Origin of the sequence: Luteimonas salinilitoris (assembly GCF_041300785.1) — a bacterium.
GTDB lineage: Bacteria > Pseudomonadota > Gammaproteobacteria > Xanthomonadales > Xanthomonadaceae > Luteimonas > Luteimonas salinilitoris.
In genome coordinates this window covers 115,344-571,568 of record NZ_JBFWIB010000002.1, presented here as the reverse complement: position 1 = coordinate 571,568, position 456,225 = coordinate 115,344, and the positions used below count along the sequence as shown (strand labels likewise).

The 456,225-nt window shown below is 68.0% G+C and carries 377 protein-coding genes, 7 tRNA genes, 1 other RNA gene and 8 pseudogenes (2 of these 393 running past the window's edge); 195 read left to right on the top strand and 198 right to left on the bottom strand.

All coding sequences use genetic code 11. The features are described from left to right. From AB5T46_RS05825 to AB5T46_RS05805, 5 genes are all read left to right on the top strand, one after another. A protein-coding gene (locus AB5T46_RS05825; RefSeq protein ID WP_370562909.1) for an MFS transporter crosses the window boundary here: on the top strand, positions 1 to 1,066 show its 3' portion. It extends 119 nt beyond the left edge of the window; the window shows 1,066 of its 1,185 coding nt (coding positions 120-1,185); the start codon falls outside the window, past its left edge; its stop codon occupies positions 1,064 to 1,066. A gap of 33 nt (positions 1,067 to 1,099) precedes the next feature. Continuing rightward, positions 1,100 to 2,137, top strand: coding sequence for a sugar phosphate isomerase/epimerase family protein (locus tag AB5T46_RS05820; protein ID WP_370562908.1), 1,038 nt, complete (start codon positions 1,100 to 1,102; stop codon positions 2,135 to 2,137). Further along, the gene (locus AB5T46_RS05815) at positions 2,134 to 3,291 is read left to right on the top strand and encodes a Gfo/Idh/MocA family protein (protein WP_370562907.1); all 1,158 of its coding nucleotides are present in this window, start codon (positions 2,134 to 2,136) and stop codon (positions 3,289 to 3,291) included. Before AB5T46_RS05820 ends, AB5T46_RS05815 begins: the two co-directional genes overlap by 4 nt. A gap of 854 nt (positions 3,292 to 4,145) precedes the next feature. After that, a complete protein-coding gene (locus AB5T46_RS05810; RefSeq protein WP_370562906.1) occupies positions 4,146 to 4,445 on the top strand; it encodes a type II toxin-antitoxin system RelB/DinJ family antitoxin in 300 nt (99 codons plus the stop codon). Beyond that, positions 4,432 to 4,707, top strand: a complete 276-nt coding sequence (locus AB5T46_RS05805) for a type II toxin-antitoxin system RelE/ParE family toxin (protein ID WP_370562905.1) — start codon at positions 4,432 to 4,434, stop codon at positions 4,705 to 4,707. The genes AB5T46_RS05810 and AB5T46_RS05805 overlap by 14 nt, the downstream gene beginning before the upstream one ends. A 64-nt stretch (positions 4,708 to 4,771) precedes the next feature. Here AB5T46_RS05805 and AB5T46_RS05800 read toward each other — a convergent pair whose 3' ends face one another. Continuing rightward, positions 4,772 to 8,728 (bottom strand): NACHT domain-containing protein, encoded by a 3,957-nt coding sequence (locus AB5T46_RS05800; protein WP_370562904.1) that lies wholly within the window; start codon positions 8,726 to 8,728, stop codon positions 4,772 to 4,774. Between the two features lie 166 nt (positions 8,729 to 8,894). Beyond that, positions 8,895 to 9,842 carry a hypothetical protein gene (locus AB5T46_RS05795; protein ID WP_370562903.1) on the bottom strand — a complete coding sequence of 316 codons (948 nt, stop codon included), beginning with the start codon at positions 9,840 to 9,842 and terminating at the stop codon, positions 8,895 to 8,897. Between the two features lie 370 nt (positions 9,843 to 10,212). Between AB5T46_RS05795 and AB5T46_RS05790 the strand changes: the two genes are divergently transcribed. Together AB5T46_RS05790 and AB5T46_RS05785 are read left to right on the top strand one after the other, a co-directional pair. After that, positions 10,213 to 10,341 (top strand): hypothetical protein, encoded by a 129-nt coding sequence (locus tag AB5T46_RS05790; RefSeq protein ID WP_370562902.1) that lies wholly within the window; start codon positions 10,213 to 10,215, stop codon positions 10,339 to 10,341. Between the two features lie 54 nt (positions 10,342 to 10,395). Further along, positions 10,396 to 14,049, top strand: a complete 3,654-nt coding sequence (locus AB5T46_RS05785) for an SIR2 family protein (RefSeq protein WP_370562901.1) — start codon at positions 10,396 to 10,398, stop codon at positions 14,047 to 14,049. Positions 14,050 to 14,173: 124 nt separating this feature from the next. On the opposite strand, the pseudogene AB5T46_RS05780 reads toward AB5T46_RS05785, so the two are convergent. Both AB5T46_RS05780 and ssrA read right to left on the bottom strand, forming a co-directional pair. Next, a pseudogene (locus AB5T46_RS05780) lies at positions 14,174 to 14,513 on the bottom strand (Arm DNA-binding domain-containing protein); the annotation flags it as partial. Positions 14,514 to 14,693: 180 nt separating this feature from the next. Beyond that, positions 14,694 to 15,050: a transfer-messenger RNA gene (ssrA, locus tag AB5T46_RS05775) on the bottom strand. A gap of 127 nt (positions 15,051 to 15,177) precedes the next feature. Here ssrA and AB5T46_RS05770 point away from each other — a divergent pair. Next, the gene (locus AB5T46_RS05770; RefSeq protein WP_370562900.1) at positions 15,178 to 17,367 is read left to right on the top strand and encodes a CHASE domain-containing protein; all 2,190 of its coding nucleotides are present in this window, start codon (positions 15,178 to 15,180) and stop codon (positions 17,365 to 17,367) included. Positions 17,368 to 17,374: 7 nt separating this feature from the next. Here AB5T46_RS05770 and smpB read toward each other — a convergent pair whose 3' ends face one another. Then, positions 17,375 to 17,869 carry an SsrA-binding protein SmpB gene (gene smpB / locus AB5T46_RS05765; RefSeq protein ID WP_149193534.1) on the bottom strand — a complete coding sequence of 165 codons (495 nt, stop codon included), beginning with the start codon at positions 17,867 to 17,869 and terminating at the stop codon, positions 17,375 to 17,377. A gap of 60 nt (positions 17,870 to 17,929) precedes the next feature. On the opposite strand from smpB, the gene AB5T46_RS05760 reads away from it, so the two are divergent. Both AB5T46_RS05760 and AB5T46_RS05755 read left to right on the top strand, forming a co-directional pair. Then, positions 17,930 to 18,361: a type II toxin-antitoxin system RatA family toxin gene (locus tag AB5T46_RS05760; protein WP_370562899.1), complete on the top strand. Its 432-nt coding sequence runs from the start codon at positions 17,930 to 17,932 to the stop codon at positions 18,359 to 18,361. 5 nt (positions 18,362 to 18,366) lie between these two features. Next, complete coding sequence (locus tag AB5T46_RS05755; RefSeq protein ID WP_370563109.1) at positions 18,367 to 18,621, top strand: RnfH family protein; 255 nt, start codon at positions 18,367 to 18,369, stop codon at positions 18,619 to 18,621. A 43-nt stretch (positions 18,622 to 18,664) separates the two neighbouring features. Here the strand turns inward: AB5T46_RS05755 and AB5T46_RS05750 are convergent, their stop codons facing one another. Next, positions 18,665 to 19,057 carry an outer membrane protein assembly factor BamE gene (locus tag AB5T46_RS05750; RefSeq protein ID WP_370562898.1) on the bottom strand — a complete coding sequence of 131 codons (393 nt, stop codon included), beginning with the start codon at positions 19,055 to 19,057 and terminating at the stop codon, positions 18,665 to 18,667. Positions 19,058 to 19,180: 123 nt separating this feature from the next. Here AB5T46_RS05750 and fur point away from each other — a divergent pair, with 123 nt between their 5' ends. Then, entirely contained in the window at positions 19,181 to 19,585 is a 405-nt protein-coding gene (fur, locus tag AB5T46_RS05745) for a ferric iron uptake transcriptional regulator (protein WP_149193531.1), read from the top strand. A gap of 235 nt (positions 19,586 to 19,820) precedes the next feature. On the opposite strand, the gene recN is transcribed toward fur, so the two are convergent. Beyond that, the gene (recN, locus tag AB5T46_RS05740; RefSeq protein WP_370562897.1) at positions 19,821 to 21,482 is read right to left on the bottom strand and encodes a DNA repair protein RecN; all 1,662 of its coding nucleotides are present in this window, start codon (positions 21,480 to 21,482) and stop codon (positions 19,821 to 19,823) included. 312 nt (positions 21,483 to 21,794) lie between these two features. Between recN and hrcA the strand changes: the two genes are divergently transcribed. The 5 genes from hrcA to AB5T46_RS05715 all read left to right on the top strand — a co-directional run bounded on the left by hrcA (position 21,795) and on the right by AB5T46_RS05715 (position 27,863). Continuing rightward, the gene (hrcA, locus tag AB5T46_RS05735; RefSeq protein WP_370563108.1) at positions 21,795 to 22,826 is read left to right on the top strand and encodes a heat-inducible transcriptional repressor HrcA; all 1,032 of its coding nucleotides are present in this window, start codon (positions 21,795 to 21,797) and stop codon (positions 22,824 to 22,826) included. 227 nt (positions 22,827 to 23,053) lie between these two features. Continuing rightward, positions 23,054 to 23,590 (top strand): nucleotide exchange factor GrpE, encoded by a 537-nt coding sequence (gene grpE / locus AB5T46_RS05730; RefSeq protein WP_370562896.1) that lies wholly within the window; start codon positions 23,054 to 23,056, stop codon positions 23,588 to 23,590. A gap of 186 nt (positions 23,591 to 23,776) precedes the next feature. Continuing rightward, on the top strand, positions 23,777 to 25,708 hold the full coding sequence (dnaK, locus tag AB5T46_RS05725; RefSeq protein ID WP_370562895.1) for a molecular chaperone DnaK: 1,932 nt from the start codon (positions 23,777 to 23,779) through the stop codon (positions 25,706 to 25,708). A gap of 151 nt (positions 25,709 to 25,859) precedes the next feature. Then, positions 25,860 to 26,999, top strand: a complete 1,140-nt coding sequence (dnaJ, locus tag AB5T46_RS05720; RefSeq protein ID WP_370562894.1) for a molecular chaperone DnaJ — start codon at positions 25,860 to 25,862, stop codon at positions 26,997 to 26,999. Positions 27,000 to 27,146: 147 nt separating this feature from the next. Next, the gene (locus tag AB5T46_RS05715) at positions 27,147 to 27,863 is read left to right on the top strand and encodes a 4-hydroxy-tetrahydrodipicolinate reductase (RefSeq protein WP_370562893.1); all 717 of its coding nucleotides are present in this window, start codon (positions 27,147 to 27,149) and stop codon (positions 27,861 to 27,863) included. 214 nt (positions 27,864 to 28,077) lie between these two features. Here AB5T46_RS05715 and AB5T46_RS05710 read toward each other — a convergent pair whose 3' ends face one another. Further along, the gene (locus AB5T46_RS05710; protein ID WP_370562892.1) at positions 28,078 to 28,542 is read right to left on the bottom strand and encodes a hypothetical protein; all 465 of its coding nucleotides are present in this window, start codon (positions 28,540 to 28,542) and stop codon (positions 28,078 to 28,080) included. 253 nt (positions 28,543 to 28,795) lie between these two features. Here AB5T46_RS05710 and carA point away from each other — a divergent pair, with 253 nt between their 5' ends. The 5 genes from carA to recJ all read left to right on the top strand — a co-directional run bounded on the left by carA (position 28,796) and on the right by recJ (position 36,617). Beyond that, the gene (carA, locus tag AB5T46_RS05705) at positions 28,796 to 29,917 is read left to right on the top strand and encodes a glutamine-hydrolyzing carbamoyl-phosphate synthase small subunit (protein ID WP_370562891.1); all 1,122 of its coding nucleotides are present in this window, start codon (positions 28,796 to 28,798) and stop codon (positions 29,915 to 29,917) included. A gap of 1 nt (position 29,918) precedes the next feature. Next, positions 29,919 to 33,164 (top strand): carbamoyl-phosphate synthase large subunit, encoded by a 3,246-nt coding sequence (gene carB / locus AB5T46_RS05700; protein WP_370562890.1) that lies wholly within the window; start codon positions 29,919 to 29,921, stop codon positions 33,162 to 33,164. Then, positions 33,161 to 33,649: a transcription elongation factor GreA gene (gene greA, locus AB5T46_RS05695; RefSeq protein WP_370562889.1), complete on the top strand. Its 489-nt coding sequence runs from the start codon at positions 33,161 to 33,163 to the stop codon at positions 33,647 to 33,649. Before carB ends, greA begins: the two co-directional genes overlap by 4 nt. A 281-nt stretch (positions 33,650 to 33,930) precedes the next feature. Then, positions 33,931 to 34,878: a phosphoglycerate mutase gene (locus AB5T46_RS05690; RefSeq protein ID WP_370562888.1), complete on the top strand. Its 948-nt coding sequence runs from the start codon at positions 33,931 to 33,933 to the stop codon at positions 34,876 to 34,878. Beyond that, positions 34,875 to 36,617, top strand: coding sequence for a single-stranded-DNA-specific exonuclease RecJ (gene recJ / locus AB5T46_RS05685; protein WP_370562887.1), 1,743 nt, complete (start codon positions 34,875 to 34,877; stop codon positions 36,615 to 36,617). Before AB5T46_RS05690 ends, recJ begins: the two co-directional genes overlap by 4 nt. Positions 36,618 to 36,650: 33 nt before the next feature. Here recJ and AB5T46_RS05680 read toward each other — a convergent pair whose 3' ends face one another. Next, positions 36,651 to 37,403 carry a M48 family metallopeptidase gene (locus AB5T46_RS05680; RefSeq protein WP_370562886.1) on the bottom strand — a complete coding sequence of 251 codons (753 nt, stop codon included), beginning with the start codon at positions 37,401 to 37,403 and terminating at the stop codon, positions 36,651 to 36,653. A 179-nt stretch (positions 37,404 to 37,582) separates the two neighbouring features. Between AB5T46_RS05680 and prfB the strand changes: the two genes are divergently transcribed. From prfB to AB5T46_RS05660, 4 genes are all read left to right on the top strand, one after another. Next, positions 37,583 to 38,711 (top strand): peptide chain release factor 2 gene (prfB, locus tag AB5T46_RS05675; RefSeq protein ID WP_370562884.1). Its coding sequence is split into 2 segments (ribosomal slippage): positions 37,583 to 37,657 and positions 37,659 to 38,711, totalling 1,128 coding nucleotides; the frame shifts between segments, so codons are not numbered across the junction. A 102-nt stretch (positions 38,712 to 38,813) separates the two neighbouring features. Beyond that, positions 38,814 to 40,346, top strand: coding sequence for a lysine--tRNA ligase (gene lysS / locus AB5T46_RS05670; protein ID WP_370562883.1), 1,533 nt, complete (start codon positions 38,814 to 38,816; stop codon positions 40,344 to 40,346). A 94-nt stretch (positions 40,347 to 40,440) separates the two neighbouring features. Continuing rightward, a complete protein-coding gene (locus tag AB5T46_RS05665; RefSeq protein WP_370562882.1) occupies positions 40,441 to 41,574 on the top strand; it encodes an HD domain-containing phosphohydrolase in 1,134 nt (377 codons plus the stop codon). Between the two features lie 7 nt (positions 41,575 to 41,581). After that, positions 41,582 to 43,762 (top strand): ATP-binding protein, encoded by a 2,181-nt coding sequence (locus AB5T46_RS05660; protein ID WP_370562881.1) that lies wholly within the window; start codon positions 41,582 to 41,584, stop codon positions 43,760 to 43,762. A gap of 5 nt (positions 43,763 to 43,767) precedes the next feature. Here the strand turns inward: AB5T46_RS05660 and AB5T46_RS05655 are convergent, their stop codons facing one another. Then, positions 43,768 to 44,649, bottom strand: a complete 882-nt coding sequence (locus tag AB5T46_RS05655) for a crotonase/enoyl-CoA hydratase family protein (protein WP_370562880.1) — start codon at positions 44,647 to 44,649, stop codon at positions 43,768 to 43,770. Between the two features lie 254 nt (positions 44,650 to 44,903). Next, a complete protein-coding gene (locus AB5T46_RS05650) occupies positions 44,904 to 46,580 on the bottom strand; it encodes a long-chain fatty acid--CoA ligase (RefSeq protein ID WP_370562879.1) in 1,677 nt (558 codons plus the stop codon). A gap of 151 nt (positions 46,581 to 46,731) precedes the next feature. Between AB5T46_RS05650 and AB5T46_RS05645 the strand changes: the two genes are divergently transcribed. Beyond that, the gene (locus AB5T46_RS05645; RefSeq protein ID WP_370562878.1) at positions 46,732 to 47,208 is read left to right on the top strand and encodes a nuclear transport factor 2 family protein; all 477 of its coding nucleotides are present in this window, start codon (positions 46,732 to 46,734) and stop codon (positions 47,206 to 47,208) included. 400 nt (positions 47,209 to 47,608) lie between these two features. Here AB5T46_RS05645 and acnA read toward each other — a convergent pair whose 3' ends face one another. The 4 genes from acnA to AB5T46_RS05625 form a co-directional block, all read right to left on the bottom strand. Further along, positions 47,609 to 50,380 carry an aconitate hydratase AcnA gene (gene acnA, locus AB5T46_RS05640; protein ID WP_370562877.1) on the bottom strand — a complete coding sequence of 924 codons (2,772 nt, stop codon included), beginning with the start codon at positions 50,378 to 50,380 and terminating at the stop codon, positions 47,609 to 47,611. Between the two features lie 376 nt (positions 50,381 to 50,756). Beyond that, positions 50,757 to 51,356 (bottom strand): high frequency lysogenization protein HflD, encoded by a 600-nt coding sequence (hflD, locus tag AB5T46_RS05635; protein WP_370563107.1) that lies wholly within the window; start codon positions 51,354 to 51,356, stop codon positions 50,757 to 50,759. Further along, a complete protein-coding gene (gene mnmA / locus AB5T46_RS05630) occupies positions 51,356 to 52,516 on the bottom strand; it encodes a tRNA 2-thiouridine(34) synthase MnmA (RefSeq protein ID WP_370562876.1) in 1,161 nt (386 codons plus the stop codon). The genes hflD and mnmA overlap by 1 nt, the downstream gene beginning before the upstream one ends. A gap of 184 nt (positions 52,517 to 52,700) precedes the next feature. Beyond that, entirely contained in the window at positions 52,701 to 53,180 is a 480-nt protein-coding gene (locus AB5T46_RS05625) for an NUDIX hydrolase (RefSeq protein ID WP_370563106.1), read from the bottom strand. Between the two features lie 289 nt (positions 53,181 to 53,469). On the opposite strand from AB5T46_RS05625, the gene clpS reads away from it, so the two are divergent. Then, a complete protein-coding gene (gene clpS, locus AB5T46_RS05620) occupies positions 53,470 to 53,796 on the top strand; it encodes an ATP-dependent Clp protease adapter ClpS (protein WP_149193509.1) in 327 nt (108 codons plus the stop codon). Positions 53,797 to 53,878: 82 nt separating this feature from the next. Continuing rightward, positions 53,879 to 56,158, top strand: a complete 2,280-nt coding sequence (gene clpA / locus AB5T46_RS05615; RefSeq protein WP_370562875.1) for an ATP-dependent Clp protease ATP-binding subunit ClpA — start codon at positions 53,879 to 53,881, stop codon at positions 56,156 to 56,158. Positions 56,159 to 56,344: 186 nt separating this feature from the next. Here the strand turns inward: clpA and infA are convergent, their stop codons facing one another. The 4 genes from infA to trxB form a co-directional block, all read right to left on the bottom strand. After that, a complete protein-coding gene (infA, locus tag AB5T46_RS05610; protein ID WP_149193507.1) occupies positions 56,345 to 56,563 on the bottom strand; it encodes a translation initiation factor IF-1 in 219 nt (72 codons plus the stop codon). A 92-nt stretch (positions 56,564 to 56,655) separates the two neighbouring features. Further along, the gene (gene aat, locus AB5T46_RS05605) at positions 56,656 to 57,417 is read right to left on the bottom strand and encodes a leucyl/phenylalanyl-tRNA--protein transferase (RefSeq protein WP_370562874.1); all 762 of its coding nucleotides are present in this window, start codon (positions 57,415 to 57,417) and stop codon (positions 56,656 to 56,658) included. A 159-nt stretch (positions 57,418 to 57,576) separates the two neighbouring features. Continuing rightward, complete coding sequence (locus tag AB5T46_RS05600; protein ID WP_370562873.1) at positions 57,577 to 58,716, bottom strand: GNAT family N-acetyltransferase; 1,140 nt, start codon at positions 58,714 to 58,716, stop codon at positions 57,577 to 57,579. Positions 58,717 to 58,989: 273 nt separating this feature from the next. After that, positions 58,990 to 59,952 carry a thioredoxin-disulfide reductase gene (trxB, locus tag AB5T46_RS05595; protein ID WP_370562872.1) on the bottom strand — a complete coding sequence of 321 codons (963 nt, stop codon included), beginning with the start codon at positions 59,950 to 59,952 and terminating at the stop codon, positions 58,990 to 58,992. Positions 59,953 to 60,193: 241 nt separating this feature from the next. Here trxB and AB5T46_RS05590 point away from each other — a divergent pair, with 241 nt between their 5' ends. The 7 genes from AB5T46_RS05590 to AB5T46_RS05560 all read left to right on the top strand — a co-directional run bounded on the left by AB5T46_RS05590 (position 60,194) and on the right by AB5T46_RS05560 (position 67,375). Continuing rightward, the gene (locus AB5T46_RS05590) at positions 60,194 to 61,261 is read left to right on the top strand and encodes an alanine dehydrogenase (protein ID WP_370562871.1); all 1,068 of its coding nucleotides are present in this window, start codon (positions 60,194 to 60,196) and stop codon (positions 61,259 to 61,261) included. Between the two features lie 162 nt (positions 61,262 to 61,423). Continuing rightward, positions 61,424 to 63,775, top strand: a complete 2,352-nt coding sequence (locus AB5T46_RS05585) for a DNA translocase FtsK (protein WP_370562870.1) — start codon at positions 61,424 to 61,426, stop codon at positions 63,773 to 63,775. A gap of 175 nt (positions 63,776 to 63,950) precedes the next feature. Beyond that, positions 63,951 to 64,580, top strand: coding sequence for an outer membrane lipoprotein chaperone LolA (lolA, locus tag AB5T46_RS05580; protein WP_370562869.1), 630 nt, complete (start codon positions 63,951 to 63,953; stop codon positions 64,578 to 64,580). Positions 64,581 to 64,831: 251 nt separating this feature from the next. After that, complete coding sequence (locus AB5T46_RS05575) at positions 64,832 to 66,205, top strand: replication-associated recombination protein A (protein ID WP_459558938.1); 1,374 nt, start codon at positions 64,832 to 64,834, stop codon at positions 66,203 to 66,205. Continuing rightward, positions 66,202 to 66,588: a fluoride efflux transporter FluC gene (locus AB5T46_RS05570; RefSeq protein WP_370562868.1), complete on the top strand. Its 387-nt coding sequence runs from the start codon at positions 66,202 to 66,204 to the stop codon at positions 66,586 to 66,588. The genes AB5T46_RS05575 and AB5T46_RS05570 overlap by 4 nt, the downstream gene beginning before the upstream one ends. Then, entirely contained in the window at positions 66,585 to 67,022 is a 438-nt protein-coding gene (locus AB5T46_RS05565; protein WP_370562867.1) for a fluoride efflux transporter FluC, read from the top strand. The genes AB5T46_RS05570 and AB5T46_RS05565 overlap by 4 nt, the downstream gene beginning before the upstream one ends. After that, positions 67,019 to 67,375: a DUF190 domain-containing protein gene (locus AB5T46_RS05560; protein WP_370562865.1), complete on the top strand. Its 357-nt coding sequence runs from the start codon at positions 67,019 to 67,021 to the stop codon at positions 67,373 to 67,375. Before AB5T46_RS05565 ends, AB5T46_RS05560 begins: the two co-directional genes overlap by 4 nt. A 160-nt stretch (positions 67,376 to 67,535) precedes the next feature. Here the strand turns inward: AB5T46_RS05560 and AB5T46_RS05555 are convergent, their stop codons facing one another. Further along, positions 67,536 to 67,772 carry a hypothetical protein gene (locus AB5T46_RS05555; RefSeq protein ID WP_370562864.1) on the bottom strand — a complete coding sequence of 79 codons (237 nt, stop codon included), beginning with the start codon at positions 67,770 to 67,772 and terminating at the stop codon, positions 67,536 to 67,538. Between the two features lie 309 nt (positions 67,773 to 68,081). Between AB5T46_RS05555 and AB5T46_RS05550 the strand changes: the two genes are divergently transcribed. Then, positions 68,082 to 69,743 (top strand): ABC1 kinase family protein, encoded by a 1,662-nt coding sequence (locus AB5T46_RS05550; RefSeq protein ID WP_370562863.1) that lies wholly within the window; start codon positions 68,082 to 68,084, stop codon positions 69,741 to 69,743. Between the two features lie 186 nt (positions 69,744 to 69,929). Then, positions 69,930 to 71,186, top strand: coding sequence for an acyltransferase family protein (locus AB5T46_RS05545; RefSeq protein ID WP_370562862.1), 1,257 nt, complete (start codon positions 69,930 to 69,932; stop codon positions 71,184 to 71,186). A 254-nt stretch (positions 71,187 to 71,440) separates the two neighbouring features. Here the strand turns inward: AB5T46_RS05545 and AB5T46_RS05540 are convergent, their stop codons facing one another. Continuing rightward, a complete protein-coding gene (locus tag AB5T46_RS05540; RefSeq protein WP_370562861.1) occupies positions 71,441 to 72,886 on the bottom strand; it encodes an alpha-L-fucosidase in 1,446 nt (481 codons plus the stop codon). A 186-nt stretch (positions 72,887 to 73,072) separates the two neighbouring features. Between AB5T46_RS05540 and AB5T46_RS05535 the strand changes: the two genes are divergently transcribed. Beyond that, a complete protein-coding gene (locus AB5T46_RS05535) occupies positions 73,073 to 73,819 on the top strand; it encodes a copper homeostasis protein CutC (RefSeq protein WP_370562859.1) in 747 nt (248 codons plus the stop codon). Positions 73,820 to 74,022: 203 nt separating this feature from the next. Here the strand turns inward: AB5T46_RS05535 and AB5T46_RS05530 are convergent, their stop codons facing one another. From AB5T46_RS05530 to AB5T46_RS05480, 11 genes and pseudogenes are all read right to left on the bottom strand, one after another. Further along, a complete protein-coding gene (locus AB5T46_RS05530; protein WP_370562858.1) occupies positions 74,023 to 75,075 on the bottom strand; it encodes a LacI family DNA-binding transcriptional regulator in 1,053 nt (350 codons plus the stop codon). Positions 75,076 to 75,373: 298 nt separating this feature from the next. Continuing rightward, on the bottom strand, positions 75,374 to 76,459 hold the full coding sequence (locus tag AB5T46_RS05525) for a sialidase family protein (RefSeq protein WP_370562857.1): 1,086 nt from the start codon (positions 76,457 to 76,459) through the stop codon (positions 75,374 to 75,376). Positions 76,460 to 76,512: 53 nt separating this feature from the next. Then, positions 76,513 to 77,895: an alpha-L-fucosidase gene (locus tag AB5T46_RS05520; RefSeq protein ID WP_370562856.1), complete on the bottom strand. Its 1,383-nt coding sequence runs from the start codon at positions 77,893 to 77,895 to the stop codon at positions 76,513 to 76,515. Positions 77,896 to 78,013: 118 nt separating this feature from the next. Continuing rightward, positions 78,014 to 79,858, bottom strand: a complete 1,845-nt coding sequence (locus tag AB5T46_RS05515; protein ID WP_370562855.1) for a glycoside hydrolase family 35 protein — start codon at positions 79,856 to 79,858, stop codon at positions 78,014 to 78,016. A gap of 59 nt (positions 79,859 to 79,917) precedes the next feature. Then, positions 79,918 to 82,260, bottom strand: a complete 2,343-nt coding sequence (locus AB5T46_RS05510) for a GH92 family glycosyl hydrolase (protein ID WP_370562853.1) — start codon at positions 82,258 to 82,260, stop codon at positions 79,918 to 79,920. A gap of 108 nt (positions 82,261 to 82,368) precedes the next feature. After that, positions 82,369 to 83,818: pseudogene (locus AB5T46_RS05505) on the bottom strand (glycoside hydrolase family 125 protein). Positions 83,819 to 83,944: 126 nt separating this feature from the next. Continuing rightward, positions 83,945 to 86,677 (bottom strand): glycoside hydrolase family 3 C-terminal domain-containing protein, encoded by a 2,733-nt coding sequence (locus AB5T46_RS05500; protein WP_370563104.1) that lies wholly within the window; start codon positions 86,675 to 86,677, stop codon positions 83,945 to 83,947. Then, a complete protein-coding gene (locus tag AB5T46_RS05495; RefSeq protein WP_370562852.1) occupies positions 86,677 to 89,358 on the bottom strand; it encodes a beta-mannosidase in 2,682 nt (893 codons plus the stop codon). Before AB5T46_RS05495 ends, AB5T46_RS05500 begins: the two co-directional genes overlap by 1 nt. An 18-nt stretch (positions 89,359 to 89,376) precedes the next feature. Beyond that, entirely contained in the window at positions 89,377 to 91,788 is a 2,412-nt protein-coding gene (locus AB5T46_RS05490; RefSeq protein WP_370562851.1) for a beta-N-acetylhexosaminidase, read from the bottom strand. 190 nt (positions 91,789 to 91,978) lie between these two features. Further along, entirely contained in the window at positions 91,979 to 94,555 is a 2,577-nt protein-coding gene (locus AB5T46_RS05485) for a TonB-dependent receptor (protein WP_370562850.1), read from the bottom strand. A gap of 140 nt (positions 94,556 to 94,695) precedes the next feature. Continuing rightward, positions 94,696 to 95,703 carry a glucokinase gene (locus AB5T46_RS05480; protein ID WP_370562849.1) on the bottom strand — a complete coding sequence of 336 codons (1,008 nt, stop codon included), beginning with the start codon at positions 95,701 to 95,703 and terminating at the stop codon, positions 94,696 to 94,698. A 499-nt stretch (positions 95,704 to 96,202) separates the two neighbouring features. Between AB5T46_RS05480 and AB5T46_RS05475 the strand changes: the two genes are divergently transcribed. From AB5T46_RS05475 to AB5T46_RS05435, 9 genes are all read left to right on the top strand, one after another. Further along, positions 96,203 to 97,264, top strand: a complete 1,062-nt coding sequence (locus AB5T46_RS05475; RefSeq protein WP_370562848.1) for a LacI family DNA-binding transcriptional regulator — start codon at positions 96,203 to 96,205, stop codon at positions 97,262 to 97,264. 8 nt (positions 97,265 to 97,272) lie between these two features. Further along, the gene (locus AB5T46_RS05470; RefSeq protein WP_370562847.1) at positions 97,273 to 97,533 is read left to right on the top strand and encodes a hypothetical protein; all 261 of its coding nucleotides are present in this window, start codon (positions 97,273 to 97,275) and stop codon (positions 97,531 to 97,533) included. Between the two features lie 38 nt (positions 97,534 to 97,571). Beyond that, a complete protein-coding gene (locus AB5T46_RS05465; protein ID WP_370562846.1) occupies positions 97,572 to 97,988 on the top strand; it encodes a DUF4124 domain-containing protein in 417 nt (138 codons plus the stop codon). 375 nt (positions 97,989 to 98,363) lie between these two features. Next, entirely contained in the window at positions 98,364 to 99,644 is a 1,281-nt protein-coding gene (locus AB5T46_RS05460) for an aspartyl protease family protein (protein ID WP_370562845.1), read from the top strand. An 804-nt stretch (positions 99,645 to 100,448) separates the two neighbouring features. After that, the gene (locus AB5T46_RS05455) at positions 100,449 to 101,636 is read left to right on the top strand and encodes an AAA family ATPase (RefSeq protein WP_370562844.1); all 1,188 of its coding nucleotides are present in this window, start codon (positions 100,449 to 100,451) and stop codon (positions 101,634 to 101,636) included. Beyond that, on the top strand, positions 101,636 to 104,047 hold the full coding sequence (locus AB5T46_RS05450) for a S8 family peptidase (protein WP_370562843.1): 2,412 nt from the start codon (positions 101,636 to 101,638) through the stop codon (positions 104,045 to 104,047). Before AB5T46_RS05455 ends, AB5T46_RS05450 begins: the two co-directional genes overlap by 1 nt. Positions 104,048 to 104,170: 123 nt before the next feature. Further along, a complete protein-coding gene (locus AB5T46_RS05445) occupies positions 104,171 to 104,311 on the top strand; it encodes a hypothetical protein (protein ID WP_370562842.1) in 141 nt (46 codons plus the stop codon). Positions 104,312 to 104,361: 50 nt separating this feature from the next. Next, a complete protein-coding gene (locus tag AB5T46_RS05440) occupies positions 104,362 to 104,715 on the top strand; it encodes a hypothetical protein (RefSeq protein WP_370562841.1) in 354 nt (117 codons plus the stop codon). Further along, a complete protein-coding gene (locus AB5T46_RS05435) occupies positions 104,712 to 105,482 on the top strand; it encodes a DUF1883 domain-containing protein (RefSeq protein WP_370562840.1) in 771 nt (256 codons plus the stop codon). The genes AB5T46_RS05440 and AB5T46_RS05435 overlap by 4 nt, the downstream gene beginning before the upstream one ends. 467 nt (positions 105,483 to 105,949) lie before the next feature. On the opposite strand, the gene AB5T46_RS05430 is transcribed toward AB5T46_RS05435, so the two are convergent. The 8 genes from AB5T46_RS05430 to AB5T46_RS05395 form a co-directional block, all read right to left on the bottom strand. Next, entirely contained in the window at positions 105,950 to 108,103 is a 2,154-nt protein-coding gene (locus AB5T46_RS05430; RefSeq protein WP_370562838.1) for an ATP-binding protein, read from the bottom strand. Then, a complete protein-coding gene (locus AB5T46_RS05425) occupies positions 108,100 to 109,512 on the bottom strand; it encodes an SIR2 family protein (RefSeq protein ID WP_370562837.1) in 1,413 nt (470 codons plus the stop codon). Before AB5T46_RS05425 ends, AB5T46_RS05430 begins: the two co-directional genes overlap by 4 nt. A 72-nt stretch (positions 109,513 to 109,584) precedes the next feature. Next, the gene (locus AB5T46_RS05420) at positions 109,585 to 112,176 is read right to left on the bottom strand and encodes a DEAD/DEAH box helicase (protein WP_370562836.1); all 2,592 of its coding nucleotides are present in this window, start codon (positions 112,174 to 112,176) and stop codon (positions 109,585 to 109,587) included. Positions 112,177 to 112,179: 3 nt separating this feature from the next. Continuing rightward, a complete protein-coding gene (locus AB5T46_RS05415) occupies positions 112,180 to 114,327 on the bottom strand; it encodes a site-specific DNA-methyltransferase (protein ID WP_370562835.1) in 2,148 nt (715 codons plus the stop codon). Between the two features lie 37 nt (positions 114,328 to 114,364). Next, positions 114,365 to 114,853 (bottom strand): GNAT family N-acetyltransferase, encoded by a 489-nt coding sequence (locus AB5T46_RS05410; protein WP_370562834.1) that lies wholly within the window; start codon positions 114,851 to 114,853, stop codon positions 114,365 to 114,367. 3 nt (positions 114,854 to 114,856) lie between these two features. Continuing rightward, positions 114,857 to 115,120 carry a type II toxin-antitoxin system TacA family antitoxin gene (locus AB5T46_RS05405; protein WP_370562833.1) on the bottom strand — a complete coding sequence of 88 codons (264 nt, stop codon included), beginning with the start codon at positions 115,118 to 115,120 and terminating at the stop codon, positions 114,857 to 114,859. 168 nt (positions 115,121 to 115,288) lie between these two features. Continuing rightward, positions 115,289 to 115,564, bottom strand: coding sequence for a hypothetical protein (locus AB5T46_RS05400; protein ID WP_370562832.1), 276 nt, complete (start codon positions 115,562 to 115,564; stop codon positions 115,289 to 115,291). A gap of 113 nt (positions 115,565 to 115,677) precedes the next feature. Beyond that, on the bottom strand, positions 115,678 to 115,902 hold the full coding sequence (locus AB5T46_RS05395; RefSeq protein WP_370562831.1) for a helix-turn-helix domain-containing protein: 225 nt from the start codon (positions 115,900 to 115,902) through the stop codon (positions 115,678 to 115,680). Between the two features lie 82 nt (positions 115,903 to 115,984). Between AB5T46_RS05395 and AB5T46_RS05390 the strand changes: the two genes are divergently transcribed. Then, positions 115,985 to 116,359, top strand: coding sequence for a hypothetical protein (locus AB5T46_RS05390; protein ID WP_370562830.1), 375 nt, complete (start codon positions 115,985 to 115,987; stop codon positions 116,357 to 116,359). 5 nt (positions 116,360 to 116,364) lie between these two features. On the opposite strand, the gene AB5T46_RS05385 is transcribed toward AB5T46_RS05390, so the two are convergent. Genes AB5T46_RS05385 through AB5T46_RS05365 form a run of 5 tightly spaced genes read right to left on the bottom strand, consistent with a single transcriptional unit; the run spans position 116,365 to position 121,815 of the window. Next, complete coding sequence (locus AB5T46_RS05385) at positions 116,365 to 116,796, bottom strand: hypothetical protein (protein WP_370562829.1); 432 nt, start codon at positions 116,794 to 116,796, stop codon at positions 116,365 to 116,367. A 40-nt stretch (positions 116,797 to 116,836) separates the two neighbouring features. Then, positions 116,837 to 119,170: a hypothetical protein gene (locus AB5T46_RS05380; RefSeq protein WP_370562828.1), complete on the bottom strand. Its 2,334-nt coding sequence runs from the start codon at positions 119,168 to 119,170 to the stop codon at positions 116,837 to 116,839. Beyond that, on the bottom strand, positions 119,167 to 119,472 hold the full coding sequence (locus AB5T46_RS05375; RefSeq protein ID WP_370562827.1) for a hypothetical protein: 306 nt from the start codon (positions 119,470 to 119,472) through the stop codon (positions 119,167 to 119,169). The genes AB5T46_RS05380 and AB5T46_RS05375 overlap by 4 nt, the downstream gene beginning before the upstream one ends. After that, a complete protein-coding gene (locus AB5T46_RS05370; protein WP_370562826.1) occupies positions 119,473 to 120,681 on the bottom strand; it encodes a tyrosine-type recombinase/integrase in 1,209 nt (402 codons plus the stop codon). Positions 120,682 to 120,702: 21 nt separating this feature from the next. After that, positions 120,703 to 121,815: a tyrosine-type recombinase/integrase gene (locus AB5T46_RS05365; RefSeq protein WP_370562825.1), complete on the bottom strand. Its 1,113-nt coding sequence runs from the start codon at positions 121,813 to 121,815 to the stop codon at positions 120,703 to 120,705. A gap of 714 nt (positions 121,816 to 122,529) precedes the next feature. Here AB5T46_RS05365 and AB5T46_RS05360 point away from each other — a divergent pair. The 10 genes from AB5T46_RS05360 (at position 122,530) to AB5T46_RS05315 (ending at position 128,062) form a co-directional block, all read left to right on the top strand. Continuing rightward, on the top strand, positions 122,530 to 122,706 hold the full coding sequence (locus AB5T46_RS05360; RefSeq protein ID WP_370562824.1) for a hypothetical protein: 177 nt from the start codon (positions 122,530 to 122,532) through the stop codon (positions 122,704 to 122,706). Further along, positions 122,703 to 122,927, top strand: coding sequence for a hypothetical protein (locus AB5T46_RS05355; RefSeq protein WP_370562823.1), 225 nt, complete (start codon positions 122,703 to 122,705; stop codon positions 122,925 to 122,927). Before AB5T46_RS05360 ends, AB5T46_RS05355 begins: the two co-directional genes overlap by 4 nt. Before the next feature lie 128 nt (positions 122,928 to 123,055). Then, positions 123,056 to 124,138, top strand: a complete 1,083-nt coding sequence (locus AB5T46_RS05350; RefSeq protein WP_370562822.1) for a replication initiation factor domain-containing protein — start codon at positions 123,056 to 123,058, stop codon at positions 124,136 to 124,138. Further along, a complete protein-coding gene (locus tag AB5T46_RS05345) occupies positions 124,120 to 124,392 on the top strand; it encodes a single-stranded DNA-binding protein (RefSeq protein WP_370562821.1) in 273 nt (90 codons plus the stop codon). Before AB5T46_RS05350 ends, AB5T46_RS05345 begins: the two co-directional genes overlap by 19 nt. 5 nt (positions 124,393 to 124,397) lie before the next feature. After that, positions 124,398 to 124,598, top strand: a complete 201-nt coding sequence (locus AB5T46_RS05340) for a hypothetical protein (protein ID WP_370562820.1) — start codon at positions 124,398 to 124,400, stop codon at positions 124,596 to 124,598. Continuing rightward, positions 124,591 to 124,824 carry a hypothetical protein gene (locus AB5T46_RS05335; protein ID WP_370562819.1) on the top strand — a complete coding sequence of 78 codons (234 nt, stop codon included), beginning with the start codon at positions 124,591 to 124,593 and terminating at the stop codon, positions 124,822 to 124,824. Before AB5T46_RS05340 ends, AB5T46_RS05335 begins: the two co-directional genes overlap by 8 nt. A 94-nt stretch (positions 124,825 to 124,918) precedes the next feature. Continuing rightward, positions 124,919 to 126,208 carry a hypothetical protein gene (locus tag AB5T46_RS05330; RefSeq protein WP_370562818.1) on the top strand — a complete coding sequence of 430 codons (1,290 nt, stop codon included), beginning with the start codon at positions 124,919 to 124,921 and terminating at the stop codon, positions 126,206 to 126,208. A 3-nt stretch (positions 126,209 to 126,211) separates the two neighbouring features. Next, positions 126,212 to 126,523, top strand: a complete 312-nt coding sequence (locus AB5T46_RS05325; RefSeq protein ID WP_370562817.1) for a hypothetical protein — start codon at positions 126,212 to 126,214, stop codon at positions 126,521 to 126,523. Then, positions 126,520 to 127,701 carry a zonular occludens toxin domain-containing protein gene (locus AB5T46_RS05320; RefSeq protein WP_370562816.1) on the top strand — a complete coding sequence of 394 codons (1,182 nt, stop codon included), beginning with the start codon at positions 126,520 to 126,522 and terminating at the stop codon, positions 127,699 to 127,701. Before AB5T46_RS05325 ends, AB5T46_RS05320 begins: the two co-directional genes overlap by 4 nt. A 31-nt stretch (positions 127,702 to 127,732) precedes the next feature. Continuing rightward, positions 127,733 to 128,062 carry a hypothetical protein gene (locus AB5T46_RS05315; RefSeq protein ID WP_370562815.1) on the top strand — a complete coding sequence of 110 codons (330 nt, stop codon included), beginning with the start codon at positions 127,733 to 127,735 and terminating at the stop codon, positions 128,060 to 128,062. 37 nt (positions 128,063 to 128,099) lie between these two features. Here the strand turns inward: AB5T46_RS05315 and AB5T46_RS05310 are convergent, their stop codons facing one another. Continuing rightward, entirely contained in the window at positions 128,100 to 128,414 is a 315-nt protein-coding gene (locus AB5T46_RS05310; protein ID WP_370562814.1) for a DUF3653 domain-containing protein, read from the bottom strand. A 570-nt stretch (positions 128,415 to 128,984) separates the two neighbouring features. Between AB5T46_RS05310 and AB5T46_RS05305 the strand changes: the two genes are divergently transcribed. Together AB5T46_RS05305 and AB5T46_RS05300 are read left to right on the top strand one after the other, a co-directional pair. After that, positions 128,985 to 129,179 carry a hypothetical protein gene (locus tag AB5T46_RS05305; RefSeq protein WP_370562813.1) on the top strand — a complete coding sequence of 65 codons (195 nt, stop codon included), beginning with the start codon at positions 128,985 to 128,987 and terminating at the stop codon, positions 129,177 to 129,179. A 367-nt stretch (positions 129,180 to 129,546) separates the two neighbouring features. Then, positions 129,547 to 130,692, top strand: a complete 1,146-nt coding sequence (locus AB5T46_RS05300) for an epoxide hydrolase family protein (protein ID WP_370562812.1) — start codon at positions 129,547 to 129,549, stop codon at positions 130,690 to 130,692. A gap of 18 nt (positions 130,693 to 130,710) precedes the next feature. Here AB5T46_RS05300 and AB5T46_RS05295 read toward each other — a convergent pair whose 3' ends face one another. Then, the gene (locus AB5T46_RS05295; protein ID WP_370562811.1) at positions 130,711 to 131,406 is read right to left on the bottom strand and encodes an FMN-binding negative transcriptional regulator; all 696 of its coding nucleotides are present in this window, start codon (positions 131,404 to 131,406) and stop codon (positions 130,711 to 130,713) included. A gap of 102 nt (positions 131,407 to 131,508) precedes the next feature. Further along, entirely contained in the window at positions 131,509 to 132,450 is a 942-nt protein-coding gene (locus AB5T46_RS05290; RefSeq protein ID WP_370562809.1) for a GlxA family transcriptional regulator, read from the bottom strand. Between the two features lie 334 nt (positions 132,451 to 132,784). Between AB5T46_RS05290 and AB5T46_RS05285 the strand changes: the two genes are divergently transcribed. The 10 genes and pseudogenes from AB5T46_RS05285 to AB5T46_RS05240 all read left to right on the top strand — a co-directional run bounded on the left by AB5T46_RS05285 (position 132,785) and on the right by AB5T46_RS05240 (position 139,851). Next, positions 132,785 to 133,300 carry a DUF417 family protein gene (locus AB5T46_RS05285; protein WP_370562808.1) on the top strand — a complete coding sequence of 172 codons (516 nt, stop codon included), beginning with the start codon at positions 132,785 to 132,787 and terminating at the stop codon, positions 133,298 to 133,300. Positions 133,301 to 133,320: 20 nt separating this feature from the next. Further along, the gene (locus AB5T46_RS05280) at positions 133,321 to 134,043 is read left to right on the top strand and encodes a cytochrome P460 family protein (protein WP_370562807.1); all 723 of its coding nucleotides are present in this window, start codon (positions 133,321 to 133,323) and stop codon (positions 134,041 to 134,043) included. A 34-nt stretch (positions 134,044 to 134,077) separates the two neighbouring features. Further along, positions 134,078 to 134,521 carry a cupin domain-containing protein gene (locus AB5T46_RS05275; RefSeq protein WP_370562806.1) on the top strand — a complete coding sequence of 148 codons (444 nt, stop codon included), beginning with the start codon at positions 134,078 to 134,080 and terminating at the stop codon, positions 134,519 to 134,521. Between the two features lie 161 nt (positions 134,522 to 134,682). Then, positions 134,683 to 135,562, top strand: a pseudogene (locus AB5T46_RS05270) (alpha/beta fold hydrolase). Between the two features lie 411 nt (positions 135,563 to 135,973). Then, positions 135,974 to 136,402: an organic hydroperoxide resistance protein gene (locus AB5T46_RS05265; protein ID WP_370562805.1), complete on the top strand. Its 429-nt coding sequence runs from the start codon at positions 135,974 to 135,976 to the stop codon at positions 136,400 to 136,402. Positions 136,403 to 136,412: 10 nt separating this feature from the next. Continuing rightward, complete coding sequence (locus AB5T46_RS05260) at positions 136,413 to 137,348, top strand: YeeE/YedE thiosulfate transporter family protein (RefSeq protein WP_370562804.1); 936 nt, start codon at positions 136,413 to 136,415, stop codon at positions 137,346 to 137,348. Positions 137,349 to 137,403: 55 nt separating this feature from the next. Further along, positions 137,404 to 138,600 (top strand): bifunctional alpha/beta hydrolase/OsmC family protein, encoded by a 1,197-nt coding sequence (locus AB5T46_RS05255; RefSeq protein WP_370562803.1) that lies wholly within the window; start codon positions 137,404 to 137,406, stop codon positions 138,598 to 138,600. A 73-nt stretch (positions 138,601 to 138,673) separates the two neighbouring features. Further along, the gene (locus AB5T46_RS05250) at positions 138,674 to 138,958 is read left to right on the top strand and encodes a hypothetical protein (RefSeq protein ID WP_370562802.1); all 285 of its coding nucleotides are present in this window, start codon (positions 138,674 to 138,676) and stop codon (positions 138,956 to 138,958) included. After that, on the top strand, positions 138,931 to 139,206 hold the full coding sequence (locus tag AB5T46_RS05245; protein ID WP_370562801.1) for an ester cyclase: 276 nt from the start codon (positions 138,931 to 138,933) through the stop codon (positions 139,204 to 139,206). Before AB5T46_RS05250 ends, AB5T46_RS05245 begins: the two co-directional genes overlap by 28 nt. Positions 139,207 to 139,458: 252 nt before the next feature. After that, on the top strand, positions 139,459 to 139,851 hold the full coding sequence (locus AB5T46_RS05240; protein ID WP_370562800.1) for a RidA family protein: 393 nt from the start codon (positions 139,459 to 139,461) through the stop codon (positions 139,849 to 139,851). Positions 139,852 to 140,019: 168 nt separating this feature from the next. Here AB5T46_RS05240 and cobA read toward each other — a convergent pair whose 3' ends face one another. The 7 genes from cobA to AB5T46_RS05205 form a co-directional block, all read right to left on the bottom strand. Further along, positions 140,020 to 140,814, bottom strand: a complete 795-nt coding sequence (gene cobA, locus AB5T46_RS05235; RefSeq protein ID WP_370562799.1) for a uroporphyrinogen-III C-methyltransferase — start codon at positions 140,812 to 140,814, stop codon at positions 140,020 to 140,022. 21 nt (positions 140,815 to 140,835) lie between these two features. Next, on the bottom strand, positions 140,836 to 143,649 hold the full coding sequence (locus tag AB5T46_RS05230) for a nitrate reductase (RefSeq protein WP_370562798.1): 2,814 nt from the start codon (positions 143,647 to 143,649) through the stop codon (positions 140,836 to 140,838). After that, the gene (gene nirD, locus AB5T46_RS05225) at positions 143,649 to 144,020 is read right to left on the bottom strand and encodes a nitrite reductase small subunit NirD (protein ID WP_370562797.1); all 372 of its coding nucleotides are present in this window, start codon (positions 144,018 to 144,020) and stop codon (positions 143,649 to 143,651) included. Before nirD ends, AB5T46_RS05230 begins: the two co-directional genes overlap by 1 nt. Before the next feature lies 1 nt (position 144,021). Next, positions 144,022 to 146,478 carry a nitrite reductase large subunit NirB gene (gene nirB, locus AB5T46_RS05220; RefSeq protein ID WP_370562796.1) on the bottom strand — a complete coding sequence of 819 codons (2,457 nt, stop codon included), beginning with the start codon at positions 146,476 to 146,478 and terminating at the stop codon, positions 144,022 to 144,024. A gap of 16 nt (positions 146,479 to 146,494) precedes the next feature. Beyond that, on the bottom strand, positions 146,495 to 147,664 hold the full coding sequence (locus AB5T46_RS05215) for a nitrate/nitrite transporter (RefSeq protein WP_370563103.1): 1,170 nt from the start codon (positions 147,662 to 147,664) through the stop codon (positions 146,495 to 146,497). Between the two features lie 600 nt (positions 147,665 to 148,264). Beyond that, positions 148,265 to 149,353, bottom strand: coding sequence for a CmpA/NrtA family ABC transporter substrate-binding protein (locus tag AB5T46_RS05210; protein ID WP_370562795.1), 1,089 nt, complete (start codon positions 149,351 to 149,353; stop codon positions 148,265 to 148,267). 144 nt (positions 149,354 to 149,497) lie between these two features. Next, on the bottom strand, positions 149,498 to 150,070 hold the full coding sequence (locus tag AB5T46_RS05205) for an ANTAR domain-containing response regulator (protein WP_370563102.1): 573 nt from the start codon (positions 150,068 to 150,070) through the stop codon (positions 149,498 to 149,500). An 83-nt stretch (positions 150,071 to 150,153) separates the two neighbouring features. On the opposite strand from AB5T46_RS05205, the gene AB5T46_RS05200 reads away from it, so the two are divergent. Beyond that, a complete protein-coding gene (locus AB5T46_RS05200) occupies positions 150,154 to 151,134 on the top strand; it encodes an NAD(P)-dependent oxidoreductase (protein WP_370562794.1) in 981 nt (326 codons plus the stop codon). A gap of 321 nt (positions 151,135 to 151,455) precedes the next feature. On the opposite strand, the gene AB5T46_RS05195 is transcribed toward AB5T46_RS05200, so the two are convergent. The 14 genes from AB5T46_RS05195 to AB5T46_RS05130 all read right to left on the bottom strand — a co-directional run bounded on the left by AB5T46_RS05195 (position 151,456) and on the right by AB5T46_RS05130 (position 166,713). Beyond that, entirely contained in the window at positions 151,456 to 153,918 is a 2,463-nt protein-coding gene (locus AB5T46_RS05195; RefSeq protein ID WP_370562793.1) for a heavy metal translocating P-type ATPase, read from the bottom strand. Then, a complete protein-coding gene (locus AB5T46_RS05190) occupies positions 153,915 to 154,313 on the bottom strand; it encodes a heavy metal-responsive transcriptional regulator (protein WP_370562792.1) in 399 nt (132 codons plus the stop codon). The genes AB5T46_RS05195 and AB5T46_RS05190 overlap by 4 nt, the downstream gene beginning before the upstream one ends. A gap of 119 nt (positions 154,314 to 154,432) precedes the next feature. Continuing rightward, complete coding sequence (locus AB5T46_RS05185; protein WP_370562791.1) at positions 154,433 to 154,786, bottom strand: four-helix bundle copper-binding protein; 354 nt, start codon at positions 154,784 to 154,786, stop codon at positions 154,433 to 154,435. A 76-nt stretch (positions 154,787 to 154,862) separates the two neighbouring features. Continuing rightward, a complete protein-coding gene (locus AB5T46_RS05180; protein ID WP_370562790.1) occupies positions 154,863 to 155,207 on the bottom strand; it encodes a DUF411 domain-containing protein in 345 nt (114 codons plus the stop codon). A 180-nt stretch (positions 155,208 to 155,387) separates the two neighbouring features. Further along, complete coding sequence (locus AB5T46_RS05175; RefSeq protein ID WP_370562789.1) at positions 155,388 to 155,906, bottom strand: YybH family protein; 519 nt, start codon at positions 155,904 to 155,906, stop codon at positions 155,388 to 155,390. Between the two features lie 15 nt (positions 155,907 to 155,921). Then, on the bottom strand, positions 155,922 to 156,809 hold the full coding sequence (locus AB5T46_RS05170) for a c-type cytochrome (protein WP_370562788.1): 888 nt from the start codon (positions 156,807 to 156,809) through the stop codon (positions 155,922 to 155,924). A 19-nt stretch (positions 156,810 to 156,828) separates the two neighbouring features. After that, a complete protein-coding gene (locus AB5T46_RS05165; RefSeq protein WP_370562787.1) occupies positions 156,829 to 157,974 on the bottom strand; it encodes a copper resistance protein B in 1,146 nt (381 codons plus the stop codon). 5 nt (positions 157,975 to 157,979) lie between these two features. Continuing rightward, on the bottom strand, positions 157,980 to 159,857 hold the full coding sequence (locus AB5T46_RS05160) for a copper resistance system multicopper oxidase (protein WP_370562786.1): 1,878 nt from the start codon (positions 159,855 to 159,857) through the stop codon (positions 157,980 to 157,982). 104 nt (positions 159,858 to 159,961) lie between these two features. After that, positions 159,962 to 160,396 carry a CopL family metal-binding regulatory protein gene (locus AB5T46_RS05155; protein WP_370562785.1) on the bottom strand — a complete coding sequence of 145 codons (435 nt, stop codon included), beginning with the start codon at positions 160,394 to 160,396 and terminating at the stop codon, positions 159,962 to 159,964. A gap of 51 nt (positions 160,397 to 160,447) precedes the next feature. Continuing rightward, entirely contained in the window at positions 160,448 to 160,720 is a 273-nt protein-coding gene (locus tag AB5T46_RS05150; protein WP_370562784.1) for a hypothetical protein, read from the bottom strand. A gap of 154 nt (positions 160,721 to 160,874) precedes the next feature. Continuing rightward, on the bottom strand, positions 160,875 to 162,701 hold the full coding sequence (locus AB5T46_RS05145; RefSeq protein ID WP_370562783.1) for a 2Fe-2S iron-sulfur cluster-binding protein: 1,827 nt from the start codon (positions 162,699 to 162,701) through the stop codon (positions 160,875 to 160,877). Next, the gene (locus AB5T46_RS05140; RefSeq protein WP_370562782.1) at positions 162,698 to 163,390 is read right to left on the bottom strand and encodes a PepSY domain-containing protein; all 693 of its coding nucleotides are present in this window, start codon (positions 163,388 to 163,390) and stop codon (positions 162,698 to 162,700) included. The genes AB5T46_RS05145 and AB5T46_RS05140 overlap by 4 nt, the downstream gene beginning before the upstream one ends. Positions 163,391 to 163,475: 85 nt before the next feature. Further along, on the bottom strand, positions 163,476 to 166,196 hold the full coding sequence (locus tag AB5T46_RS05135; RefSeq protein WP_370562781.1) for a TonB-dependent receptor: 2,721 nt from the start codon (positions 166,194 to 166,196) through the stop codon (positions 163,476 to 163,478). A gap of 118 nt (positions 166,197 to 166,314) precedes the next feature. Then, the gene (locus AB5T46_RS05130) at positions 166,315 to 166,713 is read right to left on the bottom strand and encodes a CopL family metal-binding regulatory protein (protein ID WP_370562780.1); all 399 of its coding nucleotides are present in this window, start codon (positions 166,711 to 166,713) and stop codon (positions 166,315 to 166,317) included. A 352-nt stretch (positions 166,714 to 167,065) separates the two neighbouring features. Here AB5T46_RS05130 and AB5T46_RS05125 point away from each other — a divergent pair. The 4 genes from AB5T46_RS05125 to AB5T46_RS05110 all read left to right on the top strand — a co-directional run bounded on the left by AB5T46_RS05125 (position 167,066) and on the right by AB5T46_RS05110 (position 169,451). Next, positions 167,066 to 167,141: transfer RNA gene (locus AB5T46_RS05125), tRNA-Ala, on the top strand. Positions 167,142 to 167,186: 45 nt separating this feature from the next. Beyond that, positions 167,187 to 167,262, top strand: a tRNA-Glu gene (locus AB5T46_RS05120). Between the two features lie 168 nt (positions 167,263 to 167,430). Continuing rightward, the gene (locus tag AB5T46_RS05115; RefSeq protein ID WP_370562779.1) at positions 167,431 to 168,789 is read left to right on the top strand and encodes an APC family permease; all 1,359 of its coding nucleotides are present in this window, start codon (positions 167,431 to 167,433) and stop codon (positions 168,787 to 168,789) included. Next, positions 168,786 to 169,451: an SAM-dependent methyltransferase gene (locus AB5T46_RS05110; protein WP_370562777.1), complete on the top strand. Its 666-nt coding sequence runs from the start codon at positions 168,786 to 168,788 to the stop codon at positions 169,449 to 169,451. Before AB5T46_RS05115 ends, AB5T46_RS05110 begins: the two co-directional genes overlap by 4 nt. Before the next feature lie 34 nt (positions 169,452 to 169,485). Here the strand turns inward: AB5T46_RS05110 and AB5T46_RS05105 are convergent, their stop codons facing one another. Next, complete coding sequence (locus AB5T46_RS05105) at positions 169,486 to 169,992, bottom strand: DUF1249 domain-containing protein (protein WP_370562775.1); 507 nt, start codon at positions 169,990 to 169,992, stop codon at positions 169,486 to 169,488. Between the two features lie 150 nt (positions 169,993 to 170,142). Next, positions 170,143 to 170,979 carry a posphoenolpyruvate synthetase regulatory kinase/phosphorylase PpsR gene (gene ppsR, locus AB5T46_RS05100; protein WP_370562774.1) on the bottom strand — a complete coding sequence of 279 codons (837 nt, stop codon included), beginning with the start codon at positions 170,977 to 170,979 and terminating at the stop codon, positions 170,143 to 170,145. A gap of 98 nt (positions 170,980 to 171,077) precedes the next feature. Between ppsR and ppsA the strand changes: the two genes are divergently transcribed. Next, positions 171,078 to 173,474 (top strand): phosphoenolpyruvate synthase, encoded by a 2,397-nt coding sequence (gene ppsA, locus AB5T46_RS05095; RefSeq protein ID WP_370562773.1) that lies wholly within the window; start codon positions 171,078 to 171,080, stop codon positions 173,472 to 173,474. Between the two features lie 100 nt (positions 173,475 to 173,574). Beyond that, positions 173,575 to 174,507: a mechanosensitive ion channel family protein gene (locus AB5T46_RS05090; protein ID WP_370562772.1), complete on the top strand. Its 933-nt coding sequence runs from the start codon at positions 173,575 to 173,577 to the stop codon at positions 174,505 to 174,507. A gap of 41 nt (positions 174,508 to 174,548) precedes the next feature. On the opposite strand, the gene orn is transcribed toward AB5T46_RS05090, so the two are convergent. Continuing rightward, positions 174,549 to 175,127 carry an oligoribonuclease gene (orn, locus tag AB5T46_RS05085; protein WP_370562771.1) on the bottom strand — a complete coding sequence of 193 codons (579 nt, stop codon included), beginning with the start codon at positions 175,125 to 175,127 and terminating at the stop codon, positions 174,549 to 174,551. Positions 175,128 to 175,188: 61 nt separating this feature from the next. Between orn and AB5T46_RS05080 the strand changes: the two genes are divergently transcribed. Continuing rightward, complete coding sequence (locus AB5T46_RS05080) at positions 175,189 to 175,668, top strand: DUF2721 domain-containing protein (RefSeq protein ID WP_370562770.1); 480 nt, start codon at positions 175,189 to 175,191, stop codon at positions 175,666 to 175,668. A 93-nt stretch (positions 175,669 to 175,761) separates the two neighbouring features. Here AB5T46_RS05080 and tadA read toward each other — a convergent pair whose 3' ends face one another. The 7 genes from tadA to folD all read right to left on the bottom strand — a co-directional run bounded on the left by tadA (position 175,762) and on the right by folD (position 182,351). Then, positions 175,762 to 176,235 carry a tRNA adenosine(34) deaminase TadA gene (gene tadA, locus AB5T46_RS05075; RefSeq protein WP_370562769.1) on the bottom strand — a complete coding sequence of 158 codons (474 nt, stop codon included), beginning with the start codon at positions 176,233 to 176,235 and terminating at the stop codon, positions 175,762 to 175,764. Between the two features lie 173 nt (positions 176,236 to 176,408). Then, positions 176,409 to 176,831 carry a c-type cytochrome gene (locus tag AB5T46_RS05070; RefSeq protein ID WP_370562768.1) on the bottom strand — a complete coding sequence of 141 codons (423 nt, stop codon included), beginning with the start codon at positions 176,829 to 176,831 and terminating at the stop codon, positions 176,409 to 176,411. Beyond that, positions 176,828 to 177,820 carry a Vgb family protein gene (locus tag AB5T46_RS05065; protein ID WP_370562767.1) on the bottom strand — a complete coding sequence of 331 codons (993 nt, stop codon included), beginning with the start codon at positions 177,818 to 177,820 and terminating at the stop codon, positions 176,828 to 176,830. The genes AB5T46_RS05070 and AB5T46_RS05065 overlap by 4 nt, the downstream gene beginning before the upstream one ends. A 158-nt stretch (positions 177,821 to 177,978) precedes the next feature. Next, positions 177,979 to 179,547, bottom strand: a complete 1,569-nt coding sequence (gene guaA, locus AB5T46_RS05060; protein WP_370562766.1) for a glutamine-hydrolyzing GMP synthase — start codon at positions 179,545 to 179,547, stop codon at positions 177,979 to 177,981. Continuing rightward, complete coding sequence (locus AB5T46_RS05055; protein ID WP_370562765.1) at positions 179,544 to 179,765, bottom strand: hypothetical protein; 222 nt, start codon at positions 179,763 to 179,765, stop codon at positions 179,544 to 179,546. The genes guaA and AB5T46_RS05055 overlap by 4 nt, the downstream gene beginning before the upstream one ends. Before the next feature lie 4 nt (positions 179,766 to 179,769). After that, entirely contained in the window at positions 179,770 to 181,227 is a 1,458-nt protein-coding gene (gene guaB, locus AB5T46_RS05050; protein ID WP_370562764.1) for an IMP dehydrogenase, read from the bottom strand. A gap of 239 nt (positions 181,228 to 181,466) precedes the next feature. Beyond that, positions 181,467 to 182,351, bottom strand: coding sequence for a bifunctional methylenetetrahydrofolate dehydrogenase/methenyltetrahydrofolate cyclohydrolase FolD (gene folD, locus AB5T46_RS05045; protein WP_370562763.1), 885 nt, complete (start codon positions 182,349 to 182,351; stop codon positions 181,467 to 181,469). Between the two features lie 132 nt (positions 182,352 to 182,483). Here folD and AB5T46_RS05040 point away from each other — a divergent pair, with 132 nt between their 5' ends. Both AB5T46_RS05040 and AB5T46_RS05035 read left to right on the top strand, forming a co-directional pair. Continuing rightward, positions 182,484 to 182,795 carry a DUF1244 domain-containing protein gene (locus tag AB5T46_RS05040; RefSeq protein WP_370562762.1) on the top strand — a complete coding sequence of 104 codons (312 nt, stop codon included), beginning with the start codon at positions 182,484 to 182,486 and terminating at the stop codon, positions 182,793 to 182,795. Then, a complete protein-coding gene (locus tag AB5T46_RS05035) occupies positions 182,795 to 183,568 on the top strand; it encodes an alpha/beta hydrolase (RefSeq protein ID WP_370562761.1) in 774 nt (257 codons plus the stop codon). Before AB5T46_RS05040 ends, AB5T46_RS05035 begins: the two co-directional genes overlap by 1 nt. 37 nt (positions 183,569 to 183,605) lie before the next feature. Here the strand turns inward: AB5T46_RS05035 and AB5T46_RS05030 are convergent, their stop codons facing one another. From AB5T46_RS05030 to ndk, 11 genes and pseudogenes are all read right to left on the bottom strand, one after another. Next, positions 183,606 to 184,643 carry a DUF2272 domain-containing protein gene (locus AB5T46_RS05030; protein ID WP_370562760.1) on the bottom strand — a complete coding sequence of 346 codons (1,038 nt, stop codon included), beginning with the start codon at positions 184,641 to 184,643 and terminating at the stop codon, positions 183,606 to 183,608. A 121-nt stretch (positions 184,644 to 184,764) separates the two neighbouring features. Then, a pseudogene (gene moeB, locus AB5T46_RS05025) lies at positions 184,765 to 185,913 on the bottom strand (molybdopterin-synthase adenylyltransferase MoeB); the annotation flags it as partial. Between the two features lie 165 nt (positions 185,914 to 186,078). After that, positions 186,079 to 187,305 (bottom strand): molybdopterin molybdotransferase MoeA, encoded by a 1,227-nt coding sequence (locus AB5T46_RS05020; RefSeq protein ID WP_370562759.1) that lies wholly within the window; start codon positions 187,303 to 187,305, stop codon positions 186,079 to 186,081. A gap of 7 nt (positions 187,306 to 187,312) precedes the next feature. Further along, positions 187,313 to 187,906 (bottom strand): molybdenum cofactor guanylyltransferase, encoded by a 594-nt coding sequence (mobA, locus tag AB5T46_RS05015; RefSeq protein WP_370562758.1) that lies wholly within the window; start codon positions 187,904 to 187,906, stop codon positions 187,313 to 187,315. 167 nt (positions 187,907 to 188,073) lie between these two features. Beyond that, positions 188,074 to 189,489: a ribosome biogenesis GTPase Der gene (der, locus tag AB5T46_RS05010; RefSeq protein WP_370562757.1), complete on the bottom strand. Its 1,416-nt coding sequence runs from the start codon at positions 189,487 to 189,489 to the stop codon at positions 188,074 to 188,076. Between the two features lie 171 nt (positions 189,490 to 189,660). Next, a complete protein-coding gene (gene bamB / locus AB5T46_RS05005) occupies positions 189,661 to 190,845 on the bottom strand; it encodes an outer membrane protein assembly factor BamB (protein WP_370563101.1) in 1,185 nt (394 codons plus the stop codon). A 14-nt stretch (positions 190,846 to 190,859) separates the two neighbouring features. Continuing rightward, positions 190,860 to 191,492, bottom strand: a complete 633-nt coding sequence (locus AB5T46_RS05000) for a YfgM family protein (RefSeq protein ID WP_370562756.1) — start codon at positions 191,490 to 191,492, stop codon at positions 190,860 to 190,862. Positions 191,493 to 191,600: 108 nt separating this feature from the next. Continuing rightward, positions 191,601 to 192,443 carry a helix-turn-helix domain-containing protein gene (locus tag AB5T46_RS04995; RefSeq protein WP_370562755.1) on the bottom strand — a complete coding sequence of 281 codons (843 nt, stop codon included), beginning with the start codon at positions 192,441 to 192,443 and terminating at the stop codon, positions 191,601 to 191,603. Next, complete coding sequence (pilW, locus tag AB5T46_RS04990) at positions 192,440 to 193,258, bottom strand: type IV pilus biogenesis/stability protein PilW (protein WP_370562754.1); 819 nt, start codon at positions 193,256 to 193,258, stop codon at positions 192,440 to 192,442. Before pilW ends, AB5T46_RS04995 begins: the two co-directional genes overlap by 4 nt. After that, the gene (gene rlmN, locus AB5T46_RS04985) at positions 193,245 to 194,495 is read right to left on the bottom strand and encodes a dual-specificity RNA methyltransferase RlmN (RefSeq protein ID WP_370562753.1); all 1,251 of its coding nucleotides are present in this window, start codon (positions 194,493 to 194,495) and stop codon (positions 193,245 to 193,247) included. Before rlmN ends, pilW begins: the two co-directional genes overlap by 14 nt. 17 nt (positions 194,496 to 194,512) lie before the next feature. Then, the gene (gene ndk, locus AB5T46_RS04980; RefSeq protein WP_370562752.1) at positions 194,513 to 194,938 is read right to left on the bottom strand and encodes a nucleoside-diphosphate kinase; all 426 of its coding nucleotides are present in this window, start codon (positions 194,936 to 194,938) and stop codon (positions 194,513 to 194,515) included. A 440-nt stretch (positions 194,939 to 195,378) separates the two neighbouring features. On the opposite strand from ndk, the gene AB5T46_RS04975 reads away from it, so the two are divergent. From AB5T46_RS04975 to AB5T46_RS04965, 3 genes are all read left to right on the top strand, one after another. Continuing rightward, positions 195,379 to 195,996: a TetR/AcrR family transcriptional regulator gene (locus tag AB5T46_RS04975; protein ID WP_370562751.1), complete on the top strand. Its 618-nt coding sequence runs from the start codon at positions 195,379 to 195,381 to the stop codon at positions 195,994 to 195,996. A 193-nt stretch (positions 195,997 to 196,189) separates the two neighbouring features. Beyond that, positions 196,190 to 198,565, top strand: a complete 2,376-nt coding sequence (locus tag AB5T46_RS04970; protein ID WP_370562749.1) for a 3-hydroxyacyl-CoA dehydrogenase/enoyl-CoA hydratase family protein — start codon at positions 196,190 to 196,192, stop codon at positions 198,563 to 198,565. Between the two features lie 166 nt (positions 198,566 to 198,731). Next, positions 198,732 to 199,934, top strand: coding sequence for an acetyl-CoA C-acyltransferase (locus AB5T46_RS04965; protein ID WP_370562748.1), 1,203 nt, complete (start codon positions 198,732 to 198,734; stop codon positions 199,932 to 199,934). A gap of 171 nt (positions 199,935 to 200,105) precedes the next feature. Here AB5T46_RS04965 and galU read toward each other — a convergent pair whose 3' ends face one another. From galU to cmk, 8 genes are all read right to left on the bottom strand, one after another. Continuing rightward, positions 200,106 to 201,005: a UTP--glucose-1-phosphate uridylyltransferase GalU gene (gene galU, locus AB5T46_RS04960; RefSeq protein WP_370562747.1), complete on the bottom strand. Its 900-nt coding sequence runs from the start codon at positions 201,003 to 201,005 to the stop codon at positions 200,106 to 200,108. Between the two features lie 202 nt (positions 201,006 to 201,207). Then, positions 201,208 to 203,115, bottom strand: a complete 1,908-nt coding sequence (locus AB5T46_RS04955; protein ID WP_370562746.1) for a polysaccharide biosynthesis protein — start codon at positions 203,113 to 203,115, stop codon at positions 201,208 to 201,210. A 2-nt stretch (positions 203,116 to 203,117) separates the two neighbouring features. After that, positions 203,118 to 204,092 carry an MraY family glycosyltransferase gene (locus AB5T46_RS04950; protein ID WP_370563100.1) on the bottom strand — a complete coding sequence of 325 codons (975 nt, stop codon included), beginning with the start codon at positions 204,090 to 204,092 and terminating at the stop codon, positions 203,118 to 203,120. A gap of 179 nt (positions 204,093 to 204,271) precedes the next feature. Continuing rightward, complete coding sequence (gene lapB, locus AB5T46_RS04945) at positions 204,272 to 205,453, bottom strand: lipopolysaccharide assembly protein LapB (RefSeq protein ID WP_370562745.1); 1,182 nt, start codon at positions 205,451 to 205,453, stop codon at positions 204,272 to 204,274. A 4-nt stretch (positions 205,454 to 205,457) separates the two neighbouring features. Beyond that, positions 205,458 to 205,739, bottom strand: a complete 282-nt coding sequence (locus AB5T46_RS04940) for a LapA family protein (protein WP_370562744.1) — start codon at positions 205,737 to 205,739, stop codon at positions 205,458 to 205,460. A gap of 145 nt (positions 205,740 to 205,884) precedes the next feature. Continuing rightward, positions 205,885 to 206,187, bottom strand: a complete 303-nt coding sequence (locus AB5T46_RS04935) for an integration host factor subunit beta (RefSeq protein WP_370562743.1) — start codon at positions 206,185 to 206,187, stop codon at positions 205,885 to 205,887. A 67-nt stretch (positions 206,188 to 206,254) separates the two neighbouring features. Then, positions 206,255 to 207,973 (bottom strand): 30S ribosomal protein S1, encoded by a 1,719-nt coding sequence (gene rpsA / locus AB5T46_RS04930; RefSeq protein ID WP_370563099.1) that lies wholly within the window; start codon positions 207,971 to 207,973, stop codon positions 206,255 to 206,257. 202 nt (positions 207,974 to 208,175) lie between these two features. After that, positions 208,176 to 208,850 carry a (d)CMP kinase gene (gene cmk, locus AB5T46_RS04925; protein ID WP_370562742.1) on the bottom strand — a complete coding sequence of 225 codons (675 nt, stop codon included), beginning with the start codon at positions 208,848 to 208,850 and terminating at the stop codon, positions 208,176 to 208,178. 152 nt (positions 208,851 to 209,002) lie between these two features. Between cmk and ykgO the strand changes: the two genes are divergently transcribed. From ykgO to AB5T46_RS04890, 7 genes are all read left to right on the top strand, one after another. Next, positions 209,003 to 209,128, top strand: a complete 126-nt coding sequence (gene ykgO, locus AB5T46_RS04920) for a type B 50S ribosomal protein L36 (RefSeq protein ID WP_005913193.1) — start codon at positions 209,003 to 209,005, stop codon at positions 209,126 to 209,128. Between the two features lie 151 nt (positions 209,129 to 209,279). Next, positions 209,280 to 209,609, top strand: a complete 330-nt coding sequence (locus AB5T46_RS04915; protein ID WP_370562740.1) for a hypothetical protein — start codon at positions 209,280 to 209,282, stop codon at positions 209,607 to 209,609. Between the two features lie 70 nt (positions 209,610 to 209,679). Continuing rightward, positions 209,680 to 210,729, top strand: a complete 1,050-nt coding sequence (locus AB5T46_RS04910; protein ID WP_370562739.1) for an agmatine deiminase family protein — start codon at positions 209,680 to 209,682, stop codon at positions 210,727 to 210,729. Between the two features lie 343 nt (positions 210,730 to 211,072). Continuing rightward, positions 211,073 to 211,960, top strand: coding sequence for a carbon-nitrogen hydrolase (locus tag AB5T46_RS04905; RefSeq protein WP_370562738.1), 888 nt, complete (start codon positions 211,073 to 211,075; stop codon positions 211,958 to 211,960). A gap of 155 nt (positions 211,961 to 212,115) precedes the next feature. Beyond that, positions 212,116 to 212,724 carry a TetR/AcrR family transcriptional regulator gene (locus tag AB5T46_RS04900; RefSeq protein ID WP_370562737.1) on the top strand — a complete coding sequence of 203 codons (609 nt, stop codon included), beginning with the start codon at positions 212,116 to 212,118 and terminating at the stop codon, positions 212,722 to 212,724. A gap of 88 nt (positions 212,725 to 212,812) precedes the next feature. Beyond that, positions 212,813 to 213,727, top strand: coding sequence for an alpha/beta hydrolase (locus tag AB5T46_RS04895; RefSeq protein ID WP_370562736.1), 915 nt, complete (start codon positions 212,813 to 212,815; stop codon positions 213,725 to 213,727). A 98-nt stretch (positions 213,728 to 213,825) separates the two neighbouring features. Next, a complete protein-coding gene (locus AB5T46_RS04890; protein WP_370562735.1) occupies positions 213,826 to 215,061 on the top strand; it encodes a TraB/GumN family protein in 1,236 nt (411 codons plus the stop codon). A 258-nt stretch (positions 215,062 to 215,319) separates the two neighbouring features. On the opposite strand, the gene AB5T46_RS04885 is transcribed toward AB5T46_RS04890, so the two are convergent. From AB5T46_RS04885 to AB5T46_RS04875, 3 genes are read right to left on the bottom strand one after another with little or no spacing between them, the layout of a single operon-like run. After that, a complete protein-coding gene (locus tag AB5T46_RS04885) occupies positions 215,320 to 218,397 on the bottom strand; it encodes an efflux RND transporter permease subunit (RefSeq protein ID WP_370562734.1) in 3,078 nt (1,025 codons plus the stop codon). Beyond that, on the bottom strand, positions 218,394 to 221,915 hold the full coding sequence (locus tag AB5T46_RS04880; RefSeq protein ID WP_370562733.1) for an efflux RND transporter permease subunit: 3,522 nt from the start codon (positions 221,913 to 221,915) through the stop codon (positions 218,394 to 218,396). The genes AB5T46_RS04885 and AB5T46_RS04880 overlap by 4 nt, the downstream gene beginning before the upstream one ends. Next, on the bottom strand, positions 221,912 to 223,036 hold the full coding sequence (locus AB5T46_RS04875) for an efflux RND transporter periplasmic adaptor subunit (RefSeq protein ID WP_370562732.1): 1,125 nt from the start codon (positions 223,034 to 223,036) through the stop codon (positions 221,912 to 221,914). Before AB5T46_RS04875 ends, AB5T46_RS04880 begins: the two co-directional genes overlap by 4 nt. Positions 223,037 to 223,064: 28 nt before the next feature. Between AB5T46_RS04875 and AB5T46_RS04870 the strand changes: the two genes are divergently transcribed. From AB5T46_RS04870 to AB5T46_RS04860, 3 genes are all read left to right on the top strand, one after another. Then, positions 223,065 to 223,193 carry a hypothetical protein gene (locus AB5T46_RS04870; RefSeq protein WP_370562731.1) on the top strand — a complete coding sequence of 43 codons (129 nt, stop codon included), beginning with the start codon at positions 223,065 to 223,067 and terminating at the stop codon, positions 223,191 to 223,193. Positions 223,194 to 223,273: 80 nt separating this feature from the next. Beyond that, entirely contained in the window at positions 223,274 to 223,627 is a 354-nt protein-coding gene (locus tag AB5T46_RS04865; RefSeq protein ID WP_370562730.1) for a c-type cytochrome, read from the top strand. An 11-nt stretch (positions 223,628 to 223,638) separates the two neighbouring features. Further along, entirely contained in the window at positions 223,639 to 224,064 is a 426-nt protein-coding gene (locus AB5T46_RS04860) for a c-type cytochrome (protein WP_370562729.1), read from the top strand. 534 nt (positions 224,065 to 224,598) lie between these two features. On the opposite strand, the gene AB5T46_RS04855 is transcribed toward AB5T46_RS04860, so the two are convergent. Together AB5T46_RS04855 and AB5T46_RS04850 are read right to left on the bottom strand one after the other, a co-directional pair. After that, on the bottom strand, positions 224,599 to 226,227 hold the full coding sequence (locus AB5T46_RS04855; protein ID WP_370562728.1) for a hypothetical protein: 1,629 nt from the start codon (positions 226,225 to 226,227) through the stop codon (positions 224,599 to 224,601). Between the two features lie 16 nt (positions 226,228 to 226,243). Beyond that, the gene (locus AB5T46_RS04850; RefSeq protein ID WP_370562727.1) at positions 226,244 to 226,837 is read right to left on the bottom strand and encodes an NfuA family Fe-S biogenesis protein; all 594 of its coding nucleotides are present in this window, start codon (positions 226,835 to 226,837) and stop codon (positions 226,244 to 226,246) included. Positions 226,838 to 226,930: 93 nt separating this feature from the next. On the opposite strand from AB5T46_RS04850, the gene AB5T46_RS04845 reads away from it, so the two are divergent. After that, positions 226,931 to 227,272: a 4a-hydroxytetrahydrobiopterin dehydratase gene (locus AB5T46_RS04845; protein ID WP_370562726.1), complete on the top strand. Its 342-nt coding sequence runs from the start codon at positions 226,931 to 226,933 to the stop codon at positions 227,270 to 227,272. A 66-nt stretch (positions 227,273 to 227,338) separates the two neighbouring features. Here AB5T46_RS04845 and AB5T46_RS04840 read toward each other — a convergent pair whose 3' ends face one another. Then, complete coding sequence (locus tag AB5T46_RS04840) at positions 227,339 to 228,301, bottom strand: RluA family pseudouridine synthase (RefSeq protein WP_370562725.1); 963 nt, start codon at positions 228,299 to 228,301, stop codon at positions 227,339 to 227,341. 474 nt (positions 228,302 to 228,775) lie between these two features. On the opposite strand from AB5T46_RS04840, the gene AB5T46_RS04835 reads away from it, so the two are divergent. After that, complete coding sequence (locus AB5T46_RS04835) at positions 228,776 to 231,853, top strand: Rne/Rng family ribonuclease (protein ID WP_370562724.1); 3,078 nt, start codon at positions 228,776 to 228,778, stop codon at positions 231,851 to 231,853. Between the two features lie 23 nt (positions 231,854 to 231,876). Here AB5T46_RS04835 and AB5T46_RS04830 read toward each other — a convergent pair whose 3' ends face one another. Both AB5T46_RS04830 and AB5T46_RS04825 read right to left on the bottom strand, forming a co-directional pair. Next, positions 231,877 to 232,524, bottom strand: a complete 648-nt coding sequence (locus tag AB5T46_RS04830; protein ID WP_370562723.1) for a response regulator — start codon at positions 232,522 to 232,524, stop codon at positions 231,877 to 231,879. A 139-nt stretch (positions 232,525 to 232,663) separates the two neighbouring features. After that, positions 232,664 to 233,557, bottom strand: a complete 894-nt coding sequence (locus AB5T46_RS04825) for a ZIP family metal transporter (RefSeq protein ID WP_370562722.1) — start codon at positions 233,555 to 233,557, stop codon at positions 232,664 to 232,666. Between the two features lie 94 nt (positions 233,558 to 233,651). On the opposite strand from AB5T46_RS04825, the gene AB5T46_RS04820 reads away from it, so the two are divergent. Continuing rightward, positions 233,652 to 234,569, top strand: a complete 918-nt coding sequence (locus tag AB5T46_RS04820; protein ID WP_370562721.1) for a M28 family metallopeptidase — start codon at positions 233,652 to 233,654, stop codon at positions 234,567 to 234,569. A gap of 52 nt (positions 234,570 to 234,621) precedes the next feature. On the opposite strand, the gene AB5T46_RS04815 is transcribed toward AB5T46_RS04820, so the two are convergent. Both AB5T46_RS04815 and AB5T46_RS04810 read right to left on the bottom strand, forming a co-directional pair. After that, positions 234,622 to 234,711 (bottom strand) — tRNA-Ser (locus AB5T46_RS04815). Positions 234,712 to 234,853: 142 nt separating this feature from the next. Further along, complete coding sequence (locus AB5T46_RS04810; protein ID WP_370562720.1) at positions 234,854 to 235,870, bottom strand: LysR family transcriptional regulator; 1,017 nt, start codon at positions 235,868 to 235,870, stop codon at positions 234,854 to 234,856. A 114-nt stretch (positions 235,871 to 235,984) separates the two neighbouring features. Between AB5T46_RS04810 and AB5T46_RS04805 the strand changes: the two genes are divergently transcribed. Beyond that, a complete protein-coding gene (locus AB5T46_RS04805) occupies positions 235,985 to 236,569 on the top strand; it encodes an FMN-dependent NADH-azoreductase (protein WP_370562719.1) in 585 nt (194 codons plus the stop codon). Between the two features lie 95 nt (positions 236,570 to 236,664). Here the strand turns inward: AB5T46_RS04805 and serS are convergent, their stop codons facing one another. Continuing rightward, positions 236,665 to 237,951 carry a serine--tRNA ligase gene (serS, locus tag AB5T46_RS04800; protein WP_370562718.1) on the bottom strand — a complete coding sequence of 429 codons (1,287 nt, stop codon included), beginning with the start codon at positions 237,949 to 237,951 and terminating at the stop codon, positions 236,665 to 236,667. A gap of 114 nt (positions 237,952 to 238,065) precedes the next feature. Here serS and AB5T46_RS04795 point away from each other — a divergent pair, with 114 nt between their 5' ends. Both AB5T46_RS04795 and AB5T46_RS04790 read left to right on the top strand, forming a co-directional pair. Continuing rightward, on the top strand, positions 238,066 to 238,722 hold the full coding sequence (locus AB5T46_RS04795; RefSeq protein WP_370562717.1) for an energy transducer TonB: 657 nt from the start codon (positions 238,066 to 238,068) through the stop codon (positions 238,720 to 238,722). Positions 238,723 to 238,967: 245 nt separating this feature from the next. Then, complete coding sequence (locus tag AB5T46_RS04790) at positions 238,968 to 239,540, top strand: energy transducer TonB (RefSeq protein ID WP_370562716.1); 573 nt, start codon at positions 238,968 to 238,970, stop codon at positions 239,538 to 239,540. A gap of 195 nt (positions 239,541 to 239,735) precedes the next feature. On the opposite strand, the gene aroA is transcribed toward AB5T46_RS04790, so the two are convergent. From aroA to serC, 4 genes are all read right to left on the bottom strand, one after another. After that, on the bottom strand, positions 239,736 to 241,055 hold the full coding sequence (aroA, locus tag AB5T46_RS04785) for a 3-phosphoshikimate 1-carboxyvinyltransferase (protein WP_370563098.1): 1,320 nt from the start codon (positions 241,053 to 241,055) through the stop codon (positions 239,736 to 239,738). 85 nt (positions 241,056 to 241,140) lie between these two features. Further along, on the bottom strand, positions 241,141 to 242,334 hold the full coding sequence (gene hisC, locus AB5T46_RS04780) for a histidinol-phosphate transaminase (RefSeq protein ID WP_370562714.1): 1,194 nt from the start codon (positions 242,332 to 242,334) through the stop codon (positions 241,141 to 241,143). After that, complete coding sequence (pheA, locus tag AB5T46_RS04775; protein WP_370562712.1) at positions 242,331 to 243,449, bottom strand: prephenate dehydratase; 1,119 nt, start codon at positions 243,447 to 243,449, stop codon at positions 242,331 to 242,333. Before pheA ends, hisC (AB5T46_RS04780) begins: the two co-directional genes overlap by 4 nt. Positions 243,450 to 243,589: 140 nt before the next feature. Further along, positions 243,590 to 244,675, bottom strand: coding sequence for a 3-phosphoserine/phosphohydroxythreonine transaminase (serC, locus tag AB5T46_RS04770; protein ID WP_370562711.1), 1,086 nt, complete (start codon positions 244,673 to 244,675; stop codon positions 243,590 to 243,592). Between the two features lie 124 nt (positions 244,676 to 244,799). Here serC and msrP point away from each other — a divergent pair, with 124 nt between their 5' ends. Together msrP and msrQ are read left to right on the top strand one after the other, a co-directional pair. Beyond that, positions 244,800 to 245,768, top strand: coding sequence for a protein-methionine-sulfoxide reductase catalytic subunit MsrP (gene msrP, locus AB5T46_RS04765; protein WP_370562710.1), 969 nt, complete (start codon positions 244,800 to 244,802; stop codon positions 245,766 to 245,768). Between the two features lie 109 nt (positions 245,769 to 245,877). Next, positions 245,878 to 246,537: a protein-methionine-sulfoxide reductase heme-binding subunit MsrQ gene (msrQ, locus tag AB5T46_RS04760; protein ID WP_370562709.1), complete on the top strand. Its 660-nt coding sequence runs from the start codon at positions 245,878 to 245,880 to the stop codon at positions 246,535 to 246,537. Here the strand turns inward: msrQ and AB5T46_RS04755 are convergent. Then, the gene (locus AB5T46_RS04755) at positions 246,502 to 247,320 is read right to left on the bottom strand and encodes an FHA domain-containing protein (protein ID WP_370562708.1); all 819 of its coding nucleotides are present in this window, start codon (positions 247,318 to 247,320) and stop codon (positions 246,502 to 246,504) included. The two genes, msrQ and AB5T46_RS04755, sit on opposite strands and share 36 nt — an antisense overlap. Before the next feature lie 89 nt (positions 247,321 to 247,409). On the opposite strand from AB5T46_RS04755, the gene AB5T46_RS04750 reads away from it, so the two are divergent. Beyond that, a complete protein-coding gene (locus AB5T46_RS04750; RefSeq protein ID WP_370562707.1) occupies positions 247,410 to 247,688 on the top strand; it encodes a polyhydroxyalkanoic acid system family protein in 279 nt (92 codons plus the stop codon). Between the two features lie 49 nt (positions 247,689 to 247,737). On the opposite strand, the gene AB5T46_RS04745 is transcribed toward AB5T46_RS04750, so the two are convergent. Then, positions 247,738 to 248,457 (bottom strand): FFLEELY motif protein, encoded by a 720-nt coding sequence (locus tag AB5T46_RS04745; protein WP_370562706.1) that lies wholly within the window; start codon positions 248,455 to 248,457, stop codon positions 247,738 to 247,740. A gap of 86 nt (positions 248,458 to 248,543) precedes the next feature. Here AB5T46_RS04745 and AB5T46_RS04740 point away from each other — a divergent pair, with 86 nt between their 5' ends. From AB5T46_RS04740 to AB5T46_RS04730, 3 genes are all read left to right on the top strand, one after another. Continuing rightward, on the top strand, positions 248,544 to 249,827 hold the full coding sequence (locus AB5T46_RS04740) for a patatin-like phospholipase family protein (RefSeq protein WP_370562705.1): 1,284 nt from the start codon (positions 248,544 to 248,546) through the stop codon (positions 249,825 to 249,827). Positions 249,828 to 250,131: 304 nt separating this feature from the next. Then, entirely contained in the window at positions 250,132 to 250,683 is a 552-nt protein-coding gene (locus AB5T46_RS04735) for a phasin family protein (RefSeq protein ID WP_370562704.1), read from the top strand. A gap of 315 nt (positions 250,684 to 250,998) precedes the next feature. Beyond that, complete coding sequence (locus AB5T46_RS04730; RefSeq protein WP_370562703.1) at positions 250,999 to 251,970, top strand: restriction endonuclease; 972 nt, start codon at positions 250,999 to 251,001, stop codon at positions 251,968 to 251,970. Positions 251,971 to 252,175: 205 nt separating this feature from the next. Here AB5T46_RS04730 and AB5T46_RS04725 read toward each other — a convergent pair whose 3' ends face one another. Further along, the gene (locus AB5T46_RS04725; protein ID WP_370562702.1) at positions 252,176 to 254,164 is read right to left on the bottom strand and encodes an SDR family oxidoreductase; all 1,989 of its coding nucleotides are present in this window, start codon (positions 254,162 to 254,164) and stop codon (positions 252,176 to 252,178) included. 315 nt (positions 254,165 to 254,479) lie between these two features. On the opposite strand from AB5T46_RS04725, the gene AB5T46_RS04720 reads away from it, so the two are divergent. The 11 genes from AB5T46_RS04720 (at position 254,480) to AB5T46_RS04670 (ending at position 265,341) form a co-directional block, all read left to right on the top strand. Continuing rightward, the gene (locus tag AB5T46_RS04720; protein ID WP_370562701.1) at positions 254,480 to 256,444 is read left to right on the top strand and encodes a PhoX family protein; all 1,965 of its coding nucleotides are present in this window, start codon (positions 254,480 to 254,482) and stop codon (positions 256,442 to 256,444) included. 296 nt (positions 256,445 to 256,740) lie between these two features. Continuing rightward, complete coding sequence (locus AB5T46_RS04715) at positions 256,741 to 256,998, top strand: acyl-CoA-binding protein (protein ID WP_370562700.1); 258 nt, start codon at positions 256,741 to 256,743, stop codon at positions 256,996 to 256,998. Positions 256,999 to 257,020: 22 nt separating this feature from the next. Further along, positions 257,021 to 257,647: a TetR/AcrR family transcriptional regulator gene (locus AB5T46_RS04710; protein ID WP_370562699.1), complete on the top strand. Its 627-nt coding sequence runs from the start codon at positions 257,021 to 257,023 to the stop codon at positions 257,645 to 257,647. Between the two features lie 351 nt (positions 257,648 to 257,998). Further along, positions 257,999 to 259,099 carry a phosphate ABC transporter substrate-binding protein PstS gene (gene pstS / locus AB5T46_RS04705; RefSeq protein WP_370562698.1) on the top strand — a complete coding sequence of 367 codons (1,101 nt, stop codon included), beginning with the start codon at positions 257,999 to 258,001 and terminating at the stop codon, positions 259,097 to 259,099. An 81-nt stretch (positions 259,100 to 259,180) separates the two neighbouring features. Next, positions 259,181 to 260,155, top strand: a complete 975-nt coding sequence (pstC, locus tag AB5T46_RS04700; protein WP_370562697.1) for a phosphate ABC transporter permease subunit PstC — start codon at positions 259,181 to 259,183, stop codon at positions 260,153 to 260,155. After that, positions 260,152 to 261,006 carry a phosphate ABC transporter permease PstA gene (gene pstA, locus AB5T46_RS04695; RefSeq protein ID WP_370562696.1) on the top strand — a complete coding sequence of 285 codons (855 nt, stop codon included), beginning with the start codon at positions 260,152 to 260,154 and terminating at the stop codon, positions 261,004 to 261,006. The genes pstC and pstA overlap by 4 nt, the downstream gene beginning before the upstream one ends. A gap of 109 nt (positions 261,007 to 261,115) precedes the next feature. Next, entirely contained in the window at positions 261,116 to 261,934 is an 819-nt protein-coding gene (pstB, locus tag AB5T46_RS04690) for a phosphate ABC transporter ATP-binding protein PstB (RefSeq protein WP_370563097.1), read from the top strand. A 112-nt stretch (positions 261,935 to 262,046) separates the two neighbouring features. Then, positions 262,047 to 262,751 carry a phosphate signaling complex protein PhoU gene (phoU, locus tag AB5T46_RS04685; RefSeq protein WP_370562695.1) on the top strand — a complete coding sequence of 235 codons (705 nt, stop codon included), beginning with the start codon at positions 262,047 to 262,049 and terminating at the stop codon, positions 262,749 to 262,751. A 284-nt stretch (positions 262,752 to 263,035) separates the two neighbouring features. Beyond that, positions 263,036 to 263,413: an HvfA family oxazolone/thioamide-modified RiPP metallophore gene (locus AB5T46_RS04680; RefSeq protein ID WP_370562694.1), complete on the top strand. Its 378-nt coding sequence runs from the start codon at positions 263,036 to 263,038 to the stop codon at positions 263,411 to 263,413. A 55-nt stretch (positions 263,414 to 263,468) separates the two neighbouring features. Further along, positions 263,469 to 264,359, top strand: a complete 891-nt coding sequence (locus tag AB5T46_RS04675; protein ID WP_370562693.1) for an HvfB family MNIO-type RiPP peptide maturase — start codon at positions 263,469 to 263,471, stop codon at positions 264,357 to 264,359. Between the two features lie 184 nt (positions 264,360 to 264,543). Continuing rightward, positions 264,544 to 265,341 carry an HvfC family RiPP maturation protein gene (locus AB5T46_RS04670; RefSeq protein ID WP_370562692.1) on the top strand — a complete coding sequence of 266 codons (798 nt, stop codon included), beginning with the start codon at positions 264,544 to 264,546 and terminating at the stop codon, positions 265,339 to 265,341. On the opposite strand, the gene AB5T46_RS04665 is transcribed toward AB5T46_RS04670, so the two are convergent. Beyond that, positions 265,334 to 265,930, bottom strand: a complete 597-nt coding sequence (locus AB5T46_RS04665) for an NUDIX hydrolase (protein ID WP_370562691.1) — start codon at positions 265,928 to 265,930, stop codon at positions 265,334 to 265,336. The two genes, AB5T46_RS04670 and AB5T46_RS04665, sit on opposite strands and share 8 nt — an antisense overlap. 226 nt (positions 265,931 to 266,156) lie before the next feature. Between AB5T46_RS04665 and AB5T46_RS04660 the strand changes: the two genes are divergently transcribed. The 8 genes from AB5T46_RS04660 (at position 266,157) to AB5T46_RS04625 (ending at position 274,387) form a co-directional block, all read left to right on the top strand. Further along, the gene (locus AB5T46_RS04660; RefSeq protein ID WP_370562690.1) at positions 266,157 to 267,710 is read left to right on the top strand and encodes an alanine/glycine:cation symporter family protein; all 1,554 of its coding nucleotides are present in this window, start codon (positions 266,157 to 266,159) and stop codon (positions 267,708 to 267,710) included. Positions 267,711 to 267,723: 13 nt separating this feature from the next. Next, entirely contained in the window at positions 267,724 to 269,238 is a 1,515-nt protein-coding gene (gene nhaC, locus AB5T46_RS04655; RefSeq protein ID WP_370562689.1) for a Na+/H+ antiporter NhaC, read from the top strand. Between the two features lie 36 nt (positions 269,239 to 269,274). Continuing rightward, the gene (locus tag AB5T46_RS04650) at positions 269,275 to 270,633 is read left to right on the top strand and encodes a sodium-dependent transporter (protein ID WP_370562688.1); all 1,359 of its coding nucleotides are present in this window, start codon (positions 269,275 to 269,277) and stop codon (positions 270,631 to 270,633) included. A gap of 50 nt (positions 270,634 to 270,683) precedes the next feature. Beyond that, positions 270,684 to 271,322, top strand: coding sequence for a methylthioribulose 1-phosphate dehydratase (locus AB5T46_RS04645; protein WP_370562687.1), 639 nt, complete (start codon positions 270,684 to 270,686; stop codon positions 271,320 to 271,322). A gap of 203 nt (positions 271,323 to 271,525) precedes the next feature. After that, a complete protein-coding gene (locus AB5T46_RS04640; RefSeq protein WP_370562686.1) occupies positions 271,526 to 272,074 on the top strand; it encodes a 1,2-dihydroxy-3-keto-5-methylthiopentene dioxygenase in 549 nt (182 codons plus the stop codon). 280 nt (positions 272,075 to 272,354) lie between these two features. Then, a complete protein-coding gene (gene mtnC / locus AB5T46_RS04635) occupies positions 272,355 to 273,050 on the top strand; it encodes an acireductone synthase (RefSeq protein WP_370562685.1) in 696 nt (231 codons plus the stop codon). 3 nt (positions 273,051 to 273,053) lie between these two features. Then, entirely contained in the window at positions 273,054 to 273,497 is a 444-nt protein-coding gene (locus AB5T46_RS04630; RefSeq protein ID WP_370562684.1) for a putative quinol monooxygenase, read from the top strand. Then, on the top strand, positions 273,494 to 274,387 hold the full coding sequence (locus AB5T46_RS04625) for a C13 family peptidase (protein ID WP_370562683.1): 894 nt from the start codon (positions 273,494 to 273,496) through the stop codon (positions 274,385 to 274,387). Before AB5T46_RS04630 ends, AB5T46_RS04625 begins: the two co-directional genes overlap by 4 nt. A gap of 36 nt (positions 274,388 to 274,423) precedes the next feature. Here the strand turns inward: AB5T46_RS04625 and AB5T46_RS04620 are convergent, their stop codons facing one another. Together AB5T46_RS04620 and AB5T46_RS04615 are read right to left on the bottom strand one after the other, a co-directional pair. Continuing rightward, positions 274,424 to 275,008 (bottom strand): YdeI/OmpD-associated family protein, encoded by a 585-nt coding sequence (locus AB5T46_RS04620; protein WP_370562682.1) that lies wholly within the window; start codon positions 275,006 to 275,008, stop codon positions 274,424 to 274,426. Between the two features lie 4 nt (positions 275,009 to 275,012). Beyond that, entirely contained in the window at positions 275,013 to 276,554 is a 1,542-nt protein-coding gene (locus AB5T46_RS04615; protein ID WP_370562681.1) for a calcineurin-like phosphoesterase C-terminal domain-containing protein, read from the bottom strand. A gap of 127 nt (positions 276,555 to 276,681) precedes the next feature. Here AB5T46_RS04615 and AB5T46_RS04610 point away from each other — a divergent pair, with 127 nt between their 5' ends. Continuing rightward, positions 276,682 to 278,511 (top strand): sensor domain-containing diguanylate cyclase, encoded by a 1,830-nt coding sequence (locus tag AB5T46_RS04610; RefSeq protein WP_370562680.1) that lies wholly within the window; start codon positions 276,682 to 276,684, stop codon positions 278,509 to 278,511. A 210-nt stretch (positions 278,512 to 278,721) separates the two neighbouring features. Here the strand turns inward: AB5T46_RS04610 and hisIE are convergent, their stop codons facing one another. From hisIE to hisS, 12 genes are all read right to left on the bottom strand, one after another. Further along, entirely contained in the window at positions 278,722 to 279,348 is a 627-nt protein-coding gene (gene hisIE, locus AB5T46_RS04605; RefSeq protein ID WP_370562679.1) for a bifunctional phosphoribosyl-AMP cyclohydrolase/phosphoribosyl-ATP diphosphatase HisIE, read from the bottom strand. After that, on the bottom strand, positions 279,341 to 280,114 hold the full coding sequence (gene hisF / locus AB5T46_RS04600; protein WP_370562678.1) for an imidazole glycerol phosphate synthase subunit HisF: 774 nt from the start codon (positions 280,112 to 280,114) through the stop codon (positions 279,341 to 279,343). Before hisF ends, hisIE begins: the two co-directional genes overlap by 8 nt. Next, entirely contained in the window at positions 280,108 to 280,857 is a 750-nt protein-coding gene (gene hisA, locus AB5T46_RS04595) for a 1-(5-phosphoribosyl)-5-[(5-phosphoribosylamino)methylideneamino]imidazole-4-carboxamide isomerase (RefSeq protein ID WP_370562677.1), read from the bottom strand. Before hisA ends, hisF begins: the two co-directional genes overlap by 7 nt. Continuing rightward, a complete protein-coding gene (gene hisH, locus AB5T46_RS04590; protein WP_370562676.1) occupies positions 280,854 to 281,453 on the bottom strand; it encodes an imidazole glycerol phosphate synthase subunit HisH in 600 nt (199 codons plus the stop codon). Before hisH ends, hisA begins: the two co-directional genes overlap by 4 nt. After that, positions 281,453 to 282,583 carry a bifunctional histidinol-phosphatase/imidazoleglycerol-phosphate dehydratase HisB gene (gene hisB / locus AB5T46_RS04585; protein WP_370562675.1) on the bottom strand — a complete coding sequence of 377 codons (1,131 nt, stop codon included), beginning with the start codon at positions 282,581 to 282,583 and terminating at the stop codon, positions 281,453 to 281,455. Before hisB ends, hisH begins: the two co-directional genes overlap by 1 nt. A gap of 148 nt (positions 282,584 to 282,731) precedes the next feature. Next, a complete protein-coding gene (gene hisC, locus AB5T46_RS04580; protein ID WP_370562674.1) occupies positions 282,732 to 283,814 on the bottom strand; it encodes a histidinol-phosphate transaminase in 1,083 nt (360 codons plus the stop codon). Beyond that, positions 283,811 to 285,145: a histidinol dehydrogenase gene (hisD, locus tag AB5T46_RS04575; RefSeq protein ID WP_370562673.1), complete on the bottom strand. Its 1,335-nt coding sequence runs from the start codon at positions 285,143 to 285,145 to the stop codon at positions 283,811 to 283,813. The genes hisC (AB5T46_RS04580) and hisD overlap by 4 nt, the downstream gene beginning before the upstream one ends. After that, on the bottom strand, positions 285,142 to 286,056 hold the full coding sequence (gene hisG, locus AB5T46_RS04570) for an ATP phosphoribosyltransferase (protein ID WP_370562672.1): 915 nt from the start codon (positions 286,054 to 286,056) through the stop codon (positions 285,142 to 285,144). Before hisG ends, hisD begins: the two co-directional genes overlap by 4 nt. A 10-nt stretch (positions 286,057 to 286,066) precedes the next feature. Further along, entirely contained in the window at positions 286,067 to 286,393 is a 327-nt protein-coding gene (locus AB5T46_RS04565; protein ID WP_370562671.1) for a YerC/YecD family TrpR-related protein, read from the bottom strand. A gap of 584 nt (positions 286,394 to 286,977) precedes the next feature. Beyond that, the gene (locus AB5T46_RS04560) at positions 286,978 to 287,367 is read right to left on the bottom strand and encodes a hypothetical protein (protein ID WP_370562670.1); all 390 of its coding nucleotides are present in this window, start codon (positions 287,365 to 287,367) and stop codon (positions 286,978 to 286,980) included. Then, positions 287,364 to 289,277, bottom strand: coding sequence for an HAL/PAL/TAL family ammonia-lyase (locus tag AB5T46_RS04555; RefSeq protein WP_370562669.1), 1,914 nt, complete (start codon positions 289,275 to 289,277; stop codon positions 287,364 to 287,366). The genes AB5T46_RS04560 and AB5T46_RS04555 overlap by 4 nt, the downstream gene beginning before the upstream one ends. Positions 289,278 to 289,399: 122 nt before the next feature. Continuing rightward, positions 289,400 to 290,770, bottom strand: a complete 1,371-nt coding sequence (gene hisS / locus AB5T46_RS04550; protein ID WP_370562668.1) for a histidine--tRNA ligase — start codon at positions 290,768 to 290,770, stop codon at positions 289,400 to 289,402. Between the two features lie 207 nt (positions 290,771 to 290,977). On the opposite strand from hisS, the gene AB5T46_RS04545 reads away from it, so the two are divergent. Then, positions 290,978 to 291,054, top strand: a tRNA-Pro gene (locus AB5T46_RS04545). Positions 291,055 to 291,129: 75 nt separating this feature from the next. Here AB5T46_RS04545 and AB5T46_RS04540 read toward each other — a convergent pair. Beyond that, positions 291,130 to 292,080 (bottom strand): DUF1259 domain-containing protein, encoded by a 951-nt coding sequence (locus AB5T46_RS04540; RefSeq protein WP_370562667.1) that lies wholly within the window; start codon positions 292,078 to 292,080, stop codon positions 291,130 to 291,132. A 446-nt stretch (positions 292,081 to 292,526) separates the two neighbouring features. Between AB5T46_RS04540 and pgaA the strand changes: the two genes are divergently transcribed. The 4 genes from pgaA to pgaD are packed head-to-tail and all read left to right on the top strand — an operon-like array spanning position 292,527 to position 298,175. After that, a complete protein-coding gene (gene pgaA / locus AB5T46_RS04535) occupies positions 292,527 to 294,596 on the top strand; it encodes a poly-beta-1,6 N-acetyl-D-glucosamine export porin PgaA (RefSeq protein WP_370562666.1) in 2,070 nt (689 codons plus the stop codon). Then, on the top strand, positions 294,593 to 296,485 hold the full coding sequence (pgaB, locus tag AB5T46_RS04530) for a poly-beta-1,6-N-acetyl-D-glucosamine N-deacetylase PgaB (RefSeq protein ID WP_370562665.1): 1,893 nt from the start codon (positions 294,593 to 294,595) through the stop codon (positions 296,483 to 296,485). Before pgaA ends, pgaB begins: the two co-directional genes overlap by 4 nt. Positions 296,486 to 296,487: 2 nt before the next feature. After that, positions 296,488 to 297,735, top strand: coding sequence for a poly-beta-1,6-N-acetyl-D-glucosamine synthase (gene pgaC, locus AB5T46_RS04525; protein WP_370562664.1), 1,248 nt, complete (start codon positions 296,488 to 296,490; stop codon positions 297,733 to 297,735). Further along, positions 297,732 to 298,175, top strand: a complete 444-nt coding sequence (gene pgaD / locus AB5T46_RS04520) for a poly-beta-1,6-N-acetyl-D-glucosamine biosynthesis protein PgaD (RefSeq protein ID WP_370562663.1) — start codon at positions 297,732 to 297,734, stop codon at positions 298,173 to 298,175. The genes pgaC and pgaD overlap by 4 nt, the downstream gene beginning before the upstream one ends. Before the next feature lie 313 nt (positions 298,176 to 298,488). On the opposite strand, the gene proB is transcribed toward pgaD, so the two are convergent. From proB to AB5T46_RS04475, 9 genes are all read right to left on the bottom strand, one after another. Next, on the bottom strand, positions 298,489 to 299,625 hold the full coding sequence (proB, locus tag AB5T46_RS04515) for a glutamate 5-kinase (protein WP_370562662.1): 1,137 nt from the start codon (positions 299,623 to 299,625) through the stop codon (positions 298,489 to 298,491). Positions 299,626 to 299,923: 298 nt separating this feature from the next. Next, complete coding sequence (argH, locus tag AB5T46_RS04510; RefSeq protein WP_370562661.1) at positions 299,924 to 301,222, bottom strand: argininosuccinate lyase; 1,299 nt, start codon at positions 301,220 to 301,222, stop codon at positions 299,924 to 299,926. Between the two features lie 172 nt (positions 301,223 to 301,394). Further along, positions 301,395 to 302,339: an N-acetyl-gamma-glutamyl-phosphate reductase gene (argC, locus tag AB5T46_RS04505; RefSeq protein WP_370562660.1), complete on the bottom strand. Its 945-nt coding sequence runs from the start codon at positions 302,337 to 302,339 to the stop codon at positions 301,395 to 301,397. Next, positions 302,336 to 302,944, bottom strand: coding sequence for a GNAT family N-acetyltransferase (locus AB5T46_RS04500; RefSeq protein WP_370562659.1), 609 nt, complete (start codon positions 302,942 to 302,944; stop codon positions 302,336 to 302,338). Before AB5T46_RS04500 ends, argC begins: the two co-directional genes overlap by 4 nt. Continuing rightward, on the bottom strand, positions 302,941 to 304,275 hold the full coding sequence (locus tag AB5T46_RS04495; protein ID WP_370562658.1) for an acetylglutamate kinase: 1,335 nt from the start codon (positions 304,273 to 304,275) through the stop codon (positions 302,941 to 302,943). Before AB5T46_RS04495 ends, AB5T46_RS04500 begins: the two co-directional genes overlap by 4 nt. Before the next feature lie 105 nt (positions 304,276 to 304,380). Next, positions 304,381 to 305,472, bottom strand: a complete 1,092-nt coding sequence (locus AB5T46_RS04490; RefSeq protein WP_370562657.1) for an acetylornithine deacetylase — start codon at positions 305,470 to 305,472, stop codon at positions 304,381 to 304,383. Between the two features lie 139 nt (positions 305,473 to 305,611). Next, on the bottom strand, positions 305,612 to 306,862 hold the full coding sequence (locus tag AB5T46_RS04485) for an argininosuccinate synthase (protein WP_370562656.1): 1,251 nt from the start codon (positions 306,860 to 306,862) through the stop codon (positions 305,612 to 305,614). Positions 306,863 to 306,936: 74 nt separating this feature from the next. Continuing rightward, on the bottom strand, positions 306,937 to 307,965 hold the full coding sequence (locus AB5T46_RS04480) for an N-acetylornithine carbamoyltransferase (protein WP_370562655.1): 1,029 nt from the start codon (positions 307,963 to 307,965) through the stop codon (positions 306,937 to 306,939). 274 nt (positions 307,966 to 308,239) lie between these two features. After that, positions 308,240 to 308,737, bottom strand: coding sequence for a hypothetical protein (locus tag AB5T46_RS04475; RefSeq protein ID WP_370562654.1), 498 nt, complete (start codon positions 308,735 to 308,737; stop codon positions 308,240 to 308,242). Positions 308,738 to 308,859: 122 nt separating this feature from the next. Here AB5T46_RS04475 and cysS point away from each other — a divergent pair, with 122 nt between their 5' ends. Both cysS and AB5T46_RS04465 read left to right on the top strand, forming a co-directional pair. After that, the gene (cysS, locus tag AB5T46_RS04470; protein WP_370562653.1) at positions 308,860 to 310,227 is read left to right on the top strand and encodes a cysteine--tRNA ligase; all 1,368 of its coding nucleotides are present in this window, start codon (positions 308,860 to 308,862) and stop codon (positions 310,225 to 310,227) included. Positions 310,228 to 310,431: 204 nt separating this feature from the next. Continuing rightward, positions 310,432 to 310,872 (top strand): SufE family protein, encoded by a 441-nt coding sequence (locus tag AB5T46_RS04465; RefSeq protein WP_370562652.1) that lies wholly within the window; start codon positions 310,432 to 310,434, stop codon positions 310,870 to 310,872. A 52-nt stretch (positions 310,873 to 310,924) separates the two neighbouring features. Here the strand turns inward: AB5T46_RS04465 and AB5T46_RS04460 are convergent, their stop codons facing one another. From AB5T46_RS04460 to dksA, 3 genes are all read right to left on the bottom strand, one after another. Continuing rightward, entirely contained in the window at positions 310,925 to 311,725 is an 801-nt protein-coding gene (locus tag AB5T46_RS04460) for a glycosyltransferase family 2 protein (RefSeq protein ID WP_370562651.1), read from the bottom strand. Next, positions 311,715 to 312,407, bottom strand: coding sequence for an FkbM family methyltransferase (locus AB5T46_RS04455; RefSeq protein WP_370562650.1), 693 nt, complete (start codon positions 312,405 to 312,407; stop codon positions 311,715 to 311,717). Before AB5T46_RS04455 ends, AB5T46_RS04460 begins: the two co-directional genes overlap by 11 nt. Before the next feature lie 64 nt (positions 312,408 to 312,471). Continuing rightward, the gene (gene dksA / locus AB5T46_RS04450) at positions 312,472 to 313,428 is read right to left on the bottom strand and encodes an RNA polymerase-binding protein DksA (protein WP_370562649.1); all 957 of its coding nucleotides are present in this window, start codon (positions 313,426 to 313,428) and stop codon (positions 312,472 to 312,474) included. A gap of 107 nt (positions 313,429 to 313,535) precedes the next feature. On the opposite strand from dksA, the gene yidD reads away from it, so the two are divergent. Genes yidD through AB5T46_RS04435 form a run of 3 tightly spaced genes read left to right on the top strand, consistent with a single transcriptional unit; the run spans position 313,536 to position 315,966 of the window. After that, the gene (yidD, locus tag AB5T46_RS04445; RefSeq protein ID WP_370562648.1) at positions 313,536 to 313,772 is read left to right on the top strand and encodes a membrane protein insertion efficiency factor YidD; all 237 of its coding nucleotides are present in this window, start codon (positions 313,536 to 313,538) and stop codon (positions 313,770 to 313,772) included. Continuing rightward, positions 313,769 to 315,133 (top strand): dihydroorotase, encoded by a 1,365-nt coding sequence (locus AB5T46_RS04440; RefSeq protein WP_370562646.1) that lies wholly within the window; start codon positions 313,769 to 313,771, stop codon positions 315,131 to 315,133. The genes yidD and AB5T46_RS04440 overlap by 4 nt, the downstream gene beginning before the upstream one ends. Continuing rightward, positions 315,130 to 315,966, top strand: a complete 837-nt coding sequence (locus tag AB5T46_RS04435; RefSeq protein ID WP_370562645.1) for a M23 family metallopeptidase — start codon at positions 315,130 to 315,132, stop codon at positions 315,964 to 315,966. Before AB5T46_RS04440 ends, AB5T46_RS04435 begins: the two co-directional genes overlap by 4 nt. Before the next feature lie 253 nt (positions 315,967 to 316,219). On the opposite strand, the gene folE2 is transcribed toward AB5T46_RS04435, so the two are convergent. From folE2 to efp, 6 genes are all read right to left on the bottom strand, one after another. Next, positions 316,220 to 317,143, bottom strand: a complete 924-nt coding sequence (gene folE2 / locus AB5T46_RS04430; protein ID WP_370562644.1) for a GTP cyclohydrolase FolE2 — start codon at positions 317,141 to 317,143, stop codon at positions 316,220 to 316,222. Positions 317,144 to 317,263: 120 nt separating this feature from the next. Further along, positions 317,264 to 317,935: a phytoene/squalene synthase family protein gene (locus AB5T46_RS04425; RefSeq protein WP_370562643.1), complete on the bottom strand. Its 672-nt coding sequence runs from the start codon at positions 317,933 to 317,935 to the stop codon at positions 317,264 to 317,266. 34 nt (positions 317,936 to 317,969) lie between these two features. Continuing rightward, positions 317,970 to 318,716 carry a phosphoglycolate phosphatase gene (locus tag AB5T46_RS04420; protein ID WP_370562642.1) on the bottom strand — a complete coding sequence of 249 codons (747 nt, stop codon included), beginning with the start codon at positions 318,714 to 318,716 and terminating at the stop codon, positions 317,970 to 317,972. Next, entirely contained in the window at positions 318,706 to 319,446 is a 741-nt protein-coding gene (ubiG, locus tag AB5T46_RS04415) for a bifunctional 2-polyprenyl-6-hydroxyphenol methylase/3-demethylubiquinol 3-O-methyltransferase UbiG (RefSeq protein WP_370562641.1), read from the bottom strand. The genes AB5T46_RS04420 and ubiG overlap by 11 nt, the downstream gene beginning before the upstream one ends. 80 nt (positions 319,447 to 319,526) lie before the next feature. After that, the gene (locus tag AB5T46_RS04410) at positions 319,527 to 320,867 is read right to left on the bottom strand and encodes a TRZ/ATZ family hydrolase (RefSeq protein WP_370562640.1); all 1,341 of its coding nucleotides are present in this window, start codon (positions 320,865 to 320,867) and stop codon (positions 319,527 to 319,529) included. Positions 320,868 to 321,020: 153 nt separating this feature from the next. After that, positions 321,021 to 321,587, bottom strand: a complete 567-nt coding sequence (gene efp, locus AB5T46_RS04405; protein WP_370562639.1) for an elongation factor P — start codon at positions 321,585 to 321,587, stop codon at positions 321,021 to 321,023. A gap of 86 nt (positions 321,588 to 321,673) precedes the next feature. Here efp and epmB point away from each other — a divergent pair, with 86 nt between their 5' ends. Both epmB and AB5T46_RS04395 read left to right on the top strand, forming a co-directional pair. Continuing rightward, positions 321,674 to 322,678, top strand: coding sequence for an EF-P beta-lysylation protein EpmB (gene epmB, locus AB5T46_RS04400; protein WP_370562638.1), 1,005 nt, complete (start codon positions 321,674 to 321,676; stop codon positions 322,676 to 322,678). 63 nt (positions 322,679 to 322,741) lie between these two features. After that, on the top strand, positions 322,742 to 324,820 hold the full coding sequence (locus AB5T46_RS04395; protein WP_370562637.1) for an EAL domain-containing response regulator: 2,079 nt from the start codon (positions 322,742 to 322,744) through the stop codon (positions 324,818 to 324,820). 212 nt (positions 324,821 to 325,032) lie between these two features. Here the strand turns inward: AB5T46_RS04395 and htpX are convergent, their stop codons facing one another. Next, positions 325,033 to 325,932, bottom strand: a complete 900-nt coding sequence (htpX, locus tag AB5T46_RS04390) for a protease HtpX (RefSeq protein WP_370562636.1) — start codon at positions 325,930 to 325,932, stop codon at positions 325,033 to 325,035. Positions 325,933 to 326,111: 179 nt separating this feature from the next. Here htpX and gluQRS point away from each other — a divergent pair, with 179 nt between their 5' ends. From gluQRS to phbB (AB5T46_RS04370), 4 genes are all read left to right on the top strand, one after another. Beyond that, entirely contained in the window at positions 326,112 to 327,041 is a 930-nt protein-coding gene (gene gluQRS / locus AB5T46_RS04385; protein WP_370562635.1) for a tRNA glutamyl-Q(34) synthetase GluQRS, read from the top strand. Between the two features lie 63 nt (positions 327,042 to 327,104). Then, complete coding sequence (phbB, locus tag AB5T46_RS04380; protein WP_370562634.1) at positions 327,105 to 327,845, top strand: acetoacetyl-CoA reductase; 741 nt, start codon at positions 327,105 to 327,107, stop codon at positions 327,843 to 327,845. Positions 327,846 to 327,940: 95 nt separating this feature from the next. Beyond that, complete coding sequence (gene phaR / locus AB5T46_RS04375; protein ID WP_149193322.1) at positions 327,941 to 328,429, top strand: polyhydroxyalkanoate synthesis repressor PhaR; 489 nt, start codon at positions 327,941 to 327,943, stop codon at positions 328,427 to 328,429. A gap of 12 nt (positions 328,430 to 328,441) precedes the next feature. Further along, complete coding sequence (gene phbB, locus AB5T46_RS04370; RefSeq protein WP_459558940.1) at positions 328,442 to 329,182, top strand: acetoacetyl-CoA reductase; 741 nt, start codon at positions 328,442 to 328,444, stop codon at positions 329,180 to 329,182. A gap of 210 nt (positions 329,183 to 329,392) precedes the next feature. Here phbB (AB5T46_RS04370) and AB5T46_RS04365 read toward each other — a convergent pair whose 3' ends face one another. Beyond that, positions 329,393 to 330,286 carry a M48 family metallopeptidase gene (locus tag AB5T46_RS04365; RefSeq protein WP_370562632.1) on the bottom strand — a complete coding sequence of 298 codons (894 nt, stop codon included), beginning with the start codon at positions 330,284 to 330,286 and terminating at the stop codon, positions 329,393 to 329,395. Positions 330,287 to 330,343: 57 nt separating this feature from the next. Continuing rightward, positions 330,344 to 332,293, bottom strand: coding sequence for an SUMF1/EgtB/PvdO family nonheme iron enzyme (locus tag AB5T46_RS04360; RefSeq protein ID WP_370562631.1), 1,950 nt, complete (start codon positions 332,291 to 332,293; stop codon positions 330,344 to 330,346). A 122-nt stretch (positions 332,294 to 332,415) separates the two neighbouring features. On the opposite strand from AB5T46_RS04360, the gene rnd reads away from it, so the two are divergent. Next, positions 332,416 to 333,531, top strand: a complete 1,116-nt coding sequence (rnd, locus tag AB5T46_RS04355) for a ribonuclease D (protein ID WP_370562630.1) — start codon at positions 332,416 to 332,418, stop codon at positions 333,529 to 333,531. Between the two features lie 47 nt (positions 333,532 to 333,578). Here rnd and AB5T46_RS04350 read toward each other — a convergent pair whose 3' ends face one another. The 3 genes from AB5T46_RS04350 to AB5T46_RS04340 are packed head-to-tail and all read right to left on the bottom strand — an operon-like array spanning position 333,579 to position 336,362. Continuing rightward, entirely contained in the window at positions 333,579 to 334,595 is a 1,017-nt protein-coding gene (locus tag AB5T46_RS04350) for a 2-dehydro-3-deoxygalactonokinase (protein WP_370562629.1), read from the bottom strand. Next, entirely contained in the window at positions 334,592 to 335,233 is a 642-nt protein-coding gene (locus AB5T46_RS04345) for a bifunctional 4-hydroxy-2-oxoglutarate aldolase/2-dehydro-3-deoxy-phosphogluconate aldolase (RefSeq protein WP_370562628.1), read from the bottom strand. The genes AB5T46_RS04350 and AB5T46_RS04345 overlap by 4 nt, the downstream gene beginning before the upstream one ends. Positions 335,234 to 335,285: 52 nt before the next feature. After that, entirely contained in the window at positions 335,286 to 336,362 is a 1,077-nt protein-coding gene (locus AB5T46_RS04340; protein ID WP_370562627.1) for a DUF4432 family protein, read from the bottom strand. A gap of 227 nt (positions 336,363 to 336,589) precedes the next feature. Between AB5T46_RS04340 and AB5T46_RS04335 the strand changes: the two genes are divergently transcribed. From AB5T46_RS04335 to AB5T46_RS04320, 4 genes are read left to right on the top strand one after another with little or no spacing between them, the layout of a single operon-like run. Further along, a complete protein-coding gene (locus AB5T46_RS04335; protein WP_370562626.1) occupies positions 336,590 to 337,279 on the top strand; it encodes a GntR family transcriptional regulator in 690 nt (229 codons plus the stop codon). Beyond that, the gene (locus AB5T46_RS04330) at positions 337,279 to 338,460 is read left to right on the top strand and encodes a mandelate racemase/muconate lactonizing enzyme family protein (protein ID WP_370562625.1); all 1,182 of its coding nucleotides are present in this window, start codon (positions 337,279 to 337,281) and stop codon (positions 338,458 to 338,460) included. Before AB5T46_RS04335 ends, AB5T46_RS04330 begins: the two co-directional genes overlap by 1 nt. 17 nt (positions 338,461 to 338,477) lie before the next feature. Then, entirely contained in the window at positions 338,478 to 339,428 is a 951-nt protein-coding gene (locus AB5T46_RS04325; protein ID WP_370562624.1) for a dihydrodipicolinate synthase family protein, read from the top strand. Positions 339,429 to 339,475: 47 nt separating this feature from the next. Then, on the top strand, positions 339,476 to 342,349 hold the full coding sequence (locus AB5T46_RS04320; protein ID WP_370562623.1) for a hypothetical protein: 2,874 nt from the start codon (positions 339,476 to 339,478) through the stop codon (positions 342,347 to 342,349). A 2-nt stretch (positions 342,350 to 342,351) separates the two neighbouring features. Here the strand turns inward: AB5T46_RS04320 and AB5T46_RS04315 are convergent, their stop codons facing one another. From AB5T46_RS04315 to AB5T46_RS04295, 5 genes are all read right to left on the bottom strand, one after another. After that, positions 342,352 to 345,405 carry a glycosyl hydrolase gene (locus AB5T46_RS04315; protein ID WP_370562622.1) on the bottom strand — a complete coding sequence of 1,018 codons (3,054 nt, stop codon included), beginning with the start codon at positions 345,403 to 345,405 and terminating at the stop codon, positions 342,352 to 342,354. A gap of 333 nt (positions 345,406 to 345,738) precedes the next feature. Next, the gene (locus AB5T46_RS04310; RefSeq protein ID WP_370562621.1) at positions 345,739 to 347,004 is read right to left on the bottom strand and encodes a hypothetical protein; all 1,266 of its coding nucleotides are present in this window, start codon (positions 347,002 to 347,004) and stop codon (positions 345,739 to 345,741) included. Continuing rightward, on the bottom strand, positions 347,001 to 347,990 hold the full coding sequence (locus AB5T46_RS04305; protein WP_370562620.1) for an alpha/beta hydrolase fold domain-containing protein: 990 nt from the start codon (positions 347,988 to 347,990) through the stop codon (positions 347,001 to 347,003). Before AB5T46_RS04305 ends, AB5T46_RS04310 begins: the two co-directional genes overlap by 4 nt. Then, entirely contained in the window at positions 347,987 to 349,237 is a 1,251-nt protein-coding gene (locus AB5T46_RS04300; RefSeq protein WP_370562619.1) for an MFS transporter, read from the bottom strand. Before AB5T46_RS04300 ends, AB5T46_RS04305 begins: the two co-directional genes overlap by 4 nt. Before the next feature lie 60 nt (positions 349,238 to 349,297). After that, positions 349,298 to 352,150, bottom strand: coding sequence for a TonB-dependent receptor plug domain-containing protein (locus AB5T46_RS04295; RefSeq protein ID WP_370562618.1), 2,853 nt, complete (start codon positions 352,148 to 352,150; stop codon positions 349,298 to 349,300). Between the two features lie 448 nt (positions 352,151 to 352,598). On the opposite strand from AB5T46_RS04295, the gene AB5T46_RS04290 reads away from it, so the two are divergent. The 3 genes from AB5T46_RS04290 (at position 352,599) to AB5T46_RS04280 (ending at position 354,563) form a co-directional block, all read left to right on the top strand. Further along, a complete protein-coding gene (locus tag AB5T46_RS04290) occupies positions 352,599 to 353,330 on the top strand; it encodes an SDR family NAD(P)-dependent oxidoreductase (protein ID WP_370562617.1) in 732 nt (243 codons plus the stop codon). A 129-nt stretch (positions 353,331 to 353,459) separates the two neighbouring features. Continuing rightward, positions 353,460 to 353,535 (top strand) — tRNA-Ala (locus AB5T46_RS04285). A gap of 476 nt (positions 353,536 to 354,011) precedes the next feature. After that, the gene (locus AB5T46_RS04280; protein ID WP_370562616.1) at positions 354,012 to 354,563 is read left to right on the top strand and encodes a hypothetical protein; all 552 of its coding nucleotides are present in this window, start codon (positions 354,012 to 354,014) and stop codon (positions 354,561 to 354,563) included. 94 nt (positions 354,564 to 354,657) lie between these two features. On the opposite strand, the gene treF is transcribed toward AB5T46_RS04280, so the two are convergent. Continuing rightward, the gene (gene treF, locus AB5T46_RS04275) at positions 354,658 to 356,328 is read right to left on the bottom strand and encodes an alpha,alpha-trehalase TreF (protein WP_370562615.1); all 1,671 of its coding nucleotides are present in this window, start codon (positions 356,326 to 356,328) and stop codon (positions 354,658 to 354,660) included. A gap of 268 nt (positions 356,329 to 356,596) precedes the next feature. Between treF and AB5T46_RS04270 the strand changes: the two genes are divergently transcribed. The 8 genes from AB5T46_RS04270 to AB5T46_RS04235 all read left to right on the top strand — a co-directional run bounded on the left by AB5T46_RS04270 (position 356,597) and on the right by AB5T46_RS04235 (position 366,664). Further along, positions 356,597 to 359,116, top strand: coding sequence for a TonB-dependent receptor (locus AB5T46_RS04270; RefSeq protein WP_370562614.1), 2,520 nt, complete (start codon positions 356,597 to 356,599; stop codon positions 359,114 to 359,116). Positions 359,117 to 359,162: 46 nt separating this feature from the next. Further along, positions 359,163 to 361,265 (top strand): glucosidase family protein, encoded by a 2,103-nt coding sequence (locus tag AB5T46_RS04265; RefSeq protein WP_370562613.1) that lies wholly within the window; start codon positions 359,163 to 359,165, stop codon positions 361,263 to 361,265. A gap of 180 nt (positions 361,266 to 361,445) precedes the next feature. Continuing rightward, a tRNA-Arg gene (locus AB5T46_RS04260) sits at positions 361,446 to 361,522 on the top strand. A 167-nt stretch (positions 361,523 to 361,689) separates the two neighbouring features. Continuing rightward, complete coding sequence (gene amaB / locus AB5T46_RS04255; protein ID WP_370562612.1) at positions 361,690 to 363,225, top strand: L-piperidine-6-carboxylate dehydrogenase; 1,536 nt, start codon at positions 361,690 to 361,692, stop codon at positions 363,223 to 363,225. Positions 363,226 to 363,256: 31 nt separating this feature from the next. Beyond that, a complete protein-coding gene (locus tag AB5T46_RS04250) occupies positions 363,257 to 363,538 on the top strand; it encodes a DUF4190 domain-containing protein (protein WP_370562611.1) in 282 nt (93 codons plus the stop codon). A gap of 1 nt (position 363,539) precedes the next feature. Beyond that, the gene (locus tag AB5T46_RS04245) at positions 363,540 to 364,601 is read left to right on the top strand and encodes a quinone-dependent dihydroorotate dehydrogenase (RefSeq protein WP_370562610.1); all 1,062 of its coding nucleotides are present in this window, start codon (positions 363,540 to 363,542) and stop codon (positions 364,599 to 364,601) included. Next, entirely contained in the window at positions 364,598 to 365,638 is a 1,041-nt protein-coding gene (gene murB, locus AB5T46_RS04240) for a UDP-N-acetylmuramate dehydrogenase (protein ID WP_370562609.1), read from the top strand. Before AB5T46_RS04245 ends, murB begins: the two co-directional genes overlap by 4 nt. Positions 365,639 to 365,752: 114 nt before the next feature. Continuing rightward, positions 365,753 to 366,664: a DMT family transporter gene (locus AB5T46_RS04235; RefSeq protein WP_370562608.1), complete on the top strand. Its 912-nt coding sequence runs from the start codon at positions 365,753 to 365,755 to the stop codon at positions 366,662 to 366,664. 256 nt (positions 366,665 to 366,920) lie between these two features. Here the strand turns inward: AB5T46_RS04235 and AB5T46_RS04230 are convergent, their stop codons facing one another. From AB5T46_RS04230 to AB5T46_RS04190, 9 genes and pseudogenes are all read right to left on the bottom strand, one after another. Further along, the gene (locus AB5T46_RS04230; protein ID WP_370562607.1) at positions 366,921 to 370,289 is read right to left on the bottom strand and encodes a S8 family serine peptidase; all 3,369 of its coding nucleotides are present in this window, start codon (positions 370,287 to 370,289) and stop codon (positions 366,921 to 366,923) included. Between the two features lie 218 nt (positions 370,290 to 370,507). After that, positions 370,508 to 371,218: a phosphatase PAP2 family protein gene (locus tag AB5T46_RS04225; protein WP_370562606.1), complete on the bottom strand. Its 711-nt coding sequence runs from the start codon at positions 371,216 to 371,218 to the stop codon at positions 370,508 to 370,510. Continuing rightward, entirely contained in the window at positions 371,193 to 372,479 is a 1,287-nt protein-coding gene (ispG, locus tag AB5T46_RS04220) for a flavodoxin-dependent (E)-4-hydroxy-3-methylbut-2-enyl-diphosphate synthase (RefSeq protein WP_370562605.1), read from the bottom strand. Before ispG ends, AB5T46_RS04225 begins: the two co-directional genes overlap by 26 nt. Positions 372,480 to 372,654: 175 nt before the next feature. Then, positions 372,655 to 372,854, bottom strand: a pseudogene (locus AB5T46_RS04215) (transposase); the annotation flags it as partial. 63 nt (positions 372,855 to 372,917) lie between these two features. Continuing rightward, positions 372,918 to 372,986, bottom strand: a pseudogene (locus AB5T46_RS04210) (hypothetical protein); the annotation flags it as partial. Between the two features lie 57 nt (positions 372,987 to 373,043). Continuing rightward, positions 373,044 to 373,607: an SCO family protein gene (locus AB5T46_RS04205; RefSeq protein ID WP_370562604.1), complete on the bottom strand. Its 564-nt coding sequence runs from the start codon at positions 373,605 to 373,607 to the stop codon at positions 373,044 to 373,046. A gap of 5 nt (positions 373,608 to 373,612) precedes the next feature. Then, positions 373,613 to 374,758 (bottom strand): hypothetical protein, encoded by a 1,146-nt coding sequence (locus AB5T46_RS04200; protein WP_370562603.1) that lies wholly within the window; start codon positions 374,756 to 374,758, stop codon positions 373,613 to 373,615. A gap of 10 nt (positions 374,759 to 374,768) precedes the next feature. Further along, complete coding sequence (locus tag AB5T46_RS04195; RefSeq protein WP_370562602.1) at positions 374,769 to 376,313, bottom strand: multicopper oxidase family protein; 1,545 nt, start codon at positions 376,311 to 376,313, stop codon at positions 374,769 to 374,771. Between the two features lie 41 nt (positions 376,314 to 376,354). Further along, positions 376,355 to 376,702 (bottom strand): I78 family peptidase inhibitor, encoded by a 348-nt coding sequence (locus tag AB5T46_RS04190; protein WP_370563096.1) that lies wholly within the window; start codon positions 376,700 to 376,702, stop codon positions 376,355 to 376,357. A gap of 365 nt (positions 376,703 to 377,067) precedes the next feature. Here AB5T46_RS04190 and AB5T46_RS04185 point away from each other — a divergent pair, with 365 nt between their 5' ends. Continuing rightward, positions 377,068 to 378,294 (top strand): ATP-binding protein, encoded by a 1,227-nt coding sequence (locus tag AB5T46_RS04185; protein ID WP_370562601.1) that lies wholly within the window; start codon positions 377,068 to 377,070, stop codon positions 378,292 to 378,294. Beyond that, positions 378,291 to 378,830, top strand: a complete 540-nt coding sequence (locus tag AB5T46_RS04180; RefSeq protein WP_370562600.1) for a response regulator transcription factor — start codon at positions 378,291 to 378,293, stop codon at positions 378,828 to 378,830. Before AB5T46_RS04185 ends, AB5T46_RS04180 begins: the two co-directional genes overlap by 4 nt. A 257-nt stretch (positions 378,831 to 379,087) precedes the next feature. Here AB5T46_RS04180 and AB5T46_RS04175 read toward each other — a convergent pair whose 3' ends face one another. Continuing rightward, positions 379,088 to 379,606, bottom strand: coding sequence for a copper chaperone PCu(A)C (locus AB5T46_RS04175; protein WP_370562599.1), 519 nt, complete (start codon positions 379,604 to 379,606; stop codon positions 379,088 to 379,090). A 258-nt stretch (positions 379,607 to 379,864) separates the two neighbouring features. Here AB5T46_RS04175 and xseA point away from each other — a divergent pair, with 258 nt between their 5' ends. The 3 genes from xseA (at position 379,865) to AB5T46_RS04160 (ending at position 384,558) form a co-directional block, all read left to right on the top strand. Further along, positions 379,865 to 381,202 (top strand): exodeoxyribonuclease VII large subunit, encoded by a 1,338-nt coding sequence (gene xseA / locus AB5T46_RS04170; RefSeq protein WP_370562598.1) that lies wholly within the window; start codon positions 379,865 to 379,867, stop codon positions 381,200 to 381,202. A gap of 133 nt (positions 381,203 to 381,335) precedes the next feature. Continuing rightward, positions 381,336 to 382,982, top strand: a complete 1,647-nt coding sequence (locus AB5T46_RS04165; protein ID WP_370562597.1) for an acetolactate synthase large subunit — start codon at positions 381,336 to 381,338, stop codon at positions 382,980 to 382,982. 109 nt (positions 382,983 to 383,091) lie between these two features. Further along, complete coding sequence (locus AB5T46_RS04160) at positions 383,092 to 384,558, top strand: aldehyde dehydrogenase family protein (protein ID WP_370562595.1); 1,467 nt, start codon at positions 383,092 to 383,094, stop codon at positions 384,556 to 384,558. Between the two features lie 198 nt (positions 384,559 to 384,756). Here the strand turns inward: AB5T46_RS04160 and AB5T46_RS04155 are convergent, their stop codons facing one another. Beyond that, positions 384,757 to 385,539, bottom strand: coding sequence for a protein-L-isoaspartate(D-aspartate) O-methyltransferase (locus AB5T46_RS04155; protein ID WP_459558937.1), 783 nt, complete (start codon positions 385,537 to 385,539; stop codon positions 384,757 to 384,759). Positions 385,540 to 385,695: 156 nt separating this feature from the next. Continuing rightward, positions 385,696 to 388,521: an EAL domain-containing protein gene (locus tag AB5T46_RS04150; RefSeq protein WP_370562594.1), complete on the bottom strand. Its 2,826-nt coding sequence runs from the start codon at positions 388,519 to 388,521 to the stop codon at positions 385,696 to 385,698. Between the two features lie 236 nt (positions 388,522 to 388,757). Between AB5T46_RS04150 and AB5T46_RS04145 the strand changes: the two genes are divergently transcribed. The 4 genes from AB5T46_RS04145 (at position 388,758) to AB5T46_RS04130 (ending at position 392,859) form a co-directional block, all read left to right on the top strand. Continuing rightward, positions 388,758 to 389,327 carry an RNA polymerase sigma factor gene (locus tag AB5T46_RS04145; RefSeq protein ID WP_370562593.1) on the top strand — a complete coding sequence of 190 codons (570 nt, stop codon included), beginning with the start codon at positions 388,758 to 388,760 and terminating at the stop codon, positions 389,325 to 389,327. Then, positions 389,324 to 390,391, top strand: a complete 1,068-nt coding sequence (locus AB5T46_RS04140; RefSeq protein ID WP_370562592.1) for a hypothetical protein — start codon at positions 389,324 to 389,326, stop codon at positions 390,389 to 390,391. Before AB5T46_RS04145 ends, AB5T46_RS04140 begins: the two co-directional genes overlap by 4 nt. After that, the gene (locus AB5T46_RS04135; RefSeq protein ID WP_370562591.1) at positions 390,388 to 390,981 is read left to right on the top strand and encodes an IMPACT family protein; all 594 of its coding nucleotides are present in this window, start codon (positions 390,388 to 390,390) and stop codon (positions 390,979 to 390,981) included. The genes AB5T46_RS04140 and AB5T46_RS04135 overlap by 4 nt, the downstream gene beginning before the upstream one ends. Before the next feature lie 78 nt (positions 390,982 to 391,059). After that, a complete protein-coding gene (locus AB5T46_RS04130; RefSeq protein WP_370562590.1) occupies positions 391,060 to 392,859 on the top strand; it encodes an ABC transporter transmembrane domain-containing protein in 1,800 nt (599 codons plus the stop codon). A 9-nt stretch (positions 392,860 to 392,868) separates the two neighbouring features. Here AB5T46_RS04130 and AB5T46_RS04125 read toward each other — a convergent pair whose 3' ends face one another. The 3 genes from AB5T46_RS04125 to AB5T46_RS04115 all read right to left on the bottom strand — a co-directional run bounded on the left by AB5T46_RS04125 (position 392,869) and on the right by AB5T46_RS04115 (position 396,479). Beyond that, positions 392,869 to 393,504 (bottom strand): glutathione S-transferase family protein, encoded by a 636-nt coding sequence (locus AB5T46_RS04125; RefSeq protein ID WP_370562589.1) that lies wholly within the window; start codon positions 393,502 to 393,504, stop codon positions 392,869 to 392,871. A gap of 98 nt (positions 393,505 to 393,602) precedes the next feature. After that, entirely contained in the window at positions 393,603 to 395,168 is a 1,566-nt protein-coding gene (locus AB5T46_RS04120) for a fumarate hydratase (protein WP_370562588.1), read from the bottom strand. Between the two features lie 225 nt (positions 395,169 to 395,393). Beyond that, positions 395,394 to 396,479 (bottom strand): ABC transporter ATP-binding protein, encoded by a 1,086-nt coding sequence (locus tag AB5T46_RS04115; protein ID WP_370562587.1) that lies wholly within the window; start codon positions 396,477 to 396,479, stop codon positions 395,394 to 395,396. Positions 396,480 to 396,630: 151 nt separating this feature from the next. Here AB5T46_RS04115 and AB5T46_RS04110 point away from each other — a divergent pair, with 151 nt between their 5' ends. From AB5T46_RS04110 to eda, 6 genes are all read left to right on the top strand, one after another. Continuing rightward, positions 396,631 to 398,001, top strand: a complete 1,371-nt coding sequence (locus AB5T46_RS04110; protein WP_370562586.1) for a GH1 family beta-glucosidase — start codon at positions 396,631 to 396,633, stop codon at positions 397,999 to 398,001. Between the two features lie 24 nt (positions 398,002 to 398,025). After that, positions 398,026 to 399,450 carry a glucose-6-phosphate dehydrogenase gene (gene zwf / locus AB5T46_RS04105; protein ID WP_370562585.1) on the top strand — a complete coding sequence of 475 codons (1,425 nt, stop codon included), beginning with the start codon at positions 398,026 to 398,028 and terminating at the stop codon, positions 399,448 to 399,450. Continuing rightward, positions 399,447 to 400,448: a glucokinase gene (glk, locus tag AB5T46_RS04100; RefSeq protein ID WP_370562584.1), complete on the top strand. Its 1,002-nt coding sequence runs from the start codon at positions 399,447 to 399,449 to the stop codon at positions 400,446 to 400,448. The genes zwf and glk overlap by 4 nt, the downstream gene beginning before the upstream one ends. 53 nt (positions 400,449 to 400,501) lie before the next feature. Then, positions 400,502 to 401,194, top strand: a complete 693-nt coding sequence (gene pgl / locus AB5T46_RS04095; RefSeq protein WP_370563094.1) for a 6-phosphogluconolactonase — start codon at positions 400,502 to 400,504, stop codon at positions 401,192 to 401,194. A gap of 67 nt (positions 401,195 to 401,261) precedes the next feature. Next, positions 401,262 to 403,181: a phosphogluconate dehydratase gene (gene edd, locus AB5T46_RS04090; RefSeq protein ID WP_370562583.1), complete on the top strand. Its 1,920-nt coding sequence runs from the start codon at positions 401,262 to 401,264 to the stop codon at positions 403,179 to 403,181. A 185-nt stretch (positions 403,182 to 403,366) separates the two neighbouring features. After that, positions 403,367 to 404,029, top strand: a complete 663-nt coding sequence (gene eda / locus AB5T46_RS04085; protein WP_370562582.1) for a bifunctional 4-hydroxy-2-oxoglutarate aldolase/2-dehydro-3-deoxy-phosphogluconate aldolase — start codon at positions 403,367 to 403,369, stop codon at positions 404,027 to 404,029. 94 nt (positions 404,030 to 404,123) lie between these two features. Here eda and AB5T46_RS04080 read toward each other — a convergent pair whose 3' ends face one another. The 12 genes from AB5T46_RS04080 to AB5T46_RS04025 form a co-directional block, all read right to left on the bottom strand. Beyond that, positions 404,124 to 404,804, bottom strand: coding sequence for a hypothetical protein (locus AB5T46_RS04080; protein ID WP_370562581.1), 681 nt, complete (start codon positions 404,802 to 404,804; stop codon positions 404,124 to 404,126). 210 nt (positions 404,805 to 405,014) lie between these two features. Then, complete coding sequence (locus tag AB5T46_RS04075) at positions 405,015 to 405,851, bottom strand: carbohydrate ABC transporter permease (RefSeq protein ID WP_370562580.1); 837 nt, start codon at positions 405,849 to 405,851, stop codon at positions 405,015 to 405,017. Beyond that, positions 405,848 to 406,726: a carbohydrate ABC transporter permease gene (locus AB5T46_RS04070; RefSeq protein WP_370562579.1), complete on the bottom strand. Its 879-nt coding sequence runs from the start codon at positions 406,724 to 406,726 to the stop codon at positions 405,848 to 405,850. Before AB5T46_RS04070 ends, AB5T46_RS04075 begins: the two co-directional genes overlap by 4 nt. Before the next feature lie 72 nt (positions 406,727 to 406,798). Next, positions 406,799 to 408,088, bottom strand: coding sequence for a sugar ABC transporter substrate-binding protein (locus AB5T46_RS04065; protein ID WP_370563093.1), 1,290 nt, complete (start codon positions 408,086 to 408,088; stop codon positions 406,799 to 406,801). A 204-nt stretch (positions 408,089 to 408,292) separates the two neighbouring features. Then, positions 408,293 to 410,005, bottom strand: a complete 1,713-nt coding sequence (locus AB5T46_RS04060; RefSeq protein ID WP_370562578.1) for a glucoamylase family protein — start codon at positions 410,003 to 410,005, stop codon at positions 408,293 to 408,295. An 80-nt stretch (positions 410,006 to 410,085) separates the two neighbouring features. Beyond that, positions 410,086 to 413,091, bottom strand: coding sequence for a TonB-dependent receptor (locus tag AB5T46_RS04055; protein WP_370562577.1), 3,006 nt, complete (start codon positions 413,089 to 413,091; stop codon positions 410,086 to 410,088). 92 nt (positions 413,092 to 413,183) lie between these two features. Continuing rightward, a complete protein-coding gene (locus tag AB5T46_RS04050) occupies positions 413,184 to 416,195 on the bottom strand; it encodes a TonB-dependent receptor (RefSeq protein WP_459558936.1) in 3,012 nt (1,003 codons plus the stop codon). Positions 416,196 to 416,289: 94 nt separating this feature from the next. After that, positions 416,290 to 417,279 carry a LacI family DNA-binding transcriptional regulator gene (locus AB5T46_RS04045; protein ID WP_370562575.1) on the bottom strand — a complete coding sequence of 330 codons (990 nt, stop codon included), beginning with the start codon at positions 417,277 to 417,279 and terminating at the stop codon, positions 416,290 to 416,292. A 312-nt stretch (positions 417,280 to 417,591) separates the two neighbouring features. Continuing rightward, complete coding sequence (locus tag AB5T46_RS04040; RefSeq protein ID WP_370562574.1) at positions 417,592 to 418,560, bottom strand: formylglycine-generating enzyme family protein; 969 nt, start codon at positions 418,558 to 418,560, stop codon at positions 417,592 to 417,594. After that, complete coding sequence (locus tag AB5T46_RS04035; protein WP_370562573.1) at positions 418,557 to 420,020, bottom strand: sulfatase family protein; 1,464 nt, start codon at positions 420,018 to 420,020, stop codon at positions 418,557 to 418,559. Before AB5T46_RS04035 ends, AB5T46_RS04040 begins: the two co-directional genes overlap by 4 nt. Positions 420,021 to 420,121: 101 nt before the next feature. Continuing rightward, positions 420,122 to 420,382, bottom strand: coding sequence for a BolA family protein (locus tag AB5T46_RS04030; protein WP_370562572.1), 261 nt, complete (start codon positions 420,380 to 420,382; stop codon positions 420,122 to 420,124). Positions 420,383 to 420,417: 35 nt separating this feature from the next. Continuing rightward, a complete protein-coding gene (locus AB5T46_RS04025) occupies positions 420,418 to 420,717 on the bottom strand; it encodes a YciI family protein (RefSeq protein WP_370563092.1) in 300 nt (99 codons plus the stop codon). A gap of 424 nt (positions 420,718 to 421,141) precedes the next feature. Between AB5T46_RS04025 and AB5T46_RS04020 the strand changes: the two genes are divergently transcribed. The 3 genes and pseudogenes from AB5T46_RS04020 to AB5T46_RS04010 all read left to right on the top strand — a co-directional run bounded on the left by AB5T46_RS04020 (position 421,142) and on the right by AB5T46_RS04010 (position 424,653). Next, the gene (locus AB5T46_RS04020) at positions 421,142 to 422,059 is read left to right on the top strand and encodes a segregation and condensation protein A (protein WP_370563091.1); all 918 of its coding nucleotides are present in this window, start codon (positions 421,142 to 421,144) and stop codon (positions 422,057 to 422,059) included. Between the two features lie 114 nt (positions 422,060 to 422,173). Further along, positions 422,174 to 423,112 (top strand): annotated as a pseudogene (scpB, locus tag AB5T46_RS04015) (SMC-Scp complex subunit ScpB); the annotation flags it as partial. Then, a complete protein-coding gene (locus tag AB5T46_RS04010; RefSeq protein WP_370562571.1) occupies positions 423,112 to 424,653 on the top strand; it encodes a pseudouridine synthase in 1,542 nt (513 codons plus the stop codon). The pseudogene scpB and the gene AB5T46_RS04010, both read left to right, overlap by 1 nt. Before the next feature lie 93 nt (positions 424,654 to 424,746). Here AB5T46_RS04010 and AB5T46_RS04005 read toward each other — a convergent pair whose 3' ends face one another. From AB5T46_RS04005 to AB5T46_RS03980, 6 genes are all read right to left on the bottom strand, one after another. Further along, complete coding sequence (locus tag AB5T46_RS04005) at positions 424,747 to 425,103, bottom strand: antibiotic biosynthesis monooxygenase family protein (RefSeq protein ID WP_370562570.1); 357 nt, start codon at positions 425,101 to 425,103, stop codon at positions 424,747 to 424,749. Between the two features lie 122 nt (positions 425,104 to 425,225). Then, positions 425,226 to 425,513, bottom strand: coding sequence for a DUF3247 family protein (locus AB5T46_RS04000; protein ID WP_370562569.1), 288 nt, complete (start codon positions 425,511 to 425,513; stop codon positions 425,226 to 425,228). Positions 425,514 to 425,535: 22 nt separating this feature from the next. Further along, on the bottom strand, positions 425,536 to 426,291 hold the full coding sequence (locus tag AB5T46_RS03995; protein WP_370562568.1) for a slipin family protein: 756 nt from the start codon (positions 426,289 to 426,291) through the stop codon (positions 425,536 to 425,538). After that, positions 426,288 to 427,778, bottom strand: coding sequence for an NfeD family protein (locus AB5T46_RS03990; RefSeq protein WP_370562567.1), 1,491 nt, complete (start codon positions 427,776 to 427,778; stop codon positions 426,288 to 426,290). The genes AB5T46_RS03995 and AB5T46_RS03990 overlap by 4 nt, the downstream gene beginning before the upstream one ends. A 143-nt stretch (positions 427,779 to 427,921) precedes the next feature. After that, positions 427,922 to 428,719: an amidohydrolase gene (locus AB5T46_RS03985; RefSeq protein ID WP_370562566.1), complete on the bottom strand. Its 798-nt coding sequence runs from the start codon at positions 428,717 to 428,719 to the stop codon at positions 427,922 to 427,924. 185 nt (positions 428,720 to 428,904) lie between these two features. Continuing rightward, positions 428,905 to 430,056, bottom strand: a complete 1,152-nt coding sequence (locus AB5T46_RS03980; RefSeq protein WP_370562565.1) for a pyridoxal phosphate-dependent aminotransferase — start codon at positions 430,054 to 430,056, stop codon at positions 428,905 to 428,907. Positions 430,057 to 430,108: 52 nt separating this feature from the next. Between AB5T46_RS03980 and AB5T46_RS03975 the strand changes: the two genes are divergently transcribed. From AB5T46_RS03975 to metX, 11 genes are all read left to right on the top strand, one after another. Beyond that, positions 430,109 to 430,579 (top strand): DUF3293 domain-containing protein, encoded by a 471-nt coding sequence (locus tag AB5T46_RS03975; RefSeq protein ID WP_370562564.1) that lies wholly within the window; start codon positions 430,109 to 430,111, stop codon positions 430,577 to 430,579. A gap of 117 nt (positions 430,580 to 430,696) precedes the next feature. Beyond that, a complete protein-coding gene (gene ccmA, locus AB5T46_RS03970) occupies positions 430,697 to 431,341 on the top strand; it encodes a heme ABC exporter ATP-binding protein CcmA (protein ID WP_370562563.1) in 645 nt (214 codons plus the stop codon). Positions 431,342 to 431,678: 337 nt separating this feature from the next. Then, positions 431,679 to 432,371: a heme exporter protein CcmB gene (gene ccmB / locus AB5T46_RS03965; protein WP_370562562.1), complete on the top strand. Its 693-nt coding sequence runs from the start codon at positions 431,679 to 431,681 to the stop codon at positions 432,369 to 432,371. A gap of 43 nt (positions 432,372 to 432,414) precedes the next feature. Next, entirely contained in the window at positions 432,415 to 433,164 is a 750-nt protein-coding gene (gene ccmC / locus AB5T46_RS03960; RefSeq protein ID WP_370562561.1) for a heme ABC transporter permease CcmC, read from the top strand. Continuing rightward, on the top strand, positions 433,161 to 433,325 hold the full coding sequence (gene ccmD, locus AB5T46_RS03955; RefSeq protein ID WP_370562560.1) for a heme exporter protein CcmD: 165 nt from the start codon (positions 433,161 to 433,163) through the stop codon (positions 433,323 to 433,325). The genes ccmC and ccmD overlap by 4 nt, the downstream gene beginning before the upstream one ends. After that, entirely contained in the window at positions 433,322 to 433,801 is a 480-nt protein-coding gene (gene ccmE, locus AB5T46_RS03950; protein WP_370562559.1) for a cytochrome c maturation protein CcmE, read from the top strand. The genes ccmD and ccmE overlap by 4 nt, the downstream gene beginning before the upstream one ends. Before the next feature lie 74 nt (positions 433,802 to 433,875). Then, positions 433,876 to 435,798, top strand: coding sequence for a heme lyase CcmF/NrfE family subunit (locus AB5T46_RS03945; protein WP_370562558.1), 1,923 nt, complete (start codon positions 433,876 to 433,878; stop codon positions 435,796 to 435,798). Then, entirely contained in the window at positions 435,795 to 436,352 is a 558-nt protein-coding gene (locus AB5T46_RS03940; protein ID WP_370562556.1) for a DsbE family thiol:disulfide interchange protein, read from the top strand. Before AB5T46_RS03945 ends, AB5T46_RS03940 begins: the two co-directional genes overlap by 4 nt. 137 nt (positions 436,353 to 436,489) lie before the next feature. After that, complete coding sequence (locus AB5T46_RS03935) at positions 436,490 to 436,900, top strand: cytochrome c-type biogenesis protein (protein WP_370563090.1); 411 nt, start codon at positions 436,490 to 436,492, stop codon at positions 436,898 to 436,900. Continuing rightward, positions 436,900 to 437,925, top strand: coding sequence for a tetratricopeptide repeat protein (locus tag AB5T46_RS03930; RefSeq protein ID WP_370562555.1), 1,026 nt, complete (start codon positions 436,900 to 436,902; stop codon positions 437,923 to 437,925). Before AB5T46_RS03935 ends, AB5T46_RS03930 begins: the two co-directional genes overlap by 1 nt. Before the next feature lie 175 nt (positions 437,926 to 438,100). After that, positions 438,101 to 439,216, top strand: a complete 1,116-nt coding sequence (gene metX / locus AB5T46_RS03925; RefSeq protein WP_370562554.1) for a homoserine O-acetyltransferase MetX — start codon at positions 438,101 to 438,103, stop codon at positions 439,214 to 439,216. Positions 439,217 to 439,417: 201 nt separating this feature from the next. Here the strand turns inward: metX and rlmB are convergent, their stop codons facing one another. Further along, positions 439,418 to 440,167, bottom strand: a complete 750-nt coding sequence (rlmB, locus tag AB5T46_RS03920; protein ID WP_370562553.1) for a 23S rRNA (guanosine(2251)-2'-O)-methyltransferase RlmB — start codon at positions 440,165 to 440,167, stop codon at positions 439,418 to 439,420. A 276-nt stretch (positions 440,168 to 440,443) separates the two neighbouring features. Beyond that, positions 440,444 to 442,672: pseudogene (rnr, locus tag AB5T46_RS03915) on the bottom strand (ribonuclease R); the annotation flags it as partial. A 365-nt stretch (positions 442,673 to 443,037) separates the two neighbouring features. Here rnr and AB5T46_RS03910 point away from each other — a divergent pair. From AB5T46_RS03910 to AB5T46_RS03870, 9 genes are all read left to right on the top strand, one after another. Then, positions 443,038 to 443,124, top strand: a tRNA-Leu gene (locus AB5T46_RS03910). Between the two features lie 418 nt (positions 443,125 to 443,542). After that, on the top strand, positions 443,543 to 444,040 hold the full coding sequence (locus AB5T46_RS03905; RefSeq protein WP_370563089.1) for a YciE/YciF ferroxidase family protein: 498 nt from the start codon (positions 443,543 to 443,545) through the stop codon (positions 444,038 to 444,040). 200 nt (positions 444,041 to 444,240) lie between these two features. Further along, on the top strand, positions 444,241 to 444,633 hold the full coding sequence (locus tag AB5T46_RS03900; protein WP_370562552.1) for a VOC family protein: 393 nt from the start codon (positions 444,241 to 444,243) through the stop codon (positions 444,631 to 444,633). A 66-nt stretch (positions 444,634 to 444,699) separates the two neighbouring features. Continuing rightward, a complete protein-coding gene (locus AB5T46_RS03895) occupies positions 444,700 to 445,044 on the top strand; it encodes a hypothetical protein (protein ID WP_370562551.1) in 345 nt (114 codons plus the stop codon). A gap of 149 nt (positions 445,045 to 445,193) precedes the next feature. Further along, positions 445,194 to 447,002 (top strand): thiol reductant ABC exporter subunit CydD, encoded by a 1,809-nt coding sequence (cydD, locus tag AB5T46_RS03890; RefSeq protein ID WP_370562550.1) that lies wholly within the window; start codon positions 445,194 to 445,196, stop codon positions 447,000 to 447,002. Further along, the gene (gene cydC, locus AB5T46_RS03885) at positions 446,999 to 448,678 is read left to right on the top strand and encodes a thiol reductant ABC exporter subunit CydC (protein ID WP_370562549.1); all 1,680 of its coding nucleotides are present in this window, start codon (positions 446,999 to 447,001) and stop codon (positions 448,676 to 448,678) included. The genes cydD and cydC overlap by 4 nt, the downstream gene beginning before the upstream one ends. A gap of 209 nt (positions 448,679 to 448,887) precedes the next feature. Further along, the gene (gene parC, locus AB5T46_RS03880; protein ID WP_370562548.1) at positions 448,888 to 451,134 is read left to right on the top strand and encodes a DNA topoisomerase IV subunit A; all 2,247 of its coding nucleotides are present in this window, start codon (positions 448,888 to 448,890) and stop codon (positions 451,132 to 451,134) included. A gap of 347 nt (positions 451,135 to 451,481) precedes the next feature. After that, positions 451,482 to 452,153 (top strand): thiopurine S-methyltransferase, encoded by a 672-nt coding sequence (locus tag AB5T46_RS03875; protein ID WP_370562547.1) that lies wholly within the window; start codon positions 451,482 to 451,484, stop codon positions 452,151 to 452,153. Between the two features lie 115 nt (positions 452,154 to 452,268). Further along, a complete protein-coding gene (locus AB5T46_RS03870) occupies positions 452,269 to 454,899 on the top strand; it encodes a penicillin acylase family protein (RefSeq protein ID WP_370562546.1) in 2,631 nt (876 codons plus the stop codon). Between the two features lie 158 nt (positions 454,900 to 455,057). On the opposite strand, the gene AB5T46_RS03865 is transcribed toward AB5T46_RS03870, so the two are convergent. Beyond that, on the bottom strand, positions 455,058 to 456,225 hold the 3' portion of the coding sequence (locus AB5T46_RS03865) for a peptide-N4-asparagine amidase (RefSeq protein ID WP_370562545.1). 488 nt of this gene lie beyond the right edge of the window; the window shows 1,168 of its 1,656 coding nt (coding positions 489-1,656); the start codon falls outside the window, past its right edge; it ends in the stop codon at positions 455,058 to 455,060.

The window sequence follows — 456,225 nt, the reverse complement described above, 5'->3', positions numbered from 1 at the left end:
CCAGTTGGGCTGGATCAGCGGCGCCGCGTTCTGGGGCTTCGGCCTGTCGATCCTGTTCGGCGGCACGCTGTGCGACCTGCTGGGCATGGGCCGGCTGCTGAAACTGGCGGCAGTGGGGCATATCGCCGGCGTGCTGCTCACCGTGTTCGCCACCGATTTCACCATGCTGTTTGCGGCCACGGTGCTCATCGGCGTCGCCAACGGCTTCGTCGAGGCCGGCATCAATCCACTCATCGCCACGCTGTATCGAAACGACAAGACCGCGCGACTGGTCAAGCTGCATGCCTGGTTCCCGGGCGGCATCGTGGTCGGCGGCGTGCTGGCCTTCGCCTTCACCCAGCTCGGCCTGGGCTGGCAAGCCAAGATGCTGCTGATGCTGGTGCCTTCTGCGATCTACGCGGCGATGTTCTTCGCCCAGCGTTTTCCCGATACCGAACGCAAGGCGGCGGGCGTTTCCACCGGTGCGATGTACGGTGAACTCAGGCGCCCGCTGTTCCTGGTGGTGTTCGTCTGCATGTGGTTGACTGCGGCCGCCGAACTCGGCCCGGGTCAGTGGGTCAGCAACATCTTCAACGAGGTCATGCACAGCACGCTGCAGGCCGGCGTGCTGCTGCTGGTGTGGATCAACGGCATCATGTACGCACTGCGACAGTTCGGCGGAGGCCTGGCGCACCGGCTCTCGCCGGTGACGCTGATCGCGGTGACGGCGCCGGTCGCGGCGCTCGGGCTGTGGCTGTTCGGGCGCGCCGATACGCCGGTGCTGGCGTTCGCCGCCGCGGCATTGCTCGCGGTGGGCACCGCGTTCTGGTGGCCGACGATGCTGGGGCTGACCTCCGAACGCTTCCCGCGTGGCGGCGCGCTGGCGTTGGCGGTGATCGGCGCCGCGGGCGCGTTCTCGACCGCGGTGGCCGGCCCGGTCATGGGCTGGATCAACAATGCCTACGGTGCCGCGAACGTGTTGCCGGTGTGGGCGGTGCTGCCGGTCGCGATCGCGCTGATCTTCGGCATCCTCCATCTGGTCGACCGCGCCCGCGGCGGCTATCGTATCGAACGCGTCGACGCATGAACGAGTCTGCGCACGAATAACAGGAGTTCCGCAATGCCACGTCCCGTCACGCTGTTCACCGGGCAATGGGCCGACCTCTCGCTCGACGAACTGGCCACGCAGGCCAAGGCCATGGGCTACGACGGCCTGGAGCTGGCGTGCTGGGGCGACCACTTCGACGTCGAACGCGCGCTGGCTTCGCCGGATTACGTGCACCAGCGCTGGAATGTGCTGCAGGCACAGGGGATGGGCTGTCATGCGATCGCCAACCATCTGGTCGGGCAGGCGGTCTGTGACCGGATCGACGAGCGCCATCGCGCGATCCTGCCGCCGGAGGTCTGGGGCGACGGCGAGCCCGAAGGCGTGCGCCAGCGCGCCGCCGCGCGGATGATCGACACCGCCCGCGCCGCACGCGCGTTCTTCGACGCGCGGCCGGGCGCGGCGGCGATCGATTTCCCGGCCGTGGTCACCGGCTTCACCGGCTCGTCGGTCTGGCACGCGGTCTACGCCTTCCCGCCGACCACGCAGGCCTACCTGCAGCAGGGATTCGACGACTTCGCGCGGCGCTGGCGGCCGATCCTCGACGCCTTCGACGCGGTCGACGTGAACTTCGCCCTGGAAGTGCATCCCACCGAGATCGCGTTCGACATCGCTAGCGCGCAGCGCGCACTGGAAGCGGTCGACCACCACCCGCGCTTCGGCTTCAACTTCGACCCTTCGCACTTCGCCTACCAGGGCGTGGATTACGTCCGCTTCCTGCGCACCTTCGGCGAGCGCATCTTCCACGTCCACATGAAGGACGTCTGGTGGGGACGCGGCGACGGCACCGTGGGCGTGTTCGGCGGCCATACCGAATTCGGCGACGCACGCCGCCACTGGGATTTCCGCTCGGTCGGGCGCGGCGACGTCCGCTTCCAGGACATCATCGTCGCGTTGAACGACATCGGTTATCGCGGCCCGCTGTCGGTGGAATGGGAGGACGCGCGCATGGATCGTCGGCACGGCGCCGCGGAGGCAGCGGCCTACGTGCGCCAGCTCGATTTCCCGCCGAGCGCGGTCGCCTTCGAAGCCGCGTTCGAGCGAAAGTCATGATCGGGCGCAAGCTGCGCTTCGGCATGGTCGGCGGTGGCCGTGGCGCGTTCATCGGCGCCGTGCACCGGATCGCCGCGCAGATGGACGGGCAGGCCGAACTCGTCGCCGGCGCCTTCTCGTCGGACCCGCAGCGCTCGCGCGATTCGGCGGCCGACCTGTTCGTGGCCGCCGAACGGGCGTACGGCAGCTATCGCGACATGGCGGTTGCCGAGGCGGCACGTCCGTCCGGCGAACGGCTGGACTTCGTCGTGATCGTCACCCCGAACGATCAGCATTTCCCGGCCGCGACGCTGTTCCTGGACCACGGCTTCAATGTGGTCTGCGACAAGCCGGTCACGCTGACGCTGGCCGAGGCGCGCGCCTTGCGCGAGACGGTCGCGCGCAGCGGCAAGGTGTTCGTGCTGACCCACAACTACACCGGCAATGCGATGGTGAAACAGGCGCGCGCACTGGTGCGCAACGGTGCGCTCGGCACGCTACGCAAGGTGGTGGTGGAGTATTCGCAAGGGTGGCTGGCGCGCGACATCGAAAGCGGGGGCCACAAGCAGGCATCCTGGCGCACCGACCCGGCGCGCAGCGGCGCGGCCGGATGCATGGGCGACATCGGCGTACACGCCGAAAACCTGGCGCGCTACGTCACCGGCTTGCGCATCACCGAACTGTGCGCCGAACTCACCACCTTCGTGCCCGACCGCCGCCTGGAGGATGACGGCAATCTGCTGCTGCGCTTCGAAGGCGGCGCGCGCGGCGTGCTGCACAGCTCGCAGGTCGCGGTAGGCGAAGAAAACAACTTGAGCCTGCGCGTGTACGGCAGCGAGGCATCGCTCGAGTGGCAGCAGGAGCATCCCAACGAGCTGATCGTCAAGTACCCGGACCGCCCGCGCGAAATCCTGCGCCGCGGCAATGACTATGTCAGCGAGGTCGCACAGCGGATAACGCGGATACCGGCCGGGCATCCGGAAGGCTACCTGGAGGCCTTCGCCAACTTGTACCGCGAGGCTTTCCGTGCGATCGCCGCGGAAGTCGCCGGCGAGCCGCCGCCGGGCAACCTCGATCTCCCCGGCATCGACGACGGCGTCACCGGAATGGCCTTCATCGAGGCTGCGGTGGCCAGCGCACGACAAGGCGCGGCCTGGGTGCCCATCGCCTCGTAGCAATCGCTCCCTAACAGCGGGAGCCGCGACAGCGATGCCGCTCGTCCATGTCATTCATCCTCGCACAAGAAAAAGGCCGAAACCTTTGTTTTAAAAGAGATTATCGGCCTTGTTCGGACTTGCTTTGGATCTGAAGATGGTGGAGGTGGGCGGAATCGAATCGGCCGGTAAGTACACGCCATCAAAGCGTTTTTATCGCATCGCGCGAGTGGTTACCCCAATCGTTACCCCACCGAAGTGGAAGTAAATTCCGTCGCGTCGCAGCGCATCTATTTTTTCAGGTGATGACGCACGCCGTTCAACTCGCATTTAGCTCGCACGACACTCTCAAGTACAAGTGAAGCAGGCGCAGCGGATTGCTGCGCACGACATCGCAAATGGGCGAGTCTTCGCAATCATGTGTTGAAGATGCACAACGGACTTCCTTGAACGTCTTGGTCGATGGAAGATGTTGTCGTAGGTCATTGGACGGACAGATGGTGCAGCTTCCTGAAACAGGTTACGTGCGCTTGACGCAGATCCTCGGCAAGCCGGCGACGCCGACGTCCGAGGGCATCCCGCCGCTGATTCCGATTGCGCGTTCCACTTGGTGGGCGGGCGTGAAGTCGGGCAGGGTTCCCGCAGCCCGTCCGTGGCCTCGGGCCGCGCATCACGGCTTGGCGGGCCGAAAACATCCGCGCGCTGATCGAAAGGCTCAACGGCTCCACCGCGGGCCGTGACCGGGGGAGGGCATGACCAGTCCTCCGCTGCCACGCCATAGGGATGGGCTGCACCAGAGGCCAATTCGGCGTCGGCTTGACCGTATCTCAAATGAGATACAAAATGGTTGGCAGACCCTCGCCGGAGAACCACCAATGGCTGCCCGAACTTCGATGCTGCATGTCAGGGTCGACGACGACCTGAAAACGCGGGCCACCGAAACCCTCGCCAGCGTCGGCCTGACCGTATCCGACGCCGTCCGTATCCTGCTGACTCGTGTCGCCAAGGAGGGAGGGCTGCCAGCCGGCCTCACCGCCGACCCGGACGCCCACGACGCCTGGTTCCGCGCCAAGGTGCAAGAGGCGCTCACCGATACGCGGGCGACTGTCCCGCACCAGGAGGTCATGGACGAGGCGCAAGCCGTGATCGACAGGAAGCGCCGTGCCCGTTCTTGAATGGCATGCCGCAGCACGCGTCGATTTGCTCGCGATCGTCGATTACATCTCAGATGACAATCCGGATGCTGCGCAGAGGCTGAAAGACGAGATTGAGATCAAGGTTTCGAAACTCCCTGCACACCCCAAGTTGTATCGGGCGGGCCGAGTGGCAAGCACCAGGGAAATGGTCATTCGGTCGAACTACATCGTGGTCTATACGGAGGACGCCCAGCGCGTGACTGTCCTGCGCGTGCTCCATGCTGCCAGGCAGTGGCCGTAGGCTGCATTCGCGGTCCACAGGCATGAAGCCTACATCGATGGCGGAAGTGTTCTGCTGGGAGGCTTCAGTCGCGCACCAGATCCATTACGAAGATCGTCGTTCTTCCTTCCTTGGCTGCCCGACTGCTATCGACTAAGGCCCAAAGGAGTTCTTCAGAAGTGTTGGGGCGAGCCTTTCCCTTTCCGGGACTGGTCAGTCGTTTGTTCGGCTCGGGTCGGTCGCCAAACCAGAGTGCCAGGTAGATTCCCCGTCTTTCGGCGCGCCAATCGGCGGCGTAGAGGCGATCAAGCTGGGTGTCTGCACCATGCCAGAGGTCTGCGTGCCATTGCCCCTTGATCTCGATGGGAATGCGTAGATTTCCTGTGGAGCAGGTGATGTCGACTTCCTTGTCGCCGGCTACATGACTTTCAGGATCCAGTTGAATTCCCGTGCTGCCTTGCCGCAACAGGCCCAAAAGATGATCCCGGCACCGTTCTTCAGGATAAGGCGCGCCATTGTCACTGAAGAATCCGCGCCACGACTCCGCGTCATCGCTCCTGACTTTGGCTTGCACGATTGAGAGTTCTTCCATCATCACCGCTTTAAGATCGTCCGCGGTGGTAGGGGCCAAGTCCCTGGCAATTGCCTCGATCGCGCTGAGCGGTGGCGGTGTGTACTTGGCCTCCACACGAAGTGTCGCCTGTTCCGAAGCAATTGAACGGATTGTTTCTGTATAGCTGTCGAAGGGGGCTTGCTTGAGGCGTTCGAGGATCCGTAAGGCTTCCTCGCTAGGGTCTCCGCCGAGACGACGGAGCGTTTGCACCAAGTACTCGCTGGCGTCCCATGGGTTCCTGCTGCCGCTCCAGCCGCCTACAGGACGGCGGGCTATCGGCCAAAGCGATCGGAATGTGGTAACGATCCACTCTATGTGTTTGGGGCCATACAGAGCACCGGACGAGTTGCGCGATCTGCTGTCGGCGAGATCGCGCAGGTGCCAGAGCAATTCGGGATCGACCGGCGCCTGGGCAAGCCGTTCTACTGTCCTGTCGAAGTCAACTAGGAGCCCGGCCGCATCCCAGGTGCGCCTCCGCCCGGCCTCGGTCGCGCCTTCGCGGCGGGCAACCGCCTCACGCAGCTCGTCGAAACGACCGGATCGGATGACTCTTGCGATCAGTTCTTCTTCCACATCAGCAGGCAAATCCTCGAATCGATTGAGCCATTCAAGTGCAAGGTCGACAGCAAGGTGGGAATACTTGTCGTCTCGCATCAGTGAATAGAGCCCATCGACATGATCGCGTCTCGCCTGCAGTTGTGGCTCGTGGTACAGCCGCATGGCTTCTTCAAGGCAACCGCGTAGCACGATCTCTGCTTCGACGGCCTCCTCAAGCCCATCAATGCCGGCGTGATGATCCACTTTGGTCCTGCGTAAGACGAACAATCCTGCAGTCACGCGTTCGGTCGGCAGATCAGCCAGGCCCAAGCCCTTGCGGATGCGTTCGGCCAAGCAAGCAACGATGATGTAGCCGGCGTCGTAATGCTTGCCCTCGCTTAACGCTTCAGCGATGTCTCTCGCAGAAGGATCGGGCGGATCGAGCGAAATGAACGCCTCGAAACCCCGATGGGCTGCTTCGGCGACGTCCTTCCCAAGCCATTGCGCCACCCGTTCGTGCGCAGGCAGGCCATCGCCTATGTCGTAGAACAGGTTCAGGTAGGCCTGTGCGGGCTGGATGCCCCAGCCGTAGTTGCCGGATTGAACCTGGTCAAGATGGGTCTCGTAGTTCTTCCGATGCTTGGCGTGCTCGCGATCCCGCTTCGTCTGCTCAAGGCGCTTTCGCTTGCCTTGTTCAATCTCCCATTCCGGTGTCGGAGGATTGGCGAGTTCCTCGATCCATTCGAGCAGGTCGGGGTGGTTTGCCGCAAAACGGTGCGCAGCAGCACGGACTTCAACGCCGTTCTCCTTGTCGTGCCTTATGATCTGAACTACTTCCTTCCAGCGTTCATCGGTCTGGTTATCCGGATCAAGTGATTGCAACAACTGAACGACGTCTTCCGTCGTTGGGGCGAAGCCCGGAGAGCGTCTGGATAGCCGGTGGGTTCGCTGCCAGATGGTCTGGTCACCGGGTAAGTCGAGGATGACAAGGTATTGGATTGTATGACGCAGGGAATTATTGCTGCGAACCAGCTCCTCGAGCTGCCTTCGCCTGTCGCCTCGATACCCGCTACTAGCATCGAAAGGTTCCAACCAACTCCAAAGCTTCTCTGCGGAAATATCGCCTCTACTCACGCGCCGGGTTACGAGCGTGTATGCAAAATCCGTTAGCGCCATGTCCCCTGGGCGCCTATGTGGCTTGCCAAGTGCGAAAGCCGCTTTGGCCAAAACATCGAGGACTCCATCGATCCGATGATCGGGAAGCCCTGTTTCCAGTGGATAGAGAACGCCGACAACCCGCTCTTCGCTAACAACGTTGGCGATCACCAGGTCGACGATCATGGCGTCGTCGGCGACATGAAAGCCAACTGCATCGAGGATTTCAATCGCCAGCCTGACGGAGTCATCGTCACTAAGGGCCTGCAGTGTTCGTATGACATGTCGCCAGCCGTCGTCCCCATTTTGCAGCGCGGTCAGTGCCTGCGCGGCGGCACTCCTGATCGCAAAGACCGTCTTCGGATCAAGAACAAGATTGCGGAGGTCGGCATCGAATGAGGTGATCGTCGGTGTTCCCTTGGTGGCCTTGATCAGGAACAAGCGCATGCCGAAGGGGGTCTCAGGCGACGTAATCGCTTTTCCGATATCGTCAAGTATCGCCGGCTGGAAGATTCCACGAACGGAAGGGGATCCCCAGTTGTAGAAGAATGGATTCTTTTCCCCCAGGCGTTTTAGCGCATCGAAAAGCTGACGCGCCTGGGTCGGCGTCAGGACATCGGCATCGCCATACTCCGCTACTCCCAGCGGATCACTTTCAATGACAGCTCGTGCGAGGGCGGGATCCCGGGCCAGCCAAGCGTGAAGCCCGCGCAGACTCGAAGGAACGAGTCCATGGCCTTGGAATAGGGAAAGCAATCGCCGCCGTTTGCGCGGGGTGTCAGCCTGCTTCGCCAACCACTGCGCGCCCAGGAATTCGCCGATGCGCCGGTGCCAATAACTGAAGCGATTGGGACCATACGCTTTGAACAGCCGCGTATCGAGCATTGCCTCGATGGCCGCTCCGCCGGGAAGGGGAGTGATCTCGGTGATCGGAATCTCTCCCTCACTGGCAAGTGGAATGGCAGCTCGCGTGACCGCCTCATTTCCCGTCAGGATCAGCGCCGCGAAGGCAGCACCGGCGGCGTCGAGTCCGGCCGCGCGAGAAGGCTGCTTTTCTGCCTTCGAATGCCGATGTTCGACACGCAGGAGTTCGATTGCCTTGTCGAACAATTCGCCTCGTGTCTCCGGCAGCGCGTTGGTGCTGGCAACCCTGGCGATCAGTTGCAGCGTCTGCGGATTGCCAAGCAATCCTTCAAGTCCGCGTGAGTTGAAATGCCGGATTACGGATGCGGCTTTTTCTGCGCCCAGGCTTGCGCTTAGGAAGGCGGTCGCGTCGTCGTCCGTGAACGGTTCAAGATGGAGTTCGAGCGGGCGGGCCGAGTACTGTTCTCGTATGGCTTCGGTGCCAGTTGTGCTCCGCCAATCCGCCACTCGGCATGACATCACGAAGCGCGGGTAGCTGAGCTTTCCGAGCTGAAGCAGCACGAGACCGACCGCATCGCCATCCTTGTGAGCGCTGACTTCATCCAGCGCGTCGATGACCAGGGTCCCGGTATCGTTCTTCAATGTGCGCGGATCGTGGCAATTGATCAGTTGGCGAGCCGTGCAGAAGGAATATCCTGGCAAGGACGCAATCCATTCGAGCAGGTGAGATTTCCCCATGCCGGCTTCGCCGAGTATGACAAGCGGCTCGACCCTTCCGACCAACTCGGCTTGTGCGACAGCAATCCGTTCGCCATCAACCTCGTGCCAGAGTGTTCGTTCGATGACTCCGGGAGATGCCTTACTATCGTTCATGCTGGGGTGTGGGCGTAAGTAAGTGTTGGGTCAATGGGACCAGCAAAGCCTGCCATACGCAGGCGCCAATTGGGGCAACTGCCCCTGCAAACGGCGTGCGCCTTAGATCTGAATGGGTGCGCCATACGCGAAACAGCGACCTCATAGTCCCAGATATCCGAGTTAATTAGGCCGCCCGTTGCCAGTGGGGGAGACGCTTGATGATGACCCCAGCGCTGCCGTCGAGCTCGATCGACGTAACTCCTTGCGATCGAGTCACGTCAAGCAACATCAGCGTTTTTAGGTTCGACTCGCTGAAGAATCTGTTGACCGCAACCAAGCTAGAATTTAGGCGGTTGCTCAACGGAGCCAGTTCGTCAGTCGCGCGTACCAGAGAGCGTTGCGCGACCTGATCATCTTCAGCAGGTGACCAAGTCAGCAGGGTTGTAACCAACCGCTGCAACTGCGACTGCAGTTCTCGCGGGCTTCCTTGTGGCCGGAAGCAGTCCAACCCTTCGATGTTGCCCACCGTAACATTTTCGACTGCTGCAACATATGGTCCTGGCTCGCCTTCGACTCGTGAGCCAGACAGCATTGCGCGCCGCATCTGTAGTTCATCTTCGCTAAGGCGCCTGTCTCGCTCGACCGTAGCTTGTCCGCGCTCGGCACGCTTCTCAATCTCGTCGAGGAACGGGCCGCGGGCTTGGCGAACGAAGGATTCATGAAGCGCGACCGCAGGGTCTATCTCTTGCGTGTTATCGAGCCAAAATTGCTTTCGTTGCGCTTTGTCTCTCGCTTCAATCAATGCTGCCGTCCGGGCTTCCGCACGCACACGCTCCCGGTAGATGCTGACGTTTGAGGACCACAGGCCCGCGTTAGCGTACTTCAGTGCACAGTCATTACCGATGTGCACGAACCTCAGGCCCGGCAACGCGACAAGCCAGCCGTGCGCATGCTTCTGCTCGCAGCCCTTACGCCCGCAGGGGCGCATGTCTTTCGCATCGAAGTGGTATTCCCAATCGACGCGTCCACGCTCGATCTCTTCGATTGGCACCCCTCGCAATTCCTTGGTAACAGTGAACACGTCCTCCCAGTTTTTAGGCCGAGGCGGTACGGGGGCGAAGTCCTCTGTCATGACGTCCTCCTTGGGGAGAGGCAGTTAGTAGTAATACTACTCATACGCTAAAATGTGACGACGAACAAGGCTTGACGCCTGTGGATAAATCCAGCCCATCCTCGACCTTAGCGCCTATTGGGCTGATGCCGCGGCGCCTCGGGCGCCAAGGCTGGGCTGATCGAGGTGACGGCCGGGCAGGCGCGGGGCGTCAGCCTGGTCGGACGTGGGCCGACCTGCTGCGGGTGCTGGTGCCGAGCCGGGTGGCAGCGAGCGCTCCCGTCGGTGCCGATGCCGGGCTGCCGACCGGCCTACGCACCGATCGAGATGCAGGTGGAGGAGGACTTCGCGATTGAGGGCGTGTTCTGCGGCCTGGTCCGACGGGGATGACATGGGCGCGGAGGTCGCGATCGACGCGCTGCTGCATCAGCGGCGCGTACCCGGCGTCATTGCCACCGAGCCTGCAGGTGCCGCGCTGCTGCTCGGCAGGCTATACATGTTGAGCCGGAGTTTTAAGTAATTTCTGTTTGGTAGCCTAGGTGTTGTACGAGGATGTTGACGGGGAGCAACCTCAATGCGCTTTTTCGAATCAGGCCCTGACATTCCGGCCGAGCTGATCGTAGCCCAGGAACGGGGGGAAACCCTCTTTGTCTGTGGAGCGGGTGTGTCGCGTACTGTCGACCTCCCGTTGTTTGGTGAACTCGTGGAGCGTGTATATCGGCGACTGGGAGAGGATTGGACGCACCATCCCGCCGAACGAGAGGGGATGGAGAAGGATGGAAAGTTGTCCGGCCAGTACGACAGGGTCTTGAGGTGCCTGGAGCGCCGATTGGCTGCATCCGTAGCGCCGCGCAAGCAAAACATGCGGGCACGTATCCGAGCGGCGGTTCGCGATGAGCTTGCGCCTCCAGAAGGCGCGGACCTGTCCAATCACCTGGCGCTGTTGAATCTGTCGCGAGACGCGCAAGGTCGATCCCGACTGCTCACCACCAACTTCGATACGCTGTTCGAACGCACCTGGCTGAATGAATACGGCGGGACCACAAGCAGCTATGCGGGCATGGCGCTACCGCGCCCCATGAGCGAGGGCTTTGCCGGAGTGCTGCATCTGCATGGCAGGCTTGCCGATCCACAGGTGGGTGCCGTCGAAACCGATCTGGTGCTTACCAGCGCCGAGTTTGGCGATGCCTATCTTCGCTCCGGGTGGGCTTCCAGATACGTCTACGATCTGGCGCGCACGCATACGCTTGTTCTGGTCGGCTATCAGGCCGACGATCCGCCCATGCGCTATCTCCTGGAAGCGCTTGAAGCGGACCGGGAGCTCTATCCCGACTTGCGGAAGGTCTACGCGTTCGGCGAGTGTTCCGCGGATGACGGGGACCTCATGGAGGCGCTGTGGCGGGCGAAAGGCATCGAACCGATTCTGTATCGGGTGGACAACAACGATCACGCGCCGCTGTATGCCACCCTGCGCGAATGGAAGTCCTATGCAAGAGATCCTACCGCATGGCGGCGCGAACGGTTGCGTGTGTTGCTTGGAGAGGATCCGCTGCCGTCTTCCGAAGAGCACACGGACCGTTGCCTGGAGTTGCTGGACCGGGGCGATGCAGGCCAACTGTTGGGGGAACTTTCACCCGATTCCGCATGGCTTCCCGTTTTGGTGCAACGAGGTGCGTTCAGGCAGCAGTTGCCCGATGTCTGGATCGCGAGCCGGACCGACGACCCGGAGATGATTCGCGCTTGTGCCGTGCTTACGCCGCTGGATGAGCAAACGCGATGGCGCGTAGAACGTGCGCTGGAGCAGACCGGCGATGGATTGACGGCCGTTAGGGAAAGGGCCTGGCGTTTGCTGCTCAGTGCGCGAGCACCTGCATCCAATCCCGTGTTCGATGGCGGTTGGTACGACTGGCAACCCCTGATCCGTCGCGGTCAGACTGATTTCCAGGCGCGCAATGTTGTTGCAGACATTCTGACGCCGCGTCTGAAGCTGGGTAAGCCCCTTTGGTGGCAGGATGAGGACGATGAATCGCCGGAAGCCTTGTACAAGCTGGTCAGCGTGGACCTGGAACCCGCCGATCATCCGCCGCCGTCTGAGATCCTGCAGGTTTGGCCGGATACGTTGGAAGCTGGTTTGGCGCTCTTGGGGACACTAGATCGCGCCCTCATCGAGGCACTGGAGCAGGCATCGGACCTGGAAATGACTGGTGGCTGGGATAAGCCCAGCCGGGATATTCCCTCGATCGCGAAGCACCCGCAAAACACGCATCGTGGTGGATTTCGCCCAATCGCTCGAGCACTGGCCGACCTCTGGCAACGCATTGCACGGCACGATTCTGTACGGGCAAGGCCGTTGATTCGGCACTGGCGTGAATCACCGTTCCTGTTGCTCAGGCGGTTGTACATCTTTGCGCTGGCAGACGGAACATGGCCGGCAAACGACGCAGCCAAGGCCGCACTCGCCCTGGACGACCAGGACTTCTGGGATGACGATGTCCAAGTGGAAGTCATGCGGCTTCTGGTGGAGCGATGGATCGAGTTCGGCGAGGACGAGCGCGCCGCCTTGGAGAGCCGCCTGCGTGAGGGGGTGCCGGAATCGCTGTTTTCCGATGACGCTACAGCAGACGAAGAGCAGTGGGAGTCGATCGTAGGCAAATCGATCTATCGTCGATTGAATCGAATTGCTTCCACAGGCGGAGAACTGTCGGATGAGTCGCGTGCCCTGTTGGCTGAAATCACCGCCCGGCATCCGACATGGCAGCCAGAGTCCGGTGATCGTGACGATTTCTCCATTTGGCACGAATCACGATTTGGCCCTGACGGGCATCCGGAACTGCTTGCTGGAGTCGATGACGATCGACTTGTGCAGGAAGCGTTCCGCCTCCAGCAGGAGCGCCAATATGACGAAGGAGATATCTGGCGAGTCTTCTGCAGTGCTGATCCGGAGCGAGCGTTGCGGGGTTTGAGGCATGAAGGCGATGCCGGGCGCTGGGACCCCGACGCTTGGCGCTATTTGCTCTGGGCGGCGAGCGAGAAGGGGGATGCGGCTTTTCAGTACGACTTGGCCGAATTGATTCTCAGGATGCCCGATGCGACTCTGAAGGAGATTCTTCACGCTGCCAGTTCCTGGCTGGCGCGCCGACGTGAGGCCTTGGCACAAGCAGGCGCTGAGGGTGAGCCACGCTTTCTCCCGGTGTGGGACCGGCTGGCCGAACTGGCGTACGAGGATCAAGACGAGGCCGAAGCGGAATCCGGCTTCGACGGCGATCTGATCAGCGAGGCACTCAATCGGCCGGGCGGTGACCTAGCATCGGCGCTTCTGGAAGCGCTGGCAGCGACAAAGCCAACCGACGACAGCGGCTTGGGTGATGTGCTAGGCCCAAGGTTCTCGAGGCTTGCAGAGGCCCGGAATCGCGCGGGCCTTCTGGGGCGCGTCTACATCACGCGCGAACTTGCATACATGGATGCAATCGACCCGGACTGGACCAGTGAGCACCTGGTTCCCCGCCTTGACTGGACATATGAAGAAGCGGCGCCGCTATGGCAAGCCTATGCCGCTGGGCGGGTAGGGTACGCGCGGCTTTTCAATGCGCTCAAGCCCGCCATGTTGCAAGCCTTTGAGCACAAGAGCCTGTCAGCGCGGGAACTCAAAGGACTGTTCCTGAAATTGTTCTCCGTTGCCGTTTGGCATCGCAAGGGGAAGCGTGCCGAGTGCGTTCTCACTTCTGCGGAGGTGAAGCGGGCGCTTGCTATCACGCCTGGGGAAGTCCGGCAGGATGTGGCATGGCGCCTCTGGAGAATGATGGGCGACGAGAACGTTGCGGACAAAGCGGCGCATTGGCATGACCTCGTCAAGCCGCTGATTCTGGAAATCTGGCCGTTGGACGCGCGGGCCAGGGGGAAAGGCATTTCGGAAAAACTCGTTCTAATGACGTTGGAGTGCGGCGATGCTTTCCCGGATGCGGTTGAGACGATCCTTGATTTCGTGGTGCCCTACCAGCTCTACAGTCTCTCTCACTCCTTGCGGCTTGAAAATCATCATCGGGCTCTGTTCCAACGCTACCCGGACGCCTTCTTGAAGCTAGCGGATGCACTGATAGATCCTGACGTGTTTCCAGTTCCTGGAGATCTTCCGAGGTTCTTGGAGGATTGCATCTCCTTGGATCCGACATTGGAGAACGATCCGGTCTACATCAGGTTGTATGGTCTGCGACGACAACAGAATGCATAGCGACTGACAGGCTTCGTCATCGAACATCTGGATCTGGCGCAACGCTCGTGCTGTTCGTGCAAGCACCCATTGTTGCCGTGGGTGGACGAAGTCAGCCTGCAAGGGTCGCGGTGACGTGGCACGACTTCTGCTTGGCGATCCACTCTCGGGCGACGACCTCGAAGCTATTTGCGGCGCTCCTTGCCGGCAGCCTTCTCAGCGCGCCGGTGCTCGCCTGGGTCCACGCCGCCGGCCAGCAGCTTGCGCGCCTCATCACGCTTGGCCCTCGCATCCGCTAGCCCCGTGTCCGGATAGACGCCCAAGCTGAGGGTGTTCTCCTTGCCGGTCACGGGGCGGCGGTACTTCCAGCGCCACCAGCGACTGCCGTCAGGGCGCAGCACCAGGTACAGACCCTTGGCGTCGTAGAGCTTCCGGGGTTTGGGCCCGGGCTTGGCCTTTCGGATCGCGGTATCGGTGAGGGACATGCAAGCGACGCCTCAACTGGGGTAACTGCACCTGGGGTAGGTGTGGCTACCCCCAAAGTTACCCCTAGTTACCCCAGGATTGCTACGGGTTCAGGCGTACGGCATCGGACAAAGAAAAGGCCGAAATCCCTGTTTTTAAGAGGAATTCCGGCCTGTCTCGGTCCGTCCTGGACCCTCAAATGGTGGAGGTGGGCGGAATCGAACCGCCGTCCGAAGGCACTCCATCCCCGGCACTACATGCTTAGCTCACCGTTGGATCTCGTCCCGGAGCAGCACGGTGTGCGAAGCGCACCCCGGGACCAGCCTGCTTTGTGTTGACCGGGAGCTGACAGGCAGCCACTCCCGGCGATTCCGTGATAGATGACCCTACATCCAGCGAGCACGGACACAAGCTGGGTTCGGGGCTACGCCTTAAGCGGCGAGAGCGTAGTTGTCGTCGTTGGCAACTATGAGTTTGCCGCTGGATTTACGAGGAAAGCTGCCCCCTCGGCATGCGCCAAGCGATTTCGCGACCCCCGTCGAAGCCAGTGCACCCCCGGGAGCGTCAAATCACGCTGACCCCGCCAGTATAGGGGCGGAGCGGGCCGAGACAAGCGCAGCGCCAGAGCCGATGCAGCCTGCATTCACTGCTACCGGCGCCGGCCGAACCGGTATGCTCCGCGCCATGGCAGACGTCCCGCCCGCGCCGGAGATGAATGGCGAGCCGTTGCAGTCGCGGCGCGGCTACCAGCTCGCGGTGCTGGTACTGATCGGCGCGCTGCTGGTGGTCGCGCTGTACGCGCAGAGCGCCAGCGAACGCGAGCGGCAGCTGGCCGAGGCGGATTTCGTCGCCGAGGCCGAGCAGGTGGTGGAGCTGCTGCGGCAGCGGCTGCTGGCCTATGAGCTGACCGCGCACGGCGGCGCCTCGCTGTTCGCCTCGGTCGACCGGCCGAGCGCTCGGCAGTGGCGGGATTACGTGGACGGCCTGCGTCTGGAGCGGCGCTCGCTCGGCCTGCTCGGCCTGGGCTATGCCGCCTGGCTGACCCCGCAGGCGCTCGAGGCCCTGCAGCTGGAGATACGCGCGAGCGGAGGCGGGCTCTACCGGGTGACCCCGCACGGCGCGCGTGCGCATTACGGCCCCGTCGTGTACCTGGAGCCGGAAACCCCCGAGAACCTGGCCGCGATCGGCTACGACATGTACACCGATCCGGCGCGGCGCGTGGCGATGGGCGCTTCGCGCGACCGGGGCGTCGCGCGCCTGAGCGCGGGCGTGCGCCTGCTGCAGCAGCAGCACGACGACCCGCTGCGGCCGGGATTGTTGCTGTACATGCCGGTCTACCGGGCCGGCAGCTTCCCCGCCAATATCCCGACCCGCCGTGCCGCCCTGCAGGGATGGGTGTACGTCCCGTTCCACGTCGACGCCTTGGTCGAGTCGGCGCTGGCGCCGTTGCGGCGCTCGTTGGTGTTCCGCATCGTCGACACCGAGGACCAATCGGTGCTTTATGCCGACCCGGGCTACGCCGAGGTGGCCGAGTCCAGGCAACGCCTCAAGCACGGGATCGAGCGCGAGCTGTACGGGCGCAGCTGGCGCGTCGACTTCCGCTCCGCGCCCGCCGCCGCACGCGGCCTCGGATCGCCGGCGCTGCAGGCGACGCTGCTCGCCGGACTGCTGGCATCGCTGATGCTGTTCGCGGTGGTCTGGACGCTGGCGCGCACGCACTCGCATGCCCAGCGCCTGGCGGCGCGCATGAGCGAGTCGTACCGGCGCAGCGAATCCCGATTCCGCACCTCGATGCAGTACTCGGCGATCGGCAAGGCGCTGCTGGATCGGCACGACACGGTGGTGGAGGCGAACCCGTCGCTGGCGCGGATCCTCGGTGCCGAGCCGTCGGAGATTGCCGGCACCGAATTCGGGCGACGCCTGATCGATCCCGCCGGTGCGCATGACGAAGCGCCGGACGCCGAAGGCGTGGTGCGGATCACGCGCGAGGTCGCCCGACCGGACGGCGAACTCCGCCACGTGCAGCTGACCTACTCGCCGGTGCCGGGCGACCTGGGCAGCGATGTCGTCCGCCTGGTGCAGGTGGAGGACGTGACCGAGCGCCAGCGTGCCGAGGCGCAGGTCCATGCCCTCAACCGCATGCTCGAACTGCGGGTGGCGGCGCGGACGCGGGAGCTGCGGCAGGCGAACCAGGAGCTGGAATCGTTCGCCTACAGCATCTCGCACGACCTGCGCGCACCGCTGCGCACCATCGACGGGTTCGGCCGCATGCTGGCCGAACGCTATCGCGACGCGATCGACGATGCCGGCCGCGACTACCTGGCCCGCATCCGCGCCGCGACCGCGCGCATGGACGGGTTGATCGACGCGCTGCTGAAGATGTCGCGGCTCAGCCGCGGCGAACTCAAGCGGGTGCCGCTCGACCTGTCGCAGATGGCGGCGGAGATCGTGGCCGAGCTGCGCGAAGCGGAGCCGGAGCGCAAGGTCGAGGTCTCGATCGCGCCGGACCTGCGTGCCCACGGCGACGCCGCGCTGGTGCGCAACCTGCTGGAAAACCTGGTCGGCAACGCCTGGAAGTTCACCGTGGGCGCCGATCCGGCCCGGATAGAGATCGACGCGGAGCGGGGCGCGGATGGCGGCACCGTCTTTGCGGTGCGCGACAACGGCGCCGGCTTCGCGCAGGAATACGCCGGCAAGCTGTTCCGACCGTTCCAGCGGTTGCACAGCCAGGAGGAGTTCTCCGGGCACGGCATCGGCCTGGCGTCGGTGAAGCGCATCGTCGACCGCCACGGCGGCCAGGTATGGGCCGAAGGGAGGCCGGGGGAGGGCGCCTGCTTCCGCTTCACGCTGCCGGCCGACGCCGCGGCCGAATGAGGCGTGCTCAGGCGTCGCGGTTGTGGCGTCGCAGCAGCCGCTGCTTCTCGCGGTTCCAGTCGCGTTCGCGTTCGCTGTCGCGCTTGTCGTGCTTCTGCTTGCCCTTGGCCAGCGCCAGTTCGGCCTTGACCTTGTTGCCCTTCCAGTACAGAGCGGTCGGCACCAGGGTGTAGCCGTCGCGTTCGACGTGCCCGATCAGCCGGTCGATCTCGTTCCGGTGCAGCAACAGCTTGCGCGTGCGCTGCGCCTCGGCCACGACGTGGGTGGAGGCGGAGATCAGCGGCATGATCTGCGCGCCGAACAGGAAGATCTCGCCCTTGCGCACGATCGCGTAGCTCTCGCCGATGTTGGCGCGGCCGGCGCGGATCGACTTGAGCTCCCACCCCTGCAGCGCCAGGCCGGCCTCGAACCGGTCCTCCAGGTGGTATTCATGGCGCGCGCGCTTGTTCAGCGCGATGGTCCCGCCGCCGTTTGCCTTATCCTTGCCTGCTTTCTTGCCCATAGCGGACCTATTGTCCCCGAACCGCGGGTGCTTTGATATGCCCGTACACACGAGTCCTCGATGCCGAAGATCCAACGCAGCGCCCTGGTCGAACATTCCGCGACGCGGATGTTCGGGCTGGTCAACGACGTGGCCGCCTATCCGCGGCGTTTCGACTGGTGCGACGCGGCCGAGGTGCTCGAATCCGATGCATCGCGGCTGGTCGCGCGGCTGGACCTGGGGCTCGGTTCGCTGCGCACCTGGTTCGTGACCGAGAACGCGCTGTCTCCGCCGCACCATATCGACATGCGCCTGCGGGACGGCCCCTTCCGGCGCCTGGACGGGCGCTGGGAGTTCCATGCCCTCGACGAATCGGCCTGCAAGGTCACCCTGACCCTCGAGTTCGAACCGCTGAGCCGGCTGCTGACGCCGGCGCTGACGCTGGGCTTCCAGGGACTGGCCGACCGCATGGTCGACGACTTCATCCGCGTGGCCGATCGCGGCGACCGCTGATGGCAATCGAGGTCGAGGTCATCCGCGCCTGGCCGCGGCGCTTCGAATCGGTACGGGTGACCTTGCCGGAACCGGCCACCGTGGCCGACGCGTTGGCCGCCTCCGGCTTCGATCCCGGGCAATGCGACGGTTACGCGATCCACGGTGAACGTGCGGCGGCCGACGCGGAACTGCGCGACGGCGACCGGGTGGAACTGCTGCGGCCGCTGCAGGCCGATCCCAAGGAGAGCCGGCGGCGCCGGGCGCAGCGCCCGCGCTGAAGTGGAGCGCGCTGAATGGAGCCGGTCGCCGGCGCCCCTGCGGTCAGCGGCGGCGCTGGTCGCGGTCGCGTGGCAGGTTGGGGCCGAAGACCCGGCGCACCTCGGTGGCCAGCGCCTCGTCCTGCTCCGGGAAGTACTCGCCGTCCCAACGCGCCAGGGTGTCGCTCTCGAACCACAGGGTCAGGTTCTTGATCTCGGTCCGGCCCCGGCGGCCGGTGCGTTGCGACGCGGTGTAGTCCCAACGCTGCTGGTGGAACGGATCGGCGATCGAGGGCGAGCCCAGCAGCGCCATGACCTGCTGCTTGTCCATGCCGGCCTGCAGCTGCTCCACCGCGGATTCCTCGAGCAGGCTGCCCTGGTAGATCGGCTGCTTGTAGATGATGCCGCAGCCGGCGACGGCGCTGGCGAGGACGAGGGGAAGCAGGAGTTTGCGCATGGACTCGCGGGGCTGAATGGAAACGCGCCGATGATACACTCACCGCGACCGCCGCAACCGGGCCGCGCGGCCGGCGTTCAGCGCCCGCTGACCGACCGCCGCGGCGCCGATATCGAGACGCCCATGGAATCACTGGATCTGCGCAAGGCCGGGCTCAAGGTGACGCATCCGCGGATGCGCATCCTCGAACTGCTCGAACAGAAGACCCCGCAGCATCACATGACCGCGGAGGACATCTACCGCCATCTTCTGGAGCAGGGCGACGAGATCGGCCTGGCGACGGTGTACCGGGTGCTGACCCAGTTCGAGGCCGCGGGCCTGGTGCTCAAGCACAACTTCGAGGGCGGTCACGCCATCTACGAGCTCGACCGCGGCGGCCATCACGACCACATGGTCGACGTCGACAGCGGCAAGATCGTCGAGTTCGAGAGCCCCGAGATCGAGCGCCTGCAGCGCGAGATCGCCGAGCGGCACGGCTTCGTGCTCGAGGACCACTCGCTGGTGTTGTACGTGCGGAAGAAGAAGTAGATCGTGACCCGGGAAGGCGTAGCGCCGTTGCCCGTCACCCGGCGCACGCCGAAGTGCCTTTCAACAGCGAACCTGCTCAAGCGCTTTACAGCAGCCGAAGGCTGATGATCCACCTTAGCTTTTCCGCGACCTCAGAAATGGATCCCGGCCTTCGCTGGGATGACGGTTGACAGGCTGCCGGCGCGCGCAATGCTGCCGCCCCGATTCCCGATTCCCGATTCCCGATTCCCGGCCCTCAAGACACATCCGCCAGCAGCCGCTTCGCCGCCGCCCGCGCCTCGCGGCTGACCTCGACGCCGCCGAGCATCCGCGCCAGCTCCTCCTGGCGCTGGCGGGCGTCCAGCCGCCGTACCTCGCTCTCGGTGATGCCGGATTCGGCCGACTTGCTGACCAGGTAGTGCGCATGCCCCTGCGCCGCGACCTGCGGCAGGTGGGTGACGCACAGCACCTGCCGGCTTTCGCCCAGCGCACGCAGCTTCTGGCCGACGATCCCGGCCACGGCGCCGCCGATGCCGGAATCGACCTCGTCGAACACCATCGTCGGCACTGCATCTAGCCCCAGCGCCGCGACCTCGATCGCCAGCGAGATGCGCGACAGCTCGCCGCCCGAGGCGACCTTGCGCAACGGCCGTGGCGGCTGCCCGGCGTTGGCGGAGACCAGGAACTCGGCGCGTTCGGCGCCCTGCGGGTCCGGCCGTGGTTCCGGCTGCGGCTCGAGTTCGATTTCGAAGCGGCCGCCGCCCATGCCGAGCTCCGTAATCAACGCGGTGGTGGCGTGGCCCAGACCGTCGGCGGCCTTCCTGCGCGCCCGGCCCAGCTGCGCCGCGGCCTGGCGCCAGTGCGCCGCCGCCGCCTCGATCTCGCCGTCGAGCGCGCCCAGGCGCGCGCCGGCGCGTTCCAGCGCGTCGAGTTCCCCGGCCAGCGTATCGCGATGCGCGGCCAGCGATTCGGGCGCGACACGGTGCTTGCGGGCAAGGTCGTGCAGGCGGCCGAGGCGGCGCTCGAACTCCTCCAGCCGGCCGGGATCCAGATCCAGGTCGTCGCGCACGCGCTGCAGCAGCAGCTGCGCCTCGTCGAGCTGGATGCCGGCGGCTTCGAGCATCGTGTCGACCTCGCCCAGCCGCGGCTCGTGCTCCCGGACCCGCGCCAGCTCGCCGCGCAGGTGCTGCAGCTGGCGCGACAGCGAGTGCTCTTCGCCGAGCGCGGCCAAGGTCGTCTCGCAGGCGGCGATGAGGGCGGCGGCATGGGCCTGGCGGCGATGGCCGGTCTCCAATTCGGCGATGGCATCGGCGTCCAGCGCCTCGTCGTCCAGCTCCTGCAGCTGGTGCGCCAGCCAGTCGCGGCGCTCGCCGACATCGCCGCCGTGCGACAACGTCTCGCGCTCGCGCAGCAGGCCGGACCAGGCCGCCGCCGCCGCGGCGACCTGGTCGAGCAGGGCGTCGTGGCGGCCATAGGCGTCGAGCAGGGCCAGCTGGCTGCCGCGCGAGAGCAGCGCCTGGTGCTCGTGCTGGCCGTGGATCTCCACCAGGTGCCCGGCGAGTTCGCCGAGCTGCGACAGCGTCGCCGGCCGGCCGTTGATCCAGGCCCGCGAGCCGCCGTCGGCGCGCAGGGTGCGGCGCAGCTGGCAGGTGGTGCCGTCGTCGAATTCCTGCGCCCGCAGCCAGGCCAGCGCCGCCGGCGCATCGTCCAGGTCGAAGTCTGCGCTCAGCTCGGCGCGCGCCGCGCCGTGCCGGACCATGCCGCTGTCGGCGCGCAGGCCGGACAGGAAACCCAGCGCATCGACCAGCAGCGACTTGCCGGCGCCGGTCTCGCCGGAGATCGCGGTCATGCCGGGACCGAACTCGAGTTCGCTGGCGCTGGCGACGGCGAAATCGCGGATGGCGAGATGGGTGAGCATGGGGTGGATTGTGCAGCGCGTGACGGGTCCGGGCCAAGCGTGGTACGGGATCGGCCGCCATGCTCGCGGTCAGCCGTCGCAGCCGGTGCGAACGGCGCGGCGACGGATGAGAGCGGTTTGACGCGGATAAGGCACCTCGCAATGGCCTTATCCGCGTTCATCCGCGTCCAAAAGCTCCAGCGCGATTGCCCATGACGACCACGGTGGCGACCGATCGGGACAGGGGCCGGCCGACAGTGGCTGTCTTGAGGATTGGACTTTTCGCACTGTCCTTAGTACACCGTCACCGTGGACCGTACCGATGCCGACCGACTGAAAGACCCGCGCGCACGGCAGCTGCTGCGGACCCTGATCGCGCGCCATATCCGCGACGGCGAGCCGGTCGGTTCGCAGACGCTGGCCCGGCATGCCGGCCTCGACGTCAGCGCGGCGACGATCCGCAACATCCTCGCCGACCTGGAGGACAGCGGCCTGTTGAGCACGCCGCACACCTCGGCCGGACGCGTGCCCACCGCGCAGGGCTATCGGGTGTTCGTCGATTCGCTGCTGCAGCTCAAGCCGTTGCCGGACAAGGAGGTGGCGCGGCTGCGCACCGAGCTGCCGGTCGGGATCGGCACCCAGTCGCTGCTCGGCAGCGCCTCGGAACTGGTGTCGGCGATGACGCACTTCGTCGGCGTGGTCAGCGTGCCGCGGCGCGAGCAGTTCGCGTTCCGCTACATCGACTTCGTCGCGGTCGACAGCCAGCGGGTGATGGCGATCCTGGTGTTCGCCGACAATGAGGTGCAGAACCGGCTGATCCAGACCCGCCGCAGCTACGAGCCGGGCGAGCTCGAGCGGGTGGCGAACTATCTCAATGCCCATTTCGCCGGCCGCTCGCTGGCCGACATCCGCGCCACCCTGGTGCAGGAGATGCGCACGGTGCGCAGCGAGATGGAGAACCTGCTGGCGCACACCGTCGAGCTGGCCGAGCAGGCGCTGGCGCCCGAGGGCGGCGAGGACATGGTGGTCGCCGGCCAGACCCGGCTGATGGGGCTGCAGGACCTGTCGGACCTGGATCGGCTGCGCGACCTGTTCGATGCGTTCACGCGCAAGCGCGAGATCCTGCAGCTGCTCGAACGCACGGCCGGCGCGCCCGGTGTGCGCATCTTCATCGGCGAGGAGACCGGCCTGGCCCCGCTCGAGGGCGTCTCGCTGGTTTCGGCGCCGTACGGCTCCTCGGGGCAGGTGCTGGGCGTGCTCGGCGTGATCGGGCCGACCCGCATGGCCTACGACCGGGTCATCCCGGTGGTGCAGGCCACGGCCGACGTGCTCGGCGCCGCGTTGGAATCCTCGCGCGGCAGCTGATTCCCCCCTTGGTCTTGTAGAGCGGAGCTTGCTCCGCTGCGCCGTCTCCGGAGCCTCCGCAGCGGAGCAAGCTCCGCTCTACGGGGGACGGAGACGGGTCGGCGCACCAGACCGCCGCCGGCGTCGCGAGCATCGTGTCCGCACGCGCGACGCGCGCCCTTGAATCCCGATCGTTCAACCCCATTGCTCCGCACTGCGGCGGCCGAACGACCGCCACGGAACGGGAAATGAGCAACCAACCGAACGAAAACGACGCCGGCGGGCACGCGCCGGAGGACCAGGCGCGGGACGCCGAGCAGGCAGAGATCGCGCTGCAGGACCGGATCGAGGCGCTGCAGGGCGAACTGGAGCAGCTGCGGGCGCAGGTGCTGCTCGAGCGCGCCGACCTGGAGAACCAGCGCAAGCGCCTGGCGCGCGACGTCGAGGCCGCCCGCCGTTTCGCCAACGAGCGCCTGCTGGGCGACCTGCTGCCGGTGTTCGACAGCCTGGAGGCGGGACTGGCGACCGCGCCCGAAGGCGACCCGCTGCGGGCCGGGGTCGAACTCACCCTGCGCCAGCTGCACAAGGTCGCCGAGGGCAACGGCCTGGTCGAGATCGCGCCGGCGATCGGCGAGGCCTTCGATCCGGAGCGGCACCAGGCGATGAGCGTGGTCGAGTCGCACGAGGTCGCGCCCGGCGCGATCGTGCAGCTGTTCCAGAAGGGCTACAAGCTGAACGAACGGCTGCTGCGCCCGGCTCTCGTGGTGGTCGCCAAGCACGACTGATGCCGGTGGGCGACGGCCGGTTTTCGTCGGCATCCGGCGCGCGGCAGGCTACCCGGCGGGTGCGGGTCACGGCCCGGCGCGGTGCCGCGGCGCTTGAAGCGGGCGGCGCAGCCCCCAGATAGCCCCAGTCGGCGGCTGGACCGCCAAGTCCATATCCAGAACCAGAAATTCCAGAGGGAACCACTCATGGCAAAGATCATCGGCATCGACCTCGGCACGACCAACTCGTGCGTGGCGATCATGGAAGGCGGCAAGACCCGGGTCATCGAGAACAGCGAGGGTGACCGCACCACGCCGTCGATCGTGGCCTACAGCAAGGACGGCGAGGTGCTGGTCGGCGCGTCCGCCAAGCGCCAGGCCGTGACCAACTCCGCCAACACCTTCTACGCGGTCAAGCGCCTGATCGGGCGCAAGTTCGACGACGCCGAGGTCCAGAAGGACATCGACCTGGTCTCCTACAAGATCGTCAAGCACGACAACGGCGACGCCTGGGTCGCGACCGCCGACGGCAAGAAGCTGTCGGCGCAGGAGATTTCCGCGCGCGTGCTCGAGAAGATGAAGAAGACCGCCGAGGACTACCTGGGCGAGAAGGTCACCGAGGCGGTGATCACCGTGCCGGCGTACTTCAACGACTCGCAGCGGCAGGCGACCAAGGACGCCGGCAAGATCGCCGGGCTCGAGGTCAAGCGCATCATCAACGAGCCGACGGCGGCGGCGCTGGCCTACGGCCTCGACAAGACCGGCGCCGATCGCAAGGTCGCCGTGTACGACCTCGGCGGCGGCACCTTCGACGTCTCGATCATCGAGATCGCGGAAGTGGACGGCGAGAAGCAGTTCGAGGTGCTGGCCACCAACGGCGACACCTTCCTCGGCGGCGAGGACTTCGACAAGCGCGTCATCGACTACCTGGTCGAGGAGTTCAACAAGGACCAGGGCATCGACCTGCGCAAGGATCCGCTGGCCCTGCAGCGCCTGAAAGACGCTGCCGAGCGCGCCAAGATCGAGCTGTCCAGCTCGCAGCAGACGGAGGTCAACCTGCCGTACGTGACCGCCGACGCTTCCGGGCCGAAGCACCTGAACATCAAGCTCACCCGCGCCAAGCTCGAGGCGCTGGTCGAGGACCTGGTGAAGAAGACCATCGAGCCGTGCCGCACCGCGCTCAACGATGCCGGCGTGCGCGCGTCCGAGATCGACGAGGTGATCCTGGTCGGCGGCCAGACCCGCATGCCGAAGGTGCAGCAGGCGGTGGGCGAGTTCTTCGGCAAGGAGCCGCGCAAGGACGTCAACCCTGACGAGGCCGTGGCGATCGGTGCGGCGATCCAGGGCGGCGTGCTGGCCGGCGACGTCAAGGACGTGCTGCTGCTCGACGTGACCCCGCTGAGCCTGGGCATCGAGACCCTGGGCGGCGTGTTCACCAAGATCATCGAGAAGAACACCACGATCCCGACCAAGGCGTCGCAGACCTTCAGCACCGCCGAGGACAACCAGTCCGCGGTGACGGTGCACGTGCTGCAGGGCGAGCGCGAGCAGGCCCGCTTCAACAAGTCGCTGGCCAAGTTCGACCTCACCGGGATCGATCCGGCGCCGCGCGGCATGCCGCAGGTGGAGGTGTCGTTCGACATCGACGCCAACGGCATCCTGCACGTGCACGCCAAGGACAAGAAGACCGGAAAGGAGCAGAAGGTCGAGATCAAGGCCGGCTCCGGCCTCTCGGACGACGAGATCCAGCGCATGGTGTCCGACGCCGAGGCGCACCGCGAGGAGGACAAGAAGTTCCAGGAACTGGTGCAGGCGCGCAACCAGGCCGACGCCCTGATCCACAGCGCGCGCAGTGCGATCAAGGACAACGGCGACAAGGTGCCGGGCGACGTGATCGGCCGTGCCGAGAGCGCGATCTCCGACCTGGAAACGGCGATGAAGGGCGACGAAAAGGCCCAGATCGAAGCCAGGACCAAGGCGCTGGAGGAAGCCGCGCAGTCGCTGTTCGCAGCGGCGGCCGCGGCCTCCGAGCAGGCGGCCGGCCCGGACGGAGGCGCCGGCGCCACGGGCGCGCAGCAGGGCGACGATGTGGTCGACGCCGAGTTCACCGAGGTCAAGGATGACGAAAAGAAGCCGTGAATCGGGAAATCGGGAATGGGGAATCGGAGGAGCGGGGCGTCTGCCCGGCTCCTTCGGTCTGCCCGGTTCCCGATTTTCGTATCAGAAAGAGCGCATGCGACAAGGCGCCCGCTTCTAGCGATTCCCCATTCCCGATTCCCGATTCCCGGCCATGAGCAAACGCGACTACTACGAAGTCCTGGGCGTGCCCCGGAACACCAGCGAGGAGGACCTGAAGAAGGCCTACCGCCGCTGCGCGATGAAGCACCATCCGGACCGCAATCCCGGCAACGTGGACTCCGAGGCGGCCTTCAAGGAATGCAAGGAGGCCTACGAAGTCCTGTCCGACGGCGGCAAGCGCCGCATGTACGACCAGTACGGGCACGCCGCCTTCGAGCACGGCATGGGCGGCGGCAATGCCGGCCCGGGCGGTGCCGGCTTCGCCGACATGGGCGACATCTTCGGCGACATCTTCGGCAACATCTTCGGCGGCGGCGCGACGCGTGGCGGGCCACGCCGCGGCGCGGACGTCGGCTACGTGCTGGAACTGGACCTCGAGGAGGCCGTGGCCGGCGTCGAGAAGCGCATCGAACTGCCGACCTTGGCGGCCTGCGGCGACTGCGCCGGGTCCGGTTCGGAGGACGGCCGCATCGATACCTGCGGCACCTGCCATGGGCGCGGCCAGGTGCGCATCCAGCGCGGCATCTTCACCATGCAGCAGGCCTGTCCGCATTGCGGCGGGCGCGGCCAGGTGATCAGCAACCCCTGCCGGACCTGCCGCGGCGCGGGTCGCGTCGAAGAGGAGAAGGTGCTGTCGGTGAAGATCCCCGCCGGGGTCGATTCCGGCGATCGCATCCGCCTGGCGGGCGAGGGCGAGGCCGGCCCCGGTGGCTCGCCGCCGGGCGACCTCTATGTCGAGGTGCGGGTGCGCCCGCACGAGTTCTTCGTGCGCGACGGCGACGACCTGCATTGCGAAGTGCCGATCCGCATCTCGCAGGCGGCGCTCGGCGACACGGTGCGCGTGCCGACGCTCGGCGGCGAGGCGGAGATCCGCGTTCCCGCCGAGACCCAGACCGGCAAGGTGTTCCGCCTGCGCGACAAGGGCGTGCGCTCGGTGCGCAGCCGCAAGCCCGGCGACCTGTTCTGCAAGGCGGTGGTCGAAACCCCGGTCAACCTCACCACCGAGCAACGCGAGTTGCTGCAGCAGTTCGAGGCGACCTTCGCCGGCGACGGCGCCGCGCGCCGCCACTCGCCGAAGTCCAGCACCTTCGTCGACGGCGTACGCGGCTTCTGGGAACGCATGACCTCCTGAGCCCGCACCGGCTCGCCCACGCCCCCGTAGAGCCGAGCTTGCTCGGCTGCACGGACTCCGGAGCCCAGGCAGCGGAGCAAGCTCCGCTCTACGGGCAGGAGTCGTTTGCGGCTTGTCGGGCCGGGCCACCGCCGGTAGCCTGCGCCAATGCCCGACGCTCCCGTCCGACTGTTGATCCACGGCGCCTCCGGTCGCATGGGCCGGGCGCTGCTGCGGCTGTGCGCCGGGCGCGACGACTGCCTTCCGGTCGCCGCGGTGTCGCGCACGGTCGGTCAGCGCGTGATCGACGGCGTGCCGCAGTTCGCCACCACCGAACTGCACGGCGTGCCGGCCTTCGATGTCGCGATCGACTTCAGCCTGCCCGAGGGCCTCGGGGCGATCCTCGCGCTGAGCATCGAACGCGGCGCCGGGTTCGTCTCCGGCACCACCGGGCTGGCGCAGGCGCAACAGGACGCGTTGGACGCGGCCGCGGAGCGGATCGCGGTGCTGCCGGCAGCCAACTTCAGCCTCGGCGTGGCGGTGCTGGAGGAACTGGTCGAGCGCGCCGCCGGCGCCCTCCACGGCTGGGATTGCGACATCGTCGAGGCCCACCACGTGCACAAGCAGGACGCGCCGTCGGGCACCGCGCTGGCGCTGGGCGCCTCGGCGCAGCGGGGCGGAGCCGAGGCGCGCTACGCCAGCCTGCGCGCCGGTGACATCGTCGGCGAGCACACGGTGCAGTTCAGCGGCATCGGCGAGCGCATCGAACTGATCCACCGCGCCGGCGACCGCGACATCTTCGCCCGCGGCGCGCTGGCCGCGGCGGTGCGCCTGCGCGGCCGCCCGGCGGGCCGATACCGGTTGCGGGATCTGCTGTTCGCCTAGGACGTATCGACATCCGCTTTTCATGCCCCGTTGTCCTTGCAGGAGGGGCTTCAGCCCCGACCCCGGGAAACGAACGGAGCGCGGGAAAAGGACCCACGCACGCAGCTTCCCGGCCGGCACCGCGCGCTCCCTGTTTCCTTGCCGCGATCTTCGGCAGGTCGGGGCTGAAGCCCCTCCTACAGAGGTAGACGGAGGGAGTGAATGTCGATCGGCGCTAGGGCCCATCCAGCGCCGCATCGAACCGCTCGACCGCCGCCTCGCCGCGCAGGTCGGCGATCAGGCGTCGGCACCGCTCCAGCAGTTCCGGCAGCTGCTGCTCCGACCCGAGCGATTCCAGGCGCACCGCCAGGCCATCGCCGGCGGGGCCCAGTATTGCGTTCAGCATGCGCGCCGCGCGCATGCGGCGCTCGCTCCAGTCCGGTTGTGCCGCTGCTCCCGGCCCCGGCCCGGATGCGGCTGCCAGGGCGCCGTCGGCGACGATCAGGCCCAGGGCCTCGAGCCGTCCGAGCATCCCCGCGAGCGCCGTGTCGTCGCCCATCTGCGGCGGCAACTCGGATACCCGGCGTTTGCCGTCCAGCAGGATCAGCAGCGTGCGGTGGCGGCCATCGAGCGTGCCGGAGCGGTGCGCGACCTCGCGCTGACCGGCCTCGGTCTTGGTGTAGACGGCATCCCGCTTCATCTTCTCCTCCCCTGGCCGGCCGAACCGTGGCCGATCCTGCAGGCACGCTAGCGCATCGGCCGCATCCGCGACATCCGACCATGGCATGAATCGAGCTTGCGTCGAACGCGGCCGGGCGTTCCCTTTTGCGGGGGGCATCGGTACAATTCCCGCTCGCCTGATGACCGCCGCCCGGACTGGATCGAAGCCACGTCCGCGGTTTCCTGCAGCCGCAGGTCGGCGGGGCAGGGTTTCTCCATACAAGGCGAGCGCCGTGACCCAACCCGCAATTCTGGCACTCGAGGACGGCACCGTCTTCGAGGGCATTTCCGCAGGCGCGCCCGGCCTTTCGGTCGGCGAGGTGGTGTTCAACACCGCGATGACCGGCTACCAGGAGATCCTCACCGACCCCTCCTACGCACGGCAGCTGGTCACCCTGACCTATCCGCACATCGGCAATACCGGCTGCACCGGCCAGGACGACGAAGCGCCGCAGGTCTGGGCCGCCGGCCTGATCGTGCGCGACGTGCCGCGCCGGCCCAGCAGCTGGCGCAGCGAACTGGCGCTGCCGGACTGGCTGCGCGAACGCGGCGTGCTCGCCATCGCCGATATCGACACCCGCAAGCTGACGCGCCTGCTGCGCGACCGCGGCGCCCAGAACGGCGCGCTGATGGCCGGCGAGATCGATGTCGACCACGCGATCGAGGCCGCACGCAAGTTCCCGGGCCTGAAGGGCATGGACCTGGCGAAGGAAGTGAGCACGCGCGAGCGCTACGTCTGGTCGGAAGGCGAGCTCGAGCTCGACAGCGGCGTGTTCGCGCGCGTCGGGCCGCGGTTCAAGGTGGTCGCCTGGGACTACGGCGTGAAGCGCAACATCCTGCGGATGCTCGCGGCGCGCGGCTGCGAGGTCACCGTGGTGCCGGCACAGACGCCGGCCGCCGAGGTGCTGGCGATGGCGCCGGACGGGGTGTTCCTGGCCAACGGCCCGGGCGACCCGGAACCCTGCGACTACGCGATCGCGGCGATCCGCACGTGCATCGAGCGCCGGATCCCGACCTTCGGGATCTGCCTGGGCCACCAGCTGCTCGGGCTGGCCGCCGGCGGCAGGACCGTGAAGATGAAGTTCGGCCACCACGGCGCCAACCATCCGGTCCAGGACCTCGATACCGGTCGGGTGATGATCACCTCGCAGAACCACGGCTTCGCCGTCGACGAGGCGAGCCTGCCGGCCAACGTCCGCGTCACCCACCGCTCGCTGTTCGACGGCAGCAACCAGGGCATCGAACTGACCGACGCGCCCGCGTTCAGTTTCCAGGGTCACCCGGAGGCGTCGCCGGGCCCGCACGACGTGGCGCCGCTGTTCGATCGTTTCGTTGCGCTGATGGAGGCGCGTTGACATGCCAAAGCGCAGCGACATCCGCACCATCCTGATCATCGGCGCCGGGCCGATCGTGATCGGCCAGGCCTGCGAGTTCGACTACTCCGGCGCGCAGGCCTGCAAGGCGCTGCGCGAGGAAGGTTTCCGGGTAGTGCTGGTGAACTCGAACCCGGCCACGATCATGACCGACCCGGAGATGGCCGACGCGGTCTACATCGAGCCGATCACCTGGCAGATGGTCGAGAAGATCATCGCCAAGGAGAAGCCCGACGCGCTGCTGCCGACCATGGGCGGGCAGACCGCGCTCAACTGCGCGCTCGACCTCGCCGACAACGGCGTGCTGGAGAAGTACGGCGTCGAGCTGATCGGTGCCTCGCGCGAGGCGATCCGCATGGCCGAGGACCGCGAGCTGTTCCGCGTGGCGATGGCGGAGATCGGCCTGGAATGCCCCAAGGCCGCGGTCGCCAGGAGCTTCGAGCAGGCGATGGAGATCCAGGCCGACGTCGGCTACCCGACGATCATCCGTCCCAGCTTCACCCTCGGCGGCAGCGGCGGCGGCATCGCCTACAACCGTGAGGAGTTCGAGGACATCGTCAAGGGCGGCCTCGAGCTTTCGCCCACCCACGAGGTGCTGATCGAGGAGTCGGTGCTGGGCTGGAAGGAGTTCGAGATGGAGGTCGTCCGCGACACCGCGGACAACTGCATCATCGTCTGCTCGATCGAGAACTTCGACCCGATGGGCGTGCACACCGGCGACTCGATCACCGTGGCCCCGGCGCAGACCCTGACCGACAAGGAATACCAGCGCCTGCGCGACGCTTCCGTCGCGGTGCTGCGCAAGATCGGCGTCGACACCGGCGGCTCCAACGTGCAGTTCGGGATCAACGCGCAGACCGGCCGGGTGGTCGTGATCGAGATGAACCCGCGCGTGTCGCGCTCCTCGGCGCTGGCGTCCAAGGCCACCGGTTTCCCGATCGCCAAGGTCGCCGCCAAGCTCGCCGTCGGCTACACCCTGGACGAGCTGCGCAACGAGATCACCGGCGGGCTCACCCCGGCCTCGTTCGAGCCGGCCATCGACTACGTGGTCACCAAGATCCCGCGCTTCGCGTTCGAGAAGTTCCCGCAGGCCGATGCGCGCCTGACCACGCAGATGAAGTCGGTCGGCGAGGTGATGGCGATCGGCCGCAGCTTCCAGGAGTCGCTGCAGAAGGCGCTGCGCGGACTGGAGACCGGCAAGGTGGGGCTGGACCCGACCGGGCTCGACCTCGACAGCGAGGAGGGCCTGACCGCGCTGCGGCGCGAGGTCAAGGAGCCGGGACCGGACCGGATGTTCCATCTCGCCGACGCCTTCCGCGCCGGCATGCGCGTGGAGGACGTGCACGCGCTGTCGTTCGTCGATCCCTGGTTCCTCGACCAGATCGAGGAACTGGTCGCCACCGAGCGCGAGATCGCGGACGACGGCCTGCGGGCGCTCGACGCCGCGCGCCTGCGCCGGCTCAAGCGCATGGGCTTCTCCGACGCCCGCCTGGCGCAGCTGACCGGCAGCGACGAGCACGCGGTGCGCGCGTTGCGCCGCGCGTTCGACATCCGTCCGGTGTACAAGCGCGTCGACTCCTGCGCGGCCGAGTTCGCCACCACCACCGCCTACCTGTACTCGACCTACGAGGACGAGTGCGAGGCGCAGCCGACCGACCGCGACAAGATCATGGTGCTCGGCGGCGGCCCGAACCGGATCGGGCAGGGCATCGAGTTCGACTACTGCTGCGTGCACGCGGCGCTGGCGCTGCGCGAAGACGGGTTCGAGACCATCATGGTCAACTGCAACCCGGAGACCGTCTCCACCGACTACGACACCTCCGATCGCCTGTACTTCGAACCGCTCACGCTCGAGGACGTGCTGGAGATCGTCGAGCTGGAGAAGCCCAAAGGCGTGATCGTGCAATACGGCGGGCAGACCCCGCTGAAGCTGGCGCGCGCGCTGGAGGCCGCCGGCGTGCCGATCATCGGCACCTCGCCGGATTCGATCGACCTGGCCGAGGACCGCGAGCGCTTCCAGCAACTGGTGCACAAGCTCCAGCTCGAGCAGCCGCCGAACCGCACCGCGCGCAACCCCGAGCAGGCGTTGCTGCTGGCGCGCGAGATCGGCTACCCGCTGGTGGTGCGCCCGAGCTACGTGCTCGGCGGCCGCGCGATGGAGGTGGTGCACGCCGACGTCGACCTGGAACGCTACATGCGCGAGGCGGTCAAGGTGTCGAACGATTCGCCGGTGCTGCTCGACCGTTTCCTCGACAACGCGGTCGAGGTCGACATCGACGTGATCGCCGACGCCGACGGCCAGGTGCTGATCGGCGGCGTGATGGAACACATCGAGGAGGCCGGCGTGCATTCGGGCGACTCGTCCTGCTCGCTGCCGCCGTACTCGCTGTCCGCCGCCACCCAGGCACGCCTGCGCGAGCAGGTGGTCGCGCTGGCGCGGGGGCTGAACGTGGTCGGGCTGATGAACACGCAGTTCGCGGTCCAGACCAACGGCGGCGAGGACCGGATCTTCCTGCTGGAGGTGAACCCGCGTGCCTCGCGCACGGTGCCGTTCGTGTCCAAGGCCACCGGCCTGCCGCTGGCCAAGATCGCGGCGCGTTGCATGGCCGGGCGCAGCCTGGCCGAGCAGGGCGTCACCGAGGAGATCGTGCCGGACTACTACGCGGTCAAGGAGGCGATCTTCCCGTTCGCCAAGTTCCAGGGCGTGGATCCGATCCTCGGCCCGGAGATGCGCTCGACCGGCGAGGTGATGGGCGTGGGCCGCAGCTTCGGCGCCGCCTTCGCGCGCGCGCAGGAGGCCGCGGGCATCCGCACCCCGCCGACCACGGGCAAGGTGTTCGTCTCGGTGCGCGACCCCGACAAGCCGCGGGTGCTGCCGGTGGCGCGTGACCTGATCGACCGCGGTTACACGCTGGTCGCCACCCGCGGCACGGCGCAGTGGCTGGATGAACACGGCATCGCCTGTGAGCGCATCAACAAGGTGATCGAGGGCCGGCCGCACATCGTCGACCTGATCAAGAACGGCGAGATCGCCTACATCGTCAACACCACCGAGGGCAAGCAGGCGATCGCCGACTCGTTCTCGATCCGGCGCGAGGCGCTGCAGCAGCGGGTCACCTACTCGACCACCATTGCCGGCGCCCGGGCATTGCTGCATTCTCTGGAATATCGCGGCAGCGGACCGGTCTGGTCGTTGCAGGAACTGCACGAAGAATTGAGGCAAAGATGAGAGCACCATTGACGGTTCAGGGCGCGCAGCGGTTGCGCGCCGAACTGGACGAACTGAAGTCGGTGAAGCGCCCTGCGGTGATCAGCGCGATCGCCGAGGCGCGCGCGCACGGCGACCTGAAGGAAAACGCCGAATACCATGCCGCGCGCGAGCAGCAGGGATTCATCGAAGGCCGGATCAAGCAGCTCGAGTCCGAGCTGTCGCACGCCCAGGTCATCGACGTGACGACACTGAATGCCGGCTCGAAGATCGTCTTCGGCGCCCGCGTGGAGCTCGAGGACGTCGAGTCGGAGCAGGGCGCTGCCGACCACATCCGGCGCTACCAGATCGTCGGCGACCTGGAAGCCGACATCAAGCAGGGCCTGATCGCGATCTCCTCGCCGGTCGCGCGCGCCCTCATCGGCAAGCACGAGGGCGACAGCGTCACCATCGAGGCGCCCGGCGGCACCCGCGAGTACGACATCGTCTCGGTCCGCTACGGCTAGGCCTGTCCGCGCATGGCGAGGAGCCCCGACCCGACCGGCTCGCGCTTTACCATTGCCGGGCGAGCGCTTTTTTGCCGCGGATCGACGCGGATGAACGCCGATCTGGCGAATCGAATGGGAACTTGCCCGCGCATGGTCCCGATGGGCTTTCTCCGCGCTCGTCCGCGTCAATCCGCGGCGAACGCTTTTCGCAATGCCTCGACGGCGACAGCGACACGGCTTGTCGTGCGAGAAGCCCGTGAAACCGTGAAATCGGCGTCATTCCCGAGGGGGCGCGCCTGATGGGCGCCGCGCGGGTCACCTTCCTGCTGCCCGCCGCCGAGCGATTCGGTGCACAGCGCCTGGACGACGCCGGCGCGCGCGCGCTGGGGCGGGCCGATCGCCTGCCGGCCGGGGAGGCGGGGTATCGCGCCCAGCTGCTGCGCCATTTCGAACTGCTGCCGCGGCGCTGGCCGATCGCCGCGCTGAGCCGGCAGATGGATGCCGGTGACGCCGCCGGCTCGGCCTGGTTGCGCGCGGATCCGGCTTACGTCCGCCCCGACATCAACGGCGCGCGCCTGCTCGCCTGCGGCGAGGCGCTGACGCTGGGCGATGCGGACGTCGCGGCACTGCTGCCGCCGCTGAAACCGCTGTTCGGCGATGCCGGTTTTCCGATTGACGCACCGGTGCCGACGCGCTGGTACCTGCGCCTGCCGCCGCAGGCCGACCTGCCGGAATTCACGGCACCCTCGGAGGCGCTCGGCGCCGACCTGTTCGAGCACCTGGCCGAAGGGTCCAGGGGCAGGCGCTGGCGCGCGCTGCTCAACGAGGCCCAGATCGTGCTGCACAACCACCCGTGGAACGCGCGCCGCATCGAGCACGGCCTGGCGCCGGTGAACTCGCTGTGGTTCTGGGGCGCCGGCCTGCTGCCGGACCACGTCCGCAGCGGCTTCGCCGCCGTCTCCGGCGACGACGAATCGCTGCGCGCGCTGGCCGCCGCCGCCGGGTTGCGCGTGCAGCCGCCGGAGGCGCGCTTCGCTGCGCCCGACGTCGACACCCTGATCGACCTGCGCCCGCTGCGCGACCTGAAGCTGTTCGCGCAGGCCTGGCTTGCGCCGGCGCTGGAGGCCGTGCAGGCGGGGCACCTGGCATCGCTGCGGCTGGACCTGGAGGACGGCGACGCCTTCCGCATCGCACGTGGCCAGCGCTGGCGCGTCTGGCGCCGCCCGCAGGCCGCCCTGGCGCGATGACGCCGACGCGCCGCATCCGCCGCCGCGATGTCGCCGCGGTCGCCGGCGACTGGCCCGGGCACGTGCCGCCGCTGCTGCGCCGCATCTACGCCGCCCGCGGCATCGTCGATGCCGTGCTCGCGCAGCCGCGGTTGTCGCGGCTGCTGCCGCCGGACACGCTGACCGGCATCGCCGACGCGGCGGCGTTGCTCGCCGATGCCGTCGCCGACGGCCGCCGGATCGTGGTGGTCGGTGATTTCGACTGCGACGGGGCTACCGCCTGTGCGGTGGCGGTGCGCGGCCTGCGCATGCTCGGCGCGCGCGACGTGGTGCCTGCGGTGCCGAATCGCGTGATCCACGGCTATGGCCTGTCGCCGGCGCTGGTCGACGAGCTCGCGGCGCTGGATCCGGAACTGCTGCTCACCGTCGACCACGGCATTGCCTGCCATGCCGGCGTGGCGGCGGCCAAGGCGCGTGGCTGGCGGGTGCTGGTCACCGACCACCACCTGCCGGGCGAGCGGCTGCCGCCGGCGGACGTGATCGTCAATCCGAACCTCGCCGGCGACGGCTTTCCCAGCAAGGCCCTGGCCGGCGTCGGCGTGATCTTCTACGTGCTGCTGGCGCTGCGCGGCCTGTTGCGGGCGCGCGGCGTGTTGACCGGCGCCGGCCCGGACCTGCGCACGCTGCTCGACCTGGTCGCGGTCGGCACCGTCGCCGACCTGGTGCCGCTGGACGCCAACAACCGTGCACTGGTCGCCGCCGGGCTGCAGCGCCTGCGCGCCGGGCAGGGCTGCCCGGGGCTGCGCGCGCTGATCGAGGTGTCGGGACGGCAGGCGGCGCGGCTGACCGCGGCCGACATCGGCTTCGCAGTCGCGCCGCGGGTGAATGCCGCCGGCCGGCTGCAGGACATGGCGCTCGGCATCGAGTGCCTGCTGTGCGAGGACGATGCAACTGCCATGGAGCTGGCGCGGCGGCTCGACGGCATCAACGCCGAACGTCGCGGGGTGCAGCAGGCGATGGTCGACGAGGCCGAAGCGGCGATCGCATCGCGCCTGCCGGTCGACCTCGCCGCCATGGCACCCGTGGTGCTGTGCCTGTTCGATCCGGACTGGCACCCGGGCGTGATCGGCCTGGTCGCCTCGAAGCTGAAGGAGCGCCTGCACCGGCCGGTGATTGCGTTCGCGCCGGTGGAGCCGGGCAGCGCCAGCCTGCGCGGTTCGGCGCGTTCGATCCCGGGCTTCCACATCCGCGATGCGCTGGCCGCGCTGGATGTCGCAAACCCGGGACTGATGGACAAGTTCGGCGGCCATGCGATGGCCGCCGGGCTCAGCCTCGATGCCGGGCGCTTCGCGGCCTTCGAGCATGCGTTCTGCGCCTACGCCGCGGCCTGCCTCGACGCCTCGGTGCTGGAAGCGGTGCTCGACAGCGACGGCGAGCTGCTGCCGCACGAGTTCGACCGCTTCCACGCCGAGGCGCTGCGCGATGGCGGCCCCTGGGGACAGGGGTTTCCGGAGCCGCTGTTCGACGGCGAATTCGAGGTGCTGGACTGGCGGATCGTCGGCGAGCGGCACCTGAAACTACGGCTGCGCGGCGCGGACCGGCGCGAGCCGCTCGGCGCGATCCAGTTCGGCGGCGTCGATGCGACCGGAGGCGAACCGCTGCAGCGCGTGCGCCTCGCCTATCGTCTTGCCACCGACGACTATCGCGGCGGGCAGGCGATCCAGCTGATCGTGGAGCATCGCGAGACGGCCGGCGCCTGACGGGTCGTTCCCGCCGGCACCGGCCGCATGGGCTCAACGGCCCTTGGCGATCATCCCCTCGATGCGCCTGGCGCGCGCTTCCGAACCGGGGTGGGAGGACATCAGCCCGCCCTCGCTGGAGAGCTTGCGGAACATGGTCACCATCGCGGCGGGATCGTACTGGTGCCGCATCATGAATCCATAGCCGTACTCGTCGGCGGCGCCTTCCTCCTTCTGCGAGAACTGCGCGTTGACCACGCCCTCGGCAAGTTCCCCGATCCGGCCCGATGCGAGCGCGCTCACCTGCGAACCACCTGCGACCGAGAGGCCTTCGCGCGCACTGGAGGAAAGCAGGGCGGTGCGCATCTTGCTCTTGGTGTGGCCCAGCTTGACGTGGCCGATCTCATGGCCGATCACGCCGCGGATTTCGTCGTCCGAGGCGACGTCCATCAGCCCCGAATACACCCGCACGCAGCCGTTGGCCATCGCCCAGGCGTTGACGTCGTCGGTCTTGTACACCTTGAAATCCAGCGACAGGCCGTCTTCGTTCGCCAGCCCATCGGTGATGCTCGCCAGGCGCACGGCGTCGGGATCGTCCTGCGTCGCCACCGGATTGCTCGCGTCCATGTGCGCACAAGCCTGTTCGGCCGAGGCGATGACTTCCTGGTCGGACAGCGTCAGCGCCCTGCCCGCCTTCAGTCCCGCACCCAGTTTCCCGCCCAGGTCGATGGCCGCTGCGGTACCAGCGGCGAACAGGCCGGCGAACAGGAGAAGGGAAGAGGCCGGGATGAAATGTATGCTCCGCATGAGATTGCTCCTTAGTGTTGGATAGAGGCCCGCCTGGATGCGACGGAACCGCGACGCATCATACCTGCAGGAGATGACCGGGCGGTGCGGATCCGTGCCGGGCGTTCCTGCGGATCCCGGATGCAGGGGTGGGCGCGGAATTGCTAGAATTCCGCGCTTATGCCCGAGGGCCAGGTGCCATGATCGAACTCAATCCCGTCCGCCAGCGCATCGCCGACCTGCAGGGCCGGCTGGAAGCGCTGAGGGGGTATCTTTGACTACGACGCCAAGCGTGAGCGTCTCGAAGAGGTAGAGCGCGAGCTCGAGGATCCCAATGTCTGGAACGATCCGGAACGCGCCCAGACCCTGGGCCGCGAACGCTCGTTGCTGGACAAGACCGTGAACGGCCTCAGCCAGCTGCGGGAGGGGCTGGCCGGTGCCGGCGAACTGCTCGACCTGGCCGAGTCCGAGGCCGACGAGGACACCGCGCGGGCGGTGGTCGACGACGTCGAGCGCTACGCCGACGGCGTCGACAAGCTCGAGTTCCAGCGGATGTTCTCCGGCAAGATGGATTCCGCCGCCGCCTTCGTCGACATCCAGGCCGGCGCCGGCGGCACCGAGGCGCAGGACTGGGCCGAGATACTGCTGCGCATGTACCTGCGCTGGGCCGAGTCGCGCGGCTGGAAGACCGAGCTGATGGAAGTCAGCGGCGGCGAGGTCGCGGGCATCAAGTCGGCCACGATCCGGGTCGAGGGCGACTTCGCCTACGGCTGGCTGAAGACCGAGACCGGCGTGCACCGGCTGGTGCGCAAGTCGCCGTTCGATTCCGACAACCGCCGCCATACCAGCTTCACTTCGGTGTTCGTCTCGCCCGAGGTCGACGACGACATCGACATCGACATCAATCCCGCCGACCTCAGGACCGACGTGTACCGCTCGTCCGGCGCCGGCGGCCAGCACGTCAACAAGACCGAATCGGCGGTGCGCATCACCCACCTGCCGAGCGGCATCGTGGTGGCCTGCCAGACCGGCCGCAGCCAGCACGCCAACCGCGACACCGCGATGAAGATGCTGGCGGCCAAGCTGTACGAGCTGGAAGTGCAGAAGCGCAACGCCGAGCGGGACGCGGTGGAGGCCACCAAGTCCGACATCGGCTGGGGCAGCCAGATCCGCAACTACGTGCTGGACCAGTCGCGGATCAAGGACCTGCGCACCGGCATCGAACGCAGCGATACCCAGAAGGTGCTCGACGGCGACCTGGACGAGTTCGTCGAGGCCAGCCTGAAGTCCGGCCTGGAAGCCGGCTCCAAACGCACCGACGCCGTGTAATCCTCCCCGTTCCTGGCCAAACGGGCGCGACGGGAGTCGCGACCCGGGTGCCACGGAATGCAGTCGCGACTTCCATCGCTCCCACAATCTTCGATCATTCCCATGTCCGATCACGCCTCCGCACCGCCTCCCGCCGACGACAACGCCCTGATCGCCGAGCGCCGCGGCAAACTCAAGGCCTTGCGCGGGCAGGGCGTGGCGTTTCCCAACGACTTCCGCCGCGCCGACCATGCCGGCGACCTGCAGGCCGAGTTCGCCGATGCGGAGCAGTGGACCGGAGAGGCGCTGGAGGCGACCGGGCGCCGCGTCGCGCTGGCGGGCCGCCTGTTGGCCAAGCGGGTGATGGGCAAGGCCGCCTTCGCCCAGATCCAGGACGTCAGCGGACGCATCCAGCTGTTCCTGCAGGCGGCGACGCTGGGCGATCGCTACGACGCGTTCAAGGGCTGGGACATCGGCGACATCGTCGCGGCCGAAGGCACGCTGATGCGCACCCGGACCGGCGAGCTGTCGATCAAGGTCGACGCCTTGCGGCTGCTGACCAAGTCGCTGCGGCCGCTGCCGGACAAGTGGCACGGGCTGGCGGACGTCGAGCAGCGCTACCGCCAGCGCTATGTGGACCTGATCGTCACCCCGGAGGCGCGCGAGGTGTTCGTCAAGCGCTCGCGCATCATCGCCGCGATCCGGCGCTGGCTGGACGCCCGCCGTTTCCTCGAGGTGGAGACGCCGATGATGCATTACATCGTCGGTGGCGCCGTCGCGCGCCCGTTCGTCACCCATCACAACGCCCTCGACCTGGAGCTGTACCTGCGGGTGGCGCCGGAGCTGTACCTCAAGCGCCTGGTGGTCGGCGGCTTCGAGCGCGTCTACGAGATCAACCGCAACTTCCGCAACGAGGGCGTGTCGACCCGGCACAACCCCGAGTTCACCATGCTCGAGCTCTACGAGGCCTATGTCGGCTACGACGAGGTGATGGACCTGACCGAGGCCATGATCCGCGACGTCGCCCGGGAGACCCTCGGCACCACCGCGCTGCGGTGGGAAGGCCATGCCATCGACCTGGCGCCGGCGTTCCGGCGCTGGAAGCTCGAGGAGGCGGTGCGCGAGCTCAATCCCGGCATTTCCGCGGCGGACTGCCGCGATCGCGATGTCCTGGCGCGGCATTGCGAGCAGCTGCGGATCCCGTTCATGCCGTCCTGGGGCTGGGGCAAGCTGCTGCTGGAGATCTTCGAGAAGACGGTCGAGGCAGGGCTGGTACAGCCGACCTTCATCACCCATTACCCGGTCGAGGTCTCGCCGCTGGCGCGCGAATCCGACACCGAAGCCGGCATCACCGATCGCTTCGAGCTGTTCGTGGGTGGCAAGGAACTGGCCAACGGCTTCTCGGAGCTGAACGACCCCGAGGACCAGGCGGCGCGTTTCCGGGCCCAGGTGGCCGCCAAGGCCGGCGGCGACGACGAGGCCATGCACTATGACGCCGACTACATCCGCGCGCTGGAAGTGGGGATGCCGCCGACCGGCGGCCTGGGCGTGGGGATCGACCGGTTGGTGATGCTGTTCACCGACTCGGCCTCGATCCGCGATGTATTGTTGTTCCCGTACATGCGCCCCGAGCCGGGCGAGCAGGGCAAAGTGTGACCCTGCCGGTCAGCTGCTGTCCCAACGGCGCGGTCATTTCCGTTCCCCCACGGAGGAACGCCCCGATTTCACGCGGACTTGTGAGGCACGGGACTTGCTTGCCACCCCTGAGACCGGCAACTATCCAGAACCGTCCGGGGGGATCGGTTCCGGCCAACGAGACTGCGATGTGAATATCGTCATCGTCGACGACCAGACATCCGCGCGCACCATGCTGCGGCACATCCTCGAGGACATCAGTCCCGAGCTCGCGGTTCTCGACTTCGGCGACCCGCAGGTGGCCCTGCAGTGGTGTCACGACAACCGCCCCGACCTGCTGTTGCTCGACTATCGGATGCCGGGCATCGACGGACTCGAATTCGCGCGTCGCTTCCGGCGTCCGCTGCTGCACCGCGACGTGCCGATCGTGCTGGTCACGGTGGTGGGCGACGAGCCGGTCCGGCAGGCGGCGCTCGACGCCGGCGTGATCGACTTCCTGGTCAAGCCGATCCGCCCGCGCGAACTGCGCGCGCGTTGCCGCAATCTGCTGCAGCTGCGCCAGCACTCGGAGTCGGTGAAGCAGCGCGCCTTGTCGCTGGAGCAGCGGTTGCTGTCGAGCATGCACGAGGTCGAGGAACGCGAGCGCGAGACCCTGACCCGCCTGGCGCGCGCCATTGCCTACCGCGACGCCGGCACCAGCGCCAACCTCGAGCGCGTGGCCCACATCGCCGGCCTGGTCGCCGACGAGATGGGATTGTTCGAGGACGAGGTGCGGATGATCGAGCTGGCCGCGCCGCTGCACGACATCGGCAAGATCGCCATTCCCGACGCCCTGCTGATGAAGTCCGGCCCGCTCAACGAGGAAGAGACCGCGCTGATGCGCAAGCATCCGCAGATCGGCTACGACCTGCTCAGCGGCAGCCAGAACCGTTTCATTCAGCTCAGCGCCACGATCGCGCTGCGCCACCAGGAGCGCTACGATGGCAGCGGCTATCCCGACGGCCTGGTCGGCGAGGCGATCCCGGTCGAGGCGCGGATCGTGGCGGTCGCCGACGTGTTCGACGCGCTGATTTCACTGCGTCCCTACAAGCGGGCCTGGACGATCGACGAGGCGCTGGACTACATCCGCGACAACAGCGGCAAGCTGTTCGACCCGCGCTGCGTCGATGCGCTGATGAAGAACAAGGACAAGCTGGAGGAGATTTCCCGCCGTTTCGATGGAACTTCCGCCCGTCAAGACCTGCAGTGAGCGTGCCATGACCACTCTGGTTGAATGGACCAAGTCCCGCCTCGCGGGTCGACCGGACAGCGAGCACGGCCAGGCGACCGTCCGCCTGCTGGTACTCTCCGTCGTGCTGCTCTATCTGTTGTGGAGCGACTATGCCGGGGTGCGTTCGCCCGCATTCGTACCGGTCATGACGATGGTCGTGGTCGGCTTCACGGTGGGGGCGTGCCTGCTGGGCGCGATCCTGGTGAACCCCGGAATCTCGCACGTGCGCCGCATCATCGGCATGTTGTCCGATTACGGTCTGATGGGCGCGGCCATGATCGTCATGGGCGGACCGCTGGCCTGGGTCTACGTGATCATCATGTGGGTCACTGTGGGCAACGGCCTTCGCTACGGCAACCGATACCTCTATGGCGCCATGGCGGCGGCGGTGCTGAGTTTCGGCAGCGTGCTCGTCGCCAATGACTATTGGCACGTCAACCGGAGCCTGGGCGTCGGGCTGCTGCTGGGCCTGGTTGCGATACCGCTCTACCTTTCGGGCCTGCTGAGGGCGCTGACCCGTGCTACCCAGGAGGCGATGCGCGCCAATCAGGCGAAGAGTCGTTTTCTGGCCAACATGAGCCATGAATTTCGCACGCCGCTCAACGGACTGGCGGGCGTCTCGGAACTGCTCGCCACCACGCGTCTGGATTCGGAGCAACGCGAGTACCTCGCGACCATACGCGCTTCCACGAAGAGCCTGCTCGCTCTGGTCGAGGACGTGCTCGATATTTCCGCGATCGAAGCCGACAAGCTCAAACTCAGCAACAACGCGTTCTCGCTGCGCGAGGTGTTGGACGGCATCGACCTGATGCTGCGGCCGACCGCCGACGCAAAGGGCCTGGCGTATGAATCGCGAATCGCGCGCGGCACTCCAGACGGCCTGCGCGGCGATGCCGAGCACCTGCGCCAGGTGCTGACCAATCTGGCCGGCAACGCGGTCAAGTTCACCCAGCGGGGTTCCGTACGGCTGGATGTCGAGCAGACGGAGGCTGGCGGCGGCAGCGTGCGGCTGAAGTTCACGGTGACCGACACCGGCATCGGCATTCCGGAAACGGCTCGCGAACGGCTGTTCGATGCTTTCGAGCAGGTGGACGGCACGTTGTCGCGCGGATTCGGAGGCAGCGGACTGGGAACGAGCATCGCCAAGAAGCTGACCGAAGCGATGGGCGGCAGCATCGGCTTCGAGAGCCGCGAGCACGCCGGCAGCCGATTCTGGGTGGAGTTGCCGTTCGGGCTGTCGGAGTCGGCGTCGCTCCCGGCGTCGCCCGTGCGGACCGGATTCGAGGACGCAGACCGTTCCCGCGAAAACATCATCGCTTTCAGCGATCCATTCCTGCGCCATCGCGCGCGCGTTCGCGGCATGCAGATCCTGATAGCGGACGATCACGCCGCAAACCGCATGGTGCTCGAGCGCTTGTTGCAGAAGGCCGGGCACGGCGTCGTCAGCGTCAGCGACGGTGAAGACGTGCTCGAAGCGGTCGAAGCGAATGACTACGAAGCGATCATCGTCGACCTCCACATGCCTGGCCTGAGCGGTCTTGACCTGTTGCGGAACCTACGCACCATCCAGGCCGGCGCGCCGCGAACGCCCGTCATCGTGCTCAGCGCGGACGTCACGCCGGAGGCCATCTCCAGCTGCAAGAGTGCAGGTGCGCACGCGTTTCTGGCCAAGCCGGTCGTCGCCGGGAAGCTGCTCGACCTGGTCGCGGACATCGCCAATCCGGGCGCCCGCCAGGCGGGTGCGGACGGGGCGCCGGCGACGAATCACCAGGATGCCTCCGCCTCCATTCGGGAAGGAGTATTCGATCCGGCAGTTCTCGAGGAACTGGGTGCGCTTGGAATGGGCCAGGACTTCGTGACCAAGTTCATCAGCCAATGCCTGGACGACGCGGCCGGTTGTCTGGAGCACATCGACAGCGCCGGAAATGCGGGCGACTGGGATGCCCTGCGTGACCATGCCCATGCGCTGAAGGGCGTCGCGAGCAATGTTGGCCTGGTGCGCCTGTGCGACTCCAGCGGCGAACTGATGCGGTTGGCCGAATGGCAGGTGCGCCGGGAATGGAAGTCGCGCCTGGAAAAACTACGCCACGACTTCGAACTTGGCCGCAGCGCGATCGGTGCGCGCGGGCATTCCATCGCCACGCGCGACCATGGCCGGGAACCCTGACTGGATCAGCTTCCGAAGGCTGCGCTGGCCGAATACGTACGGCGGGCCTGCGCCCGGGCGATACGGTCCATGGTCTTGAGCGATCGATCGCCTAGCGCCAGAGCGGTGTCGACCCAGACTTCGGTGATTCCCATCAATTCGTCGTAGCCGACCGGCTGCGCAATGTTCCTCACCGCGTTCAGCGCGACATGGGCATATGCGGCGCGGCGCTGGCGGCGGAGCAGGTCCTCGACGGCCGATTCGCCTTCGCCTTTGGGGACCAGGATGTCCACCACGCCCATGGCATGCATTTCCTCGCTGCTGTAGATATTGCCTTCGAGGATGATTTTCTCGGCCAGCTGCGGGGAAACCCGCTTGCTTAGGAACGAGTAGGCTCCCATTCCGGGGAACAGGCCGAACAGGACTTCCGGCAGGCCCATACCGACCCCTTTTTCGGCCACGATGGTGTGGCAGGACAGGGCCAGCTCCAGTCCGCCGCCAAGCGCATCGCCTTGCACCAGCGCGATCGTGCGTACGTCGCCGCCCAGTCCGTTGTGGATATGGTAGACGCCGTCGACGCATTTGCGGGCGTAAGCCAGCAGTTGTTCACGGTCACCCTTGCGGATCAGTTGCGCGAACAACTCGAGATCGCCGCCGAGATTGAAGGCGTCGGCATCGGATGTGATTACCACATGACGCAGCTTGCCGGGTTCGCGCTGGTTGTCACGCAAGGTGATCGAATTGAGGAAACTCCACATGTCGGTCATCAGGCCGGGATGGAAGCAGGGCCGGGAACCCGGTGCCAAGTCACTATGCATATACATCCAGTGCGTGTGGTCGGCAGGATCCGATTCGACGCGCATGTTGGGATATGCGCGGGTGCGATGCAGTTTCTCGACGTTGTTCATTTGAAGTCCCCTGCGGGTGGAGAAGAAGGGTGGGAGAAGGGTGGGAGCCGGGCAGTCGGAGGCTTGACCGGTGGCCAAAGAAAGTGTGACGAATGCCCGGTTGGCCCCTTCTATGCGCCGAAAACGGTCAAACTGCAAGCAGTTTGCGTCTCCAGGAGCCCAAAAAAAAGCCGGTCCACGGCGTCCATGGCTAGGCGCTCTTGACGGCAGGCGTCCAAGACCGGAAAGACCCCTCGGTGCCACCAAGTGCCGGGTCAGGACTGGGGAGAGTCCCTCAATTCCCGGCGCAGGATCTTGCCCACGTTGGTCTTCGGCAGTTCCTTGCGAAACTCCACCACCCGTGGCTGCTTGTAGCCGGTGAGGTTCTCGCGGGCGTGCGCCTTGACCTGTTCGGCGGTAAGGCTCTGGTCCTTCTTGACGATCACCACCTTGACCACCTCGCCTGATTTCTCGTCGGGAATGCCCACCGCGGCCACTTCCAGCACGCCCGGCAACATCGCGATCACGTCCTCGACCTCGTTCGGGTACACGTTGAAGCCCGAGACCAGGATCATGTCCTTCTTGCGGTCCACGATGTAGAAAAAGCCGTCCTCGTCCATCTTCGCCATGTCGCCGGTGTGCAGCCAGCCGTCGGCGTCGATGGCCTTGGCGGTGTCCTCCGGACGCTGCCAGTAGCCCTTCATCACCTGCGGGCCCTTGATGCACAGTTCGCCGACTTCGCCGGTGGGCAGCATGTTGCCGTCCTCGTCCTTGACGCAGGCGTCGGTCGACGGCACCGGCAGGCCGATGGCGCCGTTGTAGTCGGTCAGGTTCATCGGGTTGATGCAGGCGGCCGGCGATGTCTCGGTCAGGCCGTAGGCCTCGACCAGCGTCACGCCGGTGGTCTGTTTCCAGCGCTCGGCCACCGCGCGCTGCACCGCCATGCCGCCGCCCAGCGTGAGCTTGAGCGGGGAAAAGTCGATCTGGTCGAAGCCGGGAGTGTTGAGCAGGCCGTTGAACAGGGTGTTGACGCCGGTGATCGCGGTGAACCTCACCCCCTTCAACTCCTTCACGAAGCCAGGCATGTCGCGCGGATTGGTGATCAGGTAGTTGTGTCCGCCGAGCTTCATGAAGACCAGGCCGTTCGCCGTCAGCGCGAAGATGTGATATAGCGGCAGCGCGGTGATGATGGTTTCGTTGCCGAGCTCGAGATCGTTGCCGATCCAGGCCGCCGCCTGCTGCATGTTTGCGACCATGTTGCGGTGGGTCAGCATCGCGCCCTTGGCCACCCCGGTGGTGCCGCCGGTGTACTGCAGGAAGGCGATATCGTCCGTGGCGATCGACACCTCGGGCAGGGGATGCATCCGCCCGAGCGTCAGGGCGTCGCGAAAACGGATCGCGCCCGGGATGTCGTAATCGGGCACCATCTTCTTGACGTACTTCAGCACGAAGTTGACGATCGTGCCCTTCGGGAAGCCCAGCATGTCGCCCAGGCCGGTGGCGATCACCTGGCGGACCGGCGTGTCGACCAGCGTCTTCTGCACCGTGTCGCCGAAATTGTCGAGCACCAGGATGACGCTGGCGCCCGAGTCGGCCAGCTGGTGCTTGAGCTCGCGTACGGTGTACATCGGGTTGACGTTGACCACGGTCAGGCCGGCGCGCAGGATGCCGAATGTCGCGATCGGATACTGCAGGCAGTTGGGCATCATGATCGCCACCCGGTCGCCCTTCTTGAGCTTGAGCTCGCCCAGCAGGTAACCGGCGAACTGGCGGCTGAGGGTGTCGATCTCGTGGTACGTCAGGGTCTTGCCCAGGTTGGAGAAGGCGGGGCGATCGCCGAAATTGTCGATCGCGCTCTGCAGCACGGCCGTGATCGATGGGAACTCGTCGACGTCGATTTCCGACGGAACACCGGCTGGATAGTGCTGCAACCACGGGCGTTCGATGGTCATGCGGTCCCCTCCCTGATTGTCGACCGGCGCTTGTAGCGCGCCGTGTGCGTTGTGTCTGGATTGGAGCATAGGCTCTAGAGGCTGGCAAGACGGCTGCGCCGCCGCACGCAGCGCGCTAATCTCACGGCGGAATACGGGGACAGGAGGCGGGATGCAGGCAATGGCGTGCAAACGGAGGACGGCGTTCGCGCTCGCCGGCTGGTTGTGCGCGGCGGCCGTGCTCGGCCCGGCCGGCTGTGCAAGGCCGCCGCCGGAGCAGGCGCTTCGCGAGGCCGTGTACGACATGGAGGAGGCGATCGAGTCGCGCGACGCCGGCGCCCTGCAGCAATGGCTGGCCGACGACTTCATCGGCCCGGAAGGCATGGACCGCGCCGCCGCCCGCCGTCTGGCGACGCTCCATTTCATGCGTCACAACGCCGTCGGTGTGACGCTGGGGCCGCGTGAGGCGACGTTGCATGGCGAGCGCGCGACCGTGCGCTTCAGCGCGGCGCTGACTGCCGGTTCCGGGCGGCTGCTTCCGGACGCCGCCCGCGTTTACCAGGTCGAGACCGGATGGCGCCTGGTGGGCGGAGACTGGCGCATGACCAGTATCCGCTGGACGCCCGTGGGCGCCGCCGAAGGCGGGTAGGTCGCCCCGCCTCGACGCCATCATGCGTCCGGCTGACGGAGGCGCAGCATGGCGGAATCGCGTCCATCCATCGGCCGAACGACCTGCGCGGGCGGCAACGGCGATTCGTCCCGCGTTCCGTAGAGCCGAGCTTGCTCGGCTACGTAGGCTCCGGAGCCGGAAGCAGCGGAGCAAGCTCCGCTCTACGGAGCAGCCGGTCGGCCAGGCAGCGCCGCCGGCCGGGCTTCCGCCTGCCTGAAGGCCGGTCAGGCGTTCTGCTTCGCCGCCAGCTGGCGCAGCACGTAATGCAGCAGGCCGCCATGGTGGGTGAGAAGGAACCGCTTGCGCGGCACAGCCGCGCGGTTCCTTCGAACGGCCGCCGCGCTGCGGCGGGCCGGGCTTCCGCCTGCCTGAAGGCCGGTCAGGCGTTCTGCTTCGCCGCCAGCTGGCGCAGCACGTAATGCAGCAGGCCGCCATGGCGGAAGTACTCCACCTCCTTCGGCGTCAGCAGCAGCACGTCGACCTCGAAGCGCTTTTCCTCGCCGCCCGCCTTGCGGGCGACGACGGTGGCCGCCCGGGCCTTGCCGTCGTCGAGACCGGTGACGTCGATCGTCTCGGAGCCGTCCAGCCCGTGCGACTGCGCGTTCTCGCCGTCGCGGAACTGCAGCGGCAGCACGCCCATGCCGACCAGGTTGGAGCGGTGGATGCGCTCGAAGCTCTCGGCGATCACCGCCTTGACGCCCAGCAGGTTGGTGCCCTTGGCGGCCCAGTCGCGCGAGGATCCGGTGCCGTATTCCTTGCCGGCGAACACCACCAGCGGCACGCCGTCGGCCTGGTACTTCATGGCCGCGTCGTAGATCGGCATCTTCTCCGGCGGCTCTTTGCCGAAGTACAGGGTGTTGCCGCCTTCCTCGCCGCCGAAGAACAGGTTCTTGATGCGGATGTTGGCGAAGGTGCCGCGGACCATCACGTCGTCGTTGCCGCGGCGCGAGCCGTAGCTGTTGAAGTCGGCCGGCTGTACGCCGCGCGAAACCAGGAACTTGCCCGCCGGCGAATCCTGCTTGATGTTGCCGGCCGGCGAGATGTGGTCGGTGGTGATCGAATCACCGAACAGGCCGAGCACGCGCGCGCCGTGCACGTCGTCGATGCCGCCCACGTCCATGGTCATGCCGTCGAAGTAGGGCGGGTTCTTAATGTAGGTCGAGGCTTCGTCCCACTCGTACAGATCGCCCTCGGGCGAGGCGATCGCGTTCCAGCGATTGTCGCCCTTGAACACGTCGGCGTAGTTCTGCGCGAACAGCTCCGGACCGACCGTGGCCGCGATGGTGTCGCCGATCTCCTTGTTGCTCGGCCAGATGTCGCGCAGGTAGACCGGCTGGCCGTCGGAGTCGTGGCCGAGCGGCTCGTTGGTGAGGTCGATGTCGACCGTGCCGGCGATCGCGTAGGCCACCACCAGCGGCGGCGAGGCGAGATAGTTCATCTTCACCTCGGCGTGGATGCGCCCCTCGAAGTTGCGGTTGCCGGACAGCACCGCGGCCACGGCGAGGTCGTTCTCGGCGATGCCCTTGGACACCTCTTCGGGCAGCGGGCCGGAGTTGCCGATGCAGGTGGTGCAGCCGTAGCCGACCAGATAGAAGCCGAGCTTCTCCAGTTCGTCGAGCAGGCCGGCCTTCTTCAGGTAGTCGGTCACCACCAGCGAGCCCGGGCCGAGCGACGTCTTGACCCATGGCGCGGCCTTGAGGCCCTTGGCGGCGGCGTTGCGCGCCAGCAGGCCGGCGCCGAGCATCACCGCCGGATTGGACGTGTTGGTGCAGGAGGTGATCGCCGCGATCACCACAGAGCCGTCGGCCAGCTCGTGCTCGCCGTCGTCTAGGATGATTCTGGAGACCGGCTTGGCGGCCAGCGCGCCGGCCTGCGGTTGGGCGCCGCCTTCCTCCCTGAAACCCTCCACCTGCTGATCCTGGCCGCCGTTGCGCTTGGCCACCAGCGGACCCAGGTTCTCGTTGAAGTTGGCCTTGACGTCCTCCAGCAGCACCCGGTCCTGCGGGCGCTTGGGACCGGCCAGCGACGGCTTCACCTGGCCCAGGTCCAGCTCGAGCGTGGCCGAGTAGCTCGCTTCCGGCTGGTCCGGCTCGTGCCACAGCCCCTGCGCCCTGGCGTAGGCCTCGACCAGCGCGATCTGTTCCTCGCTGCGGCCGGACAGGCGCAGGTAGCTCAGCGCCTCGGCATCGACCGGGAAGATGCCGCAGGTGGCGCCGTACTCGGGCGCCATGTTGCCGATGGTGGCGCGGTCGGCCAGCGGCAGGTGCGCCAGGCCGTCGCCGTAGAACTCGACGAACTTGCCGACCACGCCGTGCTTGCGCAGCATCTGGGTGACGGTGAGCACCAGGTCGGTGGCGGTGGCGCCTTCCGGCATCTTGCCGCTCAGCCTGAAGCCGACCACCTGCGGGATCAGCATCGACGACGGCTGGCCGAGCATCGCGGCTTCGGCCTCGATGCCGCCCACGCCCCAGCCGAGCACGCCGATGCCGTTGATCATCGTGGTATGGCTGTCGGTGCCGAACACGGTGTCCGGGAACGCCCACAGTTCGTTCCCGCCGTTGCCGTCGGACAGCTCGCGCGCCATCACCACGCGTGCCAGGTTCTCCAGGTTGACCTGATGCACGATGCCGGTGTTGGGCGGCACCACCTTGAAGTTCTCGAACGCCTTCTGGCCCCAGCGCAGGAACCCGTAACGTTCCTTGTTGCGCTCGAACTCGATCTTGCCGTTGAGGTCGAGTGCGTCGGCACGGCCGAACACGTCCACCTGGATCGAGTGGTCGATGACCAGCTCCGACGGGATCTGCGGGTTGATCTGTTCCGGCCGGCCGCCGAGCCGGGTGACCGCGTCGCGCATCGCCGCCAGGTCGACCACGCAGGGCACGCCGGTGAAGTCCTGCAGCACCACGCGTGCCGGCATGAAGGCGATCTCGGTATCGGGCTGGCGCGCCGCATCCCACTTGGCGACCGCCTCGATGTGATCCGCGTTCACCGTCACGCCGTCTTCATGGCGCAACAGGTTCTCCAGCAGGATCTTCATCGAATAGGGTAGGTGCGCGATGTCGAAGCGCTCGCCGAGCTTGGGCAGGCTCGAGTACGTATAGGACTTGCCGTTGACGTCGAGGCGGGCGCGGGTGGCGAAGGAGTCGGCCATCAGGGGGCTCCGTGGCTGGTGCAGGGGGAGGGCGGCGGGCTGCGACGAAACCGCGCCGGCTGAGCCGCATAATTATGCCCGAAACAGGCCCCTTACGCAGCCGCGCCGGCACCGGCAATCCTGCGGACCGCCGGTGCCCGAGGCACTTGCGGTCGCCATCGATGTTGATACGGCCTGCGTCATTTGCGGGTGATGGTGGCGGCCGTTGCCGACGAAGGTGCTTGCAGCTGCAGTGGATGAAGCACCTTTGACGCGGATCAACGCGGACAAAAGCGGATCAAGCGTTCTTTGCAATGGCGTTATCCGCGTTGATCCGCGTCAAAGCGCTTATCGAGTGCACGTCAACCGGGGCGGTAACGGCTGGCAGCAAGGGGGCTCAACCCAGTTCGCTCTCCACCGCCTGCTGCATCTGCCTGCGGCGCAGCAGGAAGTCCCATACGCTGCCGCCCATCTGCCGCCAGAGCACCGCCGAACGCAACGACGCGAGCAGCACGGCGCGGATCTCGGCGACGATGTCGGGTTGCCCGAGATAGTGCGGATTGCCCTGCACCATGACGCGCGGCCGCAGGTGACTGACGGTGTCCGCATACAGGCCGCCCAGCGCCGTCAGCACCTCCGGATGGGTGCTGCCGAGCCGTGCGGCGTCGGCGCTTGCGGCGGTGATGCCGTCGTGCACGCGCTGCGGCATGTCCGCGTCGGCGACGAACTTGCGTTCGAGCTGGGTGACCGACAGCGCCAGCTTCGGCAACTGTTCGTCGTCGCCCTGGCCGTTGAAGTAGTCGCGCAGCAGGCGCAAGCCGGGGCGCAGGGCGTCGACGCTGCCGTAGACCTCCTCGGCGGAGGCGGCATCGATGCGGAACACGCTGTCCAGCGCGGTCTGCAGCACGGTGGCATCCGCCTGTCCGGTTTCGGCGATGCGGCGGACCTGCCGGAGCGCCTGCGCCAGTCCGGCGAGGGCGAGTACGCGTTCGTGCATCATGCCTGGGTCTTGCTCCGGATCGGGGTGGGGGCGGCGCCCATGGTAGCCGCTGACGCCGATGGGCCGTACCCGCACGGCGCGTCGGTGGCGGCGATGACCGCGCCTCCCAGGCAGATATCCCCGCGATAGAGGACCAGCGACTGCCCGGGGGTGACCGCGCGCTGCGGCTGCGCGAACGCGACCTCGAGGCTGCCGTCCGCGGCAACGGCGACTTCGCAGGCCTGGTCCTGCTGGCGATAGCGCGTCTGCGCGGTGCAGGCGAAGCGTTGCGCGGGCGGGACGCCGGCGATCCAGTGCGCGGCCTCGGTGTGCGTCGTCGTCGACATCAGCCAGCGGCTGTCGCGCTGCTGGTCGACGACCAGGACGTCGCCCGGCACGTCCTTGCCGACGACATACCACGGCGCCGGTGCGAAGCCGCGCACGCCGCCCAGCTGCAATCCCTCGCGCTGCCCGAGGGTGAAATAGAACACGCCGGGATGCTCGCCGACGACGCGTCCGTCGGGCGTGCGGATTTCGCCGGGACGGGCCGGCAGGTAGCGCGCCAGGAAACTGCGGAAGTCGCGCTCGCCGATGAAGCAGATGCCGGTGGAGTCCTTCTTCGCCGCGGTCGACAGCCCGGCGTCGCGCGCGATCGTGCGCACGTCCTGCTTAGGCAGGTCGCCGAGCGGGAAGGCGGTTGCCGCCAGCTGCGCCTGGCCGAGTTGGTGCAGGAAGTAGCTCTGGTCCTTGTCGCGGTCGCGCGCGCGCAGCAGGCGCCAGCCATCGTCGCCGGCGTCGATGCGCGCGTAGTGGCCGGTGGCGATGCGTTCGGCGCCGAGCTCGCGGGCGGCGTCGAGGAAGTGCTTGAACTTCACCTCGCGGTTGCACAGCACGTCCGGGTTCGGGGTGCGGCCGGCGGCGTACTCGGCGAGGAAGTGCTCGAACACCTCCTGCCAGTACTCGGCCGAGAAATCGCGGAAGTGGATCGGGATGCCGAGCCGGCCGCAGACCGCGACGGCGTCGCGGCGGTCGTCCTCGGCGCGGCAGTCGCCGCTGCCGTCGTCGGCCCAGTTCTGCATGAACAGCCCGGCCACGGATTCGCGCGCGTTGCGCAGCAGCAGGGCGGCGACCGACGAGTCGACGCCGCCGGACATGCCCACGATAATTCGTGCGTTCATGAGGCGGTATGCCGCAGGTTTGCCGGCATGTCACTGATGAGGCTCCTGCTCGGCGCAAACTCACCTCCCCCGCTTGCGGGGGGTGATGAGGCGCGTTTGCGGGGCACTGCCCCGCGCGCCGAAGAACGCCCGAGGGCTGTGCCCGAGGGCCGGGCGGATGGAAGGGGGGGCGTGCGCGGTGCCTTCATGCCAGTTGCTGCAGCAGGTCGAGCGAGTGACGGCGGCCGGCGAGGAAGTCGGCGGCGACCTGCCAGACCAGAGGGCTGCGATGCCGGTCCTGCGCCTGCCGCAACTCGGCCGGTGTCATCCACAGGGCGCGGACGATGCCGTCGTCGAGCCGGAGCGCCGGATCATGGACGACCGGCTCGGCGGCGAATGCGAAGCGCAGGTAGTGGCGGCCGCCGCTGCCGTCCGGCGCGGCCGGCGCCCGCCACTGGTAGGCGCCGATGAAGGCGGTCAGGCGCACGGTCCAGGCGGTTTCCTCGTGGGTCTCCCGCAGCGCCGCCTGCAGCAGGCTCTCCTCCGGTTCCAGGTGGCCGGCCGGCTGGTTGAGCACCAGGACGCCGCCGACCCGCTCCTCCACGCACAGCAGGCGGCCGTCGCGGACCACCACCGTGGCGACGGTGACATCGGGCTGCCAGAACCGGCCTTCTCGATAGGTCACGGGTTGCGGCTCGCCGGCATCGCCGCCGAACTCGGTTTTGCGGCCGTCGGCGATTTCCGTGGCGGCCGACAGCACAATCTCGCGGCCGGCCGCGTCGTTGTCGGCGGGCGGTTCGGCATGGGCCGGGGCCGCGGCCGGCAGGCCGGAGAGCAGGGCAGCAGCGCGAGACGGGATCTGTCGATCATTGGCCGGTTCACGGGAATACAGCGTTCCATTCTGGGCCCGTGGACGCTTTCCGTCCACGAATCCTGCGCGCGCGCTCCGTATACGCGCTCCGTATAATTGCGCCATGGCCCGAAAGAACGAACCCGAACACGAACGCGACCACGGCGTCGCCGTGGAGACCGGCAAGCCCGAAACCGCCCGCCCGCCGTTGTACTCGGTAATCCTGCTCAACGACGACTACACGCCGATGGATTTCGTGGTCGACGTGCTGGTGCGCTTCTTCGCGCTGGACCTGGAGCGGGCGACCCAGGTCATGCTCCACGTCCACACCCGCGGGCGCGGCGTATGCGGGGTTTTCAGCCGCGAGGTGGCCGAGTCCAAGGTCGCCCAGGTGAACGAATACTCAAGGCTCAATCAGCATCCCTTGCTCTGCACGATGGAAAAGGCCTAAAACGTCAGCAAGGGGCAGCCATGGAAACCAGGCGTTCCGGCCCCCACCTAGGGCTGTAGACATTCCAGGAGGCATCCGCCCCATGTTCAGCAAGGATCTCGAGTACTCCATCGGCCAGTGCTACAAGCGTGCCCGCGAGGCGCGCGACGAGTACATGACGGTCGAGCACCTGTTGCTGGCGCTGCTGGAGAACCCGTCCGCCGAGGCGGTGCTCAAGGCCTGCGGCGCCGACTTCCACCGCCTGCGTTCGGACCTCGAGCAGGCCATCGCCACCACGGTGTCCAAGCTCGACGAAGGCGACGGCCGCGACACCCAGCCCACGCTCGGCTTCCAGCGCGTGTTGCAGCGCGCCGTCTACCACGTGCAGTCCTCCGGCAAGAAGGAGGTCACCGGCGCCAACGTGCTGGTGGCGATCTTCGGCGAGAAGGATTCGCACGCGGTCTACTACCTCAACCAGCAGGACGTGGCCCGGCTCGACGTCGTCAACTACCTGTCCCACGGCATCGCCAAGGCCGGCGAGGGCGATCCCGCGCCGTCCGGCGAGGAGCCGGAAGCCGGGCAGGGGGAAGGCGGCGACGCCAAGGGCGATGCGCTGGCCGAATACGCCACCGACCTCAACGCGATGGCCCGCGAGGGCCGGATCGACCCGCTGGTCGGGCGCGCCGACGAGATCGAGCGCACCATCCAGATCCTGTGCCGGCGCCGCAAGAACAACCCGCTCTACGTCGGCGAGGCCGGCGTCGGCAAGACCGCGATCGCCGAAGGTCTGGCCAAGCGGATCGTCGACGGCCAGGTGCCGGAGGTGCTGGCGGAAGCCACTATCTACTCGCTCGACCTCGGCGCGCTGGTCGCAGGCACCAAGTACCGCGGCGACTTCGAAAAGCGCCTGAAGGCGGTGCTGGCGGCGATCCGCAAGCACGACGGCGCGGTCCTGTTCATCGACGAGATCCACACCATCATCGGCGCCGGCTCCGCCAGCGGCGGCACCATGGACGCATCGAACCTGATCAAGCCGGCGCTGGCCTCGGGCGAGCTGCGCTGCATCGGCTCGACCACGTTCCAGGAATACCGCGGCGTGTTCGAGAAGGACCGCGCCCTGGCACGGCGCTTCCAGAAGGTCGACATCGTCGAGCCGACCACCGGCGAGACCTACGAGATCCTGCGCGGCCTCAAGCCGCGCTACGAGGCGCACCACGACGTCACCTATGCCGACGACGCGCTGCAGGCCGCGGTCGACCTCTCGGTCAAGCACATCGCCGACCGGCTGCTGCCGGACAAGGCGATCGACGTGATCGACGAGGCCGGCGCGCGCCAGCGGCTGCTGCCAGAGGACATGCGCAAGAAGCTGATCGACGTCGAGGAAGTGGAGACCATCGTGGCCAAGATGGCCAGGATCCCGGCCAAGCAGGTCAGCGCCTCCGACAAGGATGTGCTGGGACACCTGGAGCGGAACCTGAAGATGGTGATCTTCGGCCAGGATCCCGCGATCGAGACCCTGACCTCGGCGATCAAGCTGGCCCGCTCCGGCCTGGGCAACCCGGACAAGCCGATCGGCAACTTCCTGTTCGCCGGTCCCACCGGCGTCGGCAAGACCGAGGTCACCCGGCAGCTGGCGCTGCAGCTGGGCATCGAGCTGGTGCGCTTCGACATGTCCGAGTACATGGAGTCGCATTCGGTGAGCCGCCTGATCGGCGCGCCCCCGGGCTACGTCGGCTTCGACCAGGGCGGGCTGCTGACCGAGAAGATCGTCAAGACGCCGCACTGCGTGCTGCTGCTGGACGAGGTGGAGAAGGCGCACCCGGACATCTTCAACATCCTGCTGCAGGTGATGGACCGCGGCGTGCTCACCGACACCAACGGCCGCGAGGCGAACTTCCGCAACGTGATCCTGGTGATGACCACGAATGCCGGGGCCACCCAGGCCGCGCGCCGCAGCATCGGCTTCACCCGCCAGGACCACAGCACCGACGCGATGGAGGCGATCCGCAAGGGCTTCACGCCGGAGTTCCGCAACCGCCTGGACGCGATCGTGCAGTTCCAGCCGCTGGCGTTCGACCACATCCTGCGCGTGGTCGACAAGTTCCTGATCGAGCTGGAGAGCCAGCTGCACGAGAAGAACGTGACCGTCAACGCCACGCCGGCCGCGCGCGAATGGCTGGCCCGGCACGGCTTCGACCCGCAGATGGGCGCGCGGCCGATGGCACGGATCATCCAGGACCGCATCAAGCGCCCGCTGGCCGACGAACTGCTGTTCGGCAAGCTGGCCGGTGGCGGCCGCGTCAGCGTCGACGTCAGGGACGACGACCTGTTCGTGGAGGCGCACCCGGAGCCGGAGAAGCTGTTGCCGGCGACGGTGGGATAGAGCCGGGAATAGGGAATCGGGATTGGGGAATCGCAACAGCAGAAAGCACGATCCCGGGCAGTGCCCGGGATTGTGCTGGTGTGCGAGATGACTGCCAAGGTGCCGTCATTCGACGGTCTTCGAGGAATCCATGTGAGCCAGGCTCTTGCGATTCCCGATTCCCGATTCCCCAATCCCTATTCCCGGCTACTTCATGCGATAGGTGATGCGCCCCTTGGTGAGGTCGTAGGGGGTCATTTCCACCTTGACCTTGTCGCCGGTGAGGATGCGGATGTAGTGCTTGCGCATCCGCCCGGAAATATGGGCGATGATCTCATGGCCGTTCTCGAGCTTGACCCGGAACATGGTGTTCGGGAGGGTCTCGGAAACGGTGCCTTCGAATTCTATGACGTCGTCTTTCGCCATGCGTCCTGTTCGGTTGGGGAGGGGGGAAGATTTTCCGCCCTCGAAAAAGCGCATCATTCTGCCACGCGCATACCCGTGGCGCAAAATTTCCGTTAATCCTGCGCCAGGGCGGCGGACGCCGCGAGTCCGGAAGCCGCTTGGCAGCCGAAGGCGCCGGCCCAACTGCCGCTCGGCCCCGGCTGCCCGGTCAGCGTGCCGACCTCCGCCAGGAACCGGGCCCGCGGCAGCGTCAGCGCGCCCAGCCGGACCAGGTGCGCATTTTCGACCTGGGCGTCGATCAGCGGCCAGCCCCGGCCCCGCAGGTACCGGGCGAGGCCCGCCAGTGCGACCTTGGAGCCGCCGGACGCGCCGCTGAACATGCTTTCGCCGAAGAACATCCGCCCGAGCGCGACGCCGTAGATGCCGCCGATCAGGTGCGCGCCAGCGAACACCTCGACGCTGTGGGCGTGGCCCAGGCGATGCAGCTCCAGGTAGGCCGCCTCCATCCCGGTGGTGATCCAGGTGCCGCGCTGCCCGGGCCGGGGCGTCCCGGCGCAGGCGCGGATCACCGCGGCGAAGGCGGTGTCGGCGCGCAGCGTCCACGTGCTCCGGCGCAGCCCGCGCCGGAACCGCGACGACAGCCGCACGCCGTCGGTACGGAACAGCATGCGCGGATCGGGCGACCACCACAGGATCGGCTGGCCGTCCGAATACCAGGGAAAGATGCCGTGGCGGTAGGCGTTGAGCAGGCGGGTGGGGGAGAGGTCCCCGCCGATCGCCAGCAGGCCGTCCGGTTCGCGCAGCGCCGAGTCCGCCGGCGGGAACGGCGCCTCGGGATCGGCAGGCAGCAGGGTCGGCAGGCGCATCGGTTTCATTGTGGATTCTTTGGCCGCGGATTCGCGCAGATGAACGCGGATAAAGCCAGCAGCGATATTGGGGCATCCAGCGCCTCCAATTGGCCGGTCCGTGGCGAAAGACATCGGATGCCCGCTTTGCGGGCATGATGATGTTGGCATTATCCGCGTTCGTCCGCGTCAATCCGCGGCCAAAACCTGCTCCTTGAATGGCGAGTGCGCATCGAGCATGGCCTTGTAGCCGCGCACCGAGGCCGCCTCCTCGTCGCACCAGCGCCGCAGCGCCTCGGCGAACACCGGGTCGGCGATCCAGTGGCGGCTGCGCACGAGCGTCGGCAGGAAGCCACGGGCGATCTTGTGCTCGCCCTGGGCGCCGGGTTCGAAACGCCGCAGGCCTTCGCGCAGGCAGTAGTCGATCCCCTGGTAGTAGCAGGTCTCGAAATGCAGCCCCGGGACCGTGCGCGTGCTGCCCCAGTAGCGTCCGTACAGGGCGTCGCCGCCGCGCAGGCACAGCGCGCCGGCGATGGGCGCCCCGTCCAGGTCGGCGAGTATCAGCACCAGGGCACGCGGCATCGTCGCGGCCAGGTGCCGCACGAAGTCGAGGGTCAGCGCCGGCGGGTTGCCGTATTCGGCGAAGGTCTGCAGGTAGAAGCCATGGATCGCGGCGAGGTCGGCTTCGTCCGCCTCGTCGCCGTGCAGGATGCGGAAGCGCACGCCAGCGCGCGCCACCTTGTTGCGTTCCTGCCGGATGTTCTTGCGGTGCTTGTGGTTCATCGCCGCGAGGAACGCCTCGAAGTCCCGCCAGCCGGCATCGTTGCGCCAGTGGTACTGCACGTCGGTCCGGGGCAGCCAGTCGTCGTCGAACGCGGCGTCCTCGGCCGCGACGTGGAAGTTGACATGGGCCGACGACAGTCCGGCTCGCCTCGCGTTCTCGACGATCGCCGCAAGCAGTTCGTGCCGGGCCGCGTCGTCGCGCGCCAGCAGGCGCGGGCCGGTGACCGGCGAATAGGGCACCGCGAATAGCCATTTGGGGAAGTAGTCGCGGCCGTAGCGGGCGTAGGCGTGCGCCCAGGCATGGTCGAAGACGAACTCGCCGTGGGAGTTGTCCTTCAGGTAGCCGGGCGCCGCGGCGACCGGCTCGTCGCCGTCCCACAGGACGAGATGATGCGGCGTCCAGCCCCAGTCCGTGCGCAGGCAGCCATGCCGCTCCAGGCCGGACAGGAACGCGTGCGACACGAAGGGATTGCGGCCGTCGTGCAGCCGGTCCCAGGCGGCGGCAGGAAGATCCTCGAGCGACGTGTGCAGGCGCGGCGTGGTCATCGGGAGCGGGCGGTAGTGGAAGGAGCGACGGGCCCTTCGCCGCCGGACGCTGACTTGCCCGGCTGCGCCGGCTCAGAGCCTCCTGTAGAGCCGAGCTTGCTCGGCTGCGCGGACTCCGGAGGCGGGAGCAGCGGAGCGAGCTCCGCTCTACGGGTTTCAGGTTGTGTGTGGCCGCCGTCCATGGCGCGACTTTGTGCGTCTTCGGGTCCGTCCTGCCCGGCCAATCCATGGTCGGGCGCTCGGGACCGCAGCCGATGCCGACAGGGCATCGGCTCAGCGCGTTCCCTCGCCCTGGTCGAGGAATTTCTCGGCATCCAGCGCCGCCATGCAACCGAACCCGGCCGACGTGATCGCCTGGCGGTAGTGCTGGTCGGCGACGTCGCCGGCGGCGAACACGCCGGGTACCGACGTCTCGGTGGCGCCGCCGCCGAGGCCGGAGCGGATCTCCAGGTAGCCGTTGTTCATCGCCAGCTGGCCCTCGAACAGCGAGGTGTTCGGGGTGTGGCCGATGGCGACGAAGAAGCCGTGCACGACGATCTCGCGGGTCATGTCGTCCTGCACCGACTTCAGCCGCAGCCCGGTGACGCCGGCATCGTTGCCCAGCACCTCGTCGACCACGTGATGCCAGATCGGCTCGATCTTGCCGGCCTGGATCTTGGCCTGCAGCTTGTCCTGCATGATCTTCTCGGCACGCAGGGTGTCGCGGCGGTGCACCAGGTACACCTTGCGGGCGATGTTGGACAGGTACAGCGCCTCCTCGACCGCGGTGTTGCCGCCGCCGACCACGGCCACGTCCTGGTCCTTGTAGAAGAACCCGTCGCAGGTGGCGCAGGCGGAGACGCCGCGGCCCTTGTAGGCCTCCTCCGACGGCAGCCCGAGGTACTTGGCGGTGGCGCCGGTGGCGATGACCAGGGCGTCGGCGGTGTACTCGCCGTTGTCGCCCTTGAGCCGGAACGGCCGCTGCGACAGGTCGGCGCTGTGGACGTGATCGAAGATCACCTCGGTGCCGAAGCGCTCGGCGTGCGCCTGCATCCGCGCCATCAGGTCGGGGCCCATCAGGTCGCGGGCGTCGCCGGGCCAGTTGTCGACCTCGGTAGTGGTCATCAGCTGCCCGCCCATCTGCAGTCCGGTGACCACCACCGGTTGCAGGTTGGCGCGAGCCGCGTAGACGGCGGCGGTCCAGCCGGCGGGACCGGAACCGAGGATCAACAGACGGCAGTGCTTGGAGGTGCTCATGTATACTCGCAGGCCATGAAATCGCAGCGTTTCGAAGCGCATAGCTTGGCGGTGCGGCTGCGGCAAAACAAGGCGCGTCGGGTGGACGACGCCGGAACAATCAGTTCGATCCGCGACGCGCATGGACGATGGGCGTCGCGGCCACGGGGCCCGCGCATCCGATGCGCGGGTTTTTCGTAAGACTTCAATGACAACGGCCGCACTGCGGCCGGAACCATCAGGAACACTGGAGACAGATACGATGCGTATCGGCGTGCCGAAGGAAACCAAGACCCTCGAGGGCCGCGTGGCGCTGGTGCCCGCCGCCGCGGGCGACCTCGTCAACCGCGGCCACGATGTGTGGCTGGAATCGGGTGCGGGGCTGAAGTCGCGCTTCAGCGACGAGGACTACACCCGGCTCGGGGTGAAGATCGCGCCGGACGCGGCCGCGCTGTACGAGCGCGGCGAGTTGATCGTCAAGGTCAAGGAGCCGATCGAGGGCGACCTCGCGCTGCTGCGCAACGACCACCTGCTGTTCTGCTACCTGCACCTGGCGGCGGAGCCGGCGCTGACGCGCAGACTGCTCGACATCGGCCTGACCGGCGTCGCCTTCGAGACCGTCGAGCTGGAGAACGGCGACCTGCCGCTGCTGGCGCCGATGTCGATCATCGCCGGCAAGATCGCCGCGCAAGTCGGCACCACGCTGCTGCACCAGCCGCAGGGCGGCAAGGGCAAGCTGTTGGGCGGGTTGCCGTCCACCGAGCGCGGCAGGGTGGTGGTGTTCGGCGCAGGCATGGCCGGCGGCGCGTCGGCCGCGCTGCTGGCCGCCGGCGGCGCCAACGTGGTGGTGTTCGAGAAGCGCCAGGACCGCATGGCGCAGATGATGGCGCTGGGCGCCAACGTCACCGCGCTGTATCCCTACGACGACCTGGTCACGCGCGAGGTGGCCTCGGCCGACCTGGTGATCGGCGCGGTGCTGATCCCGGGGGCCAAGGCGCCGCACGTGCTGACCCGCGAGATGCTCAAGGGCATGGAGACCGGCAGCGTGGTGGCCGACATCTCGATCGACCAGGGCGGCTGCTTCGAGACCTCGCGCCCGACCACCTGGGCCGAGCCGACCTACGTCGAGGAAGGCGTGGCGCATTTCTGCGTGACCAACATGCCCGGCTCGGTGCCGCAGACCAGTTCGCAGGCGATCTGCGCGGCGATTCTGCCCTGGGTCAGCAAGCTGGCCTCGGGCGGCTGGCGCGGCAATCAGGCGCTGGAGCGTGGCATCAACGTCGAGGACGGGAAGCTGATGCATCCGGCGCTGCAGGGCATGGCACTCTGACGGATGGGCGGGCTCCCCGTAGAGCGGAGCTTGCTCCGCTGCACGGGCTCCGGAGCCGGGAGTAGCGGAGCAAGCTCCGCTCTACGGCGGGAAGTTCGCGAAACCGGGGTTATTCGCTTAAGATCAAGCCTCTAGGCCGTATTCCTAAGGTAAAAACACACGGTGGCACGACCGCTCCAGGAAAGCAGCAGGCGCCAGCGCGCCACGGCGAAGCAGGCGACGGCCCCCAATCCGCGCCGGCAGCGGCTGTGGCGCGACATCGCGCTGATCCTGATCGCGCCGCTGCTGCTCTACCTGCTGGCGAGCCTGATCACCTTCTCGCCCGAGGACCCGGGCTGGTCGCGGTCGGGCAGCGTCACCGCACCGCTGAACAATGTCGGCGGCCCGGTGGGGGCCTGGCTGGCCGATGTGCTGCTGCACCTGTTCGGCTACGTCGCCTACCTGCTGCCGCTGATGCTGGGCGCGGTCGCCTGGATCGCGCTGTTCGGCATGGACCAGGACGGAGACGGCAAGGCCGACCTCGGTCCGGCGCTGCGCCTGATCGGCATCGTCGGTTTCCTGATCTCCGCGACCGGCCTGCTGGCGCTGCGGATGCCCAACGCGGCCGACCTGTCCGCGGGCGGCGGCGGCATTCTCGGCCGCCTGGTCGGCAATTCGCTGTACGGCGGCTTCGGTCCGGTCGGCGGCAACCTGTTCCTGCTGGCGCTGTTGCTGGTCTCGGTCACCCTCGCCACCGGCCTGTCGTGGCTGGCGGTGATGGACCGCATCGGCCAGTGGGCGCTGCAGCTGCCGGCGCTGCTCCGCCGCGGCAGCAAGCAGGCCGGCGAATGGAAGCAGGCGCGCGACTGGCGCGAGGAGCGCGGGGAGACGCGCAAGGTCGATACCGAACTGCGCGCCAAGCGCACGCCTGTGAAGATCGAGCCGCCGGCGGTGCCACAGGTGGAGAAGAGCGACCGCGCCAGGCGCGAGCAGCAGATCCCGCTGTTCCATGTCGGCGACGGTTCCGGCATTCCGCCGCTGTCGCTGCTCGACGATCCCAAGCCGCAGCCCAAGGGCTACGACGAGGACACGCTGGAAACGCTGTCGCGGCAGATCGAGTTCAAGCTCAAGGACTTCCGCATCGAGGCGCAGGTGGTCGGCGCCTATCCGGGTCCGGTGATCACCCGCTTCGAGATCGAACCAGCGCCCGGCATCAAGGTCAGCCAGATCAGCTCGCTGGACAAGGACATCGCCCGCGGGCTGTCGGTGAAGTCGGTGCGCGTGGTCGATGTGATCCCGGGCAAGTCGGTGGTCGGCCTGGAGACGCCCAACACCCGCCGCGAGATGATCTATCTCAGCGAGCTGCTGCGCTCCAAGGAATACGACAAGTCCGGCAGCCCGCTGACGCTGGCGCTCGGCAAGGACATCGGTGGCCGGCCGACCGTCGCGGATCTCTCGCGCATGCCCCATCTGCTGGTCGCCGGCACCACCGGTTCGGGCAAGTCGGTGGCGGTCAACGCCATGGTGCTGAGCCTGTTGTACAAGGCCTCCGCCAAGGACGTGCGGATGCTGATGATCGACCCGAAGATGCTCGAGCTCAGCGTCTACCAGGGCATCCCGCACCTGCTGGCGCCGGTGGTCACCGACATGAAGGAGGCCGCCAACGGCCTGCGCTGGTGCGTGGCGGAGATGGAGCGCCGCTACAAGCTGATGAGCGCGGTCGGCGTGCGCAACCTGGCCGGCTTCAACAAGAAGGTCAAGGACGCCCAGGACGGCGGCCAGCCGCTGCTCGATCCGCTGTTCAGGCCGAACCCGGAAAGCGACGAGGTGGCGCAGCCGCTGGAGACGCTACCGTTCATCGTCGTGTTCATCGACGAGTTCGCCGACATGATGATGATCGTCGGCAAGAAGGTGGAGGAACTGATCGCACGGCTGGCGCAGAAGGCGCGCGCCGCCGGCATCCACCTGATCCTGGCCACGCAGCGGCCGTCGGTGGACGTGATCACCGGACTGATCAAGGCCAACATCCCGACCCGCATCGCCTTCCAGGTCAGCTCCAAGATCGACTCGCGCACGATCCTCGACCAGTCCGGCGCCGAGACCCTGCTCGGCCACGGCGACATGCTGTACCTGCCGCCCGGCACCGCGCTGCCCGAGCGCGTGCACGGCGCCTTCGTTTCCGACGAGGAGGTGCACCGGGTGGTCGACCACCTCAGGCAGAGCGGCGGCGGACCGGACTACATCGAGGGCGTGCTGGAGGAGACGCAGACCATGGGCGACGGCGTCGTGGTCGGCCCGACCGGGCTGCCGGAGAGCGGCGGCGGGGGAGGGGACGAATCCGATCCGCTGTACGACGATGCGGTGCGCGTGGTCACCGAAACCCGGCGTGCCTCGATCTCCGGCGTGCAACGGCGCCTGAAGATCGGCTACAACCGCGCCGCGCGCCTGGTCGAGGCGATGGAAGCCGCAGGCGTGGTCAGCCCGCCGGAGCATAACGGCGACCGCAGCGTGCTGGCGCCGCCGCCGCCGAAGTAGGCGAGGAGTGAGTGAAGAGGAGTGAGAAACGAGTAGGAGCCGGCGTCCGCCTTCTCTCATTTCTCACTCCTCTTCACTCACTTCTGAACGCCGCGCTTCCAGAGAACCCGGCCGTCGGCCCGCATTCAGCCCTCTCTTCGCAGACTTTCCGCAACCCGATGTCCGGAGTAGCCGCATGATCCGCACTGCCCGCATTCTCGCTTTCGTGGCCGCCGCCTGCTTCGCCGGCAGCGCCTTCGCCGGCGGCGCCCGCGACGCGCTCGACCGGTTCACCGACGACATCGAGGGCCTCGATGGCCAGTTCACCCAGCGTGTCTACGATGGCCGCGGCCAGGTCAAGGAGAGCTCCAGCGGCCGCGTGGCGCTGTCGGCGCCGCGCCTGTTCCGCTGGGAATACGCGGAGCCGTATCCGCAGCTGATCGTCGCCGACGGCAGCAAGGTCTGGGTCTACGATCCGGACCTGGAGCAGGTGACGGTGCAGCCGCAGAGCACCGAGGAGCGGAACAGTCCCTTGGCGGTGCTGATCGAGCCGGGCAGGCTCGACCGTGATTACGCCGTGGAAGAGGTCGACGACAGCGACGGCCTGCAGTGGCTCAGCGTTGCGCCGAAGGCCGAAGACGACGCGGGCTTCCAGTCGGCGCGCCTGGGCTTCGACGCCGACGGACTGGCGCGGATGGAAGTGGTCGACGCGCTCGGCCAGCGGACCGAGATCGCCTTCAGCGGCTGGAAGAAGAACCCGTCCTTCGCCGCCGGCACCTTTACGTTCGATCCGCCCGAGGGTGTCGATGTGGTCGGCGATATCTGAGGGGAAAAACCGGCACTTGAGACGCCGACTCGGAAGGCTGAAGCCCCGTCATCCCAGCGCAAGCTGGGATCCATTTTGATCTCGCTGTCGTTGTTTTTTCGAACCGCCGAAGCGCAACCGCAAGTGGATCCCAGCTTGCGCTGGGATGACGGGCTTGGACGATCCGGGTTCCGGGTCTTGGCAGGAACAATCCCGAGCCGGCCGACCGTACGGCGAGCTGTCCCGGTGGCGCCGGGCGGTAGAATGCCGGCGTGCCCAAGGCCACGCCCCGACCGAACGACGGCGACGATCTGCTGAGCGTGGATCGCACTGCGCTGCGCCCGCTCGCCGAGCGCATGCGGCCGCGCGCGCTGGACGAGATGGTCGGCCAGCGCCGGCTGCTGGCCCCGGGTTCGGCGCTGCGGCAGTCGATCGAGTCCGGTCGCGTGCACTCGATGATCCTCTGGGGACCGCCCGGCTGCGGCAAGACCACGCTCGCATTGCTGCTTGCGCACTACGCCGATGCCGAGTTCCGTGCCGTGTCCGCGGTGCTTTCGGGCCTTCCGGAGGTACGCAAGGTGCTCGCCGAGGCCGGGCAACTGTTCGCGGGCGGGCGCCGCACCGTGCTGTTCGTCGACGAGGCACACCGCTTCAACAAGGCGCAGCAGGATGCCTTCCTGCCGCACATCGAGCGCGGCACCATCCTGTTCGTCGGCGCCACCACCGAGAACCCTTCGTTCGAATTGAATTCGGCGTTGCTTTCACGCTGTCGCGTACACGTGATGGAGGCCGTTTCGGCGGACGACATCGCCGCCGCGTTGCAGCGGGCGCTGGACGATGCCGAGCACGGCCTCGGCGGTCGCGGCCTGGTCGTCGGCGATGCGCAACTGCGGCTGATCGCGACTGCCGCCGACGGCGACGTGCGCCGGGGCCTGACCCTGCTGGAAATCGCCGCCGAACTCGCGGTGGAGCAGGGCGGGGCGGTGAGCGACGCCATCCTCGAGCAGGTGCTGGCCGACCGCACCCGCCGCTTCGACAAGGGCGGCGAGCAGTTCTACGACCAGATCTCGGCGCTGCACAAGTGCGTGCGCAGTTCCAATCCCGACGCTGCGCTGTACTGGCTCGCGCGCATGCTCGACGGCGGCTGCGATCCCGGCTACCTGGCGCGGCGGCTGACGCGGATGGCGGTGGAGGACATCGGCCTGGCCGATCCGCGCGCGCTGCAGATGGCGATCGACGCCTGGGACACGTACGACCGGCTCGGCAGCCCGGAGGGCGACCTGGCGCTGGCGCAGCTGGTCCTGTATCTCGCCAGCACCGCCAAGTCCAACGCCGGCTATGCCGCGTTCAATGCCGCGAAGCATGACGTCCACGAGCACGGCACGCTCGACGTGCCGCTGCACTTCCGCAACGCGCCGACCAGGCTGATGAAGCAGCTCGGCTACGGCAAGGGCTACCAGTACGATCACGATGCCGAAGGCGGGATCGCGCTCGACCAGACCGGTTTTCCGGACGCGATGGGCGAGCGGGTCTACTACGAGCCCGTGGCGCGCGGACTGGAATCGAAACTGAAGGAGAAGCTCGACGGTCTGCGCGACCTGCGGCGCCGGGCGCGTGAAGAAGGCGGGCAGGGCGACGCGTCGTGACCGCACCCTGGTGGATGCAGCTGTTGTGCGTGATGCTCGGCGGTGCCGGCGGCGGCGCGCTGCGCTATGCGGTGTCGGGCTGGATCGGGCGCCGCGTCGGCGAAACCTTTCCATGGGGAACGCTGGCCGTCAACGCCAGCGGCGCATTCGCGGCGGGTTGGCTGATCGGCGTCGTGCATGCCGACGCGGCGCAGTCACGCTTGCTCTGGTTGTGCCTGGGCGCGGGCGTGCTCGGCAGCTACACCACCGTCTCCTCGCTCAGCCTGCAGACATTGCTGCCGGCCCGCGACGGCAGCGTGCGCCGCGCCGCGGGCTACCTGCTGCTGTCGCTGGCGACCGGCCTGTGCGCGGTGTTCGCCGGCCACTGGCTCGCCACCCGATGAAGCCGCGGGTCCCGCTTGTCGCCTGGGTCGCGCTCGGCAGCGCGCTGGGCGCGGGTGCGCGCTGGGGAACGGGGATCGCGCTGGGCGCCGGCGGTGCGGGTTTCCCCTGGGGCACGTTGGCCGCGAACGTCGCCGGCTCGGCGCTGATCGGGTTCTATGCCGCGCTGGTCGCGCCCGGAAGCCGGTTCGACGCGTCCCCCGCGCAGCGCCAGTTCGTGATGGCGGGTTTCTGCGGCGGCTTCACCACGTTCTCGCTGTTCACGACCGAACTGCTCGAGGCCATGCTGCAGGGCCGGCACGCGCTGGCTGCAGCGGTCTTCTTCGGCTCGGTGTCGGCCTGGCTCGTGGCCGTCACCGTCGGCTATCTCGCCGGCACACGACTGGCCATGCGCCCGATCCGCGCCAAACGTGACAACCCGGAGCACGCATCATGAACATTCCCGCCGAATCCACCCTGCTGCGGATCTTCCTCGGCGAAAGCGACCAGCATGCCGGCAGGCCCCTGTACGAGGCGATCGTGCTGGCGGCGCGCGAGCGGCACCTGGCCGGCGCCACCGTGCTGCGCGGCACGATGGGCTTCGGCCGTTCCAGCCGGCTGCATACCGCGAAGATCCTGCGGCTGTCGGACGACCTGCCGATCGTGGTCGAGATCGTCGATGCCGAAGCACGCATCCGCGATTTCCTGCCCGCGCTCGAAGGCATGCTCGGCGGTTGCCTGGTCACGCTCGAGAAGGTGCAGGTCGTGCGCTACGACGGCACCGGACCCGACGCCGGCGAACTCGGCTAGAACCCAAAGTCATTCGCCACGGATCGACGCGGATGAACGCGGATAAGCGGTCAAACGCGAAGCGGCTCCTCGCATCCTCAACTGCGGCCGTATCCGTGTTCATCCGCGCCAATACGCGGCTAAGCAGGCTTTTCGAGACGAGCGCCAGCGTTTTTCGTCGTCAGTCGGTGCGGTCCGCCAGGCCCTGTACGCCGGATTCCCGGGCGCAATGGGCGCAGCAGTACACGCTGCCGTCGTCCTCCACGCCGTGGCCGATCACCCGGCATCCGCAATGCGGACACTGCGGCGCGAACGCCTGGATCGCGCATTCGAAGGAGTCGAACGTGCCGGTCCGGTCGCCTCGGATCACCTGGAACGCCTTGTCGTAGCGGTTGCCGCAGACATCGCAGGTCGCCATCGGAGATACCTCTCGGAACGGATGTGGCGCCAGTCTGCGACCGCGCCCGGGATCATCCGGTGAAAGGGCAGGCGGCCGGGCGGGCGCGAATGCCGCCAGCGCAGTGGAACGTTCATGCCGGATGAAGACGCGACCGGTTCACGCCACCGAGAGTCGCGGTGCCGATACTCGATGCACGCCGGGCGGTCGTACCGGCGACGCATTCGAGGAGGCAGCCACGATTCGCCGCCGCCATGCCCTGGCCGGCCCGGCAGCACGCTCCGTTCACGAACGTGCTGACACCGTGTACGCAAAAACGGAAGGTGAGGAATGTTCGAGCATCTGGGCCGGCTGGATCGGTCGTCGCGGATCATGCAGTTCGCGGTCAAGTATTACCGCTCGGGTGTCTTCGGCGGAACGATGACGCGTGCGCAACGCGGCGACCGTGCCGGCGCCACGGCGTTCGTCGACGATCTCGAACGGCTCGGTCCGACCTTCATCAAGATCGGGCAGGCGCTGTCGACGCGCACCGATTCGCTTCCGCCGGTCTACATCGAGGCGCTCACGCGGATGCAGGACGACGTGCAGCCGCTGCCGTTCGGCGATCTGCGCCCGATCCTGGAGCGGGAGCTGTGCGTCAGGCTCAGCAAGGCGTTCGCCGACATCGACGAAACGCCGCTCGGATCCGCGTCGCTGGCGCAGGTGCACCGCGCCCGGCTGCACGACGGGCGCGAAGTGGCGGTCAAGATCCAGCGGCCGGGGATCAAGCGCGAGGTCGTCGCCGACCTGGAGGTGCTGGCCGCCTTCGCCAGCGGTGCCGACCGTTTCACCTCGCTGGGCGCGCGCATGCACTTCGTCGACCTGGTGGCGGAACTGCGCCGCTCGCTGCTGGCCGAACTCGATTACGTGGCCGAAGCGGAAAGCCTCGAGCGCTTCGGCGAGCGGTTACAGATGTACCCCGAGCTGCTGGTGCCCGCGCCAATCTGGGACTACAGCTCCGCCCATGTCCTCACCATGGCCTATGTGGCCGGGCGCAAGGTCACCGAGATCAGCGGCCTGCAACGCATGGAGCACGACTTCCGGCCGCTCGCGACCGCGCTGTTGACCGGCTATCTCGACCAGGTGTTCGTCCATGGCGAGATTCATGCCGACCCGCATCCGGGCAACGTGCTGCTCACCGACGATCACCGGCTCGCGCTGCTGGACTTCGGCATGGTCGCGCACGTGCCGCCGCGCCTGCGCGAGCGACTGCTGAAAATCGTGCTGGCCGCGGTCGACGGCAGGGGAGAGGACGTCGCGCTGGAGGCGGCGGCGATCAGCACCCGCCTGGAGCGCTTCGACGATGCCCGTTACATGCACGAGGTCGGGCAACTCGTCGCCAGGTACGCCGTGCGCTCCGAGCGCCGGGGCTTTTCCGAAGGCACGCTGCTGCTCGAACTCGCGCGGGTCGGGATGACCTGCAATCTGCGGATGCCGGTGGAGACCACGCTGCTGGGCAAGACCATGCTCAACCTGGAGGCCGTGGCCGACGCACTGGATCCGGAGTTCAACGTCAAGGCATCGGTTGAGCAACACGCCTACGAGATCATGCGCCAGCGCCTGGGTTCGTCGCTGTCGCCACGGCGGCTGGGCATGGAAGCGCTCGAAACCCAATCGCTCCTGCGCGGAGCGCCGAGGAAGGCCGCCGACATCCTGCCGTTGCTCGCCGACAACCGGTTGCGCATTCAGGTCGCGGGACTGGAGGAATCGCACCTGATGGAGAGCCTGCAGAAGATCGCCAACCGCGTCTGCGCCGGCATCATCACCGCCGCGCTGGTGATCGGCGCCGCCATGCTGACCCAGGTGGAAACCGAGACCACGCTGTTCGGCTATCCCGCGTTCGCACTGGTGCTGTTCGTCCTGGCCGCGGTGATGGCCGTCGCCATCGTGATTTCCGCGCTGCGCAGCGACCGCAAGGCGCGGCCTTGGGAGGAGCGGGGACCGCGCGATTGAGAAGGATCGGCAATCGCCGGCCGGCGGCGGGAGCGATGCGGCAGGGAAGGGCGCATGCATCGCGCTGCGGCGCACCATGCGATGATGCCGGCATTCCGGCCTCGCAATCCAATGCCGGGAACGATTTGGCCGATCACACCATCCGATGGCGTCTAGACAAGCATAGCTGCGTTCATGAAAAGCGCGATGGAAGCCTTGCTGAATTCCAAGACCCCGGCGAGCTGGATCTCCGGTTCTGCACGCACGCTCGACGGAGCGCGACTGTCGCAGACCATCAATTTCGCGCGGATCGCCCTGATCGTCGGCCTGGTGTTCCTGCATTACCACGCTTATCCGAACTCACGGACTTCCCCGTTCGACGGCATGGACGTGGCCGAACATCCGGTCGCCACCTTCATCAACAGCTTCGTGCTGTTCTTCTTCTTCAGCGTGGTGCCGCTGCTCAGCATGGTCTCCGGCTGGCTGTTCTTTGCCTTGCCCGTCGACAATCCGGGCGCGGTGCTCAACCAGCGCATCCGGCGCCGCTTCGTTTCCCTTTACCTGCCGCTCGTGTTCTGGAACCTGCTGTTCCTGGCCATCCTGGCAATACTCTATGCACAGTCGCCACACCACCCATTGCTGGATCAGGTCAACCTGCGGTTCGGCAGCGCAGGGTGGCTGGACTATCTGAATGCCGTGTTCGGGATCACCCAGCATCCGGTCGGATTCCAGTTCTGGTTCGTGCGCGACCTGTTCGTCACCGCGCTCGTCAGCCCGGTGCTGTGGTGGGTGTTGAGGCATGCGCCGCTTCTGGGCATGGCGGTGCTCGGTGCCGCATGGCTGGCCGGCAGCGGCCTGCTGATCTTCTTCCGCGCCGACGTGGCGTTCTTCTTCTACCTTGGCGCCTTGCTTCGTCTCCGCGGCACACCGCTGCAGATCGACCGCAACGTCGCGCTGGTCTTGTTGGCCGTGTACGTTGCCCTGGTAGCCTTGCGCGCCGCCGCGCCGATGTTCATCGATTTCGACGGCGCTCGTCCCGCGCTGCTGACCCTGGCCACGCGCCTGATGCGTCTGGTCGGCGTGTTGGCGGTCTGGGGCATGTTCCTGCAGATCGCACCCACGCGCCTGGGAGCGCGGATCGCCAGCTATTCGGGATTGGCATTCTTCCTGCACGCGGCCCATTTTCCGCTGATCGCCCAGATCAAGATCGTGCTGTGGCGATGGGTTCCGACACCCAGTGACGCATGGATGGTGGCGCACTACGTCGCCAGCGTCATGGCCACCGTCGCCATCGCGATCGGTGTCGGCTTGCTCCTGGCGCGCGGGCTGCCGCGTGCCTTCGCATTGGTGAACGGCGGGAGGCTGGCGCTGGTGGGTGAATCCCCGGCGCCATCCCTGGAGGCTGCGTCCGGGATTGGCGGTCCCGTCGCGCGCGAAGCTCGCGGTGGAGAATCACGGAAGTAGCGAGTGGTGGCCGAACTGCAGGGGCAGGCGACGATCGACCTTGTTCGAGGATTCCCCTGACAGGTCTGCCGGTCCCGAACGGCATGTCGTCTCCTGCCTGCAGTGCCATCACACGAGGTCGGCACGAAGGGGCGAGCGGCTGCTTCAGCGCCGCGAGTCGAGAAAGGCATTCTTCTCCGCCGTCACCGGAAGGCCCGGCCCGGCGGAGGACGGAAGCTGGCGGGAATGCAGTTGAGGTGGGCTCCAGCCGCCGCTCAGTTGGAAGCCACCGCGCCGGGCAGGCGGAAAACCCAGGCGTAGGCGTTGGCCGCCTGCTTGCGCAGCGATGCGGGGATCTCGACCACGGTCGCGTCGCCATCGCGATGCCACGCCAGCGGCGCCTCGTCGCCGAGCAGCTTCACCTCCGCGCCGCCGGCAGGCGCAGGGCCGGGGATGCGCAGCGTCGCCGGCAACTCCGTTTCATCCGTGTCGGGGAGGTAGAACGCATGGACGGTGCCGTCCTTCAGCCGCGTGTAGCGGAACTTGCCGTCGCGGTAGGGTGCGACGGAACGGCTGGCGTAGATCGCCTCGCCGTTGACCTTCATCCAGGCGCCGATTTCCTGCAGGCGCTGCACCGCCACCGGAGGAAGCTCGCCGTTGGCGTCGGGACCGACGTTGAGCAGGTAGTTGCCGCCCTTCGCGACCACGTCGACCAGCATCTGCACCACGCTACGCGCGGATTTGTAGTTGTCGTTCGGCGTGTACGACCACGAGTCGCCGAGGGTCATGCAGGTTTCCCACGGATACGGCAGCGGCTCCTCGGGAATCTTCTGCTCCGGCGTGCGGTAGTTCTCGTAGCGCCCGCCCACGGCGCGGTCGACGACGATCAGGCCGGGCTGGTTCCTGCGTGCGAGCACAGCGAGTGCCGGCATGTCGATGTCCTGCGGCCACGGCACGCCGGCGTTGCCGTCCGCTACGTCGTCCATGGTGTCGGTCGGGCGTACCCAGCCGCCGTCCAGCCACAGGATGTCGACCGGGCCATATCGGGAGGTCAGTTCGTCGACCTGCGCGTGGGTGAAGTCGACGAAGCGCTTCCAGATGTCCGGATGCTTGCGCGTGTCGTAGTTGTTGTGGCGGTTCGGCGTGGCCCACCGCGGCGACCAGTAGTCGTCGCTGTGCCAGTCGGGCTTGGAGAAATAGGCGCCGATGCCGAAGTCCTGCGCGCGGAACGCGTCGAATACTTCCTTGGTGACGTCGGCACGCGGATTGGCGTGGAAGGGCACGTCTGGCGCGGTGATGCGGTAATCGCCCTGGCGGGTGTCGAACATGTTGAAGCCGTCGTGGTGCTTGGTGGTGAATACCACGTACTTCGTGCCGGCGTCCTTCGCTATTTTCGCCCACAGCTCCGGGTCGAACTTGACCGGGTTGAATGTGGTCGGCAATTGCTCGTAGCGCTCGACGTAGTCGACGTAGGCCTCGCCCTCGGGCCGCTTGCACCAGTCCACGTCCTCGGAGCAGATCGACCACGACTCGACCACGCCCCACTGGCTGTACGGGCCCCAGTGCATCATGAAGCCGAACTTCCAGTCCTGCCATTGCTCCAGCTTCCGCAGCACCAGCGGATCGGTTTCCGGCACGTAGTCGCCGCTGCTTTCTGCGTGCGTGGCGGACAGCGGCACAGCGCACAACAGCGCGGCCAGTAAGAGTTGTAGTGGTTTCATTGGTTGCTCTCGATGGGTTGGTTCTTTTCGCGAGGCTCGATTGGCCCTGCCGGATCCAGGGAGGCCGTAGTAACGTGCGCATCTTCGCGAGCGAATGCCGTCGGCAATGGCATCATCGTCATCCGAACCAGAACAGGGAGCCGGCACATAATGAAGGACCCGCCAGCGGAACAGGAACGCGCCAGGATGAATGCGACGTACGTCCTCGAGATCGCCGCCAACTCGCTCGCCTCGGCGCTGGCCGCGCAGGAGGGGGGCGCTTCGCGCATCGAACTGTGCGCGGCACTGGAGCTGGGCGGCCTGACCCCGTCGCCGGCGCAGATCGCACTGGTGCGCGAAAGGTTGTCCATTCCGGTGCATGTGCTGGTGCGGCCTCGCGCCGGCGATTTCGCATACGCAGACGAGGAGCACGCGACCATGCTCGCCGACATCGCCCACTGCGCCGCCGCCGGTTGCGACGGCGTGGTGGTCGGTGCGCTGACCGCGGGTGGCGACGTCGACGTAGCGCGTTGCCGGGAACTGGTCTCCGCCGCCGGCCGGCTCGACCTCACCTTCCATCGCGCCATCGACGTCTGCCGCGACCCGACGGCAGCGCTCGAGGCGGTCATCGGCCTCGGTTTCAGGCGCGTGCTCAGCTCCGGCGGCGCGGCCGGCGCGATGGCAGGCAGCGCCCACCTGCGGCGGCTGATCGAACGGGCCGCCGGCCGCATCGAGATCATGCCAGGCGCGGGCATCGACGCCGGCAACATCACCGCGCTCATGGCCGCGACCGGCGCACGTGAATTCCATGCCTCGGCCAAGCGCGCATTGCCTTCGCGGATGCGGTTCACGCCGACGGACGCCTTGGGCATGGCGGGCGGCGAAACCCGCAGCGATGCCGCCGAGGTGCGTCGCCTCCTCGAGGCGTTGCACGACGCCGCAGCGAGGGCATGAGCGACGCCTTCCTCGCCACCGATGCCGACGCGTGGCGGACACTCTCGCGAAACAGTACGTCGGCGGCGAACTGGCGGACGTGCAGGCTTCGCCCTCGCGGCGGGCTTGCCGGCGAGGAAGTCGATCGGCGCTTCGCCGAAGCAGAGGATGGCGTTGTCGGCGGCGCTCATCGATCAGCGGCCGCTCGTTGCGGGTTGCAGGGCTCAGGCGCGGAGCGCATGCGGGGTGCTCTCTCGTTCGGTCAGCAGCACGGGCACGACCACCGATCGCCGTAGCAACGACGGTGCGGCGGCGCGCTGCAAGAGAAGTTCGGCGGCCTGGCGCCCGCGTGCGCGCGGGTCGGCGCTCAACGTGGTCAGTGGCGGGACGCCGAGCGCGGCTTCGGGGATGTCGTCGAAACCGGTGACGGCGAAGTCGACGCCCGGATGGCGGCCCAGGCGGGTCAGCCCCAGCATCAGGCCCAGCGCCACCGCGTCGTTGTAGCAGACCGCGGCGGTCGGCGCCGCATCGATGGCGAACAATGCGTCGGCGTGGGCATTGGCTTCGAGGCGGGTCGGCGCGGTTTCGATCATCGAGCGCGGATCGATCGGGATGCCGGCCTCGCCCAACGCGTCCTGGTAGCCCAGGCGGCGTTCGCGGCAGGAACTGGAATCGGCGTGGCCGCCATAGAAGGCGATACGGCGGTGTCCCAGCTCCAGCAGCCGCTTGGTCGCCGCGCGCGCGCCGGCGCGATTGTCGAGACCGAGGAAGTCGTATTCGAAACCCGGGGCCGGCGTGCCGGTCAACTTGCGGTTGAAGACCAGCAGCGGCGCATGCCGGCCGATCGCCAGTTCCACGTCGGCGACATCGCTGTTCTCGGCCGGCGACAGGATGATCCCGGCCGGATGGTGCTCGATCAGCGAACCCAGTACCTGGCGCTGCCGCGCGGGCGACTCATTGCTGCTGCCGAGCAGGGTGACGTACCCCTTCACGCCGAGCGCCTCGTCGACGCCGGCGGCAAACTCGGCGAAGAACGGGTTCGACAGGTCGTTGATGACCAGTGCCACCGTGGTGGACACGCGCTGGCGCAGGTTGGCGGCGGCGCGGTTGTAGACGTAGCCCTGACGCAGCATTTCCGCCTCGACCCGGCGGCGCGTGTCGGCATGCACCAGCGGACTGCGGCGCAGCACCAGCGACACCGTCGCGCGCGAGACCCCACAAGCGCGTGCGATGTCGTTCAGGGTGATCCTGCGCGATTTTTCCAAGCCGCCATCCATCCAATTTGGATCGATACAACCTCTGTATCGTGCGTCAAACAGGAGGTACCCGCAAGTCGTGCCGACTCGTTCGCCGCACTTGCGCGTCGGCCGCAGATGTGGCGTATGCCATCGGCCAAACGGGCCGTGTACGGCGAAGCCCCGGCTGCTGAAGGATAGCCCCCAAACGGGTAGCAGTGCGGGCCCGGCGCGGTGAACCGCGTTCATCAAATGTCTGGTCGGACGGCCAGCCTTGGTTGATCGAGCATCGGCCCGATTCAAACCGGTAGATAGATCCGCCACGCAGGAGAGCAGGCCGCTACGGATCGTCCACCTCCGGCACCGGAGCTGACAGAAGGTGCGGATCCAGCACCACGTGCTTGATCCGCTGGCGTTTCCATGTGTAGCTGACGTGTACCAGTCCGTCGCGGGTCTGGATGACTGCCGGATAGGAGAATTCGTCCTTGGGACTGTCCTCGAGCGTCAGCACACGCCGCCAACGCACGCCGTCGTCCGACAGCGCCACCGCCAGCACGCCGCGGCCATCCCACCAGTCCTCGCCGGCCAGGGTCGGGTTGTAGACCAGCAACGCGCGGCCGTCGCGCAGCATCACCGCATCGGTGCCGGAGTTGGGGTTTTCGACGTCCAGCAACGTCATCGGGCCCCAGGTGGCACCGCCATCGTCGGAGAAGACACTGAACACGCGGTTCTGTTTGCTGCGCCCGAGCGCCTGCAGGCGGCCGTCGCGATGGTGCAGCAGGCTTGGCTGGATCGCGCCGATCTGCGCCGGATCATTGAGCGCCGCGCCGCGCCGCCAGTGCACGCCGTTGTCGTCGCTGGTTTCGATGTGCACGCGCCAGCCGTCGGCTTCGTCCTCGCTGCTGCTCGGGGCAAGGATGCGGCCGCCGGGTAGCTGCAGCGGCTTGTTCTTGATCGGGCCGAGGATGCCATCGGGCAGCCGCCTGGGCGCGGACCAGTGCGCGCCGTCGTCGGAGGAGACGGTGAGCATTCCCCACCACTGTCGCGGATTCGGGCCGGCCTTGTAGTACAGCTGCAGCGGGCCCTGCGCGGGCTGGAACAGCACCGGGTTCCACGCCGGCTGCGGTTCGCCGCCGTCCTGCGCGCCGTCGGCCACGCGCCGCGGCGGTTGCCAGCCTTCGGCGCCGCGGCGGGCGAGCCAGATGCCCACATCGGCCGCACCCTCGCGCTCGCCGCCGAACCAGGCGGCGAGCAGGGTGCCGTCGCGGGTTTCGACCAGGGTGGACGCATGGCATTGCGGCGGCGGCGTGGCGACGAATTCCTCCAGCACCACCGGCGAAGGCGAGGACAGGGTGCCGCACGATGTCATGGCCAGGGCGGCGAGCAACAGAAGGGCGGGCAGGGTATTGGTTCGTCCAGGATGCATGTGTCTTCCGGCCTCCGATGTGGCGGGACGGCGCTGGAACTGTCGCGGCGCGCTCACCGTGCCCCGGCCGCGCCCTTGCCGGTGTTGAACAGTTGGAACTCGCGGATGTGCACCGGATCGGAACTGGACAGGATGTTCAGGCGTACGCGCGAGGCGGTGACCGGGGCGAAACGATCGATCTTCATCCGCCCGATCGCCTGTGCCTGCGCCAGACGCACCCACCGGCCGTCCTGCCACGCCTCTACCGCGTATTTCTGCACGCGCTGGCCGGCATTGATCCATTCCATGCTCAGGGCGCTGTCGAAGGTCACCGGCTGCCTGAAGTTCAGTTCCAGGGTCGCATGGTGCGATCCGTCCGGCGCGCTCCAGAAGGTGTCGCGGTCGCCGTCGGCCGCCGCGGCGCCGGTCCCCGCGCTTTTCAGGTTGCCCGGCACGAGATTGCTGGCCGGCCCGTACAGCGCCTGGATCGCGTCGCCCAGCTCGCGCAGCCGCTGCACGTCGGCTTCCGGCAGCAGGCCGCGGGTGTCCGGCGCGATGCCCAGCACCAGCTGTCCGCCCAGGCCCACGCTCTTCTCCCAGATCTCCACCAGCTCGTCCAGGCTCTTGAGGGTCTGGTCGCTGTCGGGATGCCAGAACCATTGCTGGCGATGCAGCGGCGTATCCACCTCCACCGGCCGCCAGCGCAGGTAGCCGTGGCGATCGATCACGTTCCAGTTCTCGCCCGCGATGAAGCCGTCCTCGTTGCCGACCCAGCGGATGTCGCCGTACTCGAACAGCGCCGTATCGGCGAACACCATCGCGTTCGGCTGGTAGGTGCGCAGCTCCTCGATGTATCTGTCGAAGTCGTAGACGTGGCCGGCGCTGCCGGCGCCGTCCAGCCACAGTTCGGTGATCGGCCCGTAGTGAAGCGCCAGTTCCACCAACTGCGCGGCATAGAACTTGTCGTAGGCCTTGGAATCGGCGTACTTGGGTTCGTGCCGGTCCCAGGGCGACAGGTAGATGCCGAAGCCCATGCCTTCCTTGCGAACCGCTTCGCTGGTCATCCTGACCAGGTCGCCCTTGCCTCCCAGCCAGGGACTGTTCTTGACCGAATACTCGCTCTGCCCGGTCGGCCACAGGGCGAAGCCATCATGATGCTTGGCGACCAGGATCAGGTACTTCGCGCCGGCTGCCTTGGCGGCGCGCGCCCATTGCCCGGGGTCGACCTGATCCGGGTCGAACACCGACGGGCTGGCGGTGCCGTCGCCCCATTCCTGGTCCAGCCAGGTGTTGGGATTGAAGTGGACGATCACGCCGAACTCCAGGTCCTGCCAGGCCACTTGTTGCGGCGACGGCCGCACATCGGAGAAGTTCTGCGCGGCGGCTACCGGCAGGGCCAGGAGGAGCAGGCCGAGCGCAGCCAATCGGCGGATATGGGAGGGGACGAGTTGGGACATCGGGGGAATACCTTGTAGGCCATGGCGCGGCCGTTGGCCGCGCGGATAGGGAACTGTGGAAAGGAGGGCGCGGTCCGGCACGCGTGCCGCCGCCATGGAGGTGGGCGGATATCTGTCCTCAGTCATCTGCAGGTTCGCTCCACAGCGGCTCCGGCGCGCCGCGGACGCTGGCGGCGGCGACGCTGTCCAGGTCGAACACCACCACATGGTTGTCGCCGCGCCGCTGCCACGGTGCCGGGAAATACAGCCCGCGCTGCGGGCCGATGTTCCAGTGGCGGCCGAGGTTGCGGCCGTTGGCCCAGGCGAACCCCTTGCCGAACGCATCCATGTCCAGCCAGGTGTCGGCCGGGGCGGCGATGCGCAAGCTGCCGCGGTGGAACGCCGGGCCTTCCACCTTGGCGGTGGTCCAGCCTTGCAGCGTGTCGGGCGAACGCATCGGCAGTGGGAACGCCTGCCAGCCCAGCAGCCGTTCGCCGTCCAGCAGCACCGGGTCGACCAGCCCGGCGCGGCCGTCGGCCATGCGTGGACCGTAGTTGATGCGTCCGCTGTTCTCCACCAGCACGTCGAGTGTGTGTTCTCCGGCCGGCACGTCCAGTTCCACCGACACCTGCTGCAATCGGCGCTCGGCGCTACCGGCCAGCCGGCGGTCGAGGTAGACGCGCGCGTAATCGCGCACTTCGCCCAGGTACAACTCGCCTTTGCGCGGCCCCGTCACGGTGGTGCGGTAGAGGATGTAGCCGTAGTCCTGGCCATAGGCCTCCATCGGCAACGGGGTTTCGCTGGCGACCGGCTCGGGCAGGTTGTCCCACAGCGAGGCCGATTCGCGCAGCGCGACCTGCGGCAACGCGGCGAAGCGCATCGGCGCCGGCAACGGCGGCGGCTGTACTCCGGTCGCACGTGCGATGGCGTCGCGGAACGGTGCGAACTTCGGCGTCGGCCGCCCGGCCTCGTCCAACGCCGCGTCGTAATCGTAGCTGGTGGTCTGCGGCGCGTAGTGGTCGCCGGGATTGTTCTGGAAGTTGGCGCCGTTCATGAAGCCGAAGCTGGTGCCGCCGACGAACATGTACAGGTTCACTGAATGGCCCTGGCGCAGCATCCACTCCAGTTCCTCGGCCTGCTGTTTGGCGTCGGTATTGGCATGCGGCTTGCCCCAATGGTCGAACCAGCCGGCCCAGTATTCGCCGACCATGCGCGGCCGACCCGGCTGGAACTTCTCCAGTTTCTCGAATGCGCTCTTGGCTTCGCCGGGGGCGAAGTTCACCACGGCCAGCGTGTCGGGCAGGGTGCCGTTCGCGAGCATGTCGGCGCCATCGGAAGTGAACAGCAGGGCCTTGTCGAAACCAGCCTGCACGAACAGCTCGCGGTTGGCCTGCATATAGGCGTGGTCGTCGTCGTAAGAGCCGTACTCGTTCTCGACCTGTACCGCAATGATCGGACCGCCGTTGCCGTTGAGCAGCGGGCGCACCTGGTCGGCGACGGCCTTCAGGTAGGCAGCGCTGGCGGCGAGGAAGCGAGGGTCGCGGCTGCGCACGCGCATGCCCGGTTCGGCGAACAGCCAAGCCGGATAGCCGCCGGCCTCCCATTCGGCGCAGACGTAGGGGCCGGGGCGCAGGATCACGTTCAGTCCCTGCGCGGCCGCCTCGCGCACGAAGGCGGCGACGTCGTTGTCGCCGCGGAAGTCGAACTCGCCGCGCCGCGGCTCCACCAGGTTCCAGAAGACGTAGGTCTCCACCGTGTTCAGTCCGAGCGCACGCGCCTTCTGCATGCGGTCCTTCCAGTACGCACGCGGAATGCGCTGGAAATGGATCGCGCCGGAGACGATCTGGTAGGGCTCGCCATCGCGGGTGAAGCCAGTGGCTTCGGTAGCGAAGCTCGGCCAAGTGTTTTCGGCGGCGGCGCCCGTGACAGGAAGCGTCAATGCAAATGCCAGGGCGAGGGAGGCGAAGAAGATCTTGTGCACCATGGAAATCTCGCGAGTGTGTTGCGCCAGGGGAATGGGTGAGCCTTTTCGAGTTACGGCCTTCAAGCGAACGACGGTGGCCGGTCCTCCAAACGGCTGCCGAAATCCTGATTGGGCTCCGGTCCCATCACGAACTCCAGGGTGCCGCCCGCGGCCAGGTCGGCGTGGCGCAGCCAACTGCGCGTATATGGCTTGCCGTTCCAGTGCACGCGTTGCACGTAGACGTTCTGCGCGCCGTTGCGGCTGGTGACGACGCGCAGCACGCGGCCGCCGCCGACATCCAGTTCGGCGCTGCGGAACAGCGGGCTACCGATCACATAATTGCCGCTGACCGGATCGACCGGGTAGAAGCCCAGCGCGCTGAGCACGTACCAGGCGCTCATCTGCCCGCAGTCCTCGTTGCCCGACAGGCCGTCACGGGCGTCGCGGTACTGTTCGCGCAGCAGCCGGCGCACCATGGCCTGCGTCTTCCACGGTTGCCCGGCGTAGGCGTAGAGGTAGGCGACGTGGTGGCTGGGCTCGTTGCCGTGCGCGTATTGGCCGACCATGCCGTCGATGTCCGGCGGGGCGCCGGCCGGCAGCTCGGAGCTCGTGCTGAACAATTCGTCGAGCTTGCGCACGAAGCCGTCGCGGCCGCCGAACAGTTCCATGTAACCGTACAGGTCGTGCTGGTTGAGGAAGGTGGCCTGCCAGGCGTTGGATTCGGTAAAGTCGTGCCAACGCTCCATGTGGCCGAGTGCGCGCGGGTCGAACGGTGTGGCCCAGCTGCCGTCCTCCAGTTTCGGCCGGATGAAGCCGCTGTCCTGGTTGAACAGGTTGCGATAGTTGCGCGAGCGGGCCAGGAGCGCGCGGTAGTCGTCCTCGGCGCCGGCCGCCCGCGCCAGATGCGCGCAGGCCCAGTCGTCGTAGGCGTATTCCAGGGTGCGGCTGGCCGCTTCGTCGACCTGATCGCTGGGGATGTAGCCGAGCCGGCGGTAGTACGACAGGCCGTGGAAATCGTCGTCCATCGCGCGCTTGCGGTACAACGGCCAGGCGGCGGCGTAGTCGATGCCATCGAAACCCTTGGCGTGCGCCTCGGCCAGCGCCACCGCCGAGTGGTAGCCGATCATGGTGCCGGTCTCCACGCCCTGCAGCGGCCAGATACCGACGCCGTCCGGGCATTCCGCCGCGCCGCGCACCAGGCCCTGCATCAGATCGGGAACGCGTTCGGGCTGCATCAGGGTCAGCAACGGGTGCAGCGCGCGGTAGGTGTCCCACAGCGAGTAGGTACTGTAGTTGCGGGAACCTTCCGGCAGCGTGTGCACCTGCAGGTCCATGCCGCGGTGGCGGCCGTCCACGTCGCTGAACAGCGTCGGCGCCAGCAGCGTGTGATACAGGCCGGTGTAGAAGATGCGCCGCTGCGCGTCGTCGTCGGCCTCGATGCGCACCCGCGCCAGTGCCTTCTCCCAGGCGGCGACCGCCTCGGCGTGCACGCGGACGAAATCGAAGTCCGGCAACTCGGCGTCGAGGTTCGCCAACGCGTTCTCGGCGCTGACCGCGGAGATGCCGACCTTGACCAGCAGCGGCGCAGCGTCGGCATCCGGCAAGTGCAGCGCTGCCTTCAGCTGGGTGCCGTCGACCTGGCGCGCATCTTCGGCCAGCGGCCGGTCATCGCTATACAACTGTACCTGCGCGAACGGACGCGACAGCCGCATCGCGAAGAAGATGTAGCGGCCCTTCGCCCACTGGTGGACGCGACGGCCGCCGATGACGGTGCGTTCGTCGACGATACGCAACTGCGCGTCGCTGACCCGCGTCGGAGTGGACGGGTTGTCCTGGAAGCCGTGGCACAGGTCCAGCAGCAGGTGGCCGGGCCGGCCCTTGGGGAAGTGATAGCGGTGCAGGCCGGCGCGCGCGGTGGCGGTCAGTTCGGCGTGGATGCCGGTGTCCTTCAGCAGCACCCGGTAGTAACCCGGGGAGGCGGCCTCGTCGGCGTGGTCGTAGCGCGAGCGGTAGCCGGTCGCCGGCGCGTCCGGCGAGCCGGGCTGCAGCCTGACCTCGCCGGTCCGCGGCACGAGCAGGAAGTCGAGCATGTCGCCGATGCCGGTGCCGGACAGGTGGGTATGCGAGAAGCCCATGATCGAGCCGTCGGACTCGTGGTAGCCACTGCACGCATCCCAGACCGCGTTGTAGGTGTCCGGGCTGAGTTGCACCATGCCGAACGGCAGCGTGGCGCCGGGAAAGGTGTGGCCGTGGCCGCCGGTGCCGATGAACACGTCGACGTGACGGGTCAGGTCGGCCTTGGCGCGTGCATCGGCCGGCATCGCGTAGCGGCCCGCGCGTGCGAACGCGAGGCCTGACAGGCCGCTGCCGCCGAACAGGGCCAGGGCAATGGCGCTTTGCAGGAATCCGCGTCGAGTTGCCATTGGGTGTGTCCTCGGTGGATGCGTGTTCCGGTGACCTGTAGAGCCGAGCTTGCTCGGCTGCTTCGCCGGGAAGGCCAGCGGAGCAAGCTCCGCTCTACAGGTGTCGCGTCAGCCACGCAGCAGGTGCGGTTTGCGCTGCGCCAGATCGACGATCAGTTCGCCGAATTGGGTGTTTGCCCACGCGAACCAGTCGCGGGGTGAACTTCGCCGGGTCGTCCTGATCGAAGGCCTCGTGCATGAAGCCGGTATCGGCATGGGTGGTCTTGAGCCAGTGCAGGCACTGGCGGATCTGCGTATCGTCGTCGCTGGCCAGTGCGTACTGGATGATCGCCATCGGCCAGATCGTGCGCAGGCCGGTGTGCGGGCTGCCGACGCCCTCGGCGGCGCGGCCTTGGCAGAAGTAGGGATTGCGCTCGCTCCAGGCCAGCCGGCGGGTCCGCCGGAATACCGGGTCGTCGCGCTCGCAGCAACCCAGGTAGGCCAGGCTCAGCAGGCCGGGCGCGTTGGCGTCGTCGATAAACAATTGATTGCCGTATCCGTCCACTTCGTAGGCCCAGAACGGTTGGCCATCGGCGTCGCGCATCAAGCCGTGCTGGTGCGTTGCCTTTTCCACCTCGTCGGCGAGCGCGCTGCAGTCGGCGGCGAACTCCGTATCGTGGTGGATCGTCTCGCTCATCGTCGCCAGCTGGCGCAACGAGGCCACCGCGAACAGGTTGGCCGGCACGAACAGCGGATACACGCAGGCGTCGTCGGACGGCCGGAACATCGAATGGATCATGCCGTTGGGCCGGGTCGGCCGGCCGTAGCCTTGCAGCACCAGGGTCTCGGTGGCGAAAGGCGAGGGACGCTGGAACGTGTACGGGCCGCGGTCGTGCAGGCGCTGCTGCTCGCGAAAGGTGCGCAACACGAGACGCATCGCCTCGCGCCAGTCGTCATCGAACGGCGCGGTGTCACCAGTTGCACGCCAGTATTCGTGCGCCAACCGGATCGGATAGCACAGTGAATCGATTTCCCATTTGCGTTCTCCCACGCCGGGCTTCATCTCGGTGATGTCGTTGACCGACCACTCCAGGCGCTGGGTCACGCCGTCGGGCAGGAAGGCGTTGGCATAGGGGTCGAGCCGGATGCACAGCGACTGGCGCCGGATCAGGCCGTGCAGCATCCGCCGCAGTGCCGCGTCCCGCTTCGCCAGCGGGAGATAGGGATGCACCTGCGCGGAGGAGTCACGCAGCCACATCGCGTCGATGTCGCCGGTGACGATGAAGGTGTCCGGCTTGCCGTCGCGGGTGCCGGTCTGCACGGTGGTGTCCAGCGTGTTCGGATAGCAGTTCTCGAACAGCCAGGCCAGTTCGGGATCGCCGATCCGTGCCTTGATCTGCGCCAGCTGGCGCTCCACCGCGGCGCTGACGAAGCGGCGTTCGCCCTTCGGCGGTCGCTTGCTGGCGAAGGCGCCTCCCTTCGCGGCCGACGTAGCGGCAAAGGCGGGCAGCGCACAGCCGAGCAGGCCGGCGCCGGCGCCGGCGCCGAGGAGCTGGAGGATGTCGCGGCGGGTGGGCATGTCGGGATCTCCTGATCTTTTGTGTTGCTGTGTGTTTCCGCCTTGTAGAGCCGAGCTTGCTCGGCTGGGGCATTCCCGGCAATGCAGCCGAGCAAGCTCGGCTCTACGGTTGGACGAGAACGCGGTTCACTTGGGCAGCGGCATCCGGCCCTGGATCGAGAACGCCGCCTCGGCGCCCGGCGCGCCGGTGCCGGGTTGGCCGCCGCCGACGAATACGCGGTAGTCGCCGGCCTCGACCGCGCGCTGGCCGGCGCGGTCGACGTCGCTGAGCTCGCGCGCGCCCAGTTCGAATTCCACCTCGCGCGATTCGCCGGGTTGCAGCGTCAGCCGCTGGAATCCGACCAGGCTGCGGATCGGCGACTGCGGTCGTTGCGGATACTCCAGATAGACCTGCACCACCTCGTCGCCGCTGCGTTCGCCGCTGTTCCGCACCCGCACGCTCACGCGCAGCGGCTCGCCGGCCTTCAGCGCCTGCGCCGACAGTCGCGGCGCGTCGTAGGCGAAGGTGGTGTAGCCCAGGCCGTGGCCGAACGGGTACAGCGGCGTGCCGGTGAAGTAGCGGTAGGTGCGGCCCTTCATGTCGTAGCTGACGTAGGGCGGCAGATCCCTGGTCGAGCGGTAGAAGGTCACCGGCAGGCGGCCGCCGGGACTGAAATCGCCGGCCAGCGCCTGCGCGATGGCGGTGCCGCCGGACTGGCCGGGGTACCACGCGGCGAGGATCGCGTCGGCGTGTTGCTGCGCCCAGTTCAGCGCCACCGCGCTGCCGCTCATCAGCACCGCGATCAGCGGCTTGCCGTCGGCCTTGGCGCGCTCGAGCAGTGCCTGCTGCATCGCCGGAAGACCGATGGCGTTGCGGTCGCCGCCGTCGAAACCGAGCACGTCGACCTTCAGCTCCTCGCCCTCCACGTCCGGCGACAGGCCGACAAAGGCGACCACTGCATCGGCCTGCGCCACGGCACGCGCAGCCTCGGCCAGTTGCGCGTCCGCCGGCGCCAGCCATTCCAGGCGCAGGCCCTGATCCTGGCCATGGTGCTCGATCTCCAGGCGGATACGCCGGGGCCGCGCGTCCTCGAAATGGAGCTGCGCTTCGACGTTGCGGCCGTCGGCGTTGTGCACGCCGGCGGCGATGCGCTTGTCTTCGGCGTTGCCGGCGATCACCAGTTCGTCGTCCACGTACAGGCGCACCGGGTCGTGGCCGGTACAGTCGAAGCAGCGCGCCACGCGCACCGCCAAGGTGTAGTCGCCTGGACCGGGCGGCAGCAGTTCGCCGGTCCAGCGCACCGAGTAGCGGTCCTGGTCCACGCCGGGAGCCGGCGCCACCTGGTCCCAGTTGAAGCTGACCACGCGATCCTGGCGCACCACGCGCGGGGCGCCGGCCAGGTCCGGATTGTCGAAGTACTCGCCCTTCAGGCCCGCTTGTCCGCCGTGGCGCAGCGCGGTTTCGGGGATCATCACCGGCACTCCCGCTGCCAGCGGCGCGCCCTGCGCATAGTGCACGTGCCCGGCGCCGAAGCGCTGCCGCAGGCCCAGCAAAGGCGTTACCGGATCGACCGAGGTGCCCTGGTAGTTGGCCTCCAGCGCAGCGAGGGCGTCGGCATTCGGGCCGATCACCGCCAGCCGCGTGTCCGGTTCCAGCGGCAATGTCGCGCCCTGGTTCTTCAGCAGCACCAGAGACTGCCGCGCCGCCTCCAGCGCCAGCGCGTCGCTGGCCGGCGTGCCGATGTCGTCCGCGCCCAACCGTGCGTACGGATCCCGTCGCGGCGGCTCCAGATGGGGCTGCTTCAGTTCGCCCAGGCGGTAGCGCGCGGCGAACAGGCGCACCAGCGACCGGTCCAGCCGCGCTTCGTCGGTCTCGCCGCGATCCAGCGCCTGGCCCAGTGCGCGATAGGTGTTGCCGCAATTGAGGTCGTGCCCGGCATTCAGCGCGGCGGCGGCCGCGCCGGCCTCATCGGGACGGAAGTAATGGAAGTGGAGCATGTCGTAGAGCGCGTCGCAGTCGGACACCACGAAGCCCTTGAACCCCCAGTCGTCGCGCAGGCGGCCATCGAGCAGCCAGTCGGCGGCGCAGGCCGGCGTACCGTGCAGCGAGTTGTAGGCGCACATCACCGCGCCGGCGCCGCCTTCGACCAGCGCGGTGCGGAAAGCGGGCAGGTAGGTGGCCTCCAGGTCGCGCGGGGAAACGTCGACGTCGAAACCATGGCGACCGGGCTCCGGACCGCTGTGCACGGCCAGGTGCTTGGGCGTGGCGATCGTGCGCGGGTGCTGCGGGTCGTCGCCCTGCAGACCGCGGATGAAGCCGACCGCCAGTTGTCCGGTGAGGTAGGGGTCCTCGCCGTAGGTCTCCATGCCGCGGCCCCAGCGCGGGTCGCGAAAGATGTTGATGTTCGGCGACCAGATGGTCAGGCCTTCGTAACGTCCGTGGTCGCTGCCCGGGCCACCGGCCATGTTGAACTTGGCGCGCGCCTCGGTGGAGGTCACGGTGCCGACCTGTTCGAGCAGATCGGTGTTCCAGGTCGCCGCCAGCCCGATCGCCTGCGGAAATACGGTGGCATGACCGCTGCGGGCGATGCCGTGCAGGCCCTCGTTCCACCACTCGTAGGCCGGCACGCCCAGGCGGGGGATCGCCGGAGCGGCGTTCATCGTCTGCGCGATCTTCTCCTCGCGCGTCATCTTCGCCACCAGCGCGGCGGCGCGGTCCTCGGCCTCGTCGGCGCGGGCGGGAGCGGCGGTCAGAAGCGCCGCTCCCGCAAGGGCAAGCAGCGTCACTGACGCGAAGGTGCGGGAACGATGCCTTCGGATGCTGCGGGACGCCAAAGTGCCAGGGATCCACGCCGGTAGGTATGAAGGGGCGATCGCCATCATTGCGCCTCCTCGGGCTCAGCCGGTGCGCCGGCCAGCGTGCCGGCCAGTTCGCGCACTTGCAGCGCCGCGCGCAGCTGCTCCAACGTTGCCTGGCCGTGCACGCGCACGGTCAGCGGTTCGCCCGGCAGCAGGTGGAAGGCGTTGTCCGAGACACGCACGTCGAGATCGCCGAACGACAGCCAGACATCGCGCGCCAGCGTGTCGCTGGACAGGGTCAGCGCAAAACCGTCGCCGTCGGCTTGCCAGTCGCTGCGGACCTGCGCCGCGGGCAGCGCCAGGCGCTTGGCGGCATCGAAGAACACCAGCTGGCGCGACAGCACGCGCTCGCCGTCGAGCAGTTCGAACACCGCGAAGCTCCGCTTCGGATCGGCATCGCCGAGCAACTGCGCATCGCTGAACCGGCCGGCGCGGGTGCTGCTCAGCGGCGGCAGGGTGACTGCTTGCTCATGGCGGCCCTGTTCCTTCCCGTCGAAATCCAGCACCCGCAGCCGCCAGTGCGCGGCCAGCGGTTCGGTGCGGTCGGAGACCAGCGACAGCGTGGTCATCCCGTCCTTGCGCAGCGCGGCGGCCAACTCAGGTGCGTAGAAGCGGCGGGCGTGGTGGTTCAACGCTTTCCAGCGCCCGTAGTAGTCCACGCCGGACCACGATGCGCCCGGCCACACGTCGTTGAACTGCCAGTACAGCGAACCCATCGCCTGCGGTCGCGACGCACGCAGGTGCGAGGCGGCCAGGCCGATGCCCTCGGCCTGCATCAGCTGGCTCAGATAGACGAAGCTTTCGAAATCCTTCGGTTCGCCGAACTCGCGGCGGATGTAGAGGAGCAGGCGCTGGTTGCCGTTGCCGCTGTCGTACTTCTGGTGCGCGCGCATCACCGGCGATTCCGGATCCATGTCCTGCGGGCCGGCGAAGGCGCGGATGGTGCGCATGTCCGGGAAGGACTGCAGGCCGTACTCGGACAGGAAGCGGGTGTCGACGTCCAGGTACGCCTCGACCGGCTTGGAACCGCCCCAGACCTGCCAGTAGTGCATGTCGCCGTCGTCGCTCTGGTCCGCGGCGCCATCGAAATCGGTACCGGGCGAAGTCGCCCAATACGGCACGTCCGGATCGTAGAGGGCGACCACCTCGCGGAATACGCCGCCGAACAGCGTGGTCATGCCGCGCTCGATGCGGCTGCGTTCCTCGGGGTCGATCGATTGCTTGAACTTGACCCGGTCGCCCCAGTTCTGCCAACCGGTCTGCACCTCGTTGTTGCCGCACCACATCACGATGCTGGGATGGTCGCGCAGCCGCTTGACCTGTTCGATCGCCTCCTGCCGGGTGTTCTCGCGGAATTCCACGTCGTACGGCGGGATCGCGCCGCCGAACATGAAGTCCTGCCAGATCATGACGCCCAGTTCGTCGGCAAGCTCGTAGAAGCGGTCGTCCTGGTAGTGGCCGCCGCCCCACATGCGCAGCATGTTCATGTTGGCTTCGCGCGCGTCGAGCAGCGTGCGGCGCATGCGTGCCTCGTCGACGCGGGTGGGAAAGCTGTCCAGCGGGATCAGGTTGGCTCCCTTGGCGAAGATCGGGATGCCGTTGACCACGAATTCCATGCTCTTGCCCCACTGGTCCTTCTCGCGGCGCAGTTCGACGGTGCGCAAACCAGTGGTGCGCTGGACCGTATGCAGGTCGCCGTTGGCGTCGCGCAGCGTAGCGGCGAACGTGTAGCGGTCCTGGGCGCCATAGCCGAACGGGAACCAGCGCCTGGGATCGGCGATGCGCAGCGGCAGGTCGATGCGGTTGCGGCCGGGATCGACCACCGCATCGCGTTCGATCCGCGCCACCGTGGCGCCGTCCGGATCGCGCACTTCCAGCACGATCTGCACCGGCCCGCTGGCGCCGGCCTCCAGTTCGATCTGCGCCTCGAGCTGTGCCGCCCGCGCGTCCACCCGCTGCTGGGAGACATGCATGCCTTCCACGCGCACCGCGTCCCAGGCTTCCAGGCGCACGTGCTTCCAGATGCCGGCGGTGACGATACGCGGCCCCCAGTCCCAGCCAAAATGGTAGGGCGCCTTGCGGACATAAGTGGTAACGAGCCGCCCGTCCGGCTCGTCGCCGAAGGCCGAGTCGTAGCCGCCGGGCAGGGCATACGGCTGTTGCGCCAGCCACGGCTGGAGCTTCTTGATCGGCGAACGGAAGGTCACTTCGAGCACGTTCTCACCGCGCCTGAGCAGCGGCTTGGCATCCACTCGCCAGCGCCGGAACATGTTGTCCGCGTCCAGCAGCGGCTTGCCGTTGAGGCGGACCTCGGCAAACGTGTCCAGCCCGTCGAACAGCAGTTCGACGTGCCCGCGCGCCAACGTCGCCGCATCGACCTTGAAACGGCTGCGGTACTGCCAGTCGCTCAGGCCGACCCATTGGATGGCGCCTTCGTTGGCGCCTACGAATGGATCGGGCACCACCCCGGCGGCCATCAGGTCGGTCTGCACCGTGCCCGGCACTCGCGCCGGCAGCCACGCCGCCGCTTCCGGATGTTCCTTGGCCTGCGCCTGTCCCGGCACCAGCCGAACCTGCCAACCTTCGTCGAGATTCAGCGAGGTGGGCGGTGCGGCCCAAGCCGGCATTGACAAGGCCAGGCACAGCAGCGCGATCAGGTGCGGGATGCCGCGGGAACGAAAACGATGGAGTGGCAAGGACATGCGGGCTCCTAATGTGGGTCAGTACCGGACGGGTGGCGACTGCGCGGTGGCCTCGATCAGGCGGACGGCCCCGATCGCGTACAGCGGGCCTTCGATGGGTGCGGTGAAGCGCAGGCACAGGTCGTGCACGCCTTCTTGCGGCGGAAGCAGGGCTTCCAGGATGAACTGTTCGCCCAGGATGGCGCCGTCCGGCAGCGCCACCTTGGCCAGGAGCTCGCCGTCGCAACCGCGCAGCACTTCCAGTTCGCCCTGCGGTGTACTCGAAGGATACTGATGCACCTTGGACTGGTCGTGCGCCAGGCCATAGTTGCGCGCCAGTCGCGCGGCGTCGATGCGGATTCCCGCAATACCGTCCAGCCGCGCCTGCGGGTAGGTCCAGCAGGCGTAGAACAGGTCGACGTTGTAGACCGGCGTGTCCATGCCCGGCATGTCCGGCAGCAGCGGCACGCGCAGGCCCAGCGGGCCTCCGTCGTGGCAGTTGCGCAAGCCCTGGGTGTCGACTGTGAGCAGCGCCTCGCGGTCGAAGTGGCGGCTGCGCGCAGCCGCCAGCGGCTGTCCATCCTCGGTGAATACCGCGGCCTTGACCGTGACCGGCAGCGTCACCGCGAACGGCGCGCCGTAGCGCGAGGACTCCAGTGTCGGCTCGCTGCCGTCGATGGTGTAGCGGATCTGGCCGACGCCGGTCTGGTTGCCGAGTGCGATCCTGGCCGGGCCGCCGCTCAATACCGTGTTGGGGCCGCCGTCGATCCCGATGTCGGCGGCGAAGGCGCCGTCGCTGGAGCCGATCCCCAGCGCACGATAGCGCTGCAGCTGCGCCGGCAGGCGCGCGAGGAAGCCGTCCCAGTCGCGTGCGGCCATCGGCGACCAGGCCACTTCGGCCACCGCGGCCAGGCGCGGGAACAGTGCATGGTCGATGTGGCGGCGCGAGGGAATGTATTCGCTCCACAACGCGCCCTGCGCGCCCAGCACGTGCCGGGCCTGGTCGGCGGTCAGCTCCGCCGGTACCGGATCCAGCTCGTAGACCCGCGACAGCGGCAGCACCGCCAGGCGGCCGTTGGGCTCGTCGCTGCGCTCGGTCTGCAGGTTGTCGAGATACATCCAGCCGGCCGGGGCCAGCACCACGTCGTGGCCGAGCCTGGCGGCCGCCACGGCGCCGTCCACGCCGCGCCAGGACATCACCGAGGCGCTGTCCGGCAGGCCGCCTTCCAGGATCTCGTCCCAGCCGATCAGGCGCCGGCCCTTGCTTGTCAGGTACTTCGCGAGTTGCGCGTTGAACCAGCCCTGCATCGCATGCGCGTCCTTCACGCCGAGCTGCCGCATCTGCGCGCGGACCGCCGGCGACGCTTCCCACTGGTCCTTGACCGCCTCGTCGCCACCGATGTGGATGAAAGGGGAGGGGAACAGTTCCAGCACTTCGTCGAGCACGCCCTGGATGAACTTCAGGCTGCGTTCGTCGGTGTCGAACAGGTAGGGGTTGACGCCCCAGTCCACCGCCACCGGCGGGCGTTCGCTGGTCACGCCGATTTCTCCCGGATAGGCCGCCACCGCCGCCTGCGCGTGGCCGGGCATGTCGATCTCGGGCAGGATGGTGATGTGTCGCGCGGCGGCGTAGGCAACCAGTTCGCGGATCTGTTCCTGCGTGTAGTAGCCGCCGTAGCGCTGCGGCGTGCCGTGGCGGCCCGCACCCGGCGGCGTGCGCCAGGCGCCGATCTCGGTGAGCTTCGGGTAGCGCTTGATCTCGATGCGCCAGCCCTGGTCGTCGGTCAGGTGCAGGTGCAGCACGTTGAGCTTGTGTCGGGCCATCGCGTCGATCACATGCTTGACCGTGTCCACATCATGAAAGTGGCGAGCCACGTCCAGCAGCTGGCCGCGCCAGCCGAAGCGCGGCCAGTCGCGAATCGTCACCGCCGGTATCTCGACTACGTCAGTCTCGACAGCATCGCGGCCGGCATCGGCGCTCGTTAGTTGCCATGCGCTGACCGCGCCGTAGAACAGGCCGGCTGCGTCGCGTGCGCGGATGCGCAGCCCCTCCGCATCCGCGTCCAGCGCATAGCCCTCGGCCTGGGCCACGGGTGACTGGGGGTCCAACTGCAAGCGGATGCTCCCTGGTGACGGTGCGAGTTCCTCACGCACGGCCAGGGCCAAGCCACGCGTATCGCGCAGCAGCCGGGCCAGATGGTTGGCGGCGTCGCGCGCCGGAGCATCGTTCTGCGCAACCGAAACGACAGTCTCGGCGGTGATCCGGAAGCGGCCGTCGCCGCGTTCGGCCTCGACCGGCGCGGGAATCAGCGGCAGCACGTCGACGCGCTCGGTGGCCGACGGGGCTGTGCGCTCGGCGCAGCCCGGCAGCACCATGCCGGTGGTCAACAGCAGGGCGAATGCGCGTACCAGTGTGCCGGCGCGTGTCGAACGGGTGGGTGTCGTGATCATTCGGTCGCCTTTCTCATCGCGTGCCAGCATTCGGCCCCGGCGTGGCGGAGGAACGGAGCTGCTGCGCGGCAACGGCTATCGGGCGTCATGGGGAACCGCACTCCTCGTAGAAAAGCTGCAGGGCCGTTTGTAGCGGCCCTGCTAAAAAAGCAGGCCATCGTGGAGGGAACGATGGCCCACCCGTACCACATCAGAACTTGAAGGTGAAGGCCACCTGGTAGTTGCGTCCACTCTTGTACACGCCGAGCGGGGTGCGCTTCTCGGTGTCGTACCAGTAGTAGGTATCGTCGAGCAGGTTGGTGGCGCTGAGGGTGACGCCGAACAGTTCGTTGATCTGGTAGCCGGCGATCAGGTCGAGCTGCTTGTACGCGTCGGCGAACACGGTGGATTCCTGGCGCCCGATTTGATTGAAATATTCCGAGCGATAGCCGTAGTTCACGCGCACGTTGAACGGGCCTTTTTCGAAGTATGGGGTCAGCGTAAAGGCGTGTTCGGAGACGTACGGCAGGAACAGGTTGGTGCTGGTGCTGGTATCGGTATAGGTGTAGTTGGCGTTGATGCCGAAACCGCTGTCGAACGCCTGCTGATAATTCAGGGCAAGGCCGGTAGCCGTGGCATCGGCGACGTTGATCGGGCGGCTGATGGAATAGACGCCGGACACCCCCGAAATCGGATTGGTCAACTGCTGCTCAGTGGTGTTGGTCACGACGTAGTTGCTGATGTCGCGCCGGAACAATTCGGCGGCGAACATGCTGCTCGGAGCGAAATACCACTCGAACGTCAGGCCGTAGTTGGTGGCCTCGTAGGGTTTCAGGTCGACATTGCCGCCGCCGCCGGTAAATTCCTGATCGTTAAGATCCAGCGTTCCGGCCAGTTGGCCGTAGCGCGGGCGGGCCATCACCTTGGCCGCGGAGAAGCGCGCCACCATGTCTTCGCCCAGGTCGTAGGCCACGTTGAAGCTCGGCAACGGCTTGTAGTAGCTGCGGTTCGCCAGCGCCCGATCATAGCTGCCTGAGTTGTTGTTGACCCAGTACAGCGACTTGTCCGACGTGTCGACATAGCGCACGCCCAGGTTGCCGCGCCACTTGCCTGACTCGAAGTTCGCCTGCGCGTAAAGCGCGGTGGTGATTTCCTTGACGTCGAACGAGGGGCCGTAGTTGAAGTTGTAGGGACCGCGCGGCTCCAGCGTATTGAAGTAGGCGATGGCCTTGCCCAGGTCGGCCACCGGCCACGACGCCAGGTCGCCGCCCGCACCCAGGCCGTCGTAGAGCCCGCTGGGCGACAGGCCGCCCAGGATCTCGGTCAGGTTCAACGCCGAGACCACGTCCACCGCGTTCCCCCGCGAAGACACGCCGTTGTCGTGGTTGGTGTACTTGTAGCCCAGTTGGACCTGGTGGATGGGACCCCATTCCACGTCCTGCGTGGCGTCGAACTGGAAGTAGCGTTCCTTGTCGCGGCTGGTCTCGTAGTACTGGCCGCCGTACTGCTGGCCGGGGGCCAGGCCCCAGTTGGACGCATCGTTGTTGTCGTAGTTCACGATGGTGTGCGTGGCGTCGTATTCGAAGTCGAATCCGCCGCTCAGCAGCAGCGTCTTCATCAGGTATTCCGGATCCTTGCCGCCCTTGGCGCTGGTCGTGCCCGCCTGGGTGGTGAACACCCAGTTGTCGCCGTACCAGTCGTGGCGCAGGTGCAAGCTCCTGGTCTCGACCTGGCTCTCGCGCAGGTTGAAGTCGTGCTGCGCATAGGCGTCGCCGTCGACGTCGGCGGCGACCACGTAGCCGTCGTCGATGGTGGCGCTGGTGATCTGGCCGAGGCTGCAGGCCGGGCAGACGTAGCGCGCCTGGCTGAAGTTGTCGTACTTGCCCTTGACGTAGATGCCGGTCAGGTTGAACTCGTTGCGCTCATTGGGCTTCCACTGCAGCGCTGCCTGCAGGCCGTCGCGCTCGCGGTCCTGCTGGAAATAGGAACTGCTGATGCCGACCGGCAGCAGGGCCTCTGCGGGATCGCCTTCGCCGGTGATCGTGGCGGTGGCGGGCAGTCCGGTGACATAGCCCCAGTACTCGATGCCGGCGCGGGAAATGCTCTGCTTGTCGTGGGTGGCCGAGACCATGAAACCGAAGTCCTCGGCGTCGTTCTTCCAGCTCCACAGCGCCGAGGCGCGTGGATTGCCATCTTTCGAGCGGTCGTTGTAGTTGTAGCCGACCGAGCCGCGGACGGTGTTCCTGGGCAGGTCCAGCGGCTTGCGGGTGTGCACGATCACGGTGCCGCCGATCGAGCCTTCGTCGATGCGCGCTTCGGGGGTCTTGTACACCTCCATCAGGCCGATGATTTCCGGCGACAGCAGGGTGTAGTTGAAGGTGCGGCCGCTGGTGTCGGTGGGGTTGCCGCCCCAATCGCCGGAGGCGATGGTCTGGCCGTTGACCAGCACCCGGTTCAGCGCCGGGTCGGTACCGTTGATGCTGACCTTCTCGCCTTCGCCGAACTGGCGGTCGACGGTAATGCCGGGCAGGTGCGCCAGCGATTCGGCGGCGTTGGTGTCGGGGAACTTGCCGATGTCTTCGGCGCTGATCGCGTCGACGATGGCATTGGCCGAGCGCTTGACCGCCTGGCTCTTTTCGAGAGAGCCGCGATAGCCGGTGACGGTGACGGTGTCCAGCTGCTTGGCCTGCTCCGTGGAGTTGGGCGCCTGGCTGGCATCCTGCGCGTGGGCGTTGAACGCTATGCAGGCGACGATGGCTGCCGACAGTGCTGACTTGCGGTATTTCATGCCACTCTCCCGATCAATCAGTTGAATGCTGCGATAGTTGTGTAGTTGTCGAGCTGCTGTTGCTCCTTGGATTTCCACCCCGGGCGCCGGATGCACCCCCTCCGTGTCTGTGGTGTTGCGGTTGCGAATGCCCGTGTTCCCTAGTCCAGGTACCAATGCGCTGCGCCGACCACACCGAGCCGTCCGTGCTCGACCAGGCGCACGGGAATGCGCTCCAGCGCCGCGCGCATCGGTCCTTTGTTGAGGTAGCGCGCGACGAAGTCGCTGTTCAGGAGGAAGTCGCGGATCTGCGACGGGATGCCGCCGGCCAGGCGGATGCCGCCCTGTACGCCGTAGGTCAGCGCCATGTCGCCGACCACGCTGCCGAGGAAGCCGCAGAAGGTTTCGAGGGTTTCGCGTGCGAGCGCGTCGTCGCCGGCCTGCGCTGCCGCGGTGATCTGGCTCGGTGTGGACAACACGGGTCTCGCACCGCGCAGCACCGCTAGCGCGTTGTACAGGTTGAGGATGCCGGGGCCGGACAGCACGTGCCCGATCGTCACGTGCGCATGCTGCTTCAACAGTTGGGACAGCAGCGCGAGTTCGAGTTCGTTGCCGGCCGCCAGCGCGGCCTGGCCGGCCTCGGTGGCCAGCACGAAGGGGTGATCGCCACGGGGGATCCACACCGCCGCGCCGAGGCCGGTCCCCGGGCCCAGCACCAGCACCGGGCCGCGCACCGAGGCTTCGTCCGGTCCGGCGATGCGGGTGGTCTCCGCAGCGGGGAGGGTGGCCGCGGCGTAGGCCACGGCTTTGAAATCGTTGACCAGGCGCAGGTCGGCGAAGCGGAGGCGCTCGCGTGTCTCGCGGATCGACAGCGGCCACGGCAGGTTGGTGGCGATGACGGTGCCGTCGTCCAGCTCGTAGCCGGCGCTGGCGACCACGCCGCGGTCCACCCTGCCGCCGCCGTGTGCGGCGAGGAACTCGGTGATCAAGTCGGAGAGCGAGGCGTGTTCAGTGCAGTCGTACTTGTGGAACGCCAGCACTTCGACTGCGACTGGCTGCCCGGCAGCCCCGGCACGCACCAGGGCCAGGCGCGCGTGGGTGCCGCCGACATCTGCGGCGAGGAACGGCGTGCCGTCCAGTAGTGAACCCGTTGTGGCTGGATCGACCATTGCGAACACGCTCCCATCCCCGGATCCGCCATGGCGCCCGGTGGGGCGCCCGACATGGCCCGAGTTTGGATCGATCCAAACAACGATGTCAATGGCTTGTCATCGATTTGTGCCAAGGAGGGCCGGATCACTGGCAGCCGGCCTGTTCATCTACACAGGGTGCTGGATCGAGTTCGAATTTGTTGATATTTTTCCGTTTTAGAACGTTCCAGTAAGCCGAACAGTCGGGACAAGGTAGAAACAGGTAGGCATCCCAAGAACATTCGCCGGGACCGGCTGGTAGCGAGGAGAGGGCGTCGGACTGGGAGCGGAGACAGGTGAGACCAGGAATCTATGACAACGTAAGTCATGCCCGCGTTGATGCGCCGCTCGGCACTACGCCGTGCACCTGCCAAAGCCGCCGGCGATCGTCGAGGGAGTCCCATTGCCTGTATTTCGCCACGTGCGGCCACCGCGCTGCGATACGCGCCTGAACCAAGTCGGGAGACAGATCGACGCCATGCGCAGATCCACCATCAAGGACGTCGCCGAACGCGCCAAGGTCTCGCTGAAGACCGTGTCCCGGGTGATCAACAACGAATCATCGGTGGCGCAGGCCACGCGTGCGCGCGTCACGCAGGCGATCGCCGAGCTCGATTACGAGCCCGACCCGTCCGCGCGCAACCTGCGCAATGGCTTTTCGTTCGCGATCGGCCTGGTCTACGACAATCCCAACCCGTACCACATCATCGCGATGCAGAAGGGCGTGCTCGCCGCGTGCCGCGAGACCGGCTTCGCCCTGCAGATCCAGCCGACGGACTCGAATTCGCCGCTGCTGGCCGAAGAACTGATCGAGTTTGTGCAGCGCTCTCGCCTGGCCGGGCTGGTGCTGACCGCGCCGATGTCCGAGCGCAAGGACCTGGTCGACGCGCTGGCCGAGCGTGGCATCGCACTGGTGCGGATCATCGCCGCGACCGATGACCCGGCCGACGGCCTGCCGTGCGTCTACGTCGACGACCGCAGCGCCGCCTACGAGATCACCGAGCACCTGATCCAACTCGGCCACCGGCACATCGGGTTCCTGTGGGGTGGCCCGCGGCACCGTTCCAGCGGTGAGCGCCACGCCGGCTACGAAAGGGCGTTGCAGGACTACGGCATCACCGTCGACAAACGCTTGGTGGTGCCCGGCGACTACACCTTCGACGACGGCTTCCGTGGAGCGCGGCGCCTGCTCGCGCTGCACGAGCCGCCGACCGCGATCTTCGGCAGCAACGACGAGATCGCCGCCGGCGTGCTGGCCGCGGCGAAGTCCGCCGGCATCGACGTGCCGTACGAACTTTCCATCGCCGGTTTCGAGGACAGCCCGTTCTCGCGCCAGTCGTGGCCGCAGCTGACCACCGCCAAGCAGGCCACCGAGGCCATCGCCAGGCAGGCCACGCGCCTGCTGATCGCCGGCCTGCGCCGGCACGCCTACGCCGACGACGCGACGCCGCCGCGCAACCAGGGCTTCCTGCCGCAGCTGGTGGTGCGCGGATCGACCGCGCCGCTGCGTCCGCGCGCGACGCTGGCGAAGCCGAAGTAGAGCAGGGCGTGATCGCGCCGGCCTTCCACCGAGCTGTTGCAGATGGCCACGAGGGCCGTACCTGCATGACGGAGCTGGGCACCTGCTACGCGATGGGTCTGGATCGCTGCGTGGCGATCGCGCGCAACGGGCCGGCCTACAACTCCCGCAGGAACAGCCTGCGCGGTCCGACACCTGCAGCGCCGGACGTCATCGGTGGTGTTGCGGGAACGGCACCTCGACCGGATCTGGATTCCAGCTATTGGCAGATGATCCGCTTGGCGATCTAGCCCTATACTCGCTTCACCGCATCAGGAGGGGGTGGGGTATGAAGGGAATCGTTATTGTCGCGCTGTTGATGGCCGCAGCGCCCGTTGCAGCGCAGTCCATTCATAAGTGCGTAAGCGCTTCAGGCGAGACCTCGTACCAGTCCGATCCGTGCCCGGTTGGTCAGCAGGTCGCCAAATCGTGGGACGCCTCTCAGCCGCACGTATCGCGTTCCCAGCAGCGCCGTATCGATCGTGATCTCGGTGCCGCTCGGCTCGCTGCTGACCAACGGCGACAGCAGTTGCACGGTGCCTCCGGGGTCGCCTCTCATCGGCCGCCTTCGGCGTCCAGCGTCAACCGCCAGCGCTGCCAAGTTGCAAAGGCTCGTCGCGATCGCTGGTTGGCTGATAGTCCTAAGCGCACCTTCGTGCAGCGGCGCAGCATGGACGATATGGTCTATCAGGCCTGCAAGCCGTAGCCGGAGGCCCCGGGCCCGCGGTACGGGCGCGACCGGCCAGTCGCCAGCCACCCGCAGCGCGCAGCGGGTGTGCATGACCCGGCCGCCGTAGCTGTTTGCCGCCAAGGAATCACCCGTCGTGTCGATCGTGCCTGACGGCGTGACGGGAAGATATGAGCATGCGTTCGCCGGGGGCACGCTCACCGGGAGCTACGCTTCCGCAAGTAACACATGGTCTCTGAATGTTCGTAATACTGGAGCTAGTTGGGGGTATACAGTACAGACGGGCTACAGTTCGTTGGGCGGGTTCTCGTTCTTCGGTTCCATCTTCAACACTGGCTTCTGATCAAATCTTTCGCCGCCCGGAATGGCACGGGCGGCCATATTTGGGCCGATATGAGTAAGTCGTTAAAGGTCTTGATTTTCGGCGAATTGGCTGCTTGCCTGCTTGGGGCGAATGCCTTCGCGCAAGAACCGGTCATTACGCTCACGCCACCCGAAGGAGCCGCTGATCGAGCACTGGCAGAGGGAGACGTGCGGGCACTGGATGCGCTCATGGAGGAGGCGGTAGACTCGGTCGAGCGTGAGCTGGTCGCAGCCTACAAGGCTCGCGCAGAGGCGCGTTTGGGTGCCTCTGATGTGCATGCTCTTCGGTGTTCTGAACTGGCTCGTGCAGATATCGTCAAGAATTACGCAAGTGAGGCGAAGTGCCGCGCTCTTCTCGCAGGAAACAAGCTCATTGCGGGGGATATGGCGAGCTGGGTGACGCTGATGCGCAACGCGCTTGTCGCGGTTGAGGACCACGCGCGAGAGGAAGCGCACAGGATTTATCCGGGAAAGTTCACGCGCAACGCACAAGTTGCGCTTCCGGGCGCGGCAATGCTTCCTCGAATCGATTCAGGACGTCCTGAGTTCCGGAATCAAGGCACGTCGGAAGTTCTGAAGCGGGTTCCTTACCTCGACCAGGGGATTTCTCCGGAGGGCGTTCCGAAAGGTCCTTACTCGATACAGGCCAAAGCGAATGGCGAGCTTGCCGATTTCGTTTTCGATACAGGTGCTCATACTTTGATCGGTGGGGAACTGGCGCGGCGGCTCAACATCGATCTAGACTCTGGCTGGGGCGGAAACCTCAAGTTCAACATGTATCTTGAGGGTCGGCAGGTCAGAACGCAGCTCGTAACGCTGGAGAGCATTCAATTCGGTTCCTTTGAGGCCAAGAACATTACTGTACTGGTGAGCGAGGATCCCAGTCTCCCCAACATCATTGGATTCAATCTCATTCAACACATGAAGCCATTCAGGCTCACCGAGACGCAGCTGGAGATGACGGCTTCATCATCATGCGATTCCACATTTTCAATCGGATCTGATACGACTGGTGGGCGTGTGTTCCTAGTCGCATCTGTAGATATCAATGGAGTTGAGACGCCGGCCGACATCGACACTGGAAATCCCGGTCTGATGATGGAGTTCAATGCTCCAGTAGTTGCACCCTGGGACGTGGAATCGCAGCAGGTGACGGTGAACGGTCTGCGGGGCACGGTTGCGCGTGGCGACAAGGGAAGCGAGTACGGCACTTCCCATAATGTGGGAGCGGGCATCCTCGCAGGAAGCGACCTTTACATGGATTTCGCCGCGCGTCGACTCTGCTTTGAGCCTCGATCTGACCGGCGCTGATCGTCTGCTTTGGAGCTAGGAGCGTGAATGGACGCACAGCCCGACAAGGCAGCCGGTCAGTTTGAAGGCTTGGGTGATGGATCGGACGGACTGTCTCAGGGCTCCGGGACTAGCGCTGTAAGCGGGCTGAGTAATAGCGTTCATAGACGACGCGAGCGAGGCCTGCGAGCTCGCTACCGATTTGGTCCGGACCTTGTAGGGGTCCGCGTGCTTTACGAGCGTGCAGTCGTGCGGGTCGCGGATCGCGCGTCTACCGCAGCGGGAGATGCAATGCGATCGGGCGCGCATATTGTTCGCGCGCGGCTCGACGCTATGCGTCAAGACCTTTCAGCGTTGCGTTCCTCGGCGCACCAGTTCGGACAAGGCTGGCCATCAGGCCATCAGGCCATCAGGCCATCATCGTTCCTCCTGGACAGATGGCAGGCCAGCACTACAGCGGTAGCTGTGACCAGTACGTAAACTTCGCAATCTTGGTACTAGTTATCAAGTGTTGCGCAACCTCTGGCTCATGAAACAGAGGGTTTCCAGGGGGAACTCGGCGATATCATGTTGCATGTCAGCTTGCCCCGACTTCGTTGCGGCGGGGAACTGAACCCGGCGCAACATCTGCGGACCATCAACCGCGCACACAGCCATCTCCGGATTGGCACGTGTTGCGCGGCCACAAGGATATCCGAATCGCGCTTGCGGCAGATCGGACCGTCAGGCCGTTTTGGCCACGGTCGGCTTCCTTGCGGCATATAAAGGTGATATGGTGCATAAAGCATGCCTGAAACCGCATAAATAGGCGAGTACATAGCATACATGGAACATTTCTCGATAATCTTGGCCTTGCTTCGAGCCGCACTCAAAGACCCAAGCCCCGCCGTGCTGGGTCACGCTGGCCGCTTGCTGGCGGCCTTGCGTAAAGACGGTGAAGACCAGCAGGCCACGCAGCTGGCCAAATTGCTGGAGGGCGGGGAGCAATCGGGACGAATGCAGCCGAGCCGCGTTGTTCTCTCGAGAGCCGCACTCCCAGGGGAGGCGATCACTCCCAACGTCCGCCCACCGGTCGACAAGGAGACCGGGGCTCCGCTGGCCGACATCATGCTGCCCAACATGCTGGAGCTGGCTCAGGCGCCGGTGCTCAACAGCGCCTTGCGGGGCTCGGTCGACGCGTTGATTGAGGAATGGCGGCATCTAGACCGGCTGCGCGCCATGGACATTCGGCCGCCCTTGAATTGCCTGCTGTTTGGCGCGCCGGGGACCGGCAAAACCAAGCTGGCTCAGATCGTCAGTCGAGAGATTGGACTGCCTCTAGTGACGGCGCGACTCGATGGCCTGATTTCGTCGTACCTGGGCACTACTGCGAGAAATATTTCCGCGTTGTTTACCTTCGCAAATAGATACCAGTGCGTGCTGCTGCTAGATGAGTTTGATGCCATCGCCAAGGTGCGCGATGACCCCCATGAAGTGGGTGAGATCAAGCGAGTTGTAAACACACTTTTGCAGTGTCTTGATCAGCGCAGCCAACTCGGAATCACGATCGCTATCACCAATCACGACCAATTGTTGGACACCGCCATTTGGCGACGTTTCGATATTCGAGTATCGGTGCCGAAACCTGATCTTGAGTCCCGCTTGGACATTGTCAACCGATACGTCGCGCCCCTGGATCTTTCACAGCAGGAACGGCGATTTCTTGCTTGGCTGACGGAAGAGCTGACTGGCAGCGAAATTGAAACGCTCGCCAATGCCATTAAGCGCTCAGCCGCGATGAACCCGGGCAGCGAGTTTTCAGCCATCGAAGCACTAAAAGTGCACGCGATGCTTAGTTCCAACCATCACCAACACCCTCGGTGGGAACAGTTGTTGGGGCCTGTGGAAGCGCTGGCTGCAGCCCTGGGCTCCGATCGGGATCTGGACTTTACGCAAGACGACTTGGCGCGATTCTTCGGCAAGGATCAATCCACCATTAGCCGCTGGAAACGCAAGCATCGCGAGGTGTCGTAGTGCCCAACAATCCCCTCCAGGTCGTTCTCAACGCAAACGACTACCAGCACATCCCTGAGCGAACCGGCGGCGGTGCGGTCAAGGACTTCTTTCAGGGGCACGATGACGAATTCGTCGCTCACCGGGAACAGCTGTTGACCGATCTGGATCAGATCGGTCGCGCCATGGTTCGTGGGGACCGTCCCGTGTTGACCTATATGCACGTCACGCTGAACGAAGAAGCCTGGGCGAAAACCAAACGCCCGACTATGAAAGTCATGCCGCCGAGCAAGGTGCCGCTTGTCGGTGGTACCAATCTTGGCGACATGATTGTGGAGCTGACGCCGGAGAACATTGAGGCGATCCGGGGCAGCATCAGTGCGGCTGAGAAAGACGTGCCGATGGTGCCGGACAAGGAGACCAACGTACTCAAGCCCAAGCCCTCGCGAGAGCGTGGCGAAGTTGGTGCCATTCGGGCGCTTCGAGCCCATCGCGCTGCAGACCGCCGGGCGTTTTCAGCGCAGGAAGCCATTGCGTGGTTGGCCGACCCGCGCACCGGCGGCATGTACTTGGTGGAAACGTTCATCGATCCGCGTCCGCAGGATTCGAAGGAGATTCGCCGCCTACGCCAGCGTGCCGTCGAGGCGTTTACCCACCTCCAGGAGGGGCTTGCGCAATTGGAGCTGCCGCTGGAAGTCGAAGATACGAAAGAGCGGTGGCAAAGCGTGCGGCTGCTCTTGCTGCGTCTAGGTAGCAATCAGGTGGCCGATCACGAGACGCTGCTTCGCTTTCTCGATGAGCACCCCATCGTGCGCCGCGTAGCCTTGCCGCCCATTCTGAAGGCCGAGCATGCGGCGCAGGGCCCCGCGGCAGGAGCCATCGCCGCGATGGCGGCGCCGCAAGCGGCCGGGGCGTATCCAGTGCTGGGCATTATCGACACCGGCGTGTCGATCATTCCGACATTGGAACCGTGGTGTGTCGGTCGCACCGATTTGGTACCGGGAGCAATTCAGGACCGATCGCACGGGACTTTCATCGCGGGGCTGTCCGCAGCAGCGCAAGCCCTCAACCCGCATCCGGTTTTCGGCGAAGTGCCCTGCAAGTTCTTCGATCTGGGGCTTCATCCCACCCAAGCCGACGTCTATGACGATGTGTATCCGCGCGGGTTCATGGATTTCCTCGAGCAACTTGACGCCGAGCTTCCGGTTGCGGTCGCGGCAGGGGTCCGCATTTTCAATATGAGCCTGTCCATTGAGCGCCAGGTCTCCGACGCCGGCTACAGCGACTACGCCACCATCCTCGACGAAATTGCCGACAAGCATGACGTCATCTTCGTGCTGCCCGCTGGAAACTTGGAAGCCGCCATCTGTCGTCCCGCCTGGCCCGATGAGCCGGCGGACGTCGCGCAAATGCTAGCCGGCTACCGGCATATCGGACAGGATCGATTGTTTCAGCCGGCCGAGAGCGTTCGCGCGATCTCTGTGGGTGCGGTGGATCCGCCCGATGCCAATGGTCAAATGCGCCCAACGGTCTATACGCGACGTGGCCCCAGCACTGCGTTGGGATTGAAACCGGACGTGGCCCACGTGGGCGGGCAAGGCGGGCGCACGCCCAACCTGTTCTCGGTCGGCTCCGGTGGCCAGCTCACCAGCGGCAGCGGTACCAGCTACGCCGCGCCCATTGCGGCCAAGACGCTCGCTGCCCTGAATCATCTGATCGAAGGCGATCTCCAGCGCGAGACGTTGATCGGACTTCTCATTCATCACGCAGCGCTACCGGCGCCGCTCGGCCACGCTCAAGTGTCGAAGTTCGCTGCCGATTTCGTGGGTCATGGAGTGCCGGCGCACGCGCTGGATATGTTGGTCACCGATGATCACCGCATCACGTTGGCCTTCATCGGCACCTTGCAGGCGTCCCACGAGCTCGCATTTCCGTTCACTTGGCCGGGAAGTCTAGTTTCCGCTAAGGGTGCGTGTCGCGGTCGAGCCCGCTTGACGCTGGCCTACCGCACGCCGACCCATCGGCAATTCGGCGCTGAATACGTCCGAGTGAACATGGAGGCCTACCTTCGCCAGGAGCACATTGACACGACCACGGGCGAAGTCAGTTGGAAAGGGCGGCTCAAGTCCGAAGGTAAGATCTACGAGCGTCACTTGATTGAACATGGCCACAAGTGGTGGCCGATCAAGCGGTATGAGCAAGCCTTGCCTAAAGGGCAGGGAAATTCCTCGCAGTGGCGACTGGTGGTCGACTCGTTGTGCCGCACGGACGTGGAGTTTCCCGCCGAGGGCATTCCGTTCGCAGCAATCCTGTCGCTCGACGATCCGCGCGGGCAAGCCTCGGTGTTCGATGAGCTGCGCCAGACGTTGCGCAACAGCGGCGCGAAAATTGCCGATATTCGAACGGCGCAGCGAGTAGTGCCGCGTGTGTAATCGGATCGCTTGTGAATATTCTCGCGGATCAGCTGAGCCATGCGTTATGTGTCAGCTGGTTGCGGCGTTGATTGGTGTGATCGTTGTTCCCTAACCTCGAGCTACTTCACTGGAGAGATCGAAATGGCCAAGAAGCAATCAGGCAACAAAACGTCCACGCTCGCTGCAAAGGTATTGTCCGGCAGCAAGAAGGCCACGCAGGCGGATGCGAAGAAACTCGCTGGGTCGGTGCTCGGCCAGGACGAGAAGAAGGGCAAACGCTAACACCAGCGACTCAGTTGAACTAAGCAGAAGTTAGCCAATCTGGAGTGTCCATGATCAAGTTGATGTCAGACAGGTTGAATGGGCACAGGAAGTACGAAAAGTACTCCCAAATGCCAGATTGGCTGGTGGCACTGTTCGCTATCTCGGGTTTCCTGATCGCTGGATTCTACGGCTTCGTCTTGCACGAGGTCCTGCCCGGCTACCTCGAGATGGCGAACAAAGCCCCATTGAGCGAGTGGGGCAGCAAGGGCCTGCTCGTCACTGCCATGTTGGCTGGGCTTGGCGTCGTTACGTGGCATTTTGGCTGCGTTGCTTGCTGCTGCAATGGCATCCTTAGCGAGCGTTGGTACAAAATGATGCTGATCATTGCTGCCACAATAGTTTGCGGAGTACCTGCTGCATGAACTTTACGCACTACGACATGGGTCAACTGAGCTCAGGCCAAGTCGTCGAAGTCGCGTTGTCCGGGAGCGCCGCAAACGTTCGGTTGATGGATTCATCGAACTTCAGCAGCTTCAAGGCCGGCCGACGGCATCGGTACATAGGCGGGTTAGTCAAGCAGTCGCCCTATCGAATGCAGGTTCCAAACTCGGGACGTTGGCATGTCACAGTCGACATGATTGGCCTTCGGGGAACGGTTCGATCAACCGCCCGTGTCCTCGCGGGAGCACTGCCCACGGCGCGGTCTCTTTCTCTTGCGAGCGTTCCGAGCCTGGTGCAAGGCGAAGGGCCGCCAGGGTTCGATTTTGTTGCTCGCGAACATGACGTGTTCATTTCGCATGCGTTCGAAGACAAAGACGCAGTGGTCAGGCCGTTGGCAGCCGCTCTCGTCGCCGAGGGACTCAACGTCTGGTATGACGAGTTTGAGCTGCGCATCGGGGATAGTTTGCGAAGAAAGATTGACCAGGGGCTTGCCAATAGCCGCGTGGGGTTGGTTGTTCTATCGCACGCGTTCATTGCAAAGGGCTGGACCAACTATGAACTCGATGGAATCGTGACGCGATCGGTTTCAGGGGAGCAGGTTCTGCTTCCAATTTGGCACAACATATCCAAGCAGGAAGTTGTCGCATACAGTCCGTCGCTGGCCGACAAGGTGGCTCGAAGTACGGCCACACATACCGTCGAGGAAATTGCCAAGGAAATTTCCGAACTCATCGAGAGCAGGCGTTAACGACGCGCAATGCTTCCAGCAGTCCGCTTTCGGCAGCACCATCCTGGGAAAACGTCATGAGGAGCTGTCGGTAGACGAGAGAGCGATCTACGACACCAGTCGATTCGTACTTGCTATCTGCCACATCCCGCTCCGGAAGGTCGGGTTGTCCCGACCGTGGGCTTCGAGCGCAGCTCGGAACGCGCTTTCCGGCATTCCAAATCGATCATCTAGATCTATCACCATAGTTCTCCCTAGAGCGTAAGAAGCGCAGGCATTGACCATGACCTGCCCCCACAGCGCCCCATAGTTTGCCAAACTCCAGGCAACAAAAAAGTTCGCGGTGTATGAAGCCAAATAGTTGTAGAAACATCAACTTACGTCAACCTACGATATTGCGCGAAAGTTAGGCGTTGTACCTCAGCTGTACCGAGGAGCGCTCCTTCGCATTCAGGCTTCAGCAGGACAGGCAGATGCCGCCAGTCGTCTCAGAACGGAATGGTGTCCTCGTCGTCCTCAGCACCTTCAGTCGGAGCAGGCGCGGGCGGTGGCGGTTGTTCAAAAGAAGTCTGCTGCCAGTCGGCGGCAATAGCTTGCCAATCGACTGTCCTTTCGACTGGCTGTCCGTTTTCGCCGATCTTAAGACCTTCCCCAGACCAAACCGCCCAGAAGTCAGGATCGTTCGACCGTGGTTGCTGGTCAGCCGGCAGGTTGTTCATCTGCACAAGAACTGGAAGTTCGGACGCCCAGCCCAGCAAGATGGCGTAGCGCGACGGCAGGGATGGCAGATCGCGTAGAAGGCCACGCAGGTTGTCGGGTACTAGCTTGTGCACCAACTCCTGGTCACGGTCATTGCTGATGCGATGAAGCAGGTAGCTGTTGCACTGCGAGAGCACGGTAGGCGAAAGCTCGCTTGGCCGTTGTGATGACAAGACCAGTCCCAGCCCGAACTTGCGACCTTCGCGGGCGATCTTCTCGAAGACCTGGCAGCAGATAGCGGCGGAGTTCTGATTCTCCGCATCATCTGCGTAGCGACGAATGAAGGTATGCGCCTCCTCCATCACCAATACGGTCGGCAGAGTCTTGCCGTTGTTGAGCTTGCGGTAGCGCTGCAAGGCTTCCAACGTCATGCGGGCAATGACGGCGGTGATGATATGGACGACTTCCGCTGGCACCAGTGAAAGGTCGATCACCGTGACTGAACCGTTGGAAGCTTGGTCGTCGCCGATAGTCTTGCTCAGCCAATCATTGAGATTGACTCCGTTGGCACTTGAAATAGTCGATCGCATCCGCGCATCGGACAAAATGGTGCGAATTCGAGAAACGAGAAAATCAACGTATTGACTGGAGCTTTCTTGCTCCGCAAGAATTTCCAAGTGATCTGGAAGCTGAGTGCCGTCAAATGGGATCGGAACATCTTCATAAGGGCCATCCTGGAAAGTGATACCTCCGACGGTATCAACCGAACCCTCAAGCGCCGTTACAATTGCTTGAACGCTGGCCTCATTGAATGCTCGATAGTATTCAATTGTCTTTCCGTCCTTGACGAAGCTGTTATGAGCAACAGTCAGCGCACCGTTGATTGCTGCAATTACCTCACCAAGCTTGTGTTGGTCGTCAGTGGAAACCTTGGCCTGAAGGTCAGCGGCTATTGCCTTCAGGCGAAAGCCGAATTTTGTTTCATCGGTTTGAATTTCTCCTGATCGAATATCCCTGCGGATGGATATCAGCCGTGATGACAGATATCGACGCAAGGCTAGTTCTTCTTCCTCCGGTGACGAAGCCGATAGTGCTCGACCAGCTTTAACATCACGCAATGCCTTTCTCAGCAATGGTCGCTGCGTTTTACCGCTGGCTTGGGTGAACGAACTCCACTCCGAGCTGTTCCAGAACCACAGCGGAACCTGAAGCTGTTCAATCCCTTCGGAGGCTTCAACAGCGAAAATGCGGACTTTGCTCATGTCCTTGAATGTATTTGCGTACTCTCCGTTGGGATCGAGCACGATGAAACGAGCATTTGGGTCGCCCCCTTTTCGGGCTTTGCGGGCAGCATCCATCGACCAGCGAATCAATCCCGCAACCGAGCACGACTTCCCACTGCCGGTGTTGCCCAAGACAGCCAAGTGGCGACCGAAGATGCGATCGGGATCAACCTTGACCTCGGCATTGGCTGCCAGGGGGCTTACGCCGATCTTGATGCGTCGGTTCTCACCCGACTCGACAATGGCGCGCAGCTGCTCCTGGGTGGGCAGGATGATGGGGTCGCCCACCGAGGGGTACGCTTCCACGCCGCGGCGAAATTCGTATTTGCCTTCTGAGTAGAACAGGCAGCCCAAGGGATTGAGGCTCATCTTCCGCAACGGGTACGGTAAGTCCACCAAGCCGAAGTCCTGCATCCCCTTGCGTTTCGGGTATTGAGAACGCTCGATGGTGATCCACTCCACCTGGGCTACAAGGTAGCCCTGGTCGCTAGGAGCCAGCACATAGCCATTGACGCGCGGAAACGGGCGTGGAACTCCGGTATTCAATGACACCCCGTCGGGAGCCTCAATGTCCAGCAGAACCTTGATGCCGTCGGGTGAGACGTAATCAATGGTGCCGATGCGCAGCGAGTCGGCGTAAGCCAACGGAGACATGGTCATATCGGCTCGTCTCCGTCACTAGAGGAAGCCTTGCCAGATGGTTTGGAAGACTGCTGAGTCTTCCAGCGTTGATTCAGAAGTTCGCCCATGCGGAACGTCGTCTTGTCGATGGCAGCCTTGGGCATGTAGTGCTCGGTCAAGGCGGTCAGGTCGGCCAAGGCGGGGCCGATCAAAAGACTGATCTGAGAAGGCCTACCCATCTCCTTGTAGGTCTGCATAATTCGACCCAGCGGGTCGTTGTAGGCGATCACCACCAAATGCGTGGACGGAATAGTGAGCATGTCCCGAATGACGCGGTTGATATGCTCATCGCCGAAGCTGTAACCATAGGCCACCAGTGTGCTGTTGGGTCGGCAAACTGCCGCCGCGAAGTCACGGAACAGTTCAACGTAGGGGTAGTCGGCGGTTTCCCTGTCCTTGGCTGCATTGGGATAGATCATCAACGTGTGGGCTGTTGCCCCATCAATGCCGGGAGCTTTCAGGAATGGATCAAAGTCATTCGCACCGAAGGGCAGGCCAATACGCCGAATGTCCTTATCAACCTGTACCCAGTCCACGGAGCCGTGAAGCTTGGTGAAGCGAGCTACGCCCTCGAGATAACGAGGCTCGCCCCGGATGCCAGGCGGGTTGTAGTGCATGTCAAGATCAAGACGCGACGAGCGGAAGATCGGCATCAAGGTGCCGAGGAAACGATCCAGAAGGTGCAAGCCAGCAAGTTCTGCACCAGCCTCGATCAGGCGGTCGTAGTTGGTGGTGAAAATGTTCAGGCGGTCACGGATGCCAGTTCGGCTGGCAAAGCTCATCAGAAAGGTGACAAGCGTATTGAAAGCATCCTCGCGCTTGGTGTCATTGGCGGAGACAATTCTTTTCTCGCTGGCCAAAATGGATTTTGCAAACTCGCTCATGCCTTCCGCAATCTCATTGCGAAGTTCACCTTCACTGCCGTCACCCAAAATTTCCAGCCCTCGCAGAAGCTCGTTGGCAACACGCAACTGGTCTTCCAGATTGTTTGCCTTTCGTCCTGCGGCTTCAGCCGAAACTTTCGCTGAAGCACTGATTTTGTCTTTGTGATTGCTAAGGTTGAGGGCGTCCATGCCAGCCGCAAGATTCCCGGTGGCCAACTGATGAACTGCATGGGTCAAGCCGGAGCCCGCAAGCAGGGACAAATGCTCGGACTGAAACAGCGAAGTTAGCCAAGGCTCAATGCGGGTTCGCAGATCCTTCTGGTTGAACTCTTTGGAGTCGCCGTCCGCCCAGGAGGCATCGTCTCCATCAACAACTCTGAATCCCCCCTCTTCGGTGGAATTGAAAGAAATCGGGCTCCGGTCGTCTCGAACTTTGATTACGTTCTGTCCCGCACTCTTGGTGACTTTATCGTCAGCATTCAAGCTATCGCTGCTCGCGTTCATTGGCGATTCCCCTTACACCACCGTTTTTTTCATCAGCAAATATCTACTGACGCCCCTAATAAATCCCCACGTTCAATAGTCCACCGCTAACGCCCCGCCAAAGAGACTCGTGGCATCTTTTGCAATAGAAATAGCCTCGCGTACTTCTTCGCTAGTCAAATCCAAGGCTCTCAGCTTGCCCTTCACTTCGGCGACGGATTCGATTCGTCGATAGGCTTTAGCGTGCGTTTCTGTGTAAGCAGCCAATCCCTGCAACTTGGGCAGCGCATCGGCCAAGTGCAGGCCATGGGGGTCAACAAGGTCAACCACGACTTTTCCATCCTGCTCGGCGAAGAAGATGAAGTCCGGGCGTACGATCTTGTATTGGTCGCCGTCGATATAGGCGACTCCCAGCGACGACTGCCCAGGCTGCCCAGGATTTCGGTACCAGAAGACGAAGCCTTTGCGCTTAATCTCAGTCTCTACAACCGTTCGCTCCCAACCTTTCAATTCCGCAGGATAGGTGCCGTCCTTGTCGCAAAGCAGGTGGCTCTTCCAGGTCGGTAGAACAGTCTCCTTGTCGTTCTCACGCGACTTGGTCGGCTCGAACTTGGCTTCCGGCTTGACCAGGCCTACGTCCTGCGGCTCGGTGCTCATCTCGATGATCTGCCGGTAGGACTCCTTGCGGTCATCGATGAGCGCCTTGATCTGCGACCCGTACTGCACCAGCCATGCTTTCGCCAGCTTGTCAGCAGTGGCATCGAAATAGGCCTGCACTTCCATCAATAGGCCCAGACCCGCGACGGTTACGCGCGCTTCGGTAATGGCTTCCAGAAATTCTTCCGCATCCTCTTCCGGGTTGGCTACCTTGTAGGCCAGGTGATCGACATAGGTGCGGGAAATGTCCGGACTGAAGATGCGCGCCGCACGCCGGTAGGCGTCGTCGATCACCGCCGTATCGGCATCCTCCCAGAATTCATCGAGACTCTTGGCATTGCCCTTCAAATCGGCTACCACAGTCTTGCCGTCCACGGTCATTACCGCCTTGCGTTTTGCTTCAATCTTCTCCTTTTGGCTTTCCTGGAATTCGTCCAGTGCCTTGTGCATGTGCGCATGGGCAAGCTTGCCTGCACCGGGAAGAATGTCATCGGAAGCCAACTCGTGCGCCAGAGCAGTCAAGCGCTTCGCAGGCTTGGCGCCGCGCTGCGGTCGGGTCTGTGACGGCAAGGCCTCAAATGCTTCCCACACGGCAGCCGAAGCCGCAGGGCTGGGGTTCACCTCGACGTAATCGATGAGGATGCGCCCAAGCGGCGGTGCCGAATCATCGCCGCTCATCAGCGCATCGACTACTTGTTCCACCGTCTTGCGGTCGAACTTCGGCAGCAAGCAGTCCACCGCGTTCAGTCGATCGTTGCCGGGAATGCGGCGCGCCAATGGCGAACGCACCATGCGGCCTAGCAATTGGGTGATGTGGGTGCGGTCGTTGGCGGGACGGAAGGACACCATCACCTCGGCGCGGGGGCAGTCCCGGCCGGTGCTGATGGCATCCTTCGCGATCAATACGCGTACCCAAGCCGATTCCTGGACACGCTGCGGTTCGATGTAGGGAACGTCGCGGTTGCCGAACCGCTGCGTGGTGTGTTCACCGAAGACGTGAGCCACACAGGCCGCAGGTAACTCCGGGTAGCGCTCGAAAATGGTGTCCAGGGCGCGGCCGATTTCGGCCGGATCAGGTGTGTTGGGAACCTGCAACACCATCAGCGGGACGACCACATGCGCTTCTTCCTGCTGCTTGGCATATTCGGCCCAGGCCATGCTCGATTCCTTCAGCTTGCCGGTGGCGCGCCGCACCAGCACCGTATCGAAGTCGCCGGTTTCGTCGGGAATGTCGAGCAGGATGGTGTCCTTGATGAGACCAGACTCCTGCACCTGGGTCGAATCCACCACCACGTTCGGCAGTTTGATGTGCCTGCCTGCGAACTCAATGGCCTTGTTGAAGCGCTCCACCGTGGCCGAAATGCCCCAGACCACCGGGATGCCCGGCACACCACCGGAACCGTTTATGAGCCGCTGGACAATGGTGTTCTTCGCGTTCTGATTGGCAGTGGTTGGCGTGCCCATGCCGCGGTGCGCTTCGTCCAGCACCAGGTACAAAGTCAAGTCCGAGTCTTCGATGGTGTTCTGGATCGTGTCCCACATCGTGTACGACCGCAGGTCAGGGCGAGTTTCCGGCAACAATTCACCGGCCTTGGCCTCCAATTCTTCCTGGTCGTGGCCACGTACCAGCAGACTGTTCTTGCCCAGCTTCTGGGTATTGAGGAAGTAGATTTTCCCGGCCTCGAACTTGGGCCGATTGAAGTTGTTTTCCACTACCACCAGATCGGTGTGGTTGATGCGATCGCTGGCTTCCATCAGGCGGAAGCGGGTCTGTTCGTTCAATGAGGGGTCGTCGCTGAACCAGATCACCACTGCACTTGGATCAGCATCGAAGTCGAATTCGTCGTCGCCGTGGAATAGCGCCTCGAACGCGGCGGCGGCCATGACAGTCTTGCCCGCGCCGGTCACGGCGGTCAGGGAGAATGCGCTCTTGTCGGCCTCGGCATGCCACAGCCGGCGTGCCTTCCTGAGATTGGCCAGGGCATCGCGGACGGCATCGCGCTGGTAGTCCTTGAGGGTGAACTTCATCCGTTATTCCCCGTTGGCAAAGCTGAAGTTGGTCAGGTAGGACTCGTACAGGCGCACGGGTTCCACGCCTTCCGGCAGGCGCTTGGCTATGGCCTGGAAGCGTCTGTCGTCGTCGGTGACGATGTACGCGATGCGCAGTCCATCGACTTTCTTCACGGCCTTGACGAAGGGGGTGGCCATGTCCACCTCGGTCAGCAGGCCATAGGCATCTGCTACTGCCCATCCATCGGTGGGCAGCTTATCGATGCGTTTGCCACACGCGCCGGCTCGCAGCCACAGCAGCGGCGCGATGCGGGCGCAGGCCAGGTTGTGGCTGACCGAGACTGGGGTTTCGTAGGTCAGGGTGAAGAACTCGGCGTTTTCCTCGAAACCTTCGGCCATCGGAAATTCATCAGTGAATTTGTAGTCGCCCTTGATGGGCTGACCATCCGGAGCCTTGCCGGTGATGGCAGCTTCGACACGTGGCTTGGTGATGTGGTCGCATATGCCCATTTGCTCCCACTCGGCATCTCCGGGTCGTAAACCTTTACTCCGTAATTCGTCTTGCTCGGTTGCAGCCACTTCGTTGTTGGTGACGGAGATGCATTGGCGACGGCCAGCATCTCGTCGATTCAAGCGCATAACTGCGTGGGCGGTGGTGCCCGAGCCTGAAAAGAAATCGAGGATGATGGCTTCTGGCTTATTCGCTACGAACAAGCGCAGAACATCCTCTACTGCATAAATACTTTTCGGAAAAGGAAACTTTCGGTCAGGCAGCAGGGCGCGAAGAGTTTTGGTTCCGTAATGCTCGGCATTGTGGGATCGCAGATTCCACTGTGTCGGGGGAGCTTTTGCTCCAAGTTCCTCGTAATAAGCAATTACCGACCCGTCCGCGCGATAGCCTTCGACAATCGCTCGTCCTTCTTCGATGTCTGCAATAGGGCCACTCTTTAGGTATTGAATAATGTACGGCTGCGGCTTTCCAAATTGCTGCTTGCCGGATCGTGCGAACCCCTTCTTCCACCTATCGATAAACGTGGGAACCGTAACGCTCCAATTCATTTCAGTGCCGTCCTCTCGCACTGGGAACACAGCCACGCATCCCGGGCGCTTCGCTACGGTGTGTCGATCTTGCTCATGTGGTATCGGATCTCCAACCGCTTCAATCAGTCCCGTCGCTTCGTTTACGTACACTGGATAGAACTGCGCAGGGCGTGTTCTCCGCACCGACTGCAGGTCGCGCCTTCGTGCCGTTTGCCAGTCCAGTCCGATTTTTTTGGGAGCATCCTCCTCGCTATCCTCGGAATCCCTTTCAGCAGCGTCTATTGGCTTACTGCCGAGAAGCGGAGACGCACTAGGCGTTACGTCCTGAGCGCCGAATCGTGCAATGAATATGTATTCGTCTACGCGCTTGAAGCCCTCGCTGACACCGACACCTTTAGGATTGATTTGCGTCGAAATCATTCTGATCCTGGCTTCAGGAAGTACCTGCTCCATCAGCAATCCGAGCCGCAGGTACTCTTTTTCGTCGATGGTGGCGATCAGCACCGAGTCATCTGGATTTAATAATTCCTTTGCCGCCATAAGGCGGCGCTCCATCATCGCCAGCCATTTGCTGTGCCGATAAAGGTCGTCCTTCTCGACGTAGTCGTTGTTGTATTTCCAGTCCTTCGCTCCCGTGTTGTACGGCGGGTCGATGTAAATGGCATCCACCATGCCGCGGTGCGTGTAGGTCAATGCCTTCAGCACGTGGTAGTTCTCACCGTTGATGACCGTGTGGAACGGCTTGTCGCCGCCACGCTGCACCTTGCCGGTACTGACCAGGCCCGGATAAATCGTGTCGCGGAACTCGGCCACCACCACCAGGTCATCCAGTGCCACCGACTGGGTTTCGGCTTTGACCGCGCCCGGCAATTCCAGGTCGGCGACCTGCTTCGCCTTATGGATGGCCTTTACCTGCCAAAGCCGCTGGTCGCCCCTCTTGGTGGAACCACGTTCCGGCAGTACGCGCACCTTGTCGCCCTTGCGGATGGGGCGCTGCGGTAGTTCAACTGCTTCGGGGCTATGACGCTCGAAATTCAGGCCAAACGACAACCGCGCTGACAGCACCTTGAACTCCCGGTCTAAATCCGCCCCCAACTTCGGGTCTTTGGACTTGGCCTGAGCAATCAAGTCGGTTAGTCGTGACACAGCGCCCCCTGTAACGTGTTCATGCATTCCCCAACGGCAAATACAACGTATGCGAATTCGCCGTGGCTTTGCGGAAGCCATAGGCGCGATAGAAACGGGCCGCTTTCTCGTGCAGCGTGTCCACCAGCAACACGCGCACGCCAAGCTGCTCGCGCAGCCCCAGGCTACGGGCCACGGCATGCGCCAGCAGGTAATCACCATGCCCCTTGCCCTGCTCACTGGCCGAGACGGCAAGTCGCCCCATGCGAATGGCCGGCACCGGGTAGGTGGGCAGGCGCTTTCGATCCACCTCCTGCAAGTCGGTCAGCAGAAGCTGGGCAGCGGACAGGCTGTAGTAGCCGAGGATGCGGGTCGGATCGGCGTCATCCACCAGGACATGCGTGGTGCTGATGCCGTCGCGATGGTGTTGGGCGGCCTGCTGGCGCAGGTAGGCATCCAGCGTCGGCTCACCACACTTGAATCCGTCGCGGTTGTGCCGCTTGGGCTTGAGTTGCTCGACAACCAGCACGAATCAGACCTGCCCGGCGCGGGCGAGGGCCTTCTTCAGCTTGGCATTGGGCTGGAAGGGGGCATCCAGCGCTTTGAGGAAGCGCCGGGATTCTTCAGCCGAGAGGGTGACGGTCAGTTCGGCAGCCATGACGCTTTCGGCTTCGCGCAGTACCGCATCGCGCACGAATGCGGATAGCGGCGCGCCCCGCAGGTCGGCGGCACGGGTAATGCGTGCCTTGTCCTTGGCGTTCAGGCGGATTTCGAGACGAGCGGCGGCAGTGGTCATGGCGGTTCTCCTTGTACGGAATAATACCGTACAAAGGCCGCAAGTCAATCGTCAGTCCAGGACTTCACTGGCTGGCGTGGCCCTGAAGCGAGGGCATGGGCCAGCGACAGGCCCTTGGCGGAAGGGGCGGAGAGCCCGGCTACAGCGGGCAAACCGAGGCGACTTACATCACTGCCACTGGAATGTCGGTGGCGCTTCCGATGAAGCCGGTATGCGCCGGTACTTGGCCACGACCAGGCTGACAGCAGCATCGTCCGTCATATCCAGCTCTTCTCGCTCCGAAACCAATCCGGTCTGCCGGCGGCGTATCTCGGCCAGCCGGTCTGCGCTGGCTTCGGCCTTGGCTTCTTCATCGGCCATTGCCGCCGAGCAGTCGGCGATGTGTGAGTTGATCAGTTCGCGGGCCACTTCGTAGGCCAGTACCTGGTCATAGGTGTAGGTCATCTCATCCCCCACGTCGGCAGCCGCCCCACTTATCGAACAGAGTTCTGCTGTTCAAACGAATGGGGCTAGCTTCGAGTATCACGGTCCGCCGCTACGAGGGCGGCGGACCGGTTCTATATCCCTGCGTCGCTCATCAAGCTAGCAACAGTGGTTCCCAACCCTTCGGCCACGCGCCGCATCGTCTGCAATGTGATGTTCCGCTCGCCTCGCTCAATGGAGCTGAAGTAGGCCCGGTGCATCCCGATGGCATCCGCAAAGGTGTCCTGGCTGTGGCCCGAGGCCAGCCGACGTTTGCGCACCGCGCCCCCATACTTTCGCTGAAGCGATATCTCATCCATGAGCACACGCTATGGATGTGATACTTCTACAGCTACGCCTTCATATGTAGTCTACATATATATATCAGATCGGCCAACGACAATGGCTTGGCTCCTCATCGACACCGAATCCGACCTCCTGGTCGAAATCCCAGCCTCAGCGCTCGCGCCGGAGACGGTCAGGGCGCAATGGGAGCGCTTGGGCAATGACGAGGCCAGAGAGGCTTTCGGGCAGAAGCTTGGCGCCCTCCTCGAATCCTCACTGATCGATTGCCTGGATAGCGATCTGAAGCCCCCCACCGCAGCGCAAACGGCTTACGCGATTGCGATAACCAAGAGACTCGGCGTACCTGCATCGGCCGAAGTGTTCCGATTTCGCTATGTGATGACTGATTTTCTGAAAGAACATGCGCCCGTGTTCAAAGCTCTGGCCACCAGCGCATCAAAAAACAGAGCGCGGAAAAGCGGGGCAGGGTAGGCCGGCTACTTTGGCCTGCGCGGTGGAAGCGACTCCACCGTCGCTTCCGGCAGCGCGCCCAACTGCGCCAGCTGATCTCTTGAGCCGCGGTACGACTCATAGAACTGCGCCCACTTGCTGAAGCCGCCCAGTTCGCCGACCGTGCGGATCATCGCGACGTGGGATGCCGTTAGCAGGGCGACCTGCGATTCGAGCTCGGCGATGCGCACGTCGCGATCTGCCAGTGCGCTGGCCGCGGCGACACCGGAGAGCTTGCCCGGCCTGCCACGCCAACGACGGAACTCGGCTTGCCGCTCCTGATACTGCGCAAGCATGTGGCTGCGTTCGGCGCTCCGGGTGATCGACGACGCCGCATTGATTCGCGGATGCAATCGTGCAACTGCCCGCGCGGTGATGTCCTCGTCGCGCGAGAGCAGGTCGTCCAGCACTCGGCGCATTTCCGGATCGGAATCGGATGTGGGTTGTTCCAAGCTGTCGTTATCCATCCATGACTCCCGTGCGGCGAGGAAGAGAGAGGTCGGGACCATCGGGAAATGGCTTTTCGCCCTGTTTGGTCGCTAAGAGCGTACGCACGCCGTCAAGCCGGACCTTGGCATGCTGAATCTGGTTTGTGCGGCCGATGCTCTTTGATGGCTTGGCCTCCGCGGTCTCGACAGCTGCGGCCAACTTGAGTTCGAGGGTGCGCAGATGGCCACGATTCTCGGGCAAATTGGTCGCCGAAAGATGGCGGCAGCCGGAAAAGCACTCCAGATGTTTCGGGCACGGATCGACAGTGAAGCTGTTCAAGCAATGCCCGTAGGGAGTCGCGTGAAAGCCGTCGGCTTCGACCTTCAGGAACTCGAACGCTGCGGTGTCGCCCTCGCTGCTCTGGATCCGCTTGAACGCATCCACGATCGGACCGCTGGCTTTGCCGGATTGGATCATCTTCGCGACAGTGCTGGCTTTCTCGCCGAGCGCCATTTCCACGTCGGCAGGCAGTTCGAGTTGATCCAGCTCTTCCGCCAGGCTGCGATGATCGTATTCGTAGCTTTGGGCCACGCTGCGGCGATTGAAGCGTTTGGAGATGATGGTATCGGCCACGCCGAGGCGGAAAAGCTCGGTGTTCTGGAGGTGGCGCAGGGTGTGGGAAGTGAGCACCAACGCTTTGTCGCCGTCAGACTGCCCATATCGTTTGAACAGCGTATCGCAGGACTTCTGCTCGCCAAGGGAAAGATTGACCAAGCCCGTATCGGGCCGGCCAACGGAGACGTATCGGGTGACATCGCAGACCCCGTTGTTTCGCTCCTCAGCCAGGGATCGTTTCGGATGCAGAAAAAGGAACTCCCAAGAAGCAAAGCTGCGATCGGCCAGACTGAAAAGCTCGGTGTCCGGCAACTTTGAAGCGGTCGCGGCACGAAGGTAATTTTCAAGATCTCCGATTTTCACGAAGACCTTGCTCATGTCATGCTTGCCCCTGAGCGAGATGGCCGTGCCATCAGCGTTTCTTAGTGCCAATGCGCCACCATCCTTCCCGTCAAATTCGGCCATCCGACGAAAGTACATACGAGCGGTCGCACTCATTTCGCCTTGAGAACGAACGCTCCTCTGATCCTGCATCTTCTGGAGCTCGTCGAAGCACTCGGTCGAGTAGTTTTGCCGGCACTTCTGTATCCAAGACCGCTTTTGCTCCTCGCTCATGTCTAGCCAGAAAGCGTTTCCAGTGAGGCGAGTGTAAATTTGCGTGACCGGGACCAGCTCACTGAGCGCAAAGTCTGGCAAAACGCGCCCTGTTTCAGTCTGCTTCCTCAGCGTGTTTCGTAGCGGGTTGGTGATTGCCGCAGCACGGGTCAGGGTCTCGCTCACAATCTCCTCGAACATCTGGGGAACGTAGTGAGTCTTGCCGATGAGCACCTTGCTGTCGGCGTTCTTTGCCTGCTGCTTTTCGGCGAAGTGCCGGATCATGAGCGATTGGGAATACCCACCTAGCTCCCCTGCAGGCCGCTGCTTCGAGTCGTAGTAGTGCCGGTCCGTCCGCCACTCAGCGGGAAGGAGCGTGGCCTCTCCAATTCGGAAGCCCGTCAAGATCATGATGCGAATGGCTGCAAAGCGCAGTTCGTCCATGAAGGTCAGGGGCTGCTCGGTCATGACGATCCGGACCAGCTCCCAGAACGCGCGACGTTCGGGTAGGCGCTCAGCGCGTTTGCGATCTTCCAGGTTGTGCCGAATCTCCGCGTGAGAATTGAGAAATTTGGACCGTCGAGTGGCTCTAGGCTGGAGGCGTGCGGCGGCGAGGGCAGGGTAGAGCGGTCCCACATCGGCCAAGTGGTTGGTATCAAACAACACCTTGGTCAGCCCCGCGATCAAATCGCCAAGCTTGCCCGATGCCTGGATGCTGTTGCCGGTACGAACCGCGAGAGCCATCTCATCAACAGTGACACTCCATGGCTCGGTGTCTGCCGCACACGTAGCGATCACGCGCAAGGGACGTGCCACATTGTTGGCGATGTGACCGAACGAGTTGCGGCGAACAAACAGCTGTTCCATGACGGCAGCTTTGATGATGTCTTGCCATGCGGGCGACAAAGTGCGACCAGACAGAACCGGCAGCCCGTTGGAAGAGCGGGCTGCGTTGAGCGCATCAAGTGCCGAACGTTCCGAACTGAAGTGGCGCAAGCGATGCTTGGGAACGACGCCTCCTGCTAGCGCAGTGAGGTCCCAGTCATGCCCTTTGATCGCCGTGCCGCTCTGGTCCAGGGGAATTTCCCAGGCAACTCCATGCGTTGCGGCCAGCTCTTTTCCGAGCTGGATGAAAGCTGAGAAGTGGGGATTCAAGACGGCGAGCCTTCGAGCTCAACCACCACCGCCTGAACTTCGGCGATCGTCCGTTCAAGCTGTAGATAGGCGGGCGAAACCGCGTCGCCACGAGATGAGTCATGGAAGAACCGCGCCACACCCCGAAAGTCGGCTAGAACTTTCGAGTGCATCTGAACGTCGTGAATCGGCATGAACTTCCTGCAGCCATAGCAGGACAAGATCGGGTTGTAGGGACACGCAGCCTGCCCGGAGGTGCATCCACCGATCCCCGCGATCGGCACACCATGTGGCGCTCCGCCGATCTGCTGGGATTCCTTCAATTACGCGAGTTCTTCGGGGCCAATAAACCGATCGTGGCCAATGCGAGCCACGCGCTGATAGATCTCAGAGATCCCCAGTGCTTTGTTCACCCGCTCAGCCTGGTTGGCCGATGTTTCGTGGTACACAAGCGCAGTAGTCATATCCGAGTGCCCAAGGAACTCGGCCAGTTCCTCTTGGCTTGCGCCGGCGTCAACGAGGCGTTGAGCGGCTGTGTGCCGCAGATTGACGGCAGTCGCGCCGAGCTCGAGCAGATCGCGAAGTAGGGAGCTGATGCGACGACTTGCTTCATTAGCGGATGTGGCGCCGAACACCCTAGCGCCCGCATCATCGCCATCAGCCTGAAAGCGTCGATCGATCTCGACGAAGAGTGGGGTCCACTCGCGTTTCACTCGCCTAAGCAGCGGCTTGGCGGCACTGGAACTCCGCTGCTTTGCCATGCGGAATGTGATGTGGACGGACGCGAGCATGTCGACGCCTCCTCGACGAACTTTTACGTCACAAAACGTGAGCATTGCAATCTGAACCGGTCGCATTGCGAACTGGTACGCACAAAGCAACATCGCTGCGTCTTGCACATCTTCGAGAGCCAGCAACGACTTTTTGGCCTGGAGCGCCGCTTCATCCAAAAACCGAACTACTGCAGCTTCATCGTCCACCGAAATAAAGGCTTCACCGGACCGAACGACGGCGTATTTGTCTTTAAAGGGGAGGGGCAGGGCAGATATTACGTCGTGATAGGAATCTGACCAGCCATTGATGCGATGTTGGCAGAGCAGTTTGAGGATCGATTTGGCGCAGGAGTAGGCGTCTGTAGGCAAGGTTTTCGCGAAGAACGCGGTCCAAACGGATGAAATGCCTGTGGGTCCAGCACCCAAAAGTCCAGCAATATCTTCTTGTCCAAAGTGCTTTCCGCCGAGCGTGTACTGTGCGGCGGTCCTCGGCGCGAAGTCCTCTCCAATGATGCGCAGAAATACGTGTTTTAGCAGGATTCCAAAGGCCTCTTGAACCAGATCGAAATCGATGTTGATAACGCTTCCATTCGCATGGACTGCAAAGCGATTGGCTGCTGCAGGACATCGAATCGAGCGAAGCGTGTCATCGAAATCGTCGTAGTACCTAATCACCGACGGCAATGGTGGAAGTTGCGCGACGACTTCGTGCAACACTGACGTGTCGAGCCATGGACGATGATCACGCTGTAGATCCATTTGTCTTTCCAAGGGCGAAACTCAGGAAGGAATTGCTCTCAGAATCTCTACTCGATCGTCAAATGCGTTGTTCCACACCGACGACAGACGGTCTTCGAACACCGCTCGCGCATAGCGAACGGGCATTTGTGATTCTCTCGACCAGCCGAAGAAGGCCCGGAGCTTCTGCAGTGCTTCATCCATTGAGTCCCCATGGTGAAGCAGCTGATTCAGTCGCACTACGGCACACGTATGACGAAGGTCGTGGGGTGTGACCGATTGTTTCCCGCTTCGGTCCTTCAACTCTCGGAGAATGGAGGGTGGCAGGCCGGCGGAGATTTTCAGGAACATCTTCGTCAAGGATTCAGTGGACAGCGGACTGTCCTGCTGTGTGTTCAGCAGGAAGGCGTGACCTGGCCTACCTCGATAGTTTTCAACATAGGTTTGCATTAACCCCGCGACCGCTTCGCTCACCGGCAATTGGCGGACAGAGTTCGCCGACTTGATGCTGGGTCTGGAATACCGCGGGTCATCGCCGTCATCGGAATACGGGCTCTCTTGCACGTTCATCCAGCAGCGAGACCTCTGCTGCCTTTCATCAAAACCGTCCTTGATCACGTCCGCGGTAAGCAACAGGAGCTCGCCGCGTCGAAGCCCTTGATGGAGCATCAACAGGAAGGAAATAAAGGCGAGCCATCGCGTGTGCTGTCGTGCAAAGGGATTGGTAGCCGAAGTCGGATCCAGCATTTCGTAGAGCGCCTTGATCACGCTCGCCGGCAATGAACGGACCTGGCTCGGTTGGCGGCTCCTGCGGACGTGGAGCTGCCCATACAAGTGGGATAGCCGATGCAGACGAGCTTCAATCTGCCGGAGACGGTCGGTTGGCAACGTTGACTTGGACAACCAGGTGACCACCGACCCGACAAATGCTAAGCCAGCGCGCCAACGTGATTCGTCCGCCGGACCAACGGAAGGTTGATTGCGGATCGATATGAACCAGGACTCCAGGATCTCGGCGAGCACGACATCGTTCAGGTTGCCCAAGGCGTCATCCAGCGCGTGGGCGCCGAACTGACGGTCCGCATGACCGTACAAACTCTCGATGTACCGAAGCTTCTTTACCTGGCTAGATGCGGCGAGGTCATGGTTGGACATTAACGCCCAGACGCTAGCCCAGTAACGAGGCAGCCTGTGAACATCGTCAACAAGTAAGGCGCCACGTAATGAGGCTGGAACCAGAGGATCCGTAAGCACATTGAGCAAAGGCTGTTTCCTGTTGAGGAAGCAACACTATAGGTACCATCGAACATAGGTTCTGTTGCGGACAGAAGGCTCCAATCGAGGGCTTCCACGCAACACCGGGAGAAGTACTAGATTTTCGCATAATGTACAGATCGCCGGAACTGAATGCGGGCGCATCGAGTGTCGCTGCCTTCGCTTCCAGCGAGAGGGCAGAGGCCAGCACCAGCAGCGATGCGGTCGCCGCCAGCTTCCGCCACACCGCCTTCTCCTCGCGACTGATTGCCCGCGCCTCGCCGACGACTCCCAGTACCCGAGCAAGTGGTACGGCGCTTAGGCCGGCAATCGTGGCGCACACGACTGGATCGGGTAGCCGAACTCCTTTGCGGTAGCCCGACAGCGCTTGCTTTGACACTCCGAGCCGTTGCGCAAGTTCGGTATCAGTACGCACCCCGCATACTTCTTTGCACTTGTCAAGTAGAGAATTAATGTCCATCCGGTACGCACCCTGTTGACTTCTAGTCCTCACCCAGCGTACAACGCCAGCAGTACGCAGACTGCGTACCGCCCGAACCCGGTGCCCTAGCCGGGGGAGGGCGTTCTAGGGCGCTAGGGCAGGGGACAGGGGACATGCAGAAGATCATCGAAGCCGCCGCCGATGCGGCCTTTGACCGGTACGAGGAGGCCAGCGCACGCGCTGCCCGGTACCTAACCGGTGCGCAGCCGGAACTGTTCGACACCGCATCCGCAGAAGCCGCTGAGTGGCACGGCATCTGGCAGGCCTGCGAGCGGGCGGTGCGGTCGTGAATCCCGAGTTCGGCATCTTCCTGTGCGTGGTCTGGTTTCTCGTCTACATCGCCCGGGCCTGCGAAGCGCATGAGCGTGTGATGCGCGTTCTTGAGGGGCAGCCGGGTCGCGAAATCATCGCGCTTGGCGCCGTGAGTGTTCCGGCGTTGCTCTCGGAGCGGATCGGTACGGAGGCGCGCGAGGCGGCGTCCACGATTCCAGTGGCGGTGTGGCATGGGTGATTCCTGTAACTCCGTCAGCTGCGTTCTCGGCGTTCTGACCATCGCGTATCCCGTCGCTGCGCTTGCGGTGTTCACTTCGTTGGGCTTCGCGGGCGGCTGGCTCGCCTGTCGTCGCTGGGTGCGCCGGCATGGCTGACGGTTCCCGCGTCGAGGTTTCGCCGGAGACGCGCGAGCGCGCGTTCTGGACGGGGTGTGCTGGTGGCGTAAGACACCACTTTTCCGGTGCGGAGGAAGGAAAAGAGTCGTGGGAGCCGGCAATTGGCCCGAGGAGTAACACGGGCCAAAAGGGTGGGGCAGGGGCGTTGATTGACTACTGCACCGCCGTTTTGCCTGAAAGCTCTATTGAAGAACACGGCGTGACTTGGCTCCCGAACCTGATTGGGCAGCTGTTCGGTACGAACGGCGCGATTGTCGTGGGCTCGATCCGGAACAAGGGCTGGCAGCACTACACGCAAACCGCCGTCTTGCTGGATCGCGAGGGCGAGATGGTCGGTAAGGTCGGCATGGGCGGCAATGGCGGCACGATCTGTATATCGCTCTCGGGTGCCGGCTGCCGGTGGGTCACGCGCTGGGACAACGTTGCCAAAGCCATTGAGCGCTGGCGTGGCCGGTTGTCCCGCGTCGATGTGGCGTTCGATGACTACGACGGCGAGCGCTTGGACGTGCATGCAATGCGTCAGCGCGCAGCCAATGGCGACTTCGCCAGTGGTGGGCGCCCGCCGATGCATCGCTTCCTGTCCGATGAAGGCCATGACACCGGCTGCACGCTCTATGTGGGCAGCAAGGGGCACAAGGAACTGTGCGTTTACGAGAAGGGGAAACAGCTAGGGATGAAGTCGTCGCCATGGGTGCGCGCTGAGGTGCGCATGTACGGCAAGCATGCTGAATTGCCGCTCGATGTGCTGACACGTCCCCTCGATTACCTGCGCGGCGCCTATAGCGTGCTGCAGGAAATCATCACCGGCTTTTGCACCCGTATCCGCACCACGCGCAAGGCCGTCGAAGCGACCGGCACTGCCATGGTCGAGTGGATGCATCGGCAAGTCGGCCCCGCAATCAATCTTCTTCGCGAAGCGTTCGGCGCTAGTTGGTCCGACTTCGCAGAGGTCCACATCGCCCGTACTGGTCACCCGGGCAGATTCCGTGGAGTAGCCAAAGGTGACCGCCTTGCCCAACTCATGAGGGAAGAGCTATGCCCAATGTCATTGTGAAAACCGCCCAGGTCGATGAAACGATCAACCAGAAAAGCGGCGCCATCATCCGTAGCCAAACCGCAGGCCTCGACCTCGGCAACGGTTTCCATCTGCCGTTCCGCGTCGGTCTCGGTAAGCGTCCCGCGTATCCGGCCGGCAACTACGACATCGATCCGAAGTCGTTCGCGTTGAACGGCTATGGCGATCTGACGCTCGGTCGCTACGTCGATCTGGTGTCGGTCGACCACAAGCCCGCCCCGGCCGGGAAGTAACAGCCATGCCGCGCGTCTACCAGTGCATCGAGTGGAACGACACCACGCAGCAGTGCGACGTAGCGGCGTGGATCGAACAGGCGTCGATCCTCGACGTTCTGCCCACGGTGGAACAGGCGAACACCGTGGGGGGTGCCTTCTTCGCCTCAATCGTCGCAATCGCAGCACTGTCGCTGCTCATCCCTAGGAGTCAAGACCATGAATGAAAACAACACCGCCGCCGTCGCCGTGAAGTCCAGCGCCAGCGGTCCCGCCGCCCTTGGTGGCTTGCTGGCCCTCTCGTTGGTGCCCGGCTTCGCTTTCGCGCAGTTCGACCCGGCGCCGATCCTCGCCGACTTCGCGACCTATACCGCCATCGGCGTGACCATCATCGGCGGCTTCATCGCCGGTCGCTGGGCACTGCGTGCCATGGGTCTGCTGGGCGGTCGCTGATCGTCCGGGCGATTCGTGCCCATCCGGGCCGGCTTCGGCCGGCCCATTTTATTCGTGGAGGTGATGCCGTGGAAGGTTTAGTGATGCTCGCTTGGTGGTGGTGCGTATCGAACGTCGCCGCGACGGTAATGCTGAAATGATGCGCTGGCTCGCGCGGTACGCGGTGCGCCGCGCGGTCGGGCGCGTGATTTGGATCGTCGTCGGCCTTGTGGTGTTCGGCGTGCTGTCGTTTTTCGGCATCGGCAACGCGCATGCGCAGAGCCATTGCGGTGCGCCACATCTCAGTGCAGCAGCGCAAGCCGCTGGAAGTTCGTTGATCTATGGGAACGAGGGTGAAGCATTTAGCGCATGTAATGGGATCGCGCGTGATGTAGCTCATGGCGATAGCGGTGGTGATTGGATGCGGCATGCGACGTTCGATAGTTGTGAAGTTGATGTGGTTGCAAAGAAGGTAACGGCAACGTTTAACGATACTTTTTTAAAGAATCCGGGCTCAACGCCAGCATGCAGTGAGAACAACCCTATAAGCGGTTCTGTAAGCGTCACGGGATGGAGCTATTCAAGTAGCTGCGCGGATCGTTTGCCGCTTGAGGGTCATTTCTACGGTGCAACCGGTGCGTACGCGCTGTGCGAGAGTGGGTGCGTTTTTCAGGGCGAGCCTTTGGGTCGCTGCCTGACAATCGTAGTCGATGCCGAGGAATCTAGGTATTGCGACAGTTGGGTTCCCTCTGGTTTGACATGTACGCCGGGCGCAGGTGGTTTTCCGTCTACGCCGCCGGGTCAGACGCCGCCCGATGGTGATAGCGATGGCAGCAGTGACGGCAACGATTCGTCGCCGAACAATCCGGGGCAGGGCGGCGGCGGTATGGAAGGTGGGTCTGACGAAGACGGCAATTGCGGTGGGGAAGGGCAACCGGAGTGCGGTAATCCCGGTTCCGGTTCCGGTAATGGCAACACTAGTGGCGGCGGTGGCGACTGTGGCACGCCGCCTTCAAGCACTGGCGATCCGATCCTCGCTCAGATTGCGTTTCAAGCTTGGAAGACGCGTTGCGCGGTGGAAGCGCGGGGCGACGGCGACGACGATGACGACGGCGATGACGGGCGCGCAGAGCGCACCGCCGATGGTCAGGCGTTGGAAGGCGACATTAACGCCATGGAAGCCGAATTTGGAACAAACATCTTCGACGACAGCGCACCGAGCGAGGCCATCAATCCGAATTGGCTGTCGTTTGGCGGCGGCTTGTGTCCGGATCTGTCCGTTTCGCTCCCGTGGGGCGGCGCTTGGGCCCCTCCGGCTGCGTTCTGCTCGTGGATTTCATGGCTTGGGGTGTTCTTTCAATTGATTGCGATGGTGTGGGCGCTCCGCATCATCGCGGAGGGCTAAACGATGCCGCTTCCCGCATATCTGGCTGTTGGTGGACTGGCCTACATCCTGAAACGCGTTCTGCTGTGGGTGCTGCTCGCTAAGGGTGCCGCCATCGTGGCGCGCATCCTCGGCGTTCTGGGCCTCGCGTTCTTCACCAATGAGCTTGTCATCCAACCTGTGATGAACATGATTCAGAACACTGCCGGCGGCATTCCCGCAGAGCTTCGGGTGTGGCTCTCCGCGCTCGCGATCGACAAGGTCATCAGCATCGTCTGTACGGCGTACCTTGTCCTTGCTGGCAAGCGCGTGTTGCTGGGCAGGGCGGGTGCATGAGTACGCCCATCGGCCAAACTGCATCGATTACGCTGCTGACCGCATTGCCGGGGTCGGGCAAAACGCTGCGCATTGTCCAGTTCATCAAGGAAGCGAACGACGCGGGGGAACGCGTTTTCGTGACCAATCTCAACGGCTTGAAGCTGCCACATATCCCGTTCGAAGATCCGCGCCAGTGGCAAGATATCCCGGCCGGGTCGGTGCTGGTCGTTGACGAAGCGCAGAAGTTCTTTCGCACGCGGCGTGGCGGCGATGCGCCGGATTACATCACCGCGATGGAGACGATACGACACGAGGGCGTGCGGCTGGTGCTGGCAACGCAACAGCCGGATTACCTTGATTCCCACCTGCGCGGACTGGTCGGTCTGCACGAGCATCTAGTGCGCGAGGATGGCAAGGAAGCCAGCACGATCTATCGCCACGTCGAGTTGATGGAGAACGTGCGCAGCAGCAAGGCGCGCAGCCGCTACGACCATGAGACATGGGCTTTTCCGAAGGAGCTTTATGCCCTGTACGACTCCGCCCAGGTGCATACCGTTAAGCGCGTGGTCAAGAGTCGGGTTAAGCGTGGAATCATCCTGGCCGCTGTGGCGTTAACGTTGTTCGTCGGCTCGCTTACTTGGGTCTCGGGTCTGTGGGGCGGATCATCGGACGCAAAAGCGGAGGCGACCCCGGCCCCTGCCGGGCCGGTGACGGCCGGGCAGGGGCCGGGGTTGTCCTCCGCAACGTCAAGTCAGTTGACCGCGCGGCAGGCGCACGAACCCGAAGCGTTGGATGAATACTTCGCGAGGCTGCGAGCGCGTACGCCTTCCATGCCTTGGACCGCGCCCATCTTTGATGATCGGCCAGTTGTATCGGAGCCACGCGTGTACTGCATGATCAGTGGGCACGGCTACGAGGAGGGCAGCGGTTGGAGCGATGGGGGATGCACCTGCCTGACGGAACAGGGCAGCCGGTACAACCTCGGTCTCAATGAATGCACGCGCTTGGCGCGCTATGGGATGCCCTACAACCCGTATCGGCAGGAAGTGCAAGCGCAGGAAGCGGCAGGCGTTGCAGAGCCATCGCCGGCACTGGCGCCGCCGCCAACCGTTGGGGGCGGCACTGTCGGCACCGCACCGCGGCCGCATCTTGATCCCGAGTTCGGAACCATGACCCGCCCGACGTTGGGAGATTGATCCGGCTACACTCCCGGCAAGGGGGTGTCCAATGCGTACCGATGGGGAATTTCCGTTCTGGTCGATGGTGCTGGCGGTGCTGCTGGCGCTGATTGCGCATGACCTGCTGCGGCTCGCGGTCGGCGCCATCGTGGCGCGCCAAGCGATGGAGGAAATTACCCGCCAGATCGATGTCATGTCGGACTCTGCGCCCGCTGTTCGCCAGCGGCCGGCGTCGGCTGAACTGCCCAGGTACCCCGGGCCGATCAGCGCCAAGGCGTCCGGCGCGGAGGTGGCTTGCATCAATGGCGTGCAGGTGCGTCGCGTTGCCAATGGTTGGGATCAAGGCAAGCGCGAGCGCTGTCAGGCGTATTCGCCATAGCCGGAGCTGCGGGCCCGCGCTGCGGGCCGTTGACGCCTTATCCGGCACGGTTCCCGAAGCGTTCGGCATGCCAGTCCGAGTTTCGCACCCGAAGCACCGTCACCACGTCCTGCCGAACCGCTTTTCTCTGCGCGTTCCGGGCGCGGGCGGCATCCCGGCGCTGCTCGAGCGCCTGGCGCCAGGCGAGCCCCTCGAGGCGCTTGGGACTGAAGCGCTCGCCATGCGGCGAAACGAGATCCCGACCGGCCAGCCGCCAGCCCTTCCACGGCCCGTAGAGCGGCGTTCGGTTGTGGATGATCCGGTCGTAGTGTTCGGCCGGGGTCTCGTCCTTACAGTGCCAGCACTCGACCATGGCGGCCTCCTTGCTGCAGCAGGCGGGCAATCGACCGTAGCAAGCGGGCGGTGAGCATCCGGGCCCCAGTCCGGATACTTCGCATAATGTACATTATGTAAAGTTCCAGACGGTAGGGTCTGGGAGCGTGAATGTCGGTGTCGCTAATTGTTGTCCTTTGCCGGAAGATCGCGCCCCTCCTTGATTCTAAAGGACATTCTTTTCGGTGAGGACATCATTTAGCGTCTCAGCGACTTGGCAAGTTGCTGTTCCATGGCCAAGGCGCGCGCCTGCTCGCGAGCTGCCTCACGCCTGGCCTCAATGGCGGCGGCATGGGCGATATGCAGCTCCTGACGCCAAGCCCGCCGAGCGGTCGCATGCTCGCGAACTGCCGCGGCGTGCTCGCGGCGGAACGCCTTGGTTTCCTCGCGCGCACGATCTACTTTCCACGGTGCGCACGTGTAGGGCCAGGCTATCGCGCTCGGCAGCGGCCGCGACTTCCTGCGCCTGTTCTGGAATACCGAACACGAGCAGTACGTCGTCCAAGCGCCACCTTTCGCGATGAACTGGAGTGTGGGACAGGTAGGCAAGATGACCGCTGGAAAATTCCCGCCCGAAGAACCCGTCGGCATCGTGGAGTCGGCCGACCACATGGTGATGCTGCGCAGCCTGTATCTGCAGCAACTGCGGGATCGTCTGGGAGGACAGGCGGTCATTGACACCACCACCGCCGCACAACGGAACGGACGGATATGGGACAGCCTATCGGCACGTGCCGGCGAGTAGAACTCCCTCCAATTCGGCGCGGAGATCGCCTATGGCCAACGTCTGCTTTGGGTGGAAGCTGCCCTTCCCTACCCCCGATAACCATCCCTAATCCCCTGCCCAATGAAGCCGGAAGGAGCCGCCATGCTCAGCATTACGCCTCCCCGCCTACGATGGAATACTTCAGCCGGGCTGCGCCAAGGTCTGCGCGTGGGGCGTGGTCGGTTGGAGCCAAAGGGAGGTCTTTACGTGAACACCAACGCCACGCACCCGCGCTTCGTCTACGTCCTCTCGGACGACCCAGTGGGAACCACTTGAGCAAGCAGACGGATGACCCTACGCTGGCGGTTGCCCAATACAGCACCAGCCCCCAAGGATAGTGCACTGAATGCAGCCGTTCCGCATTGCCGTTCCGCAACACGCCATAGAGGATCTCTACCGTCGGCTCGATCGCGCCCGCCTGCCTGGTAGCGTGGATGAGGGTAGTTGGGAAGATGGGGCGAGCCTTTCCTTCATCAAGCGTCTTGTGCACCACTGGCGGTACACGTTCGATTGGCGCACTGCGGAGGCCCGGCTCAACGAGCTGCCACAGTTCATGGCCAAGATTGGTCAGCTCGACGTGCACTTCGTCTACCAAAAGGGTGTGGGACCGGCTCCACTACCCTTAGTGCTGACCCATGGCTGGCCAGGCTCGTTCATCGAGATGGAGCGCATCCTCCCGCTTCTGACTGATCCGGGCTCCCATGGTGGGGACCCTGGAGATGCCTTCGATGTCGTGGTGCCTTCGCTTCCAGGTTTCGGATTTTCGCAGGCACCTACCGAAGCGGGCGTGAGCTCAAGACAAGTCGCGCAGATGTGGAAGGAGCTGATGCTTCGCTTGGGCTATTCCAGATTCGGTGCCCAGGGCGGGGACATCGGTGCTGGCGTGTCCACGTGGCTGGCCAAGCTCTACCCGGAGCACCTGGTCGGGATCCAGCTCAACTACATTCCGGGAAGCTTCCGGCCTGCGCTGGGCCAAGGGCAGGCGCCCGTCCGGGGGGAGGAGGAAGCCTTCTTGGAGCGCGCAGCAGCGTGGGTCGCCGATGAGGGTGCCTACGCGGCCCAGCAAGGCACCAAGCCGTTGACGCTGGCATACTCCCTGGCCGATTCACCAATTGGATTGGCCGCGTGGATCGTCGAAAAGTTTCAGACCTGGAGTGATTGCGCCGGTGATATCGAGAACACGTTCACGATGGATGAGCTGCTCACCGACATCTCGTTGTACTGGTTCGGCGGACAGGTAGAGGCGTCTCTGCGCATCTACAAGGAAAATCGTGCGCAACCCTTGGTGTTTACACCAGGAGAGCGCGTGGTCCCACCGATGGGTATGGCGCTGTTTCCAAAGGAGTTACCTCTGCCGCCACGCGCTTGGGTCGAGCGCGTATTCGACGTGCGAAGATGGACACCCATGCCAAGGGGAGGCCACTTTGCAGCTTGGGAGCAGCCAGCGCTGTTGGCTGAAGAGATGCGCGCTTTCTTCAGGCCACTGAGATAGTCGCCGAGAGCGGTGGCATCAGGACGTCACCTTCACTGTGCGTAAGGCGTTGACCGCTGCAATCAATGAGGTGGCTGAACCGTCGTAGTGCTCGACCAGGCGAGCCATTGCGATGTCATCCAGTAGAGCGCGATCCCGCAATCCGGCAGTCACTCCAGCTGTGTCGCCCGAGGAATCCCCTTGGCTGATCTTTGCGGTCAGGTCGAACCGGCTGACCTCGAATCGGTAGCCTCGAATGAGCTCTCGCCACTGGCTCCACAAGTCCGGAGCCAGTTCGCTCAAGCGCCATCCCTGCGATGGTTCATGCGCCTTCACTAGATCGCCGATCTGTAGCTGAAGGGCTTCATCACTCATATGCTGCAAGGTGCCTTGCAGTGCCAAGCTGAGATAGTTGTAAGTGGGCGCAGTTCGGCTTCGGTCGGAGCCGGAGGTTGGGAAGCTTGCGTCGTACCAACTCGGCGATATTGCGGCACCGGGACCTTGAATCAGCACGGTAACCGGTGTGTCGACCTCCATCAAGGGCGTAATGTCGTTGGCTAGGGCAAGGTGGAATTCAATCGCACCAGAGGGGCTGGAGCCCTTGCGGTAGCTCAAGGGGGCCAGTGCAACGGCAGGACCGCTATTCCCATTCACGATAATGGCAGAAAATGGGAAGGCCTCTACCAGTACCTTTATGAGCGCGGGGTCGTGATGCTTGAACTCGGCGTAATGCATTCGGGTGTGCTCCAGCAGCGGGGAATCTCAAACATGGGAACCAGGGGGCGCTATCGCTCATGGCGATCGAACAACGCCTACCCCCTGACAGGCCAGAAGGATCTAGGACTTGGCAGCGCCGGCATCGGCAGCGGTGAATCGGCGCCGATACTCGCTGGGCGTGAGGCCGACCAGTCGAAGGAACAGCCGTCGGAACGCGGCAGCATCGTCGTACCCAACTTCCCAAGCGACCTGCTCCACGGGCCGCCGCGTAAACTGCAGGACTTCTCGCGCCTTTCCGATGCGGAGCTGCTGGACATACTCGATCGGCTTGAGACCCGTGGCCGCCTTGAAGCGGCGCAGGAAGGTTCGTGCCTCCATCTTCGCCATGCGGGCCATGTCGGCTACCGACACCGGACGCGTAGGGCTGACCTGGAGCTTATGCTGCACCTTCAGAATCGCCGCATCACCGTGGCTAAGACGCGGAGAAAACGTGCTGTAGTGGCGTTGCTCGCGCGCCGCCGGATCGATAAGCCAGAACTGGGCCGTTTCAACCACAATCGTGGGTCCCAGCAGACGATCGATCAAGCGCATGCCCAGATCGGTCCACGCCATCATCCCGCCGGCGGTGAGTATGTCACCGTCCTCGATCACGGCACGGCTTACATCGAGCTTCACGTTCGGGAAGTTGGCCTGGAACTTCTCGGCCATCAGCCAGTGTGTCGTTGCCGCGCGCCCTGCGAGCAGGCCAGCCGAAGCGAGCACGAAGGCTCCACATCCAGTAGAAGCGATGGTTGCCCCTTCTACATGACGCTCGGCGAGCCAGTCGGCGAACGGCTGCAGCTCGCGCGCTCGCTCGAGTGGGCCGAGCGAAACAGGAGTGGTCGGGTGCACTGGTATCAGTGCCGGAGCAACTAGGATATCTGGGGACCGATCTGCGCCTGGGTGCGTGTCATAGACCCGCACCATCTGCTTGTTCTCGTTGAACTTCCAGTGTGATACGCGCAAGGGTTGTGCACCGCGGGCTACTGCGAAACCACTGGCACTCTGTAACAAGTCGGTCATGCCTTGCACTGTGGCCGCGTGTGACTGCGGGTAAAGCAGAATCCCGACTTCTGCTTTGGGTCTGTGTGCGTTTGCCTGTGCCACTAGGAACCTCTGTCGTGAGACCACGGGTACAGCCTTGTCACTTTCAGCGCGGTTTTTGTCCGAATCGGCAATCCCTCGTCGCTGCCAGAGGGGTCACTATTACTGCCGTCGCCGCCAGCGCTTCGAACATCTCTAGGAAGTGGAATTTCTAACGCGTCTGGGCACGCAAGCGCAACTAGGTTTCAAGGTCGGGTTGGCTCGCTCTCTGACGGTACAAGGTACATCGCAAACCGTCCAAGTGGAGGAATCTATGTCTACGCTCGCATACCACGACGACCACCTGGTCGATCTCGGTAAGGTCACACGGATCACGCGGATCGGTCGGGCAATCGCCCTGTTTGGCGTGTTCTTGCCGTTGTTCATGATCGGAATCCTCAAGTTCACCCAGATCGAGGTCGAGGCGCTGAAGCCACTGATCAATGGAACGCCTTGGCTCGCGTGGCTGTACGAAGTATTCGGGGAAGCGGGCACGTCCTATCTGCTCGGCGCGGTTGAGATCTTCACGGCATTGTTGCTGGCTCTTTCCATCTGGTCTGCGCGTGCCGGAATCGTCGCAGGGGCCCTCGGTGCGCTGACGTTCCTGACGACCTGTTCGACCATGCTCGCACTTCCGATTTGGGAGACCGGTTCGGGTGGTTTCCCGTGGCTCAATGCACTGGGTGGATTTCTGATCAAGGACGTTGTCCTGCTCGGCGTAAGCCTGGTGGTGCTTGGCGAGAGCCTCGCCCGTTACCGGGCGCATGCACCGTCCGGCGCTGCTCGATGAGTCCTCCGGAGAGTATCGATATGACAACGTTCGGCTCGAGATTCGCCACACTTCGCGGTTCGTTCATGATCGCCGGCATCGCCACGTTGGCGACGTTGCTGGGGGCATGTTCGTCACACGCAGGCTCTGATGCGGCAGTGGATGGCAACGCCTTGCCTTCGTCAGCGCAGCGCCTGAGATTCAACGAGAAGGGGGAAGCGGCCCGTCCTGTCGGCTACAGATCCTGGGTGCATGCTTATTCGGCATGGGAGTCGATCGCCGTGACGATCCTTGATGGAACAGTGACCAAGACCCCCGAATTCCACAATGTCTACGTAGAACCCGAGACCTACCGCCTCTTCATGAAGACTGGCAAGTGGCCGGAAGGCTCTCTCATGGTCAAGGAGTTCAGTTCGGTCAACACCGATCCGGAGCAGTGCGAAGGTCCGCCGGGGTTTCTTTGCCCATTTGGGACCAGCAAGGTCATTCTGCAGCAAGAGCGAATGGGCATCGGCGTGATGCTAAAGGACAGCAAGCGATTTCCCAATGAGCCCGGTGGCTGGGCGTACTTCAGCTTTGGGCACAAGACGCCCCCATATGAACCGTTCTCGCCACCGCGCCCCAGGACGCAGTGTGCCCAGTGCCACATCGACGAGGTAGGGCCTAAAGACGATTACGTGTGGTCAGTAAAGCTGAACCAGCCCGGGTTCCGTCGAGAGGTCGGCGATATCGCTGACAACTTGTCCGGCGCATTTCCAAACTGACCTTGGCGCACAAGCCGAAGAGCGAGATGCAATCATGAACAAAAGACTATGTAATCGGAGTGCCCCGCTGGCAGCTGCCACCTTCGCGATAGGGCTTGCGGTTGCCGGATTTCCCAGCGCAGGTGCAGAAGAGCGCGGTAGTGACCAGAACATCCAAGGCATCACTTGGACGGTCTTGGAGCAACACGCGCTCGCCGGTGCGCCGGAGAACGACGAAGTCGTGGGCGTTGCCGAGATTGCGCCAGGCAACGTTGTCGAACTGCACAACCACTCCGAGAACGAAGTCGGATACCTGCTCGAGGGTGAGTTTACATTGGAGCGTGAGGGCCAGCCAGATATGACGGTAAAGACCGGGCAGAGCTTTGCCATCAAAGCAGGCGTGAATCACCGCGCCAAGAATGACGGCGATGAGATCGCCAAGGTGCTGGTGTTCTACATCGTCGGCAAGGGACAGCCACTGGCCAAGCCTGCGAAGTGAGCCTGGACAACAGGTGCCAGCGAGGATCAGGTGGACAACATGCGCCGCGACCTATGCCAACCGCCGCTACGCTTTCCGAGATCTTTCGCCTGCTTATACAGCTAAAGGCGTGACGCGCGCTCGCTGATAGATCGACCAGTATAGACCCGCGCTCGACGCCGATGTCGAAGGAAGCCACGATGACCGATGTTCGATATCAGACGCAGCGCGTCGGAAACGTAGACGTGTTCTACCGGGAGGCCGGGTCGAAGGACGCGCCGGTGGTTCTGTTGCTGCACGGCTTCCCCACCTCAAGCCACATGTATCGGGAGCTGATTCCAATGTTGGCTGGACGCTACCGCGTCATAGCGCCCGACCTGCCCGGGTTTGGCCAGACGGTTGCACCAATGCGCGGCGAGTTCGAGTACACCTTCGACGCGCTGGCCGAGGTGGTCGCTGGGTTTGCAGATTGTCTCGGTCTCGCGTTATGCGCTCTACATTTTCGACTACGGCGCACCGGTCGGACTGCGACTAGCGGTCGATCACCCGGAGCGCGTGGCGGCCATCGTCACGCAGAACGGCAACGCGTACGTGGATGGGTTCAGCGACCGATGGGGCGACTGGGAGGCGTACTGGCGCGAACCCACCGCGGTCAGGCGCGAAGCGACCCGCGCCTCCTTGACCGACGATGCGATCCGGTTCCAGCATCGGCACGGTGCGCCGACATACCGTGTCTCGCCGGACAGCTATTCGCTGGACATCCATTACATGGGCAGGCCAGAGGCGCAGGAGATCCAGATGGATCTGATCCTGAGCTACCAGTCGAACCTGGATCGGTATCCGGAGTTCCAGTCGTACTTCCGGTCGTACCAGCCCCCGCTGCTGGCGGTTTGGGGCAAGCATGATGCGTTCTTCGTCCCCGCCGGCGCCCAGGCTTACCTGCGCGACCTGCCGGCGGCTGAGGTGCATCTGCTGGATGCAGGCCATTTCGCCCTGGAGACCCATTGCCAGAAAATCGCCGATCTGATGCTCGAGTTCTTGGCGCGCCATATACCCGATTGACGACAATCGCAGCAGTGGCGGTGTGCGCTCATGCGGTGACGAACACACGGCTTCTCGCGTCGTTAGCACGCAGCAATGCTCTCCGTCCGCGGCATTGAGCCAAACGTGATCCAGCGCTTGGAAGAGTTGGGCTCAGTTCACTCGGAGATCTTGAAGCCGCCAATCGCATACCGGATCAACTTGTTGGAGGAGCAACGCTTTGCGCGATCGACTCCTCCAATCGATCATTGCCGTGGCACAGCCGTCGACACGGTTTGACCAGACACCGAAAGCGACAGCGACAGCGACAGCGACAGCGACAGCGACAGCGAGATTAGTGTGCCGCGATCAAAACCTCTCTTCGCGAATGTAGCCCTATAGGCCATCACAGTAAAAATCGACCCTTCGTCACCCCTCAGCAAAGGATCCCTCATGCCCGACTTTAAGCCCCTCTATGCTGCCACCGCCACTGCCTCCGGTGGCCGCGAAGGCAAGGCACGCTCCTCCGATGGCATTCTCGATCTAACACTCACCACACCAAAAGAGCTTGGTGGCTCGGGTGGTGTTGGCACTAATCCGGAGCAGCTGTTCGCAGCCGGCTATGCGGCCTGCTTTCTGAGTGCGATCAAAGTGGTAGCGCGCGAAATGAAGCTCAATGTGCCCGCTGATACCACGGTTGAGTGCACAGTTGCCATCGGAGAGGACGACGGTAGCTTTGGCCTGCGAGCCGAGCTGACGGTGCGGTCGCCGGACATGGATCAAGCCGTACTGCGTCGCGTCGTGGATGCTGCGCACCAGGTGTGCCCGTACTCGCGTGCGACGCGGGACAACATCGACGTTGAACTTTCCGTCGCTGCCTGATCTCCCGTTCATGTTGACGATAGCTCTCGTAACCGTTCTTGCGTTCACGGTGGGCTTCATCGTCAACCGGTCGGGGACATGTCTGGTTGCTGCTGCACACGAGGTGCTATACAAACGTCGTGCCTGGCGCGTAATGGGGCTCGTCCTGGCTGCGATGGTGGCCACCACGCTGCTTGTGCCGTTGTCGTGGATGCCTTCGCCCGTGCAGGTTCTGGCACCCGTGTTCTCGGTCGAGCTTACCTTGATCATCGGTGCCGTGCTCTTTGGCATTGGCGCGTTGGTCAACGATGCATGTCTGCTGGGCTCGCTGGGGCGCATCGGTAATGGCGAGGTCCGGCTGGTCGCACTTCCGGCCGGCCTGGCCACCGGCTTCCTGTTGACCGAGGGACTGCGCGTGGGCCAGCGCGTGGGTCGCCCGTCTGTCTTCAGCGAGCCCACGCCGCTGTCGATCGCGGCGTACTGCCTGGTCGCACTGGGGTGCGGCGGGCTACTGGCTGCCTTCATCAGGGCTGAGCGGCGGCGCGGTGTTCGACCCGGCAGCGGACGCCGGATGGCCGTGATAGGTGTGACCGCCGGTCTGCTGTTTGCAATCGAGCCCAGTTGGACCTTCGCGAACCTCGTCGACGGCGTCGTTGTGGGCAGCGCCGGCGCTGCAGCCTATCTGGCGGTGATGGCCACGCTGGCCGGTAGTGTGATGTCCGGCCAGCGCCTCGGTACGTTCAAGTTCGAGATGCCCACGGCGTGGTCGGTGGCACGCACACTCGCCGCCGGGGGACTCATGGGCGCGGGCGCGGCGCTGATACCCGGCGGCAACGACTCGCTGCTACTGCAGTCGCTGCCCGGGGCCTCACCGAGTGCATTTGTGGCCCTGCCGCTGATGATGGCGGCGATCTTGCTGGCGATGGCCCTCACCAGGTTCGCTGGTGGGCGTGCATTTACGCCATGAGCCTCGCGTCTGCTAGTCACTTGGCACTATGCGCGCGTGGCCCGGAGAGCCATTGATGAGCACCGAGCGGGTCTTCTTCACAAACGCGGCTGGCACGCGACTGTCGGGCTATCTGGAGCACGCGGTCCCACCGCTCCGCGCGCATGCGCTCTTTGCGCACTGCTTCAGCTGCTCGGCACAAAGCCACGGCGCACGGCGCATCAGCAAGGCGCTGGCGGACGTCGGAATCACGACCCTGCGCTTCGACTTCACCGGCTTGGGTGAGAGCGAAGGAGAATTTGCTGATAGCCATTTCGTGGCGAACGTCCATGACCTTATCGCAGCTGCCGATTACCTCGCCGCCCGTGACGCTACGCCGGCGCTGCTGGTAGGACATTCCCTTGGCGGCGCGGCGGTGATCGCGGCCTCAGCACGTCTGCCGTCCATCGCGGCAGTGGTGACCATCGGCGCACCCTTTGATCCCGCCCATGCGTTGAAACATCTGGGTGCGGACGCCTTGTCGGAGATCGAGCGCACTGGCTTGGCCGAAGTGAGCATAGCGGGCCGCTCGTTCAGCGTGGGCCGCGATTTCATCGAAGCGACCCGTGGCAGCGAGCAAGCCAGTCACCTGGCCGCGCTGCGGCGGCCGTTGCTAGTGATGCACGCTCCCGACGACGCGATTGTCGGCATCGATAATGCGCGGGAAATCTTCGAGGCGGCGCGTCATCCGAAGTCGTTCGTTGCGCTTGATGGGATCGACCATCTGGTGACCGAGGTTAGCGCGGCCACTTATGTGGCTGCGGGAATCGCGGCGTGGGCCAGCCGCACATTTCCGGCGGCGGTGACCGAGCAGGTCGAAGGCGGCGTACAAGTGCACTCGACTGGAGCGAAGTTTCGGCAGCAAGTTCGGGCCGGCAGGCACGTACTGACGTCCGATGAGCCGGTCGACGTGGGTGGCGATGATGCAGGGCCAGGACCTTACGACTACCTGTTGGCATCCCTGGGCGCCTGTACCTCCATGACAATTCAAATGTATGCGCGGCGAAAGTCGATCCCGCTCGAAGAAGTTGCGGTGCACCTAGTCCACGGTCGTGGACATGCGCAGGACTGCGAGGGAGACGGGGGACGCGTCGAACACATCAACCGCAAAGTACATCTGATCGGAGATCTTTCGTCTGAACAGAGGGCCTCGCTAATGTTCGTCGCAGATCGTTGTCCGGTACATCGGACCCTCATGGGCGTGCTCACGATCCAGACATCGGAGGTCCGATAGGCCGCTACCATGCACCAGGTCAGTAAGTTCGTTGCCCTATTTCAAGTTCCACACCACCAACTGGAGAAGCCCCATGAACCAGAACAAGAACGCATACACGCGTGGCACATCTCTGGCCCTGGTCGTCGGCATGGCCGTGATCTTTGCCCCCTCGATCGCGGCAGAACCCAAACCAGAAATCAACGAGATCGTACGAAAGTTTCACGTCAACTACTCGGCGGGCGATGTCGAGGAGAATGGCCACCTCGTTAACGAGAACATTGTGGTGTACGTCAATGCGGCGCGGCCAACAAAATCAACAGCGCGACGCTGGAAGGCCGTCAGGCGTTTGTGGACTGGCTCAAACTGGACAAGCTGATCTTCCCCGACGGCAAGATCACGGATCACCAGATCATCGTCTCTGGCAACACAGCTGCGATTCGTTGGACCATGGAAGGCACCCACAAGGGACCGTTGCCCACCCCCGCTGGCGACATACCCGCCAGCGGAAAGAAGGTGAGGATCGAAGGCACCGAGTTCTTCACCTTCAATAGCCAAGGAAAGCTCATTCGGCTCGACGCATTGACGAATGACATGGGGTTGATGGGGCAGATCAAGGCTAAGTAGATGCCTACTACCCACGCTCCGACGCCCCTCCGCTTTGATCGGCAGTGGCGACTTGGTCCTTAGGCCGAAGCTGATCTCCCCAGAAGCCAACGACTGGGTGGTTGGTTGATTCCTCTACCCGGAGCGGTGACCGGAGCGGTGGCTTCGTTGCTTTCCGGGCAGGGTCCATAGTGCCTGAATCGAATCCGGCCAGGATGGCCGCTTAGATTGGCCGTCACATACGGCACCGTCAGCCTTGATAGGAGATTCACGATGAATACCCGCGATGTTGTTTTTCCCCCGGGTCGCCAGGCCCTATATGAGCGCAACCGCTATTCGCCGGCCGTGCGCTCCAACGGTTTCCTGTTCGTGTCCGGGCAGGTGGGAAGCCGCGAGGACGGCTCACCGGAACCTGACCTCGAGGAACAGGTGCGCTTGGCCTTCCGTAACCTCAACGCAATCTTGGCCGAAGCAGGCTGCAGCTTCGACGACGTGGTTGACGTGACCGTCTTCATTGTCGATCCCGAGAAGAACTTCGAGGCGGCCTGGACGGTCGTGCCGGAGTTCTGGGGCGAAGCCCCCTATCCCACGCTGACAGGGATTGGCGTAACGTGGTTATATGGCTTTCAATTCGAGATCAAGGTAATCGCGAAGCTGCCAGAATAGTCGCGCCAGCCGCATGGTTAGGTTGCACGGACGGGCTGCGATGACTCTATCGTCGTAAAGAGTGCTTCGTCGCTTGTTTCCCGGAGCCCAGACTGAATACCTGTATGACAGCCATTTCTGACCAGAACATCCCAGTGCTATCCGGCGGCGCCTACAGTTGGCTGATCGTTATCCTCCGACACGGGCTCCAGCCGGCATCGACATCGGTAGAGGCGCGAACGCCGATGCTTCGGCCAGGACCGCGCCCACCAGGATCACTCCGGGACTGCCCAGGCCCGAGCGTTGCGCGTCGGCGGCAAGCCGGCCCAAAGTGGTGAGCAGTTGCGTTTCTTCCGGCTGGCTGGCCGATTGCACGATGGCGGCCGGTGTCGTCGCCGGAAGATGCCGCAGCAACGCACCGGCCGTGGATTCGATCCGGCCCATTCCCATGTAGATCGCCAGCGTGGTGCCGGTGGCCGCCAGCGCCGCCCAGTCCGGTTCGCCGTGGTCGCGGGTATGCGCGGTGACGAAGGTGATGCCGTGGCAGTGATCACGATGGGTCAGGGAAATGCGCAGGCTGGCCGCCGCCGCGAATCCGGCGCTGATGCCGTTGACGATGCCGACCCGGATCCCGGCCTGGCGCAGGAAGGCGATTTCCTCGCCGGCGCGGCCGAACAACAGCGCATCGCCGCCTTTCACCCGCACCACCCGCGCACCCTGCAATGCGTAACGCCGCATCAGCCGGCAGATGAACGCCTGCGGGGTCGACCGGCAGCCGCCGCGCTTGCCCACCCGGATCACCCTTGCGTGCGGCGCCAGCTCGACGATCCGCGGATTGACCAGTTCGTCCAGCAACAGCACCTCGGCCATCGCCAACGCCTTTGCCGCCTTGAGGGTGAGCAGCTCCAGATCGCCGGGACCGGCCGACAGCAGGATGACTTCGCCTTCGCTCCGGCGTGAACGGATCGCGTGTTCGTCGTGCATGCGTGCTCCCGGTTCGTTGACCTACGCTCGCTGCGGCTGCCGGCACAGCCGCGCCAGCTGCGGCAGGCAGGAGCCGCAGACGGTGCCGCAGCCCAGCTTCGATTTGACCTCGGCCACCTCGGCGCCCTGCTCCGCCAGCGCGCGGATCGCCGATTCGTTGATCTGCATGCAGTTGCACACCACGCTGTCACGCATGCCGTTGCCGGCCTTGGCCTTGTGGGCGAACACCGCCAGGCGCGGACCGGCCCATTCCCGCTCCGACAAGGCGACGTCGAGCAATGCTTCGTTGGCGGGATCGCGTCGTGTATCCGTCAGCAGCAGTCCGTCGATGCGGCTGCCGGCCGTCTCGCCGCACCAACGTACGCGCTTGAGCAGGCCACGCCGCGCGTCGCGGTATTCCAGCGTGTCGCTTCCGGACGCGAGCGCCAGCGCCTCGACCAGCGCGTCGAGCCACTCGGCCGATGGCGTCGAGCCGGATGCGGCGCGCAACACCAGCCAGGACGCGTCCTCCCCTGCCCCGGCGCCTGCGCCTGCATCTGCATTGGCTGCGGCGTGCAGGCCGACGGCGGCGAAGCCGCAGTCCCGCAGCAGCGGCTGCACCGCCGCTTGCATAGCCAGCACGTCGCCGCGCCGTGCCGCCAGCAGGTGCCAGCCGAATTCGGCTTTCTCCACCCGCACCGCCGCATGCTTGAGTTCCGGCTGCAGCGAGCGTGCGTCCACCGCCGGCTGGCTGACCTCGTTGATGCCGCCGCTGGCCAGGAACTGCCCGCTCCAGTGCATGGCCGCGAACACGGTGCCGGAGCCGACTTCGTCGGACAGTTGCAGCGGCAATACCAGTTCGCCGCGCTTGCTGGCCACGCGCACCAGGTCCCTGCTGGCCAGACCGCGCCGAGCGGCGTCGTCCGGGTGCATGCGTAGCTCTGGTTCCGGGCTGTGCGCGAACAGGCCAGGCACCCGCCCGGTACGGCTCATGCCGTGCCACTGGTCGCGCAAGCGGCCGGTGAGCAGGCGCAGCGGATAACGTGCTGAAGTGGGTTCGGCCACCGGCCGGTACGGCGTGGGATGGAAGCGGGCCCTGCCGTCGCCGGTGGCGAACACGCCGTCGCCGTAGCGCCGCGCCAGTCCACGCCCGCTGCCCGACGGGAACGGCCATTGCTGCGGGCCCTGCGCGTCCAGCGTGGCGTAGTCGAGACCGCCGATGTCGAGATCGCGGCCGATGGTCAGGCGGCGGTGCTCGTCGAAGATGGCGGCCGGCCCGTCGAACCCGAACAGCGGCGCGGCCCCGGGCGGCGCCAGCCGCGCCTCGATGCGGCGCGCAATTTCATTGCCGATCCACCAGTCCGGCCGCGCCTCGCCCGGGGGCGGCACCGCCTGCCGCACCCGCGAGATGCGCCGCTCCGAGTTGGTGACGGTGCCCTCCTTTTCGCCCCAGCTGGCGGCGGGCAGCAGCACGTCCGCGTAGGGCACGGTGTCGGTATCGCGGAAGGCCTCCTGCACGATCACGTACTCCGCCTGCTGCAGGGCCTCGCGTACCCGGCCGATATCCGGCAGCGAGTGCACGGGATTGGTGCAGACGATCCACACCGCCTTGACCTTGCCGCTGCGCAAGGCGTCGAACAGCGCCACCGCCGGCAAGCCGGGATCGGCGGACAGGCGATGCGCGGGCAGCCGCCAGAACCGCTCCACCTCGGCGCGATCCCCCGCATCGCCGATCTCGCGGTGCGCCGCCAGCATCGTGGCCATGCCGCCGACCTCGCGCCCGCCCATCGCGTTGGGCTGGCCGGTCAGCGAGAACGGCCCCGCGCCGGGTTTGCCGATCTGGCCGGTGGCCAGGTGCAGGTGGATCAGCGCGAGGTTCTTGTCGGTGCCGTGCACCGACTGGTTCAGGCCCATGCAGTACAGCGACAGCGCCGCCGGGCTGCGGCCGAACCATTCGGCGGCCCGGACCAGGTCCGCGGCCGCGATGCCGCAGATGTCGGCCGCCATCCGCGGCGTGTAGTCGCGCAGCAGCAGCTTGAGTTCGGCGAAGCCCGCGGTGTGCGCAGCGATGTAGTCCCGATCGATCAGGCCTTCCCAGATCAGGTGGTGCAGCATGCCGTTGAACAGGGCGACGTCGGTGCCCGGCTGGATCGCTAGGTGCAGGTCCGCCATGGCGGCGGTGTCGGTGCGGCGCGGATCGACCACGATCCAGCGCACCTCCGGGTCGCGCTCTCGCGCCGCTTCCAGGCGCCGGAACAGCACCGGGTGCGCATCGGCCATGTTGCTGCCGGCGAACAGCACCGTCCTGGCGTGGTCCAGGTCCTCGTAGCAGGTCGGCGGGCCGTCGGCGCCCAGCGCCAGCTTGTAGCCGGCCACCGCGCTCGACATGCACAGGCGCGAGTTGGAATCGATGTTGTTGGTGCCGATCAGCCCCTTGGCCAGCTTGTTGAAGACGTAATAGTCCTCCGTCAGCAACTGTCCGGAGACGTAGAACGCCACCGCGTCCGGGCCGTGCCGATCGACGATGGCGGCCAGCCGCTCGGCCACCGTGTCCAACGCGACGCCCCAGTCCACGCGATGGCGCGTCTCGCTGCGCAGGCGCCGCATCTCCGGGAACAGCAGCCGGCCGGCCGTGCTGCGGGCGGTCGCGGGGAGATTGCGGCCCTTGGTGCACAGGCGGCCGTGGTTGGCCGGGTGTTCCGGATCGCCCTCGATGCCGACGATGCGGCTGCCGGCGGGGCCCGGCCCACCATCGGCATGCTCGGCGTCGATCAGCACGCCGCAACCGACGCCGCAGTAGCAGCAGACCGAGCGCGTCCGCGTCCGTCGCACCGCTGGCGCGCCGACGCCGTCCATCAGCCGGCGCTCCCGGCCGCCGCCGCCGCGGGCACGTGGTCCAGCGACAGCCAGACCTCGCCCGCCTCCACCCGCGTCGGAAATCTCCGCACGCAACCCACGTCCGGCGCACAGGCCTCGCCCGTGGCCAGGCCGATGTTCCAGCCGTGCAGCGGACAGGTGACCGCGTCCCCGGCCACGATCCCCTGCGACAGCGGTCCGCCCTTGTGCGGACAGCGATCGAGCACCGCATACACCTGGTCGCCCTCGGTGCGGAACACCGCGATGTCGATGGCGCCCTCCCCCGCTCGCTCCAGCACCCGCGCGCCCAGCGCCGGGATGTCGTCCAGCCGGCAGACGCGCACCCAGGCAGCCCGATCGGTCGTGTCCATCTCAGCCCTCCAGCTTCGCGGGGATGCCCTTGTCCATGCGCAACGGCCGGTACTCGCGCGGCTTCTCGCCGGCGATGCGCACGGTCCAGGGGTCGGGCAGTCCTTCCAGCGCGTACAGCAGGCGTTCGTACAGGGCGCGACGGTTGTCGGCATCGTCGATCACGCGCGTGCGGACGTAGTCCATGCCGACGCGGTCGAGGTAGTGCACGGTGCGGTCGAGGTAGTAGGCCTCTTCGCGGTACAGCTGCAGGAAGGCGCCCGTGTATTCCTTCACTTCCTCGGCGGTCTTCACCTTGACCAGGAATTGGGCCACCGCGGTCTTGATGCCGCCGTTGCCGCCGATGTGGATCTCCCAGCCCGAATCGACCGCGATGATGCCCACGTCCTTGATCCCGGACTCGGCGCAGTTGCGCGGGCAGCCGGAGACCGCCAGCTTGACCTTGTGCGGGCTCCACATGTTGGCCAGCATCGTCTCCAGGTCGATGCCCATCTGCGTGCTGTTCTGGGTGCCGAAGCGGCAGAACTCGCTGCCGACGCAGGTCTTCACCGTGCGGATCGACTTGCCGTAGGCGTGTCCGGACTTCATGCCGAGGTCTTTCCAGACGTCGACCAGGTCTTCCTTCTTCACCCCCAGCAGGTCGATGCGCTGGCCGCCGGTGACCTTGACCATCGGCACCGCATACTTGTCGGCGACATCGGCGATGCGGCGCAGTTCGGACGGATTGGTCACCCCGCCCTTCATCTGCGGGACCACCGAGAAGGTGCCGTCCTTCTGGATGTTGGCGTGGGCGCGCTCGTTGATGAAGCGGCTCTGCGGATCGTCCACCGCCTCGCGCGGCCAGGTCGAGAGCAGGTAGTAGTTGATCGCCGGGCGGCAGGTGGCACAGCCGTTGGGGCTGCGCCATTCCATGGATGCATAGGCCGCCTGATGGGTCAGCAGCTTGCGCTCGCGGATCGCCTGCCGCACCTGGTCGTGGGAGCGGTCCGTGCAGCCGCAGACCGCCTTGGTCTTGGGCGTTTCCTGGAAGTTGGAGCCGAGGCAGTTCATCAGGATCTGCTCGACCAGGCCGGTGCACGAGCCGCAGGAACTCGATGCCTTGGTGTGCTTCCTGACATCGTCGACGGTGCACAGGCCGTGTTCGTCGATCGCCTCGACGATGGTGCCCTTGCACACGCCGTTGCAGCCGCAGACCTCGTCGCCGTCGCCCATCGCGGCGGCGCGATCCTGGCTGGTGGCGCCGGCCTCGCCGAGGGCCTGTTCGCCGAACACCAGCCGGTCGCGCTGCCCGTCGACCGGGCTGCCGTCCTTGAGCAGCTTGAAGTACCAGCCGCCGTCGCCGGTGTCGCCGTACAGGCAGGCGCCGACCAGTTTGTCGTCCTTGATCACCAGCTTCTTGTAGATGCCGCCGGCCGGGTCCGACAGCACGATCTCCTCGCTGCCGTCGCCGCCCATGAAGTCGCCGGCCGAGAACAGGTCGATGCCGGTCACCTTCAGCTTGGTCGACGACACCGATCCGCCATAGATGCCGATGCCGTACCGGGCCAGGTGGTTGGCGCAGATCCGGGCCTGCTCGAACAGCGGCGCCACCAGGCCGTAGGCGATGCCGCGGTGGCTGGCGCACTCGCCGACCGCGTACACGCGCGGGTCGTAGGTCTGCAGGGTGTCGTTGACCACGATGCCGCGGGCGCAGTGGATGCCGGCGGCCTGCGCCAGCTGCGTATTGGGACGGATGCCGGCTGCCATCACCACCAGGTCGGCCGGCTCCTGGCTGCCGTCGGAGAACTTCACCGCGGTCACTTCACCGCGCTCGTTGCCCAGCAGTTCGGTGGTCGAGGTGTCGAGGCGGAACTTCAGGCCGCGCGCGCTCAGCGATTGCTGCAGCATCCGCCCGGCGACCGGGTCCAGCTGGCGCTCCAGCAGCCAGCCGGCGAGGTGCACCACGGTCACGTCCATGCCGCGCAGCTTCAGCCCGTTGGCCGCTTCCAGCCCCAGCAGGCCGCCACCGATCACCACGGCGTGCCTGCGGGTGCCGGCGGTCTCGATCATGGTCCGGGTATCGTCGATGTCGCGGTAGCCGATGACGCCCTTCAGTTCCTTGCCGGGCACCGGCAGGATGATCGGCAGCGAGCCGGTGGCCAGCAGCAGGCGGTCGTACTCGGCCTCGGTGCCGTCGGCCGCGATCACCCGCCGCCGCCCCCGGTCGATGCGCACCACCTCCTTGCCCAGGTGCAGGCGGATGCCGTGCCCGGCATACCAGTCCAGCGGGTTGAGCACGATGTCGTCGAAGTCGCGCTCGCCGGCCAGCACCGGCGACAGCAGGATGCGGTTGTAGTTGGGATGCGGCTCGGCGCCGAACACGGTGATCTCGTACATGTCGGGCACCAGCTTCAGCAGTTCCTCCAGCGTGCGGACGCCGGCCATGCCGTTGCCGACCACCACCAGTCTCGGTTTCTTCATTGGCTCGCTCCCGGCTTCAGACGCGCACGGCGCTGGCGGCCGCCCACTGGCTGCGCCACTGCTGCTTGACGCCGGACAGCAGCCCCCAGGCCAGCAGCGCGGCGACGACGAACAACCACAGCCCCGGCGCATAGCTGCCGCTGTGCTGCTTGACGATGCCCATGCCGGCGGCCAGCAGGAAAGCGCCGATGCCGCCGGCCATGCCGATCAGACCGGTCATCAGGCCGATGTCGGCGCCGAAGCGTTGCGGCACCAGCTGGAACACCGCGCCGTTGCCCGCGCCCAGGCACAGCAGCGTGACCACGAACAGCGCCACCGTGCCGGCCGGCCCGCCGGTCTCGAGCGCGGTGGCGGCGATCAGCACCGCGACCAGCAGGTACACCGTCAGCAGCGTGCGCGTGCCGCCGATGCGGTCGGCGATCACGCCGCCGATCGGGCGCATCACCGAACCGGCCAGCACGCAGGCCGCGGTGGCCCAGCCCGCGATCTTCGGATCGAAGCCGAACTGGTCGTGGAAGTAGCCCGGCAGCGCACTGGCGAAACCGGCGAAGCCGCCGAAGGTGATGGCGTAGAAGAACATGAACCACCAGGCGTCACGGTTGCCCAGCAGCACCCGGACGTAGTCGGCCATTCCCCTGCGCCGCACCGGCGCCGGCGCGTCCCGGGCGCACAGTGCGAACACCAGCAGGGTCAGCAGCAGCGGGATGCAGGCCAGGCCGAACACCGCCCGGTAGCCGAACGCCGCCGCCAGCACCGGCGCGAACAGCGCGGCGAGCACCGTCCCGGAATTGCCGGCCCCGGCGATGCCCATCGCGGTGCCCTGGTGCTCGGGCGGATACCAGCGCGAGGCCAGCGGCAGGGCGACTGCGAACGAGGCGCCCGCCACGCCCAGCAACAGGCCCAGCAGCAGCACCTGGCCGAAACTGTGCACGCCCAGCCACCAGGCCGCGGCCAGCGCCGCGATCACCAGCACCTGCGCCAGCAGTCCGGTGCGCCTGGCGCCGATGCGGTCGGCCAGCATGCCCAGGAACACGCGCAGCACCGCGCCGCTCAGGAGCGGCACCGCCACCATCAGCGCGCGTTGCTGGGTATCCAGCTGCAGGGCCTGCGCCACCTGCACCTGCAGCGGGCCCAGCAGGTACCAGACCATAAAGCTCAGATCGAAATACAGGAAGGCCGACAGCAGCGTGGGCGTGTGGCCGGCTTGCCAGAAGGATCGGTTCATCCGCGTGGTCTCCAGACGTGGGGTCGCCGGTGCGGTGCAATGCGTCGGCGGCTGGGGAGAAACGAAAACGGCGCCCTCCGGTTCGCACCGGAAAGACGCCGTTGTCTTGGCAATCCGGGTCGCCGTTGACCCGTGTTGCCGGAAGCGGATCGCGGCTGGACGCGCCATTGCGCCTGCCGCAGTGATTACGTGAGCAATTGGCGTGCCAATTGCCCCCTCATACGAGGATTCTGGAAATATTTATTTTCATTCAATGGGTTGAGAAATGAACTTGAGAAATCACTGCTTATCGGGCGATGCCCTACCCTCACCGAATCCGCACCAACAGCGTGCTGTGTCTGCACTGAATTGGTGCATTGCAGCATCGACTCGCCTGTTGCCAGTAAGCACGGCAAACCTTGTGATAGTCGGTTTCTCGATCGAAAGCCCAAGGCTGGAGAACGTCATCCCCGCGTAGGCGGGGATCCATGGATTTTGCTTTCGAAGGTTTGACGTCCATGGATTCCCGCCTGCGCGGGAATGACGATTCGGGACTGCCTATCGGCGTCAGTACTGCCTTGATCAGTCCCAGCGATGACCGTCGAACAGCACGCTCCGACGCGTGCCGCCGGCCGGCACCGGAACGCCGACCCGCTGCGCCGCCTCGCGGTAGGTATCCGTGCGATGCACGTTGGCGACCAGCGCGTCGTCGGCATTCCGGTCGGCGCTCTGCAGCCAGCCCCAGCGACGGAACTGGTGCAGGAACCAGCGGCCGTCCGACAGCCAGGGAAAATTCACCCGACCATCCGCGTGAAAGTGCAGGTCCTGCTCCGCATCCGCATCCGCATCATCGGAATCGGAATCGGACGGCAGCAGGCAGGCCGCGATCTGCTCCGCCGGTAGCCCGATCACGTCCGGATCGGCCAGCCAGGCGACTGCTTCCCTCCGGTTCGCGGGCACGTCCAGCCAGCGGCAGGCTTCCAGCAGGGCGGCGGTCAGGGCAGTCGCGATGTCCGGTTGCAGTGCCGCGAACTCGCGGCGGCAGGCCAGCACCTTTTCCGGGTGGCCGGGCCAGATCTGTCCGCTGCGGACCACCCGGCATCCGGCGCCGAGGGCCTCGGCCTGCGCCGACCAGGGTTCGCCCGCGCAGTAGCCGTCCAGTTCGCCGCGGGCCAGCGCGGCGGGCATCTGCGGCGGCGGCAGAGTGATGCCGTGGATGGCGGTCATCGGATCCACGCCCTGGGCGGCCAGCCAGTAGTACAGCCACATGGCATGCGTGCCCGTCGGAAAGGTCTGCGCGAAGACCGGCCGTCGCGGCAGTGCCGCCAGCAGTTCGCGCAACGGCCTGCCCTGCTCCAGCGCGGTGGCCAGCGCCGGCGACAGCACGATGGCCTGGCCGTTCTGGTTGAGGGTGAGCAGGATCGCCATGTCGGCTTTCGGACCGCCGATGCCGGTCTCGATGCCGTACACCATGCCGGCCAGCGCGTGCGCCGCATCCAGTTCGCCCGACAGCAGCTTGTCGCGCACCGCCGCCCACGAGGCCTGGCGCTGCAGCTGCAGCCGCAGCCCGTGCTTGCGATCCAGCCGCAGGCGCACCGCCGCCACCAGCGGCGCGCAATCGATCAGCGGCATGTAGCCCAGTTGCAGGGTTTGGATGTTGTCGTTATGCATGGAACCCTCACGAAATCCGTCATTCTTTGGTTGCCATCCTTGGCGCCACATCGAGGGCTTCGGACACCCCGGCCTGGCCATCCATGGCCAGGCGTTCGCTGGCGCTGCAGATGCCATTCAAGGCATCTGCAAAACGCGCCCTGCTCATCCCAGCAGGTCTGCCATGTCGATGATCCGGCGGGCCACGTCCGCCAGCTTCGCGCCCTGCTTCATCGCCTGCTGGCGCAGGGCGGCGTACGCCTCGGCCTCGTTCATGCCGCGCTTCTGCATCAGCAGGCCCTTGGCGCGATCGACGAGCTTGCGGTCGTCCAGCCGCTGCTGCACGTCCTGCAGCGCGCGCTGCATGTTCGATTGCTGCCGGAAGCGCGCCAGCGCCACCTGGATGATGGGCGTCAGGCGCGCGGGCGCCAGACCGTCCACGACGTAGGTGGTGACCCCGGCCTCCACCACCGCGCTGATCAGCTGGTCGTCGCCGTCGGCCGAGAACATGACCACCGGCCGCGGCGCATGGCGGTGCATCAGCGCGAGCTGCTCCAGGGTGTCGCGCGAGGGTGAGTCGACATCGATCACCACCACGTCCGGTTGCTGCGATTCCACCGCCTTGAGCATGGCGCCGGTGGCCGCCACCTCGTCCAGCACCTCGTAGCCGGCGGCAAGCAGCGCCTGGCGCAGCTCGCCGATCGGCTTTTCGGTATCGTTGACCAGCAGGACGCGCAGCATCGTGGCGGGAGGTGGGAAGACACCCCCATGTTGCCATGCAACATCGGCGGCAGGGGGCCGTCCCTTTCCGAGGAGTCCCGATGCCGCTGTTTCCGATGTTTGCCGATCTTTCGGATCGCGAGGTGCTGGTGGTGGGCGGCGGCGAGGTGGCGGCGCGCAAGATCGAGGCGCTGCTGCACGCCGGGGCCCGGGTGCAGGTCCATGCCGAAGCCTGCAACGGCGCGATCTCACGGTGGTGCGAGCAGGGCCGGGTGCGGCGCCGCGAGGGCGAATTCGACCCGAATTGGCTGGACCAGGCCTGGCTGCTGGTGGCCGCCACCGACGATCGCGCCTTCAACGCCCGGCTGGCTGCGGAGGCCGGACGGCGGCGCCGGCTGGCCAACATCGTCGACGACGCCGAACTCTCCACGTTCCAGGTGCCGGCCATCGTCGACCGCGCTCCGCTGCTGGTGGCGATCTCCTCGGGCGGCGCGGCGCCGATGCTCGCCAGGCGCCTGCGCGAGCGGCTGGAAGCCCTGCTGGACCATTCCTTGGGCGACTTCGCCGGCCTGTTCGCGCGCCATCGCGGCGCCATCCGCCAGCGGCTGCCGCAGTTGATCCAGCGCCGGCGCTGGATGGAGCAGGTGATCGACGGTCCGGTGCCGGTGCTGCTGCAGGCCGGAGAGCAGGAAGCGGCCGAGGAAGCCTTCCAGGATGCCCTGCGACGGGGGCCGGAGATGCCGGTCGCGGGCAGCGTGGTGCTGGTCGGCGCCGGCAGCGGCGATCCCGGGCTGCTGACGCTGAAGGCGCTGCGCGCCCTGAACCAGGTGGACCTGCTGGTCTGCGACGCCGCGCTCGGCCCGGCCGTGCCGGCATTGGCCCGGCGCGATGCCGCCCGCCTGGCCATGCCGGTCGACGACGACGCGAGATTGGACCTGCTGGCCCGGCACGCCGGCGCCGGCGAGCGCGTGGTCTGCGTCGGCGCCGGCGATCCGTTCCGGCGTCCGCCCGGCGACCGCCTGCCGCGGCAGCTGGCCGAGCGCGGCATCGCCTGCGAGGTGATCGCGGGCGTGGTTCCCTGATGCGCGAAGGACACTGGCAATGCCGCGCCAGGCAGCCCTTTCCGCCGCAGTGAGGAACGGGCCGTCGCCACGGCTGTCGCCAATGAACAGCCGCGCCAAGCAGTACCTTTCCGTCGCGACGAAGCCAGCCCCGTCGCCACGGGCGGTGTCAGTGAATAGCCCACACCTCAAGCCATCGGGTGACGTGTTGGTCCATCGGGATGGGCTTGGCTATTGATTGGTACCGCCCGTGGCGACGGGCCTTGTCTCGCCGCAACGGAGAAGGCTGCCTGGCGCGGCATCGCGCGCATGGCGCGCTCCTACGGAGCGATGGCGTTTTTGCTATGACGCGCCGCGATGCGCGACAACTCCCACAGCGCCAGCGCGTACGTCACCCTTCCCCGCCAGGCGCAGCGCGTTGCCTACCACCGAGACCGAACTCAGGCTCATCGCCAGGGCGGCGATCATCGGGCTGAGCAGCAGGCCGAACGTGGGATACAGCGCGCCCGCGGCGATCGGTACGCCGAGCGCGTTGTAGAGGAAGGCGAAGCCCAGGTTCTGCTTCATGTTGCCGACGGTCGCCTCGGAGATGGTGCGGGCGCGGAGGATGCCGCCCAGGTCGCCCTTGACCAGGGTCACCTGCGCGCTGGACATGGCCACGTCGGTGCCGGTTCCCATGGCGATGCCGACGTCCGCCGCCGCCAGTGCCGGCGCATCGTTGATGCCGTCGCCGGCCATGGCCACGCTGCGCCCTTCGCGCTTGAGGCGCTGTACGAGTTCGGCCTTGTCCTGCGGACGCACCTCGCCGTGGACCTCGTCGATGCCGAGCGTGGCCGCCACCGCCGCGGCCGTGCCCTGCGCATCGCCGGATGCCATGACGATGCGGATCCCCGCGGCGCGCAACGCGTCGAGCGCGCGAGGCGTGCTCGCCTTGACCGGATCGGCGACCGCGATCGCGCCGGCGACGCGGCCGTCGACGGCCAGGAACACCACCGTCGCGCCCTGCCCGCGCCAGCGTTCGGCGGCGTCGGCGAGCGGCCCGGCATCGCCGCCGACCTCCGCCATCAGCGCGGCATTGCCCAGCACCACGTCGTGCCCGCCGGCACGTCCGCGCACGCCGCGGCCGGTGATCGAGTCGAAGTCCTCCGTACGCTCGAACCTGAGCCCGCGCTCGCGCGCCTCGGCGAGGATGGCTTCCGCCAGCGGGTGTTCGCTGCCCTGCTCCAGGCTGGCGGCGAGCTGCAGCACCCGGTCGGGCTCGAAGCCTTTCGCCGCCGCCACGTCACGGAAAGCGGGACGCCCCTCGGTCAAGGTGCCGGTCTTGTCGACGATCAGGGTATCGATCCGGCGCAGCCGCTCGATCGCCTCGGCGTCGCGGAACAGCACGCCGTGCTGGGCGGCGCGGCCGGTCGCGACCATGATCGACATCGGCGTGGCCAGGCCGAGCGCACACGGACAGGCGATGATCAGCACCGACACCGCGTTGAGCACGGCGAAGGTCCAGGCCGGTTCGGGACCGAACAGTCCCCAGACGAAGAACGTCGCCACCGCGGTGCCCAGCACCGCGAGTACGAACCAGAACGCAACCTTGTCGGCCATGCGCTGCATCGGCGCGCGTGAGCGCTGCGCCTGCGCCACCAGTTGCACGATCTGCGACAGCACGGTGTCGGAGCCGACCTTGCCGGCGCGGATGACCAGCGCGCCGGTGCCGTTGAGGGTGGCGCCGATCACGGTGTCGCCGGCGGTCTTCTCGACCGGGATCGGCTCGCCGGTCAGCATCGACTCGTCGACGCTGGAGCGGCCCTCGACCACCTCGCCGTCGACCGGCACCTTTTCGCCCGGCCGGACGCGCAGGCGATTGCCGACATGGACATGCTCAAGCGGGACGTCCTCCTCGCTACCGTCGTCGTTGATGCGCCGGGCGGTCTTCGGGGCCAGTCCGAGCAATGCCTTGATTGCTGCGCCGGTTTTGCTGCGTGCTCGCAACTCCAGCAGTTGGCCGAGCAGAGTCAGCGAAACGATCACCGCGGCCGCCTCGAAGTACACGCCGACCCGGCCGTGCTCCCGGAACGACACCGGGAACAGATCCGGCGCGACGGTCGCGACCACGCTATAGCCGAACGCGGCGCCCACGCCGATGCCGATCAGCGTGAACATGTTGGGGCTGCCGTTGCGGATCGAAGCCACGCAGCGCTCGAAGAAGGGCCAGCCGGCCCACAGCACCACGGGCGCACTCAGCACGAGCTCGATCCAGGTGCGTGTCGTGGCGGACAGCGCCGGCCAGTAATGACCGAACATCGCCAGCGCGAGCACGATCAGGGTCAACGGCAGCGTCCACCAGAACCGGCGCGAGAAGTCGCGCAGCTCAGGGTTTTCCTCCTCGTCCAGGCTCGGCATTTCCGGTTCCAGCGCCATGCCGCAGATCGGGCAGGTGCCGGGGCCTTCCTGGCGGATCTCCGGGTGCATCGGGCAGGTGTAGATCGCACCCGGTACGGCGGGTTCCGGTTCGAAGGGCGACAGGTGCTTGTCGGGATCGGCGACGAATTTCTCGCGGCAGCGGGCGGAGCAGAAGCGGTAGTCCTCGCCACCGTGTTCGGCGTGGTGCGGGCTGGTGGCTGGGTCGACCTGCATGCCGCATACCGGATCGGTTACGGTGCCGTCGCTTTCGGGCGACGGCGGCGGCGTCGAGCCGCCGGAAGCGCAACAGGAGTGCGCTCCATGTACTCCCGACACAGTTCCACTGGTGCTGCCATGCGACGGACCCGCACTCTGGCCGTGCTTGTGGTGATGGTCGTGCGTGTTCATGCCGGCTCCTCCGACAGGGCGGCCAGGATCGGGCAACGCTCGAGCGTCCCATGGCCGGGACACGCGGCCACCAGCGCCTGCAGACCGTCACGGATGCGGGTCAGTTCGGCCAGCTTGTGCTCCACGTCCGCGAGCTTCTCGTTGGCCGCCGCCTTGAGGCCGGCCATGTCGTCGGCCGGGCGGCTGGACAAGGCCAACAGATCGCGGATCTCGGTCAAGGTGAACCCGAGGCCCTTCGCGCGGCGGACGAAGCGCAGCCGCGCAACGTCGTCCTCACTATAACGACGATAGCCGGAAGGCTGCCGCTGGGGCTGCGGCAAGATGCTGTGGCGTTCGTAATAGCGCACCGTGTCGATGGCGACCCCGGAGCGGTCGGCGAGTTGTCCGATCTGCATGAACGTTCTCCTGAACAGATGTCTGCAGTCTGCGGTCTGGACCATGGTCCAGAGTCAAGCCCTCCGTGCAAAGCTTTGCGAGGGCGCGAGACGGCTGGTCCCGCGCCGTGGAGCGTGTTTCAGGCCGCCATGGCTGCGCAGCTGTCCGCACAGCGGCGGCAGATGTCGGCGCAGCGCTTCATCTCGGCGTCGTCGCCCATGCTGTCGCAGGAGGTGGCGCACTGGCGGCAGACTTCCGCGCACGCACCGCAAATGACGGTATGGATCGCCGCACCGCGCAGCATGGCGTCGGCGCTGGTCGCGCAGATGTCGGCACACGTCGCCAGCAGGCCGACGTGCTCGGCTGCGGCATGCTGGCCACCCTTGCCGAGGCAGTAGTTGATGGTCTCCAGGCAGATCGCATGGCATTGGGTGCAGTTGTCGATGCAATCGTTCATGGCCTGGGTTCGATGGGCTGCAGTGTGGTGGGTCATGTCCTACTCCTTGGTAGTGCGATAGCGGGCGAAAAATCGGCGCGCCCGCATCACCGTTCCCCCTGTAGCTGCTTGCTCAATGTTGGGCGAACGCCTCCGTGATGCCGTCGCTGGTGACGAGTTCGACCGTGTAGGGCTGGGTCTGACCATCGGGCATTTCCATGCCCGGCAGGACCAATCCCCTCGCGTCCGGTCGCTGCGCCAGCAGGCGCTTGATGTCCTCGGCCGGTACGTGGCCCTCGATCACGTAGCCGCCCACTTCCGCGGTATGGCAGGAGCCTTTGCCATACGGGACGCCCAGCCGTTGCTTGACCGGGTGGACGTTCTGGGTGTCGCGCACCTGGACCGGGAATCCGGCCTCGCGCACGTGCTCCACCCACAGCTCGCAGCAGCCGCAGGTCGGGCTCTTATGGACGACCATCAGCGGCAGCGCGTCACTCGCTGCAGCATCAGCGGCGGCCGGAGCCGACGCCGATGTCGCGGGTGCTGATGCGACCTGTGGCGACGATTGCTGGCTGCATGCCGCCAGTGCAGTGCTGGCGGCCAGCAGGATCGCGATGCGAGCGGAATATCGACGAAGTTTCACGACACCCTCCGGGGCTCAGCGCTTGGGGCGCGAGGACCAATGGATGTGCGCGATACGCCAACCGTCCGGCGTCTGCCTTAGCACCATGGTCTCGGTGCTGAGCAGCACCAGCGGCTTGCCGTCCTTTTCGGCGTGCAATTCGCTTTCGCTGCCGATCCAGACGAGGTCGCCGGCGGTCCGTGCACGCCGGCGTAGCAACTGCCGGTGGGTCCCCTTCAGGAACTTCGCGTCACTGATGGCGTGATGGCCCAGGTACTCTTCGCGACTGCGTTCGGCGCCGCCCGACTCCAGGATCAGCACGTCCGGGGCCAGCAGCTCTTCCACCGTTTTCAGGTCACCCTTGGACAGGGCATCGCTGAAACGCTCGGCGACCGCCACGGCCGTTTCAGTCTCGGCGGGCACGTCCATCTGCGGCTGGTCCGCCGCTGCTGGGTGGTGCGCGTGCGAAGTCGCGTCCGGCTGGGATTGGGCGGACGCGGCGCTGACCCCGACCATGGCGAGGATGAGGATCAGAAAGGTTGCGATAGATTTCATGCTTGGGCTCCGTTATCAGTGTTCGTGTTCGTGGCCGTCGTCGGCCGGGGGCGTCTGCGGTGCCGGGTGCGATTCGACGGTGCCGTCGGCATGACGGTGCTCGATCATCCGCGGCTGCGCGTCCTGTCGCGCCTCGGTTTCGTGGTGGTCCGCGGGCGTGCCCGGCGGATGCGCATGCGGTGTCTCGCCGCCATCGCCGTGGTGGTCGCCCATGCCGGTCTGCGATTCGGCCGGCGCGTCGTCATGTGGCGGTGTACCCGGTGGATGTTCATGGGCCGCAGAACCGTCAGTCGGTGTCGCGCCTGCCGCCGGGTCTTCATGGTGGTCCGGGGCAGCGCCTTCCCCATGGGCATGGGGCTGCGTCTCGCCCCCGCCGTGCGAATGCCCGCCGCTGCTGGCGACCATCGCCTGGTACTCGGTCGCGTCGAGCGTCGGCAGCACCTGCAGGAAGGCGGCCATGTTCCAGATGTACTCGTCGGCCATGCTCTCGCCCCAGGCCGGCATACCCGATGCCTTGATGCCGTGCTTGATGACCCAGAACGCTTCGGCGGCACCGACCGTGTGCTGGGTCAGATCTGGCGGCGCCGGATACAGGCCCCGGCTCATCTCGGTTTCCGACATATCCGGTGCCAGATGGCAGCCGGTGCACATGGCGGCGTAGTTGCCCGAGCCCTGGACGATGCGCGCCTGGTCATCCAGGTCCGGCGGTACCTGCAGGTCGTCCGCGCGCACCGCGATCGAGCGTTTGCGCACGGTCTCCAGCAGGGAATGGACCGCATCGGTGTGTGGCTCGTCGGCGGCGATGTTGTACAGGCCCGACCAGATGTAACCGGCGATCACCATCACGGCGATGCCGAGGACTATGAGCAGGATCAGCAGCGATTTGCGTGTCGTTGAAGTCATGGTGTTGTGTCTCCCCCCCTCAGAACCAGATGCGGACGCCCGCGACGATGCGGGTGTCCTCGATGTGGTCGAGCTCTTTGCGCCGGTAATCGGCAGTGCCTCCGTAGGCGCGCTCCCATACCACGCCGATGTAGGGCGCAAACTGGCGGTGGAATTCGTAGCGCAGGCGGAACCCGGCCTCCAGAGTGCTCAGTCCACTACCTACGCCGCGTTCCGGATCGTCCTGGCCCCACGCTTCGGCCTCGATCAGCCACTGTCCGATCAGGCGGTTGGTGAACAGCGTCTCGTATTCGGCCTCCAGTCCCAGGCCGGTCTGGCCCGATTCGCCGAGATAGGCGGTCGCATCGACCTCGAACTTGTACGGCGCCAAGCCGGTCACACCGAAAACGGCGAACGTCTGCGACGGGCCTTCGCCAAAGTCGTGTCGAACACCGGCGACCAGATCCCACCACGGTGCAATCGCCCGGCCGTACAGGACTTCGAGGTTGGCCGACTCGGTCGTACCGTCCACGCGTTCGCCTTCACTACGCAGCCATACGCGGTTGAGGTCCGTGCCAATCCAGCTCAGCGCCTCCCAGCCCATGCCGGTGCCTTCCTCGTCGGCGTCCCAGGCCTCCAGCCGGTCGAGCAGCCAGAACGAATGAATGGCCGTGTCGTGGACGGCGTGGCCGTCAACATCCGGAAAGGCCGCGGCGCGGTCGGCGTTCGTTACGGCTGGAATCGGCTCGCGCGGCGGTGCGGTGGCGGGCAGGTCCTGGTCCATGGCGGTGCCATGCCCCATGGCAGCATGGTCCATGTCGGCGTGATCCATTGCCGCATGGTCCATCGGCTCGACCTGCGGGGTAGCCGGTGGCATGTCGTGGCCCGCATGAGAATCGGCCGATTGAGTTGCTGCTTCAGGAGCTGGCTGAGCCTGCTGGGCAGGCGCATGCATGGAGTGGTCAACCGGCTGTTCCCGTTCCTGCTCCTTGGAATCGGCAGGCGGCATGTCGTGGCCGGCGTGTGGGTCTTCCGGTAGGGACGCCTCCTGCACCGGCGCGGTGGGCTCCGCCGGCTGGTGCATGGAATGGTCCATATCCTGGGCCCAGGCCGGTGCCAGGCCGAGCGCCAGCAGCGTGGCGGCGGCTACGGCGGCGATACGTGGACGATGGACAGACAGGTTCATGGCGATCACTCCTTCACCTGCACTTCCCGGAACATGCCGGCTTCCATGTGGTAGAGCAGATGGCAGTGGTAGGCCCAGCGGCCGAGCGCATCGGCGCGCACGCGGTAGCTGCGGCGGCTTCCGGGCGGCATGTCGATGGTGTGCTTGCGCACCTGGAAGTTGCCGGCCTCGTCCTCCAGGTCGCTCCACATGCCGTGCAGGTGGATCGGATGGGTCATCATCGTGTCGTTGACCAGTACGATCCGCATGCGCTCGCCGTAGTTGAGGCGCAGGGGCTGCGCATCGGAGAACTTCATGCCGTCGAAGGACCAGGCGAAGCGCTCCATGTGACCGGTCAGGTGCAGCTCGACCGTGCGGCCGGGTTCGCGACCGTCGGGGTCACGGAAGGTGCTGCGCAGGTCGGCGTAGGTCAGCACGCGACGGCCGTTGTCGCGCAGCCCGATGCCCGGGTCGTCGAGCTTGGGCGCCGGGTTCATGGTCTGCATGTCGACGAGTGGGTTGCCGGTTTCGCTGGCCGGATGCTGCTGCATACCCGCTGCACCGTGGTCCATCGTCGCCATCGGGCCCGGTGCCATGGAAGAGGTACCGGGCTGGCCATGTCCCATGGCGGCATGGTCCATGCCACCGTGCTGCATGCCAGAGTGGGCCATTCCCGCTGCCGCACCGCCGGACATTGCCGACATGTCATGGCCCATCCCGCCATGACCCATCATCCCGTGTCCCATGTCATCCATGGTCAGGATGGGCTTGGGATCCACCGACGGCACCGGCGCACGCAACCCGTCGCGCACGGCCAGCGTGCCGCTGACATACCCGCTGCGGCCGAGGTCCTGGGCGAAGATGGTGAACGCATCCTGCCCGGTGGGTTCGACGATCACATCGAACGTTTCAGCGGTCGCAATCCGGAACTCGTCGACGGTGACCGGGTGCACGTACTGGCCGTCGGCGGCGACCACGGTCATCTTCAGGCCGGGAATGCGCACGTCGAAGTGCGTCATCGAGGAGCCGTTGATGAAGCGCAGGCGTACCTTCTCGCCGGAGCGGAACAGACCGGTCCAGTTGCCCAGCGAGGTGGTGCCGTTCATCAGGTAGGTGTAGGTATTGCCGTTGACGTCCGACAGGTCGGTCGGCGTCATTCGCATCTCGCCCCACATCTTGCGGTTCTGGAGCGTGGCCGACAGCCCGTGCTGCTGCACATCGTTGAAGAAATCGCCGACGGTCTGCTTGGCGTAGTTGTCGAAATCCGACCGCTTCTTTAGGCGATCGAAAAGGTAGGTCGGATCAAGATCGGTCCAGTCGGTCAGCATGACCACGTAGTCGCGGTCGTAGGCGAACGGCTCCGGTTCCAGCGGCTCGATCACGAGCGGGCCGTACAGACCGGCTTGCTCCTGGAACGCGGTGTGGCTGTGGTACCAGTAGGTCCCGCCCTGCACCACATTGAAGCGGTAATGGTAGGTCTCGCCGCGATTAATGCCGTCGAAGCTCAGTCCCGGCACACCGTCCATGCTGGCTGGCAGCAGGATGCCGTGCCAGTGGATCGAGGTGGAGTGGCCGTGGATCGAGTCGGGTGGCAGCGCGTTGGTCACCCGCAGGTTGACCGTCGTGCCTTCCCGCCAGCGCAGCAACGGTGCCGGAATGGAACCGTTGACGGTGATCGCGGTGCGCGTCACGCCGGTGAAATTCATCGGCGTCTCGCTGATGGTCAGGTCGAACTCGGTGCCAGACAGCACATTGGGAATGCCTTGGGCCTTGACCGCCCAACTGGATCGGGGCCACAGCCCCAGGGCAGCGACTGCGCCGCCAGCGGCTAGGCCCTGCACGAAGCGGCGGCGCGATGGTGCAAGCAGCCCGGCGGCAGCACGGCTGAAAGAATCGGATGACATAAAAGCTCCGGAAAGCGTCAGAGGGCTCGCATGGATTGCGAGCGGTACTTGTCCTGCCACGGAATGGACAGACGACAAACGCGCCGTATGGCGCAGCGAGACGCTTAGCCGATCGGAGGTCGGATCAGGTGAGGCAACGCAGGAGACGCATGCGCCGAGGACATCGGTCGGACGCTCTCGTCATGTTCGGGCGTTGGGGCATCCAAAGCCACCGCGACCACCGCGGCTTGGCAATGATGCATGCAGGTGCAGCGGCAGTCGCCCGACTCGCAGCAGTCGCCCGGCGACTGCGGTTCGTCCTCTCCAGGAGATCCTCCTGCCGAATGGGCATGCTTCTCGAGGGGAGCCGAACCGTCCGTGCCCTGGTCATGGCAAGGCTTTTTGACCTCTGCACCCGGCGGCGGAGCACCGTCTGTCGAGGCGTCCGACGCAACCGCCGTGGAGTGGTTCAGGTGCATCGATGCCGCAGCTACGCCCATGCCGTCGACCAGCAAGGCGACGATCAGGAACAACTGCAACAGGACGGAGCGTGCAGGCATGTCGCGATTATACCGATGGGCGTAAAGCGCAAGTGAGTGCCTTCCAATGGACTACGAGCAAACGCTGCCACGGGCGCCGACTGGAACCAATCTTTGGTCTCTGAACGATGGTGCCCCTGGTCGCCAGACCGCATGAAATTCCGCCTCGACCAGCACATGCGGCCATTCCCAAAGCTGCCAGCCGCACAGCATGCGGCCGCCGGCGCGGGCGATTTTGGCCTCGACGTTCGGGAAGCATTCGTTGACGACCGCATCGGCTTCGGGCTGCACCGTCAGGTATCCCGCCTCGCCGCCGGGCACCACGGTCTCGACCAGCCGGCGCACCGTCGAGCCTCGGCGCCGGCGATATGGTCTGCATGTCGACAAGCGGATTGCCGGTCTCGCTGACGGGGTGTCGTTGCATTTCGCCTGCAGACATGGCGTCATGTTAACCGGCGGGACACGGGGGCAGCTACATGCCAGGTGAATTCCGTTTCCGTCATATCTTGAAGTCGTCGAAGGCGATGCGCGCCTCGTCGATGCCCAGATGTTCGAGCATGCGGCGGGTGGCCGCCAGCATCGCCGGCGGTCCGCACAGGTAGAACTCGCATCGCTGCAGTTCGGGATGCATCCGCAGCAGGTGTTCGTGGGCGGCCTCGTGAACCATGCCGCCGATCGCGCCACCCTCTTCCGGCGTTTCGTCGGACAGCACCAGGTGCCAGCTGAAATTGGCGTGCCGTCGGGCCAGCTCGGCCATCTCGTCGACGTAGGGCGCCTCGCGCCGGCTGCGGGCGCCGTACCAGTAGTGGATGCGCTCGGTGGCGCCGCCGTCCAGCAGCGCATGGATCATGGCCCGCAATGGCGCCATGCCCGCGCCGCCGCCGATGAAGACCTTCTCGTTCGCGCCCGGCTTGAGCGCGAAATCGCCGAACGGACCGCTGAAGCGGACGGCGTCGCCCGGCTTGAGCCCATACAGGTACGTGGAGCCCTTCCCCGCCGGCTGGCGCTTCCTGCCCGTCCGTCCGGGACTGAAGCGCACCAGCAGCGTGATCTGCCCGTCCGCCGCGACCGGCAGCGCCAGTGAATACGAACGCCGGACCGACGCCTTGCAGGCCAGCGCCGGCGGCAGGTCGAGCCCGGACCAGTCGTCGCGGTGTTCGGGATGGACGATGTCGTGCGGCCGCAGCCGGTACGGCGGAACGTGGACCTGCACGTAGGCGCCCGGCTGGAACTCCGGCCCGAGCGGCGCGGCCGGGGCCAGGACGATCTCGCGCAGGAACGGAGTGACGGCCGTCACCCGCGCCACCTCGGCGATGCGCTCGGTCCACAGCGCCGCACCGCCGGCCACCTCGATCGCGCTGTCGGCGCAAACGGGCAGGTTGCAGGCCAGCCGGTATCCCAGCTTGAGCCGGCTTGCAGTCAGATGTGCGCGATCGGCGCTGGTCGGGGGCGGCGCATGGCCGCGCACGCGGACCTCGCACAGGCCGCAACTCTGCCCGCCTCCGCAGCTCGACGGCAGCTGCAGGCCCTGTCGTCCCAGCGCCAGGTAGATGGTGTCGCCCGAATGCGATTCGACCGACCGCAACCGGCTGCCTTCGGCGTCGAAGACGGTCAGCTCCCGGCGCGGGCGCCAGCGCGGCGGAACGAACTCCTCCATGCGCAGGCTGGCGACCAGCAGCCAGACGCCGGACAGCGCCATCCACAACCCGCCGGAAGCGGCCATCACCACCAGCGGGTTGTTGAAGTTCTGGCGCCCTGCGTAGTCCATGATGTGGAGCATCCACACGATGTCGAACAGCCGCCAGGTGTCGTTGCGCCGTTCGAGGATGCGGCCGTCCCGGCCCGAGACGTACAGCGTGGTGCGATCGTCGTCGGAAAAGTCGATGCGCCAGATCGGACCGGCGTGCCCGCGCGCCTCCAGGGTCGGCTCCGGCAACAGCTCGGCGTCCGATGGATGGCCGTCGCCGATGTAGTCCGCGACCGCGATCGCGGCGGCGTCCTTTGCGGTCACCGCCACCGGCCGGCCGCTTTGCGCGTCGGCCAGCCAGACATCGGCCTTGTGTGCGAGCCGGTAGACGGGACGCCCAGCCAGCCAGTGACTGTCGATGCTCTGCACCGGGCGCGCGGCATCGGCCAGTACCTGGGCAGGAGAGCGCATGCCTGGCGGCCATCGCGGCGCTGGCGCGGACGCCGCCTGGTGATGGCCGCCGGCGACGGTGTCCTGGTCCAGCAGGCTCATCGTCAGTCCGCTGCCGAGCCAGACCAGGAACTGCAGCGCGATCACCAGCCCGATCCATTTGTGCAGTCTGCGAAGCCACGGCGTCATGCCGGCGTTCTCCGCCGGAAGCTGTAGAGCAGCAGCCAGATCCCGCTGAGCGCGAAGACGCTGCCGATTGCGGCGGCGGTGCGCAGCAAGGTGTTGTTGACGTCGGCGCGCTCCTGGTAATCCATGATGTGCAACATCCACAGGAAGTCGAACCAGCGCCACAGCCGATGGCGCCTGGCGAGCAGCTCGCCGGTCTGCGCCGACAGGTACAGCGTGGTGGCGCCGCGATCGTCGAAGACCGCCTGCCACATCGGCGCCGGCCGCGTGCCCACCTCCTGCGGCGCTTCCTCCAGTAGCCGCAGCGAAACCAACCGTGCATCGCCGCGGTACTGTGAGACGGCCAGGCGCCGCGCCTCGGCGACGTCGACCGGTCCGAGCGGCGCACCGGTGCGCGCATCCGCCCGCGCGATTCCCCCGCCGTGACGGACCTCGTAGACCTCGCGCCCCAGCAGGCGCTTGAGGCGGAAGCCTTCCAGGCCCGGATAGCGCTCCGCCAGCGTGTCCGGAGCCGCCAGCGATGTGCGCGCCGGGAGCGGCTCGGCCTCCGAATGCGCGAGGTGGTCGCCGTGGATGACGTCGATCGAGATGATCGTCATGTACAGGCCGCTGAGCATCCACAGCAGCGCCTGGACGCCGATGACCAGGGCGATCCATTTGTGGGCGCGACGCGCCCAGAATGCAGGTTTCATCGTCGGATCCTGTCCGGTTCTGGCGAAAAGCGAATGCACGCATGCCGCCCTCCCCGGCGCGGGCGCCGGGAAGGGCGGCAACCGGTCACCAGCGGTAAGCGATCCTGGCGTTCCAGCGACGACCGAGCAGGTCGTAGGTCATCGTGTCCGTGTTCGCATCGGTGTAGCTCTGGATGAACGGCGCCCGCTTGTCCCAGAGATTGTCGATGCCGAACGCGATGTCGAACGCCTCGTTGACCGCGTATTGCAGCTGGACGTTGTGGTACGTCAGGCTGGGCGCGTGGTCGCCGATATCGCCGGGCGAGGCATTGATGTCGTCCGCCGATCCGATGTACTGCAAGGTATAGGACCCCGACCATGGCCCCTGCGCCAGCGTGAGCGAACCGAGCGAGCGCCAGCGGGTATAGCTGCCGCGGCCGCCGGTGATCTTCCCGGCGTAGTGGATTTCCTCGGCGCCGGGGAACGGCTGCACGTCGTAGCGCCGCAGGTAGGACACGTCCCAGTTGAGTGCGGCGTCCACGTCTCCGATGCCGAACTGGTACAGCAGGCCGAGGTCGATGCCGGAGACGCGTTCGCTGGCGGCGTTGACCGGCTGCGCGGACAGGAAGTCGACCTCGCCGGTCTGCGCGTTGCGGGTGAAGCTGGACGGATCGCAGAATGGATGCGCGAGCCCGGGCGTGTCGTAGCAGACCGCCAGCTTGGTCGAGCCGTCGATGCGCTGGATCGCGTTGTCGATGCGGATGTTGAAGTAGTCGAGCGTCAGGGTGAGATCGTCGGCGAACGCCGGCGTCCATACGACACCGAGCGTCAGCGTCTTGGCGTCTTCCGGCTCCAGGTCCTGGTTGCCGCCGACGGTGGTCAGGATGGTGTTGCCCAGCTGCGTGTAGCCCGCCGGCACGCCGGAGGCCTGGCAGTTCTGGTAGACCACCGACGAGGACGACAGATTGCTCCATCCGTTGCACGGATCGGTGGTGGTGAGATTGCCCTCGGACACACCGCCGAACAGTTCCGGCACATTGGGAATGCGGAATGCGGTGGCGTAGTTGGCCCGCAGCTTCAGCGTCGGGACGACCTGCCAGTCCAACCCGATCTTGTAGTTGGTGTCGTCGCCGAAGAGGTCGTAGTCGGAATAGCGGACCGCGGCGTTGAGCGTCAGCGACTCCGCCAGCAACCGATCCTGCAGCAGAGGGATCGCGACCTCGGCGAACGCCTCCTTGGCCGTGTACTCGCCGTCGATCGAATCCTGCTGGTTGGTGTTGGCGATGCCCAGCACGGTGAGTTGGTCGGGATCGCGCCAGCCGCGCTCCTCGCGGACCTCGACGCCGGCGGCGACGCCGACCCAACCGGCCGGCAGTTCGAACGCCTGGCCGCTGAGGTTGGCGGTGAAGCTCTTCTGCTCGTTGCCGCCGGTGTCGCGGGTGGTGAACAGGATGTAGTCGAGCACCTCGCGGCTCAGGTCGCCGTAGCCCAGGTAGTCCCCGCACGGGATGGCGGCGCCGGGTGCGTTGCTGCAGACCGAAGTGTCGAGCGTCTGGTCGACGCGATCGAGGTTGGCCACGTTGGTGGAACCGTCGATGCCGGTGTTGCGCCCCCAGTTCAGCGCCGCCGACCAGTCCCAGCCGATGCCGAACCGGCCCTCCAGCCCCGCCACGATCCGGAACGTGTCGACGTCCTGGAAGAACTCGCGCGTCCCCGCCTCCATCAGCCGGCGGCGCTGCAGCAGCAGGTCCTGGCCGGTCGGGTTGGTCGGATGATCGGCGGCGATCTCGACCGGGCGGTACAGCCCGAGCGAACCCGGGGTCGCGAGCTGGTCGGAGCGCCGGTTGCTGGCCATCAGCTCGGTGAACAACCGCACGTCGTCGCTCAGTGCGAGGTGGCCGAAGGCGCTGAAACTCAACCGCTTGATCGGATTGACCGCGTTGAGGTACGGGTTGGAGTTGAAGTTGTGCTTGTCGGGCGAATAAGGCTCGTAGAAATCGCCGTCGCCGTCCGGATCCTGGTTGAAGTTGACGCTGCTGCCGTCCGCAAGCACCGCGCGGCCGCCGATGGTGGCGGAACTGCCGACGCAGACCAGCCGGCCGCCGGATTCGCCCAGGCCGCAGGGCTGCCGGTCGGCCATGTTGACCTCGCGGCTTTCGGAATAGTTGATCGCGGCCATCAGCGAGCCGCGCTCGCCGGTGGTGCCCCAGACCAGGTCCGCGGCGCCCTCCTCGCCGTCGCCCTTGGTGGTCTGACCATAGCGGACCGATGCCTCGACGCCTTCGAAATCCCGCTTGGTGATGATGTTCACCACGCCGGCGAGGGCGTCGGCGCCGTAGATCGCCGACGCGCCGTCCTTGAGCACCTCGATCCGATCGATCAGCGCGACCGGGATCGTGTTGAGGTCGACCGAACTGTTGGCGCCGGTGCCGCCGTTGACGACGCGGCGGCCATTCAGCAGCACCAGCGTCCGGTTGATGCCCAGGCCGCGCAGGTTGATCTGGGCGGTGCCGTAGCCGTTGTCGGCCCAGTACGCGTTGGTCTGGTTGCCGCCGAAACCGGCCGATGCCGGCAGGCGTTGCAACAGCGTCTCCACCGAGGTCACGCCGGAGCGTTCGATGGCCTCGGCGTCGATGACGGTGACGGGGCCGACGCCCGAGATCGCGGCGCGCTTGATGTGGCTGCCGGTCACGGTGACGGTATCCAGGGTGGCTGCTTCCGGTGCGTCGGCTGGATCGTTGGCGGTCTGGGCGAAGGCCGCGGACGGGACGCCGGCGGTCGTGAGCGCGGCGATCGCCAGCGCAAGGTGATGGTGCTGCAATGACATGGGGGACTCCTCCGAGCGGTATCGGATCTGGTCGGCACACGTCCCGTCGCGGCATGCGCGGCGCGCATGCCCGGTTCGGACAGGACATCGGGGCCGTCGCGGAGACGGCCGGACGAGATCAACCGATCGGAGGTCGGAAGACTGCGGAACGCGAGGACTGGACCACGCCCATGTCGGCGCGTGCCGGCGGCGCGGCGGTGAGGCGGTGTTGCGCGGCGAACGGCACCGTGCCGGCGACCGCCGTGACGGCGAACCCGCAGGCGCAGGCGCAGCCGGCGACGCGGCAATCGCAATCCTCGTGCACGGGTGCGCCCTGCCCGGCGGCGGGCTCGTCGTCGCAATCTTCGTCGGTGGGCGTCGCGGTGGACGGGTCGTGATGATCCGCCGAGGCGGAACGGTCGCCGACGTGGTGCGAGAGGTCGCCCGCCATGGCGCTCGCGCGCCAAAGCCCGATGCTGCCGTCGAGGCAGAACGCCAGGACCAGCAGATAGCGCATGACGAGCGCGAGCGGGGACATTGGGCGGGGCCGAGCCTCAACGTGGTCGGTCCTTTCAGTTAGCACGCTCGAAACCGGAGTGTCAATATCGCGATCCGGCAGCCGGGCATATCGATGCTCGCTTGGACGGACAACGGCCCTGCCTTTGTGGGAGTGGCGGCGGCATGCCGTCGCCGGGAAGTCGCGACAGCCCCCTCCCCCGGCATCGCGACTTCCGTCGCTCCCACGCAAGGCCGCCGGCCCACTCGTTTTTGTTCCTCTTCGCTCGTTACTCGGTAAATCCGGTCCCAGGCCCTCCCCAGGCGAAACGCAAATCGTCATGCCTGTTGACGCCCAGATCGTGGCGCCACTACAATTCCGCGCTTCCACACGTGGGGCCATAGCTCAGCTGGGAGAGCGCCTGCATGGCATGCAGGAGGTCGGCGGTTCGATCCCGCCTGGCTCCACCACGGTTTCCGCCCAAAGGCCGGTCGGCAACCGCACGCGACATCCGCGTCCCCATCGTCTAGAGGCCTAGGACACCACCCTTTCACGGTGGCGACCGGGGTTCGAATCCCCGTGGGGACGCCATTTACGACGAACCGCGGGACCTGCCGCTGCAGGTCCTGCGTTTTTTTGTGTTCGACTCCGGCCGGTGTAGGGCCGTCGCGTTCACAGGATCCGAATCTTTCGACTGTTTCAATCGGTCGATGTCCACGCGGTGCGGCGTGCCGGCGCATCGCCTTCCTCCGGAGCGTCATGGACCCGAGCGAACAGCGGCCGCTCTCTGCGGCCGCGGCCCTGCCCCGTCCTACCCTGCGCGCACGCGAGGCTTTCGCGATCACCATCGGCATCGTCGTCGGTGCCGGCATTTTCCGTACGCCTTCCCTGGTTGCCGGCGCCGCCGGCAGCGAGGCGATCATGTTCGCGGCGTGGGCGGTGGGCGGATTGCTGTCGATCGTCGGCGCGCTGTGCTACGCCGAACTCGCGACCGCTTACCCGCAGGCCGGCGGCGACTACGCCTATCTGCGTCGCGCCTACGGCGCACGCCCCGCCTTTCTCTATGCATGGGCACGGCTGGCGGTGATCCAGACCGGGTCGGTGGCGGTGCTTACCTTCGTGATCGGAGACTACCTGGCGCAGCTGTTCGGACTCGGCGCATGGGCATCGCCACTGTTCGCCGCCGCTGCCGTGATCGTGCTGACCACCCTCAACTGGCTGGGCGTGCGCCAGGGCACCCGCACGCAGAACTGGCTCACCGTGGTCGAGATCGCCGGCATCTGCCTGATCGTCGCCGCGGCCCTGCTGCTCGCGCCCGCCGGCGCCGCACCGGCCGCCACCGCCGGTGGCGACAGCGCGGTCGGCCTGGTCCTGGTGTTCGTCTTGCTGACCTACGGCGGCTGGAACGAGGCGGTCTACGTGACTGCGGAGGTCCGCGACGCGCGGCGCTGGATGCCCCGCGTCCTCACGATCAGCCTGATCGCGATCACCGCGCTGTACCTGCTGGTCAACCTGGCCTACCTGCGCGTGCTGGGGCTGTCGGGCATGGCGGACTCCGATGCCGTGGCCGCCGACGCCATGCGGCGCCTGTTCGGCGACGGCGGCGCGATCTTCATGAGCGCGCTGGTCGTGGCCGCGGCGCTGACCTCCGCCAACGCCACCCTGATCACCGGCGCGCGCAGCGCATATGCGGTGGGCCGCGACTTCCCCGCCCTGGCCTTCATCGGCCGCTGGGACGCGCGCAGCGGCTCGCCGCGCACGGCGATGCTGGTGCAAGGCGGCCTGGCGCTGCTGCTGGTCGGCCTGGGAGCGCTCGCCCGCGACGGCTTCCGCACCGCGGTGGAGTACACCGCGCCCGTGTTCTGGCTGTTCTTCCTGCTCGTCGGCGTATCGCTGTTCGTACTGCGCCGACGCGACCCCGACTTGCCGCGCCCGTTCCGGGTGCCGCTGTATCCGCTGCTGCCGCTGCTGTTCTGCGCCACCAGTGCTTTCCTGTTGTATTCCAGCCTGGCCTATACCGGCATCGGCGCCCTGATCGGGGTCGGCGTGCTGGCGGCCGGCGGACTGCTGTTGCTGTACCTGAAACCGATCCGCCCATCCCAGGAGTCGCCCACATGAAAACGATCCCGTCGATCGCCTGCCTGTTGCTGCTGGTCCCGCTAATGTCCGCCTGCGGCGAGAGCGCCGTGACCGCCTACGACCCGGTCGTCGAGTCCGAACCAGCGCAGGACGAGGTCGCCTCGATGGACGCGGTGACCGCCGTCACCGAACCCGATTCGCCCTACGCGATGGACGAGGACGCGCCGCGCCCGAAGCGCGAGCCGGACGTGATCTACGTGCCGACGCCGCAGCCGGTGGTCGACCGGATGCTGGAGCTGGCGAATCTCCAGGAAGGCGACGTGCTCTACGACCTGGGCTCCGGCGACGGCCGCATCGCGATCACCGCGGCGAAGGACTACGGCGTGCGCGCGGTGGGCATCGACATCAATCCGGTGCGCATCCGCGAGGCCAACGAGAACGCCGAGAAGGCCGGCGTCACCGACCGGGTGACCTTCCGCGAGGAGGACCTGTTCGAGACCGACATCGGCGAGGCGTCGGTGGTCACGCTGTATCTGCTGCAAAGCCTGAACGTGAAGCTGCGGCCGAAGCTGCTGAGCGAACTGAAGCCGGGCACGCGCATCGTCAGCCATGCCTTCGACATGGCCGGCGAATGGGAGCCCGAGCACACCGAGGAAGTGGACGGCAGCAGCATCTACATGTGGACGGTGCCGGAGCGCTGAGCGCCCGCCGTTGGCGATGAACGACGTCGCCCGGTCAGGCCGATGGCAGGGGCGCCCGGTCCTGCGCAGGCGCGCTGTCGAGCGACAGCGTGGCCACGCCGTGGCCGCGCTCGGCCAGGTACTGCAGCCATTTGCCGAGGAAGGTGTTCATCCGCATGCGATGGTCGACCACCTCGGCCGGCGGCGGATACAGGCCGATCACGTCCTGCCAGCGCCGGCCGACGTAGCAATGGGTCGCCTCGACCTGGCGCGCGTCGCGGTAAAGACGCAGCCAGGCGGACGGATCGGGCTCGCCGGTCACCGGATCGCGCATGGCATAGCTCAGGCGCAGTTCGGTGGTGTAGCGGTGCTGCTCGATCACGTCCAGGTGCACGTCGAGACCGTCGCCGTTGCGCGAGAGATAGCGGCCCGGCGCGAGCCCGCCCGGCTCGAACAGGCGGATCAGGCGCTGGTGGTTCTCCGCGTACAACCCCATCAGCCAGCCGAAGCGGCTGAGCCTGGGGATGCGTGCGGAATTGCGGATGGCGACCTGCTGGGACATGCGCCGATGCTACACGCTCGATCGCGAGTGCGGCAGCATTGACGGCGTCGCGCGAGCGGCCTAAGGTTCAGTTTCCTTGCCGCGTTTTCCGCAATCGATGGTTGGTGCTTCGGATCCGGGTTTCGGAACCCGCACTCCGGAATCCGCGCTTCAGAACATTTCGCGGTTGATCCCCAGGTCCTCGAGAATGCGGCTGGCGATCTCTTCGATCGACGTGTGCGTGGTGCTCAGGGTGGGGATGCGCTCCATGCGCAGCAGCGTTTCCGCGGCCGCCACCTCGCGCCGGCAGGTCTCCATTTCCGCGTAGCGCGAATTCGGCCGTCGTTCCTGGCGGATCTGGTGCAGGCGCAGCGGATCGATGGTCAGGCCGAACAGCTTGTCGCGATGCGCGCGCAGCCTCGGCGGCAGGCGGTCCGACTCGAGATCCTCCTCGGTCAGCGGGTAGTTCGCCGCGCGGATGCCGTAGTGCAGCGCCAGGTACACGCAGGTCGGCGTCTTGCCCGCGCGCGAGACGGCGACGAGGATCAGGTCGGCGTCGCCGTAGTCGAGCGCCATGCCGTCGTCATGCGTGAGCGCGTAGTTCATCGCATTGATGCGGCGGTGGTAGGTGTCGAAATCGACCATGCCGTGCGCCTGCCCCACTCGCGACTGCCGCGGGGCGTCGAGTTCGCGCTCGAGTGGCTTGATGAACGGCGCGAACACGTCGAGCATCAGCGCGCCGCTCTCGGACAGGATGCGGTTGAGCTCGGGATCGACGCAGGAATTGACCACGATCGGCCGGCGGCCGCAGTTCGCCCCGGCGCGGACGATCTCCGCGACGGCCTGGCGCGCCTTTTCGGGGGTGTCGACGAACGGGATCCGGTCGGTCACGAAGCGGAAGCCCGAGAACTGGGTCAGCAGGCTGTGGCCGATGGTCGCGGCAGTGATGCCGGTGCCGTCGGAGACGTAGAACACGGGACGGACGGGCGGCGGCGATTCCGGGAGCATGGACTCGGACGTGAACGACGGGAGGGTTGCTAAAATACCCGCTTCCGCCGGGCCTCGTCCGGTTCTCCCGCCCGTCACCCCCCTGGAGTGCCCATCCCTTGAGCGCCAATATCCTCTGGCTGCACGATCTGCGACTGAACGACCTGGCCCAGGTCGGCGGCAAGAACTCCTCGCTCGGCGAGATGATCGGCCACCTCGCCCAGCTCGGCGTCTCGGTTCCCGGGGGCTTCGCCACGACCGCCGATGCGTTCAAGGCGTTCATCGCCCACAACGAGCTCGAGCAGCGGATCTTCGATCGCCTGGCGCCGCTCGACGTCGAGGACGTGTCGGCGCTGACGGCGGCCGGCCGGGAGATCCGCGGCTGGGTGATCGACGCGCCGCTGCAGCCGGATCTCGATGCCGGCATCCGCGACGCCTACGGGCAGCTCTGCGCCGACAACGGCGGCGGCGAGGTGGCGGTGGCGGTACGTTCCTCGGCCACCGCGGAGGACCTGCCGGACGCCAGTTTCGCCGGCCAGCAGGAGACGTTCCTCAACGTCACCGGCGCCGACGACGTCGTGGTCAAGGTCAAGGAAGTCTTCGCCAGCCTGTACAACGATCGCGCCATCGCCTACCGCGTGCACCACGGCTTCAAGCACGAGGACGTGTTCCTGTCGGCCGGCGTGCAGCTGATGGTGCGCTCGGACGTCGGCGCCTCGGGCGTGCTGTTCACGCTCGACACCGAGTCCGGCTTCCGCGACGTGGTGTTCATCACCGCCAGCTACGGGCTCGGCGAGAACGTGGTCCAGGGCGCGGTCAATCCCGACGAGTTCTACGTCTACAAGCCCACCCTGCGGCAGGACAGGCCGGCGATCCTGCGTCGTTCCCTGGGCAGCAAGCAGATCCGCATGGTGTATTCGGACGCGCCCGGCGAGCGCGTGCGCAACGAGGATACGCCGGAGCAACTGCGCGCGCGCTTCTCGATCAGCGACGACGACGTGCACGAGCTGGCGCGGCAGGCACTGACCATCGAGGAGCACTACCAGCGCCCGATGGACATCGAATGGGCGAAGGACGGCGTCAGCGGCAAGCTGTTCATCGTGCAGGCGCGGCCGGAGACGGTGAAGTCGCGCGGCAAGGCCACCCAGATCGAGCGCTACGCGCTGGAGCGCCGCGGCGAGGTGATCGCCGAAGGCCGCGCCATCGGCCAGAAGATCGGCAGCGGCGTCGCCCGCGTGGTGCGCTCGCTCGAGGACATGCAGAAGGTGCGGCCCGGCGACGTCCTGGTCGCCGACATGACCGATCCGGACTGGGAACCGGTGATGAAGCGCTCGGCGGCGATCGTCACCAACCGCGGCGGCCGCACCTGCCATGCCGCGATCATCGCCCGCGAACTCGGCGTGCCCGCGGTGGTGGGCACCGGTACCGCGCTCGAGGTGATCGCCGACGGCCGCGAGGTGACGGTGAGCTGCGCCGAGGGCGACACCGGCTACATCTACGCCGATGCCCTGCCCTTCGAGCGCACCACCACCGACCTCGCGTCGATGCCCGAGGCGCCGCTGAAGATCATGATGAACGTCGCCAACCCGGAGCGCGCGTTCGACTTCGGCCAGCTGCCGAACGCCGGGATCGGCCTGGCGCGGCTGGAGATGATCATCGCCTCGCACATCGGCGTGCATCCCAAGGCGCTGCTGGAATACGACCGCCAGGACCCGGAAACGAAACGCCAGATCGACGCCCGCAGCGCCGGCTACGCCGACCCTGTGCGGTTCTACGTCGACCGCCTGGCCGAGGGCATCGCCACCCTCACCGCCTCGGTGGCGCCGCACCCGGTGATCGTGCGCCTGTCGGATTTCAAATCGAACGAGTACGCCAACCTCATCGGCGGCCGCCGCTACGAGCCGGAGGAAGAGAACCCGATGATCGGCTTCCGCGGCGCCAGCCGCTACGTCGACCCGTCGTTCGCCGACGCCTTCGCGCTGGAGTGCGAGGCGGTGCGCAAGGTCCGCGACGAGATGGGCCTGGACAACCTGTGGGTAATGATCCCGTTCGTGCGCACGCTCGACGAGGGCCGCAAGGTGGTCGAGGTGCTGGAGAAGAACGGCCTCAAGCAGGGCCAGCACGCCGACGGACAGCAGGCACTGAAGATCATCATGATGTGCGAGGTGCCGTCGAACGCGCTGCTGGCCGACGAGTTCCTCGAGATCTTCGACGGCTTCTCGATCGGCTCCAACGACCTCACCCAGCTCACCCTCGGCCTGGACCGCGATTCGGCCATCGTCGCGCACCTGTTCGACGAGCGAGATGCCGCGGTCAAGAAGCTGCTGTCGATGGCGATCAAGAGCGCCCGCGCCAAGGGCAAGTACGTCGGCATTTGCGGCCAGGGCCCGAGCGACCATCCCGACCTGGCCGAATGGCTGATGCAGGAAGGCATCGAGTCGGTGTCGCTCAATCCCGATACCGTGGTCGACACCTGGCTGCGGCTGGCCAAGCGCAAGGCATCCGACGCGCGATAACGTCGCTCTAACGGCGCCGTCGCTACCGTCGTCGCGGGAACCGACGCTCCGCTTGCGGGGCGTCACGCACTTTCAGGACCATAGAGAGGGAGGCGCAAGCATGGAATCGATCTGGTCGTGGCTGCACGAAACCGGCTGGTCCGAGATGGCGATATCGATCGGTCTGCATGTGCTCGGCGCCCTGGCGTTGTTCTTCATCGGGCTGCGCATCGTCAAGTGGATCACCGGATTCGCCGAACGCGGACTGGCCCGCGCCAACGTCGAGCCGACGGCGGCGATGTTCCTGCGCAAGGTGACCTACGTGATCCTGCTGGTGGTGTTGGTACTGGCGGCGCTGCAGGTCGTGGGCGTGCCCATGACCTCGACGATCGCGGTCCTCGGCGCCGCCGGCCTGGCGATCGGCCTGGCGTTGAAGGACTCGCTGTCCAACATCGCCTCGGGGGTGATGCTGGTCTCGCTGAGGCCGTTCCGCGCCGGCGACATCGTCACCATCAACGGCCAGACCGGCAAGGTCGAGTCGGTCAGCATCTTTCAGACGCAGTTGCGCGGTGCCGACAACCAGACGATCGTGCTCCCCAACAGCCTGGTTACCACCGACTCCATCATCAACCTGACCCCTGACGTGATGCGCCGGATCGAGCTGGTGATCGGCATCAGCTACGACGCCGACATAGACGCGGCCCGCGGCCTCGCCATGGACACCATGCAGGCCGACGAGCGCGTCCTGCCGGAACCGCCACCTGACGTGCTTGTGTACGAGCTCGGCGACAGCTCGGTGAACCTGGGCATCCGCTGCCACGTCGCCAATGCCGATTTCTTCGTCACCAAGTGCGAACTGACCGAGCGGATCAAGAAGGCGTTCGACCGCGACGGCATCTCCATTCCGTTTCCGCAGCGCGACGTGCACATGTATCACCACGCCGGCGATACCGGTGCCGGCGGACAGCAGGCGCTGCCGTCGCCGAGTGCCTCCGGCAGCGAAGCGATCGACCTGGACGACCCGGAGCATCAGCCGCGCCCGGACCCGGAATGAGCCGTCAATGATCGTGAGCCGCCAACCCGGCGGGCATCGACTCAATAGCGGTCGAACGGGGCGAACGCCCCCATGCCTTCACGGTAGTGCCGCAGTTCCTCGATCGAGTCGCGCACATCGCTCAGGGCGGTGTGCGCGGCCTGCTTCCTGACGCCGGCGAGCAGCGACGGCGCCCAGCGCCGCGCCAGCTCCTTGATGGTGCTGACATCGAGATTGCGGTAGTGGAAATACCGTTCCAGCTCCGGCATCTGCCGATGCAGGAAGCGCCGATCCTGGCAGATCGAGTTGCCGCACATCGGCGAGGCGTTCTCCGGAACCCACCGGCGAAGAAAGCTCAGCGTCCGCTGCTCCGCCTCCGCCATCGGCACGCCCTCCTCGAGGACGCGCCGCCACAGCCCGGACTTGCCGTGCTGGTTGCGGTTCCAGTCGTCCATCGCCTCTAGCGTGGCAAGCGGATGTGCAATCGCGCATTCCGGGCCTTCGGCCAGGACCCGCAACTCGGAATCGGTAACGACGGTGGCGATCTCCAGGATCGAGTCGCGCCCGGTATCGAGCCCGGTCATCTCCAGGTCGATCCAGATCAGGCGGCCTTCATCGGCATCGGATTGTCGCTGTGCCATGCGCTCGCGATCATCGTCGGGAGGGCGCATCATAGCGCAGCGCCCACATTCCCTGTCCTCCATGATCCCGAGTTCCGCACTCTCCCATTACGCCATCCTGACCGCGATGCTGGCGCCGGCGTTCTTCCTGACCGCGACCGCCGGCCTGCTGACCTCCGCGAACTCCCGGCTCGCACGCATCATCGACCGGGCACGGGCTTTGCTCAAGCAACTGGGCGAAAGCGAGGATCCCGAGGAGCGATCGCTGCTGGAAAGGCGCATCGAGCTGCAGCGTCGCCGCAGCACGATCATCCTGCGCGGCAGCCAGCTGCTGTACGTGGCGATCAGCTGCTTCGTCGGCACCAGCCTGACGGTCGCCGGCGATTCGCTGCTCGGCCATCGTTTCGACCAACTGCCGACGGTGCTGGCGGTACTGGGCGTGTTGGCGATGTTCGCCGCCAGCCTGCTGCTGGCACGCGAGGCGACGCTCGCGGTCGGTGCGGTCAACGACGAGATGGACGATGCGCACGTCCGCGCCAGGCGGCGCGGCGCAGCGGGGTGATCGGCCCATGGGCCGGTAGAGCCGAGCTTGCTCGGATTCCGGAGCCGGGAGCAGCGGAGCAAGCTCCGCTCTACGGGGAGAGGCGCGACGGCTTCAGGGCGCAAGCCTGCCGCGCTTGCGGCGAAAGTAGTTGCTGAGCATGGCGCCCGCCTCGCCGGCAAGCACGCCGCCGGTGACCGCGACACGATGGTTGTGGCGCGCGTCGGCAAGCAGGTCGAAGACGCTGCCGGCGGCACCGGTCTTCGGATCGGCGGCGGCATACACCACGCGGGCGATCCTTGCGTGCACCATCGCCATGGCGCACATCGCACACGGCTCCAGCGTCACGTAGAGAGTGCAACCGGGCAGGCGATGGTTGCCCAGCTGCCGGCCGGCGGCGCGCATCGCGACGATCTCGGCATGCGCGGTCGGGTCGTGTTCGCCGATGTTGCGGTTCCAGCCCTCGCCGAGCACCCGGCCGTCCGCGTCCACCAGCAGCGCGCCGACCGGGACCTCGTCGTCCTCCTTCTCTGCACGTTCGGCGAGCGCCAGCGCCTGGCGCATCCGCTGTACATCGTCAACCGGCATCGACCGTTCCTGCACGCCGGCGGCCGCCGGCGGCGTGATTGTCGCATCCTAATGCGCGGCCTGCTGCACGCTTATCGCGTCCAGGATCCGATGCAGCCCGGCCAGCGAGAACGGTTTGGACATGACCGGGCGCCGGCGGAAAACTTCCGGTTCGCCGCCGCATCCGGCGCGCGTCATTTCAAGGCGGGAGCGGGTTCGGTCGGCGGCGCGGGACGGGACAGGAAATGGATCAGCGCGGCACGCTCGTCCGGGTCGCGGATGCCGATGAAGCTCATCGAGGTGCCGGGAACGAAGGCTTCCGGGTCGCGCAGGAACGCATCGAGTGCCGCCGGCGTCCACACCAGGTCGCGCTCCCGCGCGGCGGCGAGCAGTGCGGCGGAATACTCGAAATCCGGTCGGTCCGCGGCGCGACGGCCGACGATGCCGGCCAGGTTGGGGCCGCTCAGGCCGTCCTCGCCGGGACGGACCGAGTGGCAGGCGTAGCACTTCTGGAACGCGCGTTCGCCGCGCCCGGCATCGGATGGCGTCCGCTCGTCCACGGCGCTCGCCGCGCCCGACAGGGCCAGTGCGCAGGCCGCCAGGGCGATCCGCCTCACTCGCCGCCTGCTCCGTAGCGGTACACCACCAGCCGGTCCGCCCCCGACTCCGGCGCCCACACCTCGCCCGCGCGGCCGAGCAGCTGCCGCACGTTGGCGTCGGGGCGGTCGCTGGGGAAGCTGTCGAAGCGCTCGCTGTCCGGATCGAAACGCAGCACCGCGTTGGCGCCGAAATCGCTCACCCAGACCTTGTCGTCGTGATCGACGTAGACCGCGTAGGCGCGTGGCCGCTCACCGGGCAGTTTCCACGCTTTCCATTCGCCGCTGGCGGGATCATGGCGACTGAGCTGGCCGGAATTCCACTCGCTGATCCAGAGCCGGCCCCGGCTGTCGGACCAGACGCGCCGCGCGCCCTGCTCCGGCGTCGGCGGCCGGAGCACCGTCGCCTCGCCGCTGTCGGTATCGATGCGCGCAAGGTGGCTGCCGGCGAGCGAGGCGTAGTAGATCGCGCCGCGCGGCGTGGCGGCGATGCCGTACGGTCCGCGCCCGTGGGGCGCGTCCCAGATCCGAATCTGTTCCGTCTCCGGATCCAGCCGGCCGTAGACGCCGTTCTGGCCGGTGAACCACAGCACGCCGTTGCCGTCGAAGGCGGCGGTGTTGAGGTTCACGTAGCCGCGATCTTCCGGCAGCGGATAGCGCGTAACCGCATGCGTCTCCGGATCGACCCGCACGATCGCGTTGAGGCCGCCGTCGGTGATCCACGGCGCACCGTCCGGACCGACGATGACACCATGCGGTGCCGAATCCTCGCCCAGCGGAATCTGCTCGACTTCGCCGGTTTCCGGATCGAGCCGTCCCAGCGCGCCCTGGCGTTGCGCGGTGTACCAGACGGGCCCGCCCGGGGCCGGATCGGCGGCGACGTCGTGCGGCCGCGCGCCGGCCGGCACGGCGTAGGTCCGGGTAGAGATTTCGGCTGCGGCCGCCGCGGTCCAGGCCGGCACCGCGAGCAGCATGGCGAGCAGGCATCGATTCCAGGCAACGACAGGCATGACCGCTTCTCCCTTGGCTCGGCGACGCGGCGGCAAGTATGCCAGTTGCGCCGTGGAGCCCGGATTCACCGTCCGACGGTCGACACGAGCGGACCGATTTTCCCGGTCGCAAGTGACGTCATCGCCCTATGATGATTTCAGGGGCGCACCACACTCCGTCACTCCCACTCGATCGTCGCCGGCGGCTTGCCGCTAATGTCATAAACCACGCGAGAAATGCCTCGCAATTCATTGATTATTCTGTTCGAAACACGACCGAGGAACTCGTACGGCAGGTGCGCCCAGTGCGCGGTCATGAAGTCGACAGTCTCCACCGCGCGCAGCGCGATCACCCACTCATAGGCGCGCGCGTCGCCGACCACGCCCACCGACTTGACCGGCAGGAACACGGCGAAGGCCTGGCTCGTCTTGTCGTAGAGATCCGCCTTGCGCAACTCCTCGATGAAGATCGCATCGGCACGCGCCAGCAGTTCGGCGTATTCCGGCCGCACCTCGCCGAGGATGCGCACGCCCAGGCCGGGGCCCGGGAACGGGTGCCGGTAGACCATCTCGCGCGGCAGGCCCAGCTCCACGCCGAGGCGGCGCACCTCGTCCTTGAACAGCTCGCGCAGCGGCTCCACCAGGCCGAGCTTCATGTGTTCGGGCAGCCCGCCGACGTTGTGATGGCTCTTGATCACGTGAGCCTTGCCGGTCTTGCTGCCGGCCGATTCGATCACGTCCGGGTAGATCGTGCCCTGCGCCAGCCATTTCGCATTCGCCAGCCGGCCGGCTTCCTCGTCGAAGATCTCGATGAACAGGTTGCCGATGACCTTGCGCTTGGCTTCGGGATCGGCCACGCCCCGCAGTGCGCTGAAGTAACGCTCGTGGGCATCGACCCGGATCACCTTGACGCCGAGGTGCTCGGCGAAGGTGGCCATGACCTGGTCGCCCTCCTGCCAGCGCAGCAGACCGGTGTCGACGAACACGCAGGTGAGCTGGTCGCCGATGGCCTTGTGCAGCAGCGCGGCGACCACCGAGGAATCCACGCCGCCGGAAAGGCCGAGGATCACCTCGTCGTCGCCGACCCGCTCGCGCACGCGCGCGATCTGGTCCTCGATGATGTTGGCCGCGGTCCACAGCGTGTCGCATCCGCAGATGTCGGTGACGAAGCGCCTGAGCAGGGCCAGGCCCTGCTTGGTATGCGTGACTTCGGGATGGAACTGCACGCCGTACCAGCGCTTCTCGTCGTTGGCGAACGCCGCAACCGGCACGCGCCCGGTGCTGGCGGTGACGGTGAAGCCCGGCGGCGCCCTGGAGACGTGGTCGCCGTGGCTCATCCACACGTCCAAACGCGGTGGCGGACCCGGGTGATCCGCGAGGCCCTCGAACAGCCGGTCGCGGGCGGTCAGCTCGACTTCGGCATGGCCGTATTCGCGCTGGTCGGCGGCCTCGGTCTCGCCGCCGAGCTGGGCGGCCATCGTCTGCATGCCGTAGCAGATGCCGAGCAGCGGCAGGCCGCAGTCGAACACCTCGCGCGGTGCGCGCGGCGCGCCTTCCAGGGTGGTCGACTCCGGACCGCCGGAGAGGATGATGCCCTTCGCGCCGAACCTCGCGATCTCGGCCGGATCGTGGTCCCAGGCCCAGACCTCGCAGTACACGCCGATCTCGCGGATGCGCCGCGCGATCAGCTGCGTGTACTGCGCACCGAAATCGAGGATGAGGATCTTGTCGCTGTGCAGGTCGGTCATTGCGGCGGGGACTCGGGCGTGGTCGGGATGCGGTCGGTGCCGCCGAAGGTGCATTGCTTGCGGTCCGCGTCCCAGCGGCCGCCGCCGTCCTCGCAGGAGGCGCGCAGCTGGTGGCCGCGGTAGAGCTGCAGGCCGACCAGGCACAGGACCATCGCCGCGAGCACGATCAGCCCGGTGCCGATCCGGCGGCGACGCGGCGGCGGCGTCGATCCGGCCATCGGATCAGCCCATCCGGTAGTTCGGCGGTTCCTTGGTGATCTGCACGTCGTGCACGTGGCTCTCGCGCTGGCCGGCGCCGGTGATCTTCACGAACGACGGCTTGCTGCGCATCTCCTCGATGGTCGCGCAGCCGACGTAGCCCATGGTCGCGCGCAGGCCGCCGGCGAGCTGGTGGACCACGCCGCTGAGCGGGCCGCGGTACGGCACCCGGCCCTCGATGCCCTCGGGCACCAGCTTGTCGGCATCGCTGGCGTCCTGGAAGTAGCGGTCCTTGGAGCCCTGCTCCATCGCGCCCAGGCTGCCCATGCCGCGGTAGCTCTTGTAGCTGCGCCCCTGGAACAGTTCGGTTTCGCCGGGCGATTCCTCGGTGCCGGCGAACAGGCCGCCGATCATCACCGTCGAGGCGCCGGCGGCGATCGCCTTGCCGATGTCGCCGGAGAAGCGGATGCCGCCGTCGGCGATCAGCGGGATGCGGTCCTGCAATGCGTCGGCGACCATCGACACCGCGGTCACCTGCGGCACGCCGACGCCGGCGACCATGCGCGTGGTGCAGATCGAGCCGGGGCCGACGCCGACCTTCACCGCGTCCGCGCCGGCATCCATCAGCGCCAGCCCGGCGTCGCCGCTGACGATGTTGCCGCCGACCACCTGTACCTGCGGAAAGGTCTTCTTGGTCCAGGCGACGCGGTCGATGACGCCCTGCGCGTGCCCGTGCGCGGTGTCGACGATCACCACGTCCACGCCCGCCGCCACCAGCGCCTCGATGCGCCGTTCGGTGTCGCCGCCGACGCCGACCGCGGCGCCGACCAGCAGTTGCTCGTCGGAGTCCTTGGCGGCGTTGGGGTTGTCGCGTGCCTTCTGGATGTCCTTGACGGTGATCAGGCCGCGCAGCTCGAAGCCGTCGTTGACCACCAGCACCTTCTCGATGCGGTGCTTGTGCAGCAGCTGCAGCACCTCCTCGTCGCTCGCGCCCTCGCGCACGGTGACCAGCTTCTCCTTGCGCGTCATCACGTTGCGCACCGGATCCTCGAGCCGGGTCTCGAAGCGCATGTCGCGCCCGGTGACGATGCCGAGCAGCTGTCCGCCGTCGACCACCGGCACGCCGGAGATGTTGCGCGCCCGGGTGAGCTTGAGCACATCGCCGATGGTGGTGTCGGGCCCGACGGTGAACGGCTCGCGGATCACGCCGGCCTCGAAGTTCTTCACCCGCGCCACTTCCGCGGCCTGGCGCTCGGCCGACATGTTCTTGTGGAGGATGCCGATGCCGCCGAGTTGGGCCATGGCGACGGCCAGGCGCGATTCGGTCACGGTATCCATCGCCGCGGAGATGATCGGCAGGTTCAGGCGCAGGTCGCGGGTCAGGCGGCTGGCGAGCGAGACGTCCTTGGGCAGGATCTGCGAGTGGGCGGGAACGAGGGAAACGTCGTCGTACGTGAGCGCTTCGGCCAGGATGCGCAGCATGGGCGGTCCGGAGGGGGAGAAGCACGTCATTGTATCGCGTTTGCGACGGCAGACGACGCTTGCAGGGCACCCGGATAGTGCCCCGGGGCGGCCTTCCGGACGAATTTCGAGTCGCTCCCCGATACTCGCTTGGTCGAAATCCGCCCGGAAGGCCGCTGGAGACCGCGAAGGCACGTGTTGAAGAGCCGAAAGCGGGCTTGGTACCGGGCGCGGGCGCGCCCAGGGCATCGCCTGCCAGCCTACCCCCGGCGGTCGGAGGCTTCCGCGGCCTCGAAGGTGTTCTGCATCAGCGTGGCCACGGTCATCGGCCCCACCCCGCCCGGTACCGGGGTGATCCAGCTGGCGCGGCGCGAGGCCTCGGCGAAGCCGACGTCGCCCACCAGCCGCCCGTCCTCGAGCCGGTTGATGCCGACGTCGATCACCACCGCGCCCGGCTTGACCCACTCTCCCGGGATCAGGCCCGGCCGCCCGACCGCGACCACCAGGATGTCGGCCTCGCCGACGTGGCGCTTCAGCACGTCGGCCGGGGTGAACCTATGGCAACTGGTGACGGTGCAGCCGGCGATCAGCAGCTCCAGCGCCATCGGCCGGCCGACGTGGTTGCTGACGCCGACGATGGTGGCGCTCTGGCCGCGCACCGGGCGGTCGGTCCAGGCCAGCAGCGTGGTGATGCCGCGCGGCGTGCACGGGCGCAGACCGAACTGGCGCAGCGCCAGGTGGCCGACGTTCTCCGGGTGGAAGCCGTCGACGTCCTTGCGCGGATCGATGCGGTGGATCAGGCGGGTGGCGTCGGGAATGCCCGGCAACGGCAGTTGCACCAGGATGCCGTGCACGCCCGGGTCGGCGTTGAGGCGGTCGATCAGCGCCAGCAGCTCCCCTTCCCCTGTGCCGGCCGGCAGGTCGAAGTCCAGCGCGCGGATGCCGACCTTCTCGGCCGCGCGCCGCTTGTTGCGCACGTACGATCGCGAGGCCGGATCGTCGCCCACCAGCACCACCGCGAGCCCCGGCCGCATGGCGCCGGTGGCGATCCGCGCATCCACCCGTAGCCGCAGCTCGTCGAGCAGCGCGTCGGCGACGCGTCTGCCGTCGAGGATGCGGGCCTGGTGCGGGGCGGGCTCGGTCATGCAGGATGATCTGCTGGGAACGACCCGTATTGTCCCCGATTCAGCCCCGTGCTTGTAGGCGCAGGCCATGGGCGCGATCCTGTCGCGGATTCCCGAGACGAGCATCGCGCCGAGATGCGCATGGAACACACGATGAGCGATTCCACCACCACCGAAATCGAAGCCGCCGTCTTCCGCCGCCTGCAGCGGCACCTGGTGCAGACGCGGCCCGACGTGCAGAACATCGACCTGATGATCCTGGCCGGCTTCTGCCGCAACTGCCTGGCCGACTGGTACCGCGACGCCGCGGAGGCGCGCGGCGTCGCGATGACGAAGGACCAGGCGCGCGAAGCGATCTACGGCAGGCCCTTCGCGGACTGGAAGGCGCAACATCAGGCGCAGGCGACGCCGGAGCAACTGGCAGCGTTCGAAGCCGTGCAGCGCACGCACCCGAAGGGCGATTGATGATGGCCAAGGCGGCGCTGGGGCTGCTCGCCGTCCTTGCCCTGTGCTATCTCGCCATCTGCGTGCTGATGTACGTGCAGCAGCGTCGCCTGATGTACTTCCCGCAGTTCACCCGCGGCGATGCCGCCGAAACCGACCTCGAACTCGACCGCGGCGATGCCGTCCTGCGCGGCTGGATCGTCAATCCGCACCAGACCGATGCGGTGCTGTATTTCGGCGGAAACGCCGAGCGAATCGAGGACAACCGCGACGATCTCGCCGCATGGCTGCCGGCGCGAAGCAGCTATCTGCTCGCCTATCGCGGCTACGGCGCCAGCGACGGCAGCCCGAGCGAGGCCGCCCTGCTCGCCGATGCACTTGCCCTGTATGACGAGGTGCGCAGGCGCCATCCGCATGGCCGTATCGCGCTGATCGGGCGCAGCCTCGGCAGCGGCATCGCCAGCCATGTCGCCGCCCATCGCGACGTCGAGCGGCTGGTCCTGGTCACGCCGTTCGACAATCTCGCCGCCGTTGCCCAGGGCCACTACCGCTGGCTCCCGGTGCGCCTGCTGCTGCGCGACCGGTACGACTCCGTGGCCCGGCTGGCGCGCTACGACGGGCCGCTGCTGGTCCTGCGCGCCGGCAACGATGCCGTGATCCCGCCGCGGCACACCGATCGCCTGATCGCCTCCTGGCACCGCACGCCGACGGTGGTCGACTTCCCGCAGGCCGGCCACAACGACATTCATCTGCAGCCCGGCTACGGCGAGGCGCTGGCGCGCTTCCTGCGCTGAGCCCCGGACACGCCCGCGGACCGCGCGCCACCCGGGGTCACCAGTCGTCTCCTGGCGATGCACCCTTCGGGCAACGCGGCACGCTCGTATCACCGGCAACGCAATAGATGCAACAGCCGGCCGGAGTGCCCGGTGGCTGCGCCGGCATTGCCGGCGATGGGTACGCAGGCGAGGTCGCCATCGGCAACGGAGGCGTCAGGCGCGCCAGTTCCTGTTGCGGCCGCAGCTGCAGCAGCACCGCCCAGTCCTGGCGGTTGGCGTTGCAGGCGGCCGGCGTGTCGGGCGTGCACGCCGGCGCGTCGAGACGCCGCATCGGCAGGTCGCGGAACCGTCCGCCGGCGGTGAGCGGCAGCAGGCGCATGGTGACGCCGTCGAGCACGTTGCCGCCGACCAGGTAGGCCAGGCCGTCTCGATCGGGATCGACCGCGACGACGATGTCGCAATGCATGCCCAGCCCCTCCTCTCCCGCACTCAGCAGCCCGGCGAGTCCGCCGAAGCCGTAGATGCGAGGGTTCGAACGCACGTGGCACAGCAGGTCGCCCGGCGCCGGACGGGCGGTGACGGGATCGGTGACGCGATAGGCGCTGGCCTCGGGTTCGCGGTAGGCGCCGCGAACGTAGGCGAGGTGGCTGGTGGCAGCGGCGAATCCCGGTAGTCCGGCCCGCCGCAGCACCCACGACACGAACACCGCCGACCAGGGCGCGTCGACGATGAAGGCGCGGCAGCCCGCCGACGGCGGACCGCCCATCCCGGCATGGCCGCACTCGGCCGCACCGGGGCGGCCCGCCGCACGTCCCAGCAGTCCGCTGTCGCGCCAGTAGCCGGCGACGCGCCGCCCGGCCTGTTCGCCGTTGGCGAGCAGCCCCGTCTCGGCCTCGCGCACGGTCGATCCGGCCAGGCGGCCGTCGGCGTCGATGAACGGACGATGCCAGAGCTGATGCTCCTCGCAAGCGAACGCGGCGATCCGCGTGGCGACCTCGGATGCGCTGGTCTGTCCCCGCAGGACCGGGCAGACATCGGCCGCCAGCGCCGGCGCGGCCGTCAGCGTCAGCAGCAACCACAATGTCCGGATCATCGAACCCCCTGGCAGCAAGTACGAACGCGGGCGGCATCGTTGCCCGCGCCTTCTGCATCCTGCCGCAGCGGGTGTGAAGACACCCCGCAGCGCGGCCGAGGCGGCGGCGCGCGCCCCGCGCTCAGCGCGCCGCGCAGAATGCCGCGTAGTCGATGTAGCCGGGAAATTCGCGGCCCGGCGCGCACAACGGGCAGTCCGGGTCGGGTGTCAGCCGGGTCTCGCGGAAGCGCATCGCCAGGGCGTCGAAATGCAGCAGGCGGCCGCTGAGCGGATCGCCGAGCCCGAGCAGCAGCTTGATCGCCTCGGTGGCCTGGATCAGGCCGATGACGCCGGGCAGCACCCCGAGCACCCCCGCCTCGGCGCAATTGGGGGCGGCTTCCGGCGGCGGCGGCTCCGGGAACAGGCAGCGGTAGCAGGGCGCCTCGCCGCGCCTGCGGCCGGCGTCGAACACGCTCGCCTGTCCCTCGAACCGGTGCACCGCACCGTAGACCAGCGGCTTGCCGAGCTTCACGCAGGCATCGTTGAGCAGGTAGCGGACGGGGAAATTGTCGGCGCCGTCGATCACCACGTCCACGCCCTCGAGCAGGCGCTCGACGTTGGCGCTGGTCACGCGCTCGGCGACGGCATCGATCCGGGTGCGCGGATTGAGCGCGGCGAGCGTGGTTGCGGCGGAGGCGACCTTGGCCGTGCCGATGCGGTCCTCCGCGTGCAGGATCTGCCGCTGCAGGTTGCTGCGATCGACCACGTCGTCGTCGGCGATGCGCAGGCTGCCGACGCCGGCCGCGGCCAGGTAGTACGCCGCCGGCGAGCCGAGGCCGCCGGCGCCGAGCAGCAGCACATGGGCCTGCTGCAGCCGCTGCTGCCCGGCCAGGCCGATCTCCGGCAGGCGCAGGTGGCGCGAATAGCGTTCGTGGAAATCGGTGTCGACGCCCGGCTGCGGCGCCGTCATCGGCAGGCCTTCCGCCTGCCAGGCCGTGGTGCCGCCGGCGATCGAGGCGAGATCCGCATAGCCCTGTTCCTGCAGCGCCTGCGCCGCCTGCAGCGAGCGACCGCCGCCCTGGCAGATCAGCATGAGCGGCTCGTCGCGCACCGGTGCGTGGCGATCGGGCGCACGCTCCAGTTCCGCCCGTTCGACGCCGCTCGCGCCTTGCGCCATGCCGGTCATGCGCTCGTGTTCCTCGCGCACGTCGATCAGGCGCACGCCGCGGGCCAGCCGCCGGTAGGCCTCGCGCGGGGAGATTTCCAGGATCGCCATGCGGCGATTATCGCGCGATTGCGCATCGCCGGAACGGAACGCTGCAGTGCATCTCGCCGTAGAGCGGAGCTTGCTCCGCTACGCGGTCTCCGAAGCCAGGATCCCATAGAGCCGAGCTTGCTCGGCTGCGCGGTTCCCGGAGCCCGCGAGCAGCGGAGCAAGCTCCGCTCTACGAGGCAGTCAATACGGCAGCACTTCCACCACGCTGCCGGCCGGATAGTCGCGCGGGCCTTCCGCCAGCACGATCAGCGCGTCGGAATCGGCTGCGGCGCGCATCCGGTGCGAGCCGTCGGCGGGATTCGGCTCGACCCGCAACACGCCGTCCTCGCCGCAGTGCAGCCTGCCGCGCAGGAATTCAAGCCGCTCCTGGCGCTTGTGCCAGTCGCTGCCCAGGCGCGCGTGCAGCCGCAACCGCGGCTCGCGCCGGCCATGCAATCCGTCCAGCAGCCGACGTCCCAGCGTCAGCCAGGTCGCCAGCACCGATACCGGGTTGCCCGGCAGGCACAGGAACAATGCCTCGCCGAGGCGGCCGCCCTCGGCCAGCAGTACCGGCATGCCCGGCTTCATCCGCACCTTCCAGAAGCGCACCCGCCCCTGCGCCTGCAGCAGCGCGGGCACATGATCCTTCTCGCCGGCCGAGACGCCGCCGCAGGTGATCACCAGGTCGAAGGCGTTGCCGGCGTGGCGCAGGGCCGATTCGATCGCGCCCGGGTCGTCCGGCAGCGTCGGCCAGGCGACCGGCTCCAGGCCCTCGGCTCGCAGCAGTCCCATCAGCTGCTCGCGGTTGGAGTTGTAGATCTCGCCCGGCCGCAGCGGCAGTCCGGGCTCCACCAGCTCGTCGCCGGTGGTGAAGACCGCGACCGTGGGGCGCCGCCGGACCTCCAGCTCGGCCATTCCCTGCGATGCGCACAGGGCGACCCGCGACGGCGACAGTATGTCGCCGACCTGCAGCAGGCGGTCGCCGACCGCGCTGTCCTCGCCGGCGCGGCGCACGTGCTGCCCGGGTGCGGGCGTCGCCAGCACGCGCACGCGATTGCCGTCGACGGCGGCGTTCTCCTTCATCACCACGGTATCGGCACCGGCCGGCAGCGGCGCGCCGGTGGTGATGCGTGCGCACTGGCCGGTGCCGATGCGCAGGCCGAGCGCGGCGCCGGCGAACTGTTCGCCGGCCAGCTCGAGCGCGGTTTCGCCGCCGCCGCCGAGGTCGACGTGACGCAGCGCAAAACCGTCCATCGCCGAGTTATCGAACGGCGGCTGCTGCAATACCGCGTATACGTCGGCCGCGAGCACCCGGCCATGCGCACGCTGAAGCGCGCAGCGTTCGGGCGGCAGCTGCCTGCCGATGGCGACGGCATCGACGATCTCGTGGGCGACGGCGTAGGCGATGCGGGTCGGGAAGTCGCTCATGTCGGGCTCATGCCGGGTCGAAGCCGGCCGCGGCCAGGTCCCCGGGGGTGTTGAGATTGCCGAAGCGTACGCCGGCCAGTCGCACGGCTGCCATGCCGAGCCGCCGCTGCAGCGCCTGCACCATGAGGTCGCCGGATGCGATCGCGGCGGCCGCCGAGCGCCGCAGGGCCTCGGCCCGCCACAGCGCGACCAGCGGCTGCACGCCGTCGTCGTCGACCGCGTATGCACCCGTGCCGCCGGCAGCGGCCAGGCTCGGCAACAGGCAGTCGTTCACCGACACCAGGTCCACCGGGACGGTGAGCAGCCACGCGCTGCCGCACGTCTGCGCGAGCGCATCGAGCCCGCCGAGCGGTCCGGCATCGGGCGTGCGGTCCGCAATCATGGCCAGGCCGATGGCGGCATAACGTTCGGCTGCACGGTTGGCGCTGACCAGCACGGCGCCCGTCTCGGGCGCGAACCGTGCGGCCAGGCGTTGCACCTGGGCCATGCCGTCGCGGCGCAGCCAGGCCTTGTCGGCGCCGCCCAGCCGCAGCCCGCGGCCGCCGGCGAGAATACCGAGCGTCACCGCCTCCTGACCGAGAGCCGGAGGCCGCGCGTTCATGCCGACCGGCACCCGCCCCCCCGTAGAGCGGAGCTTGCTCCGCTGCTCCCGGCTCCGGAGCCCACGCAGCCGAGCAAGCTCGGCTCTACAGGGCGGGCTCCGGAGCCCATGTAGCGGAGCAAGCTCCGCTCTACGAGAGGGGGATTCCGATCCCTGTCGGTCATGCTTCAGCCCTTTCGCTTGACGTGCCGGATCAGCCGCCGCTTCTTCTCCACCTGGCGCTCGGTCAGCACGTTCTTGCGATCCTTGTAGGGGTTCTCGCCTTCCTTGAACACGAACCGCACCGGCGTGCCGACCAGCTTGAAGCGCTTGCGGAAGAAGTTCTCCAGATAGCGGCGATAGCTGTCAGACAGCGTGCGCAGGCGGGTGCCGTGGACCACGAAGGTCGGCGGATTGCTGCCGCCCGGGTGGGCGAAGCGCAACTTGGCGACATGGCCGCGCACCGTCGGCGGCGGGCTTGCCGCGTAGGCGGCCTCCAGTGCGCGGGTGACCTCGGAGGTGCCGAACTCGCGCGTCGCCGAGGCGTGCGCGCGATGGATCGCGCGGAACAGCTCGCGCAGTCCGGAGCCGTGCTTGGCGCTGATCCGCACCGCCTCGGCCCACTGCATGAACACCAGCTTGCGCGACAGCAGCGCTTCGGTCTGTTCGCGCTGGTAGGCGGTCAGTCCGTCCCATTTGTTGACGGCGACCACCAGCGCGCGGCCGGCGTCGAGCACCGCGCCGAGCACGCTGGCGTCCTGGTCGGTGACGCCCTCGCTGGCGTCCAGCAACACCACGGCGATCTGGCAGTGCTCGATCGCCTGCAGCGTCTTGACGATCGAGAACTTCTCCACCGCCTCCTCCACCCTGGCCTTGCGGCGGATGCCGGCGGTGTCGACCAGGCGGTACTTGCGGCCGTCGCGCTCCAGGTCCACCGCGATCGAGTCGCGGGTGGTGCCCGGCACCTCCGAGGCGATCATGCGTTCCTCGCCGACCAGCCGGTTCACCAGCGTCGACTTGCCGACGTTCGGCCGCCCGATGAAGGCCACGCGCATGCGCTCCGGGTCCTCGTCGAGCACCTCGGCGTCGCCGTCCGCCGGCAGGCGCCCGACGACCTCGGCCAGCAGCTCGTCGATCCCCTGGCGGTGTGCCGACGACACCGGCAATGCATCACTGAACCCATAGCGGGCGAACTCCGCCATCGCCGCGCGCGTGTCGATGCCGTCGGTCTTGTTGACCACCAGCAGCACCGGCCGGTCGCGCTTGCGCAGCCACTGTACGAGTTCGTCGTCCAGCGCTGTCGGACCTTCGCGGCCGTCAACGATGAACAGCACCAGATCGGCTTCGTCTGCGGCGGCCCGGGCCTGGCGCGCGGTCGCACCGGCCAGACCTCCGGTTTCGAGATGGGTGTTCTCCCCGGCGATGCCGCCGGTATCGACCAGCACGAACGGGCGCTCCGGCTCGAGCCGGCAGACACCGTAGTTGCGGTCGCGGGTCACCCCCGGCTGATCGTGCACCAGCGCGTCGCGACTGCGGGTCAGCGCGTTGAACAACGTCGACTTGCCGACGTTCGGGCGGCCGACAAGGGCGACGAGTGGGAGCATTGGGGGCCGGGAATGGGGAATCGGGAATGGGGAATCGTAAAACAGGACGGCGGCATGGATCATGCCGCCTCCGCCATTGTCGGCGGCCGTGAGCGGCATGGTCGGGAATCGCGGCGTCTTCGGTCGTCGGCTACGGCCGATTTCCTATTCCCTATTCTCGAATCCCGGCGCCTACTGCTCCAGCCGGTAAGCGCTCAGGTCGCCCTTGATGTTCTGTACCACCAGGATGCCGTCGGCCACGATCGGAGCGCCCTTGACGGCGGCGCGACCGGCGCGGGTGCGCGCCGCCAGTTCGCCGTTATCGAGCTTGAGCCAGTGCAGGTAGCCGTCGAAATCGCCGACCACGGCGTGGCCGTCCTGCACCGCTGCCGAGCTGAGGTTGCGCCGTGCCAGGACGTCCTGCTGCCACAGGGCCGAACCGCTGTTCTTGTCCAGCGCCCAGACGGTTCCGGCCGGGTCCGCGACCACCAGGCGATCGGAGCCGAGTCCGATGCGACCGGCGCCACCGCGGTCGCTGGACCACAACGGACGGCCGCTCGGCGCTTCGATCGCCATGGTCTGTTGCTTGTAGCTGCTGGCGTACAGCGTGGCCTCGTCCAGGACCGGGCTGCCATCGATGTCGGTCATGCGTTCCAGGTCGGTCCGGCCGTCGGGCTGGCCGACCGCCTGTTCCCAGACGGGACGACCATCGGCGAGGCCGAGCGCGACCACGGTGCCGTCGTCGTTGCCCACGAACACGTAGCCCGGACCGAGCACCGGCGCGTCGTTGCCGCGCACGGTGAGCGGCGGCAGGTCGCGGGCCCAGAACCAGCGACGCTCGCCGCTGGCCGCATCGAAGGCGGTGACCCGGCCGTCGTTGGAACGCACGATCACCGTCCCCTGCCCGACCGCGGGCGCGGCGATGACCTCGTTGCCGACCTCGGCGCGCCAGCGTTCGCTGCCGCTCTCCGCGTCCAGCGCCAGCACGTCGCCTTCCAGGCCGCCGGCCACCACCAGGCCCTCGCCGGCACCGGGACCGCCGGAGAGTCGGAGGTCGGATTCGTGGTGCCAGAGCGTGGCGCCGCTCTGCAGGTCGATGGCGCGCACGCCGCCCTCGATCGCGGCGGCATAGACGCGGCCGTCGGCCACGGTCGGAGCCTGTCCGGCACCGATCCGCTTCTCGCCCTTGCCCGCAGAGGCCGTCCAGATCCGCGACACCGAAACCGACGCGGTGAAATCGGTGAGTTCGGCCGGATCGGTGGTATTGACCTTGTCGTCGTCGCCATCGAACCAGCCACGGATCGTGCTGCAACCCGACACCGCAACCGCGCACAGCAGTACCGCGGCGGTGCGCAGCAGCAGGGAATGTGGCTTGATCTTCGCTGGCTTCATCAAATGGTCTCGGGCTGGGACGGCTTGCCGCCGGCTTGGGTGAGCTTGAGTTCGACCAGGCGGCGCTGCGGCGCCGCGACGTCCATCCGTCGCAGCGCTTCCTCGTAGGCCCCTCGCGCCTGGTCGCGTTGTTCGAGCGCGAACCGGGCATCGCCCAGCGTTTCGAGCCCGGTGGCGTCGGCGGCGTCCGAGAGCAGGGTCGCCGCTTCCTGCGCCTGTCCCGCATCGATCAGCAGTTGCGCCAGGCGCTGACGGCGGATCGGCTCGAGCGCGGGATCGGCGCCATCGGCAGCCTGCTGCAGCGTGGCGATGGCGGCCTCGCGGTCGCCGGCCTCGAATTGGGCCTTGGCCAGGTCGAATGCGATCAGGGCGCCGTAGACGCCGCCCTTCCGCAGCTCCTGGGCCTGGTTCCGGGCGGCGTCGAGATCGCCGGCCTGGATGCTCGCGAGCGCCGCTTGATAGTGTTCGCCGGCCTGTACGCGCTCACCGTGCTGGTGCCGCTGCCACCACTGCCAGCCACCGATCATGCCCAGCCCGAGCACCACGCCGGCAAACAGTCCGAATCCGTTGCGCCGCAGCCATTCGCGGACGCGTTCGCCCTGTTCGTGTTCGTCGAGAAGTTCGATCGCCATACTGTCTCTCGCCCTGCGCGCCGGGCGCGGGCCCTGTCATGGGAAACGGGCCCGCTGCCGGGCCCGTGTCTGCGTGTCGCGAACCCGCGTGGCGGGTCGTGCCGGACGTTACTCGGTCGCTGGTGCGAGCGAACCGTCAGAGGATACCGTAAAGCGCGCGACGTTCGCTCGCTGATAGGGCGTCATATCCTGAACGCGGCCATACCGGCGCACTTCGACCGCGCCGGCATTGCCAAGCACGATGCGCCCCACTTCGCCGTCCGCGTAGCTGCGGCGTTCGCCGGCCCGGACCAGTGCCTGCTCCAGCGAACGGCCTTCGGCCGACTGCACTTCCACCCAGCTGTCGTCGCTGAACTGCAGCGTCAGCGCCGCTACCGGGGGCTGCTGCGGTTCCGGCTTGCGGATCTGGGACTTCCGGCTCTGGATCGGCGTCAGCGAAGCGACGAAAGGCTGCTGCTCGGCCTGCGACGCAGACGATCGCCCCGGAGCGGCGGCCGCGGCGCCCCGATCGGGGTCGATATCGAGCGATGCGGTTTCCTGGGGATCGCTGTCCACGTGCTGGCGCGTCACCATCCACACCGGCACCGCGATCGCGGCGGTGATCACGACGTAGACCAGGCGGCGCGCCGCCTGTTCGGCGAACCGCTGCAGCGGGGACGTAAAGGTGCGTGGCTCGAGCTGCGCCGGCTGGATCGGAATGGATGCCTGCGCCGGTACCAGCGCATCGGCCGGCAGGCCGAGTGCCCGCGCATAGCTGCGCAACTGTCCTCGGACGAATACGGGCGCCCCCAGACGGCCCCAGTCCTCGGCCTCGAGCGATTCGACGACCCGAACCGGAACGTGCATTTTTGCTGCCACATCGGCGATGTCCAAGCCGGCGGCGGCGCGCGCCTCACGAAGGCGATCGCCGCAGCCCTGCTCGGGCATGCCTGCATTCGCTGCAGAAGTCATGGTTGCCTGCTATCCCCGGGTTGTGCGGACAACGCCTGCGGGAACTCCTTCCCCAAACGCTGACGGTAGCGATCGGCGGCGGCCCTGTCGCCGAGTCTTTCCTCGATTTGTGACGCCAGTAGAAGAACGTCGGCCGAAGCCGGTGCCGCGGCGAGGCGGCGCTGCGAAAATGCGCGTGCTTCCAGGTAACTCCCCTTACGGTACTGGTATTCGGCCATCGCTGACAACGCCACCGCGTTGGTCGGCTGCAGCGAGAGCGCTGCGCGCAGGTCGCGCTCGATCCGCCCGGGTTGCCCGGCCGCTTCGGCGCAGGCACCGGCATTGGCCAACGCGGAGGCCGGTTCGGAGTATCCCGGCGCGGCCAAAGCCCTGTCGAAATACGCCATCGCCTCGGCGGCCCGCCCGTTGCCGCACAGCCAGGCACCGTAGTTGTTCTGCGCACGGCCGCTGGCCGGCGCCAGCTCGGCGGCCTTGGCGTAATAGCCGCCGGCCTCCTGGCTGCGTCCGCGCCGCGACTCGAGCAGGGCCATCAGGGTCAGCGCCTCCGGGTCGCCCGGATCGGCCTTGAGCGCCTCGCGGAGCAGCTTTTCGGCAGCATCGGGTTCGCCGTTGGCGAGCGCCTGCCCGGCCCGGGCCAGGCGCAGGCGGTTCTCGGATCGACGCCGGCTCTCGGCGGTGCCGCTCACGTCGTACCGCGGCGCGACCTGCTCGGAGTCGCCGCGCCTGGCGCTGGGTTTGACGAACGACAGGCGCGAACACGCCGTGGAAAGCAGCACTGCCAGCAGGCCCAGCACCAGTGCGCTACGCAGCGGCATCCGCCTCTCCCCCCCGGGTGGCAAGCCGCTTGCGAAACTCCGCCTGTCGCCGGGTCCGGTCTACGACCTGCCCCTTGAGCTGGCCACAGGCGGCGTCGATGTCGTCGCCGCGGGTGCGGCGCACGGTCGTCAGCACCCTCGCGTCCTGCAGGAGTTTCTGGAATACGCGGATGTCGGTCTCCGGCGAGCGCTCGAAGCGGGTGCCGGGGAACGGATTGAACGGGATCAGGTTGACCTTGGCGGCGTCCTTCATCTGCACCGCGTTGTCGAAGCCGCGCATCAGCCGCGCCAGCTGGCGCGCGTGCTCGGGGCGGTCGTTGACGCCCTTCATCATCGTGTACTCGAACGTGATCGAGCTGCCGCGCTTGCGCAGCACGTAGCGCTGGCACGCGGCCATGAGCTCGGCCACCGGGTACTTGCGGTTGAGCGGCACCAGTTCGCTGCGCAGCGCATCGTCGGCGGCGTGCAGCGAGACCGCCAGGGACACGTCGCTCACCTCGCCCAGGCGGTCGATCATCGGCACCATGCCGGCGGTCGACAGGGTGACGCGCTTGTTGGCGAGGCCGTAGCCGAGGTCGTCGCGCATCACGCTCATCGCGCGGACCACGTTGTCGAAGTTCATCAGCGGCTCGCCCATGCCCATCATCACCACGTTGGTGAGCTTGCGCACGCGGTGCGGGACATTGCCCAGGTGCCGCGCCGCCACCCAGACCTGACCGATGATCTCGGCGGTCGAAAGATTGCGGTTGAAGCCCTGGGTGGCGGTGGAGCAGAACTGGCAGTTCAGCGCGCAGCCGACCTGCGACGACACGCACAGGGTGCCGCGCCCCTTGTCGGGAATGAACACCGTCTCGATGGCGTTCTTGCCGTCCATCGCCAGCAGCCACTTGTGGGTGCCGTCGGTGGAGGGCTTTTCGAACTGGATCTGCGGCACGCGGACTTCGGCATGCGCCTCGAGCTTGGCGCGCAATCCCTTGCCCAGGTCGGTCATTTCGTCGAACGCGGTGACGTGCCGGTGGTGGATCCACTTCATCACCTGGTGCGCGCGGTAGCGCTTCTCGTCGAGCGTCTCGACGAAGAAGCGTTCCAGGCCCGCGCGGTCGAGCTCGAGGAGGTTCTGCTTCGTCTCGCCGGCGGATGCCGCAGCCGCCCCGGCGTCCGCTTGCGGACGCCGCGACGCAGGCCCCGGAATGGTTCCGGACCCTGCGAAAGACGGCTGGACGATGAAGTCGCTCATTGCACGATGTGGTTCGATCAGCGCGAGAAGATTTCGTTCGGCTCGAAGAAGTACGCGATTTCCTGCGCGGCGGTTTCGGCCGCGTCGGAACCGTGCACGGCGTTGGCGTCGATCGAATCGGCGAAGTCCGCGCGGATGGTGCCGGCGGCGGCTTCCTTCGGATTGGTCGCGCCCATCAGTTCGCGATTCTTCGCGATCGCGTCCTCGCCCTCGAGCGCCTGGATCGTCACCGGACCGCTGCTCATGAACTCGACCAGGGCATTGAAGAACGGACGCTCGCGATGCACGGCATAGAAGCCCTCCGCCTCCGCGCGGGACAGGTGCTTCATCTTCGCGGCGACGATCTTGAGGCCGGCTTTTTCGAAACGGGAGTAGATCTCGCCGATGACGTTCTTGGCGACGGCATCGGGCTTGACGATCGAGAGGGTGCGCTCCAGCGCCATGGAATGTCTCCGGTGAGGCGGGCGGCTGCTGTGAGCGACCCACATTAACATGAAAAACCCGTGATGTGGCACGGGTTTAGCCGAACTGGCTAGCGGGAATTCTAACCGATCCTCACGGTCTGCAGAACCCGTTTCGCGCTGAAGACCGTCCGGTCGGGACGGCTGGAGCAGCCGGGACTGGGGATTGGGGCCGGGTCAGGACTCGGAAGAGTCTGACCGCGTTGCTCGCCATCCCAGCGCACGCTGGGATCCATGTTGCTGTTGCCTGTTCAAATGCAATCTCAAAAGCAACTGCAAGATCAAAATGGATCCCAGCCTGCGCTGGGATGACGGGGCCTCAAGCCCTTTCCGGGCCCCAAGCTCCGGTGTCCGGGTTTGACCCGCACAAGCGATCCCCCTACCATCAAACAAGCGTTTGATTCAGCCGCTCCGGAGCGCCGATGCCCGCCACCCAGTTCTCGACCAAGGAACGCATCCTCGGTGCCGCCGAGGAGCTCTTCGCCCAGCAGGGCTTCAGCGGCACGTCGCTGCGCCAGGTCACCACTCGCGCCGACGTCAACATCGCCGCGGTCAACTACCACTTCGGCAGCAAGGAGAACCTGGTCAACGAGGTGTTCCGGCGGCGCATGGACGAGATGAGCACGCAGCGGCTATCGATGTTGCGCAAGGCCCAGGAGGAACACCCCGGCGGGCTGGAGCCGGTGCTCGCCGCCTTCGTCGAGCCGGCCCTGGCGCTGGCGGGTGACCGCAATGGCGGCGGCGCCTTCATCCGGGTGATCGCGCGTGCCTACGCCGAGAAGAACGACGGCCTGCGCGCCTTCCTGTCCGAACGCTACGGGCACGTGCAGCGCGATTTCGCCCGCGCCCTCGCCGCCTGCCTGCCGGACCTGTCGAAGGAGGAACTGTACTGGCGCCTCGACTTCCTGGCCGGCGCACTGACCTACGCGATGGCCGATTTCGGCCTGATCAAGCGCCCGCACGGCATGAACGAGAAAGCCCACCGCCGCCGCGCCGCGCAGGAACTGATCCGCTTCGCCGCCGCCGGATTCAAGGCATAAGGGATTTTGGCCGCGAATTGACGCGGATAAACACGGATAAAACCTTTGTTTTCAATAAGACACATGCCTTATCTAAAGTCTCCACGTAATTAGCAAGCCCGCCAGGGACGCTCCCCCACTCTGCATCGCCTTATCCGCGCTCATCCGCGTCAATCCGCGGCAAGAAATAAATTAATACAAGGAGTTACGAAACATGTCTGAAAAACTGCTGGTACGTCGCGCCGCGGTATTGGGTGCCGGGGTGATGGGGGCGCAGATCGCCGCCCACCTCACCAACGCAGGGGTCGACACGGTGCTGTTCGACCTGCCCGCGAAGGAAGGCGACCCCAACGGCGTGGTGATCAAGGCGATCGCCAATCTGGGCAAGCTCAGCCCCGCCCCGCTCGCCGGCAAGTCGCTGGCCGGACGCATCGTTCCCGCCAACTACGACAGCGGGCTGGAACTGCTGCGGGACTGCGACCTGGTGATCGAGGCGATCGCCGAGCGCATGGACTGGAAGCAGGACCTGTACCGCAAGATCGCCCCGCATGTCGCCGACCACGCGGTGCTGGCCAGCAACACCTCGGGCCTGGGGATCAACGCACTGGCCGACGTGCTGCCGGAGCAGTTGCGTCACCGCTTCTGCGGCGTGCACTTCTTCAATCCTCCGCGCTACATGCACCTCGCCGAGCTGATCCCGGCCACGGCCACGGACACGTCGGTGCTCGAAGGACTGGAGGCGTTCCTGACCACCACGCTCGGCAAGGGCGTGGTCTACGCCCGCGACACGCCGAACTTCATCGGCAACCGCATCGGCGTGTTCTCGATCCTGTCGACGATTCACCATACCGCGGCATTCGGGCTCGGTTTCGACGCCGTCGATGCGCTGACCGGCCCGCTGGTCGGCCGACCGAAATCGGCGACCTACCGCACCTCCGACGTGGTCGGCCTGGACACGATGGCGCACGTGATCAAGACCATGGCCGACACCCTGCCCGACGATCCCTGGCACCGTTACTTCAAGGCGCCGGCCTGGCTGCAGGCGCTGATCGACCAGGGGGCGCTGGGGCAGAAGGCCGGCGCCGGCATCTTCCGCAAGGCCGGCAAGGAGATCCAGGTGCTGGACCTGGAGAAGCAGGATTACCGGCCGGCAGACAAGGACGCGGCGGCGCCCGAGGTGGTCGAGATCCTCAAGACGAGGAACCCGGCCGAGAAATTCGCCATGCTGCGCGCGAGCGAACATCCGCAGGCGCGCTTCCTGTGGGCGGCGTTCCGCGACCTTTTCCACTACAGCGCCTACCACCTGGCCGATATCGCCGAGACCGCGCGCGACGTCGACCTGGCGATCCGCTGGGGCTATGGCTGGTTGCTGGGCCCGTTCGAGACCTGGCAGGCGGCCGGCTGGAAGCAGGTGGCGCAATGGATCGCCGAGGACATCGCCGCGGGCAAGGCCATGAGCGACGCGCCGCTGCCCGGCTGGGTGCTGGACGGCCGCGACGGCGTCCATGGCGCGGACGGCAGCTTCAGTCCTGCGCGCGACGCGTCCGTGCCGCGTTCGTCGTTGCCGGTCTACCGGCGCCAGCGCTTCCCGGATCCGCTGCTCGGCGAATCCTTCCCGCAGGGCGAGACGCTGTTCGAGAACGACGGCATCCGCCTGTGGACCGACGGCGACGGCATCGGCGTGGCCTCGTTCAAGACCAAGCTGCACACCGTCAGCGACCAGGTGCTGGACGGCCTGCAGGAGGCGATCGGGATTGCCGAGCGCGACCTGCGCGGCCTGGTGATCTGGCAGCCGAAGGAGCCCTTCTCCGCCGGCGCGGACCTTGCCGGCGCGCTCGGCCTGCTGCAGGCCGGCAAGGTCGACGCGTTCGAGGCGATGGTCGCCAACTTCCAGGCCACCAGCCAGCGGATCAAGTACGCGCTGGTGCCGGTGGTCGCGGCGGTGCGTGGCCTGGCGCTCGGCGGCGGCTGCGAGTTCCAGATGCACAGCGCGCGCACGGTCGCGGGGCTGGAAAGCTACGTCGGCCTGGTCGAGGCCGGGGTCGGCCTGCTTCCGGCCGGCGGCGGCCTGAAGGAGCTGGCGGTACGCGCCGCGCGCGCGGCCGGACCCGGCGGCGACGTATTCGCGGAGTTGAAGTCGGTGTTCGAGACGGTGGCGATGGCCAAGGTGTCCACCTCGGCGGTCGAGGCCAGGGAGTCGGGGTTGTTGCGCAGGGACGATCCGGTCGTCTTCCATCCGCACGAGCTGCTGCACATCGCGCGACAGCAGGCGCTGGCGCTGGCGGAGAGCGGCCATCGCCCGCCGCTGCCGGAACGTGCGGTGCAGGTGGCCGGCGACGTCGGGATCGCCACCTTCAAGATGATGCTGGTCAACATGCTGGAGGGACGCTTCATCTCGCCGCACGACTACGAGATCGCCACCCGCATCGCCACGGTGCTCTGCGGAGGCGAGGTGGATCGCGGCGCCACGGTCGACGAGGACTGGCTGCTGCGGCTGGAGCGCGAGCACTTCGTCGCCCTGGCGCAGATGCCCAAGAGCCAGGAACGCATCGCGCACATGCTCAAGACCGGCAAGCCGCTTAGGAACTGAGAATAGGGAATGGGGAATAGGGAATGGGGAAGAGCAAGACCCCGCCCTACCCCCTTCCCTCCCCCAAGGAAATTTCTGCCGGAGGTGTGGAGCGCACCGGACAGGGTGAAGCGCTTTTGCGATTCCCCATTCCCCATTCCCCATTCCCGGCTTTCGGAGAAAGCCCATGAAACAGATCCAGGACGCCTACATCGTCGCCGTCACCCGCACCCCGGTGGGCAAGGCCCCGCGCGGCGCGTTCCGCAACACCCGCCCCGACGACATGCTGGCGCATGTGCTGAAGTCGGTCGTTGCGCAGGCGCCGGGCATCGACGTGAACCGCATCGAGGACGCGGTGATCGGCTGCGCGATGCCGGAGGGCGAGCAAGGCATGAACGTGGCGCGCATCGGCGTGCTGCTGGCCGGCCTGCCGAACACCATAGCCGCGCAGACCATCAACCGCTTCTGTTCGTCTGGGTTGCAGGCGGTGGCGCTGGCCGCCGACCAGATCCGTCTTGGCAACGCCGACCTGGTGCTGGCCGGCGGCACCGAGAGCATGAGCATGGTGCCGATGATGGGCAACAAGGTGGCGTTGTCACCGAACGTGTTCGCGAACGATCACGTCGCCATCGCCTACGGCATGGGCATCACTGCCGAGAAGGTGGCGGAGGAATGGAAGGTCTCGCGCGAGGACCAGGACGCGTTCGCGCTGGCCTCGCACCGCAAGGCGATCGCCGCCATCCAGGCGGGCGAGTTCCGGGACGAGATCACCCCGTACGAGGTGATGTCGCATGTCCCCGACCTGGCGGGCAACACCATCCAGCTGCGGAAGACGCACGTCGACACCGATGAAGGCCCGCGCCCGGATTCCTCGGCCGAGGGACTGGCCAAACTGCGCCCGGTGTTCCGCAACGGCCAGTTCGGCGGCACCGTCACCGCCGGCAACTCGTCGCAGATGAGCGACGGCGCCGGCGCGGTGCTGCTGGCCTCGGAACAGGCGGTCAAGGACTACGGCCTGACGCCTCTCGCGCGCTTCGTCAGCTTCTCGGTGGCGGGCGTGCGCCCCGAGGTGATGGGCATCGGGCCGATCGCGGCGATCCCGAAGGCGCTGAAGCAGGCCGGGCTGACGAAGGACCAGATCGACTGGATCGAGCTCAACGAGGCCTTCGCCGCGCAGGCGCTGGCGGTGATCCGCGACTCGGAGCTGGATCCGGACAAGGTCAATCCACTGGGCGGCGCGATCGCGCTCGGCCATCCGCTCGGCGCCACCGGCGCGGTGCGCACCGCGACCATCGTCCACGGCTTGCGCCGCCGCAGGCAGAAGTACGGCCTGGTGACGATGTGCATCGGCACCGGCATGGGTGCGGCGGGGATTTTCGAGGCGCTGTAGCCGAACCGCGGGCCGGCGCATCGGCGAACGGAATGGGAGCGCGGCACCGGCGACGTCATTGGCGTCGCCGTGTTCCCTGCAGTGACGACGCATCCATGCGTGACGGGGTTTTCGGACGGTCCCGGTGCCGCCCGCCTTCCCTGCCGCAGCGTGCCCGCCGCGCAGCGGGCCTCACTCCAGTTCGCGGACGCCGAGTTCGTCCAGAGCGCTCTGCATCATCGCCGCGGCGGCTTCGCTCAGCTTCTCATGGTCGAGCGCGTAGCGGATGGTGGCCTCGATCAGGCCGATGTGGGTGCCGCAATCGAAGCGAGTGCCCCGGAACCGGTAGGCGTGCACCGCCTCCTCCGCGAGCAGCGCCGAGATCGCGTCGGTGAGCTGGATCTCGCCGCCGGCGCCGGGCGCCGTCGACTCGAGCAGCGCGAAGATGCGCGGGTTCAGCACGTAGCGGCCGACCACGGCGAGAGTGCTCGGGGCATCGGCGGGCTTGGGCTTTTCGACCATCGCCCGGATGCGGCCCTGCCGGTCGGCGAAGTCCTCGGTCGCGACGATGCCGTAGCTGTCGGTCTTGTCGCGCGGCACGTCCTGCACCGCGATCATGCTGGCGCCGCTGGCTTCGGCGGCATCGGCCATCTGGTTCAGCGCGCCGGGGCCCCGGTTCCAGATCAGGTCGTCCGGCAGGATCACCGCGAACGGCTCGTCGCCGACCACCGGCTTTGCGCACAATACGGCGTGACCGAGCCCGAGCGCCTCGGTCTGGGTCACGAACACCGCGCGCACGTGCGGCGGCAATGGATTGCGCACCACCTCCAGCTGCGCCAGCTTGCCGGCCTTCTCCAGCTTCTCCTCGAGTTCGTAGGCCTTGTCGAAATAGTCGGCAACCGCGTGCTTGTAACGGTTGGTGACGAAGACCAGCGTATCGCAGCCTGCCTCGATCGCTTCGTCGACGGCATACTGGATCAGTGGCCGATCGATGATCGGCAGCATTTCCTTGGGGACGGTCTTGGTGGCGGGGAGGAAGCGGGTCCCGAGACCCGCGACGGGAAATACGGCTTTCCGGATTCTTCGGCTCATATACCTGCTGTCATGTCCTTCTTGCATGTCGCGCGGGGGAGGCGACGACGGCCACCGCCTGCTGGTCGCCGTTGTCGGGTTTGCGGCATGAGTTCGGGACCCGATTCGCGCAGCACCTCCGCCATGCCCTCAGGATCGTATTCGACTCATATCTCCGCTGTCACGACCTTGCTTGCATGTCGAGCGAGGAAGGCGACGACGGTCACGTCCTTCTTGCATGTCGGGCGGGAAAAGCGACGATCGTCGCGGCCGGCTGCTTGCCGTTGTCCTGCTGCGGCATGAACTCGGGGACCGACTTGCGCAGGACCTGTGCCAGGGTCATGAGATCGTAGGTGCCGATCGCCTCGCGCAGCCTCGCCGTCGCGTCGAATACGTCCTCCTGCATGATCTCGCGTGCCTCGGCCTGCAGGATCTTCGGATGCGCGGTTGGGCGATAGCATTCCTCCGCGTGGAACAGGGTCTCGTGCAGCTTCTCGCCCGGCCGCAGTCCGGTGTAGATGATCGCCACGTCCCGCTCCGGATGCTTGCCCGCCAGCCGGATCATCTGCTCGGCCAGCAGCCGGATCGAAACCGGTTCGCCCATGTCCAGCGTGTAGATCGCATGCCGCGACCCGATCGCCGCGGCCTGCAGGATCAATTGGCAGGACTCGGGGATGGTCATGAAGAAACGGGTCACCTCCGGATCGGTCACGGTCACCGGCCCCCCGCTGCGGATCTGTTCGCGGAACAGCGGCACCACGCTGCCCGCCGAGTCGAGCACGTTGCCGAAGCGCACCGTGACGAAGCGCGTCGACTGCGGATCGGAGTGCGCCTGGCACACCATTTCCGCCAGGCGCTTGGTGGCGCCGAGCACGTTGACCGGGTCGACCGCCTTGTCGGTGGAGATCAGCACGAAGGTGGCGACGCCGGCCGCTTGCGTTGCGCAGGCCACGGTCTCGGTCGCCAGCACGTTGTTGCGGACCGCCTCGCGCAACTGCGCCTCCAGCACCGGTACCTGCTTGTAGGCGGCCGCGTGAAAGACGGCTTCCGGCGCGGACAGCGACAGCGCGTAGCGGATCACGGCGGGATCGCCGCAATCGCCCAGCACCGGCACGCACTGGATCTGCGGGAAATCCCGGTGCAACTGCGCCTCGATGGTGGTCAGGGCGAGTTCGTCCATCTCCACGATGGCAATCTGCCGTGCGCCGTGGCGGGCGCACTGGCGACACAGTTCGGCGCCGATCGAGCCGCCGCCGCCGGTCACCAGCACGCTGCGGCCGCCGAGCCAGCCTCGGATCGACTTCCAGTCCGGCGTCACCGGCTTGCGCCCGAGCAGGTCCTCGATCGCGACCTCCTTCAGCTCGCCCGGCAGCGAGCGCCCCTCGAGCAGGTCGTCCAGGCGCGGCACCGTCCGGAACGGCAGGCCGGTCTCCTCGCACGCGGCCACGATCCGCCGCATCGACGAGGCGTCCAGCGAGGGCATGGCGATGATCAGCAGCCGGGCCGCGGTTTCGGGGGCGATCCGGGCGACGTCGCTGACCCGCCCCAGCACCGGCACGCCCTGCAGATGGCTGCCGTGCAGCTTGGCCGCATCGTCCAGGAAACCCACCGCCTGATAGGAGCCCGCACGGCGCAGGTCGCGCAGCAGCGCTTCTCCGGCCTGGCCGGCGCCGAGGATCAGCACGCGCACCGACGTCTGGTCGGTACGGTTGAGGCTGTAATCCTTCCAGCTGCGGTACAGCAGGCGCGGCATGCCCAGGAGCGCGGTCAGCACGATCGGGTACAGCACCAGCACGGTGCGCGGCACCTGGTCCAGCCGGTTGTACAGGAACAGCGCCAGCAGGATCGCGAACAGCCCGAACAGGCTCGCCTTGAGAATGTTCAGCAGGTCCGGAACGCTGGCGAAGCGCCAGACGCCGCGGTACAGGCCCACCCGCCACAGCACCAGGCCCTGCGCGAGCAGGATCAGCGCGATCTCGGTCGACCACAAGGACAGCGGCGATGCGAACGGGTGGATCGACAGCCGGAACTGGTGCAGGCCGATCCAGCACAGCCACACCATGAACAGATCGTGCGCAATGATGCCCGCGCGAGGCAAGGTGATAGCCGCCCGATCCTTCCAGCGCTTCATCGTTATTCTTTTTCCTTCAGGCCCGTGCGGTGGGTGCCGTCTTGCAGGGCTATCCAGATCCATCCCCCTGCCAGATACCACGCAACGGCGAGTGCAATGATATACGCAGTGTCAAGCCGCCATGCGGCGAGCATCGCCAGGACGCTGCATGCGCTCCAGGCGGCGTACGCAATCGTGACCGGCGGATGCCGCCCGATCCGGCGCGACCATCGCTGATAGGCATGCTGCACATGGGCTCTCCACCACGGCTCGCCACGCAGCATGCGCGAGCCCAATGTGAGGGTCGCATCAACGAGGAACGCCGACAGTGGCAGCGCCAGCAGTGGCCAGCGGCCCGGCGCATCCTCCTCCCCGCCGGCCATGGCCAGCACGCAGACGCACGCCAGTCCATAGCCGAGCGCACCGCTGCCGACGTCGCCGAGAAAGATCCGCGCACGCGGAAAATTGAAGGGAAGGAACCCGAGGCAGGCGACGGCCAGGCTAAATGCCAGCCAAACGACGGCGCCGCCCGTACCATCGAGGTGGGCCAGCAGCGCATAGCCAAGCGCGGCGATCGCCGCCTGGCTCGCCGCCAGGCCATCGATCCCGTCCATGAAATTCCAGACGTTGACCAGCACCAGGGCGGCGGCGAATCCGATCGCGGCCAGGAGGGCACCACCGTCCGACTGCAGGACAGCCGTCGCCAGCATGGCTGCAGCGACGGCGTGCACAACCAACCGCAGCCACGGCGAGAGCGGCCGGTGATCGTCGATCCAGCCGATCGCCGCCACCAGCAGGACGCCGCCGCCCGCGACCAGCAGCAGTGTCCGCTGCCCGGGATATCGCAGCGCCAGCAGCGCCAGCGCGGCCAGCAGCGAAGCCACGATCGCGATCCCGCCGCCGCGTGGCGTGGCGATGGCGTGACTGCGCCGTTCACCGGGCTCGTCGAGCAGCTTGCGGTGCAACGCATAGCGGCGCGCCGCCCAGGTACCGAGCATCGCGAGCGCCAGGTGCAAGGCGAGCCAGGCGCCGGGACCGGCGAATGGGTCCACGTCAGGCATCCTCGGCGGGCGGAAACGCGGTCGTGTCCGGCAGGCGTCCGGAACCGGCGTGGTCGCCCGGCGGAGCGGATCTTGTCCCGCTACCGCGGCCTCCCGATTCCACCCTGCCGCACGGGCTACACCACCGCATAGTTCAACAGCGGCTTGATCGTGCCCCATTCCTTGCAGCTCGGGCATTGCCAGTGGTGACTGCGGGCACCGAAGCCGCAGCGGCTGCAGCGATAGCTGGGATTGCGCACCAGCAGCTGGTCGGTGATGTGCTTGAGGTCGTGCAGGGTCCGGCCGGTATCCGCGCCCTCGTCGGCGAGCGTCAGCTCGATCAGCGCGGCCTCCCCCCGCACCGAGGGCCGGTCCTTGAGCTGTTCGGCCAGATAGGCGCGAGCGTGTGCCACGCCCTGCTCCGCCTCGAGCAGCCGCGCCAGCGCCAGCACCGGCGCGATGCCGCGGTAGTGCTCGGTCATCTCGGCCAGGAACGTGCGTGCGCCGGGTGCGTCGCCGATGCGGGCGTAGGCCGACAGCAGCGGCGGCAGGATTTCCGGGAGGAAGTCGGTGTCATGCCGTGCCGCCCGCTCGAAGGCGCGGATCGCCGCGGCGTCATGGCCGGCCTCCAGTTCGATCCGGCCCTCGAGAATGCCGGCGCGGACCGACTTGGAATCGGCCGCGTAGGCGCGCGCGACGGCGGCCAGGGCGCCGTCGACGTCGCCCGAAGCGCGCAGGCGCTCGGCCAGCTCGCACTCGAAATGACCGACCAGCTTGCCCATCGGCTCGCCGGTCGCGGCCTCGAAGCGGGTGGCGTTCTCGATCGCCTTGGGCCAATCGCGTTCGGCCTGGTAGATGCTGATCAGGTGCCGCAGCGCCTGCGGCGCGCGCTGGTCGAGCTTGGCCAGGTCGGTGAACACGGTCTCCGCGCGATCCAGCAGCCCGGAACGCATATAGTCCTCGCCCAGCGCCAGCAGCGCCTGCACCTTCTGCTGGTCGTTCAAGTCGGGGCGCTGCACCAGGCCCTGGTGCAGGCGGATCGCGCGGTCGACCTCGCCGCGACGCCGGAACAGGTGCCCGAGCGCGACCTGGGTCTCGAAGGTTTCCTTGTCGAGTTCGGCGATGTGCAGGAACAGCTCGATCGCCTTGTCCGGCTGTTCGTTCAGCAGGTAGTTCAGGCCGCGGAAGTAGGTGGTCGACAAGCGGCTGACCTGGGTGTCGCTGTGGCGTTCGCCGCCGCGACGGCCGATGACCCAGCCGCTCAGGGCCGCGATCGGCAGCAGCAGGAAAAACCAGAACCATTCGGTGACGAAGGCCATCGGGTCAGGCTCCGTGTCCGGGATCGGACGGAGGTAGCGCGGACGCGCCGGCCTGCGGCGCCTGCGCGCGCCGCAGCCGCTGCCGCAGCGGCAGCACGACCGACACGGCCAGAATCAGGCCGCCGATCACCACACCGCAGAGCAACGCCACCAGCAGCGTCACGCCGAGGCTGGCGTACAGGGTGATCCATCCCAGGGCGATCGAGACCGTCTGCGGATTGAGCGCGCCGACCAGGATGCCGGCGACCAGGCACAGCACGGCGATGAGGATCCGGAGCAATCGCATGATCCGTTCAGCTTACCCGAAATGCAGCGGCTCCCAGCGGAAGCGACGGAAGCCGCGAGATCGCGGACTGCCGCAGGAAATCGCGACTTCCGTCGCTCCCATTGGGAAGCTTCATGAAGCCCCGGGCGATCGCCCGGGGTCGACCCTAGTCCTCCGGCGGGATCGGCACGACATCGCTGACGCGTTCGCGCAGTTCCTTGCCGGGCTTGAAGTGCGGCACATGCTTGCCCGGCAGCGCCACCGCGTCGCCGGTCTTGGGATTGCGGCCGGTGCGCGGCGGCCGGTAGTGCAGGGAAAAACTGCCGAAGCCGCGGATCTCGATGCGCTCGCCGTGGGCGAGCGAGCCGCCCATCATTTCCAGCAGAGACTTCACCGCCAGATCGACATCGTCGGCCTTCAGGTGGGCCTGGCGCTCGGCCAGGATCTCGATCAGTTCCGACTTGGTCATGGACACCGTATTCCGCATCGCGAAGCGGTCGGCGACCCGGCCGTGGCCGGATCGCCGACGCGCGGGCTCACTCGGACTTGTTGCCTTCCAACTGCTCGCGCAACAGGGCACCCAGCTTGGTCGTGCCGCTGGAGGCTTCCGCCGCCACCTTGTTGTACTCGGCGAGCGTCTGCGCGGTCTCGGCCTCGTCCTTGGCCTTGATCGACAGCTGCAGCGTGCGGCCCTTGCGGTCCATGCTCACGAACTTGGCCTCGATAGTGTCGCCCACCTTCAGGTGCTGGGTGGCGTCGTCGACGCGCTGGTCGCTGATGTCGCGCGCGGCCACGTAGCCTTCCACGCCCTCGGCGATATCGATCATCGCCCCCTTGGCGTCGACCTCGCGGACGGTACCGCTGACCTTCGAGCCCTTCGGATGCGAAGCCATGAACTGGCCGAACGGATCCTGCTCCATCTGCTTGACGCCGAGGCTGATGCGCTCGCGCTCCGGATCGACCGCCAGCACCACCGCCTGCAGGGTGTCGCCCTTCTTCAGGTTGCGGGCGACGTCGTCGCCGCTGGTGTTCCAGCTCATGTCGGACAGGTGGATCAGGCCGTCGATGCCGCCGTCCAGGCCGATGAACACGCCGAAGTCGGTGATCGACTTGATCTGGCCCTCGACCTTGTCGCCCTTCTTGTGGATCGCGGCGAAGGTCTCCCACGGATTCGAGGTGACCTGCTTCATGCCCAGCGAGATGCGGCGACGCTCCTCGTCGACGTCGAGCACCATGACCTCGACCTCGTCGCCGACCTGCACGACCTTCTGCGGGTTGACGTTCTTGTTGGTCCAGTCCATCTCGGACACGTGCACCAGGCCCTCGACGCCCGGCTCGATCTCGACGAACGCGCCGTAGTCGGTGACGTTGCTGACCTTGCCGAACACGCGGGTGTTGGACGGATAGCGGCGGGCGATGTTGTCCCACGGATCCTCGCCCAGCTGCTTGAGGCCGAGGCTGACGCGGTTGCGCTCGCGGTCGTACTTGAGCACGCGCACTTCCAGCTCCTGGCCCACTTCCACCACCTCGGACGGATGGCGCACGCGCCTCCAGGCCATGTCGGTGATGTGCAGCAGGCCGTCGATGCCGCCCAGGTCGACGAACGCGCCGTAGTCGGTGAGGTTCTTGACCACGCCCTTGAGCACGGCGCCCTCGACCAGCTTCTCGAGCAGCTGCTCGCGCTCCTCGGAATGCTCGCTCTCGACCACCGCGCGGCGCGAGACCACCACGTTGTTGCGCTTGCGGTCGAGCTTGATGAGCTTGAACTCGAGTTCCTTGCCTTCCAGGTACACAGGGTCGCGCACCGGGCGCACGTCGACCAGCGAGCCGGGCAGAAACGCGCGGACATCCTTGATGTCGACGGTGAAGCCGCCCTTGACCTTGCCGCTGATGCGGCCGGTGACGGTCTCGTTCTTCTCCAGCGCCTCTTCCAGCTCGTCCCACACCATGGCGCGCTTGGCCTTCTCGCGCGACAGCACGGTCTCGCCGAAGCCGTTCTCCAGCGCGTCCAGCGCCACCTTGACGGTGTCGCCCTCGGCGACGTCGATCTCGCCGTCGTCGTTACGGAACTGCTCGATCGGCACGATGCCTTCGGACTTCAGGCCGGCGTTGATCACCACCACGTCGCTGCGTACCTGCACCACGACGCCGGTGACGATGGCGCCCGGCTTCAGCTTGGCCAGATTGCCCTGGCTCTGTTCGAACAGTTCTGCGAATGATTCGGTCATTTGTCGGTTACTCGGTTGATGACTCAGACCGCGGCGGCGCGATGTCCATGGAACTTCGGCTGCGCGCGGCGGTCCACCCGTTTGTCGGCCCTGCGGGATTGCGTATGGCCGTGAGTGTTGTAGTGAACAGAAAAATCCACCGGCACGCCACAAGGTGCGCCGGTGGGACGATCTGCTGCGGATCCGCGCCGGGAGCGATGCCGACGGAGCCGGCGGCCGCGAATCGCGGTTACGGTTCCATCAGCGCCAGCACCCGGTCGACGACCGTTTCGATGCCCAGGCCGGTAGTGTCGATGCGGACGGCGTCGTCGGCCGGCCGCAGCGGCGCCACCGCGCGACTGGCGTCGCGGGCGTCGCGGGCGAGAATCTCGCGCAGCAGACCGTCCAATGTAACCGAAACCCCCTTGTCCTTCAACTGCTTATAGCGCCTTTCGGCACGCTCCTCGGCGCTGGCGGTCAGGAACACCTTGCGGCCGGCATCCGGGAAGATCACCGTTCCCATGTCGCGGCCGTCGGCGACCAGCCCCGGGGCACGGCGAAAGGCGCGTTGCCGCTCCTTCAGTGCGAAGCGCACCTCCGGGATGGCGGCGATCGCCGAAGCCGCCGCGCCGGCGGTTTCGGTGCGCAGTTCGTCGGTGGCGTCGACGCCGTTGACGATCACCCGCGGCTCTCCATCGGCCTCGCGGAAGCCGATCTCGGTATCGAAGGCGCAGCGCACCAGCGCCGCGGGGTCGGCAAGATCTAGGTCCGCCCATCCCGCCGCGACCCCGATCGCGCGGTACAGCGCGCCCGAGTCGAGGTAATGCCAGCCCAGCCGCCCGGCGACGGCACGGCTGATGGTGCCCTTGCCCGAGCCGGACGGGCCGTCGATCGTGAGCACGGGGATGGCGGCGGTATCGGGCATGGGCATGGTCGCTGGCGTGGGGGCCCTATTATCGGTGACGGGGCAAACGAGAAGGGGCGACTTTCCGGACTGACGGAAGTTGTTGATTCGATGGCATTGAACCCTGTAGCATTGCGGGTTTGATTCCGCCATCACCGTTTCGAGGTTGCATCATGAAGGTCCTGTCCTCCCTGAAGTCGGCGAAGACCCGCCACCGCGACTGCAAGGTCGTTCGCCGTCGCGGCAAGGTCTTCGTGATCTGCAAGTCCAACCCGCGTTTCAAGGCCCGCCAGCGCTGAGGCACGGGCGATGCCCGATCGGCAGCCGGTGACCCGGCCGCCGGACGACAGACGGGGCCGCAGCGATGCGGCCCCGTTCGTTTGTGCGCACCGCCTCGCCGCGGGAACCGCCATCTGCTTACAATCGGCCGTCCATCCGAGGAGCCGCGCCATGAACCGTCCTTTCCGAGTCCTGCCCCTGCTGGCCCTGCTGGCGATCGCAGGCACCGCATCGGCAGAGGTCCTGCTGATCGAACGCACGCAGGCGCAGCACGAGTCTGCCCTGCCCTCGCGCGGCATGCGCATGGCCGACGTGGAGGCCCGTTTCGGCGCCCCGGGCGAGCGCCTCGACCCGCGCGGCGGCCAGAAGCGGCAGTGGCCCACCATCAACCGTTGGGTCTACCCCGCCTTCACCGTGTACTTCGAGCGCGACCGGGTGGTCGACGCCGTCCTCAATCAGGCCGCCAGCAACGAGGTCGGGCCGAAACCGGCCATCCGTTAAGGACCCGCGCAGGCGTTCTCCCGTGCCGGGCGCCGGCACGTTCCCGAACGAAGATCCAGACAGCGATCCGATGACCGAAACCGCAGTGCGTTTCCCCGCGGAGTGGGAGCCCCAGGCCGCGGTGCTGATTGCGTGGCCGCATGCCGGCACCGACTGGTCGGCACGGCTGGCCGAGGTCGAGGAGACCTATATCGCGCTGGTCGCGGCGATCGTCCGCTTCGAGCCGGTGCTGGTCTGCGTCGCCGACGAGGACGTCGAGGCCTACGCCCGCGCGCGGCTGGCATCGGCGCGTGTCGACATGACCCGGGTACGCTTCGCCGAGATCGAGTACGACGATACCTGGCTGCGCGATTCGGGTCCCGTGACCCTGCGCGACGGCGACGGCTTCCGCCTGCTGGATTTCCGCTTCACCGGCTGGGGCGGCAAGTTCGAGGCAGGCCGCGACGACCGGCTTGCGGCGCGGCTGCACGAACTTCCGGAACTTTCTGGGAACTTCCTGCAAGCAATTGATTTTGCCCTGGAAGGGGGCGCGATCGAGACCGACGGCGAAGGAACGCTGCTAACCACCTGGCGCTGCCTGCACGAGCGCCATCCGCAGCTCGGGCGGGACGTGCTCACGCAAAAGCTATCCGGCTGGCTGCGGCAGGACCGGGTGCTCTGGCTCGAGCGCGGCTACCTGGAAGGCGACGATACCGATGCCCATATCGATACCCTCGCCCGCTTCGCCGCGGCCGACGCCATCGTGTTCCAGGCCTGCGACGATCCCGAAGACCCCCACTCCCCCGAACTGCACGCGATGGCCGGGGAACTGGCCGCGCTGCGCACGCGCGACGGCCGCCCCTACCGCCTGTTCCCGCTGCCCTGGCCGCGGCCGATCCACGACCGCGATCACGACGGCGACCGCCGCCTGGCCGCGTCCTACGCCAACTTCCTCATCGTCAACGGCGCGGTGCTGATGCCGGCCTACGGCGATCCTGCCGACGCCGCGGCGCGCGACGTGCTGGCGCAGGCATTTCCGGACCGCGAGATCGTCCAGGTGCCTTGCCGCCCGCTGATCTGGCAGAACGGCAGCCTGCACTGCATCACCATGCAGCTGCCGGCGGGCAGCCTGGCGTTGTAACGGGCCTCGAACGGGACTCGGGAAAGGGCTGAGGATCCGTCATCCCAGCGCAAGCTGGAGGCGCTTTACAACAGCCGAAGGCTGGTCATCCATGTTGCCGTTGCCTGTTCGAATGCAACTTCAAAAGCAACGGCAAGATCAAAATGGATCCCAGCTTGCGCTGGGATGACGAACAAAAGCGGCCAAGCTCTCCCGAATCCCGAATCCCGAATCCCGAATCCCGAATCCCGAATCCCGAATCCCGAATCCCGAATCCCGAATCCCGAATCCCTAGTCACATTCCGCACCCCGCATCGCCTCGCCCCTACAATTGCCACGCCGGTCCGCCACACACGACCCCGCCATGACAAAAAACCCCCCATTGCCCGTCGCCCTGGTCCAGGAACGCAACCACGGCACCGCCGAGGCCAACCTGGCCGTCATCGAGGAGCGCGTGGCCGAGGCCGCCGGGCGCGGCGCGCGCCTGGTGCTGCTGCAGGAACTGCACAACGGCGCCTATTTCTGCCAGCACGAATCGGTCGACGAGTTCGATCTCGCCGAGCCGATCCCCGGCCCGAGCACGCAGCGCCTGTCGGCGCTGGCGCAGCGCCACGGCGTGGTGCTGGTGGGCTCGCTGTTCGAGCGCCGCGCTGCCGGCCTGTATCACAACACCGCGGTGGTGTTCGAAGCCGACGGCTCCATCGCCGGCACGTATCGCAAGATGCACATCCCCGACGATCCCGGCTATCACGAGAAGTTCTACTTCACCCCGGGCGATCTCGGGTTCCGGCCGATCGACACCTCCGTCGGGCGGCTGGGGCTGCTGGTGTGCTGGGACCAGTGGTATCCGGAGGCCGCGCGACTGATGGCGCTGGCCGGCGCGGAACTGCTGCTGTATCCGACCGCGATCGGATGGGATCCCGGCGACGACAGCGCCGAGAAGCGGCGCCAGCGCGACGCCTGGATCCTCAGCCATCGCGGCCATGCCGTGGCCAATGGCCTCCCGGTGCTGTCCTGCAACCGCGTCGGCCACGAGCCGTCACCGCTCGGCGCGGCCGGCATCGACTTCTGGGGCAACAGCCACGTGCTGGGGCCGCAGGGCGAGTTCGTCGCCGAGGCCGGCGGCGAGCCGGAGATCCTGCTCGCCGAGATCGATCTCGGGCGCAGCGAGCACGTGCGCCGGATCTGGCCGTTCCTGCGCGACCGCCGGATCGATGCGTACGCCGACCTGCTTCGGCGCTACATCGACTGAGACGCGCAAGCCCCGGGCCGACGACCCGGAGGGCCGCCCGACTGCCGTTCGACCTGCCGGCCTGCCGGCCAAGCGAATATCCGCATGGCGATGGCCGTTTCGGCCTGCCGTCGCGGGCGCTTGCATGAAACGAACGATCGTGCTTTATTGTGGACATGAGCACGACATCCACTGCCGGAAAAGGTGCCTCCACCCGGGAGACGATCCTGGGGCGGGCCTACGTCCACGCCTGCGTCAACGGCCTGGAGGGTCTGACCATCGGCACCCTCGCCGACCAGGTCGGGATGTCGAAGAGCGGCGTCTTCGCTCATTTCGGCTCGCGCGAGGACCTGCAGCTGGCAGTGCTGGACCATGCCGGCGAGCGCTTCGTCGCCCAGGTCCTACTGCCGGCGCTGAAGGCGCGACGCGGGCTGCCGAGGCTGCGCGCGATCGTCGCGGCCTGGATCGACTGGGTGCGGCACAGCAGCGACGGCGGTTGCCTGTTCCTGGCCGCGGCCAGCGAGTACGACGACCGCCCCGGGCCGCTCCGCGATCGCCTGCTGGCGCATGAGACGCGCTGGCGCGCGGAACTGGCCCGCGCCATCCGGCTCGCCGTCGACAGCGGCGAGCTGCGCGCCGATACCGATGCCGACCAGCTCGCTTTCGAGATCTACGGTCTGGCCCTGGCAGTGCACCACGACGCCGGACTGTTCGGCTACGAGGCTTCCGCGAAGCGCGGCCAGACCGCCTTCGAACGCCTGATCCGCTCCACCGCCAACCACTGACCCGACCGGAGATGCCGCGATGGCTTCCGTACCCGCAACCCCGCACTCCATATTTAGCACGAACGTTCGATTTCGAACGAGCATGTTGATGCTGCGCGTCGCGTTCCTGTCGGGCAGCCTGCTGCGCCCACGGGCCACGGCACGGCGCGCCGGCGAACTGTTCGGCACTCCGCTGGCCAGCAGCCGCACGCGCGCTGCGGCCATGTCCGATCACGGCGCCAGCGAGTCCTGGCTGGAAACAGCTGGCCGGGGGGAAGTTGACTGGGGAAAAGTTGACTGGAAACAGGAAGGACAGCGCATCCGTGCCTATCGTTGGGGCGACCCGCAGGATCAGCCCTATGTGCTGTTTGCACACGGCTGGTCCAGCCATGGCACGCGCTTCGCGAGGTGGATCGGGCGCCTGCGCGCCGCGGGATACGCGGCGGTCGCCTTCGACCAGCCGGCGCACGGCAGGAGTCCGGGCCGGTCGGCGAACCTGCCCGTCTTCACCGATACGCTGCACGCGGTCGCGCGCCACTTCGGGCCCGCGCAAGCGGTGGTCGGACATTCGCTCGGCGCCGCCGCCGCCGCGGTCGCACTGGCACAGGGACTGGCTGCGGAACGGGCGGTGCTGCTGGCGCCGGCCGCCGACCCGATCGATGCGTCCTACCGTTTTTCCCGCCAGATCGGCCTGCCCGGGCGCCTGTGCAGGGACATGATCGCGATGTTCGAGCGACAGATCGGCATCTCCATGGCCGAGCTGCAGGCCCAGCACATCGCGCCGCGGATCGGCAGGCCCGCGCTGATCGTCCACGACCTGGAGGATCGCGAGGTGCCATGGTCGGAGGGCGAGCGCTATGCGCGCCTCTGGCCGCACGCGCGCTTGCTGACCACGCGCCGTCTCGGGCACAACCGGATCGTCGACGACGACGGCGTGATCGACGCGGCGCTGCGTTTTCTCGCTGGCGGCACCGTCGGCGAGCGCATCGTCTCCTCGCCCAACCTGCCCTACGGGTTCGCCTGAACCCCGTCGCCGGCACGCTTTGCCGGCGGCACGCCGGAGCGACTATGCTGCGCGGCCCGCGTCCGTGCCCGCGACGCCCGCCGATCCCCGACGTCCGAATGACCATAGAAAGCGTTCCGTCCGCATCCGATCCGCTTGCCGGCCAGCCGCACCGGATCGTCGAGCGCGACGGCGTGCGCTATACCCTGCTCGGCACCGCGCACGTCTCGCGCGCCAGCGTGGATGCGGTGCGCGCCGCGATCGCCGGCGGTCGCTACGACGCGGTCGCGGTCGAGCTCGACCCGCAACGGATGCAGGCACTGACGCAGCCCGACGCGATGGCGAAGATGGATCTGATCAAGGTGCTGCGCGAAGACAAGGCGGCGCTGTTCGCAGCGCACCTGGGCCTGGCCGCCTACCAGCGCCGGCTGGCCGAGCAACTCGGCATCGAGCCCGGCGCGGAGCTGAAGGTCGCGGCGACCGATGCGCAGGCGCGCGGCCTGCCGATGCACCTGATCGACCGCGACGTCGGCCTGACCTTCAAGCGCGCCTCGCAGCGACTGGGCTGGTGGGGCCGCGCCAAGCTCGGCGGCGGCCTGCTTGCGGGCATGTTCGTCGACGAGAAGCTCGGCGAGGAGGACATCGAGAAGCTCAAGGAAGGCGACATCCTGGAGGCCGCCTTCGGCGAGTTCGCGTCCGACACGCCGGCGCTGTACGACACGGTGATCTCCGAGCGCGACCGCTACATGGCCGCGCGCCTGCGCGAAAGCGCGGCGCAGCGGCCGGACGCGATCACGCCCTACGAGATTCTCGCCGTGGTCGGCGCCGGCCACCTGCAGGGGCTCGCCGGTCATCTGCAGACCGAACAGGCGGAGCCTGCGGCGATCCGGGCCGGGCTCGAGTCGGTCCGGCAAAAATCGTCGATCCCGTGGTTCACGCTGATCCTGGCCGCGTTCGTGCTCGGCGGTTTCGCCTGGGGCTTCTGGCGCGGCGGCTTCGACGTCGGCGCCGAGCTGATGCTGCAGTGGGTGCTGGTGACCGGCGGCCTCGGCGCGCTCGGCTGCGCGATCGCCGGGGGCCATCCGCTGAGCATCGCCGCCGCGTTCCTGGCCTCGCCGCTGACGCCGCTGCATCCGGCGCTGGCGTCGGGCACGGTCAGCGCGCTGGTCGAAGCGACGCTGCGCAAACCCACCTATGCCGATTTCATGGCCCTGCGCGACGACGTGCAGACGCTGAAAGGGTGGTGGCGGAACCGCGTGGCGCGGGTGCTGCTGAACTTCTTCCTGACCAGTCTCGGCACCGCGATCGGGGTATGGACCGGTGGCCTGCGGATGCTCGGCAAGCTGATCGGCTGACGGGCAACCGACTCCGTAGGAGCGCGTCATACGCGCGATGCCGCGGGCATTTCGCCGCCACGGAATTCAGCCTGCCGACGCGCCTGCCGGTCCAGAATCGCGGCGTCCACCGGATCCGGCCAGCAACCGCGGCATCGCGCGCATGGCGCGCTCCTACGGAAAGTCACACGCCCGCGATGCCGGCGCGGTTGCGTGCGCGGGCACGTCGTCGGGGCCGCGGCCCCGTTGATGATGCGCCGGCATCGCGCGTAGAGCGGTTCACGCGCGGGCCGTGGCGATCTTTCCACCGGCGCCGCGCGCCCGCTGCGCGAGACGCGCCGTGCCGTTGCTGAAATCGTCGAGGATCGCGTAGATCGTCGGCAGGAACAGCAGGCTGACCACGGTCGAGAACGCCAGCCCGCCGGCGACCGCGCGCGCCATCGGCGAGTACGCCAGGCCGCCCAGCACCACCGTGTTGCTGAGCGAGATCGGCACCATCGCCAGGATCGCGGTCCCCATCGTCATCAGGATCGGGCGCAGGCGCTCGCGGCTGCCCTCGACCAGCGCGTCGGTGCGGCTCATGCCGCGGCGGCGCAGGTTGTTGATGTGCTCGACCATGACGATGCCGTTGTTCACCACCACGCCCATCAGCACCAGGATGCCGATGAAGGCCATGATGGTGAACGAGGTACCGGTGATCCAGAACAGCCAGAACACGCCGAAGATCGAGAACAGCACGCAGCTCATGATCGCCGAAGGGAACAGCAGCGACTCGAACACCGCCGCCATCACCACGTAGATCATCACCAGCGCCAGCACCAGGTTGAACAACATCTGCTGCATCGCCTGCTCGTCCTCCTCGAAGCCGCTGCCGGAGAAGCTGTAGCCGTAGCCGGCCGGGAACGCGAGCGTCTCCAGCGTCTGCTCCATCGCCTTGCGCGCGTCCGGCATCGTGGTTTCGCCATCCAGGTTGGCCTTGATCGCCAACGTCGTCTGGCGATCGGTCCGGCTGATGCGGTTCGCGGAAGGCACCACGCCAATATCCACCATCGCCAGCAATGGCACGCTACGTCCGTCGGGCGAGCGCACCATGAAGGTGGCGATGTCCTCTGCGCCGTAGTTTTCGGCGCCGGCAAAACGCACCCACACCGGCACTTCGCTCTCGCCGCGGCGGTATTCGCGCAGCTGGCTGCCGCGCAGGGCCAGGCCGACGAAGGTCGACACCTGTTCGGCGCTGAAGCCGAACGCCGCGGCGCGCTCGCGGTCGACGCGTACGGTCAACTCGTCGTTGTGGTCGCCGATATCGACGCGCACGTCGCGCAGCTCGGGGCGCTGCTCCAGGATCGGCACGACGTCGTCGCCGAGCGCGCGCAGCATCTGCGCGCTGTCGCCGACCAGTTGCACCTGGATGTTCTGGCCCATTCCGCCGTCGCCGCCATCGCCGCCGCCGTCGATCCCGATCTCCGCGCGCGCGGACTTCGGCAATGCCTTGCTGATCGCCTCGCCCACGGGGCGGGTGTCCTTGACCGTATCGTCCAAGGTGAGCATCGTCCCGGCCCCGCCCTGCTCGCTGAACCAGGAATAGATCTGGGTGATCCGGAACTCTTCGCGGCGTTCGTCGAGGAAATTCTCGACCCGCGCGACCTCCTCGGACATCTGCGCCTTGGTGTAGCTTCCCTTCCACTGGTAATAGAGCTGCAGTTCACCGGCGCTGCCGCCGCCGAACATGTCGAACCTGGTCAGCTTCATCGGCACCACGCTCACGGCGACGATCAGCACGATGCCGGCCACGCTCCAGCCGCGGTGTTCCAGCGTCCAGCGCAGCATCCCGGCGTAGCGCTGCTGCATGCGCGGGATCAGCCCGCCCGGCTTGCTGACGGTGGGCGGCGTCTTCAGGCGCGCGGACAGCATCGGGATCAGGCTGACCGCGACCAGCCACGAGGCCAGCAGCGACACCGAGATGGTGATCGCGATCTGCGCCATGAAGATGCTGATGTTGTTGGTCTCGCCCAGCAGGTTGGGCAGGAACACGATGCAGTGGCACAGGGTGCCGGCCGACAGCGCGATGGCGACGTGCCGGGTGCCGACGATGGACGCATACCATGGGCGGTCGGGATAACGTTCGCGCTCCTGGTAGATGCTCTCCACCACGACGACCGCGTTGTCGACCAGCATGCCGACCGCCAGCAGCAGGCCCATCAGGGTCAGCACGTTGAGGGTGACGCCGAAGAAGTGCATGAAACCCAGCGTCATGATGAAGCAGATCGGGATCGCCAGGGTCACCATCAGCGTCGACGGCCAGTGGCGCAGGAAGAAGAACAGCACCGCGATCGACAGGATCAGGCCGATCGCGCCGGCCTCGGCCAGCTCCAGCAACGAGTCGGTGACCTCGTCGCCCAGGTTCTGGATGACCTTGACCTCGATTCCGCGCAACCCGGGTTCGCCGCGGGCCGCGTCGATCTCGGCCAGCGCAGCCTGCGAGACCTCCACCAGATTGGCATCGCGTTCCTTGAAGATGTCGAGCCCGACCGCGGAGCGGCCGTCGAGCCGGCGGCCGTAGTCCATGCGCGCGGGCCGGAAATGCACCTCGGCCACGTCGCCCAGGCGCAGGCCCTTCTCGTTCAACGACAGGTCGCGCAACTGCTGAAGGTCGGCGATCTCGCCGATCGGCTGCACCCGCAGCCGTCTTCCGCCGTCCTCGATCAGTCCCGCCGAGATGGAAAAGTTGACCGCCTGCAGTCGCTCGGCCAGTGCGTTCAACTCCAGGCCGTGCGCGGTCAGCCGGTCCGGATCGATCGCGATCTCGACCTCGTTCGGCGGCGCACCGCTGATCTCGACCCGGGCCACGCCCGGCACCCGCTCCACGCGCCGCTTGAGCTGGCGGTCGATCAGGTCGTAGGCGCCGGTCAGGTCGGTCTCGTCGGCCAGTCGCACGCGCAGCACCGGCTCGTCACTGGTGGAGAACTTCCTGACGAAGTAGCGGCGGAAGTCGTCGGGCAGGTCATCGCGGATCGCGTCGATGCGCTCACGCGCATCGGAAGCGGTGACGGCGATGTCGCGATCCCAGTCGGAGAACTCGATGAACACGAAGGCGCCGTCGGCGGTGGCATTGGCGCGCATGCGCTTGATGCCGTTCATCGTCGCCAACGCCTCCTCCACCGGCCGCAGCACGTTCTGCTCCACCTCCTCCGGCGTGGATCCCGTGTACGGCAACTGCACGAACAGGAACGGCGCCGACACGTCGGGCAACGCCTCCAGCGGCAGCCGGAACGACGCGATCAGTCCGACCACGCACAGCGACAGGAACAGCATCACCGTGGTGACCGGCCGTTTCAGGCTGAGCTCGGCGATGCTCATGCGTGCTCGGCTCCGCGTTCGTCGAAGCCTTCACCGGCCTCGCCCCGGGAGGTGATCCGCGCCCGCGCGAGACGCCCGCGCTCGACGTAATGCGCGTCTCCGCGCCGGTCCAGCAGGTCGTAGACCACGGGGATCACCAGCAAGGTCAGCAGCGTGGAGACCAGCAGGCCGCCGATCACCGTGATCGCCATCGGCGAGCGCACCTCGGCGCCCTCGCCGAACGCCAGCGCCAGCGGCAGGAACCCGAACAGCGTGCACAGCGTGGTCATGGCGATCGGGCGCAGGCGCGAGCGAGCACCCTCGACCAGCGCCTCGCGCTTGGCCACGCCGGCCTCGCGCAGCTGGTTGACCTTGTCGATCAGGATGATCGCGTTCTTGACCACCAGGCCGACCATCAGGATCAGGCCGATGAACACCACCACCGAGATGGTGTTGCCGGTCACCAGCAGCGCCAGCACCGCGCCGACCAGCGCCAGCGGCACGGTGAACAGGATCACGAACGGGTGCAGCAGCGACTCGAACTGCGACGCCATCACCAGGTAGACCAGGAAGATCGCCAGCCCGAACGCGAACAGCAGCGAGCGCACCGACTCGGCCAGCTCCTCGCCCTGGCCGCCGATGTGCAGGCTGATGCCGGTACCGAGGCCGCGTCCGGACTGCGTGTCCTCGGCCACCATCCGCCGCACGTCGTCGACCGCCGTACCGAGGTCCACGCCGCGCAGGTTGGCCGATACCACGGCAACGCGCACCTGGTCGGCGCGATGGATCTCGCTGGGACCGGTGGTGGCGACCACGTCGGCCACCGCCGACAGCCGCACGGGACGCGCCGCGGCGGGATTGACGACCAGGTTGCGGATGCGCTCGACCGAATCGCGCTCGCCCTCGCGCGCGCGGACCAGCACGTCGATCTTGCGGTCGCGGAAGTTGTAGCGCGTGGCGACCTCGCCGCGCACCGCGCGCACCACCGCATCGGCGATCTCGCGCGTGGTCAGGCCGAGCGCGCCGGCGCGCGCCTGGTCGAACAGGATCTGCACCTCGGGCGCGCCCTGCTCCACCGTCGACTTGACGTCGGCATAGTTGGGATTGTCGCGCAGCAGCCGTGCCATGCGCTGCCCGGCGGCGGCCAGCGCGTCCAGGTTCTGTCCACGCAGCTCGATTTCCAGCGGTGTCGAGAAGCTGAACAACGCCGGCCGGCTGAAGTCCACCTGCGCGCCCGGGTAGCGCGCCATCGTCGCGCGCAGGCGTTCGGTGAGCTCCGCCTCGAGCCGGCGGCTGCCGCCGTCGGCCATCACCACGCTCAGCTTGCCGATGTTCTCGCCGCTCTCGGTCGGGTTGGCGTCCAGGCGCGTGCCGCTGCCGCTCACGCCGAACAGCGCGGCGATGCCGTCCTCGTCTGCATGCGCGGCCTGCACCTCGCGCACCACCCGGTCGGTCTCGCGCAGCGGCGTGCCCGGCGGCAGCTTCACCGTCATCTCGAAACGGTCCTGCGCCAGTTGCGGGATCAGGTCGGTCCCGAGCAATGGCAGCGCCAGCAGGCTGGCCGCGAATACGGCAGCGGCGATCGCCAGCACCAGGCCGGGACGCCGCAGCGCACCCGGCAGCACCTGCAGGTAATGGCGCTCGGCGCGCCCGTAGGGCGCCATCGCGAGGTCGCTGGCCTTGCGCATGACCGGCGACACCAGCGCCACCAGCCCGCGCCACAGGCGCACCAGCAGCCAGGCGACGCCGAACGCCACGCCACGCACGCCGGCACCGATGCCGCGCCCGGTGGCGGCTACCGGCTTCTGCCAGGCGCGCTGCGGCCGCCATTGCGGATGCGCGGGCTCGTCCGGGAACGCCATCGGCGCCCGGCCCTTGAGCGCGCTGAGCATCGGGATCAGGGTCATCGACACGATCAGCGAGATGCCCACCGCCAGCGCCACCGTCATCGCCTGGTCGCGGAACAGCTGCCCGGCGATGCCGTCGACGAACACCAGCGGCAGGAACACCGCGATGATGGTCAGGGTCGAGGCGACGACCGCCATGCCGACCTCGCGCGCGCCCTCGATCGCGGACTCGAGGATGCCCAGGCCGCGCTCGCGCGCCTTGGCGATGCTTTCCAGCACCACGATCGAATCGTCCACCACCAGGCCGGTCGCCAGCGCCAGGCCGCTGAGCGACATCACGTTGAGGCCGAGCCCGAACTGGTCCATGAAGAAGAACGTGGTGACGATCGACACCGGCAGCGACAGGCCGACCACGAACGTGCTCCAGCCGCTGCGCAGGAACAGGAAGATGATCAGGACCGCCAGCGAGGCGCCCAGCACCGCGTCCACCTTGACGTCGGAGATCGCCGCGCGGATGAACTTGGACTGGTCGTCGATCACGGTCAGGTCCATGTCGGGCGGGATCTGCTCGCGGATCTGCGCCAGCCGCGCATGCACCGCGTCCGCGGTGGCGACCGTATTGGCGTCGCCTTCCTTGTAGATCGCCAGTTCCACCGCTTCGCGGCCGGCCAGGCGGATGATCGCCTCGCGCTCCTTGTAGCCCTGATGCACCTCCGCCACGTCGCGCAACCGCACCGGCTTTCCTTCCGCCACCGCGCGGTCGGCGACGGCCGCGGCGTTCTGTGCCGACATCGCCGCCGCCAGCACCTGTGCATTGCCGCTGGCGGCGGCGATGCGCGCCACGTCCGCGGCCCCCTCGCCTTCGCTGGCGCCGGCCTGCGTGGCCACCAGCATCCCGCGGATCTCGTCCACGCTGGCGAACTGGTTGACGGTACGCACCAGGTAGCGCTGCGTGCCCTGCTCCAGCCGTCCGCCGGACAGGTTGACGTTCTCCTGCTGCAGGCGCTCGATCACGTTCTCGATCGGCAGCCCGATGCGCGCGAGCTGCTGCAGGTCGAGTTCGACCTGGACCTCGTCCTCGAGCCCGCCGCCGACCTTCACCGCCGCCACGCCCGGCACCGGCTCGAGCTTCTTCTTCAGGTCGTCGTCGGCGTAGCGGCGCAGTTCGGTCAGCTGCCGGATCTCGTCGCCCTCGCCCTTCGCGCTCAGCGCGATGCGCAGGATCGGCTCGGTCGACGGATTGAAGCGCAGCAGCACCGGCGCCCGCACCTCGAACGGCAGCTCCAGCGTTTCCAGCTTGTCGCGCACCTCCAGGCTGGCCTGGTCCATGTCGGTGCCCCAGGCGAACTCGAGCACGACGTCGCTCTGGCCGGTGCGCGAAACCGATTTGAGCTTGCGCAGGCCCTTGACCACGCCCAGTGCCTCTTCGACCGGCTCGCTGATCAGCGTCTCGATCTCCGTCGGCGCCGCGCCGGTGTACTCGGTGCGGACCGTCAGCGTCGGATAGCTGAGGTCCGGCAGAAGATTGACCTTGAGGTCGCCGAGCGCGATCAGTCCGAACAGCAGGAAGCTGATCGTCACCATCGCCACCGTGACCCGGCGGCGGGTGGAAAACTCGATCACGCCGCCACGCGCAACCGCCGCGACGCCGCCGGGCGGCGTGCCGTGCGGGCCCCCGACCGGGGCGCTCATTGCTTGTCGCCGTCGGTCGCTGCGGCAGTGGCAGATGCCACCGCCGCGGCGGGCGCTCCGATCACCTGCACGTCGCTGCCGTCGCGCAACGCGGCCTTGCCGGCGGTGACCACCGCATCGCCTTCGTCCAGGCCCTTGCGCACCTCGACGAAGGCGCCGTCGGCGTAACCGGTTTCGATCGCGGTCCGTACCGCCTTGCCGTCCCGGACCACGTAGACCGCGGCCTCGCCTTCGTCGTCGAGCAGCGCCTGGCGCGGAATCGTCATGGCGTCGGCGCGGTGGTCGTAGTCGATGCGGATGCGGCCGAACATGCCCGGCTGCAGCGAACCGCCGCCCTCGAAGGCACAGATCACGCGGAACGTGCCGCTACCCGCATCGATCACCGGCGCGATGCGATCCACGCGCCCCTCGAACGTCATACCCGGCAATGCGTCGACCTGCATGTGCACGGGCTGGCCGGCCTCGAGCGTCGCCAGTTCGCGTTCGGGCACGTTGAGCGTGGTTTCCAGGCGCGAGTTGTCGACGATGCGCAGGATCGGCGAGTTGATCTGCACGAAGTTTCCGGTCTTGATCGAGCGCGAGGCGATCACGCCGGAAATCGGCGCGATCACGTTGGTGTAGGACAGTTCCAGCGCCGCCAGCCGGTAGGCGGCGCGCGCCTCCTCCAGGTCGTAGCGCAGCTGGTCGTGGTCGCCGGCGCTGATCAACTGCTGCGCGGCCAACTGATCCGAACGCCGGAAGCTGTTCTCCAGCTTGCGCTTGCGCGCCTCGATCTGGGCGAGATTGAGGCGGGCACGGTCCGGATCGAGCCGCACCAGGGTCTGGCCGGCCTTGACCGCCTGCCCCTCCTGCACCAGCACCTGCAGGGCGACGCCGGAGGTCTTGGCGACCACCTGCGCCTCGGCCAGCGGCTCCAGCGACGCGGTGCCGGTATAGCTGGCGGCGACGGTGCGCCTGGCGGCGGCAGCGGTCTCCACCGGCACCGCCTGCACTTGCGCACCCTCCCCTTCCTTGGCCTGCGCTTCCCCGTCGCGACCGCAACCAGCCAACGGCGCAAGACCGGCGAGCAGCAACAATGCCAGCCATCGCCGACGGCCTGCAATCCAAGTGTTCGAGCGCATTCGAAGGACCCCATTAGGTGTTGTAGTCATGTATATCACCAATCCCATCGTCGACCATCCGCCGAAGGTCATGGTGACCGGCGACCAGTCTGCGGCCGTCGTCGTCGTCTGTCGTGCGAGATTGGTCGCGATCCGACGGCAGGCTATACTGTCGTGATCGCGCGCCGGGGATGTCCGCGCGCGATCTTCCGGTTACAAGCCAAGCTCCATTCAGCCACCAGGATTGCGGAACCCCACATGACGCGACCGCTGCAACTCGCTGCCTGCATCGCCCTCGCCGCGCTTCCGTTCGCGGCCCTCGCCCAGGAGTCCGTCGCCGCGCCCGAGGCGACCGACGCCGGCTCCGCCGAAAACGGTCGCATGCTCACCTACACCTGCCAGGGCTGCCACGGCGTCGCCAACTACGTGAACGCCTACCCGAACTACCGGGTGCCGAAGATCGGCGGCCAGTCGCAGGAATACCTGATCAACGCCCTGACCGAATACAAGCGCGGCACGCGCCGGCATCCGACCATGCAAGCCCAGGCCAGCAGCTTTTCCGACCAGGACATCGCCGATATCGCGGCGTTCCTGTCCAGCCTGAACCCGTGAGCCGCGCCGCCATGATCAACGCCAAGCATTGCCTTTTCGTGTCCGTTCTTGCCGCGTGCGCGGCGCTCGCCGCCTGTTCCGGCGACGAGGGCCACGATTCGAACGCCGAGCAGCGCTCGTCCTCCGCCGGCCTGCCCAAGGGCCAAATCGAGGCCGGCGAAAAGCAGGCCAACACCAAGGGCGAGGCCACCGGCCAGTCCTGCATCGACTGCCACGGTGCCGAGGGCAACGACCCGCTGGACGCGACCTATCCCAAGCTCGGCGGCCAGCACACGGACTATCTGGCCCATGCGCTGCAGGAGTATCGCAACGGCAACCGCGAGCACGCGCTGATGTCGAACCAGGCCCAGGGCCTGACCGACCAGCAGATTGCCGATCTCGCCGCCTACTTCGGCTCGCGCCCGGCCCAGATCCGCGACCTGAGCGGCGCGCACTAGCCAACGCTCGCCGCAGCGCTGCAAAAAGAACGGAGCCGCAGGGCTCCGTTTTTTTTGGCACTTCCCGACCTACGTGGGATTCGTCATGCCCTGCCAGGTGGCACGGGTGTCTCGAAGAACGTTCGGTTCCGGGCTTCGGCAGCCCGGCGACGGCCGGCCGGCAGGGGAGTGCTCCGCCCCGCAGACGACCTCCTGTCTTTATGCGGGGCGCGGGCCATCCATGGCCCGCTGCTCCGCACTCCCCTGCCGGCCGGCCGTCGCCTAACAGGCGCTTTGCCATCGGATCTTCGGTAAGAGAAATCACCCTCCCGTCAGCCGCGCCCTTGCAGCTGGGGGATCGCGGCAAGCGCGCCAGGGATGGCGCGCCCGAGTCAGGGCAGGATGCCCTGACCGAGGGAAAAGCGATCCCCCGGCCGCCAGGACGCGGCGTCCCTCCGAAGCCCGTACACAACTCTTCCAAAACCCGACTGAAACAAATCCCGTGCAGCAATTCCGATCCCGATGCCGTGGAAGCGGAGCAAGTCACTACTGCGCTCAGTCGTCCAGGCTCTCCTGGTCCTCGAACAGCTCGCGCTTGAACGGCACGTCGGGCGGCGGCCGTGCCTCGGCCTCCACGTCCTGCATGTTGGGATCGGTGATGCTGCAGCCGCCCGCCAGCGCGAGGGTGATGACGTCGCAGCGGATGCTCTTGGTGGTGCCGGGGATCGGGATCAGCACGGTCTTGATGCTGCGCCGGACCCATTCTTCGAGCAGCGTTTCGTTCGGCACCCAGAAGCGGTCGAAGCTGGTCGGCTCGTAATCGGTAGGCGGACGCTTGAGCCAGGTGCCCATGCGGTCGATCTTCTCGAAATCCTCGGTGATCGTGCCCGGCGGCAACCCGCCTCCCACCGGCGCCGTCCCGTCCGGCAGTCGCGGGCTGCCGTCGGCATTGAACAGGCTGGACGTTCCCTGCTGCCCACCCGGCTGTTCGCGCGTGGAGTCGCCCCAGTCGTCGCCGCGCCGCGGGGTCTGCCACGCCCCCGGTGCCGGCGTCTGCGCCGCGCCGCTGCCCGCCGCGGGCGCCGCCGGCCGGGTACCGCCGGCCGTCTCGGACGCGGTGGACGGGGCCGATGTCGTGCCCTCTTCGACACGTTGCCCGGCGGCGGCCGTGGACTGCTCCGCCGCATCGGACGCGCGCTCGTCCGCCACGGACCGCAGCGGAATCTCGCGCGTGCGGATCTGTTGCGATTCGCGCTGCAGATCCGGCGCCGCGACCGCCGGCGCCTCCAGTTCCGGCATGCGCACGCGCGGCAGCGGTGCGGCGATCTCGCGCTCGACCACGTCTATCGGCGGTTGCTCGAGATCGGGCACCTCGACCGGCGCCTGCGGCAGCGCGCGCGTCCGTGGCGTCGGCAGGTCCGGGATCTCCACCACCTCGATGTCGCGGCTGCGCACCGGCACCTCCGGCATCTCGATCCGCGGTTGCGCCAGTTCCGGTGAGCGTGGCGGCGGTACCACGAAGCGCGTGTCCGGCTGCGGGGTCTCGGTGACCGCCAGCGGCTGTTCGACCGGCGGCGGCGAAGGCAACGGCGGTGTCGGCTCGGGGCGCGTGACGGATGGCGGAGGCAGCAACGGCTCCGACGACGGCCGCGGCGGCGGCGGCTCGACCGGCGCGGGCGAGGCGGCGCGCTCGGCGTCCTCGACGACCTGCGCGTTCTGCGGCGGACCACCGCCCTCCTCCTCCGGCGTGCCCTCGCCGATGAATTCCACCTCCACCACATGCTCGCCGCGCTGCGCCGGCTGCGGCATCAGCATGAAGCGCGCGTGCATCAGCCACACCAGCAGCACCACGAATACGATGTGGAGCACCAGGCTGAGCACCGTCGCCGAGACGCGCAGCCAGCGCTCGTCCTCGCTGGCCGGATGCCACTGCTGGCGCCACAGCGCGGTGAACGCCTGCCACCGGTTCAACTGCACCCAGGCCGCCGGCGGCGCCGGCTCGCGCTGCAGCATGATCGCGACGACCGCCGCGGCGGGCGCGCCGGTCACCGCACCGGCCCTGGCACGCATCGATTCGAACCAGGCCTGCCAGGCCGGCGGGAACTCGCCGCTCGGCGCCGGCGGCCTGATCGAGCGGCGCATGCGCCGGCGCAGCGCTTCGATCAGGTCGGCGGAGGTGAACACTCGCGCCGGTGTCCGCTCAGGCCGCGTCGCGCGGAACGTAGGGCGCCGTGCCGGTGTCGTGATCGGTCACGTCGCGCACCGCGGTCACGCCGGGCACCTTCTCCATCAACGTCTTCTCGATTCCCTGCTTGAGGGTGACGTCGGCCAGTCCGCAGCCGTGGCAGCCGCCGCCGAAACGCAGCACCACCACGCCCTCTGCGGTCACCTCGACCACCGACACGTGACCGCCATGCTGTGCCAGTTGCGGGTTGATCTCGAATTCCACCAGCCAGCGCACCCGCTCGACCAGCGACGCCGACGCGTCCGGCGTCTCGCCCTTGATCTTCGGCGCGCGGATCTGCAGCTGCCCGCCGGTGGCCTGGGCGGTGTAGTCGATCTGGGCGCCGTCGAGGAACTTCACGCTGTCCGCGTCCAGCCACAGGGTGAAGCCCTCGCAATCGATCGCCCACTCGTCGCCCTGCAGTTCGCCGGGCTCGGCGAACTCGAGGCGCACGTCGGCGCGTGCGGTGCCGGGGTGGATCGCCGCCAGCCGCACGCCGAGGCCGGGCAGCGCCTCGCGCTCGATCAGCTTGCGGAAGTGGGTCTGCGCATTGTCTGAAATCTCTATCATTCCCGTATTCTAGCCGCCCCGCCTCACGCTTTTCGAACGCCGGCCGCGCGAGAATGCCCGCCGTTCGACTGACGTTCTGCCAGGAAACCGCCCATGTCCGACCTCGTTCCCCTCGACCAGGCCCGCTGCGTGCCGCGCAAAGGCAGCGAACACCGGCTCAACGAGGCCCGCATCCGCGAGCTGCTGCCGGAGGTGCCGGAGTGGGATTTGGCCGAGGACGGGCGCGCGCTGACCCGCGCCTTCCGCTTCGACGACTACCACCGCACCATGGCGTTCGTGAACGCGCTGGCCTGGATCGCGCACCGCGAGGACCACCACCCCGACCTGGGCGTGCACTACGACCGCTGCGTGGTGCGCTACTCCACACACGACGTCGGCGGCCTGTCCGAGAACGACTTCATCTGCGCGGCCAAGGCCGACGCGTTGCTGCGCTGACGATCCGCCGTCGCCAGTGGTCGCGAATGCGGCGACACGCCATCGCCGTCGTGGCTTCGTCGCGCCCTAGACGAGGGCGTCGAGCACGGCCGTGAGGTCCGGCGGCAGTGGCGCATGCAGCACGTACGGCGCACGCCCCTGGTCGAGCGCGAACTCCAGCGACGCCGCATGCAGGCACATCCGCCGCATTCCGGTCCGCTCGCGCAGGCGGCGGTTCACCTCGGCGTCGCCGTACTTGTCGTCGCCGGCGACCGGATGGCCAATGTGCTGGGCATGGGCGCGGATCTGGTGGGTGCGTCCGGTGGCGATCCGGACCTCGCACCAGGAATGGCCGCCGCGGCGCTCGAGCACCTTGAAATGGCTCAGCGAAGGCTTGCCGGCGGCGTTGACCTGCACATGGCGCTCGCCGCCCTGGCGCAGGCCGACGTGCAGCGGCGCGTCGACGCTCATCACGCCGTCGGGCATGCGCCCGACCAGCAGCGCCAGGTAGCGCTTGGCGATGCCGGCGTCGGCGCGCATCAGCGCCTGCAGCTCGGTCAGCGCCGAGCGCTTCTTCGCCACCAGCAGCAGCCCGGAGGTGTCGCGATCGAGGCGATGCACCAGTTCCAGGGTCGCGTCGGGCCGCAGCGCGCGCAGGGTCTCGATGGCGCCGAAACTGATCCCGCTGCCGCCATGGCTCGCCAGCCCGACCGGTTTGTTCAGCGCCAGCAGGCGCGCGTCCTCGAATACGATCGCGGCCTCGACCGCGGCCAGCAGGCCCTTCGCCGGGCTGCCCCGCTGTGCCGGATCCTCCAGGCGCACCGGCGGAATGCGGACTGCGTCGCCGTCCTCGAGCTTGCGCTCGGCCTTGGCGCGGCCGCCGTTGACCCGCACCTGGCCGGAGCGGACCAGCTTGTACACCAGGCTGCGCGGCGCCCCCTTGAGCTGGCCGAGCAGGAAGTTGTCGAGCCGCTGGCCGGCGCGGTCGGCCGGCACCTGCACGGTGCGGGCACCGCCGGATCGGGGTGCCGGGGAATCTGAATGGGTCATGGGCGGTTTTGATCTGCTACACTCACCGCGCGAGATAAGGGTCTGATTTCGCAGGGAGTTGTCCCGCACGCCGCCTTGGGCGGCATGCAACCGGACAAACCGGGCCGAAAGCCCACCTCCCGCGATCCCGATGCAGCGCGCGGCCACCGCCCCCGGGGCGGACATGTTAGCGGCTCAGCGGCAGTCCCGGCCATCGCCCGGTCCCTCCGGGGTTCGGAGTTGAACATGTCCCGCGCGGCGCTCACGCCAACGCCGAAAGCCGCCGCCGGCCCTGCAACAGATTGAATTGAGAACAAAAGCGCTCCCGCGGCGTGCCGTGGTGTTGCAGCGCTGGAAAACCTGAAGCCGCGCCGCGGCGCGGGGCGGTCCATCGCCCTGCCGAGGACCCGCAAGGGTCCGCTGGCGCAGTTGGCAGTCTCCAGAGGCGAAACGCCCACGGCGTTCCGCGCGGTAGCAGCGCGCGAGGAACGCATCATGAAACGCATGCTGATCAATGCGACGCAGGCAGAAGAACTGCGCGTCGCCATCGTCGACGGCCAGACGCTCTACGACATCGACATCGAGCAGCCGTCGCAGGAACAGAAGAAGTCCAACATCTACAAGGGCCGCATCACCCGGCTCGAGCCTTCACTGGAAGCGGCCTTCGTCGAGTACGGCGCCGAGCGCCACGGCTTCCTGCCGTTGAAGGAAATCTCCCGCGACTACTACCAGGCCGGCGCCGACCACCGCAACGCCGGGATCAAGGAGCTGCTGCGCGAGGGCCAGGAGGTCGTGGTCCAGGTCGAGAAGGAGGAGCGCGGCAACAAGGGCGCCGCCCTGACCACGTTCATCTCGCTGGCCGGCCGCTACATGGTGCTGATGCCGAACTCGCCCACCGCCGGCGGCGTCTCGCGCCGGATCGAGGGCGACGACCGCGCCGCGCTCAAGGAGGCGATGGACAAGCTGAACATCCCCGACGAGATGGGGGTGATCATCCGCACCGCCGGCGTCGGCCGCGATGCCGAGGAGCTGCAGTGGGACCTCGATTACCTGCTCAGCATCTGGCGCGCGATCGCCGAGGCGGCGCTGGGCAAGCCGTCGCCGTTCCTGATCTACCAGGAGTCGCGCCTGATCACCCGCGCCCTGCGCGACTACATGCGCGCCGACATCGGCGAGATCTTGGTCGACGACGACAAGATGTACGACGAGGCCCGCGAGTTCGTCGAGCAGGTGATGCCGCACAACCTGCGCAAGCTCAAGCACTACACCGACGACGTCCCGCTGTTCAACCGCTTCCAGATCGAGTCGCAGATCGAAAACGCCTACGAGCGCACCATCCGCCTGCCGTCCGGCGGCGCGCTGGTGATCGACCAGACCGAGGCGCTGACCGCGGTCGACGTCAACTCGGCGCGCGCCACCAAGGGCGGCGACATCGAGGAGACCGCGTTCCACACCAACCTCGAGGCCGCCGACGAGGTCGCCCGTCAGCTGCGCCTGCGCGATCTCGGCGGACTGGTGGTGATCGACTTCATCGACATGTCGTCGAACAAGCACCAGCGCGAGGTCGAGAATCGGCTGCAGAACGCGCTCAAGCACGATCGCGCGCGCGTGCAGCTGGGCCGGATCTCCAAGTTCGGCCTGATGGAGATGTCGCGGCAGCGCCTGCGCGCCAGCCTGGGCGAATCCAGCCAGATCGTCTGCCCGCGCTGCGAGGGCCACGGCCGCATGCGCAGCATCGAGTCGCTGTCGCTGTCGATCCTGCGCGTGGCCGAGGAGCACGCGATGAAGGACAACACCGGCCAGGTGCTGGTGCAGGCGCCGACCGAGATCGCCAACTACCTGCTCAACGAAAAGCGCCGCGCGCTGGCCGAGATCGAAGGCCGCCACGACGCGCCGATCGTGATCGTCGCCGACGACCAGCTGCAGACCCCGCACTACGAAGTCACTCGCATCCGCGAAAACGAACTCGGCGAGGAATCCAGCAAGCCCAGCTACCAGCGCGGCACGCCGCGGAGGCTGGCGACGATCGCGCTGAGCAAATCCAACCTCAACGTGCCGCCACCCGCCGCGGTGACCAACGTGCACCCCGCCCAGCCCGCTCCGGTTCGCGAACCGCGCGAGGAACCGGCGCCGGTCGCGTCCGTGGCGCCGGCACCCGCCGTGGCCCCCGCGAGCGGCGGGTTCATGGCCTGGCTCAAGAGCGTTTTCGCGGCGCAGCCGGCGACCGAAACGGCCGCGCCGGCGCCGCAGCGATCGTCTTCGCGCGGCAGCCGCGGCGACCAGGCCGAGCGCGGCGAGCGTTCCGGACAACGTCGCGGCGGCGGTCGGCAGGGTCGCGACGGCAAGCGCCGCGACGAGCCGCGGCGCGGCCAGAAGCAGGACGCCAAGCAGGCGCGCGAGGAGAAGCCGGAGGCCGACAAGCCGGCCGACAAGGGCCAGGCCGCGTCGCAGAAGCAGGAACCGAAGGCGCAGCGGCAGCCCAGGCGCCAGGGCGGCAAGGGACAGGGCCGCGGCGAATCGCGCCGCGATGCCGCGGCAGCCGAAGAAGCCGCTGTCGACCCCGTCCACAAGGAGCACGAGGAGACCGTCGCCACCGCGGCGAAGCCATCTGCGCCTTCCGAAGCGATCCGTGACGAGGTTCCGTCGGCCGCGGCACCGGCTGCGAAGGAAGACTCCGGGTCCGAGGACAAGGCGACCGCCGGCACCGCGCCCGGCGAGGAAGGAACCCAGGCCGGCGGCGAAGCCGGCGGCCGTCGTCGTCGCGGACGTCGCGGTGGTCGTCGCCGTCGTCGTGGCGGCGGCGATGCCGAGTCGGCTGCGGCCGACATCGACGAGGCCGGCTCGGATCCCTCGGATCCTGTGGCGGAAGTCGACAATAGCCAGCCGGAATTCGATTTCGACGACATGCCGAAGTCGAGGCCACCGTCGGCGCGCAAACCTGAAGAAGCCGCGCCGAGCGTCGCCGCGGTCGCAGGTTCCGCCGTGGAGCCGGAAGCCGCGCCGTCGCCGGAAAGCGCACCCGCCACGAATGCGCCCACGGCTCCTCCTGCATCCGGCAGCGCGCAAGGCGAGCGGGCGTCGCAGCCCGCATCGGTCATGAGCGCGCCGGCGGCGGTGGAGGATCGCGAAGCGCCCTCCGCCGAAGCGGCTCCGGAAGCGACGGAATCCGGTGCCGAGGCAACCGCCTCCGCTGCACCGCCGGTCGCCGCTTCACCAACACCGACGCCCGCGCCTGCCGCGCCGCCGGAGACCACCGAGTCGGCACCGCCGACACCGGATGCTGCAGCAGAGGAGCCCCGGTTCATCGCCCCCGCGACCGAGCACTCGGCGCCCGTGACTTCGGCCCCGGCCGATCGGGCATCCGAGCGCGCCGCGGAGAGTGCCGAACCGGCAGCATCGCCGGAGCCGGCGCGGACGCCCGGGCTGTTCGACGGCGGCGCACCGGAACCGGCCGAAACCGCCGCCGATGCCCTCGCCGGCAAAGGCGACGAGCAGGAAGAGAAGGCGTCGGACGAAGACGAAACCGCGGAAGAAACCAGGCCAGACCGGGACGAACGCTTCCGCAGCGCCTGACGCAGCAGGTCCCGCGCAGGCGCCTACAGCGTCTGCGCGGGATCGCTCAATCCGTATTGGCTGGCCAGCCGCGCCAGCGCGATCGTGTCGCTGATCTGCAACTTGTCGAACATGCGCGTCTTGTGCGTGTTGACCGTCTTCGCGCTCACGCTGAGCCGCTTGGCGATCTGCTCCTGCCGCAATCCCTGCATCAGCAGCATGGCGATCTCGAGCTCGCGCGCCGACAGCATGTCGAACGGACTGTCGACGCCGTCGAGTCCCGACAGCGCCAGGTTCTGCGCGATGCTGCTGGACAGGTAGCGTTTGCCGGCCGACACCGAGCGCACCGCCCGCAGCAGTTCGCCGGCATCGCCGCCCTTGCCGACATAGCCCGACGCACCGGCCTCGATCAGGCGCTTGGGCATCGGCCCGTCCTCGAGCACCGACACCACGATCACGCGCGGGCCGTAGTCGCCCTTGACGATGCGCTCGGTCACCTCGAGCCCGCTGACGCCGGGCAGATGCAGGTCGCACAGCACCACGTCCGGCTTGAGCCTGCGGATCTCGGGCAGTGCCGTCTCGCCGTTTTCGGCCTCGCCGACCACTTCGATGTCGGATTCGCCCGCCAGGATCATGCGCATCCCCGTACGCACGAGCGCATGATCGTCCACCATGTAGATACGGATGGTCATCCCTGTCCCTGCCCCTTGATCTGGTATCCCCATTGGAGGCTAGCGCCAGCGTCGCACGCCCGCAAGCGTGTAATCGCATACACGCGCCGACCCGGGGCATCGTCGCGGGCCACGGCCCGGGGCGGTATCGCGCGCCGGTTCAGACCAGCGCGGTATCCAGCAGCAGCATCAGCACGAACCCGAGCATCAGGCCGGCGGTGGCGAAAGCCTCATGGCCCTTGCGGTGGGATTCGGGAATGATCTCGTGGCTGATGACGAACAGCATCGCGCCCGCCGCGAACGCGAGCCCCCAGGGCAGCAGCAGCTTGGAAACGCCGATCACCATCGCCGCAAGCACCGCCGCCATGGGCTCGACGATACCCGACAGCATGCCGATGGTGATCGCGGTGGCGCGGCGGTACCCGGCGGCGATCAGCGCCACCGACACCACAAGTCCTTCCGGGATGTCCTGGATGGCGATGCCGGTCGCCAGCGTGTCCGCGTTCGCCGCATGCGATCCGGCGTAGGCGACGCCGATCGCCAGCCCCTCGGGAATGTTGTGCAGCACGATCGCGAACACGAACAGCCAGCTGCGGCGCAACGTCTGCGCACGCTGGCCTTCGACGCCCTTGATGAAGTGCTCGTGCGGCACCCAGCGCTCGACCAGCAGCAGCACCGCGGCGCCGAGCAGTATCCCGCCACCGACGATCGCGCCCGCGCCCCAGGGGCCGGTGCCCTCGGCCCGCGCGACCTCGATGCCCGGCACGATCAACGAGAACGACACCGCCGCCAGCATCACCCCGGCACCGAAGCCGAACAGGCTGTCGAGCACGCGGTCGGACAGGCGCTGCGAAAACCACACCGGCAGCGTACCCAGCGCCGTCGCGACAGCCGCCATCGAACCTGCCAGGAATGCCTCGAACACCGGCTCCGGATACTGCGACTGCAATATCCGCCAGAGCGACTGCAGCATCGCGAACAAACCCAGCACCACGATGCCCAGACCGAGCAGTCGTCGCAGCGTGGCGGGCGGCGGCAGGTGCGGTGCGTGCATGCACGGATGATCGCATCATTCGGCCATCGCGGCGCACGTCGCGATCGTGCAGACTGGCGGCTTCCTGCACATCCTGCACCGGGGACATCCGAACATGCGCGACCCGTACCGCCAACTTGCCGCCGCCCTCGCCGCCCTCGCGCTGCTGGTCGCATGCGACCGGCCCGCCACCGACGGAAGCCGGCAACCGGCCGCGACGGTCGCCGCACCGGCCGGCGCCGGCGACAGCTGGCGTTCGGACGTCGCCACGATCGCCGCCGCCGGCGACAACGTCGCCCGTCTCGACGCGATCCGGCACCGCATGCAGGCGATCGGCCTGGCACCGGCGGAAACCGCCTTCGACAGCGGCGACCGTTCCGGAACCAACCTGACCGCCGCCGTGAACGGCGGGGACGATGCGCCATTGCTGCTGCTCGGCGCGCACGCCGACCGCGTCGACCAGGGCGACGGCGCCACCGACAACGCCTCCGGCGCGGCGGTCGTCCTGGCGCTTGCACAGCGCCTGCATGACCGGCCGCTCGCCCATCACCGCGTCGCGGTCGCCTTCTGGGACCTGGAGGAAGCCGGCCTGCTCGGCTCCAAGGCCTACGTCGCCGAAGGCGGCGAACGCCCTGCGCTCTACGTCAACTTCGACGTCTTCGGCTGGGGCGACACGCTGTGGATGATGACGCCGGACCCGGCTCACCGGCTGGTCGCCGACAGCGCCGCGGCGGCCGCGGCCGCCGGGACCGGGTTCGCCCCGGGCGAGCAGTACCCGCCCACCGACCACCGCGCCTTCCTCGAGGCCGGCTGGCCGGCGGTGTCCTACTCGCTGGTCGGCGGCGACGAGATCCCATCGATCCTCGCCATGTACGACGGCGAGCGCCCCGACCCGCTGCCGAAGGTGATGCGGGTCATCCATTCCCCCGCCGACACCATCGAACAGATCGACCCGGTCGCCGTGGCCCGCGGGATCGATGTCGTCGAAGACGCGCTACGGCGCTGGGACGCGGCGACACCGCGTGCCGACTGAGGTAGATTTTCGACGCGTAGGCAAAACGCCCCTCGCGGGGCGCTTGCGGGTGTGGCGGAGAGAGTGGGATTCGAACCCACGGCGGCATCGCTGCCACGCCGGTTTTCAAGACCGGTGCCTTAAACCGCTCGGCCATCTCTCCGTTGTCTATTCGTAGCTTCGCGGCGCCGGTTTGACCATCGGCTTCGCCGACGTTCGCCGCGGCCTCCGTGCCGAAACCGACGCCTTAAGCCGCCCGGCCATCTTTTTTCCGGATCCGCATGCGCGGGACACGCCCGCCGCCGTCAGCGGATTGTCGCATGCGCCGTTTCCGGTCGGGCATCCTCGCGCTGGCGCGCGGCGAGCTTGCTCTGCTCGATCTCCGGGGTCTTGCCGCAGTGCTTGCAGTTGAGGCTGGACTCCTCGATCAACGGCGGCAGCGCCTCGGCGAGATGATCGATGAACACCCGCACCGCCGGCAACAGGCCGCGGCGCGAGGCGAACACTGCGTGGGCGATGCCTTGCGGCAGGCGCCAGTCCGGCAGCACCACCTCGAACTCGCCGCTGCGCACCGCGTCCGCGCACAGGGTTTCCGGCAGCATGGTGATGCCGAGGCCCTGCCGTGCCAGCGCCATCAGCATCGGAAAGTCGAACCCGGCCACGCGCGGCTTGAGTTCGACCCGGCTGACCTGACCGTCGCTGCCCTGCAGGTCCCAGCGCTGCCGCACCTCGTCCTCGCCCATGGTCATGGTGGTGTGGTCCTTCAGCTCGTCCGGCGTGCGCGGACGGCCGGCGCGGTCGAGATACTTCGGGCTGGCGACCAGCAGCTCCTGGATCTGGCCGAAGCTGCGCATGATCAGGCTGCCGTCGTCGTCGAGCTTGGAGCGCACGCGGATGGCGATGTCGAAGCCCTCGTTGATGACGTCGACGCGGCGGTTGCTGACGTGCATCTGCACCCGCACCTGCGGGTACTTGGCCAGGAAATCCGGCAGCAGCTTGGGCATCGACTGCTGGGCGATGCCGACCGGCACGCTGACCCGCACCACCCCGCGCGGCTCGGCGCTGAGGCGGTCGACCACCTCGCGCGCCGCCGAGGCCTCGGCCAGCATCGACTGCGCGTGCCGGTAGACGCCCTGGCCGACATCGGTGACGGCAAAGCGGCGCGTGGAACGCTGCAGCAAGCGTACGCCGAGATCGTTCTCCAGCTGGCTGATGCGCCGGCTCAGGCGCGACTTGGGAATGCCCAGCGCCCGCTCCGCCGCCGCGAAACCGCCGTGTTCGACGACCACGGCGAAATAGTAGAGATCGTTGAGGTCCTGCATGAGTGATTCCCATGAATAGAACGATGCGTGGCATTAAAGCATGTTTATCCTACACAGGCAACGACCTAGATTGGCCTTGCCGCGGCGTCGCCGCTCACCTGAAGGAAAGATGCCATGAACCTGCTGCATATCGATTCCAGCGTCTCCGGAGCCGGCTCGGTCACCCGCGCCCTCACCGCCTCCATCGTCGCGCCCTGGCGCGATTGCCCCGAGAGCACCCGCGTCGTCTACCGCGATCTCGATGCCGCACCGATCGCGCACCTGCACGGCGCCGCGCTGGCGGGCAAGGATTCCGCGGCCACGGCGGAAGCCGAACGCACCCTGCAGGAGTTCCTCGAGGCCGAGGTGATCGTACTCGGGGCGCCGATGTACAACTTCGGCATCCCGTCCACGCTCAAGGCCTGGATCGACCGGATCGTGGTCGCCGGCAAGACCTTCCGCTACACCGCCGAGGGGCCGGAAGGCCTGGCCGGCGGCAAGCGCGTGATCGTCGCGGTCGGCAGCGGCGGCGTGCATGCCGGCGTGGCCAGCGACTTCGTCGAACCGTACCTGCGCCAGGTGCTCGGTTTCCTCGGCATCGACGACATCCGCTTCGTCCGCGCCGAGGGCGTGGCGCTGTCTGCGCAGCATCGCGAGCAGGCCCTGGCGGCGGCGCGCGCGTCGATCCCGGCGCCGGCGCCGCTGCGGCTGGCGGCCTGAAGGCGGAGGAGCGAGAAACTAGAAACGAGGAACGAGGAACGAATAGAGGCGGTCGTCGACTCGTTTCTCGTTCCTCTCCACTCGTTTCTCGCTCTTCAGATGCGTTCAGCACCGCCCATGTACGGCCGCAGCGCTTCCGGAATCCCGATGCCGCCGTCGGCCTGCTGATAGTTCTCCATCACCGCGATCAATGCGCGACCGACCGCCACGCCCGAGCCGTTGAGGGTGTGCAGCAGTTCCGGCCTGCCGCTGTCCGGATTGCGCCAGCGCGCCTGCATGCGGCGGGCCTGGAAGTCGCCGCAGTTGGAGACCGAGGAGATCTCGCGATAGCCGTCCTGCGACGGCAGCCACACCTCGAGATCGTAGGTCCTGCGCGCGGCGAAACCCATGTCGCCGCTGCACAGCAGCACCTTGCGGTATGACAGGCCCAGCTTCTCCAGCACGACCTCGGCGCAGCGGGTCATGCGCTCGTGCTCGGCGTCGCTGTCGTCCGGGCGGGTCGCTGCGACCAGCTCGACCTTCTCGAACTGGTGCTGGCGGATCATGCCGCGAGTGTCGCGGCCGTGGCTGCCGGCCTCGGCGCGGAAGCACAGCGAGTGCGCGGTCATGCGCAGCGGCAGGCGATCGGCGTCGACGATTTCGTCGCGGACCAGGTTGGTCAGCGGGACTTCGGCGGTGGGAATCAGGTAGCGCCTGCTGTCTCCCACCGCGGTGGCGAACAGGTCCTCCTCGAACTTCGGCAGCTGGCCGGTGCCGGTCATCGCTTCGGCGTTGACCAGCAGCGGGACGTTGGTTTCCTGGTAGCCGTGCTCGCCGGCGTGCAGGTCCAGCATGAACTGCGCCAGCGCACGGTGCAGGCGCGCCAGTGGACCGCGCAGTACGGTGAAGCGGGCGCCGGACAGCTTGGCCGCGGCGTCGCCGTCGAGCCAACCGTCGCGCGTGCCGAGTTCCACGTGGTCCTTCGGCGCGAAGCCTTCCGCCGCGAAATCGCGCGGCGTGCCCCAGCGCTTCTGCTCGACGTTGCCACGCTCGTCCTCGCCCGCCGGCACGCTGTCGTCCGGCAGATTGGGAATACCGAGCGCGATCGCATCGAGCTCGCGCCTGAGCGCATCCAGCCGCTCCTCGCCGGTCTTCAGTTCCTCGCCGAAGCCGGCCACTTCCGCCAGCAGCGGCGCGATGTCCTGGCCCTTGGCCTTGGCCTGGCCGATCGCCTTGCTGCGGGTGTTGCGCAGGTTCTGCAGTTCCTGGGTACGGACCTGCAGCTGCTTGCGCTCGCGCTCGAGCGCCTGCAATGCGTCGGCGTCGAGCACGAAGCCGCGCGCCTCGCGCAGGCGACGGGCAAGTGCATCCGGGTCGTTGCGCAGCAGGTTGGGATCGAGCATGAGGGGTTCGCGTGATGAACGGAGCGCGATTATCGCCCGAGAGCGCTGCCGATGCCGCCGTCGCGTCCGGGCCGCTGTGCCAGAATGCGTCACGGCTCCCCATCGGTGCGCAGGATGTCCTCTCCAGATCCCGACCGGCGTCCCCGACGCGGTCCCCGCTTCCTGTTGCCCGCGCGCGCCTGGTTGATCATCCTCGCCGCCTTTGCCGCCGGCCTGCTGCTGTCGGGCCTGCTGTGGTTCGGGCAGCGCGGCGAGCGCACGGCCGCGCCCGCCGCCGTCACCACGCCCGCGGATGCCGCGGACGCGACTGCGGGCGGACTCCCCGCACCGCAACCGACCGCCCCGACCGCCCCTGCCGATCCCGGCGGTGCGAGCGGCATGGAGGAGGCGGATCCGGATGCGCCGCCGCAGCGCGTGGAGCAGGCGCCGGTGCCGGAGCCGTCGCGGGACGAGCCCGGGCCCGTCGACGGCAGCGAACCTGCCGCGGCCGCCGTCGCGACGCGTGCGCCCGTGGCGGTGGAAACGCCGGCGCCGCGCTATCCCTCCGCCGCGCTCAGGCGCGGTGACTCGGGCGAAGTGGTCCTGCAGGTACGGGTCGGCGCCGACGGCAGCACCCAGGACGTGGAAGTCGTACGCGGCAGCAACTCGCGCGCACTCGATCGCGCCGCCGTCGCGGCGGTGCGCCGCTGGCGGTTCCAGCCCGCATTGCGGGATGGGCAGCCGGTGCCGGGAATGGTTCAGGTGCCGATCGTCTTCAACCCGGCACGCTGATCGCGACTGATCGGCCGGAGTCGGTGCCGGGAGCCGGGGATCCGCGCCCGGCTTGCCGGAAGCGCTCCGAACCGCGGCTTTCGGCGCTCCCGCGGGAAGCCGGCGGGCGTGGGTCCAGCCACCGGCCCCGTGCGATCGCCGGCTATGGCGACGGTATGCGTTAAGCGTGCGTCAACGACGTCGTGACGCGGCCGCCACAAGCGCTGTGAAACGCTCATGGCGTCATCCTGAACAGGGGTACGACGATGTCCGATCCGATGAACCGCCCGAACCAGGCTCCCCCGCCTCCGCCGCCCCCTCCGCCAGAGGAGCCGCGCAAGACCTCCAGCCCGCTGATCTGGATCCTGGTGCTGATCGCGCTGATCGCGATCGGCTGGTATTTCTACGCGCAACGCGGCGCGCCGGACACCCCGGTCGAGCCGGAAACGCCGATCGGAGAGTCCGCCGACATCGGCGACGGCACGCCGCCGCCGCCCGCCAGCGAGCGCGAAGAGCCAGTGGAGACCACACCCGAGCCCAGCACCGGCATCACCGAGCCCACCATGCGGCCGGCCGACCCGATCGAGCGCGTCGAGCCGACCTATCCGCCGACCGCGCTACGCGCGCAGGAGGAAGGGACGGTGCTGCTGCGCGTGCAGGTCGACGCCCAGGGCAATCCCACCGAGGTCGATGTCGCCCGGAGCAGCCGCTCGCGCGAACTCGATCGCGCCGCGCGCGACGCGGTCCGCAAGTGGAAATTCAGTCCCGCGATGGAGAACGGACAGGCCGTGGCCTCGACGGTGGAGGTGCCGATCGACTTCCGGATGGATACGCAGTAGCGACGCCCGCCGCCGCGCCGTGACCGTAGGAGCGCGCCATGCGCGCGATGCCGGCGCCGCTCGGCACGCGCGCATATCGGGAAGCGAGGTGATCGTATCCGTGGACGACCGCGGGGAGCGGAACTGGATCGCCGGAGGCGCGGGCGCGACCAAGTTCGGGGGCATCGCGCGCATGGCGCGCTCCTACGGAGGAGGTCAGCTTTCAGCAACCTCCAACCCGAAGCCGGCGCCGCGCGCCAGCGCGTCGAAACCTGGGAACGAGGTCGCCACGTTGGCGACGTCGTTGATCGTCACCGCATCCGTCGCGCATTGCGCCGCGACCGCGAACGCCATCGCCACCCGATGATCGCCGTGGCTGCCGACCACCCCGCCCCGTAGCCGGCCGCCGTGGATGGTGGCGCCGTCCGGGGTCTCGTCGACGCGGATGCCGAGCGCGCGCAGGCCGGTCGCCACGGTGGCGATGCGATCCGATTCCTTGACCCGCAGCTCGGCCGCGCCGCGCACGGTGGTCGTGCCTTCCGCGCAGGCGGCCGCCACGAACAGCGCCGGAAACTCGTCGATCATGTCCGCCACGTGCTCGCGCGGCACGGCGATGCCGCGCAGCGGCGCCGAGCGCACCCGCAGGTCGGCGACCGGTTCGCCGCCCTGCTCGCCCGCGTTCTCCTCGACGATGTCCGCGCCCATCGCCCGCAGCACGTGCAGCAGCCCGGTGCGGCGCGGGTTCATGCCGACTCGGCGCAGGCGCAGTTCCGACCCGGCGACCACGGTCGCCGCCACCAGGAAGAACGCCGCCGACGAGAAATCCGCCGGCACCGCGACGTCGGTGGCGCGCAGGCGGTGGCCGCCGGACAGCCGCGCGATGCCCGGCGAGAACGCGACCGGCCAGCCGAACGCCGCCAGCATCCGCTCGCTGTAGTCGCGGGTCGGCTGCGGCTCGCGCACGACTGTCTCGCCGTTTGCGTACAGCCCCGCCAGCAGGAGCGCGGACTTGACCTGCGCGCTTGCAACTTCAGATTCGAATTCAATGGATTGCAATCCATTGCTCGCGTGAATTCTCAACGGCGGCCGGCCGTCCGGCCCGGTCTCGATACAGGCCCCCATCCGCGCCAACGGCCCGGTCACGCGCCGCATCGGCCGCTTCGACAGCGAGGCATCGCCCACCAGCACCGAATCGAACCTCTGCCCGGCCAGCAGCCCGGACAGCAACCGCATCGCGGTGCCGGCGTTGCCGCAGTCCAACGGCTGCACCGACGGTCGCAGGCCGTCGAGGCCGACCCCGTGCACGATCCGCGCCCCGGGTTCCGGCGTCTCGATGCGCACCCCCAGCTGCCGGAAGATCGCCTCGGTGGCGCGCGCGTCCTCGCCTTCCAGGAATCCCTCGATGCGCGACACGCCGTCGGCCAGCGACGCCAGCATGATCGCCCGGTGCGAGACCGACTTGTCGCCCGGCACCGTCAGCTCGCCGCGCAGCGGCCTGTCGCGGATGGCGATCCAACCCTGCTGCCCCTGCTGCATCACCTGTCGCACCTCGAAAGCGGTTTGGCCGCGGATGAACACGGACGGACGCGGATGGAGCGATTCAATGTCTGTTTCTCCGCGTTCATCCGCGTTGATCCGTGGCCGGATATGTTGGCTTCGTTGTTTCATCCAGCGCCCGCAGCAGCCGCGTGTTCTCGTCGGCGGTGCCGACGGTGATGCGCAGGCACTGCGGCAGGCCGTAGCCGGCCATCGGCCGCACCACCACGCCGCGCTGCAGCAGGCCGGCCTCGACCGCGGCCGCATCGTCTCCGAAGCCCGCCAGCAGGAAGTTGGTTTGCGACGGATGCACGAAGCAGCCGCGTGCGCGCAACGCCTCGGCCAGCAGCGGCCGCTGCTGCGCGTTCGCAGAGACCACCCGCTGCAGATGCGCCTCGTCCTCCAGCGCGGCCGTCGCCGCGGCCAGCGCCACGCTGTTGGCGTTGAAGCTCTCGCGCAATCGTTCCATCACCGCGATCAGCCCGGCATCCGCGACCGCATAGCCGACCCGCAGTCCCGCCAGCGCATAGGCCTTGCTGAAGGTGCGGGTGACGACCAGGTTGCGGTGGCGCGGCAGCAGCGACAGCGCGGAACGATAGTCCGGCGCGTCGGCGAACTCGGCGTAGGCCTCGTCGACCACCACGATCACCTCGTCCGGCAGCCGTGCCAGCAGCGCCGCCAGCGCATCGGCGGCGATCCAGGTCCCGGTCGGGTTGTTGGGATTGGCCAGGTACAGCAGCCGCGTGCGCGCGGACACCACCGACGCCAGTGCGTTCGGCGCGTGCCCACGCGGCATCGCGGCATCGGGCGCCCATGCCGGTGCGAACTGCAGCGGCGCACCCGCGGCCTGCGCCGCCAGCGCGTAGACGGCGAAGCCGTGCTGCGACATCGCCACCGCCGCGTCCGGGCCGGCGAACACCTGCGCGAACTGCATCAGCAGCTCGTGCGAGCCGTTGCCCAGCAGCAGCTGCGCCGGCGCCACGCCGAGCCGGTCCGCGAGCGCACGCTTCAATCCACCGCCGAGGGGGTCTGGATAGCGGTGCGCTGTATCCAGCGCTTCCAGCGCCGCCTGCCGCGCCGCGGGGCTGGGCCCGTAGGGATTCTCGTTGGCACCGAGTTCGACCAGCCGTCCGGCGCCGAAGCGCCGCCGCAACGCCACCAGGTCGTGCCCGGGATCGTAGGCCTTCAGCGCGCGGATGCCCGGCTGCGCGAGCGCGGCAAAGCACGCGTCGCCGTTTCTACCGATTCCCGATCCCCGGTTCCCGATTCCCGGCTTCACGGCACCGCGACCGGATACGAGCCGAGCACGCGCACGTCGCCGGCGAACTCGTCGATCTCGCCCAGCGCATCCTTCAGCGGCGACTCGTCGACGTGGCCGGCGACGTCGATGAAGAACGCGTACTGCCACAGCGCGCCGTGCGCCGGACGCGACTCGATCCGGTTCATGCTGATCCCGGCGCGCGCCAGCGGTTCGAGGATCTTGTACAGCGCACCGGGCTGGTCGCGGATGAACACCATCAGCGAGGTACGGTCGTGGCCCGACGGCGGGAACGAGGCGCGGCCGAGCACCAGGAACCGGGTGGTGTTGTCGTCGCGGTCCTCGATCGGCCCGGCCACCACTTTCAGGCCGTAGACGTGGGCGGCGTTCTCGCCGGCGATCGCGGCGGCGTCGTCGGCGTTGCGGGCACGGCGCGCGGCGTCGGCATTGCTGACCACCGCCTGCTTCTCCACCTTCGGCAGGTGTTGCCGCAGCCACGACTTGCACTGCGCCAGCGACAGGCCGTGCGAGTACACACGCTCGACATCCTCGATGTGCCCGGTGCGCGAGAGCAGGTACTGGTGCACGCGCAGTTCGACCTCGCCGCAGATCTTCAGCGGCGAGGTGAGGAACAGGTCGAGCGTGGACTGGATCGTGCCCTGCCCCGAGTTCTCCACCGGCACCACGCCGAAATCGGCGGTGCCGGAGGCGACCTCGTCGAACACCTCCTCGATGCTGGCCAGCGGCAAGCCTTTCGCGGAATGCCCGAAGTGCTTGTGCACCGCCTGCTGCGAGAACGTGCCCTCCGGACCGAGGTAACCGACCTTCAGCGGCTCCTGCTGCGCCAGGCAGGCCGACATGATCTCGCGGAACAGGCGCACCAGCACCTCGTCGGAGAGCGGGCCGTCGTTGCGGTCGACTACGCGCCGCAGCACCTGCGCCTCGCGTTCCGGGCGATAGTAGTCGACCGCCGCCGCGAGCTTGCCCTTGGCCTTGCCGACCTGGTGCGCCCACAGCGCGCGCTCGGCGATCAGGGTCTGGATCTCGTGGTCGATGCCGTCGATCTGCTCGCGCACGGCGGACAGGTCGGTGCTGCGCTTGCCCGGCTGCTTACCGGTTATCTTTTTGGCGGTCATGCCTGCTCTCATAGGTGGATCGTGTCGGCGCGCATCGTCGAACCGCATTGCAAACACCCCGTAGAGCGGAGCTTGCTCCGCTGCATCGGCTCCGGAGCCGGGAATAGCGGAGCAAGCTCCGCTCCACGGGACGGTGGGGGTCAGCCATGGCGCTGTTGGAACTCGCGCATGAATTGCGCAAGCGCCTGTACGCCCTCCAGCGGCATCGCGTTATAGATCGACGCGCGCATGCCGCCGAGCACGCGATGGCCCTTCAGCGAGATCAGGCCGGCGGCCCTGGCCTCTTCCAGGAAAGGCTGGTCCAGCGCGTCATCGTGCAGGAAGAATGGCACGTTCATGCGCGAGCGCGCGGCCGAGTCGACCTGGTTGCGGTAGAAGCCGCCGGAGCCGTCGATGCTCTCGTACAGCAGCGTCGACTTGGCCGCGCTGCGGCGCGCGAATTCCGCCACCCCGCCCTCGGCCAGCATCCACTTCACCGTCAGCCCGAGCATGTACCAGTTCCAGCTCGGCGGCGTGTTGAGCATGGAACCGTTGGCCAGCTGCAGGCGGTAGTCGAAGATGTCCGCGCGCGGCTGGCCGACGCGCTCGAGCAGGTCGCGGCGGATGATCGCCACGCCGATGCCGACCGGCCCGAGGTTCTTCTGCGCGCCGGCGTAGATCGCCCCGTAGCGGGTCACGTCGATCGGCTCGGAGGCGATGCTGGAACTGAAGTCGGCGAACAGCGGCACGTCGCCGACATCGGGCACGTCGCGGAACTCGACCCCGTGGATGGTCTCGTTGGCGGTGATGTGCACGTAGGCCGCATCCTCCGACAACCGCCATGCCTCCCGCGCCGGAATGCTGTGGAAGCCGTCGATCTCACCGCTGGCGGCGATGCGCAGGTCGGCATACGGTGCTGCCTGCCGGATCGCGGTCCTGCCCCAGTGTCCGGTGACCACGTAGTCCGCCGCCTGCCCGGCGGCGGCAAAATTCAGCGGCAGCAGCGCCTGCTGGGTGGTCGCGCCGCCGCCCACGAACAGCACCGCATAGTCGTCGGGGACGCCGACCAGCGCGCGCAGGTCGGCCTCGGCCTCGACCGCCACCTGCATGAACTCGGGGCCGCGATGGCTCAGTTCGACGATCGATGCGCCGGCACCGTGCCACTCGAGCATTTCCTCCTGCGCCCGCCGCAGCACGCTTTCCGGCAGGGCGGCGGGACCGGCACTGAAATTGTAGGCACGCGACATCGGCGCTTCGCTTCGGATCGACATGGGGGTCGCTAGTATGCCGCAGCGCACCAAGCATTTGCGGCGTAACCTTTTGCCCCTGTCGTGCGTACTTATCTCCAATAGCCCCAACCGGAGCCGGCCGATGTCATTGCGCGACGCCCTGCGAATCCCTGCGTCGGAAGTTACCGACGAAACCATCTATCGCGAACGCCGCCGGCTGCTCGCGGCCTTCGCCGGCGCGCCGGTGCTCGGCCTGGCCGGTTGCGCCGAGGCCGAACCGCCGCCACCGCCGCGCCCGGCGTCCAGTCCTGCGCAGGTGCGGGCCGGCTTCGACACCGACGAGGAGCTGACCCGCTACGAGGACGTCACCAGCTACAACAACTTCTACGAGTTCGGCACCGGCAAGGCGGACCCATCGCGCGCCGCGAAGACGCTGCGCACCTCGCCATGGCGGGTGAAGGTCGGCGGCGAGTGCGCGAAGCCGGGGACCGTCGCGCTGGAGGACCTGCTGAAGGGACCGGCGCCGGAGGAACGCACCTACCGGTTGCGGTGCGTGGAAGGCTGGTCGATGGTGATTCCCTGGCTGGGGGTGCCGCTGGGCGAGGTGCTCAAGCGCTTCGAGCCGACCTCGAAGGCGAAGTTCGTCGCCTTCACCACTCTCGCCGACCGCGAGCAGATGCCGGGCATCCGCTACCGCTCGATCAACTGGCCCTATCGCGAGGGCCTGCGCATCGACGAGGCCATGCACCCGCTGACCCTGCTCGCCACCGGCCTCTACGGCAAGCCGCTGCCGCAGCAGAACGGCGCGCCGCTGCGGCTGGTGGTGCCGTGGAAGTACGGGTTCAAGAGCATCAAGTCGATCGTCGAGATCCGCTTCGTCGAGCGCATGCCCGAGACCGCCTGGCACGATCTGCAGCCGTCCGAGTACGGCTTCTTCTCCAACGTCAATCCGCAGGTCGATCATCCCCGCTGGAGCCAGAAGACCGAGCGCCGCATCGCCGGCAGCGCCGGCAAGCTGTTCGCCGACCGTATCGAGACGCGGATGTTCAACGGCTACGCGGATCAGGTGGCATCGATGTACGCGGGGATGGACCTGAAGAAATGGTTCTGAGGGCAGGAACGAGAAACGAGAAACGAGAAACGAGAGAAAGCGGCAGAATCCTGCCCTGACTCGTTCCTCGTTTCTCATTCCTCGTTTCTCTTCCCCGGCCTTTTCCCCGATGCCTCGTACCCCATCCCTCCTGATCGCCGCCAAGGCCGCCGTCCACGCGCTCGCGCTGACGCCGCTGGCGATCCTGTCCTGGCAGTTCTGGCAGGTGTTCAGCGAGGCCGACATCGACGCGCTGGGCGCGGATCCGGTGGCCGAGATCGAGCACCGGCTCGGCATCTGGACACTGCGCCTGCTGCTCGTCACGCTGGCGATCACGCCACTGCGGCAGATCACCGGCCAGCCGCTGCTGGTCCGCTTCCGTCGCATGCTGGGGCTGTACGTGTTCGCCTACGCCAGCCTGCACTTCTCGGCCTGGCTGGTGCTGGACCTGCGCGGCTACTGGACGACGCTGTTCGAGGAGATCGTCAAGCGTCCCTACATCACCGTCGGCTTCACCGCCTGGCTGCTGCTGGTGCCGCTGGCGATCACCTCGACCAAGGGCTGGATGCGGCGGCTGGCGCGCAACTGGGGCCGGCTGCACAAGCTGATCTACGCCATCGCGGTACTGGCGGTGCTGCACTTCTGGTGGATCGTGAAGTCCGACATCCGCGAGCCGCTGCTGTATGCCGGCATCCTCGCGCTGCTGCTGGGCTGGCGCCTGTGGCGCTGGTTGGCATCGCGCCGGCGCGGCCCCTCAGCCCGACCCGTAAAGCAGCAGCAGGCTCAGTAGTCCGGCCAGCACCAGCGCCGCCAGCAGCAGCCACGGCAGCCGCCACGGCGCACGCCGGTCTTCGCGCGAGGTGTCCGTGGATGGCTGCTCCGCGAGCGCTTGCATTTCCAGCATCCCGCCCGCCGCAGGCTCGCGCCCGGCGTCGGCGCGCATCGGTGCCTCGACCACGAAACGCTGGTGGGCGTCGAACACCACCTGGTCGCCCGGCAGCAGCACGGCGTCGCGGACCGATTCGCCGTTGACCTGGCTGCCCTCGTCCGAGCCGAGGTCGCGCAGGACCACGCGCCCGTCCGCCAGTTCGATGTGCGCATGGCGCTCGGCGAAGGCATCGTCGTCGATGCGGATGTCGGCCTCCCTCGTGCGCCCGACCAGCCGCGGGCGGTCGAGGGTGAAGCTGCGGCCGTGATGCTGGCCGCCGATCCCGCGCAGGACCACGCGCGGATCGGATTCGGCTTCGGCGGCCGTCGGCGCCGTTTCGGGACGCGCGGGCGCACGTTCGCCGACCAGGCGCATCTCGATGCCATCGATATAGACCGCATCGCCGATGCGCAGCATCGCCAGCCGTCGGATCTCGCGGCCGTTGACGTGCACGCCGCGCGCACCCTCCGACACGGTCAGCCATACGCCGCGCCGGTCGACGCAGAAGCGGACGATCGCCTGCTGCCCGTCGGCGACGACGCCCATGCGATCGCGGCCCGGCACGCGGCCGATCGCATGCATGCCGATGCCGAGCGGGAGATCGGGCTGGCCGGCGGTGGTGAAACGCAGCTTCAGGGATTCCATCCGGCATGAATCTAGCATGCCCCCCGGGCTTGGATAGCGGCCGCGGCCGCTTCAGAATGGGCGCCTCCTTCCCGCCGCGAACCGCCGCCATGGCCGATATCGATATCCATCATCCCCACTCGATGCCGATGCCGAAGGCGCGCAAGGCGATCGAGGAAGTCGCGCGGAAACTGGACGAGCGCTTCGGCATGGCGTGCACGTGGGACGGCGACTGCCTGAGTTTCGAACGTTCCGGCGTGGACGGCCGCATCGAGCTGGCGCCGGAGGAGCTGCACGTGACCGCGAAGCTGGGATTCCTGCTCTCGGCGATGCAGGGCCCGATCGAGAGCGAGATCCGACGGGTGCTGGCCGAGAAGTTCGACGCCTGATCGCCGGACCGGCCGCAAGCGGGATCGACCGCCTCGGCACCGCGGTCGTTCAGTCCGCGGCGAACGGCTCCGGATGGCCTTCGAACAGCCGTCGCATGGCCTCGCGCTCGTCGTCCCCGATCTCGGCGACGAACCCCGCGACATCGCCCAATCGCTCGAACGCGACGTAACCGCGTTCCAGGAAACCCTGCAGTTCGCCGAGCCCCGCCAGCCGCGCCGGCCCGCGCGAGAACGCCAGCAGGGCCGCCACGCCGCGCGTCTTCAGGGCGCGGCCGAACCCGCCGCCGACCTCCCCGATCAAGCCGATCTGGTGCGCGCGCAGCCGCGGCAATCCCACCGTGCGGTAGGCCTGCGCGTACAGGTCCTGGTCCAGCCTTCGGCGCCGGGGCGCCAGGCGCTGCAGGGCTTCGGCCATGCGCAGGTCGAGCGCGTGGCTGAGCGCACCCAGTTCGATCGCCGAGGCGATCGTGGCGAGCAGCCGTGTCGGCAGCAGCTTCTGCATCATCGGGATCACCCGCACGATGTCGGCATCGCGGCGGGCGAAATCGCGGTCGCCGTAGACGTCGGTGAGGAAGAACTCGGCCGCCGCCCGGCGCCGCGGGTCGCCCAGAAAGCGGGCGAAGCTGCGCTGCAGGCGTTCTGCCTGCCAGCGCCGCAACTCCGGGAGCCAGCGTAGCCGGTTGCGCGGTTCGACGGCCGGATCGTGCAGGGCCTGATGGCAGACGACGCGGCGCGACAGGCGCAGGACTACAGCGTGGGGATGCGGCATGCCGACATCATCGGTGCCCGCGCGCGACGGAAGCAAGCCCATGCGCCGCTCCGCTACACTCGCTCGACCTCCACGGATCCGATCGCATGCTCTCCCTGCATTCCGCCCGGCAACGTCCCCGCCCGCCGCGTCGCCAGGCGCCGAGGATCGGACTGGCCATCGCCGGCGGCGGCCCGATCGGCGGCATGTACGAACTGGGTGCGCTGCGCGCGCTGGACGAGGCGCTGGACGGCTTCGACCCGACGGCGGTCGACTGCTATGTCGGCGTCAGCAGCGGCGCCTTTCTCGCAGCCGGCCTGGCCAACCGCCTCGGCACCGAGGCGATGTGCCGCATCTTCATCACCGGCGACAGCGACGACGTGCGGTTCCGTCCGGAAACCTTCCTGCGGCCGGCGCTGTTCGAGTACCTGCGCCGCGCCGCCACCCTGCCGCGGCTGACGGTGCAGTGGTGGCAGGGCCTGCTGCTGGGCCCGCGCGACGCGCGCTGGGACATGATCCCGCGCATCGGCGGCGTGCTGCCGACCGGGTTGTTCGACAACCGCGAACTGGAACGCTTCCTCCGCGGCGTGCTGACGCGGCGCGGACGCAGCAACGATTTTCGCGAGTTGCAGCGCAAGCTGTACGTGGTCGCGGTCGACCTCGACAGCGGCGATCCGGTGCTGTTCGGCGGCGACGGCTGGGACGACGTGCCGATCTCGGTCGCGGTGCAGGCCAGCGCCGCGCTGCCCGGCCTGTACCCCCCGGTCGAGGTCCGCGGCCGCCATTTCGTCGACGGCGCCCTGCGCCGCACCATGCACGCCTCGGTGCTGCTCGAGCGCGGCATCGACCTGCTACTCGGCGTCAATCCGCTGGTGCCGTTCAACAACACCCTGCACAACAGCAACACCCAGCACGACAGCGGTCGGGCCGCCGATGCCGACCCGCGGCGCCTGGCCGAAGGCGGGCTGCCGGCGGTGCTGTCGCAGACCTTCCGCACGCTGCTGCAATCGCGCATGCAGGTGGGCATGGCGAAGTACGCAGGCCAGTATCCCGACATCGACCAGCTGGTGTTCGAACCCAACGAGGCCGACGGCGAACTGTTCTTCACCAATGCCTTCAGCTTCTCCTCGCGGCGCCGCGTCTGCGAACTCGCCTACCGCAACACCCTTGCCGACCTGCGCCGCCGCGCCGACGAGCTGCAGCCGGTGCTGGCGGCGCACGGCATCGGCCTGCGCGACGAGATCCTCGCCGACGAGCACCGCACCGTCCTCGACGGCCTGCGGCCGCCGCCGCCGCGCAGCACCGAGACCACCGCGCGCCTGCGCCGCGCGCTGGACGACACCGAGCGCCTGATCGCGAACCGCCGACGTGCCGGATCGCGACGATCATGAGCGGCCGGCAGGGCTTTTTTGCCGCGGATCTACGCGGATAGGCGCGCATAAAGGTGGACACCCGGAGTATCGGAATACCTCCGCAGCGCCCGACGTGCGGGCGGTCGGCAGAGCCGGCAGATCCATCAAGCGGCGGCGGCGGCCTATCCGCTTTGCCGTCTTTATCCGCTTTATCCGCGTCTATCCGCGTAGATCCGTGGCCAGCCTGCTCTCCTGCCTTCCCCGAACAATTCCCGGTGGTGTGAAAGCTCTAGACGCGGCCGTGACGCTGCAACTTCTATCTTTGCCAGAAATCGGAGGGACCATGGCCACGTTCAAGAAGACCGCGAAGAAAACCGGCACCCGGCGCTCGTCGGCCGCGGACCCGCAGCAACAGGCCGAGCGCCTGTCCAAGGGCCTGAGCGAATCGGCGCAGCAGATCTGGCTGGCCGGCGTCGGCGCGTTCGGCCGCGCACAGGCCGAGGGCGCCAAGCTGTTCGAGTCCCTGGTGAAGGAAGGCCTGAACGTCGAGCAGAACGCACGCAAGTTCGCCGGCGGCCGCGCGGACGTGATGCGCGATGCGGTCGAGAGCAGCGTCGGCCAGGCGCGCCACCGCGCCACGGACACCTGGGATCGGCTGGAAAAGGTGTTCGAAGACCGCGTGCAGCGCGCGCTGGTCAAGCTCGGCGTTCCCAGCCGCGACGATCTCGCCGACCTCGCCCGCCGGGTCGAGATCCTGACCGCGGAACTGCGTCGCCAGTCGAGCACGCCGGCGGCGCGCAAGACCGCGAAGAAGGCCGCAACCCGGAAGACCGCGACCAAGGCGGCGGTGAAGAAAGTCCCGCGCAAGCGCGTGCGCAAGACCACCGCCGGTTGACCTGGCAGTCGGCTTTGAAGCCCCTCTCCCTTCGGGGCGACGGCGCACGGCTTGCGCGCCGCTGGCGCGGGTCGGGGCGCGGAGCGGGGGTTTGGGGTGAGGATACGGCGAAGTCGCGGTGGTTCAGACCTCTGCCGCTTCGCCGTACCCTTGCGGTGGGCCAAGGCCCACCCTATGCGGGTGATAGGGTGGGCCTTGGCCCACCATTATCGTCTGTGACCAGGCGCCCTTAACCCGTTTCGCGATTCCGACTATCCTGCACGCGCTTCCGCCTGCCGGCGGAGATCCTCACCGTCCGGACAGGAAAATCGATTCGTGAGCGCAGGGCTGCAGTGGCTGGTTGTCGTCGTCGTCGTTCTGCTGCTCGGCACCGTCGCCACCGTCTACATCCAGCGCGTCCTGCGGCGGCGGGACGAGACCCGCGCCGGCATCGCGGCGCTCGCCGGCACTTCCTGGCGCGAGTTCATCCACCTGGTCCTGCAGGCGTTGTCGCGGCGCGGCTTCGAGCGCGTGTTCGACCACGAGGTTGCGGCCGGCGACAAGGATTACACCCTGCAGCGCGACGGCCGGCGCTGGCTGCTCTCGTGCAAGCACGGCAGCGCCTTCGTGCTCGGCAATGCCACCGTCAACGAACTGTCCAACGAGATCCGCCTGGCCAATGCCAGCGGGGGATTCCTGTTCACCCAGGGCCGGATCTCGAACGAGGCGCGCAAGACCGCCGCGGACCGGAACATCGAATTGCTCGACGGCGCCACCCTGTGGCCGGAGCTGCGCGACCTCAAGCCGGAACAGCTGGCGGCGATCCGCGCCGGTGCCGAACGGCGTGCGCGGCAGCGTATTGCCGTGGCCTGGCTGCTGGCGCTTCTGGTCGGCATCGCCGTGTACTTCGCGATCGCGGACCGCTCGCCGATATCCATCGGCGCACCACAAGCCGCACCGGTGTCCTCCGATGCGCCGGCGCCGGCCGCCGACGCCGGGCCAGAGGCCGATGCCGATGCAGCAGCGGACGTCGACGACAGTCGCGGCGCGGAACCGGTCATGGCGTCGCCGCAAGCGCAGCGCGAGGCGCTGGTCGGCGCGGTCGCCACCCTGCCGATGGTCGACCGGGCGTTCTGGGCGACGCAGTCGACACTGGAGGTCCACCTGCTCGACGCCGGCGAGGATGCGATGCCGAGCATCTGTCCGCTGGTCGAGCGCTATCCGGACCTGGCCGCGTCGCGGATCCTGCTGACGCCGCCGGCGGGCAGCGGGCTGCAGGTGCGCTTCCGGCAGTGCCGGACGTACTGAACGACCAATCCCGTAGAGCGGAGCTCGCTCCGCTGCTCCCGGCACCGACCTCCCGCGCAGCCGAGCAAGCTCGGCTCTACGGCCGAATGGCCCCGGTCGATGACCGGGATACCCCGTAGAGCGGAGCTCGCTCCGCTGCTTCCGGCCCGAAGCCCGCGCGACCGGCTAAGGTCCGGCTCCACATCCGGCGATCGGTATCGCGGCGTTACCAGTGCACGCCGCGCATCAGCGCGGCGAACGCGATCTGCTCCTGGCTCGGGGTCTCGTCCTTCAGGGCCTGGCGGTCGCCCTTGGCGGCGGCCGAGTCCGGGAACAGCTCGAACGCGCTGTTCATGACCACCTCGTAGGCCTTCGGCGCGACCGCGTTGAGCAGCGCCGCGAACACGCCGAGGCGGGTGGTGATGCGGCTGGGACGCTCGATGATCGCCTTGACCAGCAGGTCGGCGGCCTCCTCCGGGGTCAGCGTGGGCACGCTCTCGTACATCTTGGTCGGCGCGATCATCGGCGTCTTCACCAGCGGCATGTTGACCGTGGTGAAGCTGATGCGCTTGCCCGACAGTTCGCCCTGGGCGCAGCGGCTGAAGGCGTCCAGCGCGGCCTTCGAGGCCACGTAGGCCGAGAACCGTGGCGAGTTGGCCAGCACGCCGATCGAGCTGATGTTGATGATGTGGCCCTTGCGACGCTTGGTCATCGTCGGCATGAAGCCCATGATCAGGCGCAGGCTGCCGAAGTAGTTGAGCTGCATGGTCCGCTCGAAATCATGGAAGCGGTCGTAGCTGAGCTCGATCGAACGCCGGATCGAGCGGCCGGCGTTGTTGATCAGCACGTCGACGTGGCCATGGTCCTTGAGGATCGTCTGCACCAGCCGGTCGCAGTCGGCCATGTCCGACAGGTCCGCCGTGTACGCGAACACCTTGCCGCCGGCGGCCTTCATCCCGTCGCGGGCCTTGAACAGCTCCTCCTTGCCGCGCGCCACGATCACCGTGATCGCGCCCGCCTCGGCCACCCGCTGCGCGGTGGACAGGCCGATGCCGGACGAGCCGCCGGTGATCACGACCACCTTGTTGCGCACCTTGCCCTTGAGCGTGCGGTCGACGAACAGGTCGGGATCGAGGTGGCGCTCCCAGTAGTCCCACAACCGCCAGGCGTAGTCGTCGAGTCTCGGCACCGCGATGCCGCTGCCCTTGAGCGCGCGCTCGGCCTCGCGGCTGTCGAAGCGCGTGGGATAGGTGATGAACTTCAGGACGTCCTTCGGAATGCGGAAGTCGCGCAGCAGTGTGCCGACCAGGCGCCGCACCGGCGGCAGGTTGCCGACCGCGGCGCGGATGCCGGACGGCACGAAGGCGAACATGCGTGCATCGATGCGCATGGTCATCTCCGGCGCGTGGCCGGCGCGGCAGAATGCGTTGAGCACCTCGCCCACGCGCATCGGCTCGGGATCGGTGAGATGGAAGGTGTGGCCGTCGAGCCTGGGCTTGTGCGCGATGTGGTCCATCGCGTCGGCGACGAAGTCCACCGGCACGATGTTGATGCGCCCGCCCTCGATGCCCAGCGTCGGCATCCACGGCGGCAGCATCTGGCGCAGCTTCTTGATGAAGGTGAAGAAGTAGTACGGGCCGTCGATCTTGTCGATCTCGCCGGTTTGCGAATGGCCGACCACCATGCCCGGCCGGTAGATGCGCCATTTCAGCCGCGTCTCATCGCGCACCAGGCGCTCCGACTCGTGCTTGGTGTGCAGGTAGGGATCGTCCAGGCCTTCGGCCTCGTCGAACATGTCCTCGCGGAAGATGCCCGGATACAGGCCGGCGGCGGCGATCGAGCTGGCGTGGTGGAAACAGCCGGCCTCGAGCGCAGCGGCCAGGTCCAGCGCATGCCGGGTACCTTCGACGTTGGCGGCCTGCTGCGCTTCCGCACCGGCGGTGAGGTCGTAGATCGCCGCCAGATGGAAGAAGTGCTTCACCTTGCCCTTGAGGCCGCGGACCTGCGCCGCGCCCAGGCCGCATTTCGGCGCGGTCATGTCGCCGCTCACCGGCACGACGCGCTTCGGGTCCCAGCCCATCTTCCCGGCGATCGCGTCGAATTTCTTCCGCGAATCCTCGCGCACCAGCACGTGGATCGTGCCCTTGCGCCGGAGCAGGTTGCTGACCAGGAAGCGGCCGATGAACCCGGTCGCGCCGGTGACGAAATAGCTCATGTCTCCCTCCCAGGAATGAAACCACCGCCGGACCATACGGCGCCGTCTGCGCCAGCATAGCCAGCACGGCCGGGGCTGCCTAGGGATGGGCAGGCGGCCCTTGCGGGAGTGGCGATGGCATGCCATCGCCGGGGAGTCGCGACTCCGCAGGCGACCGATCGCGGCGAAGCCTCTCCTGAGCTTGTCGAAAGCTCGCTGCCACAAAGGAAAAGCCTGGGCCGCGGCCGGCGACACGAGGCTGCAATACACAGCACCTAGCGTGACCCGCGGGGGCCCGGATTTCATCCACTCAACATCCGCACGAGGCAGCCAGGCATGACCGAGCAAAACGCCCCCATTCCCTACGGCGAGGACGATTTCGACCACGAGGACAGCAACCGTTCCGGCAATCCCCATTTCGGCGACGTGTTGCGCACCCGGCTTGCACGCCGGCAGGTGCTCAGGGGCGGGCTGGGACTGGCGGTGACGGCGGGACTGTTCGCCGGTAGCGGCGCGGCCACCGCGCTCGCTGCCGTTGCCGGCAAGCCGCCAAGGCTGCGCGGCCAGCCGCTGGGCTTCACGGCGGTGCCGACCAGCCGGCTCGACGACATCGTGGTGCCGCCGGAATACGACTTCTCCGTGATCCTGCCCTGGGGCGAGCCGATCTGCGGCGACTACCCCGCCTACCTGGACGGCGGCCTCAACAGCGGCGCCGACCAGGAGCAGCAGGTCGGCATGCACCACGACGGCATGCATTTCTTCCCGCTGACCAAGGCGCCGCCGCACAAGTCCAAGATCGGGCTGCTGGTGATGAACCACGAATACATCGACCAGGCCGCGATGCATCCGGCCGGCCCGGTCAGCATCGGCGGCGTGCGCGACGCCGACCAGGTGCGCAAGGAGATCGCGGCGCATGGCGTCAGCGTGGTGGAGATTCGCCACCAGCACGACCGCTGGGTCACGGTCCGCGGCCGCTACAACCGCCGCATCACCGGCGCCACGCCGATGGAGATCGCCGGGCCGGTGCGCGGCCACGCCAAGCTGCGTACCGCCTACAGCCCGGACGGCACCCGCACTCGCGGCACGCTCAACAACTGCGCCCATGGCTACACGCCCTGGAACACCTACCTGACCTGCGAGGAAAACTGGGCCGGCTACTTCGTCAATCGCGGCGAACGCCCGCGCGAGCACGCCCGCTACGGCGTCGCCACCGGCAGCGGCCGCTACGGCTGGGAGACGGTGGAAGCGCGCTTCGACGCCACCGCGGCAGGTTCCGACGCGACGCAGGACTATCGCAACGAGCCGAACCATTTCGGCTGGATCGTCGAGATCGATCCGTTCGATCCCGACAGCACCCCGGTCAAGCGCACCGCCATGGGACGCTTCGCGCACGAAGGCCTGGTGTTCTCGCAACCGCAGCCGGGCCAGCCGCTGGCCGCCTACATGGGCGACGACGCGCAGAACGAATACATCTACAAGTTCGTCAGCCGCGAGCGCTACCGCCCCGGCCGAGTCGCCGGCGACCTGCTCGACCAGGGCACGCTCTATGTGGCGCGCTTCCACGACGACGGCAGCGGCGAGTGGCTGGCGCTGGACATCGACGATCCGGCCTTCGTGCAGGCCGCCGCCGAAGCCGGCGTGAGCTTCTCCGACCAGGCCGACGTGCTGATCAACACCCGGCTGGCGGCGGACGTCGCCGGCGCCACGCCGATGGACCGGGCGGAATGGGGCGCGGTCGACCCGAAGACCGGCCAGGTCTATTTCACCCTCACCAACAATTCCTCGCGCGGCGCCGACCAGGTGGATGCCGCCAATCCGCGCGGCCCCAACCCGTACGGCCACATCATCCGCTTCCTCGAACGCAACGGACGCGCCGACGCGACCCGCTTCGACTGGGACATCTTCCTGCTCGGCGGCACCGAGGACGACAGCCTCGGCCCGAACGGCGATCCGCTCACCGCCGACAGCATCCACGCCAGCCCCGACGGGCTGTGGTTCGATGCCAACGGCCTACTGTGGATCCAGACCGACATGAGCGGCAGCCAGCTCGGCAGCGGCCCGTTCGGCAACAACCAGATGCTGGTCGCCGAACCGGCCAGCGGCGCGATCAAGCGCTTCCTGGTCGGACCGGGTGACTGCGAGGTCACCGGCGTGGTCACCACGCCCGACCACCGCACCCTGTTCGTCAACATCCAGCACCCGAGCGAAAGCGGTGGCGCCAGCTGGCCCGGCGGCATGCTCAAGCCGCGCTCGGCGACGGTGGTGGTGACGCGCCGCAACGGCGGCATCGTCGGAACGTAAAGGCGAGGAACGAGAAACGAGGAGTGAGAAACGAGAGTCGGCCTCTCGTTTCTTGCTTCTTGCTTCTTGCTTCTTGCGTGTCGATGATCGCATCGTCATGTCGCGTCGCCGCGACCGGGGGCCGCGTGACGTGCCGGTACCGCGGTTTGGAACGAGGAGCAGTGGAGGAGAGGAGCGAGAAACGAGCGCGCGGCGGCTCTCTCTCGTTTCTCACTCCTCGTTTCTCACTCCTCACTCTCAGTTGACCCTCCCGGGTCCCCGTGCTATCACCTGCGCTCCCGCAAGGAGTAGCACGCATGTCGGATCTCAAGCGCGATTTCGAGCAGGCCGCCAAGGACGTCAAAAGCCTGTCCGAGCGACCCGACAACGACACCCTGCTACGGCTCTACGCCCTCTACAAGCAGGGCGCGGAAGGCGACGTCAACGGCCCCAAGCCGGGCTTCTTCGATTTCGTCGGCACCGCCAAGTACGAGGCCTGGACCAAGCTCAAGGGCACGCCGCAGGATGAGGCGATGGGCAAGTACATCGACCTGGTGAAGAAGCTGACGGCCTGAGCGCCGCCGCCCTGCCCGGCCGATGGCGCGCGATACCCGCCAGCGCATCCTCGACTGCTCGCTTGCGATGTTCAACGCGCAGGGCGAGCCCACGGTCACCACCAACCACATCGCCGACGAGCTGGAGATCAGCCCCGGCAACCTGTACTACCACTTCCGCAACAAGGACGACATCATCGAGCAGCTGTTCGCGCGCTTCGAACAGCGCATGGACGATGCGCTCGCCGGTCCCGGCGACCGCCTGCCGGGCCTGGAGGACGTGTGGCTGCAGCTGCACCTGGTGTTCGAGTGCATCTGGGACTACCGCTTCCTCTATCGCGACCTGCTGGAGATCCTCAGCCGCAACCGCCGCCTGCGGCTGCGCTTCGCGCGGATCCTGCGGCGCGCCGACGCGCGTGCCCGCGAGGTGATGCGCGGCCTGTCGCAGGCCGGGGTGATGCGCGGTTCCGCCGCCGAGCTCGACGCGGTCGGCACCAACCTCCTGGTGGTGGCCACGTTCTGGCTGAACTACGCCGCGGTGCGGGGCGAGAAGGACGAACAGGCTGCGATCCGCGACGGCATCGTGCAGGTGCTGATGCTGATCGCCCCGTTCCTGCGCGATGCCGAACGGGTGCATCTCGACACCCTGACCCAGGCCTACAGGCCCTAGGCTCCGTCCCGCAGCCGCGACCACGGCCGGCTTCCGTCATCTTCCTGTCATCACACGGACATGCGCCGATCATGCCCGGGCGTTTGAATGGCGCGGCGAACGGAGCGACCGGCGGCGGCAGTTGCGCCGGTCCCGCACGCGCCAGGTCTCTCTCCCCTGATTGCTTCCCCTCCGATTGCGGGCCCGCGGGCCCGCTTTTTTTACCCGCCGGGGCGCGAAAAACCGCGGCGCGGCGCGGCCGGAGCGCTGGCGACGCGAGATCGCCGCAGTCTTGTCATTGTGCTGTAACAAAAACATCATTTTATGGCGTCATTCCGCCGGCCACCCTGGCCGCTTCCTACGGAGTCACGCATGAAGATCCAGCGACCGTTCGCCGCACTCGCCCTGTCCGCCGCCCTCACGCTCGGCCTGGCCGCCTGCCAGGACTCCGGCGAAGGCGGTGCCCCGACCGTCGGCCCGACGCCCGCCGATGCCACCGGCAGCACCGCAGGCGACCGCGTCGACGTGCAGATCACCGGCGCCGGCGCCACCTTCATCTATCCGCTGCTGTCGCGCTGGTCAGACGACTACTCGCGCGCCACCGGCGCGCGCATCAACTACCAGTCGATCGGTTCCGGTGGCGGCATCGCCCAGATCAAGGCCGGCACCGTCGACTTCGGCTCCTCCGACAAGCCGCTGACTCCCGAGGAACTGACCGAGGCCGGCCTGGCGCAGTTCCCGTCCGCGATCGGCGGCGTGGTGCCGGTGGTCAACATCGACGGTGTCGAGCCGGGCCAGCTGCGCCTGACCGGCCCGTTGATCGCCGACATCTACCTCGGCAAGGTCACGACCTGGAACGACCCGGCGATCGCCGGGCTCAACCCGGACGCCAACCTGCCGTCGTCGAAGATCAACGTGGTGCACCGTTCCGACGGCTCCGGCACCACCTTCAACTGGGTCAACTACCTGTCCAAGGTGAGCCCGGAGTGGCAGGAGCAGGTGGGCGAAGGCACCTCGGTCAGCTGGCCGACCGGCGTCGGCGGCAAGGGCAACGAGGGCGTGGCCGCCTACGTCAAGCAGATCAAGGGCTCGATCGGCTACGTCGAGCTGGCCTACGCCACCCAGAACGGCATGTCCTACACCTCGATGCAGAACGCCGACGGCCAGTGGGTGCAGCCGAGCGCCGAGAGCTTCCAGGCGGCGGCGGCGAGCGCCGACTGGGCGAACTCGCAGGACTTCAGCCTGGTCATCACCAACGCCCCGGGCGCGGCGTCGTGGCCGGTTGCCGCCACCAACTTCATCCTGATGTACAAGCAGCCGAAGGATCCCGAGCGCTCGCAGCAGACGCTGGACTTCTTCAAGTGGGCGCTGGAGAACGGCCAGGCACAGGCGGACGAGCTGCACTTCGTGCCGCTGCCGGCGCCACTGGTCGAGCAGGTCGAGGCCTACTGGGCGGCCGAGATCCAGGGCTGACCGCACCATGACGGCCCGCGCCGCGGATGATTCCGCGGCGCGGGCGCGGCATTCCACCTTCCGCCGCCTCGCAGCGAGCCGATGAACGCCACCACGCTCCCGATCGACACGTCCTCGCGCCGCGACGCCGCCGATACCCGGGCCGATCGCGGCTTTCGCTGGCTGGTCACCGCCGCCGGCGTGCTCGTGCTCGTGTCGCTGGGCGCGGCCGCGTTTTCGATGCTATGGGGCGGACGCCTGGCGTTCGAGAAGTTCGGCATCGAGTTCCTCTGGCGCGATGCCTGGAACCCGGTGCTGCAGGACTTCGGCGCGCTGGTGCCGATCTACGGCACCCTGGTCACCGCGCTGATCGCCATGGTCATCGCGGTGCCGGTCAGCTTCGGCATCGCCATGTTCCTGACCGAGATCGCGCCGCGCTGGCTGCGCGGGCCGGTGGGCGCGGCGATCGAGCTGCTGGCGGGCATTCCCTCGATCATCTACGGCATGTGGGGCCTGTTCGTGCTGGTGCCGTTCCTCGGCCAGTACGTCTATCCGTGGATCGACGCGCACCTGGGACAGGTGCCGCTGGTCGGCGCCCTGTTCTCCGGCCCGCCGCTGGGGCTGGGCATGGGCACCGCCGGCCTGGTGCTGGCGATCATGGTGATCCCGTTCGTCTCCTCGGTGATGCGCGAGGTGTTCCTCACCGTCCCCACCCGCCTCAAGGAATCGGCCTACGCGCTCGGCGCCACCACCACCGAGGTGGTCTGGGACGTGGTGCTGCCCTACACCCGCTCGGCGGTGGTCGGCGGCGTGTTCCTCGGCCTGGGTCGCGCATTGGGCGAGACCATGGCGGTGACCTTCGTGCTCGGCAACGCGCACCGGCTGACCGTGTCGCTGCTGGAGCCGGGCAATTCGATCGCGGCGACCATCGCCAACGAGTTCGCCGAGGCCGACTCGCCGATGTACCTGTCCTCGCTGATCGCGCTCGGCTTCGTACTGTTCCTGGTCACCTTCGTGGTGCTGGCCATCGCCCGGCTGATGCTGCGCCAGCTCAGCCGCCGTGAGGGCAACCTGTGAGCGCCGCCGCCCTCTACCGCAACCGCCGGATCAAGAACCTGGTCGCGCAGTTGCTGGCGGTGCTGGCGACGGTGTTCGGCCTGTTCTGGCTGGTGTGGATCATGTGGACCACGCTGAGCAAGGGCATCACCTCGCTCAACCTCGCCCTGTTCACCGAGATGACCCCGCCCCCGGGCGCCAGCGGCGGCATGCTCAACGCCTTCTTCGGCAGCGCCGTGCTGAGCCTGCTGGGCATCGCCTTCGGGGCACCGGTCGGCGTGCTGGCCGGCACCTTCCTGGCCGAGTACTCGAAGCGCAGCTGGATCGGCGAGACGGTGCGCTTCGTCAACGACATCCTGCTGTCGGCGCCGTCGATCGTGCTCGGCCTGTTCGTGTACACCCTGGTGGTGGCGCAGATGGGGCACTTCTCGGCGCTGGCCGGCGGCATCGCGCTGGCCTTCATCGTGCTGCCGGTGGTGGTGCGCACCACCGACGAGATGCTGCGGTTGGTGCCGGCGCAGATGCGCGAGGCGGCGCTGTCGCTGGGCGTGCCGCAGTGGAAGGTGATCGTGCAGGTGCTGTACCGCGCCTCGCTGCCGGGCATCGTCACCGGCATCCTGTTGGCGCTGGCCCGCATCTCCGGCGAGACCGCACCGCTGCTGTTCACCGCGCTCAACAACCAGTACTGGAGCAGCAACCTGCTGGCGCCGATGGCCAACGTGCCGGTGGTGATCTTCCAGTACGCGATGAGCCCGTACGAGAATTGGCATACCCTTGCCTGGGCCGGCGCCTTCATCCTGACCATGTTCGTGCTGCTGGTCAGCCTGGCGGCCCGTGCCATCGTCATGCGCAACCGCATCGTCCAGGAGTGAAGCCGTGCCGATGGAAACGACCGCCAACCACGACAGCGATGCCACCGCCGGCCAGCGCACGCCGGCCAAGGCGAAGATCTCCATACCTCCCGTCTCCCGGACACCGGTCATGAACGACGCCCGCATCAACATCGCCAGGCAGGAACGCGCCGCCACCGCGGGAACGGAACCCGCACGCGCCAAACTGTCGGCACGCGGCCTGGATTTCTACTACGGCGATTTCCACGCCGTGAAGAACATCAACTTCGACATGCCGGAGAAGCGCGTGACCGCGCTGATCGGCCCCTCGGGCTGCGGCAAGTCCACCCTGCTGCGCGTGTTCAACCGGATCTACGCGCTGTACCCGAAGCAGGAGGCGCGCGGCGAGGTGCTGCTGGACGGCGAGAACATCCTGGCGCCGAAATACCCGATGAACCGGCTGCGCAGCAAGGTCGGCATGGTGTTCCAGAAGCCGGTACCGTTCCCGATGACCATCTACGAGAACGTGGCCTACGCCATCCGCCACCACGAGAAGCTGTCGAAGGCCCAGATGAACGAACGGGTCGAACAGGCGCTGGTGCAAGCGGCGCTGTGGGACGAGGTCAAGGACAAGCTGGGCCAGAGCGCGCTGGGCCTGTCCGGTGGCCAGCAGCAGCGGCTTTGCATCGCCCGCGCGATCGCGCTGCGTCCGGAGGTGCTGCTGCTGGACGAGCCGACCTCGGCGCTGGACCCGATTTCCACCAGCCGCATCGAGCAGCTGATCGCGGAGCTCAAGAACGACTACACCATCGTCATCGTCACCCATAACATGCAGCAGGCCGCGCGCGTGTCGGAGTACACCGCCTTCATGTACCTGGGCGACCTGGTGGAGCACGATACGACCGAGACCATTTTCTCCAACCCCTCGAAGCAGCAGACCGAGGATTACATTACCGGGCGCTTCGGGTGAAGCGCCCGGCGGGATTGGGGATTCGGGATTGGGGATTCGCAAAAGCGATCTCCGCCTCGAACCTCCGGCCCACGACCTCGAATTCCGAACCCCCAATCCAGAATCCCCGCTTATGAACATCCAGCCCCACGACCACATCGTCAAGAGCTACGACGAGGAACGCCAGCGGCTGCTGGGTGAGATCCTGCGCATGGGCGAGATGTCGGCGGCGCAGCTGGAAGCCGCGCTGGACGTGGTGGAGCGCCGCGACGACAAGGCCGCCGGGCGCATCATCGGCAACGACGAGGCGATCGACACGCTGGAGAAGGAGGTCAGCCACGACGTGATGAAGCTGGCCCTGCGCGGGCCGTTGGCGCGCGACCTGCGCGAGATCCTGGCTGCATTGCGGGTGTCCTCCGACATCGAGCGCATCGGCGACTATGCCGCCAACGTCGCCAAGCGCTCGACCGCGCTCAACCAGTCGCCGCCGCTGCCGCATACCCGCGGCCTCAACGTGCTCGGCCAGCTGGCGGTGCGCCAGGTGCGCGACGTGCTCAAGGCCTACCGCGACAACGACGCCGAAGCGGCGCAGCGGGTCCGCGACCGCGACGCCGAACTCGATGCGCTCTACACCGGCCTGTTCCGCGAACTGCTGACCTACATGATGGAGGATGCGCGCTCGATCACGCCCTGCACGCACCTGCTGTTCATGGCCAAGAACCTGGAACGGATCGGCGACCACGCCACCAACATCGCCGAGAACATCTGGTTCCTGGTCCACGGCGACGACGCCCTGCCGCCGCGCGAGAAACGCGACGAGACCAATACCGTCAGCTGACGCCGCTAACGCGGGCTTAACGTCACCTCCGATTCAGCTTTCCACGCATCCGAAGCGCATGCTGATGCCAGCGCTTCGGGCCTGCCGGTGCGTGGCTTTCGCACGTAAACTTGCGGCAACGGAAAGGCAGCGCGTGCCGTGGTTCGACACGCCGGGTTACCTGCGGCGGAGGCGTTCGCAGCCGCGTCACCTCCGGCTACCGGCCACGCCCTGCTCCCGGCAACGGCGCTAGACTCCACACCCACCCGCGGGTGATGACCCGCAACGCCCCAAGGAGATTGCACATGTCCCGTTCCGACAAGAAACCCGTCGCCGCCGCCATCGGTACCGCGCTCGCCGGCGGCCTGTTGCTCTCCGGCTCCGCCTTCGCCATGACCCCGCTCGCGCAGGGCTACCTGCTCGGCGCCCAGGAGGCCGCCACGACCGGAGCCGACAAGGCGCGCGAGGGCAAGTGCGGCATGGAGCACGCCGACGGCGATGGCGACGGCAGGATCTCGGCGGCGGAATTCGAAACCGCGCATCCGGACAAGGCCGGGAAGTTCGCCAACATCGATACCAACAGCGACGGCTTCATCGACGCCGCCGAGCACGACGCGCACCGTGCCGCAAAGGGCGACATGGAAGGCAAGTGCGGCGAAGGCCAATGCGGCGGCGCCGTCTGAAGCATCCGCATCGCGTGCCCGCAAGCCCGGGCACGCGGCGCATCGGCTGAATCCGATGGCCGCACTGCTCGCTCCCGCCAGCGCCGGACTCGGCCTGCGGCGCGGCCTGCTGCCAGCGCTGCAGGCCGCCTCGCGCGACGACTTCGACTTCCTCGAGTGCGCGCCGGAGAACTGGATCGGCGTCGGCGGTCGCCTGGGTGCCGCGTTCGAGGCGCTGGCCGCCCGTCATCCGCTGACCTGCCATGGCTTGTCGCTGTCGCTCGGCGGCGTCGAGCCGCTGGACGAGACCTTCCTGCGGCGCCTGCGCGAGTTCCTCGACCGCCATCGGGTGACGCTGTACAGCGAGCACCTGAGCTGCTGCGCCGACGACGGCCAGCTCTACGACCTGATGCCGGTACCGTTCACGGAGGCCTCGGTGAAGAACGCCGCGGCGCGCATCCGCCGCGTGCAGGAGGCGCTCGGGCGGCGCATCGCGGTGGAGAACGTCTCCTACTACGCCGCGCCCTACCAGGCGATGGCGGAAGCCGACTTCATCCTCGCCGTGCTCGAGGAGGCCGACTGCGACCTGCTGCTGGACGTCAACAACGTCCACGTCAACGCGATCAACCACGGCTACGACGCCGCCGACTTCCTGGCGCGGATGCCGTCGGCGCGGATCGCCAGCTACCACGTCGCCGGCCACTACGACGAGGCCGAAGACCTGAAAGTCGACACCCACGGCGCGGCGGTCATTCCCGAGGTCTGGGAACTGCTGCGCCAGGCCTACCGGTTGCACGGCCTGCGCCCGACCCTGCTCGAGCGCGACTTCAACTTCCCGCCGTTCGCCGAACTGCTTGCGGAAGTGCGGCGCATCCGCGACCTGCAGCACGATGCCGCGCCGCGCCAGTCCGCCCTTTCCGAACGCAGCGAGAAATGGGCCGTCGCCACGGGTGCCGCCAATGAATAGCCGCGCCAAGCAGCCTTTTCCGACGCAGCGAGAAACGGGCCGTCGCCACGGGTGCCGCCAATGAATAGCCGCGCCAAGCAGCCTTTTCCGACGCAGCGAGAAACGGGCCGTCGCCACGGGTGCCACCAATGAATCGCCGCGTCAAGCAGCCTTTTCCACCGCAGTGAGGCGCGCACCGCCGGACATGCCCGACCCCTCCGATACCCTGCGCGCCCAGCAGTTCGCGCTGGCGCGGCACCTGCGCGACCCCGAACGCCATCCCCCGCCGCCGGGCATCGAGGATCGCCGCCTGGCGGTCTACCGCAACCTCTTCCACGACAACATCCGCAGCCTGCTCTCCGGCAACTTCCCGGTGATCCGGCGCACCCTGGGCGAGGACGGCTGGCGTGCGCTGGTGCGCGAGTTCTTCGCCCGCCACCGCAGCCGCACGCCGCTGTTCACCGAGATCGGACGCGAGTTCGTCCGCTTTCTCGAAGACCGTGCCGGCGATGCCGTGGACGATCCGCCCTGGCTGCCCGAGCTGGCGCACTACGAATGGGTGGAACTGGCGTTGCAGATCGCCGGCGACGAACCGCCGCCGCACGATACGGTCGACGATGCCGACGCCGCCGCCGGTTCGCGGCAGGCCCTGCTCGACGCCGTGCCGGTGGTCTCGCCACTGGCCTGGGCGCTCGCCTATCGCTGGCCGGTGCACCGGATCGGGCCGCGTTTCCGTCCGCTGCAGCCGCCTGCCGCGCCGACCCTGGTGCTGGTGCGCCGCGACGCCGACGGCACCGTGCGTTTCTCGGAGCTTTCGCCGCTGGTCTACCGGCTGCTGGAGATTCTCGGCAGCAGCGACGCGTGCAGCGGCCGCGATTGCCTGCGGCAACTGGCTGCTGAGGCCGGTGCGCCCGATTCCGAACCCTTCCTCGCCGAGGGCGCTGCGATGCTGCAGCGCCTGCACGCCGAACGCACCCTCCTCGGCATTCGCCGACCTACGTAGGAGCGGCGGCCGATGGGCGTGCATCGGCCGCCGCCCGCATCAGCCACTTGCGCGCCATGCGCCGCAGCGACGCATCGACGGTGGAGTCCCCCACCAGGGTTTCGAGGTCGCGCCAGGCCAGCGCATGCGATTCCTCGCTGACCACGAAGGCTTCGTCGTCGCCGGCGCGGATCACGTAGCGCACGTCGTAGTGCCAGTGCGCCGGTACGCCCTTGTGCTCGGGAATCCGGTGGCGGTCGAGATCGAAGATGCCCGGCTCGAGTATCAGTTCCGACAGCCCCGTCTCCTCCTCCGCCTCGCGCAACGCCACCCGGGCCAGGTCGCGGTCGCCGTCGGCGTGTCCGCCGGGCTGCAGCCACAGCCCGAGCTTGCGGTGGTGGGTCAGCAGCGTGCGGCGGCCGTCGCGGCTGAGCAGCAGCGCCGAAGCGGTGAAATGCCCGTCCAGCCGACCACGCGTGAACGGATCCTGCCGTGCATTGCCGGCCAATGCGATGAACAGGGCGGCGCATTCCGCCTCCCCGGGCCAGCGCGCGGCATAGTCGTCGAAAGCCGCCACCAGGGCGGAAGGCGAGTTGGGAACCGGACTCATGCTGCGCCGCCGCAATCACACTCGGGAGGGGCCGCAGTCTAGCGTGCGCCGGAGCCCGGCCGCGATCGCCGCTTGTGATCGCCTGCGCGCTTTGGCAAGGTACGGCAGCCGCATCGAGCGGCTACGCCAGGCTTGGGGACCGAATCAACTTGCGCATCAACCTTTCCGAGCACGCCCGCCGTCCGGATGTCCGGACCCCGAGTCCTGCGCCACGCGAGGGATCCGCATGAGGGCAGCCGGCCGCGCGCTCGCCGGCCTCTGCGCGCTGTCGTCCGCCGCCACCGTGCACGCGGCCCCGCCGGCCGCCACCGGCCTGGACGAAGCCATCAACAACGCCTTCGCCCCGGTCGCCGACGCGGTGTCGTGGCTGGTGTTCCATCCGATCCCGATCGGCTTCGGCGCCAGCCTGCCGTTCGTGGTGCTGTGGCTGCTGATCGCCGCATCGTCGTTCACGCTGTACTTCCGCTTCGTCAACGTGCGCGGGTTCGCCCAAGGCTTCCGCCTGATCCGCGGCGATTTCTCGCGCAAGGACGACCCGGGCGAGGTCACCCATTTCCAGGCGCTGGCCACGGCGCTGTCGGGCACCATCGGCCTGGGCAATATCGCCGGCGTGGCCATCGCCATCAGCATCGGCGGGCCGGGCGCGACCTTCTGGATGATCGTCGCCGGCCTGCTCGGCATGAGCTCCAAGTTCGCCGAGTGCACGCTGGGCGTGAAGTACCGGCGCATCAATGCCGACGGCACCGTCTCGGGCGGCCCGATGTACTACCTCAGCCGCGGCATCGCCGAGCAGCGCCCGTCGCTGGCCGGGCTGGGCAAGGTGCTGGCGGTGGTGTTCGCAATCTGCTGCATCGGCGGCTCGCTCGGCGCCGGCAACATGTTCCAGTCCAACCAGAGCTTCCAGCAGATGCTGCAGGTCAGCGGCGGCGCCGACAGCTGGCTGGCCGGCAAGGGCTGGCTGTTCGGCCTGGTGATGGCGGTGCTGGTGGCGGGGGTGATCATCGGTGGGCTGAAGTCGATCGCGCGCGTGACCGGCAAGCTGGTGCCGATGATGGCGGTGCTGTACGTCGTCTGCAGCCTGTACATCATCATCGCCGACATCGGCAACGTCGGCCCGGCGTTCCGCGCCATCTTCGACGGCGCCTTCAGCCCCGAGGCCGGCTACGGTGGCTTCATCGGCGTGCTGATCCAGGGCTTCCGCCGCGCCGCGTTCTCCAACGAGGCCGGCGTCGGCTCGGCGGCGATCGCCCACTCCGCCTCGCGCACCAACGAGCCGGCCTCGGAAGGTTTGGTGGCGCTGTGGGAGCCGTTCATCGACACCGTGGTGATCTGCACCATGACCGCGCTGGTGATCGTGATCACCGGCATGTACCAGGTCGACGGCGTCGGCGACGGCGTGCAGCTGACCTCGATGGCCTACGCCTCGGTGCTGTCCTGGTTCCCGTACCTGCTGGCCGTCTCGGTGTTCCTGTTCGCGTTCTCGACCATGCTGGCGTGGTCATACTACGGCGAGAAGGCGGCCTGCTACCTGCTCGGCGAGTCGCGACCGGTGGCGCTCGCCTACAAGCTGCTGTTCTGCACGTTCGTGGTGATCGGCGCCTCCAGCAACCTCGGCGTGGTGATGGATTTCTCCGATGCCATGATCCTGGTGATGTCGGTGCCGAACCTGATCGGCGTGTATCTGCTGGCGCCGGTGGTGCGGCGCGAGGTCGAGCATTACCTGGCACGGGTGCGCGGCGGCGAGATCCGCAACTACCGCCGCCAGCCGCAGTCCTCCTGAGAACGATCGACGCATGAACCGGCCCGCTTCGCGCGAACCCTCCCTGCTGCAGGCGCTCACGCCGCTGCTGTTCCTGATGGCAATGCTGGCCACCGCGGTGTACCTGTACGCCGACGACGCCTCCTACGGCGCCAACCAGATCGCGCTGCTGCTGGCGGCCGGCGCCGCCGCCCTGGTCGGACTGCGCAACGGCATGCGCTGGCAGGAGATCCAGGACAGTCTGGTGCAGGGCGTCGCGCTGGCGGTGGTGCCGATCTTCATCCTGCTGGCGGTCGGCGCGCTGATCGGCACCTGGATCCTCAGCGGCACCGTGCCGATGCTGATCGTCTACGGCATGCAGCTGCTGCACCCGGCGTACTTCTATCCCGCCGCCTGCCTGATCTGCGCGATCGTCGCGATCGCCATCGGCAGCTCGTGGACGGTGGCCGGCACCCTGGGCGTAGCCCTGATCGGGGTCGCGCAGGGCCTGGACATGTCGCTACCGATCACCGCGGGCGCGATCATTTCCGGCGCCTATTTCGGCGACAAGATGTCGCCGCTGTCGGACACCACCAACATCGCCCCGGCCGCGGCCGGCAGCGAGCTGTTCGCGCATATCCGCCACATGATCTGGACCACCGGGCCGAGCATCGCCATCGCACTGGTGCTGTTCACCCTGGTCGGCCTGGGCGGCGGCGGTCGCGGCGACGGTGCCGAGGCCTTCGGCGACCTGCCCGCGGTGCTCGACGCGCAGTTCGATCTCGGCTGGTACCTGCTGATCCCGATGGCGGTGGTGTTCGCGCTGGCGGTCCTCCGCTTTCCCGCCTACCCGACGATCCTGATCGGAGCCCTGCTCGGCGCCGTGTTCGCGCTGGTCTTCCAGCCGGAGGCGGTGCTGGCGCTGGCCGACCGCTCCGACCTGTCGCGGCCGATGACGCTGCTGTCCGGCGCCTGGACCGCGCTGTTCAACGGCTACCAGGCCGAGACCGGCAACGCCGCGGTCGACGAACTGCTCAGCCGCGGCGGCATGATCAGCATGCTCAACACGGTCTGGCTGATCGTCTGCGCGATGGGCTTCGGCGCGGTGATGGAGAAGACCGGACTGCTGGAGCGGATGATCCGCAGCGTGCTCAAGGCGGCAAAATCGACCGGCTCGTTGATCGCCGCGACGCTCGGCACCGCGGTCGGCGCCAATGCCGTCGCCGCCGACCAGTACATGGCGATCGTGCTGACCGGCCGGCTGTTCCAGCCCGAGTACCGCCGCCGCGGTCTGGCACCGGTGAACCTCTCGCGCGCGCTAGAGGACGCCGGCACCATCACCTCGCCGCTGGTGCCGTGGAACACCTGCGGCGCCTACATGGCGGCGACCCTGGGCGTGGCCACGCTCGACTACCTGCCCTACGCGTTCTTCAATCTCGCCAGCCCGCTGGTGGCGACGGTGCTGGCCTACGCCGGCTTCAAGATCCTGCGGCTGCCGCCGCAGTCGGACGCGGAGGCCGCCGCCGCGATCTCCGCATCCTCCGCCTCGCCCGCCCACGCGCGCGACTGACCGAACTCCCGATCCACGCATTCTTCGGACTCCGATATGGACAAGACCTCGATCCACGGCATGTGGTCCTCGCGCCTGATGTTCATCCTCGCCGCGACCGGTTCCGCGGTCGGCCTGGGCAACATCTGGCGCTTTCCCTACATGACCTCGGACAACGGCGGCGGCGCCTTCGTGCTGGTGTACCTGGGCTGCATCCTGCTGGTCGGGCTGCCGATCCTGATGGCCGAGATCCTGATCGGCCGCCACGGCCGGGTGAGCCCGGTCAACACCCTGCGCGGCCTGGTGCGCGAGAGCGGCGTCAGCCGCGGCTGGGTCGGCATCGGCTGGATCGGCATCGTCGCCGGCATCCTGATCCTGAGCTTCTACAGCGTGGTCGCGGGCTGGACCCTGCACTACACCTTCCTTTACGTGAAGCAGATGTTCGGTGGCGCGCCGATCAGCGATCCGGGCGCGACGTTCGCCTCGCTGCTGGGCAATCCGCTGGAGCTGACCTTCTGGCACGCCGCCTTCATGCTGATGACGGTGGGGGTGGTCGCGCTCGGAGTGGAGAAGGGCCTGGAGCGCGCGGTGCGCTTCCTGATGCCGGCGCTGTTCGTGCTGCTGCTGCTGCTGGTGGTCTACGGCATGACCACCGGGTACATGGGACAGGCCGCGGCATTCCTGTTCCGTCCGGACTGGTCGGTGATCGACGGCAATACCTTCCTGCGCGCGATGGGCCAGGCGTTCTTCACCCTCAGCCTGGGCATGTGCACGATGATGACCTACGGCGCCTACCTGCCGCTCAAGGGCATCTCGATCCCGCGCGTCGGCATCGCCGTGGCGCTGACCGACACCTGCGTGGCGCTGCTGGCCGGCCTGGCGATCTTTCCGGTGGTGCTGTCGTTCGGGCTCGACCCGGCCGGCGGCGGCCCCGGCCTGATCTTCACCTCGCTGCCGCTGGCGTTCGAGGCGATGCCGTTCGGGATCCTCTACGGGCTGGCGTTCTTCGGCCTGCTGGCGGTGGCCGCATGGACCTCGTCGATCTCGCTGCTGGAGCCGGCGACCGCATTCCTGGTGGAACGGTTCGGCGTCAAGCGCCGCAAGCGCGCGGCGCTCGGCATCGCCGGACTCTCCTGGCTGCTGGGCCTGCTCTCGGTGCTGTCGCTGAACCTGTGGTCCGGCGTGCGGATCATGGACCGCGACATCATGACCTTCGTCGAATTCATCGCCAACGACCTGATGCTGCCGCTGGGCGGCCTGCTGATCGCGCTGTTCGCCGGCTGGGCGCTCAACCGCACCATCCTGCGCGAGCAGCTGTCGGACATGCCGGAGGCCCTGTTCCTCGTCTGGCGCTGGCTGATGCGCGTGGTGGCGCCGCTGCTGGTGCTGACCGTGCTGGTGCGGGCGGTGGTTTGAGGGCCGGGACACGAATCCCGAATCCCGGCTTTCCAGCTAGACTTCCGACCATGAGCGCCCTGCCCTACGACCATCACCGTCTGTGCGAGCTGGCCGGCGAGCTCATCGTCAACGTGCGCGAGCTGTCGGCGCGCGGCTGGACGCCGGCCACCAGCAGCAACTTCTCGCACCGGCTGGACGCGCGCCACGCCGCCATCACCGTGTCCGGCCGCGACAAGGGCCGGCTGCGCGAGAGCGACATCATGGTGGTCGATCTCGACGGCGCGGCCGTCGGCAGCGAGCACCGGCCGTCGGCCGAGACCCTGCTGCACACGCAGCTGTACCGGCGTTTCGGTGACATCGGCTGCATCCTGCACACCCATTCGCACAACCAGACGGTCGCCTCGCGCCTGTACGCCGGCGCCGGCCACGTACGACTGGAAGGCTACGAGCTGCTCAAGGCGTTCACCGGCAACACCACGCACGAGGCGGCGATCGACGTGCCGGTGCTGCCTAACAGCCAGGACATGACCACGCTGGCGGCGCAGGTCGACGCCCTGCTCGACCGGCAGACGCTGTGGGGCTACCTGATCGACGGCCACGGCCTGTACGCCTGGGGCCGCGACACGGCCGAGGCGCGCCGGCACCTGGAAGCGTTCGAGTTCCTGCTCGGCTGCGAGCTGGAGTTGCGCAGGCTGACCGGCCGCTAGGCGCAAGCCTTGGCCCCTTGTGGGAGCGACGGAAGTCGCGACATGGTCCTACAGGTCGCGGTGTCGTCAGCTGCATCGGTGTTTGCAAGGATGCGGGTGTCGCGACTTCCGTCGCTCCCACAAGGGGGAGGAAGAACAGCTTGCGTTTCGGCGCCGCCGGCCCCATTTTCGCCTTTGTTGCCTCGACGCCAGGAGACACCGCCATGAGCCGACTGCGCATCTTCGCCGAAGACGCCCCGCAGGCGCCCGAACTCGTCACCCGCGACGGCGACGAGATCGCGCGCGAACTGCGGAAGATCGGCGTCGCCTTCGAACGCTGGCAGGCGACGCAGCCGATCGCCACCGACGCCAGCCAGGACGAGGTGATCACCGCCTACCGCGCCGACATCGACCGCCTGGTCGCCGAGCGCGGCTTCACCAGCGTCGACGTGATCAGCATCGCGCCGGACAACCCGAAGAAGGAGGAGCTACGCGGCAAGTTCCTCGACGAGCACTTCCACAAGGAGGACGAGGTGCGCTTCTTCGTCGCCGGCTCGGGCCTGTTCACCCTGCACGTCGACGGCAAGGTCTACGAGATCGAGTGCGTCAAGGACGACCTGATCGCGGTGCCCGACGGCACCACCCACTGGTTCGACATGGGCCCGGAACCGAACTTCGTGGCGATCCGCTTCTTCCAGCAGCCGGACGGCTGGATCGGCCACTTCACCGGCTCCGACATCGCCCGGCGCTTCCCGCGCTACGAGCGGGCGTAGCCGAGTGGCATTTTTGGCCACGGATCGACGCGGATGAACGCGGATGAGGCAGGGGACGAGTCGAACAGGCGATCCGATCGACCCTATCGAACGTCGTCTCGTCATCGGCGCCGCTACGCCTGCACGACGTTGCCGGGTGACACCGCCGCCGACCGCCGCGGGGACGCCGTGCATCGAACACTCGAATTTCGCTTCTGATCCGCGTCTGTCCGCGTGAATCCGCGGCCAAACCCTCGCTTTTCTCCGCACAACCGACCTTCAACGCCCAGCGCAGCCGAGCATGACCCCGACCATCCTGACCGACATCGAAGGCACCACCAGCAGCATCTCGTTCGTCAAGGACGTGCTGTTTCCCTACGCCCGCCGCGAACTGCCGCGCTTCGTGCACCTGCGCGGCGGCGATCCCGAGGTGCGGCGGTGGCTGGACGCGGTGGCCACCGACCTCGGCGGCGCCTGCCAGGACGACGTGATCGTGGAAACCCTGCAGGGCTGGATCGACCAGGACCGCAAGCACACAGCACTCAAGGCGCTGCAAGGCCTGCTGTGGGCGGAGGGCTATCGCAACGGAGACTATGCGGCCCACGTCTATTCCGACGCCGCCGCGGCGCTGCGGCGCTGGCATCGGGCCGGACACCCGCTGGCGGTTTATTCGTCGGGTTCGGCCGGCGCGCAGAAGCTGTTCTTCGCGCACTCCGATGCCGGCGACCTGACGCCACTGTTCGACGCCTATTTCGATACCGAGATCGGCGGCAAGCGCGAGGGCACCAGTTACGCTCGGATCGCGTTGGCGCTGAAACGCCCCCCGGACGAGCTGCTGTTTCTGTCGGACGTGGTGGAGGAGCTCGACGCCGCGCGCGAAGCCGGCCTGCGCACCGTGCTGGTCGACCGCCTTGAGGACTATCCGCAGCCGCGTACCGGCGAGGCCACGCACGGGCACACGCGGATCGAACGCTTCGACCAACTGGAGCTCGCCTGAGCCATGCCGTCTCTTCACCGCTTCCTGCTCGGCTGTCTGACCCTGGCGGCGTTCGCAATTCCGGGCCATGCCACCGCACAGGCCAGCGATGCCGCCACCACCGCGAGGAACACACCGATGCCGACATCCTCCGCCACCCCGTCCCGCTACGGTCTCATCGGCACCATGCGCACCAAGCCCGGCCAGCGCGACGCCGTGGTCAGGCTGTTGCTGCGCGATGTCGATGACCTGAAAGCCGTCGGCTGCCACCTCTACGTGGTCGGTCTCGATCACGAAGATCCGGACCTGATCCGGGTGACCGAGGTCTGGGACTCGAAGGATGCGCATCGCGCGTCGCTGCAGCTGCCCGACGTGCGCGCCACCATCGCCGAGGCGATGCCGCTGCTGACCGGCGAGTTCACCCAGACGGAGTTCCCAGTGGCCGGCGGTCTCGGCCTCACTGAATGAAGCGGGCGCTGCGTGCCGCCGCAGCCGGCGGCTGCCTGTGCATCGCCACCGCGCTGCTGGTGCTGCCGGTCGGTTCGGCGCAGACGGCCGACGAGAGCATTGCCGATCGCGACCGGCGCCTGATCCGGGCGACATTGGCGGCGATGCCGGCGCAGCGCCCGGGCCGGCCCGACCTCTACGTCGTCGGCTTCGCCGGCGACGGTTACGAGGACGTGTTCCGCAACGAGGTGCGCTACCTGGAGACGCTGGCGTCGGCGCGCCTCGGCGCGGAGCGGCGCGTCGTCTCGCTGATCAATCACCCCGACAGCCTCGAGGACGCGCCGCAGCCGCTGGCCACGCTCGACAACCTGCGCCTGACGCTGGCCGGCATCGGCCAGGCGATGGACCGGGAAGAGGACCTGCTGCTGCTATTCATGACCAGCCACGGCACCGAGGAGCACGAGCTGGTCATGGCGCTCGAACCGATGGTCGACGACGTCATCCGTCCGGGCGAACTGCGTGCCGCGCTCGACGAGGCCGGCATCCGCAACCGCGTGCTGGTGGTTTCGGCCTGCTTTTCCGGCGGTTTCCTGCCGGCGCTGCAGGGGCCGGACGCGCTGGTGATCACTGCTGCGCGCGAGGACCGCACCTCGTTCGGCTGCGGCGTCGAATCCAGCGTCACCTATTTCGGCCATGCGTGGCTGGTGGACGGCCTCAACCGGCACACCAGTTTCATCGGCGCCTACGACGACGCCACCCGCCGGATCGCGCGCCGCGAACGCGAGGACGGCTACGAGCCGTCATTGCCGCAGATCGCGGTCGGCGCGCGCATCGGCAGGCGCCTGCAGGCGTGGCAGGCGCTGCTGCCGCCGACAGCGCCCGTGCCCTACCCGTATCCACCCGATTCCTGACCGGCGCGGCAACGCGGCTATGCGCCGGTCTCCGCTTCAGCCGTGCAGCTTTTCGCCTTTCGCCAGCATGGCGACGAATTTCGCGGCGCGCGCATGGCGCGTTTCCGGCTTCTTCGCGGTCTGCACACGCCAGCAAAAGGCATAGCGATTGGTCCGGTTCAACTGCTCGAAGAATGTTCTCGCCTTGCGGTCCTTCGCCAGCGCGGCGGCGAGCTCCTCCGGCACCTCCATCGACGCCGACCCGCCGTATGCCGCCTGCCAGCGGCCGTCCGCGCGAGCCGCCTCCACCTCGCGCAGCCCGGGCGGCCGCATGCACCCGCCGGCGATCAGCGCCTCCGCCTTGCCGACGTTGATCTTCGACCAGACGCTGCGCGGCTTGCGCGGCGTGAAGCGCTGCAGGAAGAAGCGCTCGTCGCAGGCGCGCTTGAGGCCGTCGATCCAGCCGTAGCACAGCGCCACGTCGAGCGCGTCGCGATAGCTGACCGAGGCGACGCCGGCGTCCTTCTTGGCGATCTTCAGCCAGAGTTCGGGCTCGGCCGCATGCGCGGCCAGCCATTTCTCCCAGGCCGCGGCATCGCGGAACAGGCGGATCGGCAGATCGGTCGGCAATTCGGCGGTCATGCGATCACTCCGTCGCGTCGAGCAGGCGATACGAAGTCGATGCGCGGCGTTCGCCGTACCGGCGGTCGAACGCGCGCACCTCGACGGCATGCTCGCCGGTCTCCAGCGCGGTCGGCAGTGCACCGCGCCACAGGTGGGTCGAGGGCACGGCTTCGGGTGAACGATCGAAGCCGCGCAGCGATTCGGCAAGGTCGTCGCGCGCATTCTCGAGGCTCAGCCACGGGTCCGGCACCGCCACCTTGCGCATCGGCCGCCACTCGCTCCCGTCGACGCGGAACTCGACACGGGTGTCGTCGTGTCCCATGTAGACGTTCGCATAGACGCCCCAGGCCGGATAGGCGCCACGGCGCAGCGCCCACGGCGCATGCAGGTGCATCGCGGCGGTGCGCGCGCCGTCGCCCTCGGGCAGGCGCGCGGGATGCCAGTCCAGGGCGTATGCGCCGCCGTCGAACACGCGCAACGTGGCATGGCCGTTGGGGGTGCCGTCGGCCATGGTGGCGTCCGGAATGCCGGCGGCATCGGCGGCGCCCGACCAGAAGGCGCCGCTGGCCGCACCGGCGTTGAACTCGTGCAGCGGCGTCTCGCCCCGCCAGCCCGTATCGGCATCGTGGAAGTACTGCTGCAGCCGGTGCTGGTGGCCGCTCAGCACCAGCACGTGCGGAAAATCGCGCAGCAGCGCGAACAGGCGCTCGCGGTCGGCACGGCGAAAGGTCTCGGCGTTCGAATCGGTATCGAACAGCGGGATGTGCACCATCAGCACCAGCAGGCGGTCGCGCGCGATCGTGGGCAGGTAGGCTTCGAGGAACGCGAACTGCTCTTCGCGCAATCCCCCGACATAGGCCGGCCGCTCGCCCGGCCGGTAGATGACGTCGTCCAGCCCGACGAAGGTCGCTCGCGATTCCTCCCAGGCGAAACTGTCGGGCCCGTAGACGCCGCGGAAGGTGCGCAGCGAATCCTCGTCGCGTGTCGCCTCGACATCCAGGTCGTGATTGCCGGCGACATGCAGCCAGGGCACGCCGAGCAGAGCCGTTGCCCGGTTGAGCTCCGGGTACAGCGAGAGATCGTCGTTGGCGACATCGCCGAGCGTCACCCCGAGCGCGGCGCGGTGGCGGTCCTGCAGCGGGCGCACGATGTCGTCGAGGTAGTAGCCCACCTGCTTGCGGGTGGCGGCCTGCGGATCGGCGAACACCAGCACCTCGAGTGCGTCTTCCGGCGGATCGGGAATGGGCAGCAGCATGAAATCGCAGCCGCCACCGCCCTTCTCGGCCGCCGCCCGCCAGAAGTCCGGCAGGCCGTCATCGCGACGCGGCAACGCATGGGCCGGCGGCTTGATCACGAAGACCGGGCCTCGCGCAGGCATCGGCAGCCGCCAGTGTCCGGCGGCATCGGTGATCGCCACCTGCCGGCCGTCGGACACCCGTACGCCCGGCGCGCTCCGGTCCGGGCGGCCATCGCCGTCTCCGTCGACGCCCACGGTCCCGGCGTCGCACGCCAGCACCGCCCACGACACCGCCCACAGCAGCGTCGGCCAAAGCATCCATTGCATTGCAATCCCCACTTCCGGCCCCGGCATTCGGACCGATGATTATGCCCGGCGTCGGTGCAATTCCGGTAAGGCTGGACTAACCTCGCCACTGGGCGGGATCCGCTCCCAGCGGCCCGGGGACGCAACGATGGCTCGACATGCGATTCTGGCACGATTGTGGTCCGGGACAGGCGCCATCCTGCTGCTCGCTGCCCTGTACGCGGATGCGCACGCCGCCACCGTGGAACTGCCGGCCGCCGCCGACCGCGTCAGCCTGACCGCGCACCTGGCCTATCGCCACGACATCGAAGCCGCCGACCACGTCGAGGACGCTTTCGCACGCGCCGCGCGCGGCGAGTTCCAGCCGTTGCCTGCAAGCGCCGCGTTCGGCTTCCAGCGCGGCGCCTTCTGGTTCCACGCGCCGCTGGTCAACCGCAACGCCGACGAACGGCGCTGGCTGCTGGTGCAGGAATATCCGCTCAGCGACCGCATCGACATCTACCTGCGCCATGCCGACGGTCGGGTGCTGCACCAGGCCGGTGGCGATCACCTGCCTTTCGGCCAGCGCAGCGTGCGCTACCGCCATCCGAATTTCCTGCTCGACCTGCCGCCCGGCGAACGTGTCGAACTGCTGGTGCGGGTGGAGAGCCAGAGTTCGATGCAGGTGCCGCTCGAGCTCTACACCCCGGGCGCTTTCATCGAACTCTCACGCGACGCGCAGCTCGCGATCGGCCTCTATTACGGCATTCTGGTGGCGCTGTTCTTCTACAACCTGGTGCTGTGGCTGTCGCTGCGCGACGCCAGCTATTTCTGGTACCTATTCCACATCAGCGCGTTTGGTCTTGTGCTGTTCACGCTCAACGGCCTGGGCTTCGAGTACCTGTGGCCGGACTCGCCCTGGCTCGCAGACCGCATGGTCCCGCTGTCGATCTGCCTGGCGCTGGTGGCCATGCAGCAGTTCGCCAGGACGTTCCTGGAACTGCCGCAACGCTGGCCGCGCGGCAACCTGGTGAGCCTGGCGGTGATCGTCTTCTTCGTGCTGTTCGGCATCGCCTCGATCTGGCTGCCGTACCGCATCTCCACGCCGGTGGCCTCGCGCGCCGTGCTGGCCGGGCTGATCTGGATCGTGGTCGCCACCGTCTACGTCCTGCGCCAGGGCTACGCGCCGGCAAGGCTGCTGCTGCTGGCGTGGGCGATGTTCCTGTTGGGTACGGCGGTGTTCACTTTGCTGGCGTTCGGCGTGCTGCCAAAGAATTTCGCCACCGAGTACGGCGTGCAGATCGGCTCGGCGCTGGAGATGCTGCTGCTCTCGATTGCGCTGGGCTACCGCTATGCGGCGCTGCGCAACGAGAACGAGCGCATCGTCAACGAGGCCCGGCTGCAACTCGAGCGCAAGGTGGCGCAGCGCACACAGGAGGTGCGCAGCGCGCTGATGCGGCTGGAGGAGGCGCACACGCGATTGCGCGACTCCAGCCGCCGCGACGGCCTGACCGGCCTGTACAACCGGACCTGGTTCCACGAAGCCTTCGAACGCATGCTGGACGAGGCACGCGAAGGACGGCATCCGCTGTCGCTGCTGATGATCGACCTCGACCACTTCAAGACGATCAACGACCGCCACGGCCACCTGGTCGGCGACGAATGCCTGCGCTGGGCCGCCCACCGCATCGGCAAGGCCCTGCGTTCACACGAGGCGCTGCTGGCACGGTTCGGCGGCGAGGAGTTCGTCGTCGCGCTGCCGGCGCAGGACCTGCCCGCCGCGGTCGCGGTGGCAGAGGAAGTCCGCCAGGCGCTGGTGCAAGCGACCTGCGAGGTGCAGGGCCATGCGATCCGCATCTCGGCGAGCATCGGCGTGCACACCATCAATGCGGAGGCGCTGGATGACATCGACAACGCACTGGAAGTCGCCGACCGGGCGTTGTACGCGGCCAAGGCGAACGGACGCGATTGCATCCGCACGTCGATCAGCGCGGCCTGAGGTTCGGGACATCGCTCGATCTTCGAATGCAAGCGCACGTGCGCAATCGGTATCGCCGGTGACGCTTCAACCGGGCTTGGAAGAGCGGTGTACGGGCTTCGGGACGCCGCCGCGCCCTGGCGGCCGGGAAAACATGACTACTCCGGTGAGCACTCATCGTCGGAAATCCGATGCCAAAACGAACGTCCATCCACCGCGACCGTTTCGGGTTCAAGCCGTTCGCCGCTCCTCCAGCACCCGTTCGAGATCGGCCAGCCCGAGTCCGCGCGCGCGCAGCAGTACCAGCAGGTGATAGGCCAGGTCCGCCGCCTCGCCGAGCAGCGCGTCGTCATCCTCGGCCACCGCTGCGAGCGCGGTCTCGACGCCCTCCTCGCCGACCTTCTGCGCGATGCGGCGCACACCCGACTCGAACAGCCTGGTGCTGTAGCTGCCGGCCGGCCGCTCGCGCTCGCGCCGCGCGAGCAGCCGGTCCAGGTCGGCGAGCATGCCGCCAGGCGCTTCCGGAAAACAGCTGGCGCGCTGCAGGTGGCAGGTCGGTCCGTGCGGATGGGCCAGCACCAGCAGGGTGTCGCTATCGCAATCGGCACGGATCGAGACGAGCTGCAACACATGGCCTGAGGCTTCGCCCTTGGTCCACAGCCGGTCCTTGCTGCGGCTGAAGAAGGTCACCAGGCCCTTGTCCCGGGTCGCGGCCAGCGCCGCCCGGTCCATGTAGCCGAGCATCAGCACGCGCAGGGTGATCGCGTCCTGGACGATGGCCGGCAGCAGGCCGTCGCCCTTGTCCCAGTCCAGGGCTTCCGCATCGAGATCGTTCGATGTGGCCGTGTTCTCATTCATCCCGCACCTCGATGCCCTGCCCGCGCAGATACCGCTTGAGTTCCATGATCGAGATCGCGCCGCCGTGGAAGACGCTGGCGGCGAGTGCGCCGTCGGCGTCGGCCTCGCGGAACGCCTCGACGAAGTGTTGCGGCGTTCCCGCGCCGCCGGACGCCACCAGCGGCACGTCGCAGACTGCGCGCGCGGCCGCCAGTTGTTCGATGTCGTAACCGCGCCGCACGCCGTCGCTGTCCATGCAGTTGAGCACGATCTCGCCGGCGCCGAGCCGCTGCGCCTCGACGATCCAGTCCAGCGTGCGCAGCGGCAGTGCGCGGGTACGGTCGGGGTCGCCGGTATGGCTGCGCACGCGCCACTCGCCGTCCGCCTCGCGGATCGAGTCGATTCCTGCCACCACGCACTGCACGCCGAAGGCGTCGGCCAGTTCCGATACCAGCGCGGGCCGTTCCAGCGCCGGCGTGTTGACCGAGATCTTGTCGGCGCCGGCATGCAGCACCTCGCGCGCGGTCGCCACGTCGCGAATGCCGCCGGCGACGCAGAACGGAATGTCCAGCAGGCTCGACACGCGCTCGACCCAGCCGTAGTCGACCGACCTGCCCTGCGGGCTGGCGCCGATGTCGTAGAACACCAGTTCGTCGGCGCCGGCATCGCGGTAGCGCAGCGCCAGTTCGACGATGTCGCCCATGTCGACGTGGTCGCGGAAGCGCACGCCCTTGACCACGCGGCCGCCGCGCACGTCCAGGCAGGGAATGATGCGTCGGCTCAGCATCGCGCCGCCGCCAATGCGTCGGCCAGCGTCAGCCGGCCTTCGAGCAGCGCACGGCCGAGCACGATGCCGGCGCAGCCGGTCTCGCGCGCCGCGGCCACGTCACCAGCGTCGCGGACGCCGCCGGACGCCTGCAGCTGCAGCGCCGGAGCCTGCGCGCGCACATGCGCGTACAACCCGAGGTTCGGACCGGAAAGCATGCCGTCACGATCGATGTCGGTGGACAGCAGGTGGCGCAATCCGCCGAGGGCGTAGTCGAACACGGACTCGTCGAGCGTGGCTTCGCCGTCTTCGGTCCAGCCGTGCACCGGCACGCGCCAGCCACCGGCGGCATCGCGGCGCGCATCCAGCGCCACGGTGATGCGCTCGGCGCCGAACTCCGCGATCCAGCGCGTCACCGTCGCCGGTTCGCGCACGGCCAGCGAACCGACCACCACCCGCGCGGCGCCCGCATCGAGCAGGCGCTGCACGTCCTCGCGGCGGCGCACGCCGCCGCCGGTCTGGACCCGCAGCGCGGTGTCGGCGACGATGGCACGCAGCAGCGGCAGCAGCGTGTAGCCGCCTTCGCGGGCCGCATCCAGGTCCACCAGGTGCAGCCACGCCGCACCCTGTTCGGCGTATTGCCGCGCCAGGGCCAGCGGTGCGTCGCCGTAGCGCGTCTCGCGCGCGTAATCGCCCTGCGCCAGCCGCACCACGCGGCCCTCGCGCACGTCGATGGCGGGATAGACGGTGAACGCATCGCTCATGCGATGCCGCTCCCGAGGAAATTGCGCAGCAGTCGCGCGCCCGTGGCGCCCGAACGTTCCGGATGGAACTGCGCGCCGGCGACGTGGCCGCGTTGCACCACGGCGGCGAAGCGGCCGCCGTGCTCGCAGGCCAGCACGCAGTCGGCGCCGACCGGCGCGGCGTAGCTGTGCACGAAATAAGCCTGCGCGCCGACCGCGATGCCGTCGACCAGCGCACCGGCGCGCATCGGCTCCAGCCGGTTCCAGCCCATGTGCGGGATGCGGATCCCGTGCGCGCTCCGTAGCTTCGCAACCCGGCCCGGCAACAGCCCGAGACAGGGCGTGTCGTCCTCCTCCGAATGCTCGAACAGCAGCTGCATGCCCACGCACACGCCCAGCAGCGGCTGGCGCAGGCTCCGCAGCGTGTCCACGAGACCGAGTTCGTGCAGGCGCCGCATCACCGTCGCCGCGGTGCTGACACCCGGCAGGATCACCCGGTCGGCGGCACGGATGACGTCCGCGTCGGCGCTGACCTCCGCCTCGACCCCGAGCCGACGCAGCGCATAACGCACCGAGCCGAGGTTGGCGCCGCCGGAATCGACCAGCGCCACGCGCATCACAGCGCGCCCTTGGTACTGGGCAGTTCGACCCCTTCGCGCCGGATCGCCTGCCGCAGCGCCCGCGCGAACGCCTTGAAGCAGGCCTCGACCTTGTGGTGGTCGTTGTCGCCGCGCACCCGCAGGTGCAGGTTGAGCGCCGCCGCGTCGCACAACGAACGGAAGAAGTGCGGCACCAGCTCGGTCGGCAGGTCGCCGACGCGCTCGCGCCGGAACTCGCCGTCGAACACCAGGTACGAACGACCGCCGAAATCGAGGGCCGCCGAGGCCAGGGTCTCGTCCATCGGCAGCACGAAGCCGTATCCGCCGGAACTCTCGCCGCCGGACAGCGCACTTTCCGCCGGGTCGAACCCGTAGCGCGCGATGCCGCGCTTGTCGCCCAACGCCTGCCGCAGCGCTTGCCCGAGCGCAATGCCGGTGTCCTCGACGGTGTGGTGCTCGTCGATGTGCAGGTCGCCTTCGGCGCGCACCGACAGCGCGAAGCCGCCGTGCTTGCCGATCTGGTCGAGCATGTGGTCGAAGAACGGCAGGCCGGTGGCGATCTCGGCGTCGGCCGCGCGATCGAGATCGAGATCGATCCGGATCCGCGTCTCGCGGGTGTCGCGCCGTACCTGCGCGCGGCGCGGCGCGTCCGCGAGCTCGTGCGCGATTCCGGGCCAGTCCCAGTCGCCGCCGAACTGCGCGGTCCGCAGCTGGAAGCCGCGGATACCGAGGTTGACGGCGAACTGCAGGTCGGTCTCGCGGTCGCCGACCATCGCCGAGCGCTCCAGGTCGATGCCGCGATCGCGCAGGTAGTGCAACGCCAGGCCGATCTCCGGCTTGCGCGTGGGCGCATTGTCCTGCGGCAGGCTGACGTCGATGAGCTCCTCGCGGAACACGATGCCCTGGCTCTCGAAGATCTGCCGCATCAGCGCATGCGGGCCGTCGAAGGCGGCCTGCGGGTAGGCATCGCCGCCGAGGCCGTCCTGGTTGCTGACCAGCACGAACTGGTAGCCGGCATCGCGCAGCTTCAGCAGCGCCGGGATCACGTCGCGCACCAGGCGCAGCTTCTCGTAGCGGTCGACCTGGAAGTCCTCCGGCTCCTCGATCAGGGTGCCGTCGCGGTCGACGAACAGGATCGGCGTGCTCATGCGTACCGCCCTGCCCGCCCGCCGGCACACTCGCGCCCCGGCGTAGCGCTCGTGACGTCCGTAGAGCGGAGCTTGCTCCGCTGCGCGGTCTCCGGAGCCGGGAGCAGCGGAGCAAGCTCCGCTCTACGGGGGGCGGTTGGATAGCGCTTCATGCCGCGACCTCGGGGGTGCGCAGCACCGACAGCAGCCGATCGTTCTGCGCCGGCGTGCCGACGGTGATGCGCAGCGCGTCCGCCAGTTGCGGCGCCCCGCGCTGGTCGCGCACCACGATGCCGGCCGCCAGCAACGCCCCGAACGCCGCGTCGGCGTCGCGGAAGCGCGCCAGCAGGAAATTGCCCTGCGACGGGTAGACGCGCACGACATCGGGCAGCGTCGCAAGTGCGTCCCGCAGGCGTTCTCGCTCATGGCGCACCGAGACGACGCGCGTGGCGGTTTCCGCCAACGATGCCGTGGACAGCGCCGACAGTGCCAGTTCGGCGCAAGGCGCCGGCACCGGGTACGGCGCCTGGCAGCGGCGCAGCACCGCGATCAACGCCGGATCGGCGATCAGCGCGCCGATCCGGGCCGCCGCCAGCGCATGCGCCTTCGACAGCGTGCGCAGCACGGCAAGATTCGACGTCGACGCGACCAGCGCCACCATCGAGGACGCATCGGAAAACTCCACGTACGCCTCGTCGACCACGACCAACGTCCGTCCGCGAAGGCGCGCCGCGAGCCGGAGCACGTCGTCCCGGGCGATGGCGCCTCCGGTCGGATTCGAGGGCGAGCACAGAAACACCACGCGAACGCCCCGCATCAGCGCAGCCTCGGCGACCGCGTCGAAGTCGACCGCGAAGCCATCGTCGCCCTCGGCCAACGGCACCTCGACCAGCGGCGCACCCTGCAATCGGGCACTCACCGCATACATCCCGAATACCGGCGGCGTCACCAGCACCGCATCGCGATCCGGCGAGCAAAGCGTGCGCACCAGCAGGTCGATGGCCTCGTCGCTGCCGCGGCCGACCAGCAGCTGCGAGCCGTCGCAGCCATACAGCGACGCCAGTGCATCGACCAATGCGGGCGGTTGTGGCTCGGGATAGCGGCGGCATGCGCCGTCGCCGTCGGCGGCGCTGGCCCAGGCCGGCTCGTTGGCGTTCAACCAGATCTCACCCCGCAGCCGCTCGCCGCGCGCCGAGCGATATCCGGCGAAATCGCGCAGGTCCTCGCGCACGAGGTCGAGCACGCCGCTCATGCCGGCGCCCTCGTCGACGCCGCCTCGGGGCCGCGCATGCGCAGCCGCACCGCGTTCGCGTGCGCCTCGAAGCCCTCGGCCTCGGCCAGCGTCACCGCGCAGGCGCCGATGCCTGCAATCCCCTGGCGCGATGCCGATTGCACACTGATGAAGTTCTGGAAGCTGGCGACGCCGAGACCGCTGCAGGCGCGCGCGGCGCCATCGGTCGGGAGCACGTGGTTGGTGCCGCTGCAGTAGTCGCCCAGCGCTTCGGGCGTGTAGTCGCCGAGGAACACCGAACCCGCCGCCTCGACCCGGTCAAGCCAGCGCCGCGGCTCGCGCAGCGCCAGGATCAGGTGCTCGGGCGCGTAGGCATTGCCGATCGCGAAGGCGTCATCGAGTGCGTCGACCTCGACCAGCCGCGACTGCGCCAGCGCGCACGCGGCGACGTCCGCCCGCGGCAGCGCCGGCAGCTGCGCCGCCAGCTCGCGCTCGACCGCATCCAGCAGCGCCGCGTCGTCCGACAGCAGCAGCACCTGCGAATCCGGACCGTGCTCGGCCTGCGACAGCAGGTCGGCGGCGACGAAGCCGGCGTCGGCGCCCGCGTCGGCGATCACCATCACCTCGGACGGCCCCGCCGGCAGGTCGATGGCGACCGCGCCGGACTGCGCCAGCTGCCGCTTGGCCTCGGTCACCCAGGCATTGCCGGGGCCGAACAGCTTGTCGCATTTCGGCACGCTGTCGCTGCCCAGCGCCATCGCCGCGATCGCCTGGGCGCCGCCGAGCTTGAACACGCGTCGCACGCCGGTGAGGCGCGCCGCCACCAGCACCGCCGGATCGGCGCTGCCGTCGGCGCGCGGCGGCGTGCACAGCAGCACGTCGCGGCAGCCGGCCAGACGCGCCGGCACGCCCAGCATCAACGCGGTCGACGGCAGCGGCGCACTGCCGGCGGGCACGTACAGGCCGACCCGCGCGATCGCGCGCACGACGCGCTCGCAGACCACGCCGGGCGCGGTCTCGATCGCGTATCCCGGCACCATTCCGGCGCGGTGGAACGCCTCGATGCGTGCGGCGGCCTCTTCCATCGCGCGTCGCAACCCGGGCTCGACCGCGGCCTCGGCCCGCGCGAACTCCTCCGCCCCGACCTCGAACTCCTGCAGGGCAACGCCGTCGAGCCGTTCGGTGATCTCGCGCAATGCCACGTCGCCGCGACGACGCACGTCCTCGACCAGGGCGGCGACATCGTTGCGCGTGGCCTCCGCGGTCGCGCGCACAGGGCGTGCCAGCGCCTGCGCGCGGGCGCCGTCGTCGAGCGCCGACCAGCGCAGGCGTCGGACCGGCGAACCGTTCATGCCAGGGTCCTCTCCACCGGCAGCACCATCAGGCTGCGCGCGCCGGCGTGGCGCAGATCCTCCAGCCGTTGCCAGGTCATCGCGCCGTGGCACAGCGCCTGCAGCGCCAGCGTGTCGCCGCCGTCGACCTGCAGCACGGTCGGCGGCTCGGCGTCAGGCAGCAGTTCGATCAGGCCGGGCATGGCGGCGCGCTCGGCCTGGAACAGCAGCAGACGGCTGTGCCGGAGCCGCAACACGCCGTCCATGCGCCGCAGCAGCAACTGCATCAACTCGGCGCGCGCATCGGCGAACGGCGCGACCGGGCCGGCCAGCACCGCTTCGCTGCGCAGCAGGGTCAGCACCGGCTTGAGCTGGTTGGCCGCCAGCGTCGCGCCGCTGGACACCAGGTCGCAGACCGCGTCGGCCTGGCCCAGGCGCGGCGCGATCTCGACCGAGCCGGACAGCATCACCACCTCGGCGTCGATCCCCTGCCCGGCCAGCCAGCGCCGCAGCAGCTGCGGATAACTGCTGGCGATGCGGCAGCCGCGCAGCTGTTCCGGCCCCTGCCAGTCCCAGTCGTCGGGGACCGCGATATCGAGCCGGCAGCCGCCGAAGCCGAGCGCGCGGAGTTCCTTCGCCACCGGCACCACGCCGGCCTGCTCGCGCTCGGCGGCCTGCTCGTCCAGCACGTTGCGGCCGACGATTCCCAGGTCACAGACGCCGTCGGCCAGCAGGCCGGGGATGTCGTCGTCACGTACCAGCAGCAGGTCGACCGGCAACGATTCGCCGTAGCAGAACAGGCGATCGCGGCTCTCGCGCCAGTCGAGCCCGCAGGCGGTCAGCAGCGCGCGCGACGGATCGCCGAGGCGTCCGCTTTTCTGGATGGCGATGCGCAGGCGGTCGCGCACCGCTTTGGCGGCGGGAAGGTTCATGATGATCCGTTCAATGGGAAGCGGCGAGACGGGGAAACTGCCGGCGCGCGGCGGCCGCATAGCCGCCGGTGCCGTGCTCGATCGTGCGCGCGACGCGACCGATCGTGGTCACGCTGACCCGGGTGCGCTCGTGGATCTCGCGATACGGCACGCCCTGCAGCAGCAGCGGCACCACCCGCCAGCGATCGGTCATCGCCTCGATCTCGGCCGGCGTGCACAGGTCGCGCAGGAACGCCGCTACTTCCTCCGGCCGCTCCAGCGCGGCCAACGCCTTCGACAGCGCCCTGAGCGAGGCGTCGGCGTCCTGTTTCGGCAATGGTTCCGGGCGCTGCTTCATCGGTCTAATGTATTAACGCGTTAGTGCATTATGCAGACTCGGGGACGACCGTCAAGCTCCACACCAGAATTGTTCATCGGGCTGGGCTGCGCCTAAGACGGCCGTTGCAAAGAGCTTCCAGTTTTCATCGCGGGATAGCCGCACCGGGGCATTCGTTGCGATTTCGACGGTGCGGCTTGCCACCGAAGCCGTTCTTCGTGCCACGAAAGCCTGGATTCGCGGGCTTCGGAGCTCGCGGCGCCCGGCCGGGGCATGCTCCCCGGCTCGGTCCGCCATCCATGGCGGACTCGCCGCCGCAGGCCATCCATGGCCTGCTATCCGCATACCCCGGCCCGGACGCCGCACCGGTGATTCGCTTTCGGATGCCCGGAGGGCCCGCCTACCGAAGTCGACGAGGGATGCAGCGGGAGACGTGCCGTGGGGATTGCGGAGAGCTGCACAGGGATGTGCAGCGGCCCTGAGTCCGGCCATGGATGGCCGGACCGAAGGGCGGAGTAATCCCCGCGGCGCGTCTCCCGCCTTGCGCGCCAAACCGAAGGTGCTCTTCGCGAAGAACCGTCGGGTCGCGCCGCGCTCAATCCTCTTTAGTTTTTACCGTCGCTACGGTCGCGGCGTCGCCCTGCCGCCCTCGCCTGCATCGCCATCCATGCCAATGCCACGCCGGTCAACGCACCGAGGATCTCCATCACCACCCGCGTCCCGAGACCGTCGGCGTCATGGATCTTCGACAGCGCGATCCGCGCATAGACCGGCGATTCGAGCCTGACCACGCCGAGATAGAACAGATTCCAGATGTCGATCCCCGCGGCCACCGCGGTGGCGGACAGGCAGGCCCAGCCGATGGCGTGTCCCGGGTTCCAGCCGAAGCGCTCGCCAAGCGCATGGAACACGCCGTAGAGCAGCACGCCGATCGCCAGCGCGATCAGCCCGGCCTCGAGCGCGCCGAGCCAGCCCAGGTGCAGCGGCAGGTTCAACCGTCGCGCCCGGCGCCCGCCTCCGCGTGGCGGGCGGCCGCGAGCAGCGAGCCGCCCTCCACCAGGCGCACCGCCTCGGCCACCTCGCCGTCGAGGGCACGGTCGCGATCGAGGAACGGGATGCGCGTGCGCAGCACCGCGTGCGCAGCGGCGACGGCGGCGCCAGGGTGGAAGGTGTCGGCCGCGGCCAGTTCGGCGCGCAGGGCCTCGACCTCGGCTAGGAACTGCGCGCGATGGCGGTGGCCCTCGGGCGGGCCGCCCTGCACCTTGGCGGCGAACGCGGCGGCGTCGCTGCGTCGCGCCAGGTCGCGCGCGGCGTTGATCATGTCGCTGCGGAAGTCCAGGGCCTGCGCGGCGGTCTGCAGCTCCAGCGCCAGCACCTTGCCGAGATCGTCGACCATCGCCAGCACGTGGCGCGCCTCGTTGGCGCCCATCGACACGTGGTCCTCGGCATTGGCGCTGGTCGGCACCGAGTACACGCTGGCCGGATGGGCGCGTGTGGCGAGGTCGTTGACGATCGCCGCGGCGGTGTACTGCACGATCATCAGGCCGGATTCGGTCCCGTCCTCGTTGCCGATCAGGAACGCCGGCAGGCCGTCGCTGGTGGCCGGGTCGACCAGCTTGTTGAGGCGGCGCTCGGAGATCGACGCCAGCACCGGGATCGCCGCCTTCACGTATGCCAACGCCAGCGCCAACGGCATGCCATGGAAATGGCCGGCCGAGATCACCTGCCGTTCCACGTGTTCGGCCTCGCGATCGGGGAACACCAGCGGGTTGTCGGTGACCGCGTTGAGCTCGATGTCGAGCACGCGCGCGGCCTGCGCCGCCGCATCGCGCACGGCGCCGTGCACCTGCGGCACGCAGCGCAGCGAGTAGCTGTCCTGCGGCTGGTGCTTCTTGCCGCCGCGGAACGGCTTGAAGCGCTGGTAGAACTTCTCGCGGCCGTGGCGCTGGTCGGCCGGCACCCAGTCCCAGCCGATGTCGAAGCGCAACTGCTGCGCCTCGGGCGTATCCCAGCTGCCCGGCAGCCAGAAGCGGAACTTCGGCACCAGGTGATAGGCGATGTCCGTCAAGGTCGATCCGGCCAGCAGCGCACGCAGGCGCGCGGCCACCTCCACCTGGCCCGGATGCGGACGCAGCGCATGCACCTCCTCGGCGAAGGCGCCCAGGCGGCCGGCGAAGGCGTCGACGGTCATCGCCGCAGCGAGGTCGGCGGTGCCCAGCAGGTCCTCCAGGCGCGCGAGCGCGAGCACGCCCATCGCCAGCATCTGCGCGGTGCCGTTGTTCAGCGCCAGCCCTTCCTTGTACGACAGCGTGACCGGTGCCAGCCCGGCACGCCGCAATGCCTCGGCGCCGGGCATGCGCTCGCCCTCGTAGAACGCCTCGCCGCCGCCGAGCAGCACGATCGCCAGGTGCGACAGCGGCGCCAGGTCGCCGGAGGCGCCGACCGAACCCAGCGACGGCACCACCGGTACCACGTCGGCGTTGAGCATTGCCGTGAGCGCCTGCAGGGTCCCGACGCGGATGCCGGAATGGCCCTTGAGCAGGGTGTTGATGCGGATGCACAGCATCGCCCGCACCACGTCGGCCGCCATCGGCCCGCCGACGCAGACGGCGTGGCTGACGATCAGGTTCTGCTGCAACTCGGCGTGCAGCGAGCGGCCCGAGGGCAGCGTGCCCGGAAGCTCGTCGCGCAGCGGATGCGCGCCGAGCAGCTTGTCGGCATTGCTGCCGAAGCCGGTGGAGACACCGTAGATCGGTTCCTCGCGGCGCACCTGCTCGGCGAGGAAGTCGGCGGCGCGGGCCACTGAGCGCAGCGCGTCGAGATCGAGTTCGACGCCGGCTCCGTTGGCGACGTCTACCAGCTGCGCGCGGGTGAGCGACCTGCCGTCGAGGAGAACGCGTTTCATGTTGGCTGCCTACCTGCATTGCTCATGGAAAGGAGCTTCTCTTGTAGGAGCGGCTTCAGCCGCGACCCCACGCGTTTTCGCGGCCAGTGATGGTCGGGGCCGAAGCCCCTCCCACAGGAGCATCATCCCTGCGCGCGCAGCTGCTCGCGCTCGACCAGCAGAGTACGACCGAGCTCGTCCTCGGCCGCTTCGAACTGCTCGCCGCGGCGCAGGTCCTTCACCGCCACCGCGCCGCGCGTCGCCTCGTCCTCGCCGCGGATCACCACGAAACGGATGCCGGCGCGATCGGCGTACTGCAGCTGCTTGGCCAGCTTGCGCGGCTCGAGCTGGGTCTCGACGTTGAGCCCGGCGGCGCGCAGTCGCTGCGACAGCGCCAGCGCATGGTCGAGACCGGCATCGTCGAGCAGCGCCACCAGCACGTCGACCGAGCTGTCGGCGGTGTCGACCAGGCCGGCCTCGCGCAGCTGCCAGAACAGCCGGGTCAGGCCGATCGAGATGCCGACGCCGGGCAGCTTCGACTTCGTGTAGTGGCCGGCGAGATCGTCGTAGCGGCCGCCGGAGCAGATCGAACCGATCTGCGGATGCGCGTCCAGCACGGTCTCGTAGACCATCCCGGTGTAGTAGTCGAGCCCGCGCGCGATCGAGAGGTTGATGGCGTAATCGGACTCCGGCACGCCCATGGCGCGCAGGCGCTCGAGCGCCGCGCACAGCTCGTCGCGGCCCTGCTCGAACGACGGCGTTCCCGGGCCCAGTTCGGCGAGCTTGGCCAGCGCATCGTCGTGGTCGCGCGAACGCACCCGCGAGAACGCCAGCAGCCGGTCGGCTGCCTCCGGCGCGAGACCGAAATCTTCCCCGAGCAGCGTATCGCGCACCGCATCGGCGCCGCGCTTGTCGAGCTTGTCCAGCTCCCGCAGCACCAGGTCCTGGCGCACGCCTTCGATGCCGAGCCCCTCGAAGAACCCGCGCAGCAGCTTGCGGTGGTTCATCTGGATGGTGAAGTCGCCGATGCCCAGCGCCTTGAACACGGCGTGGATCACCGCCGGGATCTCGGCGTCGTGGCGCGGCGACAGCGCGTCCTTGCCGATCACGTCGATGTCGCACTGGTAGAACTCGCGGAAACGCCCGCGCTGCGCGCGTTCGCCGCGATACACGCGCTGCATCTGGTAGCGGCGGAACGGGAACGCCAACTCGCGCTCGTGCTCGGCCACGTAGCGCGCCAGCGGCACGGTCAGGTCGAAGCGCAGCGCCAGCTCCGGCAGGCGTTCGCTCTCCTTCTCCAGGGCACCGGTGGACTGCACGAAATACACCTGCCGCTCGGTCTCGCCGCCGGACTTGGTCAACAGCACGTCGGACAGCTCGAACACCGGCGTCTCCACCGGCAGGAAGCCGAATCCCTCGAAGGTCCGACGGATGGTATCGAGCATGCGCTGGAACGCGATCTGGTCGCGCGGCAGCAGTTCCATGACCCCCGGCGGGGTACGCGGCTTGATCAAGATGGACTCCGGTAATGCGAATGCGGCAGTGTAGAGCGGAGCTTGCTCCGCTGCATCGGCTCCGGAGCCGGGAGCAGTGGAGCAAGCTCCGCTCTACGGCGCCACATCGGCTCCGGAGCCTGCGTAGCCGAGCAAGCTCGGCTCTACCGTGCGCGTGGGCTTGCCCGATCCCGGTGGCGGTCACTACAATACGCGGCTCGCCCAAGTCGGGGTGTAGCTCAGCCTGGTAGAGCGCTACGTTCGGGACGTAGAAGTCGCAGGTTCAAATCCTGTCTCCCCGACCAATAAATTCAAAGAGTTACGCAGAAACCGCCGCAAGGCGGTTTTTTGCTGTCTGTCGGAGACCCGGTGCGATCACGTTAGCGTGAGAGGTGTGCCGCATTGGAAGGCGCCAGTGCCTTGCCGATCGCAGCCTGGGCATCCAGGGCGCGGCGGAGGCTGTGCGCCAGTTCGACGGCCGGGCCTTTGCCCCAGAAGTGAACGAAATAGAATCCCGGTTGCTCGCCCATCATGTGGTTGTGCAGCGCGACCACGTGCAAGCCGGCCTCGCGCAAGGCGCGCAGCACCGGCTGCACCTCCTCGGCGGTCATGATGAAATCGCCGTCGATCGCGGCCAACGCATCGCTGCCGCTGAACGCTGCCCAAGTGGTCAGCCCCATCGATGCGCCGATCTCCTGCCCGTGCATGCGGCCGGTACGGCCGATGGTGATCTTGGCCACGCCGCTCGCGATGGGCGCCGGATGCCCGACGATCTTCGCCAACGCGTCGGCATCGATGTCTCCCGCGACCGGCGCGGCGCCACCGAAGCCGGACGCCGGCCGCGGCCGATCCGCACGTACGGCCCGGATCGCGTCCCACACTGCCTTGACGCCGGCCGCCAACGCATCGGGTGCGCCTTCACCGCCGATGTGCATGAAATACGCCTTCGGCGAGTCGTAGAAGAAATGGTTGTGCAGCGCGGTGACGTCAAGCTCGTGCGCGAAGGCGGCATCCATCGCCGCATCGACCTCGTCCTGAAATACCACGGTATCGCCCATCACCATCGCGCCGTCGCCCATCGCGGCGAACGCGGCCCAGGAGCCGAGGCCGGCAGCAGGCGGCAACGCCATGCCATCGACCGTGACCGTCACGTCGGTACGGCTCCAGCCGATCCTGACCACGCCGTCTTCGGCCACGCTCGGCGTGGCGCCGCTGGCCTCGCCGATGAGGGCCGGGTCGAGTTTTCGCGCCGCAAACGCGGGTGCCGAGCCCAACGTCAGTGCCAGCAGCAGCGCCAGGGGAAGGGAGAGACGGGATAGACAGCGGTTCATGAGCTTCTCCAGAGCAGGTAGAGGCAAGTGGAATCAGGCTCGTGCTGGCAAGCACGAGTGCATCCATCGGCCGGCGCCATCATTGCATCCGGCCGGCCGACGGTCGCGCCGGAGGGCCCGCGTCGACCCGCGCCCCTGTATGCGACGCACATGAGGTTCTCCGTTTTGGAAAGTATCTACTTTTGAGTGGCCCCGACTCTAAAGCGTGTCATGTGTACTTCGGAGTGCTTTATCCGCGCGACTGGGCCGCTGTGAGGCAAGACGCTTCAAAGTGCATGACATGCACTAGGGGCAAGGACCTGCTCCTCGCCCCCCTCCCCGCCCCACCGATCCGCATGGCGACAACGGCCGCAGCGGATCGCCTTGGCATGGCATGTGCTTACTACGATCCGGAGAAATGTGATTGAAGTCACATTTTCACCTTTCCTCACGGATCCTAACTTTCCATGACCCGATTCCTCACCAAAAGGCCGCTGGCAACGGCCCTGAGCGCCCTGCTCGGACTGACGTTCGCGGGCATATGTGCACCTGTAGCGTCACAAAATGACGCACAAGGTCGCATCCCGGACCGCGAGACGGCAATCACCGAGATCGAGGCGCTGCTGCAGGCACGCGACCCTCTTGCCGCCCTCGCCCGGATCGAACGGCTCGCGCCGATCTGGCCGGACGACGCCCGGTTCTACCGTCTACGCGTAGCGGCGCTGTCGGACGTCGGCGACAGCGATCGCGCCTGGACGCTGTACCGCGCGCATCCCGACCTGTTCAGCGCCGAACAGCGCGAACGCTTCGAGGCCGACCGGCTGGCGCGCCTGGTGCTGTGGAGCCGGCAGTACGCCGAGGACGAATCGGCCCTGCTCGCCGACGTGGAACGGGCCGAGGCCGCCATCGACGACTACATGCGCGAAACCGGCACCGGGATCGGGGAACTGCCGCCGCGCATCCGCTACGACCGCATGGTCGTCCTCAATCGCCTGAACCGCCACGCCGAGGTGGTGGACGAATACCGCGCCCTGCGGACAGCGGGCGCCGAGATTCCAGGGTATGCCCTGGCGGCGATCGGGGATTCGCTGATGGCGCTGCAGCTGCCCGGAGAAGCCGAACCGGCACTCGACGGCGCGCTGCAGGCCGATCCGGAGAATATCGACGTCCGCATCCAGCGCGCCTACGCCGCGCTGGAGCAGGAGCAGCACGCCGAAGCGCGGGCGCAGCTGCAGGCGGTGCGTGATACCAGCCCGCCCTGGCCGATGCGGCCCGGCGCGACCCAGGGCTGGCAGAACTGGCACCGCTACGAGGCCGACCTCAACTATGGGCTGCTGCTGGCATTCGGCGAAGACCTGCCGCAGGCACAGGCGTTGCTGGAGGAGCGCGTCGCCGTCGGACCGGCCAACACCGGCCTGCAATCGGCGCTGGGCACGGTCTACCTGATCCGCGGCTGGCCCGAGCGCGCGCTCGAGCGCTTCCGCATGGCCTCCACCCTGGACGAGCGTGACGTGCAGTCGCGGGTCGGCCAGGTCGGCGCGCTGACCGATCTGCAGCGCGACGACCTGGCGCGTCCGATCCACGACGAACTGATGCAGCGCTACGGCGACCTTCCCCTGGTGCAGCGCATGGACCGCACCTGGGACGTGCATCGCGGCTGGCAGTGGCGCGCCTACGCCGCCGGCGGCCGCAGCGAGGGCGGCGCCGCCGTCAGCCCGCTCGGCAGCCGCGACCGCCGCTACGGCGCCGAAGTGCAGACGCCCGTGCTCGGCGACCGTTGGCGCCTGACTGCCGGGTACGACTATCGCTGGTCCGACTTCGACGGCGCCCGCGTCGATGATCGGCGCACCAGCGCCGGTGTGCGCTACGCCCACGACCGGCTCGACTGGGGGCTGCAGGCCAACCGTGCCAGCGACGGCGTCGGCGGCACCGGCATCGATGCCGATGTCGGCTGGCGCTTCAACGACCTGTGGGACGCCCGCGCGACGGTGCGCCGCAACGATGCAGACGCCTCGATGCAGGCACGTGCCGCCGGCATCACCGCGGACAGCATCGAGCTGTCCGCGAACTACGTTCCCAGTGAGCGCACCTACTGGTCCGTCGGCGCCAAGCACTGGCGCTACGACGACGGCAATCGCCGCGAGTCGCTGGCGGTCGGGCTCGACCAGCGCCTGTTCACGCGTCCGCATTTCCTGCTCAACGGCATCGCGGGCGCCTACGCCAGCCGCGGCAGCCGCGACGACGCGCCCTACTTCAATCCATCGCGCGATGCGTCGCTGGAGCTGGGTCTGCGCGCCGATCACCTGGCCTGGCGCCGCTACGACCGGCACTTCCGGCATCGCCTGACCGTGGGCGCCGGAAGCTACTACCAGGAGGGCTTCGGCAGCGGCCTGGTGCCGAGCGCCCGCTACGAGCACGAATGGCAGTTCGCGCTCGGCAGGGTATTGACCTATGGATTGAGCTGGTCGCGGCCCGTCTACGACGGCCAGCGTGAAGAGCGGATCGGCTTCGACGCCGAATTCCGCTGGGGAGAATGAACATGCATGCCTGGATGACACTGCCGGCGCGCCTGCTGCTGGCGCTGCTGCTGGCACTTGCGGCCGGCGCCGCCGCCGCTGCCGACGAGCTGCTGGTCCTGAGCTATCACGACATCCGCGACGACGTCCCGATCGGCGGCGATCCCGATGCGTACGCGGTCAGCACCCAGAACTTCGCCGCACACTTGGACTGGCTGCACGGCCACGGCTACCGTCCTGTCTCGCTGTCGCAGGTGGTCGACGCGGCGCAGGGACGCGGGCAACTGCCCGACAAGGCGGTGCTGCTGACCTTCGATGACGGCCTGCGCAGCGTCTATACCCACGCGTTCCCGCTGCTGCGCGCCTACGGCTATCCGGCGCTGGTGGCGGTGATCACCGGCTGGGTCGACCTGCCGGCCGGGGGCGAGGTGGACTACGGCCCACGCCCGTTCGGGCACGAGGATTTCGTCACCTGGGCGCAGCTGCGCGAAATGCGCGAATCCGGACTGGTCGAGATCGCCTCGCACAGCCACGATCTGCACCGCGGCCTGCCGTCCAACCCGCAGGGCAACAGCACGCCGGCCGCCATCACCCGCCTCTACGACGCCACGGCCAGGCGCTACGAGACCGAGGACGAATACCGCGCGCGCGTGCACGCCGACCTCGCCCGCAGCGTCGAGCTGATCCGCGCCAACACCGGCGCCGCGCCGCGCTCGATCGTCTGGCCGTATGCCGCCTACAACAGCGTCGCCAACGCCATCGCCGGCGAACTCGGCATGACGGTGTCGTTCGACCTGGAAGGCCGCAACACGGCGATCGCCGCGGGCCGGCACGGCGCCGACCTGCATGGCCTGGCGCGCCTGCTGGTGATGGACAATCCGGAGGTGTTCGACCTGGCCTACGAACTGCGGCACGACCCCGAGCAGACCAGCATGCGTGCCCTGCAGATCGACCTGGACATGGTCCACGACGACGATCCGGCGCAGGCGGCACGCAATCTCGACGCGCTGATCGAACGGGTCAAGCGGATCTCGCCCAGCCACGTGTTCCTGCAGGCCTTCGCCGATCCGGACGGCAACGGCTCGGCCGACGCGCTGTACTTCCCCAATCGTTTCCTGCCGATGCGCGCCGACCTGTTCAACCGCGTCGCCTGGCAGCTGCGGACCCGCGCGGGCGTGGAGGTGTACGCCTGGCTGCCGGTGCTGGGCTACGAGCTGAGCGATCCGCAGGTGCGTGCGGCCTTCGCCATCGACAGCCGCGAACCGGACGGCATCTTCCGGCTCGACTTCACCCGTCCGGAGGTGCGCCGCATCGTCACCGGCATCTACGAGGACCTGGCGGTCAACTCGTATTTCGAGGGCCTGCTGTTCCATGACGACGCCTATCTGCGCGATACCGAGCTGGCGGCGTTCGCGCCCGAACAGCCGGAGGCGCGCACCCGTGCCCTGATCGACTTCACCCTGGAACTGAAGGAAGCCGCGGAGCGCTGGCGGCCGAAGCTCAAGACGGTCCGCAACCTGTACGCGCGGCCGGTGCTGGAGCCGCAGAGCCAGGCCTGGTTCGCGCAGCGGCTGGACCTGTTCAACGCCGCCTACGACCACACCGCGCTGATGGCGATGCCGTGGATGGAGGGCAGCGCGCACCCGGAGCGCTGGCTCGACCGGCTGGTCGCCGCGGTCCGCGTCCACGACCCGCAACTCACCCAGACCGTGTTCGAACTGCAGACCGTCGACTGGGACCGCGGCCGGCCGATCGACGGCGCCCGGCTGAAGGCGCACGTGCGCAGGCTCATCGCCCAGGGCGTGCGTCATCTGGCCTGGTACCCCGACGATTTCGTCGCCGACCTGCCGCCGCTGGAGGACGCGCGCGAAGCGATGTCCGCCCGCAGCTTCCCGTACGAGGAGCGCTGATCATGACGCCGACCCTGGCCCTGCTCTTCAGCTTCGCGTTCTTCTATCCGATCGTGATGTCCTTCTTCTGGATGTCCGGCGGCCTGTACTACTATTTCCGGCGCGAGCGGAAGTCCCGCACGCGCACGGATCCGCCATCGATGGAGACGTACCCGGCCGCCACGATCCTGGTGCCCTGCTACAACGAGGCCGACAACGTCGACGAGACCATCGCCGCGGCGCTGGCGCAGCGTTACCCGGACTTCGAGGTGATCGCGATCAACGACGGCAGCAGCGACGACACCGCGGGCAAGCTCAACCAGCTCGCCGCGCAGCACGAGCGGCTGCGGGTGATCCACCTCGACCGCAACCTGGGCAAGGCCAACGCCATGCGCATGGGCGCGCTCGCGGCGCGTTCGGAGTACCTGCTGTGCGTGGACGGCGATGCGCTGCTGGACGAGTACGCCCTGCACTGGATGGTCTGGCACCTGGTGTCCGGGCCGCGCGTGGGCGCCGTCACCGGCAATCCGCGCATCCGCAACCGCTCCACCCTGCTCGGCCGCCTCCAGGTCGGCGAGTTCTCCTCGATCATCGGCATGATCAAGCGCGCACAGCGCGTGTACGGGAGGCTGTTCACCGTCTCCGGGGTGATCAGCGCCTTCCGCCGTACCGCCCTGCACCGGATCGGCTACTGGTCCGAGGACATGGTGACCGAGGACATCGACATCAGCTGGCGCCTGCAGATGGACCATTGGGACATCCGCTACGAGCCCAACGCGCTGTGCTTCATCCTGATGCCCGAAACCTTGCGCGGCCTATGGAAACAGCGCCTGCGCTGGGCCCAGGGCGGCGTGGAGGTGCTGCTGCGCCATACCGGCGACCTGCTGCGCTGGCGCGGCCGGCGCATGTGGGGGGTGCTTGCCGAATACCTGCTCAGCGTGGTCTGGGCCTACACCATGCTGTTCATCATCGTGCTGTGGCTGCTCGGCAAGTTCATGCCGATGCCGGAGGGCCTGTACGTGCACACCATCCTGCCCTCCTGGCACGGCGTGATCCTGGCCATGGTCTGCCTGCTGCAGTTCGCCAGCAGCCTGATCATCGACCGCCGCTACGAGACCCACGTCGGCCGCAACTACTACTGGATGATCTGGTACCCAGTGGCGTACTGGATGCTCAGCCTGTTCACCACCGTGACCGCACTGCCGAAGACGCTGCTCAAGCGTCGCGGCAAGCGCGCCATCTGGACCAGCCCTGACCGGGGATTCCGATGAAATACGACTCGAGACTCATCCGCAGACCCAACGCCCAGCGGCCGCTGCGGCGCACCGCCTGGGGTTTCGTCACCGCGGCGTTCTGGCTGTTCTATCTGTACCTGTGGGCACCGCTGGTCACCTTCGTGCTGTGGGTGCTGGGCATCAACACCGCCTTGCATGAACTGTACTTGCGCGAGTCGCACATCGAACCGTTCCTGCTGTTCGTGCTGCCTTTGGTGGCATTGGCCTGCGCGGTGCTGCTGATCGCCTGGGCGGAGTACAACCGCTTCCGCTTCCGCGGCAAGGACCGCCGCCGCGCGCAGGCCGACGTACCGCTTGCGGAGATCGCCGTAGCGCTCGGCGCGGACGCCGCGACCGCATCCGCGTTGGGCCGGGGCAAGGTGACGACGCTGCACATGGACGAGCACGCACGGCCGCACGGCATCGGCCTGGCCTAGGATTCCGCCCGGTTCCACCGGCAGGACAGCGCATCGACCGCATCGGTGCGATGAACGGTGCAATGATCGGCATGGCCTCGAGCGTCGCCGCGGTGCAGTGAAACTACCGCACGCGCCTGGGCGTGGGCGCCGGCAGCGCCCGCACTGGCGAGAACGCGCCGCCGGTGGGCGTGCGGCACAGCATGAGCCCCGCGCGGCGGTCACGCTGGGCGGGACGTTCAGCGGCTCCGAGCGCTCGGCGATGGTCCGGTTCGCATCGGCCTGTAATCGCCGGGTGCGGGCCGCGGGCGGGCGGCCACACCCGCTACCGGCCTCACGACAACACCAGGTCGTCGCGATGCACCACGGTGCCGCCGTAGTTGTAGCCGAGGATCGCCTCGATCTCGCGCGAGTGATGCCGCGCGATGCGGCGGATGTCCGCAGCCGAATACTGGCTGACGCCGCGCGCCAGGCGCTGCTCGCCGTCCGCCTCGCGCAGCAGGATCTCGATCATGTCGCCGCGGCGGAAATCGCCGCGCACCGCGAGCACGCCGCCGGGCAGCAGCGAGGCGCCCTTCTCGACGATGGCGTCGCCGGCGCCGTGGTCGACCACGATCGCGCCCGGCTCGGCCGGCGCGTTCTGCAGCCAGTGCTTGCGCGCCGCGCCGCGACTGCGGGTCGGATGCACGCGGGTACCGCGCAGGCGGTCGCGTGCCAGATCCTCCAGCACGTCGGCGCGGGTGCCGTTGAACAGCACGGTGGCAATGCCGGCCGCCGCGGCGCGCTGGGCCGCGTCCAGCTTGGTACGCATGCCGCCGGTGCCGCTGGCGCTGCCGGCGCCGCCGGCGACCGACAGCAGTTCGGCGCTGAAGCGCGCCACCACCTCGACCGGCCGCGCCTGCGGGTTGCGCCGCGGATCGGCGTCGTACAGGCCGTCGATGTCGGTGGCGATGAACAGCACCTCGGCGTCGACCAGGGCAGCCACGATCGCCGCCAGGGTGTCGTTGTCGCCGAGCTTGAGCTCGTCCACGGACACCGTGTCGTTCTCGTTGACGATGGGGAGCACGCGCTGGCGCAGCAGCGCCGAAAGGGTGGCGCGCGCGTTGAGATAGCGGCGCCGGTTGCGCAGGTCGTCGTGGGTCAGCAGCACCTGCGCCACCGGCCGGGCGAAGAAGCCCTGCCAGAAACCGATCAGCTGCGCCTGGCCCAGCGCGGCCAGCGCCTGCCGCTCGGCGATGGGCGCGTCCACTGCGGTGTCGGCGTGCACGATCGCGCGCCCGGCCGCGACCGCGCCGGACGAGACCAGGACCACCTCGCGCCCGGCTGCCATGCAGTCGGAGACGAACCCGGCCAACGCCTGCGCGTTGCGCGGCGACAGGCCGCCACCGTCGGCCGCCAGCAGGCTGCTGCCGACCTTCAGCACCGCCCGTCGCCACGGCGGCAGCAGCTGTTCGCTGAATCCGACGGTCATCGCTCCTGCCCCCCGATTCCGTAGAGCGGAGCTTGCTCCGCTGCGTAGGCTGCAGCACCTCCGTGCGCAAAGCAGCCGAGCAAGCTCGGCTCTACGAAGGGCCGCGTTTCACCGTAGAGCGGAGCTTGCTCCGCTGCGCAGGCTGCAGCACCTCCGTGCGCAAAGCAGCCGGGCAAGCTCGGCTCTACGAAGGGCCGCGTTTCACCGTAGAGCGGAGCTTGCTCCGCTGCGCAGGCTGCGGCACCCCCGTGTGCAAAGCAGCCGGGCAAGCCCGCCTCTGCGGGGATGGCGGTGCCGGTCACGCCGGCAGCGCCGCCAGGCGCTCGCGCAGTACGTCCAGCCGCAGGTCGGCGCAGGCGCCGGGCGAGACCCGTGCCGCCAGGCTCGCTTCCGGGGTCCTGCCCTCGCCGGCCTGCGCCACCGATTCGGCGGCGGCACGATAGGCGTCGCGGAACGGCACGCCCGCCGCCGCCTGCTCGACCGCCACGTCGGTGGCGTACATGCCGGCATCGATGGCGGCGCGCATCCGCTCCGGCCGCCACTCCAGGTTCGCCAGCAGCGCCGGCAACAGTTCCAGTGCGGCCAGGCCGCGGCCGAAGCCATGGAAGATCGCGCCCTTGCTGGCCTGCAGGTCGCGGTGGTAGCCCGAGGGCAGCGACAGCAACTGCTCGATCTCGGTGCGCGCCGCGGCCACGCTGGCATGGGTGGCGCGCATCAGCTCGATCGCGTCTGGATTGCGCTTGTTCGGCATGATCGAGCTGCCGGTGGTGTACTGCGCCGGCAGCGCCACGAAACCGAACTCGGCGCTGGTGAACAGCGACAGGTCCCAGGCGATGCGGCGCAGGTCGAGCGTCGCCGAGCCCAGCGCCTCCAGCGCGGCCAACTCGAACTTGCCGCGCGAGAGCTGCGCATAGGCCGGGTTGACCTGCAGCCGGGCGAAGCCGAGCGCGGCCGTGGTGTGCGCGCGGTCCAGCGGCAGGTTGACGCCGTAGCCGGCGGCGGTGCCGAGCGGATTGGCGTCGATCCAGGCGGCGGTATCGAGCGCGCGCCGCGCGTCGTCGACGAAGGCCTCGGCCCAGCCGGCCCACCACAGGCCCGCCGACGACACCACGGCGCGCTGCAGGTGGGTGTAGCCGGGTAGCGGCAGTGTCGCCTCGGCCTGCGCGCGGTCGAGCGCAAGCGTCGCCGTCTCGCGCGCCAGCGCCGCCACCCGGTCCAGCTTCTCCTTCAGCCACAGCCGGGTGGCGACCAGCACCTGGTCGTTGCGGCTGCGGCCGGTGTGGATCTTCTTGCCGGCATCGCCGAGCCGCTCGACCAGCCGCGCCTCGATCGCCGAGTGGCCGTCCTCGTAGCGCGCGTCGAGTTCGAAACCTCCGTCGCGGAAGTCAGCGGCCAGCGCCTCGAGTTCGCGCTCGAGCGCCGACAGCTCGCCGGCATCGAGGATGCCGATCCGCTGCAGGCCCTGCGCATGCGCGCGGCTGGCGGCGATGTCGTGGAGGAAGAACTCGCGGTCGAGGATCACGTCGTCGCCGGCCAGGAATGCCTGGACCTGCGCGTCGACGGCGACGCCGGGTTTCTGCCAGAGGAGGTCGGACATGTCGTGTTCCTGCTGCTTGCGTTGTTGTCAGGAGTGGCGTGAACGCCGAATCGAAAAGCTTCTGCCGCGGAGTTGCACGGATAAACACGGATAAAGCTACATTGAACAAGTCAATCCGTGTTCATCCGCGTCGATCCGTGGCTGCTCTTCGCCAGCCACGGCCGGCGCCGTTCTACAGCGGGATGCTTTCGAATTCGCCGAAGCCGAGCGCCAGGTTGAGGTTCTGCATGGCCTGGGTCGCCGCGCCCTTGAGCAGGTTGTCCAGGGTCGCCACCACCACCAGCCGCCGGCCGTCCTCCGACAGCGTGAAACCGCCGATCTGCACGCCGTGGCGGCCGGCGACGCGGCTGACCCACGGCGCATCGTCGAGCACCTCGACCAGCGGTTCGTCCGCGTAGCGCTCGCGATAGCGCGCCTGCACCGTTTCGATTTCGGTGGGCTCGCGCAGGCGCAGGTTGGCGGTCAGGGTGATACCGCGGAAATGCGCCGCCACGTGCGGCATGAACTCCACCGGCGTCCCGAGCTGGCGGGTCGCCTCGCGCTCGTGGATGTGCCCGGCGAGCGCGTACGGCATCAGGTTGTCGCGCAGCAGTGCGGTATCGTTCCGGTCGGACGGCGTGGTGCCGGCACCGGAGTAGCCGGACACGCCGAAGCACTGCACCGGGCCGCACAGTCCGCCGAGCATCGGCGCGATCGCCAGCTGCATCGCGGTGGCGTAGCAACCGGGATTGCTGATCCGGCGCTCGCCGGCATAACGGTCGCGGGTCAGTTCCGGAAGGCCGTAGTACCAGCCGTCGTCGAAGCGATGGTCGGCCGACAGATCGACGACCACGGTCCGCGGCGCGGCTTCGTCGATCGCCGCGACGAAGCCACCGGCCTTGCCGTTCGGCATTGCCAGCACCACCGTGTCCGCCGCGCGGCCGGCGACGGCCGCCGGACCGAGGCTTTCGTAGCGCAGGCCGCCCTCGAACCCGGCCACGTGCGCGTCCACGCGCTGGCCGTCCAGTTCGCGCGACGAGACGAAGGCTAGCTCGAGCGCCGGATGCGCCGCGACCAGGCGGACGAGCTCCGCGCCGGTATGACCGCGGGCGCCGACGATGCCGATGGTCTTCTTCATCCGGCCTCTCCTCCCGATGGGGTCCGCAGCCGCTCCAGCAGGTTGCGCTTCACCGCCGGCCATTCGCCGTCGACGATCGAGAACACCACCGTGTCGCGCGGGCTGCCGTCGGCGTGGCGCCGGTGGTTGCGCAGCACGCCGTCCTGCCTGGCGCCGAGCCGGGCGATCGCCTCGCGCGAGCGGCGGTTGAACCAGCTGGTCTCGAACGCGACCGCGAGGCAGTGCCAGCTTTCGAAGGCCAGGGTCAGCAGCAACAGCTTGGTCTCGGTGTTGACCGCGGTGCGCTGGGCGGCCGGGGCGTACCAGGTATGGCCGATCGACGCCCGTGGTACAGCGGGGTCGAGGTCGTAGAAGCGCGTGCAGCCGACGACGACGCCGGCTGGCCCGCGCACCGCGAACGGCAGCGCCCGCCCCGCCTGCCGTTCTGCGGCCGCCTCGGCGATGTAGTCGTCCACGCCTGCGACCGCGGGCACGGACGTATACCAGCAGCGCGACAGCGCGTCGCCGGCCAGCGCTGCACGCAGGCCTTCGGCATGCACCGGCTGCAGCGGCTCGAGGCGCACATGATCGCCCTGCAGCAGGTCGGGAGCGACGAACGCGGTCATGCCGGCGCCACCGGTGGATCGAGCAGCGTCGGCGCGCGTTGCGCGCAGTGCTCCACGCAGGCCTGGATCTCGGCGAAGTCGCTCATCCCATACCAGAACACCTTCCACTGCGCCTGTTTGTAGCAACCGTCGGACTCGGCGTAGTAGAACTGGTTGACGGCATTGCGGTGGCGCGAACGCCAGAACAGCGTCGGCGTCTGCTCGCGCATGACCTGCCAGACCGCCCGCCCCAGGCCCTCGCCCTGGGCGTCGTCGAGGACCGCGAACTTGTCAAGGTAACCGCAGCCGTCCTCGTCGGTCAGCACGATCGCCGCCCGGTAGTTCTCGCTGACATAAGCGCGCAGCAGGCGGGTCCGCTCGAAGTAGTCCGGCGCCAGCACGCGGCCGAAGCTGGACTCGATCAGCGTGCGTAGTCGCGGCAGGTCCAGCGCGTCCCAGCTCGCGGCATGCAGCACGCGCTCGCCCCGACGCACCAGTGTGCCCGAGCCCTTGTGGGTGAACAGTTCCTTGGCCAGGTCGGCCGGACGGGTGATGGAGACCGACGACGCCAGCGGCAGGTCGTCGAGCAGGCGCTTGACCTGCTCGATCTTCAGCCGCATGCCTCCGTTGAGCCACGGCTGCGCCATCAGGTGGTCGTATTCGGTGGACAGATTGATCGAGTCGATCACCTTGCCGGCGCCGTCGAGCAGGCCGCCGGTGCCGGTGAGAAAGATGATCTTGTACGGCTGCAGCATCCGCACCAGCTCGTTGGCGGACACGTCGGCATTGACGTTGAGGATCTGGCCGGACGCGGTCTCGCCGAGGCTGGCGATGACCGGGATCGAGCCGGCCTGCAGGCTGGCCTCGATCGGCGCCAGGTTGACCGACGTCACCTCGCCCACCAGGCCGTAGGTGTCGCGATCGAGATAATCGGCCTCGAACACGCCGCCGGTGATCGAGGTTGCGCGCGCATCGGCCTGCTGCAATGCCTCCACCAGCGCCAGGTTGGAGGCCTGGAACACCCGGCGCACGATCGCCAGCGCGTCGGGCGTGGTCACGCGCAGCCCGTCGACGGTGCGCTTCTCGATGCCGGCCGCGGCCAGCTCCGCGTCCAGCTGCGGGCCGGCGCCGTGCACCACGATCGGGGTCAACCCGACCTGCTGCAGGAACGACAGCGACGAGGTCAGCGCATCGAGGTCGTCGCGCAGCACCGCGCCGCCGACCTTGACCACGGCGAAGCGCTTGGCGTCGAGCTGCGAGAAGCGCTTGAGGTATTGGCTGATCTCCTTGGCGCTGGCCATGCTGGACAGCAGCCGGATGATCGTCTGGCGGGTCTGGATGTGGGGAGTCATTTCGTTCGTCGTCTGTCGTCGCTGGCTAGAAGTAAGTGAAGAGGAGTGAGAAACGAGAGGAGAGCTCGCCGTTGCTTTTACTCACTTCTCACTTCTCACTCCTCTTCACTCGCTTTCCGCCATGATCCGTGCCACGGCGTCGGCATAGGCATGCAGCTGGTCCAGCGCGACCCACTCGTCGGCGGTGTGCGCCTGGGCGATGTCGCCGGGGCCGAACACCAGCGCGGTCAGGCCGGCCTGCGAGAACAGCGAGGCCTCGGTCCAGAAGTCGACCGCGTTGCCCACCGGCAGGCCCAGCGCGTCGGCGAGATCGCGCGCTTCCAGCCGCCGGTCCTCGGCCGCCGCGGCATCGCCTGCCGGCAGCGGCGGGCCGCGGAAGGTTTCCTCGTAGCGCTCCAGCGCGCCCGCCGCGACGAAGCCGCCGAAACGCGTGTGCAGCTGGTCGAAGTCCTGCGACGGCAGCGGCCGGAATCCGAAGCGGACTTCCGCCTCCGGCGCGATCACGTTGGCCTTGATCCCGCCTTCCACCTTGCCGACGTTGAAGCGCAGCCCGGTCAACCCGCCGAAGCGCTGGTGGTCCTGCGCCTGCACGAAGTCCAGCGCCTGCACGCCCCAGCGCATCGCCTGGTGCAGCGCGTTGGCCTGCAGCGCGCCGGCACCCGAGGCATGCCCGGCCGAGCCGCGGAAGCGCAGCCGCACCGAGGAGATGCCGCGGTGCGCCAGCACCGCCTCGCAGCGCGTCGGCTCGGCCACGATCGCCTCGCTGAAGCCATGCCCCCCGGCGAGGAACGCGGGCACGCAGCGGGCGTCGTTGGCCTCCTCGTCGCTGGAGAACAGGAATGCGGCGTCGCCGCGGGTGGCCTGCGCCGCGGCGAGCAGCCCGGCGGCTGCGCCCTTGATGTCGCAGGCGCCGAGCCCAATCGCGCGATCGCCGCTCACCCGCAGCGCGAGCGGGTCGGCGCTCCAGTGCGGCGAGTCCGGCACCGTGTCCAGGTGCACGTTGAACAGCCGTCGCGGCGCGCCGCGCACCGCCAGCAGCGATACCGCGCCGTCGCCGTGGTCGGTGACCTCCACCCGGAAGCCGAGCAACTGCGCGCGGATGTAGTCGAAGATGCCACCGGTGCCGATCGCCCGCGGTGGGTTGCGGGTATCGAAGGAGACCAGGGCTTCGAGGTGGCGAAGGGTTTCGGGCAGCATGGGGAATTTGTCGGCGATTGTGGCTAATTGAGGTGGGTAGTCGATATTGCCGCTGGTGCTTGCTGTTGCTGTTTCTGTTGTGGAAGGGGAGAAATGCGCGCGCCCAGGCAAATGCCGTGCCTTTCCGATTCCCGATTCCCTATTCCCGACTCCCGGCTCCATTCACCTGCGCCCACAGCGTCGAGCTCATCCCGTACAGCCGGATGAAACCCTCGGCCTCCTCCACGCCCCAGTCGGCCGATTGCGCGTACGTGGCGCCCTGGGCATTGAGGATGTGCGGCGAGGACACCGCCACCGCGTCGACGCGACCGCCGCGGCTCTCCAGCACCACCTCGCCGTTGACCATCCGCTGCGAGGACGCCAGGAACGCTTCCAGGTCGGTCTTGAGCGGGTCATGGAAGAAGCCTTCGTAGACCAGTTCGACCCATTGCCGCGCCACGTCGGGCTTGAACCGGTTCTGCTGCTTCGACAGCACCGCTTCCTCCAGCGCCCGATGCGCCACCAGCAGCGCGGTCAGCCCCGGCGCCTCGTACACGATCCTGCCCTTCAGCCCGATCGTGGTGTCGCCGGTGTACAGGCCGCGCCCGACGCCGTACTGCGCAAACAGGGTATTGAGCCGGGCCAGCAGCGTCGCGCCCGCCAGCGGCTTGCCGTCCAGCTCCACCGCCTCGCCCTCGACGAAACGCAGCCGCACGTGCAGCGGCTCGGCCGGCCATGCGCTGCGCGGCGCGCACCAGCCGCGCGCGCCCTCGCCCGGCGCCTCCCAGCGGTCGATCTCGCCGCCCGACAGGGTCACGCCGAGCAGGTTCTCGTTGATCGTGTAGGCCTTCTGCTTGGCGCGCACACCGAAGCCGCGCGCCTCCAGGTACTGCTGCTCGTAGGCGCGGGTCTGGGTGTGCTGCTTCTGGATCTCACGGATCGGCGCCACGATGCGGTAGTCGCCCGAAGCCTTGACCGCCAGGTCGAAGCGCACCTGGTCGTTGCCCATGCCGGTGCAGCCGTGGGCGACAGCGTCGGTGCCGAGGTCGCGCGCGCGCGCCAGGGCGGCGTCGACGATCAGGTACCGGTCCGACACCAGCAGCGGATACTGGCCCTGGTAGCCCTCGCCCGCCCAGACGAACGGCTTGACGAAATCGTCCCAGATCGCCGGCCCGCCGTCGACGGTGATGTGGCTGGCCACCCCCAGCTCGGCCGCGCGCTTCTCGATGAAGGCGCGCTCCTCGGCGTCCACGCCGCCGGTGTCGGCGAACACGGTATGCACGCGCCAGCCCTGCTCCTGCAGGTAGGGCACGCAGAAGCTGGTGTCGAGACCGCCGGAGAAGGCCAGGACGATGTCGTTGGAGCCGGGATTCGGGAATCGGGAATCGGGAATGGTAGAGGCGGAAGGCATGGGAATTCTCTGGCTGCTGGATACTTGTGAATACTTGAGGTGGATGCGCGCTTTGCTTTTGCTGTTCCGACTCCCTATTCCCGACTCCCCATTCCCGATGGCTGCGCCACCAACGCAGCCATCACCGCCTTCTGCACGTGCAGGCGGTTCTCGGCTTCTTCGATGGCGATGCAGGCCGGGGAGTCCATCACCGCGTCGGTCGCCTTGACGTTGCGTCGCAACGGCAGGCAATGGCTGAAGACGGCGTCGTTGGTCCGTGCCATCTTGGCCTCGTCGACGATGAAGTGCCGGTACCGGTCGCGGACCGGCTTTTCCTTCTCCCAGTCGCCGAAGTACGGTAGCGCGCCCCAGCTCTTGGCGTAGACCACGTCGGCGCCGGCGTAGGCGGCGTCGATGTCATGGCTGACCGCGAACGAGCCGCCGCTCTCGGCGACGTTCTGCCGCGCCCAGCCCATGTAGCGCTCGTCGAGCACGTACTCCGGCGTCGGGCACAGCAGGGTCACGTCCATGCCGAGCCGGGTGGCGATGGTCAGGGCCGAGTTGGCGACCGCGGTGTTGAGCGCCTTCGGGTGGTAGGTCCAGGTCAGCACGTACTTCCTGCCGCGCAGGTCCGGGGTGCCGAAATGCTCCTGCAGTGCCAGCGCGTGCGCCAGCTCCTGGCAGGGATGGGTAATGGTTTCCATGTTGATCACCGGCACGGTCGAGTACTTCGCGAAACCCTTCAGCACCCGGTCCTCGCGGTCGGCCGACCAGTCGACGAACTTCGGGAACGCGCGCACGCCGATCAGGTCGACATAGCGCGACAGCACCCGCGCCACCTCGGCGATGTGCTCCTCGGTATCGCCGTCCATCACCGCGCCGAGATCGAACTCGATCGGCCAGGCGTCCTTGCCTGGCTGCAGCACCACCGCGTGGCCGCCGAGCTGGAAGGCGCCGAGCTCGAAGCTGGTGCGGGTGCGCATCGACGGATTGAAGAACACCAGCGCGATCGCGCGGCCCTTGAGCGCATCGCCGATCCGGTCGCGCTTGAAGCGCGCGGCATCGGCGAGCAGCGCGTCGAGGTCGGCGCGGATCCAGTCCTGGGTATTGAGGAAATGCTTCATCGATGGTCCTGTCGGTCACCCCACGGGGCGGTCGGAAAAATCTCGGCGAGAAAACGAAAAAACCCAGCACGAGGCTGGGTTTGTCCTGTGAAACTCGATGACGCGAGTTCCGGCTACCCAGCGTGAAGGCAGGTGTCCGGTCGGCGCGCGCGCGAAGTCATGCCCGCGGCCATGCGGGCGGAGGTGAGGATCTGGGCGTCGGCGTGGAGTTGGGTCATCGCGGCGGCATCGTCGCACGTGGCGCCGGCGGCCGCAAGCACGGATACGGGCGTGCTCATTGCCCGCTGGAGCTGACGACCGGCGTCACCGAGACCCGCACCCGAACCCGGTTGCCGGGATCGTAGGGCAGGCGCGAGCGGTACTTGACGCCCTTGTAGACGTAATCGACGTCGTAGCCGATCGGACGGCGGAACTCGCGCTCGATCGGAACCATGCGGCAATCGCCGCCGGCCGAGGGCGCCACCTCCTCGATATTTTCGGAGGGCGTGAGCACGTCGCGTACCGCGCCGACCACCCGCGACAGCCCGCGGCGGTCCTCCTCCTGCTGCACCGGGGTGGCCGAGGCCGAGCCGCAGCGTTCGACCATGCTGGTCGCGCGCAGGGTCTGGTGTACCGGTTCGGCACTGAGCACCTTGGCGTAGTCGATCCGCACGTTTTCCTGCGGCGCCGCCGGCGGCTGTGCCGGAAGCATTCGCTCCTGCGCCATCACGGCCGGCGCTGCCGCGAGCGCGGCAAGCAGCAGGATGGTCGGGAACGGGAACGGACGCAGCATCGATGTCTCGGAGACCGGCAGCCTTGAAAGTGTAGGCCGCGGGCGCGTCGCTGTGCTGAATCCTCGCTGTCGTGAGTGCCGGGCGACCGGTAGAATCGTCGGATTCCCTCTCCTGTCCCGCGATGAGCCTGCGCCTTTTCAACAGCCTGACCCGCCGGGTCGAACCGTTCGCGCCGCTGGATCCGGCCTGCCCCACCCTGTACGTCTGCGGGCCCACGGTCTACAACTACGCGCACATCGGCAACGCCCGCGGCCCGGTGGTCTTCGGCGTGCTGGCGGCGCTGCTGCGCCGGCGCTACGGCGATCTGCGCTATGCGCGCAACATCACCGACGTCGACGACAAGATCAATGCCGCCGCCCGGGAGCGCGGCGTGCCGATCTCCGAGATCACCGATCGCTACGCCGCCGCCTACCGCGAAGACATGGCGGCGCTCGGCGTCGCCGCGCCCGACATCGAGCCGGCCGCGACCGCCCACATCGGCGAAATCATCGCCATGATCGAACGCCTGATCGCCAGCGGCCACGCCTATGCCGCCGAGGGGCATGTGCTGTTCTCGGTGTCCAGTTACGACGGCTACGGGAAGCTGTCGCGGCGCGACCCGGACGAGATGCTGGCCGGGGCACGCGTGGAAGTGGCGCCGTACAAGCGCGATGCCGGCGACTTCGTGCTGTGGAAGCCCTCGACCGACGAGCTGCCGGGCTGGGACTCGCCCTGGGGCCGCGGCCGGCCCGGCTGGCACATCGAATGCTCGGCCATGGCCGCCTCGCACCTGGGCGAAACCATCGACATCCACGCCGGCGGCATCGACCTGCAGTTTCCGCACCACGAGAACGAGGTCGCGCAGAGCGAATGCGCGCACGGCGGCCGCACCTTCGCCCGGTTCTGGCTGCACAACGGCATGCTGACGCTGACCGGGACGAAGATGTCGAAGTCGGCGGGCAACATCGAGAAGGTCAACGACCTGCGGCGCCGGCACCCGCCCGAGGCTCTGCGCTACGCCCTGCTCTCGGCGCACTACCGGCAGCCGCTGGACTGGTCCGACAACCTGATCGAGCAGTCGGTGCGGACCCTCGACCGCCTGTACGGCACCCTGCGCGACCTGGCCGCTGTCGACGCCGGTCCCGGGATCCCGGCCGCGATCGACGCCGCGCTCGACGACGACCTCAATACGCCGCAGGCGCTGGCGGAACTGGCCGGCATCGCCGCGGACGCGCGCAGGGCCGGCGACGACGACGCCCGGAATCGCTCCAAATCGCGCCTGTTGGGCGCCGGTGTCGCACTGGGGCTGCTGCAGCAGGATCCGGCGGCCTGGTTCGCCCGCGGCGTCTCCGGCGACGACGACGCCAGGATCCAGGGCCTGATCGACGAACGTGCGGCGGCAAAGAAGACCCGCGACTTCGCCCGTGCCGACGCGATCCGCGAGCAGTTGGCAGCCGAAGGCATCCTGCTCGAGGACACCCCGCAGGGCGTTCGCTGGAAGCGCGCCTGAACGCGCCCGGAGGTGAGCGCCACCGCCGTCATCGCGCCGTCATCCCAGCGCAAGCTGGGATGACAAGCAGAAGCAACGATGACTTCCTTCGGCACGTCCCGGCGTGCACGCCTTGAATCAGATGCGCCTGACACCTATGTCGGTAAGGAACATCCGTCTACACGCGTCCCAGCGCTGCACATCGGAGAGCAAGGCAATCCATCCGTGACCGAACAGCCCTTCCCCCTCGAATCCACCCCCGAAGCCGCTCAGGCTACGATCCGCGAGGAGTTCGCCTTCTTCGGCGACTGGTCCGAGCGCTACCAGTACCTGATCGATCTCGGCCGCAAGCTCCCCGACTTTCCGGAGGAGTGGAAGACCGAGGAGCACCGCCTGCACGGCTGCCAGTCGCTGGTCTGGATCGTCCCGTCGGGCGATGCCGGCCGGCTCGATTTCGCCGCGGTCAGCGACTCGGCGATCGTCTCCGGCCTCATCTACCTGGCGCTGCGCGTCTACTCGGGTCGCAGCGCACGCGCAATCCTCGCTACCGATCCGGACTACATCGCCGCGATCGGCCTCGCCAAGCACCTGTCGCCGACCCGCAGCAACGGCCTGGCCGCGCTGCTGGCCTACATCCGCGAACAGGCGCAGCGCGCGGCCTCCTGACGGCCGCGCGGGACAGCCGCTCAACCACACCTCCGCAGCTCTTCTGCAAATCTCAGGACGGCTGCCAGTCCCAGAAATGCGTCCTTACCGCAGCCGGGAGGGCGGAGGGTGCGTCGAACACGCTCTTCAAACGATGCAGGCCTGGAGCCGAAGTCGGGATGTTCAGCTGCTCCGCGGACAAGTTCATGCGTTTGCCGTGCCAGCCCTTCTCCCTGTCCCCGCGAGAATAGGTGCGCGACATGTACTTTTTCAGCGCGTGAACCCGGGAGCGCACCATGAAATGCTTCAGGATCATTCGCACGGGAGAAACGTAGACGTCTGCGCCCGAAAGCACGTGACCGCCGGACCCGATGTTTTCCAGGTTCGCGGACCTCTTCCAGGCTCGCATCAAACGCAAAGGACGAGGCTCGTAGAAATAGTAGTTCTTGTTGTTGGCAAAGATGTCGTCGACATCGGGGTCCGCCGGCAACATGACCAGCTCATTGAAGTTCATCACGTTGAAGCCCTGCGTGTGCGCCGCTTCGATGCACTCGCGCAGTCGGCCCCAGCCATCGGGACCATGCAGGATCTCGTCCGCATCCTGGTGAATGACCCATTCCGCCTGCGTCTCGCGCATGGCGCACCGCTTTGCGTGAAGCTGCGCGGTCAGGTCGAACGAACCTTCATAAGGCAGGTCGATGCGGCGAACGATGTTTGGGTGGCGTGCAGGCGTAAACAGGTCTCGAGAGCCATCTTCGCTGCCGTTGTCGATTAGAACGACGTTTATGTTCTGCCCTTCCAGATACGGAACGAGAACTTCAAGATATCGAGCCTCGTTGCGGGCACATATGACGGACACTATCTCAATGGCCATGCCGCGATGCCTTCTGGAACAGCAGGTTCACACAGCGCCCATAGCGCTGGTACGAGGTCGCGTATTCATATCCGTGCGCCGCCATTGACGAAATTATCTGATCGATATGCTCGATCAGCACTTCAACGAATACGGTCGCATCCGAGCGGCGCAGAATCCCGGACATGCCGGCGATGACCTCGGATTCCATCCCTTCGACATCGATCTTGATGAGGTCGAAGGTTCGGTCCGGCAGCGCATCATCGGCTCGGCGGACGGGCACGGGCCCCTCGCCCGTCTCGCGCAGACGTGCCCCTCCCACGTTCATGGGGCTGGACATGATGGATTCCGCCCTGCCCGAACGATCCGAAAAGCCGACGCCTACCATGCTCAGGTCCATCGAGGGATGCCAGTTCAAGCCCATGTTGGCGCGAAGCAGATCCGTGACAGCCGGGTTCGGCTCGACGGGAATCAGAACCCGCGGCGAGAACCTGTGCGCGAAGTAGACGGAGTGATTTCCGATATTCGCTCCAATATCGAGGATGGCCTCAGCCCCTGCCGCGTACGAGGAAATCAGCTCCAGTTCTTCGGCTTCGTAGAACCTGCCGGTTCCAAGCACGCCCTGGATATGGTCCCTTTCGTCGGCCAGCAAGAACAGGAACCGACGTCCGAGGCCGGATATCTGCTGAAGCTTCAACGCCATTGGTCGAGCCGGAGCCGTCGATCCCATCGAGCACATTCGCCGACGGCTCCGTCGCCCATGCGGCTCAGTCGCCGATCTGCTTCTGCAGGTGCTCCCAGCGTTCCTGCTCGTCGATGGTGCGCTCGGCGGTCAGGCGCGCCTCCAGGCGCTCCAGGCCGATCTCCTCGCCCGAGTCGACGCTGAAGCCGTACTCGCTCGAGTCCACGCGCTTGAGCGTGCTGTCGATCTTGCCGATCAGCTTGCGGTAGCGGTCGCGAGTGCGCAGTTCCAGCGAGTTCTCGGTCTCGCGGGTGGCGCGCTCGGCCTCGTCGCCGACGTCGCGCACTTCCTCCTTGAGGTTCTCGATGGTCTGCTTGGATTCCTCGACCAGGTCCGCACGCCACTTCAGCAGCCGCTGGCGGAAGTATTCGAGCTGCAGCGGTCCCATGTACTCCTCGTCCGCTGCCGGGCGGTAACCCGCCGGCAGGGTCGGCCGACCGGTTTCCGGATCGGTCTTGTAGGGGATCGTCCGGTACCTGGTCTTGGGCGTGGGCGCGGAAGGCTTGGCGGCCACGGCCACGGCGACCTTGCCCACCGGGCGCTTGACCGCAGGCCTGGCCGGCGCCGGAGGCGGCGCGGCAGCCGTCTTGGCCGCCGATGTCGGCTTGGCGGACTTCTTCGGCGCGACCTTCTTTGCCACGTTGGCGGCCTTGGCCGCTGGCTTCTTCTGCGCAGGCGCATTCGCGGCCCTGGAGGGTACGGGCTTGGCGGCCGGCCTGGACGCCGCCTTCTTGGCCGGCACGGCCTTCTTCGCCGGCAGCTTTTTGGCGACCGGCTTCTTCACCGGCGGCTTCTTCACCGGCGGCTTCTTCACCGGCGTCTTCTTCGCCGGCGCTTTCTTCACCGACGCCTTGCCGGCGGCGGCGGACTTCTTGGCCGGCGCTTTCTTCGGAGCGGCCTTCTTCGGAGCGGCGTGCTTCGCCGCAGCCTTCCTGGGGGCCACCTTCTTCGAGGTTTTCTTCGCGGGTTTCTTCACTGCCACGTCGTTGTGTCCTTGCGGATTCCCTTGGAATGGGGAAGCGCGCTGTTATACCCTGCCGAGACTGCATCGGCAACCGCGATCCTCCCTTTTTTCGCCGTGCAGGAGCCGTGATAGAACACCTGCTCATCGCCCTGCTGCGCCTGTACAAACGCTGGCTGAGCCCACTGCTGGGGCCGCGCTGCCGCTTCGTGCCGACCTGCTCGGAGTACGCGATGACCGCGATAGCGCGCTATGGCGCCCTCAAGGGCGGTTGGTTGGCCATGCGCCGGATCGGCCGCTGCCACCCGCTGCACCCCGGCGGGCACGACCCCGTCCCTCCCCCGCCCACGGAAAACACCCGATGACCGACACCTCCGACACCCCCGACACGCTGATCGTCAACGCCCGGCTGGTCAACGAAGGCCGCGAGGCCGACGGCGACCTGCGCATCTCGCAGGGCCGCATCTCCGAGATCGGGACCGGCCTGTCCGCGGGCGCGGGCGACACCGTGATCGACGCCGGCGGCCGGCGGCTGCTGCCGGGCATGATCGACGACCAGGTGCACTTCCGCGAGCCGGGGTTGGAGCACAAGGCCGACATCGCCACCGAGTCGGGCGCGGCCGTGGCCGGCGGCCTGACCAGCTTCATGGACATGCCCAACACCAGCCCGCCGACGCTCGACCGCAACGCGCTGGAGAACAAGTACGCGCGCGCCGCCGGTCGCGCGCGCGGCAACTACGGCTTCTACTTCGGCGCCAGCAACGACAACCTCGACAACGTGCGCACGCTCGATCCGCGCGCCGCCCCGGGCGTCAAGGTGTTCATGGGCGCCTCCACCGGCAACATGCTGGTGGACGACCCGGACACGCTGGACGGCATCTTCCGCGAGACCCCGGTGCCGATCATCACCCACTGCGAAGACACGCCGATGATCGACGCGGAGCTCGCGCGCTACCGGGAGAAATACGGCGACGACATCCCCGCCCGCTGCCATCCCGACATCCGCTCGCGCGAGGCCTGCATCAAGTCGACACGGCTGGCGCTGGCGCTGGCGAAACGCCACGGCACGCGCCTGCACGTGCTGCACATCTCCACCGCCGACGAGCTGGCGCTGTTCGAGCGCGGCCCGCTGGTGGACGCCGACGGCGTGCGCAAGCGCATCACCGCCGAAACCTGCGTGCATTTCCTGCGCTTCGAACGCGACGACTACGATCGCCTCGGCCACCTGATCAAGTGCAACCCGGCGATCAAGGACGCGTCCGACCGCGCCGCGCTGCTGCGCGCGATCGCCGACGACGTCATCGACGTGCTCGCCACCGACCACGCCCCGCATACGCTCGAGGAAAAGCAGCACCCCTACGTGCGCGCGCCGAGCGGACTGCCGCTGGTGCAGTTCGCGCTCAACGCCGCGCTCGAATGCGTGCACGAAGGCCACTTCGACACCGCCCGGGTCGTGCAGAAGTTCGCCCACGCGCCGGCGCAGCTGTTCGACGTGAAGGAGCGCGGTTTCCTGCGGGAAGGCTACTGGGCCGACCTGGTGCTGGTCGAGGACGCGCCGTTCACGGTGCGCCGCGAACAGGTGCTGTCGAAGTGCGGCTGGTCGCCGTTCGAGGGCACCACGTTCCGCAGCCGCATCGCCTCGACCTGGGTCAACGGCGTGCTGGCCTGGGACGGCGAGCGCCTGGTCGGCGAGCCCCAGGGGCGGCGGCTGGAGTTCGACCGTTGAGGCGTCGCCTGGCCCGCGCGCTGTTCGCGCTTGCCGGCATCCTCATTCTGGGCCCGGCGCTGGCGCAGGCCGCCAGCGATGACCGCATCGTGTTTCCAGCCAGCGTACGGCAGGGCGCGATGGTGATCGGCAAGGTGCCCGCCGGCAGCCGCGTGGAATACACCGGCCGCACGCTGCGGGTCACCGGTTACGGCAGCGTGGTGCTCGGCATCGGCCGCGATGCGGAGGGCCTGGCCGAAGTCGCGGTGACGCGGCCCGACGGCAGCCGCGAGACCGCGCGTATCGCGATCGCGCCGCGCGACTGGCCGATCGAGCGCGTCAGCGGCGTGCCGCCGAAGACCGTCGATCCGCCGCCGGCGATCGCCGAACGCATCCGCCGCGAGCAGGCGCGCGTCACCGCGGCGCGGACCCGCGACGATGATCGCGCAGATTTCGCCCAGCGCTTCGCCTGGCCGGTCGAGGGCCGCATCAGCGGCCGCTTCGGCAACCAACGCGTCTACAACGGCAAGCCCGGCTCGGCGCACTCGGGCATGGACATCGCGGTCGCCGGCGGCACGCCGGTCAAGGCGCCCGCGGCCGGCGTGGTCACCTTCGCCGATGCCGACCTGTACCTGACCGGCGGCACCGTGCTGCTCGACCACGGCCACGGCGTCAGCTCCAATTTCCTGCACCTGTCGCGGATCGACGTGCGGCCCGGCGACCGGGTCGAACAGGGCCAGGTGATCGGCGCGGTCGGCGCCACCGGGCGGGCGACGGGGCCGCATTTGCACTGGGGGATGAATTGGTTCGACGTGCGCATCGACCCCCTGCTGGTACTCGAACGCAGCCGGTAAGGGTTCTGCCGCAGTTCGCCTGCACCACGCGCGGCGGCGCGTTCAGCGTCATCGGCAGCCATGTTGCTGCCTGGCGCGGTTCGACGTGCGCATCGACCCGCTTCTGGTACTCGAAAGAGCCGGGAATGGGGAATCGGGAGTCGGTAAGGCAACGGCAAAAGCTCGGCTTCCTGAGTGGAACCGCTCGCTGGATGTCCGGTCGCCCGCCTCCCGCTTCTAGCGATTCCCGATTCCCGCCTCCCGCCTCCCGCTTCTAGCGATTCCCGGCGCCACTCACCCTGGCCACCGCATCATGCGCGTGCAGGCTCTCGAAATGGGCGACACGGGCATCGAAACGGGCGATGCGCTCGTCGGCCGACAACACCGCTGCGACGCGGCGCGCGGCGTCCTCGCAGAACATCAGGTTCTCGGCGTTGAGCCGGGCGAAGGCCTGTTCATCCTCGCGTTTGACCGCGGTCTGCACCGGCGTGGCGAGTGCGGACTCGAGTGCGTCGACCAGCGCGACCAGCGGGATCTCGTCGAAGGAAGGGCGCAGCTCGACCCGGACCTCGGCGCGGCTGCGCTGCGCGTGCGGCGTGGCCGCCAGTCCGCGTTCCGACGCCAGCCATTCGCCGACCACGGCCGTCGACAGCGGCCGCGCCGTGGCGAAATCTTCGGTGAAGCGCGCGGCATTGAGCTGGCGCGACAGCGCCGCCGATGCCGGGCAGGTGCTGGAATACTCGACCGAGAACCCGAGCTCCAGGCGGAAATGGCCGCTGGCCAGCGTCGCCTCCAGCTCCACCGGATAGTTCTTCCAGCCGGCGTGGTCGCTGGCCAGCGCCGCACGCCGCAGCAGGTGCTCGTAGCGCAGGGTCACGCGCGCCGAGGTCGACAGCCCGCGCTGTGATTCCACCAGGTCCTGCAGCACGCGGCGCAGGCCGGCCGGCGTCAGCGCCTCGCCGGCGAAGGCGTCCTGCAGGCGCAGGTACAGCCGCGACATGTGGATGCCGCGCGCCTCGGCGGCGCGCAGGTCGACGGCGACGTCGACCGAAGCGGGGACGTGCACGAAGCCGCCGTCCTGGGCCGGCAGGCGCAACGGCAGGGCGATGCGCTGCATGCCCACCCAGTCCAGCGGGCGCGCGGCGAAGGCGGCGTCATCGGCGACGTCGGGCAGGATCTTGGTGGTGCGATCGTTCAAGGTGCGGGGCTCGTGGGGCGGAACGGCGGCCGACAGGGCCGCGCATAGTGTAGCGGCCATGGTCCGGGCCCCGGCGAAACACTGCGTTGTGCACGGGTGGCGCAGCGCCGGGCCGCGCGATCAGCGCCCGCCCTGCGCCGCCCGCCAGGCCAGCGGCAGGACCCGCCAGGCAGCCAGCGGGCGCGTGGGCGTTCGGTTCTCCAGGGCGCGCAGCCGCGCGTGCAGCAATGCCGCCTGGATGCGGCGCGCGCGCGACGCGCGCGCCGGGCGTGGCCATTGCCGGAGCAGCCACAGCGCCTCGGAGCCCTGGCCGGCAAGCATTGCGCGTTCGCCGACCAGGCACCGGGCCAGCACGTCGGCCTCGGCCGCCACGCGGCCCGCGTCCGCTTCGCCCTCGAGTAACGCGGTTTCGCAGGCGGCCGCCGCCCCGGCGAAGCCCGGCAGCGCCTCCAGGGTGGCCGCGGCGCCCAGTTCCCGGGTGGCCGGCAGGGTGTTCAGGGTCCGCCCCAGGGCTTCCCAGGGTGCGGCCTGCCGCTGCAGGCACGTGCCCAGCGGATGCCGGTGCGCGCCCCGGGACCAGCCCTGCAGTTCCTCCTGCCACCAGGCCAGCTTGGCCAGGCCCGGGGTCGGATCGGTGCCGTGCCAGGCGGCGTCGGCCAGTTCCTGCAGCAGCGCGAACCACGTCACGACCGTCGTGCGCCGCGGCTCCGGCACGAAGGCGCCGGCCACCTGCCATTCGGGCCAGCGCGCGCGCCATTTATCGATGAAACCGGCCGCGTCCGTTCCGCTCATGTCTTCGATCATGGCAGGTGCCGCCCGCAAACGTTCAGGCCGGACGCGCGGGAACTGCGCCGGCACCGGTCGGCGCGTGCAACCGCGGCCAGCCCGCCGGCGCCAGCAGGTCCGCCGGCGATTCGATCATCACGTCGCCGCGCCACGCCACCGGGTCGTCCTCGCACAGGCGATATCCCCAAAGCGCCACCACAGATGCCATGCCGGCCGCACGCGCGGCGATGATGTCGCGCTCGTCGTCGCCGACATAGACGCACTCGGCCGGCGCCAGGCCGATCTTGCCCGCCGCGTGCAGCAGCGGCAGCGGGTGCGGCTTGCGTTCGGCGAGCGTGTCGCCGCCGACCAGCACCGCGCAGCGCGACGCCCAGCCGAGCTGCGGCAGGATCTCGCGCGCCAGGTACTCGGGCTTGTTGGTGACGATGCCCCAGCGGCAGCCGGCCGCCTCCAACGCGGCGAGCATGGCCTCGACGCCGTCGAACGGCGCGCTGTGGCGGCCCAGCTCCTGCCGGTACACGTCGAGGAACTCGGGCACCAGATCCGGAATTTTTTCCGGCGCGATGTCCGGAAACGCGGCGGCCGCCATCGCCCGCGCGCCGCGCGAGACCCGCGGCCGCAGGTCGGCCAGCGGCATCGGCGGCAGCCCGCGATCGCCGCGCATGCGGTTCACCGTCGCCAGCATGTCGGGCGCGCTGTCGAGCAGGGTGCCGTCGAGGTCGAACAGCGCCCCGCGCGGGAAGCCGGACCCGTCCGCCGCGATCGTCGGCCCTCCCCTACCCGGCATTGCCGACCTCCGGCTTGCGCGCGCAGGCGAGATAGTTGACGTCGGTGCGCCGGCTCAGCCGCGCGGCATTGCGCCACGGTTCGTAGGCCATGCCGCTGACATCCTCAAGCTCGAGCCCGGCGGCGCGCAGCCAGGCGGCGAGTTCGGACGGACGGATGAAGTCGCGGTACTGGTGGGTGCCCCGCGGCAGCAGCCGGGCGATGTATTCGGCACCGACGATGGCCAGCGCGAACGCCGCCGGCGTGCGGTTGAGGGTCGACACGAACAACCGGCCGCCCGGGCGCAACAGGGTGGCACAGGCGGCGAGCACCGCGGCCGGGTCCGGCACGTGCTCGAGCATCTCCATGCAGGTCACGGCATCGAAGCCGCCGGGGCGTTCCTCGGCCAGGGTCTCCACCGCCTTGAGCTGGTAGTCGACCTGCACCCCGGACTCGAGGCCGTGCAGCTTCGCCACCTTGATCAGGTCCGGCGCCAGGTCGATCGCGGTCACCCGCGCGCCGGCGCGCGCCAGCGCCTCGCTCAGCAGTCCGCCGCCGCAGCCGACGTCCAGCACCTCGGCCTCCTTCAGCGCGGTCCGGGCGGCGACATAGTCCAGGCGCACCGGGTTGAGCGCGTGCAGCGGCTTCTGCGGACCTTGCGGATCCCACCAGCGGCCGGCCAGCGCGGCGAACTTGTCGAGTTCGGCCTGGCGGAAGTTCTGCGGCGAATCGGCGGACGGGGTGGCGGTCATCGGTATTCCAGTCGCTTGGGGGAGCGCGCCATGCGCGCGATGGGCGGCGCCTGCGCTCAGGCGAGCGCGCGCCCGCAGGATCAATGGTGGATGGCGGCGATCCTCTCGCGCCACTGCCGCGCATTGGCGACCAGCGCGGCGGGGTCCAGGTCGACCAGCACGCGCGCCGAGAGCCTGGCGCGGCCGGCGATCCAGACATCGCTCACCTGGTGCCGGCCGGCGGCATAGACCAGCTGCGAGAACACGTGATGCAGCGGCTGGGTCTCCAGCGCCGACAGGTCCACGCAGGCCAGATCGGCCTGTTTGCCGGGCTCGATCGAGCCGACCAGATGGTCGAAGCCGATCGCCTTCGCGCCGCCCAGCGTGGCGGCGCGCAGCGCGCTGGCGGCACCGAACGCGGCGGCGTCGTTGGCGACCGCCTTGGCCAGGATCGCGGCGGTGCGGGTCTCGCCGAACATGTCGAGGTCGTTGTTGCTGGCGCAACCGTCGGTGCCGATCGCCAGGTTCACGCCGGCCCGTTCCAGCGCGCAGACCGGACAGAAGCCCGACGCCAGCTTGAGGTTGGATTCGGGACAGTGCACCACCGACACGCCGCGCTCGGCGCACAGGTGGATCTCGGCCTCGGTCGCCTGGGTCAGGTGCACCGCGATCAGGCGGTCGTTGACCAGGCCCAGGCGGTCCAGGCGCGCGAGCGGTCGCTGGCCGTGCTTCTTCTGCGACTGCTCGACCTCCTGCACCGTCTCGTGCAGGTGCAGGTGCACCGGCAGGTCGAGCTGGTCGGCGAGCATGCGGATGCGCTCGAAATTGGCGTCGTTGACGGTGTACGGCGCATGCGGCGCGAACGCGGTGTCGATCAGCGGGTCGCCGCGCCATTGGTCGTGGACCTCGCCGGCGCGGTCGAAGTACTCGTCGTCGCTCTTCGCCCACGCGGTCGGGAAGTCGATCACCGGCAGGCCGACGCGGGCACGGAAGCCGTGGCGCTTGTAGATCGCCGCCTGCACGTCGGGGAAGAAGTAGTTCTCGTTGACGCAGGTGGTGCCGCCGCGGAGCATCTCGGCGATTGCCAGGGTCACGCCGTCGGCGACGAACTCCGGCCCGATCACCGCGGCCTCGACCGGCCAGATGTGCTGCTGCAGCCAGACCTTCAGCGGCAGATCGTCGGCGACGCCGCGCAGCAGCGTCATCGGGTTGTGGGTATGGGCGTTGACCAGGCCCGGGATCAGCGCCGCGTCCGGGCGCGACACGGTTTCCAGCGGTGCGAACCGCGCACGCGCCTCGGACGTCGGCAGCACCGCCAGGATGACGCCGTCGCGCACTGCCACGGCGTGATCGTCCAGCACTACGCCGTGCGGCTCGACCGGGACGACGTGGCCGGCTTCGATGAGGAGGTCGCAGGGTTGTGGGGTGGCTTCGGCCGTCATTGGTTCCTTCTTTGCTTGCCCGTCGTTCCCGCGCAGGCGGGAACCCATGGACCTTCAGTCTTTGCGGAGGAACAAAAGCAACGTCCATGGATCCCCGCTTGCGCGGGGATGACGCAATGGCAAGGCGTCCGCATTCGCGAACGCGCCATTGCGTCACTTCACCCGGCTGACGTATTCGCCGGACCGGGTGTCGACCTTGATCACTTCCTCCTGGCCGACGAACAGCGGTACTCGCACCACCGCGCCGGTCTCCAGCGTGGCCGGCTTGCCGCCGCCGCCGGAGGTGTCGCCGCGCACGCCCGGATCGGTCTCGGTGATCTGCAGCTCGACGAAATTCGGCGGCGTGACCTGGATCGGGGTCCCGTTCCACAGCGTGACCACGCAGTCCTCCTCGCCCTTGAGCCACTTCTCGGCGCCGGCCATGCCGGCCTTGTCGGCCTGCACCTGCTCGAAGTTCTCCGGATTCATGAAGTGCCAGTACTCGCCGTCGCTGTACAGGTACTGCATGTCGGTGTCGACCACGTCGGCGGCCTCGACCGAGTCGGTGGACTTCATGGTGACTTCCTGCACCCGCCCGGAGCGGATCAGGCGGTACTTCACCCGGGTGAAGGCCTGGCCCTTGCCCGGCTTGACGTATTCGGTGTCGGTGATGATCGCGGGCTCGCCGTTGACCAGGATCTTCATCCCGTTCTTGACGTCGTTCATGCCGTAGCTGGCCATCATTGCTCCTGCGGTGCCGCCGCGCGGGCGGATAGAATGTCGGATCGGCAGCCGAAAACCGGCCGCGGCTGAAAAACTAGCCCGACATGATACCCGCAGCCCCCCTACCGATGCAGCCGCGACGCTGGCAGCAGGCCTGGCGCGAAGCGGTGCGCGATCCCCGCGAACTGCTGGCGATGCTCGGCCTGGAGCAGGCGGCATTGCAGGTTTCGCCCGCCGCCGCGGCGCAGTTCCCGCTGCGGGTGCCGCGCGGCTTCGTCGCCCGCATGCGCCGCGGCGATCCGCACGATCCGCTGCTGCGGCAGGTATTGCCCCTGGACGAGGAGATGCGCCCGGTCGCCGGCTTCGACTTCGACGCGGTCGGCGACGGCGCCGCCCGCGCCGGCCGCGGCGTCATCCGCAAGTACCGCGGCCGCGCCCTGCTGATCGCCACCGGCAGCTGCGCGGTGCACTGCCGCTACTGTTTTCGCCGCCACTTTCCCTATGCAGAGGAAACCGCCGCCGCGGCCGGCTGGAGCGAGGCGCTCGCCACGATCCGCGCCGACGCCTCGATCGACGAGGTGATCCTGTCCGGCGGCGATCCGCTGTCGCTGGCCACGCCGAAGCTGGCCGAGCTCACCGCGGCGCTGGCCGGCATCGCCCACGTCCGCCGCCTGCGCCTGCACACCCGGCTGCCGGTGGTGCTGCCCGAGCGCATCGACGCCGGGCTCACGACGTGGCTGGCCGCCCTGCCCTGGCCGGTGGCCGTGGTGCTGCACGCCAATCACGCCAACGAGTTCGACGCCGCGGTGGATGCCGCCATGGCACGCCTGCGCGACGCCGGGGCCGCGCTGCTCAACCAGGCGGTGCTGCTGCGCGGGGTCAACGACTCGGTCGAGGCGCTGGCCGCGCTGGGCGAGCGCGGTTTCGCCGCCGGCGTGCTGCCGTACTACCTGCATCAGCTCGACCGCGTCGCCGGAGCGGCCCATTTCGACGTCCCCGACGCCCGGGCGCTGGCGCTGCATGCGGCGCTGCGCGAGCGGCAGCCGGGCTATCTGGTGCCGAAACTGGTCCGCGAGGTGGCGGGCGATGCGTCCAAACGCCCACTCTGACCGATCCGGCATGGACGCCGGAGGCGCCGGCGTGGCATAACCGTCGGCCACCGGGAGGACCGAATGCCGAAGAACCTGGACAACGCCCTGCGGCTGATGGTGGTCGACGACAGCATGGAGGACGCCGAGACCATCGTCAGCGGACTGCGCAACGCCGGCATCGCGGTGCGGCCGCTGCGGCCGGCATCCGCCGACGAACTCGCCACGATGCTCGGAAGCCAGAGCATCGACCTGGTGCTGGCTTCGCAGAAATCCAGCGCCGTGCCGCTGGCCGAGGTCGCCCAGCGCGTGCAGTCGAGCGGCAAGGACATCCCGCTGATCGCGGTGGTCGACGCCATCGACGACGACACGTTCGCCGAAACCCATGGACTGGGGGTCCGCCGGATCGCGCTGCGCGGCAAGCCGCAGCTGCTGCTGAACGCCGTCCGCGACGAGTGGGCCGACCTCGACGCCCGGCGCATGCTGCGCCGGCTGGAAGCCCGGGTACGCGAGACCGAGCGCCGCTGCGATGCGCTGATCGAGTCCTCGCGCGACCCGATCGCCTACGTCCACGAAGGCATGCATATCCGCGCCAATGCGGCATACCTGGAGATGTTCGGGCACGAATCGTTCGAGGACATCGAGGGCATGTCGCTGCTGGACATGGTCGCCCCGCAGCACCTGGAGGATTTCAAGGCGCTGCTCAAGCGCCTGGGCAAGGGCGAGCCGGCGCCGCCGCGCTACGAGCTGCAGGCGCGCGACGCCGACGGCAACGCGTTTCCGGCCTCGATGGAGTTCACGCCTGCGCAGTACGAGGGCGAGTCCTGCCTGCAGGTCGTCTTCCGGCGCGAGGAGGTCGACCCGGAACTCGCGCGGCAGGTCGAGGAACTGCGCCAGCGCGACCAGGTGACCGGCCTGCTCAACCGGCCGACCTTCCTGCGCGCGCTGGAGGACGCGGTCAGCGACGCCGCCCAGGAAGACGGGCAGCATGGCCTGCTGCTGGTGGAACCGGATCACTACCAGCGCCTGCTGCAGGAGATGGGGCTGGATGCTGCCGACGCCATGCTCGCCGCCATCGCCCAGCGGCTGCAGGGCGTGTTGGACGAACGCGCGCTGTCGGCGCGCTATTCCGAGCACCGGTTGGCGGTGCTGCTGCGCGGCGCCGACTACTCCGCCACCACGGCGTTGGCCGAGCGCATCTTGGAGGCCTTCTCCTCGCACGTGTTCACCGTCGGCGCCCACTCCAGCACGATCACCGCCAGCATCGGCGGCGTGCAGATCGGCGAGAAGATCGCCAGCCTCGGCCAGGTGCTGGCCAAGGCCGACGAGGGCGTGCACTCGTCGCTCGGCGTCGGCGGCAACCGCTACGAGATCTTCGACCCCGCCGCCACCGACCGCGCCGAGGAGGAGCACGTGCAGGCCTGGGTCGCGCGCCTGCGCGACGCGCTCGACAACGACGGCTTCGTGCTGCATTACCATCCGGTGATCAGCCTGCAGGCCGATACCGGCGCGGTCTACGAGGCGTTGCTGCGCCTGGACGCCGGCGAGGGAGAGCTGGTCAAGCCGCTGTCGTTCCTGCAGATCGCAGAGGAGCACGGCCTGCTGTGGGAGATCGACCACCACGTGACCGGCCAGGCGATCGCCCGCATCGGCGAGAGCATCCGCGCCGGCAGGCCGACGACGCTGCTGGTGGAGGTGAGCCAGGCCTCGCTGCGCGACGACAGCCTGGTGCGCTACATCGGCGAGCAGCTGAGCAGGCACAGCGTGCCCGGCGAATACCTGGTGCTGCAGCTGCCCGAGGCCAAGGTATTCACCCATCTCAAGGCCACCCAGGACTTCGCCACCGCCATCGGCAAGTACGACTGCCGGCTGGCGCTGGAACAGTTCGGCGTCGGCCTGGATTCGTTCCAACTGCTCGCTCATCTGCAGCCGCACCTGCTCAAGCTCGACCGCAGCTTCACCGAGGATCTGGTGCAGAACCCGGACAACCAGAAGCGCGTCCAGGAGATCGCCGAGAAGGCGCGCGAACTCGGCATCCGTACCATCGCCGAGCACGTGCAGGACGCGGCGAGCATGTCGATCCTGTTCTCGGCCGGGGTCGACTACGTGCAGGGCAGCTTCCTGGCCGAGCCGGGGTCGCAGATGAACTACGATTTCGAGTAGGCGCGGGAATCGGGAATCGGGAAAGGCTAACCGGCCGACGGTTCGTCATCCCAGCGCAAGCTGGGATCCATCTTGATCTTGCTGTTTCTCGAGTAGCCGCGACATCGCAACTTGGATCCCAGCTTGCGCTGGGATGACGGGCAAGAAGCAGCCAGGCTCTCCCGAGCCCCGAGCCCCGAGCCCCGAGCCCGGAGCCCGGAGCCCGGAGCCCCTTACGCCGCCACGTTCCGGCGCACCGCGTCCGACTCCGGCGGCGCGTTGCGCAACGCCGCAATCCGCTCGTCCAAGGGCGGATGGCTCATCAGCAGGCGCCTGAGGCCGGTGCCGACGCCACCGCTGATGCCGAAGGCCGCGACCTGCTTGGGCAGGGTGCTGTGTCCGTAGGTCTGCGCGAGGCGCTCCAGCGCGGCGATCATCTTGGCGCGGCCGGCCAGCCGCGCGCCGCCGGCGTCGGCGCGGAACTCGCGCCAGCGCGAGAACCACATCGCGATCATGCTGGCGAACAGGCCGAAGATCATGTCGAGCGCGAACACCACCGCGTAGTAGCCGAGCCCGGTCGAACTGCGCCCACCGCTGAGATAGCCGTCGATCACCCGTCCGACGATCCGCGCGAGGAAGATCACGAACGTGTTCAGCACGCCCTGCAGCAGCGCCATGGTCACCATGTCGCCGTTGGCCACGTGCGAGACCTCGTGCGCGAGCACCGCTTCCGCCTCGTCGCGGTCCATCGCCCGCAGCAGTCCGGTGGACACCGCCACCAGGGCACTGTTGCGCCTGGCGCCGGTGGCGAAGGCGTTGATCTCGGGCGCGTCGTACACCGCGACCTCGGGCATGCCGATGCCGGCGTCCCGCGCCTGCCGCTGCACGGTGGCGACCAGCCAGCGCTCGGTCTCGTTGCGCGGCTGCTCGATCACGTGCGCGCCGGTGAAGCGCTTGGCGGTCCACTTCGACAGCGCCAACGAGACGAAGGCGCCGCCGAAACCGAAGACCGCCGCGAACAGCAGCAGCCCGGCGTTGGTCGCCGGATTGATCCCGAAGATCGCCATGACGATGCTGACCAGCGCCAGCACCGCGAGATTGGTGGCAAGGAACAAGGCGATACGTTTGAACATGGCAGGGATTCCGTCCGGGCGCGGGAGCGCCCTACCCGCTGTCCAGTGTGGTTGCGATCGATGAAATTCAAGTGACCCGCGCCAGGCAGTCCTTTCCGCCGCAGTGAAGAATGGGCCGTCGCCACGGGCGGTGTCAGTGAATCGCCCCGCCGGCGCGTCAGGTAACCTTCGCAGTCGCGATGCACACCGCCCCCGCCACTCCCGCCGCCGCTCCGTACCGCGGCCGCTTCGCGCCCTCGCCGACCGGCCCGCTGCATTTCGGCTCGCTGCTGGCGGCGATGGGCAGCTGGCTGCTGGCGCGCCATGCCGGCGGCGAATGGCGGGTGCGGATCGAGGACCTGGACCCGCCGCGCGAGATCGCCGGCGCGGCCGAGGCGCAACTGCGCAGCCTGCACGCCTTCGGCCTGGCGCCGGACGGCGAGGTGCTGCGCCAGAGCGCGCGCGGCGAGCTCTATGGCGCTGCGCTCGACCGTTTGCTGGCCGCCGGCGACGCCCTCGTCTGCCATTGCAGCCGCAGCGGCCTGGCGGCCGGCGGCGGCGTGCACCACGGCTGCATCGTCGGTGCGCTGCGCACCGATCCCGCGGTCCGGCTGCGGGTGCCGCCCGGCACCCGGATCGCCTTCGACGACCTGCTGCAGGGTCGGGTCGAACAGGACCTGTACGCCGAGGTCGGCGACTTCGTGCTGCGCCGGGCCGACGGCTGCTGGGCCTACCAGCTGGCGGTGGTGGTCGACGATGCCGCGCAAGGCATCACCGACGTGGTCCGCGGCGCCGACCTGCTCGACTCGACCCCGCGGCAGATCTTCCTGCAGCGCAGGCTCGGGCTGTCCACGCCGCGCTACGCACACCTGCCGCTGGTGCTCGATGCCGACGGGCGCAAGCTGTCGAAATCGCTGGCGGCCGTGCCGGTGGACGACGACGAGCCGCTGCCGGCGCTGCGCGCGGCATGGCGCGCGCTGGGGCAGGCGCCGTCCGTGGTCGCCGCCGCGGGCACGCCGGCGCAGCTGCTGGATGCGGCCCTGCGCGCCTTCGATCCGGCCCGGATCCCGCGCCGGCACGAGCTGTCGCTCGCCGCATTGCACAACACCGATGTCGCGGCCGCCCCATAGAATGCGGTCCCTGGTCCTTGGGACCCGGCCTGCGCATTCGCATCACATTCCGGGAGGCATGGCATGACCACACGCGTGGCACTGGTCACCGGTGGAACCGGCGGCATCGGCACCGCGATCTGCAAGCGGCTGTTCGACTCCGGCCACAAGGTGGCGACCAATTACCGCAACGCCGACAAGGCCATCGCCTGGCAGACGCGGATGAAGGAAGGCGGCTGCGAGGTCGCGCTGGCCAAGGGCGACGTGTCGTCGCCGGAGGAGGCCGAGGCGATGGTGCGGGAGGTCGAACGCCAGCTCGGGCCGGTCGACATCCTGGTCAACAACGCCGGCATCACCCGCGACGGCACCTTCCACAAGATGACCGCGCAGCAGTGGCAGGAGGTCATCAACACCAATCTCAACTCGGTGTTCAACGTGACCCGTCCGGTCATCGAAGGCATGCGCGGGCGCAAGTGGGGCCGGATCGTCCAGATCAGCTCGATCAACGGCCAGAAGGGCCAGTACGGCCAGGCCAACTACGCGGCGGCCAAGGCCGGCATGCACGGCTTCACCATCTCGCTGGCGCAGGAGAACGCGCGCTTCGGGGTCACCGTCAATACCGTCTCGCCCGGCTACATCGGCACCGAGATGGTGATGGCGGTCCCGGAGGCGGTGCGCGAGAAGATCGTGGCGCAGATCCCCACCGGCCGGCTCGGCACACCGGAGGAGATCGCCTACGCGGTGTCGTTCTTCCTGCCGGAGGAGGCCGGCTGGATCACCGGCGCCAACCTGTCGGCCAACGGCGGGCAGTACATGGGGTGGTAGGTATTCCGCCCCTGCAGGCACGTGAATACGACGACCTTGCAAGCCTTGCCGCGCTGCGCCATGCTGCGCGGCAACACGGCTAGAGCCTTTGCTCCATGAGCGCAATCCGCGTCATCAAGAAATACCCCAACCGCCGTCTCTACGACACCGAGATTTCGAGCTACATCACCATCGAGGACGTACGCCAGCTGATCGTCGACGGCGAGTCCTTCGAGGTACGCGATGCCAAGACCGGCGACGATCTGACCCGCCAGGTCCTGCTGCAGATCATCGCCGAGCACGAACAGGACGGGCAGCCGATGCTCTCGACCCAGCTGCTCAGCCAGATCATCCGCTTCTACGGCGATTCGCTGCAGGGTTTCATGGGCACCTATCTCGAACGCTCGATGCAGACCTTCCTCGAACAGCAGCAGCAGTTCCGGCAGCAGATGGGCGGCCTGCTCGACCAGACCCCCTGGTCGATGATGAACAAGCTCACCGAGCGCAACATGGAGCTGTGGCAGGAGTTCCAGCGCAACCTGACCGGCAGCGTCGGCCAGAAGCCTTCGGAGCGCCCGCCCTCCGGCGACAAGCGCGGTCGCTGAGCCGCCGTGCCGCTGGACAAGCGAACCGCCGTGGTCACCGGCGGCATCGGCGGGCTCGGCACCGCGATCTGCACCGCCCTCGCCCGCGCCGGCCGGCACGTGATCGCCGCCGATCTCGGCGGAAACGCCGAGCGCATCGCGCGCTTCGAACAGGACGTGCGCGGACTCGACGTGCGCTTCGCCGCGCTCGACGTCTCCGACTTCGAGGCCTGCGCCGCGCTGGTGCGGGAGGTCGAGACGCGACACGGCGCGCTCGACATCCTGGTCAACGCCGCCGGCATTACCCGCGACGTCACCCTGCGCAAGATGGAAACGGTGCAGTGGGAGGCGGTGATGAACGTGAACCTCGACGGCGTGTTCCACATGTGCCGGCACGCGGTCGAGGGCATGGCGACACGCGGCTTCGGCCGCATCATCAACATCAGCTCGGTCAACGGCCAGACCGGCCAGTTCGGGCAGACCAACTACTCCGCCGCCAAGGCCGGCATGCACGGCTTCACGATGGCGCTGGCGCGCGAGGTGGCGCGCAAGGGCGTCACCGTCAACTCGGTGTCTCCCGGCTACTGCGAGACCGCACTGGTGACGGCGATGCCGCAGGCGATCCGCGACGGCATCGTCGCCCAGGTGCCGGTCGGCCGGCTCGGGCGCCCGGACGAGATCGCACGCGCGGTCCAGTTCCTCGCCGCCGACGACGCCGGCTTCGTCACCGGCGCCAACCTGCCGGTGAACGGCGGGCTGTTCATGAGCTTCTAGTCCGGGCGGGATTCGGGCTCGAAGGCATCACGGAACCACCGCGACCTATCCCGCGCCTGCCGGGTGCCTTGGACACCAAGCGAGTATCGGGGAGCGACTGGCCAAGGCACCCGGCAGGCGCCCCGCGGCTTTCGTCGCTCTTCCTGCGGGATAGATCGAAGCCTGCCACAGGAGATCACCGGAAGTATCCGCTCGCCTCTCGTCGCGAGATTACAAGTCGCCCTGCCCGCAGAAGCGCTGGCGGTACTCCATCGCCTTCGGCATCAACCCCTGCAGGTTCTGGATACGGGTACCGGGATTCGGATGCGTCGATGAGAACTCGGGCGGCGCCTGCCCGCCGGCGGCACCCATGCGCTCCCACAGCGGAACCGCCTGCTGCGGATCGAAGCAGGCCGCCGCGGCCAGCATCAGCCCGACCTCGTCGGCCTCGGTCTCGTGCTTGCGTGCGTACGGCAGCAAGTAGCCGTAGCCCATCGCCGCCATCACCATTTGCTGCTGCTGCGGATCCATCCCGCTCAGCGCGCCCGCCATCTGCCCCATCTGGCTCAGCTTCTGCTGCGCCATGCGCTGGGCGCCGTGGCGCAGCAGCGCGTGGGCGATCTCGTGCCCCATCACCACGGCCATGGCGTCGGCGTTCTGCGCCACCGGCACCAGCCCGGTGTACACCGCCATCTTGCCGCCGGGCAGGCAGAAGGCATTCGCCTGCTCGGAATCGATGACGTTGACCTCCCACTCGAACCCCTGCGAGAACCGGCTCGGCTCGAGACCGTGCTCGGCGGCCAGGGCCGCCTCGACCTCATCGACCTTGTCCACCAGGCGCCCGGCGATGTCGCGGATCTGGCGCGAGACCTCCGCGTCCGCGGGCAGCGGCCGCTCCTGCGCAAGGATCTCGCGGTAGGCCTGCAGCCCGAGCGCCTTCTCGTCGTCGGCGGACAGGCTGCGGTCGATCAGCACGCTCTGCCCGGTTACCGGATCGACGCTCTGGTTGGAGAACCAGTAGTACGCGCCGTAGCCGGCGAACAGCAGCAGCACCCACAGCCGCAAGCCGCCGCCGCGGCGCCGTCCGGCTGCCGGCTGGCGCCGGCCGAAAGGATCCTGTCGCATCCCGAACTCCTCCAAGACCGCGCCGGTCGGGCGCGCCGATATCGCCGAAAGTATCCGCTACAACTCCCGCATCACCCGGAACCCGATGCGGGCATTGGTGGTGTCGCGCGCCGCCGGCGCACGCCAGGCCGGGCGGGTCTGCTCCGGCGCGCTGGCCCAGGAGCCGCCGCGGATCACGTACGTCCGGCACCCGGGATTGATCCAGGGCGCGGCGTCGCGCGGCGCGCGGCGGTAGCTGGCATGCCAGCAGTCGGCGACCCACTCGCTGACGTTGCCCGCCAGGTCGTGCAGCCCCCAGCGATTGGGCGCGAAGCTGCCGACCGCGGCCGGCCCCCAATGGCCATCGTCGTAGCCCGCGAAGGCGTTGCTCCAGCTGCGTCCGCCGGGCGAGCGGTCCAGCCCGCCGGTGAAATTGCCGGCCGATTCCGGCGGCGCCCCCTCGCCCCACGGAAACGCGTCCCCGCTGCCCGCGCGCAACGCGTACTCGAACTCGGCTTCGCTGGGCAGGCGGTAGCGCTCGCCGCTTTCCTCCGCCAGCCATTCGGCGTAGGCCTCCACATCCTGGGCGCTGACGTGCAGCACCGGCATGTCGTCGCTGGCGGTCGCGCCCACGTAGTCCGACTGCCAGTCGGCGCCGCTGCGGCGCACGAAGTTGCCGCTGCGCTCGTCATACACCATCGAGAAGCCGCGCCGCACGGCGCGGGTCCGGTAGCCGGTGGCATTGACGAAGCGGCGGAACTCGCCGACGGTCACCTCGTGCGCCGACAGCGCGAAGCCGCGATCGAAACGGATGTTGCGCTGCGGCCGCTCGCTGTCGCTGGCGCCGCCCTCGCCCTCGGGCGCGCCCATCGTGAACGCCCCGTGCGGCACCACCACCATGCGCGGTCCGCGCGCGCCGCTCTGCAGCGCATCGGTGAACCCCTGCCCGGGCCGGAACAGGCCGTAGTGCACCGCCAGGCTGATGCGTTCGCGCAGGTCGGACGCGGCGGGATCGCCGGGCTCGGCGATCAGCAGCAGTTCGGCCAGGATCTCACGCGCCTTGGCGATGCCGTCGAACCCGCGCAGGGCGGCGAGCCCCTGGTCACGCAGGCTGGCGATGCGGGCAGTGCGCAGGCGCTCGATCCGCTCGCGCGCATCGGGCACGGTGGCGCTCTCGGGCCGGACCAGTGTGGCGTGGCCGAGCCATTGGCCCGCGGTGTCGAAATCACCGCGCCCGGCCGCCTCTTCGGCGCGCCGGATCAGCCCGCTTTCCACCGCGGCCAGGTTCTGCAGCGCACGCGGCTGCTCCGGCTGCAGCTCCAGCGCCTCGCGCAACCTGGCGAGGGCGCCGCCGCCGGACTCGCCGTAGCGGCCCTCCGCGAGTTCGGCCTCCGCCTCGCGATTCAGTTCCCACAGGCGGTCGGCCCGGTCCACCCTCTGCAGATAGGCCCGCACCGGCGCATCCTCCGGCCAGACCGTACGCGCCACCGCGGCCACGCGACGCGCCTCGCGCAAAGCCACGAAGTCGTCGCCGCTGTCGGCCAGCGCCCGCTCGCCCTCGTCCAGCAGGCGTTGCCGCGAACGCTGCAGCCCCTGCACGGCGGCCTTGTCCTTCGGGTCCTGTTCGAGCAGCGCCAGGTACAGCGGGATCGCGGCTTCGGCGTCCTCGTACAGATGCCCTTCCTCGAGTGCGGAGCCGGCTTGTTCGCGGGTCTCGTCCAGTGCCTCCGGGTCGAGCTCCGCCTGCGGTCGTCGCCAGGTCAGGCTGTCGGCGATGCGGTCGTCGCCGCTGACCGTGACACTGCCGCGGCGCTCACGTTCGGCTGCCTGTTCGGCCGCCTGCGCATCCGCGTCCCCGGCGTCGCCGCCATCGCGCGAACAACCGGAGCTCAGCGTCAGCAGCAGGACGACGACAGATATGAGCGCGCGCAACCGACGGCGCCGCGCCGCTTGACCTTGCAGGCAGCAAGGCGCTGCGCGGCGCAACACCACCTGGCGGCCATTGGGAAGCAACGCGGCATACGCCATAAGTGTTAACAGGCCCTAGGACGACAAGCCCATGTTACGCGACGGTAGGCCGGGGACCGGCGGCACGTCAATCGCACCGGCCGGCGCGAATGCATCACCGCGACCTGCTAGTCTCCTGCGCCATGCCCCTCAACGTACCGCAGTGGATCGCCGATCCCTCCACCCTGAACGCCCGTCTGTCCGCGCATCCCGCGCGTGTCGGCCTGGATACCGAATTCATCCGCGAACGCACCTACTGGCCGCGGCTCGCACTGGTGCAGGTGGCGATCGATGACGACATCCTGCTGATCGATCCGCTCGCGCCGGGGATCGCCGAGGCCCTGCGGCCGCTGCTCACCGACCCGTCGGTGCTCAAGATCATGCACAGCGCCGGCGAGGACCTGATCGCCTTCGGGCACGCCTGCGGCGCGGTGCCGGCGCCGCTGTTCGATACCCAGATCGCCGCCGCACTGGGCGGCATCGCCGCCGGCGTCGGCTACCAGCGCCTGGTGCAGGAGCTGACCGGCGTCGCCCTGGCCAAGGGCGAGACCCGTTCGGACTGGCTGCAACGACCGCTGTCGCCGGCGCAGCTGGAGTACGCGGCGGACGACGTACGCCACCTGTTCGTATTGCACGACACGCTGGCGGAGCGGCTGGAGACGCTCGACCGCCGCGAATGGTTCGACGAGGATTGCCGGCGCCTGCTCGCCGTCGCCGCGGACGAACCCGAGCGCTGGCCGCACCTCGCGCTGCGCACCGCGCAGTTCCTCGACGAGGCAGCCAGGCACCGCCTGCTGCGCCTGTTGCGCTGGCGCGACCGCTGGGCGCGCGAACGCGACCGTCCGCGCAGCTGGGTGCTGGACAACGAGCTGGCGGTGCTGCTGGCGCGCGATCCGCCGCCCGACCAGGCCGGCGTGCAGCGTGTGCTCGACAGCCATCCGAAGGCCTCGCGCAAGCTGGCCGAGCCGATGTGGCAGGCGCTGCAGACGCCGCTGCCGGACGAACACGAGGCACCGCCCCCGAGCGACGACGTCGATCGCAAGGCCCTGCGCAGCCTGCAGGACGCGGTGGCCGCGCGCAGCGCCGAGCTCGGCCTGCCGGACGGCGTGCTCGCCTCGCGGCGTTGGCTCGAACGGCTGCTGCAGCACAGCGACTGGCCGCCGGCCCTGTCCGGCTGGCGACGCAGGGAACTCGAACCGGCGCTGCTGCCGCTGCTCTCGGCCGCCGCGGACATCCAGGCCGCCGACGAAGCGGGGTGAACTGCGGCGCACTATTGACGGTCCATCGACCGACCCGCGCAGATGCGTCACTCCGCAGTCCCGAACGCCCGCTCGGCAATGGCGGTGGCGCCGGCGATGAACGCCGATTCGGCATCGACCGCATCGATCACCACGCCTTGGCTGCCGGCATCCGCCAGCGCCTCACGCCAGGCCGCGCACAGCACCGGCGCGCCGAGCAGCGCGATGGTCCGGCCGGCGACCGCATCGCGCCAGTGCGCCAATGTCTCATCCACCACGACCCCGAGCAGGAACAGCAGCCGTGACCGCGCGGAACTGCCGGCGACGCGTTCCAGCAGCCGGGTACAGAATGCCGCGCGCGGCAGTCCGGAACGCGCGCGTTCGCGCATGCCCGCACGGAAGGCGTCGAGGTCGCCCGCTTCCAGCCGCGGCGGCAACGCCGCGTCGATGCTCGCGGCCAGCACGGTCTGCGTGCGCAGCGCGTGCAACAGTTCGCCGCTCAGCGTCGTGGTGCAGGAAGCGATGCGCACGTCGGCATCGACTTCCACCTGCTTCCAGTGCGAGCCCACGCTCAGCGCGAGGCCCGGAAGCGGCAATCGCCCGGTCCGTACCAGGCCCAGGCAGACCGCCTCCTCGCCACGCATCACGTCCACCTCCGCCAAATCCGACAGGCCGGGCTCGAGCGGCCCGCAGCGCACGCCGGGCACCAGCAGGATCGGCAGCGGCGACGCCTCCGGCAGCGACAGCGTTCGGACGTTCCGCGCCAACTCGTCGATGCCGGCCGGGGCCGCGACGTGGGGCACTTCCGCCAGTCCCAGCGGCGAGGTGATCATTCCGGCAGCGGCCACGTAGCGCGGATCCCATCGCGACGTTCGCGCATCGGCCTCAGCCGATGCCTCGCGCAGCAGGTCGCGCACCGCGCCGACCAGCCGCGCGTTGTTGCCGTCGCGTGCCGAGTCGCGTGCGCCGATCATGGCGCTGCCGCGCGCGAGCACGACATCGCCGTCGACCGCCCACACGCGGGTCGTCGTGGTCCCGCCATCGATGACCAGCCGCTGCCCGCTCCCGGAGCCACGCTCGTTCATCGCGCCGCCTCCGCGAACGCCCGCGCGCGCGCCGCGAGGGCGGCCGTGTCGATGCCTTGCGCGAGATCGCGGCCCAACAACTCGGAACCGGCACCAAGCGCCCACGCGCCCGCATCGCGGTAGGCGCGGGCGAGTTCGGGAGTGACGCCGCCTGTCGGCACCAGGCGCACGTCGCCGAGCGGCGCGCGTACCGCATGTACGAACGCCGGACCGAGCGCCTGGGCCGGGAACAGCTTGACCGCCTGGGCGCCGGCGTCGATGGCTTCGACGATTTCCGACGGCGTCTGGCAGCCCGGGATCGCCACCAGTCCCAGCGATACCGCTGCGGCGATGACCGCCGTGTCGCGGTTCGGGGACACGATGAACGTGGCGCCCGCATCGGCGGCGCGCCTGGCCTGTTCCACGGTAAGCACCGTGCCTGCGCCGATCGCCATGCGCCCGGCGCAGGCCTGCACCAGGTGCCCGATACGCGAGAACGCGTCCGGGGAATCGACGGTCAGTTCCAGCGCGGTGATCCCGGCATCGGCGAGCGTGTCGGACAACACCTGGTCGGCATCGCCGGCGTCACCGCGCAGGATCGCGACGATGCGGCCGGCCTCGATCAGGTCCAGGGTGGCGTTGGCGGATTCGGCATGCATTGCGGGCTTCTTGTCGATGGTGTGCAGGGGTTCGAGGAAACGGCGCGGCCGGTCAGTGCAATTCGCCACCGGGCCCGACCCAGCTCACCTCGGGCGCGCCTTCGAACACGGTGGCCTCGAGCGTGGTCTCCAGCGACTGGCCGGCATCGAGCGCCAGCGCGGTGCCGCGCTCGGAGGCCGCGGCGAGCGACGGCAGGTCGCAGGCCGGCTCCAGCGCCAGCAGGTGCGGCGTGCCGTACCACGGGTAGTCCGGCGCGCCGCCCCACACCTGCCACATCCCGAGCATCGGGAACACGGCGGTGTCCCAGCGCAACGCGAACCCGACCCGGCGCATCGGATTGACGATCGCGAACCAGCCGCCGGCCAGCGCGTCGAGGCGGATGAAATCGTGCGATCCGGCGCCGTCGTCCGGCATCACCGAAAGATCGAGCTCGGCGCCGCCGGCCGCCGCTTCGAGCCGCGGCCATGCCTTGCGCTGCGCGGCGGCGACGCGCGCGCCGGCCGGCACCGCGGCGCCGACCGAGGCCGTGCACGCGGGCAGATGGATGCGGGTGCCCGGTTCCACCAGCGGCCAGCCGAAGGTCGGATGATGGCCCCACAGGAATTCGATCCGCTGCCCGGCCTCGCTGGTCACCCGTTCGTCGATCCGGATCGTGCCGCTGTCGCCCTGCAGGCTCATGGCGCGCTCGACCAGCAGCGGCAGGCGGACCAGGCGGGTGCGGAACACGACCCGGATGCCGTCGGCATCGTCGCGTTCGATCCGGTAGTCCCATGGCAGCAGCGTGGCTTCGCCGTGATGGCCGTACTCGGCGCCGCGATGGGTACAGGGCTGCGGCCCGTTCGGCAGCATCTCGTACCAGCCGCCGGGAAAGTATTCGCGGAAATGGCCGCCCGCCAGCGGGCTGCTGAAGCGCAGGTGTTCGTCGGGCCGCAAGCCGTGGCGCGAACGCCACAGGCATTCGACGTCGAGCGGCTTGTACAGGCACTCGATGATGTCCGCACCCTTGTCGGCGGCGATCACCAGGCGGACGCGGGCGTTCTCCATCGAAACGCAGCGATGGCCGCGATAAACGAATTCGCGGATACGGCAACCGAAATTGCGCTCCTGGTCGAAGGCGAGCGGACCCATCAGGACCGGCGCGCGGCGCGCGGCGCCGGCGGCTTGCCGGCGGAGCGAACGAAAACGGAAGCGGTCTGCATGCGGGTCTGCCCTCCAAGGCAGCGACGGGGGCGGCCGTCGGCGCAGACGGCGTGGCACGGCGCCACAGACACTAGTCCAAACCCCATCATTTGTAAAGTCTAATATTTCAGATTTCTAATTTTACAATTCAGACAGAACGTGGCAGGCTTCGCCGCATGAACACACTGCCCCGACTGACCCGCACGCGCGCCAGCGATTCGGTGCTGGACATGCTCCGCGACGGCATTCTCGCTTCCACCTTCCGTCCCGGCCAGCGCCTGGACGTAAAGGCATTGGCCGACCAGCTCGGGGTCAGCCCGACCCCGGTCAAGGACGCGATCAACCGCCTCGCCGCCGAAGGCCTGATCGAGATCCGGCCGCGCAGCGGCACCTTCGTCGCCGAGATCACTCCGGAGATGGTCGGCGAGATCTTCGAGATCCGGCGCGCGCTCGAATGCCTGGCCGCGGAAGCCGCGGTGGCGCGGCTGACGCCGGAACTGCTGGAAGCCTTCACCGACCTGGCCCGGCAACTGGAACGCCCGGTCACGTCGGAGGCCGAGCGCATGCGGCACGAGCAGGCGAACGTGGCCCTGCACATGCTGATCGTGGAGTCGTCGGGCAACCAGCGGCTGATGGAGATCTATCGCAGCCTCAACGCCCATCTCACGATCGCGCGCATCCACTCGCGCCGGCGCCCGGAAGCGCACCGGCTCGAGCAGGAGCTGCAGGAACACCGGGCGATGCTAGACGCGCTGCAGCAACGCGATGCGCCGCGCCTGGTGCAGGTGCTGGGCGATCACATCCGCCGCGCCGGCCACGACCTGGTCGAGGACGTGCTGCACGCGCGCGAGAAGGAACAGGCGTAGTGATCCGCAGGATCGCACGCGTCAGCGCCCGTGCGTTGCGGATCCCGCGCGACGTCGCCGAGTCGCGCGGCACCGCCGGCACGCCGGCCGCGCTGGGCGATGCGGCCGGCGCGCGCTATCGCTGGGCCGGGCACTACCGCACCGTCTACGCCGCCGACCATCTGGAGACGGTGCTGGTCACGGTGGAGACCAACGACGGACTGGTCGGCTGGGGCGAGGCGCAGGCGCCGGTGGCGCCGGAGGTCACCCGCAGCGTCATCGACACCCTGCTCGGCCCGCTGCTGGTCGGCGAGGACGCGCTGGCGCCGGAAGCGATCTGGGACCGGCTGTACGCGGCGATGCGGGTGCGCGGCCACACCGGCAGCTTCCTGCTCGACGCCATGGCCGGGATCGACCTCGCCATCTGGGACCTGTGCGGCAAGGCCTTCGGGCAGCCGGTCCATCGCCTGCTCGGCGGTCCGTGCCGGACCACCCTGCCCTGCTATGTCTCCGGCCTCGGCGGCGACTCCACCGCCGCGCGCGTCGACGAGGCCCGCGGCTGGGTCGAATCCGGCGCCGAGGCGTTCAAGCTGTTCATGGCCGGCGACCCCGACGACTGCCTGGCCGACCTGGACGCATTGCGCGGCGCGCTCGGCGCGGATATCGAACTCTACGTCGATGCGCTCTGGCGCTTGGATGCGCGCAGCGCGCCGCGGTTCGCCGCGGCGCTGGAAGCGCGCGACGCCGGCTGGCTGGAAGCGCCGCTGATGCCCGAGGACGTCGCCGGTCACGCCCGCCTGGCCGAACGCACCCGCGTGCCGCTGGCGATCGGCGAGAGCTACCGCACCCGCTTCGAGCTGCTGCCCTTCTTCGAGCGCGGCGCGGTCGGCGTGCTGCAGCCCGACCTTGGCCGATCCGGCCTGACCGAGAGCCGCAAGCTCGCGGTATTGGCCGATACCCACCACGTCCCGGTCGCGCCGCACGTCAGCATCGGCCTCGGCCCGCAGCTCGCCGCCGGCCTGCACCTGGCGGCCGCGACACCCAACTTCGCCCGCCTGGAATGCAATCCGCGCGTGCAGGCCATCGCCAACCGCTTCCTGCGTTCGCCGCTGCCGGTCGGCGTGGCCGGCCTCGCCGCGCCGGATGCGCCCGGTCTCGGCATCGAGATCGACGAGGCCGCGATCGCCCCGTTCGTTCTCTGATGCAAGGAGCATCGCGCATGCCACAGCCTGCAACCGCCCGCTCCGAGGGCGCTCGCTTCGAGGGAGTCTGCTTTGAGGGGGTGTTCCCGATCGTCAACACCACGTTCCGCGAGGACGGCAGCATCGACCTCGACAGCCAGCGGCGGCTGGTGCGGTTCCTGCTCGATGCCGGCGCGCACGGGCTGGGCCTGTTCGGCAACGCCAGCGAGGGCTACACGCTCGGCGCGGACGAACGCCTGCAGCTGCTGCGGGCGATCGTGCGCGAGGTCGACGGCCGGGTGCCGGTGATCGTGAGCAGCGGCCATACCGGCACCGACCTTGCGGTCGCGTTGAGCCGCGAGGCCGAGGCCGGCGGCGCGGACGGGCTGATGATCATGCCGCCGCATCTCATGAAGCCGGATGCGGAGGGCGTGTTCCATTATTTCCGCGCGATCAGTGACGCGGTCCGCATCCCGATCATGGTGCAGGACGCACCGCTGATGAGCGGCGTCCCGATCGGCGCGCCGCTGATCGCGCGCATGGCCCGCGAACTCGAGCGCGTCCGCTACGTCAAGGTGGAAGCGCCACCGACCGCGCCGAAGATCAGCGCGATTCTCGAGGGCACCGACGCGCCGCCGGTGCTGTTCGGCGGCCTCAACGGCCAGTTCCTGCTGGAGGAGCTCGATCGCGGCGCGGTCGGCACGATGCCCGGCAGCGACCTGACTGCCGCTTTCGTCGCCATGTGGGACCTGTGGCGTGCCGGCGACCGCGCCGGTGCGCGCCGCGAGTTCGCGCGCTACCTGCCGCTGATCCGCTACGAACTGCAGCCCGGGCTCGGCGTCGCGGTGATGAAGCACAACCTGGTCGCGGCCGGCGTCATCGCCAGCGCGCGCGTGCGCCATCCGACCCGCGAACTCGACGCCGCCGGCCTGCGCGAGATCGGAGAACTGCGCGCGGATTTGCCGCAAGAGGCGCTCGGCTGGGCGTGACCCGGCCCGCATACGCGACTCCAATCCCCATCGAAACGGAGACACCGATGCCGCCACGCCACCGACTCCCGGCGATCGCGCTGGTGCTCGCCACGGCTGCGCCCACCAGCGGCGCCGCGACCGCGACCGCACACACGATCGAGGCCCGTCGCGATGGGATCACGCTCGCCGCGCCCGACGGCGCGCGCGCGGTGTTCGCGATGAGGTTCTGCGTGCAGCGCACGCCGACGGATCCCGCGCCGGAACTGCGGCCGGCCGCGCTCGGCACGCGCTACAACGTCGTGACCTGGCTTGCCGGGAATGCCGGTGACGCGGGCCTGGCGCAGGTCGCCGGCGACGCCAGCCAGGTCGGCGACGGCTTCGATCCGGACATCCTGCAGGGCGATGCCGGCGGGCGCACGGCCGACGTCTTTGCCGCGGCACCGAGGACCTGCGTCGATGCCGACGGGGTAAGGCCGACGCCGGATGGCGGCCATCGCTGGACGTTCCCGGAACAGGCCGCGTTCGCGATCGAGGCCGTGCTGTCCCCGGGCGGCGGCGGCGGCGCCATGCCGCCTGCCCTGCGTTACACGCTGCGCGCGAAGCAGCCCGGCTTCTATTCGGTCGCCTACATGGGCGCGCCGTCGCATGCGCCGGTCGACGCCGATGCGTTCTTCCAGCCGCTGGTGTGGACCGAGAAGCGCTTTCCCGACAGCAGCTACCTGACCCTGGCCTTCCGGGCGACCCTGCCCTCGACGCTGGTCGAGCATGATGGACAGGTCGAAGGCGTGGTGGTCGACGCAGCGGAGTTCCCGTTCGACCCGCTACCGGTGTTCCGCAACTCGCGCTTCGGCATCGCCCTGCGCGACCCCGACGGTCGCGCGCGACCGATGGTGTTCGCTCCCGTGCTCGGCGCCCCCGGCTCGCGGCTCGACGCCGGCGACGAGTTCTCGTTCACGCTGCGGCCGCTGGTGCACCGTGGCGACATCACCGCGGCCTACGAGTACGCCGCGCGCCGGCTCTATGGGTTCCACGACTACCGGCACAACGCGCTGTCGTCGCTCAACCGCACCCTGGAGCGGATCGTCGACTACGGCATGAGCCCGTGGTCGCAGTTCCGCGCCGAGGACAAGGGCGCGAGCTACGAGACCGATGCGCCGGGCACGGTCAAGAACGTCTCGTCGCTGAATCCGCTGGACCTGGCGCTGGTCACCGACGACGACGCGATCTGGCGCCTGCGCGCGAAGCCCACCATCGAGTACATGGTGTCGCGCGAGAAATACCTGTTCACGATCGACGAGGAACAGAAGATCCAGTTCCCGTCGTACACGCTCAAGGGTCCCGCCGCCCCGGTCTCCGAGCTGGCCGCGCTGCACCGGATCTTCCGCGGCGCGTCGCCGGCGTTCCTCGCCCTCGCGGAGGAGGAATACGGGCGCTCGCGGGTGCGCAACCTCGACGTCAGCGAGCGCGGCGACACCTGGCAGAACAGCCTCGCGCTGTACCGCGCGACCGGTCGCCGGCACTACCTGGACGCGGCGGTCCGCGGCGCCGACGCCTACCTGCGCGAACGCGTGGAACGGCCGCAGCAGGAATTCGCGGGCGTGCACGGCGAAGAGCCGTTCTTCTGGACCCAGTTCGTGCCCGATTTCGCCGCGCTGATGCAGCTCTACGACGTCACCGCCGAACGCCGCCACCTCGAGGCCGCCCACCGCGCCGCGCGCGCGTTCACCCTGTTCGTGTGGTTCGCGCCGGCGATCCCGGACGCCGAGGTCCTGGTCAACCCCGGCGGCAAGGCGCCGCTGTACGGCTATCTCGCCGGCAAGGGCCATCCACGGATGCCGGCCGCCGAGGAGCGCGTCCCCGCATGGCGGCTGTCGGAAATCGGACTGACCCCGGAATCGTCCGGCACCAGCAGCGGCCACCGCGGCATCTTCATGGCCAACTGGGCGCCGTGGCTGCTGCGGATCGCGGAACACATGGACGACTCCTTCCTGCGCGACGTGGCGCGCTCGGCGGTGGTCGGCCGCTACACCAACTTCCCCGGCTACCACATCAACACCGCGCGCACGACGATCTACGAGAAGCCGGACTACCCGCTGCGCGATCCGAAGTCGCTGAGCGTGAACTCGTTCCACTTCAACCACGTCTGGCCGATGGCGTCGATGCTGCTCGACTACCTGGTCAGCGATGCAGACGCGCGCTCCAACGGCGCGATCCGCTTCCCGGCGGAGTTCATCGAAGGCTATGCCTACCTGCAGAACCGCGCCTACGGCGGCCAGGTCGGCCGCTTCTACGGCCATGACGACGCCGTGCTGTGGATGCCGAAGGGCCTGCTGCAGGCCGACTCGGTCGAGCTCAACTTCGTCACCGCGCGCAGCGAGGACAACACCCGCCTGTACGTGGCACTGATGAACGAAGCGGACATGCCGGTCACCAGCGCGGCGCGGCTCGACCTCGCGCGGCTGCCGGGCCTGGCGGGCAGGGCGTTGCACGCGGCCGATGTGCATGGCACCGGCGGCATCGCCATCGACGACGGCCGGTTCCAGGTGACGGTTCCCGCGCGTGGCCTGGTTGCATTCACTGTCGCCGGGGTCGGCATCCGGCCCGGATTGCAGGCGAGGATCATGGCCGCCAGCCCCGACTCGGCCTGGCGGCAGCCCATGGCACGGATCGATGAGCCCGCAGCGCGCGGCATGGTCCTCAACTACGGCGAGCCGATGCAGCACGCCTTCGTGTTCCTCGAGGACGGCAAGCGCGATTTCAGCCGGGTGGCGTTGCACTGGTCGACGGACGACGACTCGGGCGTCGTCGTCGACGCGGCCTTCCCGTGGGAGTTCAGCGTCCCGGTCGACGGCGAGGCCACGCGGTTCACGTGGCGGATCGAAGGGACGCGGCCCGACGGCAGTGTCGCGCGCAGCCGGGACGCCGACCTGGTGCGCTGACGCTACGAGCCGCTGCCGGCGATTGCCGGCAGCCGCTTCAGGACTTCATCCGCTTTCGGAACCGGCTGCCACCATTCGATCCTGACGGGACCCAGGAGCCCGGAGGGGACCAGGGGCGAATCGGCCTCGTAGTGCTTCCATGTGGTGAAGCTGGACCGTGGCCATTCGTGCCGTGCCTCGGGCCGGTAGATCCACGCGGGCAGCGTCAACAGCCGGCCATCGGTGAACGGCGAAGTTCCCTTCTTCTGGTACTCAACGTCCACAGCGACGGCCTCATCGCCGATCAGGCGATTGATCCATCGATTGGCGACGTGGATCTCGAGCCTGTTGGCCCCCGGGTGCAGGTACCGGGTCACGTCCAGCCGAAACGGAGGATTCCAGGCGATACCGGCATCGTGCCCATTCACCATCACGCGCGCGATGTCCGCCACGCGACCGAGATCGAGTATCGCGACCGCGCCGGCCGGTTGCCGCGGCAGATCGAAGCGGGTCCGGTAGATCGCAGTGCCCGAGTGGTGCCGGACCGCCGGATCGGGATCCTCCGTCCACGATGCCAGTTCCTCGACCCGCCGGAACCTGGCCGATCCACCGAGCTTCGGGAATTCGATCTCCCACGCTCCCTCGACGGGTACCGGCGCAGGCAATACGGGCAGGCGGACATCCCGCCTCGAGCGGTCGGAGAGATGCAGTTGCACGGACCTGTCCTGCGTGAGCAGCGTGCCGGGCCTGTCCGCGAGATTGAGGCTCGCCGCGCCTGCGTCGCTGATCCAGCGCGGCGGGAGGGGCTTCCGGAACACGAGGAACGTCGACTCCCAGGGCTCCAGTTGTACGGGCACGGTCACGCCCGAGGCAGTAGACGCGAACATGGGCGCATCGGCGCGCGCGCCGCGCGCCGGATCCCAGATCTCGGGCAGGCGACCGGGCTGGCGCACTTCGAGCCGCGCTTCTCGTGGCCGATCCGAATCGTTGAAGACGAAATAGATGTCCGCGTCGCTCGTGCGGCGATGGATGAAGCGAAGCTGCTCCATCGGCGCCTCCCAGCGCAGGTCGGGGCCGACCCCTTCGGCCCGCAGGATCTCCAGCGGCGTCAGCCCCGCGTAGACCTTGCCCGCGCCCACCGCCTTGAAGCCCCGTGCCGGGAGGCCGCCCCAGAGCGCGCCGACAAGCCGGTCGAATTCCTCCCTGTGCTCAAGGTCGCCGAGTCCCGCAGGCGCGAGGGGGTGCGACCCGGCCAGGGTCGCGCCGGCCTCCACCAGTTGCGCGAGCTTGCGCAGCGTCGCGATCCCGGCAACCCAACCCTTCGACATCTCCGGCGTGACGAGCAGGCGGAATGACGCTCCCTCGGGATGTTCCAGCACGCCGCCGTCGCGCACCGACATCGCCAGCACGTCCGCGGGATAGGCCACTTCCAGGTCGTACCCGGGCAGCGACGTCTCGACCACATCGGGCAAGGCGTAGCCCAGGTCCTCGTCCACCAGGAAGCAGACGTCGGCCACGCGGTGCCCCTGCTGCAGCAGGAACTGGCTGCGCGACAGGTAATCGATCCAAGCGCCCGCATACGGCCACCATGTGTTCAGCCGCCCGAAATGCGCGCCATAACGGCCCAGCGCGAATCCTGGCGCGGCCGCGGTGACCGGCTGGTGCGTGAAGCTGTGGAGCGCGAACCGGTTCAGTCCGAGCGCGAAGGCATGGTCGCCCACGCGCTTCAAGCTGGCAGGCGTGTTCCGGTAGCGCCCGTGCTCCGGCCTCGAAGTGAAGGCTTCGGCAGCCACCATCCTGCGCCCGAGGAACGTCGCGGCCGACGTGGTCATCCTGATCTTCGCCGCGCGCGGTGCCACGTCGGGCATCCAGAATTCGTTCATCGGCACGTCGACGTGGCGATTGGCGGACATGGGCGTGATCGGGCCGCCCTGGGATTCGGAATAGATCTTCATGCCATGGCTCGCGGCGAGCCGATGCATGGTGCCGAAGTAGTGCTCCGCGAACATCTCCTCGATCACCTGGCGGAAGTCCCATAGCACCGCTTCGCTCTTCTCCACGGATCCCACCACGCGCCCGGCCAACACCGGCAGCCAGGGGAGCAGCGCATAGCCCTTCCGTCGCGCGAACGCGTGCGGCATGGCGGCGGTCCAGTTCTGGAACCCTCCTTCGAAGCTGTCGAACAGGATGCCGTCGAACGTGCTGCCGGCGAGCGGGCCGGCTTCGCGGATCATGCGACCCAGCGACCGTTCGAACTGGAACGCGACCGCCTCCGGATCGAGCTTGTCGATCTCCAGGCCGTGGCCCTCCGGCACCGCGGGATGGTTGGTCTTCCCGGTCGTCGTGTAGCCGAAGCGCAGGATCGTCCATTCGCCCGGGGGCAGGCTCGCCGTGAGGCGGCCGGCAGCGTCCATCCTGCCGGAGAGCACGATCACGCGATCCGGAGGGATTCCGGGCAGCACCCGGGTATCGCGGGTAACGGGTCTACTGCCCCACCCCGCCTTGGCCTCGAACTCCGCAATCCGCTCCGCAGTTTCCGGCACCGCGACCACGGCGACATCGACGAAGTAGGGCTCCATCGGAACCGTACGTTCGGGATAGGCAGGCGCCAGGTCCGGACGCGGCAGCGGAAGCGACAGGTCGCCCCCGGAAACGTTCGTCTCGCTCCATACCAGGCGCTTCATCGAACGTTCCGGCGTGACCCACGGGCCGCCGCTTGCCGACCAGCCCGGCGTGTTCATCGCATGGAATTCCAGCCCCAGCGCTGCCGCCTGGCGGATCGCATGCCGCACATGGGCGAACCATTGCTCGGAACCATAGCGAACGGGGCCTTCGGGAGCGTACATCTCCACGTCGAACATCTGCACCCCGCCCATCCCGGCGGCCTTGGCGGCCGCGAGGTCGGCGTCGATGCCCTCGATCGTCACGTTGCCATTGATCCAGTGCCACCAGCCGAGGGGCCGTGCCTCGCGCGGAGGCGATGCGAAACCCGCCTCGAGTTCGTTCGCCGCCAGTGGCCGGCAACTCGCCAGCAACATCGCTGCCAGCCCCACGGCCATCCACGGGGAAACGCTCATTCCTCTCCCACGTCTCATCACTGTCCCGCTTTTTGAGGGTTGAAGCCCTCGCCTTCAGGCGACAGCTTCAGCGGAGTTTTCGGCCCCTGGGGGCAGGGAGGATGGCAACTGCCGGCGCAGACACTTGGACTCCCCCTTTGAAAAAGGGGGCTGGGGGGATTTGCTCTTTGCTAGGCGCCTCGCAAAGCAACAGCAAATCCCCCTCAATCCCCCTTCTTCAAAGGGGGAAGCCCAGCAAGCGAAAATCGCTGCGCGATTCCCGGCCCTCCGTGTGCTGGATGCCGGCTTGAGCCGGCATCGCGCCCTTCCAGTCGTCAAGCACAGCAGGCCTGCTCACGGATAGTTCGCCACCTCGATCCGCTGGCGGTTGATCCGCGTGTGTCCCCACGCAACCGACGTGCGGAAGTAAAGGTAGGTGCGGCCCAGGTCGTGGACGACGTCGAAGTTGTGGCCGTTGCCGGCCACGGCCGGCGTGCCGCCGTCGAGATCCACCAGCGACGGGTAGTTCACCTGGCTCGAGGTCGAGGTGAGCAGCGGCTCGGATGCGTTCCACGTGACCAGATCGCGCGAGGTCGCGTAGCGCACGCCGTTGCCGTCGCGGAACACGGCGATGTAGTGCCGCGACGCAGGATGCCAGTGCACGCTGCGCACGTAGGACTTGAACGCGTCCGGGTTGACCACCGCGCACGGCGCGGTGCTGCTGATGTACGGGTTGTTCATTCGCTGGGTGAACGCGGGCGTCGTGGTGCTGCCGTTCCAGGCCCGCCAGTTCTGGCGCAATGTCGGGTCGTCGCTGCGGAACAGGCACACGCCCTTGTCCTGCTCGCCGAAGCCGGAGCTGGTGTAGGCGAAGAAGTAGTGATGACCGTCGGCTTGCCCGTCCTGGTCGAAGCCGCGCACCAGGTTCGACGGCGCGCCGTAGCCGATCCAGCCCGCGGTAGGCGTACCGGCATCGCCGGGATAGGCCACGTGCGGATAGATCGCGACGTGCCAGGGCACCGACTTCAACTTCGAGAACGAGAGGTGGCCGGCGGGCGTGGTGTCGAGCGTGTCCGCCTTCCAGATCGCCACGGCACTGTACCAGCACTGCGGCTTGCCGTCGGTGACGCCGGCCTTGTGGCAGTCGGGGTCGTCGAGGCGTGTGCCGAAGTAGTCCTCGTGGCCGTAGCCGTAGACGTACGCGGTTTCGGGATCGAAGTGCAGTGCCTGCAGAAAGGTCTTCTGGTCGAACCGGTCGACCGTGTTGTTGCCGACGTTGCCGAGCATCACCGGCGTGCAGTCGAGGCTCGCCGACGACGGCAGTGTCGCGAAGTCGGCGACGCTCCCGGTCCATTGCCAGGCGCGCGCCTGCGGGTCGCCGACGGTCATGTGCACGAGGTCGTCCTGGTCGCGGAACAGCCGCACCGGCCCGTCGATGTGCACCTTGGTCGTGCCGCAGCCCTGCACCGCACTGTCGTGGAACGTCTCGGTGCCGGAATCCGCCAGCACGAGCTGCGGCGGCGGCAGTTCCTGCGCGGCCGCCGGAACGCCGGCCAACACGGTGGCGATCGCCACGGCGCATGCGGATGCACGGCCGCGGAATGGTCTCGTCTTATTCATGGATCTCCTCCCTTGCCTGGGTCCGGGCTGCGGGCCGGACGTCCGTCGCACGCGGGCACGCCGTGCCCGCGCAGGAACAGGCACAGGGCGGCGTCGATGGCCGCCGCCTGCGCATCGGTGAATCCGCCGTGGCGTCCGCCGGCGACGACATGCAGCGCGACCGGCACGCCGAGCGCGCGCACCGCGTCGTGCAGGCGCCGCGACTGCGCGAACGGCACCACCGGATCGGCGTCGCCGTGCACGATGAACAGAGGCGGCATCGCGCGGTGCAGGTAGCGGATCGGCGACAGCCGCGCGGCATAGTCGACCGCGTCCGCACGCGGCCCGATCCAGCGTGCGACGGCGCCGGACGCCGGTCGCCACGCCTGCACGTCGGCGATGCCGGCGCGGTCGACCAGCACCGCCACCGGCGGCACCGGCCCGCAACCGGCGTCGAATTCCGCGTCGTCGCCGGCGAGCACCGCGAGCAGCGCGAGGTGCGCGCCCGCGGACACGCCCTCGACCACGATCCGCGACGCGTCCAGTCCATGCCGGGCGGCGTGGCGCCCGACCCATGCCAACGCACAGCGCACGTCGCGTACCGCCGCCGGCGCGTGCGCTTCGCCGGCCAGCCGGTATTCCACGGCGACGACCGAAAAGCCCATCGCATAGGCCCACGCGAACGCCTCGCGCGGTGGCCGTGCACCGCGCGACCAGCCCCCGCCGTGCACATGCACCAGCACTGGCGACGGGCGCGCCACGAGGTTGCGGTGGAGGTCGACGTGCAGCGCCCGCCCGCCCGGGCGCGCGTACTCGATGTCGGCGAGCATCTCGATGCGCCCGATGCCGTGGCCCTCGCCTGCCGGCATCGCCGCACGGCCGGGCGCGATGCCCGATCCCAGCAGCAACGCGACGTAAGAGGCCGCCCACGCCGCGCGGCGGCGCCACCGCGCCCCAGCCTGCCGCAACAGCGGCTGCCGCAACGCCGGGGCGCCACGCACGCTCATCCGGGTGCCTGCGCTGCCGCGGGCTTGCGCACCGCCCACCACGCCACCAGCCATCCGAGCGGATGCAGCAGCGCCATCATCAGGAACAGGGGGCCGTACGACTGCTCGTTCGCGAACTCGCCGACCACCCGCGTCGACAGCATCCCGCCGAGGCCGCTGCCGGCGGCGATGATGCCGAAGATGGTGGCGACGTGGCGGCTGGGGAAAGTGTCGACCGCGAGCGTCGTGATGTTGGTGAGGAACACCAGGTGCGCGCAGGCGACCAGCGCGGCGAGCGCGAACGTCGTCGCAATCGACGGTTCGCCGGCGATCGTCGCGCCGATCGGCGCCAGCAGCGCGGCGATCCCCATCAGCCACAGCCGGCTGCGCGCGGGCGCCATCCCGCGTCGCACCAGCCGTCCCGACGCGACACCGCCGCCGATGCTGCCCAGGTCCGCGGCGAGGTAGACCACCCACGCGACCTGCGCCATCTGCATCAGCGTCAGGCCGCGATCGTCGATCATGTATTTCGGGAACCAGAACAGGTAGAAGTACCAGACCGGGTCGGTGATCATCCGGGCCAGCGCCAGGCCCCAGACCGGGCGCTGCCGGAGCAGCGGGATCCAGCCCCAGCGCCCGCCGGCCTCCGCCGCGCGAGGCGCCTGGACCGGCGGCGACCAGTGGTGCACCAGCCACCAGCCGACGACCCAGACGAAGCCGAGCGCGCCGGTGGCGAAGAACGCCGCGCGCCAGCCGTGCGCCAGCGCCAGCCATCCGATCAGCGGCGGCGCGATCGTGGCGCCGACCATCGCGCCGGCGGTGTAGACGCCAACCGCGAAACCGCGTTCATGGGCCGGGAAGCGTTCGGCGACGGTCTTCGGCGCCGCGGTGTAGTTTCCGGCCTCGCCGAGTCCGAGCGCGAACCGCGCCGCACCGAGCTGCATCGCGCTCTGTGCGAAGCCGGTGACGAGGTTGGCCGTCGACCACCAACACACGAACAGCGCCAGCCCGAGCTTCGGCCCGAGCCGGTCCGTGAGCCAGCCGGCGCCCAGGTGCGCGATCGTGTACGCGACCAGGAACAGCTGCACCACCGCGGCATAATCCAGGTCGCTCATGCCGAGGTCGGCCTGGATCGTCGACGCGAGGATCGACAGCGTCTGCCGGTCGACGTAGTTGATTACCGTCGACAGGAAGAGCAACGCGAGAATCGCCCAGCGCATCCGGCTGCGCAGCGGCGACGCGGCAGCGGCCACCGCGCTCACCTGCATGCCCGGCCCCGTCCGCTCGCGCCCACGCGCCGCCCGCACGTTCCGTCCCGCGACGCCACGTCAGAACGCCTGGTGGTAGCGCATGTAGAGGAAGCGCCCGGGAATCTCGTACTCGGGCCCGAAGCTGTTCGGCGACGTCACCGAGATCGGTGGATCGCGCTCGAAGGCGTTGTTGACGCCGAGCGTGACGCGGCCGTCCCACGGCAGTTCGAGGTAGGCGCTGATGTCGTGGTAGACGGCGCTGGGGATGCGGTTGCGCGGCTGCCAGACCGGTGCGACGACCCGCGTCCCGCCCGGACCCGCCACCAGTCCGTCGACATAACGGTCCGGTTCGGAGCAGACGTTGCGCGCCTCGTTGCCGAGGCTGGTGCAGGTTTCGTGCAGCCGCGAGTAGTAGCGCATGTTCCAGTTGGCGCCGACGGTGCCGTGCTGCCAGGACAGCAGCAGGTTGGAACGGATCCGCCAGTTGCTGCCGGTGCCGACCATGTTGCCGCTGCCGGTCGACTGCACCCCGCCGCCGCCGAGGTCGAGCCCCGAGTCGGACTCGCTGCGCGCGAGATAGGTCGTGTCCCAGCGGATGCGGAGCCGCCCCCACTCGCTTTCGGGCAGGCGGTAGGACGCCGACATGTCGTAGCCTTCCACCTCGACCGTGCCGAGGTTGGTGCGGATGTTGCGGACCGACGCGACCTGGCCGAACTCGTCGCGGCTCACCAGCCCGCAGAGGTCGGCGTTCCCGGCGCGGTAGCACTGGTCGAGCACGCTCTGCGCGCCAAGGGTGGAGATGGTGTCTTCGATCGCCACCTGCCACCAGTCAAGCGACAGGTCCAGGCCGCTCGCCCAGCCCGGGCTGTAGACGATGCCGAGGGTGCGCGAGTCCGCGGTCTCGGGACCGACGTCTGGATTGCCACCGGAGGTCACGCTGAGCGCGGACCCGGACTGGTCGAGGTCGGCCGGCACGCCGGCGCAGGCCACCGGGTTCGGCAACGGCGCTCCCTGCAGCGTCGCCGCACACGGGTCGGTCAGGTTCTGCTGGTTGTTGCTGCTCTGGCCGTGGTACAGCTCGCGGATCGACGGTGCGCGAAAGCCCTCGCTGTAGTTGCCGCGGACCATCAGGCTGTCGACGGGCTTCCAGCGGAAGCCGAACTTGCTGTTGACGGTGTCGCCGAAGTTGCTGTAGTCGGAATAGCGGCTGGCGATGCTGAGGTCGAGCAGCTGCACGCCCGGCCGGCCCTCGACCAGCGGTACCGCGAACTCGACGTAGGCCTCGTCGACCTCGTACTCGCCGGCGGTGGGCTCGCGGCTGAAGCCGTTGGTGACGCCGGACGCGATCAACGGGTCCGGGGTGTCGTGACCGGTCTCCTTGCGTCGCTCGATGCCGGTCGCGAACGCCAGCGGCCCGGCGGGCAGCTGCATGAGTTCGCCGGTCAGGTTCGCGAACAGCGTCCTCTGCTCGTAGCCGAGGCGACTGCTCTCGACGAAGCTGATGTACTCGAGCATTCCCGGGGTGACGCTGCCGGCGCCGCCGAGCAGGTCCAGCGGCACGCAGCCCGCGATGGCCGTGGAGAGGTCGCCCGGGGTGGACACGCAGACGGGGGTGCCGTCGGCACCCGGCATCGAGGGCCCGATCGCGTCGCGCACGCGGCGGTAGTCCTGCTGGCCCGTCGCGGTGTCGTGGCTGCGGGTGCGGCCGAAGAAGTAGCCGAGGTCCCAGTCCCACAGCCGGTCGTTGAGCGTGAACGCGCCCTCCAGCGCGACGTTCACCGCGGTGGTGTCGACATCGCGCGTGATCATGCGCCCACCGGCCTCGGTGAGCATGCGTCCGCCCCACTCCACGTCGTCGCCGAACGGGTTGTAGAGGCTGTCCGCGCTGATCGTCATGTCGCCGCTGTAGCGGCCACTGGCGAGCCCGCCGAAGACCAGCGCGTTCACCGGCAGCTTCTGCCCGGTTTCGCGCTCCAGGTACTGCGACGTGACCTTCAGCCGCAGGTTGTCGGTGAAGTCGACCGTCGCATTGCCGAACAGCGAGGTCATCTCCTGGTCGACGGACAGGTACCGGTCGGGCGCGGTGTTGTAGTTGTCGGCGGGCAGCTGCAACGGCCGGAACGGCGTGCCGGGCCCGTCGCTGGTGAACGCGCCGCTGCCGCTGCGCTCCAGGCTGAAGCGACCATTCGGCGTGTTCGCAGAGCCCCTGAAGCCCGGGGTCGTCCCGAACACCGGCACCGCCGAGATTTCACGCGCCCCGGCACCGACGGCGTTCTCGCTGACCCGGCTGATCCCGAACATCGCCGAGAACCGGTCGCGTACCGTGCCTGCGGTGAAGTCCATGCTCTCGCGCGCGCCGTCGCCAACGTCAAACTGGCCGTAGTAGCCGTTCGCCTCCATGCCGTCGAAGGAATCGCGCAGGATCACGTTGACCACGCCGCCGATCGCGTCGGACCCGTAGATCGACGACGCACCGTCCTTGAGCACCTCGATGCGCTCGACCGCGGCGGTCGGGATCGAGTTGAGGTCGACGTCGCCGCTGAGCCCGCTGCCGCCCACCCAACGCCGGCCGTTGACCAGGATCAGCGTGCGCGCGCTGCCGATGTTGCGCAGGCTGACCCGGTTCTGGCCGCTGCCGCCGGAATTGACGTTGCTGTTGAGGGCGGCGCCGGCGGCGGTGATGGCCTGGATCACGTCGCCGATGGAGGTCCGGCCCTGGGCCTGGATCTCCTCGCGGCTGAGCGTCAGGATCGGCTGCGAGGTCTCCGCGTCCACCCGCTTGATGCGCGAACCGATGACCTCGACTTTCTGCAGCTCGGTCGGCTGGTCGGATGGCTCCTGGGCATGCGCGGCCGGGACGGCCACTGCGACGGCGCCCATGGCCAGGATGAAGCGGATTGCGTCGCGCAGCTGGTCGCGCTTGAACCTCATGATCGTCTGCCTCCCACGGCGAACCGGCGTCCGTAATGTGCGGCCCCGCGAGGGACAACCGTTCGGGGACGCCGTCTCCGAATGGATGCGGTGGATCGCGGATGCACAGGGCAGCGCGGTCCCGACCGGCCGGTATTGCGATCAGCGCCGCAGGAGGAACACGGGATCGGCCCGGTACGACGAAGCCATCCGCGCGAGGCGCGGATGCGGCGGCCCGGATACCCTGGCCTGTAGAGGATGGAGCCCGGAGCCGGCAGCGATCATGGAACCCTCCCTTGGCCGCCCCGGACAGGCGAGCGGCTGGATGGCACATCGCGCGGGTCGCGGATGCGCTCGTTCTTGTAAAATGTAAAATCTGAAATTTAGTATTATCACAAGACACCGGGTTGTCAACCGGATCACGACCGCCGGACGGCCCGGCTCCGCATCGACCTGTCGAGGAGAGAACATGAGGCTGGACAACGAGATCGCCGTGGTCACGGGCGCGGCCGGCGCGATCGGTGCCGAAACCTGCCGGCTGTTCGCCCGCGAAGGGGCCAGGGTCGCGGCGCTCGACCTGGCCGAGGCCGGTGACGGCGACCTCCGCCTGGCCTGCGACCTGGGCGAGGACCGCTCGGTCGCCGCTGCCGCTGACGCGGTCAGGGCGGAACTGGGCGAACCCACCATCGTCGTCCACGCCGCCGCCGCGACCGAGTTCGCCACCACCCTCGCCTCCTCGAGCGAAGCGTTCCGCCGCATCTACGACGTCAACGTCGGTGGCGCGGTGCGTCTCGTCCAGGCCTTCGCGCCGGCGATGGCGGCCGTGCGCCGCGGCGCCTTCACCTTCGTATCGTCGATCAACGGCTACTTCGGCGCACCCGGTCTTGCCGCCTACGCCAGCTCGAAGGGCGGCCTGGACGCGTTGATGCGCACCCTGGCGCTGGAACTCGCGCCCGACGGCATCCGCGTCAACTGCATCGCGCCGGCCTCGATCGACACCCCCATGCTGCGCGCGTCGTTCGAGTGCCAGCCCGACCCCGCTGCCGCGTGCGTGCGCAACGTGCAGCGGCATCCGCTCGGCCGCCTGGGCACGCCGGCCGACGTCGCCGCCCTGCTGCTGTTCCTGTCGTCGCGGGAGGCATCCTGGATCACCGGCGCCAATGTCCCGGTGGACGGCGGCGCCAGCATCGCGCGGCGCTGATGCAACCGTAAGGGCACACTGCGCAGCCCGGGCTTGGCCTGGCCGCACGCCACGCTCCGCCTTCTCCGGACACGGCAGCGCGCGCCCTCTGGCGGCGCCGCGGCCGCGTCCGTATAATCCGCGCCTCGTGGGGCGGTAGCTCAGCTGGGAGAGCGTCGCGTTCGCAATGCGAAGGTCGGGAGTTCGATCCTCCTCCGCTCCACCAATACTCCAAAGCCGACGGGCCTCCCGTCGGCTTTTTTGTTGCCGAAGCGCCCCTTGGTTCGCAGGCGTTTGCGCCTTCTGCGAAGGGCGGTCGTTGCCGCCATCGGCCAGAAGCGGACTGACAGCTCAAGTCGATGCGCTGCATCGCGCTGATCAGGTATTGACAGATTGTCAATAGTGTGACAGCCCGCCACAAACTCCAGATTTTTTTGGTGCTACCTTCCTGCTCTCTTACCCGCGCGCGTGGCACGCCATAAACGCTTGGCGACGATGCCTCCCCCGGCGTTTCATGCAGATCGATTCGATACAAATCGAAGTCGAAACGGCCATGAGTTCAAACATGCAACTGCCTTGTTGCTCGCTCTGACGCTCGCGCTTTTATTGAGCTGAATGAATAGACGGAAATGCCGCCATTCTTCAGGCACAGGGGCCGCCTGATCGGTCTTCGTATTTTGGTGCCCCGCAATGGAGCTCGCCATGATCAAGAAGATACTATTCTCAGCGTTACTGCCAAGCTGCATATTCCTCACCACGCTTCTGTTTCCAGCCGCCCCAGCAAAGGCGCAGGCCTTGCCCGTAAAGGCGACATGCGTGGGCCCGCTGACATTACAGTTCAGCCCAGGACTCGGCTTGCTTCCAAAGCCCACTCATTTGACCGGCTCAGGTATGGTCACCTGCGTCTTCACCGAAGATCTTTCGACCCATACGGCTTTGGTGGAGGACCTTGAGGGGACGGGAGACTTGTCCTGCCTGATCAATGCCGACGCACCTGGCAGCTTACGGCTTGACTGGGATGACACGACCTCAAGCGTAGTCAACTGGAATTTCCTTGAGCTCGGAGAACTCGGCCTTCCCGCAGTGCCGCGGGTATTCGTATTGCAGGGTGAAATAGTCAGCGGAAAATTTGAGGGAAGCGATATGGTGCTGAGCTATAACGATATCCCCAATCTGTCCTATCTGAAGTGCTTGTCTGGCACCTTGGACAAGATCGAAGGCATTCCAACTGGAACGATCATTCAACCGTTGTAATCAGAATAACGTTTGTCCTTGCAGAAGACGGACGGCGCCGGTCGCATCCGGCGCCGTCGTGACGGCGACCTCTATTCCGTTCGGGCGACGGCCGTCACGGGAGATATCGCTGTCGCATCCGTCTTGCCGACGTCTTGCCGACCGGCTCCGCAGCCCCGAATGTCGCGGACGCCGGGTACAGCGCCATGAGCTTGCGTAGCACGCCGTTGGTCCAGCCGAACCCGTCCTGCAGTTCGTATTCGCCGCCGCCACCGGCGCCACCCGTGCCGGTGACGTCGTATTTCTCGACCAGCTTGCCCGTTTCCCGGAACACGGCGATGTTGTGGCGGATCCAGCGCTCGGCGATCGAGGCGGCCAATTCCCGCTCGCCATAGTCGTCCAGGCCCTGGATCGCGATCCATTGCAGGGGCGCCCAGCCGTTGGGCAGGTCCCACTGCTCGCCGGTGCGGACGGTCGTCGCCGCCAGCCCGTGCGGCTGCAGCAACGAGGCGCGCACGCGGGACGCCACCTGCGCGGCCTGGCGGCGGTCGGCGATGCCGAAGAACAACGGATAGAGCGTCGCGGCGGTGACGTTGTCGGTCGGCCGCCCTTCCTGCCACAGGTAGTCCGCGAACACGCCGTTCCCGGCATGCCACAGGTGACGCCGCATCGCGGCCTTGCGCTCGTCGGCGCGCTCTTGCAGCCGTGCCGCGTTGTCCGGCTGCCCTGCGACACGGTAGGCCTCGGCGAGCGTGCGCTCGAGGTTGTAGAGCAGGCTGTTCAGATCGGGCGGCACGATCTCGATGGTGCGTATCGTCTCCAGCGTCTCGCTGTCGGCGAACCAGCGCGAGCTGTAGTCCCAGCCGCTCTCCGCGCCGGCGCGCAGGTTGCGGTAGACCTCCGCGACAGGACGGCCGGACGCGACCGCGGTCGCGACGTCGCGCCCGTAGCTTTCCTCGCGCGGCGTGTCGCAGTCGTCCCAGTAGCGATTGAGCAGCGATCCGTCCGCCAGCCGCACGACGCGCCGGTGCCCCTGGCCCGGCGCGAGCCGCTCGCTGCCCTGCATCCAGAATGCGTACTCCCTGGCGAGCTGCGGCAGGTACGTCGACAGCACCGACGGTCCGTCGCGCTCGGCAAGCAGGTTCACCATGGCGGCGAAGAACGGCGGCTGCGAGCGGCTCAGGTAGTAGGTGCGGTTGCCGTTCGGGATGTGGCCGTAGCGGTCGATGAGCCAGGCGAAGTTCTTCACCATGTCGACGACCAGGTCATGGCGGCCGCTTTCCTCCAGGCCCAGCATCGTGAAGTAGGAATCCCAGTAGTAGATCTCGTCGAAACGACCGCCCGGGACGATGTAGCGATGCGGCAGCGGCAGCAGCGAGGTCCGTGGATCCGCAGCTCCCGGCTTGCGCTCCAGCACGCTCCACAGGGCATCGATGTGCTCGCGCACGTCATGGTCCGGATCGGTCCGGTAGTCGCCGCCCGCCAGCGGCGGCATGACGAACTGCTCGGCGATGAAGGCGCGCAGGTCGAAACCGGACGTGTCGCGGACGTTCTCGTACTCGGCGGCGATGCCGGCCGGCGGCTGCTGCGGCGCCGCGTCCACGAAAGCCTTCTTGTCGGTCAGGACCTCCTGCGCATCCTCGAACAGCTGCCCGTAGAGCTGCGGCAGGCCGGGGACGCAGATGCCGGCCATCGCCGGCGCCTGCAGCGACAGCCAGAGCAGCAGCATCCACGCCGTCGCTCTCGTCCGGCGCATTCCCGAAGCCGCGATCGTATCGTCCGTCATCGACTTTCCTCCCACGCATAGAAGGTGGATCTGCCGCGGCCAGCATAGCGACACGGCAGCGGCTTTGGTCGGAAACCCCGGCGTTTCACGCTGTTTTCACGCTGCAGAGCCGCAACTCCCTTGGCGGCCGCCGCGCGCGATCCATGAACGATCGCACGGCTGCGCCGCTGAAAAAAAACGCACGCGGACTTTCACGCGCCGGGGCCGCCGTTGCCGGCGGACGCAGGCCGCGGGCGCTCGGCACCACGATTTTCCGGGAGGAGCTTTCATGAATCGACTCAGCAGTCCCCGTTGCACGTTGTCGCTCGCGATCGTCGCCGCGTTGTCGCCGGCCTTCGCACAGGCGCAGACGCAGCCGGAACCGAGCGACGCGCCTGCACAGGACACCGCGACGCAATCGACCGCCGACAGGGCGACCACGCTCGACACGGTGGTCGTGACCGGCAGCGCGGCGGGGGGCGTGACGAAGCTGGAGGCGAGCTACAACATCGTCACCGCCAGTGCCGAGGAGATCAGGCAGTCGAACCCCAAGAGCACCGCGGACCTGCTGAAGATCTCCCCGGGCATGTGGCCCGAATCGACCGGCGGCCAGACCGGCGCCAACATCGAGATCGCCGGCTTTCCCGGAGGCGGCGATGCGCCCTACTTCTCCACGCTGCTGATGGGCTCGCCGCTGTACGGCATGCCGACGCTGTCGTTCTTCGAGACCACCTCCCTGTTCCGGCTCGACGACACCATCGAGTCCGTCGAGATCCTGCAGGGCGGCCCGTCGGTGGTGTTCGCCGACGGCCAGATGGGCGCCACCGCCAACTTCTTCCTCAAGACCGGCAGCGAGGTGCCGACCGGCAGCATCGGCGTGACCTACGGCAACGAGGGCCTGTGGCGGCTGGACGGATTCTCCGGTTTCAAGATCGCGGACGGCTGGTACGGCAGCTTCGGCGGCTTCTGGCGCAGCTCGGACGGTGTGCGCAGCCCTGAATTCAAGGCCGACGAAGGCGGCCAGCTGACCGCCACCCTGGCGCGCGATTTCGACCGGGGCACGCTGGTCCTGTACGCGCGCTACCTCAACGACAAGAACCAGTTCATCACGCCGATCCCGCTGATCCAGGTCGGCGAGGACAACTTCAGGGCCTATCCCGGTTTCGATCCGCTGAAGGACACCTACTACAGCCGGGCCATCCAGCACGTGCGCCTGCCCGGCTATCCGGGCGGCGGCACGGAAGCGGACCTGGCCGACGGCCGCGGGGCGAAGTTCTTCTTCTTCGGCGGCAACTTCGATTACGAGTTCGACAACGGCTGGTCGATCAGCGACAGGTTCCTGTTCGACGAAGGCGATGCCGACACCAACGCCCTGTTCTCCGGCAACAACCCGGCGACGCTGGACGACATGCTGTACACCGTCGGCACCCCGGGCGGGCTCGAGCTGCCGGCCGGCTCGGCCACGGCCACCTTCGTCGGCGGCGGCACGGTGCCGGGCGACCAGAGCGTGATCGCGCAGGGCTGGTGGCACATCCACAAGCACCTGAAGAGCATCAACAACGACTTCCGCCTGAGCAAGGAGCTGTTCGAGGGCAATACCCTCACCCTCGGGCTCTACGTCAACCACTACACCATGGACGACAGATGGGCGCTGGGCAACCAGATGCTGATGACCAACGAGCCCAACGCCACGCCGATCACCGTCAGCTACGTCGACGCCGACGGCGTTCTCCGCCAGCGCACCGACGACCAGGGCCTGCTCGACTACGGCACCTTCAACATCGCCCAGCACGGCCGCGCCACCAATACCGCCCTGTACCTGTCCGACTCCTGGCGCATCGGCAAGTGGCTGCTGGACCTGTCCGGGCGCATCGAGAACCAGGACGCGACCAACAACGTCTGCAACCTCACCGAGATCGACCTCGACGGGGATTCCTCGACCGAGTACGACAGCGAGACCTCGATCTGCGACGGCACCTACGCCAGGATCCGCTACGACAAGACCCATCCGTCGTGGACCGCCGGCGCCAACTATTCCTTTACCGAGCGCATGTCGGCGTACGGCCGCGTCAACACCGGCGGGCACTTCGTCGACTTCGACAACGGCATCCGCGGCACCACCGACGGCGACTTCCCGCCGCTGCACAAGATCCGCAACTACGAGATCGGCTTCAAGTACCAGTCGGACCTGTTGTACGCCGACGTCAGCGCCTACCGGCGCAGGTTCAGCGGCCTGCCCTACCAGCCGACCGACAACGCCGGCACGCCCGAGGGCCGCCCGCTGATCTACGGCTCCGACTCCTGGGGCGTCAACTTCATCGGCGCCGTGACGCCGGTCGAGAACCTGCGCCTGCAGCTGGTCGCCAACTACCTCGACGGCGAGTACACCGACTACGACGCCTGCATCGAGTACGTCGACGTCAACGGCGACGACGCCTGCGAGCCGATCGAAGGCAAGCAGCTGCAGCGCCAGCCCAAGCTGCGCTACATGTTCACGCCCAGCTACCGCTTCGCCTTCGGCTGGGGCGACATCCTGCCGTACGTCACCTACACCCACGTCGGCGACCACACCCAGGACCAGTCCGGGCTGCAGCAGCTGGGCTCGTACCACACCTGGGATTTCGGGGTGACGGCCAACGTCGGCATGAACTGGCAGTTCAACGTGCGCGGCACCAACATGACCAACCAGCTGGGCCTGACCGAGAGCAACTCGCGCATTTTCGGCAGCGCCGCCGGCACCGACGGCGTGCTGCTGGCGCGCCCGCTCGAGGGCCGCGAGGTCAACCTGCAGGCGAAGTACATGTGGTGACACCGGAGACGCATGCCGGCAAATGCCGCCGCCGGGCTGCACCGCCATGAGACGATTCCTGCTGGCCCTGTTGCTGTCGTGGATGCCTGGCATCGCAACCGCCGGCGATGTCGACGCGCCGCTGCAGTTCCGGGTGGTGGAAGGCAGCGTGCTCAATGCCTTCCACCGGCAGGGGCCGGTCGCGGCGCACCTGTTGCTCGGTTCCGGTCGCCGGCCGCGCCTGCTGGTCGCGTTTCCGGCCGGCAACAGCGGCGTGGGCGTGTGGTTCGAAGCGACCTCCATGCCGGTGCGATGGACGCTGGGCGAAGTGGAGGGCATCAGCCGACCCGATGCGTCGGGCAGGCCGCTGCACGGCATCGCGGCGGAGGCGAGCGTGGACGCAAGCCGGTTGGTGGTCCGCGACGCGGTGCTGGGCAGCGTGCGCGTGCTGCGCGATTTCCAGCTCGGGACCGCTTATCCGGCGTCGGTCGCCACCCCCGCACAGGTGTCGGCGCAAGGCGTGGCCTGGGCACGAGCGCGCATCGACGGGAAGCCCGGCTATGCGGTCTCGATCGAGCTGCTCGACGGCCGTGTTCATGGCGGCGACGGCACGCCATTGGTGCTGACGCCCGCGCGCGAGGGCGAACCGCTGCGCCTGCGCATCGCCGCGCTCACCGGCGAACAGCCGCTCACCCCGATCGCGGCGGAAGACCTGTTCGACGCGGGCGCCGACCGTGATCCGCGCAGTCGCCAGGCGCTGCAGTTCCTGAGCTATCGGGAGAAGTTCCTCGCCGGCTCCTGGCGCTTCAATACCTACTTCGGCCGCGACACCTTGATGTCCCTGCGGCTGTTGCTGCCGGGCCTGCAGCCGGCGGCGATCGAGGACGGCCTGGCCTCCGTGCTCGAGCGGCTCGACGCGCAGGGCGAGGTGGCGCACGAGGAAGACATCGGCGAATTCGCCCTCCTGCGCCGTCGCGAGGACGATGCCCCGGGAGCCGGGACGGACGATACGCCGATCTACGACTACGCCATGATCGACGACGACCTGATGCTGGCGCCCGTGGCCGCGGCCTATCTGCTCGATCGTCCGCAAGGCCGTACCCGCGCCGCCGCGTTCCTCGCGCGCACGACCACGGCCGGCGAGCCGCTCGGCGCGGCGCTGGCGCGCAACTTCGACTTCGTTCTCCGATCGGCGCGGGCGTTCTCGCGACGACCCGTCGCCGGCCACCTGGTCTCGCTCAAGCCGGGCCGCAACACCGGGCAGTGGCGCGACAGCCAGGAGGGACTGGCCGGCGGCCGCACCCCCTACGACGTCAATGCGGTGTTCATGCCGGCGGCACTCGATGCGATCGCACGCTTCCAGCGAACCGACCTGCTGAAGCCCTATGCCAACGCGGAACAGCGACAGGCGTTTTCCACCGCCCGCGACCAGGCCGCCGTCTGGTCGCGGCAGGCCCCGCCGCTGTTCCGGACGACGCTGACGGCGCCGGCCGCCCGCGAGGCGATCGTCCGCCATGCCCAAGCGCAGGGCATCGATCCGGCGCCGGCGCTGGCCAGCGTTCCGCACGCCGGACTGCGCTTCGATGCGCTGGCGCTGGATGCGGCAGGCAGGCCGATCCCGGTCCTGCATTCCGACGGCGGCTTCGCCCTGCTGTTCCTGGAGCCGGAGCCGCAGGTCCTGGAGACCCTGGTCGAGAACATCCTGCGCCCCTTCCCCGCCGGCCTGCTGACCGGCGCGGGCCTGCTGGTCGCCAATCCGGCTTATGCCGACGCCGGCATCGCCGCGGAATTCGGCCGCACCGCCTATCACGGCACCGTGGTCTGGTCGTGGCAGCAGGCCTTGCTGGCCGCCGGACTGGCGCGCCAGTTGCAGCGCGACGACCTGCCCGCCGCGTCCCGCACACGGCTGCGGGACGCGCAGCGACGCGTGTGGCGCGTGATCGACGCCACCCGGGCGATACGCACCTCGGAGCTGTGGTCCTGGTCGTACGACGACGGCCGCTACCGAATCGAGCCCTTCGGCCAGAGCAGCGGCGATGCCGACGAATCCAACGCCGCGCAGCTGTGGAGCACCGTCTACCTGGCGATTCCGCCGCCGGCGCCGGAAGACGCACGGCACGAGCCGGAACCGCGCCGATCCGTCCCGCCGATCGTCTCCGCGGTCCCGTAGCCGATCCGCGATCCGGGCCGGAACGCTTTCATCGCCGGTCCGCGTCCTGGGCGGCTCCGGCCGCAGCATCCGCCGCGGCCCGGCCTGGAAACGGACGGTGTGGATAAACGCGGCACCACGTGACTGCAAGAGCCGTTCCGTTTGGGAAAGCGCCGCCTCCGTGCGAAAATACCCGGCTACGGCCCCGTAGCTCAGCTGGATAGAGCGTCCCCCTCCTAAGGGGAAGGTCGCACGTTCGAATCGTGCCGGGGTCGCCAGAAGCCAGGAACGAGTGGAGAGGAACGAGAAACGAGAGAAGGCGCCGATCCGCGCCTGCATCGTCTCCGTATCCGTCGCCGCCGCCACTACGACCGGGCCGTAAAGCCCCGCCACTCGTTCCTCGTTCCTCTCCACTCGTTTCTCGTCTCGTCCACAGGAGCCCTTGATGCCTCATCCCGTCCTCACCGCCCTCGACCTCACCGGCAACGAATCCGGCACCTACCTCGGCAACGGCGAATGGTCGAACGACGCCTCCGCCGGCCTGCTGGAGCCGGTCAACCCGACCGATGGCGAGGTGCTGGCGCAGGTGCGGGGCACGTCGCAGGCCGACTACGAGACCGTCGTCGCGCGCGCCCAGGCCGCCTTCAAGGTCTGGCGCACGACGCCGGCGCCGCGTCGCGGCGAGGCCGTGCGCCTGTGCGCCGACGCCCTGCGCCGCAACAAGGACGCGCTCGGCTCGCTGGTCGCCCTGGAGATGGGCAAGTCGAAGCCCGAGGGCGACGGCGAGGTGCAGGAGATGATCGACATCGGCGAGTTCGCCGTCGGCCTGTCGCGCCAGCTCTACGGCCTGACCATGCACAGCGAGCGCCCCGGCCATCGCATGTACGAGCAGTGGCATCCGGTCGGCGTGGTGGGCATCATCAGCGCGTTCAACTTCCCGGTGGCGGTGTGGGCGTGGAACGCGTTCGTGGCCGCGGCCTGCGGCGACATCTGCATCTGGAAGCCGTCGCCGCGGACGCCGCTGTCGGCGATCGCGTCGATGAAGATCTGCAACGAGGCGCTGAAGGAAGGCGGATTCCCCGACATCTTCTTCCTGATCAACGACGCCGGCACCGAACTGGCGCAGCAGTTCGTCGACGACCGCCGCATTCCGCTGATCAGCTTCACCGGCTCGACCAGGATCGGCCGCCAGGTCGGCGAGCGCGTCGCCAGGCGCATGGGCCGTTCGCTGCTGGAGCTGGGCGGCAACAACGCCATCATCGTCGAGCAGAGCGCCGACCTCGCGCTGGCGATCCCGGCGATCGTATTCGGCGCGGTCGGCACCGCCGGCCAGCGCTGCACCTCGACCCGGCGCCTGATCGTGCACGCCTCGATCTACGACACCGTGCTGGAGAAGCTGGTCGCCGGCTACAAGCAGGTGGAGAAGCGGATCGGCGATCCCACCGACCCCGCCAACCTGATGGGTCCGCTGAACAGCGCCGAAGGCGTCCAGGCGTACCTGGCCGCGATCGAGAAGGCCAAGGCGGCCGGCGGCACCATCGCCAGCGGCGGCGCGGCGCTGAGCGACCGCAAGGGCAACTTCGTGCTGCCGACCCTGATCACCGGCCTGGGCAACGACAGCGAGATCGTGCAGACCGAGACCTTCGCCCCGATCCTGTACATGATGAAGTACGAGGACCTGGACGAGGCCATCGCCATGCAGAACGCCGTGCCGCAGGGGCTGTCGTCGGCGATCTTCACCACCAACCTCAAGGTCTCCGAGGCCTACCTGTCCGCGGCCGGTTCCGACTGCGGCATCTCCAACGTCAACATCGGCACCTCCGGCGCCGAGATCGGCGGCGCCTTCGGCGGCGAGAAGGAGACCGGCGGTGGCCGGGAGTCGGGCTCGGACGCGTGGAAGGCCTACATGCGCCGGCAGACCAATACCATCAACTATTCGGACGCGATGCCGCTGGCGCAGGGAATCAAGTTCGAACTCTGAGCAACCCCTTAACCTGAGCCCGAGGCGAGCCATGAGCACACCGACGCGACAGAGCCACCCGCTGGCGGTGATCAGCCTGATCTCGGGCATATTGGGGATATTGCCGTTTCCGCTAATGGCCAGCCTGGTCGCGGTGGTCACCGGACACCTGGCGCGCGCCGAGATCCGGCGCGCGCCGGAGCGCTACGAGGGCGACGGCCTGGCGCTGGCCGGGCTGATCCTCGGTTACGCGATGATCGTCCTGTCGCTGGTGCTGCTGACCGCACTGGTGCTGTTCTTCGGCGGCCTGGCGTGGATGGGGATGCTGGACTGACATGTACGGCATCGCCCGTCCGCTGCTGTTCCGCCTGGATCCGGAACGGGCGCATGCGCTGGCCTTCACGGCGCTGGAAGCGGCCTGGCGCAGCGGCCTCAATCCGCTGCTGAGCGGGCGCCGCCGCGCGTTCCCGGTGCAGGCCTTCGGCCTGACCTTCCCCAATCCCGTCGGTCTCGCCGCCGGCCTGGACAAGAACGGCGCCCATGTCGACGCGCTGCTGGCGCTCGGTTTCGGCTTCGTCGAGGTCGGCACGGTGACCCCGAAACCACAGGCGGGCAATCCGAAGCCGCGGATGTTCCGCCTGCCCCGGCATCGCGCCATCGTCAACCGGCTGGGCTTCAACAACGACGGCGTCGACGCGCTGGTCGCCAACGTCGGCCGCGCGCGCCGCCGCGGTGGCCTGCTCGGCATCAACATCGGCAAGAACAAGGACACGCCGAACGAGGACGCCGCCCGCGACTACCTGCACTGCCTGGAGCGGCTCTATCCGCTGGCCGATTACCTGACCGTCAACATCTCCTCGCCCAACACCGCCGGCCTGCGCGAGCTGCAGGAGGAACAGGCGCTGCGGCGCCTGGTCGGCACCCTGCGCGAGGCACAGGAGCGGCTGGGCGCGCGGCACGGCCGGCGGGTGCCGATGCTGGTCAAGATGGCACCCGACCTCAGCGACGAGGACATCGAGGCTGCCGCCCGGGTGCTGTCGGACCTGCAGGTCGACGGCGTGATCGCCACCAACACCACCGTCTCGCGCATCGCCGTGCAGGAGGATCCGCGCGCGCGCGAGACCGGCGGCCTGTCGGGCGCGCCGCTGATGGACAAGTCGACCGCGGTCCTGCGCATGCTGCGCACGCGCCTGCCCGAGTCGATCCCGCTGGTCGGCGTCGGCGGGATCCTGTCCGGTGCCGACGCGGTCAAGAAGATGGCGGCCGGCGCCAGCCTGGTACAGGTCTACACCGGGCTGATCTATCGCGGCCCGGAACTGATCGGCGAATGCGTGGACGCGATCCGGCGCCGCAAGGAAGCGCCGAGCCGCGGCAACCTCCCTCCGAGTCCGGCATGAGCCCCGCGTATCGACTGGCCGAGCGCGCCCCGCTGCAGGCGCGCAACACCTTCCGCGTGCCCGCCACCGCGGACCTGCTGGTGGAGGTGCGCGACGCCGCGTCGCTGCCGGAGCTGTTCGGCAATGCCATGCTGCGCGACGGCCCGGTGCTGGTGCTCGGCGGCGGCAGCAACCTGCTGTTCGCGGCTGATCCGCCCGGCGCGGTGCTGGCGCTCGGCGGCCAGCAGATCCGCTTGCTGGCCGACGACGGCGACACCGCGATCGTGCGCGCCGATGCCGGCGTCGACTGGCACGCGCTGGTGCTGTGGACGCTCGGCCGCGGCCTGGCCGGGCTGGAGAACCTGGCGTTGATTCCCGGCACCGTCGGCGCCGCGCCGATCCAGAACATCGGCGCCTACGGCGTCGAGGTGCGCGAGCGCATCCACGTGGTCGAAGCCTTCGATCGCAAGGACCGGACGTTGCGCCGGTTCGACCGCGACGCGTGCGGGTTCGCCTATCGCGACAGCCGCTTCAAGCGCGAGCCGGAGCGGCACGTGGTCGCCGCGGTGGAGTTCGTGCTCTCGCGCACGCCGGCACCGCGGCTCGACTACGCCGGCGTCGGTGCCGAACTCGCCGCGATGGGCATCGACCGGCCGACCGCCTCGCAGATCGCCGAGGCGGTCTGCCGGATCCGCAGGCGCAAGCTCCCGGATCCGGCGGTGACCGGCAACGCCGGCAGTTTCTTCAAGAATCCGATCATGCCGCTGGCGCAGGCGGAATCGCTGCAACGCGCGCACCCTGCCCTGCCGGCATTCCCCGGCGGCGACGACGCCAGTCGCAAGCTCTCGGCCGCCTGGCTGATCGACGCCTGCGGCTGGAAGGGCCATCGCGAAGGCGACGCCGGCGTGTCCGGCCGCCATGCGCTGGTGCTGGTCAACCACGGCGGCGCCGGCGGAGCGCAGTTGCTCGATCTCGCCCGCCGCATCGCGGCATCGGTGCAGGAACGCTTCGGCGTGGCGCTGGAACCCGAGCCGCGGATCGTCGGCGCGACATGGTGAACCGTCCCCCGTAGAGCGGAGCTTGCTCCGCTACGCGGGCTCCGGAGCCGGGAGCAGCGGAGCAAGCTCCGCTCTACGGGCGATCCCTTCGACAGTCTTCTGACCTGCCTTTTCATGCCAGTTTCGCAACCCACCCGCGCCGCCCTGCTGATGCTCGGCAGCACCCTGTTCTTCGCGATGATGGTGATCGCGATCCGGCTGGCTTCGGAAACCCTGCACACGTTCGAGATCGCGTTCTTCCGCAACTTCTTCGGCCTGGCGGCGGCGCTGCCGCTGCTGATGCGCCGCGGCCGCGGGATCGGTTTCCTGAAGACCGCGCAGCTGCCGCGTTATTTCGTGCGCTGCCTGATCGGCATGCTGTCGATGTTCTGCGGGTTCTGGGCGATCGGCAACCTGCCGCTGGCGCAGGCGGTGTCTCTGTCCTACTCGACCCCGATCTTCGTCACCATTGCCGCGGTGATCTTCTTGCACGAGCAGGTGCGTGCGCGGCGCTGGACCGCTGTGGGGCTCGGCTTCCTCGGCGTGCTGGTGATCCTGCGCCCCGGCAGCGGCGAATTCACTCCGGGGATGCTGGTCGCGGTGGCCGCGGCGATGCTGAGCGGGCTGGTGGCGATCCAGATCAAGGAACTCTCGCGCACCGAGCCGGCCGACCGCATCGTCATCTGGACCACGCTGTTCTGGGTGCCGATGTCGCTGCTGCCGGCACTGGCGGTGTGGGAATGGCCACAGGGCGCCACCTGGATCTGGGTGGTCGCCTCCGGCGTGCTCGGCACCGGCGGCCACATGCTGTGGACCCGCGCGCTGAAACTCGGCGAGGTCTCGGCGCTGACCCCGATCAGCTTCATGCAGCTGCCGGTGGTGGCGTTGTTCGGCTGGGTGCTGTTCGGGCAGACCGTCGACGCCTGGACCATCGCCGGCGCAACGATCATCTTCGTCGCCAATGCCTACATCGCCCATCGCGAGGCCCGGTTGGCGCGGCGCGCCGCGACCAGTGCACCGATCGAGGCCGCCAAGCCGGGCGAATGAGCCCACCCGGGATTGCCATCCATCTTCCGTAGGAGCGCGCCATGCGCGCGATGCCGGTGATGCCGGCAGGATCCGGTGGATGCCGCGATTCTGGACCGGCAGGCGCGCCGGTCACCGGAATTTGCGGGCGGCGCGATGCCCGCGGCATCGCGCGCATGGCGCGCTCCTACGGAGGCGGCCATGTGCCGCCGGGAAGGCACCAAAAAGAGGGCCCGCCGATGGCGGGCCCTCGCACGTACCGCGACGGAATCGCTGCCTACGGCGTGACCGTCAACCTGATCGGTCCCGCCGCCTTCGGCGTGACCGGATCGTTGCTGGACACGCACAGGTTCGCCGAGTAGATGCCCGGCGTCAGGCCGGCGCTGCTCACGGTCGCACGGAGCGGACGCGTCGCCCCCGGCGCCAGGCTGCCCGCCGCCGGAACCGCAGCGCCCATCCACGGCGCGCCGCATTCCACCGTCCCGTCGATGCGCATCGCCAGGCCTCCGAACGCCGTATTGGCGGTCCATACGCCGGTCCCGGCCGGTCCCGGAACGATCGTCATGAAGCCGCCGCTGCTGTCGTTCGACGCGAACCAGAGCCAGCGGTTCGCGGTGGTCGTCCGTGCATTCACCACCAGCCAGTAGCGCCCTGCCGGCAGGGTGACGCTCTGCCCGGCCTGCTGGAGGTCCAGCCCGACGTTGTTGATCTGTCCCGAGCCGCCAATGGAGATCCCGGCACTGGTCGGCGCCGCCGTATAACGCCAGACCGCCGCGTCGGGAGAGGTCTGTGGATTGCCTGCCGGAACGCCGCCCGCATCCGGGAAGATGCTCCAGGTCAGTTCCGAGGTCACGGCCGCCAGCGACGCGGACGCTGCCGTGAACCCTTCCGTGTAGATCGACGTCAGCGTGGTGTCTCCCACCAGCGTGAAGTCGTCGCTGGCGAAAAGCGCCGGAGTGACATTGTCGGTGAGAAAACTGCTGTTGAATCCGCTATTGACGGCGCCACGCGGCGCGTCGGCCAGGTTCAACGTGGCGATCCCGGTGTTGTCGACCGAGTAGCTGAGGGTGGAACCGCCGATGTTGCCCACCTGGCTGTTCGCGCTCCCGAGCCGACCCTGGGCCAGCGAAACCTGGACGAGATCCGGCAGCTGGATCTCCGGCGGAGGCACCGACACCGCCACCGGCAGGCGCAGCGTCGGACCCGCCTGCTGCGCAGGCCGTGCGGCCGGCTCCAGCACGACCGTGCCGAAATGCCAGCTGCCGTCCGGCGGCAGCGCGTCGCTGTCGACCATGATCCGCACCGTCCGCGTGCCACCGGCCGGTATCTTGACGATCCGCGGCGTGACCATGCCCTGCAGTCCCTGCAGCTCCGCCCGGAACGCCTGCGCGCGCGGCAGCGTGTTGCGGAAGGTGCGCAGGAACACGCAGCTCCGGAAGCAGCTCCCGCTGGCAAGACTCGGCTGGTTGAGCGCGGCCGGATCGCCGTCGTCCGCCGGATTGGCGGCCAGGTAGTTGTCGGCGGTCTCGTCCAGCACCAGCCCGGCGTTGATCGCCTGGTCGACGCGGATGCGGCCGCCGCCGCGACCGAACGGATCGGCCAACGTCACCTCGTCCTCGGTGAACACTTCCTGCTTGGCGGTCATCACCAGCGCCGACTTGATCTCCGGCATGGTCCAGTCCGGCCGCGCCTGGCGCACCAGGCCGGCGGCACCGGCCTGGTGCGGCGATGCCATCGAGGTGCCGTTCTTCAGTCCGACCAGCTGTTCGAAGCCGGTGATGGTGGTGCCCGCGTCCGCGGCCAGGATGCTGACACCGGGCGCGGTCACGTCCGGCTTGAGCAGGTCGAAGTCGCCGGCCGGTCCGCGCGAGCTGAAGTCGCCCAGCGCATCGGCCGTGTTCGGCAGCGGTACCGCGGGGAAACCGATCATCGCGGTGGTGTCGGGATGCGCCCAGGCGAAGTCGCGCAGGGCGTCGCCGTCGGCCTGGGTGATGCCGAAGGCCGGGATGGTGGTATCCGGCACCGAGGGGATCAGCCCGCCCTCGTCGTTGTTGGAGATCACCGCCGCCACCGCACCGGCCGCGGCGGCGTTGTTGGTCTTGATCGTGAACGCGCAGCCGCCGCGGCGCATCACCGCGATCGCCCCGGCGAAGCTGTCCGCGGGATAGGCGGCGCAGCCGTCTGCGGCACCGTCGAAATCGGCGCTGACGACGAGCGGGGTCGTCCCCGGGATCGCCGTGGTATGCGGCACGCCGTTGCTGCCCTCGTTCAGCACGATCGGCGCCAGCGGTTCCGGCACCGGCGCCGGTCCGGTGACGTGCAGCAGGACCGCGAACGCGCCGCGGCCGTGCTGGGCAGCGGCGGTGGAGGACACCCATGGCTCCAGGTGGCCCATCGTGTTCGGGCCGGGGCCGCTGTTGCCGGCGGACGCGGCGATGTAGATGCCGGCATCGACCGCGCCCAGGAACGCCAGCGAGACCGCCTCGCTCCACGGCTGCGAACCGCCGCCGATCGAATAGTTGATGACGTCGACCACGCCGTCGGCGATCGCCTGGTCGATTGCGGCGACCGCGGACACGTTGGGACACAGGCCCTGCCCGGTGGCCGTGTTGGTGTAGCAGATGTCGAAGGCGACGATGTTGGCGCGCGGCGCCACGCCCGAGATCCGGCGCGCATTGCCGCGGTAGTCGACGTCGCGGCGGTTGCCGCCCGCGGTCGAGGCGACGTGGCTGCCGTGGCCGTTGCTGTCGCCGAAGCCGGGCTCCTCGCGGACGTTGGCCTGGCCGCACAGGTTGCCCGGCGCTTCGCAGACGAAATCGTAACCGCCGATCAGCTTGGCGTTGCAGCGCCCGTCGTCCACCCCGCCCGTGGCGCAGGTGCCGAGATGGTTGCCGGCGCCGAGCGGGTTGACGTGCTGGTAGCCGTCCACCGGATCCTGTCCGGCGAACGAGGGGCTGCCGAAGTTGATGCCCGAGTCGAGGATGCCGAACACAATGCCCTCGCCCTGGTAGGCGGCCGCGGCGCCGGGATTGCTGCCGTCCCAGACCGGCTCGGCGCCGATCAGGGCCGGACCGGTGTCGGTGTCCATCACGTACTCGCGGTATTCCTCGACCAGCAGCACGTCAGGCCGTTCGCGGATGCGGTCGGCTTCGCCGCCGCCGAGGTCGGCGACGATGCCGTTCACCGCATGCTGCATGCGCTCGCGCACCGCCAGCGGACGGCCGAGGTCGCGGGCGATGTCGCCTTCGAGCTCGAACTGGCGGCCGCGCAGGTAGCTCACGTAGTTCCGCGCGCGCGCGCTCTTGCTGTCCAGGCGCAGCTTGCCGCGCGCGCCGGCGCTGCGCTGCGGTGCCGGCAGGCCGGACACGCCGCCGCGGTAGGCGCCGAGCGCAGGCTCGCGAAACACCACCACATAGGTGCCGCCATCGTCGCGGCCGCGGCCCGGCACCACGGCCGGATTCGCGACGCCGGCACGACCGCCGGACTGCGCGGCACTCGCGGCGACCGCGGCCCCCGCCTGGCCGGCCGCCGCAATGGTGGCGGTGGCGCCGCGCTGGGCGGCGCCGAAATCGATGGTGCTGGCACCGGCAACGGCGGCCAGCGCTACCAGCGCGGCCACCGCACCCCACTTCTTCGTTCGTGACATGTCGTTTCCCCGGAAAGATATCGGCAACGCGATCGGGACGGGACAGCCGGAACACCGGATTTCCGCCGATCGGGACAATTGGCTCGACACTCACCGGCGCCCCTGTCCGCCGGGCGGCGCCGACTTGCAGGTCGAGCGCCGGATCCGACTCTACACCCGGATCGGACGTTCTGCTTCCGCACCGCAGCAGGGCACCTGCGAGGCGCCGGCCGGCCCCGTCAGGGCCGCATCCAGGGCCCGCGGTGGCGGCGAAAGGTCAGCAGGTACGCCCCGACCACCCAGATCGAGGCGGCCGCCCAGCCGGCGAGGATGTCCGACGGGTAGTGCACGCCCAGATACACCCGCGACAGTCCGACCATCGGCACGAAGACCGCCATCGCGGCGAGCGCCGGCCAGCGCCAGCGCGTGGGCCAGGCCAGCAGGACCAACACCAGCGCCAGGCTCATCGAGCCCATCGCATGGCCACTGGGAAAACTGTAGGTGGCCTCCGGCGCGATCGATTCCCACAGCGCCGGGCGCTCGCGCGCGAACACCTGCTTGACGGCGATGTTGAGCAGGGCCGATCCGCCCAGCGCGATGGCGGCGAAGACACCCTCGCGATAACGGCGCAGCGCCAGCAGCACGACAACCAGGGCGATGTCGAACGGCACCACTCCGCGGTCATAGCCGATCGCGGAGAAGAACAGGAACACGCGGTCGAAGCCCTCGCGTCCCAGCGCATGCGCGAACTGCAACAGCGGTTCGTCGAAGGGGATCGCCTCGGCCTCGCGGATATCGTCGGCGAGTTCGGAGAACATCCACATCGGCAGCAGCACGCCGCCGAACAGCAGCAGCAGGGCCGAGCCGTGGTCGCCGAGAAAGCGCCTGCCCGCGCGGACGCCGATGGCGAGGGTCGCGGGAAGATCAGCCGGCTTCGGCAGGCCGGCCATAGCGCCTCTCGACGTAGTCGTCGACCAGGGCGACGAATTCATCGGCGATGCGCTCGCCGCGCAGGGTGACCGACTTCTCGCCGTCGATGAACACCGGCGCGGCCGGCGCCTCGCCGGTGCCGGGCAGCGAGATGCCGATGTCGGCGTGGCGCGATTCGCCGGGGCCGTTGACCACGCAGCCCATCACCGCCAGGGTCATGTTCTCGGCGCCGGGATGGCTGATCTTCCATTCGGGCATCTTCGCGCGCACGTGTTCCTGCACGCGTCCGGCCAGCTCCTGGAAGAACTCCGACGTGGTGCGTCCGCAACCGGGACATGCGGTGACCATCGGCGTGAACGCGCGCAGGCCCAGGGTCTGCAGCAGCTCCTGCGCGACCACCACCTCCTGCGTGCGCGGGGCGCCCGGCTCCGGCGTGAGCGAGATGCGGATGGTGTCGCCGATGCCCTCCTGCAGCAGCACCGCCAGCGCGGCGCTGGAGGCGACGATGCCCTTGCTGCCGATGCCGGCCTCGGTCAGGCCCAGGTGCAGGGCGAAGTCGGAGCGCGTGGCGAGATCGCGGTAGACGGCGATCAGCTCCTGCACGCCGCTGACCTTGCAGCTGAGCACGATGCGCTCGGCCGGCAGCCCCAGCTCGACCGCGCGCTGCGCCGAGTCCAGCGCCGAGCGGATCAGCGCCTCGCGCAACACCCGCGCGGCTTCCCAGGGCTCGGGGCGCTGCGCGTTCTCGTCCATCAGCCGGGTCGCCAGCGACTGGTCCAGCGAGCCCCAGTTGGCGCCGATCCGCACCGGCTTGTCGTAGCGCAACGCGAACTCGATCAGCTGCGCGAACTGCAAGTCCTTCTTCCTGCCGAAGCCGACGTTGCCGGGATTGATCCGGTACTTGGCCAGCGCCTCGGCGCAGGCCGGCTCGTTGGCCAGCAGCTGGTGGCCGTTGTAGTGGAAGTCGCCGATCACCGGCACGGAGATGCCCTGCATCGCCAGCCGCTCGACGATCCGCGGCACCGCGGCCGCGGATTCTGGATTGTTGACGGTGATCCGCACCAGCTCCGAGCCCGCCCGCCACAACTCGGCGATCTGCTTCGCGGTCGCGGCGACGTCGGCGGTGTCGGTGTTGGTCATCGACTGCACCACCACCGGCGCGTCGCCGCCGACGACGACGTCGCCGATGCGCACCTGCCGGGTGGCGCGCCGCGGCGCCGGGCCGAACGGCGGCGCCGGATCCTTGCGGCAGGGCGGTGCTGATAGCGGGTGTGCGGACATGCGGGCATTTTACCGCGCCAGGCAACCCTTTTCCGCCGCGGTGAAAGATAGGCCGTCGCCACGGGTGGTACAAATGAATAGCCGGTAGCCCGGGCGACATGATCGTTCCTACGTCCTGTTAACAATCACGCCAACCAGACGCAGATAGCAGCCAGGATGGCGAAGGCGGCGAAGGCGGGGGGATCGCTTCGAGCAACGCGGGTGCCTGCGTGATGTCGGCGGCTTGCGCGCCGGTGAGGGTGAAGGCCAGTGGATTGCCCAAGGCATCGGCGATCATGTGGATCTTGGTGCACCAGCCGCCACGAGAGCGGCCCAGTGCCTGCGCGCCACGTTTTTTTGGGCGCCTGCGGCATGCAGGTGGGCGCGGATGGCGGTACTGTCGATAAACACCTCTTCCAAGTCGACGCCGTCGCTGACGGCGTCGAGGATGCGCCCCCAGACCTCGGTCTTCTTCAAGCGGGCAAAGCGCGTGTAGATCGTGTGCCAGTTGCCCAGCTCCGGCGGCAGGTCGCGCCACGGGCGCCAGTGCGCAGTGCAGCCAGATGCCGCATTGATGGGGACCAGTCAACGCGCCGTCAATGCAGTGCCGATGGCGGTGGCGAGCTGCTCCGCGGTCAGTTTGCGGCCGTAGTGGGCAGCGTACCGCCCTCGGGCGTCCAGCAAAAATACAAACGTCGAATGATCCATGGTGTAAGCACCCTTGTCACCTATGGGCACTTTCTTGTAATAGACATGGTATTGGCGCGCTACATCGGCGATCTGTTCAGGGGTTCCTGTCAACCCGATGAAGTCCGGTGAGAACGCGTTGACATAAGCTTTCAATACCTCGGGGCGGTCTCGCTCCGGGTCTACGGTTATGAACACAACACGAACTGCCATGCTATGACGTTTCTTCACCGTCGCAGCGACAGAGGCGAGCTTGACCAGGTCGGTAGGGCAGACATCCGGGCAGCTGGTAAACCCGAAATAGAGCAAAGTCGGTTGCCCCCGAAGTACCGACTCCGTCACCGCTCGTCCTTCTTGGTCCGTCAACGCAAATCGTCCTCCGATCGCCGGTGCGGCGGCAGCGAGCAGGGGCGTTGCGAGAAGGCTGAGGCCCAGTAGAGCAGCCAGGAGGCGGGCGGACATACGCATCAATATCCGCCGCTGTAGGTGATCGTGAAACCAATCAGGTCGGATGTCTTACCATCAACTTTTTCTCGACCAATAGATCCAGCCAGTTTGATCACGCCGGTGAGTTGGTAACCTACACTTAGCTCGGTCAGGCGCTCGTCCGGCTTCCCACTCAGCCCCCGACGAGTGCCAGTGATGCCGTAGTTCCAACGCCCGTAGTCGACCGTCAGTGCCGTGGTGAGGTAGGTCGTGTCGGCACCCTGGTTGCCCCCCTCGTTCTGAACATCCACATACTCAACAAACGGCACGAAGTCGAGATATTCACCATGGAGCGTTGGGCCGAGGTCGGTGCTACGCATACTCGGGATGATCGCGCGCAGGGAAAGTCCCTTGACCGTCTCGGCCGCAGCGGGAGTTGCAGGCTGCGGCGGCTGTCCCGGGTCCGGTGCCGGTGGAGGCACGGGCCGTCCTTTTGCATTTCGCATGTAGGCGACCTGTGCTTCCAGGAACGGCATTGCGGGCCAAGAGGTCCAATTCACAGTCGCGGCATAGGAGTTCAGACGCCCTGTGTTTGCAGCACCGCCGTCAGCCTGCGAGGCTTGCTTGCCTGGTCGGAGATAGGGGCGACTGAGGAAGGTATTGTCCTGAGTGTAGAGGCTCAGATTCGGCGCTATGTTGCCGATACGCTCGTTGAAGTAGCGATACTCACCCGTAGCACCTAACATGCCACCACGATCATAGGCCTTCACGAAATCCTTCGTGTATAGACCAGGGGCAGCGTCCTGAGCGCGACCGAACGGCACCTGGATTTTGCCGATGCGGTAACCCGTCGATACCCCTTGCTGGTAGAAGTTCAGATCCGTCACGGTCAGGCCCAAGCCCTTGAACCAGCGCTCCTGGCCGGGCTTGATGTCGACCACGGGGTTCACCTCTGTCCCCAACCAAATCTCGGTATCAGGACTGAAGCGGAAGTGCACGGTGCTGACCAGGTCCAGATACCCGTCAGATGTCGTACGGTCGTTTCCTGACTTTGCTTTGGAGCGGTCGTACTGGAAAGTTGCGTCGTACTCAATGCCCACGTTGGGATACATTCCATCGTCAGCTTCCGCCACTCCGTGCAGAACCGAGCACCCAAGCACCACGCACAGGGAGAGACGTCCATTCATCGGGGTGTCCTCAAAGGGCCTTGGGGAGCGGGCTGAGCAGCGCCGGGGAGATCTGAAGTTCGTTCCCGGTCTTCTGCAGGTACGTGCAGGTTTCGTTATCCCCGTAGATGCCACCTAATGGTTCCAGGGTGACCGCCTGCTCGTAGTCTTTCGGCCGGACCACCTGGATCACCTGCATCATCCCACCATCCTCGTGCTCCAGCACGTGGCAGTGATAGACGAACTTGCCGAGCGTCACCTCCTCGATGAAGGGGATGCGGACCGTAATGGAACCGGTAGCGGGAATGAAGGTGTTGTCGCGGTAGCTGGTGAATGGAACCGGCTTGTCGTTGATCGCCACGACCTGGAAATCAGTCTGGTGGATGTGGAACTGATGAAGCTCTTGTGTGGGATTCTCCAGCCGCCACTCCTCCACGTCGCCGAGTTTTACCGTGGTGTCCACGCGCGTGCCGTCAAAACGGCGCCCGTTGATCATGAAGGTGTTCGGGTCGGTTGCAGAATCCTGGAACACGTATCGCCGCTTGCGGGCGACCGGTTGCTTGGACAGGTCTGCGTACTGCGGGTACGGGCTGGTGATGCGCTTCGTGGTCACGCGCTCGCCTACGGAAACCATCGTTGCCAGACGGGCACCATCGTAGGCATCGCCCGCAGGACCGGTGTTCACCTTGCCCAGTTCGATCGGATAGCGCCCAGGCTCAGGTCCGACGACAAGCACGCTCACTCGCGCCGACGGGCCCATCAAGAGTTCGCCTTCCCGGTCCTCCTTCACGACGGAATTGCCGTCGCGCGATATCACCTGCACGTCCTGGCCATGGATCTTCAGGCGAAAGTACTGGTTGGCCGCCACGTTAAGCAGGTGCCATAACTGGGTCTCGCCAGGGCTGATGCGGATCTCAGGTTGAAACTGACCGTTGATGGTGCGGATGGATGGGGCACCGGTGATGATGCGCGAAGCCAGCTTTCCGGTATGCGTCTTCTGGAAGTTACGCATCACCAGCACCTGCTCCTTGATTCCACGTAGCTCCGGGAATGGATCGAGCATGCCCTCCACCAGAATGGGGCCGGCAATACCGCCAGAGACTTGTCGCTGTACCGCGCCATGGAAGTGGCTGTGATACCAGTACACGCCCGGGGAATGGTTGGGCGGTAGCTTGATCGTGTAGTTCATCCGAGTGTGCGGCTGAGCGATTCGAAAGATATTGTCGCCCGCCTCAAGCGCCGAGACCTGCATGCCGTGAAAGTGCAGGTTGGTGATCTCGTCCATGCGGTTGTCGAAGTCCACCGCAATGACTCCGCCCGGTCGCGTACGAATCAGAGGGGCGTCGTACTGCCCATTGAAGACCAGCGATCGGTATGATGCGTCGCCGACCTGGATCTCGCTCTCAGCGGCCATCAGGGGAACATGGGTAGTGCCGCTGGCGTCCGGAACAAATTCTGGAGGCGGCTTTAGCCCTTCTTCTTTCGGAGCCGGCCACATTGAACCAACGACATTCCCACAGATGAGCACGGCAACCGCCATCGCCGCAATCCAGCGGCTCGATTTACCAAGCTTCATAATCCCCTCCCGTCAGTACTCCATATCAAGTAACGGCCTACTTACCCACAAGCGACCGCTTGGATTCGTCCGGCATTGTCGATCTCAACATTGACCCGGTCCCGACGGAAATCGCGAGTCATCGGTTGGCCCGGTCTAAGGCGACGCACCTGTGATGCACGACTCTCGACTTGTATGCGGTTAACGATTGCATCGTTTATGACCTGACCTACCGCCCACTGCGAGAGGTCTGCACGACACTGGTCTTCACGCGTATCGGTGTCTGTGTTCTCAGGCGCTGTGGCGCATCCCGCAATTGAACACAGCGTGCCGGCACAGAGAGCTAGCGTGCGGACCAGGCTGATCAGCGGGCCACTGCCGTGGCGTCTCCGTGCCTTCAATTCGTTCATCACGATCTGAACCTCGTCCATGGATTTTCATCAAGATCAGGATGCCAATCCAGCGTGCCTATGTGTAAGCAGCAACGTAACGCAGTGCGCGAACGCAAGCTCGAATCTGCTTCAACACTTGACCCCTGTATGCACTACTACAGAATTTCTGAAATTTCAAGTGCCGGTCTGGGTATAGGAAGAATAGACGCCCTTTTGTAGAAATCATCGAGTCATTGCCCGTCCGCTTGCCCCGCGCTCGACGCAGATTGCAGCTCGAATTCCTACCTGGGTTGCAACCCTCGTTGGCCACCTTGCGGGTAGTCTAATCTTGATTGTTAACTGACCCTAAGGCCCCGCCACGCCGGCGGGGTAACATTTCCGTCATGCAGCCCCCGGCGATCCCGTTCCTGAAGACCCTGTGCGGGCTGCGCTGGGTCGCGGTCGCGACCCAGGCATCGACCCTGCTGGTAGTCGCGCTGGCGCTGGACATGGCGCTGCCGTGGAGCCGGCTGTGGGGCGCGGTGCTGCTGCTGGCCACGTTCAACCTGTACGCGCAATGGCGCTGCGCGCGCGCGAAGCCGGCGTCGGCCGCCGAGGCGTTCGCGCACCTGCTGGTCGACATCGGCGTGCTGACCTGGATCATCGGCTGGACCGGCGGCATCGCCAATCCGTTCGGTTCGCTGTTCCTGCTGCCGATCGCGCTGACCGCGCTGGCGCTGCCCCCGCGCTGGACGCTCGCGACCGCCGCCGCCTGCGTGAGCGGCTATGCGCTGGCGACCGCACTCGGTCAGCCGCTGCCGTACGTACCCGGCAGCGACTTCGACCTGCACCTGTGGGGCATGGCGGCGAACTTCGTGCTGTCGGTGGCGGTGGTGCTGTTCTTCTCCACCCGCCTGGTCGCCGCGCGCGACCGCCGCGAGCGCGAGCTGGCGGCGATGCGCGAACGCTTCGCCCGCGACGAGGGCATCCTCGCCCTGGCGACGCACGCCGCCGCGGTGGCACACGAGCTCAACACCCCATTGGGCACGCTGACGCTGCTGGTCGACGAACTCGAGGCGTACCCGCTGCCGCCCGGCGCCGGCGAGGACCTCGCCGGCATGCGCGAACTGCTCGAGGTCTGTCGGGAACGCGTGCGCGAGCTGGCCAGCCCGGCGGATCCCGAGACCGCCTCCGACATCGACCTCGAGCGCGTGCTGACGCAGTGGCAGCTGGTGCGTCCGCGCATCGAACTGCACCGCGCCGGCGCAGGGGCGCGCGGGCTGGCGATCGACCGCGGCATCGGGCACCTGCTGCTGGCGCTGCTCAATAACGCCGCCGACGCCAGCGAGGCCAACGGCGGGCACCGCGTCGACCTGCGCATCGAGGCCGACGCGCAGCGGCTGCGCGGCGAGATCCGCGACTACGGCAAGGGGTTCTCCGGCCACGCGCTGCTGCCGGCGCTGTTCCGCAGCGACAAGCCGGACGGGCTGGGCATGGGCCTGGCGCTTTCGCACGCCACCGTCGAGCGGCTCGGCGGCGCGCTGTCGATCGCCTCGGCCGCCGACGGCGCACGCGTCAGTTTCGAAGTGCCGCTGCCGGACACCGGGGCACCGTCGGGAGGGCCACCATGAAGGGACTGCTGGTCGACGACGACGCCCTGTACCTGCGCACGCTGCAGCGCGCGCTGCAGCGCCGCGGGCTCGATTGCGCCACCGCGTCCGAGATCGAAGGCGCACTCGCGCTCGCCCGCCGCGAGCGCCCCGCCTTCGCGCTGCTCGACCTGAAACTCGGTGCCGAGTCCGGCCTGTCGCTGATCGAGCCGTTGCGCGCGATCGACCCGCGGATGCGCATCCTGCTCGTAACCGGCTATGCCAGCATCGCCACCGCAGTCGAGGCGATCAAGCGCGGCGCCGACGACTACCTGCCCAAGCCGGTCACCGCCGACGCGCTGCTGCGGGCGCTGCGCGGCGAACCGGCCACGCCGGCGCCCGGCGGCGCCGGCATGATCCCGCTGCGCCGGCTGCAGTGGGAACACATCCAGCAGGCGCTGCACGAGACCGGCGGCAACGTTTCCGCCGCCGCGCGCCTGCTCGGCATGCACCGGCGCTCGCTACAGCGCAAGCTGGCGAAGCGGCCGGGGCCGGAACGCGGCGGCGGAGAAGCCTGACTCGCGAGTCGCAAGCGATGGACGTGTCGACCATGCGTCCCCACCCGTCGGCGGTGGCCCGATGGGAGTGGCTGCGGCATCAGCAGCGCTCTTGTGGGAGTGGTGGCGGTATACCGCTGCCACTCCCACAAGAGCCGCCAATCGCTCCGGGGAGGCAAACTCGGGGCGCCTGAGGAAACCGTATCTGCCTGTTTTCCGGCCCTTTCGCCCGCCCTTTCGTTACCGCCGAAGCGTGCGCCAGGAGCCCTGTCGGGATCTCATCGTTCCTCCCCGCCCAGCCCGCGCACCTCGAACACGACCTCCTGCGCCGGCGCATGCGCGAAGCGCAGCGTCGCGGGCACCTCGTCGCCCGCGGCGAACGGCCGCGCCGGCTCGATGAACATCAGGTGGTAGCCGCCGGGCGCGAGCGCGGTGCGCTCGCCCACCGGGAGCGGCAGGCCGTCGTCGAGATGGCGCATGCGCATTATGCCGTCCTCGTGCCGCATCTCGTGGATCTCGACGCGCGCGGCCTGATCGCTCTCCACGGCGAGCAGGCGGTCGTCCGAACCGCTGCCGTTGGAGATCGCCAGGTAACCGCCGGCGACACTGCCGCCCGCGGGCACTTCGCGGATCCAGGCGTCGGATGCGAGCACGCCGGGCGGGAGTGCCTGCGCGGCCTCCATGGCTCCGCGCTGCTCCGCCCCGGCAGTCTCGCCGTTCGCGGCCGTTCCGGACGGTTGGCTGCAGCCGGCGAGCACGGCGAGCAACGCGGCGAAGCTGGTAGCGAGGGCTTTCATCGGTAGAACTCCGGTGGGAAACATACGGGGCATCCACATTCTATGCGGTGGCGCGATGCGGGCGCCGGACGGCACGGCCGGAGACGCGACATCTAGCTCAGCATCTTTGACAACGGCACATGGTTCCGGCGCACACCGCCAAAACGCTGCCATTCCAGCAGTGGCCGCTCGCATGCGGAATGCGTCAGTTTGTCGCACCCGTACGGCACACGCCCGGCGATCCAGGCAACCGCGGCACGACGCGCTATGCTTTCGCCCATGCAGGACGGCCCCGAGATCCTCACCCCCACCCAGCTCAACACGCTGGCGCGCAGCCTGCTGGAGGATGCGTTCCCGGTGGTGCTGGTCGAGGGCGAACTCGGCAACGTGTCGCGGCCGGCGTCCGGCCATCTCTATTTCACCCTGAAGGATGCGCGCGCACAGGTGCGCTGCGCGTTGTTCAAGCCCAAGAGCACCTGGCTGCGCTTCCAGCCGCGCGAAGGCCTGAAGGTACTGGCGCGCGGGCGGCTGACCCTGTACGAGGCACGCGGCGACTACCAGCTGATCCTCGACTCGCTGGAGGAAGCCGGCGAAGGCGCGCTGCGGCGCGCGTTCGAAGCGCTGAAGGCGAAGCTGCAGGCCGAAGGCCTGTTCGACGCCGCACGCAAACGCCCGCTGCCCGCCCACGTGCGCCGGCTGGGCGTGATCACCTCGCCCAGCGGCGCCGCGGTGCGCGACGTTCTGAGCGTCCTGGCGCGGCGTTACCCGCTGATCGAGGTCGAGATCCTGCCGGTGCCGGTGCAGGGCGAAGGCGCCGCGACGCAGATCGTGTCGATGCTGCAGCGCGCCGCCGCCGCGAACCGTTACGACGCGCTGCTGCTGACCCGCGGCGGCGGCTCGCTCGAGGACCTGTGGGCGTTCAACGACGAGGCCCTCGCGCGCGCGGTGGCCGCCTCTGCAGTGCCGGTGGTGGCCGCAGTCGGGCACGAGACCGATTTCTGCCTGGCCGAATTCGCCGCCGACCTGCGCGCGCCGACGCCGTCGGCCGCCGCCGAGCTGCTGGTGCCCGACCGCGGCGAACTGCTGGCGCGGATGCAGACGCTGCAGCGGCGGATGGCGTCGCTGGGCGGGAACCGGCTGCGGCAGGCGGCGCAGCGCGCCGACCGCGCGGCATTGCGCCTGCAGGCGCTGCGGCCGCAGGCGCGGTTGCAGGCGCTGCGCCAGCGCCAGCGCGATGTCCTGCGCCGGCTGCTGGCCGCCTGGACGATCACGGCCGAGCGCCGCGGCGCCGCCCTGCGCCATGCGCAGTCGCGGCTGCGCGCACAACACCCGCAACGCCGCCTGCGCGCATTGCGGCAACGCCTGGAATCGCTGCAGCCACGGCTGGCCGCGGCGTTGCCGCGGCGCCTGCATGGCGAGTCGCTGCGCCTGCGCGGCGCGGCGCGTGCGCTGGAAGCGGTGAGCCCGCTGGCCACCGTGGCGCGCGGCTACGCCATCCTCCAGCACCACGACGGACGCGTGGTCCGCAGCGTGCACCAGGCGGCGGTCGGCGATCGGCTCGACGCCCGCCTCGGCGACGGACAGTTGCGCGTGCGCGTCGAATCGCGCGACGACTGAGGCGTAACATCACGCCATGCCTGCGCTACGGCCGCTAGCCTGCTCTTCTGCCGTGAGGCACCGCCCGCGAAGTTCGCAGCGGCCTTCCCCGCCAGCTTCGCGCCTCCACTCAAATCCATAGCGTGACGACCACATGACCAAAGCCTCCGACCTGTTCGTCGCCACGCTCGAAGCCGAAGGCGTGGAGTACGTGTTCGGCATTCCCGGCGAGGAGAACCTCGACTTGCTCGAATCGCTGCGCGACTCGAAGATCGCACTGGTCCTGACCCGCCACGAGCAGGCCGCCGGCTTCATGGCCGCCACCTACGGACGGCTCACCGGCAAGGCCGGCGTCTGCCTGTCCACCCTCGGGCCCGGCGCGACCAACCTGGTCACCGCCGCGGCCTACGCGCAGCTCGGCGCCATGCCGATGCTGATGATCACCGGGCAGAAGCCCATCCGAACCAGCAAACAGGGCCAGTTCCAGATCGTCGACGTGGTCGACACCCTGCGCCCGTTGACCAAGTACACGCGGCAACTGGTCTCCGCCGACAGCATCCCCGGCCGCGTGCGCGAGGCGGTCCGCCGCGCCGAGGAGGAACGCCCCGGCGCCACCCACCTGGAGCTGCCGCAGGACATCGCCGGCGACGACACCGATGCCCGGCTGATCCCGCGCTCGCTGTCGCGGCGGCCATTGGCCGAGCACAAGGCCATCGCCGCCGCCGCCCATGCCATCGCCGGCGCGAAGCGCCCGCTGCTGATGCTCGGCGCCGGCGCCAACCGCAAGACCACCGCGAAGATGCTCTGCACCTTCGTCGACAAGCTGAAGATCCCGTTCTTCAGCACCCAGATGGGCAAGGGCGTGCTGGACGAAACCGCACCGCTGTGGCTGGGCAACGCGGCACTTTCCGATCACGACTTCGTGCACCGCGCGATCGACGCCGCCGACTGCATCATCAACATCGGCCACGACGTGGTCGAGAAGCCGCCGTTCTTCATGCGCGAGGGCCGGCGCACGGTGATCCATGTGAACTACGACGGCGCCGAGGTCGACCCGGTGTACTTCCCGCAAATCGAGGTGGTGGGCGACATCGCCAACGCGGTCTGGCAGTTGGCCGAGGCGCTGGAGCCGCAACCGCACTGGGATTTCGCCTTCTTCGAACGCGTGCGCGCGGCGATGCTCGAACACCTCGGGGACCGCGCCGACGACGACCGCTTCCCGATGGCCTCGCAGCGCATCGTCGCCGATGTCGCCGCGGCGCTCGGGCCCGAGGACATCGTCTGCCTCGACAACGGCCTGTACAAGATCTGGTTCGCGCGCAACTTCCGCTGCCGGCAGCCCAACACGCTGCTGCTCGACAACGCGCTGGCGACCATGGGCGCCGGGCTGCCGTCGGCGATCGCCGCGCGCATCGTGCACCCGGACCGCAAGGTCGTCGCGGTGTGCGGCGACGGCGGCTTCATGATGAACTCGCAGGAACTCGAGACCGCGGTGCGCCTGGGCATCGACCTGACCGTGCTGGTGCTGCGCGACGACGCCTACGGCATGATCAAGTGGAAGCAGAAGCACGAGAACTATCCCAACTTCGGCATGGACCTGGGCAATCCGGATTTCGTGAAGTACGCCGAGGCCTACGGCGCGCGCGGCCATCGCCCGCGCTCGGCCGATGAATTCCTGCCGCTGCTACGCACGGCGCTGGACACCCCCGGCATCGACCTGATCGACGTACCGCTGGACTACGGCGACGACGATCGCATCCTCAACCAGGACATCCCCCGCCTCAGCGCCGCGGTGCGATGACGCATGGCCGCCGAAACATCCCCGCCGCATTCCGTGGAACACGCGTTGACGGCGGCATGAGCGGCCTGCGCCGCATGCCGCTCCCCCCATCAAGCCGGAGAACCCCACCATGGCCAAGCCGAAGAAGACAGCCAAGCACGATCGCACCGGCCTCGCCCGCAGCTATCCCTACTACCTGGCGAACCGCCCGGTCGCGGCCAACACGGACTTGGAAGTGCGCGACAAGTATTCCGGCAAGATCGCCACCCGCACCGCCTTCGGCGACGCGGCCACGATCCGCAAGGCGATCGTGGCCGCGCACAAGGCGCGCGAGCCGATGGCGGCCTTTCCGCCCGACAAGCGCCGCGACGTGCTGGAGCATTGCGTGCGCCGCTTCGAAGAGCGCTTCGAGGAGCTCGCGCTCGCCCTGTGCATCGAGGCCGGCAAGCCGATCGCCGACTCGCGCGGCGAGGTCACGCGGCTGATCGACACCTTCCGCATCGCCGCCGGCGAGGCCACCCGCATCGACGGCGAGGTGATCGAGCTGCAGATCTCCGAGCGCACGCGCGGCTACCGCGGCATGGTCAAGCGGGTGCCGATCGGCGTGTGCAGCTTCATCACCCCGTTCAACTTCCCGCTCAACCTGGTCGCGCACAAGGTGGCGCCGGCAATCGCCGCCGGCTGCCCGTTCGTGCTCAAGCCGGCGGCCAAGACCCCGGTCGGCGCGCTGATCATCGGCGAGGTGCTGGCCGAGACCGACCTGCCCAGGGGCGCGTTCTCGGTGGTACCGTGCAGCAACGAGGACGCCGCCGCGCTCACCGATGACGAGCGCATCGCCCTGCTCAGCTTCACCGGCGGCCTGGTCGGCTGGGAGCTCAAGGCCCGCGCCGGACGCAAGAAGGTGATCCTGGAACTCGGCGGCAATGCCGCCTGCATCGTCGATGCCGATCCCGGCGCCAGCCTCGACCACGTCGTCGACCGGCTGGTGTTCGGCGCCTACTACCAGTCCGGCCAGAGCTGCATCAGCGTGCAGCACATCCTGGTGCACCGTGACCTCTACGAGCGCGTGCGCAGGAAGCTCAAGACCAAGGTGTCCGCGCTGCGCATGGGCGATCCGCGCGACGAGAAGACCTTCATCGGACCGGTCATCGACGAGGACGCCGCCAGGCGCATCGAGTCCTGGATCGAGGCCGCGCTCGAGGGCGGCGCGAAGCGCATCGCCGGCGGCCGCCGCGACGGCAACATGCTGCCGGCCGCCCTGCTGGAAAAGGTGCCGCGCGACAGCGACCTGTACCGGCAGGAGGCGTTCGGGCCGGTCGCCTGCCTGCAGCCGTTCGACGATTTCGAGGAGGCGCTGGCCACCGTCAACGCCAGCGAGTTCGGCCTGCAGGCGGGCGTGTTCACCGGCAACCTCGCCCATGCCATGCGTGCCTGGGACGCACTGGAGGTCGGCGGCGTGATCGTCGGCGACGTGCCCAGCTTCCGCGTCGACAACATGCCCTACGGCGGCGTCAAGCAATCCGGCCTCGGCCGCGAGGGCGTGCGCTACGCGATCGAGGACATGACCGAGCAGCGACTGCTGGTGATCCGGGGATGACCCAGGAAATCTCGCGCTTCCGCCCGTAGGAGCGCGCCATGCGCGCGATGCCGGCGCGGCAAGCAACGCGGCAGATGTACGTCATCCGGGGACTCGGGACATCCGCAGAACCTGACGGCTTCTTACTCGTCATCCCAGCTGGCGCTGGGATGACGGATCCTTAGCCTTTTCCCGCGAGTCCCGAGCCCGGGCTCCACCTCAACCGCCCTCGTCGCCGGTCATCGGCACGAACCGCACCGGCGCGATGCGACGGTTGCGCAACTCGCCGGTTGCCGTCTTCTCGATCAGCCGCAGCTCTTGCAGCGCATGCACCGGGCCGACCGGGATCACCATGCGCCCGCCCGGCTTCAACTGATCGAGCAGCGCCTGCGGCACCCGCTCCGGCGCCGCCGTCACGATGATCGCGTCGAACGGCGCATGCTCCGGCCAACCGGCGTAACCGTCGCCGGCGCGCACCGTCACGTTGTCGTATCTCAGTTCCTTCAACACCGCTTCCGCCCGGCGCGCCAGCGGTTCGACGATCTCGATGCTGTAGACCTCCGCCACCAGCCCCGACAGCACCGCGGCCTGGTAGCCCGAGCCGGTGCCGATCTCCAGCACACGATCGTCGCGCTTCGGCTGTAGCAGTTCGGTCATCGTCGCCACGATGTACGGCTGCGAGATGGTCTGGCCGTGGCCGATCGGCAGCGGATGGTCGCGATAGGCCTGCGCCGCCCGCTCCGGCGGGACAAAGCGATGCCGCGGCACCGCGCGCATGACCTCGAGCACGCGCGCGTCGCGCACGCCGCGCGCTTCGATCTGCCGTTCGACCATCCGCATGCGCTGCGCCGTGGCGCCGTCGCCGTCGGCGCGTGGACCCTGCTGCGCCGCGGCCGCGACAGGACCGAACAGCAGCGCGATGCCCAGCAGGCGCAGTATCCGCCCCAGCCCCGACCACGGTTGCCGGGCGCTCCGGGCTGCAGTGACGGAAGACATCGGCATGGCCGGCCTCCGCGGAAATCTCTGAACGGGTTTCGTAATGCTGCGCCCGGCGTCGTGAAACGCCCGTGACCTCCGCTCGCACCGGGCCGAACGTCGGCTCCGCCGTGCCGCGTCCGGAGCCGATGGCAGCGAAGCAGGCGCCGGATTGCGGCGGGATCAGGAGGCGGGGCGCGGATGCCCGTACAGGAAGCCCTGGCCGTATTGGCAGCCCAGCTGCAGCAGCACGTCGCGCTGCCGCTCCGTCTCCACGCCTTCGCCGATGGTCTCGATGCCGAGCGTGCCGGCCAGCGCCAGGATCGCGCGCACCAGTGCCAGGCTCTCGGTCCGGGTCTCGCCGTCGAGGCCGGCGACGAAGCTCTGGTCGATCTTCAGTGACTGGATCGGGAACCGGTGCAGGTACGACAGCGCCGAGAAGCCGGTGCCGAAGTCGTCCAGCAGCGCCAGCACACCGCGCTCGCGCAGGATGTTGAGCATGCGCAGCACGCGCGGGGCGTCGTCGAGCAAGGCCACTTCCGTCAGTTCGATCCGCAGACGACCAGGATCGGCGCCGGCCTCCTCGATCATCCGCAGCAGCCGCTCGGCGAAGTCGTCGGAATGGAAGTGTCGCGGCGAGACGTTGATCGAGACGTAGCCGTGGGGGCTGGTGCGGAGCCAGCGCACCACGTGCCGGTACAGCAGCCAGTCCACCTGCTCGATCAAGCCGCTGTCCTCGCCGACGCCGATGAAGTCCGCCGGCGCGAGCGGGCCGCGCAGTTCGTGGTTCCAGCGCAGGAGCGCCTCGTGCCCCATCACTTCGCCGTCGGACAGGCGCACGATCGGCTGGAAATGCGGTTCGAAGGCGTCGTTCATGATCGCCCGGCGCAGATCGGCCTCAAGGTCGAGCAATCGCGTCGCCTCGGCGCGCATCGCCTCGTCGAACAGCGCACTGCGGTCGCCTCCGCGCGCCTTGGCGCGATACATCGCCGCGTCGGCATCGCGCAGCAGTTCCTCGCCGTAGCGGTAGCGCGGTTGCCATATCGCGATGCCGATGCTGGTCGAGGGGAACAGCTCGCGCCCGGCGATCCACATCGGCTTGGACAATTCGGCCAGCACCCGCGAGGCGACGGTCTCGGCGAGCGCCGGCGTCGCCACATCCTCGAGCAGGATCGCGAACTCGTCGCCGCCCAGCCGCGCCACCGTGTCCTTGACGGCCAGCGTGTGGCGCACGCGGCGCCCGATCTCGACCAGCATGTCGTCGCCGGCCGCATGGCCGACGCTGTCGTTCACCAGCTTGAAGCGGTCCAGGTCGAGGAACAGCACCGCGAAGCGCGCCGTCCCCGGCTCGTGCATGCGCGCGATCGAGGCATCAAGCTTCTCCAGCAGGTGCTCGCGGTTGGGCAGGCCGGTGAGCTGGTCGTGGCGCGCCTGGTGGATCAGCCGCTGCTCGGCGCGCATGCGCTCGCCGATCTGCGCATGCAACTCGCGGTTGGCATCCTTCAATTCCTGGGTGCGCGCCTCGACCCGGAATTCGAGCTCGGCATGGGCGGTCTTCAGCGACTCCTGCGCGCGCTTGCGCGACAGCGCGCCGCCGATGTGGTGCGCGACGAAGGTCAGCAGCGCCTGGTCGCGCTCGTCGAAGCCGATGTCGGCGGAGTAACTCTGCGCCGCGAGCGCGCCGATCACGCTGCCGTCGCGCACCAGCGGCACGCCCAGCCAGCAGTTCGCGCGCGCACCGCGGCTGCGCACGCCGCCTTCCGACTCGAGCCGGTCGATTGCCTCGCGGTCGGCGAGCAGCGGCTGTCCGCCGGTGATGACGAATTCGGTCAGTCCCTTGGTCATCCTGCGCGGCCGCCGCACCGGATCGTGCTCGTCGACCGAATAGGGAAACTCGATGCGCGTGCCGTCGGCACCGACCATCGCGATGTAGAAGTTCGCCGCGTACAGCAGCCCGCCGACCACCTCGTGCACGTCGGCGTAGAAGCGCTCCAGGCTTCCGGCGGTCACCGACATCTCGCTGATCCGGAACAATGCACGCTGCAGCCGCTCGGTGCGCTGCCGTTCCTCCACTTCCGCCTGCAGTACCTGGTTGGCACGCTGCAGCTCCAGCGTGCGCTCGTCGACGCGACGTTCGAGTTCCGCCTGCGCGTGCTTGCGGTCCAGCGCCGTGAGGATGTGCCGGGCGACGTACTCGAGCAGCGCGCGGTCCTCCTGGCTGTAGCTGTCGGCGCGATCGTAGTTCTGCACCACGATCGCACCGCAGACGCGGCTGTCGCGGCGCATCGGCACACCGAGCCAGTCGGCGCTGTCGGGGCCGTGCACCGGATCGCGCGGAACGCCGAGTTCGCCACGGATCCGTGCCGAAGGCCCCATCATCGGCCGGCCGTGGCGCAGCAGCGCCACGGTGATGCTGTTGGGCATCTCCTCCAGCGCCAGGTCGCGCTCCGGTTCCGGGCGCCAGGGATCGTTCTGGTCGGCGAAGTACAGGAAGCGGATGGTCCCGCGCGCCTCGTCGTGCAGCACGATGTAGAAGTTCTCGGCCGACATCAGCGCCGCGACCGCGCGGTGGATCCGCGCCAGCATCTCGCGCATCTCCAGCGACGAGCCGGACAGGTCGGCGATCTCGTACAGCGCCTGCTGCAGGCGTTCCGATTTCTGCAACGAGCGCACCTGGGCGCGCGACAGCTCGGACTGCATCACGGCACCGATCATCCGCGTCGCCAGCCGGCGCCAGGTCGGCGCGGCGATCTCGACCGCCGGCTCGACCGCCACGAACACGCGGGTGTCGTCCTGCTCCCACGACAGGTCTGTCGTTCGCGCCGGAATGCCGGCGATCGCATCGGCCAGGCCCTCGACGGCGCGCGCCAACAGCGCCTCGCCGGCCGCCTCGGTCGCGGCGGTACCGCTGCCCAGGCGCGGGTCGCGCCAGCACACCGCCAATGCCGAGCCCGCCGGCAAGAGGCCGCCCAGCAATTCGACCAGCGCCTCCGGGCCGGGCGCGGACACTGCTGCCGCGGCCGGCGACCGTTGCCGAATTCCGTCCACACCTGCTCCGTCGCGTTCCGATCCCCTGCCGTCAGCATAACGGCAGAACCCGCCCGCGCCGGCAATTTCGACCCCGAACGCCCGTTCCAGCCGTTGGCTGCTGCATGACGCATGCACCCTGTCGCCGGCACGCCCGCATCCCACGCCTGCCGCGGACGGGCTTCACCTGTCTGCCGCCAGCGCTTAACCTGCCGGCGGTGAACGACGCCGCCCGCCAGGATCACGAAGAAACCAGCGACGAAGCGCTGATGCTGGCCTGGGCCGGTGGCGACGCCGTGGCGTTCGAGCATCTGTATGCGCGCCACCGCACCCGGCTGTACCGGTTCCTGCTGCGGCAGCTGCGCGATGCCGCCCTGGTCGATGAGGCCTTCCAGGACACCTGGCAGCGCGTGATCGCAGCGCGCACGCGCTGGAAGCCGGAAGCGCAGTTCGCCACCTGGCTGTACCGGATCGCGCGCAACCGCCTCAACGATCACTGGCGCGCGCAGCGACACCGCCCGCCGGCGCCGGACGATGCCGATGCCCGCGTGGCGCGTGTACCGGACGACGACACCCCGGAACGTAGCCTGTCGGAGTTCGAGCAGCGCCGGCGGCTGCAACTGGCGCTGGACGAGCTGCCCGAGGAGCAGCGCGAGGTGATCATGCTGCGGCTGGAGCAGGAGTTGAGCCTGGAAGAAATTGGAGCGATCACCGGCGTCGGCCGCGAGACGGTGAAATCGCGGCTGCGCTACGCGATGGACAAGTTGCGGACGAGACTCGGCGCATGACCCAAGATCGCGACCCGTTGACCCCGGAGGAACGCGCGCTCGCCGAGCGGCTGGCGCAGGCGTCGCCGCGCGCGGAGCCGTCGCCGGCGCTGGACGCGCGGATCCTGGCGGCGGCGCGCGCAACGGCGACGGAAACGCCGTCGGCCTCGGTGCGGCCGCGCCGCCGCCGCTGGCCCGCGACCCTCGGGATCGCCGCCTCGCTGGCGCTGGCCGTGGGCATCGCCTGGCAGTTGCGGCCGCTTCCGCAGCAGGCGCCGCCGCCGGTTTCCGAGGCGCCGTTGTCGGTTGCCCCGCCACCGCGCCCGGCCGAATCCGCTGCACAAGCGATCATGGACGCGCCGGCAACGCCTGCCGACCAGCGCGACGCATCCACGCAGCCGCCGATCGCGACGCAGCAGGCCGCACCGGAACGCCGCGAACTCGCGCCGCCGTCCCCGCCGCAGTCGCCGCCGACGCCCGCGAGCGCCGCAGCCGGGCGCGCCGGCGCGGAGATGGAGACGGACGCCGCTTCCGCCCGGGAGGCCGCGCGGCAGGCGGCGGAGGCCACCCAGGCGAAGGAACAGACGGACATGGCCGCCCGCCGCGCGGGCGAACGGCAGCGCGAATCCGCGATCGTGCTTGATGCGCCGTCGCCGGCGCCGGCGTCGCCCGCACCGCCACCGCCACCACCGTCCGCAGCCGAACCGACGTTCGTGCCGTCGCCACCGCCGGTCGAGACCGCGATCGGCCGCCGACGCGTGCAACAGCGTGCCGCCACGCACGCCGGCGCGGACGCAACGCCGCAGCAGCGCGATGTGGGCGAACGCACCGCGGTCACCGGCACTCGCCTGCCCGCAGCGCCGCCCGCGGACCCAGAACGTGATCCCTTCCTCGATCAGCCGCTCGACGACGAACCGCCGGCCACCGCGGACTCGCCGGAGGTCTACAAGGCCTGGCTGGCGCGCATTCGCGAACTCCACGAGGAGGGCGAACACGAAGCCGCGCGCGAAAGCCTGCGCGAGTTCCATCGCCGCCATCCCGACGTCGAGCTGCCCGAGGACCTGTCCGGGCTGCTCGAGGAATGAGCCTGGACACGCTCGCCGCACCCGCCTCGCACGCGATCGAGATCAAGCACAGCCGTTTCCAGGCGCGGGCGACCGCGATCGAGACCGCCGCGGCCGCGCAGGCGTGGCTGCAGGAAGTCTCGATCGCCGACGCGAGTCACAACTGCTGGGCCTGGCGCATCGGCGGCGACTACCGCTCCGGCGACGACGGCGAGCCCGCCGGCACCGCCGGACGACCGATCCTGTCCGCCATCGACGGCCAGGGCTTCGACCGGGTGGCGGTGGTGGTCACGCGCTGGTTCGGCGGCATCAAGCTGGGGGCCGGAGGGCTGGTGCGCGCCTACGGCGGCGCGGCGGCCGAATGCCTGCGCCTGGCCGAACGCCTCCCGCTGGTGGCGCAGGTGGAGCTCGCCCTGCACGCCGGCTTCGACGATCTCGGCGCGGTCCACGCGGCGCTGGAGGCGTTCGCCGCGGAAAAACTCGACGAGGCCTTCGCTCCCGACGGCGCGCGTTTCCGCCTGCGCCTGCCCGAACTGCGCGCCGACGACTTGAAAACGCATCTGCGCGACGCCACACGGAACCGGGTACGTTTCGAAAATGACCGCACCTGACGTCCCGCCCAGGTTCGACCCTTCCACGTCCGCATCGGCTGCCTCCGGCGCGGCTCCCGGAATCCTCCCCCGAACCTGATGGCCGACACCTCCTCCGAATCCGCATCCCACCCTCTGCCCGCGAGCGGCGATGACGCCAAGGCGAAGGCGCCGGTCGGCACCCTGCGCACCCTGTGGCCGTTCGTGCTGCGCCAGCGCGGCCTGCTCGTCGCCTGGCTGCTGGCGCTGGCGGCCTCGTCCGCGGCCACGCTCAGCCTGCCGGTGGCGGTGCGGATGATGATCGACCGCGGCTTCGGCAGCGGCAGCAACATCGACGCCGCGTTCGCGCTGCTGTTCCTGGTCGCGGTGGCGCTGGCGATCGCGACCGCTGCGCGGTTCTTCTTCGTCTCGCTGCTGGGCGAACGCGTGATCGCCGACCTGCGCACCCGCCTGTACGCCCACCTGGTCGGCCTCGACCAGTCGTTCTACGAACGCACCCGCAGCGGCGAGCTGGTCTCGCGCCTGTCCGCCGACACCGAGCTGCTGCGCAGCGTGGTCGGTTCCGGCATGTCGGTGGCGCTGCGCAGCGTGGTGATGGTGCTCGGCAGCATGACGATGCTGGTGGTCACCAGCCCGCGCCTGGCGGCCTACACCCTGGTCGGTATTCCGGTGTTCGTGCTGCCGCTGGTGCTCGGCGGACGCCGGCTGCAGAAGCTCTCGCGCAGCGCGCAGGACCGCGTCGCCGACGCCAACACCCTGGCCGCCGAGACCCTCGGCGCGATCCGCACCGTGCAGGCGCATGCGCGCGAAGGCTGGGAGCGCGGCCGCTTCGCCGAGGCCGTGGCGCGCTCGGTGGCGACCGCACGCAAACGCATCGGCGTGCAGGCGATCGTCACCGCGGTGGCGATCACCGCGATCTTCGGCGCAATCACCATCGTGCTGTGGTCGGGTGCGCACGACGTCGCCGCCGGCACGCTGAGCCCGGGCACGCTGGGCCAGTTCGTGCTGTACGCGCTGCTCGGCGGCGGCTCGGTCGGCGCTTTGGCCGAGGTATGGAACGAGCTGCAGCGCGCGGCCGGCGGCATGGGCCGGATCAACGAGCTGCTGGTCGAGACCTCGACGCTGCAGGCGCCCGAACACGCACAGGCATTGCCGACCCGGGTGCGCGGCGAGCTGCAATTCGACCAGGTGACCTTCCACTATCCGGCGCGCGCGGACGCACCGGCGCTGGAGGGATTCTCGCTGCACGTCCGGCCGGGCGAGACCGTCGCCCTGGTCGGACCCTCCGGCGCCGGGAAAAGCACCGTGTTCGCGCTGCTGCTGCGCTTTCACGATCCGCAGGCCGGCGCGGTGCGCGTCGACGGCGTCGACGTGCGCGCGCTCGATCCGGTCGAACTGCGCGACCACATCGCGCTGGTGCCGCAGCAGCCGACGATCTTCGCCGCCAGCGCCCGCGACAACATCCGCTACGGACGGCTGGAGGCGAGCGATGCCGAGGTCGAGGACGCGGCGGCGTCCGCCGAGGCGCACGCCTTCATCGCCGCCCTGCCCCAGGGCTACGACGAACAGCTGGGCGAACGCGGCGCGCGCCTGTCCGGCGGCCAGCAGCAGCGCGTGGTCATCGCCCGGGCGCTGCTGCGCGACGCGCCGATCCTGCTGCTGGACGAGGCCACCTCGGCGCTCGACGCGCAGAGCGAACGCGCGGTGCAGCACGCGCTCGAGAACCTGATGCAGGGCCGCACCACCCTGGTCATCGCCCATCGCCTGGCCACCGTGCTCAAGGCCGACCGCATCGTGGTGATGGACCAGGGCCGCATCGTCGCCGAGGGCACCCATGAAGAACTGCTGGCGCAGGGCGGCCTGTACGCGGACCTGGCGCGGCTGCAGTTCCTGGGCTGAAGCGGACATTCAAAGCCAGTCGGTGATGCCCTCGCGACGGCAGGTCTCCTGGAAGGCCGGCCGCGCCTTCATCCGCTGCGCATGCGTGCGCAGCGCCGGCCATTCATCGCTGGGACGCGGCATGTTGCGCGACCAGCGCATCAGCATGGTGAGCAGGAAGTCGGCGGCCGACAGGCGTTCGCCCAGCAGATACGGGCCGCCGCCCTCGAGATGGCCGGCAACGCGCTGCCATGCCGATTCGATGCGTTCGCGCGCGTACGCCTTCGCGTTCACCTGGGCGGCCTCGCCGGCGGGCTCGTTCGGGTAGAACCAGGCGCGGTAGGCCGGCAGCAGGGTATTGGCGCAGAAGCAGATCCAGCGGTAGTAGCGCGCGCGCTCCACCGTGCCCGGCACCGGCGCCAGTTGGGCTTGCGGGTGCAGGTCGGCCAGGTGCAGGACGATCGAGGCCGATTCGGTCAGCACCTCGCCGTCGAGCACCAGGGTCGGCACCACGCCGGCAGGATTGAGCCCGAGGTATTCGGGCGACTTCTGCTCGCGCCGGTCGAAATCGAGCGCATGCAGTTCGTGCGGCACCTGCAGTTCGATCAGCAGCCAGTGCACCACCAGGGCGGCGGTGCTGGGGGCGTAGTAGAGGGTTGCGGCCATCGGATCTTCGCCTTGGGGAAGGAACACGGATTATGCCCGCGCTCCCGTATCGCCTCCGGAACGGCGTCCGGACCGGAAGCAGCGGCCGCAGGCGTGGCTCAGGCCGCCTCGATCACTACCGGAATGCCGCCGATCCGCGCCTGCCATTCGCGCGGGCCGGTGATGTGCACGGACTCGCCGATGGAGTCGACGGCTACGGTCACCGGCATGTCCCTGACCTCGAACTCGTAGATCGCCTCCATGCCAAGGTCCTCGAACGCGACCACGCGCGCGGCGCGGATCGCCTTGGAGACGAGATAGGCCGAACCGCCGACCGCCATCAGGTACACCGCGCGGTGGTCGCGGATCGCCTCGATCGCCGCCGGCCCGCGCTCGGCCTTGCCGACCATGCCCAGCAGGCCGGTCTGCTCCAGCATCTGCCGGGTGAACTTGTCCATGCGCGTCGCCGTGGTCGGACCGGCCGGGCCAACCACTTCGTCGCGCACCGGATCAACCGGGCCGACGTAGTAGATGAAACGCCCGGCGAAATCGACCGGCAGCGTCTCGCCGCGATCGAGCATCTCCACCATGCGCTTGTGCGCCGCGTCGCGGCCGGTCAGCAGTCTGCCGTTGAGCAGCAGCACGTCGCCGGGCTTCCAGCCGGCGACCTCCTCGTGGGTGACCGTATCGAGATCGACGCGCCGGCCCTTGGACGCGTCGTAGGTCAGCCGCGGCCAGTCCTCCAGCGACGGCGGCTCCAGCGCCACCGGGCCGGAGCCGTCGAGCACGAAGTGCGCGTGGCGGGTGGCCGCGCAGTTCGGGATCATCGCCACCGGCAGGTTGGCGGCGTGGGTCGGGTAGTCGCGGATCTTGATGTCGAGCACCGTGGTCAGGCCGCCGAGGCCCTGTGCGCCGATGCCGAGCGCGTTGACCTTGTCGAAGAGTTCCAGACGCAGCTCCTCGATCCGGTTCGACGGGCCGCGCGCCTTCAGGTCGACGATGTCGATCGGCTCCATCAGCGCTTCCTTCGCCAGCAGCATCGCCTTCTCGGCGGTGCCGCCGATGCCGATGCCGAGCATTCCCGGCGGGCACCAGCCGGCGCCCATGGCCGGCACCGTCTTCAGCACCCAGTCGACGATCGAGTCCGACGGGTTGAGCATCGCGAACTTCGACTTGGCCTCGGAGCCGCCGCCCTTGGCGGCGACGATCACGTCCACGGTGTTGCCGGGCACCACCGACATGTTCACCACCGCCGGCGTGTTGTCGCCGGTGTTGCGGCGGCGGCCGGCCGGATCGGCCAGCACCGAGGCGCGCAGCTTGTTGTCGGGGTGGTTGTAGGCGCGGCGCACGCCTTCGTTGACCATTTCCTCGACGCCCATGGTCGCGTCCCAGCGCACGTCCATGCCGACCTTCAGGAACACGGTGACGATGCCGGTGTCCTGGCAGATCGGCCGGTGGCCCTCGGCGCACATGCGCGAGTTGATCAGGATCTGCGCGATCGCGTCCTTCGCCGCCGGGCTCTCCTCGCGCTCCCAGGCGGCGGCGAGATTCCGGATGTAGTCGACGGGATGGTAGTAGCTGATGTACTGCAGGGCGTCGGCGACGCTCTGGATGAAATCGTCCTGGCGGACGACGGTTGCGGTGGTGGTCACGGCTGCCTGTGGGGTGGCGTCTGCAGTCGCCATTTTACAGCACCGCCCACCGCCGTCCGCCTTCGGCTCATCCGTAGGAGCGCGCCATGCGCGCGATACCGCGGGCGCGTCCGAAGCCGACCATCGGCGGCTCCTGCGCGAGCCGGAAGGCGCGTTGGTGTCCGGAATCCCGTGGCGGCGAACTGCCCGCGGTATCGCGCGCATGGCGCGCTCCTACGGTGGTGAACACGATGCGGGCTGCGCGTGCGGCGCGGGGCGTCAGCCCGGCAGTCGCTCGCCGCTGCCCGGGTCGAACACGTGCAGCCGTCCGGCCGCGGCGCGCAGCGGCAGCCGCGCGCCCGGCTCCGGCAGTTCGCCGGGCGGGAGCCGCGCGATCAGCGCGAATGGCCCCTGCTGCAGGTTGACGAAGACCTCGTTGCCGACCGGCTCCACCACCTCCACCGTCGGCGCGAAGGCCGCGCCCGCGCCGGTGTCGCGCCGCAGGTCCTCGGGGCGGATGCCCACGTCGACCTCACTGCCAAGCCACGCCTCCGGCACGCCGTCGCCGTCCAGCGGCAGCCGCGCACCGTCGCCGAGCGCCAACGCCAGGCCGTCCTCGCGCACCAGGGTCCCACGCAGCACATTCATCGCCGGGCTGCCGAGGAACGTGGCCACGAACAGATTGGCGGGTTTTTCGTACAGCGCCATCGGGGTGTCGATCTGCTGGATCTCGCCGCCGTCGAGCACCACGATGCGCTGGCCGAGCGTCATCGCCTCGATCTGGTCGTGGGTGACGTAGACCATGGTGGCGCCCAGGCGCCGGTGCAGGCGCGCGATCTCCACCCGCATCGACATCCGCAGCTTGGCGTCGAGGTTGGACAGCGGCTCGTCGAGCAGGAACACCTGCGGGTGCCGCACCAGCGCCCTGCCCAGCGCCACGCGCTGGCGCTGGCCGCCGGACAGCGCGGCCGGCCGCCGCTCGAGCAGCGCATCGAGCTCCAGCGTCTTCGCCGCCTCGGCCACGCGTTCGCCGATCGCCGCCTTGTCGTGGCCGCGCAGCTTCAATCCGAAGGCGAGGTTCTCGGCCACCGTCATGTGCGGGTACAGCGCGTAGCTCTGGAACACCATGGCGATGTCGCGATCCTTGGGCGCGACGTCGTTGACCACGCGCTCGCCGATGCGCAGGCTGCCGGCGGTGATCGACTCCAGCCCGGCGATCATCCGCAGCAGGGTCGATTTGCCGCAGCCCGACGGGCCAACCAGCACCAACAGCTCGCCGTCGGCGACCTCGAAACTGGCGCCGTGCACGGCGACGAAGCCGTCCGGATAGACCTTCCGTACCCCCTGCAACTGCACTCTGGCCACGTTCCCTCCACTCGCCTGCACCGACCCGGCTGCATGCGAATGCGCCGCGCTCGTTCTGCGGCACCGGACATTACACTGGCCCGATGCTTGCGGTATTCTGCCATGTAATCGTTTACACGCGCTTGTACCGCAGCAATGAGGACTTCAGTCGATGAATGAACCGGGCAAGGATTTCCAGTTTCCGCAAGGGTTCCTGTGGGGCGCGGCCACCGCCGCCCACCAGATCGAGGGCTCGCCGCTCGCCGACGGCGCCGGGCCGAGCATCTGGACCCGGTTCGCCCACACGCCAGGGATGATCCTCAACGGCGATACCGGCGACGTTGCCTGTGATCACTACCGGCGCTGGCAGGACGACGTCGCGCTGATGCGCGAACTCGGCCTCAAGGCCTACCGGTTCAGCGTGTCCTGGTCGCGGATCCTGCCCGAAGGCACCGGCCGGGTGAACCAGGCCGGCCTCGATTTCTACTCGCGCCTGGTCGATGCGTTGCTGGAGAACGGCATCGAGCCGCTGCTGACGCTCTATCACTGGGACTTGCCGGCGGCGCTCGACGACCGCGGCGGCTGGCTCAACCGCGACAGCGCCGACTGGTTCGCCGAATACGGCAGCGTGCTCTATCGCGCCCTCGACGGCCGGGTGAAGAAGTGGGTGACGCTGAACGAGCCATGGGTGGTCACCGACGGCGGCTACCTGCACGGCGCACTGGCGCCCGGGCACCGCAGCAGGTACGAAGCGCCGATCGCCTCGCACAACCTGATGCGCGCGCACGGCGCCGCGGTGCAGGCGTACCGCGCCGAAGGCGCCCACGAGATCGGCCTGGTGGTGAACATCGAGCCGAAGTACCCGGCCAGCGACTCGGCCGCGGACGCGGCGGCGGTGGATCGCGCGCATGCGTACATGAACGAGCAGTACCTGCACCCGGCACTGCTGGGGCGCTACCCGGACCGGTTGCGGGAGATCTTCGGCGATGCCTGGCCGCAGTGGCCGGACGCCGATTTCGACCTGATCCGGCAGCCGCTCGACTTCGTCGGCATCAACTACTACACCCGCAGCGTCACCCGCGCCGACGACAGCTATCCGCTCAATGCCGGCGCGGTGCGGCAACCGCTGGGCACCTATTCCGAAACCGGTTGGGAGGTATTCCCCCAGGGACTCACCGACCTGCTGCTCTGGTTCAAGAACACCTATGGCGACATCCCGGTCTACATCACGGAGAACGGCGCTGCGTTCTTCGATCCACCGGTGGCCGAGGAAGGCCGGATCCGCGATCCGCTGCGCATCGATTACCTGCGCAAGCACCTGCGGGCGATCCACGATGCGATCGAGGCCGGGGTCGATGTGCGTGGCTATATGGTCTGGTCGCTGCTGGACAACCTGGAATGGTCATTGGGCTATTCCAAGCGCTTTGGTATTGTTCATGTAAATTACGATAGCCAGCAGCGCACCCCGAAGGACAGTGCGCTCTGGTATGGCCGCATGATCGCCAGCCACGGCAGGCACCTGGCCGATCCCCTGCCGGACTGAGATCACCCCCCCCTCGGAGTAGCGATGCACGACACCCTGCTGTTGTTCGGCGCCACCGGCGACCTCGCCCAACGCTACCTGTTCCCTTCGCTGCTCCACCTGTTGCGCGATCGACTGCTGCCGGCGTCCTTCCGCGTGGTCGCGATCGGACGCAGCGAGCACGACGACGACGGCTTCCGCACCTGGTTGCGCGAGCGCATGGACGACGGCGAACGCGGCGACAACGCGGCGCTCGATGACCTGCTGCAACGCATCGTCTATCACTCGATCGATCTCAACGACGCCGACGCGATGAAAGCGGCGCTGTCGCGCTATGCCGACCGCGCCGCGGTGAGCTACCTGTCGACGCCACCCGACCTGTTCGCGCCCGCCTGCCTCGGCCTGAAGGCCGCCGGCCTGCTCGAGGATCCCTCGCGGCTGGTGCTGGAAAAGCCCATCGGCCACGATCTCGCCTCGGCGCGCGCGATCAACGCCACGCTGCGCGCCAGCCTCGACGAGTCGCGCATCTTCCGCATCGACCATTACCTGGGCAAGGCGCCGGTGCAGAACCTGCTGGCGCTGCGCTTCGGCAACACCCTGCTCGAGGCGGTGTGGGAACGGCGCTGGATCGAATCGGTCGACATCATCGTCGCCGAGACCGCCGGCGTCGACGGGCGCGAGGGCTACTACGCCGGCTACGGCGCGCTGCGCGACATGGTGCAGAACCACATGCTGCAGCTGCTCGCCCTCATCGCGATGGAACCGCCCTCGGAGATCGACGCCGACAGCATCCGCGACGAGAAACGCAAGGTGCTGCGCGCCCTGCGTCCGATGACCGCCGCCGACGCCGCCCGCGACAGCGTGCGCGGCCGCTACGGCGACGGCGTGGTCGACGGCGTCGCGGTGAAGGGCTTCCAGCACGAGAGCGACGTCGGCACCTTCGTCGCGCTGCGCGCCTGGATCGACAACTGGCGCTGGTCGGGGGTGCCGTTCCGCCTGGTCACCGGCAAGCGGATGCCGGCGCGCGCCACCGAGGTGGTGGTGTCGTTCCGGCCGGTCTCGCACTGGCTGTTCGACCGCCCCAGCGCCGAGCGCGCCCCGCCCAACCGCATGCGCATGCGCCTGCAGCCCCAGGAGACCATCGAACTCGGCCTGATGGGCAGCCTGGCGGCGCCCGAATGGGGCGCGACCGAACTGCAGCCGATGTCGCTGGACCTGACCATGTCGCCGACGCCCAAGCGCCGGATCGCCTACGAGCGGCTGATGATCGATGCGCTCAAGGGCGACCAGACGCTGTTCGTGCGCGACGACGAGGTCGAGGCGGCATGGCGTTGGATCGACAGCGTCAGCGACGCCTGGCGCGAGGCCGGCGTCGGCACCCAGCCGTATCCCGCCGGATCCTGGGGACCGCCGGCCGCGGCGCCTTTCCTGCCGACCACGCTGTCCGGCAACGGGAAGCGCAAAGGATGAACGCCACCGCCGCCCACGTCCTGCTGGCCGACATCGGCGGCACCAACGCGCGCTTCGCGTTGGCGGACACGGCCGCGCCGATGCCGCTGCTGGACGACAGCATCCGCGAGTACGCGGTCACCGAGTTCCCCTCGCTGGCGGACGCCGCGCGGCATTACCTGGAGCAGACCGGCGCCGAAGCGCGCGACGGCGTGTTCGCCGTCGCCGGCCGGGTCGAGGACGACGAGGCGCGCATCACCAACCATCCCTGGGTGATCTCGCGCACCCGCCTGCGTACGCAGCTCGGGCTCGGGCAGGCGGTGCTGATCAACGATTTCACCGCGCAGTCGATGGCGATCCCGCTGCTGCGCGCCGGCGACGTCGCCCTGGTCGGCGGCGCGCCCTGGCGCCCGCACGACGGCGGCGGCGACTGCACCTATGCGGTGATCGGCCCCGGCACCGGCCTCGGCGTCGGCGGGCTGCTGATCCGCGACGGTCGCCACCATCCGCTGGAAACCGAGGGCGGCCACGTCAGCTTCCCGCCGGGCACGCCCGAGGAACTGGCGATCCTCGACCACCTATCGCGGCAGTTCGGCCGGGTCTCCAACGAACGCCTGATCTGCGGACCCGGACTGGTCAACATCTACCGCGCGCTGTCGGAGATCGCCGGCGAGGATCCGGGACCGGTACAGCCGGTCGATATCACCCTGCGCGCGCGCGCGGGCGATCCGCGCAGCATGCGCACGGTCGACGTGTTCTGCGCGGTGTTCGGCGCCATCGCCGGCGATCTCGCGCTCACCCTCGGCGCTTGGGACGGCGTATTCCTGACCGGCGGCCTGGTGCCGAAGATGCTCGAGGAGCTGCGCCACTCCGGATTCCGCCAGCGCTTCGAGCACAAGGGCCGGTTCTCCTCGAACATGGCGCGGGTGCCGTCGGTGGCGGTGCTGCATCCGCATGCCGGGCTGCTCGGCGCCGCCGCCCTCGCCGGCCGCATGTCCCCGCGGGAGCACGCGGCGTGAGCGACGAGCGCCCGCCGGTCATCGAGGAATCCACGGCGGCGGAGGGTTCGCCGGTGCGACTCCATGTCTACGATTCAGTGACGCAGTGGGTCTGGGGCGCGGCAGTGTCGATCTCCTCGGCGCTCGCCCGCAGCCTGCAGGGAAAGGCGCGGGCGCGCCTGCTGCTGTCGGGCGGCACCACGCCGACCGCGGTCTATATCGCGCTGTCGAAGGCGCCGCTCGACTGGCAGCACATCGACGTCGCCCTGGTCGACGAGCGCTGGCTGCTGCCCGACGACCCGGACAGCAATGCCCGCCTGGTCCGGGAATCGTTGCTTCAGCGCAACGGCGCCGCGGCCCGCTTCGAAACGCTGACCCGCCCCGGTCGCGGCATCGAGGAAGCGGTCGCCACCGCCAACATGCATGCCCGGCAACCGACCGACGTCGTGGTGCTGGGCATGGGCGAGGACGGACACACGGCCTCGCTGTTCCCACGCATGCGCGATCTCGACCTGGCGCTGGACACTTCCGCCGCCTATGTCGCGGTCGATGCCAGCGGCTGTGCCGGAGCCGGAAAATGGCTGCGGCGCATCAGCCTGACCCCGGCCGGGTTGCGCCCCGCACACACCCGCCTGCTGCTGATCCGCGGACAGAAGAAGCGCGACCTGCTCGACCGCGTGCTCGACGGCGACGACCCGTACGAGTATCCCGCACGCATCGCCTTCACCACGCCGGGCGCACCCTTGCATGTGCACTGGTGCCCATGAGCTGATGCCGTGAGCGCTCCTACGGGAGCCGCAACACGATCAAACCGACCTCCGCACAGCGATCCCCATGACCCTGCATCCCCGCTTCCACGACATCACCGAACGCATCCGCGAGCGCAGCCGCGACTCGCGACGCGCCTATCTCGATGGCATCGAGGCGATGCACGCCGCCGGGCCGCTGCGCGGCCACTTGAGCTGCGCCAACCTCGCCCACGGCTTCGCCGCCTGCGGCCCGACCGACAAGTCGCGCCTGCGCGGCGAGGCCACGCCCAACCTGGGCATCGTCACCGCCTACAACGACATGCTCTCGGCGCACCACCCGTACGAGAACTACCCGGAGCTGATCCGCGAGACGGCGCGCGCGCTCGGCGCCACCGCCCAGGTCGCCGGCGGCGTGCCGGCGATGTGCGACGGCGTCACCCAGGGCCGTGCCGGCATGGAGCTTTCGCTGTTCTCGCGCGACGTGATCGCGCAGGCGACCGCGATCTCGCTGTCGCACGACATGTTCGACAGCGCCGTGTACCTGGGCATCTGCGACAAGATCGTGCCCGGCCTGCTGATCGGCGCGCTGGCCTTCGGCCACCTGCCGTCGGTGTTCGTGCCCGGCGGGCCGATGCCTCCCGGCATCCCCAACAAGCAGAAGGCCGAGGTGCGCGAGCGCTACGCCGCCGGCGAGGCGACGCGCGAGGAACTGCTGGAAGCCGAGGCCGGCTCCTACCATTCGCCCGGCACCTGCACCTTCTACGGCACCGCCAACTCCAACCAGGTGCTGCTGGAGGCGATGGGCGTGCAGCTCCCGGGCTCGTCGTTCGTCAATCCCGGCACGCCGCTGCGCGATGCGCTCACCCGCGCCGCGGTCGAGCGCGCGCTGCGCATCACCGCGCTCGGCGCCGACTACCGCCCGATCGGGCGGATGATCGACGAGCGCGCGATCGTCAACGCCCTGGTCGCGTTGATGGCGACCGGCGGCTCCACCAACCACACCATCCACTGGATCGCGGTGGCGCGCGCCGCCGGCATCGTGCTGACCTGGGACGACATGGACGCGCTGTCGCAGATCGTGCCGCTGCTGGCGCGCGTGTATCCCAACGGCGAGGCGGACGTGAACCGCTTCGCCGCGGCCGGCGGCATCGCCTACTTGTTCCGCGAACTGCTCGACGCCGGCCTGATGCACGAGGACATTCCCACGGTCGTGCCGGGCGGCATGCGCGCCTATTGCGACGAGCCCCGCATCGCCGACGGCGCGCTCGGCTACGCGCCGGGCGTGGCGACGAGCGCCGACGAATCGGTGGTGCGGCCGGTCGCCGCGCCGTTCGAGGCGCAGGGCGGCCTGCGCCTGCTGCGCGGCAATCTCGGCAGCGCGCTGATCAAGCTGTCGGCGGTGAAGCCGGAATTCCGGCACATCGAGGCCCCGGCGGTCGTGGTCGACACGCCGCAGGCACTGAACAGGCTGCACAAGGCCGGCGCGCTGCCGCACGATTTCGTCGCCGTGGTGCGCTACCAGGGTCCGCGCGCCAACGGCATGCCGGAGCTGCACTCGCTGGCGCCGCTGCTGGGCATGCTGCAGAACCGCGGGCATCGCGTGGCATTGGTCACCGACGGGCGCCTGTCCGGCGCCTCCGGCAAGATCCCGGCCGCCATCCACATCACTCCGGAAGCGGCGCACGGCGGCCCACTGGCGCGCCTGCGCGACGGCGATCTCATCCGTCTCGACGGTGAAGGCGGCACGCTGGAGGCGCTGGTCGATGCAGCCGAATGGGACGCGCGGCCGCTGCAGGCCAACACCACGCCGCCGGCCTGGGACATCGGCCGCAACCTGTTCGCGGTCAACCGCGAAGTCGTCGGCCGCGCCGACCAGGGCGCGCTCTCGATCTCCTGCGGCCCGCCGCAGCACGACGGCGCCAACTGGTGGGAATACGACGCCGAGTACGAGCTCGGCGAGAGCGCCGAAGCCGCGGCGGCGCCGCATGCGTCGAAGGACGCTTGACGCTAGGAACGAGAAACGAGGAACGAGGAACGAGTAAGGGCGACTGCGCGGTTCCTCGTCTCGTCGCTCCCACCTCTCGTTTCTCGCTCCTACTCCTCCGCTTCTTTCTCTCGTTCCTCGCTTTTGGCTTCAAACCTCTCGTTTCTCGTTCCTCTCCACTCGTTTCTCGCTCCCAACGGACTGCCATGACCATCGACCAGCACCAAGCCGAAGCCGAACACCTGCTGCGCACCGCCGGGATCCTGCCGGTGATCACCGTCGACAGCATCGACCAGGGCCGCCGCATCGCCGAGGCGCTGCTGTCCGGCGGCCTGCGCACGCTGGAACTGACGCTGCGCACCCCGGCGGCGCTGGAAACCCTGGCGGCGCTGAAGAACGAGCTGCCGGACATCATCATCGGCGCCGGCACCGTGCTCGACGAGGCGCAGGTCCGGCAGTCGATCGACGCCGGCGCCGACTTCCTGGTCACGCCCGGTACGCCGCCGGCGCTGGCCGACGCGCTGGCGCTGGCGCCGCTGCCGGTGGTGCCGGGCGCCGCCACCCCGACCGAGCTGCTGGCGCTGATGGCGCGCGGCTTCCGCGTCTGCAAGCTGTTTCCCGCCAGCGCGGTCGGCGGCCTGGCGATGCTCAAGGGCCTGGCCGGGCCGCTCGCCGGGCTGAAGCTGTGCCCCACCGGCGGCATCGGCGAGCACGACGCCGCGGACTACCTCGCGCAGCCGAACGTGGTCTGCATCGGCGGCTCGTGGATGGTGCCGAAGGCATGGATCGACGCCGGCGAGTTCGACAAGATCACCGCCAGCGCCGCCAAGGCCGCCATCATCGTCGAAGGCGTACGCGGCCGGGATTGAAACCGTAGAGCCGAGCTTGCTCGGCTGCTCCGACTCCGGGGTCGCTCCGAACCGGTTCCGACCCCGGAGCCGATCCAGCGGAGCAAGCTCCGCTCTACGGGCGCCGGAAATGCGTCGCCAGTGCATAGCCCTCGCGCCGCCACAGCCACGCGTGCGCCAGGAACCAGGCCACCAGCAGCACCCCCAGGTGCCATTCCAGCACGTTCTCCAGCCGGTCCTGCAGCTCGGTGCCGCCCACCAGCGCGGTGGCGACGACGTTGGTGATCCCCAGCACCAGCATCGCCACGCAGACCGTCAGCATCGTCGTTCCCGTGAGGCGGTCCAGCCCGCCCGACCGGCGCGCCAACCGCAGGAACAGCAGCTGCGCCAGATAGCTGCAGCCGAAATAGACGATCACGCCGTAGCGGCGCAGGAACCGGTACATCTCGCCCTCGCTGCCGAGAAAGGCGGCGTAGACCGCCAGCGCCACCGCCCCGATCACGCCCATCCCGGCGATTCCCGCCGACGTCCCGGCGCGCTCGCGCAGCCAGCGCGCCGCCAGCCACCAGTGGATGCCGACCAGCAATGCGCACGGCAGCACCAGCAGCCGGAACACGTGGTTGCCCAACCCGTGCCGCGCCGCGCGGCTGATCGAGGTGCAGCCTTCCAGGTAGGGCACGCAGAACGGGACGTACCCGGCCTGCACCGACAGCCACCACGCCGAGTGCGCCGCCACCACCAGGGTGACCGCGATCGCGAGCGGAACGGGCCAGAGGGGAATCGGGGAACGGGACATGCGCGGACGGCTCCGGACGGTCCGCCGCAGGTTAACGCAGCAATCGTGTCCGTAGGAGCGCCCCATGGGCGCGATGCCGCGGGTGTCGACAGTTGCGGGACGAAATCGATCCGCGCGCCGTTGTGGACCATCCCCGGAATGGCGCGCGTGCCACCGAATACCCGCGGTATCGCGCCCATGGGGCGCTCCTACGGACAATCGCACCCACCATCATCCCTTGACGCTCCCCAGCAGCAGACCCTGGATGTAATACCGCTGCAGCAGCAGGAACAGCAGCAGCACCGGGACCACGGTGACCACCGCGCCGGCCATCATCAGTTCGACGTCCTGCACGTGTTCGCGCGACAGCGCGGCGATGGCGACCGGCAGGGTGTAGTTGTCCTGGTCCGTCAGCACGATCAACGGCCACATGAAATCGTTCCAGGCCGCCATGAAGGTGAAGATGGTCAGCGTGACCAGCACCGGCTTGAGCATCGGCAGCACGATGCGGAAGAAGATCCGCAGTTCCCCGGCGCCGTCGATCCGCGCCGCCTCCAGCAGTTCGTCCGGGATCGAGCGCGCGTACTGCCGCACCAGGAAGATGCCGAACACCGTCGCCAGCGCCGGGACGATCACCGCGCCGAAACTGTTGACCAGGCCGAGGCCCTTCATCATCAGGAACAACGGCAGCATCGCCACCTGCGCCGGGATCACCAGCGCCGCCAGCAGCAGCCGGAAGATCCGCTCGCGACCGCGGAAGCGCAGCTTGGCGAAGGCGTAGCCGGCCAGGGTGTTCACCAGCAACGCGCCCAGGGTGATCGCCCCGGACACGACCAGGCTGTTGACGAAATAGCGCCCCATGCCGGCGCGTGCGAACAGCGCCTCGTAGTTGCCGGCGGTGAGCGCCGAAGGCAGCAGCGGCGGCGGGAACCCGCTGGCCTCGCCCTGCGGCATGAACGAGACCGACAGCATCCACGCCAGCGGCGCCAGCGCGACCAATGCCAGCGCCACCAACGCACCGTTGACGGCGAACACGGAAAGACGGCTGGTGCCGACGTCGCGGTTCATACCATCCGCCTGCGGCGGCCGAAGCGCAGCAGCACCGTGGTCACCGCGAGGATGATCAGGAACAGCAGGAACGCCACCGCCGAGGCGCGGCCCAGGTTCCACCACATGAAGCCCTCCTCGTACATGAAGTACAGCACGCTGACCGTGCTCTGCAGCGGATCGCCGCGGGTCATCACGTAAGGTTCGGCGAACAGCTGGAAATAGCCGGAGATGGTGATCACCCCCACCACCAGCAGCACCGGCCCCAGCATCGGCAGGGTCACATGCAGGAACTGCTTCCAGCGCGAGGCGCCGTCGATGCGCGCGGCCTCGTACAGGTCCTGCGGGATCGCCTGCAGGCCGGCGAGGAAGATCACCATGTTGTAGCCGAAGTTCTTCCACACCGCGAACAGGATGATGGTCGGCATCGCCCAGCGCGGATCGCCCAGCCAGTCCACCGGCGAAATGCCGACGTGGCCGAGCGCCCAGTTCACCAGGCCGTAGCTGGTGTGGAACAGGTAGCGCCAGATCACCGCCACCGCGACCAGCGTGGTCACCACCGGCGCGAACAGCGCGGTGCGGAACAGCGGCTTGAAGCGCGCGACCCTGGTGTTGAGCAGCAGCGCCGCGCCCAGCGACACCGCGATCGACAGCGGCACGCCGACGACGACGAAATACGCGGTGTTGCCCAGCGACTTCCAGAACAGCGGCGTGCGCAGCAGTTCGAGGTAGTTGTCCAACGCGACGAAGCGCAGGTTGCCGAGGTCGGCCAGCGCGTAGAGATCGAAGTCGGTGAGGCTGAGCAGCAGCGCAGACGCGACCGGAACGGCGAAGAACACGCCCAGCACCACCAGCGCCGGCGCGGCGAACAGCCAGCCGGCGAGACTAGCGCGCACAGTCGCCTGCCCCGGACATGATCACTCGCGCGCTCCCTTGGGGCTGGGGGGGATTTGCGGGACGCTCGCCGTTCACAACCCCGCCCCGTGCTCGCGCACCCAGCGGCGCTTCTCCAGCAGCGCGTCGACGCGCGCGTCCAGCCGGCGCACCGCCGCGTCCTGCGACATGCCGCCGCGCACAACGCGTTCGCTGGCCAGGCGCATCTCCTGCATGATGCGCTCCCACTCCAGCACCTTGGGCGTGGGCTTCACCCGCTCCAGCTGGTCGCGGAAGGCCTGCGCGTATTCGTCCTGCTGCAGCTCCGGATACTCCCAGGTGCTGCGCCGCGGCGGCAGGTTGCCGATCAGCGCATGGAAGCGCTGCTGGATGTCCGGACGCGACAGGAATTCGACCAGCTTCCAGCTTGCGTCCTTGCGCTCGGATTGCCGGAACAGCACCAGGCTGGTACCGCCGGCGATGCCGGCCCCCGGGCCGCCCGGGCCGGGCAGCGGCGCAGTGCTCCAGTCGTCCTGGACGTCCGGCGGCAGCCGGTTGCGGAACTCGCGGATGTTCCAGGGCCCGGACACGTAGAAGGCGAAGAAGCCGTTCCCGAATTCGTCCCAGACGTTGGAGATCTGCGTCTCCGACATCGGCGGCGCCCAGCCCTGCTCGAAGATGTTGACGTAGAACGCCAGCGCGCGGCGGAAGCCCTCGCTGCGGAAGTTGCCGCGCGTATCGTCGTCGCGCAGCAACGGATCGTCCTGCTGCAGGCCCAGCGACAGCAGCTGCTCGAACTCGTTGAGCGGCAGCATCGCGGCATAGCGTCGCGGGCCGACCTCGCGCTTGACCGCGGCCATGGCCGTCTCCCACTCCTCCCACGAGCGCGGCGGCGCGTCGAAGCCGGCCGCGGCCAGGATGTCCCTGCGGTAGAACAGCAGCCGCGTATCCACGTACCAGGGCACCCCGAGCAGCTGGCCGTCGATGACGTTGGTGTTCCAGATGCCCCGGAAATAGTCGTCCGGGTCGACCACCTCCGATTCGTCCACGTAAGGCTGCAGGGGTTCGAGCGCATCCAGTATCGCGAACTCCGGCACCCATGTGTTGCCGAGCTGGCAGATGTCCGGCAGCGCATCGGCGGCGAACGCAGTCAACAGCTTCTCGTGCGCCGAGGTCCATGGGACCTGCTGCACCCGCACCCGGATCCCCGGATTTTCGCGCTCGAAGTCGGCGATCAGCTCGGACACGACCTCCGCCTCGCGGCCCATCGCCCAGAACCGGATCACGGTCTCGTCCGTGCCGCGGGCACAGCCGGCCAGCAGCACCGTCGCCAGGCAGCCAAGAACGAGCAGTCTTAGTCCCCGTGGAACCGGCGGAAACCGCAGCCCCTGTGGGAGCGACGGACGCCGCAGCCTCTGTGGAAGCGACGGAAGTCGCGACGCCGGTGCGCCTGCGGGCGGGGAAGCGGCGAGCTCGCGCGCGCGCAGGCGTCTCGACTTCCCGGCGGCGGCATGCCGCCGCCACTCCCACATGACGGATAGCGGCGCGTGGCAGCGGGTGTAGACCGCGGTCTTCTGCATCGCGCCAGCCTACTGCACCGGCCGCGTCGCGCCACCATCCGCTTCACCTTCCTCCTGATCCGCCGATGCGTCCGACCGGCGTTTGCCGGCCGTCGCTTCCGCTTTTTCTTCATCCGGGCGGTCGCCGGCCGCGTCTCCGGCTTCGGCGCTCCCTTCCTCCGCGGAATCGTCGGCCGTCGCTTCCGCCTCCTCAGCCTTCTCGGCTTTCTCGGCCTCCTCCAGCCAGCCGCCGGTGAAGCCGGCACGGCGCAGGCCTTCGCGGATGTACGGGTTCTTGCGCATGACCTTCCAGACGAAGTCGTTGCGGTAGTTGGCGATCATCGCCAGGATCGGCCCTTGGTCGATGGAGATGTAGTCGCTGGCCACCCAGCCCAGGTCCGGCACGATGCGCCCGGTCTTGAGCGGCACGTCGTAGCCGAAGCTGGGATTGATCGCATCGAGGAAGCCGTAGCTGGAGAACAGGTGCTCGCCGTAGCGGTTGTGCATCTCCTCGGTGGCGGGGATCACGATCTCCGGCGCGAACGCGATCGATGCGACCGCCGCCGTGGGCGCGATGGTGCCGTCGTCGAAGGCCACGCGCAGGCCCGCGCCGCGCGCGCTGTAGTGGCGGAACTCGCGCTCTTCGCCCTCGTACTCCTGGTCGGTGCGCTGCGGCCCGTCGCTCGCGGTCAGTCCCCACACGTTCTCGCCGTAGTCCTTCCACCGCATCGGGTTCTCGATCGCGTACTGGCGTTGCGCGTAGGTCGCGCGGCGGCTGTTCTCGAAATAGTCGATCCCGCGCTCGCGCATGTAGGCGTCGCGGATACCGCGGAAATCCACCCAGGTGTGCGAGTACTGGTGGCCGAAATGCGGCGCGAAGCTCAGGTATTCCTGGCCCTGGAACACGCCCCAGCTCTCCTCGTAGGTGCGCGTCCACGCCTCCCACGCCTCTGGCTCGACCGGGTGCGTGGGCGAGCCCAGCGCCAGGATGTAGACCAGCATCGCCTCGTCGTAGCCGGTCCAGTCGTGCTGGATGAACCCGCGCCCCGGGTACCAGCCCATCGAGATCAGCGGCGGCCGCTGCTGCAGCCACGGCCACTCCACGCGCCGGTACAGCTCGTCGGCGATCTCGCGGATCTCCTGCTCGCGCTCGTCGTCGCCGTCGTAGTAGCTCTGCGCGAACAGCACGCCCATCATCAGCAGGCCGGTGTCGACGCTCGACAATTCCACCCAGGGTTCGTAGCGGTGGCCCTCGTCCATGTCGATGAAGTGGTAGTAGAAGCCCTTGTAGCCGGTGCGGCCCTCGGCCTCGGGGCCCATGTCCGCGTCGCGGAAGAACCGCAACGTCGTCAGCGTGCGCTCCACTGCCTGGTCGCGGCTGATCCAGCCATTCTCCAGTCCGATCGGGTACGCGGTCAGCGCGAAGCCGACCGCCGCGATCGACGAGAACGGACGCGAGGGAAAACGGTCCGGCGTCAGCCCGTTCAGCTCGTTGGTGGTGTCCCAGAAGAACTGGAACGTGCGCTTTTCGATGTCGCGGAACAGCGGCGGCAGTTCCGGCGGCCCCTGCGGCTCGGCCTCCGGCCGTGGTTCCGGCTCGGGTTCCGGCACCTGCACCTGCGCGATCGGCCCCGGACGCGGCGGCTCGACCTCGGGCGCCTCCCGCTTGCAGCCGCCGAGCAGCGCCAGGCCCAGCAGGGCCAGGCAGGCGGGAATCCAACAGCGTCGACCGATTCGTATCATGACAACCTTTCTGTAATCGTTTACACGGACAGTTTAAAAAATCGGCCGCCCGCTTGCGAGGGCGGCCGGCGGAGCAAGGTTTACCAGTTCACGCCGAAGGAGAGTTTGAACGAGCGCGGCGGCTCATAGATGTCGAGTCTGTGGGCGCCGAGATTCGGATTGGGTCCATCCTCGACATCGCCCCAGTAGTCGTCGAAAGTTCTCCAATTGCGCCAGTCGAACACGTTGAGCAGATCGGCTCGGACATAGAAGTTGATATCGGTGCCGGTATCCCAGGTCTTGGTTGCCGCAAGGTCGAATCTTTTTAGTCCGATCGTGCCGTCGGGGGTAAAGGAATCCCATTGGCACAGGCTCGGCCCCGCAAGGCAGTTCTCCGAAATCTGCCGCTTGGGGCTCTCCAGCGTGAGCTTGCCCGACCAGGTGACGCCCCATGGCCCATCCCAGATGGCCGTGCCGACGAAGCGGTGCTCTGCGACATTGCGCGCGGGCAGCCAGCCGATGTGGTCGGTATCCGGCCGCGAGAAGATCTCCGGCCATCCCTCGGGCACGATGTTCTGCTCGCCGTCGGTATAGGTGTAGGCGAACGTCGTGCCCCAGCCGGAGTCCTCGCTGAAGGGCTTGTCGAGCTTGAGCAGCAGCGAGTTGGTCTTCGTCTCCGCCATGTTGTCGACCAGCAGGATGGTGCCGACCGGCGAAGCGAAGCCCCACGGCGTGCCGGAGGTGTCGCCCGGCTCTGCGAAGAAGCTGCCATCCTCGCGGCGGTTGCCAAGCCGGAACACGATGCCGTCGTGGCTGCGCACGTGCGACAGCGTCACTTCGCTGTTCCACTCGTGGCCGAACATGTCGAAGATGTTGCGCACGCCCAGGCTGAACTGATCGGAGTACGGCACCTTCAGGTCATTGTTGTTGAGGTACCACTCGCGTCCGGTGTTCAATGTCTGCGCGAGCTGCCGGAGCGCATCGGGATCACGGTATGCCTCGTCCCAGGGGATGCAGCCCGCGGCGTTCCTGCACTCGCCGTCGACATCGACGAAATACGCGTTGTATCTGGCGAAGGAAGCCCGGTTGACCTCGATCTGCAAGTAGTCGAACAGGTTGCGGTCGTAGGCGCGGCCGGCGCCGCCGAAGACCACGAAACGTTCGTCTGCATTGACGTCATAGGAAAATCCGACCCGCGGTTGCCATGCATCCTTGAAGGCACTGCGATTGCTGCCGTCGCTCAGATAATTCTCGATGTCGTAGTCGATGTTCGGCCCTTGCAGGTTCGGCCAGGCGCGCAGCGCCGCGGCGACCTCGGGCGGCGTCACGTAGTCCTCGTAGGTCGGGGTCTCCTCGTAGTCCCAGCGCAGGCCGAGGTTCAGGGTCAGGTGATCGTTGACCTCCCAGTCGTCCTGGACGTAGATGCCGAACTGCTTGTTCTTCGAGGTGGTGAAGCCTTCCGCGGTCCCGGGAATGCCGGCGCCGAATTCGGCCCGATACGGCTGCTCCGTGCTGAGGCCGATGTCGTAATAGAACATCGGGTTCGAGAAATGGCGCTCGGCCGCCTCGACTTCGACGCTCTTGTACTTGACGCCCATCTTCAGGGTATGTCCTTCCCAGCCGAAGAAGGTCAGGTCGTCCTGGAAACCCCAGCCGCGCTGGCCCTTGTCCTGGTTGTTCGGACTGCCGCCGGCGTTGAGGATATCGCCTATCTGCAGCCGTTCGCCCGGCGTCGACAGGTCCGATACCCGCAACGCGTAGCCGGGCGCGGCCACTACGCCATGCGGCGCGAAGGAAGTATCCTCGAACGTGATGTGCGCATCGTTCAGCCAGCGCTCGCTGTTGAACTGATAGCGCAAGTCGTAGCGTGTCACTTCATTCGCGTTCAGGGTGGCGCGCTCGGGCACGTTTCTTTCCCCGACCCCGATGATCTCGTCTTCCTCGCGCACCTGCGCGGTGAACTCGAGGAAGCTGGAGTCGTTGATCGACCAGCTCAGCTTGCCGAAGTACATGTCCTGCTGGAACGGCGAATTCGCGGGCCCCAGCTGCGCCAGCAGGTCGTCGGGCACGTCGTCGACATCGTAGCGGCCCTCCTCGCCCAGTTCCACGGTCCTCGGCGTCACGTAGTCCTTGGCCTCATAGGCGACGAAGAAGTGCAGCCGGTCGCGGATGATCGGCCCGGCCAGCGAGACGCCGTACTGCTCCTCCTTGGAGTCGACCTTCTCGCCGTCCTCTTCTTCCGCGGGCGTCATCTTGCGCCAGTCGGACGAGGTCCGGTCCCAGAAGAAGTTGCCTTCGAACTCGTTGGTACCGGAACGCGTCGCCGCCACGACCGCGGCACTGCTGATCTGGTCGAACTCGGCCTTATAGTTCTGGGTGATGACCTTGTATTCGCCGATCGCCGATTGCGGGAACGGGTTGCCGCGCGTGGAATCCTGCCCCGCCACGCCGCCGGGCAGCGTGTAGCTCTTCTGGCCGACGCCGTCGATGAACACGTTGACGGCGCTCGCGGCCTGGCTGCCGGAGCGCAGGCGGGTGTTGCCGTTGGCGTCCTGGATGAACTGGACCCCCGGCACCGTATCGGCGAACGCGAGGAAGTTGCGGGTGCCCTGCGGCAACGATTCGATCTGCTTCTGCGTCACGTAGGTCGCGATCTCGGACGTGCGAGTCTCCGGCAGCGCGATGCCGGTCACCACCACCGTCTCCAGGTCGGTCGCCTCGGGTGCCGGGGCGGCCTCGTCGACGCCGCCGACGCCGAGGTTCAGGGTGGCCGTCTGCCCGACCTGCAGGATCACGGTCTCGGTCGTGGTCTGCCCGTCGGCCGTCACCTGCACGCGATAGGTGCCCGGCGGCAGGCCGGCGAGGTTGTAGCCGCCCGCGGCCGTGGATTGCACGGTCCGGCTGAGGCCGGTGTTGACGTTGGTGGCGGTGACCTGCGCGCCCGCGGCCGGGTCGGAGTCTGCGGAGACGCGGCCGCGCAGGGTCGCGGAGGTGGCCTGCGCCAGGGCGGCAGGGGCGGCGAGCGCCAAGCCGAATGCCAGGGCGCAACAGAGCAGTTTGCGGGCGGGCGCGCGGCCCGCACGGGAGGGGGAAAGTACATCAGCCATCAACAAAACCTCGAAGTCTCCAGGGGGGGTTGTTGTTCTGCAATCCATGCGGTCCGAGGATCCGCACCACCCCCCTCATGGCGCCGATCTCGTTACCAGTCCAATGCGAACGAGAGCTTGAAAGTACGCGTTGGCACGAAGATCTCGAGGCCGGTACGATCGCCCAGTTCCGGGTTCGGCGGGCCCCCTTGCTCTCCGCGATTGCCCTCGAACTGGTTCCAGTTGCGCCAGTCGAAGACGTTGATCAGGTCGGCCCGCACCTTGAACCCGAGATTGGTACCGGTGTTCCAGCGCTTCTCGGCGGCCAGGTCGAACTGCTTGTAGCCGATCGTGCCGTTGGGCGTGTACGGGTCGTAGAAGCACAGGTAGTTGGGCTCGGGCTCCGGCGGCGAGTTCAGGCAGTTGTTGGTCGCCTTCGGCGTATGGCTGGCCAAAGTCAACTTGCCGCTCATGGTCACGTCCCATCCGGGCGACCAGATCCCGGTCAGGACCAGCCGATGCCTGGGCACGCCCGTCGACCGGTAGAACTGGTCGGTGATGAAGGGATAGTCGAACAGGGAGGTTTCGCCGGTCGATAAGTTGGGACGGTTTTCCTTCGCGTCGCTGTAGGTGTAGGCGAGATTGACGCTCCAGGACGAGGCCTGGGTGAACGGCTTGTCGATGGACAGCAGCAGCGTGTTCAGCTTGGTCTCGAACCCGTTGTCGGCCAGGATCAGGTTGCCGTAGCCGGGAATGGCGAATGTAAACGGCGCGTCGCCCCAGGTCTGCCCGAGCGACTCGTGCTCATGGAAGCTGCCATCTGCCCTGCGGTTGCCCAGACGGAAGTAGATGCCGTCCTTGCCGCGGATGTGCGCCAGGGTGACCGATGTGTTCCAGTCGATCTCGCCGAGGGTGATGGTGTTGCGCATGCCCAGGCTGAACTGGTCGGAGTACGGCGTCTTGAGATCGTTGTTGAGCAACTGCACCTCGCCTCCTGCCACTGGATTCGCCGCTGCATAGGCGGCCAGGCCCTCCGGCGTCAGCAGCGCCGGATCGAAGGGAATGCAGCTGGCGCTGGGCTCACATTCGTGGATCGGCGTGGAAAAATTGACCTCGTAGGTAGTGAACGCACCGCCGTAGTACTCGCGCGCCATGTAGTCGAACAGATTGCGGTCGTAGGCGCGCCCGGCGCCGCCGAAAATCACGTGGCGCTGGTCCGCGAACAGGTCGTACGAGAAGCCGACGCGCGGCTGGAACGCGCTCTTGAAGTTGCTGCGGTTGCTGCCGTCGCTGATGTAGTCCTCGATGTCGTAGTCGGCGTTCTGGATGCTGGTCCAGCCGCGCAGCGCAGCGGCGATGGTCGGGTCGAGCCGGAAGTCGGTATAGCTGGAAATATCCTCGTAGTCCCAGCGTACGCCGAGGTTGAGGGTCAGCTTGTCGTTGACATCCCAGTCGTCCTGGATGTAGATCCCGAACTGCTTGTTGTTCGACTCCACGAACGGCTCGCGGCCGATGCGCGGTGTGGTGTACTGGATCCGGTACGGCTGGGTCAGGCTCTCGTCGACGTCGTACCAGTAGCGCGGAAACGGCGGAAACTGCTGGAACGCGTTCAAGTCGAGATCCTTGTACTTTAATCCGATCTTGACGGTGTGGTTCTCCCAGCCGAAGAAGGTAAAGTCGTTCTGAAACGCCCAGCCCTTCTGCCCTTTGTCCTGGAAATTGGGGCCGCCGCCGGTATTGAGAACCTCCAGGGTGAGATTGTTGGGATTGTTGGGATCCACCACCGTGTAGCGGTTGCTTGTCGCCTGAGTGATCGGCGACGGGTTGTAGGCAGCCTCCTCGAAGGTGATGTGGGCCTCGTTCAACCAGTTCTCGGTGGAATACAGCGATCGCAGGTCGTAGCGGGTCTCGTCGTTGATGAGCGCAGTGCCGGCGGTGGGGACGTTGACGCCGCCGATGCCCAGGATGCCGGTCTCCTTGCGTTGCCGGCCGGTGAACTCGATCAAGTGGTCGTCCGTCGCCTGCCAGCTCAGCTTGCCGAAGTACACGTCCTGGTTGAACGGCGCGCTGGCGCCACCGTATTGCGAGGTGATCTCCTCTGGAAGCGTTGCCGGGTCGACCGCGTCCGGCGGCCGGATTGATGAAGGCCTGACGATGTCCTTGGCCTCGTAGGCCAGGAAGAAATGCAGTTTGTCGCGGAGGATCGGGCCGCCGAATGTCGCGCCGTACTGCTCGACCTTCTCGGCGTTCTTGGCGCCGTCCTCCTCTTCCAGCGGCGTGGGCTTGCGCCAGGTCTCGTCGGTGTGGTCCCAGAAGAAGCTGCCGGAGAAATCGTTGGTGCCGGATCGGGTCACGGCGGTGACCGCGGCGCTGCTGATCTGGTCGTACTCGGCCTTGTAGTTGGAGGTGATCACCTTGTACTCGCCGATCGCCGATTGCGGGAACGGATTGCCCTCGCTGTCGTCCTGGCCGGTGATGCCGCCTGGGGTCACGTAGTTCTTCTGGCCCACGCCGTCGATGTAGACGTTGATGTTGCTCGCGCCCTGGGCGCCGCTGCGCAGCTGCGTTTCCCTTCCGCTGGGTGGCGTGGTGAGCAGCATGCCCGGCACGATATCAGCGAAAGCGAGAAAGTTGCGCGAGTTCTGCGGCAGCGCGTCGATCTGCTTCTGCGTGACGTAGGTGACGATCTCCGAAGTGCGCGTCTCGACCAGACTCGTGCCCGTGACGACGATCGTGTCGAGATCCGTCGCTTCCTGCGGGCCGGTTTCCGCGACGCCGCCGACGCCGAGGTTGAGCGTGGCGCTCTGCCCGACCTGCAGTGTCACCGTCCGCGAGCTCGTCTGGCCGTTCGCGGTGACGTCGACCCGATAAGTGCCCGGCGGCAAGCCCGCGAGGTTGTAGTTGCCCAGGCTGCTGACCTGGGCACTGCGGGCCAAGCCGGTGCCGAGGTGGGTGGCGGTCACCTGCGCATCGGTGGCGGGCGCCGAATCCACGGACACCTGCCCCCGCAGTGTCGCCGCGGTCGACTGCGCCAGGACAGCGGGCGCAGCCATGGCCAAGCACGCACCCAGCGCGCAACTGAGAAGCGTGCGATTGCATCTGCGTACCACGGTGGACTTGTTCATCGGTTCCTCCCCAGGATTGATCGTCATTCAGCAATGTCTAAGTCGTGTGAAATCGTTTACACCAACGAAAAAATAAAAAGCGGCTTGCTTTACCTCACCTGCGCACGGCCCGGCTGGATTCGCGAATCGCCAGCTCCGGCACCAGCGCCGTCACACTTCCGTTTCCGTTTCCTTGCAGCAGCGCGCGCAGCGCCGCACCGCCGAGCTCGGCGATATCCACCCGCATGGTGGTGAGGCTCGGATGCACGTAGCGCGCCAGCGGGATGTCGTCGAAGCCGGCGAGCGCGATGTCGTCGGGAACGCGCACGCCGGCCTGGCTGAAAGCGAACAGGCAGCCCAGCGCCATCATGTCGTTGGCCGCGAACACCGCGTCCGGGCGCGCGTCGGCCGCCAGCAGTTCGCGTCCGGCGCGATGGCCGGAGGCCTCGTCGAAATCGCCCGGCAACACCCGGGACTCGGCGTCGGGCAGCATCTCGGCCAGGGCGTCGCGATAGCCGCGCAGGCGTTCGCGGGCATCGAAGTTGCCGTCCGGGCCTGCGATGAAGGCGATGTGGCGATGGCCGGCCTCGACCAGGTGGCGGACCATCGCCCGGGCGCCGCCGTAGCTGTCGACGCGGATGACAGGGTGGTCGTCGGCATCGCCGCTATTGATCAGCACTGCGGGCAGCGCGGGCGCGAGGCTGCGTTCGAGGAAACCGCGCTCGCCGACGAACGGCGACATCACCAGCAGTCCGTCCACCCGGCCGCGCATGGCGCGCAGCGCGGCGCCCTGCTCTTCCGGATCGCCGTGGTAGCTGGAGACCAGCAGATGCAGCCCGCGCTCGCGGGCGACCACATCGATGCCGCGCATCAGTTCGGAAAAGAACTCGCCGTACAGGTCCGGCAGCACCACGCCGATGGTCTGGGTGCGACGGCTGCTCAGGCTGCGGGCGGCGTGGTGCGGGCTGTAGCGCAGGCGATCGGCGACGCCGAGCACGCGCTTGCGCACTTCCTCGGCCACGTTGTCGTGTCCGTTGAGCGCCCGTGAGACGGTGGCAACGGACACGTTGGCTTCACGTGCGACATCTTTGATCGTGACGCTCACCCGCCCTCCAAGGCTACGTCGGTCTGCGCCGGACTGTAATCGTTTTCACACCCTGTTTCATGTTGCAGGACAGCATGGACAGGGCGGCACGATGACCGAACGGCGACGTGGTATCAACCGCGGCCGCCACCACGGCAATGTCGCCGCGCTCCTACAGACTGCGGAGGCGCCTCGCTCCGTAGGAGCGCGCCATGCGCGCGATACCCGCGCGGTTGGACGGTGCGGTGATCGGTGGCCACGCCGGCATCGCGCCTATGAGGCGCTCCTACGACGGCGGAAGGCACACCGATCCGTAGGAGGGAAACGTCCGCTCTACGAGGCCGGCGATTCGAGGTCCTTCACCAGCCGGAATCCGACATGGAACAGCGCCGTATCCGGCGTGGAGCGGCTGCGTGCGGACACGCGATAGCCGTGGCAATAGCTGACGTGACACAGGAACGAACCGCCGCGCTGGGCCTTCTCGCTGGTCGCATCCGGCGTGAACGGCCGGCCGCGTTCGGCGTAGGAGCGGAACCAGTCGGCGGTCCATTCCCAGACGTTGCCGCCCATGTCGGTCAGGCCCAGCTCGGTGGCGCCGTAGGCGCCGACCGGCGAGGTGAACAGATGGCCGTCCTCGCCGGTGTTGCCGCCGGGGAACGGGCCCTGCCAGGTGTTCGCGCGATGCTGGCCCTCCTCGACCAGTGCATCGCCCCAGGCATAGGGGCCGTCCGCGTTGCGGGCGTTGCGGGCGGCGTGCTCCCACTCGATCTCGGTCGGCAGCCGCTTGCCAGCCCACTTCGCATAGGCGACGGCATCGTTCCACGACACCTGGGTGACGGGATGATCGTCGGGCGCCGGCGGCGCCTCCGGCCCCATCGGCCGGCGCCAGTCGGCGCCGGGCAGGAGCTGCCAGCCGCCGGTGCCCGGGTCGTACACGCCGGCATCGCCGAGGCGCTCGGCCTCGGTCACGTGGCCGGTCGCTTCGACGAAGGCGCGGAACTCGCCGACGGTCACCGGATGGACATCCATGAAGAACGGCGCGACCCGCGCGTCGAATACCGGTTGCTCGGCCGGCGTGCCGTCTTCGGCACCGATCCGCGTCGTCCCGCCGGGCACGTAGACCATGCCTTCCGGTGCGGCGACGTCCGCCGGCGGCGCAGCCGCGTCCGGCCCGCGCGCCGTCGCCAGCCAGCCGGCCAGGAACGCCGCCGCCGCGATCGCGGCCAGCACCGGCAGCCATTGCGAACGCGGGATGCCGCCGGTCGCCCCGGATCGATCGAATCGTCGGTACGCGTGCTTCATTCCGGCCTCCGCTGGTCTGCCCGCCACTTGCCCGCCCGCTTCAGCGGGATGCGCATGCCGTCGGTCTCCTGCAGCAGGTTCCACATGCGGTCCTTCATCGCGGCCGCGCGCGCCTGGCGCTCCGGATCACGGATCAGGTTGCTGCGCTCTTCCGGATCGGCCTCGAGGTCGTACAGCTCGTCGCTGTCCCAGACGCCGTGGTAGTAGACGTACTTGTAGCGCTGGTCGCGCAGCGCGAACACCGTCGGCGTATGCGGGAACGCGTCTTCCCAGTAGTACTCGTACAGCATCTCCAGCGGCCAGCTCACCGGCTCGCCGCGCAGCAGCGGCAGCACCGAGCGTCCGTCCATCGCGACCGGCGAGCGGGCGTTCGCCAGTTCCAGGATGGTCGGCGCGATGTCGATGTTGCGCACCATCGGCTCGATGGTCGATCCGGGCTCGATGAAGCCCGGCGCCCAGGCGAGCATCGGCACGCGCATCGACTCCTCGTAGGCGTTGCGCTTGTCGATCAGGCCGTGCTCGCCGAGCAGGAATCCGTTGTCGCCCATGTAGACCACCAGGGTAGACTCCGCCAGGCCGGCTTCCTCCAGGTAGTCGAGCACCTGGCCGACGCTCTCGTCGAGCGCCAGCAGGGTCTCGGTGTAGGCGCGATAGAAGCCGTCGAACTCCATGTCGCCGTGGTACATGTAATCGACGCCGTGCCAGCTGTTGCGCTGGGCGCGCACCCAGTCGGGCTTGTCGCGGTTTTCGCTTTCCGCCATGGTCGGCGGGTATGGGATCGGCTGGTCCTTGTAGCGGCCCTGGTGGCGCTGCGCAGGCGAAAACTCCGCGTGCACCGCCTTGTGCGACAGGTACAGGAAGAACGGCGTGTCCGGCTCCCGAGCCTGGTGCTGCTTCAGCCAGTCGAGCGCATGTTCCGTCAGCAGGTCGGTGGTGTAGCCCTTCTCCCGCGCGCGCTTGCCGTTGACGTTCAGCACCGGATCGTAATAGGCGCCCTGCCCCTGGAAGCTGACCCAGTGGTCGAAGCCCGGCTGCGGCGCATCGTCCACCTCGCCCATGTGCCATTTGCCGACGTAGGCGGTGCGGTAGCCGGCGTCCTGCAGGAACTCCGGGAAGAACCGCGTGCCCTCTGGGATCGGCGAGGTGTTGTCCACGATCTCGTGCCGGTGCGCGTACTGGCCGGTCAGGATCGAGCCGCGGCTCGGCGAGCACAGCGAAGTGGTGACGAACGCGTTCTCGACGTGCGCGCCGCCCTCGGCCATGCGGTCGAGCGCCGGCGTCTCCAGCCACTCGGGCGCGTCATCCATGAAGCCCATGAAGTCGTAGCGGTGGTCGTCGCTGAGGATGAAGACCACGTTGCGCGGCGGTACCTTGCGCTGCGCGGCCACCGGTCCCGTGGTCAGGACGAAGGCGGCGGCGAGCAGCAACGCCAGCCCGTGTTCGATCGCGGAATGTCTCATCGTGCCGTCACCTCCACTGCCCTCCACGATTCGACGGTTCGAAGCGAGAATGTAATCGTTTTCAGTGCCGAATGCAGGCCGCGGCGGAACGGGCCGACCGGCTATTCCGGTTCCGTCGGCGCCAGCGCGCGGATCTGCAATGCATGGATGTCGGTGGTCATCAGCGGCCCCAGCGCGGCATAGACGGCGCGGTGGCGCTGGATCGGTGTTATGCCGGCAAAGGCGGCGCTGACGATCTCGACGTGGAAGTGCCCGCGTCCGTCCTGCGCGCCGACGTGGCCGGCATGGCGGTGGCTGTCGTCGCGAACCTCGAGCCGGTCCGGCGCGAACGCCGCCTCGAGCGCGGCGCGGATGGCGGGCATGCGCTGCTCGCGCGGCAGGGAGCCGGCCGGGCCGCTCACGGCAGCACCGGGCGGAACGGCCGCACGTCGACCCGTGCGTAGACGCCGGCCTCGACGTAGGGGTCGGCATCGGCCCAGCCGCGGGCCTCGTCGAGCGAGGCGAACTCGGCGATCACGATACTGCCGCTGAAGCCGGCCGGGCCCGGATCCTCGGCGTCGGTGCGCGGGCAAGGCCCCGCCAGCAGCAGCCGCCCGGCATCGCGCAGCGCCTCCAGCCGCGCCAGGTGCCGTGTCCGGGCCTGCCGGCGCAGCGCCAGCACGTCGTCGCCGTCATGGCCTTCGATCGCGTACCACATGCCCGCGTGCCCCTCGATCCGGAAGAAGGATGAATTGTAGCGGTCCCTCGGCGCCCGGCCGCTGGACAGCCGCCTGGCGAGCCCGTAACCTAACTGGTAGTTACAGGCCGGAATGCAGCGGCCGTCGACGCAGACGCCCGAATCGCTGCCCCCGCCCGGCCCGCCCGATGCCCTTTCCGCCGTCATCGCCGCAACACGCCGCGGCGGCCGTCGCATGTGGTATCCGGCCGATGTCGTGATGGCCCCGATCCGGAGATACGGAACGGACGCAGCGCCGCCCGGCACCGTGGACAGGCAAGACCCGGCACGCGACGTTCGCGCGCCATCCGCAATTCCTGCAGGCCCGGAGGGGGCCGCACCGCGAATGATACAAGCCATATCCGACACTCCCGACGCCGCGCCCGTTGCGGAAGACGCCCAGCCGATGCCGCCGCACCCGCAGCAGCAGGAAATGCCGCTGGCGGTCGTGCACGGACAGCCGGTGCTGCAGATCCCGCAGGACCTGTACATCCCGCCGGATGCGCTGGAAATCATCCTGGAGGCGTTCGAAGGCCCGCTCGACCTGCTGCTGTACCTGATCCGCCGGCAGAACCTCGACATCCTCGATATCCCGGTCGCCGAGATCACCCGCCAGTACGTCGACTACATCGGGGTGATGCAGGAGCTGCGTTTCGAGCTGGCGGCCGAGTACCTGGTGATGGCCGCGATCCTGGCCGAGATCAAGTCGCGGATGCTGCTGCCGCGGCCGCCCAGCGAGGAAGGCGAGGAAGACGACCCGCGCGCCGAGCTGGTGCGCCGGCTGCAGGAGTACGAGCGCTTCAAGCAGGCCGCCGAGGACGTCGACGCGCTGCCGCGGATGGATCGCGACACCAGCCCGGTCGCGGCCGCCCTGCCGGACCGCACTGCGGTGCGGGCGCCGCCGCCGGTGGAGCTGCGCGAGATGCTGATGGCCCTGCACGACGTGCTCAAGCGCGCCGAGCTGTTCACCGGCCATGCCATCAAGCGCGACGCCCTCAGCGTGCGCCAGCGCATGGGCGAGGTGCTGACCCGGCTGGAGGACGGCGCCTTCCACAGCTTCGAGTCGCTGTTCGTGCCGCGCGAGGGCAAGCTCGGCGTGGTGGTCACCCTGCTCTCGGTGCTGGAACTGGCCAAGGAGCGCCTGCTCGAGATCGTGCAGGAACAGGCCGAACCGCCCCGCCCCGGCGAACGGCCGCCGTCGCCGCCGATCTACGTCAAGTCGCTGGCCACGCGCGACAGCGGCGGCGGCGACACGGTCGAGCTGTCCAGCGAGTTCGACGACGAAGACGACGCGGCCGGTCCGCAAGCCGCGGACACGCCCTGACCGGCGCCGCGTGCCGGCGTCGCCGCGGCGACGCATCGAACGCGGCGGAAGGACATCCGGCGGATCGCGTCACAGCGACACCACCCACCACAAGAATCCGTGCCTGACGAGTTTATGGACCAACAACTGATCAACCGCATCGTCGAGGCCGCCCTGCTGGCGTCCAGCCAGCCGCTCACCCTGGTGCAGCTGCGCGGCCTGTTCCCGCTCGACCAGCCGGCCCCCGAGGGCGGCGTCGAGAACGCCCTGGAAGTCCTGCAGGCCGATTGCGCCGAACGCGGCATCGAGCTGATGGAGGTCGCCTCCGGCTGGCGCTTCCAGGTCAAGGCCGACGTGCATGCCTGGGTCGCCCGCCTGTGGACCGAACGCCAGGCCAAGTACACCCGCGCCACGCTGGAGACGCTGGTGCTGATCGCCTACCGCCAGCCGATCACCCGCGGCGAGATCGAGCAGGTGCGCGGCGTGGCCACCAACAGCAACATCATCAAGGCGCTGGAGGAGCGCGAGTGGATCCGCGTGGTCGGCCATCGCGACATCCCCGGCCGCCCGGAACTGCTGGGCACCACCAAGGCGTTCCTCGACTATTTCGGGCTCAAGCGGCTCGATGAACTGCCGCCGCTGTCGGAGCTGAAGGACTTCGGCGAACTGGAGCCGCAGTTCAAGTTCGATCCCGACACCGCACCGGCCGACGGGACGTTGCCGGTCGGCGACGTCGCGACCGGGGCCGAAGTCGCGGACGCCGACGGCACCGCCGATACGAACGAAACCGAGGCTGCGCCCGACGCCGCTGCGCCCGTCGATGCCGACGCGGCTGCGGCACCCGAAGCCGCAGCCGTGCCGGACGCACCTTCCGGCGCCGATGCCGACCTCGATACCGGCGACGACACCGAAGACGATCCCGAACCCGATCACGCGGCCGCTTCCGATACCGGCGCGGCCGACACCGCGGCCGCCGAATCCGATTCCGAATCCGGCGACGAGCCGCACCCCCACGACAACGACACGAACGATACCGCCCTCGCCGAAGACGGCGACAGCGAACGGAGTACACCATGAAAGAACAGCCCCAACACAAAGACAAGGGCGGCAGCCGCAAGCTTTCGCTCAAGCGCGAGAGCGACGGCGCCACGACCGCCGCGCGCCTGGAAGAGCGCCTGCACAAGGTGCTGGCGCAGGCCGGACTCGGCTCGCGCCGCGCGCTGGAGCAGCGCATCGCCGAAGGCCTGGTCAAGGTCAACGGCGAGACCGCCCAGGTCGGCATGAGCGTCGGCAGCGGCGATCGCATCGAGATCGACGGCCGCAGCTTCGTCGCCAGCGCGCTGACCGAGCCGGCACGCGTGCTGCTCTACAACAAGCCCGAGGGCGAAGTGACCACCCGCGAGGATCCCGAGGGCCGGCCGACGATCTTCGAATCGCTGCCCGCACTCAAGGGCGCGCGCTGGATCGCCATCGGCCGCCTCGACATCAACACCACCGGCCTGCTGCTGCTGACCACCGACGGTGAGCTGGCCAACGCGATGATGCATCCCTCGCACGAACTCGAGCGCGAGTACGTGTGCCGCGTGCGCGCGCCGGAGGGCGAGGACATCGTCTCGGAGAAGACCGTCGACCGCCTGGGCCGCGGCGTGGCGCTGGAAGACGGCCCCGCCAAGTTCGACGAGATCGAACGCATCGGCGGCACCGATTCGCACGACTGGTTCCGGGTGCTGGTGAAGGAAGGGCGCAACCGCGAGGTGCGCCGGCTGTGGGAATCGCAGGGTTGCCAGGTCAGCCGCCTCAAGCGCGTGCGCTATGGTTCGGTGGCGCTGCCGCAGCCGCTGCTGCGCGGGCAGTCGCAGGAACTTCCCGCCGCGCGCGTGGAAGCGCTGCGCCGCGAACTGAAACTCGAAGCGGGACCACCGCCGGCACTGACGCTGCAGCCGGTCATCGGCCAGCGCAAGGCCGCCAAGTCGACCGTGCATATCTCACGGGAGTCGCACGGCAACGCCTATGTCAACGGCCACGACAGCGCGGACGAAGGCCGCGAGCTGCGCCGCTTCGACCACGTGCGCGAGGACCGCGGTCGCGGTCGCGGACGCGGCGGCAAGCCGCACGGCGGGCTGACCGTCAGCGGCGAATCGGCCGCCAATCAGTCGCAGAAGCCGTTCAAGCAGCGGACGCAAAAAGGACCGAAGCCGTTGCCGGACGGCAACCCGGCCGCGTTCCGCAGCTGGTACGTGCCGGAGGGCGTGGACACCGGCCCCAGCGGCCATCGCAACGCCGACGGCCGCGGGCCGAAGAAGCCCTACGGCAAGAAGCGCCCACCGGGGCAAGGTGCTGGCCAGGGCCAGGGCCAGGGCCCGGGACGCGGCGGCCCCGGGGGCGGTCCCGGGAAGAAGCGCAATCCGCGTGCCGCCCGGCCCTACGGGCATCCCGACAGTGCGCCGAGCTTTCCTTCCGACCACGCCACCCCGGGAGCGAGCAAGCCCGCAGGGGACCGCTCGCGCGGCCCGCGCAGCGGCGGCAACCGCCGCCCCGGTCCCGGTGCCGGTCCTGGCCCACGCGGACCGCGCGGTCCACGCGGGGGCGGTAGCGGCGGCAACGGCAATCGCTGATGCTGCGCGCGTCGAGCGGACGCGCTCCGCGACGGCGCGCCCTGGTCGTTCGATCCACGGCGACGGAACCGCAGGGTCCGACAGGCCTGTTCGCTACTGCCCGCCCGATGTCGCACGCACCGCATGGGCGCACCCCGCAACCACGGCGTGGTGCTCGACATGCTCCGGGCGATCGAGCAGGAAGCGGTCGTCCTCGGGGTAGTAGCGCGCAATTCCGGGCTCGGGACCCGCGAAGCGGCGGATCGCGTCCATCGACTCCCACCAGCTCAGCGTCGTCACCTCCGTGGTCCCGTTGCCGAGATCCCTGAGCAGAATCTGGTATCCCAGATTGCCGGGCGTCTTTTCGTAGTCGCCCGCTCCCGTATCCACGACATAAGCGACATACGCCTGTCGATCGGTAGTCCGGATGCGCCCCGACCATTTGCGAAGAATCGCCTGCGTCTCGACCATGTCTCGACCTCCCACTCGGGTATGGACCGATTGCCCGGACGGCGTTCGCTACCGCGCCATACGGTGGGCTGAAGCCCACCCTATCGCGAATACCAGGCATAGGGTGGGCCTTGGCCCACCGTCTAGGAACTGCCGAGGTGCCGGACCTCGCGGATGCGATCGAGCCAGATGTAGTGGGCGACGGCCTGGTCGCCGGCGTCGTCGATGCGCACCACGGCGTTGACCCCCTCCCGGCCTTGCGGGTCGCGGAAGGTCTGCACGGTTGGCCGCACCGCCACCACGCCCTCGACGGTGCCGCCGTCCTCCAGCGTCAGCGCCACCCAGGCCTCGTCGTCCAGCTGCGTGGCCCTGGCTTCGATCCGCGCGATGTCCTCCTGCCGGGTGTAGACGTGCTCGGCGAACTGTCCCATGGAGCATTCCTCCGCGCCCGGATCAGGAAGCGTCGCCGCGCTTGATGAGCGATTCGATGAAATCGATCGGCAGCGGGAACACGATCGTCGAGTTCTTGTCGCCGGCGATCTCGGTCAGGGTCGACAGGTAGCGCAGCTGGATCGCGCGCGGGTCCGCGCCCAGCAACTTGGCCGCCTCGACCAGCTTTTGGGCGGCCTGCTGCTCACCCTCGGCGTGGATCACCTTGGCGCGGCGCTGGCGCTCGGCCTCGGCCTGGCGCGCCATCGCCCGCACCATGGTCTCGTTGATGTCGACGTGCTTGATCTCGACGTTGGCCACCTTCACCCCCCAGGCGTCGGTCTGCTGGTCGAGGATGGTCTGGATGTCGTTGTTGAGCTTGTCGCGCTCGGACAGCAACTCGTCCAGCTCGTGCTGGCCCAGCACCGAGCGCAGCGTGGTCTGCGCGAGCTGGCTGATGGCGTCGTAGAAATGCTCGACGTTGATGATCGCCTTCTGCGGGTCGACCACGCGGAAGTACACCACCGCGTTGACCTTCACCGAGACGTTGTCGCGCGTGATCAGGTCCTGCGACGGCACGTCCATGACGATGGTGCGCAGGTCGATCCGCTCCATCGTCTGCACCACCGGGATCAGGATGATCAGGCCCGGCCCCTTGACCTTCCAGAAGCGTCCGAGCTGGAACACCACCCCGCGCTCGTACTCGCGCAGGATCTTGATCGCGCTGAACAACAGGACGATGACGATCAACACTACGGGAAACAGGGCGATCAGGTTCATGGCGCGGCCTCGCTCGGTTCGGAAAGTCGTTCGTCTGGTCCGTCGCCGCCGTCGAGCGGAGCGACACGCAACACCAGGCCGTCGATCGCCAGCACGCGCACGCGCTGTCCTGCGCGTACCGGCTCGGCGGCATCGGCCTGCCACAGTTCGCCGCGGATGCGTACCCGCCCGCGGCCGGAGAAATCATCGGCGGCGATGGCCTCGTGGCCGACCAGCTCCTCCCGGCCGCTGACCACCGGCCTGCGGCGCGCGCGCACCGCCAGCCACAACACGCCCATGAAGGCCAAGCCGCTGGTGACACCGATCGAGGCGATCAGCCGGCCCGGCACGCCGAAGCCGGGCGCGTCCTCGAACAGGATCACCGAGCCGACCATCAGCGCCGCCAGCCCGCCGATGCCGAGCGCACCGAAGCTGGGCACCGCCAGTTCCGCGGTCATCAGCGCCACCCCGAGCACGATCAGCGCGACGCCGGCGTAGTTCACCGGCAGCACCTGCAGCGCATACAGCCCCAGCAGCAGGCTGATGCCGCCGATCACGCCGGGAACGATCGCGCCCGGGCTGTAGCCCTCGAAGAGCAGCCCGTACAGGCCGACCAGCAACAGCAGGTAGGCGACGGTGGGCTCGGTGAGCACCGACAGCAGCCTGACGCGCCAGTCCGGCGTGATTTCGGTGACGGATGCTCCGGCGACCGCGAGCGTGACAGCGCCGCCGGCGAGCGCGATTTCACGGCCGTCTGCCTGCGCGAGCAGTGCGTCCAGATCGGCGGCGACGATCTCGACGACGCCGCGCGCGAGCGCCTGGCTCGCGGTCAGGGTGGCGGCATCGCGCACCGCCTCCTCGGCGAAATCGACGTCGCGGCCGCGCAGTTCGGCCAGGCTGCGCAGGTAGGCCACCGAGTCGTTGATGGCCTTGCGCTCGGAAGCGGAGCCGGCGCCACGCGTGCGTTCGCGTTCCTGCGCGTCCTCCTGCCGCCCGTCTTCCCCGTTCCGGTCCTCGTCTTCCCGGCCGCCGTCGTCGCGCTCCGCCCCGTCGTCTTCCGCGCCGCCCGGCGGGGCGCCCCCGCCCGGAGGGCCCCCGCCCAGCGCGACCGGCGTCGCCGCGCCCAGCGCGGTGGCCGGCGCCATGGCCGCGAGATGGCTGGCGTAGACGATGTAGGTGCCGGCGCTGGCGGCGCGCGCGCCGGACGGCGCCACCCAGGCGATCACCGGCACCTCGGCCGCCAGGATCGCCTGGTTGATGTCGCGGGTGGCGGCATCGAGGCCGCCCGGGGTGTCGATGCGCAATACCAGTGCGCCCGCGCCTTCCTCTGCCGCCCGCTCCAACCCGCGCCGCACGTGGTCGCTGGTGGCCGGACCGATCCCGCCCTTGATGTCGATCAGCAGCACGCCGCCTTCGGCAGGCGGCGGGGCCTCCCGTTGCGCGGCAAACAGCGCCGATGCCGCCCCCAGCAGCAGGAGCAGGCAACACGCCCGTGCGTTCAATGTCATGCCCACCCCCGATGGGGCGACGCGATCCGTCCGGAAACCCAGTAGACACCACCGCCTGTAAAGGAAGCGGCAAGGCGGGATCTGGACTGCCGGAACCTGGACCCAAGCGCCTGGCTCCACCTTCCCGTCGATCCCGGCGCGCGCTAGCGCAGGTCGAACGCGTCGCCGTCGAGCATCGCCGGGAAGCGCCCGCGGTGCGCGGCGAGCTCGTGCGCCAGCAGCGTGGTCGTGGTCACGACCTCCTCGCCGGTCGATTCGCTGACCGCATGGCCGAGGAAGTCGATCACCGCGCTGTCGCCGGCATAATCGATGCCGTTGCCGTCGCGGCCCACGCGGTTGAGCCCGGCGACGTAGCACAGGTTCTCGATCGCGCGCGCGCGCAACAGGGTCTTCCAGGCGAAGGCGCGCGCCGCCGGCCAGTTGGCAACGTAGATCTGCAGGTCGTAGTCGAGCGCGCTTTCGCGCTCGACGTCGTAGCGGTTGCGCGCGAACACCGGGAAACGCAGGTCGTAGCAGACCAGCGGACAGATGCGCCAGCCCTTCCACTCCACCGTGAGCCGGTCCCGGCCGGCGCTGTAGCGCTCGTGCTCGCGCGCGTAGCGGAACAGGTGGCGCTTGTCGTAGGACTGCAGGTCGCCGTCCGGCGTGGCCCACAGCATCCGGTTGAACACGCCGGCATCGGCGCGCAGCTGCACGCTGCCGGTCACGGCGGCGCCGAGCGATGCCGCCTGCTCCCGCATCCACTGGACGGTCGGTCCGTCCATGGTCTCGGCCTCGTCGATGGCGTCGTTGGAAAAGCCGCTGGTGAAGGTCTCCGGCAGGATCACCACGTCGGTGGTGCCGTGCAGCGGACCGATGAGGTCGCCGTAGTAGTCGCGGTTGCCGGCCGGGTCGCGCCAGCGGGTGGCGCCCTGGACCAGGGAGATGCGCAGGTTGTCCATCGGGCCATTATCCTTCGATTCGAGGGCATTTGTGGCTCCACGGCTCATGATTTTTTTCGTAGGAGCGCGCCATGCGCGCGATGCCCGCACCGTATGACGATGCGGCAGCGGCTTCGGACAGGCTGTGGTTGCCGAAGCCGTGTGGGCCGGGTCGACGGCGCCGGCATCGCGCGCATGGCGCGCTCCTACGGCAATCGCTGCAGCCGCTCGATCGCGGCGTCCAGGGTCGGGGCGTTCTTGGCGAAGCACAGCCGCGCCAGGCGCTGGCCGGCCGGCGGGGTTTCGTAGAACGGCGACAGCGGGATCGCCGCCACGCCCTTCTCGCTCGTCAGCCAGCGGCAGAAGGCGACATCGTCGAGATCGCTGACGGCGGAATAGTCGACCAGCTGGAAGTAGCCGCCCGGGACCGGCAACGGCCGCAGTTTCGTGCCCAGCAGCTGCTCGCGGAAACGGTCGCGCTTGGCCTGGTAGAACGCGCCCAGCTGCTCGTAGTGCTCCGGTTCCGCCTCCAGCATCGCCGCGAACGCGTGCTGGGCCGGGGCGAAGGTGCAGAACACGTTGTACTGGTGCACCTTGCGGAACTCGGCCGACAGCGCCGGCGGCGCGATGCAGTAGCCCAGCTTCCAGCCGGTGCAGTGATAGGTCTTGCCGAAGCTCGACACCACGAACGCGCGCTCGCGCAGTTCCGGATGGCGCAGCGCCGACTCGTGGCGCGCACCGTCGAAGACGATGTGTTCGTAGACCTCGTCCGACAGCAGCCAGATCCCGGTGTCGCGCAGCAGGCCGGCCAGCGTGTCCATGTCGGCGGCCGACAGCATCGCGCCCGAGGGATTGTGCGGCGAGTTGATCATCAGCATGCGGGTCTTCGGCCCGATCGCGTCGCCGATGCGCCGCCAGTCCGGCGCGAACGTGCGCGGATCCAGCGGCACGTGCACCGCACGCGCGCCGGCCAGCTCGATCGCCGGCTCGTAGCTGTCGTAGGCCGGATCGAGCACGATCACCTCCTCGCCGGCGCGCACCACCGCCTGCACGGCGTTGAAGATCGCCTCGGTCGCGCCGCTGGTGACGGTGATCTCGGCGTCCGGATCGGGTCGCACCCCGTACACGCGCGCGGTCTTGGCCGCGATCGCCTGGCGCAGGGCGGGAATGCCGGTCATCGGCGCGTACTGGTTGTGGCCCGCGCGCATCGCGCGGTCGAGTTCCTCCACCAGCCGCGGCGGCACCGGAAAGTCGGGAAACCCCTGGCCGAGGTTGACCGCTTCGTGCTCGGCCGCCAGCTGCGACATCACCGTGAAGATCGTGGTGCCGACCTTCGGCAGCTTGGTATCGGGTTTCATCTCGTTTCGCTAACCTGCAAAAGGGGGAACCATCCGGAGTTTAACCGCCGCCGTGCCACTCGACGACGACACGCTGTCCGAACTGCAGCGCAGCTATCTTGCCGCCATCTATCGCTGGCGGCTGCGCGGCCACTGGCACGCGATCCGCATCGGCCAACCGGCACCGGAGATCGAACGCGCATTCCCGCTGGTGCAACGCTTCGGCCTGCTGTCGGCCTGGAACCCGCATTCCGCGCCACGTGCCGAGGAGATCAATCGCGCCGACGACGAACGCTTGTACGCCGCGATCCATGCCCAAGGCCGGAAAGGCGTGCACGCCTTCGCCTCGGCGCCCGACCGCAGCTGGCGCGAACCGAGCTGGGTCGTGCTCGACATCGACGTCCCCGAACTCGACGCGCTGGCACGGCGCTTCGGCCAGCTCGGCACGCTGCACTGGCAGCGCGGCGAGCCGGTGCGGCTGCGGATGGACGCGACGCGGCCGGACTCGCTGCAGCCGCATCCTTTCGTCGACTGGATACAATAGGGCGAGAAACGAGTGGAGAGGAGTGAGAAACGAGTGTTCCCCCGTCAAGTACGGACCGAGGGAAGCGCCTTGCTCTTGCTCGTTTCTCACTCCTCTCCACTCACTCCTAGCCCTTCGATGTCAGACGCTCCCGCCCCCGTTCCGCCGCTACTGGCCGCGCGCGGCCTGTGCTTCTCGCGCAACGACGCGGCGGTGTTCGGCCCGCTGGACTTCGCGGTCGACGCCGGCGAGGCGCTGCTGGTGCGCGGCGACAACGGTGCCGGCAAGACCACGCTGCTGCGCGTGCTGGCCGGCCTGCTGCGCGCGGATACCGGCGAGGTGGACATCGAGGGCCGCCGTACCGGCACCGCCCTGCGCTCGCGCGCGATCGCCTATCTCGGTCATTTGCCGGCGTTCAAGGCCGACCTGAGCGCGCTGGAGAACCTGAACTTCCTGTGCGGCCTACATGGCCGCCGCCAGGAACGGCGGCCGGAGCAGGCGCTGGCCACCGTCGGCCTGGCCGGCTACGAGGACACCCTGGCGCGGCAACTCTCGGCCGGACAGAAGAAGCGCCTGTCGCTGGCGCGGCTGTGGCTGTCGCCAATGCCGCTGTGGCTGCTGGACGAGCCCTACGCCAATCTCGACCTGGAGGGCATCGAACTGGTCAACCGCATGGTGCAGGCGCACCTGGACACAGGCGGCGCCGCGCTGGTGACCACCCATGGCGCGTACGCGGCGCCGCCGGTGCGAACACGAGAACTGGTGTTGGGAAATCCGCAATGACGCGCGCTCCGAACGTGGGCCTGCGGCTGCCTGGCAGCGAACGCCTCAGAGACGAAGCCCGGACAGGCGACACGGGTCGCCCCCGTAAAGACGAGGCTTCAGCTTCCCCCTTTGGAAAAGGGGGATTGAGGGGGGCGAAAGCCGTCGCTTGCAATCCGCAGGCTTGCGACGGCTTGAGCGCCCCCGCGCGCTGCGCGGGGGCCGGGAATCGCGCAGCGATTTGCTCTGACATTCGCCTTGACCGGGCGCCGCGCAAATCCCCCCTGTCCCCCTTTTTCGAAGGGGGGAGAGCAGCAACCCGGAACGGGGTCGCGGACCGGCCCCGCGGGGCCGGCACATGAACGACCGGGTGCTCCCCGGGCTGTTCGGCGCCGCCGCCGCACTGGCGGCCCGCGACCTGCGCCTGCTCTGGCGTCGCCGCGGCGACGCCCTGCAACCGGCGCTGTTCGCGCTGCTGGTGATCGTGCTGTTCGCGCTCGCGCTGGGCGGCGACGCCGATATCCTGGCCGGGGTGGCCGCCGGGGTGCTGTGGGTCGCGGTACTGCTGTCGGGCCTGCTGGCGCTGGACACCCTGTTCCGCGGCGACGCCGAGGACGGCTCGCTGGAGCAGTGGATGCTGGCGCCGGTACCGCTGGCATGGCTGGTGCTGGTGCGCACCGCGCTGCACTGGGCCACCACCGCGCTGCCGCTGCTGCTGGCCACGCCGCTGCTGGCGGAACTGCTGCAACTGCCGCGGGCGCAACTGCCGGCGCTGCTCGCCGGGCTGGCGCTGGGCACGCCGCTGCTCAGCCTGCTCGGCGCCGTGGTGGCCGCATTAACCGTCGGCATGCGCCGCTCCGGTATCCTGTTGGCCCTGCTGGCGCTGCCGCTGTACGTGCCGGTGCTGGTGTTCGGCGCCGGCAGCGTCGCGCTCGCCGCGCAGGGACAGGACCCCGGCGGCGGCCTGCTGATGCTCGCCGCCGGCCTCGCGCTGGCGCTGGTGTTGGCGCCGGCAGCCGCCGCGGCGGCGATCCGGATCACCCTCAACTGACCCCCGACCACCCTCGCCCACGCGGCGGAGGGAACAGAAACGAATGAATCCCGTCCTCCGCTGGTTCCACCAACTCGGCTCGCCGCCCACCTTCGATCGCTTCGCCGCGCGCTGGGCGCCGTGGGGTTATGCGCTGGGCCTGCTGGCGATGGCCTGGGGCGCGTACGGCGCGCTGTTCGTGGCGCCGGCCGACTACCAGCAGGGCGACAGCTTCCGCATCCTCTACATCCACGTGCCGAGCGCGTGGATGAGCCTGGCGGTGTATGCGCTGATGGCGCTGTACGCCGCCATCGCCCTGGTCTGGCGGATCAAGCTGTGCGAGATCCTGGCGATGGCGTGCGCGCCGATCGGCGCCGCCTTCACCGTGATCACCCTGGCCACCGGCAGCATCTGGGGCAAGCCGATGTGGGGCACCTGGTGGGACTGGGACCCGCGCCTGACCACCGAGCTGATCCTGCTGTTCCTGTACCTGGGCGTGATCGGCCTGTACGGCGCCATCGACGACCGCCGCGCGGCGGCGCGTGCCGCCGGCCTGCTGGCGATCGTCGGCGTGGCGCTGCTGCCGGTGATCCGCTACTCGGTGGTGTGGTGGAACTCGCTGCACCAGGGCCAGACCATCCGCGTGATCGGCGAGTCCTCGATGGACGCCAGCATGCTGCCGCCGTTGATCTGGATGCTGGTCGGCACCAAGCTGTGGTTCGTCGGCTCGCTGCTGGCGCGCGCGCGCGCCGATAACCTGCGGCGCGAAGCCGGCAAGGACTGGGTGCGCAAACTGGTGGAGGCGCCGCGATGACCTACGGAAGCTACGTGCTGGCCGCCTACCTCGTGTTCGTGGTCGTGCTGCTGTGGGACTTCGTCGCCCCGCGCATCCGCACCCGCCAACTGCTGCGCGCGGTGAAGCTGCTGGCCGCGCGGCGCGCGGCAGCCGCGCAATCCCAGGACCCGTCCCGATGAATCCGATCCGCCGCCGCCGTCTCTGGTTCGTGGTCGCGCTGGTCGCCGCGGCCGCGCTGGCGACGGCCCTGGTCGCCCTCGCCCTGCAGCGCAACGTCGCCTACCTGTACACGCCCGCCGAGATCCTCGACGGCCGCGCCGGGGCGCCGGTCGCCTCGGGCGAGGCGCGGTTCCGCCTTGGCGGCATGGTCGCGGACGGTTCGTTCCACCGCGAGAGCGGCTCGATGCAGGCGAGCTTCCGGGTCACCGACGGCGACGGCGAACTGCCGGTGGTCTACACCGGGATCCTGCCGGACCTGTTCCGCGAGAACCAAGCCGTGGTCGCCACCGGGCGCATGCAGGACGGCACCTTCGTCGCCGAGCAGGTGCTGGCCAAGCACGACGAGACCTACGTGCCCAAGGAGGTCGCCGACAAGATGGGCATGGCGCATGAGAAGCACGGGATCGAGACGCCGGCAGCGGAGGCTGAATATTGAGCAGTCGCTTCGCTTTTTCCCCTTCAAAAAGGGGGGAAGCCTCCCCTTTGCAAGCGTCGGCGAGGTGAGCGGCGATGCTGCCTGAACTCGGCCAGATCACGCTGCTGCTGGCACTGCTGGCCGCGACCCTGCAGACGGTGCTGCCGCTGCTCGGCGCGCGGCGCGGCATCGGTTCGTGGATGGCGGTCGCGCGGCCGGCGGCCTGGGCGCAGCTCGGCCTGGTCGCCCTGGCGTTCGCGGCGCTGACCTACGCCTTCGTGACCCAGGACTTCTCGGTGCGCTATGTCGCCGAGAACTCCAATTCGCTGCTGCCGGTGGTCTACCGCTACACCGCCGTCTGGGGCAACCACGAGGGCTCGCTGCTGTTCTGGGTGCTGGTGATCGCGGCCTGGAACGGGGCGGTGGCGTGCTTCTCGCGCTCGCTGCCGCCGCAGGTGATCGCGCGGGTGCTCGGGGTGATGGGCGCGGTGTCGCTCGGCTTCCTCGCCTTCCTGATCTTCACCAGCAACCCGTTCGAACGCCTGTTGCCGGCCGTCATGGAAGGCCGCGATCTCAACCCGCTGCTGCAGGATCCGGGGATGATCATCCATCCTCCGATGCTGTACGTCGGCTATGCCGGCTTCGTGGTGCCGTTCGCGTTCGCGATCGCCGCGCTGCTGGACGGGCGGGTCGATGCCCGCTGGCTGCGCTGGACGCGGCCCTGGACCAACATCGCCTGGGCGTTCCTCACCATTGGCATCGCCCTGGGCAGCTGGTGGGCGTACTACGAGCTCGGCTGGGGCGGCTGGTGGTTCTGGGATCCGGTGGAGAACGCCAGCTTCATGCCGTGGCTGGCCGGCGCTGCGCTGCTGCATTCGCAGGCGGTCACCGAAAAGCGCGGCAGCTTCCGCGGCTGGACCCTGCTGCTGGCGATCGCCACGTTCTCGCTGTCGCTGCTGGGCGCGTTCCTGGTCCGCTCCGGGGTGCTGACCAGCGTGCACAGCTTCGCCGCCGATCCGGCGCGCGGGCTGTTCATCCTGATCTTCCTCGGCATCATCGTCGGCGGTTCGCTGCTGCTGTACGCGTTGCGCGCGCCGTCGGGCGAGGACGGCAAGCCGTTCGCCGCCGGCTCGCGCGAAACCCTGTTGCTGCTCAACAACCTGCTGCTGCTGGCGGCCTGCGCGATGGTGCTGCTGGGCACGCTGTATCCGCTGCTGGCCGACGCTTTGGACCTGGGCAAGATCTCGGTCGGGCCGCCCTACTTCGGGCTGCTGTTCCTGGTGCTGATGGCGCCGCTGGTGCTGCTGCTGCCATTCGGGCCGCTGACCCGCTGGCAGCGAGAGGAGGTGTCGCGGCCGCTGGCGATGCTGGCGCCGTGGTTCGCGCTGGCGTTGATCGGCGGTGCGGTCGCGTTTTTCCTGGCGCCACAGGGGCCATGGAAGGTCGCCGCGGGCGTCGCCGGCGCGCTGTGGGTCGGCGCCGGCACGCTGCGCTTCGTGTGGACACGGTTCAAGGCCGACGGCAGCCGCTTCACCGCGGAGATGCTGGGCATGAGCCTGGCGCACTTCGGCGTCGCCGTGTTCCTGGCCGGCGCGCTGCTGGTCGAAGCCATGAACGTGCAGCGCGAGGTGGCGCTCAAGCCCGGCGAGACGCTGGAGATCGGGCGCCACGGCTTCCGGCTGGAAGGCGTCGAGCGCCTGCAGGGCACCAACTACAGCGCGGACCGGGGCAGCGTGCAGCTGCTGCGCGACGGCCGCGACGTGGCCATGCTGCACCCGGAGAAGCGCCACTACGCCAGCGGCGGCCAGGTGATGACCGAGGCCGCGATCCGGCCCGGCCCGTTCGGCGATATCTTCGTCGCCCTCGGCGAGCCGCTGGGCGACGATGCCTGGGCGGTGCGCGCCCATCTCAAGCCGTTCGTGCGCTGGATCTGGGCCGGCGCCGCATTGATGGCGCTGGGCGGCTTCGTCGCCGCGACCGATCGGCGTTTTCGCCGTCGCATGGAGACGAACGCATGAATGCAACGCCCGGCCGCAATCTGCGTTGGTTGCCGCTGGTCGTGTTCGGCGCGATCGTCGCGCTGCTCGCCGCCGGCGTCTGGCTCAGCCGCGACCCCGGCCGCGACGCCCTGCCCTCGCCGTTGATCGGCAAGCCGGCGCCTGCGTTCGAGCTGCCGGTGCTGCACGAACCCGGTCGCCTGGTGTCGTCGGAACAGCTGCGCGGCGCGCCCTACGTGCTCAACGTGTGGGGCAGCTGGTGCCCCGGTTGTCGCGAGGAGCACGGCGTGCTGACGCGTTTCGCGGAAACGCGGCGCGTGCGGGTGATCGGCTACAACTGGAAGGACGAGCACGCCGATGCGCTGCGCTGGCTCGAGCAGTTCGGCAATCCCTACTGGATGGTGCTGGTGGACTACGAGGGCCACAGCGCCATCGAGTGGGGCATCTACGGCGCACCGGAAACCTTCCTGGTCGACGCCGACGGCATCGTGCGCTGGAAGCACGTCGGCCCGATGACCGACGACGACGTGCGCGAGAAACTGGTCCCGGCGCTGGAACGGCTGGAATCCCGATGAACGACGCACCCGCCTCCGTAGAGCCGAGCTTGCTCGGCTGCTCCCGGGCTCCGGAGCCGAAGGCAGCGGAGCAAGCTCCGCTCTACGGCGCGCGACGGGCACGGAAGACAACACGGGCGCTGCTGCTTGCATTGCTGCTGGCCCTGCTTCCGTCCATCGCGCACGCGCAGGCGGCGCAGGACCCGACGCCGCTGCAGTTCCACGACCGCGCCGAGGAACGGCGCTTCCGTGCGCTCGTCGCCGAACTGCGCTGCGTGATGTGCCAGAACCAGTCGCTGGCCGATTCCAACGCGCAGATCGCGCACGACCTGCGGCGCGAGGTGCTGGTGCTGATGCGCCGCGGCCTGGACGACGAGCAGGTGCGCCAGCACCTGGTCGACCGCTACGGCGAGTTCGTGCTGTACCGCCCGCGCGTCGGCACCAGCACCTGGCTGCTGTGGTTCGGCCCGGCACTGCTGCTGCTGGCGGGCGGCCTGGTCATCATGCGGCTCGTACGCCGCCGCCGCGGGTCGGCGGCGGTGCCCGAAGACGACCGGCAGGAATGGTGATGCACGTGTTTCTTGTCCTGTCGGCCGTACTGGCCATCGCCGTCGCCGCCATCGTCGCCTGGCCGCTGCGCGCGCAATCGCGGCGGCTGGCCATCGTCGTGGTCGTCGCGATGCCGGTGCTGGCATTATGCCTGTACGCGCTGGTCGGCACGCCGGCCGGGCTCGACCCGGCGCAGCGCGAGGCGCCGCGCACGCTGGCCGACGCCGTCGCCCGGCTCGAGGCCGAACTGGAGCGCGATCCGCGCCAGGGCGAAGGCTGGCGCCTGCTCGGTCGCGCCTATCGCGAGGAAGGACGCATGGCCGAGGCCCGCGACGCGTTCGCGCGGGCGGCGAAACTCGCGCCGGAAGACGTTGGCGCGCAGCTCGAGTACGCCGAATCGCGCGCCCAGGCCGATCCGCAGCGACGCTTCGATGCCGAGGCGATCGCGCTCCTGCAGCGGGTGCTGACGCTGGACCCGACGCAGGAGCGCGCGCGCCTGTTCCTCGGCATCGCCCAGCGCCAGGCCGGGCAGCATGCCGAAGCCGCGGCGACCTGGGAGCCCCTGCTGGCCACGCTCGGCCCCGAGGCGGCCGCGGGCCTGCGCGACCAGATCGATGCCGCGCGCGAAGCCTCCGGACTGCCGCCACTGCCGCCGGCGGACGCAGCGACGCCGGACGATTCGCCTGCCGCCGGCACGCATGCCGTGCGCGTACGCGTGACGCTGGACCCCGGCTTCGCCGCCCGCGTGCGCCTCGATCCCGAGGCCAGCGTGTTCGTGATCGCCCGCGTTCCGGGCGGACCGCCGATGCCGGTCGCGGTGCAGAAGCACCGCCTGGGCGAACTGCCGCTCGAACTCACCCTGGACGACAGCGACGGCCCGATGCCGGCGCAGAAGCTGTCGGCGCTGCCGGAAGTCGAACTGCTCGCGCGCATCTCCGCCAGCGGCAACGCCATGCCGCAGGCGGGTGATATCACATCCGAACCGGTGCGCATCGCCCTGCCCGCCCGGCAACCCGTCGAACTGACCCTGGGCACCTCTCCGTAGGAGTGCCCCATGGGCGCGATGCCGCGGGTGTCGGCATGACCCGGTGGATGCCGCGATTCTGGACCGGCAGGTACGCCGGTCGCCGGAATTTGCGGGCGGTGGGATTCCCGCGGCATCGCGCCCATGGGGCGCTCCTACGGAGGGTGACATCGCGGACTCCCGTTAAACTCCCCGCATGACCGAATTCATCCCTCCCGGCAGCCGCTTCCTCGATCTTCCCTCGCCGCTGCCGGTGAAACGCGGCGGTCTGCTGCACGGCGCACGCATCGCCTACGAGACCTGGGGCGAACTCGATGCCGCCGGCGACAACGCGATCCTGATCCTCACCGGGCTGTCGCCCGACGCGCACGCCGCCGCGCACGACGACGACCCCGCGCCGGGCTGGTGGCAGGCGATGCTCGGCCCGGGCAAGCCGATCGACACCGATCGCTGGTACGTGGTCTGCGTCAACTCGCTCGGCAGCTGCAAGGGCTCCACCGGACCGGCGTCGCCGCATCCCGATGACGGCCAGCCGTGGCGGCTGCGCTTTCCCGACCTGTCGCTCGAGGACGTGGCCGACACCGCGGCACTGGTGGTGCGCGCGCTCGGGATCGAGCGGCTGGCCTGCGTGATCGGCAACTCGATGGGCGGCATGAGCGCGCTGTCGCTGCTGCTACGGCACCCGGGCCTTGCCCGCAGCCACGTCAACATCTCCGGCGCCGCGCGCGCGTTGCCGTTCTCGATCGCGATCCGTTCGCTGCAGCGCGAGGCCATCCGCCTGGACCCGAACTGGAACGACGGCGACTACGACGACGCCACCTATCCCGAGAGCGGCATGCGCATGGCGCGCAAGCTCGGCGTGATCACCTATCGTTCGGCTCTGGAATGGGACGGCCGCTTCGGCCGCGTGCGGCTGGATTCGGACCGCCGCGACGACGAGGATCCATTCGGGCTCGAGTTCGAGGTCGAGAGCTACCTCGAGGCGCATGCGCGGCGCTTCGTGCGGCGCTTCGATCCCAACAGCTATCTCTACCTGAGCCGTTCGATGGACTGGTTCGACATCGGCGAGCCGGTCGGCGGCGACACCGACGCCGGACTGGCGCGCATCGAGGTGGAGAAGGCGCTTGCGATCGGCGTCGAGACGGACATCCTGTTCCCGCTGCAGCAGCAGCGGCAGATCGCCGAGGGGCTGCGCGCCGGCGGCGCCGACGCGCGATTCCTGCCGCTGCCGTCGCCGCAGGGGCACGACGCCTTCCTGGTCGACATCGAGCGCTTCGGGCCCGCCGTCGCCGGATTTCTCGCGGGAATCTGATCTCCAGCCATCGGCGCGGTGCTGTCTTGGCGTAGGAGCGCGCCATGCGCGCGATACCGCGGGCGCCGGCAGGATCCGGTGGATGACGCGATTCTGGACCGGCAGGCGCGCCGGTCACCGGAATTCGCGGGCGGCGTCATGCCCGCGGTATCGCGCGCATGGCGCGCTCCTACGGCGCTGCAGCGGGCCGGTTTCGCGCGATCAACTGCCCTGCCGCTGCCGCACCGCCTCGAACAGCACCACGCCGGTGGCGACCGAGACGTTCAGGCTCTCGAAGCCGCCCGGCATCGGGATCGCGGCCAGCCCGTCGCAATGCTCCCGCGTCAGGCGGCGCAGGCCTTCGGCCTCGCCGCCCAGCACCAGGGCGACATTGCCGCGCAGGTCCAGGCCGTACAGCGACGTGTCGGTATCGGCCGCCAGTCCATAGATCCACACGCCGAGCTTCTGCAGTTCGCGCAGCACCCGCGCCAGGTTGCTCGCGCGCACCACCGGCACGGTATCGGCGGCGCCGGCCGAGGTCTTGCGCACCGTGGCGTTGACCTGCACGGCCTTGTCCTTGGGGATGACCACGGCGGTCACGCCGGCCGCCGCCGCGCTGCGCAGGCAGGCGCCGAGGTTGTGCGGATCCTGCACGCCGTCGAGCACCAGCACCAGCGCCCGGCCCGCCGCCGCCTCGACCAGCGCCGGCAGTTCGCGCTCGTCCCAGGTCTTCACCGCGGCGTAGCGCGCGGCGGCGCCCTGGTGGCGCAGGCCGCCGGCGACGCCGTCGAGCGCCTGCTGGGCCACGCGGCGCACGTCGATGTCCTTGCGCCGGGCCTCGACCTCGATCGCGGACAGCCGCGGATTCTTTCCTCCGGCTTCCAGCAACACCTCGCGCACGTGCTCTGCGTCGTGCTCGATCGCGGCGGAAACGGCGTTGATGCCGGCAATCCAGTGGTGGTCCTTGCTCATGTGCCTCTGTCCGGAGATCCGGCGCGTATTGTCGCCGATGTGACGGCGCGCCGCCGGTCACGCAACGCGGCCCACGCCGGAATTCCAGCCAGCCGACCCGTAGAGCCGAGCTTGCTCGGCTGCTCTCGGCCCCGGAGCCGACACAAGGGCAGCGGAGCAAGCTCCGCTCTACGAAAGCGCGGACGAAGCCGTTCTTGCAGCAGGCGCCCGGTCGTTCCCGGTCTTGCTCATCAGGCATGGAGAGCCGGCCGCCATGGCCAGTCCTGCCGCCACGACTCAGTACTTGCGCTTGGGACGCTTCGCCGGTTTTCCGCGCGGCGGCGGCGGCGCCGTCGGCACCGGCTCGCCCGCCTCGACCAGGCCGAAGTCGATCTTGCGCTCCTCCAGGCTGGCCTTGAGCACCCGCACCCGCGCACGGTCGCCGAGGCGGTACTCGCGGCCACGGCGCTGGCCGGTCAGGGTCTTGCGGATCGGATCGAAGTGATAGAAATCGTGCGGCAGCTGGGTGACGTGGATCAGGCCGTTGACCTTGGACTGGTCGAGCTCCACGAACAGCCCGAAGCTGGTCACGCCGCTGACCACGCCGTCGAACTCGCCGCCGACGTGCTGCTCCATCCAGGCGGCCCGGTAGCGCTCGTCCACTTCGCGCTCGGCCTCGTCGGCGCGGCGCCCGCGTTCGGAGCACTGCAGCGACAGCGCCGCCATGTCGCGGGCGGAGTAGCGGAACGCCTGCGGCGGCTTGCCCAGCAGCGCGTGCTTGATCGCGCGGTGCACCAGCAGGTCCGGATAGCGCCGGATCGGCGAAGTGAAGTGCGCGTACGCCTCCAGCGCCAGGCCGAAGTGGCCGATGTTCTCGGGCGCGTACACCGCCAGGCTCTGGCTGCGCAGCAGCACCGACTCGATCAGCGGCCCGTCCGGCCGCTCGCGCACCTTGGCCAGCAGGCTGGTGAAATCCTTCGGACGCACCCGGCCCCAGGGCGGCATGCGCAGCTGGAATTCCTTGAGGAACTCCAGCAGGTCGGCGTACTTGGACTCGGGCGGCTTGTCGTGCACGCGATAGGGCGCCGGCACTTCCGTCTCGAGCAGGAACTTCGCCGCCTCGACATTGGCCGCGATCATGCACTCCTCGATCAGCTTGTGCGCGTCGTTGCGCAGCAGCATGCCGGCCTGCACCACCTCGCCGCGGTTGTCGAGGACGAACCGCACTTCCGAGGTCTCGAACTCGATCGCCCCGCGCCTGGCCCGCGCCTTCGCCAGCGCCTGGTAGAGCTGGTGCAGCTGCCGCAGCTGCGGCATCAGCGCGCCGACCTGCTCCTGGGCCTCGGCATCGTCCTCGCCGATCGCGTTCCACACCTGGGTATAGGTCAGGCGTGCGTGCGAATGCATCACCGCCTCGTAGAACTTCGACGAGCGCACGGTGCCGTCGCGGGCGACCTGCATGTCGCAGACGAAGCACAGGCGGTCGAGCTCCGGGCGCAGCGAGCAGATGCCGTTGGACAGGGTCTCGGGCAGCATCGGCACCACGAAGCCGGGGAAGTACACGCTGGTCGCGCGCAGCTGGGCCTCGTCGTCGAGCGGGCTCTCCGGGCGCACGTAGTAGGAGACGTCGGCGATCGCCACGATCAGGCGGAAGCCGTCGCGGTCCGGTTCGCACCACACCGCATCGTCGAAGTCCTTGGCGTCCTCCCCGTCGATGGTCACCAGCGGCAGCTGGCGCAGGTCGACGCGTCCGCCCGCGGACTTCATGTCGACCGTCAGCGGCACCGACGCGGCCTCGTCCAGCACCGCCTGCGGGAACTCGTGCGGCAGCTCGTGGCCGTGGATCGCCGCCTCCACCACCAGCGACGGCGTCAGTGCGTCGCCCAGGACCGCCAGCACGCGGCCGATCGGCGGGCGCCGCACGTCGGCGGCCTGCACGATCTCGCAGACCACCAGTTGCCCGTGCTGCGCGTCGAGCCGCGATTCGGACGGGACCTGCACGTTGCGCTGGATGCGGCGGTCGTCGGGCACCACGAAACTGATGCCCGACTCGACCGTGAAGCGGCCGATCAGGCGATTGAGGCGGCGCTCGAGCACCTCGACGATCACGCCCTCGCGGCGGCCGCGGCGGTCGACGCCGGACACGGCGGCCATCACCCGATCGCCGTGCATCGCCTTGCGCATCTCGTTGGGCGGCAGGAAGAGGTCGTCGCCGGCGCCGGTGTCGGGCCGCAGGAAGCCGAAGCCGTCGGGATTGGCGATCACGGTGCCGGGGATCAGGTCCAGCTGCGCGGCCGGCGCGTAGCCGCCGCGGCGGTTCTGCAGCAGTTGGCCGTCGCGCACCATCGCACCCAGGCGCTTGCCCAGTGCGTCGAAACGGTCCGGCGCGGTCAGCCCGAGCCGCTGCGCCAGTTCGTCCGCGGTCTGCGGGCCGTCGGCATCGGCGAGCAGCTGCAGGATCGCCTCGCGGCTGGCGATGGGATTGGCGTAGCGGTCGGCCTCGCGGTCGGCCTGGGGGTCGGTGAAACCACCGCCACTACGGCTTCCGCCCCCGGCGCCATGCTTGCCCTGCGTGGCGTGCGTGGGCCTGGACCTGGACTTCGGCTTCGCGCCGCGATCCGCGCCGCGCTCACCGGAACCCGCCGTCTCGGGCATCCACCCCGGCAGCTTCTTCGCCGCTTTCGGATTGCCGGCCGCGCGTTTGGATGTCGGCGATCCATTCGCGGTAGAGGTCTTCTTGCCGCGGCCACTGCCGCGCTTGCTGGGAACTTTTGCCATCGCCGGGATGGTACACGTGCTTCGTTCAGCCGGGCGTGATCCCGGGGACATTCGACGGCGCGGGAAGCATTGACAAGCTTCGTCCTGCAACGCAACATACGCGCCCTTGACCCGCCCAGGTGGCGGAATTGGTAGACGCACTAGCTTCAGGTGCTAGCGGGGGCAACTCCGTGGAGGTTCGAGTCCTCTCCTGGGCACCATGGGTCGAGAACAAAGAAAAACCCCCGGGCAATCGGGGGTTTTGCTTTTTGGGCACCCGGGGAATGCGCCGCCCCCGGCCCACGAAGGAATCGGACGGCGCGCGCCTGCTAGGCGCGCACGTCGCCTGCCAGATCAGGCGCGGCCAAGGGCGCGTCCGCGCCGCATCGGTGCGGGCAGTTTTTGAGACGCGCGAAGAAAGTTCGTCGAAGCCACACGCGTCGGCCGCGTCCGGACATCCCGACACCGCCACCGATGGCGCCCGTGCACCTTGTCCTCGTGGCGATTTGGCACGTCGGCCGCGCAGGAATTTCGCGCCGGGAAACTCCTGCAGATCACGCCGCGCTGTCGCAGCCGTTGCTAGCTTCTGCGCCGCGGCATCCCGCCGCTCTTCCGCACGCAAGCACCGGAGGCAACGCCATGGCCATCAAGACGCTCGAAGACTTCTTCGTCCATTCACTTTCCGACATCCACAGCGCCGAGAGGCAGCTCACCAAGGCGTTGCCCAGGCTCGCCAAGGCGGCCAGCGACCCGGACCTGTCGAGCGCGTTCGAAACCCACCTCGAGGAAACCAACGGCCAGATCGAGCGCCTGGAACAGGTGGCCAGCGCGATTGGCATCAAGATCAAGCGGATCAAGTGCGAGGCGATGGAGGGGCTGATCGGGGAAGGCAACGAGATCATCGACGAGGTGGCGGCCGGGCCGGTGCGCGATGCCGCCCTGATCGGCGGTGCGCAGAAGGTCGAGCACTACGAGATCGCCTGCTACGGCACGCTGTGCGCGCTGGCCAGGCAGCTGGGATACGAGGACGCGCTGGAGCCGCTTCTGGCGACGCTGGAGGAGGAGAAGGCGACGGACGAGAAACTCACTAGGCTCGCCGAGCAGGGCATGAACCAGGAAGCGGCTGCGGCCGCCTGAATCGCGCGGCGGAGCGGCGGGTACGGTTTCCATGCCACGCCCGCCGCAGACCTGCCGAAGCGTCGGGGTCGATCCGTCTCCATTCACGCTTGCACCTCCGCCGCTACACGCCTGATTAACCGCCTTGCGTCCAGTATCGAAAAGCCGTTTTCGCTCGTAGAGAGGGCGATCGAATGCAGCACTTCTAGAAGGCAACGCCGATGTCCATCGATTTCAACCACACCATCGTCTGGTCCAGGGACCGCGCCGTATCCGCCGCCTTTCTGGCCGAGATGCTGGGGCTTCCCGCCCCGGGCGAGTTCGGGCCTTTCCGGGTCGTCGCGACCGACAACGGCGTCAACGTCGACTTCGCGGACAAGCAAGGCGAGATCTCGACGCAGCACTACGCGTTCCTCGTCGGCGAGCCGGAATTCGACGAGATTCTCGGCCGCATTCGCGAGAAGGGGCTGTCGTACTGGGCCGATCCGGCGCAACGCAAGGAGGGCGAAATCAACACGCGCGACGACGGTCGCGGGCTGTACTTCAAGGACCTGAACGGACATCTCCTTGAAATCATCACCCGCCCCTACGGCAGCGGCGGCCAGCGGCCGTAAGCGATCCGATCGAGATGAAGTCCACTCCCATGCCGGTCCGCAATTACGTCGGTGAATTCCGCATCAATGCTTCAGCTGTCGCGCGATCCCGGCGCGCATCGTCACATGTTCACCGCGGGCGACGCGCTAGCGTGCCGCCATGTGATCTCGCGGCGATCGGTCGATACCGGGCAATTCGTCGTACAACACGGACACGCTTCGCCGATGAACCGCAAAGAGCTCGATAGCCGCCTCGACAGCCTGGCGCGCCACCTCCCGGCATTGCAGGATGCCCATCCCCGCGATACCGACTTCTGGTCGGCCTTCGGCAACGAGGCCGATGGGGTGAACGATCCCACCCTCAGCGCGGAGGATCTCGCCTACGCGCAGATGCAGATCGTGCTGATGCTCTCGTCCGCCCGCGACGGGTGATTCGCTCCCCCTCACGTAGGAGCGCGCCATGCGCGCTCCTACGTGAGGGGTATTGCAATGCGGGCACGAATGCGCCGCGCCCGTACAATGGCGGCTCGCGGCGGCCCGGCATCGCCTGACGCCGCGGGCCCCATTCTCCGTGCCCTTCCATGGACCAGACCCTCGCGGCCGAACCGCTGCCGCAACCTTCGGCCTCGCGCGCCGCGCAGGTCCGCCGCCTCGACGCGCTGGGCGCGCCTGCGCGCGGCCGCCTGCGCGCGGCCGGCGCCTGTACCGTGCTGGCCGGCTGGCTGCTGATCGCGCAGGCGGCGCTGATCGCGTTCGCGGTGCAACGGGCGCTGGTCGACGGCCACGATCCGGCCACGTTGTTGCCGACGCTCGGAGTGCTGCTCGGCGTCGGCATGCTGCGCGCGGGACTGGGGTGGGCCGCGCGCGAGTTCGCCGACGGCGCGGTCGCGACGATCCGCACGCAGCTGCGGCGTACGCTGGCGCGGCGCCTGTTCGCGGCGGGCGTACCCTGGTTGCGGCGCCAGCGCAGCGGCGCGTTGAGCGAACTCACCGGCACCCACATCGACGCCCTGGAGGGCTACTTCACGGGTTACGTGCCCGCACGCGTCGAATCCATCGCGGTGCCGCTGCTGATGCTGGCCGCCGCGTTCCATGCCGATGCGATCGTCGGCGCGGTGCTGCTGCTGACCCTGCCGTTGATCCCGTTCTTCATGATGCTGGTCGGCTGGAGTGCGGAGTCGGCCAGCCGCCGCCAGCTGCGGGCGCTGGCGCGGATGGGCGGGCATTTCGCCGACCGCCTGCGCGGACTCGGCCTGATCCGCGTGTACGGCCGCGGCGAGGACGAGCTGGCCGGCATCCATGACGCCGCCGAGGCGCTGCGCGCGCGCAGCCTGAAGGTGCTGCAGATCGCGTTCCTGTCGTCGACGGTGCTGGAGTTCTTCGCCTCGGTCAGCGTGGCGGTGATCGCGCTGTACCTGGGACTGAGCTACCTGGGCATGATCGACCTGCGCGCGGAACCGCTGACGCTCGGCATCGGCCTGTTCTGCCTGCTGCTGGCACCGGAATTCTATGCACCGATGCGGCGGCTGGCCGCGCACTACCACGACCGTGCCGGCGCGCTGGCGGCGCTGGAGGAGATCGAACAGTCAAGCCCCCCTTTGAAAAAGGGGGGTTGGGGGGATTTGCTGGGCGCCCAGCAGAGCCGCAGCCAAAGCAAATTCCCCTCATTCCCCCTTTTTCAAAGGAGGAGGGCAAGCGCCGAGAAACGTGGAGAAACCTCAACCCCTAGCCCCCCTTTTTCAAAGGGGGGGAATGCGGGGGCTCCGGCAATCGTCGTTCGCGACGTGGCGTTGCGGCACGTCGGCGCTGCCCGCGACGTGCTGCGTGGGCTCGACCTGACGATCGCTCCCGGCGAACACGTCGCCGTCACCGGCCCCAGCGGCTGCGGCAAGAGCACGCTGCTGGAAACCCTGGCCGGCTGGCTGCCGCCGTCCGCCGGCACGATGCGGATCGAGCCCGCGGCGCGGATCGGCTACGCCCCGCAGCGGCCGTTCCTGTTCCACGGCAGCCTCGCCGACAACCTGCGCCTGGCGAAACCGGACGCCAGCCCGGCCGAGCTGCAGGCCGCGGCCGATGCCGCCCAGGTACTGCGTTTCGCCGCGTATCTGCCGGACGGGCTGGACACGGTGATCGGCGAGCGCGGCTTCGGCCTGTCCGGCGGCGAGGCGCGGCGGGTCGCGCTGGCACGCGTCTACCTGCGCGATCCCGGACTGCTGCTGCTCGACGAGCCCACCGCCTTCCTCGATCCCGACACCGAACGCGCGTTGCTCGACGCGCTCGCCGACTACGCGCGCGGCCGCACGCTGATCATCGCCACCCACAGCCCGGCCGCGCTGCGCATCGTTGCGCGTGCGCTGCCGCTGCCGGCAATGCCGGAGACCGTGGAATGAACGCGCCGGCCGCCACCCTGGCGCAAGTGTTCCGCCGCCACGCGCTGCCGATCGCACTGGCGATGCTGCTGCTGTTCACCACGCTCGCCGCCGGCACCGGCCTGCTGGCGCTGGCCGGACACTTCCTCACCGCCGCCGCGCTTGCCGGCGGGCTGGCGGCCGGGTTCAACTTCTTCGCGCCGTCGGCCGGGATCCGCGCGCTGACCTTCGCGCGGATCGTGTCGCGCTATGGCGAGAAGCTGTTCGGCCACGACGTCACCCTGCGCCTGGCCCGCGACCTGCGGCTGTGGTTCTTCGCCCGTGCACTGCCGCTGGCGCCGCTGGGACTCGGGCGCGAACGGATCGGCGACCTGCTGTCGCGGCTGGTCGGCGACATCGACGCCGCCGACGGCCTGCTGGTGCGCGCGCTCGGCCCGCTGATCGCGTTGCTGGCGCTGGCCGTCCTGGTCGTGGCCGCGAGCGCGGCGGCCTTGCCGCCCGTCGGCGCGTGGATGGCGCTGGTGTCGCTGGCGTTAGGCGGCCTGGTGCCGCTGGCGGCGACGCTCGGCGCACGCGACACCGAGCGCCGCCGTGCGGAATCGCGGTCCGCACTGCGGCAGTCGCTGCAGGAAAGCCTGGAAGGCGCGGCCGACCTGGTCGCACTGGCGGCGGTCGACGCCCGCATGGACGCGATCGACGCCCACGCGCAAACATTGGCGCATCGCGAACGCCGGCTGCAACGACGGCTGTCGGCGGCGTCGCTGCTGCACGCGTCGATCGTCGCGCTGGCGCTGCCGGCCTTGCTGTGGCTGCTGCTGCGCGCGCACCACGCCGGCGAGATCTCCACGCCGGTCGCCGCTGCGCTGCTGTTCGCCGGCATCGCCCTGTTCGAGGCCGCCGCCGGCATCGGCCTGGCCTGGCAATCGCTGCGCGCCGCGCGCGCATCGCTGCAGCGGCTGCGCGCGATCGCCGGGGCCGCGCCGCCGGTGCGCGACCCGGACGCCCCGGTCACGCTGCCGGCCGTAGGCGCACTGCGGCTGGAAAGCGTGGGCTTCGCCTGGCGCGGCGCGGCGCCCCGGCGGGTACTCGACAGCGTCGACCTGATGCTGGTCCCGGGGCAGCGCATCGCCATCGCCGGCGACAGCGGCGCCGGCAAGTCCTCGCTGATGGCGTTGCTGCTGCGCCTGCGCGATCCCGATGCCGGCCGCATCCGCTACGGCGGCATCGACCTGCGGCAGGCCGCGCAGGCGGACTGGCACCGGCACGTTGCCTGGCTGCCGCAGGATGCGCCGGTGTTCGCCGGCAGCGTGCGCGAGAACCTGCGCATGGGCGATCCCGGCGCCGACGACGCGCGCCTGTGGGACGCGCTGGGGCGGGTGAGACTGGACGATGCGGTCCGCGCCCTGCCCGGCCGGCTCGACGCCTGGATCGGCGAGAGCGGCAGCAGTCTCTCGGGCGGGCAATCGCGGCGCCTGGCGCTGGCACGCGCACTGTTGCGCGACGCCCCGGTCCTGCTGCTCGACGAGCCCACCGAAGGCCTGGACACCGACACCGCGCACGCCCTGCTGCGCGATCTCGCCGACGCCTGCGCCGGGCGCAGCCTGCTGATGATCAGCCACGACGCCCTGCCGGACGGCGTGGTGCATGTGCACTACCGCCTGATGGCGGGCCGCCTGCACCCCTTGCCGCCTCCGTAGGAGCGCGCCATGCGCGCGATACCGCGGGTGCCGGCAGGATCCGGTAGATGCCGCGATTCCGGACCGGCAGGTGCGCCCGTCACCAGAATTTGCGGGCGGCGAAATGCCCGCGGTATCGCGCGCATGGCGCGCTCCTACGAGGCGGGTACGGCTGTGTCGGAGCAGACCGGTAGAATTGGCCACCGCCTATCTCGCGCCCCCGCCACGACATGACCGACACCGTCCGCACCGCCTTCCACGGCTTCGAGCAGATCCCGCTGCGCGAATACGCCGAGCGCGCCTACCTCGACTACTCGATGTACGTGGTCCTCGACCGCGCCCTGCCCTTCATCGGCGACGGCCTCAAGCCGGTGCAGCGGCGGATCATCTACGCGATGAGCGAGCTGGGCCTGAACGCCGCCGCCAAGCCGAAGAAATCGGCGCGCACCATCGGCGACGTGATCGGCAAGTACCACCCGCACGGCGATTCGGCCTGCTACGAGGCGATGGTGCTGATGGCGCAGCCGTTCTCGTACCGCTACCCGCTGGTCGACGGCCAGGGCAACTTCGGCTCCAGCGACGATCCGAAGTCGTTCGCGGCGATGCGCTACACCGAGTCCCGCCTGACCCCGATCGCCGAGGTGCTGCTCGGCGAGCTGGCCCACGGCACGGTCGACTGGACGTCGAACTTCGACGGCACCCTGGAAGAGCCGACGTGGATGCCGGCGCGCCTGCCGCACCTGCTGCTCAACGGCACCACCGGCATCGCGGTCGGCATGGCCACCGACCTGCCGCCGCACAACCTCAACGAGGTGGTCAGCGCCTGCATCCACCTGCTCGAGGATCCCAAGGCCAGCGTGCGCGACCTGTGCGAGCACGTGCGCGGCCCCGACTACCCGACCAGCGCCGAGATCATCACCCCGGCCGCCGACCTGCTGGCGCTGTACGAGACCGGCCACGGCGCGATCCGCGCGCGCGCCACCTGGAAGAAGGAACACCAGAACATCGTCATCACCGCGCTGCCGCACCAGGTCTCGCCGAGCAAGGTGATCGAGCAGATCGCCGCGCAGATGCGCGCCAAGAAGCTGCCCTGGCTGGAGGACATCCGCGACGAGTCCGACCACGCCAACCCGGTGCGCGTGGTGCTGGTGCCGCGCTCCAGCCGCGTCGACGCCGAGCAGCTGATGGGCCACCTGTTCGTGATCACCGACCTGGAAAGGAGCTACCGCGCCAACTTCAACGTGATCGGCCTCGACGGCCGCCCGCAGGTCAAGAATCTCAAGACCCTGCTGGCCGAGTGGCTGCAGTTCCGCAGCGACACCGTCACCCGGCGCCTGCAGCACCGCCTGGACAAGGTCGAGCGCCGCCTGCACCTGCTGGAGGGCCTGCTGGTCGCGTTCCTCAACCTCGACGAGGTGATCCGCATCATCCGCAGCGAGGACGAGCCCAGGCCGGTGCTGCAGAAGCGCTTCAAGCTGAGCGACGAGCAGGTCGACTACATCCTCGAGACCCGGCTGCGGCAACTGGCACGGCTGGAGGAAATGAAGATCCGCGGCGAGCAGGACGAACTCGACGCCGAGCGCGACCGCCTGATCTCCACGCTCGGCAGCAAGGCCAAGCTGAAGAAGCTGATCAAGGACGAGCTGCTGGCCGACGCCAAGAAGTTCGGCGACGCCAGGCGCTCGCCGCTGGTTGCGCGCGAGGCGGCACAGGCCCTGGCCGAGACCGACCTGGTGCCGAGCGAGCCGGTGACGATCGTGCTGAGCGAGAAGGGCTGGGTGCGCGCGGCCAAGGGCCACGACGTCGACGCCGCCACGCTGTCCTACCGCGAGGGCGATGCGCTGCTGGCGGCGATGCGCGGCCGCAGCACGCAGCCGGTGGCGTTCCTCGATTCCGCCGGCCGCAGCTATTCGACCACCGCGCACACCCTGCCCTCGGCGCGCGGCAACGGCGAACCGCTGACCGGGCGCTTCTCGCCAGCCGCCGGCGCGTCGTTCCAGGCGCTGGCCACCGGCGAGGCCGACACCCGTTTCGTGCTGGCGTCCTCGCATGGCTACGGCTTCGTGACCCGCTTCGAGAACCTCGTCGGCCGGCAGAAGGCCGGCAAGGCCATGCTCACGCTGTCGCCGGGATCGCGGGTGGTGCAGCCGGCGCCGGTCGCCAACGTCGAGACCGACCGCGTCGTCACGGTCACCAGCGCCGGGCATCTGCTGGCGTTCCCGGTCGCGGAACTGCCGGAACTCGACCGCGGCAAGGGCAACAAGATCATCGAGATCCCCAAGGCCAAGCGCGGCACCGAACGCGTGGTTGCGGTGGCCGTGGTGCCGCCGGGCGGCACCCTGCAGGTGAGGTCCGGAGCGCGCATGATGAGCCTGTCGTTCCGCGACCTGGAGAATTACCTGGGCAGCCGCGGCCAGCGCGGCGGGCTGCTGCCCAGGGGCTGGCAGAAGGTGGACGGGCTATATGTCGAACCGTAGTTCACCTTCGCAACGCGCGGCGGCGCGTTCGCCTTCGGCGCTGCCTATGTTCTGCCTGGCGCGGCAGAAGGTGGACGGGCTGCATGTCGAACCGTAGCTCACCTTCGCAACGCGCGGCGGCGCGTTTGCCTTCGGCGCTGCCTATGTTCTGCCTGGCGCGGCAGAAGGTCGACGGCCTGGCGGTGGAATAGCAGCGCCGCCCCAACTCCTGTAGGAGCGGCTTCAGCCGCGACCGGCGGCATCGCCGGCAGTCGCTGGACAGCTTGCGTGTCGCGGTACGGTAAGCCGGAATTTGCGGGGTCGCGGCTGAAGCCGCTCCTACAGGAACGGACGGAGGCGAGACAGACATGGACCCAAACTTCTGGCATCAACGCTGGCAGGAAGGACGCATCGGCTTCCACCAGGAGCGCATCACCCCGCTGCTGGAGCGGCACTGGGATGCCGTCAGCGCCGCGCCCGGCAGCCGCGTGTTCGTGCCGCTGGCCGGCAAGTCGCTCGACATGGCCTGGCTGGCGGCGCGCGGCCATCGCGTGCTCGGCGTGGAACTGAGCCGTCTCGCGATCGAGCAGTTCTTCGACGAGCACGCACTCGCGCCGGAGATCCGCGAAACCCGCTACGGCACCCACTACAGCGCCGGCGACATCGAGCTTATCTGCGGCGACGCCTTCGACCTGGACGCCGCCGCACTCGCCGACTGCCGGGCCGTGTTCGACCGCGCCGCGCTGATCGCCCTGCCGCCCGAACTGCGCACGCCTTACCTCCGCGAGCTCTACGCGCGCCTGCCGCCCGGCTGTCGCGGCCTGCTGGTCACGCTGGAATATCCGCAACACCAGAAACAGGGCCCGCCGTTCTCCGTCGACGAAGCCGACGTGCGCGCCGGCCTGGCGGCCGCCTGGACCGTCGAAGTTCTCGAGCGCCGCGACATCCTCGATCGCGAACCCGGCTTCGCCGCCGAGGGCATCACCGCCCTGTCCACCGTTGCCTACGCCCTGCAGCGCCGAGACCTCGCAGCCGCTTGACCGCCCTGAGCGCAGCAGCGATCTACCTCTGCCGGGAGTCGCGACTGATGGTCCGCATTGCCGCGACTGCCTGCATCGCGCCTACAATCGGCGCAACTCCGGGGGAAAGACCGCAATGCTTCGTTGGCTGAAACGCTTGACGCTGCTTGTCGTGTTGCTGGTTGTGATCGCGTCGCTCACCGCCTGGTGGCTGCTGCGCGGCAGCCTGCCCACGCTCGACGGCGACGTGGCCCTGCACGGCCTTTCCGCGCCGGTCTCGATGACGCGCGACGCGCTCGGCGTCGTCACCATCGACGCCGCCAGCGAAACCGACGCCATTCGCGCGCTCGGCTACGTGCATGCGCAGGAACGCTACTTCGAGATGGACCTGATGCGCCGCACCGCCGCCGGCGAACTCGCCGCACTGTTCGGTTCGGTCGCCGTGGACGCCGATCGCAGGCACCGCGTGCACCGCATGCGCACGCGGGTGGAGGCCGACCTCACCGAGATCGCCGGCGAGCGCCTGCCGCAGCTGCAGGCCTATGCCGACGGCGTCAACGCCGGCCGCGAGGCCCTGCGCGTGCGGCCCTGGCCTTACCTGCTGCTCGGCCAGCCACCGCAGCCGTGGACGCCGGCCGACTCCGCCCTCGCCGGCTTCGCCATGTATTTCGACCTGCAAGACGCCGAGAACAAGCGCGAACTGGCGCTGTCGAAACTCCGCCCGCACCTGCCGCCCGCGCTGTACGACCTCCTGACCCACGACGGCACGCGCTGGGACGCGCCGCTGGTTGGCGAATCGCGCGGCGACGCCACCCTCCCTGCCGCCGACGAAGTCGACCTCCGCACCCTTCCCGCACCCGACGGCTCCCGGCAGACGGCGTCGCACGATTCATCGGTCCGCAACCGCTCGCTCCCCGCTCTTTCGTCCGACGGCCACTCCCGCCGCAACCCGTCATCCCCCACACCGTCATCCCAGCGAACGCTGGAATCCATTGTCCCAACGCTCCGGCATTCCCCTCCCAAACCCCTCGCTTCCATCTTCGATCGGCCCGCATACCCGCCCGCCGCCGACATCACCCCGGGCAGCAACAACTTCGCCGTGGCCCGCAGCCTCACCGCAGACGGCCGCGCCATCGTCGCCAACGACATGCACCTGGGCCTGCGCGCGCCCAACATCTGGTTCCGTGTCCGCCTGCGCTACCCGGACCCACGCGCTCCCGGCGGCCAGGTCGACGTCAGCGGCTTCACCCTGCCCGGGCTGCCGGCGGTGGTGGTCGGCAGCAACACCCATGTCGCCTGGGGCTACACCAACAGCTACATCGACACCCTCGACTGGCGCCGCGTGCATCCCTGCGCCGAAGGCGCCGCGCAGGCCGCCTGCGACCGCGTGACCAAGCACGAGGAAACCATCGCCGTGGCCGGCGCCGAACCCGTCGCCTTCTCCGTGGACGAAACCGAGTGGGGTCCGATCCTGCACCGCGAACCCGACGGTACCGCCCTGGCCCTGCGCTGGGTGGCGCACCTGCCCGGCGCGCTCAACCTCGGCCTGTTCGACCTCGCCTACGCCGGCAATCTCGATGCCGCGCTCACCGCCGCCGACCGCATCGCCATCCCCACCCAGAACCTGCTGATCGCGGACCGCAACGGCCGCATCGCCTGGCGCCTGCTCGGCCCCATCCCGCAGCGCGACCCGAACTGCGATCCGGCCCTTCCTTTCCCCGCGCAACGAGGGAAGGTGCCCGAAACGCCCGCCCCGGACTCGACCCGGGGGCGGACGGCGGCAACCCGCGCGTCCAGCGACCCACCCTGCCCGCTCTGGTCCATCACCACCGCCGCCAGCCCCTTGCTCGCCTCCCCCACCGCCGACCGCCTCTGGACGGCCAACAGCCGCGTCGTCGATGGCAAGGCCCTGCAGCGCGTCGGCGATGCGGGCTATGCCCTCGGCATCCGCGCCTACCAGATCCGCGAAGGCCTGGCCATGCGCGACCGCTTCACCGAACGGGACCTGCTCGCCATCCAGCTCGACGATCGCGCCGTGCTGCTCGAGGGATGGCGGCGACTGCTGCGCAGCGCCGCCGCCGAAGCGGAAGATGCCTCCGCCCTGCGCGCGCTCGCCGAGGCCCCGCAGGACTGGCAAGGCCGTGCCAGCACCGATTCGGTGAGCTACCGGATCGTCCGCGCCTGGCGCCTGGCCGTGCACGATCGCATCGTCGACGGCCTCACCGCACCCGCGCGGGCCGCGCTCGGCGACGATTTCGAGATGCCCGCGCTCAACCAGTTCGAAGGCGTGGTCTGGCCGCTGCTGCAGCAACGCCCCGTGCACCTGCTGCCGCGCGGCTACGACACCTGGACCGCCCTGCTCGAGGATGCCGCCGCCGAAGTGCGCGACGAACTCGCAACCAAGGGCCCTATTGACGAACGTACCTGGGGCGAACGCAACACCGCCGCCATCTGCCACCCGCTGGCCGGCGCCATCCCGCTCCTCGGCAAGCGCCTGCTGTGCATGCCGCCCGACCCGCTGCCCGGCGACGGCAACATGCCGCGCGTGCAGAGCCCCGCCTCCGGCGCGTCGGAACGCATGGTGGTCTCGCCCAGCCATGAGGAAGACGGCATCGCGCACATGCCGGGCGGGCAAAGCGGACACCCGCTGTCGCCGTTCTGGGGCGCGGGGCATGGGGACTGGGTGGAGGGAACGTCGATGCCGTTTCTGCCGGGCGAGGCATTGCATTCGGTCCGCCTTCGACCCGCAGCGCCGACGGAGAAGTGAGCCTGCTCCTGAGGTCCGACGTCACGGCTGGCGCGTGCCCGATATCGGCCCTTGCATGGGCCGTCCGGCAGACCGGCGAGGCATCTGGCCGGTCGGATCGCAAAACCGTGCAGCACGATGGATCGGATCAGTCTTCCTCTGCGTGCACGCGCAGCTGCTCAGCGCTCCGCCCAGCCCAGTCCGTCCGGTGAACCGTCCGGATGCGACGCCCAGTACAAGCGGTTGACGCCGCCAGGGCAGTCGATGCCTTGCTGATAGTCGGTCAGCATGCCGTCCTGCGTCGCCAGGTCGGTCCGATAGCAGCTGGAATACGAGTCGCGGAACAGATAGTGCTGGTAGCCCTGCCACCGGGCGTCCGCGCCGGAGTAGTCGGGGGCATATGCCAGGTCGACCTCATGATCGAGGCGCGTGTAGTAGCGGGTGACGCCCGGCCGCCGACGTTCGGTCCGCTGCACGAACGCCTGCTGCAGGTCCGCCGAGAGGTAGCGGTACGCCAGCATCAGCGGATAGCTCACGTATTCCCGATCCTCGGCGATCAGATCGTCGCCCAGGTAGCGCCGGCTGGTTCCGCTCACGGTGCTCTTCAGGTCGACGCCCAGGCGGTACGCATCCGCGTCGTCATCGGGAGCGTCGTAGGCATAAGGCGCCAACAGGTTCTTGAAGCGGACGCTGCGCTCGACCGTGCTGCGGATGCGGCCGCGCGACGTGTCGATATAGCCTTCGATCGCATAGCTGCGCGAGGAGGTGGTGCGGACCTCGCCGCTGACCTCGCCCGTCGCGTTGCGCGCGAGCGTGCTGGTGACCGTGGGCGCCGGCGGCTGGCCGGACAACGTGTTGCGGGTCACCTGGCCGACGATCTGCGCGGTCCCGGCGTCCCGATAGACCAGCAGCGTGCCCGACAGATGGAAATCGACGATGCTGCCGCCGCTGGCGACGGCGAGGGTCACGGTATGCGGCGCACCGTCGCTGAGCAGCCCTGCGAACGGCGTCAGATCGACGCGATACGGCATGAAGTTCAGCACCTGTGGCGCAGGCGCCGGCTGGAACAGCGGCGCCGAACCCCACACCGCATTGAACTGGGGATAGACCCGCGGGAAGACCGGCGCGATACCCGCCGGTTGCCCATCGATGCTCACCTGGACTTCGCGAAAGCTACCGCCGCGGCATCCCTGCGGCGGCTCCCAGCCGTCGAGGCCGAGTCGCTTGGCGCCGATCGCCAAGCGGCTGGTCAGTTCCGGGAACGCCTCCATCGTGCCGTCCGGCATGCAGGTGAACCAGAACAGATCGTTGCCGTAGTTGACGTAAGGGATTACGTCGTCTCTGTAG

What these genes read in the sequence shown, in the direction of transcription:
- AB5T46_RS05820 (WP_370562908.1), top strand. Translation starts at nt 1,100, where the DNA reads ATGCCACGTCCCGTCACGCTGTTCACCGGGCAATGGGCCGACCTCTCG.
- AB5T46_RS05815 (WP_370562907.1), top strand. Translation starts at nt 2,134, where the DNA reads ATGATCGGGCGCAAGCTGCGCTTCGGCATGGTCGGCGGTGGCCGTGGC.
- AB5T46_RS05810 (WP_370562906.1), top strand. Translation starts at nt 4,146, where the DNA reads ATGGCTGCCCGAACTTCGATGCTGCATGTCAGGGTCGACGACGACCTG.
- AB5T46_RS05800 (WP_370562904.1), bottom strand. Translation starts at nt 8,728, where the DNA reads ATGAACGATAGTAAGGCATCTCCCGGAGTCATCGAACGAACACTCTGG.
- AB5T46_RS05795 (WP_370562903.1), bottom strand. Translation starts at nt 9,842, where the DNA reads ATGACAGAGGACTTCGCCCCCGTACCGCCTCGGCCTAAAAACTGGGAG.
- AB5T46_RS05790 (WP_370562902.1), top strand. Translation starts at nt 10,213, where the DNA reads ATGGGCGCGGAGGTCGCGATCGACGCGCTGCTGCATCAGCGGCGCGTA.
- AB5T46_RS05785 (WP_370562901.1), top strand. Translation starts at nt 10,396, where the DNA reads ATGCGCTTTTTCGAATCAGGCCCTGACATTCCGGCCGAGCTGATCGTA.
- AB5T46_RS05770 (WP_370562900.1), top strand. Translation starts at nt 15,178, where the DNA reads ATGGCAGACGTCCCGCCCGCGCCGGAGATGAATGGCGAGCCGTTGCAG.
- smpB (WP_149193534.1), bottom strand. Translation starts at nt 17,869, where the DNA reads ATGGGCAAGAAAGCAGGCAAGGATAAGGCAAACGGCGGCGGGACCATC.
- AB5T46_RS05760 (WP_370562899.1), top strand. Translation starts at nt 17,930, where the DNA reads ATGCCGAAGATCCAACGCAGCGCCCTGGTCGAACATTCCGCGACGCGG.
- AB5T46_RS05750 (WP_370562898.1), bottom strand. Translation starts at nt 19,057, where the DNA reads ATGCGCAAACTCCTGCTTCCCCTCGTCCTCGCCAGCGCCGTCGCCGGC.
- fur (WP_149193531.1), top strand. Translation starts at nt 19,181, where the DNA reads ATGGAATCACTGGATCTGCGCAAGGCCGGGCTCAAGGTGACGCATCCG.
- recN (WP_370562897.1), bottom strand. Translation starts at nt 21,482, where the DNA reads ATGCTCACCCATCTCGCCATCCGCGATTTCGCCGTCGCCAGCGCCAGC.
- grpE (WP_370562896.1), top strand. Translation starts at nt 23,054, where the DNA reads ATGAGCAACCAACCGAACGAAAACGACGCCGGCGGGCACGCGCCGGAG.
- dnaK (WP_370562895.1), top strand. Translation starts at nt 23,777, where the DNA reads ATGGCAAAGATCATCGGCATCGACCTCGGCACGACCAACTCGTGCGTG.
- dnaJ (WP_370562894.1), top strand. Translation starts at nt 25,860, where the DNA reads ATGAGCAAACGCGACTACTACGAAGTCCTGGGCGTGCCCCGGAACACC.
- AB5T46_RS05715 (WP_370562893.1), top strand. Translation starts at nt 27,147, where the DNA reads ATGCCCGACGCTCCCGTCCGACTGTTGATCCACGGCGCCTCCGGTCGC.
- AB5T46_RS05710 (WP_370562892.1), bottom strand. Translation starts at nt 28,542, where the DNA reads ATGAAGCGGGATGCCGTCTACACCAAGACCGAGGCCGGTCAGCGCGAG.
- carB (WP_370562890.1), top strand. Translation starts at nt 29,919, where the DNA reads ATGCCAAAGCGCAGCGACATCCGCACCATCCTGATCATCGGCGCCGGG.
- greA (WP_370562889.1), top strand. Translation starts at nt 33,161, where the DNA reads ATGAGAGCACCATTGACGGTTCAGGGCGCGCAGCGGTTGCGCGCCGAA.
- AB5T46_RS05690 (WP_370562888.1), top strand. Translation starts at nt 33,931, where the DNA reads ATGGGCGCCGCGCGGGTCACCTTCCTGCTGCCCGCCGCCGAGCGATTC.
- recJ (WP_370562887.1), top strand. Translation starts at nt 34,875, where the DNA reads ATGACGCCGACGCGCCGCATCCGCCGCCGCGATGTCGCCGCGGTCGCC.
- AB5T46_RS05680 (WP_370562886.1), bottom strand. Translation starts at nt 37,403, where the DNA reads ATGCGGAGCATACATTTCATCCCGGCCTCTTCCCTTCTCCTGTTCGCC.
- lysS (WP_370562883.1), top strand. Translation starts at nt 38,814, where the DNA reads ATGTCCGATCACGCCTCCGCACCGCCTCCCGCCGACGACAACGCCCTG.
- AB5T46_RS05660 (WP_370562881.1), top strand. Translation starts at nt 41,582, where the DNA reads ATGACCACTCTGGTTGAATGGACCAAGTCCCGCCTCGCGGGTCGACCG.
- AB5T46_RS05655 (WP_370562880.1), bottom strand. Translation starts at nt 44,649, where the DNA reads ATGAACAACGTCGAGAAACTGCATCGCACCCGCGCATATCCCAACATG.
- AB5T46_RS05650 (WP_370562879.1), bottom strand. Translation starts at nt 46,580, where the DNA reads ATGACCATCGAACGCCCGTGGTTGCAGCACTATCCAGCCGGTGTTCCG.
- AB5T46_RS05645 (WP_370562878.1), top strand. Translation starts at nt 46,732, where the DNA reads ATGCAGGCAATGGCGTGCAAACGGAGGACGGCGTTCGCGCTCGCCGGC.
- acnA (WP_370562877.1), bottom strand. Translation starts at nt 50,380, where the DNA reads ATGGCCGACTCCTTCGCCACCCGCGCCCGCCTCGACGTCAACGGCAAG.
- hflD (WP_370563107.1), bottom strand. Translation starts at nt 51,356, where the DNA reads ATGCACGAACGCGTACTCGCCCTCGCCGGACTGGCGCAGGCGCTCCGG.
- mnmA (WP_370562876.1), bottom strand. Translation starts at nt 52,516, where the DNA reads ATGAACGCACGAATTATCGTGGGCATGTCCGGCGGCGTCGACTCGTCG.
- clpS (WP_149193509.1), top strand. Translation starts at nt 53,470, where the DNA reads ATGGCCCGAAAGAACGAACCCGAACACGAACGCGACCACGGCGTCGCC.
- clpA (WP_370562875.1), top strand. Translation starts at nt 53,879, where the DNA reads ATGTTCAGCAAGGATCTCGAGTACTCCATCGGCCAGTGCTACAAGCGT.
- infA (WP_149193507.1), bottom strand. Translation starts at nt 56,563, where the DNA reads ATGGCGAAAGACGACGTCATAGAATTCGAAGGCACCGTTTCCGAGACC.
- aat (WP_370562874.1), bottom strand. Translation starts at nt 57,417, where the DNA reads ATGAAACCGATGCGCCTGCCGACCCTGCTGCCTGCCGATCCCGAGGCG.
- AB5T46_RS05600 (WP_370562873.1), bottom strand. Translation starts at nt 58,716, where the DNA reads ATGACCACGCCGCGCCTGCACACGTCGCTCGAGGATCTTCCTGCCGCC.
- trxB (WP_370562872.1), bottom strand. Translation starts at nt 59,952, where the DNA reads ATGAGCACCTCCAAGCACTGCCGTCTGTTGATCCTCGGTTCCGGTCCC.
- AB5T46_RS05590 (WP_370562871.1), top strand. Translation starts at nt 60,194, where the DNA reads ATGCGTATCGGCGTGCCGAAGGAAACCAAGACCCTCGAGGGCCGCGTG.
- lolA (WP_370562869.1), top strand. Translation starts at nt 63,951, where the DNA reads ATGATCCGCACTGCCCGCATTCTCGCTTTCGTGGCCGCCGCCTGCTTC.
- AB5T46_RS05565 (WP_370562867.1), top strand. Translation starts at nt 66,585, where the DNA reads ATGAAGCCGCGGGTCCCGCTTGTCGCCTGGGTCGCGCTCGGCAGCGCG.
- AB5T46_RS05560 (WP_370562865.1), top strand. Translation starts at nt 67,019, where the DNA reads ATGAACATTCCCGCCGAATCCACCCTGCTGCGGATCTTCCTCGGCGAA.
- AB5T46_RS05555 (WP_370562864.1), bottom strand. Translation starts at nt 67,772, where the DNA reads ATGGCGACCTGCGATGTCTGCGGCAACCGCTACGACAAGGCGTTCCAG.
- AB5T46_RS05550 (WP_370562863.1), top strand. Translation starts at nt 68,082, where the DNA reads ATGTTCGAGCATCTGGGCCGGCTGGATCGGTCGTCGCGGATCATGCAG.
- AB5T46_RS05545 (WP_370562862.1), top strand. Translation starts at nt 69,930, where the DNA reads ATGGAAGCCTTGCTGAATTCCAAGACCCCGGCGAGCTGGATCTCCGGT.
- AB5T46_RS05540 (WP_370562861.1), bottom strand. Translation starts at nt 72,886, where the DNA reads ATGAAACCACTACAACTCTTACTGGCCGCGCTGTTGTGCGCTGTGCCG.
- AB5T46_RS05535 (WP_370562859.1), top strand. Translation starts at nt 73,073, where the DNA reads ATGAATGCGACGTACGTCCTCGAGATCGCCGCCAACTCGCTCGCCTCG.
- AB5T46_RS05530 (WP_370562858.1), bottom strand. Translation starts at nt 75,075, where the DNA reads ATGGATGGCGGCTTGGAAAAATCGCGCAGGATCACCCTGAACGACATC.
- AB5T46_RS05525 (WP_370562857.1), bottom strand. Translation starts at nt 76,459, where the DNA reads ATGCATCCTGGACGAACCAATACCCTGCCCGCCCTTCTGTTGCTCGCC.
- AB5T46_RS05520 (WP_370562856.1), bottom strand. Translation starts at nt 77,895, where the DNA reads ATGTCCCAACTCGTCCCCTCCCATATCCGCCGATTGGCTGCGCTCGGC.
- AB5T46_RS05515 (WP_370562855.1), bottom strand. Translation starts at nt 79,858, where the DNA reads ATGGTGCACAAGATCTTCTTCGCCTCCCTCGCCCTGGCATTTGCATTG.
- AB5T46_RS05510 (WP_370562853.1), bottom strand. Translation starts at nt 82,260, where the DNA reads ATGGCAACTCGACGCGGATTCCTGCAAAGCGCCATTGCCCTGGCCCTG.
- AB5T46_RS05500 (WP_370563104.1), bottom strand. Translation starts at nt 86,677, where the DNA reads ATGGCGATCGCCCCTTCATACCTACCGGCGTGGATCCCTGGCACTTTG.
- AB5T46_RS05495 (WP_370562852.1), bottom strand. Translation starts at nt 89,358, where the DNA reads ATGTCCTTGCCACTCCATCGTTTTCGTTCCCGCGGCATCCCGCACCTG.
- AB5T46_RS05490 (WP_370562851.1), bottom strand. Translation starts at nt 91,788, where the DNA reads ATGATCACGACACCCACCCGTTCGACACGCGCCGGCACACTGGTACGC.
- AB5T46_RS05485 (WP_370562850.1), bottom strand. Translation starts at nt 94,555, where the DNA reads ATGAAATACCGCAAGTCAGCACTGTCGGCAGCCATCGTCGCCTGCATA.
- AB5T46_RS05480 (WP_370562849.1), bottom strand. Translation starts at nt 95,703, where the DNA reads ATGGTCGATCCAGCCACAACGGGTTCACTACTGGACGGCACGCCGTTC.
- AB5T46_RS05475 (WP_370562848.1), top strand. Translation starts at nt 96,203, where the DNA reads ATGCGCAGATCCACCATCAAGGACGTCGCCGAACGCGCCAAGGTCTCG.
- AB5T46_RS05465 (WP_370562846.1), top strand. Translation starts at nt 97,572, where the DNA reads ATGAAGGGAATCGTTATTGTCGCGCTGTTGATGGCCGCAGCGCCCGTT.
- AB5T46_RS05460 (WP_370562845.1), top strand. Translation starts at nt 98,364, where the DNA reads ATGAGTAAGTCGTTAAAGGTCTTGATTTTCGGCGAATTGGCTGCTTGC.
- AB5T46_RS05455 (WP_370562844.1), top strand. Translation starts at nt 100,449, where the DNA reads ATGGAACATTTCTCGATAATCTTGGCCTTGCTTCGAGCCGCACTCAAA.
- AB5T46_RS05445 (WP_370562842.1), top strand. Translation starts at nt 104,171, where the DNA reads ATGGCCAAGAAGCAATCAGGCAACAAAACGTCCACGCTCGCTGCAAAG.
- AB5T46_RS05440 (WP_370562841.1), top strand. Translation starts at nt 104,362, where the DNA reads ATGATCAAGTTGATGTCAGACAGGTTGAATGGGCACAGGAAGTACGAA.
- AB5T46_RS05435 (WP_370562840.1), top strand. Translation starts at nt 104,712, where the DNA reads ATGAACTTTACGCACTACGACATGGGTCAACTGAGCTCAGGCCAAGTC.
- AB5T46_RS05430 (WP_370562838.1), bottom strand. Translation starts at nt 108,103, where the DNA reads ATGACCATGTCTCCGTTGGCTTACGCCGACTCGCTGCGCATCGGCACC.
- AB5T46_RS05425 (WP_370562837.1), bottom strand. Translation starts at nt 109,512, where the DNA reads ATGAACGCGAGCAGCGATAGCTTGAATGCTGACGATAAAGTCACCAAG.
- AB5T46_RS05420 (WP_370562836.1), bottom strand. Translation starts at nt 112,176, where the DNA reads ATGAAGTTCACCCTCAAGGACTACCAGCGCGATGCCGTCCGCGATGCC.
- AB5T46_RS05405 (WP_370562833.1), bottom strand. Translation starts at nt 115,120, where the DNA reads ATGACCACTGCCGCCGCTCGTCTCGAAATCCGCCTGAACGCCAAGGAC.
- AB5T46_RS05400 (WP_370562832.1), bottom strand. Translation starts at nt 115,564, where the DNA reads ATGACCTACACCTATGACCAGGTACTGGCCTACGAAGTGGCCCGCGAA.
- AB5T46_RS05395 (WP_370562831.1), bottom strand. Translation starts at nt 115,902, where the DNA reads ATGGATGAGATATCGCTTCAGCGAAAGTATGGGGGCGCGGTGCGCAAA.
- AB5T46_RS05390 (WP_370562830.1), top strand. Translation starts at nt 115,985, where the DNA reads ATGGCTTGGCTCCTCATCGACACCGAATCCGACCTCCTGGTCGAAATC.
- AB5T46_RS05385 (WP_370562829.1), bottom strand. Translation starts at nt 116,796, where the DNA reads ATGCGCCGAGTGCTGGACGACCTGCTCTCGCGCGACGAGGACATCACC.
- AB5T46_RS05370 (WP_370562826.1), bottom strand. Translation starts at nt 120,681, where the DNA reads ATGGATCTACAGCGTGATCATCGTCCATGGCTCGACACGTCAGTGTTG.
- AB5T46_RS05365 (WP_370562825.1), bottom strand. Translation starts at nt 121,815, where the DNA reads ATGTCCAACCATGACCTCGCCGCATCTAGCCAGGTAAAGAAGCTTCGG.
- AB5T46_RS05360 (WP_370562824.1), top strand. Translation starts at nt 122,530, where the DNA reads ATGCAGAAGATCATCGAAGCCGCCGCCGATGCGGCCTTTGACCGGTAC.
- AB5T46_RS05350 (WP_370562822.1), top strand. Translation starts at nt 123,056, where the DNA reads ATGGCTGACGGTTCCCGCGTCGAGGTTTCGCCGGAGACGCGCGAGCGC.
- AB5T46_RS05345 (WP_370562821.1), top strand. Translation starts at nt 124,120, where the DNA reads ATGCCCAATGTCATTGTGAAAACCGCCCAGGTCGATGAAACGATCAAC.
- AB5T46_RS05340 (WP_370562820.1), top strand. Translation starts at nt 124,398, where the DNA reads ATGCCGCGCGTCTACCAGTGCATCGAGTGGAACGACACCACGCAGCAG.
- AB5T46_RS05335 (WP_370562819.1), top strand. Translation starts at nt 124,591, where the DNA reads ATGAATGAAAACAACACCGCCGCCGTCGCCGTGAAGTCCAGCGCCAGC.
- AB5T46_RS05325 (WP_370562817.1), top strand. Translation starts at nt 126,212, where the DNA reads ATGCCGCTTCCCGCATATCTGGCTGTTGGTGGACTGGCCTACATCCTG.
- AB5T46_RS05320 (WP_370562816.1), top strand. Translation starts at nt 126,520, where the DNA reads ATGAGTACGCCCATCGGCCAAACTGCATCGATTACGCTGCTGACCGCA.
- AB5T46_RS05315 (WP_370562815.1), top strand. Translation starts at nt 127,733, where the DNA reads ATGCGTACCGATGGGGAATTTCCGTTCTGGTCGATGGTGCTGGCGGTG.
- AB5T46_RS05310 (WP_370562814.1), bottom strand. Translation starts at nt 128,414, where the DNA reads ATGGTCGAGTGCTGGCACTGTAAGGACGAGACCCCGGCCGAACACTAC.
- AB5T46_RS05305 (WP_370562813.1), top strand. Translation starts at nt 128,985, where the DNA reads ATGACCGCTGGAAAATTCCCGCCCGAAGAACCCGTCGGCATCGTGGAG.
- AB5T46_RS05300 (WP_370562812.1), top strand. Translation starts at nt 129,547, where the DNA reads ATGCAGCCGTTCCGCATTGCCGTTCCGCAACACGCCATAGAGGATCTC.
- AB5T46_RS05295 (WP_370562811.1), bottom strand. Translation starts at nt 131,406, where the DNA reads ATGCATTACGCCGAGTTCAAGCATCACGACCCCGCGCTCATAAAGGTA.
- AB5T46_RS05290 (WP_370562809.1), bottom strand. Translation starts at nt 132,450, where the DNA reads ATGACCGACTTGTTACAGAGTGCCAGTGGTTTCGCAGTAGCCCGCGGT.
- AB5T46_RS05285 (WP_370562808.1), top strand. Translation starts at nt 132,785, where the DNA reads ATGTCTACGCTCGCATACCACGACGACCACCTGGTCGATCTCGGTAAG.
- AB5T46_RS05280 (WP_370562807.1), top strand. Translation starts at nt 133,321, where the DNA reads ATGACAACGTTCGGCTCGAGATTCGCCACACTTCGCGGTTCGTTCATG.
- AB5T46_RS05275 (WP_370562806.1), top strand. Translation starts at nt 134,078, where the DNA reads ATGAACAAAAGACTATGTAATCGGAGTGCCCCGCTGGCAGCTGCCACC.
- AB5T46_RS05265 (WP_370562805.1), top strand. Translation starts at nt 135,974, where the DNA reads ATGCCCGACTTTAAGCCCCTCTATGCTGCCACCGCCACTGCCTCCGGT.
- AB5T46_RS05260 (WP_370562804.1), top strand. Translation starts at nt 136,413, where the DNA reads ATGTTGACGATAGCTCTCGTAACCGTTCTTGCGTTCACGGTGGGCTTC.
- AB5T46_RS05255 (WP_370562803.1), top strand. Translation starts at nt 137,404, where the DNA reads ATGAGCACCGAGCGGGTCTTCTTCACAAACGCGGCTGGCACGCGACTG.
- AB5T46_RS05250 (WP_370562802.1), top strand. Translation starts at nt 138,674, where the DNA reads ATGAACCAGAACAAGAACGCATACACGCGTGGCACATCTCTGGCCCTG.
- AB5T46_RS05240 (WP_370562800.1), top strand. Translation starts at nt 139,459, where the DNA reads ATGAATACCCGCGATGTTGTTTTTCCCCCGGGTCGCCAGGCCCTATAT.
- cobA (WP_370562799.1), bottom strand. Translation starts at nt 140,814, where the DNA reads ATGCACGACGAACACGCGATCCGTTCACGCCGGAGCGAAGGCGAAGTC.
- AB5T46_RS05230 (WP_370562798.1), bottom strand. Translation starts at nt 143,649, where the DNA reads ATGGACGGCGTCGGCGCGCCAGCGGTGCGACGGACGCGGACGCGCTCG.
- nirD (WP_370562797.1), bottom strand. Translation starts at nt 144,020, where the DNA reads ATGGACACGACCGATCGGGCTGCCTGGGTGCGCGTCTGCCGGCTGGAC.
- nirB (WP_370562796.1), bottom strand. Translation starts at nt 146,478, where the DNA reads ATGAAGAAACCGAGACTGGTGGTGGTCGGCAACGGCATGGCCGGCGTC.
- AB5T46_RS05210 (WP_370562795.1), bottom strand. Translation starts at nt 149,353, where the DNA reads ATGCATAACGACAACATCCAAACCCTGCAACTGGGCTACATGCCGCTG.
- AB5T46_RS05200 (WP_370562794.1), top strand. Translation starts at nt 150,154, where the DNA reads ATGCCGCTGTTTCCGATGTTTGCCGATCTTTCGGATCGCGAGGTGCTG.
- AB5T46_RS05195 (WP_370562793.1), bottom strand. Translation starts at nt 153,918, where the DNA reads ATGAACACGCACGACCATCACCACAAGCACGGCCAGAGTGCGGGTCCG.
- AB5T46_RS05190 (WP_370562792.1), bottom strand. Translation starts at nt 154,313, where the DNA reads ATGCAGATCGGACAACTCGCCGACCGCTCCGGGGTCGCCATCGACACG.
- AB5T46_RS05185 (WP_370562791.1), bottom strand. Translation starts at nt 154,786, where the DNA reads ATGACCCACCACACTGCAGCCCATCGAACCCAGGCCATGAACGATTGC.
- AB5T46_RS05180 (WP_370562790.1), bottom strand. Translation starts at nt 155,207, where the DNA reads ATGGTCGTCCATAAGAGCCCGACCTGCGGCTGCTGCGAGCTGTGGGTG.
- AB5T46_RS05175 (WP_370562789.1), bottom strand. Translation starts at nt 155,906, where the DNA reads ATGAAATCTATCGCAACCTTTCTGATCCTCATCCTCGCCATGGTCGGG.
- AB5T46_RS05170 (WP_370562788.1), bottom strand. Translation starts at nt 156,809, where the DNA reads ATGACTTCAACGACACGCAAATCGCTGCTGATCCTGCTCATAGTCCTC.
- AB5T46_RS05165 (WP_370562787.1), bottom strand. Translation starts at nt 157,974, where the DNA reads ATGAACCTGTCTGTCCATCGTCCACGTATCGCCGCCGTAGCCGCCGCC.
- AB5T46_RS05160 (WP_370562786.1), bottom strand. Translation starts at nt 159,857, where the DNA reads ATGTCATCCGATTCTTTCAGCCGTGCTGCCGCCGGGCTGCTTGCACCA.
- AB5T46_RS05155 (WP_370562785.1), bottom strand. Translation starts at nt 160,396, where the DNA reads ATGCCTGCACGCTCCGTCCTGTTGCAGTTGTTCCTGATCGTCGCCTTG.
- AB5T46_RS05145 (WP_370562783.1), bottom strand. Translation starts at nt 162,701, where the DNA reads ATGACGCCGTGGCTTCGCAGACTGCACAAATGGATCGGGCTGGTGATC.
- AB5T46_RS05140 (WP_370562782.1), bottom strand. Translation starts at nt 163,390, where the DNA reads ATGAAACCTGCATTCTGGGCGCGTCGCGCCCACAAATGGATCGCCCTG.
- AB5T46_RS05135 (WP_370562781.1), bottom strand. Translation starts at nt 166,196, where the DNA reads ATGTCATTGCAGCACCATCACCTTGCGCTGGCGATCGCCGCGCTCACG.
- AB5T46_RS05130 (WP_370562780.1), bottom strand. Translation starts at nt 166,713, where the DNA reads ATGTCCCCGCTCGCGCTCGTCATGCGCTATCTGCTGGTCCTGGCGTTC.
- AB5T46_RS05115 (WP_370562779.1), top strand. Translation starts at nt 167,431, where the DNA reads ATGGACCCGAGCGAACAGCGGCCGCTCTCTGCGGCCGCGGCCCTGCCC.
- AB5T46_RS05110 (WP_370562777.1), top strand. Translation starts at nt 168,786, where the DNA reads ATGAAAACGATCCCGTCGATCGCCTGCCTGTTGCTGCTGGTCCCGCTA.
- AB5T46_RS05105 (WP_370562775.1), bottom strand. Translation starts at nt 169,992, where the DNA reads ATGTCCCAGCAGGTCGCCATCCGCAATTCCGCACGCATCCCCAGGCTC.
- ppsR (WP_370562774.1), bottom strand. Translation starts at nt 170,979, where the DNA reads ATGCTCCCGGAATCGCCGCCGCCCGTCCGTCCCGTGTTCTACGTCTCC.
- AB5T46_RS05090 (WP_370562772.1), top strand. Translation starts at nt 173,575, where the DNA reads ATGGAATCGATCTGGTCGTGGCTGCACGAAACCGGCTGGTCCGAGATG.
- orn (WP_370562771.1), bottom strand. Translation starts at nt 175,127, where the DNA reads ATGGCACAGCGACAATCCGATGCCGATGAAGGCCGCCTGATCTGGATC.
- AB5T46_RS05080 (WP_370562770.1), top strand. Translation starts at nt 175,189, where the DNA reads ATGATCCCGAGTTCCGCACTCTCCCATTACGCCATCCTGACCGCGATG.
- tadA (WP_370562769.1), bottom strand. Translation starts at nt 176,235, where the DNA reads ATGCCGGTTGACGATGTACAGCGGATGCGCCAGGCGCTGGCGCTCGCC.
- AB5T46_RS05065 (WP_370562767.1), bottom strand. Translation starts at nt 177,820, where the DNA reads ATGCCTGTCGTTGCCTGGAATCGATGCCTGCTCGCCATGCTGCTCGCG.
- guaA (WP_370562766.1), bottom strand. Translation starts at nt 179,547, where the DNA reads ATGACCGACCTGCACAGCGACAAGATCCTCATCCTCGATTTCGGTGCG.
- AB5T46_RS05055 (WP_370562765.1), bottom strand. Translation starts at nt 179,765, where the DNA reads ATGGCCGGATCGACGCCGCCGCCGCGTCGCCGCCGGATCGGCACCGGG.
- guaB (WP_370562764.1), bottom strand. Translation starts at nt 181,227, where the DNA reads ATGCTGCGCATCCTGGCCGAAGCGCTCACGTACGACGACGTTTCCCTC.
- folD (WP_370562763.1), bottom strand. Translation starts at nt 182,351, where the DNA reads ATGACCGAGCCCGCCCCGCACCAGGCCCGCATCCTCGACGGCAGACGC.
- AB5T46_RS05040 (WP_370562762.1), top strand. Translation starts at nt 182,484, where the DNA reads ATGAGCGATTCCACCACCACCGAAATCGAAGCCGCCGTCTTCCGCCGC.
- AB5T46_RS05035 (WP_370562761.1), top strand. Translation starts at nt 182,795, where the DNA reads ATGATGGCCAAGGCGGCGCTGGGGCTGCTCGCCGTCCTTGCCCTGTGC.
- AB5T46_RS05030 (WP_370562760.1), bottom strand. Translation starts at nt 184,643, where the DNA reads ATGATCCGGACATTGTGGTTGCTGCTGACGCTGACGGCCGCGCCGGCG.
- AB5T46_RS05020 (WP_370562759.1), bottom strand. Translation starts at nt 187,305, where the DNA reads ATGAGCGACTTCCCGACCCGCATCGCCTACGCCGTCGCCCACGAGATC.
- mobA (WP_370562758.1), bottom strand. Translation starts at nt 187,906, where the DNA reads ATGAACGCGCGGCCTCCGGCTCTCGGTCAGGAGGCGGTGACGCTCGGT.
- der (WP_370562757.1), bottom strand. Translation starts at nt 189,489, where the DNA reads ATGCTCCCACTCGTCGCCCTTGTCGGCCGCCCGAACGTCGGCAAGTCG.
- AB5T46_RS05000 (WP_370562756.1), bottom strand. Translation starts at nt 191,492, where the DNA reads ATGGCGATCGAACTTCTCGACGAACACGAACAGGGCGAACGCGTCCGC.
- AB5T46_RS04995 (WP_370562755.1), bottom strand. Translation starts at nt 192,443, where the DNA reads ATGACTTCTGCAGCGAATGCAGGCATGCCCGAGCAGGGCTGCGGCGAT.
- pilW (WP_370562754.1), bottom strand. Translation starts at nt 193,258, where the DNA reads ATGCCGCTGCGTAGCGCACTGGTGCTGGGCCTGCTGGCAGTGCTGCTT.
- rlmN (WP_370562753.1), bottom strand. Translation starts at nt 194,495, where the DNA reads ATGAGCGACTTCATCGTCCAGCCGTCTTTCGCAGGGTCCGGAACCATT.
- ndk (WP_370562752.1), bottom strand. Translation starts at nt 194,938, where the DNA reads ATGGCGCTGGAGCGCACCCTCTCGATCGTCAAGCCCGATGCCGTCGCC.
- AB5T46_RS04975 (WP_370562751.1), top strand. Translation starts at nt 195,379, where the DNA reads ATGCCCGCCACCCAGTTCTCGACCAAGGAACGCATCCTCGGTGCCGCC.
- AB5T46_RS04970 (WP_370562749.1), top strand. Translation starts at nt 196,190, where the DNA reads ATGTCTGAAAAACTGCTGGTACGTCGCGCCGCGGTATTGGGTGCCGGG.
- AB5T46_RS04965 (WP_370562748.1), top strand. Translation starts at nt 198,732, where the DNA reads ATGAAACAGATCCAGGACGCCTACATCGTCGCCGTCACCCGCACCCCG.
- galU (WP_370562747.1), bottom strand. Translation starts at nt 201,005, where the DNA reads ATGAGCCGAAGAATCCGGAAAGCCGTATTTCCCGTCGCGGGTCTCGGG.
- AB5T46_RS04955 (WP_370562746.1), bottom strand. Translation starts at nt 203,115, where the DNA reads ATGAAGCGCTGGAAGGATCGGGCGGCTATCACCTTGCCTCGCGCGGGC.
- AB5T46_RS04950 (WP_370563100.1), bottom strand. Translation starts at nt 204,092, where the DNA reads ATGCTCGGTACCTGGGCGGCGCGCCGCTATGCGTTGCACCGCAAGCTG.
- lapB (WP_370562745.1), bottom strand. Translation starts at nt 205,453, where the DNA reads ATGGCCTTCGTCACCGAATGGTTCTGGTTTTTCCTGCTGCTGCCGATC.
- AB5T46_RS04940 (WP_370562744.1), bottom strand. Translation starts at nt 205,739, where the DNA reads ATGCGATTGCTCCGGATCCTCATCGCCGTGCTGTGCCTGGTCGCCGGC.
- AB5T46_RS04935 (WP_370562743.1), bottom strand. Translation starts at nt 206,187, where the DNA reads ATGACCAAGTCGGAACTGATCGAGATCCTGGCCGAGCGCCAGGCCCAC.
- cmk (WP_370562742.1), bottom strand. Translation starts at nt 208,850, where the DNA reads ATGCCCGATACCGCCGCCATCCCCGTGCTCACGATCGACGGCCCGTCC.
- ykgO (WP_005913193.1), top strand. Translation starts at nt 209,003, where the DNA reads ATGAAGGTCCTGTCCTCCCTGAAGTCGGCGAAGACCCGCCACCGCGAC.
- AB5T46_RS04915 (WP_370562740.1), top strand. Translation starts at nt 209,280, where the DNA reads ATGAACCGTCCTTTCCGAGTCCTGCCCCTGCTGGCCCTGCTGGCGATC.
- AB5T46_RS04910 (WP_370562739.1), top strand. Translation starts at nt 209,680, where the DNA reads ATGACCGAAACCGCAGTGCGTTTCCCCGCGGAGTGGGAGCCCCAGGCC.
- AB5T46_RS04905 (WP_370562738.1), top strand. Translation starts at nt 211,073, where the DNA reads ATGACAAAAAACCCCCCATTGCCCGTCGCCCTGGTCCAGGAACGCAAC.
- AB5T46_RS04900 (WP_370562737.1), top strand. Translation starts at nt 212,116, where the DNA reads ATGAGCACGACATCCACTGCCGGAAAAGGTGCCTCCACCCGGGAGACG.
- AB5T46_RS04895 (WP_370562736.1), top strand. Translation starts at nt 212,813, where the DNA reads ATGCTGCGCGTCGCGTTCCTGTCGGGCAGCCTGCTGCGCCCACGGGCC.
- AB5T46_RS04890 (WP_370562735.1), top strand. Translation starts at nt 213,826, where the DNA reads ATGACCATAGAAAGCGTTCCGTCCGCATCCGATCCGCTTGCCGGCCAG.
- AB5T46_RS04885 (WP_370562734.1), bottom strand. Translation starts at nt 218,397, where the DNA reads ATGAGCATCGCCGAGCTCAGCCTGAAACGGCCGGTCACCACGGTGATG.
- AB5T46_RS04880 (WP_370562733.1), bottom strand. Translation starts at nt 221,915, where the DNA reads ATGAGCGCCCCGGTCGGGGGCCCGCACGGCACGCCGCCCGGCGGCGTC.
- AB5T46_RS04875 (WP_370562732.1), bottom strand. Translation starts at nt 223,036, where the DNA reads ATGCGCTCGAACACTTGGATTGCAGGCCGTCGGCGATGGCTGGCATTG.
- AB5T46_RS04870 (WP_370562731.1), top strand. Translation starts at nt 223,065, where the DNA reads ATGTATATCACCAATCCCATCGTCGACCATCCGCCGAAGGTCATGGTG.
- AB5T46_RS04865 (WP_370562730.1), top strand. Translation starts at nt 223,274, where the DNA reads ATGACGCGACCGCTGCAACTCGCTGCCTGCATCGCCCTCGCCGCGCTT.
- AB5T46_RS04860 (WP_370562729.1), top strand. Translation starts at nt 223,639, where the DNA reads ATGATCAACGCCAAGCATTGCCTTTTCGTGTCCGTTCTTGCCGCGTGC.
- AB5T46_RS04850 (WP_370562727.1), bottom strand. Translation starts at nt 226,837, where the DNA reads ATGATAGAGATTTCAGACAATGCGCAGACCCACTTCCGCAAGCTGATC.
- AB5T46_RS04845 (WP_370562726.1), top strand. Translation starts at nt 226,931, where the DNA reads ATGTCCGACCTCGTTCCCCTCGACCAGGCCCGCTGCGTGCCGCGCAAA.
- AB5T46_RS04840 (WP_370562725.1), bottom strand. Translation starts at nt 228,301, where the DNA reads ATGACCCATTCAGATTCCCCGGCACCCCGATCCGGCGGTGCCCGCACC.
- AB5T46_RS04835 (WP_370562724.1), top strand. Translation starts at nt 228,776, where the DNA reads ATGAAACGCATGCTGATCAATGCGACGCAGGCAGAAGAACTGCGCGTC.
- AB5T46_RS04830 (WP_370562723.1), bottom strand. Translation starts at nt 232,524, where the DNA reads ATGACCATCCGTATCTACATGGTGGACGATCATGCGCTCGTGCGTACG.
- AB5T46_RS04825 (WP_370562722.1), bottom strand. Translation starts at nt 233,557, where the DNA reads ATGCACGCACCGCACCTGCCGCCGCCCGCCACGCTGCGACGACTGCTC.
- AB5T46_RS04820 (WP_370562721.1), top strand. Translation starts at nt 233,652, where the DNA reads ATGCGCGACCCGTACCGCCAACTTGCCGCCGCCCTCGCCGCCCTCGCG.
- AB5T46_RS04810 (WP_370562720.1), bottom strand. Translation starts at nt 235,870, where the DNA reads ATGCAGGACCTCAACGATCTCTACTATTTCGCCGTGGTCGTCGAACAC.
- AB5T46_RS04805 (WP_370562719.1), top strand. Translation starts at nt 235,985, where the DNA reads ATGAACCTGCTGCATATCGATTCCAGCGTCTCCGGAGCCGGCTCGGTC.
- serS (WP_370562718.1), bottom strand. Translation starts at nt 237,951, where the DNA reads ATGCTCGATCCCAACCTGCTGCGCAACGACCCGGATGCACTTGCCCGT.
- AB5T46_RS04795 (WP_370562717.1), top strand. Translation starts at nt 238,066, where the DNA reads ATGTCCTCTCCAGATCCCGACCGGCGTCCCCGACGCGGTCCCCGCTTC.
- AB5T46_RS04790 (WP_370562716.1), top strand. Translation starts at nt 238,968, where the DNA reads ATGTCCGATCCGATGAACCGCCCGAACCAGGCTCCCCCGCCTCCGCCG.
- aroA (WP_370563098.1), bottom strand. Translation starts at nt 241,055, where the DNA reads ATGCAGCAGGGGCAGCAGGGTTGGATCGCCATCCGCGACAGGCCGCTG.
- pheA (WP_370562712.1), bottom strand. Translation starts at nt 243,449, where the DNA reads ATGACCGCCAAAAAGATAACCGGTAAGCAGCCGGGCAAGCGCAGCACC.
- serC (WP_370562711.1), bottom strand. Translation starts at nt 244,675, where the DNA reads ATGTCGCGTGCCTACAATTTCAGTGCCGGTCCCGCCGCCCTGCCGGAA.
- msrP (WP_370562710.1), top strand. Translation starts at nt 244,800, where the DNA reads ATGTCATTGCGCGACGCCCTGCGAATCCCTGCGTCGGAAGTTACCGAC.
- msrQ (WP_370562709.1), top strand. Translation starts at nt 245,878, where the DNA reads ATGCCTCGTACCCCATCCCTCCTGATCGCCGCCAAGGCCGCCGTCCAC.
- AB5T46_RS04755 (WP_370562708.1), bottom strand. Translation starts at nt 247,320, where the DNA reads ATGGAATCCCTGAAGCTGCGTTTCACCACCGCCGGCCAGCCCGATCTC.
- AB5T46_RS04750 (WP_370562707.1), top strand. Translation starts at nt 247,410, where the DNA reads ATGGCCGATATCGATATCCATCATCCCCACTCGATGCCGATGCCGAAG.
- AB5T46_RS04745 (WP_370562706.1), bottom strand. Translation starts at nt 248,457, where the DNA reads ATGCCGCATCCCCACGCTGTAGTCCTGCGCCTGTCGCGCCGCGTCGTC.
- AB5T46_RS04740 (WP_370562705.1), top strand. Translation starts at nt 248,544, where the DNA reads ATGCTCTCCCTGCATTCCGCCCGGCAACGTCCCCGCCCGCCGCGTCGC.
- AB5T46_RS04735 (WP_370562704.1), top strand. Translation starts at nt 250,132, where the DNA reads ATGGCCACGTTCAAGAAGACCGCGAAGAAAACCGGCACCCGGCGCTCG.
- AB5T46_RS04725 (WP_370562702.1), bottom strand. Translation starts at nt 254,164, where the DNA reads ATGAGCTATTTCGTCACCGGCGCGACCGGGTTCATCGGCCGCTTCCTG.
- AB5T46_RS04720 (WP_370562701.1), top strand. Translation starts at nt 254,480, where the DNA reads ATGACCGAGCAAAACGCCCCCATTCCCTACGGCGAGGACGATTTCGAC.
- AB5T46_RS04715 (WP_370562700.1), top strand. Translation starts at nt 256,741, where the DNA reads ATGTCGGATCTCAAGCGCGATTTCGAGCAGGCCGCCAAGGACGTCAAA.
- AB5T46_RS04710 (WP_370562699.1), top strand. Translation starts at nt 257,021, where the DNA reads ATGGCGCGCGATACCCGCCAGCGCATCCTCGACTGCTCGCTTGCGATG.
- pstS (WP_370562698.1), top strand. Translation starts at nt 257,999, where the DNA reads ATGAAGATCCAGCGACCGTTCGCCGCACTCGCCCTGTCCGCCGCCCTC.
- pstC (WP_370562697.1), top strand. Translation starts at nt 259,181, where the DNA reads ATGAACGCCACCACGCTCCCGATCGACACGTCCTCGCGCCGCGACGCC.
- pstB (WP_370563097.1), top strand. Translation starts at nt 261,116, where the DNA reads ATGAACGACGCCCGCATCAACATCGCCAGGCAGGAACGCGCCGCCACC.
- phoU (WP_370562695.1), top strand. Translation starts at nt 262,047, where the DNA reads ATGAACATCCAGCCCCACGACCACATCGTCAAGAGCTACGACGAGGAA.
- AB5T46_RS04680 (WP_370562694.1), top strand. Translation starts at nt 263,036, where the DNA reads ATGTCCCGTTCCGACAAGAAACCCGTCGCCGCCGCCATCGGTACCGCG.
- AB5T46_RS04675 (WP_370562693.1), top strand. Translation starts at nt 263,469, where the DNA reads ATGGCCGCACTGCTCGCTCCCGCCAGCGCCGGACTCGGCCTGCGGCGC.
- AB5T46_RS04670 (WP_370562692.1), top strand. Translation starts at nt 264,544, where the DNA reads ATGCCCGACCCCTCCGATACCCTGCGCGCCCAGCAGTTCGCGCTGGCG.
- AB5T46_RS04665 (WP_370562691.1), bottom strand. Translation starts at nt 265,930, where the DNA reads ATGAGTCCGGTTCCCAACTCGCCTTCCGCCCTGGTGGCGGCTTTCGAC.
- AB5T46_RS04660 (WP_370562690.1), top strand. Translation starts at nt 266,157, where the DNA reads ATGAGGGCAGCCGGCCGCGCGCTCGCCGGCCTCTGCGCGCTGTCGTCC.
- nhaC (WP_370562689.1), top strand. Translation starts at nt 267,724, where the DNA reads ATGAACCGGCCCGCTTCGCGCGAACCCTCCCTGCTGCAGGCGCTCACG.
- AB5T46_RS04650 (WP_370562688.1), top strand. Translation starts at nt 269,275, where the DNA reads ATGGACAAGACCTCGATCCACGGCATGTGGTCCTCGCGCCTGATGTTC.
- AB5T46_RS04645 (WP_370562687.1), top strand. Translation starts at nt 270,684, where the DNA reads ATGAGCGCCCTGCCCTACGACCATCACCGTCTGTGCGAGCTGGCCGGC.
- AB5T46_RS04640 (WP_370562686.1), top strand. Translation starts at nt 271,526, where the DNA reads ATGAGCCGACTGCGCATCTTCGCCGAAGACGCCCCGCAGGCGCCCGAA.
- mtnC (WP_370562685.1), top strand. Translation starts at nt 272,355, where the DNA reads ATGACCCCGACCATCCTGACCGACATCGAAGGCACCACCAGCAGCATC.
- AB5T46_RS04630 (WP_370562684.1), top strand. Translation starts at nt 273,054, where the DNA reads ATGCCGTCTCTTCACCGCTTCCTGCTCGGCTGTCTGACCCTGGCGGCG.
- AB5T46_RS04625 (WP_370562683.1), top strand. Translation starts at nt 273,494, where the DNA reads ATGAAGCGGGCGCTGCGTGCCGCCGCAGCCGGCGGCTGCCTGTGCATC.
- AB5T46_RS04620 (WP_370562682.1), bottom strand. Translation starts at nt 275,008, where the DNA reads ATGACCGCCGAATTGCCGACCGATCTGCCGATCCGCCTGTTCCGCGAT.
- AB5T46_RS04615 (WP_370562681.1), bottom strand. Translation starts at nt 276,554, where the DNA reads ATGCAATGGATGCTTTGGCCGACGCTGCTGTGGGCGGTGTCGTGGGCG.
- AB5T46_RS04610 (WP_370562680.1), top strand. Translation starts at nt 276,682, where the DNA reads ATGGCTCGACATGCGATTCTGGCACGATTGTGGTCCGGGACAGGCGCC.
- hisIE (WP_370562679.1), bottom strand. Translation starts at nt 279,348, where the DNA reads ATGAATGAGAACACGGCCACATCGAACGATCTCGATGCGGAAGCCCTG.
- hisF (WP_370562678.1), bottom strand. Translation starts at nt 280,114, where the DNA reads ATGCTGAGCCGACGCATCATTCCCTGCCTGGACGTGCGCGGCGGCCGC.
- hisA (WP_370562677.1), bottom strand. Translation starts at nt 280,857, where the DNA reads ATGAGCGATGCGTTCACCGTCTATCCCGCCATCGACGTGCGCGAGGGC.
- hisH (WP_370562676.1), bottom strand. Translation starts at nt 281,453, where the DNA reads ATGCGCGTGGCGCTGGTCGATTCCGGCGGCGCCAACCTCGGCTCGGTG.
- hisB (WP_370562675.1), bottom strand. Translation starts at nt 282,583, where the DNA reads ATGAGCACGCCGATCCTGTTCGTCGACCGCGACGGCACCCTGATCGAG.
- hisC (WP_370562674.1), bottom strand. Translation starts at nt 283,814, where the DNA reads ATGAGCGGCGTGCTCGACCTCGTGCGCGAGGACCTGCGCGATTTCGCC.
- hisD (WP_370562673.1), bottom strand. Translation starts at nt 285,145, where the DNA reads ATGAACGGTTCGCCGGTCCGACGCCTGCGCTGGTCGGCGCTCGACGAC.
- hisG (WP_370562672.1), bottom strand. Translation starts at nt 286,056, where the DNA reads ATGAACCTTCCCGCCGCCAAAGCGGTGCGCGACCGCCTGCGCATCGCC.
- AB5T46_RS04565 (WP_370562671.1), bottom strand. Translation starts at nt 286,393, where the DNA reads ATGAAGCAGCGCCCGGAACCATTGCCGAAACAGGACGCCGACGCCTCG.
- AB5T46_RS04555 (WP_370562669.1), bottom strand. Translation starts at nt 289,277, where the DNA reads ATGAAACGCGTTCTCCTCGACGGCAGGTCGCTCACCCGCGCGCAGCTG.
- AB5T46_RS04540 (WP_370562667.1), bottom strand. Translation starts at nt 292,080, where the DNA reads ATGAACCGCTGTCTATCCCGTCTCTCCCTTCCCCTGGCGCTGCTGCTG.
- pgaA (WP_370562666.1), top strand. Translation starts at nt 292,527, where the DNA reads ATGACCCGATTCCTCACCAAAAGGCCGCTGGCAACGGCCCTGAGCGCC.
- pgaB (WP_370562665.1), top strand. Translation starts at nt 294,593, where the DNA reads ATGAACATGCATGCCTGGATGACACTGCCGGCGCGCCTGCTGCTGGCG.
- pgaC (WP_370562664.1), top strand. Translation starts at nt 296,488, where the DNA reads ATGACGCCGACCCTGGCCCTGCTCTTCAGCTTCGCGTTCTTCTATCCG.
- pgaD (WP_370562663.1), top strand. Translation starts at nt 297,732, where the DNA reads ATGAAATACGACTCGAGACTCATCCGCAGACCCAACGCCCAGCGGCCG.
- proB (WP_370562662.1), bottom strand. Translation starts at nt 299,625, where the DNA reads ATGACCGTCGGATTCAGCGAACAGCTGCTGCCGCCGTGGCGACGGGCG.
- argH (WP_370562661.1), bottom strand. Translation starts at nt 301,222, where the DNA reads ATGTCCGACCTCCTCTGGCAGAAACCCGGCGTCGCCGTCGACGCGCAG.
- argC (WP_370562660.1), bottom strand. Translation starts at nt 302,339, where the DNA reads ATGAAGAAGACCATCGGCATCGTCGGCGCCCGCGGTCATACCGGCGCG.
- AB5T46_RS04500 (WP_370562659.1), bottom strand. Translation starts at nt 302,944, where the DNA reads ATGACCGCGTTCGTCGCTCCCGACCTGCTGCAGGGCGATCATGTGCGC.
- AB5T46_RS04495 (WP_370562658.1), bottom strand. Translation starts at nt 304,275, where the DNA reads ATGACTCCCCACATCCAGACCCGCCAGACGATCATCCGGCTGCTGTCC.
- AB5T46_RS04490 (WP_370562657.1), bottom strand. Translation starts at nt 305,472, where the DNA reads ATGCTGCCCGAAACCCTTCGCCACCTCGAAGCCCTGGTCTCCTTCGAT.
- AB5T46_RS04485 (WP_370562656.1), bottom strand. Translation starts at nt 306,862, where the DNA reads ATGCCTTCCGCCTCTACCATTCCCGATTCCCGATTCCCGAATCCCGGC.
- AB5T46_RS04480 (WP_370562655.1), bottom strand. Translation starts at nt 307,965, where the DNA reads ATGAAGCATTTCCTCAATACCCAGGACTGGATCCGCGCCGACCTCGAC.
- AB5T46_RS04475 (WP_370562654.1), bottom strand. Translation starts at nt 308,737, where the DNA reads ATGCTGCGTCCGTTCCCGTTCCCGACCATCCTGCTGCTTGCCGCGCTC.
- cysS (WP_370562653.1), top strand. Translation starts at nt 308,860, where the DNA reads ATGAGCCTGCGCCTTTTCAACAGCCTGACCCGCCGGGTCGAACCGTTC.
- AB5T46_RS04460 (WP_370562651.1), bottom strand. Translation starts at nt 311,725, where the DNA reads ATGGCCATTGAGATAGTGTCCGTCATATGTGCCCGCAACGAGGCTCGA.
- AB5T46_RS04455 (WP_370562650.1), bottom strand. Translation starts at nt 312,407, where the DNA reads ATGGCGTTGAAGCTTCAGCAGATATCCGGCCTCGGACGTCGGTTCCTG.
- AB5T46_RS04440 (WP_370562646.1), top strand. Translation starts at nt 313,769, where the DNA reads ATGACCGACACCTCCGACACCCCCGACACGCTGATCGTCAACGCCCGG.
- AB5T46_RS04425 (WP_370562643.1), bottom strand. Translation starts at nt 317,935, where the DNA reads ATGAGCGGAACGGACGCGGCCGGTTTCATCGATAAATGGCGCGCGCGC.
- AB5T46_RS04420 (WP_370562642.1), bottom strand. Translation starts at nt 318,716, where the DNA reads ATGCCGGGTAGGGGAGGGCCGACGATCGCGGCGGACGGGTCCGGCTTC.
- ubiG (WP_370562641.1), bottom strand. Translation starts at nt 319,446, where the DNA reads ATGACCGCCACCCCGTCCGCCGATTCGCCGCAGAACTTCCGCCAGGCC.
- AB5T46_RS04410 (WP_370562640.1), bottom strand. Translation starts at nt 320,867, where the DNA reads ATGACGGCCGAAGCCACCCCACAACCCTGCGACCTCCTCATCGAAGCC.
- efp (WP_370562639.1), bottom strand. Translation starts at nt 321,587, where the DNA reads ATGGCCAGCTACGGCATGAACGACGTCAAGAACGGGATGAAGATCCTG.
- epmB (WP_370562638.1), top strand. Translation starts at nt 321,674, where the DNA reads ATGATACCCGCAGCCCCCCTACCGATGCAGCCGCGACGCTGGCAGCAG.
- AB5T46_RS04395 (WP_370562637.1), top strand. Translation starts at nt 322,742, where the DNA reads ATGCCGAAGAACCTGGACAACGCCCTGCGGCTGATGGTGGTCGACGAC.
- htpX (WP_370562636.1), bottom strand. Translation starts at nt 325,932, where the DNA reads ATGTTCAAACGTATCGCCTTGTTCCTTGCCACCAATCTCGCGGTGCTG.
- gluQRS (WP_370562635.1), top strand. Translation starts at nt 326,112, where the DNA reads ATGCACACCGCCCCCGCCACTCCCGCCGCCGCTCCGTACCGCGGCCGC.
- phbB (WP_370562634.1), top strand. Translation starts at nt 327,105, where the DNA reads ATGACCACACGCGTGGCACTGGTCACCGGTGGAACCGGCGGCATCGGC.
- phaR (WP_149193322.1), top strand. Translation starts at nt 327,941, where the DNA reads ATGAGCGCAATCCGCGTCATCAAGAAATACCCCAACCGCCGTCTCTAC.
- AB5T46_RS04365 (WP_370562632.1), bottom strand. Translation starts at nt 330,286, where the DNA reads ATGCGACAGGATCCTTTCGGCCGGCGCCAGCCGGCAGCCGGACGGCGC.
- AB5T46_RS04360 (WP_370562631.1), bottom strand. Translation starts at nt 332,293, where the DNA reads ATGGCGTATGCCGCGTTGCTTCCCAATGGCCGCCAGGTGGTGTTGCGC.
- rnd (WP_370562630.1), top strand. Translation starts at nt 332,416, where the DNA reads ATGCCCCTCAACGTACCGCAGTGGATCGCCGATCCCTCCACCCTGAAC.
- AB5T46_RS04350 (WP_370562629.1), bottom strand. Translation starts at nt 334,595, where the DNA reads ATGAACGAGCGTGGCTCCGGGAGCGGGCAGCGGCTGGTCATCGATGGC.
- AB5T46_RS04345 (WP_370562628.1), bottom strand. Translation starts at nt 335,233, where the DNA reads ATGCATGCCGAATCCGCCAACGCCACCCTGGACCTGATCGAGGCCGGC.
- AB5T46_RS04340 (WP_370562627.1), bottom strand. Translation starts at nt 336,362, where the DNA reads ATGGGTCCGCTCGCCTTCGACCAGGAGCGCAATTTCGGTTGCCGTATC.
- AB5T46_RS04335 (WP_370562626.1), top strand. Translation starts at nt 336,590, where the DNA reads ATGAACACACTGCCCCGACTGACCCGCACGCGCGCCAGCGATTCGGTG.
- AB5T46_RS04325 (WP_370562624.1), top strand. Translation starts at nt 338,478, where the DNA reads ATGCCACAGCCTGCAACCGCCCGCTCCGAGGGCGCTCGCTTCGAGGGA.
- AB5T46_RS04320 (WP_370562623.1), top strand. Translation starts at nt 339,476, where the DNA reads ATGCCGCCACGCCACCGACTCCCGGCGATCGCGCTGGTGCTCGCCACG.
- AB5T46_RS04315 (WP_370562622.1), bottom strand. Translation starts at nt 345,405, where the DNA reads ATGAGCGTTTCCCCGTGGATGGCCGTGGGGCTGGCAGCGATGTTGCTG.
- AB5T46_RS04310 (WP_370562621.1), bottom strand. Translation starts at nt 347,004, where the DNA reads ATGAATAAGACGAGACCATTCCGCGGCCGTGCATCCGCATGCGCCGTG.
- AB5T46_RS04305 (WP_370562620.1), bottom strand. Translation starts at nt 347,990, where the DNA reads ATGAGCGTGCGTGGCGCCCCGGCGTTGCGGCAGCCGCTGTTGCGGCAG.
- AB5T46_RS04300 (WP_370562619.1), bottom strand. Translation starts at nt 349,237, where the DNA reads ATGCAGGTGAGCGCGGTGGCCGCTGCCGCGTCGCCGCTGCGCAGCCGG.
- AB5T46_RS04295 (WP_370562618.1), bottom strand. Translation starts at nt 352,150, where the DNA reads ATGAGGTTCAAGCGCGACCAGCTGCGCGACGCAATCCGCTTCATCCTG.
- AB5T46_RS04290 (WP_370562617.1), top strand. Translation starts at nt 352,599, where the DNA reads ATGAGGCTGGACAACGAGATCGCCGTGGTCACGGGCGCGGCCGGCGCG.
- AB5T46_RS04280 (WP_370562616.1), top strand. Translation starts at nt 354,012, where the DNA reads ATGATCAAGAAGATACTATTCTCAGCGTTACTGCCAAGCTGCATATTC.
- treF (WP_370562615.1), bottom strand. Translation starts at nt 356,328, where the DNA reads ATGACGGACGATACGATCGCGGCTTCGGGAATGCGCCGGACGAGAGCG.
- AB5T46_RS04270 (WP_370562614.1), top strand. Translation starts at nt 356,597, where the DNA reads ATGAATCGACTCAGCAGTCCCCGTTGCACGTTGTCGCTCGCGATCGTC.
- AB5T46_RS04265 (WP_370562613.1), top strand. Translation starts at nt 359,163, where the DNA reads ATGAGACGATTCCTGCTGGCCCTGTTGCTGTCGTGGATGCCTGGCATC.
- amaB (WP_370562612.1), top strand. Translation starts at nt 361,690, where the DNA reads ATGCCTCATCCCGTCCTCACCGCCCTCGACCTCACCGGCAACGAATCC.
- AB5T46_RS04250 (WP_370562611.1), top strand. Translation starts at nt 363,257, where the DNA reads ATGAGCACACCGACGCGACAGAGCCACCCGCTGGCGGTGATCAGCCTG.
- AB5T46_RS04245 (WP_370562610.1), top strand. Translation starts at nt 363,540, where the DNA reads ATGTACGGCATCGCCCGTCCGCTGCTGTTCCGCCTGGATCCGGAACGG.
- murB (WP_370562609.1), top strand. Translation starts at nt 364,598, where the DNA reads ATGAGCCCCGCGTATCGACTGGCCGAGCGCGCCCCGCTGCAGGCGCGC.
- AB5T46_RS04235 (WP_370562608.1), top strand. Translation starts at nt 365,753, where the DNA reads ATGCCAGTTTCGCAACCCACCCGCGCCGCCCTGCTGATGCTCGGCAGC.
- AB5T46_RS04230 (WP_370562607.1), bottom strand. Translation starts at nt 370,289, where the DNA reads ATGTCACGAACGAAGAAGTGGGGTGCGGTGGCCGCGCTGGTAGCGCTG.
- AB5T46_RS04225 (WP_370562606.1), bottom strand. Translation starts at nt 371,218, where the DNA reads ATGGCCGGCCTGCCGAAGCCGGCTGATCTTCCCGCGACCCTCGCCATC.
- ispG (WP_370562605.1), bottom strand. Translation starts at nt 372,479, where the DNA reads ATGTCCGCACACCCGCTATCAGCACCGCCCTGCCGCAAGGATCCGGCG.
- AB5T46_RS04205 (WP_370562604.1), bottom strand. Translation starts at nt 373,607, where the DNA reads ATGTCCGCCCGCCTCCTGGCTGCTCTACTGGGCCTCAGCCTTCTCGCA.
- AB5T46_RS04200 (WP_370562603.1), bottom strand. Translation starts at nt 374,758, where the DNA reads ATGAATGGACGTCTCTCCCTGTGCGTGGTGCTTGGGTGCTCGGTTCTG.
- AB5T46_RS04195 (WP_370562602.1), bottom strand. Translation starts at nt 376,313, where the DNA reads ATGAAGCTTGGTAAATCGAGCCGCTGGATTGCGGCGATGGCGGTTGCC.
- AB5T46_RS04190 (WP_370563096.1), bottom strand. Translation starts at nt 376,702, where the DNA reads ATGAACGAATTGAAGGCACGGAGACGCCACGGCAGTGGCCCGCTGATC.
- AB5T46_RS04185 (WP_370562601.1), top strand. Translation starts at nt 377,068, where the DNA reads ATGCAGCCCCCGGCGATCCCGTTCCTGAAGACCCTGTGCGGGCTGCGC.
- AB5T46_RS04180 (WP_370562600.1), top strand. Translation starts at nt 378,291, where the DNA reads ATGAAGGGACTGCTGGTCGACGACGACGCCCTGTACCTGCGCACGCTG.
- AB5T46_RS04175 (WP_370562599.1), bottom strand. Translation starts at nt 379,606, where the DNA reads ATGAAAGCCCTCGCTACCAGCTTCGCCGCGTTGCTCGCCGTGCTCGCC.
- xseA (WP_370562598.1), top strand. Translation starts at nt 379,865, where the DNA reads ATGCAGGACGGCCCCGAGATCCTCACCCCCACCCAGCTCAACACGCTG.
- AB5T46_RS04165 (WP_370562597.1), top strand. Translation starts at nt 381,336, where the DNA reads ATGACCAAAGCCTCCGACCTGTTCGTCGCCACGCTCGAAGCCGAAGGC.
- AB5T46_RS04160 (WP_370562595.1), top strand. Translation starts at nt 383,092, where the DNA reads ATGGCCAAGCCGAAGAAGACAGCCAAGCACGATCGCACCGGCCTCGCC.
- AB5T46_RS04155 (WP_459558937.1), bottom strand. Translation starts at nt 385,539, where the DNA reads ATGCCGATGTCTTCCGTCACTGCAGCCCGGAGCGCCCGGCAACCGTGG.
- AB5T46_RS04140 (WP_370562592.1), top strand. Translation starts at nt 389,324, where the DNA reads ATGACCCAAGATCGCGACCCGTTGACCCCGGAGGAACGCGCGCTCGCC.
- AB5T46_RS04135 (WP_370562591.1), top strand. Translation starts at nt 390,388, where the DNA reads ATGAGCCTGGACACGCTCGCCGCACCCGCCTCGCACGCGATCGAGATC.
- AB5T46_RS04130 (WP_370562590.1), top strand. Translation starts at nt 391,060, where the DNA reads ATGGCCGACACCTCCTCCGAATCCGCATCCCACCCTCTGCCCGCGAGC.
- AB5T46_RS04125 (WP_370562589.1), bottom strand. Translation starts at nt 393,504, where the DNA reads ATGGCCGCAACCCTCTACTACGCCCCCAGCACCGCCGCCCTGGTGGTG.
- AB5T46_RS04120 (WP_370562588.1), bottom strand. Translation starts at nt 395,168, where the DNA reads ATGGCGACTGCAGACGCCACCCCACAGGCAGCCGTGACCACCACCGCA.
- AB5T46_RS04110 (WP_370562586.1), top strand. Translation starts at nt 396,631, where the DNA reads ATGAATGAACCGGGCAAGGATTTCCAGTTTCCGCAAGGGTTCCTGTGG.
- zwf (WP_370562585.1), top strand. Translation starts at nt 398,026, where the DNA reads ATGCACGACACCCTGCTGTTGTTCGGCGCCACCGGCGACCTCGCCCAA.
- glk (WP_370562584.1), top strand. Translation starts at nt 399,447, where the DNA reads ATGAACGCCACCGCCGCCCACGTCCTGCTGGCCGACATCGGCGGCACC.
- edd (WP_370562583.1), top strand. Translation starts at nt 401,262, where the DNA reads ATGACCCTGCATCCCCGCTTCCACGACATCACCGAACGCATCCGCGAG.
- eda (WP_370562582.1), top strand. Translation starts at nt 403,367, where the DNA reads ATGACCATCGACCAGCACCAAGCCGAAGCCGAACACCTGCTGCGCACC.
- AB5T46_RS04080 (WP_370562581.1), bottom strand. Translation starts at nt 404,804, where the DNA reads ATGTCCCGTTCCCCGATTCCCCTCTGGCCCGTTCCGCTCGCGATCGCG.
- AB5T46_RS04075 (WP_370562580.1), bottom strand. Translation starts at nt 405,851, where the DNA reads ATGAACCGCGACGTCGGCACCAGCCGTCTTTCCGTGTTCGCCGTCAAC.
- AB5T46_RS04060 (WP_370562578.1), bottom strand. Translation starts at nt 410,005, where the DNA reads ATGATACGAATCGGTCGACGCTGTTGGATTCCCGCCTGCCTGGCCCTG.
- AB5T46_RS04055 (WP_370562577.1), bottom strand. Translation starts at nt 413,091, where the DNA reads ATGGCTGATGTACTTTCCCCCTCCCGTGCGGGCCGCGCGCCCGCCCGC.
- AB5T46_RS04050 (WP_459558936.1), bottom strand. Translation starts at nt 416,195, where the DNA reads ATGAACAAGTCCACCGTGGTACGCAGATGCAATCGCACGCTTCTCAGT.
- AB5T46_RS04040 (WP_370562574.1), bottom strand. Translation starts at nt 418,560, where the DNA reads ATGAAGCACGCGTACCGACGATTCGATCGATCCGGGGCGACCGGCGGC.
- AB5T46_RS04035 (WP_370562573.1), bottom strand. Translation starts at nt 420,020, where the DNA reads ATGAGACATTCCGCGATCGAACACGGGCTGGCGTTGCTGCTCGCCGCC.
- AB5T46_RS04030 (WP_370562572.1), bottom strand. Translation starts at nt 420,382, where the DNA reads ATGCCCGCCATCCGCGCCGCGCTCGAGGCGGCGTTCGCGCCGGACCGG.
- AB5T46_RS04025 (WP_370563092.1), bottom strand. Translation starts at nt 420,717, where the DNA reads ATGTGGTACGCGATCGAAGGCCATGACGGCGACGACGTGCTGGCGCTG.
- AB5T46_RS04020 (WP_370563091.1), top strand. Translation starts at nt 421,142, where the DNA reads ATGCCGCCGCACCCGCAGCAGCAGGAAATGCCGCTGGCGGTCGTGCAC.
- AB5T46_RS04010 (WP_370562571.1), top strand. Translation starts at nt 423,112, where the DNA reads ATGAAAGAACAGCCCCAACACAAAGACAAGGGCGGCAGCCGCAAGCTT.
- AB5T46_RS04005 (WP_370562570.1), bottom strand. Translation starts at nt 425,103, where the DNA reads ATGGTCGAGACGCAGGCGATTCTTCGCAAATGGTCGGGGCGCATCCGG.
- AB5T46_RS04000 (WP_370562569.1), bottom strand. Translation starts at nt 425,513, where the DNA reads ATGGGACAGTTCGCCGAGCACGTCTACACCCGGCAGGAGGACATCGCG.
- AB5T46_RS03995 (WP_370562568.1), bottom strand. Translation starts at nt 426,291, where the DNA reads ATGAACCTGATCGCCCTGTTTCCCGTAGTGTTGATCGTCATCGTCCTG.
- AB5T46_RS03990 (WP_370562567.1), bottom strand. Translation starts at nt 427,778, where the DNA reads ATGACATTGAACGCACGGGCGTGTTGCCTGCTCCTGCTGCTGGGGGCG.
- AB5T46_RS03985 (WP_370562566.1), bottom strand. Translation starts at nt 428,719, where the DNA reads ATGGACAACCTGCGCATCTCCCTGGTCCAGGGCGCCACCCGCTGGCGC.
- AB5T46_RS03980 (WP_370562565.1), bottom strand. Translation starts at nt 430,056, where the DNA reads ATGAAACCCGATACCAAGCTGCCGAAGGTCGGCACCACGATCTTCACG.
- ccmA (WP_370562563.1), top strand. Translation starts at nt 430,697, where the DNA reads ATGTCAGACGCTCCCGCCCCCGTTCCGCCGCTACTGGCCGCGCGCGGC.
- ccmB (WP_370562562.1), top strand. Translation starts at nt 431,679, where the DNA reads ATGAACGACCGGGTGCTCCCCGGGCTGTTCGGCGCCGCCGCCGCACTG.
- ccmC (WP_370562561.1), top strand. Translation starts at nt 432,415, where the DNA reads ATGAATCCCGTCCTCCGCTGGTTCCACCAACTCGGCTCGCCGCCCACC.
- ccmD (WP_370562560.1), top strand. Translation starts at nt 433,161, where the DNA reads ATGACCTACGGAAGCTACGTGCTGGCCGCCTACCTCGTGTTCGTGGTC.
- ccmE (WP_370562559.1), top strand. Translation starts at nt 433,322, where the DNA reads ATGAATCCGATCCGCCGCCGCCGTCTCTGGTTCGTGGTCGCGCTGGTC.
- AB5T46_RS03945 (WP_370562558.1), top strand. Translation starts at nt 433,876, where the DNA reads ATGCTGCCTGAACTCGGCCAGATCACGCTGCTGCTGGCACTGCTGGCC.
- AB5T46_RS03940 (WP_370562556.1), top strand. Translation starts at nt 435,795, where the DNA reads ATGAATGCAACGCCCGGCCGCAATCTGCGTTGGTTGCCGCTGGTCGTG.
- AB5T46_RS03930 (WP_370562555.1), top strand. Translation starts at nt 436,900, where the DNA reads ATGCACGTGTTTCTTGTCCTGTCGGCCGTACTGGCCATCGCCGTCGCC.
- metX (WP_370562554.1), top strand. Translation starts at nt 438,101, where the DNA reads ATGACCGAATTCATCCCTCCCGGCAGCCGCTTCCTCGATCTTCCCTCG.
- rlmB (WP_370562553.1), bottom strand. Translation starts at nt 440,167, where the DNA reads ATGAGCAAGGACCACCACTGGATTGCCGGCATCAACGCCGTTTCCGCC.
- AB5T46_RS03905 (WP_370563089.1), top strand. Translation starts at nt 443,543, where the DNA reads ATGGCCATCAAGACGCTCGAAGACTTCTTCGTCCATTCACTTTCCGAC.
- AB5T46_RS03900 (WP_370562552.1), top strand. Translation starts at nt 444,241, where the DNA reads ATGTCCATCGATTTCAACCACACCATCGTCTGGTCCAGGGACCGCGCC.
- AB5T46_RS03895 (WP_370562551.1), top strand. Translation starts at nt 444,700, where the DNA reads ATGCTTCAGCTGTCGCGCGATCCCGGCGCGCATCGTCACATGTTCACC.
- cydD (WP_370562550.1), top strand. Translation starts at nt 445,194, where the DNA reads ATGGACCAGACCCTCGCGGCCGAACCGCTGCCGCAACCTTCGGCCTCG.
- cydC (WP_370562549.1), top strand. Translation starts at nt 446,999, where the DNA reads ATGAACGCGCCGGCCGCCACCCTGGCGCAAGTGTTCCGCCGCCACGCG.
- parC (WP_370562548.1), top strand. Translation starts at nt 448,888, where the DNA reads ATGACCGACACCGTCCGCACCGCCTTCCACGGCTTCGAGCAGATCCCG.
- AB5T46_RS03875 (WP_370562547.1), top strand. Translation starts at nt 451,482, where the DNA reads ATGGACCCAAACTTCTGGCATCAACGCTGGCAGGAAGGACGCATCGGC.
- AB5T46_RS03870 (WP_370562546.1), top strand. Translation starts at nt 452,269, where the DNA reads ATGCTTCGTTGGCTGAAACGCTTGACGCTGCTTGTCGTGTTGCTGGTT.